Source organism: Microcystis sp. BLCC-F210 (assembly GCF_042134685.1).
Lineage (GTDB): Bacteria > Cyanobacteriota > Cyanobacteriia > Cyanobacteriales > Microcystaceae > Microcystis > Microcystis aeruginosa_D.
In genome coordinates, this window is record NZ_CP169647.1 from 3,105,515 (window position 1) to 3,566,887 (window position 461,373).

At 42.4% G+C, this 461,373-nt stretch carries 417 protein-coding genes, 5 tRNA genes, 1 other RNA gene, 42 pseudogenes and 1 riboswitch (2 of these 466 only partly in view); of the genes and pseudogenes, 207 read left to right on the forward strand and 258 right to left on the reverse strand.

The genetic code is table 11. The features are described 5' to 3' along the window. Nucleotides 1–366, forward strand: the final stretch of a protein-coding gene (locus ACE3JL_RS14850; protein WP_271988769.1) for a flavin-dependent dehydrogenase. 1,599 nt of this gene lie to the left of the window's left edge; the window shows 366 of its 1,965 coding nt (coding positions 1,600–1,965); its start codon lies off the left edge, out of view; it ends in the stop codon at nucleotides 364–366. 54 nt (nucleotides 367–420) lie between these two features. Here ACE3JL_RS14850 and ACE3JL_RS14855 read toward each other — a convergent pair whose 3' ends face one another. Then, nucleotides 421–1,269 (reverse strand): alpha/beta fold hydrolase, encoded by an 849-nt coding sequence (locus tag ACE3JL_RS14855; RefSeq protein ID WP_271988770.1) that lies wholly within the window; start codon nucleotides 1,267–1,269, stop codon nucleotides 421–423. A 56-nt stretch (nucleotides 1,270–1,325) separates the two neighbouring features. Here ACE3JL_RS14855 and ACE3JL_RS14860 point away from each other — a divergent pair, with 56 nt between their 5' ends. Beyond that, nucleotides 1,326–2,225, forward strand: a complete 900-nt coding sequence (locus ACE3JL_RS14860) for an alpha/beta fold hydrolase (protein WP_271988771.1) — start codon at nucleotides 1,326–1,328, stop codon at nucleotides 2,223–2,225. Between the two features lie 30 nt (nucleotides 2,226–2,255). Here the strand turns inward: ACE3JL_RS14860 and ACE3JL_RS14865 are convergent. The 3 genes and pseudogenes from ACE3JL_RS14865 to ACE3JL_RS14875 form a co-directional block, all read right to left on the reverse strand. After that, nucleotides 2,256–2,330 (reverse strand): annotated as a pseudogene (locus tag ACE3JL_RS14865) (RNA-guided endonuclease TnpB family protein); the annotation flags it as partial. A 5-nt stretch (nucleotides 2,331–2,335) separates the two neighbouring features. Beyond that, a complete protein-coding gene (locus ACE3JL_RS14870; RefSeq protein ID WP_375327808.1) occupies nucleotides 2,336–3,574 on the reverse strand; it encodes an RNA-guided endonuclease InsQ/TnpB family protein in 1,239 nt (412 codons plus the stop codon). Beyond that, nucleotides 3,546–4,139 carry an IS607 family transposase gene (locus tag ACE3JL_RS14875; RefSeq protein ID WP_375327809.1) on the reverse strand — a complete coding sequence of 198 codons (594 nt, stop codon included), beginning with the start codon at nucleotides 4,137–4,139 and terminating at the stop codon, nucleotides 3,546–3,548. The genes ACE3JL_RS14870 and ACE3JL_RS14875 overlap by 29 nt, the downstream gene beginning before the upstream one ends. A gap of 671 nt (nucleotides 4,140–4,810) precedes the next feature. Between ACE3JL_RS14875 and lipB the strand changes: the two genes are divergently transcribed. Then, the gene (gene lipB / locus ACE3JL_RS14880; protein ID WP_375327810.1) at nucleotides 4,811–5,479 is read left to right on the forward strand and encodes a lipoyl(octanoyl) transferase LipB; all 669 of its coding nucleotides are present in this window, start codon (nucleotides 4,811–4,813) and stop codon (nucleotides 5,477–5,479) included. Nucleotide 5,480: 1 nt separating this feature from the next. Beyond that, entirely contained in the window at nucleotides 5,481–6,746 is a 1,266-nt protein-coding gene (locus ACE3JL_RS14885) for a pentapeptide repeat-containing protein (protein WP_375327811.1), read from the forward strand. 297 nt (nucleotides 6,747–7,043) lie between these two features. On the opposite strand, the gene lpxD is transcribed toward ACE3JL_RS14885, so the two are convergent. After that, nucleotides 7,044–8,075: a UDP-3-O-(3-hydroxymyristoyl)glucosamine N-acyltransferase gene (gene lpxD / locus ACE3JL_RS14890; protein WP_375327812.1), complete on the reverse strand. Its 1,032-nt coding sequence runs from the start codon at nucleotides 8,073–8,075 to the stop codon at nucleotides 7,044–7,046. A 626-nt stretch (nucleotides 8,076–8,701) separates the two neighbouring features. On the opposite strand from lpxD, the gene ACE3JL_RS14895 reads away from it, so the two are divergent. The 6 genes from ACE3JL_RS14895 (at nucleotide 8,702) to ACE3JL_RS14920 (ending at nucleotide 25,714) form a co-directional block, all read left to right on the forward strand. Next, entirely contained in the window at nucleotides 8,702–8,932 is a 231-nt protein-coding gene (locus tag ACE3JL_RS14895; protein WP_150977158.1) for a hypothetical protein, read from the forward strand. Between the two features lie 121 nt (nucleotides 8,933–9,053). Further along, a complete protein-coding gene (locus ACE3JL_RS14900; protein ID WP_375327813.1) occupies nucleotides 9,054–14,003 on the forward strand; it encodes an amino acid adenylation domain-containing protein in 4,950 nt (1,649 codons plus the stop codon). Nucleotides 14,004–14,035: 32 nt separating this feature from the next. Further along, on the forward strand, nucleotides 14,036–19,579 hold the full coding sequence (locus tag ACE3JL_RS14905; RefSeq protein WP_375327814.1) for an SDR family NAD(P)-dependent oxidoreductase: 5,544 nt from the start codon (nucleotides 14,036–14,038) through the stop codon (nucleotides 19,577–19,579). 2 nt (nucleotides 19,580–19,581) lie between these two features. Beyond that, on the forward strand, nucleotides 19,582–20,712 hold the full coding sequence (locus ACE3JL_RS14910; RefSeq protein ID WP_375327815.1) for a zinc-binding dehydrogenase: 1,131 nt from the start codon (nucleotides 19,582–19,584) through the stop codon (nucleotides 20,710–20,712). Next, nucleotides 20,709–24,704, forward strand: a complete 3,996-nt coding sequence (locus ACE3JL_RS14915) for an amino acid adenylation domain-containing protein (RefSeq protein WP_375327816.1) — start codon at nucleotides 20,709–20,711, stop codon at nucleotides 24,702–24,704. The genes ACE3JL_RS14910 and ACE3JL_RS14915 overlap by 4 nt, the downstream gene beginning before the upstream one ends. Nucleotides 24,705–24,727: 23 nt before the next feature. Next, complete coding sequence (locus tag ACE3JL_RS14920) at nucleotides 24,728–25,714, forward strand: methyltransferase (protein ID WP_375327817.1); 987 nt, start codon at nucleotides 24,728–24,730, stop codon at nucleotides 25,712–25,714. Nucleotides 25,715–26,158: 444 nt separating this feature from the next. On the opposite strand, the gene ACE3JL_RS14925 is transcribed toward ACE3JL_RS14920, so the two are convergent. The 5 genes from ACE3JL_RS14925 to ACE3JL_RS14945 form a co-directional block, all read right to left on the reverse strand. Then, nucleotides 26,159–27,817: an IS1634 family transposase gene (locus tag ACE3JL_RS14925; protein ID WP_375327818.1), complete on the reverse strand. Its 1,659-nt coding sequence runs from the start codon at nucleotides 27,815–27,817 to the stop codon at nucleotides 26,159–26,161. Nucleotides 27,818–28,210: 393 nt separating this feature from the next. Then, nucleotides 28,211–31,276, reverse strand: coding sequence for a tetratricopeptide repeat protein (locus ACE3JL_RS14930; protein WP_375327819.1), 3,066 nt, complete (start codon nucleotides 31,274–31,276; stop codon nucleotides 28,211–28,213). A 310-nt stretch (nucleotides 31,277–31,586) separates the two neighbouring features. Beyond that, on the reverse strand, nucleotides 31,587–31,802 hold the full coding sequence (locus ACE3JL_RS14935) for a type II toxin-antitoxin system death-on-curing family toxin (protein ID WP_375327820.1): 216 nt from the start codon (nucleotides 31,800–31,802) through the stop codon (nucleotides 31,587–31,589). 4 nt (nucleotides 31,803–31,806) lie between these two features. Continuing rightward, nucleotides 31,807–32,031, reverse strand: coding sequence for an AbrB/MazE/SpoVT family DNA-binding domain-containing protein (locus tag ACE3JL_RS14940; protein ID WP_080694129.1), 225 nt, complete (start codon nucleotides 32,029–32,031; stop codon nucleotides 31,807–31,809). A gap of 66 nt (nucleotides 32,032–32,097) precedes the next feature. Then, the gene (locus ACE3JL_RS14945; protein WP_375327821.1) at nucleotides 32,098–32,349 is read right to left on the reverse strand and encodes a DUF2283 domain-containing protein; all 252 of its coding nucleotides are present in this window, start codon (nucleotides 32,347–32,349) and stop codon (nucleotides 32,098–32,100) included. Between the two features lie 169 nt (nucleotides 32,350–32,518). Here ACE3JL_RS14945 and ACE3JL_RS14950 point away from each other — a divergent pair. Then, nucleotides 32,519–32,881: pseudogene (locus ACE3JL_RS14950) on the forward strand (hypothetical protein); the annotation flags it as partial. A gap of 28 nt (nucleotides 32,882–32,909) precedes the next feature. Here the strand turns inward: ACE3JL_RS14950 and ACE3JL_RS14955 are convergent. Beyond that, on the reverse strand, nucleotides 32,910–33,449 hold the full coding sequence (locus tag ACE3JL_RS14955) for a hypothetical protein (protein ID WP_375327822.1): 540 nt from the start codon (nucleotides 33,447–33,449) through the stop codon (nucleotides 32,910–32,912). Nucleotides 33,450–33,622: 173 nt separating this feature from the next. Between ACE3JL_RS14955 and ACE3JL_RS14960 the strand changes: the two genes are divergently transcribed. Together ACE3JL_RS14960 and ACE3JL_RS14965 are read left to right on the forward strand one after the other, a co-directional pair. Beyond that, nucleotides 33,623–33,886 carry a hypothetical protein gene (locus tag ACE3JL_RS14960; RefSeq protein ID WP_002771281.1) on the forward strand — a complete coding sequence of 88 codons (264 nt, stop codon included), beginning with the start codon at nucleotides 33,623–33,625 and terminating at the stop codon, nucleotides 33,884–33,886. Then, nucleotides 33,887–34,246 (forward strand): annotated as a pseudogene (locus tag ACE3JL_RS14965) (type II toxin-antitoxin system VapC family toxin); the annotation flags it as partial. A 332-nt stretch (nucleotides 34,247–34,578) separates the two neighbouring features. On the opposite strand, the gene ACE3JL_RS14970 reads toward ACE3JL_RS14965, so the two are convergent. Further along, nucleotides 34,579–34,971 carry a hypothetical protein gene (locus tag ACE3JL_RS14970; RefSeq protein WP_008198724.1) on the reverse strand — a complete coding sequence of 131 codons (393 nt, stop codon included), beginning with the start codon at nucleotides 34,969–34,971 and terminating at the stop codon, nucleotides 34,579–34,581. A gap of 11 nt (nucleotides 34,972–34,982) precedes the next feature. Here ACE3JL_RS14970 and ACE3JL_RS14975 point away from each other — a divergent pair, with 11 nt between their 5' ends. The 4 genes from ACE3JL_RS14975 (at nucleotide 34,983) to ACE3JL_RS14990 (ending at nucleotide 38,376) form a co-directional block, all read left to right on the forward strand. Further along, on the forward strand, nucleotides 34,983–35,885 hold the full coding sequence (locus ACE3JL_RS14975; protein ID WP_375327823.1) for a hypothetical protein: 903 nt from the start codon (nucleotides 34,983–34,985) through the stop codon (nucleotides 35,883–35,885). A gap of 129 nt (nucleotides 35,886–36,014) precedes the next feature. After that, the gene (locus ACE3JL_RS14980) at nucleotides 36,015–36,212 is read left to right on the forward strand and encodes a DUF751 family protein (protein WP_271991605.1); all 198 of its coding nucleotides are present in this window, start codon (nucleotides 36,015–36,017) and stop codon (nucleotides 36,210–36,212) included. Between the two features lie 41 nt (nucleotides 36,213–36,253). Then, entirely contained in the window at nucleotides 36,254–36,646 is a 393-nt protein-coding gene (gene rbfA / locus ACE3JL_RS14985; RefSeq protein WP_002735717.1) for a 30S ribosome-binding factor RbfA, read from the forward strand. Nucleotides 36,647–36,795: 149 nt separating this feature from the next. Further along, nucleotides 36,796–38,376 (forward strand): glycoside hydrolase family 3 N-terminal domain-containing protein, encoded by a 1,581-nt coding sequence (locus ACE3JL_RS14990; protein ID WP_375327824.1) that lies wholly within the window; start codon nucleotides 36,796–36,798, stop codon nucleotides 38,374–38,376. Here the strand turns inward: ACE3JL_RS14990 and ACE3JL_RS14995 are convergent. Continuing rightward, complete coding sequence (locus tag ACE3JL_RS14995) at nucleotides 38,373–39,572, reverse strand: lipid-A-disaccharide synthase-related protein (protein ID WP_375327825.1); 1,200 nt, start codon at nucleotides 39,570–39,572, stop codon at nucleotides 38,373–38,375. The genes ACE3JL_RS14990 and ACE3JL_RS14995 overlap by 4 nt on opposite strands. A 337-nt stretch (nucleotides 39,573–39,909) precedes the next feature. Here ACE3JL_RS14995 and tsaE point away from each other — a divergent pair, with 337 nt between their 5' ends. Together tsaE and ACE3JL_RS15005 are read left to right on the forward strand one after the other, a co-directional pair. After that, complete coding sequence (tsaE, locus tag ACE3JL_RS15000) at nucleotides 39,910–40,380, forward strand: tRNA (adenosine(37)-N6)-threonylcarbamoyltransferase complex ATPase subunit type 1 TsaE (RefSeq protein WP_271991612.1); 471 nt, start codon at nucleotides 39,910–39,912, stop codon at nucleotides 40,378–40,380. 578 nt (nucleotides 40,381–40,958) lie between these two features. Further along, nucleotides 40,959–42,044 (forward strand): tRNA (guanine-N1)-methyltransferase, encoded by a 1,086-nt coding sequence (locus tag ACE3JL_RS15005; protein ID WP_375327826.1) that lies wholly within the window; start codon nucleotides 40,959–40,961, stop codon nucleotides 42,042–42,044. 4 nt (nucleotides 42,045–42,048) lie between these two features. Here ACE3JL_RS15005 and ACE3JL_RS15010 read toward each other — a convergent pair whose 3' ends face one another. The 4 genes from ACE3JL_RS15010 to ftsY form a co-directional block, all read right to left on the reverse strand. Beyond that, nucleotides 42,049–43,332 carry a DUF3086 domain-containing protein gene (locus ACE3JL_RS15010; RefSeq protein ID WP_375327827.1) on the reverse strand — a complete coding sequence of 428 codons (1,284 nt, stop codon included), beginning with the start codon at nucleotides 43,330–43,332 and terminating at the stop codon, nucleotides 42,049–42,051. A gap of 81 nt (nucleotides 43,333–43,413) precedes the next feature. After that, complete coding sequence (locus tag ACE3JL_RS15015; protein WP_002761589.1) at nucleotides 43,414–43,830, reverse strand: DUF3119 family protein; 417 nt, start codon at nucleotides 43,828–43,830, stop codon at nucleotides 43,414–43,416. Between the two features lie 39 nt (nucleotides 43,831–43,869). Then, nucleotides 43,870–44,670, reverse strand: a complete 801-nt coding sequence (locus ACE3JL_RS15020) for a metal ABC transporter ATP-binding protein (RefSeq protein ID WP_375327828.1) — start codon at nucleotides 44,668–44,670, stop codon at nucleotides 43,870–43,872. Nucleotides 44,671–44,764: 94 nt separating this feature from the next. After that, on the reverse strand, nucleotides 44,765–46,099 hold the full coding sequence (gene ftsY / locus ACE3JL_RS15025) for a signal recognition particle-docking protein FtsY (RefSeq protein ID WP_375327829.1): 1,335 nt from the start codon (nucleotides 46,097–46,099) through the stop codon (nucleotides 44,765–44,767). Nucleotides 46,100–46,303: 204 nt separating this feature from the next. Here ftsY and ACE3JL_RS15030 point away from each other — a divergent pair, with 204 nt between their 5' ends. Then, nucleotides 46,304–46,891 carry a Uma2 family endonuclease gene (locus ACE3JL_RS15030; protein WP_271991625.1) on the forward strand — a complete coding sequence of 196 codons (588 nt, stop codon included), beginning with the start codon at nucleotides 46,304–46,306 and terminating at the stop codon, nucleotides 46,889–46,891. 287 nt (nucleotides 46,892–47,178) lie between these two features. Here the strand turns inward: ACE3JL_RS15030 and ACE3JL_RS15035 are convergent, their stop codons facing one another. Both ACE3JL_RS15035 and ACE3JL_RS15040 read right to left on the reverse strand, forming a co-directional pair. Beyond that, nucleotides 47,179–47,526 carry a DUF86 domain-containing protein gene (locus ACE3JL_RS15035; protein WP_024968660.1) on the reverse strand — a complete coding sequence of 116 codons (348 nt, stop codon included), beginning with the start codon at nucleotides 47,524–47,526 and terminating at the stop codon, nucleotides 47,179–47,181. Continuing rightward, nucleotides 47,513–47,821 (reverse strand): nucleotidyltransferase family protein, encoded by a 309-nt coding sequence (locus ACE3JL_RS15040; RefSeq protein WP_271991629.1) that lies wholly within the window; start codon nucleotides 47,819–47,821, stop codon nucleotides 47,513–47,515. The genes ACE3JL_RS15035 and ACE3JL_RS15040 overlap by 14 nt, the downstream gene beginning before the upstream one ends. Before the next feature lie 60 nt (nucleotides 47,822–47,881). Here ACE3JL_RS15040 and ACE3JL_RS15045 point away from each other — a divergent pair. After that, nucleotides 47,882–48,286, forward strand: a pseudogene (locus ACE3JL_RS15045) (zinc ribbon domain-containing protein); the annotation flags it as partial. Here the strand turns inward: ACE3JL_RS15045 and ACE3JL_RS15050 are convergent. Both ACE3JL_RS15050 and ACE3JL_RS15055 read right to left on the reverse strand, forming a co-directional pair. After that, entirely contained in the window at nucleotides 48,271–48,477 is a 207-nt protein-coding gene (locus ACE3JL_RS15050; protein WP_375327830.1) for a hypothetical protein, read from the reverse strand. The pseudogene ACE3JL_RS15045 and the gene ACE3JL_RS15050 overlap by 16 nt on opposite strands. A gap of 19 nt (nucleotides 48,478–48,496) precedes the next feature. Beyond that, nucleotides 48,497–48,946, reverse strand: coding sequence for a hypothetical protein (locus ACE3JL_RS15055; protein ID WP_375327831.1), 450 nt, complete (start codon nucleotides 48,944–48,946; stop codon nucleotides 48,497–48,499). 519 nt (nucleotides 48,947–49,465) lie between these two features. On the opposite strand from ACE3JL_RS15055, the gene ACE3JL_RS15060 reads away from it, so the two are divergent. Together ACE3JL_RS15060 and ACE3JL_RS15065 are read left to right on the forward strand one after the other, a co-directional pair. Further along, complete coding sequence (locus tag ACE3JL_RS15060; RefSeq protein WP_002803494.1) at nucleotides 49,466–49,681, forward strand: hypothetical protein; 216 nt, start codon at nucleotides 49,466–49,468, stop codon at nucleotides 49,679–49,681. Further along, the gene (locus ACE3JL_RS15065) at nucleotides 49,678–50,097 is read left to right on the forward strand and encodes a type II toxin-antitoxin system VapC family toxin (protein ID WP_271991639.1); all 420 of its coding nucleotides are present in this window, start codon (nucleotides 49,678–49,680) and stop codon (nucleotides 50,095–50,097) included. Before ACE3JL_RS15060 ends, ACE3JL_RS15065 begins: the two co-directional genes overlap by 4 nt. A gap of 179 nt (nucleotides 50,098–50,276) precedes the next feature. Here the strand turns inward: ACE3JL_RS15065 and ACE3JL_RS15070 are convergent. From ACE3JL_RS15070 to ACE3JL_RS15125, 12 genes and pseudogenes are all read right to left on the reverse strand, one after another. After that, a pseudogene (locus ACE3JL_RS15070) lies at nucleotides 50,277–50,429 on the reverse strand (RNA-guided endonuclease TnpB family protein); the annotation flags it as partial. Between the two features lie 98 nt (nucleotides 50,430–50,527). Next, nucleotides 50,528–50,833: an HNH endonuclease gene (locus tag ACE3JL_RS15075; RefSeq protein WP_375327832.1), complete on the reverse strand. Its 306-nt coding sequence runs from the start codon at nucleotides 50,831–50,833 to the stop codon at nucleotides 50,528–50,530. A 388-nt stretch (nucleotides 50,834–51,221) separates the two neighbouring features. Further along, nucleotides 51,222–51,779 (reverse strand): group II intron maturase-specific domain-containing protein, encoded by a 558-nt coding sequence (locus ACE3JL_RS15080; RefSeq protein WP_375327833.1) that lies wholly within the window; start codon nucleotides 51,777–51,779, stop codon nucleotides 51,222–51,224. A 36-nt stretch (nucleotides 51,780–51,815) separates the two neighbouring features. Continuing rightward, on the reverse strand, nucleotides 51,816–53,030 hold the full coding sequence (locus tag ACE3JL_RS15085) for an ISL3 family transposase (RefSeq protein WP_375327834.1): 1,215 nt from the start codon (nucleotides 53,028–53,030) through the stop codon (nucleotides 51,816–51,818). Between the two features lie 185 nt (nucleotides 53,031–53,215). Beyond that, nucleotides 53,216–53,467, reverse strand: a pseudogene (locus ACE3JL_RS15090) (reverse transcriptase domain-containing protein); the annotation flags it as partial. Between the two features lie 195 nt (nucleotides 53,468–53,662). After that, nucleotides 53,663–54,154: pseudogene (locus tag ACE3JL_RS15095) on the reverse strand (reverse transcriptase N-terminal domain-containing protein); the annotation flags it as partial. Between the two features lie 628 nt (nucleotides 54,155–54,782). Next, nucleotides 54,783–55,880 carry an RNA-guided endonuclease InsQ/TnpB family protein gene (locus ACE3JL_RS15100; protein WP_375329616.1) on the reverse strand — a complete coding sequence of 366 codons (1,098 nt, stop codon included), beginning with the start codon at nucleotides 55,878–55,880 and terminating at the stop codon, nucleotides 54,783–54,785. Nucleotides 55,881–56,209: 329 nt separating this feature from the next. Further along, nucleotides 56,210–57,055, reverse strand: coding sequence for a formylglycine-generating enzyme family protein (locus ACE3JL_RS15105; RefSeq protein ID WP_375327835.1), 846 nt, complete (start codon nucleotides 57,053–57,055; stop codon nucleotides 56,210–56,212). Between the two features lie 125 nt (nucleotides 57,056–57,180). Further along, nucleotides 57,181–58,353 (reverse strand): TIR domain-containing protein, encoded by a 1,173-nt coding sequence (locus tag ACE3JL_RS15110; RefSeq protein WP_375327836.1) that lies wholly within the window; start codon nucleotides 58,351–58,353, stop codon nucleotides 57,181–57,183. Between the two features lie 3 nt (nucleotides 58,354–58,356). Continuing rightward, the gene (locus tag ACE3JL_RS15115) at nucleotides 58,357–58,533 is read right to left on the reverse strand and encodes a hypothetical protein (RefSeq protein ID WP_375327837.1); all 177 of its coding nucleotides are present in this window, start codon (nucleotides 58,531–58,533) and stop codon (nucleotides 58,357–58,359) included. 646 nt (nucleotides 58,534–59,179) lie between these two features. Next, nucleotides 59,180–59,302: a hypothetical protein gene (locus ACE3JL_RS15120; protein ID WP_375327838.1), complete on the reverse strand. Its 123-nt coding sequence runs from the start codon at nucleotides 59,300–59,302 to the stop codon at nucleotides 59,180–59,182. Nucleotides 59,303–59,480: 178 nt separating this feature from the next. Continuing rightward, entirely contained in the window at nucleotides 59,481–60,347 is an 867-nt protein-coding gene (locus tag ACE3JL_RS15125; RefSeq protein ID WP_375327839.1) for an IS5 family transposase, read from the reverse strand. Between the two features lie 157 nt (nucleotides 60,348–60,504). On the opposite strand from ACE3JL_RS15125, the gene ACE3JL_RS15130 reads away from it, so the two are divergent. Then, nucleotides 60,505–61,092 (forward strand): Uma2 family endonuclease, encoded by a 588-nt coding sequence (locus ACE3JL_RS15130; protein WP_375327840.1) that lies wholly within the window; start codon nucleotides 60,505–60,507, stop codon nucleotides 61,090–61,092. A 100-nt stretch (nucleotides 61,093–61,192) separates the two neighbouring features. Next, complete coding sequence (locus ACE3JL_RS15135) at nucleotides 61,193–61,378, forward strand: PCP reductase family protein (RefSeq protein WP_002751785.1); 186 nt, start codon at nucleotides 61,193–61,195, stop codon at nucleotides 61,376–61,378. 4 nt (nucleotides 61,379–61,382) lie between these two features. Here the strand turns inward: ACE3JL_RS15135 and moaA are convergent, their stop codons facing one another. Then, nucleotides 61,383–62,372 carry a GTP 3',8-cyclase MoaA gene (moaA, locus tag ACE3JL_RS15140; RefSeq protein WP_271988257.1) on the reverse strand — a complete coding sequence of 330 codons (990 nt, stop codon included), beginning with the start codon at nucleotides 62,370–62,372 and terminating at the stop codon, nucleotides 61,383–61,385. A 318-nt stretch (nucleotides 62,373–62,690) separates the two neighbouring features. On the opposite strand from moaA, the gene ACE3JL_RS15145 reads away from it, so the two are divergent. Then, on the forward strand, nucleotides 62,691–64,034 hold the full coding sequence (locus ACE3JL_RS15145; RefSeq protein WP_375327841.1) for a DUF3370 domain-containing protein: 1,344 nt from the start codon (nucleotides 62,691–62,693) through the stop codon (nucleotides 64,032–64,034). A gap of 7 nt (nucleotides 64,035–64,041) precedes the next feature. On the opposite strand, the gene ACE3JL_RS15150 is transcribed toward ACE3JL_RS15145, so the two are convergent. Both ACE3JL_RS15150 and ACE3JL_RS15155 read right to left on the reverse strand, forming a co-directional pair. Continuing rightward, nucleotides 64,042–64,554, reverse strand: coding sequence for a TolB family protein (locus tag ACE3JL_RS15150; protein WP_375327842.1), 513 nt, complete (start codon nucleotides 64,552–64,554; stop codon nucleotides 64,042–64,044). A gap of 23 nt (nucleotides 64,555–64,577) precedes the next feature. Further along, nucleotides 64,578–64,793, reverse strand: coding sequence for a hypothetical protein (locus tag ACE3JL_RS15155; RefSeq protein WP_271988251.1), 216 nt, complete (start codon nucleotides 64,791–64,793; stop codon nucleotides 64,578–64,580). A gap of 355 nt (nucleotides 64,794–65,148) precedes the next feature. On the opposite strand from ACE3JL_RS15155, the gene ACE3JL_RS15160 reads away from it, so the two are divergent. Then, nucleotides 65,149–65,222: transfer RNA gene (locus ACE3JL_RS15160), tRNA-Asp, on the forward strand. Between the two features lie 85 nt (nucleotides 65,223–65,307). On the opposite strand, the gene ACE3JL_RS15165 is transcribed toward ACE3JL_RS15160, so the two are convergent. The 10 genes from ACE3JL_RS15165 to ACE3JL_RS15210 form a co-directional block, all read right to left on the reverse strand. After that, on the reverse strand, nucleotides 65,308–67,842 hold the full coding sequence (locus tag ACE3JL_RS15165) for a glycogen/starch/alpha-glucan phosphorylase (RefSeq protein WP_375327843.1): 2,535 nt from the start codon (nucleotides 67,840–67,842) through the stop codon (nucleotides 65,308–65,310). Nucleotides 67,843–68,271: 429 nt separating this feature from the next. After that, on the reverse strand, nucleotides 68,272–68,643 hold the full coding sequence (locus ACE3JL_RS15170; protein WP_271988248.1) for a hypothetical protein: 372 nt from the start codon (nucleotides 68,641–68,643) through the stop codon (nucleotides 68,272–68,274). Between the two features lie 1,185 nt (nucleotides 68,644–69,828). Next, nucleotides 69,829–70,611 (reverse strand): hypothetical protein, encoded by a 783-nt coding sequence (locus ACE3JL_RS15175; RefSeq protein WP_375327844.1) that lies wholly within the window; start codon nucleotides 70,609–70,611, stop codon nucleotides 69,829–69,831. Continuing rightward, on the reverse strand, nucleotides 70,608–71,828 hold the full coding sequence (locus ACE3JL_RS15180; protein ID WP_375327845.1) for a hypothetical protein: 1,221 nt from the start codon (nucleotides 71,826–71,828) through the stop codon (nucleotides 70,608–70,610). The genes ACE3JL_RS15175 and ACE3JL_RS15180 overlap by 4 nt, the downstream gene beginning before the upstream one ends. Before the next feature lie 5 nt (nucleotides 71,829–71,833). Next, nucleotides 71,834–72,226, reverse strand: coding sequence for a heavy metal-responsive transcriptional regulator (locus ACE3JL_RS15185; protein WP_271989099.1), 393 nt, complete (start codon nucleotides 72,224–72,226; stop codon nucleotides 71,834–71,836). Between the two features lie 84 nt (nucleotides 72,227–72,310). Continuing rightward, nucleotides 72,311–72,865, reverse strand: coding sequence for a phycobiliprotein lyase (locus tag ACE3JL_RS15190; protein ID WP_375327846.1), 555 nt, complete (start codon nucleotides 72,863–72,865; stop codon nucleotides 72,311–72,313). 33 nt (nucleotides 72,866–72,898) lie between these two features. Continuing rightward, the gene (locus ACE3JL_RS15195; protein ID WP_375327847.1) at nucleotides 72,899–73,393 is read right to left on the reverse strand and encodes a glycosyltransferase; all 495 of its coding nucleotides are present in this window, start codon (nucleotides 73,391–73,393) and stop codon (nucleotides 72,899–72,901) included. Nucleotides 73,394–73,422: 29 nt separating this feature from the next. Further along, nucleotides 73,423–74,640: a glycosyltransferase family 4 protein gene (locus ACE3JL_RS15200; RefSeq protein WP_375327848.1), complete on the reverse strand. Its 1,218-nt coding sequence runs from the start codon at nucleotides 74,638–74,640 to the stop codon at nucleotides 73,423–73,425. A 2-nt stretch (nucleotides 74,641–74,642) separates the two neighbouring features. Then, nucleotides 74,643–75,602 (reverse strand): GDP-mannose 4,6-dehydratase, encoded by a 960-nt coding sequence (locus ACE3JL_RS15205; RefSeq protein WP_375327849.1) that lies wholly within the window; start codon nucleotides 75,600–75,602, stop codon nucleotides 74,643–74,645. Nucleotides 75,603–75,616: 14 nt separating this feature from the next. Beyond that, a complete protein-coding gene (locus ACE3JL_RS15210; RefSeq protein ID WP_375327850.1) occupies nucleotides 75,617–76,537 on the reverse strand; it encodes a glycosyltransferase family 2 protein in 921 nt (306 codons plus the stop codon). Nucleotides 76,538–76,901: 364 nt separating this feature from the next. On the opposite strand from ACE3JL_RS15210, the gene ACE3JL_RS15215 reads away from it, so the two are divergent. Continuing rightward, nucleotides 76,902–77,885, forward strand: a complete 984-nt coding sequence (locus ACE3JL_RS15215) for a glycosyltransferase family 2 protein (protein ID WP_271989092.1) — start codon at nucleotides 76,902–76,904, stop codon at nucleotides 77,883–77,885. Between the two features lie 478 nt (nucleotides 77,886–78,363). On the opposite strand, the gene ACE3JL_RS15220 is transcribed toward ACE3JL_RS15215, so the two are convergent. Next, nucleotides 78,364–79,389 (reverse strand): ATP-binding cassette domain-containing protein, encoded by a 1,026-nt coding sequence (locus ACE3JL_RS15220; RefSeq protein WP_271989090.1) that lies wholly within the window; start codon nucleotides 79,387–79,389, stop codon nucleotides 78,364–78,366. A 1,298-nt stretch (nucleotides 79,390–80,687) separates the two neighbouring features. Between ACE3JL_RS15220 and ACE3JL_RS15225 the strand changes: the two genes are divergently transcribed. Together ACE3JL_RS15225 and ACE3JL_RS15230 are read left to right on the forward strand one after the other, a co-directional pair. Further along, on the forward strand, nucleotides 80,688–80,810 hold the full coding sequence (locus ACE3JL_RS15225) for a hypothetical protein (protein ID WP_002737208.1): 123 nt from the start codon (nucleotides 80,688–80,690) through the stop codon (nucleotides 80,808–80,810). A 24-nt stretch (nucleotides 80,811–80,834) separates the two neighbouring features. Then, nucleotides 80,835–82,475, forward strand: a complete 1,641-nt coding sequence (locus ACE3JL_RS15230) for an MBL fold metallo-hydrolase (protein WP_271989089.1) — start codon at nucleotides 80,835–80,837, stop codon at nucleotides 82,473–82,475. A gap of 547 nt (nucleotides 82,476–83,022) precedes the next feature. On the opposite strand, the gene ACE3JL_RS15235 is transcribed toward ACE3JL_RS15230, so the two are convergent. From ACE3JL_RS15235 to ACE3JL_RS15260, 6 genes are all read right to left on the reverse strand, one after another. Next, nucleotides 83,023–84,189: a hypothetical protein gene (locus tag ACE3JL_RS15235; protein ID WP_375327851.1), complete on the reverse strand. Its 1,167-nt coding sequence runs from the start codon at nucleotides 84,187–84,189 to the stop codon at nucleotides 83,023–83,025. Between the two features lie 84 nt (nucleotides 84,190–84,273). Further along, nucleotides 84,274–85,104 carry a hypothetical protein gene (locus ACE3JL_RS15240; protein ID WP_159294024.1) on the reverse strand — a complete coding sequence of 277 codons (831 nt, stop codon included), beginning with the start codon at nucleotides 85,102–85,104 and terminating at the stop codon, nucleotides 84,274–84,276. 73 nt (nucleotides 85,105–85,177) lie between these two features. Continuing rightward, nucleotides 85,178–86,389 carry a choice-of-anchor tandem repeat GloVer-containing protein gene (locus ACE3JL_RS15245; RefSeq protein ID WP_375327852.1) on the reverse strand — a complete coding sequence of 404 codons (1,212 nt, stop codon included), beginning with the start codon at nucleotides 86,387–86,389 and terminating at the stop codon, nucleotides 85,178–85,180. Between the two features lie 72 nt (nucleotides 86,390–86,461). Next, nucleotides 86,462–87,148: a hypothetical protein gene (locus ACE3JL_RS15250; RefSeq protein WP_108935894.1), complete on the reverse strand. Its 687-nt coding sequence runs from the start codon at nucleotides 87,146–87,148 to the stop codon at nucleotides 86,462–86,464. Between the two features lie 22 nt (nucleotides 87,149–87,170). Beyond that, a complete protein-coding gene (locus ACE3JL_RS15255) occupies nucleotides 87,171–87,854 on the reverse strand; it encodes a glutaredoxin domain-containing protein (protein ID WP_159294022.1) in 684 nt (227 codons plus the stop codon). Between the two features lie 2 nt (nucleotides 87,855–87,856). Further along, entirely contained in the window at nucleotides 87,857–88,285 is a 429-nt protein-coding gene (locus ACE3JL_RS15260) for a hypothetical protein (RefSeq protein ID WP_159294021.1), read from the reverse strand. A 353-nt stretch (nucleotides 88,286–88,638) separates the two neighbouring features. Between ACE3JL_RS15260 and ACE3JL_RS15265 the strand changes: the two genes are divergently transcribed. Both ACE3JL_RS15265 and leuC read left to right on the forward strand, forming a co-directional pair. Next, nucleotides 88,639–89,637, forward strand: coding sequence for a glycosyltransferase family 4 protein (locus ACE3JL_RS15265; protein ID WP_159294020.1), 999 nt, complete (start codon nucleotides 88,639–88,641; stop codon nucleotides 89,635–89,637). A 365-nt stretch (nucleotides 89,638–90,002) separates the two neighbouring features. Then, nucleotides 90,003–91,403, forward strand: coding sequence for a 3-isopropylmalate dehydratase large subunit (gene leuC / locus ACE3JL_RS15270; protein WP_272077183.1), 1,401 nt, complete (start codon nucleotides 90,003–90,005; stop codon nucleotides 91,401–91,403). Between the two features lie 665 nt (nucleotides 91,404–92,068). Here the strand turns inward: leuC and ACE3JL_RS15275 are convergent. After that, nucleotides 92,069–94,507, reverse strand: coding sequence for a glycosyltransferase family 39 protein (locus tag ACE3JL_RS15275; protein ID WP_375327853.1), 2,439 nt, complete (start codon nucleotides 94,505–94,507; stop codon nucleotides 92,069–92,071). A 136-nt stretch (nucleotides 94,508–94,643) separates the two neighbouring features. On the opposite strand from ACE3JL_RS15275, the gene zds reads away from it, so the two are divergent. The 6 genes from zds (at nucleotide 94,644) to ACE3JL_RS15305 (ending at nucleotide 101,156) form a co-directional block, all read left to right on the forward strand. Beyond that, nucleotides 94,644–96,104, forward strand: a complete 1,461-nt coding sequence (gene zds, locus ACE3JL_RS15280) for a 9,9'-di-cis-zeta-carotene desaturase (protein ID WP_159294017.1) — start codon at nucleotides 94,644–94,646, stop codon at nucleotides 96,102–96,104. Nucleotides 96,105–96,333: 229 nt separating this feature from the next. Beyond that, the gene (locus tag ACE3JL_RS15285; protein WP_159294016.1) at nucleotides 96,334–97,029 is read left to right on the forward strand and encodes an aldehyde oxygenase (deformylating); all 696 of its coding nucleotides are present in this window, start codon (nucleotides 96,334–96,336) and stop codon (nucleotides 97,027–97,029) included. Nucleotides 97,030–97,175: 146 nt separating this feature from the next. Continuing rightward, on the forward strand, nucleotides 97,176–98,195 hold the full coding sequence (locus ACE3JL_RS15290) for a long-chain acyl-[acyl-carrier-protein] reductase (protein ID WP_159294015.1): 1,020 nt from the start codon (nucleotides 97,176–97,178) through the stop codon (nucleotides 98,193–98,195). Nucleotides 98,196–98,555: 360 nt separating this feature from the next. Further along, the gene (locus ACE3JL_RS15295) at nucleotides 98,556–99,692 is read left to right on the forward strand and encodes a DUF58 domain-containing protein (RefSeq protein ID WP_271989077.1); all 1,137 of its coding nucleotides are present in this window, start codon (nucleotides 98,556–98,558) and stop codon (nucleotides 99,690–99,692) included. A gap of 86 nt (nucleotides 99,693–99,778) precedes the next feature. Next, nucleotides 99,779–99,875: signal recognition particle sRNA small type (gene ffs, locus ACE3JL_RS15300), an RNA gene on the forward strand. 9 nt (nucleotides 99,876–99,884) lie between these two features. Further along, nucleotides 99,885–101,156, forward strand: a complete 1,272-nt coding sequence (locus ACE3JL_RS15305; protein WP_271989076.1) for an MFS transporter — start codon at nucleotides 99,885–99,887, stop codon at nucleotides 101,154–101,156. Between the two features lie 36 nt (nucleotides 101,157–101,192). Here the strand turns inward: ACE3JL_RS15305 and ACE3JL_RS15310 are convergent, their stop codons facing one another. The 4 genes from ACE3JL_RS15310 to ACE3JL_RS15325 form a co-directional block, all read right to left on the reverse strand. Continuing rightward, a complete protein-coding gene (locus ACE3JL_RS15310; RefSeq protein WP_271989075.1) occupies nucleotides 101,193–101,759 on the reverse strand; it encodes a DUF3782 domain-containing protein in 567 nt (188 codons plus the stop codon). A gap of 113 nt (nucleotides 101,760–101,872) precedes the next feature. Beyond that, complete coding sequence (locus tag ACE3JL_RS15315) at nucleotides 101,873–102,523, reverse strand: DUF3782 domain-containing protein (protein ID WP_271989074.1); 651 nt, start codon at nucleotides 102,521–102,523, stop codon at nucleotides 101,873–101,875. 257 nt (nucleotides 102,524–102,780) lie between these two features. Then, the gene (locus ACE3JL_RS15320; RefSeq protein ID WP_375327854.1) at nucleotides 102,781–103,356 is read right to left on the reverse strand and encodes a (2Fe-2S) ferredoxin domain-containing protein; all 576 of its coding nucleotides are present in this window, start codon (nucleotides 103,354–103,356) and stop codon (nucleotides 102,781–102,783) included. A 67-nt stretch (nucleotides 103,357–103,423) separates the two neighbouring features. Beyond that, the gene (locus ACE3JL_RS15325; protein WP_375327855.1) at nucleotides 103,424–103,642 is read right to left on the reverse strand and encodes an Asr1405/Asl0597 family protein; all 219 of its coding nucleotides are present in this window, start codon (nucleotides 103,640–103,642) and stop codon (nucleotides 103,424–103,426) included. A 220-nt stretch (nucleotides 103,643–103,862) separates the two neighbouring features. On the opposite strand from ACE3JL_RS15325, the gene ACE3JL_RS15330 reads away from it, so the two are divergent. Beyond that, nucleotides 103,863–104,702, forward strand: a complete 840-nt coding sequence (locus ACE3JL_RS15330) for an ACT domain-containing protein (RefSeq protein ID WP_375327856.1) — start codon at nucleotides 103,863–103,865, stop codon at nucleotides 104,700–104,702. Nucleotides 104,703–105,101: 399 nt separating this feature from the next. On the opposite strand, the gene ACE3JL_RS15335 is transcribed toward ACE3JL_RS15330, so the two are convergent. The 4 genes and pseudogenes from ACE3JL_RS15335 to ACE3JL_RS15350 form a co-directional block, all read right to left on the reverse strand. Continuing rightward, nucleotides 105,102–106,199 (reverse strand): AI-2E family transporter, encoded by a 1,098-nt coding sequence (locus ACE3JL_RS15335; RefSeq protein ID WP_271991600.1) that lies wholly within the window; start codon nucleotides 106,197–106,199, stop codon nucleotides 105,102–105,104. Between the two features lie 130 nt (nucleotides 106,200–106,329). Then, nucleotides 106,330–106,402: transfer RNA gene (locus ACE3JL_RS15340), tRNA-Ala, on the reverse strand. Between the two features lie 118 nt (nucleotides 106,403–106,520). Continuing rightward, the gene (locus tag ACE3JL_RS15345) at nucleotides 106,521–106,721 is read right to left on the reverse strand and encodes a hypothetical protein (RefSeq protein ID WP_150975082.1); all 201 of its coding nucleotides are present in this window, start codon (nucleotides 106,719–106,721) and stop codon (nucleotides 106,521–106,523) included. A gap of 94 nt (nucleotides 106,722–106,815) precedes the next feature. After that, nucleotides 106,816–106,929: pseudogene (locus ACE3JL_RS15350) on the reverse strand (DUF4164 domain-containing protein); the annotation flags it as partial. 190 nt (nucleotides 106,930–107,119) lie between these two features. Between ACE3JL_RS15350 and ACE3JL_RS15355 the strand changes: the two are divergent. The 3 genes and pseudogenes from ACE3JL_RS15355 to ACE3JL_RS15365 all read left to right on the forward strand — a co-directional run bounded on the left by ACE3JL_RS15355 (nucleotide 107,120) and on the right by ACE3JL_RS15365 (nucleotide 115,007). Next, nucleotides 107,120–107,887, forward strand: a complete 768-nt coding sequence (locus ACE3JL_RS15355) for a DUF1822 family protein (protein ID WP_375327857.1) — start codon at nucleotides 107,120–107,122, stop codon at nucleotides 107,885–107,887. Nucleotides 107,888–107,912: 25 nt separating this feature from the next. After that, on the forward strand, nucleotides 107,913–113,804 hold the full coding sequence (locus ACE3JL_RS15360; protein WP_375327858.1) for an NACHT domain-containing protein: 5,892 nt from the start codon (nucleotides 107,913–107,915) through the stop codon (nucleotides 113,802–113,804). A 401-nt stretch (nucleotides 113,805–114,205) separates the two neighbouring features. Next, nucleotides 114,206–115,007, forward strand: a pseudogene (locus ACE3JL_RS15365) (IS630 family transposase). A 19-nt stretch (nucleotides 115,008–115,026) separates the two neighbouring features. Here the strand turns inward: ACE3JL_RS15365 and ACE3JL_RS15370 are convergent. From ACE3JL_RS15370 to gltB, 4 genes and pseudogenes are all read right to left on the reverse strand, one after another. Further along, nucleotides 115,027–115,422, reverse strand: a complete 396-nt coding sequence (locus tag ACE3JL_RS15370; RefSeq protein ID WP_036396888.1) for a hypothetical protein — start codon at nucleotides 115,420–115,422, stop codon at nucleotides 115,027–115,029. A gap of 586 nt (nucleotides 115,423–116,008) precedes the next feature. Continuing rightward, nucleotides 116,009–116,092 (reverse strand): annotated as a pseudogene (locus tag ACE3JL_RS15375) (hypothetical protein); the annotation flags it as partial. A gap of 538 nt (nucleotides 116,093–116,630) precedes the next feature. Next, nucleotides 116,631–117,503, reverse strand: a pseudogene (locus ACE3JL_RS15380) (hypothetical protein); the annotation flags it as partial. Nucleotides 117,504–117,563: 60 nt separating this feature from the next. Further along, nucleotides 117,564–122,138, reverse strand: a complete 4,575-nt coding sequence (gene gltB / locus ACE3JL_RS15385; RefSeq protein ID WP_375327859.1) for a glutamate synthase large subunit — start codon at nucleotides 122,136–122,138, stop codon at nucleotides 117,564–117,566. 127 nt (nucleotides 122,139–122,265) lie between these two features. Here gltB and ACE3JL_RS15390 point away from each other — a divergent pair, with 127 nt between their 5' ends. The 3 genes from ACE3JL_RS15390 (at nucleotide 122,266) to ACE3JL_RS15400 (ending at nucleotide 122,988) form a co-directional block, all read left to right on the forward strand. Then, a complete protein-coding gene (locus ACE3JL_RS15390; RefSeq protein ID WP_375329657.1) occupies nucleotides 122,266–122,553 on the forward strand; it encodes a hypothetical protein in 288 nt (95 codons plus the stop codon). An 86-nt stretch (nucleotides 122,554–122,639) separates the two neighbouring features. Continuing rightward, on the forward strand, nucleotides 122,640–122,861 hold the full coding sequence (locus ACE3JL_RS15395; protein ID WP_271991596.1) for a hypothetical protein: 222 nt from the start codon (nucleotides 122,640–122,642) through the stop codon (nucleotides 122,859–122,861). Continuing rightward, nucleotides 122,851–122,988, forward strand: a complete 138-nt coding sequence (locus tag ACE3JL_RS15400; protein ID WP_271991598.1) for a hypothetical protein — start codon at nucleotides 122,851–122,853, stop codon at nucleotides 122,986–122,988. The genes ACE3JL_RS15395 and ACE3JL_RS15400 overlap by 11 nt, the downstream gene beginning before the upstream one ends. Before the next feature lie 274 nt (nucleotides 122,989–123,262). Here ACE3JL_RS15400 and ACE3JL_RS15405 read toward each other — a convergent pair whose 3' ends face one another. Beyond that, the gene (locus ACE3JL_RS15405; protein ID WP_375327860.1) at nucleotides 123,263–123,820 is read right to left on the reverse strand and encodes a PEP-CTERM sorting domain-containing protein; all 558 of its coding nucleotides are present in this window, start codon (nucleotides 123,818–123,820) and stop codon (nucleotides 123,263–123,265) included. A gap of 261 nt (nucleotides 123,821–124,081) precedes the next feature. On the opposite strand from ACE3JL_RS15405, the gene ACE3JL_RS15410 reads away from it, so the two are divergent. The 4 genes from ACE3JL_RS15410 to ACE3JL_RS15425 all read left to right on the forward strand — a co-directional run bounded on the left by ACE3JL_RS15410 (nucleotide 124,082) and on the right by ACE3JL_RS15425 (nucleotide 126,278). Then, nucleotides 124,082–124,381, forward strand: coding sequence for a type II toxin-antitoxin system HigB family toxin (locus ACE3JL_RS15410; protein ID WP_190356808.1), 300 nt, complete (start codon nucleotides 124,082–124,084; stop codon nucleotides 124,379–124,381). Next, entirely contained in the window at nucleotides 124,365–124,784 is a 420-nt protein-coding gene (locus ACE3JL_RS15415; RefSeq protein WP_271991928.1) for a type II toxin-antitoxin system HigA family antitoxin, read from the forward strand. Before ACE3JL_RS15410 ends, ACE3JL_RS15415 begins: the two co-directional genes overlap by 17 nt. A 163-nt stretch (nucleotides 124,785–124,947) precedes the next feature. Then, nucleotides 124,948–125,838: a beta-carotene hydroxylase gene (gene crtR / locus ACE3JL_RS15420; RefSeq protein ID WP_375327861.1), complete on the forward strand. Its 891-nt coding sequence runs from the start codon at nucleotides 124,948–124,950 to the stop codon at nucleotides 125,836–125,838. Between the two features lie 122 nt (nucleotides 125,839–125,960). Beyond that, on the forward strand, nucleotides 125,961–126,278 hold the full coding sequence (locus tag ACE3JL_RS15425) for a hypothetical protein (protein WP_193956381.1): 318 nt from the start codon (nucleotides 125,961–125,963) through the stop codon (nucleotides 126,276–126,278). Here ACE3JL_RS15425 and ACE3JL_RS15430 read toward each other — a convergent pair whose 3' ends face one another. The 7 genes from ACE3JL_RS15430 to ACE3JL_RS15460 form a co-directional block, all read right to left on the reverse strand. Further along, a complete protein-coding gene (locus tag ACE3JL_RS15430; protein WP_271991930.1) occupies nucleotides 126,279–126,833 on the reverse strand; it encodes a hypothetical protein in 555 nt (184 codons plus the stop codon). 149 nt (nucleotides 126,834–126,982) lie between these two features. Further along, a complete protein-coding gene (gene xth / locus ACE3JL_RS15435) occupies nucleotides 126,983–127,771 on the reverse strand; it encodes an exodeoxyribonuclease III (RefSeq protein ID WP_375327862.1) in 789 nt (262 codons plus the stop codon). Between the two features lie 22 nt (nucleotides 127,772–127,793). Next, on the reverse strand, nucleotides 127,794–128,378 hold the full coding sequence (locus tag ACE3JL_RS15440) for a chromophore lyase CpcT/CpeT (RefSeq protein WP_002790811.1): 585 nt from the start codon (nucleotides 128,376–128,378) through the stop codon (nucleotides 127,794–127,796). Between the two features lie 99 nt (nucleotides 128,379–128,477). Next, nucleotides 128,478–128,936: a 50S ribosomal protein L9 gene (rplI, locus tag ACE3JL_RS15445; protein WP_271991935.1), complete on the reverse strand. Its 459-nt coding sequence runs from the start codon at nucleotides 128,934–128,936 to the stop codon at nucleotides 128,478–128,480. 69 nt (nucleotides 128,937–129,005) lie between these two features. Then, nucleotides 129,006–129,407: a hypothetical protein gene (locus tag ACE3JL_RS15450; protein WP_375327863.1), complete on the reverse strand. Its 402-nt coding sequence runs from the start codon at nucleotides 129,405–129,407 to the stop codon at nucleotides 129,006–129,008. A 94-nt stretch (nucleotides 129,408–129,501) separates the two neighbouring features. Continuing rightward, the gene (locus tag ACE3JL_RS15455) at nucleotides 129,502–130,080 is read right to left on the reverse strand and encodes a triacylglycerol lipase (RefSeq protein ID WP_271991937.1); all 579 of its coding nucleotides are present in this window, start codon (nucleotides 130,078–130,080) and stop codon (nucleotides 129,502–129,504) included. Nucleotides 130,081–130,278: 198 nt separating this feature from the next. Next, nucleotides 130,279–131,496 carry a CCA tRNA nucleotidyltransferase gene (locus ACE3JL_RS15460; RefSeq protein WP_271991938.1) on the reverse strand — a complete coding sequence of 406 codons (1,218 nt, stop codon included), beginning with the start codon at nucleotides 131,494–131,496 and terminating at the stop codon, nucleotides 130,279–130,281. Between the two features lie 94 nt (nucleotides 131,497–131,590). Here ACE3JL_RS15460 and ACE3JL_RS15465 point away from each other — a divergent pair, with 94 nt between their 5' ends. From ACE3JL_RS15465 to ACE3JL_RS15485, 5 genes are all read left to right on the forward strand, one after another. Further along, on the forward strand, nucleotides 131,591–131,839 hold the full coding sequence (locus ACE3JL_RS15465; RefSeq protein ID WP_002785748.1) for a Ycf34 family protein: 249 nt from the start codon (nucleotides 131,591–131,593) through the stop codon (nucleotides 131,837–131,839). A 946-nt stretch (nucleotides 131,840–132,785) separates the two neighbouring features. Then, entirely contained in the window at nucleotides 132,786–133,085 is a 300-nt protein-coding gene (locus ACE3JL_RS15470) for a hypothetical protein (RefSeq protein WP_375327864.1), read from the forward strand. Nucleotides 133,086–133,376: 291 nt separating this feature from the next. After that, nucleotides 133,377–134,024 (forward strand): peptidoglycan-binding protein, encoded by a 648-nt coding sequence (locus ACE3JL_RS15475; RefSeq protein WP_375327865.1) that lies wholly within the window; start codon nucleotides 133,377–133,379, stop codon nucleotides 134,022–134,024. A 265-nt stretch (nucleotides 134,025–134,289) separates the two neighbouring features. Next, nucleotides 134,290–134,763 carry a type II toxin-antitoxin system VapC family toxin gene (locus ACE3JL_RS15480; protein ID WP_052276626.1) on the forward strand — a complete coding sequence of 158 codons (474 nt, stop codon included), beginning with the start codon at nucleotides 134,290–134,292 and terminating at the stop codon, nucleotides 134,761–134,763. Between the two features lie 3 nt (nucleotides 134,764–134,766). Beyond that, nucleotides 134,767–134,994: a hypothetical protein gene (locus tag ACE3JL_RS15485; RefSeq protein ID WP_271990806.1), complete on the forward strand. Its 228-nt coding sequence runs from the start codon at nucleotides 134,767–134,769 to the stop codon at nucleotides 134,992–134,994. A 32-nt stretch (nucleotides 134,995–135,026) separates the two neighbouring features. On the opposite strand, the gene bioF is transcribed toward ACE3JL_RS15485, so the two are convergent. Together bioF and ACE3JL_RS15495 are read right to left on the reverse strand one after the other, a co-directional pair. Further along, a complete protein-coding gene (bioF, locus tag ACE3JL_RS15490) occupies nucleotides 135,027–136,184 on the reverse strand; it encodes an 8-amino-7-oxononanoate synthase (RefSeq protein ID WP_375327866.1) in 1,158 nt (385 codons plus the stop codon). Between the two features lie 47 nt (nucleotides 136,185–136,231). Then, nucleotides 136,232–136,591, reverse strand: a complete 360-nt coding sequence (locus ACE3JL_RS15495; RefSeq protein ID WP_002747143.1) for a DUF6464 family protein — start codon at nucleotides 136,589–136,591, stop codon at nucleotides 136,232–136,234. Nucleotides 136,592–136,822: 231 nt separating this feature from the next. On the opposite strand from ACE3JL_RS15495, the gene ACE3JL_RS15500 reads away from it, so the two are divergent. Then, a complete protein-coding gene (locus ACE3JL_RS15500) occupies nucleotides 136,823–137,371 on the forward strand; it encodes an RDD family protein (RefSeq protein ID WP_271990801.1) in 549 nt (182 codons plus the stop codon). A gap of 358 nt (nucleotides 137,372–137,729) precedes the next feature. Beyond that, nucleotides 137,730–138,005: a hypothetical protein gene (locus ACE3JL_RS15505; RefSeq protein ID WP_271990797.1), complete on the forward strand. Its 276-nt coding sequence runs from the start codon at nucleotides 137,730–137,732 to the stop codon at nucleotides 138,003–138,005. 110 nt (nucleotides 138,006–138,115) lie between these two features. Here ACE3JL_RS15505 and ACE3JL_RS15510 read toward each other — a convergent pair. Together ACE3JL_RS15510 and ACE3JL_RS15515 are read right to left on the reverse strand one after the other, a co-directional pair. Continuing rightward, nucleotides 138,116–138,189, reverse strand: a tRNA-Arg gene (locus tag ACE3JL_RS15510). A 164-nt stretch (nucleotides 138,190–138,353) separates the two neighbouring features. Beyond that, a complete protein-coding gene (locus ACE3JL_RS15515) occupies nucleotides 138,354–138,545 on the reverse strand; it encodes a hypothetical protein (protein WP_002738890.1) in 192 nt (63 codons plus the stop codon). A 206-nt stretch (nucleotides 138,546–138,751) separates the two neighbouring features. On the opposite strand from ACE3JL_RS15515, the gene ACE3JL_RS15520 reads away from it, so the two are divergent. Then, a complete protein-coding gene (locus ACE3JL_RS15520) occupies nucleotides 138,752–141,277 on the forward strand; it encodes a sugar phosphate nucleotidyltransferase (RefSeq protein ID WP_375327867.1) in 2,526 nt (841 codons plus the stop codon). A gap of 78 nt (nucleotides 141,278–141,355) precedes the next feature. Here the strand turns inward: ACE3JL_RS15520 and ACE3JL_RS15525 are convergent, their stop codons facing one another. From ACE3JL_RS15525 to ACE3JL_RS15555, 7 genes are all read right to left on the reverse strand, one after another. Next, nucleotides 141,356–142,738 (reverse strand): flavin monoamine oxidase family protein, encoded by a 1,383-nt coding sequence (locus tag ACE3JL_RS15525; protein ID WP_271990793.1) that lies wholly within the window; start codon nucleotides 142,736–142,738, stop codon nucleotides 141,356–141,358. A gap of 575 nt (nucleotides 142,739–143,313) precedes the next feature. Further along, nucleotides 143,314–145,224 carry a 1-deoxy-D-xylulose-5-phosphate synthase gene (gene dxs, locus ACE3JL_RS15530; protein WP_271990791.1) on the reverse strand — a complete coding sequence of 637 codons (1,911 nt, stop codon included), beginning with the start codon at nucleotides 145,222–145,224 and terminating at the stop codon, nucleotides 143,314–143,316. A 103-nt stretch (nucleotides 145,225–145,327) separates the two neighbouring features. Next, nucleotides 145,328–146,515, reverse strand: coding sequence for an RNA-guided endonuclease InsQ/TnpB family protein (locus tag ACE3JL_RS15535; protein ID WP_375327868.1), 1,188 nt, complete (start codon nucleotides 146,513–146,515; stop codon nucleotides 145,328–145,330). 103 nt (nucleotides 146,516–146,618) lie between these two features. Further along, on the reverse strand, nucleotides 146,619–147,389 hold the full coding sequence (gene larB, locus ACE3JL_RS15540; protein ID WP_002777893.1) for a nickel pincer cofactor biosynthesis protein LarB: 771 nt from the start codon (nucleotides 147,387–147,389) through the stop codon (nucleotides 146,619–146,621). 199 nt (nucleotides 147,390–147,588) lie between these two features. After that, nucleotides 147,589–149,337, reverse strand: coding sequence for a ribonuclease J (locus ACE3JL_RS15545; RefSeq protein WP_375327869.1), 1,749 nt, complete (start codon nucleotides 149,335–149,337; stop codon nucleotides 147,589–147,591). Between the two features lie 242 nt (nucleotides 149,338–149,579). Further along, nucleotides 149,580–150,470, reverse strand: coding sequence for a 4-hydroxy-tetrahydrodipicolinate synthase (gene dapA, locus ACE3JL_RS15550; protein WP_375327870.1), 891 nt, complete (start codon nucleotides 150,468–150,470; stop codon nucleotides 149,580–149,582). A 212-nt stretch (nucleotides 150,471–150,682) separates the two neighbouring features. Continuing rightward, nucleotides 150,683–151,720, reverse strand: a complete 1,038-nt coding sequence (locus ACE3JL_RS15555; RefSeq protein WP_375327871.1) for an aspartate-semialdehyde dehydrogenase — start codon at nucleotides 151,718–151,720, stop codon at nucleotides 150,683–150,685. Nucleotides 151,721–152,043: 323 nt separating this feature from the next. Between ACE3JL_RS15555 and tig the strand changes: the two genes are divergently transcribed. From tig to ACE3JL_RS15590, 7 genes are all read left to right on the forward strand, one after another. Next, nucleotides 152,044–153,441: a trigger factor gene (gene tig, locus ACE3JL_RS15560; RefSeq protein ID WP_375327872.1), complete on the forward strand. Its 1,398-nt coding sequence runs from the start codon at nucleotides 152,044–152,046 to the stop codon at nucleotides 153,439–153,441. A 364-nt stretch (nucleotides 153,442–153,805) separates the two neighbouring features. Next, complete coding sequence (gene clpP, locus ACE3JL_RS15565) at nucleotides 153,806–154,507, forward strand: ATP-dependent Clp endopeptidase proteolytic subunit ClpP (protein ID WP_375327873.1); 702 nt, start codon at nucleotides 153,806–153,808, stop codon at nucleotides 154,505–154,507. A 10-nt stretch (nucleotides 154,508–154,517) separates the two neighbouring features. Then, nucleotides 154,518–155,852: an ATP-dependent protease ATP-binding subunit ClpX gene (clpX, locus tag ACE3JL_RS15570; RefSeq protein WP_375327874.1), complete on the forward strand. Its 1,335-nt coding sequence runs from the start codon at nucleotides 154,518–154,520 to the stop codon at nucleotides 155,850–155,852. 21 nt (nucleotides 155,853–155,873) lie between these two features. After that, nucleotides 155,874–156,080 carry a hypothetical protein gene (locus ACE3JL_RS15575; protein ID WP_002737934.1) on the forward strand — a complete coding sequence of 69 codons (207 nt, stop codon included), beginning with the start codon at nucleotides 155,874–155,876 and terminating at the stop codon, nucleotides 156,078–156,080. Continuing rightward, nucleotides 156,058–156,387: a type II toxin-antitoxin system PemK/MazF family toxin gene (locus ACE3JL_RS15580; protein ID WP_016516286.1), complete on the forward strand. Its 330-nt coding sequence runs from the start codon at nucleotides 156,058–156,060 to the stop codon at nucleotides 156,385–156,387. Before ACE3JL_RS15575 ends, ACE3JL_RS15580 begins: the two co-directional genes overlap by 23 nt. A 5-nt stretch (nucleotides 156,388–156,392) precedes the next feature. Beyond that, a complete protein-coding gene (locus ACE3JL_RS15585) occupies nucleotides 156,393–157,250 on the forward strand; it encodes an alpha/beta fold hydrolase (protein WP_375327875.1) in 858 nt (285 codons plus the stop codon). Between the two features lie 15 nt (nucleotides 157,251–157,265). Continuing rightward, complete coding sequence (locus ACE3JL_RS15590) at nucleotides 157,266–157,571, forward strand: peptidylprolyl isomerase (RefSeq protein ID WP_375327876.1); 306 nt, start codon at nucleotides 157,266–157,268, stop codon at nucleotides 157,569–157,571. 656 nt (nucleotides 157,572–158,227) lie between these two features. Here the strand turns inward: ACE3JL_RS15590 and ACE3JL_RS15595 are convergent. Beyond that, nucleotides 158,228–159,249: pseudogene (locus ACE3JL_RS15595) on the reverse strand (transposase). A 659-nt stretch (nucleotides 159,250–159,908) separates the two neighbouring features. Between ACE3JL_RS15595 and ACE3JL_RS15600 the strand changes: the two are divergent. Next, entirely contained in the window at nucleotides 159,909–161,072 is a 1,164-nt protein-coding gene (locus tag ACE3JL_RS15600) for a pyridoxal phosphate-dependent aminotransferase (protein ID WP_375327877.1), read from the forward strand. 88 nt (nucleotides 161,073–161,160) lie between these two features. Beyond that, nucleotides 161,161–161,736: an HNH endonuclease gene (locus ACE3JL_RS15605; RefSeq protein ID WP_375327878.1), complete on the forward strand. Its 576-nt coding sequence runs from the start codon at nucleotides 161,161–161,163 to the stop codon at nucleotides 161,734–161,736. A 750-nt stretch (nucleotides 161,737–162,486) separates the two neighbouring features. Here ACE3JL_RS15605 and ACE3JL_RS15610 read toward each other — a convergent pair. The 22 genes and pseudogenes from ACE3JL_RS15610 to ACE3JL_RS15715 form a co-directional block, all read right to left on the reverse strand. Further along, entirely contained in the window at nucleotides 162,487–163,332 is an 846-nt protein-coding gene (locus ACE3JL_RS15610) for an IS5 family transposase (protein WP_375327879.1), read from the reverse strand. 146 nt (nucleotides 163,333–163,478) lie between these two features. Next, entirely contained in the window at nucleotides 163,479–163,697 is a 219-nt protein-coding gene (locus tag ACE3JL_RS15615; RefSeq protein ID WP_375327880.1) for a DUF2283 domain-containing protein, read from the reverse strand. Between the two features lie 4 nt (nucleotides 163,698–163,701). Then, nucleotides 163,702–163,932: a hypothetical protein gene (locus ACE3JL_RS15620; RefSeq protein WP_375327881.1), complete on the reverse strand. Its 231-nt coding sequence runs from the start codon at nucleotides 163,930–163,932 to the stop codon at nucleotides 163,702–163,704. A gap of 251 nt (nucleotides 163,933–164,183) precedes the next feature. After that, the gene (locus ACE3JL_RS15625; RefSeq protein ID WP_375327882.1) at nucleotides 164,184–164,306 is read right to left on the reverse strand and encodes a hypothetical protein; all 123 of its coding nucleotides are present in this window, start codon (nucleotides 164,304–164,306) and stop codon (nucleotides 164,184–164,186) included. Nucleotides 164,307–164,489: 183 nt separating this feature from the next. Then, nucleotides 164,490–164,843: a hypothetical protein gene (locus tag ACE3JL_RS15630; RefSeq protein WP_375327883.1), complete on the reverse strand. Its 354-nt coding sequence runs from the start codon at nucleotides 164,841–164,843 to the stop codon at nucleotides 164,490–164,492. 17 nt (nucleotides 164,844–164,860) lie between these two features. Continuing rightward, nucleotides 164,861–165,181, reverse strand: a complete 321-nt coding sequence (locus tag ACE3JL_RS15635; protein WP_375327884.1) for a helix-turn-helix domain-containing protein — start codon at nucleotides 165,179–165,181, stop codon at nucleotides 164,861–164,863. A 4-nt stretch (nucleotides 165,182–165,185) separates the two neighbouring features. After that, nucleotides 165,186–165,320, reverse strand: a pseudogene (locus ACE3JL_RS15640) (type II toxin-antitoxin system RelE/ParE family toxin); the annotation flags it as partial. Between the two features lie 100 nt (nucleotides 165,321–165,420). Then, entirely contained in the window at nucleotides 165,421–165,669 is a 249-nt protein-coding gene (locus ACE3JL_RS15645; RefSeq protein ID WP_375327885.1) for a type II toxin-antitoxin system RelE/ParE family toxin, read from the reverse strand. Between the two features lie 68 nt (nucleotides 165,670–165,737). Further along, a complete protein-coding gene (locus ACE3JL_RS15650) occupies nucleotides 165,738–166,067 on the reverse strand; it encodes a helix-turn-helix domain-containing protein (protein ID WP_002763909.1) in 330 nt (109 codons plus the stop codon). 180 nt (nucleotides 166,068–166,247) lie between these two features. After that, complete coding sequence (locus tag ACE3JL_RS15655; RefSeq protein ID WP_375327886.1) at nucleotides 166,248–166,673, reverse strand: putative toxin-antitoxin system toxin component, PIN family; 426 nt, start codon at nucleotides 166,671–166,673, stop codon at nucleotides 166,248–166,250. Beyond that, nucleotides 166,651–166,887, reverse strand: coding sequence for a type II toxin-antitoxin system VapB15 family antitoxin (vap15, locus tag ACE3JL_RS15660; RefSeq protein ID WP_375327887.1), 237 nt, complete (start codon nucleotides 166,885–166,887; stop codon nucleotides 166,651–166,653). Before vap15 ends, ACE3JL_RS15655 begins: the two co-directional genes overlap by 23 nt. Before the next feature lie 227 nt (nucleotides 166,888–167,114). Then, entirely contained in the window at nucleotides 167,115–167,540 is a 426-nt protein-coding gene (locus tag ACE3JL_RS15665) for a type II toxin-antitoxin system VapC family toxin (RefSeq protein WP_375327888.1), read from the reverse strand. Beyond that, nucleotides 167,527–167,769 carry a hypothetical protein gene (locus tag ACE3JL_RS15670; RefSeq protein WP_375329617.1) on the reverse strand — a complete coding sequence of 81 codons (243 nt, stop codon included), beginning with the start codon at nucleotides 167,767–167,769 and terminating at the stop codon, nucleotides 167,527–167,529. Before ACE3JL_RS15670 ends, ACE3JL_RS15665 begins: the two co-directional genes overlap by 14 nt. A gap of 56 nt (nucleotides 167,770–167,825) precedes the next feature. Continuing rightward, the gene (locus ACE3JL_RS15675; protein WP_002732780.1) at nucleotides 167,826–168,131 is read right to left on the reverse strand and encodes a hypothetical protein; all 306 of its coding nucleotides are present in this window, start codon (nucleotides 168,129–168,131) and stop codon (nucleotides 167,826–167,828) included. Further along, nucleotides 168,128–168,484: a type II toxin-antitoxin system RelE/ParE family toxin gene (locus tag ACE3JL_RS15680; protein ID WP_375327889.1), complete on the reverse strand. Its 357-nt coding sequence runs from the start codon at nucleotides 168,482–168,484 to the stop codon at nucleotides 168,128–168,130. The genes ACE3JL_RS15675 and ACE3JL_RS15680 overlap by 4 nt, the downstream gene beginning before the upstream one ends. Nucleotides 168,485–169,031: 547 nt before the next feature. After that, on the reverse strand, nucleotides 169,032–169,328 hold the full coding sequence (locus ACE3JL_RS15685; protein ID WP_002771180.1) for a helix-turn-helix domain-containing protein: 297 nt from the start codon (nucleotides 169,326–169,328) through the stop codon (nucleotides 169,032–169,034). Beyond that, complete coding sequence (locus ACE3JL_RS15690) at nucleotides 169,321–169,713, reverse strand: type II toxin-antitoxin system RelE/ParE family toxin (protein ID WP_375327890.1); 393 nt, start codon at nucleotides 169,711–169,713, stop codon at nucleotides 169,321–169,323. The genes ACE3JL_RS15685 and ACE3JL_RS15690 overlap by 8 nt, the downstream gene beginning before the upstream one ends. Before the next feature lie 714 nt (nucleotides 169,714–170,427). Next, nucleotides 170,428–170,694: a type II toxin-antitoxin system RelE/ParE family toxin gene (locus tag ACE3JL_RS15695; protein ID WP_002734670.1), complete on the reverse strand. Its 267-nt coding sequence runs from the start codon at nucleotides 170,692–170,694 to the stop codon at nucleotides 170,428–170,430. After that, nucleotides 170,691–170,900 carry a hypothetical protein gene (locus ACE3JL_RS15700; protein WP_002733138.1) on the reverse strand — a complete coding sequence of 70 codons (210 nt, stop codon included), beginning with the start codon at nucleotides 170,898–170,900 and terminating at the stop codon, nucleotides 170,691–170,693. Before ACE3JL_RS15700 ends, ACE3JL_RS15695 begins: the two co-directional genes overlap by 4 nt. Nucleotides 170,901–171,337: 437 nt before the next feature. After that, nucleotides 171,338–172,078, reverse strand: a pseudogene (locus ACE3JL_RS15705) (formylglycine-generating enzyme family protein); the annotation flags it as partial. Between the two features lie 304 nt (nucleotides 172,079–172,382). Beyond that, nucleotides 172,383–172,703 (reverse strand): hypothetical protein, encoded by a 321-nt coding sequence (locus tag ACE3JL_RS15710; protein WP_375327891.1) that lies wholly within the window; start codon nucleotides 172,701–172,703, stop codon nucleotides 172,383–172,385. An 11-nt stretch (nucleotides 172,704–172,714) separates the two neighbouring features. Beyond that, nucleotides 172,715–172,837: a hypothetical protein gene (locus ACE3JL_RS15715; RefSeq protein ID WP_016514863.1), complete on the reverse strand. Its 123-nt coding sequence runs from the start codon at nucleotides 172,835–172,837 to the stop codon at nucleotides 172,715–172,717. Between the two features lie 270 nt (nucleotides 172,838–173,107). Here ACE3JL_RS15715 and ACE3JL_RS15720 point away from each other — a divergent pair, with 270 nt between their 5' ends. Together ACE3JL_RS15720 and ACE3JL_RS15725 are read left to right on the forward strand one after the other, a co-directional pair. Next, the gene (locus tag ACE3JL_RS15720) at nucleotides 173,108–173,338 is read left to right on the forward strand and encodes a hypothetical protein (protein WP_002752916.1); all 231 of its coding nucleotides are present in this window, start codon (nucleotides 173,108–173,110) and stop codon (nucleotides 173,336–173,338) included. Then, on the forward strand, nucleotides 173,335–173,598 hold the full coding sequence (locus ACE3JL_RS15725; RefSeq protein ID WP_012267867.1) for a hypothetical protein: 264 nt from the start codon (nucleotides 173,335–173,337) through the stop codon (nucleotides 173,596–173,598). Before ACE3JL_RS15720 ends, ACE3JL_RS15725 begins: the two co-directional genes overlap by 4 nt. 120 nt (nucleotides 173,599–173,718) lie before the next feature. On the opposite strand, the gene ACE3JL_RS15730 is transcribed toward ACE3JL_RS15725, so the two are convergent. The 4 genes and pseudogenes from ACE3JL_RS15730 to ACE3JL_RS15745 form a co-directional block, all read right to left on the reverse strand. Continuing rightward, entirely contained in the window at nucleotides 173,719–175,143 is a 1,425-nt protein-coding gene (locus ACE3JL_RS15730; protein WP_375327892.1) for an AAA-like domain-containing protein, read from the reverse strand. A 517-nt stretch (nucleotides 175,144–175,660) separates the two neighbouring features. Then, nucleotides 175,661–175,849 (reverse strand): annotated as a pseudogene (locus ACE3JL_RS15735) (hypothetical protein). Between the two features lie 73 nt (nucleotides 175,850–175,922). Beyond that, nucleotides 175,923–176,270, reverse strand: coding sequence for a YkgJ family cysteine cluster protein (locus tag ACE3JL_RS15740; protein ID WP_271988138.1), 348 nt, complete (start codon nucleotides 176,268–176,270; stop codon nucleotides 175,923–175,925). 365 nt (nucleotides 176,271–176,635) lie between these two features. Beyond that, nucleotides 176,636–176,707, reverse strand: a tRNA-Val gene (locus ACE3JL_RS15745). An 81-nt stretch (nucleotides 176,708–176,788) separates the two neighbouring features. Between ACE3JL_RS15745 and ACE3JL_RS15750 the strand changes: the two genes are divergently transcribed. Next, nucleotides 176,789–177,325 (forward strand): metal-binding protein, encoded by a 537-nt coding sequence (locus ACE3JL_RS15750; RefSeq protein WP_271992488.1) that lies wholly within the window; start codon nucleotides 176,789–176,791, stop codon nucleotides 177,323–177,325. 19 nt (nucleotides 177,326–177,344) lie between these two features. Here ACE3JL_RS15750 and ACE3JL_RS15755 read toward each other — a convergent pair whose 3' ends face one another. The 5 genes from ACE3JL_RS15755 to pipX all read right to left on the reverse strand — a co-directional run bounded on the left by ACE3JL_RS15755 (nucleotide 177,345) and on the right by pipX (nucleotide 181,811). After that, complete coding sequence (locus ACE3JL_RS15755; RefSeq protein ID WP_271992485.1) at nucleotides 177,345–178,865, reverse strand: glycosyltransferase family 39 protein; 1,521 nt, start codon at nucleotides 178,863–178,865, stop codon at nucleotides 177,345–177,347. Nucleotides 178,866–179,045: 180 nt separating this feature from the next. After that, nucleotides 179,046–179,858, reverse strand: a complete 813-nt coding sequence (gene proC, locus ACE3JL_RS15760; RefSeq protein WP_375327893.1) for a pyrroline-5-carboxylate reductase — start codon at nucleotides 179,856–179,858, stop codon at nucleotides 179,046–179,048. Between the two features lie 125 nt (nucleotides 179,859–179,983). Further along, on the reverse strand, nucleotides 179,984–180,556 hold the full coding sequence (locus ACE3JL_RS15765; protein WP_002788446.1) for a cell division protein SepF: 573 nt from the start codon (nucleotides 180,554–180,556) through the stop codon (nucleotides 179,984–179,986). A gap of 319 nt (nucleotides 180,557–180,875) precedes the next feature. After that, a complete protein-coding gene (locus tag ACE3JL_RS15770; RefSeq protein ID WP_375327894.1) occupies nucleotides 180,876–181,535 on the reverse strand; it encodes a YggS family pyridoxal phosphate-dependent enzyme in 660 nt (219 codons plus the stop codon). Between the two features lie 3 nt (nucleotides 181,536–181,538). Further along, nucleotides 181,539–181,811, reverse strand: a complete 273-nt coding sequence (pipX, locus tag ACE3JL_RS15775) for a transcriptional coactivator PipX (protein ID WP_002733869.1) — start codon at nucleotides 181,809–181,811, stop codon at nucleotides 181,539–181,541. A gap of 507 nt (nucleotides 181,812–182,318) precedes the next feature. Between pipX and ACE3JL_RS15780 the strand changes: the two genes are divergently transcribed. Then, entirely contained in the window at nucleotides 182,319–183,860 is a 1,542-nt protein-coding gene (locus ACE3JL_RS15780) for an NAD(P)H-quinone oxidoreductase subunit N (protein ID WP_271992322.1), read from the forward strand. A 160-nt stretch (nucleotides 183,861–184,020) separates the two neighbouring features. Here ACE3JL_RS15780 and ACE3JL_RS15785 read toward each other — a convergent pair whose 3' ends face one another. From ACE3JL_RS15785 to ychF, 5 genes are all read right to left on the reverse strand, one after another. Beyond that, nucleotides 184,021–184,440 (reverse strand): putative toxin-antitoxin system toxin component, PIN family, encoded by a 420-nt coding sequence (locus tag ACE3JL_RS15785; protein WP_004157470.1) that lies wholly within the window; start codon nucleotides 184,438–184,440, stop codon nucleotides 184,021–184,023. After that, entirely contained in the window at nucleotides 184,433–184,681 is a 249-nt protein-coding gene (locus tag ACE3JL_RS15790; protein WP_004157468.1) for a hypothetical protein, read from the reverse strand. The genes ACE3JL_RS15785 and ACE3JL_RS15790 overlap by 8 nt, the downstream gene beginning before the upstream one ends. Nucleotides 184,682–185,165: 484 nt before the next feature. Next, nucleotides 185,166–185,813, reverse strand: a complete 648-nt coding sequence (locus ACE3JL_RS15795; RefSeq protein WP_271989190.1) for a PEP-CTERM sorting domain-containing protein — start codon at nucleotides 185,811–185,813, stop codon at nucleotides 185,166–185,168. A gap of 393 nt (nucleotides 185,814–186,206) precedes the next feature. Next, the gene (locus ACE3JL_RS15800; protein ID WP_375327895.1) at nucleotides 186,207–188,240 is read right to left on the reverse strand and encodes an N-6 DNA methylase; all 2,034 of its coding nucleotides are present in this window, start codon (nucleotides 188,238–188,240) and stop codon (nucleotides 186,207–186,209) included. A gap of 322 nt (nucleotides 188,241–188,562) precedes the next feature. Further along, nucleotides 188,563–189,654 (reverse strand): redox-regulated ATPase YchF, encoded by a 1,092-nt coding sequence (ychF, locus tag ACE3JL_RS15805; RefSeq protein WP_271989192.1) that lies wholly within the window; start codon nucleotides 189,652–189,654, stop codon nucleotides 188,563–188,565. 564 nt (nucleotides 189,655–190,218) lie between these two features. On the opposite strand from ychF, the gene ACE3JL_RS15810 reads away from it, so the two are divergent. From ACE3JL_RS15810 to ACE3JL_RS15820, 3 genes are all read left to right on the forward strand, one after another. Continuing rightward, the gene (locus tag ACE3JL_RS15810) at nucleotides 190,219–192,252 is read left to right on the forward strand and encodes an elongation factor G (RefSeq protein WP_375327896.1); all 2,034 of its coding nucleotides are present in this window, start codon (nucleotides 190,219–190,221) and stop codon (nucleotides 192,250–192,252) included. A gap of 162 nt (nucleotides 192,253–192,414) precedes the next feature. Further along, nucleotides 192,415–193,641, forward strand: a complete 1,227-nt coding sequence (locus ACE3JL_RS15815; protein WP_375327897.1) for a dicarboxylate/amino acid:cation symporter — start codon at nucleotides 192,415–192,417, stop codon at nucleotides 193,639–193,641. A 245-nt stretch (nucleotides 193,642–193,886) separates the two neighbouring features. Beyond that, on the forward strand, nucleotides 193,887–195,299 hold the full coding sequence (locus tag ACE3JL_RS15820; protein WP_375329618.1) for an LCP family protein: 1,413 nt from the start codon (nucleotides 193,887–193,889) through the stop codon (nucleotides 195,297–195,299). Between the two features lie 57 nt (nucleotides 195,300–195,356). Here the strand turns inward: ACE3JL_RS15820 and ACE3JL_RS15825 are convergent. Further along, nucleotides 195,357–195,461: pseudogene (locus ACE3JL_RS15825) on the reverse strand (Uma2 family endonuclease); the annotation flags it as partial. 99 nt (nucleotides 195,462–195,560) lie between these two features. Between ACE3JL_RS15825 and ACE3JL_RS15830 the strand changes: the two are divergent. From ACE3JL_RS15830 to ACE3JL_RS15870, 9 genes and pseudogenes are all read left to right on the forward strand, one after another. Next, a pseudogene (locus ACE3JL_RS15830) lies at nucleotides 195,561–195,766 on the forward strand (hypothetical protein). A 654-nt stretch (nucleotides 195,767–196,420) separates the two neighbouring features. Further along, a complete protein-coding gene (locus ACE3JL_RS15835) occupies nucleotides 196,421–196,591 on the forward strand; it encodes a hypothetical protein (RefSeq protein WP_375327898.1) in 171 nt (56 codons plus the stop codon). Between the two features lie 67 nt (nucleotides 196,592–196,658). Then, on the forward strand, nucleotides 196,659–197,003 hold the full coding sequence (locus tag ACE3JL_RS15840; RefSeq protein WP_375327899.1) for a hypothetical protein: 345 nt from the start codon (nucleotides 196,659–196,661) through the stop codon (nucleotides 197,001–197,003). 99 nt (nucleotides 197,004–197,102) lie between these two features. Then, nucleotides 197,103–197,219: pseudogene (locus tag ACE3JL_RS15845) on the forward strand (IS1 family transposase); the annotation flags it as partial. 48 nt (nucleotides 197,220–197,267) lie between these two features. Beyond that, nucleotides 197,268–197,453 (forward strand): annotated as a pseudogene (gene fumC, locus ACE3JL_RS15850) (class II fumarate hydratase); the annotation flags it as partial. Nucleotides 197,454–197,716: 263 nt separating this feature from the next. Then, nucleotides 197,717–199,345, forward strand: coding sequence for an NAD-dependent malic enzyme (locus tag ACE3JL_RS15855; RefSeq protein WP_375327900.1), 1,629 nt, complete (start codon nucleotides 197,717–197,719; stop codon nucleotides 199,343–199,345). Nucleotides 199,346–200,908: 1,563 nt separating this feature from the next. Further along, on the forward strand, nucleotides 200,909–201,187 hold the full coding sequence (locus ACE3JL_RS15860) for a type II toxin-antitoxin system RelE/ParE family toxin (RefSeq protein WP_024968549.1): 279 nt from the start codon (nucleotides 200,909–200,911) through the stop codon (nucleotides 201,185–201,187). After that, complete coding sequence (locus ACE3JL_RS15865) at nucleotides 201,187–201,474, forward strand: HigA family addiction module antitoxin (RefSeq protein WP_002767514.1); 288 nt, start codon at nucleotides 201,187–201,189, stop codon at nucleotides 201,472–201,474. The genes ACE3JL_RS15860 and ACE3JL_RS15865 overlap by 1 nt, the downstream gene beginning before the upstream one ends. 86 nt (nucleotides 201,475–201,560) lie before the next feature. Beyond that, complete coding sequence (locus tag ACE3JL_RS15870; RefSeq protein ID WP_375327901.1) at nucleotides 201,561–202,106, forward strand: hypothetical protein; 546 nt, start codon at nucleotides 201,561–201,563, stop codon at nucleotides 202,104–202,106. Between the two features lie 186 nt (nucleotides 202,107–202,292). Here ACE3JL_RS15870 and murB read toward each other — a convergent pair whose 3' ends face one another. Both murB and murC read right to left on the reverse strand, forming a co-directional pair. Continuing rightward, nucleotides 202,293–203,171, reverse strand: coding sequence for a UDP-N-acetylmuramate dehydrogenase (gene murB / locus ACE3JL_RS15875; RefSeq protein WP_375327902.1), 879 nt, complete (start codon nucleotides 203,169–203,171; stop codon nucleotides 202,293–202,295). 224 nt (nucleotides 203,172–203,395) lie between these two features. Continuing rightward, nucleotides 203,396–204,823 carry a UDP-N-acetylmuramate--L-alanine ligase gene (gene murC / locus ACE3JL_RS15880; RefSeq protein ID WP_375327903.1) on the reverse strand — a complete coding sequence of 476 codons (1,428 nt, stop codon included), beginning with the start codon at nucleotides 204,821–204,823 and terminating at the stop codon, nucleotides 203,396–203,398. A 304-nt stretch (nucleotides 204,824–205,127) separates the two neighbouring features. Here murC and ACE3JL_RS15885 point away from each other — a divergent pair, with 304 nt between their 5' ends. Further along, nucleotides 205,128–206,144 (forward strand): type I glyceraldehyde-3-phosphate dehydrogenase, encoded by a 1,017-nt coding sequence (locus ACE3JL_RS15885; RefSeq protein ID WP_002731954.1) that lies wholly within the window; start codon nucleotides 205,128–205,130, stop codon nucleotides 206,142–206,144. Nucleotides 206,145–206,254: 110 nt separating this feature from the next. Here the strand turns inward: ACE3JL_RS15885 and fetB are convergent, their stop codons facing one another. Then, nucleotides 206,255–207,031, reverse strand: a complete 777-nt coding sequence (gene fetB, locus ACE3JL_RS15890; protein WP_271989333.1) for an ABC transporter permease — start codon at nucleotides 207,029–207,031, stop codon at nucleotides 206,255–206,257. Nucleotides 207,032–207,157: 126 nt separating this feature from the next. On the opposite strand from fetB, the gene ACE3JL_RS15895 reads away from it, so the two are divergent. Then, nucleotides 207,158–208,270, forward strand: a complete 1,113-nt coding sequence (locus tag ACE3JL_RS15895; RefSeq protein WP_375327904.1) for a DegT/DnrJ/EryC1/StrS family aminotransferase — start codon at nucleotides 207,158–207,160, stop codon at nucleotides 208,268–208,270. 319 nt (nucleotides 208,271–208,589) lie between these two features. Here ACE3JL_RS15895 and ACE3JL_RS15900 read toward each other — a convergent pair whose 3' ends face one another. The 3 genes from ACE3JL_RS15900 to ACE3JL_RS15910 are packed head-to-tail and all read right to left on the reverse strand — an operon-like array spanning nucleotide 208,590 to nucleotide 210,875. After that, complete coding sequence (locus tag ACE3JL_RS15900; RefSeq protein WP_271989336.1) at nucleotides 208,590–208,904, reverse strand: TIGR03792 family protein; 315 nt, start codon at nucleotides 208,902–208,904, stop codon at nucleotides 208,590–208,592. A gap of 12 nt (nucleotides 208,905–208,916) precedes the next feature. After that, the gene (locus ACE3JL_RS15905) at nucleotides 208,917–209,804 is read right to left on the reverse strand and encodes a ParA family protein (RefSeq protein WP_271989337.1); all 888 of its coding nucleotides are present in this window, start codon (nucleotides 209,802–209,804) and stop codon (nucleotides 208,917–208,919) included. Nucleotides 209,805–209,819: 15 nt separating this feature from the next. Further along, the gene (locus ACE3JL_RS15910) at nucleotides 209,820–210,875 is read right to left on the reverse strand and encodes a metallophosphoesterase (RefSeq protein WP_271989339.1); all 1,056 of its coding nucleotides are present in this window, start codon (nucleotides 210,873–210,875) and stop codon (nucleotides 209,820–209,822) included. Between the two features lie 107 nt (nucleotides 210,876–210,982). Here ACE3JL_RS15910 and ACE3JL_RS15915 point away from each other — a divergent pair, with 107 nt between their 5' ends. Next, a complete protein-coding gene (locus ACE3JL_RS15915; protein ID WP_271989341.1) occupies nucleotides 210,983–211,459 on the forward strand; it encodes a peptidase C15 in 477 nt (158 codons plus the stop codon). Nucleotides 211,460–211,541: 82 nt separating this feature from the next. On the opposite strand, the gene ACE3JL_RS15920 is transcribed toward ACE3JL_RS15915, so the two are convergent. Together ACE3JL_RS15920 and ACE3JL_RS15925 are read right to left on the reverse strand one after the other, a co-directional pair. Next, on the reverse strand, nucleotides 211,542–211,997 hold the full coding sequence (locus ACE3JL_RS15920) for a hypothetical protein (RefSeq protein ID WP_271989343.1): 456 nt from the start codon (nucleotides 211,995–211,997) through the stop codon (nucleotides 211,542–211,544). Between the two features lie 253 nt (nucleotides 211,998–212,250). Beyond that, on the reverse strand, nucleotides 212,251–212,451 hold the full coding sequence (locus ACE3JL_RS15925) for a hypothetical protein (RefSeq protein ID WP_271989344.1): 201 nt from the start codon (nucleotides 212,449–212,451) through the stop codon (nucleotides 212,251–212,253). A 1,009-nt stretch (nucleotides 212,452–213,460) separates the two neighbouring features. Here ACE3JL_RS15925 and ACE3JL_RS15930 point away from each other — a divergent pair. Both ACE3JL_RS15930 and ACE3JL_RS15935 read left to right on the forward strand, forming a co-directional pair. Then, complete coding sequence (locus ACE3JL_RS15930; RefSeq protein ID WP_375327905.1) at nucleotides 213,461–215,287, forward strand: peptidoglycan DD-metalloendopeptidase family protein; 1,827 nt, start codon at nucleotides 213,461–213,463, stop codon at nucleotides 215,285–215,287. 91 nt (nucleotides 215,288–215,378) lie between these two features. After that, nucleotides 215,379–215,452, forward strand: a tRNA-Met gene (locus tag ACE3JL_RS15935). Nucleotides 215,453–215,625: 173 nt separating this feature from the next. On the opposite strand, the gene ACE3JL_RS15940 is transcribed toward ACE3JL_RS15935, so the two are convergent. The 3 genes from ACE3JL_RS15940 to ACE3JL_RS15950 form a co-directional block, all read right to left on the reverse strand. Further along, entirely contained in the window at nucleotides 215,626–215,964 is a 339-nt protein-coding gene (locus ACE3JL_RS15940) for a hypothetical protein (protein WP_271989347.1), read from the reverse strand. An 88-nt stretch (nucleotides 215,965–216,052) separates the two neighbouring features. Further along, the gene (gene hdhA, locus ACE3JL_RS15945; RefSeq protein WP_271989348.1) at nucleotides 216,053–216,718 is read right to left on the reverse strand and encodes a 7-alpha-hydroxysteroid dehydrogenase; all 666 of its coding nucleotides are present in this window, start codon (nucleotides 216,716–216,718) and stop codon (nucleotides 216,053–216,055) included. A 45-nt stretch (nucleotides 216,719–216,763) separates the two neighbouring features. Continuing rightward, complete coding sequence (locus tag ACE3JL_RS15950; protein WP_271989349.1) at nucleotides 216,764–217,258, reverse strand: permease; 495 nt, start codon at nucleotides 217,256–217,258, stop codon at nucleotides 216,764–216,766. A 318-nt stretch (nucleotides 217,259–217,576) separates the two neighbouring features. On the opposite strand from ACE3JL_RS15950, the pseudogene ACE3JL_RS15955 reads away from it, so the two are divergent. Next, nucleotides 217,577–217,690: pseudogene (locus tag ACE3JL_RS15955) on the forward strand (two pore domain potassium channel family protein); the annotation flags it as partial. A gap of 321 nt (nucleotides 217,691–218,011) precedes the next feature. Here ACE3JL_RS15955 and ACE3JL_RS15960 read toward each other — a convergent pair. Then, a pseudogene (locus ACE3JL_RS15960) lies at nucleotides 218,012–219,260 on the reverse strand (ISNCY family transposase). Nucleotides 219,261–219,550: 290 nt separating this feature from the next. Between ACE3JL_RS15960 and ACE3JL_RS15965 the strand changes: the two are divergent. Both ACE3JL_RS15965 and ACE3JL_RS15970 read left to right on the forward strand, forming a co-directional pair. Continuing rightward, nucleotides 219,551–219,757, forward strand: a pseudogene (locus ACE3JL_RS15965) (two pore domain potassium channel family protein); the annotation flags it as partial. 103 nt (nucleotides 219,758–219,860) lie between these two features. Further along, a pseudogene (locus ACE3JL_RS15970) lies at nucleotides 219,861–220,217 on the forward strand (potassium channel family protein); the annotation flags it as partial. A gap of 57 nt (nucleotides 220,218–220,274) precedes the next feature. Here the strand turns inward: ACE3JL_RS15970 and ACE3JL_RS15975 are convergent. Beyond that, complete coding sequence (locus tag ACE3JL_RS15975) at nucleotides 220,275–223,337, reverse strand: DEAD/DEAH box helicase (protein ID WP_375327906.1); 3,063 nt, start codon at nucleotides 223,335–223,337, stop codon at nucleotides 220,275–220,277. Nucleotides 223,338–223,538: 201 nt separating this feature from the next. On the opposite strand from ACE3JL_RS15975, the gene ACE3JL_RS15980 reads away from it, so the two are divergent. Next, nucleotides 223,539–224,327: a pentapeptide repeat-containing protein gene (locus ACE3JL_RS15980; protein ID WP_375327907.1), complete on the forward strand. Its 789-nt coding sequence runs from the start codon at nucleotides 223,539–223,541 to the stop codon at nucleotides 224,325–224,327. Here ACE3JL_RS15980 and ACE3JL_RS15985 read toward each other — a convergent pair. After that, nucleotides 224,324–224,695: a metalloregulator ArsR/SmtB family transcription factor gene (locus ACE3JL_RS15985; RefSeq protein ID WP_334311252.1), complete on the reverse strand. Its 372-nt coding sequence runs from the start codon at nucleotides 224,693–224,695 to the stop codon at nucleotides 224,324–224,326. The genes ACE3JL_RS15980 and ACE3JL_RS15985 overlap by 4 nt on opposite strands. A gap of 229 nt (nucleotides 224,696–224,924) precedes the next feature. Then, nucleotides 224,925–225,095, reverse strand: a complete 171-nt coding sequence (locus tag ACE3JL_RS15990; protein WP_375327908.1) for a metallothionein — start codon at nucleotides 225,093–225,095, stop codon at nucleotides 224,925–224,927. Between the two features lie 465 nt (nucleotides 225,096–225,560). On the opposite strand from ACE3JL_RS15990, the pseudogene ACE3JL_RS15995 reads away from it, so the two are divergent. After that, a pseudogene (locus ACE3JL_RS15995) lies at nucleotides 225,561–225,635 on the forward strand (Uma2 family endonuclease); the annotation flags it as partial. Between the two features lie 13 nt (nucleotides 225,636–225,648). On the opposite strand, the gene ACE3JL_RS16000 reads toward ACE3JL_RS15995, so the two are convergent. Together ACE3JL_RS16000 and ACE3JL_RS16005 are read right to left on the reverse strand one after the other, a co-directional pair. Further along, complete coding sequence (locus ACE3JL_RS16000) at nucleotides 225,649–226,221, reverse strand: DUF2808 domain-containing protein (RefSeq protein WP_271989373.1); 573 nt, start codon at nucleotides 226,219–226,221, stop codon at nucleotides 225,649–225,651. 357 nt (nucleotides 226,222–226,578) lie between these two features. Next, nucleotides 226,579–226,767 (reverse strand): hypothetical protein, encoded by a 189-nt coding sequence (locus ACE3JL_RS16005; RefSeq protein WP_375327909.1) that lies wholly within the window; start codon nucleotides 226,765–226,767, stop codon nucleotides 226,579–226,581. A 175-nt stretch (nucleotides 226,768–226,942) separates the two neighbouring features. Here ACE3JL_RS16005 and ACE3JL_RS16010 point away from each other — a divergent pair, with 175 nt between their 5' ends. The 3 genes from ACE3JL_RS16010 to ACE3JL_RS16020 all read left to right on the forward strand — a co-directional run bounded on the left by ACE3JL_RS16010 (nucleotide 226,943) and on the right by ACE3JL_RS16020 (nucleotide 231,141). Next, nucleotides 226,943–228,307 (forward strand): GTP-binding protein, encoded by a 1,365-nt coding sequence (locus tag ACE3JL_RS16010; protein ID WP_271989354.1) that lies wholly within the window; start codon nucleotides 226,943–226,945, stop codon nucleotides 228,305–228,307. Between the two features lie 132 nt (nucleotides 228,308–228,439). Further along, nucleotides 228,440–228,961, forward strand: coding sequence for a hypothetical protein (locus tag ACE3JL_RS16015; RefSeq protein WP_271989355.1), 522 nt, complete (start codon nucleotides 228,440–228,442; stop codon nucleotides 228,959–228,961). A 326-nt stretch (nucleotides 228,962–229,287) separates the two neighbouring features. Further along, on the forward strand, nucleotides 229,288–231,141 hold the full coding sequence (locus ACE3JL_RS16020; protein WP_271989356.1) for a penicillin-binding protein 2: 1,854 nt from the start codon (nucleotides 229,288–229,290) through the stop codon (nucleotides 231,139–231,141). Between the two features lie 190 nt (nucleotides 231,142–231,331). On the opposite strand, the pseudogene ACE3JL_RS16025 reads toward ACE3JL_RS16020, so the two are convergent. After that, a pseudogene (locus ACE3JL_RS16025) lies at nucleotides 231,332–231,679 on the reverse strand (transposase); the annotation flags it as partial. Between the two features lie 753 nt (nucleotides 231,680–232,432). Between ACE3JL_RS16025 and ACE3JL_RS16030 the strand changes: the two are divergent. Together ACE3JL_RS16030 and ACE3JL_RS16035 are read left to right on the forward strand one after the other, a co-directional pair. Continuing rightward, complete coding sequence (locus ACE3JL_RS16030) at nucleotides 232,433–233,665, forward strand: ScyD/ScyE family protein (RefSeq protein WP_375327910.1); 1,233 nt, start codon at nucleotides 232,433–232,435, stop codon at nucleotides 233,663–233,665. A 91-nt stretch (nucleotides 233,666–233,756) separates the two neighbouring features. Beyond that, the gene (locus tag ACE3JL_RS16035; protein ID WP_271989358.1) at nucleotides 233,757–233,885 is read left to right on the forward strand and encodes a hypothetical protein; all 129 of its coding nucleotides are present in this window, start codon (nucleotides 233,757–233,759) and stop codon (nucleotides 233,883–233,885) included. A gap of 88 nt (nucleotides 233,886–233,973) precedes the next feature. Here ACE3JL_RS16035 and ACE3JL_RS16040 read toward each other — a convergent pair whose 3' ends face one another. Continuing rightward, the gene (locus ACE3JL_RS16040; RefSeq protein WP_375327911.1) at nucleotides 233,974–235,311 is read right to left on the reverse strand and encodes a proton extrusion protein PcxA; all 1,338 of its coding nucleotides are present in this window, start codon (nucleotides 235,309–235,311) and stop codon (nucleotides 233,974–233,976) included. 78 nt (nucleotides 235,312–235,389) lie between these two features. Here ACE3JL_RS16040 and ACE3JL_RS16045 point away from each other — a divergent pair, with 78 nt between their 5' ends. Beyond that, nucleotides 235,390–237,498: a recombinase family protein gene (locus ACE3JL_RS16045; RefSeq protein WP_375327912.1), complete on the forward strand. Its 2,109-nt coding sequence runs from the start codon at nucleotides 235,390–235,392 to the stop codon at nucleotides 237,496–237,498. 257 nt (nucleotides 237,499–237,755) lie between these two features. On the opposite strand, the pseudogene ACE3JL_RS16050 reads toward ACE3JL_RS16045, so the two are convergent. The 4 genes and pseudogenes from ACE3JL_RS16050 to hypE form a co-directional block, all read right to left on the reverse strand. Continuing rightward, nucleotides 237,756–238,019 (reverse strand): annotated as a pseudogene (locus ACE3JL_RS16050) (transcriptional regulator); the annotation flags it as partial. Between the two features lie 46 nt (nucleotides 238,020–238,065). After that, nucleotides 238,066–238,878, reverse strand: a complete 813-nt coding sequence (gene hypB / locus ACE3JL_RS16055; RefSeq protein ID WP_002780168.1) for a hydrogenase nickel incorporation protein HypB — start codon at nucleotides 238,876–238,878, stop codon at nucleotides 238,066–238,068. Beyond that, a complete protein-coding gene (locus tag ACE3JL_RS16060) occupies nucleotides 238,869–239,213 on the reverse strand; it encodes a hydrogenase maturation nickel metallochaperone HypA (protein WP_271989364.1) in 345 nt (114 codons plus the stop codon). Before ACE3JL_RS16060 ends, hypB begins: the two co-directional genes overlap by 10 nt. A gap of 355 nt (nucleotides 239,214–239,568) precedes the next feature. Then, nucleotides 239,569–240,639, reverse strand: coding sequence for a hydrogenase expression/formation protein HypE (gene hypE / locus ACE3JL_RS16065; RefSeq protein WP_271989366.1), 1,071 nt, complete (start codon nucleotides 240,637–240,639; stop codon nucleotides 239,569–239,571). 230 nt (nucleotides 240,640–240,869) lie between these two features. Here hypE and ACE3JL_RS16070 point away from each other — a divergent pair, with 230 nt between their 5' ends. Beyond that, nucleotides 240,870–241,775 carry a hypothetical protein gene (locus ACE3JL_RS16070; RefSeq protein ID WP_271989369.1) on the forward strand — a complete coding sequence of 302 codons (906 nt, stop codon included), beginning with the start codon at nucleotides 240,870–240,872 and terminating at the stop codon, nucleotides 241,773–241,775. Nucleotides 241,776–241,842: 67 nt separating this feature from the next. Then, a complete protein-coding gene (gene recG / locus ACE3JL_RS16075; protein ID WP_375327913.1) occupies nucleotides 241,843–244,311 on the forward strand; it encodes an ATP-dependent DNA helicase RecG in 2,469 nt (822 codons plus the stop codon). A 278-nt stretch (nucleotides 244,312–244,589) separates the two neighbouring features. Here the strand turns inward: recG and ACE3JL_RS16080 are convergent, their stop codons facing one another. From ACE3JL_RS16080 to hcp, 5 genes are all read right to left on the reverse strand, one after another. Then, on the reverse strand, nucleotides 244,590–245,138 hold the full coding sequence (locus ACE3JL_RS16080; RefSeq protein WP_002740992.1) for an oxidoreductase: 549 nt from the start codon (nucleotides 245,136–245,138) through the stop codon (nucleotides 244,590–244,592). Between the two features lie 46 nt (nucleotides 245,139–245,184). Continuing rightward, entirely contained in the window at nucleotides 245,185–245,649 is a 465-nt protein-coding gene (locus ACE3JL_RS16085) for a hypothetical protein (RefSeq protein WP_271989235.1), read from the reverse strand. 4 nt (nucleotides 245,650–245,653) lie between these two features. Continuing rightward, nucleotides 245,654–246,052, reverse strand: a complete 399-nt coding sequence (locus ACE3JL_RS16090; RefSeq protein WP_193957388.1) for a hypothetical protein — start codon at nucleotides 246,050–246,052, stop codon at nucleotides 245,654–245,656. Between the two features lie 6 nt (nucleotides 246,053–246,058). Then, entirely contained in the window at nucleotides 246,059–246,775 is a 717-nt protein-coding gene (hoxU, locus tag ACE3JL_RS16095; protein ID WP_002734546.1) for a bidirectional hydrogenase complex protein HoxU, read from the reverse strand. Between the two features lie 85 nt (nucleotides 246,776–246,860). Further along, the gene (gene hcp / locus ACE3JL_RS16100; RefSeq protein ID WP_271989238.1) at nucleotides 246,861–248,489 is read right to left on the reverse strand and encodes a hydroxylamine reductase; all 1,629 of its coding nucleotides are present in this window, start codon (nucleotides 248,487–248,489) and stop codon (nucleotides 246,861–246,863) included. A 457-nt stretch (nucleotides 248,490–248,946) separates the two neighbouring features. Here hcp and ACE3JL_RS16105 point away from each other — a divergent pair, with 457 nt between their 5' ends. Beyond that, entirely contained in the window at nucleotides 248,947–249,150 is a 204-nt protein-coding gene (locus tag ACE3JL_RS16105; RefSeq protein ID WP_043999686.1) for a hypothetical protein, read from the forward strand. Between the two features lie 10 nt (nucleotides 249,151–249,160). Here the strand turns inward: ACE3JL_RS16105 and ACE3JL_RS16110 are convergent, their stop codons facing one another. The 4 genes and pseudogenes from ACE3JL_RS16110 to ACE3JL_RS16125 all read right to left on the reverse strand — a co-directional run. Then, on the reverse strand, nucleotides 249,161–249,349 hold the full coding sequence (locus tag ACE3JL_RS16110) for a type II toxin-antitoxin system HicA family toxin (RefSeq protein ID WP_002780187.1): 189 nt from the start codon (nucleotides 249,347–249,349) through the stop codon (nucleotides 249,161–249,163). 1 nt (nucleotide 249,350) lies between these two features. Continuing rightward, complete coding sequence (locus ACE3JL_RS16115) at nucleotides 249,351–249,569, reverse strand: type II toxin-antitoxin system HicB family antitoxin (RefSeq protein WP_190359323.1); 219 nt, start codon at nucleotides 249,567–249,569, stop codon at nucleotides 249,351–249,353. Nucleotides 249,570–249,922: 353 nt separating this feature from the next. Continuing rightward, on the reverse strand, nucleotides 249,923–250,135 hold the full coding sequence (locus tag ACE3JL_RS16120) for a hypothetical protein (RefSeq protein ID WP_002740982.1): 213 nt from the start codon (nucleotides 250,133–250,135) through the stop codon (nucleotides 249,923–249,925). Nucleotides 250,136–250,171: 36 nt separating this feature from the next. Next, nucleotides 250,172–250,454: pseudogene (locus tag ACE3JL_RS16125) on the reverse strand (hypothetical protein); the annotation flags it as partial. 81 nt (nucleotides 250,455–250,535) lie between these two features. On the opposite strand from ACE3JL_RS16125, the gene ACE3JL_RS16130 reads away from it, so the two are divergent. After that, a complete protein-coding gene (locus tag ACE3JL_RS16130; protein ID WP_375327663.1) occupies nucleotides 250,536–251,534 on the forward strand; it encodes an IS630 family transposase in 999 nt (332 codons plus the stop codon). Nucleotides 251,535–251,543: 9 nt separating this feature from the next. Here ACE3JL_RS16130 and ACE3JL_RS16135 read toward each other — a convergent pair. Together ACE3JL_RS16135 and ACE3JL_RS16140 are read right to left on the reverse strand one after the other, a co-directional pair. Then, nucleotides 251,544–252,398: pseudogene (locus ACE3JL_RS16135) on the reverse strand (tetratricopeptide repeat protein); the annotation flags it as partial. 37 nt (nucleotides 252,399–252,435) lie between these two features. Further along, nucleotides 252,436–252,621, reverse strand: a complete 186-nt coding sequence (locus ACE3JL_RS16140; RefSeq protein WP_375327914.1) for a hypothetical protein — start codon at nucleotides 252,619–252,621, stop codon at nucleotides 252,436–252,438. A gap of 261 nt (nucleotides 252,622–252,882) precedes the next feature. Here ACE3JL_RS16140 and ACE3JL_RS16145 point away from each other — a divergent pair, with 261 nt between their 5' ends. The 3 genes from ACE3JL_RS16145 (at nucleotide 252,883) to truB (ending at nucleotide 256,615) form a co-directional block, all read left to right on the forward strand. Continuing rightward, on the forward strand, nucleotides 252,883–254,454 hold the full coding sequence (locus ACE3JL_RS16145) for a hydantoinase B/oxoprolinase family protein (protein ID WP_375327915.1): 1,572 nt from the start codon (nucleotides 252,883–252,885) through the stop codon (nucleotides 254,452–254,454). A 127-nt stretch (nucleotides 254,455–254,581) separates the two neighbouring features. Continuing rightward, nucleotides 254,582–255,628 carry a tRNA (adenosine(37)-N6)-threonylcarbamoyltransferase complex transferase subunit TsaD gene (gene tsaD / locus ACE3JL_RS16150; RefSeq protein ID WP_150975165.1) on the forward strand — a complete coding sequence of 349 codons (1,047 nt, stop codon included), beginning with the start codon at nucleotides 254,582–254,584 and terminating at the stop codon, nucleotides 255,626–255,628. 105 nt (nucleotides 255,629–255,733) lie between these two features. Next, complete coding sequence (gene truB / locus ACE3JL_RS16155) at nucleotides 255,734–256,615, forward strand: tRNA pseudouridine(55) synthase TruB (RefSeq protein WP_375327916.1); 882 nt, start codon at nucleotides 255,734–255,736, stop codon at nucleotides 256,613–256,615. 209 nt (nucleotides 256,616–256,824) lie between these two features. On the opposite strand, the gene ACE3JL_RS16160 is transcribed toward truB, so the two are convergent. From ACE3JL_RS16160 to ACE3JL_RS16175, 4 genes are all read right to left on the reverse strand, one after another. Then, the gene (locus tag ACE3JL_RS16160) at nucleotides 256,825–257,082 is read right to left on the reverse strand and encodes a winged helix-turn-helix domain-containing protein (protein ID WP_185238555.1); all 258 of its coding nucleotides are present in this window, start codon (nucleotides 257,080–257,082) and stop codon (nucleotides 256,825–256,827) included. 101 nt (nucleotides 257,083–257,183) lie between these two features. Continuing rightward, nucleotides 257,184–258,230, reverse strand: a complete 1,047-nt coding sequence (gene hisC / locus ACE3JL_RS16165; RefSeq protein WP_375327917.1) for a histidinol-phosphate transaminase — start codon at nucleotides 258,228–258,230, stop codon at nucleotides 257,184–257,186. A 91-nt stretch (nucleotides 258,231–258,321) separates the two neighbouring features. Then, on the reverse strand, nucleotides 258,322–259,542 hold the full coding sequence (gene ispG / locus ACE3JL_RS16170; RefSeq protein WP_271989245.1) for a (E)-4-hydroxy-3-methylbut-2-enyl-diphosphate synthase: 1,221 nt from the start codon (nucleotides 259,540–259,542) through the stop codon (nucleotides 258,322–258,324). A gap of 34 nt (nucleotides 259,543–259,576) precedes the next feature. After that, nucleotides 259,577–260,491 (reverse strand): alpha/beta fold hydrolase, encoded by a 915-nt coding sequence (locus tag ACE3JL_RS16175; protein ID WP_271989246.1) that lies wholly within the window; start codon nucleotides 260,489–260,491, stop codon nucleotides 259,577–259,579. Between the two features lie 197 nt (nucleotides 260,492–260,688). Between ACE3JL_RS16175 and ACE3JL_RS16180 the strand changes: the two genes are divergently transcribed. From ACE3JL_RS16180 to ACE3JL_RS16200, 5 genes are all read left to right on the forward strand, one after another. Beyond that, nucleotides 260,689–262,098 carry an IS4 family transposase gene (locus tag ACE3JL_RS16180; protein ID WP_375329619.1) on the forward strand — a complete coding sequence of 470 codons (1,410 nt, stop codon included), beginning with the start codon at nucleotides 260,689–260,691 and terminating at the stop codon, nucleotides 262,096–262,098. 545 nt (nucleotides 262,099–262,643) lie between these two features. Then, the gene (locus ACE3JL_RS16185) at nucleotides 262,644–263,213 is read left to right on the forward strand and encodes a TIGR04376 family protein (protein WP_150977906.1); all 570 of its coding nucleotides are present in this window, start codon (nucleotides 262,644–262,646) and stop codon (nucleotides 263,211–263,213) included. Between the two features lie 338 nt (nucleotides 263,214–263,551). Continuing rightward, complete coding sequence (locus tag ACE3JL_RS16190; RefSeq protein ID WP_271989249.1) at nucleotides 263,552–265,426, forward strand: BRCT domain-containing protein; 1,875 nt, start codon at nucleotides 263,552–263,554, stop codon at nucleotides 265,424–265,426. 127 nt (nucleotides 265,427–265,553) lie between these two features. Next, nucleotides 265,554–266,549 (forward strand): formylglycine-generating enzyme family protein, encoded by a 996-nt coding sequence (locus ACE3JL_RS16195; protein WP_271989250.1) that lies wholly within the window; start codon nucleotides 265,554–265,556, stop codon nucleotides 266,547–266,549. A gap of 77 nt (nucleotides 266,550–266,626) precedes the next feature. Continuing rightward, nucleotides 266,627–267,889 (forward strand): glycosyltransferase, encoded by a 1,263-nt coding sequence (locus ACE3JL_RS16200; RefSeq protein ID WP_375327918.1) that lies wholly within the window; start codon nucleotides 266,627–266,629, stop codon nucleotides 267,887–267,889. A gap of 300 nt (nucleotides 267,890–268,189) precedes the next feature. Here the strand turns inward: ACE3JL_RS16200 and ACE3JL_RS16205 are convergent, their stop codons facing one another. The 4 genes from ACE3JL_RS16205 to grxC form a co-directional block, all read right to left on the reverse strand. Then, the gene (locus ACE3JL_RS16205) at nucleotides 268,190–270,541 is read right to left on the reverse strand and encodes a COR domain-containing protein (protein ID WP_375327919.1); all 2,352 of its coding nucleotides are present in this window, start codon (nucleotides 270,539–270,541) and stop codon (nucleotides 268,190–268,192) included. A 311-nt stretch (nucleotides 270,542–270,852) separates the two neighbouring features. After that, nucleotides 270,853–271,155, reverse strand: a complete 303-nt coding sequence (locus ACE3JL_RS16210; protein ID WP_375327920.1) for a HigA family addiction module antitoxin — start codon at nucleotides 271,153–271,155, stop codon at nucleotides 270,853–270,855. A 79-nt stretch (nucleotides 271,156–271,234) separates the two neighbouring features. Further along, on the reverse strand, nucleotides 271,235–271,729 hold the full coding sequence (gene tadA / locus ACE3JL_RS16215; protein WP_271989256.1) for a tRNA adenosine(34) deaminase TadA: 495 nt from the start codon (nucleotides 271,727–271,729) through the stop codon (nucleotides 271,235–271,237). Continuing rightward, entirely contained in the window at nucleotides 271,714–272,031 is a 318-nt protein-coding gene (gene grxC, locus ACE3JL_RS16220) for a glutaredoxin 3 (RefSeq protein ID WP_002751734.1), read from the reverse strand. Before grxC ends, tadA begins: the two co-directional genes overlap by 16 nt. 32 nt (nucleotides 272,032–272,063) lie before the next feature. Here grxC and ACE3JL_RS16225 point away from each other — a divergent pair, with 32 nt between their 5' ends. From ACE3JL_RS16225 to ACE3JL_RS16240, 4 genes are all read left to right on the forward strand, one after another. Next, nucleotides 272,064–272,624 carry a 5-formyltetrahydrofolate cyclo-ligase gene (locus tag ACE3JL_RS16225; RefSeq protein ID WP_375327921.1) on the forward strand — a complete coding sequence of 187 codons (561 nt, stop codon included), beginning with the start codon at nucleotides 272,064–272,066 and terminating at the stop codon, nucleotides 272,622–272,624. Nucleotides 272,625–272,868: 244 nt separating this feature from the next. After that, nucleotides 272,869–273,186, forward strand: a complete 318-nt coding sequence (locus tag ACE3JL_RS16230) for a hypothetical protein (RefSeq protein WP_185240341.1) — start codon at nucleotides 272,869–272,871, stop codon at nucleotides 273,184–273,186. A gap of 262 nt (nucleotides 273,187–273,448) precedes the next feature. Continuing rightward, nucleotides 273,449–274,462, forward strand: a complete 1,014-nt coding sequence (locus ACE3JL_RS16235; RefSeq protein ID WP_375327922.1) for an aldo/keto reductase — start codon at nucleotides 273,449–273,451, stop codon at nucleotides 274,460–274,462. 169 nt (nucleotides 274,463–274,631) lie between these two features. After that, nucleotides 274,632–275,072, forward strand: a complete 441-nt coding sequence (locus ACE3JL_RS16240) for a hypothetical protein (RefSeq protein WP_271989261.1) — start codon at nucleotides 274,632–274,634, stop codon at nucleotides 275,070–275,072. Here ACE3JL_RS16240 and nagA read toward each other — a convergent pair. Next, nucleotides 275,028–276,179, reverse strand: a complete 1,152-nt coding sequence (gene nagA, locus ACE3JL_RS16245; protein WP_375327923.1) for an N-acetylglucosamine-6-phosphate deacetylase — start codon at nucleotides 276,177–276,179, stop codon at nucleotides 275,028–275,030. The two genes, ACE3JL_RS16240 and nagA, sit on opposite strands and share 45 nt — an antisense overlap. Nucleotides 276,180–276,543: 364 nt before the next feature. Between nagA and ACE3JL_RS16250 the strand changes: the two genes are divergently transcribed. From ACE3JL_RS16250 to ACE3JL_RS16260, 3 genes and pseudogenes are all read left to right on the forward strand, one after another. After that, entirely contained in the window at nucleotides 276,544–277,338 is a 795-nt protein-coding gene (locus ACE3JL_RS16250; RefSeq protein WP_375327924.1) for a metallophosphoesterase family protein, read from the forward strand. 78 nt (nucleotides 277,339–277,416) lie between these two features. Beyond that, complete coding sequence (locus ACE3JL_RS16255; protein WP_271989267.1) at nucleotides 277,417–278,235, forward strand: SirB1 family protein; 819 nt, start codon at nucleotides 277,417–277,419, stop codon at nucleotides 278,233–278,235. A 184-nt stretch (nucleotides 278,236–278,419) separates the two neighbouring features. Then, nucleotides 278,420–278,987: pseudogene (locus ACE3JL_RS16260) on the forward strand (VOC family protein). Here ACE3JL_RS16260 and ACE3JL_RS16265 read toward each other — a convergent pair. From ACE3JL_RS16265 to ACE3JL_RS16275, 3 genes are all read right to left on the reverse strand, one after another. Further along, the gene (locus ACE3JL_RS16265) at nucleotides 278,984–279,751 is read right to left on the reverse strand and encodes a tryptophan-rich sensory protein (protein WP_271989269.1); all 768 of its coding nucleotides are present in this window, start codon (nucleotides 279,749–279,751) and stop codon (nucleotides 278,984–278,986) included. The pseudogene ACE3JL_RS16260 and the gene ACE3JL_RS16265 sit on opposite strands and share 4 nt — an antisense overlap. Nucleotides 279,752–279,754: 3 nt before the next feature. Next, on the reverse strand, nucleotides 279,755–280,234 hold the full coding sequence (fabZ, locus tag ACE3JL_RS16270; protein WP_002734156.1) for a 3-hydroxyacyl-ACP dehydratase FabZ: 480 nt from the start codon (nucleotides 280,232–280,234) through the stop codon (nucleotides 279,755–279,757). A 93-nt stretch (nucleotides 280,235–280,327) separates the two neighbouring features. Beyond that, on the reverse strand, nucleotides 280,328–281,467 hold the full coding sequence (locus ACE3JL_RS16275) for a SpoIID/LytB domain-containing protein (RefSeq protein WP_271989270.1): 1,140 nt from the start codon (nucleotides 281,465–281,467) through the stop codon (nucleotides 280,328–280,330). Between the two features lie 331 nt (nucleotides 281,468–281,798). On the opposite strand from ACE3JL_RS16275, the gene ACE3JL_RS16280 reads away from it, so the two are divergent. From ACE3JL_RS16280 to ACE3JL_RS16305, 6 genes are all read left to right on the forward strand, one after another. Beyond that, a complete protein-coding gene (locus ACE3JL_RS16280) occupies nucleotides 281,799–281,984 on the forward strand; it encodes a hypothetical protein (protein WP_375327914.1) in 186 nt (61 codons plus the stop codon). A gap of 38 nt (nucleotides 281,985–282,022) precedes the next feature. Beyond that, on the forward strand, nucleotides 282,023–285,061 hold the full coding sequence (locus tag ACE3JL_RS16285; protein WP_375327925.1) for a CHAT domain-containing tetratricopeptide repeat protein: 3,039 nt from the start codon (nucleotides 282,023–282,025) through the stop codon (nucleotides 285,059–285,061). A gap of 3 nt (nucleotides 285,062–285,064) precedes the next feature. Continuing rightward, entirely contained in the window at nucleotides 285,065–285,649 is a 585-nt protein-coding gene (locus ACE3JL_RS16290) for a hypothetical protein (RefSeq protein ID WP_375327926.1), read from the forward strand. A gap of 7 nt (nucleotides 285,650–285,656) precedes the next feature. Further along, entirely contained in the window at nucleotides 285,657–285,965 is a 309-nt protein-coding gene (locus tag ACE3JL_RS16295; RefSeq protein ID WP_375327927.1) for a hypothetical protein, read from the forward strand. A gap of 143 nt (nucleotides 285,966–286,108) precedes the next feature. Then, nucleotides 286,109–286,387: a UPF0175 family protein gene (locus ACE3JL_RS16300; protein WP_069475290.1), complete on the forward strand. Its 279-nt coding sequence runs from the start codon at nucleotides 286,109–286,111 to the stop codon at nucleotides 286,385–286,387. After that, nucleotides 286,384–286,854 (forward strand): DUF3368 domain-containing protein, encoded by a 471-nt coding sequence (locus ACE3JL_RS16305; protein ID WP_375327928.1) that lies wholly within the window; start codon nucleotides 286,384–286,386, stop codon nucleotides 286,852–286,854. The genes ACE3JL_RS16300 and ACE3JL_RS16305 overlap by 4 nt, the downstream gene beginning before the upstream one ends. A 115-nt stretch (nucleotides 286,855–286,969) precedes the next feature. Here ACE3JL_RS16305 and fabI read toward each other — a convergent pair whose 3' ends face one another. Beyond that, nucleotides 286,970–287,746 carry an enoyl-ACP reductase FabI gene (gene fabI, locus ACE3JL_RS16310; RefSeq protein ID WP_002760333.1) on the reverse strand — a complete coding sequence of 259 codons (777 nt, stop codon included), beginning with the start codon at nucleotides 287,744–287,746 and terminating at the stop codon, nucleotides 286,970–286,972. A 214-nt stretch (nucleotides 287,747–287,960) separates the two neighbouring features. Between fabI and ntcA the strand changes: the two genes are divergently transcribed. Together ntcA and ACE3JL_RS16320 are read left to right on the forward strand one after the other, a co-directional pair. Continuing rightward, nucleotides 287,961–288,638, forward strand: a complete 678-nt coding sequence (gene ntcA, locus ACE3JL_RS16315) for a global nitrogen regulator NtcA (RefSeq protein WP_002750097.1) — start codon at nucleotides 287,961–287,963, stop codon at nucleotides 288,636–288,638. A gap of 7 nt (nucleotides 288,639–288,645) precedes the next feature. Then, a complete protein-coding gene (locus ACE3JL_RS16320; RefSeq protein ID WP_375327929.1) occupies nucleotides 288,646–290,133 on the forward strand; it encodes a DUF3084 domain-containing protein in 1,488 nt (495 codons plus the stop codon). 13 nt (nucleotides 290,134–290,146) lie between these two features. Here the strand turns inward: ACE3JL_RS16320 and ACE3JL_RS16325 are convergent, their stop codons facing one another. The 8 genes from ACE3JL_RS16325 to ACE3JL_RS16360 form a co-directional block, all read right to left on the reverse strand. Continuing rightward, complete coding sequence (locus ACE3JL_RS16325) at nucleotides 290,147–290,731, reverse strand: Uma2 family endonuclease (protein WP_271989277.1); 585 nt, start codon at nucleotides 290,729–290,731, stop codon at nucleotides 290,147–290,149. Between the two features lie 46 nt (nucleotides 290,732–290,777). Beyond that, nucleotides 290,778–292,022 carry an ATP-binding protein gene (locus ACE3JL_RS16330; RefSeq protein ID WP_375327930.1) on the reverse strand — a complete coding sequence of 415 codons (1,245 nt, stop codon included), beginning with the start codon at nucleotides 292,020–292,022 and terminating at the stop codon, nucleotides 290,778–290,780. A 264-nt stretch (nucleotides 292,023–292,286) separates the two neighbouring features. After that, nucleotides 292,287–293,609 (reverse strand): serine/threonine protein kinase, encoded by a 1,323-nt coding sequence (locus ACE3JL_RS16335; RefSeq protein ID WP_375327931.1) that lies wholly within the window; start codon nucleotides 293,607–293,609, stop codon nucleotides 292,287–292,289. Nucleotides 293,610–293,665: 56 nt separating this feature from the next. Next, nucleotides 293,666–294,559 carry an aspartoacylase gene (locus tag ACE3JL_RS16340; protein ID WP_271989280.1) on the reverse strand — a complete coding sequence of 298 codons (894 nt, stop codon included), beginning with the start codon at nucleotides 294,557–294,559 and terminating at the stop codon, nucleotides 293,666–293,668. 158 nt (nucleotides 294,560–294,717) lie between these two features. After that, a complete protein-coding gene (ccsB, locus tag ACE3JL_RS16345) occupies nucleotides 294,718–295,704 on the reverse strand; it encodes a c-type cytochrome biogenesis protein CcsB (protein ID WP_150975175.1) in 987 nt (328 codons plus the stop codon). A 270-nt stretch (nucleotides 295,705–295,974) separates the two neighbouring features. Then, on the reverse strand, nucleotides 295,975–297,009 hold the full coding sequence (gene pyrC / locus ACE3JL_RS16350; RefSeq protein ID WP_334311250.1) for a dihydroorotase: 1,035 nt from the start codon (nucleotides 297,007–297,009) through the stop codon (nucleotides 295,975–295,977). A 142-nt stretch (nucleotides 297,010–297,151) separates the two neighbouring features. Then, nucleotides 297,152–297,406 carry a hypothetical protein gene (locus ACE3JL_RS16355; RefSeq protein WP_004161578.1) on the reverse strand — a complete coding sequence of 85 codons (255 nt, stop codon included), beginning with the start codon at nucleotides 297,404–297,406 and terminating at the stop codon, nucleotides 297,152–297,154. Then, nucleotides 297,403–299,109, reverse strand: a complete 1,707-nt coding sequence (locus ACE3JL_RS16360) for a potassium channel family protein (RefSeq protein ID WP_375327932.1) — start codon at nucleotides 299,107–299,109, stop codon at nucleotides 297,403–297,405. Before ACE3JL_RS16360 ends, ACE3JL_RS16355 begins: the two co-directional genes overlap by 4 nt. A gap of 147 nt (nucleotides 299,110–299,256) precedes the next feature. Between ACE3JL_RS16360 and ACE3JL_RS16365 the strand changes: the two genes are divergently transcribed. Next, nucleotides 299,257–300,162, forward strand: coding sequence for a DUF4351 domain-containing protein (locus ACE3JL_RS16365; RefSeq protein WP_375327933.1), 906 nt, complete (start codon nucleotides 299,257–299,259; stop codon nucleotides 300,160–300,162). A 39-nt stretch (nucleotides 300,163–300,201) separates the two neighbouring features. Further along, nucleotides 300,202–300,495 (forward strand): annotated as a pseudogene (locus tag ACE3JL_RS16370) (hypothetical protein); the annotation flags it as partial. Nucleotides 300,496–300,526: 31 nt separating this feature from the next. Here the strand turns inward: ACE3JL_RS16370 and ACE3JL_RS16375 are convergent. Next, a pseudogene (locus tag ACE3JL_RS16375) lies at nucleotides 300,527–300,676 on the reverse strand (ISKra4 family transposase); the annotation flags it as partial. A 10-nt stretch (nucleotides 300,677–300,686) separates the two neighbouring features. Between ACE3JL_RS16375 and ACE3JL_RS16380 the strand changes: the two are divergent. Continuing rightward, nucleotides 300,687–301,182 (forward strand): annotated as a pseudogene (locus ACE3JL_RS16380) (transposase family protein); the annotation flags it as partial. A gap of 170 nt (nucleotides 301,183–301,352) precedes the next feature. Here the strand turns inward: ACE3JL_RS16380 and ACE3JL_RS16385 are convergent. Then, complete coding sequence (locus tag ACE3JL_RS16385; RefSeq protein ID WP_271991664.1) at nucleotides 301,353–301,733, reverse strand: hypothetical protein; 381 nt, start codon at nucleotides 301,731–301,733, stop codon at nucleotides 301,353–301,355. Between the two features lie 59 nt (nucleotides 301,734–301,792). Continuing rightward, nucleotides 301,793–302,158, reverse strand: a complete 366-nt coding sequence (locus ACE3JL_RS16390) for a phasin family protein (protein ID WP_271991666.1) — start codon at nucleotides 302,156–302,158, stop codon at nucleotides 301,793–301,795. 473 nt (nucleotides 302,159–302,631) lie between these two features. On the opposite strand from ACE3JL_RS16390, the gene hemB reads away from it, so the two are divergent. Together hemB and ACE3JL_RS16400 are read left to right on the forward strand one after the other, a co-directional pair. Then, nucleotides 302,632–303,618, forward strand: coding sequence for a porphobilinogen synthase (gene hemB / locus ACE3JL_RS16395; protein WP_271991668.1), 987 nt, complete (start codon nucleotides 302,632–302,634; stop codon nucleotides 303,616–303,618). Nucleotides 303,619–303,879: 261 nt separating this feature from the next. Then, nucleotides 303,880–304,146 (forward strand): DUF6761 family protein, encoded by a 267-nt coding sequence (locus ACE3JL_RS16400; protein WP_271991670.1) that lies wholly within the window; start codon nucleotides 303,880–303,882, stop codon nucleotides 304,144–304,146. Nucleotides 304,147–304,234: 88 nt separating this feature from the next. Here the strand turns inward: ACE3JL_RS16400 and dacB are convergent, their stop codons facing one another. Further along, nucleotides 304,235–305,125 carry a D-alanyl-D-alanine carboxypeptidase/D-alanyl-D-alanine-endopeptidase gene (gene dacB, locus ACE3JL_RS16405; protein ID WP_271991672.1) on the reverse strand — a complete coding sequence of 297 codons (891 nt, stop codon included), beginning with the start codon at nucleotides 305,123–305,125 and terminating at the stop codon, nucleotides 304,235–304,237. Between the two features lie 281 nt (nucleotides 305,126–305,406). Here dacB and ACE3JL_RS16410 point away from each other — a divergent pair, with 281 nt between their 5' ends. The 3 genes from ACE3JL_RS16410 (at nucleotide 305,407) to bchB (ending at nucleotide 308,764) form a co-directional block, all read left to right on the forward strand. After that, nucleotides 305,407–306,357, forward strand: coding sequence for an ABC transporter ATP-binding protein (locus tag ACE3JL_RS16410; protein WP_271991674.1), 951 nt, complete (start codon nucleotides 305,407–305,409; stop codon nucleotides 306,355–306,357). Between the two features lie 128 nt (nucleotides 306,358–306,485). Then, on the forward strand, nucleotides 306,486–307,082 hold the full coding sequence (locus ACE3JL_RS16415) for a ParA family protein (protein WP_150978325.1): 597 nt from the start codon (nucleotides 306,486–306,488) through the stop codon (nucleotides 307,080–307,082). A gap of 155 nt (nucleotides 307,083–307,237) precedes the next feature. Further along, nucleotides 307,238–308,764, forward strand: coding sequence for a ferredoxin:protochlorophyllide reductase (ATP-dependent) subunit B (gene bchB, locus ACE3JL_RS16420; RefSeq protein WP_158199865.1), 1,527 nt, complete (start codon nucleotides 307,238–307,240; stop codon nucleotides 308,762–308,764). 49 nt (nucleotides 308,765–308,813) lie between these two features. Here the strand turns inward: bchB and ACE3JL_RS16425 are convergent, their stop codons facing one another. Beyond that, complete coding sequence (locus tag ACE3JL_RS16425) at nucleotides 308,814–309,941, reverse strand: class I SAM-dependent methyltransferase (RefSeq protein ID WP_271991677.1); 1,128 nt, start codon at nucleotides 309,939–309,941, stop codon at nucleotides 308,814–308,816. Nucleotides 309,942–310,352: 411 nt separating this feature from the next. Continuing rightward, entirely contained in the window at nucleotides 310,353–311,237 is an 885-nt protein-coding gene (lipA, locus tag ACE3JL_RS16430) for a lipoyl synthase (RefSeq protein WP_375327934.1), read from the reverse strand. A 177-nt stretch (nucleotides 311,238–311,414) separates the two neighbouring features. On the opposite strand from lipA, the gene ACE3JL_RS16435 reads away from it, so the two are divergent. Further along, nucleotides 311,415–313,127, forward strand: a complete 1,713-nt coding sequence (locus ACE3JL_RS16435) for a mechanosensitive ion channel family protein (RefSeq protein WP_375329620.1) — start codon at nucleotides 311,415–311,417, stop codon at nucleotides 313,125–313,127. 310 nt (nucleotides 313,128–313,437) lie between these two features. Here the strand turns inward: ACE3JL_RS16435 and ACE3JL_RS16440 are convergent. Beyond that, nucleotides 313,438–313,863, reverse strand: a pseudogene (locus ACE3JL_RS16440) (tail length tape measure protein); the annotation flags it as partial. 403 nt (nucleotides 313,864–314,266) lie between these two features. On the opposite strand from ACE3JL_RS16440, the gene ACE3JL_RS16445 reads away from it, so the two are divergent. Together ACE3JL_RS16445 and ACE3JL_RS16450 are read left to right on the forward strand one after the other, a co-directional pair. Further along, complete coding sequence (locus ACE3JL_RS16445) at nucleotides 314,267–315,379, forward strand: DUF262 domain-containing protein (RefSeq protein WP_375327935.1); 1,113 nt, start codon at nucleotides 314,267–314,269, stop codon at nucleotides 315,377–315,379. After that, nucleotides 315,379–316,035, forward strand: coding sequence for an MAE_28990/MAE_18760 family HEPN-like nuclease (locus ACE3JL_RS16450; protein ID WP_375327936.1), 657 nt, complete (start codon nucleotides 315,379–315,381; stop codon nucleotides 316,033–316,035). The genes ACE3JL_RS16445 and ACE3JL_RS16450 overlap by 1 nt, the downstream gene beginning before the upstream one ends. Nucleotides 316,036–316,113: 78 nt before the next feature. Here ACE3JL_RS16450 and ACE3JL_RS16455 read toward each other — a convergent pair whose 3' ends face one another. The 4 genes from ACE3JL_RS16455 to rimO all read right to left on the reverse strand — a co-directional run bounded on the left by ACE3JL_RS16455 (nucleotide 316,114) and on the right by rimO (nucleotide 320,447). Further along, nucleotides 316,114–316,899 (reverse strand): hypothetical protein, encoded by a 786-nt coding sequence (locus ACE3JL_RS16455; RefSeq protein ID WP_271991561.1) that lies wholly within the window; start codon nucleotides 316,897–316,899, stop codon nucleotides 316,114–316,116. A 5-nt stretch (nucleotides 316,900–316,904) separates the two neighbouring features. Continuing rightward, entirely contained in the window at nucleotides 316,905–317,258 is a 354-nt protein-coding gene (locus ACE3JL_RS16460; RefSeq protein ID WP_271991559.1) for a hypothetical protein, read from the reverse strand. Between the two features lie 394 nt (nucleotides 317,259–317,652). Beyond that, nucleotides 317,653–319,092, reverse strand: coding sequence for a DEAD/DEAH box helicase (locus ACE3JL_RS16465; RefSeq protein ID WP_271991557.1), 1,440 nt, complete (start codon nucleotides 319,090–319,092; stop codon nucleotides 317,653–317,655). 41 nt (nucleotides 319,093–319,133) lie between these two features. Beyond that, nucleotides 319,134–320,447 carry a 30S ribosomal protein S12 methylthiotransferase RimO gene (gene rimO / locus ACE3JL_RS16470; protein ID WP_375329621.1) on the reverse strand — a complete coding sequence of 438 codons (1,314 nt, stop codon included), beginning with the start codon at nucleotides 320,445–320,447 and terminating at the stop codon, nucleotides 319,134–319,136. Between the two features lie 180 nt (nucleotides 320,448–320,627). Between rimO and btpA the strand changes: the two genes are divergently transcribed. From btpA to ACE3JL_RS16505, 7 genes and pseudogenes are all read left to right on the forward strand, one after another. Then, nucleotides 320,628–321,479 carry a photosystem I biogenesis protein BtpA gene (btpA, locus tag ACE3JL_RS16475; protein ID WP_024970414.1) on the forward strand — a complete coding sequence of 284 codons (852 nt, stop codon included), beginning with the start codon at nucleotides 320,628–320,630 and terminating at the stop codon, nucleotides 321,477–321,479. A 172-nt stretch (nucleotides 321,480–321,651) separates the two neighbouring features. Further along, the gene (locus ACE3JL_RS16480; RefSeq protein ID WP_271991553.1) at nucleotides 321,652–322,638 is read left to right on the forward strand and encodes a vitamin K epoxide reductase family protein; all 987 of its coding nucleotides are present in this window, start codon (nucleotides 321,652–321,654) and stop codon (nucleotides 322,636–322,638) included. Between the two features lie 176 nt (nucleotides 322,639–322,814). Continuing rightward, complete coding sequence (locus tag ACE3JL_RS16485; RefSeq protein ID WP_375327937.1) at nucleotides 322,815–323,594, forward strand: hypothetical protein; 780 nt, start codon at nucleotides 322,815–322,817, stop codon at nucleotides 323,592–323,594. 48 nt (nucleotides 323,595–323,642) lie between these two features. Continuing rightward, nucleotides 323,643–324,881, forward strand: coding sequence for a DNA cytosine methyltransferase (locus ACE3JL_RS16490; protein WP_375327938.1), 1,239 nt, complete (start codon nucleotides 323,643–323,645; stop codon nucleotides 324,879–324,881). A gap of 705 nt (nucleotides 324,882–325,586) precedes the next feature. Further along, on the forward strand, nucleotides 325,587–325,862 hold the full coding sequence (locus ACE3JL_RS16495) for a hypothetical protein (protein WP_375327939.1): 276 nt from the start codon (nucleotides 325,587–325,589) through the stop codon (nucleotides 325,860–325,862). Between the two features lie 107 nt (nucleotides 325,863–325,969). Further along, nucleotides 325,970–326,107 (forward strand): annotated as a pseudogene (locus tag ACE3JL_RS16500) (IS5/IS1182 family transposase); the annotation flags it as partial. 400 nt (nucleotides 326,108–326,507) lie between these two features. Continuing rightward, a complete protein-coding gene (locus ACE3JL_RS16505) occupies nucleotides 326,508–328,409 on the forward strand; it encodes a transketolase C-terminal domain-containing protein (RefSeq protein ID WP_375327940.1) in 1,902 nt (633 codons plus the stop codon). Between the two features lie 394 nt (nucleotides 328,410–328,803). Here the strand turns inward: ACE3JL_RS16505 and ACE3JL_RS16510 are convergent. Continuing rightward, nucleotides 328,804–329,381: pseudogene (locus tag ACE3JL_RS16510) on the reverse strand (Uma2 family endonuclease). A 66-nt stretch (nucleotides 329,382–329,447) separates the two neighbouring features. Then, complete coding sequence (clpB, locus tag ACE3JL_RS16515; protein WP_271989301.1) at nucleotides 329,448–332,066, reverse strand: ATP-dependent chaperone ClpB; 2,619 nt, start codon at nucleotides 332,064–332,066, stop codon at nucleotides 329,448–329,450. 584 nt (nucleotides 332,067–332,650) lie between these two features. Here clpB and ACE3JL_RS16520 point away from each other — a divergent pair. The 4 genes and pseudogenes from ACE3JL_RS16520 to ACE3JL_RS16535 form a co-directional block, all read left to right on the forward strand. After that, a pseudogene (locus ACE3JL_RS16520) lies at nucleotides 332,651–332,863 on the forward strand (hypothetical protein); the annotation flags it as partial. A 113-nt stretch (nucleotides 332,864–332,976) separates the two neighbouring features. Beyond that, on the forward strand, nucleotides 332,977–333,606 hold the full coding sequence (locus ACE3JL_RS16525) for a DUF3782 domain-containing protein (RefSeq protein WP_375327941.1): 630 nt from the start codon (nucleotides 332,977–332,979) through the stop codon (nucleotides 333,604–333,606). Between the two features lie 113 nt (nucleotides 333,607–333,719). Next, nucleotides 333,720–334,307 carry a DUF3782 domain-containing protein gene (locus ACE3JL_RS16530; RefSeq protein WP_375327942.1) on the forward strand — a complete coding sequence of 196 codons (588 nt, stop codon included), beginning with the start codon at nucleotides 333,720–333,722 and terminating at the stop codon, nucleotides 334,305–334,307. A 113-nt stretch (nucleotides 334,308–334,420) separates the two neighbouring features. Further along, on the forward strand, nucleotides 334,421–335,008 hold the full coding sequence (locus tag ACE3JL_RS16535) for a DUF3782 domain-containing protein (protein ID WP_375327943.1): 588 nt from the start codon (nucleotides 334,421–334,423) through the stop codon (nucleotides 335,006–335,008). 355 nt (nucleotides 335,009–335,363) lie between these two features. Here the strand turns inward: ACE3JL_RS16535 and ACE3JL_RS16540 are convergent, their stop codons facing one another. From ACE3JL_RS16540 to ACE3JL_RS16585, 10 genes are all read right to left on the reverse strand, one after another. Next, the gene (locus ACE3JL_RS16540; protein ID WP_375327944.1) at nucleotides 335,364–337,934 is read right to left on the reverse strand and encodes an SUMF1/EgtB/PvdO family nonheme iron enzyme; all 2,571 of its coding nucleotides are present in this window, start codon (nucleotides 337,932–337,934) and stop codon (nucleotides 335,364–335,366) included. A gap of 185 nt (nucleotides 337,935–338,119) precedes the next feature. Then, nucleotides 338,120–338,824, reverse strand: a complete 705-nt coding sequence (cobI, locus tag ACE3JL_RS16545) for a precorrin-2 C(20)-methyltransferase (RefSeq protein ID WP_271990639.1) — start codon at nucleotides 338,822–338,824, stop codon at nucleotides 338,120–338,122. Further along, nucleotides 338,821–339,447: a precorrin-8X methylmutase gene (locus tag ACE3JL_RS16550; protein ID WP_375329622.1), complete on the reverse strand. Its 627-nt coding sequence runs from the start codon at nucleotides 339,445–339,447 to the stop codon at nucleotides 338,821–338,823. The genes cobI and ACE3JL_RS16550 overlap by 4 nt, the downstream gene beginning before the upstream one ends. A 1-nt stretch (nucleotide 339,448) precedes the next feature. Then, nucleotides 339,449–340,873: a precorrin-3B synthase gene (cobG, locus tag ACE3JL_RS16555; protein WP_271990637.1), complete on the reverse strand. Its 1,425-nt coding sequence runs from the start codon at nucleotides 340,871–340,873 to the stop codon at nucleotides 339,449–339,451. 56 nt (nucleotides 340,874–340,929) lie between these two features. Then, a riboswitch (cobalamin riboswitch) is annotated at nucleotides 340,930–341,086 on the reverse strand. After that, nucleotides 341,060–341,662, reverse strand: a complete 603-nt coding sequence (locus tag ACE3JL_RS16560) for a DUF3782 domain-containing protein (protein WP_375327945.1) — start codon at nucleotides 341,660–341,662, stop codon at nucleotides 341,060–341,062. (Overlaps the previous riboswitch by 27 nt.) 57 nt (nucleotides 341,663–341,719) lie before the next feature. After that, entirely contained in the window at nucleotides 341,720–342,334 is a 615-nt protein-coding gene (locus tag ACE3JL_RS16565) for an NERD domain-containing protein (protein WP_375327946.1), read from the reverse strand. Nucleotides 342,335–342,391: 57 nt separating this feature from the next. Next, nucleotides 342,392–343,006, reverse strand: a complete 615-nt coding sequence (locus ACE3JL_RS16570) for a DUF3782 domain-containing protein (RefSeq protein ID WP_375327947.1) — start codon at nucleotides 343,004–343,006, stop codon at nucleotides 342,392–342,394. Nucleotides 343,007–343,063: 57 nt separating this feature from the next. Continuing rightward, entirely contained in the window at nucleotides 343,064–343,678 is a 615-nt protein-coding gene (locus tag ACE3JL_RS16575) for a DUF3782 domain-containing protein (protein ID WP_375327947.1), read from the reverse strand. Between the two features lie 57 nt (nucleotides 343,679–343,735). After that, the gene (locus ACE3JL_RS16580) at nucleotides 343,736–344,296 is read right to left on the reverse strand and encodes an NERD domain-containing protein (RefSeq protein WP_375327948.1); all 561 of its coding nucleotides are present in this window, start codon (nucleotides 344,294–344,296) and stop codon (nucleotides 343,736–343,738) included. 57 nt (nucleotides 344,297–344,353) lie between these two features. Continuing rightward, nucleotides 344,354–345,022, reverse strand: a complete 669-nt coding sequence (locus ACE3JL_RS16585) for a DUF3782 domain-containing protein (protein WP_375327949.1) — start codon at nucleotides 345,020–345,022, stop codon at nucleotides 344,354–344,356. A 63-nt stretch (nucleotides 345,023–345,085) separates the two neighbouring features. On the opposite strand from ACE3JL_RS16585, the gene cbiE reads away from it, so the two are divergent. Then, on the forward strand, nucleotides 345,086–346,354 hold the full coding sequence (cbiE, locus tag ACE3JL_RS16590; protein ID WP_375327950.1) for a precorrin-6y C5,15-methyltransferase (decarboxylating) subunit CbiE: 1,269 nt from the start codon (nucleotides 345,086–345,088) through the stop codon (nucleotides 346,352–346,354). A 251-nt stretch (nucleotides 346,355–346,605) separates the two neighbouring features. Here the strand turns inward: cbiE and ACE3JL_RS16595 are convergent, their stop codons facing one another. From ACE3JL_RS16595 to ACE3JL_RS16640, 10 genes and pseudogenes are all read right to left on the reverse strand, one after another. Then, complete coding sequence (locus ACE3JL_RS16595; protein ID WP_271988574.1) at nucleotides 346,606–347,040, reverse strand: endonuclease domain-containing protein; 435 nt, start codon at nucleotides 347,038–347,040, stop codon at nucleotides 346,606–346,608. 633 nt (nucleotides 347,041–347,673) lie between these two features. Next, nucleotides 347,674–350,064 (reverse strand): GUN4 domain-containing protein, encoded by a 2,391-nt coding sequence (locus ACE3JL_RS16600; RefSeq protein ID WP_375327951.1) that lies wholly within the window; start codon nucleotides 350,062–350,064, stop codon nucleotides 347,674–347,676. Nucleotides 350,065–350,261: 197 nt separating this feature from the next. Further along, a pseudogene (locus tag ACE3JL_RS16605) lies at nucleotides 350,262–350,534 on the reverse strand (ATPase); the annotation flags it as partial. A 306-nt stretch (nucleotides 350,535–350,840) separates the two neighbouring features. Next, on the reverse strand, nucleotides 350,841–351,107 hold the full coding sequence (locus ACE3JL_RS16610; RefSeq protein WP_002763162.1) for a type II toxin-antitoxin system mRNA interferase toxin, RelE/StbE family: 267 nt from the start codon (nucleotides 351,105–351,107) through the stop codon (nucleotides 350,841–350,843). Further along, nucleotides 351,107–351,367: a hypothetical protein gene (locus ACE3JL_RS16615; RefSeq protein WP_150977998.1), complete on the reverse strand. Its 261-nt coding sequence runs from the start codon at nucleotides 351,365–351,367 to the stop codon at nucleotides 351,107–351,109. The genes ACE3JL_RS16610 and ACE3JL_RS16615 overlap by 1 nt, the downstream gene beginning before the upstream one ends. A gap of 341 nt (nucleotides 351,368–351,708) precedes the next feature. Beyond that, entirely contained in the window at nucleotides 351,709–352,662 is a 954-nt protein-coding gene (locus ACE3JL_RS16620) for an asparaginase (protein ID WP_271988699.1), read from the reverse strand. A gap of 15 nt (nucleotides 352,663–352,677) precedes the next feature. Next, nucleotides 352,678–353,181 carry a CGLD27 family protein gene (locus ACE3JL_RS16625; protein WP_271988698.1) on the reverse strand — a complete coding sequence of 168 codons (504 nt, stop codon included), beginning with the start codon at nucleotides 353,179–353,181 and terminating at the stop codon, nucleotides 352,678–352,680. Between the two features lie 5 nt (nucleotides 353,182–353,186). After that, complete coding sequence (rsfS, locus tag ACE3JL_RS16630; RefSeq protein ID WP_002788101.1) at nucleotides 353,187–353,591, reverse strand: ribosome silencing factor; 405 nt, start codon at nucleotides 353,589–353,591, stop codon at nucleotides 353,187–353,189. A 55-nt stretch (nucleotides 353,592–353,646) separates the two neighbouring features. Continuing rightward, nucleotides 353,647–354,243 carry a bis(5'-nucleosyl)-tetraphosphatase (symmetrical) YqeK gene (yqeK, locus tag ACE3JL_RS16635; protein WP_375327952.1) on the reverse strand — a complete coding sequence of 199 codons (597 nt, stop codon included), beginning with the start codon at nucleotides 354,241–354,243 and terminating at the stop codon, nucleotides 353,647–353,649. Nucleotides 354,244–354,323: 80 nt separating this feature from the next. Beyond that, complete coding sequence (locus tag ACE3JL_RS16640; RefSeq protein WP_375327953.1) at nucleotides 354,324–355,892, reverse strand: YcjF family protein; 1,569 nt, start codon at nucleotides 355,890–355,892, stop codon at nucleotides 354,324–354,326. 90 nt (nucleotides 355,893–355,982) lie between these two features. Here ACE3JL_RS16640 and ACE3JL_RS16645 point away from each other — a divergent pair, with 90 nt between their 5' ends. The 4 genes from ACE3JL_RS16645 to secF all read left to right on the forward strand — a co-directional run bounded on the left by ACE3JL_RS16645 (nucleotide 355,983) and on the right by secF (nucleotide 360,894). Beyond that, entirely contained in the window at nucleotides 355,983–357,170 is a 1,188-nt protein-coding gene (locus tag ACE3JL_RS16645) for an RNA-guided endonuclease InsQ/TnpB family protein (protein ID WP_375327954.1), read from the forward strand. A 260-nt stretch (nucleotides 357,171–357,430) separates the two neighbouring features. Further along, on the forward strand, nucleotides 357,431–358,414 hold the full coding sequence (locus ACE3JL_RS16650) for an alpha-ketoacid dehydrogenase subunit beta (protein ID WP_002742584.1): 984 nt from the start codon (nucleotides 357,431–357,433) through the stop codon (nucleotides 358,412–358,414). A gap of 26 nt (nucleotides 358,415–358,440) precedes the next feature. Beyond that, nucleotides 358,441–359,847, forward strand: coding sequence for a protein translocase subunit SecD (secD, locus tag ACE3JL_RS16655; protein ID WP_375327955.1), 1,407 nt, complete (start codon nucleotides 358,441–358,443; stop codon nucleotides 359,845–359,847). A 114-nt stretch (nucleotides 359,848–359,961) separates the two neighbouring features. Then, a complete protein-coding gene (gene secF, locus ACE3JL_RS16660) occupies nucleotides 359,962–360,894 on the forward strand; it encodes a protein translocase subunit SecF (protein ID WP_375327956.1) in 933 nt (310 codons plus the stop codon). On the opposite strand, the gene ACE3JL_RS16665 is transcribed toward secF, so the two are convergent. The 7 genes from ACE3JL_RS16665 to ACE3JL_RS16695 form a co-directional block, all read right to left on the reverse strand. Continuing rightward, nucleotides 360,891–361,217 (reverse strand): helix-turn-helix domain-containing protein, encoded by a 327-nt coding sequence (locus tag ACE3JL_RS16665; RefSeq protein WP_271988483.1) that lies wholly within the window; start codon nucleotides 361,215–361,217, stop codon nucleotides 360,891–360,893. The genes secF and ACE3JL_RS16665 overlap by 4 nt on opposite strands. A gap of 203 nt (nucleotides 361,218–361,420) precedes the next feature. Continuing rightward, nucleotides 361,421–361,594 (reverse strand): hypothetical protein, encoded by a 174-nt coding sequence (locus ACE3JL_RS16670; RefSeq protein WP_260441960.1) that lies wholly within the window; start codon nucleotides 361,592–361,594, stop codon nucleotides 361,421–361,423. 40 nt (nucleotides 361,595–361,634) lie between these two features. Continuing rightward, nucleotides 361,635–362,054: a hypothetical protein gene (locus ACE3JL_RS16675; RefSeq protein ID WP_375327957.1), complete on the reverse strand. Its 420-nt coding sequence runs from the start codon at nucleotides 362,052–362,054 to the stop codon at nucleotides 361,635–361,637. A gap of 238 nt (nucleotides 362,055–362,292) precedes the next feature. Further along, nucleotides 362,293–362,778, reverse strand: a complete 486-nt coding sequence (locus ACE3JL_RS16680) for a crossover junction endodeoxyribonuclease RuvC (RefSeq protein ID WP_150977987.1) — start codon at nucleotides 362,776–362,778, stop codon at nucleotides 362,293–362,295. Nucleotides 362,779–362,781: 3 nt separating this feature from the next. Continuing rightward, the gene (wecB, locus tag ACE3JL_RS16685) at nucleotides 362,782–363,885 is read right to left on the reverse strand and encodes a non-hydrolyzing UDP-N-acetylglucosamine 2-epimerase (protein WP_271988485.1); all 1,104 of its coding nucleotides are present in this window, start codon (nucleotides 363,883–363,885) and stop codon (nucleotides 362,782–362,784) included. A gap of 122 nt (nucleotides 363,886–364,007) precedes the next feature. After that, nucleotides 364,008–365,342, reverse strand: coding sequence for an MlaD family protein (locus ACE3JL_RS16690; protein WP_375327958.1), 1,335 nt, complete (start codon nucleotides 365,340–365,342; stop codon nucleotides 364,008–364,010). A gap of 46 nt (nucleotides 365,343–365,388) precedes the next feature. Continuing rightward, nucleotides 365,389–366,171 (reverse strand): ABC transporter ATP-binding protein, encoded by a 783-nt coding sequence (locus ACE3JL_RS16695; protein WP_271988487.1) that lies wholly within the window; start codon nucleotides 366,169–366,171, stop codon nucleotides 365,389–365,391. 251 nt (nucleotides 366,172–366,422) lie between these two features. On the opposite strand from ACE3JL_RS16695, the gene ACE3JL_RS16700 reads away from it, so the two are divergent. Further along, nucleotides 366,423–368,993: a TIGR03960 family B12-binding radical SAM protein gene (locus ACE3JL_RS16700; protein ID WP_375327959.1), complete on the forward strand. Its 2,571-nt coding sequence runs from the start codon at nucleotides 366,423–366,425 to the stop codon at nucleotides 368,991–368,993. Nucleotides 368,994–369,212: 219 nt separating this feature from the next. Here ACE3JL_RS16700 and ACE3JL_RS16705 read toward each other — a convergent pair whose 3' ends face one another. The 3 genes from ACE3JL_RS16705 to ACE3JL_RS16715 form a co-directional block, all read right to left on the reverse strand. Then, nucleotides 369,213–370,427, reverse strand: coding sequence for a type II secretion system F family protein (locus ACE3JL_RS16705; protein WP_271988489.1), 1,215 nt, complete (start codon nucleotides 370,425–370,427; stop codon nucleotides 369,213–369,215). 116 nt (nucleotides 370,428–370,543) lie between these two features. Continuing rightward, a complete protein-coding gene (locus ACE3JL_RS16710) occupies nucleotides 370,544–371,650 on the reverse strand; it encodes a type IV pilus twitching motility protein PilT (RefSeq protein WP_271988490.1) in 1,107 nt (368 codons plus the stop codon). Between the two features lie 134 nt (nucleotides 371,651–371,784). Beyond that, entirely contained in the window at nucleotides 371,785–373,800 is a 2,016-nt protein-coding gene (locus ACE3JL_RS16715) for a GspE/PulE family protein (protein WP_375327960.1), read from the reverse strand. Nucleotides 373,801–374,041: 241 nt separating this feature from the next. Between ACE3JL_RS16715 and grpE the strand changes: the two genes are divergently transcribed. Beyond that, nucleotides 374,042–374,764 (forward strand): nucleotide exchange factor GrpE, encoded by a 723-nt coding sequence (gene grpE, locus ACE3JL_RS16720; protein ID WP_271988492.1) that lies wholly within the window; start codon nucleotides 374,042–374,044, stop codon nucleotides 374,762–374,764. 94 nt (nucleotides 374,765–374,858) lie between these two features. Here the strand turns inward: grpE and ACE3JL_RS16725 are convergent, their stop codons facing one another. Further along, entirely contained in the window at nucleotides 374,859–375,500 is a 642-nt protein-coding gene (locus ACE3JL_RS16725; protein ID WP_271988493.1) for an HAD-IA family hydrolase, read from the reverse strand. 90 nt (nucleotides 375,501–375,590) lie between these two features. Beyond that, a complete protein-coding gene (locus ACE3JL_RS16730; protein WP_375327961.1) occupies nucleotides 375,591–377,555 on the reverse strand; it encodes an amylo-alpha-1,6-glucosidase in 1,965 nt (654 codons plus the stop codon). A 90-nt stretch (nucleotides 377,556–377,645) separates the two neighbouring features. Here ACE3JL_RS16730 and rpmH point away from each other — a divergent pair, with 90 nt between their 5' ends. The 5 genes from rpmH (at nucleotide 377,646) to ACE3JL_RS16755 (ending at nucleotide 380,284) form a co-directional block, all read left to right on the forward strand. Continuing rightward, nucleotides 377,646–377,783 carry a 50S ribosomal protein L34 gene (gene rpmH / locus ACE3JL_RS16735; RefSeq protein WP_002739276.1) on the forward strand — a complete coding sequence of 46 codons (138 nt, stop codon included), beginning with the start codon at nucleotides 377,646–377,648 and terminating at the stop codon, nucleotides 377,781–377,783. Nucleotides 377,784–377,809: 26 nt separating this feature from the next. Further along, nucleotides 377,810–378,172, forward strand: coding sequence for a ribonuclease P protein component (rnpA, locus tag ACE3JL_RS16740; RefSeq protein ID WP_271988495.1), 363 nt, complete (start codon nucleotides 377,810–377,812; stop codon nucleotides 378,170–378,172). Then, nucleotides 378,162–378,557 carry a PH domain-containing protein gene (locus ACE3JL_RS16745; RefSeq protein WP_002763099.1) on the forward strand — a complete coding sequence of 132 codons (396 nt, stop codon included), beginning with the start codon at nucleotides 378,162–378,164 and terminating at the stop codon, nucleotides 378,555–378,557. The genes rnpA and ACE3JL_RS16745 overlap by 11 nt, the downstream gene beginning before the upstream one ends. An 84-nt stretch (nucleotides 378,558–378,641) precedes the next feature. Further along, on the forward strand, nucleotides 378,642–379,790 hold the full coding sequence (gene yidC, locus ACE3JL_RS16750; RefSeq protein WP_271988496.1) for a membrane protein insertase YidC: 1,149 nt from the start codon (nucleotides 378,642–378,644) through the stop codon (nucleotides 379,788–379,790). Continuing rightward, the gene (locus ACE3JL_RS16755) at nucleotides 379,790–380,284 is read left to right on the forward strand and encodes a R3H domain-containing nucleic acid-binding protein (protein WP_271988497.1); all 495 of its coding nucleotides are present in this window, start codon (nucleotides 379,790–379,792) and stop codon (nucleotides 380,282–380,284) included. Before yidC ends, ACE3JL_RS16755 begins: the two co-directional genes overlap by 1 nt. Before the next feature lie 106 nt (nucleotides 380,285–380,390). Here ACE3JL_RS16755 and ACE3JL_RS16760 read toward each other — a convergent pair whose 3' ends face one another. Continuing rightward, complete coding sequence (locus ACE3JL_RS16760; RefSeq protein ID WP_271988498.1) at nucleotides 380,391–380,789, reverse strand: hypothetical protein; 399 nt, start codon at nucleotides 380,787–380,789, stop codon at nucleotides 380,391–380,393. A gap of 673 nt (nucleotides 380,790–381,462) precedes the next feature. Here ACE3JL_RS16760 and ACE3JL_RS16765 point away from each other — a divergent pair. After that, on the forward strand, nucleotides 381,463–382,131 hold the full coding sequence (locus tag ACE3JL_RS16765; protein ID WP_375327962.1) for a HEAT repeat domain-containing protein: 669 nt from the start codon (nucleotides 381,463–381,465) through the stop codon (nucleotides 382,129–382,131). A 61-nt stretch (nucleotides 382,132–382,192) separates the two neighbouring features. Continuing rightward, nucleotides 382,193–382,711, forward strand: coding sequence for a phycobiliprotein lyase (locus ACE3JL_RS16770; RefSeq protein ID WP_271988500.1), 519 nt, complete (start codon nucleotides 382,193–382,195; stop codon nucleotides 382,709–382,711). 66 nt (nucleotides 382,712–382,777) lie between these two features. Here ACE3JL_RS16770 and ACE3JL_RS16775 read toward each other — a convergent pair whose 3' ends face one another. Both ACE3JL_RS16775 and ACE3JL_RS16780 read right to left on the reverse strand, forming a co-directional pair. Next, a complete protein-coding gene (locus ACE3JL_RS16775) occupies nucleotides 382,778–383,710 on the reverse strand; it encodes a hypothetical protein (protein WP_375327963.1) in 933 nt (310 codons plus the stop codon). Then, nucleotides 383,667–384,266 carry a DUF1517 domain-containing protein gene (locus tag ACE3JL_RS16780; protein ID WP_375327964.1) on the reverse strand — a complete coding sequence of 200 codons (600 nt, stop codon included), beginning with the start codon at nucleotides 384,264–384,266 and terminating at the stop codon, nucleotides 383,667–383,669. The genes ACE3JL_RS16775 and ACE3JL_RS16780 overlap by 44 nt, the downstream gene beginning before the upstream one ends. Before the next feature lie 299 nt (nucleotides 384,267–384,565). Here ACE3JL_RS16780 and hpnH point away from each other — a divergent pair, with 299 nt between their 5' ends. After that, entirely contained in the window at nucleotides 384,566–385,582 is a 1,017-nt protein-coding gene (gene hpnH, locus ACE3JL_RS16785; RefSeq protein WP_002791540.1) for an adenosyl-hopene transferase HpnH, read from the forward strand. A 248-nt stretch (nucleotides 385,583–385,830) separates the two neighbouring features. On the opposite strand, the gene ACE3JL_RS16790 is transcribed toward hpnH, so the two are convergent. After that, the gene (locus ACE3JL_RS16790) at nucleotides 385,831–387,204 is read right to left on the reverse strand and encodes a DICT sensory domain-containing protein (RefSeq protein WP_271988503.1); all 1,374 of its coding nucleotides are present in this window, start codon (nucleotides 387,202–387,204) and stop codon (nucleotides 385,831–385,833) included. A 163-nt stretch (nucleotides 387,205–387,367) separates the two neighbouring features. Between ACE3JL_RS16790 and ACE3JL_RS16795 the strand changes: the two genes are divergently transcribed. The 3 genes from ACE3JL_RS16795 to ACE3JL_RS16805 all read left to right on the forward strand — a co-directional run bounded on the left by ACE3JL_RS16795 (nucleotide 387,368) and on the right by ACE3JL_RS16805 (nucleotide 388,779). Then, nucleotides 387,368–387,850: a hypothetical protein gene (locus ACE3JL_RS16795; RefSeq protein WP_271988504.1), complete on the forward strand. Its 483-nt coding sequence runs from the start codon at nucleotides 387,368–387,370 to the stop codon at nucleotides 387,848–387,850. A 70-nt stretch (nucleotides 387,851–387,920) separates the two neighbouring features. Beyond that, entirely contained in the window at nucleotides 387,921–388,610 is a 690-nt protein-coding gene (gene nblR, locus ACE3JL_RS16800) for a response regulator transcription factor NblR (protein ID WP_271988505.1), read from the forward strand. 16 nt (nucleotides 388,611–388,626) lie between these two features. Next, on the forward strand, nucleotides 388,627–388,779 hold the full coding sequence (locus ACE3JL_RS16805) for a hypothetical protein (protein WP_271988506.1): 153 nt from the start codon (nucleotides 388,627–388,629) through the stop codon (nucleotides 388,777–388,779). 42 nt (nucleotides 388,780–388,821) lie between these two features. Here the strand turns inward: ACE3JL_RS16805 and ACE3JL_RS16810 are convergent, their stop codons facing one another. After that, entirely contained in the window at nucleotides 388,822–389,619 is a 798-nt protein-coding gene (locus ACE3JL_RS16810; RefSeq protein WP_271988507.1) for a glutathione S-transferase family protein, read from the reverse strand. A 466-nt stretch (nucleotides 389,620–390,085) separates the two neighbouring features. Between ACE3JL_RS16810 and ACE3JL_RS16815 the strand changes: the two genes are divergently transcribed. Genes ACE3JL_RS16815 through ACE3JL_RS16825 form a run of 3 tightly spaced genes read left to right on the forward strand, consistent with a single transcriptional unit; the run spans nucleotide 390,086 to nucleotide 392,843 of the window. After that, the gene (locus ACE3JL_RS16815; RefSeq protein WP_375327965.1) at nucleotides 390,086–391,294 is read left to right on the forward strand and encodes a hypothetical protein; all 1,209 of its coding nucleotides are present in this window, start codon (nucleotides 390,086–390,088) and stop codon (nucleotides 391,292–391,294) included. 32 nt (nucleotides 391,295–391,326) lie between these two features. After that, nucleotides 391,327–392,319 (forward strand): pentapeptide repeat-containing protein, encoded by a 993-nt coding sequence (locus ACE3JL_RS16820; protein WP_271988509.1) that lies wholly within the window; start codon nucleotides 391,327–391,329, stop codon nucleotides 392,317–392,319. Nucleotides 392,320–392,375: 56 nt separating this feature from the next. Further along, on the forward strand, nucleotides 392,376–392,843 hold the full coding sequence (locus ACE3JL_RS16825; RefSeq protein ID WP_271988510.1) for a retroviral-like aspartic protease family protein: 468 nt from the start codon (nucleotides 392,376–392,378) through the stop codon (nucleotides 392,841–392,843). Here ACE3JL_RS16825 and ACE3JL_RS16830 read toward each other — a convergent pair. Further along, nucleotides 392,838–394,499: a M14 family metallopeptidase gene (locus tag ACE3JL_RS16830; protein ID WP_375327966.1), complete on the reverse strand. Its 1,662-nt coding sequence runs from the start codon at nucleotides 394,497–394,499 to the stop codon at nucleotides 392,838–392,840. The genes ACE3JL_RS16825 and ACE3JL_RS16830 overlap by 6 nt on opposite strands. A 70-nt stretch (nucleotides 394,500–394,569) precedes the next feature. Between ACE3JL_RS16830 and ACE3JL_RS16835 the strand changes: the two genes are divergently transcribed. Then, nucleotides 394,570–394,782 carry a hypothetical protein gene (locus ACE3JL_RS16835; RefSeq protein WP_002733432.1) on the forward strand — a complete coding sequence of 71 codons (213 nt, stop codon included), beginning with the start codon at nucleotides 394,570–394,572 and terminating at the stop codon, nucleotides 394,780–394,782. On the opposite strand, the gene ACE3JL_RS16840 is transcribed toward ACE3JL_RS16835, so the two are convergent. Continuing rightward, nucleotides 394,779–395,525, reverse strand: a complete 747-nt coding sequence (locus ACE3JL_RS16840; protein ID WP_271988512.1) for a circadian clock KaiB family protein — start codon at nucleotides 395,523–395,525, stop codon at nucleotides 394,779–394,781. The two genes, ACE3JL_RS16835 and ACE3JL_RS16840, sit on opposite strands and share 4 nt — an antisense overlap. 90 nt (nucleotides 395,526–395,615) lie before the next feature. After that, nucleotides 395,616–396,935, reverse strand: a complete 1,320-nt coding sequence (locus ACE3JL_RS16845) for a type IV pilus twitching motility protein PilT (protein ID WP_271988513.1) — start codon at nucleotides 396,933–396,935, stop codon at nucleotides 395,616–395,618. A gap of 390 nt (nucleotides 396,936–397,325) precedes the next feature. On the opposite strand from ACE3JL_RS16845, the gene ACE3JL_RS16850 reads away from it, so the two are divergent. Next, complete coding sequence (locus ACE3JL_RS16850; RefSeq protein ID WP_271992277.1) at nucleotides 397,326–398,090, forward strand: hypothetical protein; 765 nt, start codon at nucleotides 397,326–397,328, stop codon at nucleotides 398,088–398,090. After that, the gene (locus ACE3JL_RS16855) at nucleotides 398,087–398,497 is read left to right on the forward strand and encodes a PIN domain-containing protein (protein ID WP_271992275.1); all 411 of its coding nucleotides are present in this window, start codon (nucleotides 398,087–398,089) and stop codon (nucleotides 398,495–398,497) included. Before ACE3JL_RS16850 ends, ACE3JL_RS16855 begins: the two co-directional genes overlap by 4 nt. Here ACE3JL_RS16855 and ACE3JL_RS16860 read toward each other — a convergent pair whose 3' ends face one another. Next, on the reverse strand, nucleotides 398,498–399,556 hold the full coding sequence (locus ACE3JL_RS16860; RefSeq protein WP_002733229.1) for a TrkA family potassium uptake protein: 1,059 nt from the start codon (nucleotides 399,554–399,556) through the stop codon (nucleotides 398,498–398,500). It abuts the gene before it with no gap. Between the two features lie 126 nt (nucleotides 399,557–399,682). On the opposite strand from ACE3JL_RS16860, the gene ACE3JL_RS16865 reads away from it, so the two are divergent. Further along, nucleotides 399,683–400,966 carry an aspartate aminotransferase family protein gene (locus tag ACE3JL_RS16865; protein ID WP_271992273.1) on the forward strand — a complete coding sequence of 428 codons (1,284 nt, stop codon included), beginning with the start codon at nucleotides 399,683–399,685 and terminating at the stop codon, nucleotides 400,964–400,966. Between the two features lie 337 nt (nucleotides 400,967–401,303). Next, entirely contained in the window at nucleotides 401,304–401,468 is a 165-nt protein-coding gene (locus ACE3JL_RS16870) for a hypothetical protein (protein WP_271992272.1), read from the forward strand. Nucleotides 401,469–401,649: 181 nt separating this feature from the next. Here the strand turns inward: ACE3JL_RS16870 and ACE3JL_RS16875 are convergent, their stop codons facing one another. Both ACE3JL_RS16875 and ACE3JL_RS16880 read right to left on the reverse strand, forming a co-directional pair. Further along, nucleotides 401,650–402,045, reverse strand: coding sequence for a hypothetical protein (locus tag ACE3JL_RS16875; RefSeq protein ID WP_271992270.1), 396 nt, complete (start codon nucleotides 402,043–402,045; stop codon nucleotides 401,650–401,652). A gap of 282 nt (nucleotides 402,046–402,327) precedes the next feature. Then, complete coding sequence (locus ACE3JL_RS16880; protein WP_150977952.1) at nucleotides 402,328–402,642, reverse strand: hypothetical protein; 315 nt, start codon at nucleotides 402,640–402,642, stop codon at nucleotides 402,328–402,330. Between the two features lie 480 nt (nucleotides 402,643–403,122). Here ACE3JL_RS16880 and ACE3JL_RS16885 point away from each other — a divergent pair, with 480 nt between their 5' ends. The 4 genes from ACE3JL_RS16885 (at nucleotide 403,123) to ACE3JL_RS16900 (ending at nucleotide 407,033) form a co-directional block, all read left to right on the forward strand. Then, nucleotides 403,123–404,079, forward strand: coding sequence for an IS110 family transposase (locus tag ACE3JL_RS16885; protein ID WP_375327967.1), 957 nt, complete (start codon nucleotides 403,123–403,125; stop codon nucleotides 404,077–404,079). Nucleotides 404,080–404,425: 346 nt separating this feature from the next. Further along, nucleotides 404,426–404,929 (forward strand): hypothetical protein, encoded by a 504-nt coding sequence (locus tag ACE3JL_RS16890; RefSeq protein WP_375327968.1) that lies wholly within the window; start codon nucleotides 404,426–404,428, stop codon nucleotides 404,927–404,929. 249 nt (nucleotides 404,930–405,178) lie between these two features. Next, the gene (locus ACE3JL_RS16895; RefSeq protein ID WP_375327969.1) at nucleotides 405,179–406,393 is read left to right on the forward strand and encodes a hypothetical protein; all 1,215 of its coding nucleotides are present in this window, start codon (nucleotides 405,179–405,181) and stop codon (nucleotides 406,391–406,393) included. A gap of 49 nt (nucleotides 406,394–406,442) precedes the next feature. Next, nucleotides 406,443–407,033, forward strand: a complete 591-nt coding sequence (locus tag ACE3JL_RS16900) for a hypothetical protein (RefSeq protein ID WP_375327970.1) — start codon at nucleotides 406,443–406,445, stop codon at nucleotides 407,031–407,033. Nucleotides 407,034–407,054: 21 nt separating this feature from the next. Here the strand turns inward: ACE3JL_RS16900 and ACE3JL_RS16905 are convergent, their stop codons facing one another. The 6 genes from ACE3JL_RS16905 to ACE3JL_RS16930 form a co-directional block, all read right to left on the reverse strand. Next, nucleotides 407,055–408,260 carry a tetratricopeptide repeat-containing serine protease family protein gene (locus ACE3JL_RS16905; protein WP_271989969.1) on the reverse strand — a complete coding sequence of 402 codons (1,206 nt, stop codon included), beginning with the start codon at nucleotides 408,258–408,260 and terminating at the stop codon, nucleotides 407,055–407,057. A gap of 28 nt (nucleotides 408,261–408,288) precedes the next feature. Then, nucleotides 408,289–409,194, reverse strand: coding sequence for a serine protease (locus ACE3JL_RS16910; protein WP_375327971.1), 906 nt, complete (start codon nucleotides 409,192–409,194; stop codon nucleotides 408,289–408,291). 105 nt (nucleotides 409,195–409,299) lie between these two features. Further along, nucleotides 409,300–409,923, reverse strand: a complete 624-nt coding sequence (locus ACE3JL_RS16915; protein ID WP_375327972.1) for a COP23 domain-containing protein — start codon at nucleotides 409,921–409,923, stop codon at nucleotides 409,300–409,302. Between the two features lie 160 nt (nucleotides 409,924–410,083). Further along, nucleotides 410,084–411,172 carry an isocitrate/isopropylmalate family dehydrogenase gene (locus ACE3JL_RS16920; protein WP_185241203.1) on the reverse strand — a complete coding sequence of 363 codons (1,089 nt, stop codon included), beginning with the start codon at nucleotides 411,170–411,172 and terminating at the stop codon, nucleotides 410,084–410,086. 200 nt (nucleotides 411,173–411,372) lie between these two features. Further along, nucleotides 411,373–411,609, reverse strand: coding sequence for a NifU family protein (locus ACE3JL_RS16925; RefSeq protein WP_271990186.1), 237 nt, complete (start codon nucleotides 411,607–411,609; stop codon nucleotides 411,373–411,375). A gap of 73 nt (nucleotides 411,610–411,682) precedes the next feature. Then, nucleotides 411,683–412,330 (reverse strand): DUF3386 domain-containing protein, encoded by a 648-nt coding sequence (locus ACE3JL_RS16930; protein WP_271990188.1) that lies wholly within the window; start codon nucleotides 412,328–412,330, stop codon nucleotides 411,683–411,685. A gap of 475 nt (nucleotides 412,331–412,805) precedes the next feature. On the opposite strand from ACE3JL_RS16930, the pseudogene ACE3JL_RS16935 reads away from it, so the two are divergent. From ACE3JL_RS16935 to ACE3JL_RS16945, 3 genes and pseudogenes are all read left to right on the forward strand, one after another. Further along, nucleotides 412,806–412,937: pseudogene (locus ACE3JL_RS16935) on the forward strand (IS630 family transposase); the annotation flags it as partial. A gap of 265 nt (nucleotides 412,938–413,202) precedes the next feature. Further along, nucleotides 413,203–413,889 carry an ATP-dependent Clp protease proteolytic subunit gene (locus ACE3JL_RS16940; RefSeq protein WP_002746650.1) on the forward strand — a complete coding sequence of 229 codons (687 nt, stop codon included), beginning with the start codon at nucleotides 413,203–413,205 and terminating at the stop codon, nucleotides 413,887–413,889. A 35-nt stretch (nucleotides 413,890–413,924) separates the two neighbouring features. Further along, on the forward strand, nucleotides 413,925–414,524 hold the full coding sequence (locus tag ACE3JL_RS16945; RefSeq protein WP_002734165.1) for an ATP-dependent Clp protease proteolytic subunit: 600 nt from the start codon (nucleotides 413,925–413,927) through the stop codon (nucleotides 414,522–414,524). A 235-nt stretch (nucleotides 414,525–414,759) separates the two neighbouring features. On the opposite strand, the pseudogene ACE3JL_RS16950 reads toward ACE3JL_RS16945, so the two are convergent. From ACE3JL_RS16950 to ACE3JL_RS16985, 8 genes and pseudogenes are all read right to left on the reverse strand, one after another. Then, nucleotides 414,760–415,368: pseudogene (locus ACE3JL_RS16950) on the reverse strand (IS1 family transposase); the annotation flags it as partial. A 539-nt stretch (nucleotides 415,369–415,907) separates the two neighbouring features. After that, on the reverse strand, nucleotides 415,908–417,731 hold the full coding sequence (locus tag ACE3JL_RS16955; RefSeq protein ID WP_150977915.1) for a formylglycine-generating enzyme family protein: 1,824 nt from the start codon (nucleotides 417,729–417,731) through the stop codon (nucleotides 415,908–415,910). Between the two features lie 165 nt (nucleotides 417,732–417,896). Then, nucleotides 417,897–418,162, reverse strand: a pseudogene (locus tag ACE3JL_RS16960) (alcohol dehydrogenase catalytic domain-containing protein); the annotation flags it as partial. 5 nt (nucleotides 418,163–418,167) lie between these two features. Continuing rightward, nucleotides 418,168–418,662 carry an acetyl-CoA carboxylase biotin carboxyl carrier protein gene (gene accB / locus ACE3JL_RS16965; protein WP_271990193.1) on the reverse strand — a complete coding sequence of 165 codons (495 nt, stop codon included), beginning with the start codon at nucleotides 418,660–418,662 and terminating at the stop codon, nucleotides 418,168–418,170. 161 nt (nucleotides 418,663–418,823) lie between these two features. Beyond that, nucleotides 418,824–419,381 carry an elongation factor P gene (gene efp, locus ACE3JL_RS16970; protein WP_150977917.1) on the reverse strand — a complete coding sequence of 186 codons (558 nt, stop codon included), beginning with the start codon at nucleotides 419,379–419,381 and terminating at the stop codon, nucleotides 418,824–418,826. 458 nt (nucleotides 419,382–419,839) lie between these two features. Next, complete coding sequence (locus ACE3JL_RS16975; RefSeq protein ID WP_271990197.1) at nucleotides 419,840–420,832, reverse strand: aldo/keto reductase; 993 nt, start codon at nucleotides 420,830–420,832, stop codon at nucleotides 419,840–419,842. 144 nt (nucleotides 420,833–420,976) lie between these two features. Beyond that, entirely contained in the window at nucleotides 420,977–424,039 is a 3,063-nt protein-coding gene (locus tag ACE3JL_RS16980) for an efflux RND transporter permease subunit (RefSeq protein ID WP_375327973.1), read from the reverse strand. 209 nt (nucleotides 424,040–424,248) lie between these two features. Beyond that, nucleotides 424,249–425,709, reverse strand: coding sequence for an efflux RND transporter periplasmic adaptor subunit (locus ACE3JL_RS16985; protein WP_375327974.1), 1,461 nt, complete (start codon nucleotides 425,707–425,709; stop codon nucleotides 424,249–424,251). A gap of 263 nt (nucleotides 425,710–425,972) precedes the next feature. Between ACE3JL_RS16985 and ACE3JL_RS16990 the strand changes: the two genes are divergently transcribed. After that, complete coding sequence (locus ACE3JL_RS16990) at nucleotides 425,973–427,307, forward strand: SUMF1/EgtB/PvdO family nonheme iron enzyme (protein ID WP_375327975.1); 1,335 nt, start codon at nucleotides 425,973–425,975, stop codon at nucleotides 427,305–427,307. Nucleotides 427,308–427,376: 69 nt separating this feature from the next. Here ACE3JL_RS16990 and ACE3JL_RS16995 read toward each other — a convergent pair whose 3' ends face one another. After that, nucleotides 427,377–427,622, reverse strand: coding sequence for a hypothetical protein (locus ACE3JL_RS16995; RefSeq protein WP_271990208.1), 246 nt, complete (start codon nucleotides 427,620–427,622; stop codon nucleotides 427,377–427,379). Between the two features lie 95 nt (nucleotides 427,623–427,717). Between ACE3JL_RS16995 and ACE3JL_RS17000 the strand changes: the two are divergent. The 3 genes and pseudogenes from ACE3JL_RS17000 (at nucleotide 427,718) to ACE3JL_RS17010 (ending at nucleotide 430,568) form a co-directional block, all read left to right on the forward strand. Then, nucleotides 427,718–427,930, forward strand: a pseudogene (locus tag ACE3JL_RS17000) (hypothetical protein). Between the two features lie 52 nt (nucleotides 427,931–427,982). Beyond that, the gene (psbA, locus tag ACE3JL_RS17005) at nucleotides 427,983–429,065 is read left to right on the forward strand and encodes a photosystem II q(b) protein (RefSeq protein ID WP_046663108.1); all 1,083 of its coding nucleotides are present in this window, start codon (nucleotides 427,983–427,985) and stop codon (nucleotides 429,063–429,065) included. Nucleotides 429,066–429,501: 436 nt separating this feature from the next. Next, nucleotides 429,502–430,568: pseudogene (locus tag ACE3JL_RS17010) on the forward strand (ISL3 family transposase). A gap of 411 nt (nucleotides 430,569–430,979) precedes the next feature. Here ACE3JL_RS17010 and ACE3JL_RS17015 read toward each other — a convergent pair. Then, the gene (locus ACE3JL_RS17015; RefSeq protein WP_375327976.1) at nucleotides 430,980–432,320 is read right to left on the reverse strand and encodes an AAA-like domain-containing protein; all 1,341 of its coding nucleotides are present in this window, start codon (nucleotides 432,318–432,320) and stop codon (nucleotides 430,980–430,982) included. Between the two features lie 380 nt (nucleotides 432,321–432,700). After that, nucleotides 432,701–433,243 carry a peroxiredoxin gene (locus ACE3JL_RS17020; RefSeq protein ID WP_375327977.1) on the reverse strand — a complete coding sequence of 181 codons (543 nt, stop codon included), beginning with the start codon at nucleotides 433,241–433,243 and terminating at the stop codon, nucleotides 432,701–432,703. A gap of 728 nt (nucleotides 433,244–433,971) precedes the next feature. Here ACE3JL_RS17020 and aroA point away from each other — a divergent pair. Further along, a complete protein-coding gene (gene aroA / locus ACE3JL_RS17025; RefSeq protein ID WP_375327978.1) occupies nucleotides 433,972–435,312 on the forward strand; it encodes a 3-phosphoshikimate 1-carboxyvinyltransferase in 1,341 nt (446 codons plus the stop codon). Between the two features lie 455 nt (nucleotides 435,313–435,767). Further along, nucleotides 435,768–437,483, forward strand: a complete 1,716-nt coding sequence (locus tag ACE3JL_RS17030; protein WP_375327979.1) for an ABC transporter ATP-binding protein — start codon at nucleotides 435,768–435,770, stop codon at nucleotides 437,481–437,483. A 12-nt stretch (nucleotides 437,484–437,495) separates the two neighbouring features. Here ACE3JL_RS17030 and purF read toward each other — a convergent pair whose 3' ends face one another. Beyond that, on the reverse strand, nucleotides 437,496–438,959 hold the full coding sequence (gene purF / locus ACE3JL_RS17035; protein WP_375327980.1) for an amidophosphoribosyltransferase: 1,464 nt from the start codon (nucleotides 438,957–438,959) through the stop codon (nucleotides 437,496–437,498). Between the two features lie 301 nt (nucleotides 438,960–439,260). Beyond that, nucleotides 439,261–441,531, reverse strand: a complete 2,271-nt coding sequence (gene purL, locus ACE3JL_RS17040) for a phosphoribosylformylglycinamidine synthase subunit PurL (protein WP_375327981.1) — start codon at nucleotides 441,529–441,531, stop codon at nucleotides 439,261–439,263. A 149-nt stretch (nucleotides 441,532–441,680) separates the two neighbouring features. Between purL and ACE3JL_RS17045 the strand changes: the two genes are divergently transcribed. From ACE3JL_RS17045 to ACE3JL_RS17105, 13 genes are all read left to right on the forward strand, one after another. Beyond that, nucleotides 441,681–442,172 (forward strand): DUF29 domain-containing protein, encoded by a 492-nt coding sequence (locus tag ACE3JL_RS17045; protein WP_271991355.1) that lies wholly within the window; start codon nucleotides 441,681–441,683, stop codon nucleotides 442,170–442,172. 374 nt (nucleotides 442,173–442,546) lie between these two features. Beyond that, nucleotides 442,547–443,341, forward strand: coding sequence for an Rpn family recombination-promoting nuclease/putative transposase (locus tag ACE3JL_RS17050; protein ID WP_271991357.1), 795 nt, complete (start codon nucleotides 442,547–442,549; stop codon nucleotides 443,339–443,341). A gap of 141 nt (nucleotides 443,342–443,482) precedes the next feature. Then, nucleotides 443,483–443,674, forward strand: coding sequence for a type II toxin-antitoxin system HicA family toxin (locus ACE3JL_RS17055; RefSeq protein ID WP_002745088.1), 192 nt, complete (start codon nucleotides 443,483–443,485; stop codon nucleotides 443,672–443,674). After that, nucleotides 443,671–443,940 carry a type II toxin-antitoxin system HicB family antitoxin gene (locus ACE3JL_RS17060; RefSeq protein WP_193955643.1) on the forward strand — a complete coding sequence of 90 codons (270 nt, stop codon included), beginning with the start codon at nucleotides 443,671–443,673 and terminating at the stop codon, nucleotides 443,938–443,940. Before ACE3JL_RS17055 ends, ACE3JL_RS17060 begins: the two co-directional genes overlap by 4 nt. A gap of 171 nt (nucleotides 443,941–444,111) precedes the next feature. Further along, on the forward strand, nucleotides 444,112–444,309 hold the full coding sequence (locus ACE3JL_RS17065; RefSeq protein ID WP_002786733.1) for a hypothetical protein: 198 nt from the start codon (nucleotides 444,112–444,114) through the stop codon (nucleotides 444,307–444,309). 3 nt (nucleotides 444,310–444,312) lie between these two features. Further along, nucleotides 444,313–444,579: a type II toxin-antitoxin system RelE/ParE family toxin gene (locus ACE3JL_RS17070; protein WP_375327982.1), complete on the forward strand. Its 267-nt coding sequence runs from the start codon at nucleotides 444,313–444,315 to the stop codon at nucleotides 444,577–444,579. 212 nt (nucleotides 444,580–444,791) lie between these two features. Next, nucleotides 444,792–445,151 (forward strand): hypothetical protein, encoded by a 360-nt coding sequence (locus ACE3JL_RS17075; protein WP_375327983.1) that lies wholly within the window; start codon nucleotides 444,792–444,794, stop codon nucleotides 445,149–445,151. Nucleotides 445,152–445,277: 126 nt separating this feature from the next. Further along, nucleotides 445,278–445,445 (forward strand): hypothetical protein, encoded by a 168-nt coding sequence (locus ACE3JL_RS17080; RefSeq protein WP_375327984.1) that lies wholly within the window; start codon nucleotides 445,278–445,280, stop codon nucleotides 445,443–445,445. Next, nucleotides 445,426–446,949 carry a tetratricopeptide repeat protein gene (locus tag ACE3JL_RS17085; protein ID WP_375327985.1) on the forward strand — a complete coding sequence of 508 codons (1,524 nt, stop codon included), beginning with the start codon at nucleotides 445,426–445,428 and terminating at the stop codon, nucleotides 446,947–446,949. The genes ACE3JL_RS17080 and ACE3JL_RS17085 overlap by 20 nt, the downstream gene beginning before the upstream one ends. 178 nt (nucleotides 446,950–447,127) lie before the next feature. After that, nucleotides 447,128–447,466, forward strand: coding sequence for a DUF6883 domain-containing protein (locus ACE3JL_RS17090; protein WP_375327986.1), 339 nt, complete (start codon nucleotides 447,128–447,130; stop codon nucleotides 447,464–447,466). Nucleotides 447,467–447,484: 18 nt separating this feature from the next. After that, nucleotides 447,485–447,781: a DUF4926 domain-containing protein gene (locus ACE3JL_RS17095; protein ID WP_271991365.1), complete on the forward strand. Its 297-nt coding sequence runs from the start codon at nucleotides 447,485–447,487 to the stop codon at nucleotides 447,779–447,781. Between the two features lie 119 nt (nucleotides 447,782–447,900). Beyond that, nucleotides 447,901–448,152, forward strand: coding sequence for a type II toxin-antitoxin system Phd/YefM family antitoxin (locus tag ACE3JL_RS17100; RefSeq protein ID WP_271991368.1), 252 nt, complete (start codon nucleotides 447,901–447,903; stop codon nucleotides 448,150–448,152). Between the two features lie 104 nt (nucleotides 448,153–448,256). Then, nucleotides 448,257–448,406: a type II toxin-antitoxin system YoeB family toxin gene (locus tag ACE3JL_RS17105; RefSeq protein WP_271991402.1), complete on the forward strand. Its 150-nt coding sequence runs from the start codon at nucleotides 448,257–448,259 to the stop codon at nucleotides 448,404–448,406. A 161-nt stretch (nucleotides 448,407–448,567) separates the two neighbouring features. Here ACE3JL_RS17105 and crtO read toward each other — a convergent pair whose 3' ends face one another. Continuing rightward, a complete protein-coding gene (crtO, locus tag ACE3JL_RS17110; protein ID WP_375327987.1) occupies nucleotides 448,568–450,214 on the reverse strand; it encodes a beta-carotene ketolase CrtO in 1,647 nt (548 codons plus the stop codon). 144 nt (nucleotides 450,215–450,358) lie between these two features. Between crtO and ACE3JL_RS17115 the strand changes: the two genes are divergently transcribed. Further along, nucleotides 450,359–450,682 (forward strand): STAS domain-containing protein, encoded by a 324-nt coding sequence (locus ACE3JL_RS17115; RefSeq protein ID WP_193955648.1) that lies wholly within the window; start codon nucleotides 450,359–450,361, stop codon nucleotides 450,680–450,682. Here ACE3JL_RS17115 and ACE3JL_RS17120 read toward each other — a convergent pair whose 3' ends face one another. Continuing rightward, complete coding sequence (locus ACE3JL_RS17120) at nucleotides 450,683–451,819, reverse strand: PP2C family protein-serine/threonine phosphatase (protein ID WP_375327988.1); 1,137 nt, start codon at nucleotides 451,817–451,819, stop codon at nucleotides 450,683–450,685. 171 nt (nucleotides 451,820–451,990) lie between these two features. Here ACE3JL_RS17120 and ACE3JL_RS17125 point away from each other — a divergent pair, with 171 nt between their 5' ends. The 3 genes from ACE3JL_RS17125 (at nucleotide 451,991) to ACE3JL_RS17135 (ending at nucleotide 454,187) form a co-directional block, all read left to right on the forward strand. Further along, entirely contained in the window at nucleotides 451,991–452,434 is a 444-nt protein-coding gene (locus ACE3JL_RS17125) for an ATP-binding protein (RefSeq protein WP_271991376.1), read from the forward strand. Next, nucleotides 452,403–453,227, forward strand: a complete 825-nt coding sequence (locus ACE3JL_RS17130) for a sulfurtransferase (RefSeq protein ID WP_271991378.1) — start codon at nucleotides 452,403–452,405, stop codon at nucleotides 453,225–453,227. The genes ACE3JL_RS17125 and ACE3JL_RS17130 overlap by 32 nt, the downstream gene beginning before the upstream one ends. Nucleotides 453,228–453,635: 408 nt before the next feature. Continuing rightward, nucleotides 453,636–454,187 (forward strand): NYN domain-containing protein, encoded by a 552-nt coding sequence (locus ACE3JL_RS17135; RefSeq protein ID WP_002751943.1) that lies wholly within the window; start codon nucleotides 453,636–453,638, stop codon nucleotides 454,185–454,187. 111 nt (nucleotides 454,188–454,298) lie between these two features. Here ACE3JL_RS17135 and ACE3JL_RS17140 read toward each other — a convergent pair whose 3' ends face one another. Next, nucleotides 454,299–455,474 (reverse strand): esterase-like activity of phytase family protein, encoded by a 1,176-nt coding sequence (locus ACE3JL_RS17140; RefSeq protein ID WP_375327989.1) that lies wholly within the window; start codon nucleotides 455,472–455,474, stop codon nucleotides 454,299–454,301. Nucleotides 455,475–455,511: 37 nt separating this feature from the next. Here ACE3JL_RS17140 and ACE3JL_RS17145 point away from each other — a divergent pair, with 37 nt between their 5' ends. Together ACE3JL_RS17145 and ACE3JL_RS17150 are read left to right on the forward strand one after the other, a co-directional pair. After that, nucleotides 455,512–456,699 (forward strand): tetratricopeptide repeat protein, encoded by a 1,188-nt coding sequence (locus tag ACE3JL_RS17145; RefSeq protein WP_375327990.1) that lies wholly within the window; start codon nucleotides 455,512–455,514, stop codon nucleotides 456,697–456,699. A gap of 181 nt (nucleotides 456,700–456,880) precedes the next feature. Then, nucleotides 456,881–457,933 carry an LOG family protein gene (locus ACE3JL_RS17150; RefSeq protein WP_375327991.1) on the forward strand — a complete coding sequence of 351 codons (1,053 nt, stop codon included), beginning with the start codon at nucleotides 456,881–456,883 and terminating at the stop codon, nucleotides 457,931–457,933. Between the two features lie 3 nt (nucleotides 457,934–457,936). Here ACE3JL_RS17150 and ACE3JL_RS17155 read toward each other — a convergent pair whose 3' ends face one another. Next, the gene (locus ACE3JL_RS17155; RefSeq protein WP_002733765.1) at nucleotides 457,937–458,326 is read right to left on the reverse strand and encodes a hypothetical protein; all 390 of its coding nucleotides are present in this window, start codon (nucleotides 458,324–458,326) and stop codon (nucleotides 457,937–457,939) included. 160 nt (nucleotides 458,327–458,486) lie between these two features. On the opposite strand from ACE3JL_RS17155, the gene queA reads away from it, so the two are divergent. Continuing rightward, a complete protein-coding gene (gene queA, locus ACE3JL_RS17160; protein WP_375329623.1) occupies nucleotides 458,487–459,584 on the forward strand; it encodes a tRNA preQ1(34) S-adenosylmethionine ribosyltransferase-isomerase QueA in 1,098 nt (365 codons plus the stop codon). A 136-nt stretch (nucleotides 459,585–459,720) separates the two neighbouring features. On the opposite strand, the gene ACE3JL_RS17165 is transcribed toward queA, so the two are convergent. Beyond that, complete coding sequence (locus ACE3JL_RS17165; RefSeq protein ID WP_002734821.1) at nucleotides 459,721–459,864, reverse strand: high light inducible protein; 144 nt, start codon at nucleotides 459,862–459,864, stop codon at nucleotides 459,721–459,723. Between the two features lie 276 nt (nucleotides 459,865–460,140). On the opposite strand from ACE3JL_RS17165, the gene ACE3JL_RS17170 reads away from it, so the two are divergent. After that, on the forward strand, nucleotides 460,141–461,373 hold the 5' portion of the coding sequence (locus tag ACE3JL_RS17170; RefSeq protein WP_271991388.1) for a B12-binding domain-containing radical SAM protein. The gene runs 330 nt beyond the window's last position; only the first 1,233 of its 1,563 coding nucleotides appear in the window; the start codon lies at nucleotides 460,141–460,143; its stop codon lies beyond the right edge, outside the window.

Below are 461,373 nucleotides of genomic sequence, written 5' to 3' on the forward strand. Positions count from 1 at the left end.
ACTTTACCACCCCAGAGAATTAACGCCATGTTAAACACATTTTTCGGTTTATTGGCCGACGAACCGCCGGAGGTTTCCGAAACCTTTATTAAGGATAAAACCGATTGGTTGACCTTTAGCCGTTTAGCAATTAAAGCGGCCAGAAAAAACCCCACTTTACTGTTATGGATAGCAGAAATGGCCGGTAGTCAGGATTTAATTCGCTGGTTGGGTTCCTATCTCGATTTTAGCCTTGATGGAGTCAAAAATCTGCTTTTTGCTGGTTGGTTTCCCCAATGGTTAAAAAACTCCCAAATCTGGCTAGAAAAAGACAATCCTCGTCTATGGTTAAAGCTATTAAGTTTTAATTATGGCTTAAGAAATTAGAGGATATTTATCAAGTGTTAAATAGGGTTGGCTGAATAAAAGTATCATTCAGTATTAAATATTGTCATTTTCCTGAAGAGATAAAAACTCAGCCACCACTTGATTAAAAGTTTCAGGTTCGCCTAAAAATGCCCAATGATTACCCGGTATCTTTTTAATCTCCAGAGAGGTTAAATACTTTTTATAGGATTGAATTTGCCAAGCAGTGCGATTTAATCCCTGTTGGGGGAGGATTAATAAGCTGGGAATATCTAAAGTTTTAGTTAATCCAGCAAACCCCATTACATCCTCAAAAATTTCCTCGCGTGCCGATAAATTGAATTTACTACTCCAACTGCCATCAACTTTTTGTTCGATGGCATTTTTAAACACCTCTTGCTGTAGATTTGACCAACCTTTATATTGTTTTAATTGACGAGCGATCGCTTCTATGTCCTGATAACTATCAAAGGAGCGAGTAATCTTTAAAAAGGGCAAAACTTGATAGAGAATTGGAAAAGTTATCCTAATCCAACTAGGCATTTTATCGATAAAAAAGGGATCAACTAAAATTAGACTCTTAAATACTTCTGGCTGTTCAGTTGCCCAAATTGCAGCTATTTTAGCACTCCAAGAATGACCTAAAATAGCTGCTTTTGTCCAACCTAAATGATTAATTAAAGCCCTTAAATCGCCGATATAATCCTGAAAGTGATAACCAGTTGGCGGTTTACCGCTTTCCCCATGTCCTCGCAAATCTGGCGCAATAACTTGATAATTTGAGCTTAAATAATCACCCAAACTTGACCAAACCAAAGCATGATCCGCCATGCCGTGCAATAATAATAGAGGCATACCTCGATCGCTCCATTGCAAATAGGAAATTTCCATCGAGTTCTCGGTAAAAGTCTGGCGTTGTGGCATAAATTCTCGGCTGATTTTTACTATAATTTATCTATCACTTAATAAAACTTCATACAATGGTACTACAATCTCCGATCACTGGGACTAGCTTAGAACAATTGTCTTGGACATGGCAAGGTCACACCATCCCCTACACCGTGCGGGGAGAAGGACAACCCCTAGTATTAATTCACGGTTTTGGTGCATCTATCGGTCATTGGCGCAAAAATATCCCCGTTTTAGCGGAAAATGGCTATCAAGTCTATGCCCTAGATCTCTTGGGATTTGGGGGTGCGGATAAGCCCGCTTTAGATTATGGTCTCAACCTTTGGCAGCGGCAAATACAAGACTTTTGGCAAGAAAAAATCGCAAAACCGACCGTATTTATCGGTAATTCCATCGGGGGACTGATTACCTTAATGCTGATGGCAGAATCTCCTGAAATCACTGCTGGAGGAGTAATTATTAACTGTGCTGGAGGATTGAACCATCGTCCCGAAGAATTAAATTTCCCCTTGCGTTTAATCATGGCTGCCTTTACCGGTTTAGTTAGTTCTCCCGTGACAGGAAAGTTTATTTTTGAACAGGTAAGACAGAAAAATCGCATCCGTAACACCTTAAAACAGGTTTATCGCGACCATACCGCGATCACCGAGGAATTAGTCGAAATTCTCTATCAACCTTCCTGTGACGCGGGTGCGTGGAGAGTGTTTGCATCGGTGTTGACAGCACCCCCTGGACTATCTCCCCAGGAATTATTGCCGCAAATCGATCGCCCTTTATTGGTACTCTGGGGAGAGGATGACCCTTGGACACCGATCGCCGGTTCGGTAATTTACCAAGAAAGAGCTAAAATGGGAAATAATACCCAATTTTACCCGATCGCTAAAGCTGGTCACTGTCCCCACGATGAACATCCTAAAAAAGTTAATCAATTAATTTTGAGTTGGTTGTCGGAATTGACTCTCCCCCGCTAACCGCTCGCGCGGTGTAGGGGGGGATTCTCGTTTATCGACCTTAAGATCATATTTTCCCCGTTTCCAAACGACAAACGGTAGTATCTCGTTAATAAAACTACCCATAGTTACTAATTCTGTCCGCAAATATTGCATCTAGAATTAGCTTTGTACGCTTTGACCCGTACTGGGTTAACTACGAACCTCTCTATCGGATTCCCGCTAAAGGCGGCCTCTCCGACTACCTTTCTTCCAATATTTAAGGAACCATTAATATCTGCTCCATAGAAATAACCCGACGAGCTTCTGAATAGTCCTCTTTTAATTCTCTTGCCTAAATAGCTTTTTTGCTTTTGAATAGACTCTAAGTCCAAGAAACTACATTTAGAGGTATAGCTTTCATTAGTTGTTTTGACCTCTATTCCTACTAAATTTGCTTTATAGGTAAGTTGTTCGATAAACCTTGAATGAGGAATATTTACAAATGACTGGTTATTTCTATCTCCAATATTAATGTTTTGTTTCCAGCCTTGATTATGACCAATAACTAAAAGGTTAATTTGATGAGCTAGTAATTTATCAATAATATATTTACTAGCGGTGTGGAGGTAATAATCCACCTGGCAATTACGCTTTAAAGTTAAACCTTGTATTCTTTTACTGGTCTTCTGGAGACTGGGTAATTCCGATTTGAGTTTAGCTAGTGTCTTGTTGTACTTTTGATTGCAGGATTTTAAGGCTTTTCCACATACTAAAGTTGGCTGAAATTCGGGAATATTAGAGGTAACAGCAGCTAGGTTATTTAAGCCTAAATCGATAAAAGCATATCTTTCTCCCTCTTGACTTGATGAGGATGGTTGTTCATAGACAATCTCTAAACAATAAACACCCAATTTAGGAATAATCCTGACCTCTAAGACTTCCTTTAAATTAGTTTTAAATTCTAAATTAGTCCCTGATAGCTTGATTAAACCTTGCTTCAACGCTTTTTTAGAAATGGCTTGATAGTTATAAGTTAAAACGTTTCTACCTTTTTTCTTGTCTTTGTATCTTGGCAACTTAGGCTCTCCTGTAAATTTATCTGGCGATTTTTTGTATTGTTCTTTCGCTTTTTGATAGGATTTAAAGGTTTTTTCTACTTGCTTTAATACTAACTGACTTACTTTGGCGGGTAAGGCTTGATAATCTGGACTCATTTTTAAGGCATGATGTAACTCAGTCATTGTTAAAAATGGTTGATGTGAAAAGAAAACTTGACGGTTTAAATAAACAGCACAATTATAGAGATTCTTCGATAAAAATCCTAATTTATCAATGACTGAATAATTTTTGTGATTAAATTTAATTAGATGTTTTTGAACTAATTTCATCATTCTCCTCAAGGCATTTAATTAAACATTCTATCTTTCTATTTCGTCGTCTTAATGAGTATAATCGAGCGCAAAATGAGGTAATTATACTCACGAAGTCTTGCATTAAATCGTCTTTTCTTTCTTCTGCTAGATTAACGACCTCTAGATCTCTATTTGTTTGAGTTAAAAGAACTTTCAGATAATTAAACCCTACTCTGCTTAAACGATCTTTGTGTTCTACGACAATCAAATTATAATCAGTTTGTTCTAGAAGTTTTAATAATAGCTTTCGATGCTCATTGACTCCACTTCCTACTTCTTTAACTACTCGAACAATTTGATAGCCTTTCGCCATACAATAAGCTTCCAATCTTTTTGCCTGAGTCTCTAAGTTAGATTTATTTTCTGAACTAGAAACTCGCGCATAAATAGCTACTTTATTTTCACCGCAAGAACGGTCATCTTCAAAAATAATAATTGTTCCTGTAGGAAGACGTTCTCCTTGTAACTGCCCTCGATTCCACATTCTCCAAGCAGTGTCATAACTGATCCCTTTTTTCTTAGCATAATCTGATAGTTTCATGTGAACTGCAACGTAAACTTGTACTAACCATATTAGCAGTTGTTTGCAGTCATTTGCATATATTTTTTACAAAACTTTACAATACTAAATCCAGTTATTAATAACTGGATTTAGTTTCAATCCCTATTAGGGTTTAAGATTAATTGCAACGGGTGGGGTAGGGCTGATTCATGAATTAGCTCTACGAGTTTCAATCCCTATGGTTCTTCGGTTTGTCTTATGCAATGGACGGGGGTTATAAGGGATGGAACCCTTATATAGGGTTGGCTGAATAAATGTGAAATATAGACGAGGTAAGGGTTTTAGGTTTCTGTTTCGCTCCCACAGATGCAAGATTTTGAGAGAATCGTCGTTCAAAACCTTGCGTTTTCATCGGCCCGCGTCCTGTAGGGGCGAAGTATTCGGGCAATAACCTATCGCTGAAACCGGAGATTTTCTATCCGAATGCTTCGCCCGTACTTTTTGCCGCAAACCCCATATAGAAGGGCATTTGGCGATTTTTGTCAACTGTCTTCGATCTAAAGCCAACTAATCAATTAAGTCTCTTGCCAGATAAGGATTTAGTCGATTTATGCCACCCTATAGAACCATATCAAGTCCCGAAGAGCCCTTTTAATTTTCTTGGGTGATCTTTCACCTTTCCTAAATAATTTGACCAATCATATCTCTCGATGAATGCTCAAAAAATACCTCGTCTCTGTGGGCTAAAAATTCAGGCAATTACTCCCTATTCTTGCGCTTGGTTGTACCAGCGATCGCTGGTAGAGGCAAGAATTGCCGATCCCGACTTACCTGATGTGCTGCTGCTACTGGAACATCCCCCCGTTTACACCCTCGGTACCGGTTCAGATATTAAGTTTATTAAATTTAATCTTGACAAAACCGACAAAGAAGTGTACCGAATCGAGCGAGGAGGCGAAGTCACCTATCACTGTCCGGGGCAGTTAGTGGGCTATCCGATCCTCAATTTGCGCTATTATCAGCAGGATTTACACTGGTATTTGCGACAATTGGAAGAAGTCATCCTGCAAACTATCGCTATTTATGGATTGTCGGGGCAAAGAATCGGGGGTTTGACGGGGGTATGGGTAGAAGGGTATAAAATAGCGGCGATCGGTATTAAAGTTAGTCGTTGGATTACCTATCATGGTTTTGCCCTCAATGTTTGTCCAGATTTAAGCGGGTTTGCCGAGATTATTCCCTGTGGGATTGCTAATAAACCCGTGGGCAGTTTACAGCAGTTTCTGCCTAATATTAGTCTTATGCAAGTACAGCAAGATTTATCGAGAGTTTTCGCCTCAGTTTTCGGTGTGGAATTATTTTCTCTTGACAAGGATTAATATGAGCGATCGCAAAGACCCAGAAAAACTCGCCCCAGAAAATAGGACTGATAACCCCGAAAATAACAACAGTAAAGCTGGTTTATCGGCCCCCGATGCTTCCGAATACGTCTCCTCCTTATCTTCCCGTAATCCTGTGCGTCAGCGCATCCTACTCTTAAAAGACCTTCGACCGGGTAACGCAGGGTTACTACTGGCCCCCCTGATGGTGATGACCATCGGCTTGGTCTTTAGCTGGGACTGGTTAGGCTTTTCTGGGGCGATAGTAGCGATATTAATATCTTTACAGGTGATTTTACCCTCTATTCGCCAGTGGATCGCCCATTATCTCACCCCCTCTGAACGTCAGACCGTTTTCGCTTTTATAGTTTTTATAGCTGCTCTGGCCGGATTAGGGAAATACTTAGGAGTTTACAATCGCATATTGCGATGGTTAGAGAGTTTTAAATACGATGAGTTCGGTTCCTGGGCCGAGTGGGTGGGGGCCTTGGGACAGATTATGATCGCCGTGTTAGCCGTCTATGTGGCCTGGGAACAGTACGTTATCTCTAAGGATTTAACCATACAGCAAAATCGCATTACCCAACAACAGACGATCGATTCCTATTTTCAAGGGATTTCCGATTTAGCCTTAGATGAGGAGGGATTTTTAGAAGATTGGCCCCAGGAAAGAGCGATCGCAGAAGGTCGCACCGCTTCCATTCTCAGCAGTGTCGATGCCTCTGGAAAAGCGAAAATACTGCGTTTTTTGAGTCAATCGCGACTATTATCACCGATTAAACGCGATCGTTATCTGGGAAGACCGATTCTAGACGGGGAAGGGGGTTATGCAGAGGACAGAGAGTTCGGTACAAGAGTAGTACAGTTGGGGGTAATGTTAGCGGGATCCGACATTTCTGGACAGGATCTGCGCTGGACGGATTTAAGCGAAGCGAATATGGTGCGGGCCGATTTAAGTTATGGCGATTTGGTGAAAGCAAATGTATCGCGGACAATTCTCTACGAAGCTAATTTAAGAGGGGCAGATATCAAAGGGATGCGTTTATTTTATGGTTCCCTAGAAAATGCTACCCCCCGCAGTCGTACTGTTCCCCCCAATTATGACAGCGGAGAACACACGGGAGCAGTGGTAGAAAATGTCAATTTCACCGGGGTGAAAAACATGAGCGAGGAACAACGCCACTATTGTTGTCGTTGGTGCGGGGAAAAGTCCCGCGCAACTATTCCGGGAGGATGTGGTGATATTGCCAATCTTTTGGGCCGATAAGACACCTCTTATAAAAATCAAAAATTTTCGCAGTTAGTCAGGAGTCAAGAACCTGACCCCTGACTTGAAAGAGGGTGTGGGGTTTTACCGGTTTTGAGGTGGCCAATTACCTAATTTTCAGGAAAAAAGCCCCTCAATTTTCCCCCTGATCACTCCCATGCCTGGTACTTTTTGATTGACAAAAAGTCTAAAAGTCTTACCCAACAAGGTTTTTATCATTATTCAGCCAGCCCTAAATAAAAATAATCTCCTGAATCCTGACTCCTGACTGCTGCAATACGGCTATTTTTTCAACGGCTATTTTTTCAACTGCTTAACCGCTTGATAGATTTCGGGTAAACGCTTGTAAGCGGCTGCTGCCTTGAGGAATAGTTTATGGGGGATAGCAGGAGAGCCGGAAACCATTTCTCCTGCACCAATATCGTTGTGAATGCCAGCCTGAGCGGTTGCGATCGCACCATCTCCGATCGCTGCTTGATTGGCAATGCCCACCTGTCCTGCTAAAATAACGCGATTACCCACTTTTACGCCCCCTGCCATGCCTACCTGTCCTGCTAGGGCGCAAGCTTGGCCAATTTGGCAATTATGGGCAATATGGACAAGATTATCGATCTTAGTCTGGCTACCAATGCGGGTTTCTCCCACTGCCGGACGATCCACGGCACTATTACAGCCAATTTCTACCCCATCTTCTAGGACTACGATACCCGATTGTTCCATCTTAAACCAGCCTTCGGGAACTGGCACAAAACCGAAGCCCTCCGCACCAATAACAGCGCCACTGTGGATAACGCAATCATTGCCGATTTCTACCCGTTCATGGATGGTACAGTTAGCGTGGAGAATTGTGCGATCACCAATATGCACCCCAGGGTAAATAACGGCGTTAGGATGAATGCACACCCCATCACCGAGGGTAACATTCGCTTCCACCACAGCATGGGCCCCGATGGCCACTTTATGACCGATTTTAACCGATGGATGCACCACGGCGGTGGCGTGAATGTAGGGTTGAGGCTGAAAGGGTTGATAGAATAATTTGATGGCGTGGGCGAATAAAAGTCGGGGATTGGCACTAGCTAACCAAGCGATGCCCCGTTCGTCGGCCTGTTGTTGTAAATTGGCATCTAGGGGCAGAATTAGGGCAGTAGCCTCAGTTTTGACCACAAAGGCAGCAAATTTTCCCCCTTCGATATAGCTGATGGTATCAACTAGGGCGGTTTCGATGGGAGTTATGGCTTTAATTTGGGGATTTCTGTCGGGATAGGCAGTTAAACTGTGAGCAGAGACTAAATGGCTTAATTTTTGGGCAATTTCACTAAATTTCATAGATATATATTGCGATCAAGATAGGGCTTATCCTAGGATAGTTTAAAACTATACCGATAATCTTGTCGTTATTATAGTCAAAAAAGTTGCTGGTTTTTTAGGGAATAATCCCTGTTTTCCATTTCCATAAAGCCGATCTCGATCTAGATCGGTTTTGGGGATAAGTTTGCTCTCTCCAAAACCGATTGGTTTTAGTTTTTACCCCTCGATCGAGTTGATAAAATTGACCCGAACAGTATTAAGCTGATCAGAGTTGATGCTTCGGGAACTGTTTGAAAATCTAGGTTAAAAATTCCTGACTCTCCTTCGGAATCTTCATCGGTTATGGTAATTGAAGATACAACAGACCGCTATTTTTTAATCAAGAGGGAAAAGATAGATGCGCCAAAACTGCTTGCATGTTGATTTAGCATAAAGAGTAACAAAGAGCCGACATCGCTAATTTATCTACTTAATCATCTTTTCCCTGAGTATGGCATAGTTTTTAAAAAATGTGAGTTGTATTCTTGAGGTCGGGAGTCGGGAGAGCCGTTCCTTTTGTTGCAAATTGTTACAATTGGTTACAGCACACATTTGACACCACCAACAGGTGCTACACTAGGGGAGCCGTTCAACCCCAAAAAACAATGACTACTGCAACCAATCCGACCACTGGAAAGACCCTTTCTCGTTGCAAGATCATCCTCGACCATTTTCCTGATTTAGATCCTAAAATTCGCGAGGAAATTTATGACGCATTTATCCGGGCTAAAGCCGACGGGCAAACCCAGGCAGAAGTCTTTGAAATGTTCGCCACTAAGTATAACCAAAGCCCCGAACTCAAGGCTCAAATCCAGAAAGTTATGGATGAAAATTAATTGCTGAGATCTTCCTACACCGTATGCGTCAGCATACAGTGTGGGAAGATCTCAGCTTTTGCCAAGTTCCGTTAATTTTAACTCTCGCGCTCTAACTCAAAGGTGACCGTGAGTCCCCATCTTGGGGGAATTTCTGTCAAAGTTCTTGATTAAAATGGTATCCAAGACAAACATACTAGATCTCTGTGATCGTGCTTCATTTATGCACAGAGAAAAGATAGCAGTCGTTTGCGGATCGACGATCCTACGATATTCGGATATCAACCGATTATCATCCATATTATCAGCGTCTCTTCTCAAACTTGGAGCGAGAAAGGGTGATCGGGTTGCTCTCTGGATGAATAAAGGCATAAATCTTCCCATCGGTGTGCTGGGAATTCTCAGAGCGGGCTGCACTTTTATAATCATATCGGAGCGAGAGCCAGTTGAGCGTGTTATGCTTATGCTCAAGCAGGCGGATTGCAAATTTGTTCTCTGTACACAAAATAATATTAACCAACTTCCCATAATTCAAACAAAAGCTTTTGTAATTGATCAGCTTTTGTCCGTCGATAACGAGCCAGAAACATCACAGACATTGTTTCTAGACAGAAAAGATGACGATATTGCCTACATTATTTTTACATCAGGATCAACTGGCAAACCCAAACCTGTAGTTATTAGCGACTCGGCTCTGACCCACTATATAAAATGGTTTGCCCACCGACTTCGGCAAGAAGCCGATCTGATTGATTTGCCCCTTTCATCTTCTCCTTGTTTTGCCGCAGGAATCTCCCAGCTTTTCGCCCCCCTAGTGCTAGGCCGAACACTTCACATTCTTCAAGATGAAATCGTTAAAGACCCGCCAAAGCTCTTTGAATGGTATCGTTTGAATCCTAGTTTCGGACTATATTGCGTCCCCACCTTATGGCGAGAATTCCTGAACTTCGCCGAACGACAGCATGAGTTAGGTTACAATTTAACTCCGCCGCGAGGGGTGTTTCTCTCCGGTGAGGCGGCCAGCGTGGAAGACTTATCGAGAGCGCTCAATCTCTGGCCTTGGCTCCGCCTCTGGAATCTTTATGGGCCAACGGAGTATGTTGCTAACGCCAGTGCTGGCGAATTAATTTCTGGACAAACTGTGAGCCTCGGACATCCGATTGATGAGACCGAGTTATTGCTACTCAACGAGCGCCAGCAATTAGTCAATCCGGGCGAAAGTGGTGAGATTTGGCTCAGCGGACCTGGATTAGCCAACGGCTATCTAAACGATCCCGATCAAACTGCCGAGCGGTTTGTGGAAAACCCATGGCGGCGAGGACAACGGATGTTCCGTACCGGCGACTATGGAATTCTAGGTGATGACGGTTTTGTCCACTTCTTGGGACGACAGGATTCTCAGATCAAAGTGCGGGGTCATCGAGTCCAGTTAGAGGAGATTGAGGCAGTGATCTCAGCCCATCCCCTTGTGCAGCAGGCCGCAGTGAGACAATTCGAGCCAGCATCAGCGATCGCTGCTTACATAGCAATCAAGCCTAAAGTAACCTTGGAGCCAAGTGAGCTTAAGACTTATATTCAGGCTAGGCTACCTGATTATATGATGCCTGGTAGTATTACTCTAATGGATCGGCTTCCTCAACTAGCAAACGGAAAAATTGATCGAAACTTCCTCCCGCGTCCAAGTAGCGAAAGGGGTGAGCTTAGTTATAAATATGTTCCACCTGAAGACCCTCTGGAAGCCCACATCATCAGGATATGGGAACGGGTGCTTAGGATACAAGGTGTGGGGGCTAACGATGACTTTTTCGATCTGGGAGGAAACTCTCTCCGAGCGATTGCGGCGATCGCCCTGATTCGGGATGAACTTAAGTACGACATCTCGCCGACTGAATTCTTCAGTTACTCTACTCCCAAAAAACTCGCAAAAGTTACCCGTAATCCTGTTCAATTAACGGCTCCGAGGCCGACAAATGAAGTGCGTTGTCACGAAAACCAAGAAGCATTATGGTTACTCCATAATGCCTTTCCCAGTTCACGCGCTTACAATCTGCAATTCACAATTAGCTTTGAGGGGCCGCTTAACGTAGATGCCCTGGAAAAAGCGATAAATCTTACCGTGACTAGACATGATTCCCTGCGGTGTGTATTTGTCGGGGTCAAGGAACCAGAGTTAGTCATTGAATCGCCACAGTGGATACCCCTGCCAATCCTTGATCTCCAAGAAGAGCAATCCTTCATCGCCCTTCAACAACTAGAGCGAAAACAGCGTTTGGCTCTAGAAGCAAGGCCACCTGTGCGCTTCAAGCTTTGTCGGCTCAATGAATTGTTACACAAACTGTTAGTGACAGTTCACCACATCATCTTTGATGGGGAGTCGGTATTGCTGTTCTTTGAAGAACTAATAGACAATTATACCAGTAGCAGCGGCGACCCTAAGACCGAGCCTCCTGGGGCAAATCATTTCAGCGACTGGCTCAACCGCCATCATGGGAGAATGATGTCGGCTCAACGGGAAATTGCCCTTGACTTTTGGCGGGAACGTCTGCAAGGAACCCCACATCTGCGAGGAGTCCCCAGCGATTATCCGCGCTCCCCTCAGCCGAATTTTAGTGCATCTGTTCTCCATCAAACCCTTGCTGGTCCTCTGGTGGCAAGGCTCAAAGAAATTGCCAAAGAAGAGCGTTCAACCCTATTTATGGTAATGTTCGCTGGCTTTGCCATGGTGCTGGCGCAGTACACCAATCAGCAGGATGTATTGGTTGGTGTACCAGTGGCTAATCGAGGTCAAGCCGACACCCAGAAAACAATTGGCTATCTGGCCAACCTGATGGTTTTGCGTTGCCAAGTCGAACCAAATCTCACTTTTCGTGAATTTCTACATGAAGTTCGTGACATCACACTTGCCGCCCTCAACCATCAATGGCTACCTTTCGACACCCTGGTTCGTTCCCTGCCCAACGAGCGCCGAATTGGCAGCAATCCCTGGGTTAGTGTGAGTTTTGCACTGCACGAAGTGGCCGTGCCGCGGCTCATAGATGCAAATCTACTGGCCAAAGTGCAAGAAGAACCAGCCGCAGGCAGCAAATATGACTTTTCCCTAGAAAACTTTATCAGCGAAAACAGCATCGAACAGCGCTTGACCTATAACAAAGCACTTTTCGCAGAAGGCACGATGGCCAGATTGCAACAATCCTATATTGAACTGCTGGGACTAATCGCCGCTGATCCGAAAGATAAACTCGACCAATATCTGCCCTTATCTCCTGAAACGGCTCGAGAAATTACCGAGGATTGGAATGCCACGGAAGTCTCAATACCTGAAGACATTGGCATACACCGACTGGTGGAACTCAGTTGCCAACTCAGACCAGCAGCAGTGGCCGTGCGGGACACAAGCCAAACCCTCAGCTATGAAAATCTGGAACATCGCGCCAATCAGTTGGCACACTACCTGAAGCTCCTGGGAGCAGACATGGGTAGCAAAATCGGCATCCAGTTGGAGCCTTCGGCAGAGATGATTATTGCGATTCTGGCCGTATGGAAATTAGGAGCAGCTTATGTGCCACTCGATGCTGCCTATCCCCCCGAGCGGGTGAACTACATGATAGAAGACTCAGATATTGAGATTCTTCTCAGTGACGGACCTTTGCGCCTGAAGCACCAATCCCGTACTAGGCAGGTATTACTTAGGGATGAACAGGAGCTAATCGAGTCCATGCCGGGGGATAGCAGCATCAGCGTAGCCGTTGCGCCTGAGGCACTGGCGTACATTATTTACACATCAGGTTCAACAGGTAAGCCCAAGGGCGTTTGCGTTACTCACCGTGGGGTAGGGAATTATTTACTGTGGATGGCCCGCACCTTTCCTCTCGGTAGCGAAGACAGAGTATTGAACAAAACCTCAATCAATTTCGATATCTCAGTCTGGGAAATGTTATTACCGCTGGTGGTTGGGGCGCAGTTAGTGGTGGCAAGCCGTTGCGACATTAAAGACCCCGAATCCCTAGCATCCCTGATCCGCAATCAAGGAGTGACACAGATCCAATTCGTCCCTTCGGCTTTGCGAGCATTTGTCGATGCTGGAGTGCTAGGCAAATGCCCAACCCTACGACGAATCTTCGCTGGCGGGGAAGCTTTGCCTCTACGACTACAGCAGGATGTCTTCGCCACTTTCACTGGGGAGTTGCACAATCTTTACGGGCCCACCGAGGCCTCAATCTATTCATGTCACTGGATATGTCGGCGTGAGGAACCACTAAGAACAGTACCAATCGGCGGACCAATTAGCAACACTCAGATTCACATTCTCGATGCAGAGATGCGTCCGGTGCCACCGGGGGTTGCAGGGGAAATATATATCGGAGGCTTTGGCGTTGCCCAAGGGTATCACAACCAACCAGACCTGACATCGCGAGCCTTTGTCCCAGACACTTTCGCCCCTGAAACCGGCCGTCTTCTCTTCAAGACAGGCGATCAAGCCCGCCGCCTGGAAGCAGGAAGAATCGAGTATTTGGGCAGAAGTGACAAGCAAGTGAAGGTGCGAGGTCATCGCATTGAACTCGGAGACATCGAACAAAATCTGGCCACCCATCCAGACGTAGGCCATGTCCATGTCATCGTGCGCGAAGAGAATTCTGATGATATTCGTACCGTCGCTTATTTAACCAGCGCACCGGGCTCCCATCTCAACGAAGAGGAATTGAGAACCTATTTGCGCGCCAGACTACCTGAGTTTATGATTCCTCAACGATTCATGATTCTTTCGGAGTTGCCCCTGCTGCCAAACAACAAGATCAACCTTGCCGCCTTACCACAGCCCCAGCCGACTAAGAGGCGCGTAGCCAGTCTGAAGACAAAAACCCATAAGGAAGCAGCACTCACTTCGATCTGGGAGAAACTGCTGCAAACTACGCCGATTGGACCTGAAGACAATTTCTTCGATCTGGGCGGCCACTCACTTTTACTGGCAAGGCTTAGCCGTGAGATCAAAGAGCAAATGGGGGCATCAGTGACCATTGTCGATCTCTTCCGCTACCCGACAATTGCCGCAATGGCTCAACACCTCTCCCGTGTACAAACCCAGAAGCATTGAAACTCCCGACACCACCAATGAAGAATCCCAAGATGTATCAAGAACACTACTCAGAAGAGGCGATCGCCATTATTGGCATGGCTTGTCGGATGCCAGGCGCACGAGACGTATCTGAATTTTGGCAGAACTTATGTAATGGCGTGCAATCGATCACAACCTTTACGGAAGAGGAACTGAGAGCTTCTGGCATCCCGACCGAACTGATCAAGTCACCACACTATGTGCGTAGACGCGGCATCATCGACGGCGCAGATCAATTTGATGCGGCCTTTTTTGGCTTTACTCCGCGAGACGCAGAACTGATCGACCCACAGCAGCGGGTGTTTCTGGAATGCGCCTGGCACGCGCTCGAAGATGCTGGTTACGTCCCCCAAGAAGTCGATGCCCGGATTGGAGTGTTCGGGGGAGTTGGCACTAACTGGCACCTGAGCCAAGTCGCCCAATCTAGCGTGGCCAAGAAATATGCCAGCGGCGCTTCAGTCGTGATCAGCAACGACAAAGACTATGTGACATCACGGGTTTCCTACAAGCTTGGCCTAGTCGGTCCGAGCGTCAATGTGCAGTCCGCCTGCTCCACTTCCTTAGTGGCAACCATTCTCGGCATGACTAGCCTAAGATCAAAGCAATGTGATCTCGTCCTGGCTGGCGGTGCAACGATTGAACTTCCCGAAAGGAAAGGCTATTTAGCACTAGAAGGGGGAATGGAGTCGCCTGATGGCCATTGCCGGCCCTTTGATGCTGGTGCCAATGGGACAGTGTTCAGCCGGGGTGCTGGGGTGATCGTGCTCAAGCGGCTGGCCGATGCTATACGTGATCGCGATCACATATATGCCGTGCTAGTGGATGGTGCGGTCAACAACGATGGCGCTGACAAAATCGGCTTTACCGCCCCAAGCATTTCCGGCCAGGTGGCGCTGACCCTGGATGCTCTTAGTCGGGCAGGGCTATCGGCTGAACAACTCAGTTTCGTGGAGGCACACGGGACGGCAACTCCGCTGGGAGACCCGATTGAGGTTGAGTCCCTTACCCAGGCATTCCGCCATTACAGCGATCGCACTCAGTTCTGCGCCCTCGGTTCTGTTAAGGGTAATATCGGCCACACCGATGTGGCTTCGGGAGTGGCCGCTCTGATCAAGGCGGCAAAAACTGTTGAAGAGCGCCTACTTCCCCCATCATTGGGGTTTGCCAAGCCAAATCCAAATATTGACTTCTCTTCCAGTCCCTTGTTCGTCAATACCAAACTCCGCAAGTTGGCAGGGGAAGGAACACCAGTGCGAGGTCTAGTCAGTTCTTTTGGAGTTGGCGGCACCAATGCTTGTGTCGTGATTCAGGAACCTCCTACCCCTGAGATTCCCAAGCAAGTGCCAGAACAGAATATCGCCGTCCTCTCAGCCCGGACCGAAGAGGGACTGAGAACTCAGATAGCGCACCTCTCCCATCACCTTAGCAAGCACCCCGATCTCGATTCAGCGGCGATGGCCTGCACCCTTCAGATGGGACGACGACGGTTTAAACATCGCTGCGCGATTCCCTTTGCTAACCGACAGGAGTTGATTGAGCGTCTCAATTCTCCAGATGGGGCTGTAATCCGCTCTGTCTGCCAGCGGGAAGGTGATCCGATCACTTTTCTGTTTCCGGGACAGGGCAATCAATTCGTCGGGATGGGTGCGAATCAGTACCGACTGTTTTCGGCTTTTCGAGAGGTGATTGACTGCGGAAGCGAGTTCCTCAAACCAATGCTCGGAGTTGACCTCAGAGATTTACTGTTTCCGCCTGCTGATGAGAAGGAAAAAGCGAAGGTCTTGCTCGATCAAACCTACATCACCCAGCCCGCTCTTTTTCTCGTGAACTATGCCCAGGCGATGCTATGGCGCTCCTGGGGCATTGAGGCTGATGTGATGATTGGACACAGTGTTGGTGAGTATGTGGCTGCCTGCATTGCTGGAGTTTTCAGTTTTGAGGATGCTCTGACGCTGGTTTCAGCCCGCGCTCGATTGATCCAGGATCTGCCAGGTGGATCGATGCTGGCGGTGTTGCTACCGGAAGCGGAACTATCAGGGCGACTGCCGCGAGAGGTTGAGGTGGCTGCTGTCAATAGTCGCAAGATGACCGTGGTGTCTGGTCCTGATGAGGCGATCAAATTTTTTGCAATCCAATTGACAGAAGAGAAGGTATTTTCTCGCCATCTCAATACTTCCCACGCTTTTCATTCGGCGATGACGGAACCGGCGATGGGAGCTTTAGCCAGGCGATTTGTCGGGATCAGTCTCTCAGCACCGACGATTCCGATTGTTTCGACCCTTACTGGGGATTGGCTCACTGATGAGGAGGCTTGTGATCCTCTCTACTGGGTGCGACATATGCGGCAGCCAGTTCGCTTTGTCGATGCGCTCGACACTTTGTTGGCAACTGAGGAGTCTCACATTTTCCTTGAGTGTGGCCCTGGCTACTCCCTAGCTTCTTCAGTGAAGTCTTTACTTGATCGCCAACAGCATGACCGGGTGATCTGTTCCCAGCAGGGAATGCAGGATGTAGAGGATGATTTAGCTGCTGTGACGCGAGCAGTTGGCTCTCTTTGGGCGACTGGACGGCCAATCGACTGGAAGGCTTTTTACGCCGAGGGGTTTCCAGGGCGAGTGTCTTTACCCGGTTATCCTTTCGAGCGCCAGAGTTTTGCCCTCGATTTCACGACAGAAAAAGAAAAGGATGGGGACTTAGGGACTGATCCTAGTGAGCGCAAGTCGGATCTGGGGGACTGGTTTTATGAGTTGGGCTGGACTCGTACCGCCTCACCGGGTTTTCTTAATCCTCCGGCTACTGAAGCTGTACCGCAGACGGGATGCTGGCTTTTGTTTGATGACAACAATGCTCTAAGTCAGGAGATTGTGACTGTACTAGAGGCGCGTGGTGAGGAGATAGTTCGCGTGGAGCAAGGTTCAGCTTTTGCTGCGAGCAAGGGTGGATTCGTGATCCGCCCAGCGGTGCGGGAAGATTATGATCAATTGCTGACGGCGCTGAAAGAGAATAATCAACGACCAACCCGCATCTTACATCTCTGGAATAGTTGTGGGGCCGATGATCATAGCTGGGTCGATGACCCAGAAGCGGCTCGAATACTTGCTTTTGATAGCCCGATGTATCTGGAACAGGCGCTGATCGCTCAGGGACTGCCCGGAATGGTGCGTTTACTGGTTGTTACCCGTGGGGTTCATAGCGTCGCCGGAGAGCCGATCTGGGCGCCTTTGCGGGCGCTGGCGACAGGACCTTGTAGAGTTATTGCCAAGGAGTTTCCGACAATTCAAGGACGGATGCTTGATGTAAGTTCTCATCCCGATCTGGCTTTTCAATTGGTTAATGAGGCAGAACTCGATGTTGACGATACAGTCGTGGTTTATCGAGGAGGACGACGATTTATTGAAAGCTGGCATCCCCTGCGATTACCGCCAGGTGAGGGATTGGCGAAGACGCTCAAAGCTGGTGGAACTTACCTGATTACTGGGGGATTGGGGGCTTTAGGCCTTTTCTTCTCGAGAATTTTCGCCGAGACAGTGCCAGTAAATCTGGTGTTAGTCAGCCGAAGCACAGTCCCCCCACGGGAAAATTGGGAAAGATTGCTCGAGAGTGGTGATGGCAATCCTCAGTTGAGCGATCGCATTGAACAACTTCTGGCGATCGAAGCAGCAGGAGCCGAGGTAGTGATTGCCCAAGCTGATGTGACTGATCTCCACAGGATGAAGGAGGTTGTCAACCAGGTGTGTGAAAGGTTTGGCAAAATCGACGGGGTGATCCATTCTGCTGGTAATGCTGGCGGGGGAATTATCGCCCTTAAGACCCCAGAGATGGCGAGGGAAGTTCTTGAACCTAAAGTTCAGGGGACTCGCGTGATTGAGCGGCTTTTTGGCGATCGGGATCTCGACTTCATCTGGCTTTTTTCTTCGGTAACGGCGGTACTGGGAGAAGCAGGACGGGTCGATTACTGCGCCGCTAATTCCTATATCGATGCAGTGGCTCAGTCATGGAACCAAAAGCGCCCTGGACTGTTCCGCTCCCTCGGCTGGGCGGCTTGGGCAGAAATTGGCATGGCTTCTCGCTGGGAAGATGCGAAGGCGAAACGCCAATCTGGCAAGCGAGTTCAGCGAGTTGAAGCTGGTGAATGGCTGCGACTGCTCTCATCTGAGGGCCACGACGAGATCTATGAGGTACTGATTGATCCAGAGGCAGACTGGATCATCACCGAACATTTGGTGTCTGATACGCCAACGCTTGTTGGGGCATCATTTCCTGAATTTCTCTGGCGCTTTGCCGCTTATCGGCATTCAGGTGAACCAGTGCAAATTAAAAACGCTTATTTTATTGCACCGATGATGTTCACCAAAGGAGAGCAACGTCGGTTAATGCTGTTTGTTAAGGGACAAGAGGGACGCTACAAATTCAGCTTCAGGAGTCGTCCTGCTGATTCACCTACTGTTTGGCAAGACCATTTTATGGGGGATCTGGTGATCACTGGCAGAGAACCCCATCAGCAAAATCTGGCAATGCTGCTGGCCAAATTCCCTCCGAGAGAAACAAATCCTTATAATTCTCTTGATTGCACGGCCGAAGACGGCACTCCACTTTTAACTTATAGCGAGCGTTGGCGCACTCTCTCGGAACTGGCTGAAGTCGATGGCCACTGGCTGGCTAAACTTCAGCTTGACCCGCAATATGCGGTGGATTTTGCGGCTTTCTCGTATCATCCAGCCCTGATGGATGTGGCGCTGGCTTGTGGAGGCTTCAGAATGGGGTTTTCTGGAGAAATGAAAGGTTTATATTTGCCCTACTGCTACAAACAGATGAAGCTTTGGCGGCCGATTCCCCCAGTGGTGTGGAGCCAGATACGGCTGACTAGTCCCTATACACTAGGGGCTGATACTATTTCATTTGATGTGACAGTGCTTGACGCTTCCGGTGAGATTTGTGTAGAGGTAGAAGGATTTATCTTAAAAAAAGTTGATATTGCTGCCCCTCTGGTGAAGTCTTCTGTTGCATCTGTTCCCAAGGAGGAGGTAAAAAACGAAGACATTACACCAAAGGAAGCACTGAACCTGCTCAACCGATTGCTCGAACAGGCGGGAAAACAACGAAGCACGGCCCCGATGGCACACTTGCTAATCACGACGAAGGATTTGGCTTGGCAAATCGCCGACGGCTCCCCTCGTGTGAGGGCAGAGGTCATCCGTGAGCAGATGTCGGCACCGGCGAACACGGTGGGGCAAGTTTTCTCCCGGGACGATTTGCTAACCCCATATCAAGCCCCGGCCAATGAAATTGAAACGGCGATCACAGAAATTTGGCAAGGCATTCTTGGCATTCAGCAGATTGGGGTCAATGACCAATTCGTTGAATTAGGGGGAAATTCCCTGTTAGCAATTCAGATGATTGCGATTACCAGTGAGACATTCCAAATCGATCTGGCCGTCGATTCCTTCTTCAAGGAACCTACCATCCGAGGCCTCGCCGAAGTAGTAATTAACCAACTAATCGCCATGACCGATCCAGAAATTCTGGAAGCCCTTATCTCTCAATTGGAGGACTGATAATGACAGACATTGCTGGTCGCATCGCCAAACTCCCGCTCAAAGATCGTGTCAAGCTGCTAAGCGATCTCCAACGGGATCGGCCAACAGTCCCAACGCGAGGAACCTTCAGCCATCCCTCCGACTGGCCCAATGCCAAAATCGGTCTAAAACAGTCCGCCAACCTAGACGATCTGGGATTTGAAGAGATGGCTCTGCAACCTCCCGGCCCTGGACAAATCCAGGTTCGCGCCCGCGCCATCAGCATCAACTTCCGAGACCTAATGATCGCCATGGCACTCTATCCGCCCACGCCAGGAGTACCTTCAGTAATGGGCTCCGACTACGCCGGAGAAGTAGTCGCTTGTGGTTCTGGAGTAGAAGAGTTCTCGCCAGGCGATCGGGTAATGGTGCTTTCAGCCGGAGACACAGCCCCTGATGGGAAGCTCCTTGAAGGCACTCACTTCTGTGCTGTGCCTAATGTCTGGGCCTTCCAGGCGGTGCATATCCCGCCCAACCTCAACTTTATCGAAGCTGCCAGCATTCCGACGGCGTTCCTCACTGCTTTTTACGGACTGGAGTCTGTCGCTCGTGTGCAGGGAGGGGAACGGGTTCTGATCCATACAGCTACGGGTGGAGTCGGACTAGCGGCGATCGAGATTGCACAGGCGCGTGGGGCTGAGATCATGGCGACCGCCGGTTCAGAAGCAAAGCGGGATTACCTTCGCCAGAGAGGCATCCTCCAAGTCTTTGATTCTCGCTCCCTTGCCTTTGCCGACCAGATCAGTGGCGGGGTGGATATCATTCTCAACACCCTATCGGGCGAGGCGGTAGCGCGTGGGTTAGGGTTGATGCGTCCCTTTGGGCGGTTCCTGCAAATTGCCATGAAAGACCAGGCATTGGGCGAGACGCTGCCGATGAGTGCCTTTCGTCTCGGGTTGAGCTTTACCACCATCAATCTCTCCCTTTTCTTGTTTAACCCATCGATGTTGAAACGAATATTCAAAGAGCTTGCCGACGGTTTGGCTACCGAAATTTGGCGACCAACTCCCATTACCACCTTCCCGCCAGAAAAGATTGGAGCCGCCTTGCGTTTGATGTCACAATATCGTCACATTGGCAAGATCGTGATCGATTTGGAGGCAAGAGCATGACTGACTCCCTCGCCCGTCGGCTTGCTGCCCTTTCGCCTGATCGGATTAAAACTCTAGTCGGCTCTCTGGACAAGAAGACCCCCTCCCTACCGAGGATGCCGCGCACTCCCAACCAGTGCTATGCGCTCTCCTCGGCCCAAGAGCGCCTGTGGTTCCTCAGTCAGTTGTCGCCAGAGAGTCCAGCCTTCAATAATCCGGCGGCGATTAAAATGTACCCAAGGGACCCACTGGATCAGGGGCGGTTACAAAAAGCCCTGGAATCGATGGGGGAACGCCACGAAATCCTGCGAACGACTTTCCATCTCGACGGGGGAAAGCCCGTGCAGGCAATCCATCAGACCCTACCTCTCACCCTGGAGTGGCAAGATCTGCGTTACCTCGGCGAGCAAGAACGGCAGCAGGAAGCGCTGGGGATTGCGGTCGAGGAGGGGCGTGCCAAATTTGACCTAACGCAGGGTCCGCTGCTGCGGCTCAAGGTACTCCAATTAGGAGAACTGGACTATTTTTTGCTGATCACTTCCCATCATTTGATTTCAGATGGCTGGTCGAACGCGATCTTTGCTAGGGAACTATCGGCTCTGTACGCAGGCCAACAGCTTCCTCCCCTCGAGATTCAATATATTGATTATGTGGAGTGGGAGCGTAATTGGCTGGCGAGTGAGGCGTGCGCCGAGCAACTGCGATTCTGGCGCGAGAATCTCAATCCCCAGGCATCGCCTCTATCGTTACCGCTAGATCAGCCAAGGCCTCGGGCAATCAGTCACCAAGGAGCGATGGAGACGCGTCCACTTTCGACGGGACTGACGGAACGGCTGCGGTTATTCGCTCGCCAGGAGCGGCTGGGTTTGTTTCCCCTCATGATGAGCGCCCTCGCGGTGCTGCTCAGTCGTTACACTGGCGCTAAAAAGATTCCCATCGGTACAATCACGGCAAACCGCAACGAGCGTGAGTTCCAGAAGCTAATGGGACCCCTACTGAATACACTGGTTGTCTCATGTGAGCTAGAAGAGGGCGACACCTGGGGCAAACTGCTGCGTCGCCAGAGCCAAATCTGTAATGAGGCACTGGCAAGGCAGCAATTGCCGTTCAACAAACTTCTCAATTCTTTGGAAGTAAGTCGTGATCTCGGTGTGCATCCTCTGTTCCAGGTCATGCTCGTCATCCAAAATGTTCCGTCCCAATATCAAGCTGGGGAGATGAGGACTGAGGTGGTCAAAGTTGATTATCAAACCACCAAACTCGACTTGAATTTCTGGGTTGAAGAGATCAATGACTCTATAGTGCTGACATTGTACTATGCCAGTAACCTCTTTGAACGAATAACGATCGAGCGGTTTCTTAATCACTTCGAGGATGTGCTGCTCTGTGTTGTTGACTCGACGGACTCACTAATCGCCGATGTGGCTTTTTCTGGGACATTAATTCCCGAGTCGCCTCCTCCCCCAACCGTCACCGAGAGCCTGATTGAACGGTTTGCACAGCAGGTCTGCTTGACACCAGATCAAGCCGCTGTAGTTGGTAGGGGAGGTAGTCTTACTTACAGTGAATTGGAGCGGCTGACGAACCGGATCGCACGCATGATCGCTGCTCATCCCGAAGCTCTCTCTTCTCCGATTGGACTTTTGCTGGGGCGAGACGGACTATCCTCTATCAGTGCTTTATTGGGTGTACTCAAAGCAGGGGGCTGCTACTTGCCCCTCAATCCCGCCGATCCCCCCGAACGCTGGCGAGAGATTCTCCAAGACGCAGGATCAATCCTACTTCTGTGCGATGAGCAATTGAGCGAATCGATCGCCAAGCTGGCCCAAACCATACCAATCACCTGCAAGAGAATAGATGAAGCGAGGGAATACTCAGATCATCCTCTTGAGGTAATCGTCTGTGCTGAGACACCAGCCTATGTGATCTATACATCTGGATCGACAGGGAAGCCCAAGGGAGTGTGTGTCGAGCATCGCCAGCTTGTGGCTTATGCCGATGGAGTTTGGGAACGGATGGGGCTAGGGTCTGGCCATCGTTTTGCCACGGTATCTCCCCTTGCTACTGATTTCGGCAACACCATGATCTTTCCCCCGCTGATCAAGGGGGGTTGTGTGGTGGTTGTCCCTGAAGATACAACTCAGGGTAGCAGGCTGCTGGCGCGATACTTGGCCGAGCAACCAGTGGATTGTCTCAAGATTACTCCCACCCATCTTCTGGCTCTACTGAACTCCGCCGATATTCTACCGGCAAAACTGCTTGTCCTGGGAGGCGAAACTTGCAACCCCGCCCTGATTGATCGCATCCGTAAGTTACGACCAGATCTCCGCATCATGAATCATTATGGACCAACGGAGACAACTGTCGGTGTGCTGACTTACGAGGTGCCTAATCCCTGGCTAGGAGGCACTCTGCCGCTAGGCCAGCCCCTCAGAGGAACGCAGATTACTATCTGTGATGCGGCAGGTCGCGAGCTACCCCAAGGTGCGGTAGGTGAGATCAGGATGGCCGGTGCGACGGTGGCCAGAGGATATTGGGGACAACCGGAACTGACCGCTGCCTATTTTGTCAATGACCCGGTCAGTGGTGTGCGCTGCTACCGTAGCGGCGATCAAGGCCGTCTTACGGGTGACGGTTCGATTGTTTTCTGCGGCAGGAAAGACCGTCAAGTTAAGCTTCGCGGCCATCGCGTTGAGCTTGATGAGATTGAGACTACGCTTGCTGGCCATGCTTTGGTCACTCAGGCGGCTGTAAGACTTGACCGAGAAGGCCGACTCGAAGCTTTTGTGGTGGCGGCAGGTGCAGTGGAGGAAGCGGCGCTATTTCGCTTCCTCAAAGGACGACTGCCAAGCGTGATGGTGCCGTCACATCTTGTGTTACTCGAGGCGCTTCCTCGTACCGCCAGCGGGAAAATTGATTATGGGAAATTGCCAAGTCTGCCATTGGGGGATCAAAGTGCGATTGCCTCCGTGCCGCGTGACGAGGTGGAGCTGGCACTGATGTTGATTTGGCACGATCTCTTTCCGCAACGTTCCTTTGGGATCCATGATGATTTTTTCGAGTTGGGGGGCCACTCTTTACTGGCGATTAGGCTAATGAGTCTGGTTTGCGAACGATTTGGCCAGGAGTTGCCCTTAGCAACTCTCTTTGAGTACGGCACGATCGCCGGTCTGGCGGCTCTGCTCAAGGGCGAATCTAACAATGACGATGGGCCATTAGTGACGATTCGGCAAAGTGTTGGACAATCAGCGCTTGCCCTCGTTCATCCAGCGGGGGGCGAGGTTCTCTGTTATTATTCCCTGGCATATTCATTGCCAGACCATTATTCCATTCTTGGACTAAGAGCACGTCTTAGCGATGGAGACCCAAGCCTGAAAGCGATCGCAAGACGTTACTTCGAGGCGATTGCTGACCATTCTTTGCAGGCGATCGCTGGCTGGTCGATGGGGGCACTTATTGCCTTTGAAATTGCCATACTCTTTGAGAGAGAACTTGGACTGTTCCCACCGGTTATTCTCCTAGACCAGCCTGCTCCTACAGACTCTCAATTGTCCACTGTGATTGACGAACTCACGGGACTGGCGAGCTTCGCGGCTAAGGTCTCTCAGCTTGTCGGGACCGATATTGGGATCAATCAGCAAGGATTAGAACAGGAAACGCCTATCAGGCGGGCGGAGATGTTTCTTGCGGCTTTTAAGCGTCACGGACTGGCTGCGGAGGGGACAAAGACAAAGGATTTTCAGAACTATCTTGAACTCATGCTGCTCCACAACCGAGCCACTCAATCCTATCGCTGCTGTATGTATTCGGGGGAAGTGATACTTTTGCGGGCAGAAGATAAGTTAGCATCACTGGCTAGTCCAAATGACTCAGATGACCTTGGCTGGCAGCACTGGTGCAAGCGGAGGCTCCGCATTGTTCCGGTTCCGGGCAATCATGTAACGATGATGCGTCCACCTAATGTCCAAGTTCTGGCCTCGCGGCTGGCGAATGCTTTGGGGGCGGCGACATGACAAGGAACAACGACGCTGACGCAGTGTTAGTTCGTCTTATGGGCGGTGCTTGGCTGGCTAAAGCGATTGCCGTAGCGGCACGTCTTGGGATTGCTGATCTGATAGCTACCAAGCCTCTCACTGCCTTTGAGTTGGCTGTGGAGACTCAGGCTGATCCTGACATCATAGACCGGCTGATGCGGCTGCTGGCCGCCTGTGGCATCTTTGAAAATATCGGACTGAATCGATACGCAAATACAAGTGTTTCAGCGCTGCTTTGCTCAGACAGTGAATCTTCTCTCAGGCATTTCTGTATGTTGGCGGGCGAGAGCTACTATGACATTTGGGGGGCGCTTCTCCATACTATCAAGACTGGTCAGTCAGCTTGCCAAGCTACCTTTGGTGGGTCTCTGTACGATTATCTGGAGCGTGAGCCTGAAGCTGGACGAGTTTACGACTTGGCAATGGCAGATTTAGCCCGACCTGTAGGGCGTTTGCTTGCCGAGCGTGCTGAGTTCAAGACTGCACATACAGTCGTAGATGTTGGGGGTGGCAACGGTACGGTGCTTCAGGCAATCCTTGCGGCACATCCACATTTGCAGGGGATCTGCCTAGATCGAGAGTCTGTCTGTTGTCATGCCCTTGATGTGATCGAGGCGACAAATTCCCAACGCCTAAATTTCCTTGCTGGCGATTTTTTTGCGCCGCTGCCAAAGGGGAATATTTATATCGTGAAGAACGTACTCCACAATTGGTCTGACGCTCGCTGCGTTCAGCTTTTGGCGAATATACGCACAAGTATGTGTCCAGACACGATCCTGATGGTACTCGAGCCTTTTGTTGAGCCTGATGATCATTCGCCTCGCCACCGCATGGATGCTCTTTTGCAAGCGGTAATCTCAGAAACTGGCACAAAAGCCCGCTCAGAGGCTCAGATCAAAGGACTCGTTAGCCAAGCGGGACTGAAGGTGGAGGAGACAGTATCTATTACAAGTAATTGTGGTCTCGTTGTCTGTCGCCGGTTCGAGTGAGGGGATCAAAAACTGGGAGCATCTAACTTATGCAATGAGTATTAATACTTATAGCAGTCAACCACTAGAAAATCTTCAACTTGATCACAAAGAGAAATGAGATTATAACCCACATTCCGCACCCCAAACTGTCACAGAGGTAAATTACGTAGAGAAAAAACCAAAGTGAGCATAAAAATAAACATAGAGAGTGAAAAAAGGCATTTAAAAAACAGTAAATCACTAAAGATGTCATCAAACCTTATTCTCAATAAGGAACAATAAGAATTAACACCACCTAGAGGAGTCAACAGATAAATAAATGAAGAGATTCAAGAGACAAATCATAAGTTAGACTAATCAATTAAGGTAAAAAACGAAATTATAGACATAGTAAAATGGAGCTATAAATCAAAGAGATTAGCTCATCTTCACTTATAGAAATTAAATTGATAGAGATAATAATTAGGTGACTAATTGATAGTAACGTAAACAATCATCTGGTAAAAGACGCAAGATAAAATCTCTGTCCTTATTCCAATTAGAAATATGTTCCTCCTGATTGAGTGTAATCAAATGAATACAATGAAAGCATTGAAAAATCCAGCGTAAACTAGGGGAATTAGTTGCTTTACCTAATTGATTTTTAATTGTTGATTTAGACTCTTTCAGAGCATTTCTAATTTGACGTTGAGCCAATGTATAAACCAAGAGACATAAACCCATAATCATTCCCATAGACTCTATTCTCTCAGGACTTTTAAGGAAAATACTATCGGCAAAAAATAATGGGTCTTTGAGAAAACCAAACCCCCGTTCACATGATTGTTGAGCTTTATATTCCCTGAGCATAGAATCATCACTAAGTTCCTGTGAATCTAAAACATTCGTAGCAATAATAAAACGTCCTGCACTCAGCAATTCTGTATTAATTTTACTTTCATCCTGGCAGACTGTAGCTGATATTTGGTAGGATATTTCATTGAGAGAATCTTTTTTATTAGATTTGGCTGGAGTCACCTTACTTTCGTTAATTTGGTGATATTTGAACTGGGTTGATAATTTTGATAATGCCTTGATAGCATCGGGTTCACAAGCAAATCTCTCTTGTGATAACTTTTTCAAATCAAGAACCGCTTTTGATTCGGCTTTGGTAATTTTTTGGGTGAGTTTACGCAGGTCTGATTCTCTTCTTTCTTGACTTTGTACTACTAACCATCTTTGTTCTATTCCTGCATAATTTTCGGTTTTTGATCCTAATTTATATCCTGGTATTGTACTATCAATAAATTCTGATTCTGGGATTGTTGATGTTAATGATTTTGCTGTTTTTATGCTTAATGGTACTCGACATAACCACTGTAAATCTGACATCATTTTCAGGTTTGATTCTGTATATAATGCTGAGTCAGCAACAATGAGACTATTAACTTCTAATTGTTTTTGATATTCTACTGCTATTTGACCAAAGCATGATGAATCTCCTTGGTTTCCTGATGCTAGTTTTAAAAATATTGGGATGTCTCCATCTCCTGAACATATCCTTTCTATGATGAACTGTTTTAAGTCCGGCCGATGGTCACGAGAATAACCATAAGTGATGGTTATTTCTTTTGGTGATTTTACTGCTATTTCTTCTAATTCTTGGTTATTTCCTATTTTTTGACTCTCAAATATTACTTCTGGTAAGCTAGTGTTATACTGCCCATGTACGTGCATTGATGATGAGTCTAGATGTGATGTTGATAGTGATACTCCAAATTTTTTGGCGGCTTTTACTGCGATGATAAAAAAGATTGTATCTAATCCTTTTATAAATAGTTTATCCATGACTCTCCCCAATTTATCGTCGTTGAGATATTCTGGTTTTACTCCTGTTCCTATTAGATGTTCACAGGCGATTGTTTCAAAATATTCGGGAAACATATATAAGGGTTTGGAAACAAATCCTAACCCGTTGATTATCATGGCTTTTACTACTTGACCTGCATTTACTTTTTCGTCTTTTTCGACTCCTATCAATTCGTTTATTATTTCTACTATTCCGATTGAGTCTATTATTCCTGCCACTATCCCTAGATGGTCTATGTTCTGAATTTCTATTTCTTGGGGTTTTAATTTCACAACAGATTTCTCCACTACTTCTATTGTAATCAATTATTTCTTGTTTTCTGAACAATTATTTTTTTCTCTTGAATTTTCTCTTTCTCGCTCCATACCCCTTTTAATGCTATATATTCTCATTAACCCTTTTAACCTTTGAATTAATTTTAGTTACTATGTACTACTTTGATGGCTTTTTTGATCTGTGACAGTTGAGGGTGCGGAATGTGGGTTGAAATAGTGTTGATTCTGCGATACTATATCTAATAGTAAATCTGGTTATTAAAAACTGATTATTTATTTCTCCTTTTGCCTTTTGCCTGTCCTGATATGTAGCCTATACTCAACGGATTTATTATAACAGGGTTTGGTATAAATGTTCACTGTTCTGAATGCCGCTATATTATGCCAATTTCAATTAGCAGACCCAATCAAAATAAAGGGCGACCAAAAGAAAGGATGGCTTTTAATTTGACTCAGTTTGGCCTTTTGCATGGCTTCACTTTTCGTCATACCATTCTTGAGATTTTGATAAAATTGAGTCATAATTTCCGCACTGGTATTATCTTCAGCACTCCAAAGACTGGCAATTACTGATTTAGCACCGGCTCTTTCTAAGACGTAAGCAAGTCCCGATATTTCCTGACCGTCTGCGTTGGCTTCCTTGGCGGTTTGACAGGCACTAAGAGTGATTAATTCGGTATTTTTTAAGCCTAATAATGCGGCATCAGCGATGTTATATTGCTCTTTATTGGCGAAAAGAATAGTATTAGCTTGCATACCCAAATTAGGACAGCCAGCGAGGTCAAAACAGCCGTGAGTTCCTAAGTGTAAAATCGAGAAGCGAAAGGCTTGTTTTTTGAATATATCTAGAGTTGCGTTTGTACCGAGATATTTTTCACTTCCGGGAAAGGTTTTGCTGATAGTTTCTGCTTCTATTTCTGTGCCTTTAAGTTCTTCTTGGGTGGGTTTAGGGTTAGCAAATGCTAGACCTTGTAAAGGTTTTCTTTCGGTCGCGGGAGGGGTAGATGTGGAGATACGAGTTAAATAATAAATTGGATATTTTTCTAGGAGAACTTGGTCATTTTTCTTATCGTAGAGGGTTTCAAAAGGAATATAGCGCAGTTGTCCACTGGCGATAATAGCGATATTTTTCGGGGAACTGGTGGCGATTTGGGACTCAATGGGACGGATTAAAATCTCGTATAATTTACTACCGGTAACGAGGTAGTCGGCATTTTTATAGTCGGCTAATTGGGTACGGTATTGACTGACAAGTTGATTAAAATCATCGCGTTTTGCATCACTTTGAATAACGATTAATTTTTCTCTAGTAACGAGAAATAGAGCGACTTTATCGCGGAGGGGAACGGGTTGAATAACGAGGGTATCAGGAGCGATATTTTTCTGGAGTTGGGCGATGTCGGTGGGTTTACTTTCAAAAAGTTCGGCAATTTCAGGATATTTCTGTCCGATAATTTCCGCATTTTTATATACTTTTTCCTCGAATTGTCGGATCTGTTGTGCTAGTTCTTCCGAGTATTTATCCTGTAGTTGTCGGCGCATTCCTTCGAGTTGTCGATTGTCGGTGTTCCAGTTATCAAGTGCTTTTTGTGCATCGGGATCAGCAACTTTGGCATTAATCAGGCGATTGTAATCGGCAAGATCGGCAGTAGTGGCGAGGTTAAGCCATTCAAAAGCTTTTTCGGGTTGGTTTTGTTGGATGAGGACTTCGGCGAGGGTGATGACGGTTTTCTCGTTAGAGGCTAAGAATTGTTTGCGATCGTTGCGGGATAATTCACTACGAGTTTTTAAAGTAATGTTTAGGGACACTTCTAAATTATTGATCGCCTTTTGGTACTGTCCGAGGGATTGGTAAGCGTTTCCTAAATTACCTAAAGAAGCGGCTTCTCCAGAGCGATCGCCAATTTTCCTCGCGATGTCTAAAGTCTCTTGAAGGGACTCGATCGCCTTTTGATACTGTCCGAGGGATGCGTAAGCGTTTCCTAAATTGCCTAGAGCGTTGGCTTCTCCCCGTCGATCTTTAATTTCTCTTGTAATAGCCAAATACTGTTGATAGAAATTGATCGCTTCCTGATACTGTCCGAGTGACTGATAAGTGATTCCTAAACCGCCTAAAGAATTAGCTTCTCCTTGACGATCACCTTTTTTTTTAGCGATGACTAAATACTGCTGGTAATATTCGATAGCTTTTTGATACTCTCCGAGAGAGTAGTGAGCATTTCCTAAATTACCTAAATAAGCCGCTTCTCCAGAATAATCACCAATTTCTTTAGCTATAACTAAAGACTGCTCATGGTATTCGATAGCTTTTTGATACTGTCCGATAGAAGAGTAAACAACTCCTAAACTACCTAAAGATCTGACTTCTCCTAAGCGATCATCGATCTCTTTAGCTATAGCTAAAGACTGTTGCTGGTAATTGATCGCTTTTTGATATTGTCCGAGGAACCAGCAAGCATTTCCTAGATTGTTCAAGGCTCTGACTTCTACTAAGCGATTCCCGATTTTTTTAGCAATGGCTAAAGACTTTTGATGGTACTCGATTGCCCTCGTGTATTGCCCAATAGAGGAATAAACAACCCCTAAATTCCCTAAAATGACTGTTTGTAAAGAAAAATCACTAATTTCTTCAGCAATTGCCAAAGACTGTTGGTGATATTCTATTGCTTTTTGATACTGACCGAGGGAATAATAAACATTTGCTAGATTGCCTAAAGAAGCGGTTTCTCCGGAGCGATCTCCGATCTCGCGGGCGATGGCGAAATTCTTTTGATGGTACTCGATCGCTTTTTGATACTGTCCGAGGGATTGGTAAGCCGCTCCTAAATTGCCTAAAGATTTAGCTTGTTGCTTGATATCGCCGATCTCTTTGGCGATGGCTAAAGACTGTTGATGGTACTCGATCGCCTTTTGGTACTGTCCGAGGGAACGGTAAGCGTTTCCTAAATTGCCTAAAGAATTGGCTTCCCCTTGGCGATCTCCGATTTCCTTGGCGATAGTTAAAGACTGTTGATAGAAATCGATCGCCTTTTGGTACTGTCCGAGGGATTGGTAAGCGATTCCTAAATTGTCTAAAGAATAGGCTTCCCCTTGGCGATCGCCGATCTCGCGGGCGATGGTTAAAGTCTGTTGAAGGTACTCGATCGCCTTTTGGTACTGTCCGAGGGAACCGTAAGCGAGTCCTAAATTGCCTAAAGAATTAGCTTCCCCTTTGCGATTTTTGATTTCTCGATAAATCTGTAAGGCTTGTTCCCACGATTGCAAGGCTTCCCGAAATTGACTGGTTTGAGCTTGTTGAATACCTCTATCTAAAAGCCTATCTGCTTCCGCTTTCCTCGCATCCGTATTTTGCGCTATTACCGCAGGGACGAGAGAGGAGAGTTTCCCGTTAACAACTGGTAGGGTGACGGTAGCCACTAGAGAAAGAGTAAGTAAGGCGTAAAATTTGGGATTCATAGTTATTTCCGGGCTCTTCTCGACTTTGTGTGATAATTTTTGCTTATAGAATCGTGAAATATTTACCTGGAAAGACTTTTAGGACTATTTTGCTGAAGAAACTATCAGTATAGACCCCGTTTCCACACAGAAACCAGAAGAGCCATTTCCGCTATCAGTTATTAGTTAATACACCTCATCATGAGTTCCAATGTTAATCAAAACTATCCTATCTGTTTGAGTTTTTTCGTCTCGTTCTAAATAGAAAATGATGCGGCAATCATAACTACAGGAACAAGCTCTCAATTCCTGATATTCTCCCCTGACTCGATTAACATTTCTTGCTGTTCCCTGGGTAAGCGTAGGCTGCTGCCAAAGAAGCCATGTCAGGAGGCGACTTAGAATAAGCCAGAAGATTTTGCGGTCGGGAAAGTGCGCTTTCTAGCAACCCCTCATCTCGAATACCCTCTAATCCACCATGCTCGGCTATTTGGCGGTGATGAATCACGAGAGCTACCCCATCAGCTATCCAGATTAGCTGGTTCATGAGCCTAAGTTGCCAGCTTTCTCAAAATATTCCAGTCTTCGCGCATCACTTCCTCCGCCACTTCCATTTGCTGGACAAATTCGGGGTCGTAGGGTGTAAGCTCAAAGCCATTCGGCGTTTCCAAGAGGTAGAGCATATCGCCTTTACTAAGGCGCAGCTTCTCCACCAACTCTTTCGGGAAAATCACCCCCATAGAGTTCCCTACCGTTGTGACTTTTAACTTAATCATCGTTTTTTGACTGAGTAAATATATCAATTATAGCACCTCCCATATTTCCTGAATTTCTCACATCACTTAACAATTTAGTATTAACTTTCCGAACCATTGTCTAATCTCTTGTTTTTCACTCTCTTCCAACGGAAAATCAATATTTTTGAATTGTTCGGCCGTTCTCTGTTTGACTGCTAAAATCTCAATCCCCACAACCCTATCCGTCTCATCGTAATCATAGACAATCCCCAGCGCTACTTCCTCAGAATCGATAACCTTTCCCTCAAAACGACGAATATAAGCGGCATTAGCGGCTCGATCATAGTCTATTTTCATATAGCAACCGCCAAGGCAATAAAGATTATAATTACTAAGTAGGTAGGCGTTAAAAATTATCAGAAACCCCCCTTATCAAGGGGGGACTAAGGGGGGATCAAACCTAAAATCCATTTTTAATTTAATTATAACCAGCTACTTATACTGTTCACATCAAACAAAAATACCCATGAAAAATAGACAAGAATACCTCAACGCCCTAGTCAACTTTGACCAACCCTTATCAACTATCCTCCCTATCCTAAAAACCTTTCCTTGGGACAGTAGCGAAGCAATTATCACCCTAAAAAAAGAGCATCTGATCGATATTCTCGATCGCTATCTCAATAACGCTCTATCTGCCACCGACCTAGAAAACTGGGCCGATGCCATCGAATGCAGAGAAGATATCGCCTATGAAACAGATGAGGAAAATCTCATCAATGACATCATCTTTGACCTCGCTAACCCGACCTTAAACGATCCACTATCACCAAAAACAATCGAACAATACATCAGCCAGTTTTCCTATTTAAAGTCTTCCTTGATTGCCCAAAAAATAGACCTCTCTTTTGTGAATTTTAATGGGGGTTTACTTGAATCTCAATTTTGTCCGAGGGGTTAAATTTAATTTCCTCGACAACGTAGGAACTCTTAATCGCTACCCCTTCGATTCCTCTTATTTCTAGAGAATCTAGCGAAGTTAAAGTTACTTCCGCTTTTCCTTGATTAACATCAATAATTTTGAAGTTCTGTAGGGGTTCCGTCCAGCGTTGTCTATTCTGGTTTGGATTGCTTGATCCCCCTTCCCCACGAATAACAAGCGTTCCGCTTTTGATAATAATCTTCCCTTGAAACTCTATCTGTTTGATCTCTTTCATTGCCACTTCTTTTGTTTTTGAATCTCTCCCTAAAGCGATCGTTTTTGCTTGGGAATCGAACTTGATTAATCTCCCAGATAGAGAAGTGCCATTTTTTAAAGATACTTTCGTATCATCTGGTACGAATACGGGGATTTTCTTGACGGGAGATCGATCGCCGGTGGCTGGTAGATGATAGCCAGCAAGAGAGGCGATAAAAACTAGGCTAGTTGCGGTTATTATTGGGTAGAGTTTTTTCATCTTTACCTTGCCTGAATGATCGGGATTTAGTTGGTTCTGTTTTCGATCTTGGATGCGGTGGGTTAGGAGTAACAGTAACTCACCCTAGGGTTTTTTCTAGAGGGGTTTTTCCATATTTTAGCGTCGGGATTGTTAAAGGGGAAGCGTTTTATCTTCTCTTTATGTTAAAACTTATGAAGGTACTCCTTTATGCGGTAAGCGATAGAAATATGACTCTACAAGAGCTAATGCGGTGGGCGGAAAAATTATCCGCAATCGAGAAACGGCAACTGATCGAAAAAATTACCGCAGAAATGGCATCGGAATCGGCAGAAGTTAATCAACCCCGTCCCTCTTTATGGGGTATATGCGCCGATTTAGGACAGGCTCCCTCGGCTGAAGATATTGATAAAACCCGACGAGAAGCGTGGGGAGATTTTACGGCAGAGGATCTTTAAGTGTTAAAAGCAGTTTTAGATACTCATGCAGTTATCTGGTATCTTTACGCAGATCAACGATTATCCAATTTGGCTCGACAAACCATCGAACAAATTGGCAATAGTGGAGATACGGTTGCTGTTTCCTCGATTACTCTCGCTGAAATTGTCTATCTTGGTGAAAAAGGGCGGATTTCCGCTCAAACAATAGAGCGATTGTTAATAGAATTGGACAGGGAAAATTCTATTTTGATAGAAATCCCGCTCGCTCGCAATATCGTGGTTACTATGGGAGGAATCGAGCGCTCGGATGTTCCCGATTTACCCGATCGAATTATTGCGGCAACCGCCCTATATTTAAACGTTCCCTTAATTAGCCGAGATCGAAAAATTCAATTATCAACGGTTAATACGATCGGTTCTTCGGTTTGTCTTATGCAATGGACGGGGGTTATAAGGGATGGAACCCTTATAGAGAAAGACATTGGGCGATTTTTGTCAATTGTTTTTTATCTAAAGCGAACTAATCAATTAAATCCCTTACCAGATAAAGATTTTGTCGATTTATGCCCCCCTATCGAACCATAACAAGTAACGAAGAGCCATACGATCTGGTAGCAACGAACTAATCAAATTCCTATTCCCCGAATATAATTCGATTCGGTGGGTTAGCGCTACTCCTAACCCAACCTGCGGTTTTTGTCAATATATTTTTACTTTCCGAAACCTTTGTTCGGGCGGTTTTGTTTGGCAATACGGAGGGCTTTTCCGGTTTTACCATCCTGTAGTGCGATCCGCATCGATCGCTTTTTCTGGTAGGATTGAATATCCGCCGCTAACGGATGAGAGTTATCGATGCGTAGATGGGTTAAAGAACAGACAAGACTCGTTTGTTTTCCCGATTCGTTTTTTAGGGAACAAATAATTCCCCCCTCGTCTCCCATGTAGAAAATTTTATCGATCGAAAACTGGTGATCGGGTTTGTATCGCTCGCCTTTTGTTTCAGCTATTTTTAACGTTTCGGGAGTTGCACGCACAGGGATTGGTAAACTCGCTTCCATTTTCTCAATTAAAAAACGAACTTGTCGGGGATCGTCGATGGACATGGTTATTCTCCTTGATAAAATACAAAGAACTGGCGATAGAACCCGATCGATCGAGTAGAATAGCAATCGAAAACGCCAATCAGGGACATTTTGCCGTGAGCGCTCCGAATTCTCCCCCTCCCGGAACACAGATACTAGGAACCTTCGCCAGTCTTCTCGGTTTGCTGGGGATTTTTCTCTATTTTACGGGATGGATTTATCGGTGGGCCTATTTCGGCTGGTTTAGCCTTGAGATTAACCGTCTGGACTTGCCCTTGCGTTCCTTCCTTTTCGTGCCGATACAGGTCTTCTGTGGCGATTTCGGGGCGTTTCTGCGAACTTTTCTGGCGCTGGTTGCCGTTGCCTTTGCGATTCAATTTACTCTCTGGATTTTGTCTCCCCTGCCATCCTATTCAATTGTCAGTCAATCTAAACGGAAATTTCATCAAAAATTTCAGTTTCTAAGTTTATTAGTCCGGGGAATTCCCGAAGCTCTCCGAAAAGATTTGATCGCTGTTATTTGGCTATTAATTATCCTTTTTTGGTTAGCTCGAATTCAGGGATCGATCGATGCCCGTCGCGATGCAATTAATGATACTTCTACCTTACCAGTTATCACTTTAGTTTTACCAGAAAAACAGATAGCGATCGGTCGGAATCCGGAGGATGTTTTTACCGATCCTTCTCTCAAAGGTTATCGAATTATTGGTGAGACTAAATTACTCGAAGATCTGCGGGGAAAAGAAACGAATGATAGTAAAGTTAATCCCCCGCGAGTCTGGCGGTTATTAATCCAAAATAACAATTGGACTTATATTTTTCGCGGGTTATCCCCTCAGTCGGCAGAAAATGAACGTCCGGCGATTCTAGCCATTCGCGAGGATAAGGAGGGACAATTGATGATTTTCGCGCCAGATGTCCCAAAATCCCGATGAGAGTCAATCGGGGAAATGATCAAATTATCCTTGAACATGGCTGTGGCTAAGTCCCATTAATCGGGCGGCGTGGCAGCATCGGAGCTTACTGCTATAATTACTTACGGACAAAGATAATAAATAAAATTTATGGGCGACTTTTTTGATAACGTGAGCCGTTACCCCCGCTATCTGATTAGCTTTAGTTTAGGGATTTTCTTCGCCTTTTTCGGCTGGTTGGCCCCTTTATTTAAAAATCCCCTCACAGCGATCGCACTTGTGGGTTTTCTGGGGGGAACTTTCGCCTTTCTTTATTTCACCCTCAAAGCCATGCTCGGATTAGCTTGATACAATGGTAAGGGTTTCGCTGTTTTTAGGGGACAAAAATTATGGCTAACGACCGTCGAGTATCTCGCGTGTCCTCGCTAATTAAGCGCGAGGTCAGCCAAATGTTATTAATGGAAATTAAAGATGATCGGGTCGGTGCTGGTATGGTTAGCGTTACCGATGTGGATCTCTCCCACGACCTGCAACACGCTAGGATTTTTGTGTCTATCTACGGCAACAAAGATGCAAAGGCCGAAACTATGGCCGGTTTAAAAGCTGCTGCGGGATTCGTCCGGCGCGAACTCGGTCAACGCATCCGTCTCAGACGCACCCCCGAAGTGGTCTTCCTAGAAGATTCTTCCCTCGAACGCGGCGATCGAATGTTACACCTTCTTGATCATATTAAAAGCGATCGACCCCCAGAAGATGACGATTCCGATATCAGTGACCAGTGAACAGTGACCAGTGACCAGTGACCAGTGACCAGTGACCAGTGACCAGTGACCAGTGACCAGTAGAAGATGACTAAATTTAGGCAAAACTGGGAACTTAAACCTGATAACTGATAACTGATAACTGATAACTGATAACTGATAACTGAATAGTGAGCGATCGCATTTTATCCCTAAAAGAACGTATTGGTCAGATGATAGTAGTCCGCGCTTCCGGCTATCTCTTTGACCAACAAATCCGCTATCCTGCTTGGGAACCTGTCAACGCTACCCTGAAACATTGGTTAGAAACCCTCCACCTCGGTGGGGTGATTCTCTTAGGAGGTAGCGCCGCCGAAATCGCTTTCCGTAGCCAACAATTACAAAGTTGGTCCGGGGATAATCCTCTGCTCATTGCTGCCGATATCGAGGAGGGAGTCGGCCAAAGGTTTTCCGGTGCTACTTGGTTTCCCCCCCCGATGGCTTTAGGAAAAATAGCTGAAAAAAGCTTGACAAAAGCCACAGAATATGCTAAGGAAATGGGAGCAATTACGGCTAAGGAGGCTCTAGCGATCGGGATTAACTGGATTTTAGCCCCAATTGTCGATGTGAACAATAATCCCGACAATCCGGTTATAAATATTCGTTCCTTCGCTGAAACTCCCGAAATCGTCGCTAATCTAGCTCAAGCTTTTATTTTAGGGGCGGATTCCTATCCAGTTTTGACCACGGCCAAACATTTTCCCGGCCACGGTGACACCAGCAATGACTCCCATCTCGATCTTCCCATCATCAACCACGATGATCATCGCCTAGAAGCGATCGAATTGCCCCCCTTTCAAGCGGCGATCGAGTCGGGGGTTGATAGTATTATGTCAGGCCATCTGTTAATTCCCGCTTGGGATGCCGAATTTCCTGCCACTCTTTCCTCGAAAATTCTCGAGGAAAAACTGCGCCAAAATCTCGGTTTTCAGGGTTTAATTGTCACTGATGCCCTGATTATGGGAGGAGTGACTAAAATTGCTAGTGCTGCCGCCATAGCAGTGAAGGCGGTACAGGCGGGGGCTGATATACTATTAATGCCTCCCGATCCGATCGAAGCGATCGAAGCGGTGTATAGTGCCGTACAAGCGGGTACAATTAGCGAAGCCAGAATTAATGATTCTTGGCAGCGTATTCAACGAGCAAAAGAGAAATTAGGGCAAAGACAGCCATCCTTAGAATCCTTAAGCAGTTTAGCGGCACCGCAAGCTCTAGAGATTGTCAGCGATATTTTAAAAGATTCCCAAACAGTTAGCGGTAATTTACCCATTAAAGCCACTCAAGGCCGCAATTTAATCATTATCGATGATTTACTCAATTGTGACTTTCTCGATCGCTCTTGTCCGGCGGTGACAATTCCCCGACAATGGGGTTATCAAACCCAAATAATCGACCGTAGCACCTTTAATCAGTCCCTCGTCTCCCCAGAAACGACTCTCCTACAAGTATTCATCCGTGGCAATCCTTTTCGGGGTAGTGCCGGATTAGGGGAGGAAACGAAAGCTGTCTATCAAGCTTTGCTGAAAACCGGACAGATTCAAGCATTGATTATTTATGGTAGTCCCTACGTTTTCCAGTGGTTTCGTCAACAAAGCGGAGAAATTCCCTATCTTTTCAGCTATGGACAACAAGCAAGCGCCCAAAAAATCGCCCTAGAAACTGTTTTTGAGGGGCCCACTAGGGGCGAAAATCAGACCGATACTTTCATTTAAGGGCAAAAATCGTCTAGTAACCATTGGGCAATGCGATCGGAGGCACCGGCCGGTCCCATTCTCTGACGACCATTAACGGCGATTTCTTGCCACTTTGGGGGATTTTGTAATAAATATTCTAACTTGTCGGCCACTGACTCGGCACTATCGCCTAAGAGAATTGAACAGCCTAATAAACGCTGTTGCAGTTTGGCAAAATGGGGAGTAAACTGTGGTCCAGATCCCGCAATTGTGATCGCCGGTTTACCCAAACCGACGAACTGTTCCGTGGCAGTTCCCGCCATGGCGATCGCTAGATGGCAACGGCCTAAATATTCGGCGTAATCCCTTTGAGAAATAGTTATAAATACCTCTTGACAAATAAACTTATTTGTGCTGTGTTCTCGCCAACCCCGGTCAATTAAGGCAGCCGTAAAAGATTCTAGGGGGAGAGAAGGAGCGATCGCCGCCAAAAATTCCAGCTTGTAATCGGGAAAACGTCCAATTATGGCCGCCACAGCTGCGAGAATTTGCTGCCAATTGTGGAGAGATTCGGGAAAGCGCGAACCGGGTAGCAGCAGAATAGTTAGGCAATCTTGGGGAAAATCGTCTGTTATCGAGGGTAAAAGGTCATCCATCATCGGATTACCCCCATCGACAACGGTAATTGACCACTGTTGTAAAATTTTGCTAGTTAAACTATCCCGGGGAAAAACCCCCCGACAGCGAGGACGGGCCATTAACCAGCGTTCCCAGGGATAATAGTAGGAACCCCAGAGGCGATCGATCATCGAGCTACTATCTAACCATCCCTGCTCATCCCGGAGATAGTATTCTGATTTAGCCGTTCCCACAAAAGCATAATCTGTCTCGCTCAACCAAGCAAGGGCAAGGGGTAAAATATCTCCCACTGCGACAATTTTTCCCCCTTCTTGGCCCCAATTTCTGACCAGACGGTATTGACGGGAGGTTAATCCTAATAATCCCTCTCGTAGATCTCGCCATAATTGTTTGACATCCCCGGTGATAAAACCCCCAGAGGGCATTTTTTGACCTCGATCGAGAAGGGGAATCCCCAGACGAGTATAAGCATAACCGTTACCCACTAGGGGTAACGCAGTAATATCCGGACAGTGGGGAGATGATTGCAGTCTTTTAATAATCCGGATCGCAATCTCATCTTCACCGTGGCCATTACTCAAAAATAATAATTTCACTTTTTTTCTTAACTTCTGGCTTAAAGTCCTAAACTTCGGTTGTTTTATTGCCTTCGACCCTAGACAATGGTGATGGTTAGGGAACAATCAATTTTATAAAAGCAGTTAACCAACTCCCATTTAGTCTAATCTACCAAAAGGTTTCACCGATCGCTTATCTCTGTCCTGATAGCGACCATTTGACCAAAGGCAAGACTAAGTGATAAGAGATGAGTTTAACTGCTTCTATTTTTCTCGATCAAAAGACCAGATTTAGCCCCCCAGAGCCAAGGAGGCCAGAAAGCTGGTCTGATCGCTATATTAGAATCAGTGATTAATTGGCATCCTAGCGGAAAAAATGATTATCGACTTACCCGATCGAGAAGCTACTGTCAATTTAGGGGAAAAACTGGCGCAAACCCTGGCCTCCGGCAGTGTAATTTTATTAAAAGGCGATTTGGGAGCGGGAAAAACCACCTTAGTACAGGGAATTGGCTTAGGATTGGGCATTCAAGAGCCTATAGCTAGTCCTACCTTCACCCTCGTTAACGAGTATAGCGAAGGCCGCCTTCCTTTGTATCATTTGGATTTGTACCGTTTGCAGGGTCAAGATATCGAGGCGCTGTACCTAGAAAATTATTGGCAGGGAATCGAGGTGGATTTAGGGATAGTGGCGATCGAATGGTCGGAACGTTTAACTTTTTTGCCGGAAAATTATCTAGAGATTACTTTACTCGATCGAGGTGAGCAGGGACGACGAGCGCTGCTCAATTTTGTCGGTGGGGACGAAAAAAATAGCGACCCCACAGGACTCGCTATCAGCACTTAACTCTTTAAGCAATCAAACTTTAGCGGTAACTTTCCGCATCTAAGATAGATGTTGGGTTCGATCCCCCCTTAATCTCCCTTGATAAGGGGGGAACTGATAGTTTTTAACACCTAACTACTTAAGGTTTGCGGCAAAAAGTACGGGCGAAGCATTCGGATAGAAAATCTCTGGTTTCACCGATAGGTTATTGCCCGAATGCTTCGCCCCTACAGGATGCGGGCCGATGAAGACGCAAGGTTTTGAACGACGATTCTCTCAAAATCTTGCACCTGTTTCGCGAGAAAAGCCACAAAACTCTTACCTTGCCTACATTTCACATTTATTTAGCAAACCCTACTTATAAGATGCAAAAAAATAACTATTTTTTCACCTTTAATTTGCCGTTCTCACGGGGAAACTATCAGCTTTTCAGAGATATAATACTAAAAAAATCGGTAATTTCTGCCAATTTCATACTTTCTTTAGATTTATCTTCTATCTTGATGTCTGATGGATTTTGGCAGTGGTTGACCTTTTCCCCTCCTAGGGAATTGTGGAAAGACAAAAGAAGCGATCGAGTGCTAATTATGAGATGAGCGATGCAGGAAGAAAAAGCGATATTTAATATCAACAATACTTTCTATCGACCGGAGAGTAAAATCGTCCGAGATTTAGGAGTTTTAGGGGCGGCAATTGCCCAAAAAGAGCGGGGAAGTTTGCGGGTTTTAGAAGTAATGAGCGGCTCTGGTGTGCGAGCGCTCAGGTATTGGTTAGAAAGTGGTGCGGATTGGCTGTGGGTTAATGATGGGAATCCAGAAATTAAGCCAACTTTAGCCGCTAACTTAGAGAGTTTATTACAACAGAAAAAAGGGAAGATAACCTATAAATCTGCTCAAGAAGTTCTCCTAGAATGTTATCTTGAAAAAGACCATTATGATCTAGTTGATATTGATGCTTTTGGTTCTCCCGCATCTCTGTTTAGTGCTATTCCTTTAGCCACTAAAATCGGTGGTTTAATTTATCTGACTAATACCGATGGACGGACGCTGACGGGTCATAATCTAGAAAATAGTTTAGCTGATTATGGAGCGTATGCTCGCAATCATCCAGCTGCCCACGAACAGGGATTAAGATTAATTATCGCCGGTTTGCAATTAGAATCGGCCCGATTAGGTTTAGGAATTACGCCGATTTTTTCTTTCTTTTTTGGTCAAAGTTATCGGGTGATGGTGCGGTTAACAGCTAATAGACAATTAAATAGTCATAACTACGGTTTTCTCGGTTATTGTCATAGCTGTGGGGAATATCAATCAGTGCCTTGGCCAAAGTTAGGCAAGATAGTTTGTTCTGGGGACGGGCAACCTTTAACCTTAACTGGACCCTTGTGGTTAGGCAGTTTACACGATCGCTTTTATCTAGAAAAGATGGCAGATTTAGCCGCTCAATGGCAGTGGAAAAAGGTAGTTAAATTGTTAGAAATAATGAGGGAAGAAAATGATTTTCCTCCCTATTTTTATAGCTTTCGGGAAATTGGGAGAAGGGGCAAATTAGATTTACCCAAAAGAGAAGATTTAATTGCGGCTCTCTTAGAACAAGGTTATCGAGCTGCTGCCACCCATATTAACCCGCAAGCGGTGAAAACTAACGCTTCTTTAGCCCAATGTATCGCACTACTCAAGGGCTAATTAGTTAATACCAATAACTAGAACTTTGTTGGGGTTCAGGGGCAAAAGCTAACCAGTAGGGGAATTGTAAAAGAGCGAAATTCAGCCTTTCTTCCGTATCATCGATGATAATGAGCGGTGAATACTTATCCTCAATTAAACGTTCCGCTTTTTGAATTAAAGCTTCGGGAGACTCAAAGAGAACGATGCCGCGGTCCGGTCCAAAATCGGCGCGGGAAATGCCGAGACAATCTTGGAGGCCGCGCCGCCATTCGCCTAAACGTTCGGGACTATTAGCCAGAACGAGAGAACGGAAGCGATCGCCCTGTAATTCCGCCATAATCGAGATAATTGCCGAAGCCACCAGAATATTCTGGAGACGGCTGCCCATACCGCGAACCGTACCCCGGCCCCCCTGTTTAAAGAACCACTGTTGCACCCGTTCGGCGTGAATTGGTTCAAAAGTGCGCCGTAATTGCCAAGGGGGACCGTAATAGTCAGGACGACTGCGATAACGGTCTAAAAGAGTTTGTATGCGCTGATTTTGGTCAGAAAAACCCTGTCTAGGGGCAGATTGTCCCACCGGTTCCGATTCATAACCCGAACGGTTAGAGCGACGGGGTTCTTGCCAATTATCCCGGCCCTGGTTACTGCTGCGGGGGGGACGGGGACTTTCTTCGCGAACATCCCGGCCTTGACTGCCACGGGATGGACGGGGGTTTTCCTCCCGTTCGATCCGCAGGGGGGGTTCCACGGAGCGGGGGGATTTTTCGGGGGTTTCAAAACGGGGTAATTCCAACTGTTCGGCAGCCGCGGCCAAATCCTGTAAACTGCCCACCAGATAGTCTTTAAATCCCTGAACCCGCACGGCTAACTCCTGGGAGACTCCGGCGAAATTACTCCGCATTTCCTGTCGAATCCGCTCACGACGGCGTTCTAACTGTTCGATCGCCACTTCTAAAGCCTGTTTGCGTTGTTCTAGGTCTTTTACGCCTTCCTTGAGCATTCTTTCGATTTGAGCTTTGATATCCCCCAATTCCTCGGCAATCAAGCGTTCTTTCTCCGCTTTTAATGCCGAGATTTCTGCCGCTAGGCTCTGTTTTTGCCGTTCTAGAGCCTCGATTTCTGCTCGTAGGGGTTGCGCTTGCGCTGGGGGAACTAATTCGCCTTCGGGGGCGATTGCCGATGGCTGGGGATTCTCTACTGGGCGATCGTTCCACAGATCATCAAAACTAAATTCTTCGACAGATTCATTAGGTAAGTCTGTCATTTTGTCAAGGGGTAAAACATTAAAATCTTCTGAAGTCATCGGCTTTAGAAATGCAGAGCGAACAAAGGGCCAAGGCAGGCAATTAAGACGCTATTAGCCAGATTTTATTTTATCTCAATCTTAGTTCGCTTCTGAGTCGATCGCTGGCGATGCTGCTAAAGGATAGTATTTTTCGAGGCAAAGTCTCAGGGTTGCGCTGTCAAAGATAATGGGCAAAAAATGAATGCTGTTAATTTCTTTGAAATAAAATAGGATCGGGACTTTGTTCCAGAAAATCCGCCAATTTTGCCATTCTTGGTAAGGAAAGGAGCGAATTTGTTGCCCAGATAGATAGACATCTAGGGAAGTGGGGGTAAACTGGAGACGAATGCGGGTAGTCTGGAACATCAAGAATAGTCCTAACAGGGAGAAAATTATGCCGAGCCAGACCTGTAAAAAGAGTAAAGGCAGCGATAAAATTACCAAAAACAGGGGAATTCGATAGTTAGGAGCCAGTTCGATCGTTCCTGTTACTTCTTGCGGGGAAATAGTTTTCATCGGTGTCCCTATCGGCAGTCAGCCAAAATATCTTCACTTCTAGTTTATCCCATTGTTTTTCGATAGGCGATCGAGATAATCGAGACTCGATCGGCGATGATCTGGTGGTGTCATGGCATCATAGAAAGAGACTTTACCCCCATAGGCACGCCGGAGATTAAAATCAGTTAAGACCTTAGATCGTTGATCGGCGAGGATCAATTCTTTATTTAAGAGGATTAAATCAGCAAAATGGGTGATAGATTCGCCTAAATCATGGTTAACCACCATGACAATCTTATTTTCTTGGGCTAACTCACCAAAGATATTAAAAAGAATCCCCTCGGTTTTTTGATCTACCCCAACGAAAGGTTCATCAAAACAGAAAATCTCCGCTTCTTGGGCCAAAGATCTGGCTAAAAAGACTCTTTGCTGTTGTCCTCCCGACAACTGACCGAGGGGACGATGGCGTAAATCAGCCATTTCCACCCGTTCTAGGGCGTTTAAAGCCTGTTGACGACTAATATGGGAAAAAGGACGAAACCAACCGGTTTTTCTGACTCTCCCCATCATTACCACATCCCAAGCGGTGACGGGATAGGTCCAGTCGATTTGAGATCTTTGGGGAACATAAGCGACTTTATCCAGTTGTTGCTGTAGAGATTGCCCTTGATAGTTAACGCTTCCCTGTTGTACGGGAATTAATCCTAGCATGGCTTTGATCAGGGTACTTTTGCCCGCACCGTTGGGACCGATAATACCAGTTAATCGTCCCGGATGAATTTTCAGGGTGATATCCCGTAGGGCCTCCACGCCGCGATAATATACTCCCAGATGACTAACTGTAATTGTCCTTTGCATAGTTGTTACCCCGAGTCTCCATTTCTAGCATAACTAAAAATGAGACAAATATGAAGCAACCATGAAAAGATTATGAAAGATAGCTAGGGTGAGATCAATCGCCACTCAGTAAAGCTTCCACGAATTCGTAACTGGAAAAGGGCCGCAGATCCTCGATTCCTTCCCCGGCGCCGACAAAGCGAATCGGGAGGTTAAGCTGACGCGCTACGGCAAGGGCAACACCCCCTTTAGCTGTACCATCGATTTTAGTCAGGATCACGCCGCTTAATTGGGCAGCTTCCGAGAAAACTTCTGCTTGTCGCAGGCCGTTTTGTCCTAAAGTGGCATCGAGAACTAGAAGGGATTCCACCACGGCACTCTCGGCTTTTTTGTCGATAATGCGGCGAATTTTGCTTAATTCTGCCATTAAGTTCTTTTTATTCTGCAATCTTCCCGCCGTATCCACTAAGAGTAATTCTACCTCCCTGGATTTAGCGGCTTCGATGCCATCGTACACCACGGCGGCCGGGTCGGTATTTTTGCCCGGGTTGGCAATGACTTCGACTTGCGATCGCTCTCCCCAAACTTTCACCTGCTCCACGGCAGCAGCGCGAAAGGTGTCGGCAGCGGCAATTATACAGCTATAGCCAGATTGTTTAGATAAATGGGCTAATTTACCGATAGTCGTTGTTTTACCGACTCCGTTAACTCCTGTGAGCATCCAGATATTTAATTTGCCTTTTTCTGGCTCAAAACCGGGGTTGCTATAATTGGCTAAAGGTGCATCTAAAATCTCGCGGATAATTTCTTTGAGATATTCGATCGCTTTTTCGGGGGGCAGAGCTTCCTGTTTTAGCTTATTTTGGAGGGTAGTGATAATATAATCGGTGGCATCTACCCCCACATCGGCCTGAAGCAATAAAGCTTCGATTTCCTCCACCGCGTCTTGATTGAGGGGACCCTGACCGACCACGGCCTTAAGCTGATTGACCAAGCTGCGGCGCGTTTTGCCTAAACCCTGACGCAATTTTTTTAACCAGGTGATTTCTTCTTCCGAAACGTCCTCTGCTTGTCGTCCCTGATTGGCTAAAACTTTGGCCGACCAGATAAAATCTTCATCTGGTTCTGTGGGGGTTTCGATGGCGGTTTCTTTGAGAATTTCGAGGCGATCGGATTTTTTCAGCCATGCGGGGGTATTATCCTCAGTTTCTTCTTCTTTAACTGGTTCTTGCTCTTGCGGAGGTTCTGTTTCAGCAATGGATGTTTCAGGGGTTTCGCTGACGACGGCCTCGGCCGTGGCTTTTTTCTCTTGAATATTTTTAAAGGCTTTTTTGGCCCAATCTAAATACTCTTCCTGACTGGTTGTCTCGCTGGGGGTTTCCTCTACGGGTGCGGGGGGTGTTTGTTCTTGTTCGGGTTGGACTTTCTGACGACGGAACCAGTTAAACATAGGAGAAACTAAACATAAAACTATTTATCTAGTTTATCTTAACCCTTGAAGTGAGCAATTTTGATAGTTAGATTTTTAATTATGGATTTCTCCGCATTTTTTGCCAGAGATTAAGGGAAAATGATAACCTTGCTCAAGGATAACTTTATCTCTTTTTAGGGAAATGCTGTATCCTAGAAAATAGAAGAAGAAGGAGAGTCAAAAATGTTAAGCACTACCGAAACTAAATATTATACTCCCGAAGAATATCTCGCCCTAGAGGAAACATCCGAGGATAAAAATGAATATCATCAAGGAGAAATTATCCCAATGGTAGGAGCCACCACTAATCACAATCAGATTTGTCTAAATTTTTGCCGTAATTTTCCTTTAAATATCAATAATCAAGATTATTATACCTATATGGAAACGGTGCGTTTATGGCTATCAGATTATAGTATTTACACCTATCCCGATGTGATGGTGATTAAAGGTCAACCTCTCTATCAAGGGAATAGTCAATCTAACGTGATCAATCCTTTAATTATTGTCGAAGTTCTCTCTAATTCTACCCAAGCTTATGATCGAGGGGATAAGTTTAAATTCTATCGTTCTTTGCCAACTTTTCAGGAATATATTCTGATTGAACAATCTAGTTATAGTGTAGAACGTTACTATAAACAAAAGGATGATCAATGGTTAGTTGATTTCCTCACGGAGGAAAATGCAGTTTTACAATTGGTGTCGGTGGATTGGCAGATTTCTTTGCAAGATTTATATCAAAGAGTCAATTTTGACCTAGCAGAAACCTAAAATTAAGAGAAAGGTGAAAGAGAGTCGCTGTCAATAAAATCGTCATCTCAAAACGGACTACTATATGTTAAATCTATGGACGCTCTAGGTTTTTCCGATCAACTACAATAGACCTCTTGCATAAATCCGAAAACAAACGATAGAAACAATAATGGGAGGGACTTTCAGTTAATTATTTATTAGTAGTTGATAATCTTCAAAAATGTTGCTGTACAAGGATCAAATTAAGACTTTTGCAAGAGGTCTAAGAGGTCTATTGGCTCGAAACTGTTTCCTGTTCCCATAATTTACGCTTCCAATTCTTTAATTGCCTTTTCAACTTCAATCAAAAGTAAACCTAAATCTTGAGTGATTACTTGCCAGACAATATCTAAGTCAATATCAAAATAAGCATGAACAATACGATTTCTCATGCCGATGATTTGTCGCCATGGGATTTTAAAATACTTAACTTGGCAAGGTTCAGAAACATTATTAGCAGCTTCGCCCATTATTTCAATTAATCTTACGAGAGCTAAAGATAACATCCTATCGTCATCTAAATCTTGTCTGGTGCGATTATTTACAAAAGATAATGCCTCTTTTGCTGAATCTCTGATGTGTTTTAGCCGAGTTAAATTATCAATTTTGCTCATAAATAACTATAGCTTCTGCTAAGACTTGCTCACGAAAATAACGGCTTAAATCTGCCGCTGTTCTTAAATCTATCTGGCGATTTATTATATTTGATAACTCATCTTCCATCGTAATAATAGCTAAACCAGGAGTCTTCCCTTGTTCAAATTCTACTAAAACATCAACATCACTTTCTCTTGTAAAATCATCCCTTAATACTGAACCAAATAAAGATAACTTGCAGATCGAGTGACGCTGACAAAATTGTTTAATTTCTTCTTGAGATAAATTAATAGGAAGAGTTGTTTTTTTCATGGTTAAAACTCCTAATTGATGATTTTTAAATCTCAGATTTAAGAGGGGTGACGGTGACTTATTTCTGATGCTTCTTGGTATCAATTCACGGAATGGTTGAATTATTTTTCTAAGATTTATCGGATTGTTTGTGTTGCTGTTCCTCCCCATTTCACTTCTCAAGATTGTTCAGTTTGTGGAACGAGAATTCAAAAAACCTTAAGCACTAGAACTCATCAATGTCCTAATTATCAAACAGTCTTAGATAGGGATCATAATGCAGCAATAAATATTCTTAAAAAAGGGTTGAAATATTTGGGAAATTATCTCAACGGTACTGTTGGGCAAACAGAAACCGACCCAAACGCCTTGGGAGAGTCCAGCCTCTGGACTCTTAATGAAGACATTGAGAATCTAAGCTGTCTCGTTGAACAAGGAATTTCTGATAGTGATAGGTCAAGAATCCCCCATCACAGCGTAGCTTGACGGTGGGAGTATGTCAAGATACCTAGATTATCACGTTCGACATCCCGACAACGTCCCGTTGTCAGAAAACGGGGTCGCAGACGCTCGACGGTCGGGGAATGACGACGAACGGGGTCAAATAGCATCAGAAAATAGAGGGAAAACATTTGACGTGATGGACGATCGGGTATGCTATTTAAACGGGCTTCCACAGATTAAAACACGACCGTTTTATTGTACTCCCTTCGATTGATTCAAGAGATTTTGGTAACATTCGGTCGGGGTACGGTAAGATAAATATTTAAAGGGAGTCTGATTAATTATTTCTGCAAATCTTTCGTTATCAACTGCATTGTACCGATCTAATTTAGCGATTAAATTCTTTATGTTATTCATGGAGCTTACCAGACTCCTATTCTCGGATTTGAGATAATGAATTTCAGGGAAATCGCCCTCTTGCTGGTCAATGGTGGTAATTTGAGCGATAATTCCCTTAATTCCCTGCTTGTACGAAGAAATTAAGGTGTATAAACTCTTTTCCTGAGTAATGAGAAAAATACCTCGCTTCCTGAGATCGAGGACATCAATTCGCCAAGCATTAACATCAGCGATAAAATCTTCTCTTGACTGCACTTCTACTTGGAGTCTTGCGGCCGCTTTACTTGATAAAATTAGATTCATCTCTAAAAATAAAGTTAATTATCAGCTAAAGTAGTAATGGATCAATAAATTATACCAATTTTCAATAGTCGTGATTAACAGTTCTTCAGTTTGTATTATGTAATAGAGGGGAGTTATAAAAGATGGAACCCTTATAGAGAAAGACGTTTGGCGATTTTTGTCAATTGTTTGCGATCTGGAGCGAACTAATCCATTAAATCCCTTGCCAGATAAGGGTTTAGTCGATTTATGCCCCCCGATCGAACCATACCAAGTAACGAAGAGCCGAAAAACCTTCGTCACTTGAAATGCCCATGCTGCTCACAAAGCTAATTGTCAATAGCGTTTTAGGTGCGCTTACCCTTAGGTAGGAATAATTACATGGTTTGAACGGAATAAAATTTTAATTTTTCCTCAATCTTTCTGACAATTCGGAGCGCTGTGACTCCCGAAATCTTCAATTATTCTATTAAGTGCTATAATTTTATTGATGAAACAATTTTTGCTGGTAGCTAGTTAAGCTTAGAAGGAGTTGATGTCATGTTAGTTAAAGGAATTAAAAAAGGCAAAACTATTGAGTTATTAGAGGAAGTTGATTTTCCTGATAATGAAGAGTTATTAGTAGAAATTAGAGAGGTTAATGATTTTTGGTCAGCCTTGCAAGATTTTAGGCAAAGAGTAGATTTGGCAAGTATTGATGATGATAGTTTTGATAATTTACGCGACAAGTCAACGGGGAGAGATGTTCGTTTATGACTCTCAAATATTTGCTAGACACTAATATTTTGTCAGAGGCTAAACGACCTCACCCGAATGAGAAGGTCATGACGAAGCTAAGATTATCTAAACGGGAAATAGCCACAGCTACTCTGGTTATCCATGAGCTATTATTTGGTTGTTTTCGACTTCCTCTGTCTAAAAAACGCCAAGACTTAGAGGATTATGTAAATAACGTTATTTTAGCCAATCTACCTTTATTCGATTATGACTTAAAATCAGCCCAATATCACGCACGGGAAAGGTCAAGATTGTCTAAATTCGGTAAGAGTCCTACTTTTGTCGATGGTCAAATAGCGTCTATTGCTTTTACCAACAATTTGACTTTAGTTACCAATAATGTTGATGATTTTCAAGATTTAGAAGGTTTAGTGATTGAAAATTGGTTTCTCTAATCTGTAATTGTTCCGTGTTAATACTCGATAAATCATTTGCTCCCCCAGAAAGATGATCACTGCGTCATCGATCGCTCTCTAAGGATCGGGTTATGTCCATGGTCAGTTTCAATTCTCCCCTCACTTAACGATTCGTTAAGTGAGAACCTCGAAAAATTCGTTAATTGACACTCCCCGCTCTAAAGAGACGGGGATTCTTGGTTCACAGAGATTACTTGCTTAGACAGAATTGCTTCTGAAAAAGTAGAGGTATTCTCTCCCCAAGCGTTTATTGGATCGAGCCCAAAGGTTCCGGTATGCCCTACCGTACTTAGTCCCCTTTTAAGGATGATTAAAGTCAGTAAGAGAGTCGCCTCTCCTACTGCTCTACAAAACGGAACGTGACAATTTCTCGTCATTCCGCTCCTCAACTACACGGGGTTTGTCATTCCTACGTCATTACCAACATATCCTTTACCCAGATGTAATTATCTGGTATGGGCGGTTCTGGCTTGACACTATTGCAGTCAGATTTGTTGCCTAGACTGCCATCATTGGCTGTCTTTTCATCATGGCAATGTCGATGAAGAAGTTGGAGGTTATTGTAACTGTTATTCCCCCCTAGTGATTTAGGGGTGATGTGGTCTATCTCCATTAAATCCCCATCTCTTAAGAAGTGTCCACAGTGAGTACATTTCCCTTTTTGCTTTTTCAACAGTTTTGAAATTTCTGTTGGCATTTCGGGATGAGTCCCCATTCTTGAACTCCAATAAACTAGGTTTCCATTGTAGGGTGAGGCGTTCCCTTTGACCTTCACATAGCGTCGGATTTCCGTTTCTCTATGTTCGTACAACCTTAGAGGATTATTTTCTTCTCTGGTTGTGAAAGCCCAGTTATTGCCACCTATTGTGTGAAAGTGTCTTTTAGAAATCCACTTTCTTCCTTTGTTTCGATGGCGTTTTATCCCCCATTTGATGAGTTTATGCCCTAGGGGAGCATCTCACCTTTGCAATGAGCATAAATACTTAGTAGAAAAATAGGCTTTTCGAGGGTAATTCTTGTTTTAATTCTCCATGTACGCGGTCTTTAAAAGCCTCTATTTCGTTCCAAGACACGATTAAGAGTGGCTTTTAGGCTAAGTATAATTACTCATCGCGTAAGTGAGATGCTCCCTGCCCTAGGATGTGGGTTAATCTTTCAAAAATTTTCTGACTAACCACTGTTGAGAAGTAATTGCACCATCCTCTTATTACAGGGTTTAACCTTTTAATGAGTTCAGCTTGGTTGATTCCCTTGCTGGTGTTTATGATGCGTTTAAGTTCTCTATAGTGTCTTATTTGACTCTCTTTGTTAGGGGTTATTATTGTTTTGAAACCAAGCAGATTACCTCTGACTTTTCCCGAGGTGTATTTACCGACGGGAAATTGTCTTATATTAAACCCTAGAAAGTCGAATCCAGCTTGTTCGCTTTCATGTTCTCTCAGTGTGTGGGCTATTCTTGTTTTACTTGGTTTTAACTCAAGTCCGATGTTTTGTAACCATCCCTCTATTTCCTTTTTGATTAGGAGAATAACCCCTAGGTTTTCATGTAGTACCACAAAATCGTCTGCATATCGGATTAAGGTCACTGATTTTATTTTGTCTCTAACACTCATTTGTGTCCCGTCTTTGCGTTTCATGTCAAATGAGGGTGCTAGATTCATAACCAATTCCGGCTCTTCGTTACCCTTTATGCTAAATCAACAGACAAGATGCCAAGATAACATACTTCTAACCCAAAAATTCCGAAAGTTTCTAAATCCATAGCCTCTCCGTTTTATTAGTTTAAGTTTATTGTTGATTCCCTCGACCACCCCATTCGTTGTCCTTCGCTCGAAATAACTAATTATTTCTCCAAACCAGTTTCGGATTGTTTGACAACTCTTGGTAAAAACACTGGAGGATTTTGCCAACCATTCTGAGATAGATAGCAGTCCTTCTGTCGGATTCTCTGAGGTTTCATAAATCTTTCTCAATTCTTCCTTTAACTCGTGCATCTTTTTCAAACTTGGGAAATTTTCTTTGATAGCTTCTAGTTTGATTTTTTGGGTTTCCGTTAAATCTTTTTCATTTTTTAACAAGCTATATTTACTTCGCTTTAAAACTTCTAGCTTCGCTTCTTTTTCCGCTTTCTGTTTTTTATTTTTCTGCGCTTCTACGGCTCTTTTTTCTGCTTTTCTCTGTTCGTCTAACTCTTGATTAATTTGTTTCATTACATGGAATCTATCGGCGACTACCTCGGCCGATGGCATCAATTCTTTCACCAAATTTTTATAGGGCAACCAAAGGTCTATGCTGACTTCTTCAATTTGCTCTAACACCTCTTTTCCCCACCCTGTAAGCGTTTCCCTCAACTCCTCTTGTGTTCGCTTCTCTAGAATAGCTATTAGTTTTCCCGTATCTAAATTTACTAAAACCGCACAGTAATTTTTTTGTCCTTTGACTAGAGCGATTTCATCAATTCCTAGTCTTTTTAATTTCGATAGGTCTGTCTCTGTAATTTCTTCAGCTATGTCCTCTATCATTCTTTGAATCTCTTCTTCCGTTACGTCATTTCTTCGGCTAACATTTAAAATATCTCCTTCTTTTAATTGTTCGAGTATATTCTCGGCTAGTCTTTTCGTATAGGTTCGTTTCTTGGCGACAAAATCTAACTCTTCGCTAAAGGGTTTCTGACAATTACCGCACTTAAATTGACGACGATTAACTTGTAGGTACACTGGTTGTCCTGAGATTGGTAAATCTTTGACTAAATGTCGATGATTTTGGTGGAGTTTATCGCTCTCTAACCCACAACGAGGACAGATTGCTTTTTGATTTTTCGATTCGATTTGGAAAACTATACCGATATTTTCTAGGTGTAGATAGCCTTGAATAGAGGTTCCTTCTAGGTTCAAAAATTTGTCAAGTATCATAAGTAAAATACTCTGGTTTTTGGCTATTATATCAAATCTTAACTCGATTGTCTATCTTTTTGTATTAACCAGTTTGTGCCTTAAACCTTTTCCTGTATGGGTTTCAGCTATTTTTGGGCGTAGGCTCTCTCATCGAATTTTATTTTAAGTTAATTATTTGCATAACAGTTACCGAAGAGCCCCAATTCCTCTAACCCATGAAGTGCTATATTTGCCAATAATGGCGATAACACTCCGCCTTGCGGTGTACCTTCTGAGGTTGGGAATAACTGTTTGTCGTCTATGACTCCTGCTTTTAACCATGATTTGATTTGTTTCCTCATGGTTGGGTAGGTGTTAAGTTTTTCTAACAGTTTTTGATGGTCAATGCGGTCAAAGCATTTAGCTATATCTGCATCAAGAACATACTTTGCCTTTTTGTTAATGGCTTGGAATATCCGGTTCTTCGTTACTTGGTATGGTTCGATAGGGTTGCATAAATCGACTAAATCCTTATCTGGCAAAAGATTTAATTGATTAGTTCGCTCTAGATCAAAAACAATTGACAAAAATCGCTAAATGCCTTTCTCTATAAGGGTTCCATCCCTTATAACCCTCGTCCATTGCATAACACAAACCGAAGAGCCGAATATCCCTGCTATAGCATCGTGACAAGAGCGTCCTACTCTAAATCCATAGCTGTTAGGCTCGAATTTGGCTTCCCACTCTGGTTCTAGTACCAGTTTAGCTAGTGCTTGTAAGGCACGGTCTTTCATGGTAGGTATTCCTAAAGGTCGTTTTTCGCCGTTGGGTTTGGGAATCCATACTCGGCGTGTGGGTTTGACCTTTGTTCCCAAGTTTAGTTCAGTCATTAGGGTTAACCGTTGTTTTGGGGTTAGAGATTTAACTCCATCCACACCTGCGGTTTTCTTTCCTTGATTGTCTTGGGTTACTCTACGCACCGCTAACGCTTTAGCACTGTAGGACTTTAACAATAATTTTTGGAGTCTGTGAACCTTCTTGACATCTCCACAACTAGACGCTCTGAAAATTCGTTTTTGTAACTTAAAAACCTGACGTTCAACCTTTTTCCAATTGATGTCTTGCCAAGTCTTCCATTTATCCATCTGTTGAACAGTGGTCATAACTTTTACATTACTACTTACAACTTTTCATTCCATGTAATCGTGAGTCCGTCTGCATATCCTATTCGTTACAAATAGGCGTTGGCTTTTGACTCAATCTTTCCCTACTATTACCTGCTGTATTGCAGAGTTTTCGTCTTAGCTGACTGCTCTTAGTTTTCGACCTTTACTAAAGAGTAATAATAGGGTTACTTCGTTCCTCATAACCTTTGGTTTGTTCCCTTTAGGATGTCATCTCTTTACCGAGTTTTTGGGTAACGCTTGGTATATCGATACAAATCCTTATACCACCCTATACTATTGACCTTTTGGTACTGGCAGTGTGTCAGCCTTATTTCACTGCTTCGCCGTAACGGTAATTCGGACGATGACTTAACTTTCGTTATCCATAGGAACTTGCTTACGGTTGACTTATTTAGGCTATAAGTCGCTTTTTCCGCTCGATTCCCTGCTTTACGGATTGATGGCTAGTCGCTACCGTAAGGGCGTTTGCTTTCATTCCTGCGTCTGGAAGGTAATACTTGGGGTTTCTAGGATACTAGCCCTCACTTACAAGGTTATGAAGTTGTCATCTGCTGAGGATTAAAGTGCGTACTCAACCCAGTTAGGGTTACTCAACAGAAGCCAGTCATTCCCCTATTTCTAGGTTTCGACTGAACGAATCGCACTTGATTGCGGCGTTTTCATCCCTATCCAAAACACATCCACATTTGCACTGATGGGTTCTAGTCGATAAAGATTTTTTGACAGTTTCACCACAGTTTGAACAGTTTTGGCTTGTATAATTCGGTGAGACAGCAATCGTTATCTTGCCGAATTTAACCCCAAAATACTCTATCCATTCCCGAAACTGATACCAGGCCGCATCATTTATCGATTTAGCTAGACAATGATTCTTGACTAAGTTCTTAACTCTTAAATCCTCGTAGGCTATCACATCATTAGAGTGAACTACGCACCTTGCTAATTTCACAGCAAAGTCTTGACGTTGCCTACTTACTTTAAGGTGAGCTTTAGCTAATCTTTGTCTAGCTTTTTGACGATTTTTACTTCCCTTTTTCTTTTTAGATAATCGCCTTTGAAGTCGTTTTAATCGTTTCTGGGACTTTCTCAAGAATTGAGGATTATCAACCTTGTTGCCATTGTTATCTGTATAGAAAGAAGCCAAACCTACATCTAAGCCAATACACTTACCTGATGGTTTAACATCTTCTTTAACGTCACAAGAAAGGACAAATTGACAATAATAACCGTCCGCTCTCCGAATCAACCTAACCCGTTTAATATCGGATTCTTGAAAGTACCCTAAATCCCAAGTTCCTACCAACTTAAGAACACCAATGTTTTTCTTGTCAGTGAACTTAACAGTTTTAGGGCTAAGAAGCTTCCATCCTGATTGTTTGTATTCAACAGAGCGAGATTTTTTAAATTGAGGATACCCCTTTTTGCCTGATACTTTACGTTTACAGTTGTCGTAAAAACGACTAATTGAACTCCAAGCACGTTCAGCACTTGCCTGTCTAGCAGTTGAATTAAGTTCATCGGCAAATTTAAAGTCCTGAGCTAATTCTTTAGAATATCGGTATAAATCGTTCTTACCCGTACCTTTTGTATCCATCCATAACCTTACACATTTGTTACGGATGAATTGAGCAGTACGAATAGCATCGTCTATGGCTTGATACTGTTGAGTTTTAGCTTTAACTTTAAACTCTAAGACAAACATTTTACGCAGGGGGGACTTAGACAAAATCAGTATAGCACAATAAAAGTTAAGTTAACAAGATATAGTTTAAAAAGCCGTCCTAAAAGGACGGGGCTTTAACCCAAAATTTCGGTAAAAAATCTGGGATTTTAGACTAGGTACCAGATCTCAGTTTAACAAATATATTCGATCAACCTGTCTTTGGTTAATGTCATCAAACCTTGATATTGGAAAATCAAAAATATAGCGATCCGCTTGGAAAAGGAAAAAGTAAAACATAGAGTAAAGGGTAAAAGGGGAAAAAGGAAAAAGGGTTAGAGAGTTCTCCCGAATACGCAGATTCGGCAGGCTCACTGCGAGCAGACTACCCGAAAACCGTTATTGCTGATGCGGAGGACGCGGCGGAGGCTGACGTAGTTGCGAAACGCGGAACGGCAGATAACAGGATAGAGGCCCCAGGAACCGCCCCGCATGACAGAATATGGATTATTTTCGTCTTGCAGTGAGCCTGCCGAATCTGCTTTTTCAGTAGATTCTAGGCTATTTTCAGCATCAAGATTTTCCTCTTGATTATTATCAAGCCAAGCACTACCGTCACTAGGCGCATTTTCATAATTGTCATGCCAGTCATCCATACACCATTCCCAGACATTTCCGTGCAGATCGTATAATCTGAAAGCATTGGGGGGAAATTGACCAACGGGGGTGGTTTTGTTTCTACTTTCGCCTTTGGGTTCATCAGCATAAGTTCTAGAAGCATTATAGTTGGCTAACTTATCAGTGAGGGTTTCTCCAAAGTAAAAGGGTGGGTAAGATTCACCTTTTGCGAGGTCTAGGGGTTCTGTCATAGCACGACAAGCGTATTCCCATTGTGCCTCCGAAGGGAGTCTATATTCATCTTCTTTAAATTTCCAACAGTCAACATCTAGTGAAAATAAATCATCATCAAACACCCACTCTATTGCTAAATGAACATCTTGCTCAAATCCAATTTCTTCTAATTTTTGATAACATTCTTCTAGTAGATTGGGGATCTTTTTTTCTATCTCAGTTTGAGTATAAGCTGCATTCTCTTGAAACGTCTCTAATAAATTTTCCTGTTGATAGTCTGTAGGAGATTGAGGAATTGAGACTTTAGTATCAACAGAAAATTTTTCAGATTCACTATTATTACTTTGAGAACTTACATTCTTCAATTTTATTGATAAATATAGACGTGCATTATCAAAATGAAGAGAATTTTGATTGATAAAATTATCATGCGAAATACTCGCCTTTGGTCTTTGAGTAACTTCTTCTAAAACAAAATCACTTGGAACTTCTATCTTTTTTTTTTATCTATAAGCGATCGCAAATTTTGAACAACAGATAATAGGACTTTATCTTGCTCTGGTTCAGGTAAAGTATAGAGAGGATTGCGAGGAGAATTATTGGGGGGAGACTGAGCGTTATTTAAGTAAAATGTTTTAGCTTCTCCCTGTTCATTAGTGTAGTTAAAAGGAACATTTTCAACATCTGCATATTTAACAAATAAAGGAATTATCCGTACTTTTTTATCTTCAAATCTTTGCAAAAGACGAGGTAACTCTTCATTACGAACATAAGTAGAATTAAGAATAGCTTGACTTACTAAAACAACTGCTACCGTTACCTTGGGTAAGACTTCTTTAATCTTTTCATCCCAAATATCCCCCTGTTCTAAATCAAGATCTGACCAGACTATTTGTTTCTCGAAATTAAGAGATTGCAGAAATTCTAAAAGCTTATCTCTCCATATTTCATCTTTGTGAGAATAACAAATAAAAACTGATGGCATTTCTTTTTCCTTTAATTCTGAATCTAATTGATCAATCGTAGTTTGTTTTTGATTATATTTTGTTGAGGGTTCTCCTAGATGATTGACTTCTGCTTGAGACGAAACTGTATTGGTCAATATGTCAGAATTAGACAATAATTGTGGAGTTAGATGTTCTGATATTCCTGCTATCTCAATAGAATTACAGCCTAATTTATAAGCAAATTCCACCGTCCTTCCCGCGCCTAAAGCATCATAGAAACCCACCGCAAACTCAATGGCTGCTTTATCCCCAATGGATTTGCTCATCCCTACCACATAAGGAATATGCTCTGCGATCGCTTTTGCTTGAACCTCCGAATAACAAGCATTGAGAACTACGCATTCTATTTGGTCAGCAAATAACTCAAATAAACTTGCTAATGCTTGAGCCTCAACTAGCTTAACTTGACCTGTTTCATCTTCAAAGGCTAACCCTTCTTCCCCCGCACCATGTCCTGAAAAATGGACAATATTTGGCTCAAAGTCGAGGATGGCACGGCGAATGTCTCTGTACCTCACGGCTTGCCCTGTTTCAATAACGAAATTATCTCGTTGTTCTGCTCGTCGTAGCCCTTCTTTAATCTCGCGCATTTCCTCATCAAGACGCAATGGAGCCGTGTTTTTGGGATTTGCTGACAGAATAAGGATTCTTTTCATTGATTAAGACTCGTTTGAAGACAGATGAGATTTTAGGCGACGAATCCAAGTCAGAACCACCTGTCCCTTTGTTTCTTGAGACTGTTGGCAGTATTCCTCAAGAATTTGGTATTCACTCAAGGGGAGTTCTACCATCAATTGCTTGTAGGGTTCTGTGGCCGCTTTTCTCAGTTTAGGCATAATATCCCCATGAAATCCCTAGTCTCTTTCTACCAGATCATAGCTCGCAAGTCAACCTTCAAGAACCCGAATCAACAATTCTCAGTTTTAGACACAGCAAACCTTTTAGGGATTTAGAGAACATTTTAAAGGGGGATTTTTGGGGCAACTTTGGGTGTACTATCACGTCAAAAGCCCGAAGACTCGTGAAATGAAATTCGCCATCCCATTGAATTTTACCCCGTATTATGCGAACTAACTCCCAAAAGCCTTGCTACAGGGCAAATTTAGAATTGCTGAACCCGAATCGACAAGGCAACCGAACCGAAACACGGGATGACTTCGATCAAGGGGATTTATCCCCCTGTATCATTCATTAGTTTGATTCTCAATGTATTTTTTAATAGTTTCCGTAGAAAAGAGGTTTGTTTAAAGCTTTTAGTGGTCAATTAATTAATGCTGATTGCAACGGTGCGGCCAATATCATTAAAAAAGTAGCCACACAGCTAGGGGTTTTTCTAGATAAGGTGGGTAGGGCATCTTTGACAGTGCCACAACGATATAAATTGGATAGCCTTTCTAAAATATATCGTAATCGAATAGAATCGGATTTCAACCCGATTCTATTCACCGATTACAATCCCCGTCTTTTTAAAGCGGGGAGATGTCAATAAGAAACCTTCCGCACCAGTTCAAACTCGCCGCGGGCTAACCGTTCCAACATTTCCGACACCGATAGGTTGTACTGTTCCGCAATCGCTTGAACTTCTTCCCAGCCAGCCTGAGTCACGGTTAGGTGGCGACGTTTCTTCGGCTCTTGATATAACTGAGGCCTACCGTCCGGATTCGGTGGGTTTTCCTTCCTGCCCTTGTATTTTCCTCTAGTTTCCATTGAACAACCCTTTAACTTCTCTACACTATTTTACCCACAACAGAAATTTCTCTCAATAGATCTCTTGCAAAAGTAATCAAGATATATCCTTTTGTCGGTAACGAAGTTCGTAATTGTAGATACCAGCAATCAAATTCAATCTCAGACCAAATCGCCGTCTGCGATTTCTGTATCTTGATGAAAGTATCCGAAATATTTTGAGACGACGATGAATATGTTCTATAACTATGCGCCGTTGTGATAACTGACGATTGGCTTTTTTTTGCTCTTTACTTAGTTTTTCTTTTTTCTTTTTTTTATGAGGGATTTGACTGTTTTGATGGATTTTCTGAATTCCTTGATAGCCTTTATCCCCTAATATTTCTATGTCCTTATTTAACCTTATTTTGCTCTCTTGACCCAGTCGAAAATCATGGACTCTTCCTTTCTCACAACGGACACAGATTACCTGCTCGCTTTTTTGGTCGCAACGCGCTCGCTGCGCGAGATCGGCAACGACTTGCGACTTTAATGTGTGGTATCCCTGCTTGCCACTATAGTATGATTTCTGTTTTTTTTTGGGTCTTTCTATCTCATGTTCTGACACATCCACCACTATTACTTCTATTTCACTATTACTTTCTAATAGGGCTTTTTTTCCAGGTAGATTAAACAGACCTGATTTGATGAGAATATTCTCTACTTTCCTAACAATTCTATACGCCGTTGATTCGTTAATACCCCAGCTATTTCCCAGATGAAAATAGGTGCGATATTCTCGCCAATACTCTAATGTTATTAGTAGTTGGTCTTCTGTACTCAATTTGCTCGGTCTACCTGTCTTTTTTTGCCAAACTTTTTCTGCCTTTAGGACTGTTACCATATCCTTAAATGTATCTGGATACACGCCACACAAGCGTTTGAACTCTGTTAGCTTTAAAGTTTTTACTTGTTCGTAATTCATCTTTCAATCTTAACTCTTGGACTATTTTATCCTATTTTGTCTAGACTTATGCAAGAGATCTATTAAGGGAAAAATGATAACCTTGCTCAAGGATAACTTTATCTCTTTTTAGGGAAATGCTGTATCCTAGAAAATAGAATAGGAAGGAGAGTCAAAAATGTTAAGCGCTACCGAAACTAAATATTATACTCCCGAAGAATATCTAGCTCTGGAGGAAACGTCCGAGGATAAAAATGAATATCGTCAAGGAGAAATTATCCCAATGGTAGGAGCAACAACTAATCACAATCAGATTGCTGGAAACTTCTATCGAAGATTTCCTTTAAATATCAATAATCAAGATTATTATACTTACATGGAAACGGTGCGTTTATGGCTATCAGATTATAGCATTTACACCTATCCCGATGTGATGGTGATTAAAGGTCAACCTCTCTATCAAGGGAATAGTCAATCTAACGTGATCAATCCTTTAATTATTGTCGAAGTTCTCTCTAATTCTACCCAAGCTTATGATCGAGGGGATAAGTTTAAATTCTATCGTTCCTTGCCAACTTTTCAGGAATATATTCTGATTGAACAATCTAGTTATAGTGTAGAACGTTACTATAAACAAAAGGATGATCAATGGTTAGTTGATTTCCTCACGGGGGAAAATGCGGTTTTACAATTGGTGTCGATAGATTGGCAGATTTCTTTTCAAGATTTATATCAAAGAGTCAATTTCGACCTAGCAGAAACCTAAAATTAAGAGAAACCTGAAAAAGAGTCGCTATCAAGAAAATCGTCATCTCAAAATAGCTAACTTTTTTGGTATAATAGACGGACTACTATATGTTAAATCTATGGACGCTCTAGATTTTTCCGATCAACTACAATGGACAGCAGAAGCAAAAGCAAAACTGAAAAATATTCCCTATTTTGTTCGTTCTCAAGCGCGTCAAAGAATAGAAGAATTAGCTCGTCATGCCGGTTCCGATCGAGTTACTGTGGAAATGGTAGAACAGGCTAGAGTAGAATTCGGACAGTAGATTTTTAGCCGCCAATTTGGGACATAGTACGGGTATAAATGCCGCTTGATGTGCCGGAATCACGCAGTTTAAAGTTTATTTCTGCTTTCATTTCTATTAATCCCCGGACTCTTTCCCTGATTTCTGCTGGCGAAATTCCCTGACGGAGGGCAGTTTTTAGGTCAATTTGTCCAGTTTCGTTGAGGAGACAGGGACGCAACCAACCATCGGCCGAAAGACGTAGGCGGTTACAGCGATCGCAAAAACACTCCGACATCTGACTAATAAAGCCAATTGTACCCTTAGCCCCCGGAATTTGAAAAACATCGGCTGGACCATTTCCCCGCACTTGACCCTCATTTAAGCCCCATTTTGCCCGAATTCGCCCCCTTAATTCCTCGTTCGCAATCCAAGCTTTTTCTTGAAATAAATCACCGTTACCGATGGGCATAAACTCGATAAAACGGACGTGCCAACGCTTCTCGATGGTCAAAGCCGCTAAATCTTCCACTTCTGCCTCATTTATCCCCGGAATTACCACCACATTCAATTTTAAGGGGTCAAAACCCACTCTCTGGGCTGCTTGAATACCTGCCCAAGTTTTTTGCCAACGACTCCGGCCGCGATTACCGATAATTTTATCGAAAGTGTCGGGGTCGAGGGAGTCTAAACTGATATTAATCCGTCTTAGTCCAGCGTCATACAACATTTCGGCTAAATTGTCAAGTAAATAGCCATTAGTGGTCAAGGCTAAATCGCTAGTAGCAGATAAAGAGGCGATATCGCGCACAATCTCCACTACTTCGGGATGTAACAGAGGTTCTCCACCAGTAAGGCGAAATTTGCGGAAACCGAGGGGAATAAAGACATTTTTGACTAAAGTAAGAATTTCCTCCCGGGTGAGTAAGTCTTGCAGTCGAACATAGGCCAATTCTGCATCCTCAGGCAGACAATACTGACAGCGAAAGTTACAGCGATCGATTAAACTAATCCTGAGATAGTCGATTTGGTTCATGTTCACGGGGCAATACTGTCATAAAACTTCATGAATTTATCATAACAATTCCGGCTCGATCGATATCTAGACATCGGGCCAAGTTTCCAGAAAACCACAGTTACATCTAGATTTTAGTCTATGATGACAATAGATTTGCTCAATGGCAAGAGCCAATAATGATTGGTAAATTTGATAATTTTTCTTGATTGTACTTAACCAAAAAGGTCAGCTAACACCGGCAAGAAATATTAAACAATCCTCTAGATATGGACAAACAGAATACTATCTAAATTGAGCGAGCCAGTAATGCTATGATCAAAAATTAATTATCTTGAGATGGTAATTTGTGTGATGTTACCTTTTTTACTACCCATTGCCCAAACTCCCCCTAGTGTAGAAATAATTCGACCGGCGCAGGTGCGTCCTTTACCGAATCAACTAGATCAAGTTCCCGTTTTTAATAGTAATAGTCCCGAATTATTGCTAGGAGAAGGGATTTTGCTTTCGACTTTTCCCCCTCAAGAAAAAAGATTTCCCTCGGCCCATTTAAATTATGCTTTTCAGGGACGCTTTGATATTTTTGCCCACCATATAGCGAGAGGGAGTTTCCCCGATAATTTACGCACCCTTTATCTGGGTGTATTACTCCACAATCCCAGTCCTAATCCCTTGACCGTTAAAATTTTGCAGGGGGCCAGTTATTTGAGTCAACCCGATGCAGCTTTTATCGATTTACCGGCACAAGTGGAAAATAATCAGGGGACGGTTTTTGCTGGGCCGGGAAGTCGGGTAATGGGGGATATTTTAATGGGGCAGCGTCAGGATATTTTTCCCGATAGAATTATTATTCCCCCCGGGGAGAGTTTTATGGTCTTAAATGCGGCGATTCCCGTGCGCGATTTGACTCCCCCTTTAAATGGTAGATCCACTTATCTTCGTCTGGAAAGTGACGGTCTTCTCTACGCTGCTAGTTTAGCTCTTTATGCACCCCTAGATGAAAATGGGCAGGAAAGACCACCAAATCTGACAGAGTGGCAAAATTTGCTAGAAAAAGGCGATTTATCAACTCCGCGCGATCGAGCGCCCACTCCTCCCCATAGTCAAGGACAAATAATTTATGGACGGGTAGCGGGGGTGTCCCAAGGTTCAGCTTGGCCCGCCCGATTGGTCGATCGAGCTTCTTTATGGTTAAATATTCCTGATTCTGGTCAATCTATAGCCTATGGGATTAGCACCCTACCCGGGGGCAAATTGGGAACGGAACAAAATCAAAGTGCTAGTATGTTAGTTCGCTATCCCGATACGGCCTATCAAGCTCATGGTAATTACGGTGTGGAATATAGGTTAAGTTTACCTCTATTTAATCGAAGTAATGAGGCGAAAACGGTGACTATTGCGCTAGAAACACCGATTAAAGAGGATGTTATTGGGCAGGGTTTGCGTTTTCTCGATCCGGCTGCTCCACAAGTGTTTTTTCGGGGAACGGTAGCCGTCAATTATAGCGATGACCAAGGACAGGCACAAAGCAGATTTTTTCATCTCGTCCAAAGACGCGGACAAGAGGGAGAATCTTTAGTGACTCTGACTATTCCTCCGGGGGATTGGCGTATAGTACAGGTGAATTTTTTATATCCACCAGATGCCACTCCTCCGCAGGTTTTAACGATTAAGACCGAGTAGAACAAGTTTAAAATTGTCCGTTAACGATCGCAATATTCCATTGACCGTCTTGGTTGGTTTCAAAGGCAATTTGGCGACCATCACCGCTAATGGTGGGATTGCGGACGCTTCCCCGCAGGTTAGCGGTTAACAGGGTTGTACGGGACTGGGAACGATCGTACACCATGACATCACTTTTACCCCGTTCGCTGGAGATATAGGCAATTAAACGACCGTCAGCATTTAAAGATGGCTGATCTTGGCTAGAATCGCCACGATTTAGGTTAGGAAGATTAACTAAGCGCTTTTCTTGCAGATCGAATAAATATATACTACGACGACCGGAGCGATCGGAAGCGAAGGCTAAATAGCGACCATCAGCACTATAACTGGGGAATTGATCGGGAGCAAAACTATTTAAACCACCGGCGGGAACTTGAGGAGTGATTAAAAGAGGGGAATTACAGCCATTTATCCCCGATAACAGCCCAAAAGAGGCCAAAAATCGCCCCAGCCAGACAAAAAAATTTTTTTCTTTCATCTTGACTTTTGACCCCAAATGTGCTAGTAACTTTCTTCCTTGCCGACGGTTTTGAGGGTAAGTAGTTGATTGCCTTGACTGAGACTATCGGCGATCGCTTCTCGAATCGGCAGGTCAATACTGGTTTCAGCGAGGATTTCTTGGGCTTTTTGCCGCAAATCTGCCCCGGTATCGGCATCTACTTGGTCTAGATCGAGTAATTCTTGCGATAGCTGTTCGATCAAATTCAGGTTAGTCATAGCTCAGGCTCCCAACAAGCTTAATTACAATCCCATGGTAAAGAGGATCCCTCCCTAATTGGGGATTTTTTGGCTTTAATTCAGGATTGATAAGCTGTTCGTAATTTAAATTGCTTGTTGAGATCAGGGGGTCGGCAGGAGGCTGGAGATTATTTTTATTTATTCTCCCTACTCCCCTCTCCCCCCGCAACGGCTCGCAGTGGTCTCCCCCCACTCCCCAATTCATAATTCCTCCTCTCCCCACTTCATAATTCATCATTGATAATTCATAATTCCCTCTCCCTCAAAAAAATTTTCCTAGAAGTGCTTGACATAACCCTGATGATGAAGCTACAATCAGAATTGTCGCAAAAATGGGATTGTAGTTCAATTGGTTAGAGCACCGCCCTGTCACGGCGGAAGTTGCGGGTTCGAGCCCCGTCAATCCCGTAAAAATCCAGATTAGAGTCGTTTAAGGCGAGTTGACCAGTGGGCAGTAGGATGAATAAACAGGCTCCTACTGCCTAAATTGGTTCTAATTTACCGATAAACCAGCATTAGCTTGAGTATAATCGGGTAATTCAATCTTTACCGGTTGTACCCGCCAGATTTCCTCGCAGTATTGCCGAATCGAGCGATCGCTAGAGAATTTACCCATGCGCGCCACATTAAGAATCGCTAAACGACTCCAATGTTCTTGATCTTTATAGGCGCGACCGACTCCTTCCTGACAGTCGATATAGGACTGATAATCGGCCAGTAACATATAGGGATCATCGTAGATAAGATTATCCACAAGCGGACGGAATAAACTACTATCACCCCGGCTAAAAAATCCCGAACTAATGAGGTCTAATACTGCCCGCAATTCTTCGTTATGGTAATAGTATTCTTGGGGATTATAACCAGCGGCTTTTTTAGCATAAACCTCCTCGGTTGTCAAGCCAAAAAGAAAGAAATTTTCTGCCCCCACCTCTTCACGAATTTCGATATTTGCCCCATCAAGAGTGCCGATAGTTAAGGCCCCATTCATGGAGAATTTCATATTACCAGTTCCCGAAGCTTCTTTCCCGGCGGTGGAAATTTGTTCAGACAAGTCGGCAGCGGGATAAACCCGTTGACCGAAGGTGACATTATAATCGGGTAGGAAAACCACTTTTAAGCGTCCTCCAATTGTCGGATCATTATCGATCACTTCTGCCACAGAATTAATCAATTTAATGATTAATTTCGCCATAAAATAACCCGGGGCTGCCTTACCACCGAAAATAAAGGTACGGGGGGTAATATCGAGATTGGGATTATTTTTGAGGCGATGATAGAGGGTGACGATATGTAAAACGTTGAGATGTTGCCGTTTATATTCGTGAATGCGTTTTACCTGCACATCAAAGAGGGTACTAGGATCAACTTTAATACCGACTTTTTTATCGATATAATTGGCTAAATCTGCCTTAATATCGTATTTAATTTGTCGCCAAGAGTCCCGAAATCCCCCATCATCCACATAGTTTTCTAAACCGCGTAAATCCTCCAGATGCTTAATCCAATTTTCGCCGATTTTTTCTGTAATCGCAACAGTCAAGCGGGGATTACTAGAAACTATCCAGCGCCGGGGAGTAACTCCATTGGTTTTGTTGCTAAACTTTTCAGGAAAGAGTTCATAGAAATCGCGCAGAACATCTTTTTTTAGTAATTCTGTATGGAGGGCTGCCACCCCATTAATTGCCTGGGAACCCACACAGGCGAGGTGAGCCATACGGACGTATTTTTCGCCGCTTTCATCGATTATAGATAAACGGGACATTTTGCCGTCATCCTGGGGATAAATAATGCGAATTTTATCCAAGAAACGATGGTTAATTTCGTAGATAATTTCCATTAATCGCGGTAAAAGACGACCAAAAATACTCAAAGGCCATTTTTCTAAAGCTTCTGGCAAAAGAGTGTGATTGGTGTAAGCGAAGGTATTTTGAGTGATAGACCAAGCTTTATCCCAATCAAAATGATGCACGTCAATTAACAAGCGCATTAACTCAGCTACCCCGACGGAAGGGTGAGTATCATTCAATTGTACCGACCATTTTTGATGAAAATTATCGAGACTGGGGTTCTCGTACAAGTGAATACGAATCATATCCTGTAGGGAACAGGAAACAAAGAAATATTGCTGTTCTAAACGTAGTTCTTTGCCCTGAATTGGTTCATCATTAGGATAGAGAACTTTACTAATATTTTCCGAGTGAACTTTATTATCTACCGCACCATAATAATCACCGCGATTAAAGCGACCAAAATCAAAAGATTCACAAGCTTCTGATTTCCATAGACGCATGGTATTAGCGGTGTTAACTCGATAGCCGAGAATTGGGGTATCGTAGGGAATTCCTTTGACTACATAATCGGGAATCCAACGACTGCGATAATTACCATTTTCGTCGGTATAGGATTCGGTATAACCGGCAAATTTTACCTCTACTCCCGCTTCTGGTCGGGCAATTTCCCAGGGATTTCCATACTGTAACCACTTATCAGTTATTTCTACCTGCCAACCGTCATGAATTTCTTGATCAAAGATACCAAATTCGTAGCGAATACCGTAACCAATAGCTGGAATTTCTAGGGTAGAAAGGGAATCGAGATAACAGGCAGCTAAACGACCTAAACCACCATTTCCTAACCCCGGTTCTTCTTCCTGGGCAATTAATTCTTCTAGTTTTAATCCCGATTCGCTGACAGCTTTCTCCACCTGTTCGTAGATACCGAGATTAATTAAATTATTAGCCAAATGGGGACCAACTAAAAATTCGGCCGAGAGATAACAAACTGTTCTGACATCTTTTTTTAGATAGGTTTGTTGGGTGGTTAACCAACGCTGTAATAAACGATCGCGGATTGTATAGGCCAAGGCCATATAAAGATCGTTTTTGCTGGCTAATTCTGGTAATTTACCTTGAATATAGAGCAAATTATCCCTTAAAGCTCGTCGGATAGTTTCTGTGTCTAATCCCGTTCTGTCGTCTTCGATGATAATCGGACAAACAAAAGTTGCGTCTGGAGATGGATTCATAGGATCATTTTTACCTAAGATTGGCTGCCCCTAGTCTAAGATAATCTGTCTTTAGATTTTATCAAGAAAAGCTTAAATATTGACTAAGATTAAGATATAGTAATGATTAAGTTAAGGTGGTTATATTTCTCTTACCAGTGGCAAGTGAGGAGAGAATATCTTCGTAGTTAACAGCTTACCCTGGTTTAGGTTAGATCATAATTGATGCGGTCATCGATCCTATAGCCAATTTTTGCAGGGATGTTTTGGTCTCAGGCCACCAGTAATTCTAAACCACATTCCGCTAACTGCTTTAGCTCAATAATAATGAAAAAACCCGGTGAAACCGGGTTGCACTAGCTTGGAGTGTGTATAATCAACCGATAAAGCAGTTGAAAACTTGAATAAATCTAAATAGAAAAAAGTTAAGCAATTGTAAGAAAATCAGATTTAATGAACTACCCCGCAGGTTAAGGGACAAGAAGCATAAACAGCTTGATGAGAGGTTTTTACTTCACCGTGTAACCAGTGCAACCAGCTAACTTCATGGGGATGAACACCTTTTGCTGTTAATAAAGCGGCACTAATTAGGATAGCCAAAATATTGATACCAATAATCATTCCCGCCACTAAAAGCACGGAACTAATCGGTAAAACTGACTGTAAGATAATCGCAGACAATGCTCCCACTGTCATCATTAAAACTACTAAAGGAAATCCCACTACTAATAAACAGACAGTGAGGACGAAACTCCAAAGAAGAAAGCTTTTTAGCATTGTTAAAGAAATGTAGCCCCAGTTATTTCTTGCGGTTAATTGCATCTTCCTGACCTCTTACAAACTTGGTGGTCTAACTTTTCTGCACGTTGGCTCAAAGTTGATGAAAACCAGTATAGGGAAAACACCGAAGAAGATGAGCCATTCGCAATATAAATTTACAATCATGGCTGATTATCTATGTTATGTGTATCGAACTATTACAATAACTGGCGACAGGTATCGAAAACTTTACAATCAGTTTCTCTTGATCCCCACTACAATTTCCCCTGAAATCCTTGATCCCCGTTGATAATCCCTTATTATGTCCCTGCCGTCAGATTTTTCCTTGTCTTGTTGTAACAAATATTTACAAGTACCTCTAGAATTCTCAGGAAAGGTGAGGGGAAGTTGGGAGTGGGAATTATGAATTATGAATTGGGAAAAGGGAACAGGAGTTTCCCAATGTTATGACACATTCTCTTTTTTATCCCACATTCCGCACCCTAAAGTGTCACATTGAAAATTTTATCCAAATCGTCAAAACGATTGCTGGCTCTGAATTACAGGCTAATTTGTTTGTCTAGCAGATGCACAATTAGCCATAAAAATCTGATAGCTTTGATACCAAATTATTGAGATAAACTCTCATTAAGCTGGCGATCGCTGACTAGAGTGTGACACTTCATAATTCTTAGTAATCGCTAAAAGTTTTACTATACAAGGGCTAGAGCAACTTTTGATTTCAACGACTAGGGTGCGGAATGTGGGTTTTATCGTTCTTCGTTACTTGTTATGGTTCGATAAGGTGGCATAAATCTACTAAATCTTTGTCTGGCAAGAGATTTAATTGATTAGTTCGCTCTAGATCGAAAACAATTGACAAAAATCAGCAAATGTCTTTCTCTATAAGGGTTTTATCTCTTATGATCCTGTCCATTGCATAAGACAAACCGAAAAACCTTTCTAGATAAGGTGATTTCCTCTAAAGAAATTACCAGAGTGTCAATTATGCTGTCAGAGCTTGGCATTGTTAAACTCTGCCGAAGGTAAATTTGTTCTCGGAATCACCTAATGCCTTGGGCTATTTTTGCCAGAGAAAAAACTATACTATAGCGGTGTGCAGTCGTATGAGGTACAGTGTGACGAGCTATAAACCATGCTAGGCAAAGCTTGGTTTGTATCTCACTCAAGCGCTTACCGCTATAATAATGGCATCCTATAATCGAAGATTAATCTTCAGGTTATAGGCTAAAATCCGAAAGAATAACCAATTTTTAGCTTTATTTGACTTTGATCATTGCCATTAGTGGCAACATCTCCCTCAATGCCCCAATCGATCACACCTTGACGGTTAATTTGCTGACGAATTCCGATACCAGTGCGAATTAAAGCCCCACCATTACTATTATCGCTAGTAATTACGCCCAATTCTGCTAAAAAAGTGCGATCAAAACGTTTCGGATAACCAATCGGTCGCGAATAACCGAGAATTGCAGCGGGTAAAAAAGATCGATCACTGTTATCGGGGTCAGTTTTGATGTTTAAATCGAGATTAAGATGCAAGCGATTGAATTGACCAATAGTTTTACTCGCAATTCCCCGCAGACGAAAATCTAATCCCCTAGCATTATTTCCCGTCGGTAATCCTAAATCGGTACGAATGGCAAAAGCGGGAACATTATCGTATTCTCGATTGAAATTATAGAAAAAACCTACGGATAAATTCCCCACATCAAAATCCGTGTCATCACTATTAACTCGTCCTCCCACTTGTGGATCAATACCGATAATAATGTGACCATTGCGAATAATACCGTTGAGGTATTCAATATCAAATTCACCACCGACATTGCTGTTTTCAGGAAAGACTAACCCAGTACCAAATTCTATAGATTGTTCTCCAAAACCGAGACTTTCAGCATCATCAAAAGAAAGGGGACGACCAGAATCCAGATTATTATGATCGTTGGCAAAAACTGGATTAGTAAAACCAGCGACCAAACCCACGGCAATTAATAAAAATCTTCTCATTTTTTCAGTTCCTCTTGAGCATTGCTATCCTCAGGTTTTTTCTCGTTATTAGGAGGGTTTTCTGGAGAGTAATTTTCGTGGTTATGGTGTTGGTGATCTCCCCCCTCATGTCCCTGAGAATTATCAGGTTTTTTCTCAGAATTATCAGGATTTTCGTGATTATGACCTTCGTGAGAAATATCTGTTGGCATTAATCCCATCCCTGGAATTCCTGACTGAAAACGATGATCGTGTAGTCCTTCACCACCATAATTTTTTCCTGCTGCCATTCCTTGATGATTAGCAGCCATGACTAACCAAATAGCGCGGGTAATTTGTTCATCTTTTTGTTGGGGACTTAGCCAATCTGATGCCAGAATATCATTAACCATATCATGTAACATATGCAGGTTATCGAAGGTGTTAGATATTTCGGGAAAACGTCGGGCAAACTTGGGACTAAGTCCGGCAAACATCGGCATAAAAGCTCGATCAGTGCGATATAATTCCTTAGCATGATATTGTTTACCCACCTGTTTATAAGTCTGTTTTTGTTCTTCTAGTGTCTTTTCATAAAGCAAGTCATACATGGTTCCTTGTAGCCAATGGTAGCCCCAAAATAAGCCATTAACTTTCGGATATTTCTGGCGAAAGGCTTTAGAATAAGGCTGGGAATCCAGATAACCCATATTCATGGGTAATCCCGTAATCGCATAGGGAACTTTTGTCAAGTAAAATTGATATAATTTCTCAATTTCCGCCTCTTTTTCCTTGTTGGTTAATTTGCTGCTGGCTAAAACATCAACGGTTTGAGCATGGAAAATATGCGCCCAATCGAAAACCTGTTCTAAAACACCGTATTTTCTGCCAAAAGTTGGGGAAATATTACCCTCGTCGGGCATAAATTTAGGCGGATTTTTTAAAACCCAATTAATTGTTTGGTATGTCTTAGTTTCTAAATCTTTCGCTTTTCCCGTTACGATATCTTCGTAAGCAAAGGCATGACCAACAGCGATCGCATTTAAGTCTAAAGCTAAATCTCTGACATTATAAATTGCATTATTATAAACCCCTCTTTGGGGATAAATATGATTACGTTGCTTGTTATACATCCAAGCTGGTATATTGTCAGGAATTGCTTGTAAAGTCTGAGTTTGAGGTGAATCAAAATGTAAATGTTGAGCAATGACAGGAGTAGAAATCATTGCTACAGTTACCAATAAAATTAACTTTTTCATGATAGTTAAACCTTGAGATTAGGGCAAATAAATTGATCGTCTTTTACTGGTGTATCCGTCCATCCTTGCAGGGTTTCGGTTAATTGTTGACGCAATAAAAGCAATTGTTCCACTTGTTTATCGATCTCAGCAATATGTTTAATTAATTTTTCCTGAATATCTCCACAGGGTAATTCTCCATGGTCATGAATTACTAAACATTCGCGGATCTCTTGCAGACTCAAACCCAAGGATTGCAATCTTTTGACAAATAGCAAGCGATGGACAGTATCGGGAGTAAATAGGCGAAATTGTCCCTCTGTCCTCTCAGGGGACTGAATTAGTCCTAATTCTTCGTAATAACGAATTGTTTTAATCGAAACACCACTTTCTAGGGAAAGTTGACCGATTTTGAGCATTATTTTTGCTCCTTAATCCTATCGTTCCCCCATGATAAAATCTCCCCTTGACTGGAGAATCAAGGGGTGAAAGAAATATTTTTTTTAACTGACTTTACACTCAACCCCAAAACCGACCAGGATAACTTTTTCTAAGGGTTCTTCCTCCTGGGGACGTTGATAGTTAATAATTTTGCGAATTCGCAGGTTTGGATTAATTAAAGTAATTGAATCCACGGAAACACTGCGAGTATAATTGGTGGTCATTAATAACTCTCTGGTGGTGGAATCAAAGCGAAAAGCGGAGATAATTGGTCTTGCTTCTTCGTAGGCGCGATCGCGAAGATAATCCCCTTCTAAATAACCGTTATTTTCTGCTTTAACCACAAATAAAAGATTAAGATTTTGTCGCACTTCTTCTCCTTTTTCCGAGATCGTATAGAAACCTAAATTAAAACCAGGGATAGTTTCTAAATCGGCAAGAGTGGGATAGTTATTATCTGTCAGAACTTTCTCTTTAATCTCCCTGGTGAGGGGTTGAATGAGGAATTCAGTACGGGAACGTTCCACTTCTTGAGCAGCTAGATAATGATAAGTTCTTTCCGTTTGCCAACTACCAACACAATAGGCAAAAAATTGCTGAAAAACTTCGGTATTCATAGATGTAATTCTCCTGTTGTCAGTATCTTAATTTTAAGTTATTTTATCAGTAACTTGTTCCCTATTTTCAAAACCATAACAATCTCGAACCAGATAAAGTGGCCGTCCCTTTACTTCTTCATAAACCCTGCCAATATATTCGCCAATAATACCAAGAGTCAGTAATTGAATTCCTCCTAAAAATAAGACAGCAACCATCAGAGAAGCGTATCCAGGTACATCGATTCCTAAAATAATAGTCCTGAGCATTAAAAAACTAGCATAAACAAGACTAACAAGTGCAATGATAAATCCTACATAAGTCCAGACTTTCAGAGGTAAAAAACTAAAAGAAGTAATACCATCGATTTTAATTTGTGGGTAAAGTTGATGATATTCCACAAGATTTTTGAGAGTATTATCATGACTATCATCATTGATGCAAATAATCTCATAACTGGTATGTTGCTGAAAAAGAGCGTCGATATTTTCTTCTTCATTATACAGGAGGACAACAGATATTTTCACTGGTATTTGATTTGATAGCATATTAATTGACAAAAAATTAGAGAAATTTCCTAACAAATATCAGCAGTTAAAACTTGTTCGTACTTACCTGCTGCTTGCTGCCATGTATAATTATCTTCAATTAACTTGCGAGCATTTCTAGATAATTTTTCTCGCAACTCTGCTGATTCAAAAAGACTACTAATCGCCGTACAATATTCCTCAATACTATTAGCTCTTAAAGCTGCTAAAGGAACATTATTTCCCTCCACTGTTAACCCTTCTAAACCTCGATCGCTGGCCACCACTGGCACTCCCGCAGCCATAGATTCTAGGGTTTTATTTTTAATTCCAAAACCCGAACGCATTGCCACAACACAAACAGTAGCATGATGAAGATACTCAGCCATAGATGGAACTCGACCGGTGACAGTAATTTTAGAATTTTTTGTTAATTCTATCACGGATGGAGCAGGATTAGAGCCAACAAGTATCAGAGTAACCTTAGGATATTTTTGTTGTAAAATAGGGAAAACCTCTAAACTGAAAAAGCGTACCGCATCTATATTAGAACTGTAATCTAGGCCTCCCGTCATAATGATTTGATAACCACTGGGAGCGGTTTCTCGATAGGGGAACATTTCCAAGTCAACACCGTTGGGAATTACAATAACAGGGCGATTAATGTTCAACTCTTCCATCTGTTCCTTGTCTTCGGAAGTGGTGACAACTATAGTGTTAAATTTCTTACAAAATCTTCGTTCGTAACGTTCAAGAAGTGGTAGATATAATCTATCTCGAATAGGATTAGGACTGACTCCTATCTCTAATTGATTTTTGCAGGTTCTATAGGCTAAGCTATGTATATTTACTATAGTTTTAAGCTTTTTTTGCCAATGGGGTCGGACAAAGATTTCATTGACACTATGCTCACAAGTAATGACATCAAATTTTTGACTATCAATGGCACGATCAAGCCAAAATTGAATATCAGCACTATATACTTGTCGAACGTTGGGAGGAGTACCTTGTATGATAAAATCATAAAAGCGATTTATTTTGCCTAAAATACTAGGGTTAAGAGCATTGGAATAGGGAAATATCTTTACCTCCTTAACCAATCTCTCCAAAGCTTCAATCTCAGTTCTACTAACATCCGAATTTGGTCGAGTCATGATCGTAATTTCATGATTCTTACTTAGGTGTTTTAAAAGATTGAAGGTTCTAACTTGAGTTCCTCCTCTGGTTGGAGGATAGGGAAAAGTAGAACTAATCATTAAGATATTCATAGCTATTTCTCTAAACGATTTTCTACCATCATGCGGACAATATTGGTCATTTTGTATTGTGCTTGCCAACCTAATTTTTCTTTAGCTTTGTGGGGATTGCCGCGACTAATGGCTAAATCTGTTGGTCTTAATAAACTTCGATCGGAAATTACATGATCTTGCCAATTTAAACCAACAGTAGCAAAAGCTGTGGCGACAAAATCCTCTAGTTTTGAACTTTCTCCCGTGGCAATGACGTAATCATCGGGTTGCTCCTGTTGCAGCATTAAATACATCGCTTCAACGTACTCCGGCGCCCAACCCCAATCCCTTTGAATATCCATATTTCCTAAGTGTAAAGTCTCGGTACTTCCCTGGGCAATTCTAGCGACGGCAGCGATAATTTTTTGGGTAACAAAGCGCTCGGGACGGAGGGGAGATTCATGATTGAAAAGTATGCCTGAACAGGCAAAAATTCCGTAAGCTTCCCGATAATTAGCCACTTCCCAAAAAGCCGCTGATTTGGCCACAGCGTAGGGACTGCGAGGGCGAAAAGGGGTATTTTCATCGGCAGAATTATCGCCGATATCCCCGAAACATTCACTCGATCCGGCATTATATAATTTAATTTTTGCTCCAGTAAATCGAATTGCTTCTAAGAGATTTAAGGTTCCCGTGGCAATACTTTCTAAGGTTTCCACTGGCTGCTCGAAGGATAAACCCACAGAACTTTGTCCAGCCAAATTATAGATCTCATCCGGCTGAATTTTAATTAACACCTGTAGGACACTACGAAAGTCATTCAGTGCCATTGATTCTAGTTTTACCTGTTCCTTGATTCCCAAACGTTTCAGATTACTAAAAGATGACATTTGGGCATCCCGGGAGGTGCCACAAACTGCATAGCCAGCTTTTAACAGTAATTTGGCTAGGTAGGCTCCATCCTGCCCGGATACACCACAAATTAACGCTTTTTTACCCATTTATTTACAATAATTTACTTTTGAGGGGTTAACATCGCCTTGGCGGCTTCGCTTAAATAACCGATTTGTCCGTAGGCATAGAGAAGATTATCAAAGCTTTTAGCAGGATCATTGATAAATTTGACAGATTTAATCAATCCTCTCACTAAACGCTCACCTCCTCGCCCAAATTGAGCCAATCCCGTCTTTCCTGCTACTTCTTCCCGGTAATGTTCGCTGATGCCTTGCCACCAACTGCGACGCATAAACCATTGACGACTGATTCTTTCCGGGGCAACATTGTGTTCCACCAATGCTGCGGGAAAATAGCCCACTTGCCATCCCTGGACGAGTGCCAGTTCTGTAGTGTACAATTCCTCGTTAGAGAGAAGTTTTTTGCCGATTCTTCCCAAATTAGGGTCAAAACCGCCAATATTCTCCAAGAAATCTCGCCGGATTGAGTAATTAACCCCGCGCGGAGTTAAATTAGCTTGGCTAATGTATATCACATTGTCACCCAAATCGAAAGCACCTAAACCCGCTGCTAACTGATCGGATAACCAATTGGGTTGACTGTAGCCTTGCGGCCAAATAAGAGTGACTTTTCCCCCCGCTACTGCCAGTTTTTGGTTATTTTCGTAGGCATTTAACAGAATTTGCAGCCATTGAGGACTTGCGATCGCATCATCATCCAAATAGGCTAAAATCGGCGCTCTAGTTTCCTTCGCCCCGCGATTTCTGGCGGTAGATAGCCCTAAAATAGGTTCGTAAACGTATTTTAGCCGCCCATCTCCCAGACGCGACTCGACCACCTGACGGGTTTTATCGGTAGATGAGTTATCAACCACTAAAATCTCGCAATCTGGGCAAGTTTGCGCCAAAAGACTATCGATCGCTGCTGCTAGGTAGTGATCGCGGTTGTGGGTACAGATAATCCCTGCTATTTTAGGAACCATGGCTATCAAGGTTACTGATTCAATACCCTAAAACTTAACATTCCTTTGTAAAAATGTAAAAATACTTGAGGGGACTCCGAGACAGAAGATTGCTTTTTATACTAAATCCGTTGAGTACAGGCTAGTTATGAGGAGAGGCACTCATGCAAGAGGCAAAAGGCAAAGGGGAATAAATAATCAGTTTTTAATAACCAGATTTAGTTTTACTTATAGAGTTTCTCGTAAAGATGAAGTATAACCTAATTTGGTATTGACGACCAACTCCCCAAGAGGAAAACTGCCTATTTCACCATGAAGATAACTGTTATAAAACTCTCCACTGATAACTGATTACTGATTACTGATTACTGATAACTGAAATATTATGCCGAAAGTAACTGTTTGTATTCCCACCTATAACCGCGCCGATTATCTCAGCTATTCGATTAATAGTGTCTTGCAGCAGACTTATAAAGATTTTGAGTTAATTGTTTGTGATGATGGTTCTTCTGATCGTACCCCAGAGGTGGTGGCAGCATTTCAGGATTCGAGAATAATTTATCTGCGTCATCCCCAAAATATGGGCAGAAGTTTAAATATGCGATCGGGTTTTACGGCTGCTCAGGGAGAATATTTTATTAAATTCGATGATGATGATGGACTAACTCCCGAATTTTTAGCGAAAACTGTCCCTATTTTAGATCAAGAAAAAAACGTTGATTTTGTCTGTACCGATCACTGGATTATTGATAAATTTGGACAAAAAGTTACAGATGCTACCCAAGAAAATTCAGCGAAATGGGGCAAAGACAGATTACAACAAGGGATTATTCCAGATTTAGAAAGACAAACTTTTTCCTATCAAAGTTTACAAGTGGGTTCGACTCTTTTTCGTTATCAATCTTTAGCCGATGTGGATTATATGCGCCCTCAAGCGGATGGTTGTGAAGATTTTGATTTATTAGTACGTCTAGCTTTAGCGGGAAAACAAGCTTATTTTCTGCCAGAATTATTAATGGAATATCGTTTCCATGGCGGTCAAACTAGCTTAAAACAAGCGGTTCACTTTTTGCAAGCAAAACTGTTTTGTACAGAAAGTTATCACTTCAGTGATGTAAAACTAGAAGACGAAAGACTGAAAAAGGCGGCTTTTTTACAGGAATCTTTGGGAATAAAATTAATTGAAAAGGGAGAAACCCAAGCTGGCCGAGTTTTAATAGAAAAAGCCTCGAAATTATTAGGAAAATCCCGACGTGCTAGACTGGGTTTACTGCTTGCCTATTTACCCCTGAACTTGAGACAATTATCCTTTCAAGTTTTCCGTCAACTACGCCCGAAAGATTACACCGAACAGGTAAGAGCCGTGTAAACTATAACTTATAAGTAGGTAGGTGTTAAAAATTGTCGGACACCCCTATCCATTATTCGGATTTTTCTTAACAAAAAGAGCCTTTCCAAGCTCTCTTGGATTTGGTGAGTAAAGTTGAAAGGAACCACAGAGACACAGCTGTTTGTAATTTAAATTGCTTGTTGAGATCAGGCGGTCGGCGGTCGGCAGGAGGAAAAATCGAATAGGCGATTTAGATTCAAAACAGCTTATTCTTGCACTAACATCAGATTTTAACAGATCAAAAGCCTTATTTTAAAAGGTTTTTATCATTATTCAGCAAGCCTAAATCAGTCCCCCCATAGAACCCTTTTGAGCCATCTTGCATACTTTTTTCTTTTTGTCAAATTTTATGTTAAGAAAGATGTGACCAATGGATAGGAGGGTAGGGGGAATCAGAGGCAAAATCTATTTTCAATTTAATTATAACCAGCTACTTAATACAGCCTTTCTCGCTGGGCTAGGATTCTTTCATCGCTTGTTTTTTCTCCGTCTTGAGGTCGCGACTGCTGGCGGCGGCAATTTCCGCATCCATCAGGGTGCGTCCAGTGGCCGCTAGATAGACATCATCGAGACTAGGACGGGATTGGGCGATGCTAAACACGGGTAATCCCGATTCGGCTAGGGTTTGTTCAATTTTGCTTAAAGGATTGCTATTGGCCGTGACGATAAGATTCAGGGAGTTTCCCTGGGCGGTATTAACGATCACTTCCTCGACAAAAGGCAGACGGGATAATAACTCTTTCGCTTTCAATGCTTCTTCCTCTGGGGAAAATTCCTGCACTTTTAGGGTGATGCGATCGCCGCCCAGTTGCTCTTTCAGTTGTGAGGGGGTACCACGAGCGATGACGATACCATGGTCGATAATTGCCAAGTTATCAGCCAAGGCGTCGATTTCTTCGAGATAATGGCTAGTAATTAATACACTGGTTCCGGCTGCGCGCAATTGTCGCAGAAAATCCCAGACAATCAAACGACTTTCGATATCGAGTCCCACAGTCGGTTCATCCAGCACCAAAACTTCCGGCTGATGCAGTAATCCCGCTGCTAAATCCAGCCGTTTTTTGATACCCCCGGAATAGGTCGCCGTTTTTTTGTCGGCGTATTCCTCTAATCCTAAAAGATTTATTAATTCTTTAATACGATCTCTTGACTTTTGAGCGGGAATGTGATAAAGGGCTGCTTGTAATTGCAAAAGTTCCCGGCCGGTGAGCATTTTATCGAGGGCGACTTCCTGGGCAACATAACCCAGGCGTTTACGGGCGGATTTGGGGTTACTCAGGGCATCGACCCCCCCCACCTCGATTGTGCCGCCATCGGGTTTAGCAAGGGTACAAAGACAGCGAATCGTGGTGGTTTTCCCCGCACCATTGGGACCGAGTAAACCGAAGATTTCTGCCGCTGCCACGGTAAAGGATATATCTTTAACCGCTGCTGTCTGACCGTAGGATTTTTTTAACTTTTTGATCGCCACCGCAAGGGTCATAAGCTTATTTTCGCCCACTTGAGCGAGACAATTTTTTTGTTAACTTTACTTGGTTTATTTTAACCCACTGGAGAGTGGGTAGTTCTCAGCATAGCAGGTAAAAGTCAAGAAAAAGGGACGTGGTCTGACCTAAAAGGACTGAGAGGGGGACAAGGGAGCTAGAAGGTAGATAGAGCAAGCGATATAGCTCTTTGTCCTTTGATGTAATCCTTCAACCGATAGCGGCTAATTTGCATTAGCTCTTCTATATTTTTTTGGAACATTTGATGTAGCTGTAGCCAATGATAGAGATGTTGACCCACATAAAAACTGCTGTGTCTGCGTTGACCTTTATATCTTTTTTCAGGCTGACAGGGGGACAAGCCAGCTAGAAAACTTGCCAACAAAGGCTTCTGGCTTCTCTCGCTAGAAATAGATATAGCGATTCTGGGCAAAAAGCTAACGAAAGAATTAGGGATAGGAGCGAGCTTACTAGGAATTATTATTAATAAGTGAGAGATGGCGCGGCAAACTTTTTCGAGCTAAAACCATGGAAAGCTTATGATGTATGGATTTCAGTCTTCTTGTCCCCCTGTCAGTTATGTCCCTTGTTGCTACTACTCGGAAATTAGGAATCAGCTTTTTTTGAGTATGTTCGTGACCGCATTTCTCAACTTGGTAATCTTCCCTCTTTGGCAACTATTATTCGTGAGCAGTCTTCTCTCAATCACTTTGCTTGTTCATGAATACCAGAATAACTCCTGACCCCGATATATTGAGGGGATACTTTTTTTCTTAATATGAGATACAGAAAAGTAGTCCTGTGACTTGGGATTAGCTTTGCTCAAGACTTTTAAATTAACTAAAATTATCGCACACAACCCTTTTCTAAAACCTATCCCTTATAGAGATATTGCTTAACAATTTGGTCAGTCAGGACTCCAACCCTTATCCTAACTTGATTTCAGTTTTTTCTTTGTCATTAAGGGTGTCAACAAGGAATATTACAGATTGTTAACCGAGTCTTGAAAGCCCTGTGCTACAAAGGTTTGAAATGTTAAGAAAGATGTGACTAATGGACAGGTCTAAAACCTCGCTTCTGGTTGGCGAAAAGTTTTTGGAGCGGAGTATAAATCCCCGTTACAAAAACGGACTCCTGCCCTCCGCTTGCTGCCTTCGTTAATTATTAACATAGACCAGGCGATGGAGGGGGAAAGAGGTTGAGCGCCTAGGGACAAATCCGAAACCTAGCTGCTAACAACCGAAAAAGTTGAGTTAGTATGAGGGGAGATTACCCTCTGAGGAGTTGCACTAATTATATGGACATCAAATTAATCTTGTTGGCATTAACGGCTGTATTCACCGTGTCTTGTCTCTTTTTCGGCACCCGCAACGGTTTTTATGATAGCGATAACTACGATGGCAACGGTTCCGCTCACTAACCAGTCATCATAATCAGGGTTGCCATGGTTCAACGCTCTACTGCTGTCTGGGGGTCAAAATCCCTTTTATCCTGTTTACCTTTTGGTGTCGGTCACACATCGGAAGGGGTTTGTCTCCTACTGAAAATCGGTCCCTATCGCCTACTTTTAGATTGCGGTTTGGCCGATATGCAACCCCTCACCCAAAACAAAAAACCCCCCGTAGATCTGGTGTTCTGTAGTCATGCCCACAGCGATCACATCCGTGGGTTAATGGCTCTCCATCAGACCTATCCCCAATTGCCAGTTTATGCCAGTGAGGTGACAGTGCAACTGCTGCCCCTACAATGGCCCGATTCTGCCGAGGAAATCGGCAGTTTCTGTCAGGGTTGGCCATGGCGATCGCCGATCGCTCTCTTTGATGATCTCACCGTCGAGATTTTTCCAGCTGGCCACCTCCCTGGGGCTGCCGTAGTCCTATTCACCTACAAAACCCCCAAACGCACCTATAAAGTCCTCTATACCGGCGATTTTTCCCTATCTAATTTTCAACTGGTGGAAGGATTATCGATCGATCTGCTGCGGGGAGTATCCCCCGATGTGCTGATTATTGAAGGCAGTTATGGCACAGAACGCCATCCCCACCGACGACAGCAGGAAAAACAGTTGATGAATCGCATCTATCATGCGATCGCTGAGGGGCAAAATGTTTTACTACCCGTCCCCGCTTTGGGATTGGGTCAAGAAATTTTAAAATTACTGCGATCGCACCACCAATTCACGGGTCGCGACATTGATATCTGGGTTGGGGGCAAGATTGCTAAAGCTTGCGATGCCTACCTAGAAATCTTACCACAATTTCCCGCATCTGTCCAGAATTTTGCCAAACATCAGCCCTTATTTTGGGATGAGCGCATCTGTCCCCGGTTGCGAAGATTGCCAGAAAAACCGACACCTCTAGGGGGAACCACTCCGATAATTTTACTAATCGATCGCCTAGAGGAGGTAAGTAAATATCTGCAAGGGGATAAACCTTGGTTAATCTTAGTTCCCCAACACCTGCACGATATCAACCTAGAGAATCCCCGATTAAAAGCGGCACAGCGTTCGCGATTAATTAGCCAAGAAACCTATCTACTCGCGGAACATAGCGATAGTCGCAACACCACCCAACTGATCCATAACCTGCGACCTCAGCATATCATGTTCGTCCATGGCTCGCCCCTCTATCTAGCGGATTTGACCAGTTTGGAAGAATTACAAAGCCGTTATCAACTCCATTCTCCGGCCGTGGGAACTCTGGTGGAATTGCCCATTGGCGATCGCTTTGTGCAACCGACACCCCCGGCCCCCAGTCACTATGAGGGAGAATTAAATGAATCGGATTCGATCGTCACTATCACCTTACCAGAGCCGATCACCCAGGATCCTCGTTGGAGTAATTTCGCCGATACGGGACTGGTGGAAGCGCGCTGGCAAGGGGAAGAATTATTATTGCGGGGAGTCTCCCAACGGGAATTATTAAGCGAGAGTGCCAATCGCATCGCCAAAGCTTTAGAGGAGATGGATTGCTGTCGTGTCTGTGTCCACCACAAAAGTCAGCGGTGTTGGAATCCCGCTTCTCCTCTCTACGGTTTTAAAGTGGTTGCTGAAGGCTATTGTCCCGTTTTTGAGGCCAATATATAAGACTAATTCAAGTCTGAATTGCATCACTATAGCTAGTATGTTTGGTTCTTCGGTTTGTCTTATGCAATGGACGGGGTTATAAGGAATGAAACCCTTATAGAGACAGACATTAACGCAATTTTTGTCAATTGTTTGCGATCTGGAGCGAACTAATCAATTAAATCCCTTGCCAGATAAGGATTTAGTCGATTTATGCCCCCCTATCGAACCATACCAAGTCCCGAAGAGCCGTATGTTTATACGGGGGAAGTCCAGAATTACGAACTTCGTTACCGACAAAAGGATATATCTTGATTACTTTTGCAAGAGATCTATTTAGTCTAAAATAGAGTTGGGGAGTTTGTAAATCAGTGACATAGTTTTAACTATTTTTATTTGAGAAAATATAAGTGTTTCTTAATGCTAAAATGGTTGATAGTAAAAATGGCAAAATTGGGCATAACTGCAACAATCAATAGCCATTTCGGGACGGTATTGACTATCTTTATTTAACTAACTGAGAATCTTGTTTGCAGCTTGGATTGTCGTAAGTATGTAACCAAATAAATTAAGGTTTATAGAAATAAGTAAACATAGCACCATCGGATAGTTGATAACCCTTGTCGAGCAAAAATTTACGACAGTTATTAAAATCGGGATTTCCTTGAGGATTTCTGGCTTCTGATTTAATCATTCTAGAATCATTTTTGCCAGGTAAATACCCTGACTCTACATGATAGGCTCGATAAATTGAATTAACAACTACGTTACAATAATTTTCATAGAATACTTTCCTTTGCTCATTAGATAAATCATGTTTATACAATTTCGTTAATTCAATAGAGCGATGACGAGAGAAGCGAGGAAGCCAAAATTTATTAGGTTGAAATTTACCAAACAATTTAAGTTCATCCGATGTAAAACTGGTAATTTTTTTTAATGCTCTATCTTCAGAAATCTTTGAAATAAAAGAATATTCTAAGAATTTTAATATTTCAGCTTTCGATGGTTTTTCCCAGCCACCATTCTTTACATATGCAATCTTTTCCGCTGACTGAGCTATTTGTAACTTGTCATCTCTCTTGAAATCAACACGGTATTTGTCCTGAAGTTTCTTAAATTCATCATAAAAAACAATGATAATGCTTCGATCATCAATTGAAGAACTAGGAGCAATATCTAGCATCTTTCTGCGATCACTGGGACTAAGATTAAGAGAGTATTGATTTTCTATTCTCAACAATTCAATTTGATCCACCATATTTTGCTCATAGTTTACTTCAAATCCTGGAGTTTTCATCTTATAACTAGCTACTATGCCTTCACTGCCTGTAATCTGAAAGGCAATTATAGGTAAAAATATTAATGATGCTAACCAAAACATCAGACGAAACCTGAGGATGTTTGCAATACGACTTGACAAGGGTAAAAATTTTGTACGTCGATATATTGATGCACACCAAGAAAAAGTCCATAAAAGTGACGGGGATAAGATTAGATATAGAAAACTCAGCAGAAGAGCTTGGGAGGTTGAATCCAATATATATCCCTCCCTGGCGGCTTTTATAATAAGTGGTTCAGCAACCCATTCCGGTAGTAAGTAAAAAGGAAGCCAGATCGGTGTGGCTAAAAATGCCATCGCCATGAAATAGAGGTTAATCTTGAAGAGACCTACCAGACACCCACCAGCTGCCTCTAAGTCTATGAAGAAAACGTATGTAGTTTTTTTAGGCATGAATCATCCTTCTAATTAAGTTTAAGGAAAGGATCAAGAGAATGTAATATTTAAATAAAACACATAGTTAACCGTAATTTTAATTTAATATGTTTGAGGTTTAACTTGATCAGCAAAAGGTTTACAACTTCCAGCAATAAATTGAATAGTTGAAAAGTCTGGTAGGGAACTTTGTTGTTTCGTAAGGTAATTTATAAGTAACTTAAGAAAATCTTGCGCCTTTTTTAGTTGATCATTTGCACTATTTGGACTACCCGAGGAGAGAGCTTCAATTGCAAACAAGCAATCATCAAGGGGATTGATGTTGGCCTTACTTAACTTCACAACACTTCTACCTTCCTTATCTTGTAGTATTAAAGACCCTTCAGTTAACTGCGATGGATAAAATGCAAAAATGCCAGCAGTATCATCAACTAATAAGTCTTTATCCCCTAAAAATAGTGAGTATGCTTTTTGAGAATTAAGTAGTAATGTAAACTGACAATTTAACTGATTTTCTGGACATACCAAAATACAACGGGCAGATGGTGTATCTTGGCAATCAGTACGTTGAGGAAAAGGCGTATTTCCCTCAACTAAGATAGCATAAATGTCAGGTTTAGCAGTCTTGCTTCCTAAAAAACTGTCATCCCACAAACAATTTTTTGCGGCATCATAACTTCCTAGTTCGCCTCCTTCACTAACAGTGCCTGGACACTTGGGACTGAGTAAAAATTCGACTTGAAATTGAACCAGTATATTACCTTTCTCATATAAAAGAGAATTCAATGTGCTTGAAGCTTGAGCAACGATCATTGTTTTAGGTGAATAGTCAAAAGTACCAAACTCTTTTGAAAGACTAGCAAAACTAGGCAAAATACTAAGACTTACAAGACCGGTAGCGTAGGCAAGGGAGTGAAATAATTGTTTAAACATAATAAATTCAGTTTATTTGTATTAAAAAACAAAAAATCGTCCGTTCAATTGCTCAAAAAGTGAAGAAGAAATTTCACGGAGAAAGTTTAAAAACTAAACCACACCCTTTCCCCTCTGATTCTGGGCAAGTTGAGTTACTCCCCCCATTAACAGTTGTGCCATAAATATTTCCTTTACTATCTTTAGTTAAATTGCCTTTTGGAAAAATTCCATTCTGACCATTGAAATTGACTAAAGTTGTTAAATTTCCATCAGAAGTTACTTTAAATAAAGTGCCACAACCAGAGGAGCATTTACTGGAATTACCTCCGAACAAAGTCACCCCATAAAAAATCCCTTTATTTCCTTCAATTAATGCGGTTTCTGGATAGCGACCATTTTGACCGTCAAAGTGAACTAAGGTTGTTAAATTCCCATTAGGAGTTATTTTGAAAATTGTGCCATAGCCATAATTTCCCCCCTCTCTGGTTGTTCCATACAGATTGCCATCAGAGCCTTCTACCAAGCTTCCTGTTGGCATACGACCACCTTTCAATTTTTTATCATTAAAATCCCAAATGGTTGAAAAACTACCATCTAAAGAAATTTTAAAGATAGTACCTTGGTTATGGTTATATTTGCCACCTCCTGCCGTTGTGCCGTAAAGAAAGCCATCTTTTGCCTGTATTAAAGGGGATGAGGGATGACTACCATTAAGTTTTCCATGCCCTGAAAACTTGTATAAAACCGTAAAATCTCCCTTGTAATTCACTCGATAAATTGTTCCATGATCTAGTGATGTTACACCATAAAAATTTCCGTCGTTGGCCAGTAGAAGACCCGGCCCAGGTAATTGACCATGCCGATTATCAAAAACATGAAGTAAAGAGAATTGCCCGTTAGGGGTCATTTTATAAACTGTCCCGCTACCAATCTTGCCGTCAGGACGTTTGCCCCGATAACGAGTCGTTCCGTACAAGTTTCCATCCTTTCCCCAGATTAAACCAGAGATAGGCTCAGTACCTGTGTCACGGCTAAAATGAAAAAGCGTTTGAATGACACCCTGGGGAGTCAGTTTAAACACAGTTCCAAAACGTTTAGGCCCATAGGTTGTAGTGCCATAGAGATTACCCTTAGAGTCTGTAATTACGCTGGAAGCAGGAAAACTGCCATTTTTACCATCAAATTGACCTAGGATCTGATAGGTTTCTGCTTGTGCTATTTTTGGAAAATTACCTAGAATTGCAATCGATAAGAATAGAATTTTTAAAGTAAAAAAGTTGATTGTTTTGTGGATAGATAACATAAGATTAACTTGATTAGAATTGACAGATTTTGTGAGAAAAGACAAAAATTGCTTACAAACTTAATAAGCTTTTCAATATGGAGCAGGATTGTAGTAATAATTACAAAACTCTTTGTCACCACGACAATCAATGGCCATTTCAGGATGATATTTATTGCCATCATTACCTAAGCTTGGGTATCCCCTAAAGCAACCACCCAACTCGGAATCTTTTTTACAGCTTGGATTGTCATAGGTATGTAACCAAAATTTATCTTCGTTACCGTCTCGATTATTCACTGAAAACTTTTGTCCAGTCGTTTTGATTGTTAAGTTTTTACGAGCTTGGTATTTTTCGCAAGTCCAATAATAGTTTAAGTCTTCGCTATATTTAGCAAGTTGTGTTTTGATAGTACAGTTTATACCAATTGCTGTTTTCGGTGGCTTAATTACTACATTAGCACCGAACTCAAGCTGTTGATTACCAAGCCAAGATGGACAATTTTCTAATGAAACTTTTTGACTTTGACAAGTCACGGAAGATTCCATAATCCATGCTGCCTGACGATCATTTTTTAAACAAATTATTGTATGTGCAGAGCCATAGCTGGTCGTATTTCCTCCTCCCCAAATAATTTCAATCTGTTTAGGCGAAGAGCATTTCAAAATACTGTTAGATTGTAAATTGCGATAATAATTTGTTCCAGCTGCTAGGGTAGGCGATGTTTGCCAGAGGAATAGACTAGAAGTTAGCACACTAGAAATAAATCGTTTTTTCATCGTTATTTTCTCCAATAAATTTTTATTTTTCTATCCAGCCATTAGCCGTACATTTACCATAACGAGACGGATTGATTCTAAACAAGGTTTGCGAGCAAAAATAATCACCAGTGCCAAGTTGTACAACCCCAGGTTTAATATATTTAATATCTGAAATTGGATCACACCGCTCTTTGCTTGTTTCTAGATCAAGTCCGCAGTATTGATTATTTTTAATTTCAATCATTGCGTCAGTATTGCTTTCGCCAATATACCAACCATTGGGTATTTTTGCGGTTGAGCTTTCAGCTGTCTTTCTCTGGGCAATTACTTGCTCAATACTTGGCCGCATAAAGACTTTATTGTTAACTAAAACAACTGGTAATTTGACCGGTGAACCATCAGGAACACCATTTTTTTCTAAAATTCGATTCCATTCATCTCGAATAGATTGAATATCAAGATTCTTGAATTGATAGGGGATTTTCTTTGCTTTCAGTTCTTGAATTAGCTTGTTAGTCCATCCACAGCGGGGATTGCCATAAACTAACACAACATTAGAAGAAATATTTTGTGCTAAAACAGTTTGCGAAAAAAGCACGAATTTAGGTCTATCTGTTGCCGTTAAAGCAGAGAAATTACCCAAGTCTTTAAGTTCCCCGTTCGCAAGGAGAGTAACAAAAAATGACAAAATCCCAAAATTTAACTTAAAAAATGAAGATTTCATGACTATTTACCCCTTTTAAAACCACTAACCTTGCCACGACATTCGATTTCTTTGCCGTCATAAATAAAACGTCGCACAAATTCCCCCGATAGTTGTCCCCTCTTCCAAGTGCCTTTCATTTCAACATCGCCAGCACTAGCAACCCATTGCATTGGTTCTGCCCCTGGCTCCACTCTCCCTCCTAATTTTCCACTATTGTTAAGAATACTTGAATTCCCTGGCGGCCAAGTAAGATTATTTCCAGTCATAAGACCATTGGAGTCAATCTCGATAGTTGTACCCCCACTTTTTCTGCAACCGCGTTCCTTGTCACTTAAATCCCATGAGGAAGCAGATTCAGTTCGTAAGTCAAGTTTATAGTTTCCGGCAACATTGACCAAAGGACAGTTGGGAACGGCGGCGAGGATAACGACTAGAAGGGGTCTATACATGGGGCGATCGCTACTAGAATGATTTATCAATACTAGAATAGATTATATGGCAGTAGACCGTTCATTTTTTTTGTTACATATTGTTAACAACAAATTCAGGTTAGCCACAATAGTCGAGGATTTTTGACCAAATTCTACTAAATATGCTGTCATTTTTTGTGCAATTTAGCTATCGATAATGTTATACTTTATCTTTGTGAGAAACTCCGTAAATAAATTTTCACCGTAGAGGAGCAGATCAGAGATACTATTTCAGTTGTTAATCTCCCGACAAAGAAATAATTGACTTTTTTCGTTACTTTTTGTCACAGAACAGCGTAGGATCGATAATTAATCTGAGCGCAAAAATCCCTATGTTATTATCCCTACTCTCAGTTATTAGTTTTCTGATTAGTTTTCTGGTGGTTGCCCTGATTAAACAACGTTTTAGCCAACAATTGTTAGATATTCCCAATGAGCGTAGCAGCCATAGTCAACCCACACCTAGAGGAGGTGGACTCGGTTTTGTCATTGCTTTTGCTCTGACTGGCTGCCTCAGTTATTTTCTCCTTCCTCCTTCCCTACCTCTCATTCCCCTGTGGTTATCCCTAACTCCTTTAATTATTATCGGCCTTCTCGATGATCGTCGTGGTATTCCTTCTAGTATTCGCTATTTAGTCCAGTTATCCTCCGCTAGTATTGCGGTTACTTTTTTCGGTGCTTTTCCCCAATCTTGGCTATTAGATTTAGGTTTTGTCGGCAAAATTTTGGCTGTCATTCTCACAATTATCGGCCTGACTGCCATCATTAATTTTTATAATTTTATGGATGGTCTTGATGGTTTGGTGGCTGGCTGTACGGCGGTACAATTAGGATTTCTCGCTCTCTATTTTCAGCAACCAATTTTATGGCTTTTAGTGGCAGCTTTAGTCGGGTTTCTCCTCTGGAATTGGTCGCCAGCGAAAATTTTTATGGGCGATGTGGGTAGCACCAGTCTAGGGGCAATTATCCCTATGGTTTTACTTAATAACCAGGGCGATCAAAGTCAAGCTTGGTCAGCTTTAACTATCACTTTTCCTCTGATTGGTGATGCTATTTATACCCTTATTTGTCGATTATTCAGAAAGGAAAATATCTTCCAAGCTCACCGCAGTCACCTTTATCAAAGATTGCAAAAATCTGGCTTGTCTCACTCACAAGTAGCGATTATTTATATGGCGGTAACTCTCCTGATTGCTATTAGTGTCAACTACTTAGGAAACCTAGGAGCATGGCTGAGTTTACCTTTGATTCTAGGATTAATTGTTCTCGGAGAAATTTATCTGAAGAGGAGAGTTAGCAAGCATGATTTAGCGGTGACAAGAAAAGAATAATTTTTTATTGCTATAGATCGAGGGTTTATTAAAAGAGGGCGAATGCAATTCGCCACTACAATAATCTTATTTCCCATTCATCAACGATTTTTATTCTGTGTATCCTGCGCTGCAGGGCAAAAATAGCTAGTTATATGTTCGCCGATTTGTTTTGCTTATACCAAATCAGTTTTAAAATGGATTGTTCCCCCACTTCCCACTCTCCTAGAAAGTCTTTTATTTGACTCAAAAACTGATGGTTTTAATCTGGCAAAAACAAAGCTATTTATCTATTATCCTTCCTAACCAAGAGAAAAGAAAAAATTAATATTTATCGGCCAGGGTTAGCTGATATGATCAAGGAGATGACTATCATTCCAAAGTCAATGAGCGCAAGAACATTATTCGATAAAGTCTGGGACGCACACACGGTTAAGATTCTTCCCAGTGGACAGACACAATTATTTATCGGACTGCATCTAGTGCATGAAGTCACCAGTCCGCAAGCTTTTTCGATGCTGAGAGAAAGGGGTTTAAAAGTATTATTTCCTAGACGGACTATTGCCACCGTCGATCACATCGTCCCCACCGAAAATCAGGCGCGTCCTTTCCTTGACGATTTGGCCGAGGAAATGATCCGGGCGATCGAAACTAATGTTCAAACCAATCATATTCCTTTCTATGGCATCGGTTCCGGCAATCAGGGCATAGTTCATGTGATCGCTCCCGAACAGGGCCTAACCCAACCAGGGATGACGATCGCCTGTGGTGACTCCCACACCTCCACCCACGGCGCTTTTGGTGCGATCGCTTTTGGCATCGGAACCTCCCAAGTACGCGATGTTCTTGCTACCCAAACCCTATCCCTATCGAAATTAAAAGTGCGTCGAGTCGAGGTAAACGGCGATTTAAACCCCGGGGTCTATGCTAAAGATGTAATTCTCCATATTATCCGTCAATTGGGCGTAAAAGGCGGTGTTGGTTACGCCTACGAGTATGCTGGTAGTACAATTGAACGGATGTCCATGGAAGAAAGGATGACGATTTGTAACATGGCGATCGAAGGTGGGGCCCGATGTGGTTATATAAACCCCGATCAAATCACCTACGATTACCTCAAAGGTCGTGATTTTGCGCCTAAAGACTGGGAAAGTGCGGTTAATTGGTGGGAAAGCATTAAAAGCGATACCGATGCGGTTTATGACGATGTGGTGGTCTTTGATGCCGGCGAAATCGAACCCACAGTTACTTGGGGGATTACTCCGGGCCAAGGAATCGGGGTTAACGAAGTCATTCCCACTCCCGATAGTTTACCAGAAAGTGAAAGAGCAATCGCAGAGGAAGCCTATCAATACATGAAACTCACCCCCGGCACCCCGATTAAAGGCACAAAAATCGATGTCTGCTTCGTCGGTAGCTGTACTAACGGCCGGATCAGTGATCTGCGCGAAGCGGCCAAATTTGCCCAAGGTCATCATGTTGCCCCCAATGTGAAAGCTTTTATCGTCCCCGGTTCCGAAAGAGTCAAAAAACAGGCGGAAGCGGAAGGATTAGACCAAATTTTCCTAGCATCGGGCTTTGAATGGCGCGAGGCTGGCTGTTCCATGTGTTTAGCCATGAATCCCGATAAATTGCAGGGAGATCAGATCAGCGCCTCTTCCTCCAATCGTAACTTTAAAGGTCGTCAAGGTTCCGCTTCCGGGCGTACTTTGTTGATGAGTCCGGCGATGGTGGTAGCGGCAGCAATTAAAGGGGAAGTCACCGATCCCAGGGAGTTGTTACAGTAGTTATCTCAATGGTGAGTCGGGAGTCAGTTATCAGTTATCAGTTATCAGTTCACTGAGAAAACTCCCCACACCCCACTTCCTACTCCCTTCTCTACAATAATTACTCGCAACCAGAAATACCTTGGGTTCCTATCATACTTTGTGCTTTTTGTCAAAAAAACTTTTTTTTTGCAATAAAACTACATAAAAAAAAGATCATCGTTGTGGGTGAAATTGACTGATTTACCCGTTTTAATTAGGATCACCTTCTAGGTGTGGCAAGGGTTTCAACCATTGCTTCCCAAAAAGGCACAGAATGACCCATTATGAAATTATATCAAATCGCTGTAACCAGCATAACGTCGTTGTTAAATAAAAATCTTTCTCAATTAATTCTTAAGAATTTATAAATATTACGGAATGTTAATTTAAATATTCTCAAGTTTTTACAGTAAATCAATAATTTTTACTTATCTTTGTCGAAAAATAGAACTCCTGCAAAAATCCCACATCTACCATTGGGTTAGGAGTCAGGAGTCAGGTGATAGGGTGATAGGGTTTTGGGGTGATAGGGATTTAGGAGTTTAGGGGTTTAGCGAAATTTCAGCCAAATGCTTCACTTCCCCACTTCCCCACTTCCCCACCTCCCCAATTCATAATTCATAATTCATAATTCCAGCTCTATTTTAATTTGACTGCCATAATTGCCAAGCTTTAACGAGATTTCCCCCCATCAAGGCAGCCACTGCATTTAAAGTCTTAATTTCCTCACTATCGGGATTTAATTGTCTAGCTTTATCTAAGACTTTTTGGGCTGCTTGCGGTTGCCAATCGTAGAGATAAATAAAACCTTGATAAGCATAATGATAGGGATTATAGGGGTCAATTTTAATCATTTCCTCGGTTGCTTTTATTGCCACTGCCACATCCTGTTGTAGTACCTTAGAAATTGCTAATCCGTAGGCTAAAGATAATTTATCGGGGGGGTTTTGTTGCTGTAACCGATAGGAAAAGGCCTTGTCTGCTTGCAGCACATAATCCTGAATCGAATCGTATTGATTGATACGATTAGTTAACTCAAAAATTGGTTCAATACCCGTTAATCCTTGACCAATATTAGCAGACTTTAAGCGCAATTGGGTGACTAAATCTAATTGGGGCGTTGCTAACTTGGCAACTTGAGGATCGATGGTAATTTCAGCATTAGTTTTAATCGGATAGGTTTCGCCAGTTTCCCGATTGAGATAGACAGCAGATAAGCGATAAACTCCGGGGGTCGCTGCCGACTGCATGGCGGTTTTTTCAGTAACTTCAAAACTCTTTTGTTGCTCTTCAGTAGTTAATTTTTCTGCCATTAATCCCCCCATAGCAATACCATGATCGTGCATCCAATAATCCTTACCGTCCACTTCTTGCCAAGTTAAAATTACTATCCCTGACTTTAATTGTTGCCAGTCTCCGGCCCATTTGTAAACCACGGGAATGGGTTGATTAGGAGAGGCTTTTTCAGCAATGGCAATTTCTCTTAATTCCACCTGTTTTGGCGCATTTTCAAGGGGTTTAACCGTGACGGAAGGATATATTTTTCGGTGTAGGGACAGGGTACTATCATCTGGTAGCTGCCAAGTTTTCTCCACTTGGAAATCTGACCCTGTGGCAACTCGATTAACAATTTTTTTCTGGACATCGGGGACGGAACCCTGTTCACCAGTTTTAGTTAAAAACCAATCTAAAGAATTGACATCCTTTTCGATATCTTCTTCCCTAACTCCCACCTGTCTCCCAGCAACCTGGGAATTATGTTTACCACCGTAGAAAGAGAAGGTATGTTGATTTAATTCCGGGGTGGAAGGTAAAACCCCTAGGGTGCTGCGAAGATAGGGAGAATCGGCTAGAATCTCTTTAACTACTTCTTCGTGCTGCCAACCAGTTTTTAAATAGGGATGGTGTTGTAATTGGGGACTGAAAACGTTAGTAATTATATCTCCCCCCAAGGGAAATAAATTTAAGCTGGTGAGGATAGCGGCAATAGTTATCGTTCCCCAACGGATACCGGAGGCAAAACGACCGCGCCAAGATAATAAACCAACGGATAAAATTAAGGATAAAGTCGGTAAAAGCGGCAAAATATAACGAGCATCTTTATTGATATTTAGGGATGATAATAGGTATCCCCCCAGCAGAAAAACTCCTAACCAAATCCACACAGGATGATTAACCTTATCTTCGGTTTTTCTGTGACGTAATGAGATTAATAATCCCACCACGGGAACTAATAATAATACCCAAGAAAGAAAATAGGGTAAAATTTGGGCGTAAAATGTCCAGGCATCAGGACTGGTAAGAGGCGGATCTCCCTCCAAAATTGCCGAATCTACCGTGGCACGTTTGCTCGCGGTTAACATTAATAACCAATTCGTCCGATACCAGGGAAACATCAACAGTGCTGCCGTCAAAAAACTCAGCATTAATTGCGCTAGATTGCCCCAACGTTTTCGCCGGAGATTTTCGCCTAATACCCACAAAATTGGCAAAAAGAGGAAAAATAGGGCGGTTTGTTTGACTAACATCCCTAAACCGAAAGAAATCCCGAAAGCGATTGCTTTTAGCCAGCCATAGCCACTAAATCGCCACCATGTCAAGCAGAAGTAAGAAAACGTTACAATTGCCGCTAAGGGAAAATCTAAGAGATATTCGAGGCGATAATAGTATAAACCAGGCAGAAATTGACAGATTAAGACCGCCCAGAGTGCCACAGTCCCATTAAAGAGGATAATTCCCAATCCGTACACAGAAAAGAGCAGTAGGGCGCTATAGATGGCCATTACCCACATACCCGCGTCAACGCTAATACCAAAGAGATTAAAGAAGGGAATCGTTAAAAGATAGGTTAAAGGGGGAATTTTTGGCGACATTAGCCATAAACCGCGCCACCAATCCCCATCAAACCAGCGCGGATTTTGGAAAGCTTGGGTATAGATAATCCCACCATTGAGATAATCGGCCTGATCCCAAGCAGGAATAGTATGATCGAGACTAAACCAGAATCTATCGACTAATATCCCCAATATCCAAATAATAGTGACAATAATTAATTCCTGTCTTCTATCTAGCGATCGCTTCAAAATGACTTCTCCCTAGTGCAACTCTCAATTATTCTGCCACGCTCTCAAGCGACCCTGAAAAAATCATCAGCGAGAAACACCAGATCGATCGAGTAAAATAAAGATTTAGTGAAAAATTGTAACAGGAACTTGACAAATGCGAGTGGTGATCGTTGGTGCAGGATTAGCGGGAATGGCAACAGCTATCGATCTGGTCGATGCGGGCTGTACAGTAGAAATCTTAGAATCTCGTCCCTTTGTCGGTGGAAAAGTCGGTAGTTGGGTAGATGCGGACGGTAATCACATCGAGATGGGCTTGCACGTCTTTTTTGGCTGTTACTATAATCTTTTTGAGTTAATGAAAAAAGTGGGCGCTTTTCAATCCCTACTACTCAAAGAACACACCCACACTTTTATCAACGAAGGGGGAAAAATCGGCGAATTAGACTTTCGTTTCGTCGCAGGTGCGCCTTTTAACGGTTTAAAAGCCTTTTTTACCTCCTCCCAACTCTCAGCAGCCGATAAAATCTTTAATTCTCTGGCTTTAGGTACAAGTCCCATCGTCCGCGGTCTGATAGACTTTCAAGGAGCGATGAAAACGATTCGGGATCTGGATTCGATTAGTTTTGCCGATTGGTTTCGTAGCCATGGCGGTAATGAAGGCAGTTTAAAAAAAATGTGGAATCCGATCGCCTATGCGTTAGGATTTATCGATACGGAAAATATCTCGGCCCGTTGTATGCTGACGATTTTCCAATTTTTTGCCGCTAAAACCGAAGCTTCCGTCCTGCGGATGTTGGAAGGTTCCCCCCACGAATACCTGCATAAACCGATTATTAACTATCTGGAGGCCCGGGGTGCCAAAATCTCCACCCGTCGTCAGGTGCGGGAAATTCTCTATTCTGGAGAGGGCGAAAATCTGCAAGTTAATGGCCTGATCGTCGCTAACGGAGAAACCACAGAAACTATCACCGCAGATGCCTACGTTTGCGCTGGTGATGTCCCCGGTATTCAGCGTCTCATTCCCCAAGATTGGCGAAAAATGCCGATTTTTGACAATATTTTCCGACTAGAAGCCGTCCCCGTCGCCACGGTACAATTGCGTTTTGACGGTTGGGTGACGGAGTTAAATGATGCCGAAAAACGCCGACAACTGCAAAAAGCGGTGGGAATTGACAATCTTTTGTACACCCACCAAGCGGATTTTTCCTGTTTTGCGGATCTTGCTCTCACCAGTCCTAGAGATTATTATCGCCCCGAAGAAGGCTCTTTATTACAGTTGGTTTTAACCCCCGGAGACCCTTTTATTAAAGCTAAAAATGAAGATATTGCCCAGCACGTTTTAGCGCAAGTCCATCAGTTATTTCCCTCCTCGCGGGAGTTAAAGATGACTTGGTTTAGCGTGGTGAAATTGGCCCAGAGTCTCTATCGGGAAGCACCGGGGATGGATGTCTATCGTCCCTCGCAAGCGACTCCTATTGCTAACTTTTTCCTTGCTGGTAGTTATACCCAACAGGATTACATTGATAGCATGGAAGGAGCCACTTTATCCGGTAAACAGGCAGCCAAAGCGATCCTACAACAGGCCGAGCGCCAGAAATCTTTAGCCACGGTTTGAGCAAACAGCCGGCAATCTCCTCCCTTAAGAAGGGATTGCCTCTAGATTTGTTTTCAGTGGCAAAAGATAACCGCTATAGCTAACTTGGCAAGTCAGCCCCTCAGGCCAAGCTATACAAAAAAGACCGATCGAGCTAGACTCGTAAAAAGATCACTCCATCTAGAAGGCTTACCCTAGACTGGAAAGAACATCGGAAAAATCTCGTCAGAAATAGGAGTCAATCGAGTTTATGCCAGAGCTTGCTGTACCATTAGAGCTTGATTTCACCAGCGAAACCTATAAATCAGCCTATAGTCGCATTAATGCCATCGTTATTGAAGGCGAATACGAGGCCAATAGCAATTATATTCAATTAGCAGACATCCTCACCGATAAAAAAGAAGAGTTACACCGTCTAGCAAAAATGGAAAACCGTCACATGAAAGGTTTTCAAGCTTGCGGCCAAAATTTGAAAATCACTCCTGATATGGAGTATGCCAAAGAATTCTTTTCCTCTCTGCACAGTAACTTCCAAATTGCCTACGCAGAAGGTAAAATCGTTACCTGTTTATTGATCCAATCTTTGATTATCGAAGCTTTCGCGATCGCTGCCTATAATATTTACATTCCCGTTGCTGATCCTTTTGCCCGTAAAATTACTGAAGGCGTAGTTAAAGACGAATATTTACACCTCAATTTTGGCGAAGAATGGCTAAAAGCGAACTTTGAAACCGCTAAAGAGGAATTAGAAGCGGCAAATCGAGCTAATCTCCCCATTGTCTGGAGAATGCTCAATCAAGTCGAGGATGATGCTCGCGTCCTCGCTATGGAAAAAGAGGCCCTCGTGGAAGACTTTATGATTAGCTACGGCGAAGCTTTAAGCAATATCGGTTTCAGCACCCGTGATATCATGCGGATGTCTGCCTACGGATTAACTGCTGTCTAAAGCTTGAGCATCGAGATTTCTTTTTTCCCCTACTGCCGCTCAGCACAGAGCGGCGCTTTTGTGTATTATATTTAAGAGTCTTAACGATTTCTTAGCAATATCCTAATTTTTATCTAGTGCCATCTAGTCTAACGAAAGAACAATCAATGTTTGGTCTTATAGGTCATCTTACCAGTTTAGAACACGCCCAATCGGTCGCCGACGATCTAGGTTATCCTGAATATGCTAACCAAGGATTAGATTTTTGGTGCGCTGCCCCCCCGCAAATTGTCGATGATTTTCATGTCACCAGCATCACGGGGCAAACCATCACGGGTAAATACATCGAATCCTGTTTTTTACCAGAGATGTTGTCGAATCGTTGGGTAAAGTCTGCTATTCGTAAGGTGCTAAATGCCATGGCACTCGCTCAAAAAAGTGATATCAATATCACCGCACTCGGCGGTTTTTCTTCAATTATTTTCGAGGAGTTTAATCTCAAAGATAATCGACAGGTGCGCAATATCGAGCTAGATTTTGGCCGTTTTACCACCGGTAACACCCACACCGCTTACGTCATCTGCACTCAGGTGCAAACCCTCGCTGAAAAAATGGGCATCGATTTAGCTCAATCTACCGTCGTGGTTTGCGGGGCCACCGGAGATATCGGCAGCGCTGTTTGTCGTTGGTTAAATGAAAAAACCGATACAAAAGAACTAATCTATGTGGCACGCAATCAAGAGCGTTTACAATCTCTGCAAGAGGAGTTAGGTCGCGGTAAAATTCTCCCCCTAGAGGAGGCTTTACCCCTGGCTGATATCATTGTTTGGGTGGCTAGTATGCCTAAAGGGGTAGAAATTGATCTAGATAAACTCAAGCGCCCCTGCATTATTATTGATGGTGGTTATCCGAAAAATTTAGGCATGGTATTAAATGCCCCCGATATTTCGGTGATTAAGGGCGGCATTGTCGAGCATTCCCTCGATATTGACTGGAAAATTATGAAAATCGTTAATATGGATATTCCCTCTCGTCAAATGTTTGCCTGTTTTGCTGAGGCGATTTTATTGGAGTTGGAGGGTTGGCAAACTAATTTTTCCTGGGGACGCAATCAAATTTCTGTCTCTAAAATGGAACAAATCGGTGCAGCTTCCCGCAAACACGGGTTTCAACCTTTGTTATTTTAATTAATATCCCCACCCCCCCACCGACCAGGGAATTAGAAGTTTTAGGCGACAAATAATTAAGAGTGAGGGCTTGACTTTGGCGGCGGCTTGGGTTATGATTGTCTCACAATGGGATGTTTGTGTTTGCGGCGAAGTGCTTAGACTACCATTATGAATAAACTCTTTTAAAAGTATTATCCCAAAATCTGCCGACAAAAGCAAGCCAAACTTTGCCATCAATTGTTAAATTTTGTTAAGAAAAATAACAATAGTGACAAGGGATAGGACTCTCTTTGCTGATCAGAGGGCTTTTGGGGGAATTATAGAGATGTGGGCCTGATTTTTAGCTTTCTAGCAAAGACGACAAAACCACTAAACCCTATGAAAACTTGGTTAGAAGATCGCGGTATCTTACCCGCTTACGGTGGGGGGGTAATCATTGGCATTACCCTCTGTTTTTTCGGAGCTGCAACCAATACCATGGCGGGATGGTTGTATGCTATCTCTGGCACGACGATCGCTGTTTTAGTTTTATCGATAATTTTACCCCGTCGTTCCCTTCTTCCTCTGAAAGTGCGTCGTCTTGCCATTGTACCCGTGAGTGCGGGAGACGATCTTAGTATTAGCCTAGAGATAGAAAATACGAGCAATCAGCCGATAAATCTGTTAGAAGTGACAGATGTACTGCCAATTGTCCTTGATCGGCCAAAAATAACCCCAATAGAAGCGATTGCTCCCAAAAGTTGCCATCGTTGGACTTATTATTTACCCACCAGTAAACGAGGTATTTATCACTGGCAAGAAGTACAATTAAGAACAGCAGCCCCTCTCGGTTTATTTTGGTGTCGTCGTTGTCAGCAAGCAGCGGCTAAAGCTTTAGTTTATCCTCAAATTTTACCCTTGCAACAGTGTCCCCTGATCGATTCCCTCGGTCAAGAGATGGCACAAAAATTAGAAAATAATCGCTATTATCAAAGGGCTAGTCAAGGACTTACCCGTAACCTGAGACAATATCGCCGGGGTGATTCTACCCGTTTAATTCACTGGAAAACTAGCGCCCGTTTGGGAGAATTGCAAATTCGGGAATTAGAAGTGTTGACGGGAGGACAGGAAGTGGTTATCTGTCTCGATACCCTCTGTGATTGGCAAGAAGACAGTTTTGAACGAGCGATTATTGCCGCTGCTTCCCTCTATTTTTATGCCCATCGTCGGCAATTAAATGTGAAACTCTGGACCGGTGAAACGGGGTTAATTCAGGGAGAAAGGGTCATTTTAGAAACTTTAGCGGCTATAGATGCAAAAGCTAGCCAAAAAAAAGCTAATCTGCCTAATTTACCGCTAATTTGGTTGACAAGTAACCTCAATTCCATCGAACAACTCACCCCCGGCAGCCGTTGGTTATTTTTCCTGGCTGCCGATTCTGGGGAGAGTCCTTCACCCTTAATCCGACAGTTTAGCGGATTGGCGATCGAACCAGAAATTTCTCTACAACAACAATTACAAAAACCCCCTCGTTGAGAAAATTTCTGTTCACAGTCTAGATTGAGAGGAAATTCCCTAGAAAGAAATACCGGTATCCCCGAAAAAGATGTTATGATAAAAAAGACTCGGACTCATGCGATCGCAACGCCTTAACCTTGTCAGGACCGGAAGGTAGCAGCAATACGGGATGCTTGTGACTGGCGTGATCTCCGGGTCTTTTTGTTGCCTGTGACGGTCGCTGTCGTGAACGCTTTCAAAACTTTTCGATCGCTTACTGGCGAAACTCGTCGTCAACTACTGATCCTCTTCGTCACGGCGCTGTTTTTCTGGATAAGTATTACCACTCTCCTCCCCACTCTCCCCATCTATATTGATTCCCTAGGCGGTAGCAAACAAGATATAGGCTTTGTCATGGGGGCCTTTGCCATCGGTTTAATTTTATCGCGCAGCTGGTTAGGCAATCTAGTTGATCGCCGCAGTCGCAAATTGGTGGTTTTATTTGGAACTATTGTCGCCGCTACTGCACCCCTCGGTTATCTATTTTTTCGGGATCTTTCCTCTTTATTTGCCGTCCGCGCCTACCATGGTCTCAGCATCGCTGCTTTTACCACTGGTTACAGCACCCTAGTGGTGGATTTTTCCCCCGTTCGTCAACGGGGGGAGATAATTGGTTATATGAGTTTAACTGCACCCATAGGCATGGGAATCGGTCCGGCTTTAGGCAGTTATCTCTACGAATCGATCGGTTATGACGGTTTATTTCTAGTTTCCGCTACTTCAGGAGCGATCGCTTTTCTCTTGGGTTTCTCCATTCAAGAACCCGACTTCAAGAAAAAATTAGCGGAAATGAAGGCAGAAAATCCGACAATTGAGCGCAGTTTCTGGGCATTATGTCAAGAGCGGGCTTTTTTAGTCCCCACCTTAGTTTTTTTGCTGGTTGGTACTTTATTCGGCGGTTTAGTCGCTTTTTTACCCCTGTTTCTCCTCGAAAACCAGCTTCCGTTCAGTCCTGGTCTATTCTACAGTTGTGCGGCAGTATCGGGCGTAATCGGACGGATTTTGTCGGGAGGAGCCAGCGATCGCTATGGACGGGGTTTATTCATCACTATTAGCGTTTTTTGCTATGGTTTATCCATGTTGGTTCTATCTTCTGCTCGATCTCCTTCCGATTTAATTTTGGCCGCTATTCTCGAAGGTACGGGAGGGGGGATTTTATTCCCTATGTTACTGGCTTTAATCTCCGATCGCTCTGGACCCCAAGAACGCGGCCGGGCCTATTCTATCTGTATCGGCGGTTTTGATGTGGGAACAGCCTTAGCTGGTCCAATTCTGGGGGTTTTAGCAATTTCCTACGAAACTATGTTTAGTTTATCGTCGGGATTAGCTGTTATTGCTCTCTTTCTCTTTTTTACTCTTTCTAACCCTACCATACGCCATTCTTTTCTCTTCGCTTTCGGTTTAGAAAAAGATCGTTATGCTCTGCGCGGACGAGTACAATAGGGTTTACCGAAAAAGTTTTTCCTAGGGTAGGGTTATTTAATAGGTTTGAGGTTGAAAATTATCGGGAATATCTAATTCAAATACTTGGTCATGAATCCGAGCCACATAAAGCCCCTCTTGCAGAATTTTTTCTCGCAATTCCTGGGATAAATCAACGGCGGCTAATATGCCATAGAGTTTTTTATCTTTGTGTTCAGGAAAAAAGCGGCGAAACCGTTGCAAAATACTTTTTAATTGTGTAATAGACTCCTCTCTGGCATGACTTTTAACCTCGACGATATAAGCAGTATTTAGCTGACCATTGCTATAGGCAAGTACATCAATTTCTAGGTGTTGTCCTTCTTTACTGACTCGCACACTGGGACTAACAACTTCCATACCAAAGCGTTGTCTGAGAATCGTTTCCATTGAGGGAAGGGCAAGTCCTTCGGTAAAGCTGCCGAATTTGGCACCAAGTCCCCCAATTTGTTTGCCCAGTTCTTTGAGTTGTTTGTCAGTTTCCTTCTGTTGTTGGGCGTTTTCCTTGAGTTGTTTGTCAGTTTCTTTTTGAGCGGTAGTTAATTCGGCTAAGAGTCGCCATACATCTTCAGATGTGGTTGCCATAGATAAATTTTTCTTTTTGATTTGGTCTATTACTATTTTACTAAATTTTGCCTATTCATGAATAAGAGAGTGTTGCTGCCTTTGGGAAAGATAGAGCGATCACATCTGAATTTTTAATAGGTTTGAGGTTGAAAATTATCGGGAATATCTAATTCAAATACTTGGTCATGAATCCGAGCCACATAAAGCCCCTCTTGCAGAATTTTTTCGCGTAATTCCGGCGATAAATCAACCGCCGCTAATATGCCATAGAGTTTTTTATCTTTGTGTTCAGTAAAAAAGCGGCGAAACCGTTGCAAAATACTTTTTAATTGTGTAATATCTTCCTGTCTAACATGACTTTTAACCTCAACGATATAAGCAGTATTTAGCTCACCATTGCTATAGGCAAGAACATCAATTTCTAGGTGTTGTCCTTCTTTACTGACTCGGACACTGGGACTAACAATTTCCATACCAAAGCGTTGTCTGAGAATCGTTTCCATTGAGGGAAGGGCAAGTCCTTCGGTAAAGCTGCCGAATTTGGCACCGAGTCCCCCGATTTGTTTGCCCAGTTCTTTGAGTTGTTTGTCAGTTTCCTTCTGTTGTTGGGCGTTTTCCTTCTGTTGTTGACTAACTTCTTTTAATAGCAGTTCAGTCTCTTTCTGTTGTTGACTAACTTCCTTCAGTTGTTTGTCAGTTTCCTTGAGTTGTCGGTCAGTTTCTTTTTGAGCGGTAGTTAATTCGGCTAAGAGTCGCCATACATCTTCGGATGTGGTTGCCATAGATGATTTTTTCCTTCTGCTCTGGTCTATTGCTATTTTAGCCAATCGGGCCGATACTTCCTAATTTTTAACCTTCCATGCTCTCTTTTTTGTCAAGTACATCTTATAGGATTTTAGATGAGCTTATCGTGATAATCAATTATCGGCGGCAAGAATTGACTTTTTCTCTCCCTAATTTATTACAATTTTAGGCACTTCGTCCCTCTGATGCACAAAAAAGATCGCTTGTCAATAGCGATCGCCGATTAAATTTTTGGTTAAACTGATAGGCTCTTCCCTTGCTCAGAAGTGGCAAAATGCCGCTCGATTAGGGAGGGGACATCTTGGGGAGCTACCTGATTATAATGCTTTTTATCGGGCATAACCACCAGATTCGGGCCTTTTTTGCACTGTTTTAAACAGCCGGTTAATTTAATATTCACCGCTTCTCCCAGTCCTTTTTCCTCTAAACCACTCTCCAACCTTTGGCAAACTCTCGCACCGCCATTTTTCCAACAATCGGACTTCTGACAGATTAAGACGGTGGCTTTTTGCGCTTTTGCTGGGGCGACTTCTGGGGTTTTTTCGCCAGATAAATACTCAATCCCCAGTACCCTCAGTTTCAATTTTCCCTTTTTTGAACAAAGACTACTTTCTCCCGTCACTTTTAGCCATGAGTGGAGAGCAATATTAAGAGGTATGTGGTCTCGCAGTGTTTTTTTGGGCTTAAACCAATATTCTCGTTTATCAACACTAATTCTTAGGTACTTTACCTTATGTCCGTCTTTGAGGACAAAACCGAGGAATTGACCGACCACTTGAAAGGGAATCATGGTAGTTGCAGATTTTGACATAATTTCTCACTTTTTACTCTTAGATTACTAATTTTTCTCAAGGATTATGCTTGCCACAGGTTTCTAGTCAAGCGATTAAACAGCCTCGGGAAACCTTTACCTGTCCCAGGACAATCCACAGTTGTAAAAGTTGAGCCGGTCCATCGATGCGAACCTGCAAAGGCTTATGGAGCGAGCATTGACATTCAATGTCTAGGTCCCGGAGCCGGTGGTAAACCTGCCAGCGATCCCAAGCACTAAGATTGAAGATTTTCTCAGCTTCCGATGGCGATTTGTCTATACTCATGGGGCTTTTAATTGAGAATTATTAGCAATATAACTCTAGGCTGATCTTCTCAGTATAGCCGACAACTGCAAATAATTATCAATAACTTGAAGAAAAAAAAGTTACCCGGTAGCGGCGATCGGCTAAAATTTTGCTTGTCCGCTTTGCTGACAGGAATTGCTACGGCCTAGAATTGTCAAAGGGATAAAAATGGAGACAATAAGATTTATTGACGAAAATTATGGATAAAAAAGCTCAAAAAACCGATGATTCAGCGATTCTCTATTTTGATGGTGGTTCTCGCGGCAATCCGGGGAGAGCAGCTGGTGCAGCGGTAATAGTTTTAGCCGAGGGTAATTCCTTAACCACGACTAGACATATGGAGAGAGCCACTAATAACGAAGCTGAATACACGGGATTGATTATTGGATTGGAAAAAGCCCAAGAATTAGGCTTAAAAAGCCTAGAAATTCGGGGAGACAGTCAATTAGTCATCAATCAAGTTAAGGGAGACTGGAAGGTAAAAAGCGATAGTTTACGTCCCTTTTATCAGCGTGCTTGTCAATTAGTCGCCCGATTCGATCGCATTAGCTGGCGCTGGATTGAACGAGCTAAAAATAGTGTGGCTGATGCTGCTGCTAATCAGTGTATGGATGCGGCGAAAAAATCGCCAGAAAAACCCGAGGAAGGTGAAACTAATCTCGATATTCTACTCCAATCCCTGAAACCAATCCTAAATACTGAAGAATTCGTTTTCTCTTCCCTCACAGCAACAGCACTAGAACAGCTACAATTAACTCCTATCTGCCAATTTCAGGAAGAGGAAGGCATAACGGTGATTATTCCCCGTCAGCAAGCCGATCGCATGAGATTGCAGTACAAATATATTTACAGACAAATTACTCTTTCTGTGCATTCTAGTTTAGCGGCGGTGGGATTTTTAGCGGTAATTAGCGAGAAGCTGGCCGCAGCAGCAATTAGCGTCAATGTTATTTCAGGTTATTATCATGATCATTTATTTATCTCTAGAGATAGGGTGACAGAAGCGATGGCTATTCTTGAAGAAATTAGCCGCTCATAACAGTAATCAGTAATCAGTAATCAGTTATCAGTCATTAGGAGTCAGGAGTCAGGAGTCAGGAGTCAGGAGTCAGGAGTCAGGAGTCAGGAGTCAGGAGATTATTTTTATGGCTCTTCGGTAATTGTTATGCAATGGACGGGGGTTATAAGGGATGGAACCCTTATATAGAGAGGCATTTAGCGATTTTTGTCAATTGTTTTTTCTCTAGAGCGAACTAATCAATTAAGTCTCTTGCCAGATAAGGATTTAGTCGATTTATGCCCCCCTATCGAACCATACCAAGTAACGAAGAACCATTTTTATTTATTCTCCCCATCCCCCCACACCCCACTTCCCCACTTCCCCACTTCCCCACACCCCACTTCCCACATCCCACTTCCCTTTAAACAGGATTTATTATTATTTGCTCTCCTCCGAGGAATTTTTCACCGTTTCTTCTAGGAAAACTACCGGTTCTTTTTCCCGTTGCTGTGAGCGGATAATATCGATGGTACTTTTCAGCACACTAGCGATGGGAACTGCTATCAATAAACCGAGAATTCCTGCCACTTTGCCACCGATAAAAAGAGATAGAATAATCCAGACGGGGTTAAGTCCGATCATACCTCCCATTAATCGAGGGGAGATGACATTATCATTAATTTGACCGACAATAATAGTCAGGGTCAAAACTTTTAACCCTAACCAAAAATCTTGAAACATCAGTAGGGTACTAATGCCAATAATGGTAAAGGCACTGGCAAAAGGAATTAATGTAGTTAGACCGATCGCCACCCCGAATAATAGGGCATAATCGACCTTGAGAATCACAAAAACAAAAATTTGAGCAAGGCTGAGAATTCCTGCTAAAATGGTTTGGCCAGCAAAATAGGTTTCAAAAGTTTGACGAATAATCGTTTTTAATTTGAGATTCCAGGGAGCAGGAATCCAACTTAAAATTCCCTCCCAAATTTTTTCACCGTAGAGAACAAGAAAGACAGTTAGAACCAGAACAAATAGAATGTTTAAGATACTGTTGATAGTTCCCAGCACAAAGCTAAGTAATTGAGTGCTAAGAGTTTGTAAAACATTGGTTAGTCGTTCCGATAACTGGGTGATTGATTGCTCGATATAAATCGCATATTTCTGAGTTTTATCCCACTTTTCTAAATTTTGTATCTGTTCGGTTCCCGATTCGATCCACTGGGGCAAACTATTGATTAAACTGCTTAATTGTTCGACAATCTGGGGAATTAAAATTAAACCTAAAACAATCAAAATTAATAGGGCAATTAAAAAGACAACGGCGATCGAACCACTGCGATTAACCCCGCGTCTTTGCAGCAGTTTGATGGGAACATCTAAGACAAAAGCCAGTAAACTAGCAGTGACAAAAATGCTAACTAAGGGTTCTAGGTAGCTAAATAATTGAAATAATAACCAGCCATTGAGAAATAAGAGCGGAAAAACTAGACTTAGCCGCAACCAACGAGGTAGTTGCCTAAAAAGCTCTATCATATAACTAATGTTGTCGTGAGAGAGTATCGAGATAAAAAGAGACTTTTCTAACCAGAAATCCTCTTTCAATCTACCATCTCCGTGCCACTTTTCTGGCATCGGGAACCGTGAAACTCTTATCTTAACTCTATGGAGCTAAGCGGATTCGAACCGCTGACCCCCTCAATGCCATTGAGGTGCTCTACCAACTGAGCTATAACCCCGCGAAGACCATTTTTGAATATAGCTTAAATAGAATCATTTTGTCAAGGGGTGACGAAAAAAAAATTTGTCACTCCCAAGGCGATCGCTGATTGACAAGGGTAAAACAATCGCCTCCATTTAGACTGGATCGGGAATTTGGATTAAATAGGTTAAACAGTGACCCATGAGGAAATAAACCACTAACATAGCTGCTGCCGCTGCTGCCACTAAGGTTCCTGCCAGCATCAAGGAAAACTCTTGCTTGTCGAACGCTTGCTGCATCAGATGCAATGACCAAGCCACAAGACCGAGGTCAAAGATGAGAATCGGAACTAACATATTTTAAATTTTGTTAACTTTTCTCTATTCTAATACATAATTTTCCTGCGAGATGATCGGACTGAAGTGGAAAACAGAGATTTTTTGCTGGTTTCTCGATCGCCTTCTCGCCATTTTCCAGGTTTGTCAGTCGGGATTCGATCGCTTTCTGTCCGCTAACGATTAAATCTTCTAACCTTTTCAGATCATTCTCGGTAACTGCTGTCATAAGTGACAATCCTCTTATAGTTGAATTTTTCCCAGTCTCCTGTGAATACTCTATCAATATTTTCTCGGTCGAGCATTTCTACTCTAAAATGAAAGATATTGCAATCCCTGTTAGAGAATTTCTCAGAAACTTGAGGTATATTAAGTGTGACATAATCACAGTTTCGCATTTAACCTTCATAAGATGGAATATGAATATCATTGACGCTTTAAATCTCAAAAAACCCCAAGATTACCCCTCTAGAGAAGCTTATCAGCAAGACGTTCTCAAAGCGGTACAGGTCTTAATGCGTTTAGGTATTATGGATAGTCCCTCGGCCGATTTAACCGCTTCCCTAGACTCTATCCTTGAGAAATTACAAGAGGATGAACTGGCTATCTACGGTAGAAAACGCAGTAAACAAGAAATTATCGCCGATTTAAAGCAAGTTAATAGTGAAATTGTCGAACTCGATCGAGAAATAGCTGACTTAGAATGGCAAATTGCCCTCAAAAAAGCCGAAATATCTGTTAATGAACCAGTCAATACCATTATCCGTTTTCGTGATTGGAGGCGGGGAATTTTTGGACAGGGGTGGGAGGCAACGGAAACTTTGCTCGGCGATCGCCAATTAGCGGCTAGATCAACGGCACGAAATGAGCTTGAGCGTAGCAAATTTTATGATTTAGGGGTGGCGATCGTTGGTTACGCCATTGTTTTAACCGTTGAGCTTATTCCCGATTCTCCCACGAGCAGTCAAGCTAAAGTACGAATTACCACCGCTCAAGGGATCCCTTACTTACCTCCTCAACTGAAGTTAGCTATTCTTAATGAAGATGAAACCCCTGCTTTAACGGAATCGGTATCAAGAGAAAGGGATACTTGGATTCAGCGAGAGTTTAGCCTCAATGAGGGTGAAGTTTTTAAAGTTAAGATTGCTTTAGATGAGTTCAGTCTGATTGAAACTTTTGAGGCTTAAGATTCTCAAGACTAGATAGGAAGCTATGTCAAAAAACTATAAAAAGGTCAATATTGAACTTGATCAGGAGGCAAGGCTCAGTATTTTTGATGTTACCCAGGGTTCGGGCAGCAATCCTCTCATGCGTGTCAGTTCTACTCTAGTTTTACCTGAGAATCAACGGGAGTCTAGCCGATGGCAAGGAAATTTTCGCGGGTTAGTTCGTCAGGATTTGAATAATCCTCCTCGTATTGGTGATATTCCAGGACAGATCACAAATTATTCTGAAGAGATACAGCGAAATGCTTGTCAAGAGGCAAGAGTAGAATTTGCAAGTCAGTCAAGACAGTGGCTAGAAGACAATTTACGGACTCTAAAAGAGGAAATTCTGGATAAAACCAGTGACCGAGAGGAAGTTATTATCAACATTTCTACTGATGATCGTAAGTTTATTGAGTTTCCTTGGTCAGAATGGTCGCTCTGGGAAAAACGTCCCCAGGCTTGGTTCGCGCTTAGTCCGACCAGCTATAAATCGCCATCTAGTGCTAAATCTAGGGAGGGCAAGATTCGTCTTTTAGCAATTTTAGGGGGCGATAAAGGGATTGACGTGCAGAAAGATAAAGTATTTTTAAATCAGTTGCCGAATACTGATCCTGAGTTTTTAGTCAAAGAACCTAAATCAAGGTTTAGTGATGCTTTATGGGAGCAGACTTGGGATATTCTATCTTTTTCAGGTCATAGTTCTAGTCAAGGCGATCGCGGATCCATAGCAATTAATGACCATGAGAATTTAAATCTGGATGAATTAAGAGACGGTTTAAAGAAAGCGATTTCTAGAGGCTTAAAGTTAGCCATCTTTAATTCCTGTGACGGTCTCAAGTTAGCAGAGTATTTACAGGATTTGAATATTCCGCAAGTTATTGTTATGCGAGAGCCTGTACCGAATGGCGTTGCTCAAGACTTTTTTAAGTATTTTCTGGATGCTTTTTTTCATCAAAGAGAGTCATTTTATTATGCTGTCAGAACAGCAACTGAACGTATTAATGAAGACTATAATAATAGTTATCCTGGGATTGGTTGGTTGCCTGTAGTGTTCCAAAATCCTGCAACAGAACCATTGAGTTTAGACACCGAGATTCGTTATACTGCTGAAAATATTCCTTGGCAGACAATTTGTAATGACCGCTTACAATTACAGCAAAAACTAACAACAAATCCCTTGACGGCGCGAAAAGTTGATAGAAAGTATGAGCGAGAAGAAGTCTATGTACCTCTCGGTTTACTGGAACGTAAAGTTATTGAGAAATATCCAGCGTACACGCAATCTCGAAGAGAAAAAAGTAATTTTAACCCTCTAGGTGGTGTCATTCAAGCCATTAATCAAGGGATAAAAAATCTAAATCCTTTCAGTAAAAATAAGAATCAAAATGAGCCAATCTCAACTGATGAGCCGATCATTTTTAAAGAGGTAACAACTGAAGTTGAGGTTATTAAAACCTATGAAAATCAGGAATTTTTAGAACAGGTATTAAAACGTTGTCAAAGTCCTAAAAGTCAGGGAAAACGTATCGCAATTATTGGAGAACCAGGTTCGGGAAAAACAACCTTGTTGCAACAGGTTGGCCGTTGGTTAGGTCAAGAGATGCCCGAAGATATTCCTATTTGGGTGTCTTTAGCAGATTTACAAGGTCAGGATTTAGAGCATTATTTATTTGATACATGGTTAAAGTCTGTTATTAGGAATATTAATATAGATGCGGATTTTAATCGGATTGAAAGTAGTTTTAAGCAGCGATTAAAAGCAGGCAATATTTGGATATTATTGGACGGGGTTGATGAAATGTACAACCAGTCTGTTAACATTTTACGAGAGCTTGAGAAACAAATCAATGAGGTTAGTTGGTTTGACAATACTCGAATTATTTTAACTTGTCGTTTAAATCTTTGGGACAATGATTTTAATGCTTTAATTGAGTTTGATACTTACAAAACGCTTAAATTCTCCTATCCTGAGCAAGTAGAGGAGTTTATTACTCGTTGGTTTTCACCCTATGATCAAGAAAATAATCAACAGCAAGGAGCTAAATTAATTAATGAGTTAAAAAATGAGGGGAAACAGCGTGTTCAGGATTTAGTCAGGAATCCGCTTTGTTTAACGTTGCTTTGTTGGAATTGGTATCATCAACAGGGTCACAATCGTTTACCAGAGACGAGAGCAGGTTTATATCGTCAATTTGTTAATAGTTTATTACATTGGCAAAATGAGGGGAAAAAGTATCGTTTATCGGTGACTTCTAAGCAATTAAAACAGCTAAATCGTCAGATAGGTAAATTAGCTCAATATTGTTGGGATCATGAATTGACTCGTTTTCGATTTCACGAAGATATTGTCTGTAAGTTTTTGGGTGAACAAGGTAATGATAGTTCCTTATTTAATCTAGTTCTCAAGTTAGGTTGGCTTAATAAGGTAGGAGAAGATGTTAACAATAAAAACAAAAATATTTATGCTTTCTTTCATCCTAGCTTTACGGAATACTTTGCGGCGGTGGGAATTGAGGATAGTCGCTTTTTTTTCAATCATATTTCCTATAATCCTAATCATACTAGAGCTAGTTACCGTATTTTTGATACCCAGTGGCGAGAAGTTTTTTTGCTGTGGTTGGGTAGGGAAGATTTAGCAAAAAGCAAGAAAAATCGTTTAATTAATGCTTTAACAACGTTTAAGGATGGCTGGGATGGATATTATCAATATCAGGCTTATTTTATGGCGGCATTGGGATTAACAGAATTTGAGAATCCGAGAAAGCAGAAAAAGGTTATTAAGCAAATGTTGCGATGGGCAATCTTTGATGAGGAGTATCTTTTAGATAATAAGGATAAGAGTTTTAGATCACTTAAGTTATCTCAATCTAAAGATGAATTTCTACAGCAATATGGATTTGATCTTGAAGAGTCTTGGAGCTTTGATAAGTTTCTGGGTGGTGTTGATAGAAACTATTTTAGGAAGATAATCTGCCAAGTTCGAGGAAAGCCTGATTTATGGAGAGATAAATTAACAGTAGCCCATGCTGCGGGTAGGGTTTTAACTGAGTTGGGTTTTTCTTTAATTGAGGAAGAACCAATAGAAACAGCAGAGAAAGAGATACCAGTACCCGTTAATAATCAAGCACAATCAGAGTGGAATTTTGATATTTCTGAATTTATACGACTAAGATCGGGGTACAATTACAAATATCCTTCCAATAGTTATAAACAATATACGAAGAACACAATAACAGAGGATAATGAAGAATCTGTTAATAAAACTTTTGAGGTATTACCTAATATTGTAGATTTTCTCAATGTAAATCCGTTAGGAGTGACTAAAATAAATGATACTGCGGTTGATTGGAAAAAAGCATTTGAATATTTGATTCAACTTTCTATTGATCATGAATTGATTGTCAAGTCTTTGGCTGAAGTTATTTCTGCCTTGATTCCACAAGATGAGAAAAAAGAATATAATGCTAAGTCACAAACGGCTTTTAAGTGTATTAAGGAAATTGCGCCTATTGAGTATAAAGCATCGTTGATTGCTCAATTAATGATTTATTTTGACGATCTAGAAAAGATTCAGGATTTGATTGATGATTTAAAACAATCTTTGGAAGAGCTACCATCTTTAAATAAATCTATTAAAGACGCATTAACTGATTCTTTGAAAGAGAAAGTTTTTAGATCTCCTAATACCTATACAAAATACATAGAGATTTATTCGCAATTACTAGGAAACCCTGCTCAGATTACACCGATCATTTTATCCTTCACTATCCATGATATTCAGTCAAAAAATCAGTATGATAAAGATATTCCCACTGTGTTAGATGTCTTAGAGCGAAATTCATCTAATCAATATTTTCTTCACTTAATTGCTTATTTTAAAGAGGGTTTAATTAATCACGACTTAGAAAAGCGGGGCTATAGTTTTAAACAGCTTTATCACTATGCTTCAGGCGTTTCTTATCAAGATTTTTCTAAGGTATTTTTTACCCCTAGTTTTAAGTCGTCTTTAGTGATTCAGTCACTTTATATGAAAATGAAGCGGGATATTTGGTTAAGAGAATATGATAAATTTTCTCAGTTAGCTGATCATGGAGTGATAAAATATTCGCTATATAGGAAACTACATAATCTCATCAATAAAATCGGAAATTTGATAACATACCAAAATAATTTTGAAAATTATCTTTTAGAATTTTATTTATATATTCTTAGCATTTTTAAATATTTATTCTTCCTCATCCGATTAATACACTATGCCATGATTCCCTTTTTATATATTTGTCAAGGTGTAGATTGGCTCATGTCTTTTATTTTATGGCTGTTTTGTAAGTTTACGATTATACCCATTAAAATATTAATCAATACTTTTAGCTTCTCCCAAAAAATTCAAAGAGAACGAGTTTATTTCCGTCAGCTTAAAAATTATTGGCATACTTTTGACGGATGGACTCAAGAAATTTTAGTCAATTCAATGAATCGTAATACGAATACTATTGATGCCTCTGAAGAGACGGGTGTAAATGCTGGTTTGATAACTTTCTTTTTAGGATTTATTGTTTTAATCATTCCTCCATTGTCTGAGTTATTTGATAAGTTTATTGTCACGAATTTAAAATTGGCTATAGAATTAATTGTTTATCATTTCAGTAATTACATTAATCACCCTAACCTTTATCTCGTTTATGTACAATGCTTGGATGCTTTGGAAAAATTTCTAGGAATCAATATTAACTGGTGGCAAGCGGATACGATAACTTCTCGATTAACCATTTTACTAACTAAACTTGGAATTCTGCTAACCATAACTATACTTTTCTTTTGGATTATCAATCCAGATAAGTTATACGGGAAAATTGAAACAATTAGAAAGCGTAATTTCAAGAAATTCTCTGGAATGCTTGATTTTAAGCAAAGATTAAAAATAAGTGGAAAATATCATCGTGATTTTGATCCGATTTCATTTGTTAATTTTACCTGTAACCACAATACCCAATCAAGTAAATGGAATTCCCTTTCACAAAAAGATCAATGGGAAATCTTAGCTAGAGCTTTACAGTATTGTAAGTACCACTCGGGAACATTCTTTTTAACTAAGAAACTTTCTTTGTTTTGTAGCAAATTAAATTGGGAGCCTATCTCGACATTAAAGTTATTTAAAAGAATTGTAATAACCATTTTTAAATTATCAATTTTAGCACTTGTTATATTTGTTTTATATTTCTTATTTTCTGATCAATCTAATTATGATGGATGTAATTTCTATATTAATAGGACATATAATATTTCACGAGCGGAAGTTGTTCCTATTATTTATAATTACATAAGTTACATAACTGATCACCTTCAAAAACTACAACAATATTGTTTAAGCAATCCTCATCTAAAGAATATATCAGAAATAGATAAGTTACTCATTAAGTTTGTCGGCTTAATAAATAGTACCCTGTCTACGAAACCTATAGAACCTATATCGCTTACAGTGCTTGAGCTATTAAAACGCTTGCTTATTGGTGTCTTATTGATGATATTTATGATAATCTTTGAGATTTTAGTGATTATGTTTATATCCTGGCAGAAAATAATAACAGCAGAAATTTCCAAACAACTGTTTAAAGGGTTAACCAAGTTTCAAAAAATCAGAATACTTAAATTTCTTGCTGAAAATTATAGAGATTACCGTTTAATTATGAAAAGCCTTAAAATCGAAGATGTTTCTCAGCGTAATCAAATGCTGATTGAAGGTGGAACAAGATACATTCATGAAAAGTTGTTTAAAGATTTTGAATGCCTAGAAATTGATCAAAACCTGCAAAAACTCTTTTGGCAATACTATCTCTCAAAATATAAAAAAGATCATCCTGAGCTAGTTCAAGAAATTATGGACAGCTTTAATTAATCATTTGTCTCAATGGCACGTTACCTCCTCTCAAGTTCTAAACTAACGGGCAAAAGACCATCTCCTCAAAAAAGCTTGGCGAAAATGCAAACTTAGGGCAATGGGTGCGGATAGAAAAGTCATACCAAATTTCAAAAACTATGGCATACTTAGGGTTGGCTGAAAAAGTACGGGCGAAGCATTCGGATAGAAAATCTACGGTTTCACCGATAGGTTATTGCCCGAATGCTTCGCCCCTACAGGACGCGGGCCGATGAAGACGCAAGGTTTTGAACGACGATTCTCTCAAAATCTTGCACCTGTTTCGCGAGAAAAGCCAGAAAACCCTTACCTTGCCTAGATTTCACCTTTATTCAGCAAGCCCTACTTATAGAAAAGATGATTAAGTGGATAAATTGGCGATGCCAGTCGTACCCAAAATTGATATTGTTGAGTCAGTAGAAGATTTGAAAGAATTAATGAAACAACAAAAAAGTAGTTTAGCCTACGCTAAAGTACAGTCCTGATATTTTTTGAAGATGGACGAGGTAGAGACGGTTCGCCATTTAGCAGTATTAATGGGACGAGGGGAAAGAACAATCCATCGCTGGTTAAGTTTCTACAAAAAAACAGCGAACTTATCTAAACAGCTAAAAGCTTTACTAGACAGGGAAAGCGAGAAAGTAAAGAATTACGAGAAAGTAAGTTTTTGGTGCGAGGATGAAAGTAGATTTGGTTGTCACACTATTGCTCGGAATAAAATAACTCTTTTCGGAGTTAAGCCCATTGGTAATTTTCAAGATAACTTCCAATGCTTTTGGTTGTACGGGGCTGTAGAGCCTCGACAGGTCAGAAGCTTCTTCTCTGAATTCTCCCATTTAGATGGGCATTGTTTCAGAGAATATCTATTACAACTATCGCAAGCTTTTCCCGATGAATTACATATTTTACAAGTAGATAACGCTCCTGCACATATTGCGGGACACTTAGAAATTCCTGACAATATTCTCTTATTTTATCAACCTTCTTGTTGTCCTGAAGTTAACCCCGCAACAGAGAGTTTGGCTTTACCTGAAAAATTCTCTGGTATGGGAAACTTTTGAATCTCTTGATGCTTTAAGAGATAAACTCGATGCTCTTTTTAATCGTTTATCCAATGACACTATCGGGTATTTGACGGGATGGTCTTGGATTTTAGAAGCTCTATGTCTTTCAGGAATTTAGAAATTTGGTATTAGGTTTTTTATCTTGATTCTGGTTCGTTTTCTCCAAACTGAGCGCAATAATCATCAAGACGGTTTTCCAGAAGCATCCTTAAGAGTTTAATAATAATTAGGGCTACGATCGCTAAGGGGATATTGCTGCCAAAGGTAATTCCGATTACCCCTTCCACTATATCTGCTGTCGTTCTCGTCGCTCTTCGATGATAAAAATGACAAAATTTTGCCTTAAAAGTCGGTGATTCAGTAGCTGTCTCGGCAATTTCTGCCAGTCCTTTCAGTTTTTCTGGTGTATCGTAGGAAGTATATTCATTCTCCAGTTGTCTGCGCTGCTCTTCCAGCTGACGACGACGCAGACGAGCAGACTCTAAACGGCGCTGAAAAGCTTCCAGTTCTTCTAATTCATTAAAAGTGTTCATGGGCGATAAAATTTTTGGGTAAGAGCAGGGCTTTCGTTGTGTAGCAATTCATTCTTCATATTCTGATTTAACAACACCTGGTTTTAGTTAATTCGCATAATTCCGCCGTTTGTTGGGCATTGAGGGGAAGGGGAGAGATCCCTGCAACGTGCTGATGATAGGCTTCTAACATAGGTCTATTGTCTCCTAGTCTTCACTTGTAACGGTTTCTTCCTAGGTTACTGGATCTTTGCTAGTCTCTGAATTTCTAGGTTAGTGAGACATGACTTTGCTGTGTGGGCTGCATCTCAACATTTGCAGAAATACCGACCATCAGGAATTATCAGTCACTCTTAACTCAGTACAAATATATTAATAACTGCCTGTAAGCATCCCACCGAAAAACTAATGCGCGGGGGGTTTGGGGGGTAGAACCCCCCAAAAGCTTGGATTGAGTAATAAAATCGAAATTAATACCAATTCTCCAAAGTCTGACTACAGAAGTTTAATCCCCCTAAATCGCCCTTAAAAAGGGTGACTTAAATTCGATGTGTAGTTTTCATTTAGAGAAATGGTATAACGCAGGATTTCAGCAGTTCAATCAGAGAATGAGAGAATGAACGTTATAACCACCGACCATGGTTCCCAGTAAGCTAACCGCACCCTGGGGGGAGATAACGATCGAACCTATAATGGAGGGTTCTTCGTTACTTGGTATGGTTCGATAGGGTGGCATAAATCGACTAAACCCTTATCTGGCAAGAGTTCTATTGATTAGTTCGTTCTAGATCGAAAACAATTGACAAAATCGCATCAATGTCCTTCTCTATAAGGGTTTCATCCCTTATAACTCCGTCCATTGCATAGCACAAACCGAAGAACCCGTCAGATGGTGACTTTCTTAATAGATCCATCAATTTTTCGGATGGTAACTTTCTTAATGCATCCATCAATTTTTCGGTTTTCATTCGTCTTAAGTTTAAGCCAGAAGGAGTGATAAGAGAATGGCATGATGGTAACTTTCCTACTAGATCCATCTTTTTGGATGGTGACTTTCTTAATGGATCCATCAATTTTTCGGATGGTAACTTTCCTACTATATCCATCAATTTTTCGATGGGATATTGTCTATCTTCTATAGAATTTGCTTCTTCTTGTATTAATCCTACTTCTTCAGGAGTTAATATCAGTCCTTCAAGTTTCTGCTCTGCGTTCTCGATTGTTTCAATTAAGTGTTTGTATATGTTTTTGGCCACACTTAAGTCCTCATTGGTAAAAAGATTACTATGAGCTACTTTGTTTCTGATTTTATGCAGTTTCTCCCAATTAGATTGAAAATTTCTGTATTTAAATGATTCCTTAAAAAACTTATCATAGTTGCTTTTAATTTCTTCTTTTAATTTACGAATTGCCTCGGGAGTTTCTTCAAGCCTATCAATTTTTTTAATTAAATCCTCTTTGGTTATACAACCAGATGAAAGCTTGTATATAATCGAACCTAAATCATCAAAATCTATCAGATAGAGTTGATTGTCAATATGGATTGCAAATTCTTTTTCATTATTTTTTCTGTGATCAACTTTCTTTCTAAAATCTTGGGTGGATCCCGTTGTCCACCAATTCACTCCTATCTTGGTTGTCATGAATTTCGTTATGTAGGCTCTTAAATCGCGTTCCACACGATTAATATAAGGATAAATTTGATCAGCAATCTGTTTAGAAATTTCGTCTTTTACTATATCCAGTTTTTCTAATTTTTGGTCTTTTAAAAATTTTAAAATTGGAATACGTTGAGGTTCTAAACAATCATATTCTCCCTTTACAACAATTGAAAAACCTGTAATACATTTATCTTTGCTGTCTTGATCAGATTTAATTGGATTTACTGTAATTTCTATAAAATTATCCTTGATTTGGCGACTGTTACAACCTATTTGTTGTGTTCCCTTCCAAAATGAATTATTCGAGGCGAGAAGATGGACTAAATTATCAGGAGTTTTGATATGAGATTGATTAGAAGTGTCAAATGCGAAGATTTCAAAGGTGAGAAAATTGTTTTGTGTGTCCATTGGAATGACAGGAGTTAGGTCTATAAACAACATCTACCCTCTATTTTAACTTGTCTATTGAAAAAAAAGGGGCTTATTCAGCCCCCTTAACCTCTAACTACCGCCAATCCTTGCCACATCGCGGGCGTTGGCTTCAAAAGCGGCATCGAGGGCAGAATCGCCGGTTAAACCGGAATCTAACGCCTCTTTAATACACTGCAACATCCGCTTATAATCCTTGGGCATTACCTTAACAAACTTGGGCAACATTTCCGACCAATTTGCTAAAACCAATGCCGCTTTTTGACTTTGGGTGTAATCAGCATGGCGTTGAATTAACTCGCGTAAATCGTTGATTTCTTCCCCTTCTAGTGCCTCTAAAGCCACCATTTGGGTATTGCAACGAGTGGCGAAATCCCCCGACTCATCGAGGACGTAGGCGACACCACCACTCATTCCGGCGGCGAAATTGCGACCGGTAGGCCCTAAAACAACGACTTTACCCCCAGTCATATACTCGCAAGCGTGGTCGCCAACGGCCTCAACTACGGTATTAACTCCAGAATTGCGGACACAGAAACGTTCCCCGGCAACCCCAGAAATATACACCTCACCACTGGTTGCACCGTATAAAGCCACATTACCGATGATAATATTCTCCTCGGCCACAAAAGTGGAACCTTTGGGTGGATAAACGATGATTTTGCCACCGCTTAAACCCTTACCCACATAATCATTAGCATCCCCTTCTAACTCCAGTGTCACCCCTTTGGGAACAAAAGCACCGAAACTCTGCCCCGCGCTGCCCTGAAAATGGAGATGTACGGTATCTTCCGGTAAACCCTCCCAGTGACGTTTAGTGATTTCGTTGCCTAAAATCGTCCCCACCACGCGGTTAATATTTTTAATCGGTAGTGTCGCCTTGACTTTTTCGCCTTTTTCAATGGCATCTTTGCATAAATCCAGTAAAACGGTTATATCCAAGGACTTATCTAAACCGTGGTCCTGGGGAATCTGACAATAACGTCCTACCTCTGCATCTACCTCCGGTTGATAGAGAATCGGAGTTAGGTCAATTCCTTTCGCTTTCCAATGTTCTACAGCCTGTTTTGGCTCTAATACATCAGTTCGCCCCACCATTTCATTTAAGGTGCGGAATCCCAATTCGGCCATAATTTCCCGCACTTCCTGGGCGATAAATTTCATGAAATTCACCGTATATTCAGGATCCCCGATGAAATTCTTCCGTAATAACGGATCCTGGGTCGCTACCCCCGCCGGACAGGTATTAAGATGACAAACCCGCATCATAATACAGCCTAACGTTACCAGTGGCGCAGTCGAAAAACCGAATTCTTCGGCCCCCAATAGGGCTGCCACCACCACATCGCGGCCGGTTTTCATCTGGCCATCGGTTTCCACCGCAATGCGACTGCGAAGATTATTTAACACCAATGTTTGATGGGTTTCTGCTAGTCCCAACTCCCAGGGTAAACCCGCGTGTTTAATCGAGGTTTGGGGTGAAGCACCGGTCCCACCATCAAAACCAGAGATTAAAACCACGTCGGCGTGAGCTTTAGCGACTCCGGCGGCGATTGTGCCAACTCCCACCTCAGAAACCAGTTTTACGCTCACTCTGGCCGCGCGATTGGCATTTTTTAGGTCATGAATCAACTCCGCGAGGTCTTCAATCGAGTAGATATCGTGGTGGGGTGGGGGAGAAATTAAACCGACTCCGGGGGTGGAGTGACGGACTTTGGCAATCCAAGGATAGACTTTTTTACCCGGTAATTGACCGCCTTCCCCCGGTTTTGCCCCCTGGGCCATTTTTATCTGCAATTCTCGCGCTTGGGAAAGGTAAAGACTGGTGACACCAAAACGGCCGGAAGCTACCTGTTTAATGGCACTATTTTTCGAGTCTCCCCGTTCATTTGTCCAAGTGTAGCGCTCGGAATCTTCGCCGCCTTCTCCGGTGTTCGACTTGCCACCGATACGATTCATGGCAATAGCGAGGGATTCGTGGGCCTCTTTGGAAATGGAACCGTAACTCATGGCCCCGGTTTTAAAGCGTTTCATAATCGCTTCAATCGGTTCCACTTCTTCGATGGGGATACTTTCCCGGTTTTTAAAGGTTAATAGTCCCCGCAGGGTGAAGAATTTTTGATTTTGTTGGTTGACCAGTTGGGAATACTTCTTAAAGAGGTCGTATTTGCCCAATTTTACCGCTTGTTGCAGGGTATGAATGGTTTCTGGGCTAAAAAGATGGGCTTCCCCGTCCTTACGCCATTGATATTCACCGCCAATATCGAGGGTATGCACATTCACATCCCGGTCGGGGAAAGCGTGGCCGTGTCTGAGTAGGGATTCTCGGGCAATAATTTCTAAATCGGCCCCTTCAATGCGGGAAGCTGTCCAAGTAAAATAGCGATCAACTACCGATCGATTTAAGCCGATAGCCTCGAATATTTGCGCCCCACGGTAGCTTTGCAGGGTAGAAATGCCAATTTTAGAGGCCACTTTAATTACGCCCTTGGTGGCGGCTTTTATGTAGTTTTTACAGGCGGTCTGGTGGTCAACTCCCACCAATAAACCTTCCTCGATCATACTGCCGAGGGTGGCAAAGGCTAGATAGGGATTAATCGCACCGCAACCATAACCGAGGAGAAGGGCGTAGTGATGTACTTCCCGGGGTTCGCCGGATTCCAAGACAAGACCGACTCTGGTGCGGGTTCCCTGCCGGATGAGATGATGGTGTAAACCGGCAACCGCCAGCAGTGAGGGAATCGGGGCGTGATTTTTATCGATACCTCGATCGCTTAAAATAATAATACTCGCGCCCGCTAAAATTGCCTCGTCCACCTCTTGACAAATTGCCTCAATTGTGCTACGCATTCCCTCGACTCCCGAAGTGGGATCGAAGAGAATGGGAATAGTCACGGTGTTAAATTCGCTATTGCCCTGTAAACGCGCTAATTGGGCGTTGGTGAGGATGGGAGAGTTAAGTTTAATCAGGTGACAGCTTTCCGGCTGCGGATCCAGGAGATTTCTCTCCGCACCGATAGTGGTGATGGGAGAGGTGATAATTTCTTCGCGAATCGAGTCAATCGGGGGGTTAGTGACTTGGGCGAATAACTGCTGAAAGTAATCATAAAGCAGTTTTGGGCGATCGGACAAGACGGCTAGGGGTGTATCGGAACCCATGGAACCCACTGCTTCCACTCCATCCCGGCCCATGGGAGCTAATAAAAGACGTAATTCTTCAAAAGTGTAACCGAAAGCGGTTTGCTGTTGGATTAGGGAAACAGCAGTTTCCGGTGGGGCAGTTTCCACCGCCGGTAAATCATCTAAATTGACTAAATTTTCGGTTAACCACTGGCGATAGGGATGAGCTTTGGCAATAGCTTCTTTTATCTCCTCATCGGCCACGATACGACCTTCTTTCATATCCACAAGGAACATCCGGCCGGGTTGCAGACGACCTTTAAAAGCGACGCGTTCCGGTTCAATGGGTAAAACTCCCGCTTCCGATGCCATAATTACTAGGTCATCTTTGGTGACGTAGTAACGGGAAGGACGTAAACCATTGCGGTCTAACACTGCTCCCATCATCGTACCATCGGTAAAAGCGATCGAGGCCGGACCATCCCAGGGTTCCATCAAACAGGAATGGTATTCATAAAAGGCTTTTTTCTCATCACTCATCGATTCGTGGGCTGCCCAGGGTTCAGGAATCATCATCATGACAGCGTGAGGGAGAGAACGCCCCGATAAAACCATTAATTCTAGGGCATTATCAAAAATTAAGGAGTCACTACCCTCGATATTAATAACCGGCTGGATTTTTTTGATGTCTTCCCCGAATAAGGGTGAGGCAAACATCGACTGACGGGCGTGCATCCAGTTAATATTACCTCGCAGGGTATTAATTTCGCCATTGTGGGCAATATAACGGTAAGGGTGGGCGCGTTCCCAACTGGGGAAGGTATTGGTACTAAAACGGGAATGGACTAATCCTAAAGCACTTTGAAAGTCGGGGTCGTGTAAATCGGGAAAATAGTCACCCACCTGTACTGGCATTAATTGCCCTTTATAGACAATGGTACGACTAGAAATACTGCAAGGATACCAGTAACGATTAAAAGATTGACGATTGAGGTGGGAACGTTTGCGAATAACGTATAATTTGCGTTCAAAGGCCAGATCATCGCTTAAATTGGCATCGCGTTCGATAAAAACCTGTTCGATAAAGGGTTCGGTAGATCTGGCCGAATTGCCTAAACTGGAGTTATCCGTGGGAACATCACGCCAACCGAGAACTTTTAACCCCTCTTCGGCGGCGATTTTCTCGAATTCCTGGCGACTTTTCCCGCGAATTTCGGCATCAGGGGCAGTGTAGAGCATTCCTACCCCGTATTGTCCCGCTGCTGGTAAGGTAAAACCTAGATTACTGGTTACTTTCCGGAAAAATAGGTCAGGGATTTGGCATAAAATACCCGCCCCATCTCCGGTATTTTTTTCCGCACCGCACGCGCCACGGTGATCGAGGTTTAGTAGAATTGTCAAGGCCTGTTCAACAATATCGTGGGACTTTTTACCCGTTTTATGAACGATAAAACCGACACCACAAGCATCATGTTCAAATCGGGGATCGTATAGTCCTTGTTTCCGTGGAGTTTGATTGTTATTCATTTTGTCTGATAGCCTAGCAGTCTGGAAGGGAAGGGCCTAGAGGGTGAGCCAGAGTAGCGATTCTAGGTATATCAATTCTGTATCCAGACTGGACCTTCGGTCTTATATCTTAAGGAAATGTTTCGATGTGACAAGGGTTCCTCTCGCTGCTTTACCCCCTGATCGAGATCGCTTTTCCGATACAAGTTTGATCGCTCCTACAATCGAAGAAATACTCGATCGCTATCTCGATCCCGTTCGATTGATTCTTTCTGCTCTCTCCCGCCATTTTTTTGAATTTTCCGTAATTACCTCGCCCATTGTTCGGGCTTTTTCCGCCGCATCCCGTGCCATTTCCAGAATTTACTCTAATTCCCGTTCATTTAGTCCTGTTTCTTTTTCTTCCATCACCGTAAGCCCTGCAAGCGATTTTTAACCTTATTCTAGTCTCTAAAATACGTCCGAGTTATGATCGCCTAACTCTAGAGCTAAAGTAGAGATAGGGTTTAATTGGAGTTATGTATGGAAGCGATCAAATTTAGGACGGTTATTCATGACGGTCAAGTGAGCGTTCCCCCCCGATATTCTTCTCGATGGGAGGGTAAGATGATACGGGTGATTGTTTTGGATGATTCGGAAATCGTCCCCGATCCGGGCCAGAAAACTGAAAAAACGATGTTCGAGGCGATTTCTTTAAATACACGGGGATTTAGATTCGATCGGGACGAGGCTAATGCCCGATAAAGTTTTTTTTGATAGTTTAATACTGGCCAGCACTCTGGAAGCGGGCTGCCAAATTCTCTACAGTGAAGATTTACACGATGGTCAGCGAATCGAGAATCAATTGATGATCGTTAATCCCTTTGGTTAAGTAGGTAGGCGTTAAAAGTTGTCAGACACCCCCCTTGATAAGTAGGGTTGATTCATGAATCAACCCTACTATGAATCAACCCTAGGGACTTGCGTGAGAATAATATCCCAATCGATCGGAGGGCGCAAGCTTTGCGCCCCTACAGTAACGGATTTTGTCCACAATGTAGGGGCGAACTGCGTTCGCCCAAAAGGTACATTATCAAAGCGCAAGTCCCCTACTATGAATTAACCCTACCTTGATAAGGGGGGCAGAAGGGATCAGTCGGTCAAAATTACCCTTCCAGTTTCCGTCCTTTGCACAAAAGACCGACCCCAGCAACAGAGAGTAAACCGAGAACCGTCGCCGGTTCGGGAACGGTGGTCAGGGAATAATTGGCGAGAACGAAGAGTTCAACAGTAGAACCGTAACTACCTTCGGAAGCGAACCCCGTAGCCACGTTCCCCGCAATGTCGTTACCGGTGAAAAAGCCGAATAGATCATTATCACAAGCAGTGTTGTCACAAGCGATAAAATCTAGTCCCGATCCGTCTAAGGATAGCACAGCCTGACCCGTTAGACTACCACCAGAAAGGTTAAAAGCGTCAAAAGAACCTATGAACGGGAGGGCAGGAGCGGGAGAGCCGTTAAAGGTGGTATTACTGATAGAACTGACGAATACCGTGTTGTTATCCAGTTGCAGGGTTCCGTCAACCGTCGCAGTGATGGTTCCTGCGCTGGAGGTGTAGGAAAAGTTAAAAGTTGCGGCGCTGGCAACTGGTGCGAGGGTGGCGGTGGCTACCGTGGCGAGGGCGACGGTTAGGGGTTTGTTGAAGGATTTTTTCAGGGACATAATTCTGACTTGAATTTGTTGAAAATCTAGCCAAATCTTACTCCCCCCCCCGATTTTGTCAAGGTTGTTTCTATTTATATTTCTTATGCTTTATCTAGCTATTGATTACTCGATTGGGGATTGAGGGCGATCTCCCAGAGATGCGCGAAGGGGTGCGCTTTTCTAGGGTGCGGGGAGCGATCGGTCAAATTGACATATACTATGATTATTAGAGCGATCAATGTTTATCTAAGTTAAAGAGAACAATAAAACTAGCGATCGATGCGCGTGATCAGTAAAGTTAAATTACGAGAGTTTTGGGAACGCCACTCGGACGCGGAAGACGCTCTGAGCGATTGGTATAACTTCGCTAGTAAGGCTAACTGGAAAAATTTAGTAGAAGTTCAAGGTCGCTACCCGAAAGCGGAGGCGGTGGGAAATTTTACAGTTTTTAATATCAAGGGAAACAAATACCGTTTAATCGCTGACATCAATTATTCTCGTCAAACCATTTTCGTTAAATATATTCTCAGTCACGCTGAATACAATAAGGAGAACTGGAAAAATGATCCCTACTTCTAATCCATTAACCTATGGTGATTTACTCTTGCAGTATCAACCGAAACCGATTAATAACTCCCAAGAATACGAGCGATTTTTAAGCATAATTGAAGGGATGATGTCACGGGAGTTAAGCAATGACGAAGGACTATTATTTGATTTACTGGTCTTATTAGTGGAAGAATACGAGCAGAAACATTATCCGATCGCCCGAACAAATCCTACCGCTACGTTAGAATCTTTACTGCATGAATTCGATATCGATAGGGAGTGTCTTATCGATATTTTCGGCGATCGGGATAGGGTAGAATCGGTGATAGGGGGGAAACAGGCGATCGCTCCCTCTCAAGCCGAGTCTCTAGCCGAATTTTTTAATCGTTTAAGTGCGAAACTGGCGTTAAGCGCCCGTGATTTTCTCTTGTAGCCTCATTTTTCCTTCGGGGACTGAGGGGGGAAGACCATATAACAAATCCTTACTTTCTTCATAGCTTTAGATTAATTAAGATAATGTTACAAAACTTTATGAAAAAGGCGTAGTATGATAATTTACGCCAGTAAAGCGAACACAATAAGGAGCAACACCCATAATGCAGTCGGCCGAGATGTTGCTGACAGTCCCCAAAGAGTATTTAAAAGCACCGGGGGGCTTCAACCCAAACGTTACCATGTTTTTCAGTGCCTTGAGCCTAATAACCCTATCTACCTGTGGCTATTGGCTATGGTCCTGGCCGGACTGGATTTGTTTTAGTGCTAATGTCCTCGCTTTACATTTATCGGGGACAGTTATCCACGATGCCTCTCATAATTCTGCCCATAGAAATCGGGTATTTAATGCTATTTTAGGTCATGGTAGTGCTTTAATGCTCGGTTTTGCCTTTCCGGTCTTCACTAGAGTCCATTTACAGCACCACGCTCACGTTAACGATCCCGAAAATGATCCGGATCATTTTGTCTCCACCGGTGGCCCTTTGTGGATGATTGCGGCCAGATTTTTTTATCACGAAATCTTCTTTTTTAAGCGGCAACTCTGGCGAAAATACGAACTGCTGGAATGGTTCCTCAGTCGTCTTTTTGTGGCTACCATAGTCATCGTCGCCTGTCAATTCGGTTTTATTGGCTATGTGATGAATTTTTGGTTTGTTCCCGCTTTAGTGGTGGGAATTGCCCTCGGTTTATTTTTTGACTATCTTCCCCATCGTCCTTTCCAAGAGCGCGATCGTTGGAAAAATTCCCGAGTTTACCCCAGTCCCCTGTTAAATCTGCTGATTTTAGGGCAGAATTATCATCTCGTGCATCATCTTTGGCCGTCGATTCCCTGGTACAAATACCAACCGGCATACTATGCCATTAAACCGCTTTTAGACGCAAAAGACTGTGAACAGTCTTTGGGTTTACTGCAAGGTAAGAATTTCTGGAGTTTTCTCTACGATGTCTTCTTGGGGATTCGCTTTCACTCCCATTCTTCTAAAACTTCTTGATCTCATTTATCGTAATGATGAGGTACAAAGTTTTCATTTTAGGGAGTCGGTGGTCAATTTTATGAGAAACTCTCTATCTGTACTGGTTTTGTTGTCAACTTGATTTTTTGAAGGAGGATTTTATGGGTCAACATTGGGGAAAAGCCTTAATTTTAACAACAACTTTCTTGACAATTAACATCAACTATGCTAAGTCTTTAACCTTTGGTGAGGCCGTTGGTATTGGAGCGGGGGCCTTGTTAATCAACCGAGCGGTACAGGATAATAGACAACGTTATCGATTTGTACCACCAGAGCAAGAATTTCAGCGCGGATTAGAGGACGGTTTTAACTTTGCCCGCTATGACAATCCGCGCAATTCCAGAGACTACGATGACGGTTTTATCGAGGGACGAAGACGCCGGGAATCGGGTTGGTCTAGTCCTAATCGGAGAAACTAATTATTTTTTTGGTCTGCGTCCCACTTCGGCGGTTTCTTGAATGGAAAATATCCTCAATTTGCCGTCGATGGGAGCGACTTTAGCCACTGCTTCCGATGCCACTATATAGTTATCACCCTCGGTATTAGTAATATTGACTACCCGATCACGAGTGATAATCGCCATCTCGTCATTAGCAAGAATATCCACGTCCCAATTCTCAGAAAGAACCTCTATACTTTTAATATTTTTGTAGGATTCCTCTAAAAATGTTTTATGTTCCGTGATGCCATTTAACTCAAAAATTTCGGTACTAGCATCGGTTTTAATGGTCAATTGCGAGGAAATAAACGGGGCATAGTGTTTGAGGATTAGGGCGATATTTCTATCTTTAATAGCGGTTTCAATGTCTTGAATCATTGCTTTAATTTCCGCTTCACTGATTTTTTGTCCCCCATTGCGATTACTCGATTGTTTTACCTGCACTATCGAGGGGTTAGCATGGACAAAAGGGGGGGAGATGCTGGGGAGAAAGGATAAACCGAGCAATAGAACAATTAATTGGGGAGAACGCATAATTTAATAAACTTGGTAAATTCAACCCGAATCATAGCATTTTCTCGTTACCGAATAAATCCTCAAGGTTAAAGTCCCTAGTTAGGGAAGCTAAGAGAGCAAAATTATGGCTGTGCAAAGTCTAGGTTGATCCTTTAGCTATTTTTGCCTTATATTTCCAGAATAACGGGGGTATGATCGCTAGGTTTTTCTTGTTTTCTGGGTTCTCGATCGATCAGACAATTAACGGCTTTTTCGTATAGCTGAGGAGTTAAATAAATATGATCGATTCGCCAACCTCGGTTACGAGCAAAACCACCGCTGCGATAATCCCACCAACTATAATGTCCTGCTGCTGAGGTGAATTTTCTAAAGGCATCTTGTAAACCAATTTCTAAGACCTTTTCTAAAGCTTCTCTTTCTTTAGCTGAAGACATAATATGATTTTCTTTGCCTTTGGGATCATAAATATCTTTATCTTCTAAGGCAATATTAAAATCTCCACAGATACATAATTCTTGGGGTTGAGAATTAATTATTTTATCTAGATATTTTCTAAGAGTTTCTAACCATTTAAGCTTATAAATATACTTGTCACTATCTAGGGAAGAACCATTAGGAACGTAGAGATTAATAATCCGAATATCGCCGATTACTCCAGTAATTAAACGTTTTTGTTCGTCCAGTTCTCCCGTTAAATTTTCGCCGATAATGGGACTAAATCCCACAGTGATATCGTCCATAGGTTTCTGGCTAAAAATCGCTACACCATTATAGGATTTTTGTCCAGAAATATAGAGATGATAACCCAAAGATTCAAAAGCTTCTCTGGGAAAATCTCGATCGATGACCTTGGTTTCTTGCAAACATAAAACCTCAACGGGATTAAGTTGTAACCAGTTAATTACCTGCTCTTGTCGGCTGCGAATTGAGTTGACATTCCATGTGGCGATTTTCATAGCTAAAAACCGAGAATTTTTCTCACACTTCCTCAGCAAAACTACTGCGACGCACAAACTCAAAGGGACCGGCGATCGAACCCCAGACTAATTGATCAGTTTCGGGATCTAAACCGCGATCAACGCTAATTAATCCCTGTTCACTAATTTCAAAACTATTATCTAAATAAGTCATTTTATCTTTGCGAAAGACTAAACATTGTTTACCCGGTTTCACCACCCCTTTAAAACTGTTACCTGTCCAAGTTACATTCATATCACAACCCGGCATCGGTTCTAATAGGTCTAAGCTGAGATTTTTGAGACGCTGGGGTTCTCTAGAAGCACCAAAAAAGTTAGCTTCCTCTTTAACTTTAAAGTTTTCTAGTTCAATATGGTCATCGACTACCGATAATTTAAACACTCGCAAACGATAGGGAGTATTGAGCATAAAATCGTAGGCCTGCTCTAAAAATAAACTGGTTCCCTTCAGTAATTCATCGGGTAAAGGACGCATACACACGCGAATATGGGCAAAAAAAGGCGGATTAGCAAAAGCTTGTTCTTGATTACTAAAATCCGCCGCCATCCAGCGTGCTAGGGTTTTTATATCCGTGGAATGAGTCATAATTTTTGAGATGTAAATGGCTATTAGCTAGCAGCCATTAGCTAGTTAATCGCTCTGATAAATTTTCACTGATTACTGATAACTATGCCCCGATAATTGTTATTGTGCAGTTACTTTAATTTCGATATCGGCACTCACTTCGGGATGGAGTTTGACTTGTACTTTATAGACTCCCAATTGACCGATATCGGGGACGGTAATACCACGGCGATCGATTTCTAATTTGGCATTTTCTAGAATAACCGTAGCCACATCTTGACTGGTGACAGTACCGAAAATCGCCTCGTTTTCACCCACCTGTTTAGAGATGGTGTAGGGACTGAGTTTTTCGATCGCAGTTTTTCTGGTTTCTGCTTCTTGTTTTTCAGCGAGGAGACGTTGACGCTCTTTTTCTTTCCTAAATTCTGCCTGTTTCATCGCGCCTTTGGTGGCTAAAACGGCCACCCCTTGGGGGATAAGGTAATTTCGCGCGTAACCGGGGGCGACTTCCACCACATCGCCATTTTCACCTAATTTGGTGACTTTTTGATTGAGGATAACCTGCATTCGTTTCGCCATGATCTTGACCTAAAACAATACTTCCAAAACCCCTATCATACCATGGAATTGTCAAGTATCGATCACAAGTTAGTTATTGCTGGCGGCGATGATCTGGGTTAATAGAGGTCCGATGGCCTGAAAGGCCGAGGGTAAAACCGCTACGGTGGCGGCTGCGATAATAATTGTCGTGGCTAATCTCAGCACTTTCTCGGAGGCTTTTTCGTAGGTGTCAAATTTATAGTCGAGCTTGTCTAATCTTTGGTCTATTTCCTGAAAGCGTTGCCCCATAGTATCAAAACGTTGGTCTATTTCCTCAAAACGTTGGTCTATCGCCTCAAAACTTTGATCTATCGCTTCAAAACTTTGATCTATCGCCTCAAAACGTTGATTTACTGCCATTTGGAAGCTTTTCAATTCGTTGAGAACATCGGTTAGGGTAGGTTCTTGAGTGGACATGGTGACACCTAGGATAATTTGATCGCCTTGCACAATTATAACCTTAAGTCAAGCTTTTTTGATAAAAATTAACTTTTTTGTCGGTAATATTTTGACCTTGTTTCAGTGTTGGAGACAAGCAGTATTTCTATTCTAATAATGTCTCTTTAATTGTTGTTAAAACTTTACTATCTTTGACCATCCAAGCATGAAGCAATACAGGAATGGAAATTTCTTTGCCCACCGATAAACGGGAACTATGGGCAGGAAATATCATTAAATCGTAGGGAGTCCAGATAATTGTGGTTTTAATTTTATTTAAAGTTTGTTGACAATCTTGATTTAAATCCTCTAGAAATTGACTCCCCGGCTGCATTTGTCTAATCCCGTCTAAGGGTAAACTATAAGCAGTTAAAGTGCCTCGATTCGGGGCAGAAATATTTAGGTAACGTTGCACTCTTTCCACTCCTCCCAATCTTTGCAGATAGTAGCGGGTAATTAGTCCTCCCATACTAAACCCAATCAGATCTACTTTCTGCTCTTTAGCAAAGTTTTTCTCGATATAATTGTCCACCTGACTGGCTAAAACTTCTAACTTTTCGTAACCATGATTGGGAATTAGATTAAAACTATGCACCTGCCAACCATGATAGTTTAAATACTCACTCATCGGTTTAAAAACAGCAGTAGTATCCAGAAAACCATGCACCAAAACAACGGGATTCATAGAAGACGAAGTTTTATCCTTAAATTCTGAATCTATTCTAACGTAGAATACGGCTAATTATCGAAAAAATCCAAGAAAGATCATATATACTACAGCGTTGATCATAAGTGCGAAACGTTTAGACACCAGATGGGGTTGTAGGGTTGTCGGTTTCTTGGTTAAATAAACCTAAACCAATCTCAAAGTGAGGATTGTTAGTTATAATAACTTTTTAGCAAAATTGATCGCCTCCTGAAAAACTGTCACTTTGCCTTCAATTTGGGCAATTTGTACCTCGATTAATAACTTACCGATAATCGGACTAGGTTTCAGGTGTAAATGGTTAATTAAATCATCGCCTCTTAATAAAGGTCGGGGATGGGCGATAATATTATCAGGATCGAGATAGGAAGTAAACAGGGAAGCGACAATATTTTTGTTAATCCCCATTGATAAAGCAAAAAGGGCAAAAACAGGAAATACTTTTCCCGCATTTAGATAAATAAAATACTGTTCCCGCAGACTTAAATTAGCTGCTTCCTTGAGGGAGGGTAAAGACTTAATTACCGTCATTACCGTGCGAATTTCCCCACGGGAATACTTAAGCTCGATTAACTCTTTTTCCGCTTCTGCTAAAATATCCGATACCAATAGAGCTAATTTTGTCAACTGTAACTGAGAAGGGGAAAAGATAAATTTTTCCGGTGACAAAGATTCTAACAATCCTGCTGCCGCTTCCACCCCCATAACTCGCTCCATTTTTGCGGGGGTAATCCGACGCAACCAGAGAGATAATAAGCCATCTTCCCAGGCACTTTTTAGCCATTTATTGCCACGGGAATTGAGCAAAAGGTAATTCAACTCAGATTGTACCCTTTCGGCGGCTACACGGCGCAATAAAGGGGCAAGGGAACGAATAGTTGCACGGGTATGGGGTTCGATTGTAAAGTCCAATTGAGCCGCTTGTCGATAGGCCCTTAATAATCTTAGGGGATCATCTTGGAGATTTTCGCGGGAAATCATCCGCAGAGATTGGCAGCCTAAATCTTTTAATCCCCCTAAAGGATCGAAAATTTCTTGGGTTTGGAGATTATAAGCGAGAGCATTAACGGTGAAATCCCGTCTTTTTAGGTCTATTTCTAGGGATTCTCCCTCCTGTTGCGCGAAATCAAGAGTCCCCTGCGGAAAAACGACGCGAGCAATTTGACGAACTGCATCTAAAACCACAAAACCGGCTTTATACTGATGGGCAATAGTTTGAGCAATTTCGATCGCTTTTTCGGGAACCACAAAATCTAGGTCAATATAGTCTTTCTGACGGTTTAATAAAGCGTCTCGCACAGCACCACCGACTAAATAAGCATTTTCTGGCAATTCTTGCTGATTAATCGCAAAAACTTCTTTAACTAAACTATCTAGGTTTTTTTGACAAGACATCGAGAAGATAAATTTACAAAAATATAATTTTGACCGGCCCCATTTGGGGAGAGACTGAGCTAGATTAACGGAAAAGACCTATAGAGTTAAACTTATGTGTATTTGTATTAACTGCTATTTTGTTGATCGCTGTTTCACCTATCATGCCGTAGAAACACAACATCAGGAACGTCATCTCACCGAGACACCGGACTTTGAAGCGAAGAACCCTTCTATTAACGTTAACATTCGCACCAAGGAAGATTATATCGAAATGGAATGGGATGTGGTGGGTTGCGATAGCTTTTTACGGGAAACTGGTAAATGGTCTAGTTTGCGTCCCGGTGAACCAATTCCCACCTAAAATACCTGAACTTTTCTAATACATATCTACTACAAGAGCCAAAAACCCTTGTCCAGCAATGGATAGACCAGTTAACTTTTCTTGCTGTACCCGTGCAATAGTGGTTATGTATATAGAAAAAGTTCCTAACCGTTGTGTCTGGAGTGGTTTTTATCAATGAGCATTGCTTAAAAGGACTCTTCGGGAACTGTTATGCAAATAATTAACTTAAAATAAAATTCGATGAGAATAACTACGCTTAAAAGTAGCTGAAATTCATACAGGAAAGGACTTAAGGCACAAATAAATTAATACCAAAAGATAGACAATTGAGTTAAGATTTGATATAATAGCCAAAAACGAGATTATTTTACTTATGATACTTGACAAATTTTTTAACCTACAAGGAACCTGTATTCAAGGCTATCGACACCTAGAAAATATCGGCTCTTCGGTTTGTGTTATGCAATGAACGGAGGTTATAAGAGATGGAACCCCTATAGAGAAAAGCATTTAGCGATTTTTGTCAATTATTTTTGATCTAGAGCGAACTAATCAATTAAGTCTCTTGTCAGATAAGGATTTAGTCTGACAGGGGGACAAGCCAGATAGAAAACTTGCCAACAAAGGCTTCTGGCTTCTCTCGCTAGAAATAGATATAGCGATTCTGGGCAAAAAGCTAACGAAAGAATTAGGGATAGGAGCGAGCTTACTAAGAATTATTATTAATAAGTGAGAGATGGTGCGGCAAACTTTTTCGAGCTAAAACCATGGAAAGCTTATGATGTATGGATTTCAGTCTTCTTGTCCCCCTGTCAGGGATTTAGTCTATTTATGCCCCCCTATCGAACCATAACAAGTCCCGAAGAGCCAAAAATATGAGGCAATTAAAATAATTGTTATTCGAGTAGATTTCTTAACTAGAAAGACTTTTAGTCTTGAGATTATATTAGGTCGAGGTCTATTTATGTCAATCCTCTATGGCTCCAGCGACTGCTGCGCTAAAATTGGTTTTATCACCTCTTATGGCAACCTTACAGATATAGCAAAATGTTCTAGCCCGGCTCCAGCATATCTCGATTTGCTGCTTCAGGAAATTGAGGCAACGCCTAGAGAATATTGGGCAGATTTGCTGGATACCTTACGCCAGTTTCGAGAGAAAATTCCATCAACCGCCCCATCTTTAATTGATGCTGAACAAGCCCAGAAAAATCAAGCGGCGATCGACCTTCTAGATTCGTGGCTACATGACACTGAAGATGCCTAGGAGCATCAGCAAGCCTGGGATTTTCTGAAAACTGCTCTTGACGAAGATCGGTTATCTGATCGCCCCTTATTTCCATGATCCGTCTGATTTTGCTAGATTCTGGACTACTGGGAATGGTCACTAATCCAAAAGCCACAGGTATTACTCTTGATTGTCAACTATGGCTAAAAGCTCTCTTACAACGCGGAGAACAAATTGTCATTCCCGAAATTTCAGATTAAGATTAGTTTATTTGAAAATATAAAAGGGTGCATAATTAAGCAAGTTTAGTTTTTGGGAGAATAATTAATCATGCGACGCGCAAACATTTCGACTATTAGTATTTCATTCGCTATCTTTGCTCTAGTAGTCTGTTGCCATAGTTTATTTGTCTCATCTGAAACTGCTATTAAAACTCAAGCTATATACTGGTTTTATTCTGCACTTATATCAGCCATAATTCCATATCTTGAAGAAATAGCGGTTTACGTCAAGACTATAAAGGTCGGCAGCGGTGGTATCGAGATTGCTATGAATGAGGTTAAAGAGAAAATTCAGAAAATTGACGCAAAAGTAGAGAAAATGGATAACAAACTATTGCAAACGCTGGAGCGGGTTCAACAAAATGAAGCAATACTCTCGCAACAAGCCCGTGATATTCGGCAGCAGAATTATGATTCTTGGACTGTTAACATACTTGCAAAAATGAGTCCTCAAGAGAAATTAGCAACACAAGAATCCCTCACTCACACCCATCTCAAAAATGAAGGTGTTGGAATAACGCAACTTAAAGAGATGTTAAATCAGCTTGGTTATTATCATGGGAATATAGATCAAGCATTCAATCCTGAGTTAGCACAAGCGGTCGAAAAATTTCAACTTGAAAATGGGTTAGGAATACCTGATGGCATAGCTGGTTCAGTGACACTCACTAAAATTGCTGAACTTTTGCGCCGTTAAATTAAATTGGTGCAGTGTGATGCCGAAGGCACTGCGTAGCAGATCGCAATCTTGTAGGGTGCGTTCTCTAAGGTGACTCCTACTGATCGACCGATCGATTTTTGGGGAACGCACCATGCACATTGATTGCAGCTGCGGGTTTAAGTGCGATGCCAAAGGCACTGCGTAGCAGATCGCTGCTCTTGTAGCTTGGGTTGACGGCTGTTACCCAACTCCCTCAAAACAATGCAGTAGGATAGACGTGGGATAGATTTTCTAGATTGCCGTGAGCGAAACCGTCTATATTGAAACCAGTGTTATCGGTTATCTGACAGCCAGATCGACCAAAAACCTGATTATTGCTGCCAATATTGAAATAACACGGGAATGGTGGGAATTTCGTCGAAACGACTTTATTCTGTACACTTCGGAGGCTGTCCTAGAGGAAGTAGCTAAAGGGGATACAGCGATCGCCTCCCAAAGGCTGGATATTTTGCGTGATTTTCCCTTGTTAGCATTGAATGACGCTGCACAAGATTTGGCTAAACAATTCTTAACCCGCAGTAATCTGCCTCCAAAAGCGAAAGTTGACGCGATCCACATTGCCGCCGCAACTGTCCACGGCATGGATTATCTGTTAACGTGGAACTGTAAGCATATTGCTAATGCTCAAATACAGGGTAAGTTAGCTGAGATTACCCTTGGTTGTGGCTATGTATTGCCTATCCTTTGCACACCCAACGAACTAATGGGAGATTAAGTCATGTGGACAGATGAAATTGTTGAGGAGATCCACCTAATCCGTGAAGAGTATGCCAAGTCCTTCAACTATGACTTGGATGCAATCTTTGCAGACCTACGCAAAAAGGAAGCAGCAAGCGGCAGAGAAGTCGTAAACTTATTGCGAAAGCCCAGTCTAACAAGTCGTTGGAGCGGCCAAGCTAGAGAGCTTGATGATGGGATCAAGGATGCTAACCGCCGCTCAACTTAGTTGTTCCCCACTTCCCACGAAAAACTTTTTCCCTATGAGGGGAAAGATTCGCCAATAGACTGGACAAGAACCTCTAGATGGGCGAGACTATGGGTGGCCATGGCAGTAAATCGCAGACGACTGGTGGGAACGGTAGGAGGACGAATGGCGGGGGCAAAAATCCCTTTTTCTAGCAGTTTTTGCGATAATTCTAGGGCTTGGCCCGGATTGGCTACCGTTAAACATAAAATCGCCGCTTCCGAAGGCAATATATTAAAATTATTTAATTTACTCTTGACAAAATTAATATTTTGGTGTAGGCGTTGGCGACGTTCCGGTTCCAGACGAATAATCTCTAAAGCCATTCTAGCGGCGGCGGTGTCGGCGGGGGATAAACCGGTAGTATAAATCCAGGTGGCGGCGCGATTGCGGATAAAATCGATAATTTTGGCACTTCCTGTCACATATCCCCCTAAACTGCCCAAAGCTTTACTCAGAGTCCCCATCTGAATTAATTCCCGTCCCTGACAACCACAATATTCCACGCAACCTGTGCCATTTTCCCCCATAACTCCGGTAGCGTGAGCCTCATCCACCAAAACCATACAATCATAAATCTCGGCTAGAGCGAGAATTTCCGCTAGGGGACAGATATCCCCATCCATACTAAACACTGTATCAGTGAGCAGTAAACAATGACGATAGTGATGACGGTGGGCTAATAACTGATTTTCTAAGTCTTCGAGACTATTGTGCCGGTATTCTTTCACCGTGGCACCGCTTAACTTGGCTCCATTTTTGAGGCTAGAGTGATTATATTGATCTCCTAAAATCAGGTCTTTCTGCGCCACTAAACAGGTAATTGTCCCCAAATTGGCTAAATATCCCGAACTAAAAACGATTGCGTCTTCACTATTTTTAAAAGATGCGATCGCTAACTCTAGATCTCGATGAATATCTCGGTGTCCACTTAATAGACGCGAGCCGGTGCTTCCAGTTCCATAGCGTTGTGTGGCTGCTATGGCTGCCGCAATCATTCTTTCATCGGCTGCTAATCCCAGATAATCATTACTGGCAAAATTAATCAGCGATCGACCCTCTAATTCTATAACGGCCCCGCTCCGGCCTTGAATGGTTTTAACCCTTCGATACCAATTGGCCCGATGGAGGGTTTTTAAGCTATCCTCGATCCAAGAGTAAGGATGATTCATGGGCGATTTGTCAATATATAGCCAGATTATTGCCGAAAAAGGCTCTTTTAAGGGTTAATAGTTTCGTAAAAACGACAATCTTGACAGGGACCGGAGGGGTTAATCGCACAGCGCAACAGTTCGGATCTGGCGTTAAAACGACAACTAGCATCCCCCATCACCCAACGTCCTTCAATCAAACTTTTTTCGTTAGGAGTGGGAGCAGTTTGTACATAAAGGGAAATTTTGCGTAAACAATAGCCACCAATCTTGTATTGATACTGGTGGTGACGTTCCAAAACTGCGTAGGTTTGTCCTTTTAAGGCCAAATAATTACCCGGTTGTGGCATCCAATCCAATTGAATCTCTCCCAAACTTTGCCGCGGATGGGTTAGAATAACCTCCGTTGTTAATGAATCTTGCTCCATGATTATCCCTGTATTCTGGGCTACCTTTGCTCAATGGTAGCCTAGATCTCCGAGTCGATTAATAATTATATCTCCTGCAAAAATCAAAAATCTTCGGTTAGGTAAGCAGACTCCCAGACAGAAGACTCCGAGACAGGGGAAGAAAAAAGACAAGGGACAACTATCCTAGAATTGCCAATTTCCCGATTAGAGTAGAAGATAAACCGCAGGATTTTCCCGAGAATTGACTTTATGGTTTACCCGATCCCGCCTGAAGATAATCTACCGCAAAAATTTCCGAAAATTCCCTTAGATCGTCGGGCCTATGCTTTCCTGATTGACTTTGCCTCGATCTGGTTTTTAAGCTCCTTTGCTAACAGTGCGCCTGTACTACAATTTTTCCTTTTTCTCCTGATTTGGTGGTGTTTGCGGGTGTTATTAGTAGCGCAGAATCGGGGTCAGAGTTTAGGACGTTGGGCCTTGGATATGAAGGTCATCGATCTACGACTTCAGCGTTTACCCGGAATTTTGGAGTTAAGCAAACGAGAGGCGATCGCTGGTGGCGGGGCAGCTTTAATGATGGTAGGGTTAAATACTTTTTTTGGCAATCCTTTAAGCTTGATTTTATTATCTTCGCCCCTTTTCGCCGATTGTGGTATGGCGATCGGTGATGAGCAATTTAACCAAGCTTTCCACGATCGCATCGGTGGCACGATTGTTATTCCCACCCGTCGAGGTTTTTCTCTCGATCTACGTTTAAGAAGGCTTTGGTATCAAGTTAAGGGCAGAATGAGAAGATAAATATCAGTTATCAGTTATCAGTTATCAGTTTTAAGTTTTGAGTGAGCAGTATTATAGCAGTTTTCATCAGAATGAGGTATGGGCAAGGGGCTTAAGCCCTTTGTTGGCGAAACTTGTCGATACCTCAGTAACGTGAAAAGTGCTATATATGGGTTTTCCTGTAACGGAAAACCCTTGATTTTGTCTCCCTGACTTGGTAATAGTCAGGAAAGATTAAGGCTCCTGATGAGATCGCATTACAGGGGGAATTTAGGGAATCGGATCAGCGTTGGCATCGAAAAGCCCATAATTAAAGTTATTCCCCCATCTGACGGGCATCGGTGGGGGACAAGAATTAGTCTATTAGGAGTTTACCAAAATGTCAGAAGACAGATTAGAGCGGATCGAGAAAATAGTGGAATCGAACGCTCGCGCTATTCAAGCCCTAGCTGATGCCGTCGCTAGTGACCGCGAAGAACGGAAACAGGAGAAAAAAGGGCTTTACGATTACCTAGCTCGAATAGCAAGCGCACAATCAGATTTTTATGAGACTCAAGCCGATTTTTACCGGCATCTAGAGAGAATGGATGATCGACACACTCAAATGATTGAAATCATCCGACAGATTAACGAGAACAGAAGCGATCGAGCCTAACCTCACCTCAGTAACGTGAAAAGCTCTATAAATAGCAGTTTACCAGCATCTTTTCACTGTTTACTGTTTACTGGACGGCTACGCCGTGCCTTTGGCAACACTGAAAAAGGCGGGATCGGCCGGGATCGAACCGGCGGCCTAGTGCTTAGGAGGCACTCGCTCTATCCAACTGAGCTACGACCCCTATTTTTTCCCTAACCATGATAAGACATCCACGGCTAAACTGTTGATTGCCATGGATTATTTAGGGTTTTTTTGGGGGGGTAATCCCGACTAATCCAGCAGAATCAGGCCTCGATACCCGCCTACTTTCTGTTTTATGGCCACAACCTTGGCAGTATATTAATTTTATTTGCCCTTGAGGGCTTTTTTAAAATTCTTGCGATAGGCGGGATTAACAGCCAACAGAAGCGGCCAGAACAGTGTTAGAGCTAAACGATTGGGTAAACTGGAACTAAAATTAGTGCTTCTGTACCCATTCCAGAATTTCCAACCAACGAAACCATAAGCAATTATTAAGATAAAAATAACGGGTCTCATGCCATCTCATCCTTAGATTTAGACAATTCACATCTCTCATTTTAAGCTTGGGTTTTGCCGACTTGGGAAAAGAAAATATTGTCCTGAATCCGGGAGACGGTGTTAGAATGCCGGTTAGGAACTAGCTCGATCGAGATAGGAAAACTAAAGCCAGAATTTGAAAAAAATATTTAAAAACGGCGAAAAGATAGCCTTGGGAGGAAGTTATGCGAGCGGTACTAATGGCAGGTGGTTCGGGGACAAGATTACGTCCGCTTACTTGTGATCTTCCCAAACCGATGGTTCCGATTCTCAACCGTCCGATCGCCGAACATATTATTAATTTACTACGAAAGCATGACATTACCGAAATTATCACCACCCTACACTATCTCCCCGATGTCATGCGCGACTACTTTCAAGACGGCAGCGACTTTGGGGTAAAAATCACCTACGCTGTGGAGGAGGATCAACCCCTAGGCACCGCAGGATGTGTGAAAAATATTGCCGAATGGTTAGATGATACCTTTCTGGTGATTAGTGGCGATAGTATCACCGATTTTGACCTGCAAAAAGCGATCGCATTCCATAAAAGCAAAAACTCGAAAGCAACTCTAGTCCTAACGCGCGTTCCCAATCCGATCGAGTTTGGGGTAGTGATTACCGACAAAGAAGGCAGAATTCGCCGTTTTATCGAAAAACCATCCACCAGCGAGATTTTTTCCGATACTGTCAACACCGGAACCTATATTCTCGAACCAGAAGTCCTCGATTATCTCCCCTACAAAGAAGAAGCCGATTTTTCTAAAGATTTGTTTCCACTGCTGCTGCAAAGGGGCGAACCTATGTATGGTTATGTGGCCGATGGTTATTGGTGCGATGTCGGTCATCTGGAGGCCTACCGAGAAGCGCAATACGACGCTTTATCCGGCAAAGTTAACCTGGAATTTCCCTATCGAGAAAAATCCCCCGGAGTATGGGTCGGCACTAATACCTATATCGATCCTAGCGCCCAGATTGAGGCCCCGGCCATGATCGGCAATCATTGCCGCATTGGTGCAAATGTTCTGATCGAGAGGGGTTCGGTTATCGGCGATAATGTCACCATCGGCGCTGGTTCCGATCTGAAACGTCCTATCCTCTGGAATGGTGTGGTGATCGGGGATGAGGTCAATTTAGCTGCTTGTACGATCGCTAGAGGAACTAGAATCGATCGACGGGCCCAGGTACACGAAGGTGCGGTGATCGGACAATTATCGATCGTCGGGGAAGAAGCGCAGATCAATTCTGGAGTCAGAGTCTGGCCGAGTAAACAGATCGAATCGGGAGCCATCCTCAATATTAACCTGATTTGGGGAAATACTGCCCATAAAAACCTCTTTGGTCAACGAGGAGTATCGGGCCTCGCTAACATCGATATCACGCCCGAATTCGCCGTTAAACTGGGGGCAGCCTACGGTTCCATCCTGAAACCGGGGTCAACGGTAATTGTCTCCCGGGATCAACGTAGTGTCTCGCGCATGGTCAGTCGATCGCTGATTGCCGGTTTAATGTCCGTGGGGGTGAATATCCAAAACCTACAAGCGAATGCTTTACCGATTTCGCGCACTCTGGTGTCAAAATTAAACGTAGTCGGTGGTATTCACGTTCGTATCCATCCCGATCGCCCAGATTTTCTCTTAATCGAGTTTTTAGACGAAAAAGGGATTAATGTTTCCAAAGCGAGGGAAAAGAAAATCGAAGGCGCTTATTTCAAAGAAGATCTGCGACGGGTGGGAATGCAGGAAATCGGCAGTATGTCCTATCCGGCTGATATTCTCGATAATTACCGCAAAACCTTTGAAACTCAGCTAAATGTGGAGGCTATTCGCAATAGTAGTTCCAAAATCGTCATTGACTACGCCTACGGAGTATCGGGAGCAATTTTACCAGAATTACTGGCTAAATTTGGCTGTGATGCCGTGGTTCTCAATGCCAGTTTACGTCAGAATGCCCTTTCCATGCAGGAAAGAGAGTTACTGATCCATCAATTGGGCCATGTGGTGGAGGCCCTGAAAGCGAACTTAGGCGTACAAGTTTCGGCCAACGGGGAACAATTAGTCCTCGTCGATGAGAGTGGTTTATCGATTCGCGGGGAACAATTAACTGCTTTAATGGTGAATACAATTCTGACCGCCCATCCGCGCGGTACAGTGGTAGTGCCAGTTCATGCTTCTAGTGCCGTGGAACAGATCGCACGTCGTCACGATGGCCGGGTGGTGCGGACAAAAGCCAGTCCTAGCGCTTTAATGGAAGGATGTCAAACTAATCCTAATGTGGTTTTAGGAGGCTCTGGGCAAACTGGCTTTATTTTTCCGCAATTACATCCCGGTTTCGATGCCATGTTCAGCGTGGCGAAACTTTTGGAGATGTTAACCATTCAGGAACGTTCTCTAGCTCAGGTGCGGGCCGAGTTACCGCGCATTTACAATAAGAATACGGCGGTGCGTTGTCCTTGGAAAGTCAAGGGATCTTTGATGCGCTATCTGGTGGAGACTCACGCTACCGATAATCTAGAGTTAATCGATGGGGTGAAGGTGATTAATCCCCTTAATGATGACTGGGTATTGATTTTACCCGATGCCGGAGAACCTTTAGTGCATATCTATGCCAACAGTGAGCAGCGGGAATGGGTCGATCGGACAATTAAAGAATATCGTCATCGTGTCCAATATTTCGTCGAACATTACCAGGGCGAAATAGTGATGATTTAGGATTTTTTGCCCTATTAGCCACGAAACTCGACTATGATGACTTTTTTGACCTAAAAGGTGTCCTAGCCCTGTAAATGCTCATTTTTCCCGCAAAAGCAAGGCGATTCGATCGGCTGCCGCCTCACCGCTGCGGATCGCTCCTTCAAAAAATCCCGGCCAGCGATCGGCCATTTCTGTGCCGGCCCAGTGAATCGGTCCAACGGGAGTAAAAAGAGCCTCGCCGAAACTTGTCCAGACTCCGGGGGGCATAAAAGCGGAATAGGCGCCACCAGTCCAGGGATCCCCGGGCCAATCCACTTCATCGTAACTGATCGGGAAAAGAGCCTCTTGACCGAAATAAATAGCTAAATCCGAGAGGACGGCGGCACGACGCGCCGGACTACTCATGGAGCGCCAACGAATATAGCGATCGCCAACCACAAAGGTAGCAATTACCCCGACGCCGGTTTCGGGATCGGAACTATCAGCACAGAGTTCCAACCATTGACAATTCCCCTGAGCAACTCCCGCTAGTCCCTGTTTTCGCCAGAAAGGTTGCTCATAGGAAATCAGGATTTTAGCGCAGCATCCCATCGGTACTCGTTGGGTTAGTTGTTCTCGCTGGGGTGGCAGCGGGGGATGATAAATAATGCGGCCGGCAAGATGGGGTGGCATGGCAATGATGGCAAATTTGGCGGTAAAAGTGTTTTGAGTGGTTTCTATGGTGACACCAGCCGAGTCATAATTAAGGCGAACAACCGGTTCCCCCAGTCGAATTCGCTCTCCTAATTCCGCCGCGATCTTGTCGGGAATTTGTCCCGCTCCGCCATGGATCAGTTCGGCTTCTGGATGTTCAGCTTGAGCGGCGCAATTTTGTCCCCAAAGAACGTGCAGCAGTGAGACTTGCTGGGGTTCGGCTGGCCCGAGAAAACCCACGGCACGCACCATATAAGCAAAATACCATTGACCAAAATCTGTGCTGGTGTTTTCTTCAATCCACTGGGCAAAAGTTTTACTATCTAGTTTTTTGGTGTGATCGTTGCTTTGGGGATAACCGGAAGGTAGGGTTTTAGCTAGTTCTTGAAAACGCGCCCATGCTGACATCGCATCTTGCCATTCTGCTGGGCCGATATCGGGTACTTCTCCCTCGTGGAAACCTTGAAAAAAACCATTGAATTCATAGCGTTTGTTGTTAAAGACTAGGACGGTTTTTCCCTGATTGGGAGAGGGAAAACGACGTATTTTATACTCATCAAGGAGGGCTAAAAAACGCTCTTGGGTTGGACCCACCCACTGACCACCTCGATCGATCCACTGTCCGGAGGGGAGATATTGACCAGACATTCTGCCACCGTAACGATTTCGCGCTTCGATCACCAGAACTTGATGACCTCGCCTCTGGAGATTCCGCGCGGCGATTAATCCTGCTAATCCTGCCCCGACCACGATGCATTCATAGCTAGTCCACTGGAGATTTGTCATGATTTTAGCCCCACAGAATATTTTATAATTGACAATTGTTATTTTCTCCGATTTTTGCCTCAGTTTCTCTATCCATTGGGTCTTTTGATTAAATTATCTGCTAAGTATCTAAGCACAATTAATTACACATCTAAACCACTACTCCGTCAGACGGCTCTTCTGGTTTCTGTGTGGAAACGGGGTCTATACTGATAGTTTCTTCAGCAAAATAGTCCTAAAAGTCTTTCTAGGTAAATATTTCACGATTCTATAAGCAAAAATTATCACACAAAGTCGAGAAGAGCCGTCAGACTTCTGCTGTGATTAGTAAACAGTGAACTGAAAACTCAAATCCGATCCCTAATAGCTGTATCCCGTCTCCCGTATCCCTTATCCCGTCTCCGTTCAGACCTCGGTGTGAGCTTAGCGTTCGACCGAGCTCACGGCCGAAGTCCGAACGGCAAAAGGGGGAATAAATAATCACTTTTTAATAACTGGATTTAGTATTATTGTCCCAATGCTTCGCCCTATCTAGACCAAAAAAAACCAGTCTTCCCTAATTTTTCGGGAAAACTGGACAAACTAATCTTGAAATTTTAACCGACGTTAGCGGTTTGTTTTTGGCTAAAAAATGCCGCTAAAACCTGTTCGGCAATCTGGGGACTGGTTAAACCCAAATCAGCGAAAGATTCCTCTGGTTTTGCGTGGTCCACTAATTTATCGGGAACCCCGAAACGCTTGACCGGAACTAAAATATTAGCATCCTGTAAAGCTTCCAAAACCGCAGAACCAAAACCACCCATCAAACAACCTTCTTCCAAAGTCACCACTTTACCAAGACGTTGGGCAAGGGGAAAGATAAGTTCTGTATCAAGGGGCTTGACAAAACGAGCATTAACCACTGTGGCTTCGATGCCGTGTTCGCTGAGAATTTCGGCCACTTGTAGGGAAGTATTGACCATCGTGCCGTATCCTAACAGGAGAACATCATCGCCACTGCGGAGAATTTCGCCCTTACCGATGGGTAAAGCTTCCCAACCCTCTTCCATCAGGGGAACCCCTAAACCATTGCCCCGGGGGTAACGCATGGCAATGGGACCGCTGGTATGATTAATCCCTGTCACTACCATTCTTTGCAGTTCTGCCTCATCTTTCGGGGCCATAATGGTCATATTGGGGATACAACGCAGGTAGGCGATATCGTACATCCCTTGGTGAGTCGGTCCATCGGCCCCGACAATACCGGCCCGGTCCATGCAGAAGAAAACCGGGAGATTTTGAATGCAGATATCGTGAATAATCTGATCAAAAGCCCGCTGCAGGAAAGTAGAGTAAATGGTGACAACCGGGCGCATTCCTTCGCAAGCAAGACCACCAGCGAGAGTAACGGCGTGTTGTTCGGCAATTCCCACATCGATGTACTGTTTCGGTAGTTTTGCCTGAAATTTATCCAATCCCGTCCCGGTGGCCATGGCGGCGGTAATGCCAATAATGCGCGGGTCATTTTCCGCTAATTTAGTGAGAGTATGCCCGAAAACTTTGGAATAAGCGGGAGGTTTCGGTTTACTGGAGGGAATCGGTTTACCCGTGGCTAAATTAAAGGGATTTTGGGCATGATAACCCACTTGATCTTTTTCGGCCCATTCGTAGCCTTTACCTTTAACGGTGGCAACGTGGACGAAAACCGGTCCGTGGACTTTATGGGCCTGTTTAAAAGTGGCGATTAATTCGGGAATATTATGACCATCAATCGGGCCAAAATATTTAAAGCCCAATTCTTCGATGACAGCGCCGACTTTGGGAACTGCTAACCGTTTCATTCCTTCTTTGACTCGTTCCATTTCGGGAGTGAGGGAGTCACCGAAGAAGGGTAGATGTTTCAATTGCTCTTCGAGATTATCAGCGATAAACTGGACGGGTTCGCTCAGACGAACTTTATTGAGATAGCGGGAAATTGCCCCGACGTTGGGGGAAATGGACATCTCGTTATCGTTGAGTATAACCATGATGTTGGTGTTCGGTAAATGTCCAGCATGGTTAATCGCTTCTAGGGCCATACCCCCGGTTAAAGCGCCGTCCCCGATGATCGATACCACCTTGAAATCTTCGCCCTTGGCATCCCGGGCTAAAGCCATTCCTAACCCCGCAGAAATGCTCGTGGAGGCGTGTCCAGCCCCAAAATGGTCAAATTTGCTCTCGCAACGTTTTAGATAGCCCGCAACGCCGTTTTTTTGGCGCAGGGTGTGAAAATCGTTATAGCGACCGGTGAGGAGTTTGTGCGGATAAGCTTGGTGTCCCACGTCCCAAAGGACTTTATCGCGATTAAGATCAAGGGTTTGGTAAAGGGCGATCGTTAGTTCTACGACTCCTAACCCCGGTCCCAAATGTCCACCGGTAGCGGCGATCGTCTGGAGGTGTTTTTCGCGAATCTGACGGGCAATATCTTCTAATTGACGGAGTGACAAACCATGTAACTGGTTGGGATGAGTAATTTCACTTAGGTGCATATCGGCTTCTTTTTCAAAGTAGTTTATCCCTATACCAACTGTATAGGATTTTCAGCCTGAGTTGACATCCTCACCGCCGTAAACGGACGGTGATTCCCAAACCTCACGATTTGAGTTTCTGCTTCTTTCCCGAAGGATTTTTCGCACCTGCCTTAACAGATTTACTCTGTTCTGGTCTTATGGTCGCTCTACAGACTGACACCGCAAGCCCTGCGGCCAAAATGTTTTTACTCGCGTTAATATCTCGGTCATGGTGTGTTCCACAGTCTGGACAATCCCATTCTCGAATATTTAACGGCATCTTTTCGACAATATACCCGCAATTACTACACCTTTTAGAGCTAGGAAACCATCTATCTATTTCGATGTAGTTTCTCCCATACCAACGGCATTTATAGGCTAATTGTCGGGTTATTTCTCCCCAACTAACGTCAGATATTGCCTGAGATAATTTCGGGTTTTTGACCATATTCTTGACAGCTAAATTCTCAACCACAATCGTTTGGTTTTCACGAACTAATTGAGTGGTTAGCTTGTGTAAATGGTCTTTTCTACTATCGGTGATTTGAGCGTGAATCCTTGCTACTTTGATTCTTGCTTTTTCCCGATTCTTTGACCCTTTCTGTTTTCTAGAAAGGCTTTTTTGTGCCTTTCGCAGTTTCCGATAATGCTTTTTAAAGTGCTTAGGATTAGATACTTTATCGCCATTGCTGGTAATCACGAGGCTACTAATTCCTAAGTCAATTCCAATGGCTTTATCTGTTACTGGTAAAGGCTTAATCGTTGGGTCATCAAATCTAATTGAAATATGCCAGCGTCCAGAAGGATGTAATCTGACTGTTACTGTACTTGGTTCACAGCTTTCTGGTATTTGTCTTGACCATCGAATAGGTAAAGGTTCTGTGCATTTAGCTAAATAGATTTGTCTGTCTTTAAATTTAAAAGCAGATTTGGTAAATTCGGCACTTCCTCCCTGATGTTTTTTCTTAAAGTTAGGATACTTAGTACGACCAGCAAAGAAGTTAGTAAAAGCTGTTTGTAGGTGTCTTAACCCTTGTTGTAAAGGTACACAGCTAACTTCGTTTAAAAAGTCTAATTCTTCTTGCTTTTTCCAATCGGTCAACATTGAAGAAGTTTGAGCATATCCTACTCTTTCTTGTCTTTCATACCATGCTTGTGTTCTGAGATGGAGTGCCTTATTGTAAACTAATCTTACACAGCCCAATGTGCGCCGCAATAGCGACTCTTGTTCGGGTGTTGGGTAAAATCGGTAAGAATAGGCTTTTTCCATATCTCACATTCTAGAATATATCGTGTAAATGCGCTAGTATTTAACGGTAAAGCCAACCTAAAACGGCGGGGTTTCAGACCCAAAATTTCCGATGAGGGAAAATCTAGGCTAATCTGGCCGCCGTGCGTAAAATTTGGCCGGCTAACATGGCGGCCCCAAAACCATTATCTATATTAACCACGCCGATGCCGACCGCGCAGGAATTGAGCATAGTTAACAAAGGAGCAATACCGCCGAAACTGGTTCCATAACCGATACTGGTGGGAACCGCGATCACCGGGCGATCAACTAATCCCGCTACCACACTTGGTAAGGCTCCTTCCATTCCCGCAACAACAATTAACACATCGGCGGCATCCAGTAGATGGCGATGATTCAAGAGGCGATGAATTCCCGCTACTCCCACATCCCAGAGACGCTGCACGGAAAAACCGCATAATTGAGCAGTAACCGCCGCCTCCTCCGCTACGGGAATATCGGCAGTTCCCGCCGTTAGGATGGAAATTATCCCTTTTGGGGGATTTTCTGGAGCGGCTGCGGCAATGGCACAGATGCGGGCTAAGGGATAATAAACTAAGTCTGTTACCTGTTCCTGTAGCTGGACTGCTATCTCTGCTTCAATGCGGGTGGCCATAACCACGGGACTATTTTGACGCAATACACCGATAATTTGGGCGATTTGAGCGGTGGTTTTACCCGGTCCCCAGATAACCTCCGGAAATCCCGTTCTTAATTGACGATGATGGTCAATTTTAGCGAAGTCTTCCACCGGTTCAAAGGCCAGATGTTTAAGTTTATCTAAAGCTGTCTCCGGGTTAATTTCTCCCCTGGCAACGGCGGTCAGCAGCGATCGCAAATCGGCAGCATGGAACATGGTCAGTTATCAGTTATCAGTTATCAGTTATCAGTTATTCAGTGATCAGTTATCAGATTTGAGTTTTCAGCTATCAATTATCAGATTTGAGTTTTCAGTGAACAATATTAAGTGGCAAGTTCCGAGATTACTTTTCACTGATTACTGCTCACTGATTACTGCTCACTGATTACTGCTCACTGATTACTGCTCACTGCTATTAGGAGGCCATGGTAGCTGCGGGACGGCGGCGGCGATAAGTACGATTGTTCGCTGGTTCTGTTGCCGCCGCTTGCAGGAGGAAAATCACTAGAGGTTGACTCTTTAACTCCCGTTTGATTAAACGTTGCAAAGTCGTCTCGATTTCGGCCCGCAAACCGGCCCAATCTGGGTCCCCCGTCGCAGTTTTAAATTCACCACTGCGATCGCTTAAACAGCGTTCGATCGCCCGAATAATTAACTGATTCAGCAGCGGGATTTCCACTTTTGTCACCACACCGCGCAAATTAATCTCTGGAGGTGCGCTTAATTGTCCCTCAGCGTTAACGAAGGCGGCGATCGTAATCACACCATCTTCGGCTAACTGTTGTCTTTCCTGCATAATGTGTTCGTGGACCACACCCGCTTGATCGACTAACTCGATTCCCGATGGCACTGGTGTGCCGAGGCCAATGCGATCGCCAGTTAACTCGATCGTGTCACCATTTTTGACAATTACCATATTTTCGGCGGGAATCCCCATACTTTGGGCCATCTGAGCGTGTTTGACCAGCATTCGGTGTTCTCCATGCACTGGCACAAAAAACTTCGGCCGGGTCAAAGATAACATCAATTTATGGTCTTCTTGGGAACCATGGCCGGAAACGTGAATTCCTTTATCGCGTCCGTAAACCACGTTAGCACCCTGCATCATCAGGCGATCAATTGTATTGACCACAGCGATGGTATTACCCGGAATCGGATTAGCGGAAAAGACAATCGTATCCCCCTGACGCGCTCGAATATGAGGATGTTCACCCTTAGAAATCCGCGTCATGGCCGCTAAAGGTTCCCCCTGGGATCCTGTGGTTAAAATGACGATTTTCTCATCAGCTAAATTGCGGGTCGCTTTCAAGGGTTCAAATATATCGTCGGGACATTTGATATACCCCAAATTACGCGCATGAGCGATAACATTTAACATCGATCGACCTACTACCACCACTTTCCGGTTAAATTTCTGGGCTAATTTCAACACCAGATTAATCCGATGCACCGAGGAAGCAAAGGTAGTGATCATAATCCGTCCCGTTGCTTGGTTAAAAACCCGCTCTAAACCGGGATAAACGGAAGCTTCCGAGGGAGTATAACCAGGTACTTCCGCGTTAGTGGAATCACTCAATAAACATAGCACCCCTTTCTCGCCATGTTCGGCAATTTTTTGTAGATCAAAAAACTCACCATCGACGGGAGTATGGTCAATTTTAAAATCTCCTGTGTGAATAATTATCCCTAAAGGAGTGTGAATTGCTACACAAAAACTATCGGCGATCGAGTGGGTATTGCGGATATATTCCACCATGAAAGATTTACCTAAACGCACCATTTGCCGAGGAGCAACGGTTTCTAATTTGGTACGATTTGCTAATCCTGCTTCTTCCAATTTATCCCGCAATAAAGCCATCGCTAGACGCGGACCGTAGATAATTGGTACATCAAATTGTTTGAGATGGTAGGGAATACCACCGATATGATCTTCGTGACCGTGGGTGACGATCATACCCTTAATTTTATGGCGATTTTCTCTTAGATAAGTCATATCGGGAAGCACTACATTGACCCCGTGCATATCATCGGAAGGAAAAGCTAAACCAGCATCCAAGAGAATAATCTCATCATCGTATTCAAAAACACAGGTGTTTTTGCCGATTTCGTGTAATCCTCCTAGGGGAATGATCTTTAGTTTTGCTTGGGTTTTATCTTGACTCATTAGGTGTCCTTTGATGGTAAGTTATGGTGATTTTTCAGGTGGGTTTTGTGGACGGGAAATCTCAAAAAATTAATAGTTAGAATAAGTCGAACTAGGGAGATAACACCTAGTTAAATTCACTTAGTATTGATACTTTTTGGCTGTTCTAAACTATATTTCTTTTCTTCTAGTTAAGCTATTGACATTATAACCTATTTCTCGAAAAAATCCTAGTTTAGTGAGCCAAATTTTCTAGTATTTTTCTAAATCAAAGACAATTCTCGCATAATTTTTTCTAATCCTTCTTCTAACTCGGGACTTAAGGAACATAAAGGAGAGCGCAATCCCCCCACTTCCCAACCGACTAGATTTAAGGCCGCTTTAATTGGAATTGGATTAGTGGTACAGAATAAACCTTTAAACAGAGGAAATAATTTCAAATTAATCTCGATCGCTTTGGCCGCATCTCCAGTTAAGAAAGCTTGAATCATCCCTTGAATTTCTTCTCCCACTAGATGACTAGCAACACTGACCACCCCCACCGCACCACAGGTCATCAGGGGTAAGGTGAGAAAATCATCGCCGGAATAAATAGCGAAATTTTCAGGAGTATGACAGTAAATCTTGCAGGTTTGTTCTAAATTACCACTAGCTTCTTTTACCGCCACAATATTATCAACTGCTGCCAGTTTAATAATCGTTTCTGGGGTCATATTTTGACCAGTACGACCGGGTATATTATAAAGCATTACTGGCAGATCGGGACAAGCTTTGGCAATGGCACAAAAATGCTCATATAAACCCTCTTGGGGAGGTTTATTGTAGTAGGGAACCACTTGTAAAGAACCATCCAAACCCAGTTTAGCAGCCTGTTGGGTCGCTTCAATCGCTTCGGAAGTGCAATTAGAACCCGTGCCTGCGATCACTTTTCCCCGACCACTAACAGCTTTTTTGACAACACTAAATAGTTCGTACTCTTCCTGCCAACTTAGGGTGGGTGATTCTCCCGTCGTCCCACAGACCACTATACCATCGCTACCGTGGGTAACTAGATAATCGGCCAATTTTTCCACCATCCCATAATTAACTTGACCCTCGACGGTGAAGGGTGTCACCATCGCCGTAATTACTCGTCCAAAATATGTTTCACTCATTGATCAGTTATTAGTTATCAGTTATCAGCAAAAAAAGGTTATCAACTAAATACATTGAAGCTTTTAGCTTAACAAATTAGGTTTTAGATTCGGTCTTTGTTATCAGTTTTTGAGCGATCAGCAATCAGCTTTAAGACTGGATTTGTCCGATTAATTAGCGATTTTTCTAGTTATCATTGCCTTGGTCTAGCTGATGGCTGATAGCTTAATTATCAAACTGTTGCTAATCTTGAACCGACGAGATTTTTCTTAACTAAAAGTTCGGCAATTTGTACAGCATTTAAAGCCGCACCCTTGCGAATTTGATCGCCGCATAGCCATAATTCTAGACCATTAGGATGGGAGATATCTTGACGAATGCGTCCCACTAATACTTCATCACGACCGGTGGCATCAATTGGCATAGGAAAATAATTAGCGTCCCAATCTTCCACTAATTTTACCCCCGGAGCAGACTCAAGAATTTCTCTGGCCTTCACCACAGAAAAAGGCCGACTAAATTCTAGGTTAACCGATTCCGAATGGGCCCGCAGGACGGGAACCCTCACACAGGTGGCACTAACCCGCAGCTCTGGACAAGCAAAAATCTTGCGGGTTTCGTTGACCATTTTCATTTCTTCCTCGCAGTACCCTTGACCATTAATCGGGGTATTGTGGGGAAAAAGATTAAAAGCGAGGGGATAGGGGAAGGAATTAGTGGGGGGTTGCCGATTGTCAAGAATTGCTTGTGCTTGCTGTTTTACCTCCTCCATCGCTCGCGCTCCAGCACCACTAGCGGACTGATAAGTAGAAACTACTACTCGCTCGATCGCCTGTACTTGGTGGAGAGGCCAGATCGCCACCCCTAAAAGAATTGTCGTACAGTTGGGATTAGCGATAATGCCCCGGTGATTGTCCACACTGTCGGGATTGATTTCTGGGACAACTAAAGGCACTTCGGGATTCATGCGAAAAGCACTGGAGTTATCGATAACCGTCGCACCGGACTCGACAATAGTTTTCGCCCAAGCTTTTGAGGTGGATCCCCCCGCAGAAGCGAGAACGATATCCACGTCCTGAAAAGAGCGCTCGTTTACCGCTTCGATGAGGAGACTTTCGCCCTGAAAATTGAGGGTTTTTCCAGCAGAACGCTCGGAAGCCAGTAATTTTAGACCAGCAAGAGGGAAATGACGACTAGCTAATAACTCTAGTAATTCCGTTCCCACGGCCCCGGTGGCCCCTAAAATAGCGACCCGTACTTTTTGACTCAAATTGTGTAACCTCCTGACGAGTTGGGTGACGATAATGATCCGAAGAAATCGTTAAAGTAAAAAATCTTTTTTGTCCACCGAGTTATTCTCAAGCTTGGATTGATCGGCTTTTGATCAGTAAAATTTTCTGATTGGGCTTAACTGCCCAAGGACGGAATAAATTAAATATACCCCATTGACCGCTAAAATAAAAAGATTGTGACAGCTTGGGGAGCAACTGCAGCTATTCCCCTAGAATATCATGAGCGGGACGGATCCACCGCAGGCGTAAACACCGCTCACCCTATTATAAACGTTCCTTGTCGTAAGAGCTAGAAAAATCGATGAAAGTTATTCAGGAAAAGCTTCCTGCCAGTCAGATAGGTTTAGAAATTGAAATTCCCGCCGAAACCACGAAAAACACCCACGAGAAAGTGGTAGGTAATTTAGCGAAGTCGGCCAATATACCCGGTTTTCGCCCCGGTAAGGTTCCCCGTCAGATTCTTCTACAAAGATTGGGAACTAAAGCGGTAAAAGCGGCGGTAATTGAGGAATTAATCGAAAATTGTCTCGAATCTGCCCTAAAACAGGAGGGGATCGAGTCCCTGGGGAATCCCCAGCTATTGTCTAAGTTTGAGGATTTGATCGCTGCCTATGAACCGGGTAAAGCTTTGACTTTTTCAGTTTCCGTGGATGTGGCCCCGACAATTATTCTCGGAGATTACGAAAATCTGAGCGTTACTGCCGAAGAAACCGTTTATGATCCCGAATCCGTGGAAAATTGGTTTAAAGAGCGTCAAGAACAGTTAGCGACATTGGTTCCCGTGGAAGATCGCGGAGCGCAGCTGGGAGATGTGGCGATCGTTGATTATCGGGGAAAATCCGCCGAAACTGGCGAGTATATCCCGGATATTGACGGCGAAGATCTGCGGGTGGATATGGAAGCAGGACGCTTTATCGAGGGGATGGTGGAAGGAATTGTCGGCATGAAACCGGAAGAAGTCAAAGAGATGACTTTAACTTTCCCAGAAGATTATCCCAAAGAGGATGTGGCAGCAAAAGCGGTAATCTTTACCATTACGATGAAAGAGTTAAAGGCAAAGGAATTACCGGAGCTTGACGACGATTTTGCCCAAGAAGTCAGCGATCAGGAAACAATCGCCGAATTAAGAGCAAGTTTAGAGAAACGCTTCCAAGAAGAAGCGGAGAAGGAAACCAAAGAAAGCATTTATGACGCTTTAACTAAGGAATTAGTCAAGGGTGCGACTTTAGATTTACCGGAGACGCTGATCGAAAAGGAAGTGACACATATTTTGACCCAAAGCTTCATGGAATTTCAACAAATGGGGCTAGATGTCAACCAGTTGTTTACAAAAGATAATATTCCCAAAATGCGGGAAAGCACCCGTCCCGATGCGATCGAAAGTCTGAAAGAGACTCTCGTGGTGCAAGAATTGGCTAAAGTCGCCGGCATTGAAGTCAGTCCCGAAGCGGTAACGGAAAAAATCGCTAAAATCATGGAGCAATTGTCCGATCGCGACATAGATATGCAGCGTCTCGAACAGGTGATCACCGAAGAAATGCTGGCGGAAAACACCCTAGAATGGCTGAAAGAAAAGGCTACTATCACCCTCGTCCCCAAAGGTTCCCTAGAGGAAGAAACAAGCGAGGAGGAGGAAACAGAAGAAACCTTCACATTCACCGAAGTGGAAGTGTTGGCAGCTGAGGCTGAGGAAGAATAACCGTAAGGAGTTAGCAGTCGTGTTGGGGTGTTGGGGCATTGCTTGAATTCCCCCATTCCCCCATTCCCTGATCACTGATAGCTGATCACTGATAACTGATAACTGATTGGGGTGTTGGGGTGTTGGGGTTTTAGGGTATTGGTTGAATTCCCCCATTCCCCCATCCCCTGATCACTGATAGCTGATCACTGATAGCTGATCACTGATAGCTGATCACTGATAACTGATGACTGATTCCTGCCAACCGGGGGAAACTTAGGGCATAATAGATGGACAGAAGTGCTAAAGATGCTTAACATTTGCCAGTAAAAGCTCCACAGCCAAGCAAAAACCCTAAGATTGTGATAGCGGAACCGAAAAAATTATGCTCGAATCGAGATCACCTGACTACCCAATTACCAGTAATTGTCGCCCTGCTATCTACGCCAACACGGGGAGAAACTCCCTAGCTAACGTTTTACCCGTGGTAATCGAACAGTCTGGCATGGGTGAACGGGCTTTTGATATCTATTCTCGACTCCTGCGCGAGAGAATTGTCTTTTTGGGAACTCCCGTCGATGATCAGGTCGCTGATTCGATCGTTGCCCAACTCCTCTACTTGGAGGCAGAAGATCCCGAAAAAGATATCCAACTCTATATCAACTCCCCCGGTGGTTCCGTTTATGCTGGACTAGCTATCTACGACACCATGCAACAAATTCGCCCCCAAGTGGCGACAATTTGTTTCGGTTTAGCCGCTAGTATGGGAGCATTCCTGCTGTGTGGCGGCGCAGCAGGTAAACGGATGTCCCTACCCAGTAGCCGGATCATGATTCACCAACCCCTCGGCGGCGCCCAAGGTCAAGCTAGTGATATCGCCATCCAAGCTAAAGAAATCCTCTACATTAAACAGAGACTCAACACCATGCTGGCTCACCACACCGGTCAACCCTATGATCGCATCGCCAACGACACCGAACGGGACTTTTTTATGTCCGCCGTCGAAGCTAAAGAATATGGGTTAATCGATCAGGTGATTTCCCGTCCCGAACTGCCCGATCCTACCGTTCCCGTTACTTCCCTGTAAATAATAAACTATGTCTAAATACGACTCCCACCTCAAGTGTTCATTTTGCGGCAAATCCCAGGAACAAGTGCGAAAATTAATCGCCGGGCCGGGGGTCTATATTTGTGACGAGTGTGTGGAACTGTGTAACGAAATTCTCGATGAGGAATTGATGGAACCGCCCAGTCCAGTCGCCCCAGTGGAGGAACGTCCCAACAAACGGCGATCGGGCCAAAATAAAACCACTTGGGAACAAATTCCCAAACCAAGAGAGATTAAAAAACACCTCGATGACTACGTTATTGGTCAAAATGAGGCGAAAAAAGTGCTTTCGGTGGCGGTTTATAACCACTACAAACGCCTCAAAGATATCCAAACCCAAAAAGCCGGTGGCGGCAATCCAGAAGATAGCATTGAACTGCAAAAATCTAATATTTTGTTAATTGGTCCCACAGGATCGGGAAAAACCCTTCTAGCTCAAACTCTGGCTAAAATCCTCGATGTACCTTTTGCTGTCGCCGATGCCACCACTTTAACCGAGGCTGGTTATGTGGGGGAAGATGTGGAAAATATTCTCTTGCGTCTGTTACAAGTGGCAGATTTAGACGTGGAAGAGGCGCAGCGGGGCATTATCTACATCGATGAAATCGATAAAATTGCCCGCAAGAGCGAAAATACCTCGATTACCCGGGATGTGTCTGGAGAAGGGGTACAGCAAGCTTTACTGAAAATGTTAGAGGGAACGATCGCCAATGTTCCCCCCCAAGGCGGCCGCAAACACCCCTATCAGGATTGTATTCAGATTGACACCAGCAATATCCTGTTTATCTGCGGTGGGGCGTTTGTCGGTTTAGATAAGGTGATCGATCAGCGTCTCGGTAAAAAATCCATGGGCTTTATTCAACCGGGAGATAGCCAAGCTAGTAAGGATAAGGTGGCGGCAGGGTTATTAAAACAAATGACTCCCGATGATTTGGTCAAATTTGGCATGATTCCAGAGTTTGTCGGTCGGATTCCCATCCTAGCGGCGCTTTCACCCCTGGATGAGGAAGCTTTAATCGCTATCCTGACCCAACCCCGCAACGCGTTAGTGAAACAGTATCAAAAACTGTTGAAGATGGATAATGTACAGTTAGAGTTTAAATCTGATGCCGTCCTAGCGATCGCCCAAGAGGCCTATCGTCGCAAAACCGGGGCCCGGGCCCTACGGGGTATTGTCGAGGAATTAATGCTCGATGTCATGTACGAATTGCCCTCGCGCAAGGACGTGAAACGCTGTTTAATCACCCGCGAAATGGTGGAAAAACGTTCCACGGCAGAGCTATTGGTTCATCCTTCCTCTCTACCGAGTCAAGAATCCGCTTAAGGGGAAAAATCGAGGTTAACCATGCTCAATACCGTTCCTGCAATTGTCAAAGAAGGCCGGATCGAACTCCTCGAATCCGTGCCGATTCCAGAGGGTACTAGGGTTTTAGTCACCCTCATCCCGGAGGAGACAAACTCGGATTTCTGGCAAAAAGTCAGCGAAACTGCTCTCGCTAAGATTTGGGATAATCTGGAAGACGACATCTATGAACGATTACTCGAAGCTTGAAATCGTTCTCGTTCGTTATCCTTTTTCAGATTTAGCGGACGCTAAAATCAGACCGGTTATCATTGTTAGTTCTCCTCACCGTTCACGGGATGTTTTTCTGGTTCCCCTTACCAGTCGCATCAATAATTTACTGGAGGGTGAGTTTTTGCTAGAAGATTGGGAGAACGAGGGATTGAATGTACCGACGGCCGTTAAGCGGGGGATATACACAATCCAACAAGATTTACTCCTTAAGAGAATCGGACGACTATCGGACACAGATGCGCGACGTTTGCAAAACTCTTTACGAGGATGGCTAGGTATCTAACTATCATGAAAACTCAAATAATCGATCAAACAATCACTGTCCGCGGTGTTCCCCACTATTACGAGTGGATTCGCGGGTCGGAATCTGCCCAGAAAAAGCCGGTAATGGTGTTTATTCATGGTTGGGGAGGATCGGGACGCTATTGGCGATCAACGGCTGCGGCAATTTGCGATCGCTTTGATTGTTTATTGTACGATATGCGCGGTTTTGGTCGGTCTAAATTGCCAGAAAAATCCCTTGATCTTTCCTACGATTTAGAAGAATATGCCCTTGATTTGGCCTTGTTTTTAGATAGTTTGGAAATCGAAAAAATCTATCTCAATAGTCACTCGATGGGGGCATCGGTGGCGACTTTTTTTATTACTATGTACCCGGAAAGAGTGGTCAAAGCAATTTTAACCTGTAATGGCATTTTTGAGTATAATAAAGCGGCTTTTGCTGCCTTTCATAAATTCGGTAAGTATGTGGTACAGTTTCGTTATCATTGGTTTTTAAAAGTACCTTTTGCCGATCAATTATTTATGGCGAGATTCTTGCATCGATCGATCCCAAAATCAGAAAGAATTGCTTTTTTAGAAGATTTTTTAGCGGCGGATTACGAGGCCGCCCTAGGCACAATTTATACATCTGTGAGTAAAAAAGCAGTGGAAATTATGCCTGGTAAATTTGCTGAGATTAAGGTGCCAACTCTTTTAGTATCAGGAGAAAAAGATATTATTATCCCTGCCAAAATGGGCAAAATGGCGGCGAATTTGAATAATAATATCCAGTATGTGGAGATGGCTAATACTGCTCACTTTCCCATGTTAGAAGATGTCCCTACTTATCTACAAAAATTGCAAGATTTTTTGAAAATTAATTAGGGTTTGCTAGGGGACATGAGTTTCAATGATTTGCCTGACAAGTATATTGAGGATAAAGAGTTACGCCGTCAGGGCGGATATTTGGGGGTACAGCGTCGCCAGGATTTAAAACCAGAAATATCTGCTGCTGTGTTTGCTACGAAACCTCCTCAGTTGCTTAAACCTATTGTGAAAGCTAAAGGGATAAGCTTGATTTTAGTGGAGGAAATTATACAGCCGGAATTGGATTATAAGTTGCGTTTTCAAATTTTATCAGATTTGTTTTCGGGATGGCTAAAACACCAAATTGAAGATCAAACTAATTTTGAGCTAAGTAATTAAGCAGCTTTAAGTTGTTAACTTCAAAATAGTGACAAAGATGTCTTGATAAACTTAGACGCAGGTTGAGGCGTTACGAAACACCACAAAACTAGGTATTCTTGCGTATTGCGTTTCGTAATGCCTAAATCCAACCTATGAATTACTAGCTAGTTCCTCAGAACATGAGAAATAGCAAGTCCTACCGCAACTCCAAACCAAAATAACCCACCATTGACTGTACCAAGCGTTTCCGACCCGGTCAAGTCAGTAAGGTAACTCTCGGAATCGGAGAACAAGTCTGCACCAGCAGGGCGTAACTCAGAAATAGTAATATTAGCCATTTTTGTTTCTTCTTGGAATAAGTTTGACTTTCAGGTAATCAGATTTATGTTTTTCCTTTCCCTATGACCATTATTATTGCCCAATTCTCCAACAATGACAATAGGTTAAGCAACTTTAAAATTAATATAAATGACACAATTATGTCTCAATTTTACCGACTAAAAACCGTAACTTCATCTAGATTATGACCGCAAATGCCCATAATCTCGTATCAACGAGCTTTGTTTTTCAAGACATAAATAACCCAATTATGTTTTTTTTATATCTGGACTTCCCCGTTGACAAAAAGCATAACCTTTGCTGTAGAAGGGATTAAGAGAATTTTCAGTGCCCCGTTACTGGGTACAAATCAGGGAAACTTCCAATAAATCTAACGCTTTTTGTTGCAGTTGGGTCGGTCGAGTTATCTTAGAAAAACGATAACTTCCCTCCCTAATCCTACATTCCACTGTATTCAAGCAAATTGTCCCTAGGTCTTCCAACAAAGTCCGAAAACTATGCACAGGAAAGTTCTCTTGATTCCGTTTTTTTCTCTCTTTAGACTGAGCGGATTCACTGCGACTCGCTTTAATCACATTCAGAGAACCATCATCAATTTCTTCATCCTCAAATAACAAAGGAGCCAAGGACTGTTTTAAATGCCATTCCGCATAATAAGCCAACATACATAAAAAGATATGAGCCTTGACTCTATCACCCTTATAATGATAGATAGGACGTACCTTTAAATCAATTGACTTATAACAGCGAAATGCCTCCTCCACTTGAGACAAACTTTTATAAGCTTTAACCGTCGTCGCTGCATCCATCAAGGTTGACTCCAGAGAAGTTCTTAACACATACACACCATCTTTAAGTGCTAGGTGCTTCTCAATTTTCTCTTGTTTTTCTAATAACCAATCTAAGGCGTTATATAATTCGTCTTCATCAGCTTTCTCTAAGTCTAACAATTGTCCTAAACTCTGACTGTAAGTTTCGCTATTAAACCTTCTTGCTGTGGCTAGTTTCGATTTAGGATTGATGATTCTTGCCACAATCATCGCCACGACTAAGTTTCTGATTCGTGAGGATTTTTCACTGATTATTTTATCTAAACCTAATTTTTAAATCGTCTCTAAAATAGCCATTACATGACCGTGAGGAAGACTTCTAATCACTTCAAAATGATTGGGAATGCCTTCATTCATGGACAGTGTTGCTCCTTTAAGAGCCAGTTTTAGATTGTCGATAATATTATCGGGTAATTTTGAGAGATTGGCCAGGGTTCTTTTTTTGACTTGATCTCCTTCTCGGTAGGACTCCCGAAGAAGAACAGCGGGGGGGGGGAATTACGGTTAGGAACTTTTTCTATATACATGGCTATCATTTTAGCAAATAGAGAGAATTCTTGTCCATTAAGAAATATTACAAATTACATGGGTACGCCAAGAAGGGTTAAGGGGGTGCATCCATTGATGGATAAGGGTTTTCGGCTATTATGGTATATATGTATGGGGGAAGTTCAGATATTCTGATGGGAGAATGAAACAGCCCTACCACTTCCCCACTTCATAATTCATAATTCATAATTCATAATTCATAATTCCCCCTCCCCACTTCCCCATCACCCCACTTCCCCACTTCATAATTCATAATTCATAATTCATAATTCCCCCTCCCCACTTCCCCATCACCCCACTTCCCCACTTTATAATTCATAATTCATAATTCCCCCTCCCCACTTCCCCATCACCCCACTTCCCCACTTCATAATTCATAATTCATAATTCATAATTCCCCCTCCCCACTTCATAATTCATAATTCATAATTCATAATTCCCCCTCCCCACTTCATAATTCATAATTCATAATTCCCCCTCCCCACACCCCATCACCCCATCACCCCATCACCCCACACCCATCCCTAAGCGCCGCAATTCCGGAGATTATATAAAAAAACACCCAGAACAATCGAGGTGATGGACAATACTAAAGGTTGTGTAGGTCATCAGAAAAGCCCTTTCAGGGTAAAATACTATGAAACTAGCGTCACGAGTCAATCAAGTCACCCCCTCCCTTACCCTAGCTATCGACTCTCTGGCCAAGGAAATGAAGAGAAACGGCGAAGATGTTTGTAGTTTTAGCGCTGGGGAGCCAGATTTCGACACACCCACTCACATCAAAGCTGCTGCGAAAAAAGCCCTCGATGAGGGAAAAACTCGCTACGGACCGGCTGCCGGAGAACCGGGGTTAAGAAAAGCCATCGCCGAGAAATTGCTGCGGGATAATCAACTAGCATACAATGCCGATAATGTCATCGTTACCAATGGCGGTAAACAGTCTCTCTATAATCTAATCATGGCGTTAATTGAAGCGGGGGACGAAGTAATTATTCCCGCACCCTACTGGTTGAGTTATCCTGAAATGGTGACGTTAGCGGGAGGAACATCGGTTATAGTGAACACTAGCCTAGAGAATCAGTATAAAATCACCCCCGAACAGCTAGAAGCGGCAATTACACCGAAAACTAAATTATTTGTTTTCAATTCACCCTCTAATCCCACTGGCATTGTCTATACTCCCGAAGAAATCGCAGCTTTAGCCAAAATTGTGGTTGAAAAGGATATTTTAGTGGTTTCTGATGAAATTTACGAGAAAATCCTCTATGATGGCGCGATTCACCGCAGTATCGCTTCTTTTGGCCCGGAAATCTTTCAGCGCAGTATTATTAGTAATGGTTTTGCTAAAGCTTTCTCGATGACGGGGTGGCGCGTCGGTTATGTGGCAGGACCGGTGGAAATTGTCAAGGCTATGACTAAGATTCAAGGTCATAGTACCTCCAATGTCTGCACTTTTGCTCAGTACGGTGCGATCGCTGCTTTGGAGAGTCCCCAAGATTGCATCGAGGAAATGGTCAAAGCTTTTAGCGAGCGCCGACAGTATATTTTAGAACGAGTGCGATCGCTCCCTGGACTCAATTGTCCTACTCCCAACGGTGCTTTTTATGTGTTTATCGATATTAGTCAAACTGGTTTAAAATCACGGGATTTTTGTCAGAAACTCCTCGAAACCCAAAAAGTGGCTGCTATCCCCGGTATTGCTTTCGGTGCTGATGATTGTATTCGTCTTTCCTATGCTACAGATCTAAAGACGATTGAAAAAGGATTCGATCGCATTGATAAGTTTATCAGCACTTTGTAAGATTACTTTATCTGTTGGGGGTGAACAAAATTCACCCTTTTTTTATCAATTGACAGTCAATCATTTTTTAATCTCCAGAGGCATTCCGGTGAGTCCGATCAAGTTAGAGGATATTAGGGAAATTAAAAAGAATCCTCAAGGAAAAGGATATTTAATTATTTTTAGGGATAACAGAGAAATTGTTTTATATAAAAAGAGAACTATTGCTGCTTTGCTAACTCTGATTAGGTATGGAGAAGGTTGTGAGAGCGATCTAACTAATGCGACCAATAATTTACAAGAGATAAAAACTATACTCAAGGGTAAAATTCCTGAAAATTTAATTCAAGATTCCTATGCTGATGCTAATAAACCCTCTAGCGAACTTTGGAATGAAGAGGGATTTAATTTTATTTATGCTCCCCCAGGACAAAAAAGATTAGGCAGTCAAAAATATGTTTTGAATAGTTCTGATCATGAACAACTTTTTACGACTGTTAAACCACCAATCAGAAAACCTCCCTCGTCACAAGTTCAGAAAAATATCTTAGAACAACAATTGAATAGATGTAATTTTCGTGGGGCAATTCTTAAAAAGAAAGAAAATATTCATCAAAACACCTATGCTAAAGGTATAATTCGTTCCCATTGGTCAGCGCTCGGCAATCTACCGATCGAGAAATAATCCAGTGGACTTTCAAGAATCGGTTCTTCGGTTTGTCTTATGCAATGGACGGGGGTTATAAGGGATGGAACCCTTATATACAAAGGCATTTGGCGATTTTTGTCAATTGCTTTTGATCTAAAGCGAGCTAATCAATTAAATTCCTTGCCAGATAAGGATTTAGTCGATTTATGCCCCCTATCGAACCATACCAAGTAACGAAGAGCCCAAGAATCATTGTCAATGAAATTCTGGTTCTTCGGTTTGTGTTATGCAATGGACGGGGGTTATAAGGGATGGAACCCTTATAGAGAAAGACATTTGGCGATTTTTATCAATTGTTTTTGCTCTAGAGCGAACTAATCAATTAAGTCTCTTGCCAGATAAGGATTTAGTCGATTTATGCCCCCCTATTGAACCATAACAAGTAACGAAGAGCCGAAATTCTCAAGTTTTATTACGAATTTGCCCTTTGATGGAATCGACTTTTTACCTATGTGGTAGAATCCGTAGAAAGCAGAGAAATTAAGCTAATTAACTTCTCTAACCTTCGGTAATATGCCGAGAGCATCCGTCGAGCAACCGATAGATGTACCTGTAGCGCGTCTCTAAGTGTTGAGTTGATCGGCCAAGATACTTTGTATTTTCCCCTCCGATAGATAACCTAAGCGATAAAATGGTCTGTATACAGCCGGTGATAGTGGAAAGTACCGAGAACGATTAGTTTTCTTTGACAGGATAATCGTTCACCATAGACCTCCTGCAAAAGTCTTATTCAGCTACTTGATGATAGCCTAAAGCAAGTTCATAGTTGTAAATGCCAGCGATTAAATTAAATCTTAGACCAAAATGCCGTCTCCGATTCCTATATCTTGATGATAAAATTCTAAATATCTTCAGACTTCTGTGAATATGTTCGATAATAATTCTTTCTCTTGATAACTGGCGATTAAATTCCTTCTCTTCTGAACTTAATTCTTGATTTTTCTTCTTTTTGTAAGGAATCCTACTATTTTCATGCTGTTTTTGGATTCCTTGATAGCCCTTATCTGCTAAACATTCAATACTTTTATCTATCCCAATTTGACTATTTTTCCAAAGGTTAAAGTCATGTATTCTTCCCTTTCCATGAGCGGTACAGATTATCATTCCTGTTTTTTGAGCCGCAAGAACTTGAGATTTTATTGTATGATAGCCCTGTTTCCCGCTATAGTAATCTTTCTGCTTCTTTTGAGGTCTTTCTATCTCATGCTCTGCTACATCTACTACCACTACCTCTAGGTCACTATTGGCTTGTTGAACTGTCTTTTTATCTGGCAGATTAAATAATCCTGATTTCATGAGAATACCTTCTACCATTCTAGTGATTCGTAGGGCTGTTGTCTCATTAATCTCCCAGTTAATTGCGAGATGGAAATAAGTCCTATATTCCCGCAAATACTCTAAGGTCATCAAGATTTGGTCTTCTAAACTTAATTTACTTGGTCTTCCCGATTTTTTTTGCAGAACTTTTTCGGCGGCCAGAACTTTCACCATATCCTTAAATGTTTCAGGATATACTCCACAAAAGCGTTTAAACTCTTCTGGATTCAAATTTTTTACTTTTTCGTAAGTCATTGTTTTTCTGAGTGTTTTACTTTATTTTACATAATCAGTTCCTATTTTTGCAGGAGGTCTATTGTAGGTTGGGTTGAACGATAGTGAAACCCAACACTTTTAAATAATTGGGTTGGGTTTCGTTCCTCAACCCAATCTACAGATTACTAATTGGCTAAGAGAATAGAATTTACAGGTAACGATTCAGATTCCAAATGAGTTAAGTCAACAACTTGACTTGCTCTATCAATGTCAATTCCGACTAATTTCCCTTCATCGTCAAAATCTAAGACAATATCAGGAGCAATTTCTTGAGAATCGGTACTCGTTTTATCTGACAGACTAATGTACAAAGAATCAGTTTCAGGATAATAATTAAATTTCATTTTTTTACTCCTTAAAATTACGATCTGGAAAAGCGTTATGAATGGTTTCTCTGTCATCTAAGGTAACAACACGCAAGTATTTTCCCAATTCAGAAATATATATCCAGTGACGGATACGCCCGTTGACTTCAATCTCTCGTCTTAGAGGAGTCTGGATAGCTTGTTGACACCATTCTCGCTTAAGATAGGGTCTTTTGACTAATATTTGTTCTTCAAAATAGCGGGTAGTTTTCAAAAAAGTTTTTCGTCTAATCTCCTAAATTATATTTAGCATTTCTGCGATAATAGACATCAACATCGTCAGGTATCGAGTTCTGTGAAAAGCTGATGTTTACGTGAGCAAAACCCCTAAAATTAGACTTGACACAAGACCTGAGATCGTTATATTCTATAGGTAACAAGCTCTTGCAAGAGAGAGCCACGCCCCACGCACCAATTATATCATTCATTCTGCCTGAATATCAAACAGGAACTAGAAACCTGTTACTAGGGAGAGATTGCTACGGGGGGATATTCGGTAGCAGTTAAATAATCATAATAAAAACCACTCCAGACACAGAGGTCATAGTGGCGGCTCTTGTCGGGTGCGTTAGTAATAGCATAACACACCAATTTTCTTAAGATGGTGCGTTACGGCGCAGTAATAGTTTATAGCGGTTCTCGCATCTGTGCGGCACACTTAAACCTTTGCTGATTAAGCTGTTCAGGATCGGGAATGTACCTCTTGTGAATCAGAAACGCTATAATTATTAACAAATCTCCTTTAAATACGCGCCTAACGCATCCTACAAACTAATTCTGAACTGAAACTAATTCAAATTTAACCTTTATTTTTAGGGCTGTAGCGATGAGATTTAGCAACAAAAAAGAGTTTCCTTCATAGTCAGCATTTTCTAAGGCTTCAATAATAGATTCATCAGTATTAATTAATTCTGCTAAAGCTTTTGTCGAAAGATGATGTGTTTCCTTAATCTTAAATATTTTTCTGGCTACTTCGTCATCAATACGAACCTTTTCTAATTCTAATTGACGTTCTGGATTATTAGCATAATAACGTTGGTAAAGAATTTGTAAACCATCGGCTGTTGTTTGGTGTTTATTCGTATTAACTCCTGAAAATAGGTGTGTAATTCGAGATTTTTTCAAAGTTTTATTTGAAAACACTATAGTTCTATTAACACCCGAATTTTAGCAACTTGAGCATCAACTTTCGGCTTAAGAATTATTTCAACATCTTTATCAAGAGCGTTGAGAATATGAAACAAATCTTCAAGAGAAAATTGACTCAGTTTTCCCTTGATTAATTGAGATGCTTCTAGTTTTGATATTCCTAAAGTTTCTGCTGTTTCAGCTTCCGTGAAGTTCCGTTCATTGACAATATCAATAATCCGAGATAGAATTTGAGCGCGGACTAAAGTTTGTTCGGCTTCTGGGTCGCCAAGATCAGCGAAAATATTACTATCACTTTTTTCAAAATCACTCATTTTGTTATTCTCCTTGATTTTTTAACCATTCTTGATAACTTATTTCAGCCAGTTTTAAACGTTGTTTAATCAGATTAATATCCTCTTTTGGTGTTGCTTTCCCTTTTTTTGATTTTTTCTGAAAGCAATGAAGTATATAAGTAGTCGTGCAAAATTAATTTCCTAGTAAAGATAGGCAAAAGGCAAGAGGCAAAAGGCAAGAGGGGGTTAGATATGTGTAATTAATTTTGCTTAGGTACTTAGAGAACTTTCTCAAATTTTACTGTATAAACTGCACGGTAAGTATCTCCATCATAATCTTCAATGATTTCTAAAACGCCTGCACCACCAAAACCCTTAATTGGCTTTGAGTTTCTGGTTTTTTTGCCTTGCTGAACTTGGTAAAGAGCAAAACCAATATCTCTTCGCACCTGCAAAGGAAACTCTTGTAAAGCTTTCTTGGCTGAAGCAACGAATATTAATTCTTTAATATCTTGATTACTCGCCATAAAAAAAAGTTGGCTGGTGCGTTACATTAATATTAACACACTTTACGAGATCGGCGATCGCACTTAAATTAGGATTTATTTCGATACATGACCTGGATACTTACACTAGAGTTTGCTACGGCTTGGGGAGTGACTAAGATTTCTATATTCTGACCTAATGCTACTAGAAAGCTAAACATCTGCTCAAGAGAAAATTTTTGCAATCTGCCATTTTTTAAGTTAGAAATTTTAGCCTCGTCAATTCCCAAAATTTGACTGACCTCCTGCTGGCTTAATCCTTTTTCAGTAATCAGATCATAAATCACTGAAGCCAGCTTGACTTTAGCGAGTTTTTCTTCAGCATTAGCAAAGCCTAAGTCTTCAAAAATGTTTCCTGAACTAATAGTATATTCTGTCATAATCATTTATCCTCTTTTAGAGTTGAGCGCTGAAGCGCAACAACAAACCTTGCAATAAAACCAGGTTCGTTGTCGATGTTCTAGCTTAATTTTTGCCAGTCTTATTGTAGTCTTATTGTAAGTTGAGTTGAACCATAGTGAAACCCAAGACTTTTAAATAATTGGGTTAAGTTTCGTTCCTCAACCCAACCTACAGATTACCAAAAATTGTTGATAAGTAACAATTTTAGTTATTCCAAATTGTTGCAAAATTAATAAATCTTGATCGCCTGTAATTAAAAAGTCAGCTTGACTATCTTTGGCTAAGGCTAAAAGGTAGTTATCTTTAGCGTCTCTACAGATATTAGTTTTTGATTTAGTCTCAATACATAACCCAATTATGTTTAAAAGTTCAAGTAATTCTTGAACTTTACTTTCGGGAAAATGCTTTTGTAATTTTGGTCTTTTAGTAACAAGGTTAATTTCATTAAGTAGCTGTGGAGAAAAAATCGGCACAAGAGTTGTTTCAATTAGTAGATATTTTAAACTGGCTAACTGTTTACCAATAAGAAAGCTAATCCAAAGGTTAGTATCAATAATAACTTTAATTGGTGGCTTGTTGTCCATAAATTTCAGCCCTAACTTCATCCACTTCTTCGGTAATTGTCTCTAGGGAAAGCTCATCGGTTTTAAAGGTTTCTAAAAGTTGGGTTAATTTGTGATTTAAAGTTTCTTTTTCGAGTTCTTTACTGAGTTGTATTTTGTCACTTTCTGGGAGTTGTTTAACCAAATCTAAAATCTGGTCAAAGTTTAAGGTTAGTTGGTAAGTTTTTTGGTTCATTTTCTCAAATTATTGTTTATTGATAAAGCGAGGTGTCAAGTATCGAGTTCTGTGAAAAGCTGATGTTTTCGTGAGCAAAACCACTAAAATTAGACTTGACAAAAAACCTGAGATCGTTATATTCTACAGGTGACAAGCTTTTGCACGAGAGAGCCACGCCCCACGCACCAATTATATCATTCATTCTGCCTGAATATCAAACACAGAAACTAGAAACCTGTTCCAGATTACATTTGTTCTTGAAAAAGATTTTGAAATGGCTCCGTATTTTTCCAACGATAGGTATTAAAATCTCGATAATCAACGGAAAAAATTTGACCTGAACCTAATTCTTCTGCTAAAATAACCAAAGATGCGTCGGCTAAATCCATTGGCAAATCTCTATATTTTTGCATCAGTTCTTCAATGCGTTGGCAGTGCTTAGTTTTTAGGTTGAATACCTGTATTTTTCCTGTGGAAATTTTATGGATAAAGGTTTTTGGGACATCTATTCCTACTCGTTTTTGTAGTAAGTAGCAAGTTTCAGTAACAACGCACCAGGTTGTAATAAATTGTTGATTGATGAATTTTTGGAATTGTTTTTTTGCTAATGGGTGAAGTAAGTCGTTTTTATTAGCAAGAGCCAGCCAGAAACCAGTATCAACAATGATCATATTTTTGCTTAAGTTCACTTGTTAAATAGGTTTTATAGTTTTGCGAAAGGTCTGGTTCAGCTTCTATACAACCGATAAAGTCAGACCAATCTTCTGTTCCCTGCTCTTTCATTTCCTGTTGCTTGAGAGAATATCGTTTTTTTAGAATATCTACAAGTTCAAGAATAGTCTGTTGTGCGTCGGGGGGAAGAGACGCAATATCTTCTTCAATTGTTTCTAGGTTTATCATTGTCATTGTTTAAATGCGCGACAGCTTATTCTCATTGTAGCAAATTACTGAAACAATTAGGCTGAAACTAATTCAAATTTAACCTTGATTTTTAGGGCTGTAGCGATGAGATTTAGCAACAAAAAAGAGTTTCCTTCATAGTCAGCATTTTCTAAGGCTTCAATAATAGATTCATCAGTATTAATTAATTCTGCTAAAGCTTTTGTCGAAAGATGATGTGTTTCCTTAATCTTAAATATTTTTCTGGCTACTTCGTCATCAATACGAGCCTTTTCTAATTCTAATTGACGTTCTGGATTATTAGCATAATAACGTTGGTAAAGAATTTGTAAGCCATCGGCTGTCGTTTGGTGTGTATTCATATCAACTCCTGAAAATAGGTGTGTAATTCGGGATTTTTTTCAAATTTAGCTTTGTTTTTAATTGCTTGCGCGATTTCCAGTGGTAGAACTTCTTTTTCTTTAATTATACCATGAGAAATGACCACAGCTTTGTTTTTATAAAAGAAATAAAGAATTCTATAATTTATTCCTTTAAAATTAACTCTCAGTTCATAAATTTTGTCCCGCAAAAAGTCTGCTTCTGGTCTGCGTAATTCATATCCTAGTTCTGCCAGTCTTTGTAATTTGATAAAGCATTTGTTTTGAGCTTTGCCAGGAAGACTATCAAGCCATTCTATAATTGGTATATAGCGGTTCTCGCATCTGTGCGGCACACTTAAACCTTTGCTGATTAAGCTGTTCAGGATCGGGAATGTACCTCTTGTGAATCAGAAACGCTATATTACCTCTTTCATCTTGGTAAAAAATAAGTTGTATTTTTTGCATATTAAAGCTTTTATATATGTGAGTTTTCTAACAAATGATAAATTAAATAGTGTCAAGTATCGAGTTCTGTGAAAAGCTGATGTTTATGTGAGCAAAACCCCTAAAATTAGACTTGACAAAAGACCTGAGATTGTTATATTCTACAGGTGAGAAGCTTTTGCACGAAAGAGCCACGCCCCACGCACCAATTATATCATTCATTCTGCCTGAATATCAAACAGGAACTAGAAACCTGTTACTAGGGAGAGATTGCTACGGGGGGATATTCGGTAGCAGTTAAATAATCATAATAAAAACCACAGAGGACACAGTAGCGGCTCTTGTCGGGTGCGTTAGTAATAGCGTAACGCACCAATTTTCTTAAGATGGTGCGTTACGGCGCGATCATAGTTTAATTATTAACAAATCTCATTTAAATACGCGCAAACACGCACCCTACAAGCTACTAACAAGGCTCATTTTGACTCGTTGATTAAGGGCAGTGGCAATTTTTTGTAGCATTATTAGGGGATTGTCTTGATAGTCAGCGTCTTCTATATCTTCAATAACGGATTGCTCAACATGGATTAGGTCGGCTAGTTGTTGTTGAGTTAATCCAGCATTCATACGAGCGTCATAAATCAATTGTGCGATTTCTGAGTTGAGGGATTCTAGGGCAATTTGTTCTTTGATTGTGGGATCGTCTGCAATCATTTGGTGAATGATTTTTACGGCATCTGTGGTTTTAGGCATTGTTTATTTCTCCTTGATAAGTATGAAGTTCTGGATTTTGTTTAAATTGTGCTTTTCTTTGGATAATTCTCTCGATGTCTTGTGAGGGAACGGCGGAAGTTTTTTTGATAAGAGCATGACCAATAATTGCTATATTTTGACCATGATAAAAATAGAGGATTCGATATTGTATGGTTCCCTGTTTGGCTCTAAGCTCCCAGATCTCATTTCTGAGATAATCGGCAGCAGGGCGGTGCAGTTCATGACCTTGTGCGGCAAGTTGTTCGATTTTGGTTATACATTTGGCAAATCCTTTTTTATCAGTTTTGAGTAATTTCTGAAGCCACTCAACAACGGGTGAGATGCCTTCTGCTTCTTGATAAAAGATGATTTTTGTCTTTGGCACGTTTCTTTTGAAATAGTATGCGATGAAAAATCAATAATGTAATCAGGTGATGGTGATGGGTATCGAATTGCTGGATAGCTCATAACCTCGTTGAAAAGAATTATGCGATCGCCCCTTGTTTATCCCCTAAATTAAACTTAGAAATTCCGCGATAAGTACCTAAGCAAAATTAATTACACACTTCGATGAAGCTTTTGCCTCTTGCCTATTGCCTCTTGCCTATCTTCACTGGGAAATTTATTTTGCATGACTACTTAATAGACATCAACATCGTTAAGTATCGAGTTCTGTGAAAAGCTGATGTTTACGGGAGCAAAATCCCTCAAATTAGACTTGACAAAAAACCTGAGATCGTTATATTCTACAGGTAACAAGCTTTTGCACGAGAGATCCACAACCCACGCACCAATTATATCATTCATTCTGCCTGAATATCAAACAGGAATTAGAAACCTGTTACTAGGGAGAGATTGCTACGGCGGGATATTCGGTAGCAGTTAAATAATCATAATAAAAACCACTCCAGACACAGTAGCGGCTCTTGTAGGGTGCGTTAGTGATAGCGTAACGCACCAATTTTCTTAAGATGGTGCGTTACGGCGCAATCATAATTTAATTATTAACAAATTTCCTTTAAGTACTCGCAAACACGCACCCTACAAGCTATCAAAAGAGTCAGGCTTATCCAAAGAATGGACGATTTTATGGATTGGATTAGGGAAAAAATCTATAAACTTCTCTTCTGTGTAAGAATCGACTAAAGATCAGTTCATCGTTAATAATTGCAACACCAATGCGATAATCTCCTATTTTGATACGATAAAAACCCTGATAACCTTTAAGCTTTTTGAGGTTTTTTATATCATCCAGTGTTTGAGCTAATTTGCATTCATTGACAACAGTTTTGATCTCAGATAATAGTTTTTGATCTTTAATTTTTCTTAAGTCTTTGGAAAATTTAGCTACAAATTGAATTTTCATTCAGCTTCTCCATTGAGAATAGCAAAAACTTCTTCTTCTGGAACAAATTCACCATTTAATCCTTCCATAATAGCATTAGCTAAACCAATATCTTCTAAGGCTTCGATAACAATTTCATAAAATAGTTCCCGTTTGTTTTGCATCATTTCAATGAGGATTTCGGTTAGGATTTCTTTGGTTTTTTCTTCGGTAATGATCGATGACATTGCGGTTAGTCCTTTGAATTATGAATTATGAATGGGGAGCGAGGTAACAGGTAACAAGCCAGAAAATCGGCGTACTTCATGACTTTGAATACCGCTATATATATTACAGGTTACAGTAACCCACCATGTCAAGTTGGCTGGTGCGTTACATTAATATTAACGCACCTTACGAGATCGGTGATCGCTGCTTGTTTGAGTTGATCGATGAGAGCATTATCATTCACAGATTCACTATGTAATAAAACTAGGTTCGTTGTCGAGGCTCTAGCCCGATTTTCCCCAGAAGTTGGCGAATTCAGCGCAACTACGAACCTTAACTTAACCTACAGATTACTACCTCAATTTTTTCCAAAAAAATCGACCCGCCGCTAGGCGGGAAAAAGAGAAAAATTGGAAAAAGTAAAAAAGGGTAAAAAGGGAAAAAAAGGGGAAAAGGGTTACAGAGTCCTCCCAGTACCGCTCACCACCCGAAAACCGATGTCGACGCCATCGTTGCCGGGGTAGTACCTGCGATATACGAGACGGATGGCAGAACGACAGCCATTAGGGTAGTTGACCCAAGAACCGCCGCGCCGACACTTAGAATGATAACGATTATCACTATTGATAAGCCACGCCGATCCATCCGTCGGCGCTCCGATATAGTTATAGTGCCAATCGTCTTCGCACCATTCCCAAACATTGCCACTCATGTCATAGAGTCCCCAAGCATTGGGCTTTTTCTGGCCCACAGGATGAGTTGTCTCCTGAGAATTTCCGTCATACCAAGCGTAATCTCCTAACTCATTAGCATCATCACCGAAATAAAAGCGAGTAGTAGTCCCCGCACGACAAGCATATTCCCATTCCGCTTCTGTCGGTAGGCGATAGGTTTTCCCGGTTATTTGACTCAATTTTTGGCAAAAGGCTTGAGCATCATCCCAACTAACCTTTTCTACCGGATTTTGCGGATTGTTTTTAAAATAAGAGGGATTGTTTCCCATTACCGCTTGATATTGTGCCTGAGTCACAGGATATTTGCCAATAGCAAAACTGTTTAATTTAACTTGGTGTTGAGGCTTTTCCCAACTTTCAGCATCGGGATCGCTGTCAGGAGAGCCCATGAGAAATTGACCTGCTGGTAAGCCCACCATCTCCAGTGTTACTCCATTGGGTAGTTTCTCTGTAATCGGTTGAGGACGAAATTGAGTAATAGACTGACATGAAGAAACAACACTAGCGACACTCCCGGCTGTAACTAACCCCAACTGTTTTAAAACTTTACGGCGCGACCATCTTTTTGACATTTTTTCAAGCCTCCTAAATTTTTGAAGTAGGTGAACTATGGGAATCTTAAGAATTAGTAAAGTGTAGGGTGGATTAGGCGGTTACAAATCCCGTCAAAAAAGCAAAATTAACAATCCGCCGTAACGCACCGATTATATGATTAATTCTACCTGAATATCAAACAGGAACCAGAAGCCTGTTCCCCGGCAGTGGAAGTTAGGGGTTGCTAACAGGGGGAACAGTGATGACAAAGCGGATAACAGTTCCGATAACTGCTGTTGCCAAGATGGTGATTAATGCCCAAATTTGGGATTTCTGGGAGCCTTTAATCTCTTTTAAATCACCTTGTAAGGTGTTGAATTCTCCCTGTAATGCCTTGAGATCTCCCTTGACTTCGGCCTCGAATCTGACTTGAACAATCCTGATCTCTGTGACATCTTTCTGGAGCGCGTCTAGCTTCTGATTGGTCTCTTTAAGATTCTGATTAATCTGGTCTAGGATTTTTCCTAAATCGGTTTCGATGGTGGGGCTGCTCATGGGTTAGACTCCTAATTAATTGGTGCTGTTGTTTCTGACTTAGATTTCAGTGTTTGAACAAATTGTAAAACTTTTTGTTGCTTTTCCGGTGTCAGTTCTCGCCATTGTTCAAGTATTTCTTCTTCTTTACCCATAAATACCTCGCTCTTGAATTATGAATTGTTTGGTTTTGAGCAAGGCTCATTAAGTAGCTGGTTATAATTAAATTAAAAATGGATTTTAGGTTCGATCCCCCCTGCCCCCCTTGATAAGGGGGGTGCCGATAGGCGGGGGGATCTGACAACTTTTAACGCCTACCTACTTAATAAAAACCACTCCAGACACAGAGGAAACAAAGATCATATCATTTTGGGTTTGCGGTGGACGTTGTAGAATTGAGAAAACCTAATGCGCTGATAGATGCTATGCCCTCTCCTGCTATTACCACGATCATCAAGATGGTTGAGTCTCTGCCTGATGAGCTTCAAGAGCAGTTAGTAGAGTACGTTCGAGCTTATATTGCAGAAATTGAAGAAGAAAAACGATGGGATCAGTCGTTTAAACAGACGAAGAATAATCTAGTCGCAGCAGCTCGAAAAGCTAAAGAAGAGATTGCGGCAGGATTGTCCACGCCGATGGATTATGAGCAGCTATGAATTCCGCAACATTGCCTTCATTTTGGCAGAAGTATCGCGACTTGAAGCCAGCAGTCAAAGCCGGAGCCAGAAAAGCATATCGGTTATGGGTGGAGAATCCGTTTCATCCATCGTTACATTTTAAGTGTATTGACAGCGACGAAGATATTTGGTCAGTGCGTGTAACGAAGAGTCATCGAGCTTTGGGAGTGCTGTCAGGGGATACAGTGACCTGGTTTTGGATTGGCGATCATGATGAGTACGAAAAGTTTTATTCGTAAAACAGAGGAACTACAAGCCTATCCCACCATAATGACATTGTTGATTTTTGTTGAGGATGTTTATGGTGATAACTTTAGCACTCCTAGGCTGTGTTAGCCGAGCGCCTAACGGACTATAAACTACATAGCATAGCGACTTTTTCTGGAATTATCAAAGTGAGCAAGCGTAATTTTTTTGGCGAGGAGAGAAGTTTTTTGAGGCAAAAAAACAGAACGTTGCTGGAAATATTCGCCAAAATATTGACGGTAGAGAGGACAACTCACTCGGCAAAACTTACCTTGTCGGTGAATCAGTCCGAGACTTTCTAGGTGAAAAGCGGCAATTAAATCAATTTCTATGTCTTTTTCTGCCATCACCACCTTAGCAAAGATAGCCGCTAAATTGCCCTTTAAGTATTGCAGATGCGAAAGTAAACGTTTAAGATGATCTGCAAAAATATTATTTTCCTCGTCGATCGAAGTAGCTAGAATGGTTTCTAGGGTACAATCACCCCGAGCAATATGATAACAAGCAAGACGAATTAAATAGGGATTACCTCCTAGAAATATTCGTAATTTTTCGGAGTTAAAATTCTGATCTAATCCCTGTCTTTGACTTAATTCTCGTACTTGTGCGCTGGTAAAATTAGGCAATTCGATCGGTAAACCAAGACTAAAAGGAGATTGATAGGTATCTGAGGTTTTATCAAGCTCCTGTGCAGGGGAATAGGCAACAATTAAACGTAATTTTTGCCAGAGGGGTTTGTTTTTGCCTTCCTCGTGCCAGAGGTGCAGAATACTAAAAAATTCTTCCCTTAGCTGTGGATAGGATAAAAGATATTCAAGATCATCAAAGGCAATCACTAAAGGGCGATCAAGATGGGAAAGAATATGCTTTTCTAGATAGATTTTACAGTTAATTTTACCCCCTAAGAATTCATCCCAATCCTCTGGGAGATGATTGTCTAAATCTAACTGGCGACTAATACTAACACAAAGCCAGTGCAGCCAGTGATTTAAGTCTTGAAAAATTGAGCTTTCTGCTAACCGAAAACTGAAATAAAGTGTATGGTATTGCTGTTGTTGTGCATGATTAATAATTCTGGTTATCAGGGAAGTTTTTCCCATTTTTCTGGCCGCATTAATCCGGATCAGACTACCCCCGCGCAAGATCTCTTGATAACAGGTATGTTCTAGATTATTTCTGTTAATATAAAAGGGGGAATCGAGGGGGACTTGTCCCTCTGGTAACTCAGGCAATAGTTGAGGATTAATAGTATCAGTTTCTGGTAAGTTAGGACGATAATAATCGCTATTTTCTAAAGTTAAATTAAAAGCTTGAAAACAATGTTTTAGGGTTTGTTTATCCACTCCCGATTCACAAGCAAATACCTTCATCAGAGTATCTACCCCTAAAAGAGTTTTCTCGCTGAGGACTTCTAGGGTGAAGCGATAACCACGATTATCCCGATATTCCGCTTCTTGTTTAGCAGTAAGTAATTTTTCTAGTCCCTTGGAGGTGAGGATAACCCCGCGTCTGCGGCGCTGTTTTTCTGGTTTTTTCATGATAGTTTTTCCCTGTCCTGAACTCAAACTCTGCACCCCTAGAGGTTTTGAGTTTCCTATAGACTTCTCCTCAACAGGGACACAATCAATTCCGTAATTTTTGCCGACATTCCCCACATCTTCATATACTTGTATATATTTTTACATTCGGCTCTTCTGTTTGTCTTATGCAATGGACGGGGGTTATAAGGGATGGAACCCTTATATAGAAAGGCATTTGGCGATTTTTGTCAATTGTTTTTCATCTAGAGCGAACTCATCAATTAAGTCTTTTGCCAGATAAGGATTTAGTCAATTTATGCCCCCCTATCGAACCATACCAAGTAACGAAGAGCCTTACATTCCCCAAGATGTTTTAACGAAAAACCTTCATTGTAGAAACTACTATTGAGAACATTTTCAATAATTGATTTTTTCTGATAAAAAATTTTACAATCCTTTACATTGACAAAAATCGATGATTATGGCTATAATCCTTACTGGGAAAGGGTTGTAAGCAATATTTTAGTAAAAATTATTAATTGAATGTTAAGAAGTGCGGAAAGTGGGTCACTGGTTTAGGGATGGAGAGGATCGGGAAAATAACCGGCTCTTCTGGTTTCTGTGTGGAAACGGGGTCTATACTGATAGTTTCTTGAGCAAAATAGTCCTAAAAGTCTTTCTAGGTAAATATTTCACGATTATATAAGCAAAAATTATCACACAAAGTCGAGAAGAGCCAATAACCAGACCACTTATTTTCTTCTCCGTCTGAGTTATTTCTAGGATAGGGGTAAATCTTAGCCTACTTGCTGACGATAGCTATTCATTTCTAGGCTATCTTCCCCATAAAGATCCTCAATGTGTTCATGACAGCAATCGATCGCAAATTGCTCAAATTCTCCCAGTTCAATTTGATACATTTTGCCAAAAATATCGGGTTGAACACGACAAAATTCTGGTCTTTGGTCATAAATGGTACAGAGACGGGTTTGGCGATCGAAGTTTATACACCAACCATCTTCCCCCACCATGCTGAGATATTGACTTAATTGTGCGGGAGTAAGATAATCTTCTAAGTCAGGACGCTCATCGGGATTTAGTTGACAACAAGCTCCACAATTTTTAATACATTTCCAATTGGCCATATAACCAGTGTGCCGCAATGAGTTAATCCTAGTAAGTACCTAAGCAAAATTAATTACACACTTCGATGAAGCTTTTGCCTCTTGCCTATTGCCTCTTGCCTATCTTCACTGGGAAATTTATTTTGCATGACTACTTAAGTAGGTAGGTGTTAAAAATTGCCAGATACCCCCCTTATCAAGGGGAGATTAAGGGGGGATCGAAGACAAAATCTATCTTATATTTAATTAAAACCAGTTACTGACCTACTAACCAGCTTACCAGCAATTAGTCCCAATTTTGCCATCCAGCAGCAATCCCCCTCAACAGTTTTAATCTCAACCTGCGATCAGGAGTGAAAGCTTGACAAGGCAAGAATCTAATAAAATGGGCGTTGTAAGGGTCGAACTTACGGCATCCTGCTTGTAAGGCAGGCGCTCTACCACTGAGCTAAACGCCCCAATCAATTTCGCACTTTCTCAGCATAACATATATTTTCAAAAAAGTATATTATTTTTTTGAGCAAGTTAATTTTTTTCTGATGCCCTCTGGTCGAACTCACGATCGCATTACCCTAATTCTGTTGCCACCGATTGCGGGGGCGAGTTTTTTGGTCAGTGGCAGTGGTAAATTAACCCTGTTACTCTTGGCCAGTTATTTGTTTAGCGGATTCCTGTTTGGGCCAGATCTTGACATCCACTCGGTACAATACAAACGTTGGGGTTATCTGCGCTGGTTGTGGCTACCCTATCGTTCTATGATCCGTCATCGCGGTTGGTTATCCCACGGTTTATTGATCGGCACAATTTTTCGGTTATTTTATCTTGCTAGTTTTCTTTTACTAGCTGCGATCATGATCATTGCGATCCTGCAAAGTTTCTGGGGTATAGACTGGGATTGGCGACTGTGGCCGCAGCAAGCGATCGCATTATGGCAACAGTATCCCCGGGTAGCGATTGCTATTTTCCTAGGTTTAGAATTAGGAGCGATGAGTCATAGTTGTAGTGATTGGATCGGATCGGCCTATAAACGTTCTCAAAAAGTGGCTCAAAAACCGGTAAAAAAGAAAAAACGTTAATAATCCCCGTCCACAATTTCTAATTAGCCTTACTTTGATATTCTTGCCAAGTTTTCGGACTGATAAAGAGGGTTCCTTTTTCTTGCTGGTCGGGAAACTGGATATAATTTTTCTCTAAATAATCCTTGAGTTTTGGTGATTGCAGAAATTGCTTTTCAAATCGATAGAGAAAAACCAAATCTGGCTGTCTTTTTTCAATAACTTCTAGGATAAAATCCCCATCGAGATTCTGATTGAGGAATCTCTTTCTGGTGATGACAGCAGTTTCTGGGGGTGTTTTCAAGAAATATTGATATATGTAGTGAGGATTATCGGTTAACAGAAGTTTATCGGAGTTTTTAAATTTTTCAAACACAGCTTCTGCCAAAAGAGGTTTATACTTTTTATTATATTGAACGTAGGCATTAATTGAGGGATCACGATTGGTGATTATTCTTAAGGTATTAAAGAGAAATTGACCAGACAGGGGGAGAAAAATTAGCATTTTAAGCATTAATACTCTGGTTATTTGGCGATTTTGCCTAAATTTTCCGAGACTATCAGTAATTTTTAACTGTTCTACAAATAAGGCAATTATCCAAACGGCAGGAATAATTAAATGGATATAATAATAAGGCCAAATTGGGGCGACTGTGGCAAATCTGAACAGATTAGAACCTAACCAAACCAAGGGCGGTAACAGTGGTATTATATTGCGAGTAAAAACCATCGCTATAATAGCGATCGCTGTCACAATTAGATAAATTGGTTCGTGTTGTAGGGCGCTTTGTAAGAGAGTCCATAAGGTGAGATTTTCCTGAGCGAAACTAGCGGCAACACTGACATGAGATTTAATAATATTTTCGTAGGAAAAAGGAAAAATAGTCAGGGAACCTAAGACAAAGACTAAAACAACAGCGACTAACCAAATAACAATATCAATGATTTTTTTAATAAAACTATTCTGTTGATTGAGAAAAATGATTAAAGCTACAGTTGGGATAATAGTAATGCCTGAAAGTTTAATTTGCAGGGAAAAAACGAAAGCAATGGCACTAAGTAAATACAGTCCATACTTACGCTTACCAGTAGATTGAACGGCTTTAAAGATGATAAAAATACTTAAGATTATAAAAAAAAGTGAGGGTAACTCCCGCAACATTGTCGTTGACAGGGTAATATACACTAGACAGGTTGAGAGAATAAATACCGATAAACACGAGGCAAATATTCCGCAATTAACTCTCAGAATTAGATAAAAAAATCCTAACATAATTGTGGACAAAGAAAGCACCATAAGGCGCGCGGCATGGATAGTAAATCCTGTCAAGCTTAACCAACCATTTAGTAAAAGAGATAAACCCGATAAATGATCGTGCCAAACTTGTTCGTAGAGACGATAACCTTGTTTAGTGACGTAGGCAAGTACCAGGGCCACCGCTTCATCAAAATTAAGGATATAGGGATAATGAAGCGGGATTTTCCAGAAAACAATCCCCAGAAAAAAAACAGCAATGGCAATTAATGCCATTAAATCAAAACGATAAGATTTCTTATTCATAACTTTTTCTGGACAAGAATTGCTGCGTATCCTATCACAGATCGAGACATCAGTTAAGTAGCTGGTTATAATTAAATTAAAAATGGATTTTAGGTTCGATCCCCCCTAGCCCCCCTTGATAAGGGGGGTGTCTGATGTTTTTAACGCCTACCTACTTGTGGGTTAAAAAAGATACAAAAATTACTTTTCGGAACTACGCCCTAAATCTTTAGATCTATGATAGGCCGCCACTACTGCCTCGATAATAGTCGATCGAAAAGAGCCTTTTTCTAATTGTCTCACCCCAGCAATCGTAGTTCCCCCGGGGCTAGTGACGCGATCCTTTAATTCACCCGGATGTATGGCCGATTCTTTTAATAGGGTTGCCGTCCCTAAAACTGTTTCTATGGCCAATTGAGAGGCGATTGATCGCGGTAATCCGGCCGCCACACCACCATCACTTAAAGCTTCCACCATCAAGGCCACAAATGCCGGGCCCGATCCCGATAATCCCGTTACCGCATCCATCAAAGCCTCGGGAACTTCCACCACCGAACCGACCGCAGCAAAAATATCTCTAGCTACGGCCAGATGTTCCGGTTCCGCATAACGACCGGATGCGATCGCTGTAACCCCTTGTCCCACCGTGGCCGGGGTATTGGGCATCGTCCGGATTACGGGGCGATCGGGAAAACCCATTTCTAAGCGATTGAGGGTAACTCCCGCTAAAATCGAGATAATTAGCGGTTTTTCGGGTATTCCTAGCAAACTGTTCACTACTTGCTCTAAAATTTGCGGTTTTACCGCTAAGATTAACACCTCAGTTGCTCTAGCGGCTTCCCGGTTATCCTCACTGACTTGCACTCCGTAGGTATTAACCCAAAAGTTGCGCCGTTGGGATTGGGGTTCACTAACTAACACCGCTTCCGGACTATAAATATTTTTTTTTAATAAACGGCTGAGAATGGCCTCGGCCATCACTCCACCGCCAATAATTCCTAAACGAATAGACACAGTATTTTTTAAAGTAAAAAGTAAAAAGAGAGATTAAGCGGTCTTACCTAGAAAAAAGCGAATCCTCTCGATAAATCGATCGATTTCTAGCTTCGACAAACTTGACGAGAGGACTATGGAAGGATTCATTGAGCTAATCGACTGCTTTCGGCTCCCCAAGCAGGTGCGGAGGAAACGGGACGAGCCATTTTCGGGTTATCAGCGATATCGTGAATAGTTCCGGAAAGGGTGCTAACTTTAACGCAGCTGGGGGTAAATAGGAAAATACTCTCACCGATGCGTTCTTGATGACCATCAATTGCGTAAGTGCCACCAGCGACAAAATCCACGGCTCTTTGTGCTTCTTCGGGATCCATGACGTTGAGGTTTAAAACCACCGATTTGCGTTCTCTCAGAGTTTGGATAACTTGGGGCATTTCCTCGAAGGAATGAGGCTCGATCACGACTACTTCTGCATTATTATTGTTAATACCTGGCATACCGATCACGTTGCTTCTGTTGAGTCCCATAGATGTGGCTGTATTGAGATTTAAAGGTTCGCGTTGACGACGATTAAGGGGTTCTTCTTCTTCGTTTTGATCCTTCTCTTGGGGGGAAAACTGTTCCCAGTTCATTTCTTCGTAGTCGGTTTCATCTTCATCTTCTGGTTGTTCGGAGATGCCGACAAAATCTTTGAGTTTGGTAAAAATGTTGTTCACAGTCTAATGTCCTTCAAAAGATTTTTTTGGGTGTTCTTGTCTAGAGTCGGGGTTATTTGGTGGCCTTTAACAATCTTTGCTCTCGCTTGGTACAGGGGAACTATTTTGTTAAGGGTTCGTCATTTTAGTCGTCTGGAGGCAGCGGTTAGTTCCCTCTTTTTAGTTATCAGTTATCAGGGGATAGTTTTTAGGGATTGGGAAAAAGTCAATTCCTCATTTCTAACCACCAGTTTCTAGACTGAACGCTGTAATTTTAAGATATATTATCACCAATGATTAAAATTTCTGGGTTTTTTTTCTGTGAATTTACGCAGATTGTTCAGTAAATGCGATCGCCAAAAATGCCAGTTCCCACCCGGATCAAAGTGGCTCCGGCGTTGATGGCCAGGGGATAATCGTTAGACATTCCCATGGATAGATGAGGCAGGCATAAACTAGAGCTATTCTCGATGATTTGGGCTAAATCGCTGGTTTTTTCAAAGGCGGCTAACTTTTCCTCAGCCGATAATCCCCGGGGCAGAATTGTCATCAAACCTTGAATTTTTAGCTGTTGACAGTTGACTAAAGCGGGAAGATCTGCTAGGAGTTCGGCCTTGTCCCAACCGAACTTATCGGGATCGGGGACAACTTTCACCTGTAGCAAAACTTGGGGATTAATCTCTAATTCCCCAGCTAGGCGATCGAGTCTTTGGGCTAATTTTAAACTATCGAGGGAATGGATTAAATCAAAAGATTCTAGGACTTTGCGGGCTTTATTTGCCTGTAGATGCCCAATAAAGTGCCAAGAAATATCTGGCAGGTCTTTTAGTTCTTGCTGCTTTGAGATTGCTTCCTGTAGCTTACTTTCGGCAAAATCTCTCACTCCTGCTTGGTAAGCTTGACGGATATAATCGCTCGATACCTGTTTACTGACGGCAATCAGACGCGTGCAGGGGGGTAGGGTAAGACGGATGGACTCGATACGACTAGCGATCGTCATGAACTAGACTGAAAAGGTTTGTTGATAAGTTTGGTTGAGACTGTTAAATTCTTGCACATTGCTGCCCCGGCGCAAATTCCGCAGCCGGTTTTCCACCAAAAGACGAGCATCGGAACGACTAATCGGATCGAACGAGACTTTTTTGGGTCCCACCGTCACCAGAAAAAAAAGACGTTGGGCATAAAGAGTGGTGAATAATTCCCGATGTTCTTCTAATAGACACACTCTGTATAATAGACCGAAAGTAGGATGATTGAGATAGGTTTCGTTACTCATTCAAGCGATCGCTAAAGGAAAAGGAGGGAGCGAACTAGAAAGTTTTTCCACAACAAAATCAAGCGGATGGCTCAAAAACAATTGATTTTTCGAGGGTTTCCCTAGCTTGATTTTACCAGAATCCTTGAATGACAACTAACGATGCTAGTCTATGTCATGATTTCCTGAGTTTTCACTTTTTCCCTGTTAACGTGGATACATTTTGGTGACAAGTTGTCACCATCAGAAATTAGCTCGGCTGCAAAAATCAAAGATTCTCCCTTAGCTGAGGAGAATCCGAGACAGGAAGATTAAAAAGACAAGAGAGAACTAAACTAACGATAAAAACTAAGATTATCTCAAATTTATCTGGTTTTTGATAAATTTTAACCCGATAGCGGCGATCGGTGAACTGAAAACTCACACCGGATCAGTGGTCACCGATAACTGATCACTGAATCGCTGATCAAATGCCCTAAGCTTGTATTAAGCCTTTTTTAACTTCAAATTCCTTTAACCTCAATCAATATGGATTTTTCTAGTCTTGTTGCCAGTCAGCTAAATGCCGGCGTTATCTGGCCCGAAGGAATTCTGATTATTACCCTGATGGTAATTTTAATCGGCGATCTAATCGTGGGACGGAGTGCCAGAAGTTGGCTGCCCTACGTTGCGATCGCTGGTCTGCTCGCTGCCGTGGTTGCTCTCTACTTTACCTGGGACAATCCGAAACCGGTGGCTTTTTTAGGGGCTTTTGAGGGGGATAATCTCAGTATCGTCTTTAGGGGGATTATTGCCCTTTCTACCGCCTCCACAGTGCTGATGTCGGTGCGTTATGTGGAACAAGCGGGAACCTCCCTAGCGGAATTCTTAGCCATTATGCTCACTGCGACTATCGGGGGAATGTTCCTATCTGGCGCTAGTGAATTGGTGATGATTTTCATCTCCCTAGAAATGCTCAGTATTTCCTCCTATCTAATGACTGGTTACATGAAGCGGGATCCTCGATCGAACGAGGCTGCTTTAAAATACCTGTTAATTGGAGCTTCTAGTTCGGCGATTTTCCTCTATGGTGTTTCCCTTCTCTACGGTTTATCCGGAGGTGAAACCAGTTTAAGTGCCATTGCCGAAAAATTAACCGCTGTTAACGGTGGTCAGTCTTTGGCCTTGGCGATCGCATTGGTTTTTGTGATCGCCGGTATCGCTTTCAAAATTTCGGCGGTTCCCTTTCACCAGTGGACTCCTGATGTGTACGAAGGTTCACCCACTCCCGTGGTCGCTTTTCTCTCGGTGGGTTCCAAAGCGGCCGGTTTTGCCCTAGCAATTCGCCTATTAGTGACGGTTTTCGGTCTAGTCAGCGAACAATGGCGGTTTATCTTTATTGCCCTAGCCATTTTGAGCATGATCCTCGGCAACGTGGTCGCCTTGGCCCAAACTAGCATGAAACGGATGTTAGCCTATTCCTCGATCGGTCAGGCGGGTTTTGTCATGATTGGTTTAACCGCCGGTACTGACGCGGGTTACTCTAGCATGATTTTCTATCTGTTAATTTACCTGTTCATGAACCTAGGGGCTTTTGCCTGTGTGATTCTCTTTGCTCTCAGAACTGGAACCGATCAGATCGCTGAGTATTCGGGACTCTACCAGAAAGATCCGCTGCTAACCCTCTGTTTAAGCATCTGTCTGCTCTCTTTGGGGGGAATTCCGCCTCTAGCGGGCTTCTTTGGTAAGATTTATCTATTCTGGGCCGGTTGGCAAGCGGGACTTTATGCCCTCGTCCTCGTTGGTTTAGTCACCAGTGTGGCCTCGATTTACTACTATATCCGTGTGGTCAAAATGATGGTGGTCAAGGAACCCCAAGAGATGTCCGATGCGGTGAAAAATTACCCCGTTATCAATTGGACTCTTACCGGGATGCGTCCCCTACAGGTGGGTATTGTCCTCTCCCTAGTGGCGACTTCCCTAGCTGGTATCCTTTCCAATCCTCTCTTTACCCTAGCGACGGATTCCGTCACCACTACCCCCATCCTACAATCGGCGGCCCTGGCGACCCACATTTCCCAAGCTAATTGAGAATCGCTGTTGATTTATCGGCGTTGTCAGATCAGAATAACAACGCCTATTGTAGGGCTAATTCCGGAATTAGCCCTACACCTAATCCGTTTTTAATAATGTGATTAACTCTCAAGTTATGAATTGTTTCTCCCCACCCCCCACTTCCCTATAAACCCCATCAGGTGACGGAATAAGTCTCCAAAAATTCTAATACAGTGATGATTTTAATGTTTCTAAATGGGTTCAAGACTAACAAATCTTCATCCCCTGTAATAAGAGATTCCGCATGACCACTAATTGCTAACTCTAGATATTTATTATCTTTGGCATCTCGACACTCATTGACAGATTCTGACGGTTTCACTAATAAAGATGATGCCACTAATGTTTCTAGTAGCTCTTGGCGAATTAACCTAGCTAAATAGCGGTCAAATTTAGGACGAGATAAAACGTTGCTAAGTTCATCAAGAACCGTCTCAGATAAGATAATTATGCCCTGATTCTTGGCAGTTTCTAAAGCCAAACGAGGTGAACTGGTTTTAAATAAAAAAGCACTAACAATCACATTAGCATCAAAAACAAATCGTGGTTTATTCATCTTGTTCTAAAATAGAGGCTAAAATATCTGGAGTTAATCCGTTAGCTTCTGCTTCATCACTAGCTTGATCCATAATCGTTGATAATCTCGCCGCTGCTTTTTGACGATATTTTTCTAATTCTAATTGAATAGTTTCAGTTAATTTGTTTTCTATGTTCGCTCGGTCATTGGGTTTAATTTTAGCGTAATATCTAGCAATTTCTAAAGGAACTTGAATAGTGATTTCTGTCTTGCTATTCATGGTAATTGATTGTTTTTTTACTTTTAACAGACCTCTATTGTAGCACAAAATCATCATATTCATTCAATTTGACCCTATTGATACTAAATCTGGTTATTAAAGACTGATTATTTATTCCCCTTTTTGCATGATTGCATTAGCAGAAAACGGGTTTCTCGGAGAAACCCGTTTTCTGTGCGTTACTCAACGGATTTAGTATGATTTAAAAGTTGCCATTGGATAAAAAAAATCAATGAATAGAAACATGGACTAAAAATAAACGGCTCTACCGAACCTGTCATGTAAAACTATTAACAACTTATGCTTGTAAAGCTTGTATAGTAAAGCTTTGAATTTTTGTTAGATTGATATTTATCAACTTTAGAGCATTGCTGGACAGAGAGGGAGCTTGGGGAATTTTCTACATTGTAAGTTCGGAAGAACCAAATAAACCCCCCTCAACTGGCTAATTAAAGGGGCATTTATTGTATTTTTTGTGAGCAATTTAGCCAACTTTTGTGGTTTCTTTTTCGGCTGATTTGGATGGCTTCAGTTTGCGCTTGAGGGTTGAAGCTGCGCCGAGAGTACCGAGAACTCCAAGACCAAAGAGGGAGGAGGGTTCAGGTACTTGTTGTGCTGTTTGCGCTGTCCCAAAAGTTACGGGGAAAGATACTGAAGCAAGAACATTTGGTGATGTACCGACGGCGATTTCAAAACCAGGACTATTATCAGAACCAATTGAATAAAATGGATCACTGAAACCCGTGGACGAGTTCACAAACAGTAAAAAAGCCAGGTTACTCCCATTAGCATTAGCTGTATTAAAAGTTAACGTTGAAGATGTGGCATTAACCAAAAATTGCCCTGTTCCGGTAATATTAGAAGTGTCTGCAGCATCTAAAGTAAAAGAATTAGTATTAACCGTCAAGGTAAGGTTAACGTTGGTAAAGGGATTGGGATTACCAGTGACATCGATAGTATAGCTACCTATTGCCACATCTACGGTTCCCACTAAAGAAGCGTTATTACCTGATTGACTCCAACTGCGGTTAACAGTAAAAGTAACGGCCTTTGCTGCCACAGGAGTGAGCATAGCGGCGAGAGAAGTTGCGCCAGCTAAAGCTAGGGTGGGAATTAATCGGTTTTTAATCATCTTGATTGAGCAAACGGGTGAATAGAGGCAACTATCGTCTTCCTCGCAGCTTGGTCAAGCAACAGCCCAACCCAAGACCAAAGGAGGACAGTGATAAAGATACACATTCCCCCCCCCACAAATGTATCAAAAGTTACAATTTAATAAATCTTTACATTTTTCTCCTCGACTAGCGACTCATACTAAATTCGTTGAATATAGGCTACATATCAGGACAGACAAAAGGGTGAATAAATAATCAGTTTTTAATAACCGGATTTAGTATTAAGTAAGTGGTTTTAATTAAATTGAAGATAGATTTTGTCTTTGATCCCCCCTTGATAAGAGGGGTGTCTGATGATTTTTAACGCCTACCTACTTAAGACTTGTTCTAAGCTTAACCTGCTTTTTGCCTTACTCAAATTGGCCAAGTAAAAGACTCATTTCGTTAACCACATTCTCACTTGCCTTTAACGCTTCTTTTCTAATTGCTTGAATTTCGGCCATACTTTTGGCGAGTCTCTGCTGTTCAGATTTGGGTGGAATAGGCACTAAAACTTTAGACAAATCATCTACTAAAATAGTAGGAATAGCATGACCTGTCATGTACCTTTTAATCTGACGCAAAAAAAAGTCTGTTCGCATATATACTAATAAAAACAAAGGCTCGACTCCCTGAATATTTCTTAATACTGAAAATCCATTTGAGCAAATTGCCCCGTCTTCATCTTCCGTGATTAGGGCTGTTGCTTGGCGTGGTGTTCCTGTACTTGCTCCTGAAATTGCTGTAATAATATCACCTTTGTACAATCTATAAGTTGCGCGAGATGGGGCTTCATGTGCCTTAATTATTTGTTGGGAAACAACTTGCATTGTACGATAATCAACATCGGAAATAGCTATATATCTAATTTCACTGTCCCTAGCTAAACGAAAATCAGCCGCAGCTCTCAAAATATCGGCAATTTCAGCTAAAGGTTTCGCCCCAATAGATTTTAGATGTTCTAATAATTTTTGGTCATTGGGTAAATAATGTTCGGCATCCAGTCTCGAATTGAGCAGGGTGTTCTTAACTGTATAAATACAATCGCTGTTTTGTGCAAATTCGCCGTTGATAAATGACGTAAAAGATTGAGAAATATCATTTATATCATCGTCAACTATTGGCAAACCTGATTTTGTTCGGGCTATAACTCCCGACTCGTTGCGCTTATATATTGTTTGTCCTTTAACGTCATAGCCTATTTTTTTGATTTGTGCCATAAAACAAGAATCATTGTCTGCTGGTAATTTTTGAACTACCAAAAGTGATGTTTTGATTCCTGTACCGTATGGCACGAATGCTTCCGGCGGTATGGAAACAACCCCTAATATTTTTGTTTGGGAGCGCAACCAATGGCGAATCGGTCCATTAGAGATATTTTGTAATAAACCATCGGGCAGAATAATCGCCATGCGTCCACCTGCCCGCAATAATTTTATAGATTTCTCAATAAATAAAATATCGGGCGACTGACCCGCTAAAATGGTTGGGGAAACTTCCCACCCATTGGACGCTGATTTATGCCATTTACGGGCAAGAAGATATGATTGAAGAATTTTCTGGTCTTCTACTTTGCCTTTATTTCCGAAAGGAGGATTGGTCAAGATAACATCAAAGGAATTATTTAATTTTTCATCTTCGATAAGCGCATTAGTGCAGATAATTTCTGAACCTGTGCCACCTTCAAAAACTAAACGAATCATTCCCGAAAGGGCGACATCGGGATTAAATTCAATTCCTGTAATACTTTCTTGCACAAAACTTGCTATATTAAACTCCGGGTTATTTTGTCGAACATGGTTTATTGCTTGAATTAAGAAACCACCACTTCCACAAGCAGGATCTATAATTTTTTCGTTTGGTTTGGGGTCTATCATTTCAACCGCAAGGCGGACAATTGGGTGAGGGGTAAAAAATTCTCCCCTATCTCCACGCTGGTGTCTATTTACAAAAGTCTGAAAGGCTTCACCTTTTATATCCCCAGATGTTTTAGTTAAATTAATGTACTGTAACCTGCCTACAATATAAGCAAGAGTCAAAGGTTTTAACTTGAATGTGTCATCGGTGAAAAATCCCCGATAATGATTTTTGATGGAGGTAAATAATTGACTGAGACGCGACATAAATTCATCGGACTTATTGGCGACGATGGCTTTATATTCATTTGCTGTAACGCCAAAATTTACAGATTGCTTGGCAGATTTTTCATCATGAAGTTTGATGATGATTAGTTTAACCATCTCGTGAAAAATCTTGTCTTTGAGCATTCCTTCGTTGGCGTAAATATAATTATGGCACTCTTCAAAAACTGCGGAAAGATTGTTAGAAGGTCGTAATTCCTGAATTTGCGGGAGTTTTTCAGGTAACAGACTATCTTCGGAAAATAACAATCCTTGCTCTTTCATTTTTCGAGTTTGATTTGAATGTTTTCTGTTGCGGGTTGTTGAATAGATAGAATATTTTTAGTCTTGACTCCTAGCAAACCAGTTTTTTAGTGGACAGAGATCATCACCATCTTGATTAAACAAGAACTTGCCCCTATACCTAATTATAGAATCTAAATTGGAGTATGTCAAGAGATAAAAAATTCAGTTTAATGTTAACCAAAGTGAGTAAAAAAAGCTGAGAGATTGTTGATGACAGAAATTCGGAGCATCTTTCAATTTGATAACGCCAATTATTCAGCCTTTTGATCAGGTGGGTGACACTCACCTGACTTATTTTTAGCTATACATTAAAACGGAATAGTAAAACATCACCTTCTTGAACAATGTATTCCTTGCCTTCACTTCTGACTAAACCTTTTTCTTTGGCCGCGCTCATTGTGCCACTATTAACTAAATCCTGATAAGACACGGTTTCTGCACGAATAAAACCCCGTTCAAAATCCGAGTGAATAACTCCGGCTGCTTGGGGTGCTTTCATACCAGAAATAATCGTCCATGCGCGGGTTTCTTGGGGACCAGTGGTGAGATAGGTACGCAGTCCTAATAACTCGTAGGTAGCTTGAATTAAAGATTTTAATCCCCCTTCTTCTACTCCTAAAGAACCGAGAAAATCTTTTCTTTCTTCTTCTGACAATTCCACTAATTCCGATTCCACTTGAGCAGAAACGATCACAACTTTGGCCTGTTCCTGTTGGGCAATTTGACGGACACTTTCTACCCAATCATTACCCGTGGCTAGATCATCTTCGCTAACATTAGCGGCATAAATAATCGGTTTCCGACTCAATAAACCGAGATTTTTAATTAATTCTTCTTCCTCTTTGCTTAAATCCACTTTTCGCGCCGAAATACCGTCATTAAGACAAATTAGGATTTTTTCAAGGATAGCTAATTCTTCGGCGGCTTCCTTGCTATTTTTCGCCTGTTTGCGTAAACGTTCCACCCGCTTCTCCACCTGTCCCAAATCCGCCAGAGCTAACTCTAGATTAATCACCTCGATATCCCGGGCCGGATCCACAGAACCGGAAACATGAATAATATCATCATTATCAAAACAGCGCACCACATGAACGATCGCGTCCACTTCCCGGATATTAGCCAAAAATTGATTACCCAATCCTTCCCCCCGACTCGCACCCTTGACTAATCCAGCAATATCGACAAATTCAATCCGCGTCGGCACGATTTTCTCGGAATTAGAGATTTTAGCCAAAACCTCCAGACGTTCATCGGGGACGGATACCACACCCACATTCGGTTCAATGGTACAAAAGGGGAAATTAGCGGCCTCAGCCTTGGCATTAGCCACGAGAGCGTTAAATAGGGTCGATTTCCCCACATTTGGCAGTCCCACGATTCCAGCTTTTAACATAAAAATTGCTTAATAAACATCATCCCGACCTCTCACTATATCAGGCAGCCTCTCGTTTTTGTAAATCCGGTTGAGGAGCAAGGCTGTGGATAGTTAACCGCTTAGTTAGGGTTTGCTGAAAAAATTTTTCCTGGAGGTAGGAGACTCCGATTCAGGATTCAGGAGACTCCGATTCAGGAGACAGGAGATTATTTTTATTTATTCTCCCCATTTCCCCATTTCCCCATTTCCCCATTTCCCCATTTCCCCATTTCCCCACACCCACGAAAAACTTATTTAGCAAACCCTAGTTAACATTTATTCAAGTTCCTTAACTAAAAGTAGGCAAGACTTTACAAGAGATTGCGAGAATGGGATGTAATGCTTGAGACTGAGTTAGGGTGAAGAGTAAGAAAGAATACACCTGTAGCACTGGGCAAAATTATGGCAAGACAGGCCTTTCACTTCTAAATACGTCCTGAGAGTAATTTTCAGTGCTATGACAGTATATTTCCTAGGGCGATCGAGTGTAAATATCGTCCAATCGCCACAACTAATCACTAAATCATTGTTGGGGGTATCTGTATGAATCAAAGTATCGGAGCAAACACCCGTAATGTGGCCCTTGTCGGCCCCTACTCCAGTGGAAAAACCTCCTTACTGGAAAGTTTACTTTTCGTAACAGGAGCGATCACCAGAAAAGGCAAAATCAGCGATGGCAATACCGTCGGTGATAGTTCCACCCAAGCGCGGGATCGACAGATGAGTGTAGAAGTTTCCGTTGCCCATAGTCAATACCAAGACCTAAATTTTACCTTTCTCGATTGCCCCGGTTCGATCGAATTTGCCAGTGAAACCTATAATGCCCTCGTCGGGGCCGGTGCTGCTATTATCGTTTGTGAACCGGTAGTCGATCGAGTTCTCACCCTAGCTCCCTTGTTAAAATTCCTCGATGATTGGGAAATTCCGCATCTAATCTTCATCAACAAGATGGATCGCTGTAATAGTCACTTTAACGAAGTCCTACAAGCTCTCAAATCCGTTTCTAGTCGTCCCCTCGTTCCCCAGCAATATCCTATCCGTCAGAACAACGAAATTATCGGATTCATCGATTTAATCAACGAACAGGCTTATCATTACCATGCTAACAGTCCCGCCGATCCTGTAGCTTTACCCGATCACCTCAAGGAAGAAGAACAGATTGCTCGACAAGAAATGCTAGAAACGATCGCCGAATTTGACGATCATCTTTTAGAAGAACTCCTCGAAGATATTAACCCCTCCCGGGAAGAAATTCTCCAAGACTTAAAACAAGAACTGGGAGCCGATCAGATAGTACCCGTGTTCTTCGGTATGGCGGAACGGGATTATGGTGTGCGTCATCTCCTTACCGCTTTAGTGGAAGAAGCACCGGCCCCGACAATTACCGCCAATCGTCGCGGTCTCGATCCCAGTGCGGATGGAGATGCAGTGGTACAAATCCTCAAAACCTATTTTACTCCCCAGGGCGGTCGCCTCTCCCTAGGGCGAATTTGGCAGGGAACCCTTAGCGATGGCATGGCCTTGAACGGTGTGCGGATTGGTGGTATCTATCGTCTCATGGGACAACAACAGCAACCCCTACAGCAGGCCCAAGCGGGGGAAATTGTCGCTCTTGGTCGTTTGGAAGGAATCGCCACCGGAGACGTGGTTAGCAGCGGCAGTCAAAAACCCGCTCTTCCCAAAGGATTACAGCTTAAACCCGTCTTTGCTCTCGCTATTGCCGCCGCAAATCGCAAGGATGAAGTTAAATTAAGTTCAGCTTTGACGAAACTGATCGAAGAAGATCCCTCCCTCCACTGGGAACAACACGGCGATACTAAAGAAGTGATTCTTTGGGGACAGGGAGAAATTCATCTGCAAGTGGCCCTCGATCGCCTAGCGCGCAAGTATAATCTACCGATGACCACACATCTACCCCAAGTTCCCTACAAGGAAACGATCAAAACCAGTACCAAATCCCACGGACGTTATAAACACCAAACTGGCGGCCACGGTGCTTTTGGCGATGTGTATCTCGATATTAAACCCTTACCCCGGGGGGAAGGTTTCCAATTCCATGAAACCATTGTCGGTGGTGTTGTCCCCAAACAGTATATCCCCGGGGTGGAAACGGGAGTGCGGGAATATCTCGGTCATGGTCCTTTGGGTTTCCCCGTGGTGGATATTGATGTCACCCTCACCGATGGTTCCTATCACAGTGTCGATAGTTCCGAACAAGCTTTTAAACAAGCGGCCCGTCTAGCGATGACGGAAGGACTGCCTAAATGTCATCCGGTCTTATTAGAACCAATTCTATCGGTGATGGTTCTCGCTCCCTCGGAATACACCGCCAAGGTTTTACAGTTAATCAGTGGTAAACGCGGTCAAATTCAGGGTTTTGAAGCTTCTGAGGAGTGGAAAGGTTGGGATCAGATAACGACCTATCTCCCCCAAGCGGAAATGCACGATTTCATCGTTGATTTGCGTTCTTTGACTATGGGGGTTGGTTTCTTCCAGTGGGATGAGGATCACCTGCAAGAAGTGCCAGATAAACTGCGCGATGCGGTTTTAGCTATGCAGGGTAACGGTAACAGGTAAAGTATTCTTGGCTGTCACTAAAGTAGAGCGATAAATTACCGAGAGATGGGCTTTTATTGGCTCATCTCTCCCTTTTTTGGCAAAAAATGACAGAAGGGTTCGATAAGATTATCCTAGTGCTATACTGCCCCAAATTAGTCTCGGAATTCTCAACTTAACGCCATGAATTTATCTAACCTGATCTTAGTCGCTCTCGCTGCGGGAATTGTTTTCGGTGCGCTGCTGAATGGTTTTTTTCCTGCGCTAATCCTACCTTTAGATGACTATATTCTCGCGCCAGTGGGACAGGTTTTTCTGCGCTTAATTCAATTTGTGGTGGTTCCGATCGTTTTTTCTTCCCTTATTTTAGGATTAACCCGGGTACAGAATGCGGCGCGGATCGGTAGATATTTACTCAGATTGATGACTGGCTATCTGCTAACCAGTACACTTGCTCTGTTAATTGGCATGGCGACGGCGTTGCTATTAAAACCGGGGATAGGTTTAGAGGGATTTGCCACTAATGCGGCCATGACCACCAATACACCAGTATCCTTGAGAGATTGGCTGATTAGCTTAATCCCGGTTAATCCCCTAGAAGCTCTTACTGGGGGCAATCTTTTACAGGTAATCGTGACGGGAGTTTTATTTAGTATCGGCATCGGACTGGCCAAAGAGGGGGCAAAACCTTTTATTCTCTTGATAGACAGTCTTTATCTAATCAGCGAGAGAATCCTATCGGTGATTCTTTATCTAGCACCTGTGGGGGTATTTGCTCTGATTGCTTCGGTTATCGCCACCCAGGGATTAGAATTAGTGGCGAGACTTTTTTTCTATGTTTTTGGTCTGTTTTTGGCCAGCACCTTGATGATTGGGGTGTATGTTTTGCTCCTTTTTGCCCTCAAAGGAGAACCTCGACGCTTTTTTAGCTCTTTATCGGAATCTTTATCCTTAGCTTTCGGTACTGCTAGTTCTAACGCCGCTTTACCGGTAGTTTTGCGGGAAATTCAAGAATACGGTTTACCCGAAGATATCGCCAGTTTCGCTATTCCCTTGGGAACGGTACTAAAACGCGATGGTTCGGCAATTTTACAGGGATTTAATGCTCTTTTTATCGCTCAGGTTTACGGAGTTCCTTTAAGTCCCTCTTTGTTATTAGCGATCGCATTGAGTGGTTTACTGGTTTCTTTTAGTACCCCTGGAGTCCCCGGCAGCGCATTAATTACCATGACTACCGTATTATCGGCAGCGGGTTTACCATTAGAAGGGGTTGCTTTGGTTGCAGGGGTTGATCGCTTGACCGATGGCTTTAAAACCGTATTAAATGTGATCGGTAATACGGTTAATGCCATTCTGCTCAATTACTGGGAATTGGGAGAAAAGGAAGAATCCCTAGAATCAAAAAACTAGCCTGATCGTTCTTTGGTTCCTCTCCGATGAAGTTTGCCTTGCTGGTAGGTGTTCTTCTCTGTACTATCGAGACAGTGGAGACGGAGGTTAGAAAAATTATCAAGAAAAATTCTGCTATATTATCTGCTAACTCTCTAACAAACCCGATTAGTTTAATAATCTCTTCTGGGTGTCTGAGAAAACAAATAGTTGATCTCTTTAAAGATGGTTTTAGGGAGATATTTAGTAACTGTGTGGGGGAATTTGTGGTTAATAAGACTAAATCGAGGCTTAAAAGCGAAAAATCAGCTAAATTAGCGGCTAAACCTGTTAAAAAGCGGCGATTATCCGGTAAATGGTTCTTGACAGCCCTAGGTTTAACTGGCTGCGCCCTAGTTTCCGCCACAGCGGGCGCTATGTTGGCCGTGTCTCTCTCCTCCACACCTTTGCGACAAGCTGCCCTTAGTCCCGAAGAAACCGCCGCTTTTAACAATCAGCAGGCCATATCCTATCAAAATCTGCAACTTCCCGCCCTTAACCGCCCCATTAATATTCTGGTAGTTGGTGCTAAAGTGTTGACATCCGATGTTAAGAAGGCACAAACCCCAGATCTGGGTTATCATGCCCCGGTTAATTCCTTGGATGGTTTAACCGATACCATGCTGTTACTGCGTTTTGACCCCCACAGACAGAAGTTAACCATGCTTTCTATCCCCCGGGATACTCGCACCGATATTGAGGGTTACGGGGATAAAAAAATCAATGAAGCTAACGCCCTCGGTGGACCTGCTTTAACTGCGGAAACGGTTAGTCATCTGTTGGAAGGAGTCGCTATCGATCGCTATGTTCGCATTAATGTGCAGGGTATTGAAAAATTAATTGATGCTCTGGGGGGGGTGACGGTATATGTTCCCAAAGACATGAAGTACAACGATTTTAGTCAACACCTCTTCATTGATCTGAAAAAAGGAGAACAACACCTAAACGGCGAGAAATTCCTCCAGTTTGCCCGTTTTCGCTACGATGCTAACGGCGATATCGGTCGTATCCAACGACAACAGCAATTAATGCGGTCTTTAGTAGAACAAACCCTAAAACCAGCAACTTTACTGAAAATGCCCGATATTATTGAGGTTATCCGCACTCATATCGATACTAATCTCAGTTTAGAGGAGTTACTTGCCCTAGCTGGGTTTGCCTCCAAAACTCAGCGCACTGATGTGCAAATGCTACTTCTACCGGGAGACTTTAATGGTGATGGTCGGCAAGGGATCAGTTATTGGCTACCCAATCAAAGTAAAATTCAAGAGCTAGTGGCTCAACATTTTAACCACGGCTTTTTTATGGCTGATACTGAAGAAACCACGCAACCGACTCGTATAGCTGTGGAAGATAGTATCGATAATCCAGAAGCGGTGCAAACTCTAGTCAGATATCTGCGTTCATTGGGTTATGAAAATGTTTTTGTCTCTAAGTCTTCATCGCCAATTCTAGAAACTACCAAAATTATTGCTCAAAAAGGAGATAATTCCCTCGCTGCTGACCTGCATAATAGTCTTGGTGTCGGAGAAGTTTTGGTGGAAAGTACGGGGAATCTCGCTTCTGATGTGACGATTAAAATCGGTCAAGATTGGCCAGAAAAGTCAGCTAATCTTTCTGAGTCATCCCTAGGCAACTAAGAAAAAAATCAAGTTTATCTGGGTTATTTATTAGCCAAAATTTCACAAAAATATTGGCGTAGAAGTGGCAAGTTCTACGATTAATTCCGGCACGCTTTCTACATAATCATCTTCACTAATGCTTGATTATCCACCGGTTTCTATTCTTAATAAAGCATCTGGGTAATGATTTGGTAGTAGTGGTGAGCCATGTTGTTTACCTGGTATGAATTGTGTAAAATATTTATGAATAAAAATAATTGGGGTTCTTCGGTTTGTCTTATGCAATGGACGGGGGTTATAAGGGATGAAACCCTTATATAGAAAGGCATTTGGCGATTTTTGTCAATTGCTTTTGATCTAAAGCGAACTAATCAATTAAATTCCTTGCCAGATAAGGATTTAGTCGATTTATGCCCCCTATCGAACCATACCAAGTAACGAAGAGCCATAATTGGCTCGAATCAGTCTTTAAACCTCTAGCTTGATCATGACTTTTCTGATAAATATCTTTTTCTGGCTCCTGTCTGGCTTACTCAAATATCAGTCTAGCACCGAACAAAATACCCCCCTAGTTCACCTCTATTCCCCTGTCGAAGTGTGGTCGTCAGCTGACAGGGGGACAAGCAAGCTGAAAAGCTTATGTAGCATGGAATACAGACACAGACTCCAAAAAAAGATAGGTCACATTTACTAGATATGACCTAGATAACGAAAATGATAAGTGAACTATACCAGAAAGTCTTAGAGAATGAACTGGGACGAGCCAGATATCTACTGTTGTTAATGATAGTTGGAACCTTGCAAATACTAAAGCAAGTCAAGTTAGAGATATTAGCAGAAGCACTGCCAATACCGATTCTGTTTGAGAGTCGGAGAAAAAAACTAAAAAGATTTTAAAAGCTGGAAATTCTCAACATTGAAAAAATCTGGTTTCTCTGCCTAAAAGAGATGTTAAAACAGCAGGAGAGGTTCACAATAAAAGGATTAGTATATATTGCTATAGATCGAACGAATTTGGTGGCAATAAATATCTTGATGGTGAGTCTAATTTATGACGAGAGAGCCGTGGCAATCTATTGGGAGATATTGGATAAAAAAGGAAGTAGTAATCTCGAAGAACAGCTAGGAGATAGAGAATTTTGCTCGGTCAGTCTTGGAAAGTGTCTTCAGAAGCAGAGTTTATACTTTTGTTTAAGACAAAAAAAAGTACAAATGTGAAGACAAAAGAAGGAATTTATCAAGAAATGAGAGAGTTAGGTTTAAGTCCAGGAACTCAACTATTTTTGAAGGATGTCAATATTACAAAATAGCAGGGATTTGGACAGTTTAACTTAGCTGATAAGTGGAAAAAAATCGGGATTTTCAAACAAAAAAACCTTGGTATATTCTGACGAATTTGGGAGATTTACAGACGGCAATAATTGCCCATCAAAAAAAATTGATATTGAGGATATGTTCCGAGATTTTAAGGCGGGAGGCTATAGCTTAGAAGGTTCTCAATTAGCCACGCAATACTTATCAAAGCTGATAATTGTTATAGCTATCGCCTATACAAGTGCCACAATGCAAGGTAAAAAAATTAAGGATATGGGAATCCAAAAATATGTCATGTCACAAGACCTGAAAAAAGATATAAAGGTCAACGCAGACACAGCAGTTTTTATGTGGGTCAACATCTCTATCATTGGCTACAGCTACATCAAATATTCCAAAAAAATATAGAATAGCTAATGCAAATTAGCCGCTATCGGTTGAAGGATTACATCAAAGGAAAAAGAGGTATATCGCTTGCCCTATATACCTTCTAGCTCGCTTGTCCCCCTCTCAGATACCTTTCGACAAAGAATTTCTCGGCTGGTGAGAGACAGTCTATCTTTCTCTAAAAAAATGGAGAATCACGTTGGAGCTGTTTGGTATTTTATCCATGACTACAATGCACAGCAAAGCAAAGGATTAAGCCGCCATCACTACTACCGAATCACCACCACGGCCCTAAGTCCAGTAATAGGTTATGACAAAGCCTCTGAAGTGGCTCACTATGCTCTCGATCACGACTTAAGCCTTAAAGAAGCTGCTTTGACCTTGGGATACGTCACTGAGTCCGACTTTGATCGGATCGTTGATCCCCTAAAAATGGTACATCCTTATGTGGCGGTTCAGTCCAAAACTTAAACACTTTTTCGATTGTAACAACCGCCCAGGCAGTTAGAACATTTATAATCTCCGAAACCCTTTCAGGTTGTACTTTTGACTTCTGAATTGCGCTATAATCCAATGGCTAGAACACTTTCACCCTCTCAAGTAGTCGGACATAAATTCTGTTGTCTATCTTAAGAAATGTAAATTGCCGCAATTCTTACTGACTCCTTACCCCACAGTTAACTTTACTTTTGTCCAACTACTTAGGATATCCCTTAAATTCGGAGAATGAACCGATGACTGTCTCGAAGCGCAATATTGATCTTCTTCACGATCCTACTCTCAACAAATCCACTGCTTATACCGAAGCTGAACGCCAAGCCTTGGGATTAGTAGGATTAGTTCCCGATGTGACTGAATCAGAAGATTTGCAATTACAGCGAGTGATGCTCCAGCTAAGTCATAAAACCACAGACTTAGAGCGTTATATTTATCTGGTCAACTTACTAGATCACGATGAAACGCTCTTTTATCGCACGATCATGTCCGATCCCACTCGTTTTTTACCCATTGTCTATGATCCCACCATTGGCGAAGCTTGCCTAAAATTCGGACATATTTTTCGCAGGCCACGGGGAATGTATTTGTCTATAACTCGTCGGGGTCATGTCAAAGAAATTTTGCAAAATTGGCCGGTCAAAGATATACGGTTTATTTGTGTCACTGATGGCGGTCGCATTTTAGGTTTAGGAGACCTGGGAGCCAATGGGATGGGCATTCCTATCGGCAAATTGCAACTTTATACAGCAGCAGCAGGAGTTCCTCCCCAGGGACTTTTACCATTATATTTAGATGCAGGTACTAATAATGAACAGTATTTACACGATCCCCTTTACTTGGGCTTACGCCAAACCCGTCCCACAACAGAAGACTTATTTTCTTTCGTAGATGAATTTGTAGAGGCAGTACAAGAAGTCTTTCCTCTTTGCTGTATCCACTTTGAAGACTGGACAGGTGTAGATGCTGTTCATCTTTTAGAACGTTATCGTAACCGAGTTTCTTGTTATAACGATGATATTCAGGGAACCGCCGCAATTGCTGTCGCCGGTTTAGTGAATGCGATGAAAGTCACTAAGAGCCAATTGCACGACCAACGCATTCTCTTTCTCGGCGCAGGTTCGGCAGGGATTGGTATTGCTGATTTAATTGCTTCAACTATGGTACAAGAGGGACTGACCCTAGAGGAAGCGCGTTCTCGGATTTCTTTATTTGATGTTAATGGATTATTGGAGTCCACTCGTACTGATTTAGTAGATTTCCAACAAGTCTATGCCCATCCTCATCCCCCCAGTAAGAATTTTGTTGAGGTAATCAAGTCTCTTAAACCAACCGCAATTATTGGGGTCAGTACCATTGGGAAAGCTTTCACCCAAGAAGTGGTAGCAACTATGGCTCAGATTAATGAACGTCCCATCATTTTTGCTCTTTCTAACCCGACCGACCATGCTGAATGTACCGCAGAGCAAGCCTATCAGCGGTCTCAGGGTCAGGCACTCTATGCCGCAGGGGTTCAATTCCCTCCTGTTCAATACGAAGGAAAAACTTTTTTACCAGGTCAGGCGAATAACTTCTATATTTTCCCAGCTGTTGGTATGGCAATTTATGCCACTCAGGCGCAACGAGTCACTGACGAGATGTTTATTGAAGCTGCCCGGTCTGTGGCGGATTCAGTCACGACCGAGCAACTCAATCAGGGTTTACTTTATCCTCTCCAAGCTAATATTTTAGAAACGGAAATTAAAACCGCAGTCCGAGTGGCGAAATTAATCTTTGATCGTCATTTAGCACGGGTAGAACAGCCCGATGATTTAGAAGCATTTATTCGTAGCCATGTTTACGAACCAAAATATCAAACCTTAGTATGATCGCCAATCTTAACTATGCGATCGCCGTCTCAATTCTGATCACCTAAATCCTTATCTGGCAAGAGACTTAATTGATTAGTTCGCTCCAGATCAAAAACAGTTGACAAAAATCGCTAAATGCCTTTCTAAATAAGGTTTCCAACCCTTATAATCCCCGTCCATTGCATAACACAAACCGAAGAGCCGCATGATTAAGCTTCTGGTTGACGAGAACTTTGATAATACTTAACTGGTGCGTTACGGCGGATTACTAATTTTGGTTTTTCATTCCAAGCTTATCACCGCCTAACGCACCCTACAAAATTGCTGCCGCGTCGACCCCCATTGGTTTCGCGGTAACAGCTACTTTCGCATTGGCTGGGACTGGGTTAAAACAGCCTTGATACACGGTTGGCAACTGATTGATTCGGTTCGTTTTACTCATGTTAAAGATACTCAACCGGCGATGGCATCTCGAAAGCAACATGATGAACGTACCTATCGAATTGAGTTCAAAATACACACGTAAGTAGTCGTGCAAAATTAATTTCCTAGTGAAGATAGGCAAGAGGCAAGAGGCAAGAGGTAAGAGGTGGTCAGATATGTGTAATTAATTTTGCTTAGGTACTTACCAGTATGCCTCTGACTAAGTTTTGTCAGTCAACCAGATCCGAAACCCTGGAACTACCAAGGTTTCGTTAATTTGTTGTTATTTACAAAACTTAACAATACTATCAAGCCTTTATGGGTTAAACTCTACATGTCTCGCCCATCAAAACGAATGAAAAATCCTGCCTGGACATTCACTTCGCGAATCCGAGGTTTGCGCGGGAGAGGACACGACCCTGACAGGGGGACAAGAAGGCTGAAATCCATATATCATAAGCTTTTCATGGTTTTAGCTCAAAAAAGTTCGTCTCACCATCTCTCACTTATTAATAATAATTCCTAGTAAGCTCGCTCCTATCCCTAATTCTTTCGTTAGCTTTTTGCCTAGAATCGCTAGATCTATTTCTGGCGAGAGAAGCCAGAAGCCTTTGTTGGCAAGTTTTCTAGCCCGCTTGTCCCCCTGTCAGGACACGACCAACTCCTCTTACATGAGGTTGCTCTACAAGCAACCGTGGAAAGCTCATTATCATTTAGATCATCTAAAAAGCTTTCAGAATCAGAGAAAAAATCTACACCAGCAGAACGTAAGTCGGAAATACTAGTATTAGCCATTTTTGTTTCGCCTTGAAATAAGTTTCACTTTGAGTGCGATCGCTGATCGCGTAGGGTACGTTAATTAAATGTAACGCACCACCCACGAGATATATTAAAAATAGTCGTAGTGGATTGTTTCAGCTAATTTGGTGCATTAGAAAATTGCTATAGATTTTACAATCTAAGACTTTAAGCCGAAATCTATTGCCCTATTTTAGCTGAAACAGTCCAGTAGGGTGCGTTAGACGGCGACAATCTCTGCTCTTACTTAGGACTAGCAATCCGTCGTAACGCACCACCCACGAGATATATTAAAAATAGTAGGCGTTATTTTTTTATCGTTGGGTTGTAACCAGTAACGTTATGGGTTACACTTAATGGATGATAGTCAGTTTCAAGCATCGAGGACTAGAGCAGTTCTTTGAGTCGGGAACCACCCGAGGCATTCAAGCAAATCATGCCCAACGAATTCGGCTGATTCTGGCTCGTCTCAGTGCTGCAACTTCACCGCAAGACATGAACTTACCCGGATTGGTACTTCATGAACTGGCAGGGCAACGTAAAGGAACCTGGACGGTGAGAGTATCTGGAAACTGGCGGATCACTTTCACCTTTGACGGTGTTGATGCTTGTGATGTCGATCTTGAGGACTACCACTGATGAAAATGCATAATCCACCACATCCTGGTGAAGTGCTTAAAGAACTTTGTCTCGAACCTTTGAATCTGACTGTGACTGAGGCTGCTGAAGCATTGGGTGTAAGTCGAAAAACCCTATCTGCCATCTTAAATGGTAGGGCAGGTATTAGCCCCGAAATGGCAATTCGCTTAGGGAAAGCTTTCGATACATCTCCTGAAAGTTGGCTCAATCAGCAAATGCAATACGATCTATGGCAAGCAGAGCAGACAATTGGCAATATCAAAGTCAAACGGCTATCAGTTGTCTAACCAGGGTTTGCAGCCGACGGACTCAACACCCAAAAATATTGGGAAAAGGTTGATTAGTGGCATACACACAATGGGAGGCTATCAAAATGGCATGGATATTTAGTCTATCGGCAGAATGTGGTTCGGATGAGAGCAACGCCCATAAATTTGCTCAGCATTTTGAGGGAGTATCATGGTTGCTGTCAAATGGTCGCCATTGCCAGTGTCACACAGATATATTCCAAGACATAGAAGAAAATTGGTGGTGTCGTGTTTCACCAAGTAATCTTAGCGAAGTGGGAATAGACAGCCCTGAAAGTGCATATTCAATGACAGAGTTAGGTATCTTACTATATCAGTCCCTACGATTTGCTCCCCCATTCCGTTATGCACTGGTTGGTGTTGAAGTCGATGAATTTAGAACTTACAGCGAGCTTATCGAAGAATCATCTAACTTATCTATCCCAGGACTGGTTTTAGCAAAACCACTCGAACAAGAGCTAGGAATATTGCCAGTATTGCGCCCCTTTAGTTCTAGTTATGTTTGGCAACCCTACGCAGGAGAAGTTTACAATCCGCTTATGGCATCCCAAAACTTAAAAAATAAGCTTAGTGAACTGCTTAAGTTAACCTCACAAGCGAAGACGGTATAACTAGACCGTTAGACTGCTCCCACTGTCAGTACGATCCCCATCGCTGTAGGGTGCGTTCCCTAATGTGGCTCCTACTGCCCCACCAATAGATTTTTGGGGAACACACCATGCTAGAGGATTATAAAAATATTTGCCGTCGCACTCCAGCCTATCGTGGCTGAGTTCAACCGTTATCGAGAAAAATAGTTAAATCCCGTCAAATTCCCCTAAAACTTTCACTTCTGGTTCTAACCAGAGGGACCAGCGATCGAACACTTGTTCCTGCACATGGCGAATTAAACGCAGAATATCCGAGGCTTTTGCTGAACCAATATTCAGAATAAAATTAGCGTGTAATTCTGATACTTGCGCCCCACCAATTTGATAACCTTTTAATCCCATTTCCTCAATTAAAGCCCCAGCATATTGTGGTTTAGGATTGCGGAAAACACTGCCACAACTAGGACGGTCATAGGGTTGGGTACTTTTGCGATGGCGTAAATTATGGGTAGTAATTGCCATTATTTCCTCGCTATTATCGGTAGCTTCTAACTGAAATGTGGCTTCGATAACTAAGCGTTGATCCCCTTGCAGAGAAGAACTGCGATAACTATAATTTAAATCTTCTTTGCTTAAAGTTTCTAACTGACCATCGGCATTTAATACCAGCGCCCGCACTAATCGATCCGCCACACAGGAGGTATGCGCCCCCGCATTCATCACCACAGCACCCCCCACCGTACCCGGGATACCCACCGCCCATTCTAAGCCCCTCCAGCCTCGTTTTGCCGCTCTCCAAGCTATTTTTGGCAGGGGTTCCCCCGCCGCTGCTGTAATCGTAGCAGTTTCGGCATCAAAACAACTCGATCGCAGATGACGAGTATTGAGGACAAGTCCGGGTAAACCCCGATCGCTGATTAGTAAATTTGAACCAGCCCCCAAAACAGTCAAGGGCAACCCTTGCGATTGCCACCAAGCGAACACTTCTCTTAATTCCTCTAGATTAACTGGTTCGGCATACCATTGCGCTCTTCCCCCCACCCGGTAGGAAGTGAAATCAGCTAGAGAAACAGAGGATTTAATCATAGGGTTTTAGGGGTTGGAAATTATAAATTATGAATTATGAATTATGAGTTGGGGGTTGGGGAGATGGGGAGCAGAACGTAGGTTGGGTTGAAGCATGAAACCCAACGATCATCTTAGGATGCCGCTAACCCATCCTACAAATAATTGTGCCTCCCTACTTATTTAATACTGCTCACTTAAAAACTCAAATCTGATCACTGATAACTGATAACTGATAACTGAATCTATACTCTAACCGCTAATTGTTCGTGGTAATGAGAGAGCATTTCGGGGATAACTTGATTGAGATTGCCAGCGCCGAGGAACAGAGCTAAATCGCCGGGTTGGAGAATTTCTAACAGGAATTGACCTAAAGAACTCAATTCGGGGTGATAGTAGGCGTTTTTATGGTGTTTTCTCACCTGTTCAGCCACTTGCTGCCCAGTGACGTGATTGATATTCACTTCCCCGGCACTATAAATATCCGTTAAGACTACCACATCGGCGGAACTGAAAGCGGAGCCAAATTCCTCTAAAAAGGTAGTGGTGCGACTGTAGCGATGGGGTTGGAAAATAGCGATCGAACGTTGGTACTGTTTGCCTTCTACCTTTAATTTTGCCGCCGCTAAAGTGGCCAACAATTCGCTAGGATGGTGGGCATAATCGTCGATAAAAGTAATACCGTTTGCTTCTCCCTTGTGTTCAAAACGGCGTTTTGCTCCGGCAAAAGTAGCGATCGCATCGGCAATAATAGCAAATTCTAAACCGAGATAACGTCCGATGGCCACCACTGCCAAAGCATTACTAATATTATGTTGTCCCGGGATTTTCACTTCCATTTGTCCCAGATAACTGCCTTTTTCCCAGACGGAAGCTTTCATCATTCCCTGTTCATAGATAATCTCGCTGACGGTGTAATCGGCACCTTTTTCGGGATCGAGACTATAACTAATTGTCGGACGGAAATGCTCGGCGATCGTGTCACAATCTAAACAAGCGACTAAAATCTGGCACTGCTCGGCAAATTCACGGAAAGTATCGATAACTTCGCTTAAATTCTGGTAATGATCGGGGTGATCTAGCTCAATATTAGTGATTATGCCGATTTTCGGGGCGTGCTTGGTTAGGGAACCATCGGACTCATCGGCCTCTGCCACTAAAAAACGACCTTGACCAAGACGAGCGTTACCTTCCCAAGCGTCCACCTCACCACCAACAATGATCGTGGGGTCTAATCCCGCTTCTAACAAAACGTAACCGATTAAGCTGCTAGTGGTGGTTTTGCCGTGGGTTCCAGCAACGGCGATACTGTCGTAATCAGCGATTAAAGCCGCTAAAACGTCGCTACGGTGAAAAATTGGGTATCCTAAGTCTCTGGCCGCTCGATATTCCTTGTTATGGTCATTAATCGCCGTGGAGCAGATTACTTGCGGAACTGTTTGGCTACTGTTTTGAGGGCCAGGAGAATGAAATAAAGCTAAATTATTTGCCTCTTGACGGTGGAAAATCTGCGCTCCCGCTCCCTGTAGCCTTTGGGTGATATGAGTAGGACGTAAATCGGAGCCAGACACAGGTAAATTGCGCTTGGCTAAGATATAAGCGAGGGCTGACATCCCAATGCCGCCAATACCGATAAAATGGAAAGGTTGGCCGTTAAAATTAACTTTTTTCACTTTTTTCACTCCTCAGACCCACGATTATATAAGTTTTAAACTCGATCGGTAGTAAAGTCAACCTCATGATAGGGGCATTTGACCAGAATTCCCAAATGTTGTCCAGTCACCTTGCAAAATCCTTGACGCAGAATTAAAAATTTTTCTCCCGTCTCGGAGTCTCCTGTCTCCTATCTCCCGACTCCTAAATGGTGATGTAATAAATTATTTTCGATCGGGATCGTAAAGTTCAACCTTTAAGGTATGATTGGGAACATTAATTATTTTTTTATGTATTGCACTAAAACGTAGAGGGCAAGCAGCAGTGATTAGAGTAGCGATCAATGGTTTCGGACGGATTGGACGTAATTTCCTAAGATGTTGGTTAGGACGGACTAATAGTGGCTTGGAGGTAGTGGGGATCAATGATACATCCGATCCCCGGAGTAACGCTCACCTGCTCAAGTATGATTCGATGTTAGGCAAACTGAACGCTAATATCGATGCCGATGATAATTCTTTAATTGTTAACGGTAAAACCATTAAATGTTATTCCGATCGCAATCCCCTCAATCTGCCCTGGGCAGAATGGGGTGTAGATTTAGTGATCGAAGCTACCGGTGTTTTCGTCGATGAAGAGGGCGCTTCTAAGCATATTGTCGCAGGAGCTAAAAAAGTCCTCATTACCGCACCGGGTAAAGGTTCGGGTGTAGGAACCTATGTGGTTGGTGTCAACGCTCACGAATACGAACATGATAAATACAATGTCATCAGCAATGCCAGTTGTACCACCAACTGTCTTGCTCCTGTCGTCAAAGTGATTCACGAAAACTTCGGCATCATCAAAGGGACAATGACCACCACCCATAGTTACACTGGTGATCAGCGGATTCTGGATGCTAGTCACCGAGATCTGCGTCGCGCTCGCGCGGCAGCCGTTAACATCGTTCCTACCTCCACCGGTGCCGCTAAAGCTGTAGCCTTAGTTATCCCCGACATGAAAGGAAAACTTAACGGTATCGCTCTGCGGGTACCCACTCCTAACGTTTCTGTGGTGGATTTAGTCGCGCAAGTGGAAAAAAGCACGATCGCGGAACAGGTAAACGAAGTCCTCAAAGAAGCTTCGGAAAATTCTTTGAAAGGAATTCTCGAATACAATGATTTACCCCTCGTTTCCTCTGATTATCGCGGTGTTGATGCCTCCTCGATCATTGATGCTAGTCTAACGATGGTGATGGGTGGCGATATGGTGAAAGTTATCGCTTGGTACGATAACGAATGGGGTTACTCCCAACGGGTGGTTGATCTCGCTGAAGTCGTCGCCAGCAAGTGGAAAGGCTAAATCAGTGATCAGTAAACAGTAATCAGTGAACAGTGGGCGTTAGTTAGGAGTCAGGAGTGGTTAGTGATAACTGACTAACTGATAACTGACTAACTGATAACTGATCACTGTTAACTGAGCAGTGATAAATTCTCACTAAAAAAGCGCCGATAGATTCCCTCTGTCACCAATTGAGCGGTGATTAGGTTAGCTAGGGCAATCATAAACAGGATCAGTATCTGGTAGGAAGCGGCGTTTAAAGGTTCACTTCCTGCCAATACCTGTCCGGTGAACATTCCGGGTAAACTGACTAAACCCACCACCATCATCTGATTAAGGGTGGGGATTAAACTAGCTCGAATCGCTTCTTTTTGGTAAGATGCGATCGCCTGTTGAGGAGTTGCCCCCAAACAAAGATGGGTTTCGATTTCCAAACGGTGACTTTTAATGGCACTGCTTAATCTCTCTCCGGCTAAAGAGGCACTATTCATCGCTTGCCCTAACACCATCCCCGTCAAGGGAATTAAGTATTGGGGTGAGTACCATTGTTCTGGTTGAATAATTAAAGCGATCGCATAACCTAAAGTTAGACAGCTACTAATCAATAAAGAGCCAAAAACTAGAGGTAATAAACCTTTATCTCGGCTATCAATACGATTTTTAGCAACAATAGTCGCAATAGTCATCATTACTGCCAAGATACCCAGCACTGCTAGAGGATTATCCAGGGAAAAAATAACGGCGATAACGTAGCCTACCACTAATAATTGCAGGATCGATCGACCGGTCGCCAATAATAATTGTCCCTCTAGGGCTAAATTTGACCAACGGGAGAGGACTAAACAAATACCCATCATCCCCAAAGCCCAACCCAAATCCACCAGATTGAGTTCTACTAATCCATCCATAAAAATAAAAGAAACAAATTAAAAGGATACTTCATCTATAAATAGCAAGTTTATAATTATTTTTGACTAATTATTCATTTTTTTACCCAACAAATCCCGATTAGTCTCTAATTTGAGTGAAAGCGCGTGAGTAAAATTCCCCCCGTCGATTTATCCCGTCAATACCAAGTCATCAGCGAAGAAGCTAACCATGCCGTTTTAGAAATTCTCCGTTCTGGGCGCTATATTGGCGGTGAAGCTGTGAGCGAATTAGAACGACAATTTGCCCTCTATCATGGTGTTAGCGATTGTGTTGCCTGTAATTCGGGAACCGATGCCCTTTATCTGGCACTGCGCTCCCTCGGTATTCAAGCGGGGGATGAAGTAATTACTTCCACTTTTTCTTTTATTGCCACCGCCGAAGCGATTAATTTAGTCGGGGCAGTGCCGGTTTTTGTCGATATCGATATCAATACTTTTAACCTCGATGTGGCACTGTTGGAAAAAGCGATTACTCCCCAGACGAAAGCGATTATCCCAGTACACCTTTTTGGGCAATCTGTCAATATGTCTGAGGTGGTAAATTTCGCTCGTTCCCATAATTTATTGGTGATTGAGGATTGCGCTCAGGCGACGGGAGCAGAATGGCATGGGCAGAAAGTGGGGAGTATCGGCGATATTGGCTGTTTTAGCTTCTTTCCCACCAAAAATTTAGGCGGTTGTGGCGATGGTGGCGCAATTACCACCAATAACCCCGAGTTAGCGGCACAAATTCGCATGATTAAAGAACATGGGAGCAAGGTGCGTTATCTCCACGAGGTGATTGGGGTAAATAGCCGCTTAGATGCCATTCAAGCGGTTATTTTGCAAATTAAGCTAAAATATCTCGATTTTTGGAATAATCAACGGATCGAGATTGCCCAACGTTATCGAGAATTACTGCAACCTTTGCCTAATATCACTTTACCTACCGCTTTAGCCGGAGGTAAGCACGTTTGGAATCAGTACACAATCCTAACGGAAAATCGTGACCAAATTCGGGCAGCTTTGCAGGAAAAAGATGTCCTATCCATGGTTTATTATCCGATTCCCCTACATTTACAGCCTGTTTATCAGTATTTAGGCTATAAAAAAGGTGATTTACCTGTGGCTGAATTGGCCAGTGAAAAAGTGTTATCTTTACCTATGTTCCCCGATTTAAGCCGCGAGGAACAACAACAGGTAGCCTACGCGCTGAAAGATTGTTTGCATAGTTCCTGAGTTATCAGTGGGAATTATGAATTATGGCTTATCTGAGTTCAGTATGCTAAAGATTGAATACAAATTTATCAAACAGTTTTAATACTAAATCTGGTTATTAAAAACTGATTATTTATTCCCCTTTGCCTTTTGCCTCTCCTCATAACTAGCCTGTACTCAACGGATTTAGTATAACACAACCATTTTGACTCACCGTTCGCTCGTTTCTCGAACTGAAAATTTGATAAATTGTCTCAAATCAGGACGAGTCTGACTAAACTGAGAGGGTACAAAAAGATGAATTGATTTTTTATCCCGTCTGTATAGATACTAAACTTTTCTAACAATTTTCTCGAAATTTTCTGACTTGAAATTCCTTAACTTTGATTAATTGATAATTATCTTTTCCCATAGCTAGGGAAAATTTGGTTTCGGTCTTGTCCAGCAAATTTTGGGGAACAGCTTTCCACTGTTCCTTCGTTTGCCAATGGGCAACGATAATTAATTCTTCCTCGATGGCGGGATTAATCCAAATTTCTTTACCTAAAAAACCTGGTTGTTTTGTTAAAAACTTTGTCCAAATTTCTTCATCTTTTTGGATAAATTTTTCCCGAGCTTCGGGTTTAACTTGAAATTCTAACCACTCAATGACCATAGTAATTATCTCCTATTTTTTGGATTTCATCAAGAATTCTTCCGTGAGTTTCATAAAAGCCTTGGAACCACTAGAAGAGGGCATGGCTGCTACCGCAGGCACGAACATATCCACAGCTTTAGCTACATTAACATCCATAGGAATCGCATTAGCAAAAATTTGATGGGGTTGAAAATCCTGTTGTACCCGGCGCATGACTTGATTATAGTAGCGACTAAGTAACCCACCACCAGAAAGAATAAAAACTATACCGAGTAAACTGGGGTTAATCGGTTCGTTTTCTTGATGACTAGCTTTCAGTTTAACTATTCTTCTTTCTAATAGCTGAATACCGACAATTGATAAAGGTTCGGGACGGGCAGGTAGTAAATAGAAATGACTACTACATAGACCACTACGAGTCAAAAGATTATACCCCGGCGCACAATCCATGATAATATAATCATAACGGTCTTGAATGGGATCAATTATTTTTTGAATTAGGATTCTTTCTAGGTTATTCCAAGCATGGTCAAAGCCCAAATCTTCCTGTAAAATTGCTTGGTGGTGCAAGGTTTCTGAGACGATATATTCATCATACAGTTCGATGTCTCCTGGCAGTATATCTAAGCCTTGAATTTCACAGACTGAAGGAACAATAATATCATCAATAGTTAATTTATTGTAGGGATTGGGTTTGATAATTGCTTCTAATAAATAGCTTAAAGTACGTTTTTTACGACGCAGTTGAGCAAATTCGTGGGGAGACATCAAGCTCAGAGTCGCACTGATTTGAGCATCTAAATCGAGGACAAGGACTCGTTTTTGCTGAAATTTAGCTAAACAGGTGGCAAGGTTGACGGTAAGGGTAGTTTTTCCTACTCCTCCTTTCATATTAACGGTGCTGATGATAGTGGCCATGATGGGGATTCCTTTCTAGTTAACCGATGGAATATCTCGACGTAAAACTTGCCCGTTAGGAGCCATAATCAAAGGAGGTAAACTGGTAATATTGATCGCTTCTTGGGTTTTCATGTCGTAGGTGGTGTAAACTGTTTCCTGTTGATTGGGATTAATATCGACAATTGTTAGGGTTTTTCTGGGTGCTTGTTCACTGTTCAATAATCGTCGCGGTCCACTGCCTAAAGCTCCTGCGTGTAATAATTGTAACTGTCCCCGTTTACCCGGATAGTAAGCGTGAGCGTGGCCACTAATATAAGTATGCACCTGATGGCCCTCTAAAAACGCTCTTAATTTCTCAGCATCGGCTAAATAATCCCCTGGTCGATTTCTACCCACAGCAATACCGTAGAGGGGCAAATGACCGATTACTAGCCGCATTCTAGCATTTTTAGCGTCGGAGCTACTCAAGTTTTTTGCTGCCCAATTTAGTTGTTCCCGAGAGATTAAATGAGTTGAGGCATCCCAAACTAGATAGAATATACCATTTTGAGTGAAAGTATAATAAAAAGGAAAACCGGTTTTATCGATAAAATTTAAACTTGTATTATGTTGGGGGTTTTGCCAATAATCTAGGGCTAATTTTCTCTCTTTAGCATAGATAAATTTTCCTGCGGATAAAGCTCCAGAAGCGTCATGATTACCGATGGTAAAACCAAAAGGTATTTTAGCAGCTCGCAGGGGCGCGGCGATATGGCGATCAAAGGCTGACCACATGGCGTTAATTGCTGCCTCTGTCAAGCTGCTTTTTTGTCCTGCCACCATGTCGCCACCACAGAGGACTAGATCGGGTTTATTATTGATAATTAAGGGGATAGCTCGATCGATTTCGGGATCGTAAGTGGTGGAACCGTATTGACTATTAAGGTCACTAATCACGATTATTTTGACTTTTTTCGCCTTTTGTGCTTGTTTAACAGCAGACTCAGGGGGATTTTTAGAAGTAACAGGCTGTAAAATTTGATCAGCGCAAGCTGCCAAGCTAAAACCGCCTAAACTGCTACTAATAAGCAAAAATTTACGGCGTTGCATAGGGTATAAATCTCGTCTGTAATTGAGGTCACGTCAGTTAGTGTAGCAATTTTTGTCCCTTTGATCGCTTTTTTGTTGATTATCCCAATTAACCCTCAGGAGATAACTTGAAAATTCTCTTAACTTCTTTCGCCCCTTGGTTATGCCATCACTGGAGTAATTCCTCCGATGATTTGTTAGTATCTATTCAGGATAATTATGCAAAAAAGCTTTTATTTTTGCGTCAACTTCCCGTTAATACCCATCGAGCTAGTGAACGAGTTATCAAAGCTATTCAAGACTCAAAAACCGATTTAGTTATTTGTTGTGGTATGGCGGAAAGTCGTTATCGTTTAAGTTTAGAATCTCAGGCTAGGAGTAGCACAAAAAAGTTATTAACACCAATTCCCTTGCTAGATTTAATTAAAAAGCTTAACTATAGTTATATCAGCGATAATGCTGGTCAGTTTGTCTGCGAAGAATTATATTTTCAAGTCTTAAAATATCATCCGAGGGCTTTATTCGTTCATGTCCCGCTTCTAACTGATAAAAATTTTACTATTATTCAAAGGGATTTTGAAACAATTATCACCCTTAGTCGTTAGCTCATACAGTATGAGTCAGGAATCAGTTTCAAGAGAAAAAGGAAAAAGAAGATATTGATATTTTGCCTAGCAACAAGCAAGGTTATTGCAAACTTGCAGTACATTGATTTATACTTGTCTTTTGCCAAATCACATAGTAGGTATTATTTGGTATTACATTAATTACCCCTTCCCCATAGACTTGACAGCTGCCGATAGTTTGACAATGAATTTGTCCAGTTATTTGATATCTTTGTTGTCCTAAGTCAATATTATCTATAGAAGAAAAATTTCCTTGCGGATAAAAAGATTGACCACTAATGTTGATAGCTATGGGCAGAACACATCCAAAATTATCTCCCCGATAAGCTATATTAATTAAGGTTTTTTGTGGCGTATATGTAGGGGTTGGTATTGGTGATGGTTCCGGTGATTTACCAGCAAAAAAAGCTTTAATTTCTTGCCACCACCAGGGGGCTGCCGCTCCAGCAAGAAGGGCTATAATAACTGAACTAATAATCTGTACGATTAAACTATTGTTTTTGTTATCACCGGACATTTTCCTATTCCTCACTTGTGGATACAGCGTTTACCAGATACATGAGGTTCTTTCTCGCGTCTAAAATACCTAATTTGGCAAGGACTAGTCTATAATTTACTTTTAGAAGAAAGGCTGTAATTAATTAGCTATTGACATTCGAGAAAATTGCTGCAGGTTTAAGTAATCTAATATCTTTCGCCAGACTAGCACATAATTTGGGATAGGTCATCTGCTTGTTACATTAGTTAAAAATGACGCAAAAACCTTCTATTCAGTAAGTGGTTCTAATTAAGTAGAAGATAGATTTTTCTCCAGTCGTAGGCTGCTGTTGATAAGCCTTCAGTTCTTGATAATAGTCCCACAGGTCTGGGGTGACTTCGGCGATATCTTGGCGATGTTGTGCTGTGGCTCTAGGTAAGCAAAAGCGACGGACACCTGGTTCGGTATGCACCCAACACAGAGCATGAACCAAGATGACAAACTGTCCGGCCTATCACTGAACCACAATCGGTTCTGGGGAAATCCCCCCTTCGACGGCACTAACAGAGCTGCCTCAGTTACCAGTTTCACTGCCGCAGTGCTGGTGATGTCTAATCTATCTAGATATCGGCTCCACTCGGCATCGCACTTGATAATCTCGATGATCGCTGCTGATAATAGATAAAAAAACATAATCGGCTATATTAGCTCTACTTAGGGTCTGCTGAAAAAGTTTTTCGTGGGTGTAGGGTGTTGGGTTTTACCGATTTTGAGAGGGTCAATTACCTAAAATTCAGGTAAAAAGTACCTGAATTTTACCCCCAATCACTCCAATGGTGACTCTCTTAGATTTGGTGGGCAAAATGTATTCTAAGATACAGTCCCGCTGGCGAGGGAGTGCAAGAAACCACAGAGACACAAAGGACACAGAGATCGATCACTACTATATAAGTTAAACTTATCATACAAAAAATAAGAGAGCCCAATGATTGGCACTTTTTGAGGAAAAAAAGTCTAAAAATCTTACCCAACAAGGTTTTTAGGTTTATTCAGCAAACTCTACTTATCCGGAATTAACCCCCGAATAGCCATCATTGCTTCTTGTTTCCTGTTGAACATCGAATCATTAATAATTTCTTTGTAAACGGCAAAACCGATAAAAAATTTCTATCAAAAAACTGGCAGAAATTGGCAGGACGAAAAATGCTGATCAGCTTGGAACATCTGAGATAGAGCATCGTCAATCTGGACATTCAAAATGTCACCAACTTGCCGTGATCCCGATGCTAATAGTCGGAGGGAGACTTGCACAATTTCAAAATCTAAGTTAGTCTCACCTAAAAGTAACCTTTAGGTATTTTGACTAAAAAAAAGTGGCCTAACTTCTACTCTAGCCTCAAGGCTAATGCTGAAAGCTAGAATCATCGGCTTAATCGGCCGGTTCTAGCTAACTCTTTACACCACAGGAGGTCTGTTTGAAAGAGACTTTTATCCACAACCCCATGACATCCGCTACCCCAGAACAGAATTGCACCCCTGAGTCTAACCGAGTCCGTTACTCAGTTGCTCTACTGGGATTAGCACTCTCTCTGGGAGTACCTAGCATTCTCAACTCCACCTCAGAATCAGCCCAGGCTGCGAATTCTGTACCCTTAGAATGGGAAGTGATCGACCTGTCCCAAAAAGCAAAAGGTACGGGGAAAGAACTAAAAGAACCGCAAATAATCCAATCCCAAGCACTGGCCACCGTCAAATTCATCGCCACATCAGTGGTTGAGCATCAGGTAAAACCGGGAGAATCCCTGTGGAGTTTAGCCGACAGCTATCAAACCACCCCCACAGCGATCGCTAGTAGCAATAATCTCTCTCCCCAATCCGATCTGATTATCGGACAAACCTTAAAAATTCCCACTCCTGAGCAGTTGCCCCCGGCAGCCCCGGCAGCAACTCCTGAGCAGTTGGATAGTTCCTCTGCTAGTCTGCGTCAAACCCGTCAACGTCTCCAAGAGAGTTTGGCCGCCTTACAAACCGAGGAAACCCCCCATCACTCCAATTCCGGGGAAACGGTAATCGTCACTGAAACCACCGCTCTCGTTCCCGATAATTCGCCAACTGCTGTCGAGATTCCCGTTATTGCTCCCGAAGAATCCCCCCGACCAAACGGCCAGGTGATCCCGATTCCCGTTCCCACCCCTGAAAGCGATCGTCAGATAGCGACAATTCCCATCAATCCTCCCTTAACCAGCAGACCAGAAATTCCCAGCGTTGCCCTACGAAATCCGGCCCCTGTTACTGAAATTCCCGCGATTCCCAATCCTAAGGTCATAATCCCCCCAGAAAACCAAGTTTATCGGGTTCGGCCAGGGGATACCTTAAATACGATCGCTCGTGTTTTAGGCATCACCCCCGCCGAATTAGCCAGGGAAAACGGCATTGACAACCCCAACCGGATTAAAGTCAATCAAACCCTAGTGATTCCTGACCGCTCTGCCAACGCTAGAGTTAATCCAAATCTTACCCCCTTGGTCGGCGATCGCTCGAAATTATCCTTTAACCCCAGCACTAGGCCAAATTTGCCGGCCGCAACCGCCACCACAAGGGGAGAAGAATTCCCCGAAAATATCACCGGCAGCTATCGGGAAAGATTGCGCCAAGAGGTGGCTAATCTGCGGGAAACTAACCTTTCGGAAACCCAGAAAAGTATCGCTATTCCCGTCGATAACCCCGCAGAAACTCTCAATGATCGGCAAATAACCCCTAATCCCCAATGGACAGCCCTTCGTTCGCGTTCTAACCAAAGCACCCCCCCACAGATTATCGGTTCGGCTCCTACCAATGTGGAAGAATATAATGACCGCCTCCGAATTCCCGTCGGCGAAACTGTAGAACCTTCCCTTCCTCCCCTCACCAATCCCGATGAGTATTTACCTAATCCCATCCCCATTTTTACCGGCTTTATCTGGCCCACTAGGGGGGTTTTAACCTCCGGTTTCGGTTGGCGCTGGGGCAGACCCCATCGCGGCATCGATATCGCTGGTCCAGTGGGTACACCAGTTGTGGCGGCGGCTGCCGGTGAAGTAATCTCCTCTGGTTGGAATTCGGGTGGTTATGGCAATCTGGTGAAACTGCGTCACCCCGATGGTAGCACCACTCTCTATGCCCATAACAGCCGTCTGTTGGTGCGTCGCGGCCAAACTGTTCAGCAAGGCGAGCCAATTGCCCAGATGGGTAGCACTGGTTTTAGCACCGGTCCCCATCTACATTTCGAGATTCACCCCTCTGGCCAGGGCGCAGTTAATCCCATCGCTTTCCTGCCGGGCAGACGCTAAAGATACCCGCAAAGGGAAGAAAAAATCTTCCCTTTTTTGCTCTTGTGCAATTGGGTGATTATGTGTTATGATTGATAACTGTGTAAACAACGGCTTAGTAGCTCAGTTGGTCAGAGCAGGGGACTCATAAGCCCAAGGTCGGCAGTTCAAATCTGCCCTGAGCCATACAGAAAATAATCAACCCATCAAGGGTTCGATGGAATCCTGCATAATTATTCATGCTCTCGAATGTCATTGTCTCAAATTCTTATTTGGCAACGTTTTTAAAGGCAAAGGGTAATAAATAATCAGTTTTTAATAACTGGATTTAGCATAACACTTAGGGTGTGGAATTTGGGTTAGAAAAACATAAACAGAGACACTTGTAGAGTAACCCAAGGGCTAGTATTATTCTCCGCAGCGAGACGAATAGCACTACCCGGAAAAGCCACGGAACCAACCCCCTGAAGCAAGAAATTTTGAGACAGATAATATCGCCCGATTAATAGTAATTCATGGGCAAGATCATAGGATTTCAGCGTCTGGAGGGCGGGATTACCCCCTAAGTTATTCAAAGTGTCGGCAAACCGGTAGTAGTAATCTAGGGATAACTCAAAGTTACTGGTAGGCATCACCGTAAAATTGACTCGATGAGAAAAACTATTAGAGTTGTTATAAACCTTGCCGAGACTCAGCAATTCTCATTTTGAAACGATTTTGCGTTGTTTCAGCGATCTATAGATTCGTTAAGAATTATTAACCCCTCTAGGTGCAAGGGTTTTAATGTCATGAAACCTTAAAATGAGAATTGCTGGTATGCTTGAGCATCACTTTTTCAATATCCGGAGTCAGCACCTTAGCCAAGGCATCGGTTTTGATCGCACCGGGGGCGATCGCATTTACCCGAATTCCTTTCGGTCCGAGGTCAAAAGCAATATTGCGGGTGAGGTGGCTAACGGCGGCTTTAGAGGAGCTATAAGAGGCCATATTGATATTCTTGTTCTCTGCCGACATCGAGGAGATATTTAAAATCGCTCCTCCCCCCGCCGCTTCCATATAAGGGACACATAATTGACAGAGATGAAACGCCGAAAATACATTGATTTTATAGGCCCAGATGAAAGTATCCATGGGCATATCAAAGGGTTTCGGCCCACCACCGCCGGCATTGTTTACCAGCAGGGTGATTTTGCCAAAAGCATCCAGGGTGGACTTAACCAGGTTTTCTAGAGCCTGTTCATTGGTAACATCACAGGCAACTGCGATCGCTCTGCCGCCCTTTTCCTTAATACCATCAGCAACAATAGCGGCGGTGTCTTCCTTGAGGTCACTGACCACCACCGCTGCCCCTGCTTGGGCAAATAATTCGGCAATGCCCCGGCCAATGCCCGCACCTGCCCCAGTTACAATCGCTACTTGTCCATCGAGCTTAAATGCGTCCAAAACGGTCATAAAATCTCCATAATATTCAATGATGCTCGGTCATACCTCAAAAATCTACTCAGGCCGCCCGATGGCTTTCATCACCGCCGCATTAATAAACCAAGAGGCTATCCCGGCGATAATCCCTAAGATAATTGCGCCGATAACAGGTGTTACCAGAATCGTCCCCAAAAACTTTTGCAAGAATAGAGCAGCCAAGGCCACTGTACCAAAGACAAACAGAGCATAAAACAGGACTGTCCTAACTCCAAAAAAGAAGAAAGGACGCTCTAAAAGTTCTGGGGAGGCGATGTGGAAATCTTTGGCTTTTTGGCGGAAGGTAAAAAAGGCAATCATCCCTAAGATGAGGGAAAGTATAAAAGCGGTCATCACTCCCGTGGAGAAGACCGTTTTTTCATGCCCTGATATGGTATCCACAGTAAGCGGTAGAGTATCTTTTCCTCGAAACATAAACCAGCCAATCACACCATTGATAACAGCGTTGGTGACACCACTGCTCAGGGCATTTTTTTGAATGAAATCATTGGCTTGATCTGAAGTTGGAACCATATAGCTACCCTTTGAGAGCCGATCTTGACTTTCCAGGCGAACTATACCATCAAAAGTTAAATTTTTTCAGCAGCAAGGGGCTGATCTTGCCTAGAGCCGCTCAAAATCGCTCCCTAATCTCTATTTTGTCAGAGAAGGAGAGTTAGAATAGAGGGAAGATTACTGAAAGCGAGAGTTGGTATATAGTTAATACTAAATCCGTTGAGTACAGGCTAGTTATGAGGAGAGGCACTCATGCAAGAGGCAAAAGGCAAAGGGGAATAAATAATCAGTTTTTAATAACCAGATTTAGTGTAAGCCAGTTAAAGGTTCGCTGCTATGAAATTCCGTCAATTGATACAGGCCACAGAAAATAAATACAATCGGCTGCTGGCAAATCTGCTCTCGCTCTACATTATTTACCCGTTTTTAGTATATCTACCCCTGGGAGATCAGCAATTCTCATTTTGAAAAAAATCAGATAAAATTCTCTTATTTAAATAGAGAACTTGTGTAGAAGCATGATTTTTTGACAGATAATTATCATCCAAAGCTGGAGATAGACAGGTTTTAAGAACTTTGTCCACGAAAAATCGATTTCAACTCATAAATCTGGATGAAATTCTAACAAAATTTTTAGTTTTTTTATAAACAATTTTCTTTTTCTCCTTCAAGAGTTCTGACATTTTTAACTAGAATTTACTTTTTTAAATGGGACATATTCGGTTAGAATAAATGAGAAAAATTCCGACCAATTCTTAAACCAAATAAATTTTAATAGGGTACGAATATCATTAAAGAAAGAAGTCCTAGTTACTAATAGCTCACGAATCTTTTGATAGGTGTAATTAACTAAATCCAACACGGTATGAAATAAAAAAGCTAGTAAATTCAAAGACAATAAGAACTCGCACAAATGATTCTGACCATGACCAAAGTTATGCTCTAAATTATAACCGTGATTTTTAAGAACGTTATTGCCTTCATTTTCAACTTTCCATCTGCTACGTCCAGCTTTGACAATTTCTTCGACATTATTTTCCGTGATTTTATGATTAGTTATCCAATTATTTTGGTAGATAGTTTTCTGGGTTTTTTCATTAATAACAGTCACTTCACACCAATTAACTTCGAGACTTGAGTCCCCCTCTCTTAAGGGAACTCTAGAAGCATAACGATAACGATAAATTAGATTTTTTCGTCCATCCCATTGTTTCTTTTCAACGGTCCTAACTTCGCCACTTTTTTCTAAAAATTCTAGCCATTCATATAAAGTTTTATGCGACGTTTCCAAACAAACAAAAATAAAATTATAACCTTGTTTTACCGCTAATTTACAGACAGGTTCGTGAGAATATAAGTCGTCTCCTAAAAGAGTTACAGGATAACCATACTTATTTTTATGATTCCTATTTAACCATCTTTTAACGGCCGCATTTTCACAGTCTTGTTTTTGATGTCCATCTTGTTTTTTAATGAATTCTGGCTCTAAATTAATTACTTGTTTTTGCTTAGGAGAAACTACTATCGGTGTGACACAGCCATGAAAATAAGTTGTAGTTCCATTTCGATGATTACGACAGTTACAATGAGGGCAATTAATTTTCTTTGATGAGAAATATTCTGTGCCATCTAACGCCACTAATATTTCTCCATCTAAGTAGAGAAACTTTTTCAAAACTCCCTTTTCTTTTAACCATTCATAGACTTTTTGAAAAGTCCTAGAGATATTAGATGCTGGCACTGGATCTAGCAAATTTCTTATTTGATTATCCCCAGGAATTTTTTTAATTGAAAATAAACTTTCAGCATTATCTTTTCCCTTATTGCTTTTCATTAAACGTTGATGGTCTAAAAAAGACGGCGACTGAGTAAAAAAGACTGAAAATGCAGCCATCACGGCATCTTTTATCTCATATTTTCTATTATTTCCAGGTTTCCTCTCATCGGGTAAATCATCTAATTCTTGATGTAAAAATTGCATTAATTCCGAAATTTCTAGGGTTGCCGCTTTTTGAGCCATCTTGGAATAATTTGACGTGCTGGTGGATTTCTATCTCACCCATTTTACCTTAGCTGACAATAATTATAAATTTTTATTTCCCTTGAATTCCCTATTCTAAAAACAGAACTATCTTCCTGATTTAACCCCGTTCGTTCTCAGCCAACCTCTTTGATTGCTTGAGTATTTATACTTAATTTGTCTAGCCAATTGTTTTTTTTATTGTTCGCCTCTTCTAGAAAATAGTTGCTTCGTACTATATTTTCCTTGCCAAAATCGGGGTTAATGCTCTATTTATTTCAAAATGAGAATTGCTGCTGGGAGATTGGCTGATTTTCTTTTTCTTCTCCCTCTCTCTGATCATCGCTGTTTATCAGATCGATCGAAGTAAATTGGCTTTAAGATTTAATATCGGTCTGTTTTTGATTGCCCTCCTCCTGCGAGCATTCAGCACGATTATCCCTATTTATAGCGATTTCAACCGTTGGTTCGAGCTATCTAGTACGTTAATTTTTCTAAGTACCTAAGCAAAATTAATTACACATATCTAACCACCTCTTGCCTCCTGCCTCTTGCCTTTTGCCTATCTTGACTAGGAAATTAATTTTGCACGACTACTTAGCTTTTATTGGTTTATGTGTGTACTCGATTTTACTAGAATTAATTCCTGCCGAACAAGTCACGTCTGATATTATCAAAGGGGGAATTTGTGTCTATTTTCTCTTGGGATTTTTCTGGGCGGCCGCTTATAATATCGTCCAGATTTTCGACCCCGATTCCTTTGGCTCCGCCGCTAAAACCGTCAACCAGGCGGATCTACTTCATTTCAGCTTTACTACCTTGGCCACGGTGGGCTATGGTGATATAGTTCCTGCCAGTAAAGTCGCTAGAGTTCTAGCCAATTTAGAAGGAATGACTGGAGTTCTCTATCCCGCCGTTTTTATCGCTCGTTTAGTCAGTTTACACAATGGTCGTTAACCAAAATAATCCCTTCTACTAAAATATATTAAGGTGCAGTTTAAATGCACGGACAGATTAATCAGTTTCTTCTTCATCAATAATTGCCGATCGATCTAATAATAATAAATCTCGCAGGCGATCGGTATCTAATTCGGTTAACCAATTTTCCCCGGCATCTACGGTTTGTTCGGCTAATTGTTTCTTGCTTTCGATCATCTCATTAATGCGTTCCTCTAGGGTTCCCGTACAGATGAATTTATGTACCTGAACATTGCGTTTTTGTCCGATGCGAAAAGCGCGATCGGTGGCCTGATTTTCTACGGCCGGATTCCACCAACGATCGATATGAAAAACGTGATTAGCGCGGGTTAAATTTAATCCTGTTCCCCCTGCTTTCAGGGAGAGAATAAAAATCTTTGGTCCCTGGGGATCATTTTGAAAGCGCTCGATCATTTCTACCCGATCTTTTGTTTTGGTAGAACCGGAGAGAAATAATATTTCCTCGGCTAATTTTTTCTGGAGATGGGTTTTTAAGAGTTTTCCCCACTCGGCAAATTGTGTAAAAATTAAAGCTCGATCGCCTTCTGCTATCACTTCCTCTACCATAGCTTCTAAGCGTAATAATTTTCCCGATCTTTGACTGGTTTCTAAACTGTTTTCTTTCAAAAAATGGGCGGGATGATTACAAATTTGTTTGAGTTGCATTAGCAAGGTTAAAACTAATCCATGTCTCTGAATCCCTTGGGTTTCTTCAATTTTCTGGAGGGTTTTCTCGACTAATTGTTGATAAAGTTGTCCCTGTTCTTTTGATAAACCACACAGGACGTTCATTTCCTGTTTTTCTGGTAAATCTTCAATAATAGTTTTATCGGTTTTTAATCTCCTTAAAATAAAAGGACGGACGAGGGAACGCAAATTATGCAGGGATTCTTGATCGCCGTATTTTTCAATGGGAAGGGCAAACCGACGCTGAAAAAAGGCTTGAGTTCCTAAAAAATTGGGATTGAGAAAATCCAAAATTGACCATAATTCTGTCAGGCGATTTTCTACGGGAGTTCCCGTTAAGGCAATCCGAAATCCTGCGGGTATTTTTCGCACTGCTTGGGATTGTTTAGCCGTAGAATTTTTAATATTTTGAGCCTCATCTAAAACTAAACCTTGCCATTGTACTGCTTCTAAGGTGGACAGATCACGATAGATTAAAGGATAACTGGTAATAACAACCGATTGATTTTTTACCGCTTGAGCAAAAGCTTGACCTTTTAATCTTTTTTCGCCATGATGCACAAAAACCGCTAGGGTAGGAGCAAATTTTCTTAACTCATGTTCCCAGTTATTAACCACGGAAGTGGGAGCAACCACTAACACGGGATTAACTAACATATCCTCTTCTTTTAATGCTAGTAAAAAAGCGATTAATTGCGGGGTTTTTCCTAAACCCATATCATCGGCTAAACAAGCACCTAAACCCCACTTTTCTAGGAAAGCTAACCAACTAACTCCCTTGAGTTGATAGGGACGTAATTCTCCCCGAAATTCCCGCGGTGGGTTGATTAATTGAATCCCTTGATTATTATTTAAATTATCAATTAATTCCTTTAATGCTCCCTCCGCTTGGAAGTTGACTACCGGCAGTTTAGCAATTAGATTATTATCTCCTGAACTCAAGCGCAGAGCATCTTCCACCGAGAGATTCAGGGGAGTGATGGTATTATTTAAAATTCCCTGAGCTGCTTTAACATCGCTAGGTTGTAGGATTAACCATTTGCCCCCCACTTCCACCACTGGCGATTTTTTCTCTAATAACTTGTCAAAATCTTTTTTTGATATTTCCTGTTCCCCTACCACTAATTTAAGCTGAAAGTTTAATAAACTGGTTAAACTTAATCTTTCTCCTTTTTTGGGAGTTACACTGGCAGCAATCTTAATTCCTAATCTTTGTTTATTACTACCAGCAGTTAACCCCGTTGGCAAAATTACCCCTAATCCCTGCTCTTGCAATTGCCAAGCGATCGAGCGAATAAACTGGTAAACTTCGATCGAATCAAGAGAACATTCCTCTGGGTGTCTCTGCTCTAAACTAATTCTAATCGGTTCGTACAATCGCGCTGCTAATCCCAATCCTTTTAAGAGAATTTCCTGGGGATTATTGACAACTCTTTGATAACTATGATAACTTTCTTTTCCCTCTAACCAAATCAACTTAGCACTAATGAGAAATTCGGGATCATCTAACGCTTGTAAATAATAGGTGAGTTTCCACGCTGTTCCTAAACTGGGAGGTTGTAAAGATAAACAAACACGGTATTGATTCTCGATTAATTGGCGATTATTGCCATTAACTAAACTTTCTTGGATAGGAAACACCCAGTTATTATAAGCATTTTCTAGACGTTGTAGATTTTTGGCTTCTAAGGCAATGTTATGATCATTACTGCTTAAAGATTGTAGCCAAGGTTTCACCATCAATGAGGGAGAAATATTAACAGTACTATCTATTTTTTGTCGCAAACGAGCATCGACAATATTTTTTAAGCAATCGAGAATAATTGTTTGTGGTTCGCTATTTTCTTGATAGGCAAGACAAACAGGGGGGATGGTTTGGATAAACTTAGCTAAACGAGTGCGATCGATGGTACTATCTAGCAGCGGATACCAGCAACTTTCACCCTGATTTATTCCTGCTAAAAATTTCCCCCTTGCTAATAAATCTAAACTCCAACGGTGTAAATACAGCCAAAATCGTAGATCATTGCCGATAAATTCGGCCTTAGCTAGGGGTAATTTTTCCCATAACTGTACTATCATCCCCGCAGAAAAAGTTAATCCCGATAGCTGCCATGGCTGCCAAGACAAGGATTTAGGTGTGGGTTCGAGAATTTGCCCCGACAACAGCGGTAAAAAATATTTTTTCCTAGGGGGAGAATAGCTCGGCAAACTCAGCTTGATTGATTCTGGAGAATACTGGTTAAGCTGAGGAGAAAATTTCTCGATAAATTGGGCTAATGCCCCAGATTCTAGACAAAAAGGATGATTTTCTTGGGTTTCACTTAATTCTTTCCCTTGCCACTGTTCACCCCAAAGAAAAAAAACACTATCGTGCGAACCAATCAGCCAATTACCGTGTAGAGTAGTCATTATGAAATAGGGAAATTCCTCTAAAAAACCTGCTGTTGAAAAGGCAAAAAATCTCGATTTTGTCGCTTCTTCTGACCTTAAGAGCCTCTAATCTTCTATTTTAGTGGACAAGGGCTGATTTCTCAAGCAGAATCTAGTTCAGCGATTAGCCCCGATCGCATGGTTATTATCAATGATAATCAATAGAGTTATTTTGAAACTATGTACAAATCGATCACCCTAACCCTCGTCCTCAGTCTTCCCCTGAACTTGTCCCTAGTTGGTTATGGGGAAGATTTAAACCACCTACAGCAATTATTATCCTCCCGACAATGTCCCCAATGCGATCTGAGCGGTTCGGGGTTAGTGCAATCGAATCTAGTCGGGGCAAAATTAAATGGGGCCAATCTCGTCGGTGCTAATCTTAGTCAAGCTAATTTAAGTGGAGCGGATCTGAGTGGTGCAAATTTAACCAGTGCCTCTCTTTTTGGTGCTAATCTGACTGGAGCGAACTTAACTGGGGCAATCTTGACGGGTGCGGATTTAAGAGGCGCTTATCTCAATAATGCTAACCTCGAAAACACCAAACTAGATACTGCCTACGTGCAGGGTGCGGTGGGAATTCCCAGTAGTGCCGGTACTCCTGAACTATTCTACGGACTAGGAATGGTGGAAGGAAAACAGGGACGCACCAGCGCCGCCATAGAAAATTTTAATAAAGCCTTGACAATTAACTCCGAATATGCTCCAGCTTATCTAGCCCGGGCTATGGCTCACTATCGTCTGGGACAAAATGCTCTAGCAGCCCAGGATGCTCAAATGGCTTCGACTCTCTTTCAACGACAAGGCAATACCCCCGGTTACGAAGCGGCAGAGAATTTTATTAAAGGCATGGAAATCGCCCTAAAACCGCGAGAACAAGGTGGTGGCAACGCTCAATTAGACCAAATGGTGCAGGGGATTGGTTCTCTGCTCTTACAGTTTGTTTTACCCGCTTTGGGACTATTTTAGTCCTCGTCCGCTGGCTCTTCTAAATGTTCCGAGACCGCGTAATAAAGGTCAAGGACATGATGATCGGCAAGACGATAAAAGACTCTCCGTCCCTGTTTTTGGTATTTAACTAATCTTAAGGCTCTTAGGGTTCTTAACTGGTGCGATACGGCCGATTCACTCATCCCTAAATCGTCGGCTAAGTCACAAACACATAATTCTTGTTTGGCTAAAAGCGACAGAATTCTGAGGCGGTTGGCATCCCCCAAAAGGCTGAAAAATTCGGCCATTTTTTGGGCTTTTTCGATTTCTAATCCCTGCAAGTGCTGGAATTTCGCCCCTTGGTGATGGGATTCCCCACAAACCGGTGCTATTTTCTCTAGGGCCATGTTTTTTCCTGATCGGTTATTAAGCAGCAATTCTCATTTTAAGGTTTCATGACATTAAAACCCTTGCACCCAGAGGGGTTAATAATTCTTAACGAATCTCTAGATCGCTGAAACAACGCAAAATCGTTTCAAAATGAGAATTGCTGGTTATTAAGGGAAAGTTGAGAAAGGGAGGTATTGATCGAATCTTCAATCCCGATACTTGTCCCCTTCTCCCCAATAACTAAATTTAAACGCAACCACAGCCCTTGTGTCCACAGCCTTTCTTGTTCTCGTTAACGTGACCATTGGCACAAGCTTGGGAACAGTAGTATTGATCGTTTTTTTCGATGGCATCGGCGATCGATACTACACACAAACAGGGTTTACAAGCACATTTCATCATGGTGACAGCGATCATGGTTACTACCTCTGAACTTCTTTACTGACTTTAGTATAACATCTGAACAGATGTTCATGGATTGAATAAAGTTAAATTTTTCTAAAACTCAGACGGGAAAGTTGAGGCCGTTATCTCAGGCTAAATCCAGTTATTAAAGGCTGATTATCTATTTCTCCTCTTGCCCCTTGCATGAGTAGAAAACGGGTTTCTCCGAGAAACCCGTTTTCTGTGCGTTACTCAACGGATTTGGTATCAAGGGTAAGGTGGGAAGTTCTCCTTGATCAGTGATCAGATTTGAGTTTTCAGTTTGCATATAGAGCTTTTCACGTTACTGAGGTATCGACAAGTTTTGCCAACAAAGAGTTTAAGCCCCTTGCCCATGCCTCATTCTGATGAAAACGACTATATAATATAATCTAAGCTAGAAAAAAGTTAAATACTGACTAAACTGCCCAATTATAACAACTGAGCCGACAAATTCTGATGTTATTAGCATTAAAACAACTAACTGTTACCCCAGGCGATCGCCTGTTGTTAACTTCACTCACTTGGCAAGATGACGCGGAACAGACTACCAGTGATCGCCTGCATCGTAAATTGTTAAACGTCCGACACCTAGAGCTAATCCGGGAGAATTATCCCCGGGGGGATAGGCAGTAATTCCAAACTGATAGACACCACCATAATCGGGATTTTGTACTGGTTTCAGACCGATGGAAACGGTATTACCGGGGGGGACAGGAGGATCAAAAATGACCGTGATTGTCTGAGTATTGGGGTCAAAAGTAGTGGATTTTAGGGTTAAATTTTCGCCTCGCTGATTGCGATCGCCAAGAAAAGCAAAAGTTTGGTCAACAAGAAAAGCAATAGTTTGAATATTGGGTTGCTGCTGTATGGTTACTTTGCCCAAGGGAGCCCCGAGGGACGGCGGCAGAGCGATGGTAAGATAGTATTTTGCACCCCAAGCGCGCACGGATTGGAAAGTAGCAAAGAAATTAACCAGAGTGGGAGAACTCTCAAAAAATATTCTGCCATCGGGAAATTGTCCAGCGAGAGAGACAGAAGCATCAAAAGCGAGTATAGCAATCAAAGCCAGTTTAGATAGACTTTCAATCTGTTTTAAAGGCAAAAAGGGACTTTTCAAGGTAAAAGCTACTATAAAATATTGATTGTCAAGGGGAATTATAGCAAATTCACTGGACACTAAACCGCTGGTATTATCAGAACCTAGGATGGGTTGAAGCATGAAACCCAACGCCTGCTCATGTTATGCTATCGCTAACCCATCCTACAAATAATACTAAATCCGTTTTCTGGAATTTTTTTGAGCGGTTTTATTTTTTGTATTTTTTTAACCTATGGTTTGACGAGAAGGCAATTGTTCATCCCTATAACCTTTTTCTTCTTTTAATGCCTCTTTTAGGGGTGTGGTACTGATTTTTTCAAGGCAAGAGTTGATTAAAATTTAGGGTCTGCTTGCGAGTACATCTCCACTAAACTCTTAATATCTGCCTCTAAATTTGGCAGCAGCTCCTCCGTTTTTTCTCCCCCTAGCACGATAGTTATCAACATAAATAATCCCAGTTTCTACATCTTTCAATCCCTTTGCTATTGCCTGTCTAAACCATCCCAATTCTGTTTCAGCCCAATGGGGCGAAGAGTTAAAATAGTCTATAGTTACTTGCGCCATAAAAGCCCTTTTCTTCGACCCTATCAGCTTTTTTGCCGCATCTTTTAAGCTTGATTTGATTTTTTAAGTCAGTTCAGTTACCATAATAGTTGAGAGTGAGAGTAACAAGTTGCTTTCGACCGCCTAGACGTTAACCTATTAATACGCAAGTTCCTCAATACTGAAAAAATCAACCGTGACCAAGACCCCATCGATCGAGGAAACTCATTACAATCAGGCTAAAGCTAGTTTACAACAGGCCTTAACTTGGTATGCCAGTTTTCGCCGCCATTGGAATTATCCCCCCGATCCCCAACTTCAGGCCGCTGTTAAACAGGATTTGCAGTCCCTCAAATCGGCCTTAGATAAACTCGATGAAACGGTGATTCGGGTGGCAGCCTTCGGGTTAGTAAGTCGCGGTAAATCCTCAGTGGTAAACGCTTTAGTCGGTCAAAAAATCCTGGCAACCGGACCCCTACACGGGGTGACACGCTGGCCGCGATCGGTGCGTTGGATGCCAGCCACGGGTAAAATCCAGATAGAATTAATCGATACTCCCGGATTGGATGAGATTGAAGGTGAAGCACGGGCGAATATGGCCAGAGAAGTCGCTAAAAGTGCCGATTTGATTTTATTTATCGTTGCGGGGGATATTACCCGCACTGAATACGAGGCTCTCTCAGAATTGCGCCGGGCTAAAAAACCGATCATTTTGGTGTTTAATAAGATTGATCTCTATCCAGAAGCTGATCGCTGTCAGATTTTTCAGCAGTTACAGAGATTAGGAACCAATCGGGCCGAAAAAACGTTAGAAGATTTGTTAACTAGCGATGAGATAGTTATGGTAGCCGCCGAACCGCAACCGATTCCTGTCCGGGTGGAATACCCCGATGGGCGCGTGGTGAGTGAGTGGGAAACCCCTCCCCCCCAAATTGACGAGCTGCAAGATAAACTCTTAACGATTTTAAATCGGGAAGGGCGATCGCTTTTGGCCTTAAATGCTTTAGTACAAGGACAAGAAGCGGAGGAAAATATCGCTAGAAAAACCCTGGAACTGCGGGATAGTCAAGCGGAAGAAATTATCTGGCAATACGCGAAATATAAGGCTTTAGCGATTGCGGCTAATCCGATCGCTATTTTAGACCTCCTAGGGGCTTCAATCGTCGATTTAACTCTAGTTCGAGCTTTAGCTCGTTTGTACGGCCTGCCAATTACCAGTCACCAAGCTGGTCAACTCTGGCGGACTCTACTTTTGAGCAGTGTGGGGTTGTTGGTGGGGGAAATCCTCAGCACTGTGATTATTGGTTTGGGCAAAACGGCAGCTGTTGCGGCGAGTATTTTTGAAAATCCCACCTCTTTAACTCTCTACGGTAGCACCGCTCTCCTACAGGGAGCAATTGCCGCTTATGGAACCTATATCATCGGGAAAGCCGCTAAAATCTATCTAGAACGCGGTTGTAGTTGGGGGGCATCCGGACCGAGTACGGTGATTAATCAAATTCTCGCTCAAGTTCATCCACAAACTATCTTATATCGTTTACGTCTAGAACTAGAGCAGTAATTTTAAAGTAAAAAGGAAAAAAGGCAACAGTTATCAATTAAATATTTCCTACTGACTACTGATGACCGACTCCTAATTTTAGAAACTTAATTTTTGACCACGACAACCAGCTAGAAATATTGAGAGAAAATCATGTCTGCTGCCCATAAGTCCTATATCCCCGTTTCCGTTTCTTGCCAAAAAAGTGAAGGGAGTCAACCTCGTCCCCAGTCATCAGTAAATCGGGCGCTCCCAACAGTCAAACCGACGACTAAATCAGTGGGGAGAGTTCCCGTGGCCCCGACCCAAAAACAATTAGCCTCGCGTCAATTACGTTTCCTTTGCCTCCTAGAAAAAATAGTAGCTGTGATTACTTTTTGTCTCTTGGGTTCGACTCTGGGAATATATGCTTGGACGGTGTATATTCCCAAGGTTTGGGACAAAGAATTTGGCAAACTGGAAACACTGCAACGTCATGAACGTCATCTTTTGGCCACCAATGAAACCCTTAAACATCAACTAGCTCAACAAGCAGAAAAACCCGAAACTGGATTAACTCATCCCCAACCTTTCCAAACTATCTTTTTACAGCGTAAATCTGCTCCCAACCTGAAACCGTCCTCCGTTTCTCAACCCCAATCTACAGTCAATTCTCGACCCAGAAGTGCTTATTAACAGTTATCAGTTATCATTTATCAGTGGGTAAGTTAACAGTTATCAGTTATCAGTTATCAGTTATCAGTGAGTAAGTTAAAAGTTATCAGATGTGAGTTTTTAAGTGTGCAGTATTAAATAAGTACCTAAGCAAAATTAATTACACATATCTAACCCCCCCTTGCCTTTTGCCTTTTGCCTTTCTTCACTAGGAAATTTATTTTGCACGACTACTTAGAAGTTTCCTACTGTCTGATTACTGATTACTCTGATTACTGATTACTGATCAGTAATTACTGTTTACTGATTACTGTTTACTATTTACTGATAACTGAAATATACTTCTCATGACTGACACAAAAAGACCAGGATTTAGAGCTAAAAAAACTCGATCGCCCTCTGGCAGTATTCGGGACAGAAAGTCCTACTTAAACGCCAAAAAACAACAGCAACAGTTAAAAAAATTGCCTTTGAGTAATGGGCGACTGGTGGCGGTATGGCTGGTTTTAGTCATGGGTATTTTGGGGTTAGCTTGGCGATTGTACCAATTACAGGTAGTACAAGTGCAGGAATTGCAAAAAAGAGCCAGAAAACAGCAAACCACCAGCATTAGACCTTATATTCCCCGACGGGCGATCGTCGATAGTAATGGTAATGTTTTGGCGACCGATCGCTTGATTTATACTCTTTATGTACACCCAAAACTGTTTGCTATTCCCCCAGCAGAAGTAGCTAATAAATTAGCTCCTTTATTAAACATTCCTACTAATCAACTGATTCAAAGATTTAAAGAAAAAGAAACAGGAATTCGTTTAGCCAATCAATTAACCGAATCCGTGGCTAGGGGCTTAAAACAATTATCTCTTGACGGTGTAGAATTAGAGGAAAAATACGCTCGTTATTATCCCCAAGACGATGTGGCCGGCGACGTGATTGGCTATGTAGATAAAGAACATCGTGGTCAGGCAGGATTAGAAAGAGGTTCCAGTCAGTTATTAGAAAGAGATCCCTTTTCTGTCAATACAAGACGCATGGGAGACGGGCGAATTTTACCAGCTTTTGTTCCCGATGGTATCTTTCAATTTGATGAATTACAGTTAGAAGTAACCCTCGATTTAAAACTACAAAGAGCCGCTCGCACTGCCCTACGGGAACAGCTAAAAAAATTTAATGCTAAACGAGGGGCTGTCATCGTCATGGACTCCCTCGATGGTTCTCTTTTAGCCCTAGTTTGTGAGCCAACTTTTAACCCCAATGAATACTACAAAGCCAATGTAGCTCTATTTAAAAATTGGACCGTAGCCGATCAGTACGAACCAGGGTCAACTTTTAAACCAATTATTATCGCCCTGGCCATGGAAGCAGGGGCAATTAAAGCTAATACGGTAGTCAATGATCCGGGGGCAATTACTGTCGGTCCTTGGACCATTAAAAATGCATCTAAACAGGGTTATGGGGCGCTAGATATGGCCCGAGTTCTGCAAACCTCTAGTAACGTGGCTATGGTGCAAATTGCCCAAAAAATGGGGCGAGTTGATTTCTATAAAAGTTTATTAGGATTGGAAATAAATCAAAGGGTTGGTGTAGATTTACCCGGAGAAGTGGCAGGATATCTCAAACCCGAACCAGAATTTCTGGATAATGCCATTGAATCGGCCACCGCTTCCTTTGGTCAAGGTTTATCCCTAACACCCTTAAAATTAGTACAATTGCACGGTGCGTTGGCCAATGGTGGCACGCTGGTGACTCCCCATGTGATCAAAGGATTAGCCGACGACCGCGGCCGTTTGCACTGGCAGCCCGATTATCCCAGCAAAAAAGTCTTTTCTGCCACCGTAGCCCGGCAAGTGGTGGAAATGATGGAAACCGTCGTCAGCAAGGGGACAGGGGTAGCGGCCCAAATCCCCGGTTATCGCATCGGAGGCAAAACTGGAACCGCACAAAAAGCTAGTCCCACGGGGGGTTATCTACCTAACGCCAAAATTACCAGCTTTGTCGCAATTTTACCGATCGAATCGCCCCGTTATGTGGTTTTGGTGGTGGTGGATGAACCCAAGGGGGCGAATACTTTTGGCTCCACTGTTGCCGCTCCGGTAGCAAAAACGGTGATGAATACGCTTATTTCCCTCAAGGGTATCCCCCCCACCTCGAAGGTCGCTCCGGCGGGTTCTGCGACCAATAAACCCCCGCGGCATGATTAATTTAACCTGCATTATTCATGAACCAAAAAACAAAGAACCCGAAAAACTGGATTTACATCTAGTTTTTTTGGGGGTTAAATAAGTAAGTAAAAATCCTTAATCAACCGCACAAAATTAACAATTAAAGCCTTAAAAAGCGACTAAAACTATCATTCAGATACAATAATCCTAGGGAGGCTTGGCTTTTAAAAAAAATTAGTTGAACTCCACTAGAAAGTCGCTGTGAAATTAGACTAATTTCATAAGCAAATGGACAATGAGATGCTAACTCAACTAATAGTTTTCTGACCGAAACACTAACTTTTGCCGCACTTTTAATAAAAGTTTCTTTTAAACGAGAAACTGTTGCTTTTGCCAATCTTGTCCCCTGTACTGCTTCCCGAATCCCCAGCAGTAAAATATAAACAGCTTGAGATAAAAACAGACGAAACTGATTGACAATAAATTTTTGACAACTGAGTCTGTCAGCTTTGATTCCTAGTTTTAATTCTTTAATTCTATGCTCCGAACTAGCTCCTCTTTGGACATAAACATCATCTTTTTTCTGCTTTTTTAACCATTATTTTCTCTCATTTAGCCCAGTGACGGAGAGACAAAACAGACTGTTGTTGAGATCAAGTCGCTCTAACTTATATCTGGTAGTGGTTTCAGGGTTTTTTACCCTACTCTCATGAATAATGCAGACTAGAGAACTGGCTCTCTTATTCTTTGTGTGAGCAGTTTAACTTACTATAGAAGCGGTCAATCTTTGTGTTCTCTGTGTCTCTGTGGTTTCTTCCACTGACTCACCAGCATGACTGTATCTTAGAATACATTTTACCCACCAAACCTGAGAGAGCCGAGAACTTTTAGAGGAAACTCCAAATGCTAGAAATTACCAAAAACTATCTAGGGTTTGCTGAATAATGGGAAAACTCTTTAAAAATGCTTCTTCGTTACTTGGTATGGTTCGATTGGGGGGCATAAATCGACTAAATTCTTATCTGGCAATAGATTTAATTGATTAGTTCGCTCTAGATCGAAAAAAATTGACAAAAATTGCCAAATGTCTTTCTCTATAAGAGTCTCATTTCTTATAATTCTGTACGTTGCATAAAAAAAACCGAAGAACCTTTAAAATAAGACTTTTGACCTGCTAAAATCCGATGTTAGTGCAAGAAAACCGGCTGCCGACGACAGGCTTTGGCCCCTGTCCATCACCCCTTAAATACGGTTGTCTCTCTTATCCCCACTGCTGATTTTTCTCTCTTTGTCAAGCCCTAGACCTGAATATTTACGGAGAAATTAATCAATGCTCAAAAAATTATTGACAGTTGCCGTAGGAACAGCCTTAACGATATTCGGAGTTGGCAGCCCCTTACAGGCGGCTAACTTGCAAATAATCGCCAGTGGACTTGAAAGTCCACGAGGTCTCACCTTTGGTCCCGATGGAGCCTTATACGTTACAGAAGCAGGTAGAGGAGGCGCAGGCCCCTGTATTCCCGCACCGGGAGCCGGACCTAACGGACCAGTAGTTTGTTATGGTAACACTGGTGCGATAACCCGCATTAAAAATGGTACAGCTGAACGCATTGTTACAGGTCTTCCGTCTATTGCTTTACCAATTCCAGAATTCTCTACTGCTATTGATGCGACCGGAATCCATGATATACAATTTGACTCCACTGGAAGAGCTTATGCCATTTTTGGGTTGGGGTCTTCTCCAGAACAACGGGATCAAGTGCTTAATGTTCCTGAATTTGGACAACTGGTCGCCATTGATAATCTTAATGGACAGGTTACTCTGACAACGTTAGCAGACCTAGCTGAGTATGAAGGATTGTTTAATCCCGATAATAATAATTCGGGCTTTTTTAACCCCTATAACGATGGCATTGATAGCAATCCCTATGCTTTTTTAATTAAAGATGACACTGCTTATATCGTCGATGCAGCTGGGAACGATTTTTTTAAAGCTAAAACTGATGGTAGCGAACTTACTCTGTTGTCTGTCTTTCCTGAACGTCCGATAACTGACCCCTTTACTGGAGAAATCATTGCCATGCAATCAGTTCCTACCAGTGTGGCTATTGGGCCTGATGGAGCTTTTTATATCTCAGAATTGACGGGATTTCCTTCTCCAGAAAATGCAGCACGTATTTTTCGCTTGGGGACTGATAATAAACCAGAAGTGTATGCTGATGGCTTCACCCAAATAATTGATATTGCCTTTGATGATCAAGGAGGCTTGTATGTCCTAGAATATGCCACTCGCTCATTATATTTTGATATTAGTCCAGGTCTTTTAAGCTACATAGATCCCAAAGGAAATCGCAAATCCATCATCAGTGATGGACTATTTTTCCCGACGGCTTTAGCAATTGGTCTTGATGGTGATATTTATATTTCTAATCTAGGTTACATTCCAGGACAAGGTCAAGTTGTTCGTGTTCAGGTTTCAGTCCCCGAACCTAGTTCTATAACAGGACTGCTAATTTTTGGCATTTTTGGTGGAGTTTCATTACTTTTACGCCAGCGGAAATAATTAATTTAGTCTAGATAGTGATGCAATTCAGACTTGAATCGGCTATTTACTAATCTTGGTCACATGGAGTTAGAAGCTATATTCGGATTAGATGATCTTCAGACAGACTCGACTTTATCAAGAAGCTAAAGAAGAAGGTCGTGAACAAGCTAAAATTGAAGCGGTCGCTGGTTTACTAGCTTTAGGTTTAAGTATAGAACAGATTGCCACTGCTTTGTAATTAGAACTTACCAAAGTACAAGAGACAGAGGCCAAATTATCCCCCCAAATTAGAAGGATAAATTATTAGGTTTCTCCCTGACTTTACCCTATTCATTCATATTACGATAGGTAGCCACTGCCGAGGGAGAAATGCGATTGAGGTAACGGAAAATCCAGTATTTTAAGACTGTATCCAAGATAACGGGAAAAGTGGCGATAAAGAGAAAATTAAACTGGCGATTTTCTGGTAAACCGAAATGACGACTTAATCCTTCTAGGATCACTTCCCAACCGTGGGGAGAGTGGAAACCGACAAATATATCGGTAAAGAGAATAATTAAAAAAGCTTTAGCTGAATCACTAAGATTATAGAGAATGCCATCCAGAAAAGACTTGACAATCTCGATTTCTCGACGACTAAAAGCGATAACAAAACCAAAGGCAATCAGGGAACAAATATCAGCGAAAATATTAGCGATCGCATTTAAACCTCGTTGGCGAAATTCTTCACTTATTACCGCTGCTTTTTTAGTAATTTCTACCTCGATTTCTTCGTTAGATAATTTGGGTGCTAAACCAATCATACCTCGAAAATGTAAAGCTTCCTCAAATCTTCTCAGTTCCGAAAAAGCTTCTTCTTCTAAATCCTGATTGATAAAAATAAACTGTTCCTGTTGTTGGAAATATTTATTAACCAAGGGGGTAATCAGGAAAGTTTTGGTTAATTGCTGAGTTAATAAAGGAACAATAATTAACAGTAAAATAAACTTGAGGGAAATGGCGGTTTTATAACGAGAATCGCGAAATTTCTTTAAAACTGCCTCCTCCGATTCCTCCGCTTGGGGATCTATTTCCTGTTTAATGCGATTAAAAGTATTGACAAAAGAACGGGGTAAAACCCCCGGTTTTTCCGTAGCTTTTTGGGATTTATTACTTTTGATTATTTCCTCATCTTCAATACTACCCGCTGCTAAAAAAGAGCGATTTCTAGAAGTCTTATTTTTGGCTGTTTCCTGCTCAAAATTTCTGTTCTGGATACTTTTGGGAACATCTTGAATGTCTTCTTGCCAATAATTATCTTGATATTTTCCAATAATACTATCGATAAACTGAAGTTTTTTCAGACAAACATCTGTGGTGACAGTAATCACACCATTATTAATTGTCGGTTGATTAGGTCCGAAAGTATTAACGATCGAGCGACTAGCTTTAAACTCCGTCAATCTGACTTTAATTTTTTGCAAATAACCTTTAACTTCTGCGATAAAATAGGAATTAGTGCTGCTGCCATAATTCGAGAATTCATTCGCCACTTTTCGCCCTTGAAAATGCTTATCTTCTATTTCCTTAATCTTCAAAGCTGCATGATAGGCCTCATCTAAAGAACGTTCAGGAGTTTGTAATAACCATTGATTAACACCTTGCAAAATCCGATTAAGATTCATAGGAAACAATTACTTCCACAAGGGAGAAAAGCTAGAGTACCGATCAGTTATCTTAACAAATACAATCGAGAAAAAACGATGTCAATCATACCAATTTGGATCGAAGGTGGCACGCGATCGGGAAAAACCACCGCTTTAGTCGGGGAATTTCGGCGCTGGGTGTCTCGCGATCAAGAAAAATCATCCCCCCTTCCTCGATCGATCTTAGTTTTCGCTGCCAACGATGATAATAAACGGGAATTAGCCGATCGATTAGCCATTGCTGTTAGGGGTAGCTATCCGATTCTCTGCAAAACCCCTTTAGGTTTTCTCACCGATGAAGTCATCCTGTTTTGGCCGTTAATTTTCGAGTTTTTGGGGCTAAAAGCGCAATTTCCCCGCCGATTACGCCCAGAAACGGAGCAGGAACTCGCCACCCGTCTCTGGCAACCAGCAATCGCTGAATTCTTCCAGCTTACTAGCATAAATGAATATCGTTTCGTCCGTCAAGTTCTCGATTTGTTACAATTAGCCGGCGCTAGTGGTGTTCCCGCAGAAAAGATACCCGAAAGATTAGCCGACGGATTATCAGAAACAGATTCAAAACGAGTTTTAGCGATTAATGAGCAGGAAACACCAGAAAAAGTGGGAGAATTAATCATTCAATGGCGTGATTGGTCTCTAGAACGTGGTTTATTAAGTTATGGTATCATCTACGAACTCTATTGGCGCTATTTATTTCCTGATAGTCGTTATCAACAGCAACTATTAAAACGCTTCCGGGCAGTTTTTGCGGACGATGTGGACGATTATCCAGCTATTGCCAAGGATTTACTCAGTTTTTTCCTCGATCACGATTGTTTTAGCGTTTTTACCTACAATCCCCAGGGAAAAATTCGCTTAGGATTAACTGCTGATCCCGATTATCTACAAAAATTAGAGAAACGCTGTCAAATTATGTCATTATCTACCACTGAGGGGTTAGCTGCTCAGTTTAGCGAGACTGTTCTCTCCTTAATCAGCGACGGTAACTATCTTGGCAATCTTCCCGATCAATTCATCTCCCTGCAAACCACCTCTCGCGCTGAATTGTTACGGAAGACAGCTACAGCTATTATTCAAGCAGTCAAGCAAGGAGCGGTAAAACCCGAAGAAATCGCCGTTATTGCCCCTGGTTTAGACGAAATTGCCCGTTATAGCCTGATGGAAATTTTAACCAGTGCCGGGATAGCCGTTCAACCCCTGAACGAACAACGACCCCTGATCAGTTGTCCTCTGATTCGGGGATTATTGACCCTTCTCGCCCTTGTTTATGAAAATTTGGGGCGTTTAGCCCCCCAAGAGGCTATAGCGGAAATGCTGGTGATTTTTAGCCGTTATCGCTGGGATGAAGAACAAAATTTAATTCCCGATATCGATCCGGTTCGCGCTGGATTAATTGCCGATCATTGTTATCAAGTGGATCTGGAAAATCCTCGTTTATTAGCGATCGAAACTTTTCCCCGTTGGGATCGCTTAGGACAAAAAGCTTGTACTGCCTACGAAAGAATTTGTCACTGGATCGAAGGGATGAAAAAACGGCAGCAAGAAGCCAAACTTTTCCCGATTTTTGTCTTAAATCAAGCGATCGAACAATTATTAAACGATGGAGAAAATTTGCCCTTCGATCACTTGGCAGCTTTGCGAGAATTAATGGAAACTGCCCAACATTTTTGGGAGATCGATCGCCGTTTGCGCGAGAGTGAACCCTCTTTTCAAAGTCCCAGCGAAACTATTAGTCAGTTTATCCAACTTTTGCGCCGCGGTACAATTGCTGCTAATCCCTATCCTGTGCGACAATTTATTAAATCTTCCTCAGCAGTTACTCTAGGCAATATCTTTCAATATCGTTCTTTTCGTTCTAGTCATCGTTGGCATTTTTGGCTAGATTGTTCCTCCCCACTCTGGGAACAAGGAGGTGCTGCTACTCTTTTTGCTGCGCCGATTTTTTGGCGAGAAAGTCCTTATCAACGCTGGACAACGGAAGCAGAATTAGAGGAAAATCAGGCACGTTTACAGAGAGTTTTAAGGGATTTATTAGCAAGGGTAAGCGAAAAAGTTATCCTCTGTCACAGTGATTTAGGAGTATCAGGAACTGATCAAACTGGACAACTTTTATCTTTAGTACAAGCGGCAAAAGAATATGATTACGCGCTAGAACAAAATTAACTTCTTGGTTAGGAAATGCAAAAGGGGAAATAAATAATCAGTTTTTAATAACTAGATTTAGTATAATACTAAATCCGTTGAGTAACGCACAGAAAAAGGGTTTCTCCGAGAAACCCTTTTTCTACTCATGCAAAGGGCAAAACGGAGAATAAATAATCAGTTTTTAATAACTGGATTTAGTATAAAGCCTTTTTGGGTTGTAAATTAAAAGTTACCAACTCCGAACCACACAAGGGTTCTATCCAGCACTCACATTATTTCATGTTATTAGCTGACATTAAGTGTAATAATACTTCCTGTGGTGAAGCTGGTTTGGGTCGAGGTTGTTTGGTATCAAAATCCTTAATAATTGTCGCCATTAATTTAACCATCACAGTTTCTTCTGGTAGTCGATTCTGTTTACTGATTAGATTAAGCAGGAGATAACGCACTTGCTCATATTTTTTCTCATTTTCAATAATTTTGAGTTGAAATTTAGTCAACAGTTGATTATAAGTATTGTGATCAAGTGCTAGAATCATTTTTCTTTTCGTTAGACTGAACTTTTTGGGTGTGTTATTGCTTAATTTAAACCAGTGATTTTAACCAACTGTACCAAGCATCTAAACCTTCTCCAGTGGTAGCAGAAACTTGAAAAACTTTCAGATTGGGATTAACCTGATAAGCGTAATCTAAACAGCGATCGAGGTTAAAATTAACGTAGGGTAGTAGGTCTATTTTTGTCAAAATCATGACTTGAGAAGCGTGGAACATATAGGGATATTTAATCGGTTTATCTTCTCCTTCGGTGACGGAAAGAATGACGACTTTGGCATTTTCTCCCAAATCAAATAAAGCAGGACAAACTAGATTACCGACATTTTCGATCATGACTAAAGAATTCATCGGTGGATCGAGTTCGATTAATCCTCTCTCTACCATTGATGCTTCTAAATGACAACCTGTTCCGGTGTTAATTTGGATAACCTGACAACCGGTTTCACTAATTTTTTGAGCATCATTAGCTGTAGCTTGATCTCCCTCAATGACACTGATAGGAATAGCGGTTTTTAAATCGGCAATTGTGCGAGTTAACAGGGTAGTTTTTCCCGAACCGGGGGAAGAAACCAGATTAAGAGCAACAGTTTTTCTCCCCTTCAACCAACCGCGATTTTGTGCCGCTAATAGATTATTTTTTGCCAGCAGATTTTGCTCAACTTGGAGAATATTGCCATGAATTTGAGCGTGAATTTCCGCGGGATGATGGGGATGCTCATGCTCGTGATCGTGATGGCTATGACTAATAACAGTACCATCGGCTAAAATATGTTCATGGGTTCCCGTTTGCGGATTAGTTACCGTTACTTCCGAGTTATCAGAACAACCACAGGTTACACACATAAGGATTCTGTCTCCAACGATTTAAGATTTAATTCTTGACCCTGTAAAATGATTATATTGCGACTACCACATTGATCGCAGATTCCGTAGGGATATTCTAGTTCTAGCTTATTTTCGCAATCTTGGCACTGTCCTAAACCAGAAATTTCCAGAATCTCTAACATTGCCCCCTCTATATTAGTACCTTGACAACAGGTATCAAAACAAAAAGCGATCGATTCTGGCATAATTGCCGTTAGTTTACCAATCTCTAACACCACGCGTTTAACTTTCATTCCTCGGGAATGTTCTAAAGCAAGTTCGATAATATTTTGGGTGATTCCTAGTTCGTGCATTTTCAGTTATCAGTTACCGGTTATCAGTTATCAGTGATCAGTCATCAGTGATCAGTTATCAGTTAAGTACCTAAGCAAAATTAATTACACATATCTAACCCCCTCTTGCCTTTTGCCTCTTGCCTTTTGCCTATCTTTACTAGGAAATTAATTTTGCACTACTACTTATCAGGGAAATTTCTACTAAAACCCCAAAACCCAAACTATTTGAGGGTTCACAAACGGCAAAAATAAGGATTAAATTTCCTAAAATTTGTAAATAGACTATTTAATTGATTATTATTCATTCTTAATTCTCCTGACTCCTGACTCCTGACTCTTAACCCTAACAACAAACGTTTTCAGCAAACCCTAATTAACATATTCTCGGTAATTGTTCACCGACTAACATATCGAGAATTCTGTTAGTGCCGAAGGGGGTTTTTAAGTAAACTAAATTGGGAGGAGAAGCGACGACTTCCCCGATAGAAGCGGCATTTTTACCGTCAGGATGGGAACGCATCACTGCTAAAACGCGATTTTCTGCCTCTGGAGGCACGACAAGGACTAATTTGCCCTCGTTTGCCAGATAAAGCGGTTCTAAGCCCAATAATTCGCACATTCCTCGCACTTCTTCCCGGATGGGGATCGCCGTTTCCTGCACCTGTATTCCCACCCCTGAACTTTGGGCAAATTCGTTTAAAACCGTGGCTAATCCGCCTCTAGTGGCATCCCGCATCGCTTTAACTTGCGGGCAAACGGCCAGAATTGCAGAAATTAAAGAATTCAGGGCTTGACAATCGCTTTCGATTGTGCATTGTAGGTCTAATTCGCCCCTAGCAATCAGAATGGCGGCACCGTGATCCCCCAGAAAACCGTTCAGCAAAATGCGATCGCCAACTTGTAAATTATTCGCCCCAGAATTGATTCCGGCTGGAATTACTCCCACTCCAGAGGTATTAATAAATATTTGATCCCCTTGTCCCTTGGGAACGACTTTTGTATCCCCGGTGACGATTTTTACTGCTGCTTTTTCGGCGGCTATTTTCATGCTAGTAACAATGGTTTTTAGGGTGTCGATAGATAAACCTTCTTCGAGGATAAAACTACAACTGAGATAGAGAGGAATTGCCCCACCCACAGCCAAATCATTAACGGTTCCATTGACTGCTAAACTGCCAATATCACCCCCCGGAAAGAATAGGGGAGAAACCACATAGGAATCGGTGGTAAATGCCAAGCGATCGCCTATTCCAGCTAAATCTTTAATTTCAAATCGGGCTTGATCTTCAAGGGTTGCCAGTAGGTTATTATCAAAATTACTAACAAATATCTCATTAATTAAATCTCGCATTGCGCTGCCACCACTGCCATGGGAGAGAGTGATATTTGTATCAGTGATTTTGTTTTTTTTTAATCTTAAAAAAGCTGAAGGAGTGCTAGTCATAGGTGAGGTAGAAAGTTTTCGTTTTGGTGAGTCGCTGGTCGATAGCAAATTAGGTTACACTTGATCTTGATGAGAAACGCTAGTGAAATTGAAAGACGAGCAACGCAGTACAGATTCCAGTTTAACTTCTTTTCTTCTGAGTATCTCCCCCATGTCAAGGTGCTATAGCTGACAGTGAGTCGTTATAATAGAATTTGCCGATCGCTAATTTCTCCCTCAGTAAAATTTCTATGACTGGAAGACTGAACAAACTACAACAAGATTTAAAGAACATAGAAACGGAAGTGGCAAATTTAGCCGAAAGAATGCGAGAAAAATACCGAATTTATCTTGATTTACTCGGAGAATCTCTCTATAAACAGGCGATCGGGGCAGTGTATTATATCTGTACCCGTTACTATGGGGGGGAATTTCTGGCTCTCTCCCACAGCAATCGTCAGAAACTACAAGAGGAGATCAAAACTTTGGGACAAGAGGCTAAAGCCAGTTTACAGCAATTGGGCGAGCAGAGCTTCGATCGAGGGACATTTTCAGGGGTAGGATTCTCTAAAAGTCCAGCAGAGACAGTTAATACCCCAGATTTCTTGAAACTTTTTCTAAACAAACCGGAAAATATAGCCGCAACTGGAGAGATTAATAACCCTGATATTTTACTCCATTGTTGTCGAGTGCTGGAAAAAAACTGTATTGAGATTCTTAATCATCTCTCCAAACAAATTAATCAGCAACTACAAAAAGCTTATATTCTTCCCCCTTATCTACCCAGTCAAATTATCGATATGGCAATTCAAGCGGGAGAAGAGGGACAATCCCTAGGTGGAGGAAATAATATGTTAAACATTTTAGTAGAAGCTAAAAACCCTGAACCAGAGGAAGAAAAAGATGAAGATGAAGATGAAGATGAAGATGATGGGGATGATCATGATTTTTCAAGTGGCAAAGTCACTAAAGTAACGGCAATTCATCTACGAATGGCTGAACTGGAATTTGCTGATACGCGCTTAAGTGTCGAAAGAAATCAAATTCGCTCCCTTTGGGAACAATTAAATCGTCTAGGGAAACAATATTATCGTATTCGCAAAGAATATACTATTGCTCAAGCGGAAGCGGCTTGGCGCAGTAGTTGGTATGATTAATCAGTTATGATCAAACAGAGGTATTAGGGAAACATAATACTGGGAAATTTGGAGTCAAGAGGCAATTATGAAAGGGGAAATGCCCGACTGGGTGAGATTACAAAAAGCCTTATCTATAGAAGCGGAAAAAGGTTATCCCGATCTTCAGGGAAATCAATATCGTTTTAGCGAGTTTTTGTGTCTTAGTTTCGGAGATAACCCTCCCGTGGGAATTTCCACCAGTGAGAGAAATCGCTGGCGAGAATTAGCCCAAAAATTTGCCCAATATTCCCAATTTAATCCTAGACAAAGACAACAATTAGTCACCGAAACTCGCAATTTTTTACAACAATTACGGCAAACTTTAGAAGCAACCCCTACCCCAAAAGAACCAGCTGCAGCAAAAATTATTAATACCACTCCCATCACTGCAAAAGCTCATTCTCCACGGCAAGTCACCCTCGAACAACCTTTGAAATATCTAGCGGAAGTGGGAGAGAGAAAAGCCAGTCTTTTAGAAAGATTAAACCTCCACAAAGTTGAAGATTTATTATATTATTATCCCCGGGATCATGTGGATTACAGTCGTCAAGTCAATATCGCTAATTTAACCGAGGGAGAAACGGTAACTTTAGTGGGGAATGTCAAGCGCTGTAATTGTTTTAATAGCCCCAAAAATACCAAGTTAGCTATCTTTGAATTGCTCTTACAGGATCGCACTGGACAGATAAAATTAAACCGTTTTTATGCGGGAACTCGCTATACTAATCGAGCTTGGCAAGAAGGACAAAAAAAACTCTATCCCGTCGGTTCGGTGGTGGCGGTTAGTGGTTTAGTTAAAGCGGGTAAATATGGGTTAACTTTAGAAAATCCTGAATTTGAATTATTAGACAGTTCTGGGGCAAGTATTGAGTCCTTAAAAATCGGGCGTATTCTGCCGGTTTATCCCCTCACCGATGGAGTACCCGCCGACCTAATTAGAAAGTCTGTAGTCGCCGCTTTTGGGGCAGTAGAGGCGATAAAAGACCCCCTACCTTTCGGTCTAAAAAAACAATACGGATTAATCGATTTAAAAACAGCAATTACTAACATTCATTTTCCCAATAATTCCGATATTCTCAGTCAAGCGCGACGGCGATTAGTTTTTGATGAATTCTTCTTTTTACAATTGGGTTTTCTGCGGCGGCGGCAACAGTATCGTCAGACACAGAAAAGTGCTATTTTTAGTGCTAAGGGTCAACTAATTGATCAATTTAATCAGATAATTCCCTTTCAATTAACCAATGCTCAAAAACGAGTTATTGAGGAAATTTTAGATGATTTAGATTCTAGCACCCCGATGAATCGTCTTGTGCAGGGGGATGTGGGTTCTGGCAAAACAATTGTCGGAGTTTATGCCATTTTAGCAGCCCTACAATCCGGTTATCAAGCGGCATTAATGGCTCCCACGGAAGTTTTAGCAGAACAACATTATCGTAAGTTAGTTAGCTGGTTTAATCTCTTACATTTACCCGTAGAATTATTAACTGGTTCCACAAAAACCGCTAAACGGCGAGAAATTCACGCCCAATTAGAGACAGGAGAATTACCACTTTTAGTGGGAACTCATGCCCTAATTCAAGATGCAGTTAATTTCCGCAAATTAGGTTTAGTTGTTATTGATGAACAGCATCGCTTTGGGGTACAACAAAGGGCAAGATTATTAAGCAAAGGAGAGTCTCCCCACGTTTTAACCATGACAGCAACACCGATTCCCCGTACTTTAGCTTTAACCCTGCATGGGGATTTAGATGTGAGTCAAATTGACGAATTACCCCCCGGCAGACAACCGATTCAAACCACCGCTTTAAATGGCAATCAAAGAAGGGCTGCCTATGATTTAATTCGCCGTGAAATTGCTCAAGGCAGACAAGCTTATGTGATTTTTCCCTTAATTGAAGAATCGGAAAAATTAGATGTGAGGGCTGCGGTGGAAGAATATCAAAATTTATCAGAAAAGATTTTTCCTAATTTTAATATCGGTTTACTCCATGGTCGCATGAGTTCTGCCGAAAAAGAGGAAATCTTAACAGCTTTTCGCGATAATATTCTGCAAATTATTGTCTCAACTACGGTTATCGAAGTGGGGGTGGATGTTCCCAATGCCACGGTGATGTTAATTGAAAATGCCGAACGTTTTGGCCTTTCACAATTGCATCAATTACGGGGGCGCGTGGGCAGAGGTTCCCATCAATCCTATTGTTTACTTTTAAGTGGCAGTAATAGTGCTAATTCCCGTCAAAGATTGACGGTTTTGGAACAATCCCAAGACGGCTTTTTTATCTCGGAAATGGATATGCGATTTCGCGGTCCAGGAGAAGTTTTAGGACAACGACAATCGGGTTTACCAGATTTTGCTCTCGCTAGTTTAGTGGAGGATCAAGAGGTGTTAGTTTTGGCAAGAGATGCCGCAGAAAAAATTATGTTAGATGATCCCCATTTAATCACTTTGCCCAATTTGAAACAAGCTTTAGAAGCTAAATATCAACGGATGTTAGGAGCGGATATTTTAACTTGATTTGGGGAATTATGAATTATGAATTATGAATTATGAATTGTGAATTGGGGAGTGAGGGGAGAAGGGAGAAGGCTCTTCTGGTTTCTGTGTGGAAACGGGGTCTATACTGATAGTTTCTTCAGCAAAATAGTCCTCAAAGTCTTTCTAGGTAAATATTTCACGATTCTATAAGCAAAAATTATCACACAAAGTCGAGAAGAGCCGGGAGAAGCAAATGGGGAGAATACGTCAAAGCTGTCTCCTGATAACTGATAACTGATAACTGATAACTGATTTAATTAACCAAATTTAATCATTTCTCGTCCTGCCATCACGGGTAATTCCCCTTTTAAAATCGGAATCAATGTCTCGCGAATTCTGTCCGCATCGGGGGGACATCCCGGCATAAAAATATCGATGGGAATGACTTGATGGACGGGCAGCACTTGATCTAATAATTCGGGAACGATACCGGGTTCTTCTGGTAGTTGAGGTGTGTTATCTCCTAACTCTAAATAAGCTCTTTTTAGCACGGGATCGGCAGTTCCCAACATATTCCGCATAGCGGGAACATTAGCAGTCACAGCGCAATCACCAAAAGAAACGACGGTTTTGGTATTTTGACGGACTAGATGAATTAGTTCTAAATTATCCTGATTAGCGATCGCTCCTTCCACTAAACAGACATCGACATTTTCCGGATAGGTTTTCAGATCGCAGCCGACGGGACTATACACCACGTCAACTTTTTCGGCTAATTCTAACAGCCATTCGTCCAAATCGAGGAAGGACATATGGCATCCCGAACAACCGGCTAACCAGACAGTAGCGAAGCGAATTTTACTCATAATTTTAATTCCTTGTTTGTTAGGTTTGGGCAATAGTGATTACTAGCTAATAGAAAAGCGGCTGTTTACCGAGGGGAGGGTTTTTGCCTATCTCGACAAGTTCCTGATTATCTGCAATTAAAGAAAAAAGATCGATCCCCTTCCATTCTTGCAAAAATTCACAGATTAGCTGTGGTGTCCAATTTTCACCTCTAAAAAACTTAAAATTTTTCGTGTGGACATTGAGAAAAAAATGCAAGATATTACATTGATCCTGCGCCCCGAAAATAGTCCCCTTGACTGTCCAATTATCCACACTACTGGCGTAATCCTCGATCGCCCGATCTGCCGCCGCCACACGCTCTCGGTATTGATCACAGAATTGACGAAGCATCTGGGGAAATCGCCCAACTTCGGCGAAAAGTTCGATCGCCGACCAAGCTAAATTGGTTGGTTGAGATTGATAATCCAGCAGGGATAGACAGCGATCCAAGGCTTGCAGAAAGGTCTGTTCGAGATTTGTATCATTCATAACATTATTGATTCCCTTGACGCAGTAGGACAGACCAACCATATTGAGCTTGAGCGATTTCGTGAGCAGAAGGCTGATTCATACCCTGATTGATCACTAAATCCGATTCTAAGATTTCGTGTTGTAGAAAGACGCGATCGATCGCCGTTCCCTGTCCTCGCGCCATCCTCAACCAAGCCTTTGCCATATCAATACTAGGCCAAAATTCATACTGACTGACACCGCTACCGAAAGCGTAGTCCTTTGCTCGTTGAGTTTCCTGGGCAAAAATACCGCAGTAATCGGAAATCAAGCGAATATCTTCATTCATCCCCATAATCTCGTCATACAGAGCCATTTCCGCCCGCAGATACTTGGCATAAATACCTAGATGTCCCCAACGAACGTTTTGAGAATCTACCATTTTTCGCTAACGCGTCCATTGGTGTTCAGTCCTAGCATTAACTAAAAATTCCAACTTCGATCGATCTTCCTCTTTTTCAGAAACGGCGGAACCCTTGCGGAATATTGCCCCGGTTGGACAAGCGGCAACACATTTGCCGCAGGAAGTACAGGCAGAAACGCTGCCCCAAGGCTGATCCATTCCCGCGATAATTTTATCTTTTTCGCCGCGATAAGCTAGATCCCAAACGTGCGCCCCTTCAATTTCATCACAGACTCGCACACAACGGGTACAGAGAACACAACGATTATGATCGATACCAAAAAGATGATGGGAAATATCCACTTCTCGCTTGGGAAAACGGTAGGGAAAACGACTATGATCCATACCCACTTCGATGGCTAAATCTTGTAATTCACAGTTACCATTAGCCACACAAACCGCACAAACGTGATTACCTTCAGCGAATAATAATTCCACTGTCATGCGGCGATATTCTTTCAGTTTTGGGGTATCGGTATGGACCACCATTCCTTCCGCCACTTCCGTTACACAGGCAGGTAATAATTTATTAATACCTTCAATTTCTACCAAACATAAGCGACAGGCAGCTACTTCGGAAACTCCGTCCAGATGACAGAGGGCGGGAATTTTTATTCCTACCTGACTAGCGGCTGCGAGAACTCGCGAACCCGCTTCGATCGCTACATCTTTACCATCAATGCTTAAAGTGATTACGGACATACAAATTATTCTCCTTGAGGATAATATCCCTCTCCTTCCCATAGGCCACAATTTGTGGCCAAGGGTGGGATTTTTACAGAAAGTTTTAACCTAGACAAGCGGCTAAGTCTTTTGCGGGGGTGGTAATCGGCTGCAGGTGATAGGTATCGGAGAGGAATTTCAGGACGTTAGGGGAGATAAATGCCGGTAAAGTTGGTCCCAGACGGATATTTTGAATACCTAGATGCAGCAGGGTGAGCAGTACAGCGATCGCTTTTTGTTCGTACCAAGAGATAATTAGGGAGAGGGGAATCTCATTGACGCTAACGTTAAAAGCGTTGGCTAATCCTAGGGCGATTTTGATGGCACTATAGGCATCGTTACATTGTCCCACGTCCATTAGCCGGGGTAATCCTTCGATGCTACCTAATTGCTTGTCGAAAAAGCGGAATTTTCCACAGGCAAGGGTTAAAACGATGCAATCTTCGGGGACTTGTTCCACAAATTCGGTGTAGTAATTGCGATCGGGTTTTGCGCCATCGCAGCCGCCAACTAGGAAAAAGTGACGGATTTTACCCTGTTTAAGGGCATCAACCACCGTATCAGCGACACTAAGAACGGTATTGTGGGCAAATCCTACCATTACCTGCCGAGGTTCGCTTATTTCAGTAAATCCGGGCAATGACTGCGCTTTAGCAATCACGGGACTAAAATCGATCGCACCGTCCACTGTTTCTAAGCGGTTAATATGGGCATAACCCACAGGTCCGAGGGTAAAAAGTTTACTTTCATAGTTTTCGTGGGGGGGCATGAGACAATTAGTAGTTAAAACTATTGCCCCCGGAAATTTAGCAAATTCCTTAGTTTGATTTTGCCAGGCGGTGCCATAATGACCGTAGAGATGGGGATATTTTTCTTTGAGTTTTGGATAACCGTGGGCGGGTAATAATTCTCCGTGGGTATAGACTGTTATCCCAGTATTGGCAGTTTGTGCCAGTAAAGCTGCCAATTGTTTAATATCATGACCGGAGACTAAAATGGCTTTACCTAGACGCGGATTTAAGGGAACATTTGTCGGTATGGGATGACCGTAGGTTTCGGTATGACCTTGATCTAATAATTCCATGGCCCGCAGGTTTGCCGCCCCGACTTTTAGACAGATTGCCACCCAATCATTGAGGTTTAAATCCCCCCGATCAATTGCCGCTAAAGTCTCTTGGATAACCTGATAAACTGAGTCATCCTCTTGACCTAATTCCTGAGCGTGGAAAGTATAGGAAGCCAGACCTTTAACTCCGTAGATAGCAGTTAACTTTAGGGAAAAAATATCGAGGTTTTGCACTTTTTCAATTAGTTCTAAGGATACTTCTTGACCTTGGCTAACTAGACTCTCATTAAAATTAGGCTGATAGTTGGCAAGTGCAGACCAGTCCAGCGATCCCAATTGTGCTTTTAAATTTTCTCGAATCTCTAAACAACGCTGAATATAATCAGTAAAACGCCGTTGATCAAAGTTAACATTGGTCATGGTGGCGAAAAGTGCCTCACAGGTAAAAATATCAGCTTTGCGAGTAGATATCGCCGCTTCTTTAGCTTTTAAAACCACCGATGCTAATCCCCGCAGACAATAAACTAATAAGTCTTGAACGGCGTTGACTTCGGGACTTTTTCCACAGGCTCCCCACTGATGACAACCATTACCACTAGCAGTTTGTTCGCATTGTTCACAAAACATAATTTTTCTCTCTTTTTTTCAGTAGATTGACAGATTGTCGCGATTTGTTCTACTAAATTGAATCCCGCTTTTTTGCAAGTTATTGATTAGCCTTCACCAGGCAATAATTATAGATTTTACCACTGGAAAGCTTGTCTTGACAGCCTCTCGTCTCTGAACTATGTTTTTATTCTCTCACTCTTTTTGCCGGTTGGGTTCTGATTTTAGATTTCCTCAAGAATTATCGATTAAACAATTATTTAGTTGTCTTATTTAAATTAAGTATTTTTGGTGATTTTTATGATATAATAAGCGAAATTTTCGATTTTTAGGCGGTCAATTATACTAAATACCTTGGTATAGGCTACATATCAAGAGAGGGACTCATGCAAGAGGCTTCGGCCGTGAGCTTAGCCGAACGGCAAAGGGGAGAATAAATAATCAGTCTTTGATAACCAGATTTAGTATAATTTCTGATATGTCAAATCAAGAAACTAAACCAGCATCTATTTCTCTGAATGCTAGGAAGCAATCTGTTGATTTTCCTCAAAACCCTGAACAGCCACTTCTAGTTGAAGAATTGGAATGGTCAGAAACCGAGGTCAAAGAATCTTATTATCACCTCCAACACCTTGAAAATGATTGGAATGCACCTAAAATAAATATTTATTACAAGCTTTAATCGAGGTGATTTAAAATTTTGCTTCTAGTCCAGCTTGTTTGCAAATGACATTGGCTGTTACTTTATCAATAGTACGGTGTCTTTTAATGGGAATAGTTTTTTCTCCATTGGTATAGATAGAGTGATTCCCGCCTTCCCTGAGAAGATAAAAACCATTTTCTTCAAAATATTTGATTAGATCTCTGCGTTTTACTGACATCTTAAATACTTAGATAAATTGATTCTAACAAGCATTCTTCTAGAGGAATCGGTTGGTTTTGTTGTTGATAGGCTAAAATCATTTCCAAGAGAGCATCTTTGAGCATTTCTCGACATTCTTCTAAGGTTGCTCCTTCGGTAATCACTTCTGGCCATTCTATTAGTTGTCCCATGTAACCAGAGGGAATTTTTGTATATTTAGCAGTATATTGATTGAGCATAGTTATCTCTTTTTTTATTTACTTAACTTAACCGATCATCTCCCCGAATCTGATCAAAATCTTTATCTGTTTTTGCCAGATACTGATATTTGACATCAAGACTGATGAACGATTTATTTGATTAGTGGTATTCCGAGGTCTTTGCAGATTTTATTAGCGAGAATATCCCTAATTTCCGTATGTCTTGGAATCGCAGATTTTTTATTTAATTGGGGGTTAAACCACCAAGAATGGCTAGGACTTGCTGAAAAAGTACGGGCGAAGCATTCAGATAGAAAATCTACGGTTTCACCGATAGGTTATTGTCCGAATGCTTCGCCCCTACAGGACGTGATCGATAAACTGTTTGCGTTTCATACAACAATTTTCTCTTCTTGGTAGTTTCCCCTAGTAGCGGCAATTGCTTCCTGTTTATTCAATTCTAATGCTTCGCTAAGAGTAATTTTTAGGCTTTCTAATAACTGGTCATGAGATGCTTCTTGACAGTTAACTCCCGGAATTTCTTCTATCCAACCAATCCACCAATCTCCGTCTGGCTGAATTATAGCTGTGTAGGTATTAGTCATAGAATATCTCCTTAGCTAAAATACAAATATATATTATTATACTCGATTTAGGAAACTCTGAAACCGCTCATCTCCCCGAATCTGCTCAAAATCTTTATCTGTTTTCGCCATATCCTGATATTTGACATCAAGATTGATGGCGCGTTGTAAGTTTTCGATAAGTAGTCGTGCAAAATTAATTTCCTAGTAAAGATAGGCAAAAGGCAAGAGGCAAAAGGCAAGAGGGGGTTAGATATGTGTAATTAATTTTGCTTAGGTACTTAGCTAATTCCACATTGTTTTGTAAGCCATAACAGCAAGCTTTATTGTAGTAAGCATTAAGTAGTCATGCAAAATTAATTACCCAAATAAAAAATTAAGAAGTATAATACATGAAAAAACGAAGTAGCAGGAAAATACAATGAGATTGATTAGAGACCTAAACCCCGAGAGCCAGAAAATGCTAGAGAGAATTTATCGAGCTAGTAAACATCATCAAGTAAGAGAGCGAGCGAAATGTATACTCTTAAGTTTTCAGGGAACCACGATAGAAGAATTGAGCGGAATATTTGGAGTTACGAGAAAGACCATCTATAATTGGTTGACGAACTGGGAGGATAGAAAACTAATTGGTTTTTATAATCGTCGAGGAAGAGGGAGAAAACCTAAATTGACAGAAGCCCAAGGTCAACAAGTTATTGACTGGGTAAAAGAAGAACCGAAAAGCTTAAAAAAAATCCAGATCAAAATTGTAGAAGAATGGAAATTAACCATAAGCAAAGACACGATAAAAAGACTAATAAAAAAAATCAACATGAGGTGGAAAAGGGTGAGAAGAGGGTTGGGCAAAACCCCTGATGAGTGGGAGCTTGAGGTCAAACTACCTATTTTAGAAGAACTCAAAAAACAGGAAAAAAGAGGAGAGATTGAGATAGGATATTTGGATGAAATGGGATGGGATTCAAAGCCTTGTATTCCTTATGCTTGGCAAGAAGAAAAAACCACGATAAAGTTACCACCAATTGAAGGTAAAAGACTAAATATTTTAGGAATAATGAAACGAGATAATCAATTATTTTATGAGACACAGGTCGGAACGGTTACTAGCGAGATAGTTATCAATTTTCTGGATAAATATTGCCAAAATATACAGAAAAAAACTGTCATAATAATTGACCAAGCTTCCATTCATACCAGCGATGCATTTATCGAGAAACTTGAGGAATGGGAAAAGAAAAACTTGAAAATATTTTGGTTGCCCACTTATTCACCTCATTTAAATTTAATTGAAATATTATGGAGATTTTTAAAATATGAATGGATTGAATTTAGCGCCTATAAAGACCGAAAGAGCCTCCTCGCTTACGTTAAAAAAGTGCTGGACAATTTTGGAGGCGAGTATGTAATTAATTTTGCCTAGGTACTTAGCATAATTTGAATTAATTTTAATAGCTTGATCGTAGGATGCGATCGCTTCTTCAAATCTCCCTAGATTACCTAACGCAATCCCTCGGTTGTTCCAAGCTTCATGGAAATCGGGTTTAAATTCTAAAGCTCGATCCCAGGATGCGATCGCTTCTTCAAACCTGCCTAAATCATCTAACGCATTCCCTCGGTTGTTCCAAGCTTCATGGTAATCGGGTTTAATTTCTAAAGCTTGATCATAAGATGTGATCGCTTTTTCAAATCTGCCTAAATTATCTAACGCAAACCCTCGGATCAACCAAGCTAGATGGAAATCGGGTTTAATTTCTAAAGCTCGATCCCAGGATGCGATCGCGCCAATAAAATCCCCATTGATTGCTTTCTGGTATCCTTGCTCAAACCAGAATGCGACATCCTGAACCACTTCCGTTAAATCCGTCTCCTTTGGGCCTAGATTTTCCTCCTCCACACCGGAAACATCCCTCACCGCGTCGCGTAACTGGAGGCTAATCCGTTGGGACACTTCCCCCAGATTTCCCGTCATCACCTTGCCTAAAGCCGCCAGATCCCGCCCTAAAGTTTGATAATCTTCTGGATACTGTAGCCATTCCTCGCTTTTGACCTCTAACCACCGCGCCAGCTTTTTATCGTCACAATGGCGACTGTATAGCCATCCCCGTAACCCGCCGGTAGTGGTTCCCGCCGCCACCTGCTCGAATAACCCCATCAATATCCCTTCATATTCCCCATCGCTGGGTTCTGGAGGAGTATTTTTGACTTTTTTGGGGTTAATTGCCTTTGGACTGGCAATAAAGAGCGATTTTAGCCAATTCCAGAGCTTTTTTAGTAAGGATAGCATCGAAGAAAAGCGTAAAGGAGATAAGAAAATTATATCTCTACTGCCGAAAGTCGTCCCTTTCGGGGTTCAAACTCGTCCTGAAAGGGGAAATCGACAATCGAACTTCAAGACAAGCGATAAGGCTCTCTTGGGTTTGGTGGGTAAAATGTATTTTAAGATACATTCTTCCTAGAGAGGGAGTGGAACGAACCACAAAGACACAAAGGACACAAAGATTGATCAATCATAATGTAAGTACCTAAGCAAAATTAATTACACATATCTAACCCCCTCTTGCCTTTTGCCTCTTGCCTTTTGCCTATCTTTGCTAGGAAATTAATTTTGCACGACTACTTAAGTTAAACTTATCACACACAACCTAGAAGAGCCTAGGTTTCCTAAGCTAACCTGATATGTAGCCTATACTCTACTACAGAAAACGGGTTTCTCCGAGAAATCTGTTTTCTACTCATGCAATCAGTCTTTAATAACCAGATTTAGTATTATGTCCCCTCTCAATTCTTCCTGCTCGCAAATAACGACCGTTGCCGATCCTATTTATCTAGAAATCTTTAAAAATCTCTATCAATTTATTGCCGAAGAAATGGGGATTACTCTGCAAAATACGGCAGCAAGTGTCAATATTAAAGAACGCCTAGACTTCTCCTGTGCTATCTTTGATGAGGTGGGAAATTTAATCGCTAATGCTCCTCATATTCCCGTTCATTTAGGCTCTATGGCCGATAGTGTCAAAAGCTTAATTGAGGATAAAGGGGAGACGATTCGTCCTGGAAATATTTATCTGGCTAATAATCCTTATAATGGCGGTACTCACCTCCCAGATGTTACAGTAATTAGTCCTATTTTTGACCGTCAAAATCAGGAAATATTATTTTATCTTGCCTCCCGGGGACATCAAGCTGATATCGGTGGCATTACCCCCGGTTCTATGCCTCCCCATTCTGTTCATATTAGCGAAGAAGGAATTTTATTCGATAATTTTTTGCTGGTAGCAGCGGGCCAGTTTCGGGAACAAGAATTAATTAATCACTTAACTAATAATCCTTTTCCTGCGCGCAATATTGCTCAAAATATTGCCGATTTTCAGGCACAAATAGCCGCTAATACCAAGGGGGAAAGAGAATTACATAATATGGTTGATCGCTACGGATTAGCTATGGTTAAAGCCTATCAACAATTTGTTCAAGATAATGCCGAATTAGCAGTTAGAAAAGCTATATCTGTCCTCAAAGATGGTGAATTTACCTATTATCTGGATAACGGCGCTGTCATCAAGGTAAAAATTAGCATAGATATTAATAATTGTCAAGCAACTATTGATTTTACTGGCACATCTGACCAGTTAAATAATAATTTTAATGCACCCCTGGCAGTGACAAGAGCGGCGGTTTTATACGTTTTTCGTACTCTTGTAGAGGAGGCAATTCCTCTAAATGCTGGCTGTTTTAAACCCCTCCATTTAATTATCCCATCTGGTTGTTTTCTTAATCCTGTTTATCCGGCGGCCGTGGTAGCAGGAAATGTGGAAACTTCCCAGGCAATAGTTAATACTTTATACGGTGCTTTAGGTATTCAAGCAGCCAGTCAAGGAACGATGAATAATTTCACTTTTGGCAACCAAGAATATCAATATTATGAGACTATTTGCGGCGGTTCCGGTGCTGGCGCAAATTTTGCGGGAACCGCTGCCGTACAAACCCAGATGACTAATTCCCGTCTTACGGATCCAGAAGTATTAGAAATGCGCTATCCTGTGGTAGTAGAAAGTTTTAGTATTCGCCAAGATAGTGGCGGTAAAGGACAATATTCTGGAGGTGATGGTGTAATTAGAAGGATTAAATTTCAAGAGGCGATGACTGCTAATATTTTATCTAGTAATCGCCGGATTCCCCCCTTTGGATTAGCGGGAGGAAAAGCCGGTAAAATAGGACGTAATGCCGTGGAAAGAAACGATGGAACTATCGAAGAATTGCCCGGCACTGCTACTATAGAAATGAACCCCGGTGATATTTTTATTATTGAAACCCCCGGCGGTGGTGGCTATGGAAATTGCTGAACGATAACTTTAATTTTAATTAAGTACCCAAGCAAAATCAAGTAAGTGGTTATAATTAAATTAAAGATGGATTCCCTCTTAATCTCCCCTTGATAAGGGGGGTGTCTGACGATTTACTGATTAATTTATGACAATTATCTTAGCGATCGAAACTAGTTGCGATGAAACGGCCGTGGCTATTGTTAACAATAACCAGGTGTTGAGTAGTGTGGTTTCTTCTCAAATTGATCTCCATCGTCTCTATGGCGGTGTTGTGCCAGAAATAGCCTCGCGACAACACTTAGAAACCATTAATTTTTGTCTAGAAAAAGCTTGGCAAGAAACGGGTTTAACTTGGTCAGAAATTGATGGAATAGCCGCCACAGTTGCTCCCGGTTTAGTAGGCGCTTTGATGGTGGGAATGACAGCAGCCAAAACCCTGGCTATTATCCACGATAAACCCTTTATCGGTATTCATCATCTCGAAGGTCATATCTATGCTTCCTATCTCGCTGAATCTGATCTTAAACCTCCTTTTTTATCTCTTTTAGTCTCCGGGGGTCATACCAGTTTAATCCATGTGCAGGCTTGCGGTAAATATCAACAATTAGGAACCACTAGAGATGATGCAGCCGGAGAAGCTTTTGATAAAGTGGCACGATTATTAAACTTAAGTTATCCCGGAGGTCCGATAATCGATCGCATGGCTAAAGATGGTAATCCCCAAGCTTTTCCCTTACCTGAAGGTAAAATATCTTTACCAACTGGCGGTTTTCATGCCTACGATTCCAGTTTTAGCGGTTTAAAAACGGCTGTTTTGCGCTTAGTAGAGAAATTCGAGCCAGATAATTTACCTGTAGCTGATATAGCCGCTAGTTTTCAAGATACGGTAGCCAGAAGTTTAACCCGTCGGACAATCAATTGTGCCTTAGATTATGGCTTAAAAACTATTGCGATCGGGGGAGGAGTGGCTGCTAATAGTGCCTTAAGAAATCATCTGGAAACTGCCGCCAAAAATCATGATTTAACCGTCTATTTTCCGCCGCTCAAACTCTGTACCGATAACGCCGCTATGATTGCTTGTGCTGCTGTTGATCATTATGATCTTGGTCATTTTTCTGACCTTTCTCTCGGTGTTCGTTCCCGTTTACCTTTAAGCGAAGTTATGCAATTATATAATACGTCAGATTTTTAGCTATCAGCCGTCAGTATTCAGTATTCAGAATTGAGGAGATTGCTTTTATCTATTCTCCCCATCACCCCACCACCCCACTTCATAATTCATAATTCATAATTTATAATGTTTGGCTTTTTAAATCTCAATAAACCCCCCGATTGGACTTCTCACGATTGCGTGGCCAAAGTCCGCAAAATTCTGAAGACTAAAAGAGTCGGCCATGGGGGAACTTTAGATCCTATGGCTACGGGAGTTTTACCGATCGCCGTCGGTGCTGCCACCCGATTACTGCCCTATTTACCCGAAAATAAGGCTTATCGGGCAAAAATCCAGTTAGGACTCAGCACCGATACCGATGATATTACGGGAAAAGCGATCGCCACTTGTCCCTGTGCCGATTTAACTTTAGAGGAAGTTAAGCCTTATTTAGCGGAATTTATTGGCAATATTACCCAGATTCCGCCGATGTATAGTGCTATTCACAAAGATGGTCGCCGTCTCTACGAATTGGCGCGCAAAGGGGCAATAATCGCAGTGGAGCCTCGTCAGGTCAAAATTGACCAAATTACGGTTTTAGGCTGGTTAGATGGCGAATTTCCACAAATGGAGCTAGATATTCACTGTGGATCGGGGACTTATATCCGTTCCCTGGCCAGAGATTTGGGCAAGGTGTTAGCTGTGGGTGGCACTTTAGCCAGTTTAACTCGCACGGAAAGCTGTGGTTTTCAATTAGCTGATAGTATTAACCTGGAAGCTTTAATGGCTAATTCCGAGGGTTTAATTTCGCCGCGCATTGCCTTGGCACATCTAGACTGGATTTCTTTGACACCAGAGAGGGTTATCGATTGGTTTCACGGTAGAAAAATTAATCTCACCGATACAAATGTTATGAGCAGTTCTCTCGTTGCTGTGGAGTCTTTAGAGGCTCAATTTCTCGGCATTGGTGAGATAGTTGTCGCAGAAGATGAATACTATCTACAGCCTAAAATAGTTATTCAGCAATAGGGGTAATATATGGGTATATCTCAGTTTTATAGAAATGTCTATATTACATTTTGGGCGCAGGCAATTGGCGCAATAATATTATTGTAGGGGCGAATTGCATTCGCCCTCCGGAAAGAGGCAACAGGAAAGGGAAAAATATGTATAATTGATTCTCTCTGGGTACTTAATAAATACTTTTTCTACATCTTAAGTATGCTTATCTGGACAAACTAAGCTTTTTTATCAACAGTATAAACCCACTGATTGTGATTTTTTTTTGCCACGATTTTTTTAGAAGCAACCAAAGATTTTAGACAAAGATTGAGCATAGAAACAGGACGATTTAAGCGTTGGCTCAATTCTTGAACTGTAATTCCTTGGGGATAAAACTGCATAAGTTCAAAAATTTGTGCGCTAGTATTTAATCCTTTTGTCGGACTAATAATCTTGATAGCCAAGGCTAGTAATCGGGAGAAACGACAGGCCATTAGACCCTTGTTTATCGCTGCTTTGTTCCGATCAATCTAGCCTTTTTTTCGAGAATTTATCAGGGTTTAAAGTGTTAATAAAACCCTGACGAAAATCGAGATTAATTTGTTCCCATAATCTCTTGAACAGCAGATAAAAGGCGATCAATCTCCTCATCAGTGCCGATAGAAATCCGCACATAATTCTGAATGCGAGGATGTTTAAAGTATCGCACTAATATCTGACGCCCTTTCAGTTGATTATATAACTCACTGGCACTAATGTGCGGGGGAGAAGCGAGGATAAAATTAGCTTCCGAGTCAAAGACAATAAATCCCAAATCGCGCAAAGAAGTAATTAAACGGCTGCGGGTTTGACAGACTTTTTGCCAAACTTGCTCAAAATAATTATGGTGTTTTAAAGCTGCTGTGGCTAAAGTTTGAGCAATCCGATCTAAATTATAGGAATCACGCACCTTATCCATCTGTTCGATAATGGCCCCAGAAGCAAAACCGAAACCGACTCTTAACCCCGCTAAACTATAACTTTTCGACATGGTGCGACTAATGATGACATTATCGTAACGGGAGAGAAAATCGAGATGATTGTCATCACTAAAATCCACATAAGCTTCATCAATTAATACCAATCCCGACGCATTAGCACAGGTTGCTTCTAAATAGTCGCGATCAAGATTTTTACCGAGGGGAGGATTAGGAGAAGCGAGAAAAATTAATTTCGCTTCTGGACAAATAACCGGTCCCGCTAATTCAAATTGATCATTAGTGGTAAATTCGATAATATTTGCCCCGTGTACCCGAGCAATTGTCTCGTAAAGGGAATAGGTTAAATCCAAAAAAGCAACGCTTTCACCGGGGTTAACAAAGGTACGCAGGGCGATATTGAGGATATCATCAGAGCCATTACCCGCGATTATCTGATTGGCTGTTATGCCGTATAATTCCGCCGCCGTTTGCCGTAACTCTTTGGAGATAGGATCGGGATAGAGTCGGACTTTCTCTAATTGCTCTTGCAAGGGGGCAAAAATTTCCGCCGGTGGGGGATAGGGGTTCTCATTGGTGTTAAGTTTGGTAAATCCCGCGCTTTGGGGCTGTTCTCCCGGAGTGTAAGCGGGGGTTTGACGAACACAATCGCGTGTAGGTAGCATGAACTCTCTGGGGCGGCAATTTCTAGCAAGCTTTTTATTATAGCTGATTATCAGGGGTTGCATAGATGTCAACCCCCAATGGTAAAACTAATTAGGGTTCTACCCAACGGCCATCGGCTTTAATTAAATTAATCAACTCCCTTACACCTTCATTTTCGGGGACGCGTTTAATTTCCTCGCGACCGCGATAAAGGGAGATATAACCGGCCTGTTTCCCCACATAACCATAGTCTGCGTCGGCCATTTCTCCCGGTCCATTGACAATGCAACCCATAACGGCGATATCGAGTCCGGTGAGGTGTTGAGTCGCTGCGCGCACTTGCTGGAGGACATCTTCTAAATTAAAAAGAGTGCGACCACAGGAAGGACAGGCAACATACTCGACCATGGTTTTCCGCAGTCCCAGGGCCTGGAGAATGCTGTAACAGACGGGAATTTCCTTTTCGGGAGCTTCCGTCAGAGAAACGCGAATCGTATCACCAATACCGTCCGCTAAGAGAGTGGCAATCCCAGCAGTGGATTTAATTCGTCCGTATTCCCCATCTCCTGCCTCAGTAACCCCCAAATGCAGGGGATAATCCATACCTAACTCGTCCATGCGCTTAACCATGAGACGATAGGCGGCCACCATCACCGGCACGCGGGAAGCTTTCAGGGAAACCACCAGATTGCGAAAATCGAGGGATTCGCAGATGCGGATAAATTCTAAAGCCGACTGTACCATTCCTTCGGGGGTGTCGCCGTAGGTAAAGAGCATTCTTTCGGCCAGAGAACCGTGGTTAACGCCGATTCGCATCGCTTTACCTTGATCTCGCAGGGAAACTACTAAAGGTTTCAGGGTTTCAGCAATTTTTTCGCCAATTTCATCAAATTCTGCTTGACTGTACTCGCTGCGGTCGGCCTTCGGTTTCTCGAAAACGTACAAACCGGGGTTAATCCGCACTTTATCGACGTGCTTGGCCACTTCTAGGGCAATTTTCATGCCGTTGTGATGCACATCGGCTACTAACGGCACAGGTTGATAGGTGGTTAGCAGTTTTTCCCTAATTTTAGCTAACGCAGTGGCATGGGCTAGACTCGGCACGGTGACGCGGACAATTTCACAACCGACCTCATGGAGGCGACGGATACCGGCCACAGAACCATCTATATCAAGGGTATCCTCGTTAATCATCGACTGCACGACTACGGGATAACCACCACCGATGGTAACGCTACCTACCCGGACGGGACGGGTTTTGCGTCGGTGAATCGTGGTGTCGAATTCGGAGGCAGTTGCGAGGGGGTTGAACGTCGATTCCAAGGTTTGCATAGGACTATCACCAACAATCACTCTCCCTATTCTCTCAAAGAACAGCAACAGATTCTAGCCAATCTAATAAAATTGGATTAAAACGGTCGGGACATTCATCCTGTAAACAATGACCGGCCCGTTCAAATTCTACATATTTAATCCTAGGATTAAGGGAGACAAAACCCTGGGCTAACTGGACGGGAACCATCCGATCTTGTTTGCCCCAACACAATAAAATCGGGATTTCTAAGCGTGGTAAAATTAACTTTGCCGGTGGACAATATTCGGGATGATTGACTGCTTGTGCTAGGGAAACAAAGGCCTCGGCTGCCCCCTCATCTAGGGTTGGGGCGGCGATAATTTGTACTAATTCCTCGCTAACTGCTTTCTTGTCCTCGTAGGCGATTCCTGTCCATTTTTTCAAGACTTGCGGACGACGCAGATAATAAAAAATCGGTTTTAATAGCCAAGGAGAAGTGAAAAAGTTTTCGATGGGAGTGACGATATTTAATAACCAATCGGCGATCATTTCCCGCCGGCGACTGACATCGGGTAAACTGAGCATAACTAATCCAGCTACCATTTCTGGGTATTTACCCGCTAGGGCCATACTAACTAAAGAACCGATCGAATTTCCCACTAATACCACTGGTGTATTAATAAAAGTTTGCCAGAAATCGTGTATCTGTTCCACCCAGAGATTAACGGTATAGGGAACCTGCACTTTACGTGAACCACCGAAACCTAATAAATCTAACGCGTAAACTCGATGATTTTGGCTGAGAATGGGAATATTATTTCGCCAATGTTCGATCGCCGCTCCAAATCCGTGCAGTAAAATTAAAGGGGGATTATCGGCATCGTGGGGGTTTTTTGCCGGCATAAAACTATAACGAATTTGCCAACCGCGCCACACCCAATCCCGTTGATAACCGATACGTTCTGTCCAAGCTGGTGAAGTTGTCACTTAAGTCAAACAATTAAGAGGTTTTCAGGAAATATTACTCTAAGTAGATAGGCGTTAAAAATTATCAGATGCCCCCCTTATTAAGCTATCCATTAGTCAGATCTTTCTTAACAAAAAGAGAAGAAACTTAAAAAAAGGGGAAACGATTGACAGGTATAGTTTTGAAAGAAGGAATTAAGGTGGAGGTAAGCAAAAAAATGGAGAAATGGGCAGCCCAAGAATTACAGTATGCAGACCTAGGGGACACCAGAAGAAAGAAAAGGTTAATCAGTATCGTGGAAAACTTGGCCAGCCAACCTAGTACAAGTGTGCCACAAGCTTCGGGAAATCTAGCCGCAGCGAGTGCCACCTACGACTTTTGGAATTCCCCCTATTTTCACCCCTCAGATATAATTGCCGCCCAGGCCAAAAGTACAGTAGAAAGAATCAAAGAACATCCAATAGTTTTGGCAGTGCAAGACACAACAAGTTTAGACTTTACGACCCAAAAAGCCAAAAAAGGAATGGGTTATCTAGATTGTAAAAAATCCTTTGGACTCAAAGTTCATACCACCTTAGGAGTGTCAGCGGAAGGAATACCTTTAGGACTGATTAATCAATATGTCTGGGCAAGAGAAGAAAAGAATTTAGGGATTGCCAAGCAACGCAAAAAAAGAGAAACCCAAGAAAAAGAAAGTCAAAGATGGTTAGATTCTGTATCAGAAACACAACAACAAATACCCGAAGATATTCAAGTAGTAACAATCGGAGATTGTGAGGCAGACATATTTGATTTATTTGCCCAATCAAGAAGTCCTAACTCTCATTTATTAATTCGAGGAACTCATAACCGAAAAGTTAACTATCTCGAAGACAAGCAAAGGTCAGGGCATCCAGAGACTAAATATTTACATCAATCCATCAGAGAAATAAAAGCCTGTGGTAGCCTAGATGTGCAAGTAAAACGCAATCCTAATCACGAGGCTAGACTAGCTAAACTAACAGTTAGATTTGCCAGTTTTGAAATACAAGTACCTAGCCATCACTCGAAAGCGAACCCTCGTCAACCGGTCAAATTACAGGTAATTTTAGCTGAAGAAGAAAATCCGCCTCCCGGGGTTAATCCTATCAGTTGGCTCCTCTTAACTAGCCTAGACATTAGTAGCTTTGAATCAGCGATAAACTGCGTGCGCTGGTATAGTTATCGCTGGTTGATAGAACGCTATCATTTTGTTTTAAAAAGTGGTTGTGGATTAGAAAAACTGCAATTAGAAACGGGTCGGAGAATTGAGATGGCTTTAGCTACCTATTCAATTGTAGCCTGGAGATTACTCTGGTTAACTTATCAAGCACGCTTACACGGAGAGGAGAGTTGTGAAAGTTTTTTGGAAGAACATGAATGGCAATCTTTGTGTGCCACTATTCATAAAAAGAGTCCGCCGCCTGAAAAGCCGCCCTCCTTTAGGGAAGCGGTCAGAATGATTGCTTCTCTTGGGGGGTTTTTAGGTAGAAAAGGTGACGGTGAACCCGGTGTTAAAACTATTTGGTTGGGACTGCGAAGGTTACATGATATCAGCCAGACTTGGAAACTATCTCATCAAATTGGTCCCCCCATAGAACCCCCTTGAGCCATCTGGCACACTTTTCTCTTTTTGTCAAATTTTATGTTAAGAAAGATGTGACTAATGGATAGCTTATTAAGGGGGGACTAAGCTGTCCATTATAGGGATCTTTCTTGACAATTTTTTCAGTAAGCACTCCAACCCTTATCCTGACTTGATTTCAGTTTTTTCTTTGTCAGTAAGAGTGTCAACAAGGAATATTACAAATTGTTAACCAAGTCTTGAAAGCCTTGTGCTACAAAGGTTTGAAATGTTAAGAAAGATGTGACTAAAGGACAGCTTATCAAGGGGGGACTAAGGGGGGATCGGCACCCCCCTTATCAAGGGGGGACTAAGGGGGGATCGGCACCCAAAATCCATTTTTAATTTAATTATAACTAGCTACTTAGTTTTATTATACGGGTTTCCCCGTCCCTAACCCGCAGCCGAATAACATTTTTGTACTACTTTTCCCAAATATATTTAAACCTAGGGTTGATCTAGCCTATGCTAAAAAGAGGGGGATTAAAATCGCTCCTAGACTTTAATTGCAAATTTAGGATACTGCACAGATGGGCAATCTATTTGATGATGTCAGTCGCTTTCTTGAAACCCAACTGGAAGAATTTCTCAGAAGTCATCCCCAATTAGAATTACAGGCGCTGGTGGAACAACTGCGCGAACAGGAGCGCGATACTGCTAAACTAATTAGCGCCCTAGAAAATGAGCGTCAACGTCTCGAACAGCAAATTTTGGCCACTGCTCAAGATATCCAAACTTGGCACGCTAGAATCGATAAGGCTAAGGCCGCTGGACGGCAGGACTTGGTTAAGGCTGCCAGTGAACGCGAGGCGGCCCTCTTCCGTCAGGGTAATCAACTGTGGGGACGGATGGAAGGGGTGAAAAAACGTCTGACGCAATCCCAAGAGTTACTGCAGCAAGTACAACAACGTCGTCAGGAAGTGCAAATTAAAGCCGAAAAAGCCCCTAAAAATCAGTCCCGTGACTGGGAAACCACTTTTTGGGATCAACCCCAAGAATCGGACTATCAGCGCTCAAACTACGATAATCTCGATCTAAAATTTAAAGAATGGGAAATGGAAGAAGAATTGAAAAAATTAAAGCGAGAAATGGGACGATAATTACGGCGTTGTCAGATCATAACAGAAAAGATGCGTGCGAAACGTTTAGACATGAAATAAGGTTGAAATACCCGAAATATCCGCCTAGTGCGATCGCTATCGCTGTAGCACCATGCACATTGATTGAAACTGTGGGTTTAAGTGCGATATGGGCTAATCTGACTAACACACTTTTGGGTATGATATGGGGAAAAGTTCTGGCGATTGCACCTAAATTGAATCTTCTGCTTTCTGTAATGTACCCCGTAACTGATATAAGTAGAGATGTAGGTCTATAACCAAAATTGCCCCATCAGTTCGGTTAGGTGACTGTTTTTCGCTTGTCTAGGAGAGTAGATATGCTCAACGAATTAATTTATGAAGGATTAGGTTTAAGTGCTGTTTTCGGAGGACTATTCCTCTGGTCGCGCTCTGGTCTCGTCAGCAAAAATACCGCCCTTTTAGCCGCACAAGCGCAATTACAGCAAAGTAACTCAGATTTGTTGGTTCAAGTCAAGGGCTTAGACGTGGCGCAATCAGATTTAAAAGACGAAAATCAGCAGCTACACGCCAAAATTATTCACATAGAACAACATTCCGCCCAATTACAACATAAAGCTACGGATTTAGAAAATTCTCTCCTGTCCCTCCAGCAAGCTGTGCAGATAAGTGAGGGTGAAATCGAACAACTGAAAACCACCGCTAAGGACATAGAAGCGGAGAAAACTGGTTTGATGGAGCAGTTAGAGGCAGAAAAAGCCCAAATTATTGGCTTAGAGGCACAGATTCAAACTTTAGAGCAGCAAAAAGGCGAAATTAACCGTCAATTTGATTTGACTAAAAAACAGACCACCTCTCTCTATAGTCAAATTCAGACCCTAGAGCAGGATAAAGCTCTCTTACAGGGGGAATTAAGGGCGAAAGTGGCCGATTTAGATCATAAAAACCAAGAATTAAGCGATTTAGCTGCTCAAATTCCCAGCTTGCAAGGTCAAATTCAAACCCTAGAACAGAATCTAGCTGACCAAACAGAACAGTATGAGCAAGGACAGCAGGAAATGGCCAGCTTACAGGGTCAAATTAGTGGGTTAGAGCGGGAAAAAAAGTCTCTCAGCGAAGATTTAGCCGCAAGTCAAACTCGATCGCTCTCTTTAGGCCAAGAATGCGACAATTTAACTATAAAACTGCAAGAAACCGTCGCTCAAGTGGCAGCTATAACCGACGAAAAGGACAGTCTCAAAGCTCATCTCGAAGCAGCTAAACTGGAGTCACAAGCTTTAGCAGTCCAGAAAGGGGAATTATCGGCAGAATTAACCACTGCTGCCGAAAAAATTGCTGATTTAGAAGGGCAACTACAGGAATTAACCCAGTTACCCCAACAATTGGCCGATTCTCAGGCAAAAATTGCTGATTTAGAAGGGCAACTACAGGAATTAACCCAGTTACCCCAACAATTGGCCGATTCTCAGGCAAAAATTGCTGATTTAGAAGGGCAATTACAGGAATTAACCCAGTTACCCCAACAGCTAGAAATCTATCGGGAGAACATTTCTAATTTAGAAATTCAACTACACCAATTAAGTGCCGAAAAAGATCAATTAGAAGCCACAACTTCCCATCATATCGAGGAATTAAGCCAACAAAATCGCCAACTAACTCAAGATTTAGCAGTCCAAAAAACGGCAGCTAAAACTTTAGAAAAGGAAACAATTAAGTTTGAGAGTGAGTTAACAACTAAGCAAGCAGAAATCACCGCTTTAGAGGTTAAAATTCAAAACCTACAGCAAAAAAGAGACGACCTCTCTCGACAAAATACCCCTATTACTACTAATGAACCAGAAGCAATTATTAGTGAGACTCCAGTAGTAGAAGAACCGCAACCCCCCCCGGTGATTGCCGATGAACCCCCTGTAGTAACAGCAGAAAAAATTACGGTTGCCGATACAAGTTTAGAAGTGCAACCCGCAGCAAAAATAGTCCAAACGAGTGAAGAATCCGCAGAAAACCCCCTCAGGGGAAAAAGCCTAGTTATATTAGGAACCTTCAGCAAAATCAGTCGCGAGCAAGCGAAATCATTGATTATTAATGTCGGTGGTACTGTTACTGGTTCCCCTAGTACGAATACTGATTATGTTATCCTCGGTAAAGCTCCCGGTGAGAAACTCAAAAAGGCTCAAAAATTAGGTATTAAAACTCTTTCAGAAGCCCAATTTCTGCAAATGGTAGAATCCTAAAACAGTTAGTTAGTTATCAAATTTGAGTTTTCAATTCACATCTGATAACTAACTAACTGTCTCCCGTTTCGGAGTCTCCTATCTCGACTAGGAAATTAATTTTGCACGACTACTTATTACTAAAACCATGATTCAAGTAAACAGACGTAAATTTGGCCGATGGTTCGTTCTTATCGGTGCAGGAGTCGGACTGGCAGCGATTCTAGATAGAAAAAATATTTTTTCCCCCTCCACTGCTACGACAATCATCCCCCCGCAACCCTCCCCAAATTCCTCTTTTCCCCCCCGACAAAGCTTTTCCTTTGAAACCGTTACTCTCGATCCTAGCGGTTTTGTGATCGATCGCAATTCCCGCAGTGCCGAATACTACAGGGAAACCCTTGGGGAATTAGAGATGATTGCTATCCCTGCTGGCACTTTTATCATGGGGACACCGGACGGAGAAAAAGGAGACTTTACTGGTAGTGATAAACCCCAGCGCTCAGTCAAGGTAAACAGTTTTTACCTGAGTAAATACCCGATAACCCAAAAACAATGGCAAATTGTCGCTAATCTGCCCAAAATTAACCGCGATTTAAACCCTAATCCCTCTCACTTTCAAGGGGATAACTTACCCGTCGATAGCATCTCTTGGTATGATGCGATCGAGTTTTGCGATCGACTTTCCAGGGCTACTGGCAGAAACTATCGACTCCCAAGCGAGGCACAATGGGAATATGCTTGTCGTGCTGGCACTACCACACCCTTCTACTTTGGTGCCACCCTTACCAGTGAATTCGCTAACTACTATGCCATTAAATTTCCTTATGCAGTGGAAAGAGAGAGCGAATTTCGAGCTAAAACTACCCCTGTCGGCAGTTTTCCCCCAAATGCCTTCGGATTATACGATTTACACGGCAGTTTATACGAATGGTGTGCCGATTCTTGGCATCGCAACTATAAAAATGCTCCCAGCGATGACCAAGTATGGCTGGCCGATCCTAATAGTACCGGCAATCGCTATCGCGTTCTACGTGGGGGTGGTTGGGGGACAGAATTGAGGGAATGTCGATCCGCTAGTCGGGGCCAATTTGGTCCTGATAATCGCTATAGTGTATTAGGATTCCGCATCGCCAGTAGTTAGCTCAAAATTCTGGTTTCAAAAACTTTGCCAGTGAATTGCGCGTCTCTAAAACTGTTTTAGTCTGTGAGTGTAAGCGAGTGACCAACTCTCCATCCTATCCCTTTTTAACCACCCCCGTCGGCTCTTTGCAAATTCCTTTTTTAGAGCAAATTGAAGGAATTATTAGCAATAATAGTTATATTCTCGAGGATGCACCCAAGTTAGTCAAATTATCTCTAGTCATTCCCACCTATAACGAGCGAGATAACGTTATTCCCCTAGTCGAGAATCTCAGTCAATTACTTGATCGAAAAATTCTTGATCAGTATGAACTAATTATCGTTGATGATGACAGTCCCGATCGCACATGGGAATTAGCCGGCAAATTAACCTCGGATTACCCGCAACTACGGGTGATGCGTCGTCAGGGAGAAAAAGGATTAGCGTCGGCAGTGGTGCGGGGTTGGCAAGGGTCAAGAGGTGAGATACTAGGGGTAATCGATGGAGATTTACAACATCCCCCCGAAATTCTCTATAATCTCCTCGAAACTATCGAAAAAGGAGCCGATTTAGCTCTTGCTAGTCGTCACGTCGAAGGGGGAGGAGTGAGCGAGTGGAGTCTGTTGCGACGATTTCTCTCCCGCGGCGCTCAAATTCTTGGTTTAATTCTACTGCCAGAAGTGGTCGGTCGCGTCTCCGATCCGATGAGCGGTTACTTTATGGTGCGTCGTCAAGCGATCGCCGGTCCGATTCTTAATCCCACTGGTTACAAAATTTTACTAGAAGTCATCGGCAAAGGCCGCATCGAAACCATCGGAGAAGTGGGTTATGTTTTCCAAGAGCGACAGGAGGGGGAAAGTAAGGTAACTTGGAAACAATGGCTAGAATATATCTCTCATCTGCTGCGTTTGCGCTCTCAAAGGCCTCTCAGATTTTTAGATGCAATTGTCAATCTACCTTTAGACAGATTTATTCGCTTCGGTTTAGTGGGATTAACTGGGGTTTTTGTCGATATGGCTTTTCTCTATCTTCTCAGTGATCCCGCCGCTTTGGGTTGGGGATTAACCCGCAGCAAAATCATCGCTGCCGAATTAGCAATTATTAATAATTTTATCTGGAATGATCTCTGGACTTTTGGCGATTTATCCGCTCGTCAACGAGGTTGGAATAAACGCTGGAAAAGATTTTTCAAGTTCAATTTGATTTGTTTAGCTGGTTTAATTTTAAATGTACTGCTGCTTAACCTGCTCTTTAATGGTTTGGGAATCAATCGCTATCTAGCTAACTTTATTGCGATCGCCGTTGTCACGATTTGGAACTTTTGGGTTAATCTTAAACTTAGTTGGCGGGTGACAAAATAGCCAGCTAGAAGCTAGGCTCTCTTTAGTTTCGTGGGTAAAATGTATTCTAGGATACATTCCTCCGAGCGAGGGAGTGGAACGAACCACAAAGACACAAAGGACACAAAGATTGATCGATCATAAGTAGTCATGCAAAATAAATTTCCCAGTGAAGATAGGCAAGAGGCAAGAGGCAAAAGCTTCATCGAAGTGTGTAATTAATTTTGCTTAGGTACTTATTGTAAGTTAAACTTATCACACAGAACCGAGAAGAGCCAAGAGAGCCGAAGCCTAAGTTACCTTTCTGTGGTAAGCAAATCTTTACTGCTCCGATTTGGGGGTTTCTTGGGGGGTGTCATCGTTGTTGGTTTTTGGTTCTTGTCCTTTAAAAGTAGGGATAAATCGCGACAAAACTTCAAAAAGCTGATTGAAGGTCGTTTGATTGATTTTACCCGTCAAGAGCAATAACACAAAGACAATAAAAGCAAAGATAACAATAATTGTCAAAACGCTGGTAATATGCTTTGAATCTGGCACAAAATGGGCAATCACCGCAACTATACAAGCAACCACAGCGAAAACCAGCAACAAAGGGAGACTAGGTTTCAGGAGATTGGGAGTTTCTGGCGTTCCGGGAGTCATAGGGCGATTTTTTCGGCTTTTGCGGCTACGTTCCTCCTTTATATCGAGATCTCTTGCTCTTTCTGTCTTAGATTCCACCCCTTCTAAGATATCGCGGATATTATATTTGCCGCGCAAACCGGGGAGAATTGCCTCCACGACACCTTGGCGATCGAGTTCTATCAGATGGAGATAATCGACGGGAACTTCTACCCCGGTGGGTTTTTCCCCTTGCAATTCTCGAATCACTAACTTTTCCTGTACGGCTAAATTAGGGATAGTATCGTGAATTTTGTCAAAATCTGTCTTAATAATAGCTAAAAGCGCACTAGCACGCTCACCCTTAGCTTTTATGCTGATATAGTTATCTTCCTCGTCGGCACGCACCAAAGCTTTATTAAGATCCATTGTCAAAACCACACCACTACGCCAACGCATGGTTTTATAGATCATCTGGTGATTACGGACGATAAAGCGGGAAATAATGCTACCGGGCAGGATATCATAACGGTACTGGAAGTGTAAAGGTGCGTTTTCGTAGATATCCACATCCGGTTCATCGATGGGTAGAAGATCGGTGATTAGATAGCGATCGGGACTGTAACCATCAAGGGGAAAACAGAGTTCAAATTTTCCCATCAAATCCATCAAAAATCGGCGTTTATTTTCGGGATAACGTTGGGGTTGTTTGAGAATATTTTGCAGATCTGGCAGTGAAAGAATGCCCTTTTTTTGCACCATCAAATCGTGATTATTGAGAATATCATAAACACCGCTAGTTACCCATTCCGGGTTCAGGACATTGGTTTCATTCAGTCGCGGATCATCTTGGTAGTTGAGGACAATACCGAGATCGTGGAGAAACTGCACTAAACTTTTTTGATCGCTGGCCTCTTTAATCTCGGCTGTCTGACACATTTCCTGATACTTTTCGTAGGAAATAAAGTCATAACTCTTTTGCATCGTTTCTAGTTGAGTTTTGATCTGAAACCAACTATTAGGGAATGGATCTTTGATATGGGGAATAGCATCGATTTGAGAGGCGATTTCCTGCACAAGTTGCTCGATTCCCGCACCGGTTTTACAGGAAGTGGCGATTAGTTTGGTGATTTGGGGATATTTTTTCCGGAGGGTGCGGATCTTAACTTGCGGGGGATTTTCATCGGCACAATTACCCACGATAATCACGGGAGAATTGCCTCCGTAGGTTTCAATGAGTTTTAACCAGTATTCCAGACGGTTTTGCTGTTCATTTTTGCGGTTGTCGAGGACAAGCAGATAAAGACTGCGTTTAGTCAGAAAAAACTGATGGGTGGTTTGCATCACTTTCTGACCGCCAAAATCCCAGAGATTGAGGCGAATATCAGGTTTTTGGGGGAGTTGCCACCTTTCAATATTAATGCCGGGGGTCTTGGGTTCTCCGGAATTAAAGGTATTGTGCAGTAACCGCTTTAACAGGGAAGTTTTCCCCACATCCCCCTCCCCCACCAATAAAACTTTAAGCTCATTAAGAGGGCGTTTTTCCCCTTTATACTTGAGATAATTAAAAATCGCCTGCGGGTTGCCATCATCCGATATTGTTTTACCCCATCCCTGACGAATAATTTCCGGAGGAACGTTGGTAATCGGGTTATTTTGGAGGACTAATCGCTTCAGGTTGACTAGGTGAGTGAGCGCTTCTGGTATCTCCCTGATTTGGTTATTGCTGAGATAGAGGCGCTGCAGGGAGGTGAGTTGAGCGAGCGCTTCTGGTATCTCCCTGATTTGGTTATTGTTGAGATAGAGGCGTTGCAGGGAGGTGAGTTGAGCGAGCGCTTCTGGTATCTCCCTGATTTGGTTATTGTTGAGGTTGAGGACTTGCAGGGAGGTGAGTTGAGCGAGTGCTTCTGGAATCTCGCTGATTTGGTTAAAGCTGAGGTTGAGGAGTTGCAGGGAGGTGAGGTCAGCGATTTCGGGGGGAATTTCTGTTAAGTTTTTGATGGACAGATCCAACTTCCCCGCTCTTTCGTCCTTTGCCTGTTGAATTAACTCTAATACTTCCTGTGCTGTCATTGACCATCCCCCCGCTACTATATTTACTCCATTTTGGCAAAAGATCCAGTTAATGCCACTGGTGGTGATCAGCTAGTCCACTGTTAACAGTAGGATTAACTCCCACACGCGGTTATTCATACATTTGTATTAGTTTAGGGATAACTGATAATTGCTGATTGTCGCTATTTCTGCAAATGTGAGATGCAGCCAGTAAGTAAGTGGTTGTAATTAAATTGAAGATAAATCCCCCCTTGATAAGGGGAGCATCTGATGATTTTTAACTCCTACCTAACTTATGTCAAATGAATAATCATAGAATTCAAGAGAATTTATACTGAAGACAGGGATTGATAAGGAATAATTTCTTCGAGGGTATTTCCTAACTTTTCCCTCGCTATATCTAACTCGTATGCTTTTTGTAAATTCATCCAAATTTCTGCACCTGTATTAAAAAAACGCCCTAATTTTAAGGAAATATCTCCCGTGATATTTCCTTGTCCCTTGAGAATTTGCTCAAGTTCATTCTCAGAGAGATTAACTCTTTTGGCAAGCTGAGAAACATTAAGATTAATTTTCTCTAATTCATCAGCTAAAATTTCACCGGGGTGGATAGGACTTTTCCAATTATTCATCGTGAATTCTCCTTACGGTCTTTCTCCTTAAGATGAAGTGTAACCTAATTTGATATTGACTCCTATCTCCCTGACTCCTTTAAACATTTCTTTTTTTCTCAAACCAAGTTTGTAATAATTCCCCGGATTCCTTAGCTAAAATTCCCGCGATTACTGGTAAACGATGGTTAGAAAAAGGACTATCAATAAAATTAGCCACAGTGCGGATAACTCCTGTTTTGGGATCGTCAGCACCGTACACTAATAATCCTAATCTAGCCTGAATGATTGCCCCGGCACACATGGGACAGGGTTCGAGGGTGACGTAGAGGGTACAATCATTTAAGTGCCAATTGCCTAAAACTTGACTAGCGGCACGAATCGCCAGAATTTCGGCGTGAGCAGTGGGATCATGGTGTTTTTCCTTGCAATTAGCCCCTTGAGCGATTAAATGTCCCTGTTTATCCACGATAACCGCTCCCACAGGTACATCACCCCGATTCCCCGCAGTTGCCGCTAAATTTAAAGCTAACTGCATCCATTGTCGATGTTTCTCATAGGCTTTTTCGTCAATAGACTTTAGATAGTCCCACATTTAGCTAATAAATTATCTAGTTTTTTCTGACCATCCAAAGCATACAAATCATCACAACCACCGATATGTTCATTATTAATAAAAATCTGTGGTACACTGCGTTTACCGTTAGACCGTTCGGCCATGGCTTGACGAGCGCTTTCATCCCCATCAATCTTGTATTCGGTGTATTTTACCCCTTTCCAACCCAGCAACCATTTGGCCCGAATACAGTAGGGACAAGTTGCCCAGGTGTAAATTTCCACATTGGCCTTGATATTCTCGTTATAACGCCCAAAAAGCGAGTTAAATAGATTTAGCATCTTGTGACTACAGAAATATTTATCTCTATTTTATGGATTCTGCTACCAAAAAAGCCCAATTACGCAAACAACTAATTACCCAAAGACGCGCTCTTCCTAAGCATATTTGGCAAGAAAATAGTCAGCAACTTTGCAAAAATTTACAATCTTTACCCCTCTTTCAGCACGCTAAAACCATTCTCGCTTATTTCAGTTATCGTCAAGAGCCGGATTTAAGTTCCTTATTTTGTCAACACCATCGCTGGGGTTTTCCCCGTTGTGACGGAGATAGCCTGACTTGGCACTGTTGGACTGCCGACGATCCCCTAGAATTAAATCGTTATGGCATCTATGAACCAACAGCGATCGCCCCTCTCATTTTACCTGCCGAAGTGGACTTACTGTTAATTCCCGCCCTCGCTTGTGATCGCCAAGGTTATCGCTTAGGTTACGGGGGAGGTTATTTTGATCGTCTCCTACATTCCCCCGAATGGCAAGCTATCCCCTCGATCGGGATTGTCTTTGACTTTGCCTATCTCGATACCCTTCCCCTCGATACTTGGGACCAAAAATTACAGGCAATCTGTACCGAATCGAGAACCGAAATTTTTTAACAATTATTTCCTTTTGTGTGATCGGTTTAACTTATATGGGAGCGATCGATCTTTGTGTCCTTTGTGTATTTGTGGTTCGTTCTGGTCGTTCGCTGGCGCTGTATCTTAGAATACATTTTACTCACCGACTACTCATATATTAAGTTTTATTGAATCCGATCGACCCTGAAGATAGCTTTGCTAGGATGAAGTTCGCATCAAGAGATGTTTAAAGTAATCACCGGAAAAAGTCAACAGGGAAGCAATGAAACACTTTCACGAACAATGGATTCAAGAATGGTGTCAAGAAAACGGCTGGACAGAGCTATTTCTCGAACGCTACAGTAATTATTGGGCATTCCCTCCCAATGCCGTGATGCCAGAACCAATTCCCACCAAAGTGTTACAAAAAATTAAGCGCCAAAAAGGTCTATCTCCTGCCGAAAAACTTTGGTTAGGAATGGCGATTGGATTGACTGTAACAGCTTTAATTATCGCTGTCATCCTCGCTTGTCCTATGCCTATAGTTCTCGCTTTCGCTTTTGATGCTGTCACCGCAGCGCGATTGGAAGTGGAATATTAACCCAGCAAAAATTGAGCAGCAAAAACCTAAACAGGGGGAGATTTTTCCGAAAGTCTTCCCCTTTGCTGCGTTTTTCTGGACAGGAACGATCGATCTGTTCAACGAAACAGGTTAAAATCGGGCGATAATTTAAGAAAGTAGATTCATCGGCTTTTTAGCCTTCAGGAGTCAGTATTTAGGAGTCAGGAGATTATTTTTATTTATTCTCCCCACTTCCCTCTCCCCCCACTCCCCAATTCATAATTCATAATTCATAATTCCCATGTCCGAATCTCGTCGCTTACAGTTTACCCCCGATCTGGAAATTTGTCGTATTTTGAACGGAATGTGGCAAGTTTCAGGCGCCCATGGTTCGATCGCACCCCAAAAAGCGATCCCTAGTATGTTCTCCTATCTAGATGCCGGTTTCACCACTTGGGATCTGGCCGATCATTACGGTCCGGCTGAAGATTTTATCGGTGAATTTCGTCGTCAATTAGTCGCTCAAAGGGGCATTGATGCTTTAAATAATCTGCAAGCTTTCACTAAATGGGTTCCCCGTCCGGGTAAAATGACTAAGGAAATAGTCGCAAAAAATATCGCTATTTCCCTGCGTCGCATGGATGTGGATAGTCTCGATTTATTGCAGTTTCACTGGTGGGATTATCGCGATAAAAATTATCTAGATGCCTTATATTTTTTAGGAGAATTACAACAGGAAGGCAAAATTAAACACCTGGCCTTGACTAATTTCGACACGGAACATTTAAAAATTATTCTCAGCACCGGGATTAAAATAGTCTCCAATCAAGTCCAGTTTTCCCTGATTGATCGCCGTCCCCTCGTCAAAATGGCGCAGTTTTGCCAAGAACATAACATCTATCTCCTCGCCTATGGTACTCTAGCAGGAGGCTTATTAGGAGCAAAATATCTCGGTCATCCTGAACCCAATCCTATAAGTCTCAATACCGCTAGTTTACGGAAATATAAAAACATGATCGATGCGTGGGGAAACTGGCAATTATTCCAAGAATTATTAACTGTTCTTAAAGCGATCGCTGATTCCTATCATGTCACCATTCCTAATGTGGCAGTGCGTTACGTTCTCGAACAAAAAGCCGTAGCTGGAGCAATTATCGGGGTGCGTTTGGGTGTTGCTGAACATATCGCAGAAAATGCCCGTATTTTCGATTTTCAATTATCTCCCCAAGACTATGAAAAAATTGATCATGTCTTGCAAAAATCCCGGGATTTATTGCAGTTAATCGGTGATTGCGGTGATGAGTACCGTCGTTAACTGAAAAGGTGAATAGTTCTATCCCTATTCAATCCCTATCTAGAGGAAAAGTTGTATATACTTCTCATCAAGATTAATCTAGGCATAGCTTGTCTAACTACCCCGAACAACTGATAACTGATAACTGACGACTGATAACTGATAACTGATAACTGAAAAGAGGCTAATGATGAGATTTGAACAACCAATCCCCGATGATCCCGCTAATCAATGGCGCTATCAATTAGATCAATTCGTGCAAGAAAATCAACAGGAATTAGCCGGTTTAATGTGGGGTTTACTCTCGGAATGGGGAGAAGATGCTCAAGAAACCCTGGGCATCGATCTTAAACCTCAGCCCCATTTTGTCTGTTGTTCTAGGGAGTCCTTAGAAAAATTAAATCGCAAGGTTAATTGTAAAATTCAAGAGATGCTTGGGATTATTTATCGCTATAATCCCAGCGAAGAAGTGGCTATAGTCGCTATCGGTGATGGTCAGGTAAAATTGATTTATTTTCAACCCGATCTTTCCCCTCCTGAATGTTTTGATTGCCTCGAGGTGGATCTCGATACCCTCATTCAACAGTTAGAGTCCAAAATGCTGGCGGAAATCCAATCTTTCCCAATTTGATGCCGATTGCCAGCGCAAAAAGTTGGCAGGTTGTCCCACTGATAAACCCGCTAATCCGATCGCTTTTCTGGGGGATTCTGTGCCTAGGATAATCGCCGTTTCTAAATCACATATTCCCCAGTTAACTAAATTAGCTACTCCTTGCAATAACGGTAAGGTTGTTCCCGCTAAAGTACCGTCAAAAAGTCTTGCTGTTCCCTGTTTAACTTCAATTTCTCTCTCGTCCCAAGGATAGACACCATCCCCTAAACCAATCGGCGCTAAAGCATCACTAACTAAGAAAATTCCTTTATGATAATTACTGGCTTTTAGTAATAATTCTATCATGGTTGGATGGATGTGTTGACCATCGGCAATTAACCCACAATACACCTCGTGATTAATAATTGCTTCCCCTAATAAACCGGGTTGACGATGATGTAAAGGAGGCATGGCATTAAAGGCATGAGTAACCATTTTTGCCCCTTGGAAAAAGGCTTTTTTTGCTATTTCTTGACTCGCTTGCGAATGTCCTAAACTGACGGTAATTCCTCGATCGCTTAGGTATTTAATCACCGTACCGCTACTATCTAATTCGGGGGCTAAGGTGATAATTTTTACGATCGATAAGTAGTCCCCAAAGATTTTATCTATTGTTTCTATACTTGGGGTTAAAAGATATTGTCCCGGATGCGCTCCCCTTTTTTCATAGTTTAAAAATGGTCCCTCTAAATGTACTCCTAAAACCTGGGCGCTCGATCGATTTTCCTGTTGCTGTTTTTCGATATATTTGGCAATTACTGAGAGGGATTTTTGGAATTTCTCCACCGACGTGGTGACTAGGGTGGGAAGATAACCATCAATTCCTTGATTCCCCAGATAATCGCTAATCTTATCTAACTTTTCTAGATCTGTTATTTCTAAGTCAGGAAATGCTAATCCTAATCCCCCGTTGATCTGTAAATCTACTCCTCCTAAGGATAGCCAATCTCCTTTCATATCGATAATCTTTTCCCCTTTTGTCTTTCCCCCCATTTCCGTGATCCTCTCGATCTTTCCCGCAGCATTTATCTCTATTTGTTGTCGATCCTGATGGGCGGGAGTTCTAGCGTTAATTAGGGTTATCATAGCAGCAGAAAACTAATTTTTTTTTATTATAATCTCAAAAAAAACTTTTTTTTTGATTATGCTTGACAAAGGAGCATTTTTTTGAGATACTTTTTTATATAATGGGAATCTTTGCGTTTGCATCAAGTTACCCATGTTTAACTATATAAAAACTAATCATAAAAAAATGATACCATAACCCGTCCGCTTCCTGCCCAGAGATTGCAAAAATACTTTACAAAGCAATTACTGCCTTTTTTCCGCAGTTCTTGGGAGGGAGTGACTGTCAAAGGGAAATTCTTGTCCTATAATAAAATTAAGACTTTATAAAGACTACTTTTTTAGCGATAAAAGAGTAGCAATCTCAGGGATTAGGGAGGGGTATGTGTTTTTTAGAAAAATAGGGAAACAGACTCAAGAACCGCGTCGTATTATTATCGGGGATGTGCATGGCAATTTTCAGGCACTTTTGCGACTATTAAACCGAGTTGCTCCCGATAGTGAGGATGAGGTTTATTTTCTGGGGGATTTAATCGATCGAGGAGAGCAGAGCTTAGAAGTGGTGGATTTTGTCATCAAAAATAACTACCAGTGTCTCCTAGGAAATCATGAATATATGCTCTTAAAAGCTCTGACGGGAAAAGAAGTTTCTGAAAAATGGTTAAACGGCTGGCTCGAGAGTGGTGGGGCGGCGACACTGCTAAGTTATAATAACAATATACCCACCGAGCATATCAATTGGTTCCAATCCTTACCCGCTTATTTAGACCTAGGAGATATTTGGTTAGTTCACGCAGGATTACACCCAGAATATCCCCTTGAACAGCAAACAAACGAGCGGTTTTGTTGGATTAGAAACCAATTCCATAGGATGACCCAACCCTATTTCAAGGATAAACTAATTATCACAGGTCATACTTTAACCTTTGCCTTTCCCGATGTCAAACCGGGGCAACTAGCTTGCGGCAGCGGTTGGCTAGACATTGAAACTGGGGTTTATCATCCCCAAAGTGGTTGGTTAACTGCTTTAGATTGGACAAATCAATTAGTTTATCAAGTGCAGGATCAATCTAAAAATTGTCGCACGATCCCTTTAGAAAAAGCGGTGGTTAATCTAGACATTGACAAGATTTCTCGCTACTGCTCCCAAGAAAGCTCATCTAAAGCGCTGAATCTTTAATAGTGATCAGAAAAGAGAGGCGATAAAACCAGAAAGATCGGTTAAAATAGTTGATAATCTGATTAATACCCTTTTCTAATGACCCTTGAACTCTTATACCAAGCTTTCATCGAAACAATTCAACATCCTGACCATGAGATAAATCTAGCTCGGGCAGCTCTACAAATAGCCAATTTTGAATATCCCCGTCTCAAGATTGATCACTATTTAAATAGAATAAACTTAATGGCTGAGGAAGTAAAAAAACGCCTACCCGATAGATTATATCCCTTAAAAATAGTCAAGGTTATCAATCAATATTTGTTTGAAGATTTACAATTTACCGGTAATACCCAAGAATACTATGACCCCCGCAATAGCTACTTAAATGACGTAATCGATCGCCGCACGGGTATCCCACTCACTCTCTCGATTATCTATTTAGAGATTGCCAAACAGATCGATTTTCCCATGGTAGGAATTGGTATGCCAGGGCATTTTATTATCCGTCCCGATTTTGAGGAAGTGGAAATTTTTGTCGATCCCTTTCACGGTGGTGAAATCCTATTTAAACAGGACTGTCAAGAAAGATTAAGTCAAGTTTATCAACAGCCAGTTAAATTAGAAGAACATTTTCTCAATATTGCTACTAATCAGCAAATTTTATTACGTTTGTTGACTAATTTAAAATATATTTACCTGAATCGTCAACAATGGTCTCAGACAATTCGGACAATAGATCTGCTACTTTTGCTCATTCCTAATCATCCCCTAGAGCTGCGCGATCGAGGTTTAGTTTACTATCAAATTGGACAACTCAGCCAAGCGCAACAGGATTTAGGCTTCTATCTCGCTCTCCTACCCAACGCTCAAGATGCCGAATCCATTCGACAATTATTGCAAAAAATTAACTCTTAAGTCGCCAATCAGTTATCAGTTATCAGTTATCAGTTATCAGTTATCAGTTATCAGTTATCAGTTATCAGTTAGCGGTATTAAATGAGGAGTATTAAATGACATTAATAGTGCTGTCTTTTCACTGATTACTGATTACTGTTCACTGAAAAATCCCCCAATCCTTTACTGATAAATGATAACTAAAATGACTATTAGCCCTTTCGTAACTGCGAAAAAACTCAAAATCGGTCAACTGCGAAAAGTTCATCATATCGCTTTCAACGTCAAAGATATGGATGCCTCTCGTCATTTTTATGGGGAAATATTAGGATTAGAGGAATTAGTGGGGGAAAAAATTCCTAGTACCTTAAAAGAATTAGTTGCCCAGGGAAAAGTGGCCAACTTTATCACCCCCGATGGTAAGTACCTAAGCAAAATTAATTACACATATCTAACCACCTCTTGCCCCTTGCCTCTTGCCTCTTGCCTATCTTCACCAGGAAATTAATTTTGCACGACTACTTACAGTAATTGACCTATTTTGGGAACCAGATTTAAACCCTCCCGACGACAATCCCGAAATCGCTTTTACCCGTGCCAATCATTTAGCCTTCGATATTGCCCCGGAATGCTTCGATTTTGCCCTAGAAGTGCTACAAAGTCAGGGAATTACTATTGCTAGTGGACCCGTAACCCGGCCGACTGGGAGAGGGGTTTACTTCTACGATCCCGATGGCTTTATCGTCGAAATTCGCTGTGATCCCGCATCTTAACGACTCAGAGGACGAAAATTGCCACGAAAAACCAAAAAAGTTAGGATAATCGCTAATATAATCGCTGTTATCGCAATTAGAGGCAGAGAAATCTGTTTAACAGCGATCGCTAAAAAAGCCCAGATAAACACCCCGATAAAAGCCCGATCTTTTCTTTTTAAACCGACTAAAATCGCGATTATCGCCCCGATAACTAGGATTATTACCGTCCAGATCTGGTCAGTTAAACCCCATCGCTGCCAGTCGATCCAATCTAGCACCGAAGCGACGTTGACAATCGTGGCTACGCTAATCCAAGCGAAATAAATACTAATAGGAGCATTAACTAATAAACCCTGTTTACGATTGACAATCAAGCGATTAATTTCTAAGCGAAGATAAAGCCGGATGAGAGGAATTAAAATGCCTAGCATTGCCAATAAAGACAGAGTAAAAAAACGCAATTGAAAGAGAATTACCCAAAGAATCTGACAAGCACTAGCGATGGCTAATTCGTAGCCTAACCGACGCAAACGCGGTTCAGTTTTATTAAAAGCCAAAGCTTGGTAAATTCCCAGACTAATTAAACCCAGATAAATTAATCCCCAGATAGCAAAAGCATAATTAGCGGGAACAATTAAGACATCTTGAAAAACTGTATTCGAGATAGCCCCGATATTTTCGCCCTTAAGAGGAAAAATATTAGCGAAAATGTTGGTAATAAAAGCCCCTAGAATAGCAAATAAATTTAGTTCTTGTCGGAAACGATCTCGATCAAAATTCATAGGTCAATCAAAGACGGAAAACATCATTTCGCCCTGGGCGGCCAATTGCCCATCGACTCTTGCTTCCCCTTGCATTTTAGCAATTTTATTCATCTTGAAGGATAATAATTCCACCGTCATAATTAATTGATCTCCCGGCACCACAGGACGACGAAAACGGGTTTTATCAATGCCAGCGAAGGCAAAAAATTTCCCTTTCATCCCGGGTAATTGGGTTAAAATCACTCCCCCCACCTGGGCCATGGATTCCACAATTAACACCCCCGGCATCAAGGGACGACTGGGAATATGACCGGGAAAAAAAGGCTCGTTGATCGTGACATTTTTTAGGCCAACAGCCTTTTTACCTGGTACATAGTCAATAATCCGATCAACTAGGGCAAAGGGATAACGATGGGGCAGTAGTTGGCGAATTTCCTCAACGGTAAAGGTAGTTTTTATGACTGGTTCCAACTCGGTTAAGGCTTCGGTAACGATGGTCATGCAAGTCAAAAATTACAAGTGAGATTAGACATTATCTCATAATCAGTTATCAGTGATCAGTGATCAGTTCACTGGAAATGGCTGACAGCCTTTTTAATTGGGCATTTCAGTTAAACGAGCATTTTGATAATAATGGCCGAGAATGCGATCATAAGTCACCCCTTGGTCAGCGAGGGAAAAAGCACCCCATTGACTTAAACCGATCCCATGACCGAAACCGCGACCATTGATGGCAAAAGTACCGTTATTAGCTGAAATCGTGAATAGGGTACTACGCAGCTCCAGTATTCGCCGTAATTGGGTATCAGAGATTAATTTAGAGCCTTGATCGCCCACTATACGCATTCTAATCACCCGTCCGTGGGGAGTGATCCTTTCGGGAGATAGCGATCGCACGCGACCGATACCACCGATTAAACGGCCTAATTCGTTGGCGCTAAAGTTTTTTGACCATTGGAATACTGGGGCGACTTGATCGTAATCGACGACACCGCGCAGGTAGGGTAAGGGGGAATTCCAAACATCTTCGACATTTTCCGTATGACCCCCGGAGGAGGAGTGAAACACCGCTAAAATCGGTTTGCCGTTGAAGGTCATAATTTGTCCAGCGGTGGCATTAACTGCCTCGTGGGTGCTAGTAAACTCGCTTTCTAGACCCTTATAAACTTGGGTGCGGGTGGTAGTATCGAGATCGTAGATGCGATTACCGGAAGTATTCATTTGGTAGAGAGCATAGGTGCGGGCCGCCACGGATTGGGCCTTTAAGGCCTCTTGCGGCCAGGAGGGAATCGCCTCCGCACCGACGACACTATAGAGATATTCCTCTAAATCGACTAAATTTAGGGCTGTTACCCCAGAACCCTGCCGAATAATCCTTGTTCGTCCTCGATACCAGCGATCATTAATCCAGACGTAACCATCATTCTCCGGTTCGATGATCAATTGACTGGCCTGCCAATCGGCCAAACCCACCGCTTTTCCTCTGGGATTAGCATTGAGGGCATTCATGGCGGTTAATTCTCCTAGGACTCTCCCGGCCCCATCCTTCACCACAGCATCGGTGGAACTACCCACGGAGACGGCGCTAACACCTTTACTGATGGCAATGCGTAACTCGACAGCAGCTTGGACTGGAGCAATAATCAAAGCCCAAAAAACTAGGACTAGCCAACTATGAGCAGGCAGGCGCTGCAGGTAACTGCCCAGCAGCCTTGCTGTGTGTTTATTGGTCATGGGGATCGGACTCCTCACACAATCGATCGATAATCAATTTTACCCGGACTGGGATTTTTTGGCTACTCCAGTCCAGAAAAATTTTTCCCCTGTCACTGAGTAACGCACAGAAAACGGGTTTCTCGGAGAAACCCGTTTTCTGTAGTAGAGTATAGGCTACATATCAGGTTAGCTTAGGAAACCTAGGCTCTTCTAGGTTGTGTGTGATAAGTTTAACTTAAGTAGTCGTGCAAAATTAATTTCCTAGTAAAGATAGGCAAAAGGCAAGAGGCAAAAGGCAAGAGGGGGTTAGATATGTGTAATTAATTTTGCTTAGGTACTTACATTATGATTGATCAATCTTTGTGTCCTTTGTGTCTTTGTGGTTCGTTCCACTCCCTCTCTAGGAAGAATGTATCTTAAAATACATTTTACCCACCAAACCCAAGAGAGCCTTATCGCTTGTCTTGAAGTTCGATTGTCGATTTCCCCTTTCAGGACGAGTTTGAACCCCGAAAGGGACGACTTTCGGCAGTAGAGATATAATTTCCTTATCTTCCTTTCCCCCTTTCTCCGATGCTATCCTTACTAAAAAAGCTCTGGAATTGGCTAAAATCGCTCTTTATTGCCAGTCCGAAGGCAATTAACCCCAAAAAAGTCAAAAATACTCCTCCAGAACCCAGCGATGGGGAATATGAAGGGATATTGATGGGGTTATTCGAGCAGGTGGCGGCGGGAACCACTACCGACGGGTTACGGGGATGGCTATACAGTCGCCATTGTGACGATAAAAAGCTGGCGCGGTGGTTAGGGGTCAAAAGCGAGGAATGGCTAAAGTATCCGGAAGATTATCAAACTTTAGGGCGGGATCTGGCGGCTTTAGGCAAGGTGATGACGGGAAATCTGGGGGAAGTGTCCCAACGGATTAGCCTCCAGTTACGCGACGCGGTGAGGGATGTTTCCGGTGTGGAGGGGGAAAATCTATGCCCAAAGGAGACGGATTTAACGGAAGTGGTTCAGGATGCCGAATTCTGGTTTGAGCAAGGAACCCAGAAAGCAATCAATGGGGATTTTATCGGCGCGATCGCATCCTGGGATCGAGCTTTAGAAATTAAACCCGATGACCATGAAGCTTGGTACAACCGAGGGAATGCGTTAGATAATTTAGGCAGATTAGAAGAAGCGATCGCATCCTTTGATCGAGCTTTAGAAATTAAACCCGATTTGCATGAAGCTTGGTACAACCGAGGGATTGCGTTAGGTAATTTAGGCAGATTGGCAGAAGCGATCGCATCCTATGATCGAGCTTTAGAAATTAAACCCGATGACCACTATGCTTGGCACATCCGAGGGAGTGCGTTACATAATTTAGGCAGATTTGAACAAGCGATCGCATCCTACGATCGAGCTTTAGAAATTAAACCCGATGACCATGAAGCTTGGTACAACCGAGGGATTGCGTTAGTTAATTTAGGCAGATTTGCAGAAGCGATCGCATCCTACGATCGAGCTTTAGAATTTAAACCCGATTACCCTGATGCTTGGTACAACCGAGGGTTTGCGTTAGGTAATTTAGGCAGATTAGAAGAAGCGATCGCATCCTACGATCAAGCTTTAGAATTTAAACCCGATAAGCATGAAGCTTGGAACAACCGAGGGATTGCGTTAGGTAATTTAGGCAGATTGGCAGAAGCGATCGCATCCTATGATCGAGCTTTAGAAATTAAACCCGATGACCATGATGCTTGGAACAACCGAGGGATTGCGTTAGCTGATTTAGGCAGATTTGAAGAAGCGATCGCATCTTATGATCGAGCTTTAGAAATTAAACCCGATTTCCATCTAGCTTGGGGCAACCGAGGGGGGGCCGTTTGTTCTCTGAGTAAAAATCGTATTTCTACTCCTAGTCTAGAAGCTCTCATTTATCGTAAACCGATAGTAGCCCTTAATGACCGAGAACCCCATATTTTCGCCCTCCGGGAGGCACTTCCCCACCTCATTCAAGGATCGCCTCCGTGGGGGCAAATTTATCGCTATCTAGGGCAAGCTTATCTGGAACATTCCCAGTATAAAGAGAAAGCTAGTCCCTATTGGCGCGAAGCGATCCGACATTATCAAATCGCTTTACCGATTCTCAGCGAAAAAGACTTCCCGGAAGATCATTTAGAAATTCTGCAAGGATTGATCCGCGCTCATCTTTCCCTACAGGAAATCCCTGAAGCGCGATTCTATCAACAACAGGGGCGCCACCTTTTCACCCGACTACGCGCCCAGAAACGGGATAAACCGGCTTTTGAGAGAAAATTCAGCAGTTTTAGTCACCTAGAAATCGATTTACTGATCGAGGAAAATCATCCCCTAGACGCAATTGAACAGGCAGAATTTTATAAAAATCGTTGTTTGACTTGGATTCTCGATAATTGGCAAGAAAACGCCACCAGTCCCGATTATGCCACCATCCAAAGCCTGACAGGTCCGAATAAGGCGATTATTTACTGGTATCTCAGCGAGGACAATCTCACCACCTTTATTATCACCCCAGAGGCTGATCCCGTCATTCTAGAGCCAGAACAACGCCGTCAACCAGCGCGACAGTTTCGGACTTGGTTAACCGAATGGGATAAACAATACCTTGACTATGCCAGTAAAAAAGAAACGGAGAATAAACAAAATCACCCCTGGAGATTGTCACTTAACAGCCGTTTTGCCCAATTAAAGCGGATTTTACAGATCGATAAAATTCTCGAACCTTTGCCGGTTTCCGTTGATTCCCTCATTCTCATCCCCCACCGGGATCTGCACCGCTTCCCCCTACATACCCTCTTCCCCGAAAAATACACCGCCACCTATCTCCCCTCTGCTCAGGTCGGTTTGCGTCCCCAGTCCGGCGATTTCTCCTATTCTCCCCTCCTCAGCGTCGAAGACCCCAAAACGGAACAAAAACCCATGGATTTCGCCCAACTGGAATCAGCGATTATTAGCCATATCCTGCAACCGAGCCAGAGAATCAGCCCGAAAAAGGCATCACGCGAAAACGTCCGCAAAGCCCTCGAAAATGCCCATAAAACCTTTCATTTCACTGGTCACGGCTTTTATGACTCTTTTCGTCCCCAGGAGTCTGCGATCGCCCTTAGCGATGGTTTATTAACTGTCCGGGACATCAACAAGCTCAACCTCTCTAGTTACCGTCTCGTCTGTCTGGCTGCCTGTGAAACCGCTCTCACCGGCAAGGATGGCATTACTACCGAATACGTCGGCCTCGTCAGTGCTTTCTTGGCAGCCGGTGCGACTAATGTGGTCAGTACCCTCTGGCCGGTGAAGGAGATTTCTAGTGCTTGGTTTATGGTTAACTTCTATCAAAGATTATTAGCGGGTGAATCTCCGTCCCTAGCTTTGAAAAATACACAAAATTGGTTAAAAAATATCACTTGGCAGCAACTAGCTAACTGGATCGAGCAACTTGGACAACTTCCCGACCTAAGGGAAGGGGTCGATCGACTGGAGGTGAGGGCGGCGAATATTTTAAAGGAAGGCAGTACAATAGGGCTAGATCAACTAACAGAATATAGTGATCCTTACCATTGGGCAGCCTATACCCTGACTGGACAGGACTAACTTATGGAAATCCCCAAAACAATTATCGATCTTGAAGCGCTGCTAATCGCCCTCGCACAGCAGACTGAACCCTTGCCAGAATATCTACAGCGATCGCTCAAAGAAATTGAACGATTATTAAGGGAAGAACAACCCCAGGCAGCAACACAATTGCGGCAACTTGTCAAGGATTTTCCCCCCCTAGAAAAAGCTTATAAAAAAGCGATCGAAGAGTTAGACGCAGCCTATGCTAACCAAGAACGCGCCAAAAGTTTAAGCGTCACTTTTCCCGATAGTTTAGATTTCGAGTCCCTATTTATTAATGATGTTATTCCTAGCCAAGATTGGGTAAAAACTGCCCAAAAATTAGCTGGATCCCCCCTGCCCCCCTTGATAAGGGGGGTGCCGACAGGCGGGGGGATCCCCCTTGATCACGAGGGTGCTGATTCCCCTCGATTTTGGGATAAAGCTGATCGCCTGATGGTGGTAACGGTGGGAGGTGCGGCCCTAGGGGGATCGATTGCGGGAGTTTATGGCGCGGTTATTGGTGCGATATTAGCGGCCGGCTGCGGATGGTATATTACCTTTAGGAAAGCAAAATCAGCATAAATTTTTGATGAAGATTGTTAACATTGAAAACTTTCTTTTGTTAATCGGAACCTTGGTTATTACCGCAAGCGTGGCACTGGTTACAAGAAGACGGCAGCGACGGGGAAACAATAAATCTTATCTAGAAATTCTTTTCGTTTCTGGGTTAAGTTTATCGGCTGTCTTGGCAATATCTAAGGTGGTCTATAAAGTGTTAACCGATGAAGATTTTCAGAATTGCCTTGGTTCGGATAGTCAAATCCTTCTTTTGTTAGCTGCTGTTCTCGGTATCTATATTTCTATTAAAGAGATTTGGAAATTATTTGAAGCGAAGTAATAGAAATGCCAGCTTTATCCATATCCAAAAGTTATACTAAATCCTGTTGAGAAGGTGTAGAATAGGCGTTGGGTTTCATGCTTTAACTCAACCTAAGTTCTATAAACATTATCAGTAAACCCCAAAAAAAAGGAAGCTAAATCATGAAAATTACTATCGATATTCCCGATGAATTGCTTCAACATTACAACTACAATAATCTTACCCGTGAAATTTTAGAGGCTTTGGTGGTGCAGGCCTACCGAGCGGAAAAAATCACCAGTGCCGAGGTCGGAAGTATTTTAGGTCTATCTTCTCGTTGGGTGGTGGATGCTTTTTTAAAAAACCATGATGCCGATTTACATTACAATGAAGTCGATCTAGACAGCGATCGCAAGACTCTTCAGCAACTTCGCAACAAACACGATCATAGTCTTTTATGATAGTCGTTTCTGATACCTCACCTATCAACTATTTACTGCTCATTGACCAGATCGACCTATTCCCCCGCTTATTTGGACAGATTATCATTCCCGATGTGGTTCGCGGTGAAATGCTTGATGCAGATGCACCGGCCATTCTTCAGCAATGGATCGCCAATCCACCCTCTTGGCTTATCATTGAGGCTGTTCAAACGATTGATGAAGCCCTAAATATTCTCGACCCCGGAGAACAGGCCGCTATCACCCTCGCTCAAACCTTACCCGCCGATTTGCTGATTATCGATGAACGCTTGGGGCGGCGAATTGCCAGCGAGCGGGGAATTCCTATTATTGGCACTCTCGGAATTTTAGACGACGCATCAAGCCGAGGCTTAATCGAGCTTTCAGATACTATAGCCCGACTACAACAGACTAATTTTCGCATTTCTCACCGCATAATTGAGAAATTGCTTGAAAATAGGGAATAAATTGTTAAAAAACTAAACGAACCTTCAGTCCGATCGCAATTAACCCCAAAGAAGTCAAAAATCCCCCTTCAGAACCTCGTGACACTAATAACTAATAACTAATAACTGAATAAAACTACATTCCCATAATTTCGTAACCGGAATCTACATAAATAATCTGACCAGTAATACCACTAGCAAGATCACTGGCTAAAAAAGCGGCCGTATTTCCCACTTCAATTTGTGTCACTGTGCGATGTAAAGGAGCGATTTCTTCCACATGATGGATCATATCAAGAATTCCCCCGACGGCCGAAGATGCTAAGGTGCGAATTGGACCGGCAGAAATACCATTAACTCGGATCTTTTGGCCACCTAATTCCGCGGCTAAATAGCGAACACTCATTTCTAAACCAGCTTTTGCCACCCCCATTAAATTATAGTTAGGAATTACCTTGACACCGCCGAGATAGGTAAGAGTGATAATACTTCCCCCTTCCGTCATCAAGGGTTTAGCCGATCGCGCTAGACGGGTTAGGGAAAAAGTGCTAATATCTAGGGACTTAGTGAAAGCTTCCCGGGGAATGGCGGTAAAATCGCCCGTTAAACCCTCTTTATCGGCAAAAGCGAGACAGTGAATCAAAATATCCAGTTTACCCCATTTTTCCGCCACTGTAGCGAAAGTATCTTCTACCTGTTGGTCATTTTGGACATCGCAGGGGACATAAAAAGCGGGATTAAGTTCATCGGCCAATTCTCGCACTTTTTTCTCAAAACGGCCTTTTTCGTCGGGGAGATAGGTGACACCGATATTTGCACCAGCTTGATGGAGTTGTTGGGCAATTCCCCAAGCGATCGAGCGATTATTGGCAATTCCTGTCACTAGGGCGTTTTTTCCCGTTAAATCTAACATAGTTCTCGTTTCTCTTACAAAAATCTCCCCAATAGCCGACCCCAGCGAGATTCGGTATAATAGGGATACAGATAACGGGGCAGCAATGATCACCCCTTCCCCATTGTCTGGCAAAAAGCGCCCAAAACTTTTCCCAGTTTAGGCAGCGGTTATGTTTAATAGAGGTGACACTCGTTGGATAATAAAAACAATTTTCCCCTTTTCTGGATGTGAGATGGACTTATCATTAATACAAGATAAACCCCTAGCAGATGTGTTCCGTCGAATCGGCAGCGGCAATTTCCCCCCGGTGGTGGAGTTGTTCGAGCGCGGCAAAACGATCTTTTTCCCCGGAGATCCCGCTGAAAGAGTCTATTTTTTGCTGAAAGGAGCCGTTAAGTTGTCGCGAGTCTATGAAGCGGGAGAAGAAATTACCGTGGCTCTACTGCGGGAAAATAGCGTCTTTGGTGTGCTATCCTTACTGACTGGTCAGCGATCGGATCGTTTTTATCATGCCGTGGCTTTTACTCCGGTAGAATTACTCTCAGCCCCGATCGAGCAGGTAGAAAGATCCCTCCGCAATAATCCCGATTTATCAATGTTGATGCTGCAGGGTTTGTCCTCGCGGATTCTGCAAACGGAAATGATGATCGAAACCTTAGCTCACCGGGATATGGGTTCACGTTTGGTCAGTTTTTTATTGATTCTCTGTCGTGATTTTGGGGTTCCCACCACCGATGGCATCCGGGTGGATCTAAAATTGTCTCACCAAGCGATCGCAGAAGCGATCGGTTCTACTCGCGTCACTGTCACCCGTTTATTGGGAGAGCTGCGGGATCAGGAAATGGTCTCAATTTACAAGAAGAAAATCACCGTCCATAATCCCGTCGCTCTCAGTCAACAATTTACTTAAATTCTGGATGACTAGCGCTTATATTTTAGTTTTGGCTATCGTGGTTTTAGGTGGTCTGATAGCGGCGGTTGGCGATCGCATAGGTAGTCGTATAGGTAAGAAAAGGATGCGTTTATTTAATCTGCGTCCGAAACAAACCGCAACTTTAATGACGATTGTAACGGGAATTTTGATCGCTGGCTCGACTTTAATTGTCTTATTTGCTTCTAGTAAATCCCTACGTCAAGGGGTTTTTGAACTGGATCGCCTTTTAAATGAACGTCGTACCGCTATTAAGGATTTAGAAAGTCAGGTGAGAAAAACCACCGAACAAAAAAATCAGGTGGAAAAGGCTTTAAAAACGGCTAAAAGTGAACAGATAGCTGTGCAGAAACGTCTAGAGGTTCTTAATAAAAATTATCAGGCTTCTCGTCAACGTTTGCGATTAGTTTCGGGACAGTTAGAAAAGTTTCGCAAGGAAGTGGCCAATTTAAATAATGAACGAGTTATTTTAACTAATCAAAAGGCACAGTTAATCAGTCAACGGGAGCAATTGTCCCAACAAAAATCAATTCTTTCTAGTCAGATCAATCAACTACAAACCACCCTTCAAGCTAGAGATAAAGAGTTAGCTAATCAACAAAAGTTATTAACAACCAGACAAGCGCGACTTCAACAGTTGGAAACTCAACAAAAAACCCTACAGCTAGAAATTGATCGCCGGGATCAACGTATTGGAGAACTCGATCGATCGATTGTGGATAAAAATTTTGCTTTGGAACAGCGCGAGGGAAAATTAAAGGATTTAGAAACCCAAATGGCTTTTCTTAAGCGGGAAGTGGAAGTTTTAGAACAATACTATCAAACCTATCAAGAATTGCGGGAAAAACAAATCGCTATTTTCCGGGGACAGGTGTTATCTTTTGGAGCTTTTCGTATTGTTGATCCCCAAGCTATTGTCACCGTTATCGATAAGTTATTGCGGGAAGCGAATATGAATGCTATCCGTGCTACCCAACCAAATCAGCCTAATTTTGACCAGCGTTTAATTAAGATCACAAAAGCACAGGTAGAACAGTTAAGTCAACAATTACAGGACGGTAAAGAATATGTGGTGAGAATCCTTTCCGCAGGTAATTATGTTTTAGGAGAAAGCGAGATTCGTGTCTTTGCTGATGTGGTTCCCAATCAACGAGTTTTTGAGGAGAAACAGGTAATCGCTGCCGTTTCTATTGATCCCCAAAATATGACAGAAGAGGACCTACAAAAGCGTTTAGATTTACTTTTAGCTTCGGCTCAATTTCGCGCTAGAAGTGCGGGAGTTTTAGGGTCAATTCAAGTGGAAGATGGTTTATTAACTACGGTAGTTAACTTTATTGGTCAAGTGAAAAAGTCGGGTAATGCTATCGAAACACTTGAGGCAGTTGCTGCTAGTAAAACTAATACATCTGGACCTTTAACCTTGCGTTTAGTGGCGGTAAAAGATGGTAAAATTGTTTTTAGTACGTCCCCTTGAAAGATAGCTAAAGTTAGGAGTTGAGATTAAAATCAATTCCTTCGTAAATATCGGCAAGATTTAAGCTAATTCCTAAAGAATCTAGGGATATAATTCCCCTTGCTGGGGTGTATTCTTGCAGTAACCAATTATTTTCTGAGGTTTTGCTATAGGATTCTATTAGTATCTCCCCTTGACTGACGAGAAGATATTGGTTTAATTGGGGTATGGAACGATAATAACGGAATTTATCACCCCGATCATAACTAGAGGTGGAAGGGGATAAAACTTCGATAATTACGCAGGGATTTAAAATTTCATCATTGCGATGATCACTAAATAATGGTTCCCCAGCAATGATCATTAAATCTGGGTATAAACCGCGATTATATTGGGGTATCCATAGACGTAGATCGCTAGATTGAAGACGATAATTAGTTCCTCTTAAAGCTAATTTGAGCAGGACAATAAGATTAATGAGAATACTATTATGATTGATGCTTCCCCCCGTCATCTCGATAATTTCTCCGTCTTGATATTCGTGTTTAGTTTCCGCTCTAGTTTCTAAATTACGATATGCTTCTAAGCTGAGGGTTTTGGTAGGAGATGAAGTCAACATTTTTCTAGGTTAGATATTCTTTTATTTAATCATAACACAATTAATGCTACCTATTTAATTCTAATTCTCCTTGGAGAAAATCAATAAATTGTCTGGCAGTTCTTCCTGATCGCCCATTATGTTGGGTTGCCCATTGTTTGGCACGAAATTCTAGGTCTTCTAAGCTAATTTTTAATTTAGCTAAACTGGCTAAATGACGCACTATTTCCAGATACTTTTCTTGATTAGCTGGTTCAAAAGTTAGGGTTAAACCAAAGCGATCACTAAAGGATAATTTTTCTTGTACTGTGTCCCAATTATGGACTTCATCCCCATCTTTTGGTTGTGGTCGATCGGCGAAAAATTCTCTGACTAAATGTCGGCGATTAGAAGTGGCATAAACTACAACATTTTTCGGTCTAGCGGTGACACTTCCCTCTAAAACAACCTTTAAAGCTTTAAAAGCTTCATCGTCTTCTTCAAAGGATAAATCATCGACAAAGATAATAAATTTTTGTGGCAAATCTCGCAATTTTTCTACAATCAATGGTAGGTCTTTTAATTGGGATTTTGCCACTTCAATTAAGCGCAATCCCTGACTATGATATTTTTGCAATAATCCCTTGACTAGAGAAGATTTTCCTGAACCACGGCTGCCATAGAGTAGGACATTTAAAGCGGGATAACCTGCTAATAAAAACTCAGTGTTTTTAATCAAGGTTTCCTTGGGCATTTCATAACCGACTATTTCTTGAATCTGCACAGGATCGGGATGAGTAATTCCTTGTAATCGGCCTTCTTGCCACCTTAAAGCTTGATAACGGGCAAAAATTCCTGTACCACATTCGCGATAATAATCGGCTAAATCTTCGATTAATTCCGTCCAATCTAAACCGGAATGTAGAAAACTTTCTAATTTATTGTCCACTTCCCAAGCGGGGAAATTGAGAAATTTAATTTGTTCAAAAATTGTCGAATTACTTAAGCTATAAATGCTAGAATTATAGAGAGATTGGAGGATAGATAAATCCTGTTTAACGCCATTAATTAAAGATTCGGGTAACTCCCAAACACTTTTTTTCTGTACCTGTTGACTAAAGGGATTATCATCTAATAAAATTTGCTCGACTAGAAAATCATTCCAACTGATATTTTTAGATGCTAAAGCTTGAAACAATTTACCATAAGCTTTGAGAAAATCGGCGATATTATCCGTAGATAATAGGGTAATAAGTGCCTGGCCAATAGCATTATTAAAAACTCCTTGATATAAAACTAATAAGCTGACTTTTTGGTAAATTTCAGAGATCATTTTTTATTCTCCACTAATAACTAACATTTCATGGCTGATTTTTTGTAATTCCTAATTCGATTTAATAATTGCCGTCCTGTAGCCAAGGGAATGTAAATCAGTTATTATTCTATCAAGATAGGGTAATCTCTGCAAAATTAAGGTTAAAAAAGGTAAAATGCCTACCGACTAATTCCCCAGATTTCTTGAATTGATTTTCATTTATCTTAATGGTGAGGTACAAAGTTCTCCTTTTGGGGAGTCAGGAGAAGATACCCTGTCAGGTTACACTTCATTTTGAGGAGAAACGTTATATTTGATAAAATTTAACCAATCTTGGATTTCCTGTCCTAACCAGAGACATTCATCCTCGCGGAGATTCTGGCCGATAAGATAATAATTTTTAGCCGTCCGCAGACGAATCTGATAGTTACCTTCTGTGCCATTACTATGGAGAAAAATACCCCATAAATCTTGAGTTTTAAAAGCAAATTTTTTGTAGATAAAATTGAAAAGTTTATATTTAATTAAAACTTCTTGAGGGGTAAGAACTAATTGCATTTCTCGCAAACAAATAAAAGCAATTAGAGCTATAATAAAGGTAAGAATCGGGGAGATAAAGACAGTGACAGTAAGGACAATCGCCAAAGACCAGAGGGTAGGAGCATCAGAAGGTAGCTTAATTTTTGGGGGTAAATTGATCTCTAAATTATCCCGGTGTTTAGCGATACGGATGGAACTGTGGGGAGGTTTTGGTAATTTCTTAGGATCGATTAAACTTGATACTTGACGATAGTAGGGATGTTGAAGAAATTTTAGGGCTTCTCTGGCACTTTTAAACCGCTTTTCTGCTGCCATATCGGTCATAGTTTCTAACCAATCGATTAAATCATCATCGATTGTCACCAGTTGGCGAAATTGAATTTTAGAGTCGCGATGGGGCAGTTCTATCGGCACAATTCCCGTCAATAAATGAATTAAAGTCATACCTAAAGCATATAAATCAGAACCCGGAACTGCCCGGCCCCAAAATTGTTCTAGGGGTGCATAACCACTCGTCCCCACCACAGTAAAAGTAACTCCCGTCACTGCACCCCTGGACTGGACTGCGCCAAAATCTACTAAATAAACATTATTTTCCGAGTTAATAATTAAATTACTAGGTTTAATATCTCGATGTAATACTGGGGGCGATAATTCATGCAAATAAATGAGAATTTCGAGAACTTCTTGGGCAATATTCCGAATTACCGTAGGGGTGAAACGTTGCCCCTTTTCTAAGCGATCGCTTAAGGATTCTCCCGGTATATAATCTTGTACAAGCACAAACCAAGGAATCCCGTCACCTTGATTTTTATCGAGGGAAAAATAATCGCGATAGCGGGGAATACGGGGATGATAGAGAGAAGCTAAAACGGCGGACTCTCGTTCAAATAATTTTAATTCTTCCCACTCCATCTGGGGACTAAAAGCGAGGAGTTTAATAATTACTAATTCCTGGGATAATATATCGGTAGCTAACCAAGTTTGACGACCGATAGCGGTATTTCCCAAGCGTTGTTGTAGTCGGTAACGTTCCGCTAAAAGAGAATGAGAAGTAAAGGTCATAGTGGCTTTTCCCTTATTTAGGGTCTGCTTTTTGTCAGGAAAACTGCTGTCTGGTACTAATTAATATCGATTTGTTTTTTGGCTGTCCAACAAAGGGCGATTCCTTTTTCTTTATAGGAAGATTCCCCGACAAAGATAGGATATAATTCAGATTCACCACGATAGATAATTTCCTGACCATCAAATCCTAGAAAAATCGGTTGATTAGGTTGAATTGCCTGATAATCTCGTTGGAGAATCTGAGGATGTAACATGGCTTTAATTTCACCCTGTTCATCCCTAGGATAATCGATCGAGCCTAAACGTTGGTAAACTGTTAGGGATTCGCTGAAAGTATCGAGATGGGCAGCCAGATAATTTTCCTGTTCGATATAGTCTAGGATTTGATAAATGAGTGTTTCGGTTTGACGAAAAAGATAGGGACAGATGACACCATGCTTAATGGGACCGATTTCTAGGGTAAAAGCTAGGGGACAAATTCCTTTTAGAAAATGATTTTCTTCCTCGCTGACGGGATGATAAATTAAGCGCACATCAGGATTAATTTTAGTCAGATAGGTAAAGAGTTTTAATAGCCAAGGATGGGGGTTAGAATAAATAATCGCCAGCATCATGTTAGATGTGGTGCTGTGAATATCGATTAATAAATCAATGGATTTTTCTCGGATTTCTTTGACTATTTTTTTGGCTCGTTTTTGTTCGTATTGCTGACAATCGGGATTCACTAAATCTTTCTGGTTAAAACAACGATTTAAATCCGTATCGATATATCTAACCCGTTGCTTTAGGGCCAAGGGGTTAGCGATGAGACTGTGGGACTGAAAACTGCTGCGAGCAATAAGATTAGGTGAGTTTTGCAGGTATTTAACCAAATAAGCGGGAGTTAGTTCATTGCCATGCACACCAGCAATTAAAGCCAGATTTTTAATAGTAGTTTTCTGATCGATCATTTTTTATAAGTTTTGAAAAGTTGTAATTATTTATGGTTTGCGGCAAAAAGTTTGTTGGTGGGGTTAGGAGACAGTTATCAGTTATCAGTTATCAGTTATCAGTTATCAGTTCACAAAAGAAAACTCCCCACACCCCACACCCCACCCCTATAACTGATTTAGAAAAACCAGCCGTAGGAATGAAGACCTTTACCTAAAAGATTCACCCCTAAATAACATACCCAAACCACAACAAAACCACTGGCTGCTAGAATAGCTGGTTTTCTTCCCTGCCATCCCCGGGTAATGCGAGCATGGAGATAAGCGGCAAACACTAACCAAGTGATTAGCGCCCAGGTTTCTTTCGGATCCCAACTCCAGTAGGAACCCCAAGCTTCATTGGCCCAAACTGCCCCGGCGATGATACCGATAGTGAGAAGGGGAAAACCGAGACCAATGACCCGATAACTGATATTATCGAGGGTTTCCGCCAAGCTAAGACGTTGGGGCGAAAGAGTCGCCATCGCTGTTAGGGTGGGAGTCAAAAGGGCGGTTGTGCCACCGTTAGCCGTTTCCATGAAAATTGGGGCGGAAAGAGTGGTGGATAACTTATTTTGCAGACGATAGGCCCCCGTACCCACGGAACTGCCTTTTAACTCGATATTTTGACCTCTCGTGACGATCAGAAAAGCGATCGCCATCAGGGAACCCACCATCAAAGCAGCATAACTTAACATCATGACGCTAACGTGCATCATCAACCAATTCGATTTTAAAGCCGGAACCAAGGGCGCCGAAGTTTGCATTTCTCCGGGCAAAGACAAAGTGGCAAAAGCGGTAATCCCCATGGCTACAGGAGTCGTCACCACCCCCACCAGGCGACTGCGGCTAGTGTACTCAGCAATTAAATGAACCGCAGTTACACCCCAAGCGAGAAAGAATAAAGATTCGTAAAGATTGCTAATGGGGAAATAACCCGCTTCTAACCAACGCGCTCCCAATAAAGCGGCGATACAGAGGTTAGCGATGGCCACGCCGGTGCTGCCCAGGCCTGACAACAAAGGTATGCTAGGAAAGGCTGCCCCAGCCCAATAAACCAGCATGGTTAAAAACAGGACTAAAAAAGAAGTGTTATCGAGAAAGTTCTCTAAGCTAACTAAATTCATGGGATTTCTCTCGTTTGTCGCTCGCTCGCTACCAAGTATTCCATCCTCTATCCTATCCCATCGGTAAGGCGATCGAGACAGAGAATTGTTAGTAAGTAGTCGTGCAAAATTAATTTCCTAGTAAAGATAGGCACTCATGCAAGAGGCAAAAGGCAAGAGGGGGTTAGATATGTGTAATTAATTTTGCTTAGGTACTTATCAACAACTACAATGCACAGCAAAGCAAAGGATTAAGCCGCCATCACTACTACCGAATCACCAGCGCAGTTTTTATTCCCCTAATTGCCAGGTTATCTCTTCACCCGCTCGTAACGGCACCAGTCCGGATTCGGGAAATGGCAATTCATCGGGAATACGCCAAGTGGTTTTGGTTAATGTTATTTGTTCAGTATTCCGGGGGAGTTGATAAAAATCTGCACCGTGAAAGCTGGCGAACCCTTCCAATTGCTCGATCGCATCAACGCTCTCAAAAGCTTCTGCGTACAACTCTAGGGCGTGCAGAGCCGAATAACAACCCGCGCAGCCGCAGGAACTTTCTTTGCTGTAGCGAGAATGGGGCGCGCTATCGGTTCCTAGAAAAAACTTGGGATTGCCCGATGTTGCTGCTTGCAAAAGTGCCAAACGATGATCCTCTCGTTTCAAAATCGGCAGGCAATAAAAATGGGGACGAATGCCACCGGTCAAGAGAATGTTTCGGCTAAACAATAAATGTTGAGGCGTAATTGTGGCAGCGACATTGTTGTTAGTAGATAGAACAAACTTGACCGCATCGGCAGTGGTAATGTGTTCAAACACTACCCGCAGTTTCGGAAATCTTGTTATCAGTGGCAGCAAGTGCCTCTCAATGAACACTTTCTCTCGATCGAACACATCAATATCACCATCGGTAACTTCTCCGTGCAGTAGTAGTGGCATATCCAGCTGCTGCATCGCCTCAAAAACGCCATCGCACCTACGAATGTCCGTTACCCCCAAGTCGGAATTAGTTGTTGCACCGGCCGGGTAGTATTTCACCGCTTTGACAAACTGGGAGGCTTTCGCCGCCATGATCTCTTCGGGACTGGTATTATCAGTTAGATAGAGGGTCATCAATGGCTCAAACTGTTGACTCTCTGGAACTGCCGCCAGAATGCGCTCGCGGTAGGAGGCAGCCTCGGCGACTGAGCGTACTGGTGGCTTTAAATTCGGCATAATAATGGCACGGGCAAACTGACGCACCGTATGGGGTAGAACCGCTTTCAGTGCTGCACCATCGCGGAGATGAAGGTGCCAGTCATCGGGTCGAGTCATTGTGAATCTTCGCATTCTCCGATCATACAACGGTTAGGAATGTCATCACTAAACACAATACCCTTTCTATTTTGTTTTCATAAAAAGCGATCGCCTAACAGTTTAAACTTATAAAACCGCCATCGACAAAGAAGCGGTGAGGAATAGTTCATTAGACCTATCCAGGATGGTTAGGCAGAGAATGATATTGAAAGATGCCAAAGATACTGCCGACACTGCCAATACTAAGAATACTGCCGACACTGCCAATACTAAGAATACTGCCGACACTGCCAATACTGAGCATACTGCCGATACTAACCAGACTTAAAATGCTGCCGGCACTAGCGAGACTTAAAATACTGCCGGCACTGCCTAAACTCAAGATACAGCGATAACTAGCTTTGCTCAGATAATTAAGACCAGAAATCATTTTAAATCGGGGAAAGATTGGGGAATAGTTAGGGACGTATTTTGCCAAACCTGTTGTAAACGCATAGCCGGCATAGTTAGATAAAGAATATCACCTTGATCGAGAGTGATTTCCAGTAATTGCCAACCGTGGATAGTTTGACCCTGTTTTTCTAGGTAAAGTGGCACAAAATCGGCATTCATCGCCGCTTCCTTGACAATTTGCCCCATAAAAGGATGATTAGGTGTGATTAATGTAGCCAAAGCAACCCAGAGGAGATCATCGGTCATGCCATTACCGAGAATTCTACCGCCCAAAGCGGCCGCAGCGAAGGAATAGGTAGCTAAATCCCGGGGACATAATACCGTATCAAAATCAAAAACCTCTTGAATCGATCGCCCGAATTGTTCCTGAGAGCAGCGTAAAACTAGATTAATTTTAGGAGCGATCGCTTTAGCGGTGAGAGCAATCTCCACATTAATCATATCCTCGTAAGTCACCACGATCAAAGATTCAGCGTTATTAATATTAGCCGTTTCTAGGGTAGCTACTAGACGCGCATCCTCGATGATAACGGGGATTCCCCAAGAGCGCACAGAATGCAAAAATCTATTATTGGGGTCCGATTCAATCACCACCACTTCACAGCCTTGCTCGTGCAATTGTCGCACGATCCGGGTGCCGATACCTCCTAAACCACAGATAATGTGATGATTGCGGACGGGAATGCGGGTAGCATCCCAAAACTGTTTAAAGCGACTACCGAGAATAAAATCGTTGAGGAGAGCATAACAGATACCGATAACCCCGGCACCGACAATCATCATGACCACGGTAAAAATTTTGATACTATCGGGGGTAGATTCGGCCACTTTTTCGTTACCTCCGGCGCCGGTAATCATCCCGACGGAGAAATAGAGGGAATCGACGAGGGAAATTTTTTGATTAACGCTGAGATAGGTAATGGTAGCAAGGGAAATCATCCCCAGGAGGGAAAGGGTGACAAGAATTACCGGTTGGACATAGTGCTGATAGGGACGAAGATTAAGTAGATTTCTCAGCCACTTTTGCAGTTTAAAACGCTGTTTTGCCTTAATTGTCGGTTTATTGCCGATAATGAGATGATCGCCAGTTTGGAGTTTTTTGCCTAAAAGAACTGCGGAAACCAGATCGATTTCGTCGTGAGCGGGGAGATAATAGATTAACATCCGGGCCGGATCGTCCCAAAGTTCGTAAAGGGGTAATCCCCACCAAGGATGATTTTCCTCGATAATTATCTCTTGAATTGGCCAAAGGCGATCGAATAGCTGTAATTGACCGATAGCTTTATTGCCAAGGGCAGCAAAGGAAAAGATCGGGGATGCTAGGGAAGCAACGCTCATGCTAACGTGAGCAGGGAGGGTTTGATCGAGTCTTTCTCCCAAAGTTTCGTTAAATAGTCGGTTAACTATCCGAATTTTCGGGTTAATTATTCTTGCGCGGGTGAGAATTTCTAGATTGAGTGCGTCGTTATCGATGGCCAAAACTAGGGTTTCTGCATCTGGAAGGCCAGCTTGCAGCAGAGTTTTAGGAGAGCAGGGATCGCCGATAATAATATCAGACTGGTATTCACAGACCATTTGGCGATCGCTAATCGCTACTACTGCCGCAGATTGTTGTTTGAGTAAACAAAAGATTTTATAACCCGTGCGACCTAATCCACAGACGATGATTTGCGGTTTCATTCGTCGAGCGCGTTTTTTGCTGATTAACCTTTCATTTTTAGCGCAAAAACTAGGAAAAATCTGTAACTAAAGCTGCAATATTGCCAATTTTCCTAATCAGGCTTTGAAAATGATAAAATAATCATCATCGATTTAATCACTTAGGTCTTGACTCGCTTTCTTTGGGATAAATTTAGTAAAGATTACCTCGAAACCTTTCTCTCTTCTTCCGGTGACGTGAAAACTAGCCTTGATGTGACGGCAGAAACTCAAGAAATTGATGTATATTTTCGACCGACTTCCCCAGAAATGCCGCCCGAATTAGGTTTATTGGGCCGATTAGCTCAAACCCCTTGTCTATTGGAACCCTATCGCAATCCGGTCACGATTGAGGGAATTCTCGCTTGTTTATCTAAACTGTTGACTGTGCGGGAACAATTACAAAGAGAAGCTCACCGCAATCAACAACCCTTATTAGCAGAAAATATTCCTAGACTATGGATACTAACTCCTACGGCCAGTCAAAGAATTATAACTGCTTTTTCAGCTCTCAATCATCCAGATTGGGGAGAAGGAATTTATTTTTTAGCCCCAGCATTAACCACAGCCATTATTGTCCTGCATCAATTACCCGAAACCCCTGAAACCCTCTGGTTAAGATTATTAGGTAGAGGAGGAACCAGAAGCAGAGCGATTGATGAATTAGAGGCCTTGTCTCCCCATCATCCCTTTAAATCAGCTTCCTTAAAATTATTATACAATTTGAGTAGGAACTTGCAAGCCTTACCCAAAAGAACCCAGGAGGAGAGGAAATTTATTATGCGTTTAGCCCCTTTATACGAACAAGATAGAGAAAAAGCTATTCAACAAGGGAGAATTGAAGGGATTCAAGAAGGAGAAGCCAACCTAGTGCTACGCTTGCTTAACCGACGTTTTGGTGAACTTCCCCCGCATATTACTGAAACTATCCAAAAACTAACCGTAGAAAAATTAGAAGACTTAGGAGAAGCATTGCTAGACTTTGAGACTCAAGCTGACTTAATTAATTGGCTAAACCGCTCCACAGACTTTTAAAATGATAAAATAATCATCATTGATTTAATCACTTCAGCCTTGACTCGCTTTCTTTGGGACAAATTTAGTAAAGATTACCTCGAAACTTTTCTCGCTTCTTGCGGTGACGTGAAAACTAGCCTTGATGTGATGGCAGAAACTCAAGAAATTGATGTGTATTTTCGACCGACTTCCCCAGAAATGCCGCCCGAATTAGGTTTATTGGGCAAATTAGCTCAAACCCCTTGTTTATTGGAACCCTATCGCAATCCGGTCACGATTGAGGGAATTCTCGCTTGTTTATCTAAACTGTTGACTTTGCGGGAACAATTACAAAGAGAAGGGAGCAAGTCAATTTTGTCAGAACAAACGTACCAAGCCTTGTTCAAAGTGTTCCGTTCAGGTACGCACAACGAAGTTTGAGAACTTGAGGTACATTCCTTTCATTCCATTGCGCTCCCGAAATTTTCAAGCGTCTATCGATTTGTTTAATCGTTGATTCCACCGATCCTGAACCAATCGAACAAATTTCGTTCTCTTGAAAAATAGAAAGACCGAAAAAAAACAGAAATCATGCTATAGTGGAAAGCAGGGATACCACACATTAAAGTCGCAAGTCGTTGCCGATCTCGCGCAGCGAGCGCGTTGCGACCAAAAAAGTGAGCAGATAATCTGCGTCCGTTGTGAGAAAGGAAGAGTCCATGATTTTCGACTGGGTCAAGAGAGCAAAATAAGGTTAAATAAGGAAATAGAAATATTAGGAGATAAAGGCTATCAAGGAATTCAGAAAATCCATCAAAACAGTCAAATCCCTCATAAAAAAAAGAAAAAAGAAAAACTAAGTAAAGAGCAAAAAAAAAAGCCAATCGTCAGTTATCACAACGGCGCATAATTATAGAACATATTCATCGTCGTCTCAAAATATTTCGGATACTTTCATCAAGATACAGAAATCGCAGACGGCGATTTGGTCTGAGATTGAATTTGATTGCTGGTATCTACAATTACGAACTTCGTTACCGACAAAAGGATATATCTTGATTACTTTTGCAAGAGATATGATGAATATCCCGATGTGGGGATGCAGCCTTTTGATTCTGAACCTTACCATGCTCCCAAGGGTAATTCTTAACTAAAAATGACAGATAACTGCTTTGAGATAAAAGTTATGGGTAGGGATAATAACCCTACCTGATTTTATAGGAAAATAATTAATCCTCTGCTTGCCAATCGGGACAACTATCACTATCCCAACCGTAGGGATGGAAACCGCAGACGAGAAGATTGCCTCCGTAGATATAACCATGATAATTACGACAACCGATGCAAGCAGCATGGGTGTTAGGATCGGGGTTAACCTTAGGAGTGAGGATAAAATCCGAGGGTTCATCTAATTCCGAAAATAGGAATTCATCGAGGTTAAAAAATTCTTCCAATTCCTGGGGTAAAACCTCTTGAATAAACTGTTCCAGATCGATGATAATCTCCTCATTAATTTCTTCGATAGTTTGGGTCACTTCTTGAAAAAAAGTTTCAATTCCCAGCGCCACAGTTTCGATCACTTCCCAAAAATCCTTCTGCCAATCGTCCATGTTTGTACTTGCATCCCTTGTCTGATAATAATTAATTATTTGTCCCTAAAATCTAGGTTTTAATCCTGTTGCAGTTTCCGTAATTCTTCCTGAAGACGTTCCACCTGTTGTCGCAATTCATCTACTTTTGGATTGGCTGCCTTGGTGTCTTCCTCGTCTTCAATGATTTCTATCCGTCGGGGTTCATGGGGAATATTAGATTCGTTAGCTGCCACCGTTTGCTGTTGTGCCTGTTTCACCAATTCATCAACGTATTTCCGCGCTTCTTCCGTCGTCATTTCCCCGCGAGAAATCATTTCATCGGCTAATTTTTGGGCTTGATTTCTTAATTCTTGTAAATTTACTTCAGCTTTTTCGGCGGCATAGGTAGCAATACCTACGCCCAAATAAACTGCTTTTTTGACTAAATCACCTAAGTTGGCCATAGCAAAAATCCTGAATCGATCGCTCTTACTTCCTAGAATAAACGATCCTTCTCCCAAATGGAGATGGGTTTTGGGTGTCAGTGAACAGTGAACAGTAAACAGTAATCAGTGAACGCTTGCACCTCCATCCAAGAGAGCCATCAGTGAACTGAAAACTCACATCTGATAACTGATAACTGATAACTGATCACTGATAACTGATGAGGTAAAGTTTTGTAAATAGACGCGGTGGTGGCAACAGCAAAAGTGATCGCTATAAAGATTAAATTTTAGTCAAATTGCTGGTTTTTCGCTCTTAAAGCGACTATAAAGCCTCATTAGGTCATTTTTGACCTAAATGGTTTGATGAAGCTCAAAATAACTAAATATTGTGGATAGTTGCTGGCAGCCCGCAGCCGGCTGAATTGATTTGTGTTCATCCTAACCAAAGATTTAAACTAAAGACCAGATTCCCGATTTAATCACAAAAAACTATGTTTCCTATTCATCGCCCCCGTCGTCTGCGTCAAACCCCTCAAATGCGCCGTCTGGTGAGTGAAACCGTCTTGACAGCCAATGACTTTATCTATCCTCTTTTCGCCACGACGGGGGAAGGTATTGCTCAGGAAGTCAAATCGATGCCGGGGGTTTACCAATTGTCAATCGATAAAATTGTTGACGAAGCCAAGGAAGTGCGGGATTTAGGAATTCCAGCGATTATTTTATTCGGGCTGCCGGAAAGTAAAGACACAGAGGCGACGGGAGCATGGCACGATCATGGTATTGTCCAAAAAGCGGCCACAGCAATTAAAGAGGCAGTTCCCGATCTACTCATTGTCGCTGATACTTGTTTGTGTGAATATACCAACCATGGTCATTGTGGTTATCTGCAAACGGGAGATTTAACCGGCAGGGTGTTAAACGATCCTACTCTGGAATTATTGCAAAAAACCGCCGTTTCTCAGGTAAAAGCGGGAGTGGATATCATTGCACCGTCGGGAATGATGGATGGTTTTGTGCAGGCAATTCGTCAAGGATTGGATGAGGCCGGTTATAGTGATACACCGATTCTTTCCTATACGGCTAAATATGCCTCTGCCTATTATGGTCCGTTTCGGGATGCGGCTGATTCTACTCCTCAATTCGGCGATCGCAGAACCTACCAAATGGATCCGGGTAATGCCAGAGAAGCCTTAAAAGAGGTGGAATTAGACGTATTAGAGGGAGCAGATATGTTAATGGTGAAACCTGCTCTATCTTACATGGATATTATCTGGAGAATCAAAGAAATGACTAATTTACCCGTGGCTGCCTACAATGTGTCGGGGGAATATTCAATGATTAAAGCGGCGGCGTTAAATGGCTGGATTGACGAAAAACGGGTGACTTTAGAGACTTTAACCAGCTTTAAACGGGCGGGTGCCGATATTATCTTAACCTACCACGCTAAGGATGCCGTGCGCTGGTTAGCAGAGGGTTAAACTTAATCCCACATTCCGCACCTTCACCTGTCACATTGGCTGTCCCCCTTTAAACCCACCGTTCGCAGTAATACTATAAGGTGCAGAATGTGGAATCGACAGTACCATTGGTTCACTGATTACCGATCACTGAAAATGCGCTCACCTGTGTTTTGGCAATTTGATGGGTACAATAGAGATAGCGGAGACCGAGAATAGCAATTCTCCCTACAATTATCGATCAACACTTACCCCCACTCTCTCTTTTTTGTTCCACTGCCCATGCTCCAAGATACCCAATCTATTCGTTACTATCAAAGACTAACCGATGACATGGTGGATCTTTGGCACCGTAGCTCGCGTTTTGATGAGATTCGGCTATACGTAGAAGGCTATTTAGCCTGTTTACGCGATTCTAATTCCATAGAACCCTATCTCATTCATCGTCTCGAAGAAGAAATATTTCGCTTTCTGCGAGATCCTTCTAATTTTGAATATCTCTCCCCCCAAACCCAAACCCAAACTGAAGCAGATTATGGGTATTATTAACCTTTACCGTTGCCTCTTGCCTCATCTCCACAGGCAATTTCAATGCACGGACAGCTGTTCGGGACAAATGGGGATTTTTACCAGAGAGCTACTGAGCTTGACAGGAACGCGATTGGGTCATCTGTAGGACAATAGTATCGATCGATTTCACCAGAGCCTGTCCTGGAACCCTTTGATTATTAACGATAATGCTAAATAACATCGGTCCTTGGTGGGGGTTTTCTAGATAACCCGATAGGGCCCGCACACCAGTAAGAGTGCCGGTTTTGGCGTAAACTGTGCCAGTAGCGGCCGTCTGACGCATTCGGTTTCTCAGGGTGCCACTAATTCCCGCTACCGGTAAGGAAGCATAGAAAGTGTCGCGATTAGGGGAATAATACATCACCCGCAAAATTTCCACGATCGAGCGGGGAGTAGCGGTATTATGGCGGGATAATCCCGAACCATCAGCTAAACGAAAACCACTGGGATTGATGCCCAATTGTGCCAAGATGGCAGTAACACTTTTAGAACCGCCAATAAAGCGAAAAAGAGTATCAGCATAGAAATTATTACTTCTTTGATTAGTGATATTCACCCAATCGCGCAGGGATTTTTTCTGAATTGTCGTTTCCGGGTTCATCGCTTGTAAAGCGGCAGCCGTGGTAAATAACTTTGTATTAGAAGCAGGGATAAAATAGCGATCGGCGTTATGACTATAAATAACCGTTTGGCGATCGATAGATTCGATTAATACACCCCACTGATTGGGAGCTTGACTGATAATTTTATCGATATTTGCCCCAATCGATTGAGTACAGGTATTATTATTGGTGTTATTGTTTTCCGGTGGGGGAACGTATAATTCTATGGATTCGTTCGACGAGGAAGGATTGGGATAAACAGACAGATTAACTTGAGCGATGCTAGGGTAGGCCAAAGCGATAGTAGCTGCACTGGCCACTGTCAACGAATTGAGGCAATGGAGGAGTTTTTTCATGCTGTGTTTGTGTAAGAGTCTGGTTTCCCTGAGTATTCGCCCTATTGTACCAGTTGCTGCTCAAGTGTCAACGTTACCTGCCTAACAGATTTTAACGGCTAATTCCCACCAATGCCAGAGAAGAAAGCTTGTCATAGCCCAGAACTACACTGAATAAACCTTCTCAAGACCGGTGAGAATTTTTCTAGGTTCCAAAATTGTGCTATTTTGATAGCCGTGACATTACTGCTGACAATTTGGGAATAATAACAGCAAAGTGTAGGAGAGATGATTCCAAAACAATGACGAATACCACCCGTCAAACCGTGCTAGAGACGTTCAACTTACAAAAAACTTATCGGACGGGATTCTGGTTAGATAAAAAAATCGAATCCTTGAAAAACTGTACTTTAATTGTCCATGAGGGCGAAACTTTTGGATTATTAGGTCCGAACGGTGCGGGTAAAACCACGCTCTTAAAAACTCTTTTGGGGATTGTCCGACCCACTTCTGGACAGGCCCTGATTCTCGGTCAGCCAATTGGCGATCGCTCGGTTAGGCAACGCATCGGCTATCTTCCTGAAAATGCCTACTACTACGACTATCTCACCGGCTGGGAATTCCTGCAATTAATCGCCAGCATTTTTAAAATTCCCTCTTTTGTGCAGAAAAAACGCATTCCTGAATTATTGGATTTAGTGGGATTAGACCGCAAAACTGCCCAGAAAAAGCAATTGCGTCAATATTCTAAGGGAATGATGCAACGGATCGGTATAGCTCAAGCATTAATCAATGATCCCGAATTAGTCTTTCTCGATGAACCGATGTCGGGACTGGATCCTATCGGTCGCTATCAGGTGCGCGCAATTATTCAATCCCTTAAAGAAGAGGGGAAAACCATCTTTTTTAACTCTCATATTCTCTCCGATGTGGAACAAATTTGCGATCGCATTGCTCTCTTAGCTCGGGGGGAATTACTCTGTGTTGGTTCCCTCGATCAAATTCTCGGTCGTGCTGATGTCTATCAGGTGATTGTTCAAGGTGGTAGGGAGGATCAACTACAGCAATGGCTTCTCGGTTTGCATTGGCGCGATAATTGTTGGCAGGGACAATTACAGGGAGAACCAGATGCTTTTCTGACGGCCCTGTCTAGTATGGATGCTCGCTTGATTAGTCTTAATTTAGCTCGTGCTTCCCTAGAAGAATTTTTTATCGACCAATTACGTCAGCGCGGTATTACTTCTACTCAATAAGCACCTTCATAAATTGATCAAGAGATCATTTACCACGGGGGAAAGCGGATTTAAGGAAGGGGGAAACCTAGACGGTCTTCAGTCCGTCTAGGAGTACAGTAGAAAATGCCCATTTATTCGATCCGTTCATGATTATTTCCGTCGTAGCACTGAAGGGAGGGGTCGGGAAAACCACCACATCGATTCATTTGGCCGCCTATTTTCAAGAAAAAGCGCCCACTCTATTGATTGATGCGGATAAAAATCGTTCGGCTCTTCATTGGTCCCGGGAAGATACCCTTCCTTTTATGGTAGCGTCCCAAGCTGGAGCGACGGGACTGGTGAAACAATACACTCATATTATCGTCGATACCCAGGCCCGGCCGGAGCCGGACGAGTTAAAAGATTTAGCTCAGGGCAGCGATTTATTAATCTTACCCACCACTCCCAATCATCTCGATATCGATGTCACCATTAAAGCGGTAGAATTACTATCCAAGATGACCGGTAATTATCGAGTTCTTTTAACCCAAGTAGATTCACGGACAAAAACAGGACGGGAAGCTCGAAAAGCTCTAGAAGAAGCAAAATTACCCGTATTTAAGCGAGAAATCCCCCGTTTAGTCGCTTTTGAACGAGCGGCCGAAAAGGGAGTCATCGTCAAAGATTATCCCGACCCCCGGTCTAATTTCGGTTGGCTTTGTTACCAAGCGGTCGGTAAAGAAATTTTTGCCCTCATGACATAAATTGTTAAAAAAGTTAATATTAATATTTGTGTCATTTTTCCCCGAAAAGATACTTAATCTGCATGGGGACTTTTTGTAATCTTCCGTTAAGCGTTCACTCCTAAATCGGTAAAGTCTGAGACAATCAAAAAAGTCTGACTGTAGGATAACCCTCTATGAAATTGGCCTATTGGATGTACGCGGGTCCCGCTCATATTGGCACGTTAAGGATCGCCAGTTCCTTCAAAAATGTTCATGCTATCATGCACGCTCCTCTGGGAGACGATTATTTTAACGTCATGCGCTCGATGCTGGAAAGGGAGCGTAATTTTACCCCCGTCACTGCTAGTATTGTCGATCGTAATGTTTTAGCCCGGGGTTCCCAAGAAAAAGTCGTCGATAATATTGTTCGCAAAGATCGCGAAGAAAGTCCCGATTTAATCGTTTTAACCCCCACCTGTACCTCCAGCATTCTCCAAGAGGATTTACAAAACTTTGTCGAAAGAGCGCGACAGGATGCCCAAGGAGATGTGCTGCTGGCCGATGTTAACCACTATCGCTATAATGAACTACAAGCGGCCGATAAAACCCTCTATCAAATTATCAAATATTATCTCGATAAGGCCCAGAGAAAAGGGGAAATTATCTCCCAGAAAACCCCTAAACCTTCGGTTAATATTATTGGTATTACCACCCTCGGTTTCCACAACCAACATGATCGCACAGAATTAAAGCGGTTAATGGCAGATTTGGACATTGAAGTTAACGAAATTATCCCCGAAGCTGCCTCGGTGGAAAACTTAAAAAATCTGCCCCGCGCTTGGTTTAATCTGGTTCCCTATCGAGAAGTGGGATTAATGACAGCCAAATATCTCGAAAGCGAATTTGCTATGCCTTACGTTGATATTACCCCCATGGGAGTGGTGGAAACAGCACGCTGTATTCGCCAAATTCAAGAGGTAATTAATGGCCAAGGTGCGGCAGTAGATTACGAAGATTTTATCAATGAACAAACTCTGCACATCTCCCAAGCTGCTTGGTTTTCTCGTTCCATCGACTGTCAGAATTTAACGGGCAAAAAAGCGGTGGTTTTTGGTGATAATACCCACGCAGCCGCTATGACAAAAATTCTCGCCAGGGAGATGGGAATTCATGTGGTTTTAGCGGGGACTTATTGTAAGTATGATGCCGATTGGTTCCGGGAACAAGTGAGTGAATATTGCGATGAAGTGTTAATTAGCGATGATAATGGGGCGATAGGGGATGCTATTGCTCGATTAGAACCAGCGGCGATATTTGGTACCCAAATGGAACGTCACGTCGGCAAACGTTTAGATATTCCCTGTGGAGTAATTGCCGCACCTATTCATATCCAAAATTTCCCCCTCGGTTATAAACCTTTCTTAGGTTACGAAGGCACTAATCAGATCGCCGATTTGGTCTATAATTCCTTTACTTTGGGTATGGAAGATCACCTATTAGAGATATTCGGTGGTCATGATACTAAAGAGGTAATTACTAAAGGTATTTCGGCAGATTCTGACCTAAATTGGAATAAGGAAGCTACGGTAGAATTGCAGAAAATCCCCGGTTTTGTGCGGGGGAAAGTCAAACGAAATACCGAAAAATTTGCCCGGGAGCGAGGTATTGGTGAAATAACTTTAGAGGTAATGTATGCCGCTAAAGAATCCGTAGGAGCTTAATTATTTTTGGGGCTGAAATTTAACAGCATTCAGCCCTATTTTTTTTTAGTTATTTACTTAATCCCTGAAGTATTCTTTCCTCTACTCCTTTCCCCTGAATTAACACTCCAAATCCTCCTAAACCAGTGGGATTGATTAATTGATGTAGGGCATCTCGACGCTGAAATATAGTTAATATATCGATTTTTCCTTGAGAAAGTTGATTTAATCTATCCCCTAATCCCAAAGCCATTAAAAATAATCCTTGCTGAGTAAAACCGAGATTTTTTAAGCCTAATTTTTCCCCTTGACGTTGTAAAGCAGTAAAATCCACATGAGTGGTAATATCTTGTTCTCCCACCCACAAATAAGGATGATTATGACGCTGGTGTTGTCGATAACATTGTAGGGTTCCTTGACTTCTTTGGGGATGATAATATTTTTCGGCAGTGTAACCGTAATCTATGGTTAAGATATAACCTCGATCGAGTTTCCGATTAACCGTTTCTAACCAGTCTAAAGCTAATAAGTTTACCTCGGTTTGATAACCCTCCGGATAAAGTGGGGAGGGAATATTTATCCCCACTAAATCAAAATAGTCTTTGATTCTGTCGGTGGATAAATCTCCGATAATCTCCTGAAAAGGTTCCCCCAATCCCAGATAAATTTCTCGTAATTCTCCCGACTCGATCACAACTCGATGGACAGGAAAAGCATCGATTAACTCATTACTAAACACACAACCCACAAGGGAATTATCAGCTAAATTCGGCCAACTTTGCCAAGATACCGGGGAATATCCCGCTAAAGTTGCCCGTTGTCTTTCCCTGAGTTTCTGAGATTGTTCGATAATTATATAACTGAGATTTTGATAAAAATCAGCATAGCTATCACTCAAATAATCAAGGATATCTTTCGCTAAAATTCCCGAACCTGCTCCCACTTCCACTAAAGTAAATCCTCGCGAATTGCCCAAAAATTCCGCCATCTCAACAAATTGCTCCGCCAACAATTGGCCAAAATCTGCCCCTAGGGACGAGGAAGTAAAAAAATCTCCTTTTGAGCCAATTTCTACTTTTCCAGAGGTATAATAGCCATAATCGGGGTGATAGAGAGCTAAATCCATCCAGCGATCAAAGCTAATTTGACCCGCTGCTGATTGTCTAATTTCCTCTAGGATGATTGCCTCTAAATTCATTTTGATCGGGGAATTATGAATTATGAATTATGAATTATGAAATGGGAATTATACTAAATCCAGTTACTAAAGACTGATTATCTATTCCTCCTTTTGCCCATCCTTATAAGTAGCCTATACTCAACGGATTTAGTATTAGTAAACAGTAAACAGTAATCAGTAAACAGTAATCAGTAATCAGGTATAAAGACAAAGATAACTAACTAATTAACTTAAGTACCTAGGCAAAATTAATTACACATATCTAACCCCGCTCTTGCCTCTTGCCTCTTGCCTCTTGCCTATCTTCACTCGGAAATTAATTTTGCACGACTACTTAAAACTTACATCTGATCACTGATAACTGATAACTGATAACTGATAACTGATAACTGATAACTGATAACTGATAACTGATAACTGATAACTGATTTACTCTCCCGCATGATAGGAACTGCGGACTAGGGGGCCGGATCTAACCTGAGAAAACCCCATTTTTTTGGCAATTTCTCCTAACTCGCTAAATTCTGAGGGAGTCCAATATTTCTGTACGAGCAAATGTTCCAGAGAAGGACGCATATATTGACCAATAGTAACTCGATCGCAGTCTATCGCCCGTAAATCTGCCAAAGTCTCGATAATTTCCTCTTTTGTCTCACCGTGACCGACCATTAAGCCAGATTTCGTCGGAATTGAGCAATCAATTTCCTTAACATAACGCAAAACCGCCAAAGAACGATCATATTTAGCCCCGCGTCTAACCGGCCCTTGCAAACGGCGCACCGTCTCGATATTGTGATTGTAACAGGCAGGTTTTGCCCCCACCACCGTCGCCACCCGTTCCTGTTGACTTCCCTTACCTCCAGCAAAATCTGGGGTTAACACCTCAATTAAAGTGTGGGGATTGCGTTCGCGAATAGCTGTCATCGTCCGCACAAACCAACTGGCTCCGCCGTCTTCCACATCATCTCTAGCCACAGAAGTCAAGACAACGTAACTTAAATTTAACAATTGCACCGCTTCGGCTACTTTTTGCGGTTCCTCCACATCGAGAGGCATGGGTGCATGACCCTTATCCACTTGACAAAAACCACAGGACCGGGTACAAGTGGGACCCATCAACAAAAAAGTCGCCGTACCTTGGGCATAACATTCGCCGCGATTGGGACAGCGACCCTCCTCGCAGATAGTATGAATGTTCCTTTGTTTGATAATGCGCTGAACCGTGGAAATTTCGCTAGATTTGCCGAGTGAACGCCGTAACCAAGCGGGTAAAGACGTAATTTCCTCGCGCCACTGTGGGGGTATATTGGACATGAGAAGTTAACTAATGTTGGGGATTTCAGTAATCAGTAATCAGTCATCAGTGGGGGGTTGGGGAGAGGGACGACTAACTCCCCAAAACGAAAACTTTCCTATCTCACCATAAAGATAACTGCTATAAGCTGAGAAAGCGGGTAAAGATCATTGTTAATCAAAAAGGAAACTTGGGCAATGGGACGATGGCAACGGGGAAAAATTTTCAATCTGGTCCTTCAAGGATTAGCGGGTTGCTTCTTGGTTAGTATTTTTGTTCTTAATTCCCTGCCATCCCTAGGCCAAAATTTTCTGGTTCCATTTGTATCTCCCACCGGGACAAGGATTTTTGTAGCTGGGGATATAGAATATGCCTCCGTGCATCTGGATGGATTTGCCTTATTTCAGATTGCCTCCCAAGATTTTACCGCTTCTGAGGCCCGGGAACTCTCCCCGGTAGAAAGACGGGCTAGGCGCATTGAAAGAGGTTTAAATAATATTATCAATCGGGGTTTCGATCCGACAACCCTGCAAGTAAGTACGGCGACGCTCAATAATTTAACCGTGATTGTGGCCAAGGATAACCAGAAGTTACCGCAACAGGTAATTCTGACAGTAACAGAAGTTGATGCCCTGATCGATTCTTCTTCGGTTGACGATTTAGCAGACCAATGGGTTCAAATCATCCAAACAGCTTTGCTCCAAGCTTGGCAAGAACGTCAGCCCGCCGCTCGCCGGCAACAGGTAATGACTGCCGCTAAAATTATTTTGGGGCTAATTTTCTTAAGCTGGGTATCAATTTGGTGGCAGAAACGTTTAAGAAATCGCTTTAATCTCCTCAAAAAACAGGCTAAAAGTCAATCTGATCGGAATTTAGCCATAAATTCCCCCCCCAGAAAAGATCGCTCCCAAGAACCAATTTTAGCCGCTCTAGAAGATTCCTCTAATTTCCGTCAACAGGCTGATATTCAGCGACAACTGACGTTAAATATTCTCTGGAAAAGACTGGCTTTTATTGGACTGATACTGCTTTGGGTTGGCGGAATAGCGGCGATTTTGTATGTATTTCCTGAAACTAGGCTAGAAGGACGGGGGATAATTCGTATTCCTTTGCGGATTTTTATTATCTGGTTGCTGCTGACATCAGTGAGCAATATGGTTAATCTCTACGTTAATTTTCGGCTACGGGAGTGGGTAGAGGAAGGAGCGGTGTTTTCCGAAAATTTGGAAAGGAGGATTCTACGCGCTCCCACTTTATTAGAAGTTGGGCGAGAAATGATCACATTTATCGCCATTTTTCTGGGAATTTTGATTTTTTTGAGCTGGATGGGTCTTTCTTTCGCCTTTTTACTCACGGGAGCCGGTTTAGTGGGAGCATTGCTCACCTTTGCCTTTCAGGATCTTTTAAGAGATTGGATTAACGGTTTTCTGATTGTCTTTGAAGATCAATACACCGTCGGTGATATAATCGAGTTTCAGGAGTTTACTGGTTTGGTGGAAAATATGAGTTTGCGAGCGACTCAATTGCGGGCTGCTGATGGACGTTTAATCACTATTGCCCATAACCAAATTATTAGCTCACACAACCTCAGTAAAGATTGGGCGCGAGTCAATTTTACCATCGAAGTCGCCTATCACACCGAGCCAGATGTGGTGATCGCTTTAATGGCAGCTATCGCTGAAAATATGGCTGTAGATCCACAATGGCAAGAAGATATCATCAATCCTGTGCAGGTTGTTGGTGTTAGTCGGGTTTCTCACACGGGAATGGAAATTATGCTCAGAATTGTCGTCAAAAGATTACGACAATGGGACATAGAAAGAGAGTATCGTCGTCGTCTAAAAATTGCTTTTGAGGAGAAGGGAATTCACATTGGTATTCCCCAACAAAGTTTCCTGATAAGTACCTAAGCAAAATTAATTACACATATCTAACCCCCTCTTGCCTTTTGCCTCTTGCCTTTTGCCTATCTTTACTAGGAAATTAATTTTGCACGACTACTTAGCAAAAGATAGAGAACAATTCAAGGGACAGTTTTAAAGGGGAGCGACTCTCTCCCACTTATGGTGATAACCTATTGAAAAATGGCGTTTTGGGGTTGTTATGTCCTTAAATGTAAAGTTTTGTTAGGAGATTCAATGTTTCTGGGAAAGTGGGTTAGAATCGAGTCGTGTTAGTCCTGGGGTATTCTATCTAAAGGATGAGAACTTTTTGCCCCTATTCCTCTTTCTCTAGGTCTAACAATTGTCCTAAACTCTGACTGCAAGTCTCGCTATTAAACCCTCTGTCCCTGGCGAATTTAGATTTTGGATTGATGATTCTTGCCACAATCATCGCCACCACTAAGTTTCTGATTCGTGAGGATTTTTCACTGATTATTTTATCTAAACCTAATTTTTTAATCGTCTCTAAAATAGCCATCATATGACCATGAGGAGGACTTCTAATCACTTCAAAATGATTGGGAATGCCTTCAGTCATGGACAGTGTTGCTCCTTTGAGAGCCAGTTTTAGATTGTCGATAATATCATCGGGTAATTTTGAGAGATTGGCAAGGGTTCTTTTTTTGACTTGATTTCCTTCTCGGTAGGATTCTCGAAGAACCGCAGGGGGGGAATTACGGTTAGGAACTTTTTCTATATACATGGCTATCATTTTAGCAAATAGAGAGAATTCTTGTCCATTAAGAAATATTACAAATTACATGGGTACATTGAGAAAGGTTAAGGGGTGCATCCATTGATGGATAAGGGTTTTCGGCTATTATGGTATATATGTATGGGAGAAGTTGAGGTAAGTAGTCGTGCAAAATTAATTTCCTAGTAAAGATAGGCAAAAGGCAAGAGGCAAAAGGCAAGAGGGGGTTAGATATGTGTAATTAATTTTGCTTAGGTACTTATAAAAGTAGAATAGAGAGATTATACTAATTATAGAAAAATTACAGCTTTGTTCCTAAAGATGAAGTGTAACCTAATTTGGTATCGAATCCTGACGACCGGCTCCCCAAAACGAAAACTTTGTACTTCACCATTAAGATAACTGCTATAAGATGAATTTATTAGAAGAAGTTAAGGCAAAAACTAAAGAATTTCGTACCGATAACTATCCTATGTCAATCGGAGAGATTATTAGTCTTTATAATAACAAAGAAATGATAATTAATCCAGATTTTCAAAGATATTTTCGTTGGACAATAGCTCAAAAAAGCCGATTCATAGAATCGATACTACTAGGAATTCCTATTCCCTCTATTTTTGTCTATCAGAGAGAAGAAGATAGTGTTTGGGAATTGGTGGATGGATTACAAAGGATTTCAACAATTTTGGAATTTGTTGGCGATTTAAGAGATGAGGACGATGAAACTAAGAAAAAACCGAAACTGGTGCTTCAAGGTACTAACTTATTACCTAGCTTAAACGGAGTTATGTGGGAAGGTGCAGAGGAAGGAGAGTATAATTTGCCCCCATCTCTAAAAATAGATTTCAAAAGAGCGAAAATACAGGTTCAGATTATCCAAAAAGAATCGGATAAAAATGCTAAGTTTGAAGTTTTTGATCGTTTAAATACTGGTGGCTCTTTTTTATCTTATCAAGAGGTGCGTAATTGTCTTTTGATTATGCTAGATAAAAGCCTATATAAGTGGTTAGAAGACTTGGCAGAAAATGAGAACTTTAAAAATTGTATTTCCCTATCCGAGCGATTAAGACAAGAACGCTACGACTTGGAACTAATTCTTAAATATTTTGCCCTGTCTTCTCCCACATTTGATCCAAAATCATTGAACAAAAAAGAGGTTAATGAATATTTGACTGACTATCTGAGAGAATTATGTAATTCCACCACTTTTGATCGTGTGTTAGAGCAAGAAAAATTCGCTAAAATGTTTTTATTGCTTGCTGAAGCGACGAATGAAGATACTTTTACCAAATATGATGGAACAAGATTTAAGGGTAAATTTCTCGATTCTGCTTATGAAGCGATCACTACAGGATTACGAGAAAATATTGATGATTACTCTGCTCAAGATATTGAACTGCTAAAAACAAAAATTCAGGAAATGTGGTCAGAATCTGACTTTATTTCTAACATCGGTACAGGATCGAGAGCTAGAACTAGAATGCACAAAATGATTGAATTTGGCAAAAAATATTTTAAAAAGTAATGAGTAAAGATAATAGAACTATCGAAATTCTCCAGAAAAACTTAGATGAAGATATGGCATGGCGAATCAGAGAACTTAGTATTTTAAAAACTAAAATTCCTCGACAAAAAGGAACTGAGCAAGATGTATTAATTAGAGCCGGAATAACCACTCTCTATGCCCATTGGGAAGGTTTTATTAAATATGCAGCAGAATGTTATTTGCAGTTTGTTTCCTTAAGAAAATTAAATGATCATCAACTGGATTACTGTTTCGTTGCCCTTGGTTCTAGAAAATCTATAAATGAGTTAATAAAAACCAATAAATTTAAGTTACAAAAAGAGATGATCAAAAATTTACTTGATAACCTAGAAAATAGAGCTTATATACCCTACGAAAATATTATTAACACCAAATCTAATCTCAATTTTGAAGTTTTCACTGATATCTGTACTATTCTAGGAATTGATGATAGTGATTATCAACTGCGGCAGAAAGCTATTGATGAACAACTTCTCACCCAAAGAAATAAAATTGCTCATGGCAAGTATTTAACTATCGATTATGAAGAATACATCAGTATTTATAATTTAGTAATTCAATTAATCAGAAATTTTAAAGATGATCTATTAAATGCCGCCGTGACGGAACAGTATAAAAAAGTCAAAAGTATATAGGGTTAATACTAAATCCGTTGAGTATGCGCTACATATCAGAACAGGCAAAAGGCAAGAGACAAAAGGGGAAATAAATAATCAGTTTTTAATAACCGGATTTAGTATTTGACTATCAAGAACTGTTGAAATAGTAGCAAGAGACGAAGTGACTAATCGGAGTAACTTGTCTTTTGTCTCTGCCAAATTCTTATCTTCTGTATCGCGCTGTAAACTTTGAGTATTATAAATTTTTTTAATTAAGTCTCTGCCAGCAGAAAAAACATTACTATCGGAATATTTTGTTGTACTGGCTTCTTCAAAAAATATATTAATTCCCTCTGACCATTCAGCTTTTAACTCTAAGTCATCCACTTGCTCTAATAGATTATTACTAAGAGATTGAAGTTCTTGAAGCTGCGTTTTGACATGAGGTGCTTTCGCATAAATTCTTCCCCAAGTGGCCAAAAAATCAAAAGTTTGTTCGGCAATTAAAGGGGTTCCGTCCGCAAGACTAACTTTAAAAAAAGCGTCGAGGGCAGGGGCAAGAAGCGCAAAAATTGGTAATTCCCAACTATTGACAGAAGCGGTAAGAACAAGTAGGCTGATTCTAGATGGACTATCAGGGGGAATACTATTGCGAGATAAAATTGACGCAATAAATAACCAAACAACCTCATTGTTAATCTCGCTGTCATTCTGTAGAAGCTTACGTCCCAATACCCCTAAGCCGATTTCTGAAGCTTTGATCGATCCCAGTGCCAACAGAGCGGCAAACTCTCTAACATGACTATCCACCCTTCTCAGATTGCCGAAAGCTCTATCAATTTCTTCTCTAGCGTTATCACTATCGCCAGAGTCTAAAAATTGTTGTACTCTTCTAAGCATCGTTGTCATTCTGTTTGGGGCGAAGGGATAAAGGTAAGACCACTGCGAATTTCAATATCTACACGGGCGTTTTTAGTTTTACGTTTAGAATCCTGAAATGGGTGCGGTTGTGCCTCTGGAGTGACACCACCTTGCTCACTAGCATTTGTAACAAAGCGTTCAGCTTTTCTAAAAGCTTGTTTCCGTTCCTCTCGTTGAAATTCGCTGCATTGCCCTTTAATATTAGCAAGAAATGATAATCCTTCTTCAGCAGTAACAGGATTTTTTCTTGCCCAAGAACAACTGTATCCACCCTTTTGCTGGATATCGTCTCCTTGAGCTTGTACACTCCCACGATAAGGTTCTGACGAACTCGACATATTAAATGTTCAAATTTATTCATTTAAGACAATTATATAGTAATTATCAGCAAAAATGTCAAACAAAGCCCAAATACTTGATTAGAATCAATTATCAAAAGTGGTTCTTCCGAACTTACACTGTAGAAAATTCCCCAAGCTCCCTCTCTGTCCAGCAATGCTCTAAAGTTGATAAATATCAATCTAACAAAAACTCAAAGCCTTGCTGTACAAGCTCTACAAGCATGAGTTGTTAATATTTTCACATGACAGATTCGGTAGAGCCTCAAAAGTTCAGCTATAAAATTATGTAGAATGCTTTCGACGACTTACTGGGAAATTACCTGACAAAAAAAAGTTGATAGAACCAAAACGGTCTATCAACTCTTAAAGTTATCTATTCAAGAACTAAAAATTAACGTTCTTGAAAGACGATTTTTTTGTCCAGGGAAGGACGGTTATTCGACTTAGAGGGGTACTTACTACCACCACTGCGGGGAGTTTTATTAATCACCGGTTTACTGCTCGTCGCTGCGGGAACTTCCCAATCAGTTTTCATCCACTGGGGACAATTTTGATCGTAGATCATTTGCAGGGCAGCAGCCGCGATCGCTTGGGGATCGTATTCTTCACTTAAATCCCGCACTAAAGGCAAGAAAGAAGCCATCCGTTCCCCCGATAAAGCCTCTTTTAGCTGATTTTGCAGCTTGGTCAGGCGTTTTGCTTCCACTTCGGTGCGACTAGGAATGGGACTAGATTCCAGACGTTGACGCAAACGCTGTTCAATCTGACGTAATAAACGCCGATCGATCGGTTCTACTAAAGATATAGCAGTTCCCGTTTTACCGGCGCGGCCGGTGCGGCCAATGCGGTGAATATAGGTTTCGGCGTTATCCGGCAGATCATAGTTAATAACGTGGCTGAGATTTTCTACATCTAGACCGCGGGCCGCGATATCCGTGGCTACCACTAATTTAATTTTGCCCTCGCGGAAACGTTGCACCAGTCGTTCCCGTTGCACTTGGCTTAAGTTACCGTGGTATTCATCCACCGTTTGCCCCGCTTCTTGCAGTTTGCTGGTTAATTCGGCTGCGGTTTGCTTGGTGCGGACGAAAATAATCGCCGATTCTAGGGGTTCGATCTCTAACAGGGGTTGCAGGACTTTTAATTTCGTCCAACCGCGAGGGATCATATAAATTTTCTGTTCGATTTTAGCAGGAGCGGCCTGGGTTTGAGAAACCGTCACAGAAATGGGAGATTTCAAGAAATTAGCGATTAAATCGCGGATTTCCCGGGGCATAGTGGCCGAGAAACAGGCGGTTTGACGGGTGGAGGGGGATGCTTGCAGAATTTTCTTAACATCATCGATAAAACCCATACTGAGCATTTCGTCCGCTTCATCGAGGACTACCCAGTTTAAGGATTCGAGATGGAGTTTTTTGCGATCGAGCAGATCAATTACCCGGCCGGGAGTGCCGACCACAATCTGGACACCTTTTTCCAGACTGCGGATCTGACGTTCCATGGATTGACCACCACAGACTGTCAGGATAAAGAGACGACGGTCATCAGAGAAATCTTTGATGGCGCTGGCCACCTGTTGGGCTAATTCCCGGGTGGGGGTGAGGATTAAAGCTTGAACGTTAGGATTTTTGGTGTCCATGCGTTCCAGTAAAGGCAGGGAATAGGCGGCAGTTTTGCCGGTTCCCGTTTGTGACATTCCTACCATGTCATGCCCTTCTAGAAGGAGAGGGATGGCTTTGGTTTGAATTTCCGTGGGGGTGGTGAATCCAAGCGTTTCTAGGTGTTGAAGACGGCTATCGGATAAACCTAAATTGTTGAAACCAGTGGTCATAAGGGTTGTTTTGTGGGAATTAAATTAGAAAAATCGAAAAATTAGACTATTTCGCCGTAGAGATCGTAGGTATCGGCCGCAGTGATTCGGACCGGTACGATCGCACCTAGAATCGCCTCCCCTGTCACATAAACCAAGCCATCTACTTCTGGGGAAAAACGAGCGGAACGCCCGATTAATTCGCCTGTTTCTGGGTTTTCCTGTTCGATGAGAACATCGACAGTGTCACCGATATAAGCTTGATTTTTGCGCTCCGAGATTGGTTGCTGAGTTAACATCAACCTTTCGCGGCGTTCGTCCATAATTGCCTGTGGCACTGGATTGGGCAGGCCAAAAGCGGCGGTACCTTCTTCGGCGGAGAAGGTAAACACCCCGACGTGATCGAACTCATGACGCTTGACAAATTCCAGCAGATGGCTGAAATGTTCCTCGGTTTCTCCGGGGAAACCGACGATAAAAGTCGTTCGTAAAACCGCGTTCGGGATAGCTTGCTTGATCCGCTCGATAATGCCATCGTTGACTCGTCCTTGCCAGGGACGGTTCATCGCCCGCAGGATGTCGGGATGGGAATGCTGTAGCGGCAAGTCTAGATAGGGTAAAACATTCGGGCTCTCTCGGATCGCTTCGATAACCTTTGGCGTTAACCCGGTCGGGTAAGCGTAGTGAACGCGAATCCAAGGTATATCGACTTCTGCCAGCGCTCGCAAGAGTTCCGCTAATTTGGGTTCGCCATATAAGTCTAACCCATAATTGGTTGTTATTTGCGAAATGAGAATTAATTCTTGGACCCCTTGGCTGGCCAATTGTCGCGCTTCGGCCACAATGGACTCGATCGAACGGGATCTTTGATCACCGCGCAGGTGGGGAATAATACAGAAGGCACAACGATAGTCGCAGCCTTCAGCCACCCGCAGATAGGCGACTCCTTCGGTAGTGGTGCGATAACGGGGCAGATTTTCATCGGCGATAAAAGTGGGATCGGCACTGACTTCCTTGACTCGTTCTCCCGTCTCTACCCGTTCGACAATCTCGACAATTTTCTGATAATCCCCCGTGCCAACAATGGCCACGGCTTCCGGCAATTCCGTCAGGAGTTCATCTTGGAAATGTTGGGCCATACAGCCGGAGATAATAATTTTTTTATTAGCTTCCGCCAGTTCCACGAGGGTGCGAACGGATTCTTCTCTAGCTGCTTGAATGAAACTACAGGTATTAACGATAACGTAATCGGCCAACTCCTCGTCATTATCTACGGGATAGCCGGCCTTGGCCAGCAGTCCTAACATATGCTCGGAGTCGATCCGGTTTTTCTCACAGCCTAGGTGTGAGATGGCGATGGTTGGCTTATTGCCCATGCGATCGAGTATCAACCAAATCTTAAACTTCTCCAATGTTAAGACATTTTAACGGATTCCGGACTTGATAAAATCATTAGCAGTTAAAATAATTTCCCCCCGTGGAACCGTGGGTAGGCCTTCACCCTGTTAAAATGGGTGAGCGGCGCCTGGTTGGGGACGCTAAGAGTAGTAGACGCTGTGAATTTAATTGCAACTTTCAAGACAAAAAACCCGATTATTGGCGTAGTTCATCTCGCCCCCCTGCCCACTTCCCCCCGTTGGGGTGGTAGTCTCAAGACGGTGATCGAGCGGGCTGAACAGGAGGCGACGGCCTTGGCTGCTGGTGGTGTTGATGGTTTGATTATCGAGAATTTTTTTGATGCCCCCTTTACTAAGCAACAGGTGGATCCCGCCGTGGTTAGTGCCATGACGTTAATTGTTGATCGCATTAAAAATCTGGTGGTCTTACCGATTGGTCTTAATGTTCTCCGCAATGATGCCCATAGTGCCTTAGCGATCGCTACCTGTGTCAATGCCCAATTTATTCGGGTTAATGTGCTAACCGGGGTTATGGCCACCGATCAGGGCATTATTGAGGGTCAGGCCCACGAACTCCTGCGTTATCGGCGCGAATTGGGGTCTGAGGTCAAAATTTTAGCGGATGTTTTGGTTAAACACGCCCGCCCCTTGGGAACTCCTAATCTGACTACGGCGGTGCAAGATACGATCGAACGGGGACTAGCAGACGGGGTGATCCTCTCCGGTTGGTCCACCGGTAGCCCCCCCAGTTTTGAGGATTTGGAACTGGCAGTGGCGGCGGCCAAGGGAACACCGGTTTTTATCGGCAGCGGGGCTGATTTGGACAATATTGGGCGGTTGCTGCTGGCTGCCGATGGGGTGATCGTGGCTAGTTCCCTCAAGCGTCATGGCAAAATTACTGAACCGGTGGATCCGATCCGGGTGTCGCAATTTGTGGAAACGGCCCGGCAGATCAACGATCAAAAGGCAAAAATTAATAATTCTCTGCCTTCTTTGCCCCTGTCCACATAACCCCTTGCTAGAATGGCGGATAGTTATCGGCCGTGGTGCGATCCTAAGTTTTTAGGAATTGAAAACGTCCTAATTAACACAATATCGTTACGGGATTTTTCCCTTCAACAAAGTACATTTAGATTTTCCTCCTGACTCCCAAATTCTGCTGTAATTTAATCTAAATAATATTATGCGTCGTCGTTCTGTACCTTGGATTCATCGCTACTCCCGGCCTCTAATTGGGGGCATTTCGATCGTGGGGGCGATTCTGACCGGCTATTTGACCATTACCAAACTGACGGGAGGGACTGCAGCCTGTACCGCCGGGGCTAGTGATGGGGCTGGTTGTAGTGGTGTTCTTAATAGTCCCTACGCTACGGTTTTCGGGCTGCCCTTGAGTTTGTTCGGTTTTTTAGCCTATATTGCCATGGCGGTTTTTGCCCTCAGTCCTCTATTTATTAATGGGGAAATTCAGAAAAATCTCCGCAAAAGTTTAGAAAATAATACTTGGTTATTGCTGTTAGCGGGGGCGACTGCGATGGCGGTATTTAGTGGTTATTTAATGTATATTCTCGCCACGGAATTAAGGGAATTGTGTCCCTACTGCATCACTTCGGCTTTGTTCGCTTTAACTTTATTAATTCTCACAATTGTGGGGCGTGAATGGGAAGGTTTAGGACAAATTATACTGCCGATGGTTGTAGTGGCGATGATTACTTTGGTGGGAACTTTAGCGGTTTATGCGGGAGTAAATTCCCCGACGGTGGCAGGAGGAAAAGAAGAAATTACCCGGCCAATGACAGCTGCTAAACCTCCCTACGGTTGGGAAGTAACCACGGTTTCGGGAAAAGCAGAAATCGCCCTGGCTAAACATTTAAAAGCAATTGGTGCGAAAGAATACGGGGCTTTTTGGTGTCCCCACTGTTACGATCAAAAACAGTTATTTGGTAAGGAAGCTGCAGAAATCCTCAAAAAAGAAAGGGTTTATATCGAATGCGATCCCCAAGGGGTTAATGGTAATCCCCAAGCTTGTCGCGATGCCGGAATTAAAGGTTTCCCCACTTGGATTATTAAGGGTCAAGAATATTCGGGAACCCAAAGATTAGAGAAATTAGCGGAGGTTTCTGGTTATACTGGCCCGATGAACTTTAAATATACAGTTCCGGGGCGCAAGTAGGAAAGGGTTAAAAGTTATACTGGAGGCTGAACCTTGTTCAGCCTTTATTGTTGTCTATTATCTCGATGTCGTTATAGCTGCTGTCTAATTACTATTTGTTGATATGACCAGCAGCAACAATTAAATTAATAGTTTTAAGCAAAAAGTAAACAATCCCAAACCAGCAACTAACTCTAATGAGCTATTTATACTCTTATCGCCATAACTTGACCCAATTATTAGAACAAATTAATTTACAGAAACCTTCGATCAAAATTCCTACCTTTGTTACTCATGACTTGGTAGATACTTATCAAATTTGTCGTCTAATTGATGATTTCATTTTTGAATATTTTCAAGAAAATAGAACAACAGACACAGACATTGCAGACAATAGGGATCAAAAAATCGATGATGCTTTGGATGAGTTCCAGTCTAAAGTAGTTGAAAAAATCCTGAAAGAAAAACAGGATTTTAAAAATATATCTCTCAAAAAGAAGAAAGGATTTAAAAATATTTTTGAGTTTGCTCAATGTGAAAACTTGTACTTATCGAATAAATATGTCAATCTTATCTCCGAAAGTCTAGGTCATACTTTAGAAGAAATTGCTTCTATTAGTTCACAGGTTTTTGTACCAGAAAAAATTCTAAATTTTAAAATCAAAGGTGTGGATTTAGTAGTTTTTAATCAAGGAATAATCAAATACACTCAATTAAAAACTAAAAAAGATACTCTTACTGGTAGCCAGAGTGATCGGAGTATCAATGAATTAAAAATACATCCTAACTCAGTTTTTGCTGCTGCTTTAGATATGGGCAATTCTTGGACAATTAGCAAAACCAAAGCTAAAGAGAATAATATTGAGCTATTAGCAGGGCAAGCTTTTTTGTCAATGTTGGACTTAGATTATGAAACTATCCTGAATAAGTTAAAGATGACAGTCAGGAAAATCGAAAAAGAACTTTATCAAGTTTAGCTACTTTGATGTATAATAAAGAGGTAGATAAGTTGCTAATTATTGGTTATGACTCAGGTAAATCTACAAAAAGCCGCTAATATTCTCGGTGTGACCACCGCAGAAATACTAACATGGCAAAAGAAAAAATTAATCAAAGGTCAGAAAATCAATCAAGTTGATTGGTTATTTAATCTCGAGCAATTAACCAATCTTAAAAATAACCAATCCCCGGGAGAATTGAGAATTTTACAAACTGTTGAGCCAACTAATTACACGGTTATCGAATTATTTGCTGGCTGTGGTGGTATGGCTTTAGGTTTAGAAAATGCGGGAATAAAAACACAATTACTGGTGGAAATTAATCAAGATTGTGTTAATACTTTAAGACTCAATCGACCGCAATGGAATGTTATAAATCAAGACATAAAAAAGATTAAATTGTCCGATTTTAGAGACAAAATAGATATTGTAGCTGGAGGTTTTCCCTGCCAACCTTTTAGTTATGCTGGGTTAGGGAAAGGATTAGAAGATTTGAGAGGGAGCTTATTTTTTGAGTTTGCTCGTTGTTTACAGGAAGTGCAACCTAAAATCGCTATGGCCGAAAATGTTCGAGGATTATTAAGTAATAAAAAAGGAGAAACCCTGCAATTAATGCTGCAAGCTTTACAGGAAATCGGTTATTATGCTGCTTATCAAGTTTTATCGGCTCAATTTCTCGATGTTCCCCAAAAAAGAGAAAGATTAATTATTATCGCCACCCGTCAAGACCTAAATATTAAACCCATTTTTCCCCAATATAAAAACTATACTATTTCTTTGAAAAAAGCCCTAGAGAATTGTCCAAGTTCTCCAGGAGTAGAATATAAAGAAAGAAAAAAAGAGATTATGTCTTTAGTTCCCGCAGGAGGAAATTGGCGGAATTTGCCGATGGATATTCAAAAAGAATATATGAAAAATAGTCTCAAAAATCACGGCGGACGGACAGGATATGCTAAAAGATTATCTTGGGATGAACCAGCTTTAACTATTACCTGTAGTCCGGCACAAACCCAAACAGAAAGATGCCATCCCCAAGAAACTCGTCCTCTGACTGTGAGAGAATATGCACGAGTGCAGTCCTTTCCCGATGATTGGCAATTTACTGGTAATTTAACCTCTCAATATCGACAGATTGGTAACGCAGTTCCTGTTAATATGGCCTATCATCTTGGTGGCTGTTTAATTAATATGTTACAAGGAGATTATCTGGGAGAAACACAGCCAAAAACTGAACAGTTAAGCATTCCGGGATTAGAAGTTCATTAATTTTGACTAAAAGTAAATAGTTTTTACCTAATCAGCAACAGCTAGAAAAAAATTGGCTCTTCTGGTTTCTGTGTGGAAACGAGGTCTATACTGATAGTTTTTTCGACAAAATAGTCCTAAAAGTGTTGCCCGATAAGCATTTCACGATTCCATAAGCTAAAATTATCACACAAAGTCGAGAAGAGCCAAAAATTAAGTAGCTAGATACAATTAATTACACATATCTAATACTAAATTCAGTTATAGCGGTGTGCAGTCGTATGAGGTACAGTGTCACGAGCTATAAACCATGCTGGGCAAAGCTTGATCTGTATCTCACTCAAGCGCTTACCGCTATATTGAAAACTGATTATTTATTCCCTTTTGCCTCTTGACTTTTACCTCTCCTCATAAGTACCTAAGCAAAATTAATTACACATATCTAACCCCCTCTTGCCTTTTGCCTCTTGCCTTTTGCCTATCTTTACTAGGAAATTAATTTTGCACGACTACTTAACTCGAGTTTAGACTAATTTGAGAAGGAGTCAGTACAAAAGAACCACCTTGACAGAAAAAATAGGAAATAATACCAATTTTCAATAGTTGTGACTAACACCTGAAAGGGCAATCCCGCTCTGAGAGAGGAATTGCGTTTTGGAATGATCAACTAAGTCTGTCATTACTTTTGAAAAATGATATAAAGTAAGATTACTAAATTTCCCAAAAATGACTTTTAAAACCTTGCAGAAATTTCGAGAAGCGGCCTATAAACTCTTAGGAACAGGCAAAAACGCGGTGATGGACTTGATGGACGCAGTATTAGTCACCCGAAGTGTTTACTCTTTCGTCGAACTCTTTATGTCGCCAGCGTTTAGAAGAAAGTGGCCATCGTTATACGAAGGGATAGAAGACTGTCATCCTCATCGTCATGAACTTATGAAATTGTATATCTGGACTTCCCCGTTGACAAAAAGCCATAACCTGTGCTGTAGAGGCGCATAGTTATAGAACATAAGTACCTAAGCAAAATTAATTACACACATCTAACCACCTCTTGCCTCTTGCCTTTTGCCTTTCTTCACTAGGAAATTAATTTTGCACGACTACTTATTCATCGTCGTCTCAAAATATTTCGGATACTTTCATCAAGATACAGAAATCGCAGACGGCGATTTGGTCTGAGATTGAATTTGATTGCTGGTATCTACAATTACGAACTTCGTTACCGACAAGAGGATATATCTTGATTACTTTTGCAAGAGATCTACTAAAGATGACCGAAACAATGACTCTGACACAAATTAACTAGAAAAATCCTGGCTCTTCTCGACTTTGTGTGATAATTTTTGCTTATAGAATCGTGAAATATTTACCTAGAAAGACTTTTAGGACTATTTTGCTGAAGAAACTATCAGTATAGACCCCGTTTCCACACAGAAACCAGAAGAGCCAAATCCTGAAGGCTGGTGCTCCGGTGGTCAAAAAGTCCCACGGTTGTCACTTCCAATTAATCGATCGCCATTAAAGTGATCGATTTTTTCTTTGGGGTATCAATGATAAGAAATTATTCAATCAATCGATCGGGTGACATTCTAGGCTATGATTTCCCTGACTATAGTTATTTCTCTACATTAAGGAAAATCTACGATGACAACCTTTCCCATCGATTTGAGCGCCTATAAACCCATCAGTCTCGACCCCAGTAACCCCACCCTCACCGACGACCAAAGAAGCGCCCTAAAAGCCAATATCCAACTCTGTCGCGATGCTATCATCTTTTTTACTGCCACGGGTGCGGCCCGGGGTGTGGGTGGACACACCGGCGGCCCCTACGATACCGTCCCGGAAGTGGTGATTCTCGATGCTCTTTTCCGCAGTCAACCTAGTCAATTTGTACCAATCTTCTTCGATGAAGCGGGACACCGCGTCGGTACTCAATATCTCATGTCTGCGTTAGAAGGTTCTTTACCCGCAGAACAATTAATGCACTACCGCGAGGCCAATTCTAAACTCCCCGGACACCCGGAATTAGGATTAACCCCCGGCGTCAAATTTAGTTCTGGCCGTTTAGGACATATGTGGCCCTACGTTAACGGTGTCGCTTTAGCTAACCCCGGAAAAACCGTTTTTTGTTTAGGTTCCGATGGTTCTCAACAGGAAGGCAATGACGCGGAAGCTGCCCGTTTAGCCGTGGCTCAACACATCAATGTTAAGCTAATTATTGATGATAATGATGTGACGATTGCCGGTCATCCTTCCAAATATTTACCCGGTTATGATGTGGCAAAAACTCTCGCTGGCCATGGACTAAAAGTGTTAGTGGTAGATGGGGAAGATATCGATAGTTTGTATCGCAATATCTGTGAAGCAATTAATACTCCCGGCCCGATTGCGATTATTAATAAACGTCCCATGTGTCCCGGAATTGAAGGTTTAGAAGGTTCTAACCACGGTCATGATGTGATTTCTGTCCCCTTGGCTTTAAAATATTTAGAGGCAAAAGGACACAGTGCCGCTGTGGAATATCTCAACAGTATTACGAAGCCTTCTAATGACTATAAATTCCTCGGTTCTGGGCATAAATGGGGTTCTAACCGCAACGTTTTCGGAGAAGTGGTAGTCAGTCTTTTAGGCAAAATGAGCGAGGAAGAACGCAAGGCTAAGGTGTTAGTAGTAGATAGCGATTTAGAAGGTTCCTGCGGTCTGAAAATTATCCACGATAAACATCCAGAAGTGTTTATTCCTTCCGGTATTATGGAACGCGGTAATCTTTCGGCAGCTGCTGGTTTTGGGATGGAAAAAGGTAAACAGGGAATTTTCGCCACCTTTGCCGCTTTTCTAGAAATGTGTATTTCTGAAATCACCATGGCTCGCTTGAATTATTCTAATCTTTTATGTCATTTTTCCCATTCCGGTATCGATGACATGGCCGATAATACCTGTCACTTTGGTTTGAATAATTTCTTTGCCGATAATGGACTTGATGACGGTTACGAAACCCGTCTTTATTTCCCGGCCGATGCGGCACAAATGACCGCTTGTGTCGAGGCAATTTTTCATCAACCTGGGTTACGTTTTATCTTCTCCACTCGTTCTAAAACTCCCAATATTCTTGATACTAACGGTCATAATCTCTTTGGCGATGGTTATACCTTTGTCCCTGGAAAAGATGAAGTAATTCGGGAAGGCACTGCCGGTTATATCATCAGCTTTGGAGACGGTTTATACCGCGCTTTAGATGCAGTGGAACGTCTAAAACAAGAAGGGATCGACGTGGGTTTAATTAATAAACCGACTCTCAATGTGGTGGATGAAGAAATTATTGCTAAAGTTGGTAATTCTCCCTTTGTTTTAGTGGTAGAAGCATTTAACCGTCGCACGGGTTTAGGTAGCCGTTATGGTTCTTGGTTACTCGAACGCGGTTTAACTCCTAAATATGCCTACATCGGTACTCACCATGAAGGTTGTGGCGGTTTATGGGAACAATTCCCCCACCAAGGTATTGACCCAGTTGGTATCATTAGTAAAGTTAAATCTTTAATCGCCTAGATGGTATTTTAGGGTGAGCTTTAATCAGTGAGCAGTAATCAGTAATCAGTAATCAGTAAGTAGCTGATTATAATCAAATTTTCGACGGTTCGGCGGTTCGGACCTCGGCGTAAGCTCAGCGTTCGACCGAGCTTACGCCGAAGTCCCTCCGTCGAAGCCTTTTGTCTTTCCTGATATGTAGCCTATACTCAACGCATTTAGGATGAATAGTGGCACGCAAAGATTGCCATTCATGTTCTTCCAAAAAACTTCCGCGACTCTCATCTCTGTGTAGCGTGCTTGATAGGTTAACCAGAGTAATCTCGAATATTATGAAATTTAATGCTGAAAAATCTTCCTTTTATTTTTTTAACTGAATTCTTACCCAATTCCGAAATGCTTTGACTAACTCTAGCTAATCTAATGTTTCAGATTGTTGTAAAAACATAGCAATTTCTAAGATGGGTAAATTAGGAAAAAATCGACTGGTTGGGAAGGTGATATAAGTGCCATTTTGTAATTGTTGGATAACCAGAGATTCCCCATTATAAACCCAAACCTCTGCCACCCCTACATCTGCATAAACTTGAAGGCGATTTTGAGAACTGCTGGTGACATCAATTTCTATGACTAAATCCGGTGCTGGGTCTTCATTTAAGTCCAGTCGCTTTTCCCCCGAACCGCCTCAATATTATCAATGTAAAAACATTCATCTGGTTCTGCACCGCTTAATTGAGGGTGTTTAAAGGTGGTAGAACCGAGGGGATAAATCGGGACTAGCGATTCTTCCGCTAGGGTTTCGACAAAGCGACCGATGAGCGTTTTACTAAATTCGTGTCTGGTCGAAGGAGCCATGATTTCTAAATTGCCACGATTGTAGGTTAGCCAGAAACGGCGATCGCTCATTTCTTCCAGCAGCGTTTCGTAGGTTTTCCAGCTAATTCCGGACAGGTGAATCATTTCAGCCGGTGGTGCAAGCAGTGTTACAGTCATAGATTCAAGCAAAAATACCATGCTTCCATAATAATCAAAGGGTGAGCATTGCCCACCCTTTCTTAATTAAGCAGTTACTACCGGGGAAGCTAACCGTTTAAAGGTCAATCTTTCATCGGCCACATCGACAAAAATCGTGTCTCCCCCTTTGAATTCGCCGCGCAGAATTGCCTTAGCGATCGGAGTTTCCACATATCTTTGTACTGCCCGTTTTAAGGGTCGCGCACCGTACACTGGATCGTAACCAATTTCTGCTAGATAATCGAGGGCAATATCGGCAAATTTCAGGGCTAATTTTTGTTCCATCAAGCGGTCGCTGAGATTGGCTAACTGTAGTTTAACAATCGATCGCAGTTGCGCTTTTTGTAAACTATGGAAAATGATCGTTTCATCGATACGATTGAGGAATTCGGGACGGAAACTATTCCGCATGGCTTCCATCACCCGGGCCTGCATTTCCTCATAACGAGACTCATCACCGGCCACGTCTAAAATGTATTGAGAACCGATATTACTGGTCATAATAATGATGGTATTTTTGAAATCAACCAGATGACCTTGAGAGTCGGTTAAGCGCCCATCGTCAAGGATTTGTAACATAACGTTAAAAACGTCGGGATGGGCTTTTTCAATCTCATCAAAGAGGATGACAGAGTAGGGACGACGCCGGATTGCCTCGGTTAATTGTCCCCCTTCATCGTAGCCGACGTATCCCGGAGGCGCACCCATGAGACGAGAAACGCTGTGTTTTTCCATGTATTCCGACATATCGATGCGAACTAGAGCCTCTTCCGTGTCAAAGAGATTGCGCGCTAGAGCTTTCGCTAATTCTGTCTTACCAACACCCGTCGGACCGAGGAAAATAAAGCTGGCCGTGGGACGGTTGGGATCCGATAAACCAGCGCGGGAACGTTGAATCGCTTCGGCTACGGCTGTGACTGCTTCCTCTTGACCGATGACACTTTCGTGTAATTCGTCTTCCAGATTGAGAAGTTTTTCTTTTTCCGATTCAATTAATTTATTGAGAGGAATTCCCGTCCATTTCGAGATAATTTCGGCGATATCTGATTCGAGAACTTCTTCCCTCAATAAACTTTTACCGGTGGTTTGTTTGTCAGCTAATTGAGTTTCTAGGGCGGACATTTGCCGCTGCAGATCGGTTAATTTTCCGAACTTTAATTCCGCGGCACGATTATAATCATAATCTCGTTCGGCCTGTTGAATTTCTAGATTAACTTGTTCGATCGCTTCTTTAACCCCACGAACTTTATCGATAATTTCTTTTTCTCCTTGCCATTGGGCATTTAATCCCGATTGTTCTTCCTTGAGGTTAGCTAGTTCTTTTTCTAACTTTTCTAGCCGTTCTCGCGAAGCTGGATCGTATTCCCGTTGTAGGGAAAGTTTTTCCATTTCTAACTGGAGAATTTTGCGATCAATTTCATCGAGTTCTTCTGGTTTAGAGGTGATTTCCATCTTCAATTTGGCCGCCGCTTCATCAACTAAATCAATGGCCTTATCGGGCAAAAAGCGATCGCTAATATAACGATTAGAAAGCAGTGCCGCTGCCACTAAAGCATTATCGGCAATTTTTACCCCATGATGCACCTCATAACGTTCTTTAAGACCGCGAAGAATCGAAATAGTATCGACCACATTTGGTTCATCTACTAAAACCTCTTGAAAGCGTCTTTCTAACGCTGCATCTTTTTCGATGTATTTGCGGTATTCATCGAGGGTAGTAGCCCCAATACAACGCAATTCACCCCGGGCTAACATTGGTTTTAATAAATTGCCCGCATCCATTGCCCCTTGAGTGGCTCCTGCACCGACAACGGTATGAATTTCGTCAATAAATAGGATGATATTACCTTGGGAATCGGTGACTTCCTTGAGGACAGCTTTTAATCTTTCCTCAAATTCTCCGCGATACTTTGCTCCCGCAATTAAACTACCTAAATCGAGAGAAATAAGAGTACGATCCAACAGAGATTCTGGTACATCCCGGTTAATAATTCGCTGGGCTAATCCTTCAACAATGGCGGTTTTTCCTACTCCCGGTTCCCCGATTAAAACTGGGTTATTTTTAGTCCGACGCGAGAGAATCTGAATCGTGCGACGTATTTCGTCATCTCGTCCAATTACGGGGTCTAATTTACCCTCTCGTGCCAATTGGGTGAGATCCCGTCCGTATTTTTCTAGGGCTTCGTATTTGCCTTCTGGATTCTGATCGGTCACTTTTTGACTACCTCTGACTTGTTGAATAATTTCTTTGAGTTTGTTTTCGGTAAGTCCGAATTCTTGAAAAATATTTTTACCGAAGCGATCATCTTTAGCGTAACCTAAAATTAAATGCTCGATCGAGATAAAGTCATCTCCAAATTCTCGACGATAATTTTCTGCTCGATCAAGTAAACTATCTAAACTACGACCCAAATAAATCGAGTCGCCGGGGTTAGATATTTTCGGTTGACGACGGATAAAGTCATCGGTTCGATCCCGCAAACGGGCTAGACTAATATTAGCTTTACTAAAGACACTGCTCGCTAATCCCTCCTGTTCAAGAAGGGCTTTTATTAGATGTTCGCTTTCGATTTGTTGCTGGCTGTTCTGTTTGGCAATGTCCGGCGTTTTGACGATTGCCTCCCAAGCTTTTTCTGTAAATTGTTGTGGATTGGTTGGCTGCATTTTCTATAAAAGATTACTTTTATACCCTAGAGACTATTCTAGATTGACCGGTTTGTTGGCTTCTAGTGGCTTACCGTACCTAGTTAAGGGGGATTTCCCTTCAATGGTGCGATTTAAGGGGCTAAAGTGGATCAGCTGTAAGGGATTTATACTAAATCCTGTTTAAAAAGTATAGGAAAGTGGGGTGCTAGGAAAGTGTGGTGATAGCTGACAGGGGGACAAGCGAGCTAGAAGCTTTACCCACACAGGCTTCTAGCTTCTCTCGCCCAAAATAGATCGATTTATTATCGATAAATGGGAGCTAGTGCGGAAAACTTATTCGATCAAAAGCTCTAGAAAGCTTATGATGTATGGATTTCATGGTTCTTGTCCCCCTCTCAGGTGGCAAATCTTTTACCCATGAGCTATTTCCTCATTAATTTTCATGAACAACAGTGAGACTAAGGCTAATTATAAATTATATAGAGGTAGCAGCGACTAAGTCTGGGTACTGGCAGTGCGGGACGGTGCTATAGCGATTTCGTCACCCTATTCAGAAATATTTGTCAAGTACAATTTATACCAAATTAGATGAGCTTACCCTGAAAGATATTACACAATTAAAAAGTATTTTGCAACGTTTTCGCAGCTTTTTTCCTGAACACAAAGATAAAAAACTCTATGGCATACTAGCATCGGTTGACTTATCCAACGAATTACGGGAAAAAATTCTGCAAGAAGGGTTTTATGTGGCTCGGATTTATGGCCAAGTATTTGAACTCGATATTCCTGATAATTTTCAACCTCGACCTTATTAAAAATTGAAATGTAATCGCTCTATCTTAGCTAAAGGCAGCAACACTTTTTTCTTCATGAATCGGCAAAATTCAGTAAAATAAGAATAGACCACATCAGAGGGAAAAAATTATCTATGACGACTACATCCGAAGACGTATGGCAAATCTTAGCCGAATTAGCCACTGCTCAAAAAGAAACTGACAAACAACTCAAGGAAACTGACCTACTATTGAAGGAAGTTAGTCAACAACAGAAGGAAAACGCCCAACAACAGAAGGAAACCGAGCGACGACAACAGGAAACCGACCGACAACTCAAAGAATTAGGACGGCAAATTGGGGGACTCGGAGCCAAATTCGGCAGCTTTACCGAAGGACTTGCTCTTCCCTCAATGGAAAAGATTCTTAGACAACGGTTTGGTATGGAAGTTATCAGTCCCAGTGTGCGAGTCAGTAAAGATGGACAACACCTAGAAATTGATGTTCTTGCCTATACCAATGGTGAGCTAAATACTGCCTATATCGTCGAGGTTAAAAGTCATGCTAGAGAAGAATCTATTACACAATTAAAAAGTATTTTGCAACGTTTTCGCAGCTTTTTTCCTGAACACAAAGATAAAAAACTCTATGGCATACTAGCATCGGTTGACTTATCCAACGAATTACGGGAAAAAATTCTGCAAGAAGGGTTTTATGTGGCTCGGATTTATGACCAAGTATTTGAACTCGATATTCCTGATAATTTTCAACCTCGACCTTATTAAAAATTGAAATGTAATCGCTCTATCTTAGCCAAAGGCAGCAACACTTTTTTCTTCATGAATCGGCAAAATTCAGTAAAATATTAATAGACCACATCAGAGGGAAAAAATTATCTATGGCAACTACATCCGAAGACGTATGGCAAATCTTAGCTGAATTAGCCACTGCTCAAAAAGAAACTGATCTACTATTGAAGGAAGTTAGTCAACAACAGAAGGAAAACGCCCAACAACAGAAGAAAACTGACAAACAACTCAAAGAATTAGGACGGCAAATTGGGGGACTCGGAGCCAAATTCGGCAGCTTTACCGAAGGACTTGCTCTTCCCTCAATGGAAACGATTCTCAGACAACGGTTCGGCATGAAAGTTGTTAGTCCTAGTGTCCGAGCAAGCGAAGATGGACAACACCTAGAAATTGATGTTCTTGCCTATACTAATGGTGAGCTAAATACTGCCTATATCGTTGAGGTTAAAAGTCATGCTAGAGAGGAATATATTACACAATTAAAAAGTATTTTGCAACGTTTTCGCAGCTTTTTTCCTGAACACAAAGATAAAAAACTCTATGGCATACTAGCATCGGTTGACTTATCCAACGAATTACGGGAAAAAATTCTGCAAGAAGGGTTTTATGTGGCTCGGATTTATGACCAAGTATTTGAACTCGATATTCCTGATAATTTTCAACCTCGACCTTATTAAAAATTGAAATGTAATCGCTCTATCTTAGCCAAAGGCAGCAACACTTTTTTCTTCATGAATCGGCAAAATTCAGTAAAATATTAATAGACCACATCAGAGGGAAAAAATTATCTATGGCAACTACATCCGAAGACGTATGGCAAATCTTAGCTGAATTAGCCACTGCTCAAAAAGAAACTGATCTACTATTGAAGGAAGTTAGTCAACAACAGAAGGAAAACGCCCAACAACAGAAGAAAACTGACAAACAACTCAAAGAATTAGGACGGCAAATTGGGGGACTCGGAGCCAAATTCGGCAGCTTTACCGAAGGACTTGCCCTTCCCTCAATGGAAACGATTCTCAGACAACGGTTCGGCATGAAAGTTGTTAGTCCTAGTGTCCGAGCAAGCGAAGATGGACAACACCTAGAAATTGATGTTCTTGCCTATACTAATGGTGAGCTAAATACTGCCTATATCGTTGAGGTTAAAAGTCATGCTAGAGAGGAATCTATTACACAATTAAAAAGTATTTTGCAACGGTTTCGCAGCTTTTTTCCTGAACACAAAGATAAAAAACTCTATGGCATACTAGCATCGGTTGACTTATCCAACGAATTACGGGAAAAAATTCTGCAAGAAGGGTTTTATGTGGCTCGGATTCATGACCAAGTATTTGAACTCGATATTCCTGATAATTTTCAACCTCAAACCTATTAAAACCTCAAAGGCGATCTTGGATAATAATAGATCTTTTTCATAGTTTTCTTATGGTACAGTGGATGTTGTGGCTTTTTTATCAATTTTTAGATGGAAGTGGAAAAAAGAATAAAATTGGCGAGCGCCATATAGAATATATCTGTGAATAAACAGGAAACGAAGTTATCTTAATGAAAAATAAGCAGGGTAAAGTTATCGGCTTTGAAAAAATTAATTACGCAATTGCTGAAAACACCAACCTTAAATTTTCCTTAGAAACTGCGATTACTATTGAAAGTTAAAAATTGCTAAGTAACTATTTGTGCGCTATCAAGTTCGATCTCATTGAATGAGTCATCAGAAGTAAAAACTAAAGTTATAGGTGAGTTATGGGTGGGTTGGGGAGATCGCACACAACCCGAAACCCGTGTCCGTAGCCGAGAACATCCATGTCGCCGCGATACGCGGAACGGCAAAGTCCGGGATAGGAGTCACAAGCGCCGCCACGGAGTGATGATTTGATACATAGATAATTACCCCATGGAATACTGCCATTTTTTTTAATATTGTCTGGTTTGGTTGCATAACTTGCGTCATATTCATCCGCACACCATTCCCAAACATTGCCGTGCATATCATAAATTCCCCAAAGATTAGGTAGCTTTTGCCCAACAGGATGAGTTACATTATCTGAATTATCAATAAACCAGGCATAATCTCCTAGTTGACTTTCATCATCGCCAAAACTAAATCGGGTTTCTGTGCCAGCGCGACAGGCATATTCCCATTCTGCTTCTGTAGGCAAACGGTAGTTTTTTCCGGTTAACTTGCTCAGTTGTTTACAAAAGACTTCAGCATCATTCTTACTAACAGATTTTACTGGGTTCTGGGGATTTCGTGAAAAACTTGAACTAGCTTTTTCCATCACCGCTTGATACTGTGCTTGGGTGATAGGATATTTGCCTATCTGAAATGCTAGCACAATTACTTCATGTATCGGTTTTTCATCTTCATACTCATTAGAACCCATGTTAAATTTACCGGCGGGTATATCCACCATTTCTAAGTGAAAGTCTGGAGGCAATGAGGTAATATTTTGGCTAATTTTTATATTTTGACTAATTTGTTTTCGTTGAATAGGCTCATTAGCTGACCGAATTATCTTGGGTGATACTTGTAATAACTTATCAACATTTACCTCTGCCAAGCTAAATTTAGAGTTAGCTGCCGATTTTTCATGACCGTAAGCCATTAAAGCTTTAAGCTTAGTATGACTACCCCAATAGCGAATCGACTCTTCATATTCTTGGGTTTTTTCTTCATCTAGTGCAAATTCTTCTAATTTTGCTAAAATTTTCTTATCATTTTCCAAATCTGATAATAACAATGGCCATTTTAAACTAATCGCAGTAAATTTGCCTAACTGTTCAAAAGTTAGAGAAGGAACTAACAAATTATCATTCTCACCTCGCTCCTCAAAAAATAAACCAGTCTCATTAGCGATATAAACCTTGAGACGAAAGACATTGATAAAGTGTTTAATCCGTCGCGGATTGTAATCCAATGCGGGAGCCACCATTAAAATGACATCCCGCACTCTTTGGGACTCTTTATCAAATATGACTTGAATCGCTTCTAATCGCTTGATTGCTTTCTCTTTTTCCTTTTGTACAGCTTCTATTGTGGTATCATGTGAAGATGAGGGGTTTGATTCCCTTATTGGAGAAATGGAAACCTTCTTAGAATTATTTCTCGGTGATAAAGCTGACTTACCCCAGAATGACTGAAAAAATGGAAAACGAGGTTTAGCTGGCTGTAAATTGGGAGGAGTTGAAGTAGCAAGCTGAATCAAAAAATGCTCAAAATCTGACTGGGATGGTTGGGGAACTAAAAAGGGAAGCTGGACAAACTTTTCAATAAAGGTATAACCATAAGCTAACCCTTTATTAGCACTACGTCTGGCCAAAATATCAGGATCAATTTCTGTGGTTTCTGACGGTAAATACTTGAGAATGTTTTCGTATTTTACCGCTAAACTAGCGGCTACTTTTTCTCTGTCCATTCCTAAAATAAAGACCACTGACGGATCATCAGCAATCATCAAGTTAATCGCTTGCATCAAGTCCGCTGATTTTGGATGTTCACAACGATCTAAATCGTCAATAAATACATATACCCGATCATTGCCAACATAGGCATCGACAATTTTAGCAAAATCTTCATGAAATTCTTCTACAAATGCAGATTGTTTTTTATAATCTGGGGCTTCTATGTATTTAATTAGGTTGTTTTTGGGGTTTTGGATTAACCTTTGAAAATTTCTCAATAAACTCTTAATACCAGCAAAAATTCCTGCTCCTGATAAAGTTAAACCTCCGGCGGTAAATAACAGTTTAAAAACTGAATTAATTTTGCTCCAAAAAACATCTTGAGAGGTTGTTGCTCTGATTAATTCGTTAATTCCTTCAACTCCATAAACGATTAAAATAAAGGGAATGGCAATTGAGGCACAAATCACAAAAATTATTACTGGTAAAGCTTTAATTAATTCAAATAAGCCTTTTTCTAGGTTAAAACGCAATAATTGTAATTTAAAATGTCCTAGGATAACTCGAGGCAAATCTCGCCAATTTTTGGGCGTAGAAATCTGCTTAATAAAAGACAGTGCAAAAGCCGCCCATACCGACTCCGCTTTATCGTGTCGCCAAGCATTAAACCAAACCGTCCGACCTCCCTTTTTTCGTAAATATTCCTCCAACATTTTCATAAAAGAAGACTTGCCACTACCCCACTCTCCCTCAACCGATAAAGTTAGGGGTGGTTGTGTCTGCTCATGCAACAAAAATTCAGCGATCGCTATTACATAAGGCTCAAATCCGAGAGCATCATTATTAGTAGCTTGATCGCTGACGCTAGTATTGCGGATAGATTCAGGAGAATCGGACATGGTAGTTATTTTTAGGTGACAGAGAAGGGAGAAGAAAATAGATTACCTTATCAATCCGAGAAACGCGATATATAACCTCCTGTGGAACAAAAAAGCAATGAAGAAAAGACATTTTCATCATATCATCTAAACCCGATGGGTTCTGTCAGGTAGGGGATAGAGGATTTAACTTAGTGTCTATAGAGTTATTGGGGTTTAGTTTTACTAGGAATCAGAATTAATGACCAGTAAGTAGCAGCCTCTGGATCGACTTCTGTAATCGGAATAATTTGCTGATTGGGTAGGGTTGCTCGTTCGATGTAGAGGGCGCGTTCTAATAATCCTAATTCCTGGAGAATATCACGAACTTTAGCGAAATGTCTGCCTAATTTAATAATTGCCGCTGCATCGATAAATGCTAGGCGATCCCGCAATATTTCCGCCTCTAAAGTAGCGGGCATGATACTAAATACGTCATTTCGATAAGTGATAGGCACACCCAGCATTGCTGCACTTGCCATCACTGAAGAAATACCAGGTACAACTTCAATGGAAAAGCGATCGCACAAGCGATTAAAGATATACATAAATGTGCCATACAACATCGGATCGCCCACACATAGAACCGCCACATCTCGACCTAAGTTTAACTGTTCGGCGATATTTTCGGCGGCAATATCATAATGAGGTTGAGAACTGCGCTCGACACTAAAAGGCAAAGGCATGGGAATTTCTATCTGCTCGGGACGGATAAAATCCGAGACAATTGCCCGTGCCAAAACTTTGCCACTTTCTAAGGTAGGATAAGCAATTACTGGAACAGTTGTGAGAATCCGGTGTGCTTTTAGCGTCAACAATTCGGGATCACCGGGCCCGATTCCTAATCCATAAAGTTTGCCTAATTTATTCATAATTCGTTCTCTTTTGCTAAAGCATTGACTGCCGCTGCTGCGATTGCGCTTCCTCCCCTACGTCCGTGTAGGGTAATAAATGGCACACCACGACTATTAGTTGCTAATTCTATTTTTGACTCTGCCGCTCCTACAAATCCCACGGGAAAGCCCAAAATCAAAGCCGGTTTAGCTACATTTTGATCGAGCAATTCTAGTAGGTGAAAAAGTGCGGTTGGTGCATTACCAATGGCTACCACTGCTCCAGCTAAATGAGGTCGCCAAAGTTCTAAAGAGGCAGCGGAGCGGGTATTATTAATTTGCCGTGCTAACTCGGTTATTTCTGGATGATTGAGGGTACAAATAATCGGATTATTTTTAGGTAAACGGGCTTTGGTAATGCCATTAGCGACCATTTGAGAATCACAGAGAATTGCTGCACCCCCAGCGAGGGCATTTCGTCCGATTTTAACCGCGTCCGGTGATGCTTCTAAATCTTCTGTTATGTCTGTCATCCCGCAGGAATGAATTAGACGAACTGCCACATGAGCTAAATCATCGGGGAGATTTTTCCAGTTAGTTTCAGCCCGAATAATAGCAAAAGATTTGCGGTAAATTTCCTCGCCATTCTTGATGTATTCCATTCTATTCATCTAAATTTTTCGATTTTTGGGAGCTTAAAATTTGGGCTAGGAGCGGGGGAATCTTGGTAAATTCTCCCTCAAATATGGGTGTTTCTAATAATTTTTGACTATCACCCATATAGACTTGATAAGCTTCCATTATTTGGCCATTTTCCTCGATGGTAGTTCCTAAAAGGGTAATTTCGGCCGGACTTGGTTGAGCGCAGGATTTAGCACAACCTGTCAAGTGAATATTAACAGGAGAATTGCAGGTTAAGTGTTCCTGCAAATAATCTGCCAGGAGAGAAGCATGAATTTGAGTTGCAGTGGCTGCTGCTGCACAACCGGGTTTACCGCTACAGGCAACTATCCCCGCATCCCATCCGGGAGAAGCGGATAATCCTAGTGATGCCAGTTTTGGCAACAATTCTGAGACTTTTTCATCGGGAATATCGGGTAATATAACAGTCTGCCAAGGGGTTAATCGTAACTGACCACTGCCAAAAGTTTCTGATAGTGTCGCTAATCCCCATAGTTGATTAGTCGTCAATTGTCCTAATCTTAATGATAGGCCGATATAAGACAATCCGGGTTGCTTTTGAGGATGAATTCCTAGATGAAAATAGGGTTGATTAGAATGGGCAGCTTGCTGGTATTCTTGCCCTTGTATTATGCCGGTAGAAGTCCGATGTAATTGGGAGTTAACTTGTTCGAGATATTTTGCTAATCCCCAATCTTTGAGTAGGTGTTTCATCCGCGGTTTTTTCCCCTTGATGTTGGGGTTTTGTTGAACATAATCGAGATAAACAGTTACTAAAGCTTTGACCACACCTAAACAGTTTTCTGGCTGAATTAATAAGTCCGTATCATATAATTGTTTATTTCCTGCGAGTGCTAATCGAAAGCAAACAATAGAAGTTAAAATTTTCGGATTATTGAGGGTAATTGCCGATAGCTGAATCTCATTATAGCGGTGTTGCCAGGCCATAGTTGAACCGGTGCCAATTCCCACTGCACCACCGCCATCGATCCCGATACTAAATTTAGGACTTAGTTGGACAATTGATGGATAATTTTGGATAAAATTATCTAATTCTTGGACTAATGGACGAGTATCGATCAATTCTTGGCAGTCAATTCCAGCCGTGGGACTGGACATGATATTACGCAGATGATCGATACTGGGATTATGGGCAGCTAACCCTAATTTTTGCAGGGTTTGAAATTCTTCTAAACTGGGGGATTTTTGCAGTCCGCGAATTTGCAGATTTGCCCGATTGGTAACTTGTATTGTACTCTGCCATTGTTCGAGCCAAGTGGCGATCGCTTTTCCCTGTTGAGAATTGAGCCATCCACCGGGGGTGCGGAGACGAATTAAAAACCCATCCTGGGCAGCAGTTCCATAAAATAAACCGGGACAAGCATTTGCTTTAACTAACCAATTCACCGTTGTTTGTTCTCCATGCGACGCAGAGAAGTAGTTAGAAAATTAGTTGTCTATACTACCGATCAAAAGCTTGTAATTGGTATTCTGACTCGCAAGGAAAAAGGGAAGATGTACTCTTTTTACTTTTTACCTGATTACAGCTGCGGCACAGTACCAGAATTGCACTGGACTTTCCCAAAGACAAGTTTAAGGATTATACCACGTTTTTGGTTGAAACTCAGTATCGTTAAGAATCGCTACATTTTCGCCCTTTTGTGCCAAGACAAATAAACCTTGACGATAGGCATATTTATCCGCTCCCTCTTCGATTTCAATACCTGCTACTGCCCCATATAATTGTTTGTGGTTATATTCGGGAAAAAATTGCCTAAATTCTGTTAGATTCTTGATTAATTCTTTGACATCATCTACACTTAAACTACTTTTGACTTCCACTACTAGCACATGATTTTCATTAGTTACTAACACATCAATTTCTAGGGTTTTACCATCGAGACGTTTTCTGACTCTTTGACTAACTTGATGTACGGGAATATCACGATTTAAAAATAAAGTCTCACAAGCGGGGGCTACCATATTTTCTACAAAACGTCCCCATTTACCGCCAAGATTACCAATTTCTTTACTGAGTCTAGTAATTTGGCGATCAGTTTTTAAAGATTGTTCTTTGAGAATACGCTCGGTTTCTTGAAAGCGTCGCTCGGTTTCTTGAAAGCATCTTTCTGTCTCTTTTTGAGCTTCTACTAATTCGGCTAATAATCTCCAAACATCATCGGCGGTGGTGGTCATAATTTTTCCTCTGAATTAACTTGATGATAACCTGATTATATCTTGTTTTTAAACCCCCTACCAAGTTTGCGGTTGAAACTCAGTATCGTTAAGAATCGCTACATTTTCACCCTTTTGTGCCAAGACAAATAAACCTTGACGATAGGCATATTTATCCGCTCCCTCTTCGATTTCAATACCTGCTACTGCTCCATATAATTCTTTGTGGTTATATTCGGGGAAAAATTGCCTAAATTCTGTTAGATTCTTGATTAATTCTTTGACATCATCTACACTTAAACTACTTTTGACTTCCACTACTAGCACATGATTTTCATTAGTTACTAACACATCAATTTCTAGGGTTTTACCGTCGAGACGTTTTCTGACTCTTTGACTAACTTGATGTACGGGAATATGACGATTTAAAAATAAAGTCTCACAAGCGGGGGCTACCATATTTTCGACAAAACGTCCCCATTTACCGCCAAGATTACCAATTTCTTTACTGAGTCTAGTAATTTGGCGATCAGTTTTTAAAGATTGTTCTTTGAGAATACGCTCGGTTTCTTGAAAGCGTCGCTCGGTTTCTTGAAAGCGTCGCTCGGTTTCTTGAAAGCATCTTTCTGTCTCTTTTTGAGCTTCTACTAATTCGGCTAATAATCTCCAAACATCATCGGCGGTGGTGGTCATAATTTTTCCTCTGAATTAACTTGATGATAACCTGATTATATCTTGTTTTTAAACCCCCTACCAAGTTTGCGGTTGAAACTCAGTATCGTTAAGAATCGCTACATTTTCACCCTTTTGTGCCAAGACAAATAAACCTTGACGATAGGCATATTTATCCGCTCCCTCTTCGATTTCAATACCTGCTACTGCTCCATATAATTCTTTGTGGTTATATTCGGGGAAAAATTGCCTAAATTCTGTTAGATTCTTGATTAATTCTTTGACATCATCTACACTTAAACTACTTTTGACTTCCACTACTAGCACATGATTTTCATTAGTTACTAACACATCAATTTCTAGGGTTTTACCGTCGAGACGTTTTCTGACTCTTTGACTAACTTGATGTACGGGAATATCACGATTTAAAAATAAAGTCTCACAAGCGGGGGCTACCATATTTTCGACAAAACGTCCCCATTTACCGCCAAGATTACCAATTTCTTTACTGAGTCTAGTAATTTGGCGATCAGTTTTTAAAGATTGTTCTTTGAGAATACGCTCGGTTTCTTGAAAGCGTCGCTCGGTTTCTTGAAAGCGTCGCTCGGTTTCTTGAAAGCATCTTTCTGTCTCTTTTTGAGCTTCTACTAATTCGGCTAATAATCTCCAAACATCATCGGCGGTGGTGGTCATAATTTTTCCTCTGAATTAACTTGATGATAACCTGATTATATCTTGTTTTTAAACCCCCTACCAAGTTTGCGGTTGAAACTCAGTATCGTTAAGAATCGCTACATTTTCACCCTTTTGTGCCAAGACAAATAAACCTTGACGATAGGCATATTTATCCGCTCCCTCTTCGATTTCAATACCTGCTACTGCTCCATATAATTCTTTGTGGTTATATTCGGGGAAAAATTGCCTAAATTCTGTTAGATTCTTGATTAATTCTTTGACATCATCTACACTTAAACTACTTTTGACTTCCACTACTAGCACATGATTTTCATTAGTTACTAACACATCAATTTCTAGGGTTTTACCGTCGAGACGTTTTCTGACTCTTTGACTAACTTGATGTACGGGAATATCACGATTTAAAAATAAAGTCTCACAAGCGGGGGCTACCATATTTTCGACAAAACGTCCCCATTTACCGCCAAGATTACCAATTTCTTTACTGAGTCTAGTAATTTGGCGATCAGTTTTTAAAGATTGTTCTTTGAGAATACGCTCGGTTTCTTGAAAGCGTCGCTCGGTTTCTTGAAAGCGTCGCTCGGTTTCTTGAAAGCATCTTTCTGTCTCTTTTTGAGCTTCTACTAATTCGGCTAATAATCTCCAAACATCATCGGCGGTGGTGGTCATAATTTTTCCTCTGAATTAACTTGATGATAACCTGATTATATCTTGTTTTTAAACCCCCTACCAAGTTTGCGGTTGAAACTCAGTATCGTTAAGAATCGCTACATTTTCACCCTTTTGTGCCAAGACAAATAAACCTTGACGATAGGCATATTTATCCGCTCCCTCTTCGATTTCAATACCTGCTACTGCTCCATATAATTCTTTGTGGTTATATTCGGGGAAAAATTGCCTAAATTCTGTTAGATTCTTGATTAATTCTTTGACATCATCTACACTCAAGCTACTTTTGACTTCCACTACTAGCACATGATTTTCATTAGTTACTAACACATCAATTTCTAGGGTTTTACCGTCGAGACGTTTTCTGACTCTTTGACTAACTTGATGTACGGGAATATGACGATTTAAAAATAAAGTCTCACAAGCGGGGGCTACCATATTTTCGACAAAACGTCCCCATTTACCGCCAAGATTACCAATTTCTTTACTGAGTCTAGTAATTTGGCGATCAGTTTCTTGAAAGCGTCGCTCGGTTTCTTGAAAGCATCTTTCTGTCTCTTTTTGAGCTTCTACTAATTCGGCTAATAATCTCCAAACATCATCGGCGGTGGTGGTCATAATTTTTCCTCTGAATTAACTTGATGATAACCTGATTATATCTTGTTTTTAAACCCCCTACCAAGTTTGCGGTTGAAACTCAGTATCGTTAAGAATCGCTACATTTTCACCCTTTTGTGCCAAGACAAATAAACCTTGACGATAGGCATATTTATCCGCTCCCTCTTCGATTTCAATACCTGCTACTGCTCCATATAATTCTTTGTGGTTATATTCGGGGAAAAATTGCCTAAATTCTGTTAGATTCTTGATTAATTCTTTGACATCATCTACACTCAAGCTACTTTTGACTTCCACTACTAGCACATGATTTTCATTAGTTACTAACACATCAATTTCTAGGGTTTTACCGTCGAGACGTTTTCTGACTCTTTGACTAACTTGATGTACGGGAATATGACGATTTAAAAATAAAGTCTCACAAGCGGGGGCTACCATATTTTCGACAAAACGTCCCCATTTACCGCCAAGATTACCAATTTCTTGACTGACTCTGGTAATTTGGCGATCAGTTTTTAAAGATTGTTCTTTGAGAATGCGCTCCGTTTCTTGAAAGCGTCGCTCGGTTTCTAAAGATTGTTCTTTGAGAACACGCTCGGTTTCTTGAAAGCGTCGCTCGGTTTCTTGAAAGCGTCGCTCGGTTTCTTGAAAGCATCTTTCTGTCTCTTTTTGAGCTTCTACTAATTCGGCTAATAATCTCCAAACATCATCGGCGGTAGTGGTCATAATTTTTCAGATAAATTAACTTGGCACTAACCCGATTATATCTTGTTTGAAGGATAGAGCCTGATGGCAGATAATGAAATAGTAGCGATTTTTTTTAATATGGCGAATCGCAATTGTCAGTCGAAATGGCTATCGATCATAGGAATTGGTGAAGATGGCTTAGAAGGGTTAAGTTCAGTGGGGCGAAGTCTGCTTTCTTTCGCATCAGTTATTGTCGGTGGTGAACGTCATCTGGCAATGTTACCCCCAGAGGATCAACGGCAAAAACTGCTCTGGACTTCTCCTATTCAAGACTCCATTAACGAGATTATCCGCCTTCGTGGTCAATCCGTCTGTGTTTTGGCCAGTGGTGATCCCATGTGCTATGGAATTGGTGTCACCCTCACCCGTCAGATTCCCCTGGAGGAAATGACGATTATTCCCTCTCCTTCTAGCTTTAGTCTTGCCTGTAGTCGTTTGGGTTGGTCCCTGAGTGAAGTGGAAACTTTGAGTTTGTGCGGTCGGCCCCCGGCCTGCTTGAATGGGGTGCTGTATCCCGGCGCTAAACTGCTGGTACTGAGTGCCGATGCTCAGACTCCGGCAATCGCTGCTCGGCTGCTCAGGGAGGGAGGTTTTGGCGAAAGTTCCATCACGGTTTTAGAACATCTAGGGGGAACCCGAGAACGCCACATTCAAGGCATCGCCAACGATTGGGAGTTTACAGATCTGGCAGATTTAAATGTCATCGCCATTAGCTGCATCTCTTCCCATCCCCCCACCCTGGCGCCGCGCCTTCCAGGACTGCCGGATTCTGCCTACCATCATGACGGACAGTTGACAAAAAGAGAAGTTCGTGCTGTCACGCTGAGTAGATTGGCTCCCTTACCTGGACAATTGCTCTGGGATGTGGGGGCAGGTTGTGGTTCCATTGCCATTGAGTGGCTGCGGAGCGATCGCCGTTGCCAGGGGATTGCGATCGAACATCATCCCACCAGATTACAATACATTGCCGATAATGCCGCCGCCCTGGGAACGCCCCACCTGCAAATCGTCGCTGGAATCGCACCGAGCGCCCTGGAAGATTTACCGCAACCGGACGCTATTTTTATTGGTGGCGGTATCACCACACCCCACCTATTGCAAACCTGTTGGTTAGCCCTGCGCCCCGGGGGTCGTCTTGTTGCCAACACTGTTACAATTGAAAGCGAATTAGTCCTCTTGCAATGGCATAGTAAATTAGGGGGGGAACTGCTGCGAATTGGCATTGAAAAAGCCGAACCAGTCGGCAAGTTTTTGGGTTGGAAAGCAATGGCTCCCGTAACCCAGTGGACTGTTCTGAAACCGAGATTGTAAATCCTTGATTTTGTCCTTGCTCTCTCTTGCAAAAGTTGTCAATAGAACTTTTTGGGTATTCTTTTCCTCTCTAATTAGTTAGGTGTTAAAAATTGTCAGATCCCCCTTAATAAGGAGGGATCAAAGCCCCCATTATCAAGGGGGGTTGGGGGGATCAAAGCCCCTTAATAAGGAGGGATCAAAGCCCCCCTTATCAAGGGGAGTTGCGGGGATCAAAGCCCCTTAATAAGGAGGGATCAAAGCCCCCCTTATCAAGGGGAGTTGCGGGGATCAAAGCCCCTTAATAAGGAGGGATCAAAGCCCCCCTTATCAAGGGGGGTTGGGGGGATCAAACTTCCAATTACTCCACAAACTCCCTCAAAATTACTCAAAACTTCTTGATTAGTAAAGCGGATTACTGTTAATCCATAACCTGATAAAATTTGGGTTCTTTCTAAGTCATAGTTCTGAGCATCTTCACTATTATGAATATCACCATCAATTTCAATCACTAATTTTAATTCGGGGCAATAAAAGTCAACAATAAATTGTTCAATCGGTCTTTGGCGATGAACTCTATATTGAAAATTGTTTAAGTATTCATACCAAAGTTTTCTTTCAGCTTTGGTCATGTTTTTACGGAGTTCTTTAGCTCGTTCTACGAGTTTGGGATTGTAGGGTAGATGATGATGATTGGTTAATTGCATAAGCTTACTTTCTGGTTAGTCATGTTACCGTACTTAGCCCCCCTTATCAAGGGGGGTTGGGGGGATCAAACTTAACGTGATTGCAGTTTTATTTATTAAAAAAAGAAAGATTATTTTTCAACTAATAAGTTTAGCATATATAGAGTTTTCTGTTCGCACGAGGTACATTATTAATATTGAAAAGCTTAATCAGCAAAGGTTTAACTGTGCCACCCAGGGGTGAGAACCGCTATAATAAGTAGTAGTGCAAAATTAATTTCCTAGTAAAGATAGGCAAAAGGCAAGAGGCAAAAGGCAAGAGGGGGTTAGATATGTGTAATTAATTTTGCTTAGGTACTTATCCCTTATCAAGGAGTCGTAGGCGGGGGGATGAAACTTAAAGCGATTGCGTTTTTTTATTAAAAAATCAGGTGTTATTGTTGATAAGTTTTGCTGTTAGCAGGGGAATTTTGGGGGGCAGTTTTGAGGTTTGATCCCCCCAACCCCCCTTGATAAGGGGGGCTTTTTACTGGTTGAATTTGATCCCCCCAACCCCCCTTGATAAGGGGGGCTTTTTACTGGTTTAAGATGATGGGTTAATTGCATAGGTTTGATCCCCCCAACCCCCCTTGATAAGGGGGGCTTTTTACTGGTTTAAGATGTATAAGTCTGTGATATATTACAGGTTACAAGTCTCCCTACAAGTCTCTGTGCGGGAAGAGAGATTCTAATTTCTACCCCTCGATCTACCCACTCTCTTATATCCCAAGCATATATCAGGTGAGGTAGGTATGCGTGTTGACTACCCTCTAATAAAAAAGTTAGCTGATCATAGCTCAACCAGTCTCCGCTCCTGCGCCAACCCACCTCGTCGGCAAATTTTTCATACACCTCATAATAATCATACTCTCCTGGGACACCACCGCAATCCAGCCAGACTTTTTTCTGCACAGAAAAGCCAAATTTGCCGCGGCTATTATCTACCCAGAGCTTATCAATCGTGCGTAACTCTTCACAGGGAAAGTTGTTAATGCTTTCTTCATCTAGCCAGCCTTCATCTTCCCTTTTAGCAATTAACAACATTAACCGCATCGTTTCCTCATCGGCTTCGCGCCATTGCCCATTTTTCAGATAGGTTTCTAGTTGGGTAAAGAGAGAAGTCTGTCGTTTTTGTTCTAAAAATTCCAAACCTCGACGTTTTTTAACAGGTAATTCTCGATAACATCGCTCCGCTAATCCCTGAGCTTTAGGATTAGATTGATTATAAAAATAGACAATAAAATCAGTCGGATTAGTCAATAAAGTGGCATACATAATGCAAGCCTCGTACCAGAGATTTTGCTCCCAATTTTCCTTGAGTAAATTTTCTTGCTTTAACCGTTTAATCTCCAAAGCAATTAAATAGGACTGAAAAAGATTATGGGCAAACTCATAGTATTCATCCTTTTTCAAAATTAACTCACTCACATGAATTAACCGCTCTACAAAATCCTTAGCCGAAGTGCTTTCAGGATAACCCAATTCCTGAATAAAATTTTGTGTAGAACTCAGTAATTCCGAATATTCAATCGTGGTTGTATTTCCCATTTTCAGGGCTAATTGTTGTAATACCCGTTGACGATGATTTTCCTCATTATTATCTAAAATCATATCAATGCCCCTAGCTTGAGGGCGAGTGATCAATTGCAGATCAAAAATTCGGCGAAATAAATCCACTCGTTGCTGAGGTAATTTTTGTCCCGAGCCAAAGTTTGCCCGATGTAACTGTACTATCATATTCAGATTTAAGGGATTTCTCGCCAAGGATAATAGAGTAGAACTTTCCCCAGAATCATCGAGAGCAAATAACTGATTAATTAAATCCTTTGCTTTATTATCGGCAGCTTCTTGTTTAGCTTTTAAACTTCTGCTAACTCTGGTTTCCTGCTCTTGCCAGAAATACCATTTATACACAAAATCCCGAATATTTTTATCGGTAAATTCATTAATAAACACCTTTTGCCGAGGTTTATACTCAGAGCTAAACGCTTGATAGCCTTTCGGACGAGAAGTTAAAATAAAATAGTTTTGGCGAAAATCTTGCCACTGTTTGCCAATCCATTGACTGACTTTTTCGGCATATTCGGGTTTAATTTCATCAAAACCATCAAACATCACTAACATTTGCTGACGGGTTAAATGACTTTTAGCCCAGTTCTCAGGTAAATCTAATTCTTGAGAAATATCTTGTTTAAGATGTCGCTCAATTAAGGTCGGTAAATCCAATCCTTCTGTGGTGGTAATCACTTCCTGCCATCTCCGTAAACGTAAAAAGACAGGAATTAAAAAAGGTGCATTTTGTTTCGGTTGTTTTAGAGCGTAGTTATAGGCTAAATGACGCAATAAAGTCGTTTTTCCTCGGCCACCAGGAGCCAGAATTAACAACCGTAAATTTGTCCTCTTTTTAGCCCGTCGCAATAAATCCCAAATATCATCCCCCGTACCTTTAGACTCTTCTTCTGAGCGCAGTTCTAATTGACTCAGATCCAAATTAATAAAAATTTCTTCTAGTTCTGGGTTAGAAAAACCAAAGATTGCATCTTCAATCCCTTCAATATCATCATAACGACAATCTGAATCCCGTAATTTAATTAAATATTTCCCGTCAGGATTAGCTAATTGCCAACGTATTTTTTCCAGTCCTTTGTCTAGCCAAACAAAAAAGCTTAAAGCTGTACCTTTACCGTGATCTTTACCTTTGGTTCTTGCCACTTCTAAAAACGCTTTACTCCAGGCTGATCCGTAGGTAAAAAAGCCCGTGACGATAAAAGTGACTCCCCCGACAATAATCGCCTTAACCGTGTCATGTTGACTAAGCCAAGTTAAGCCGCCTGTAATGCTACCCCCGATAATTGGAAGGGAAGGAGCGGAGGTTCGGAGTTGATGGGCAACAAAAGCAGTGATTTTTCCCGTCCAAACTTCAGCCTGTTTACTTTCCTGTTCAAAATCTGATTCTTTTTTCTCTTCAGATTCGGATGCTTCTGGCTTTGTGGTTTTATCGTCCATAAACCCCCTTTGATCAACCTCTTCTAATTATACTAGACCCCTTTAGAGTGGTGTTATTGGCTTATAAGTAGGTAGGCGTTAAAAATTATCAGACACCCCCCTTATCAAGGGGGGCAGGGGGGATCGAACCTAAAATCCATTTTTAATTTAATTATAATCAGCTACTTAACTATATTATAAGTGATGTTGCTGGGGAGTTACTCAAATCCTTCTAGTTGCGATCGCACTAATTCTAGGGGAAGTTTTAAAACTCTAGCAATTTGTTCCATAGTTAATCCTTCTTTGATTAATTCGGGAATGGTTTCTAATTTAGCTTGTTGATAAATATTAGACTGCTTTAATTCCTTTTCTGATAGCCCTGTACAGATATTACCTTTGTTAATTTGAATACTATTGATAATATTAGAAAAATTAGAATGATAATATCTTTGTAAACTAGATTTAATGTTAGCCTTGCTGACTTCCTCTCCGCGTTCGCCGAAAAAAGTACAAGGGTTTTGAGTATCTATTTCGATTTGTCAACGTTTGTTCCTCGGACTTTTTTGGAAAAAAAGCGGCTCTCTTGGGTTTGGTGGGTAAAATGTGTTCTAAGATACACTCCTCTTGGCGACGGAGTGGAACGAACCACAAAGACACAAAGGACACAAAGATTGAGCGATCATAATGTAAGTTAAACTTATCACACAGAACCTAGAAGAGCCAAAAAGCTCAAAACCCTTTTCTAGCAGAGCTTACATTTGTATTCAGCAAGCTCTACTTAAACGATTGACCGAATATTAAAATAAATCCCCATGGGAACCAGAGCGCACTAAAAAAAGATGGGTGTCTGTGATTTTATAAATTAAAAGCCAGTCTGGTTCTAGGTGACAATCCCTATATCCATTCCAGTTTCCCATCAAAGCGTGATCTTTGTATTTAGGTTCTAGTTCTTGCTTTTGAAGTAATTTATCAATGACATTTTTCAGTTTGGTCATATCTTTTCCCCGTTTTTGCAGTCGTTTAATATCTTTCTTAAAGCGATTTTCAAAAATGGGTAATAACATTAAATTCCTAGCTGCTGATACAGTTCAACTTGATCTTGGCAAACAGTTAAGTTTTTTTGCTCTTCAATATTCTGAATAGCTTGTTGAGTTTTTTCGTTAAAATCACTTATGGTATAAATCCCTTCTGCAATTCGTCGTTCTTTTTCCGCTTCTTCTAAAAATTCAGCTAGGTGTTTTTTTAGATAGGTTGCCAGGCTATCTTGTTGTTCTTCAGAAAGCATTGCAATTTGCTCGAAAGTTTCTTGAATTAATTTAGTCATAGGTATTGTACTCCGAAGTTCAGTTTTTGAGGAAAAAAATCAAGATTCAAATACTGCCCTAACACACCAAAAAAAAGTTTTTGTTCTAAGTAGCTGGTTATAATTAAATTGAAGATAGATTTTGGGTTCGATCCCCCCTGCCCCCCTTGATAAGGGGGGTGCCGATAGGCGGGGGGATCTCCCCTTGATAAGGGGGGTGCCGATAGGCGGGGGGATCTCCCCTTGATAAGGGGGGTGCCGATAGGCGGGGGGATCTCCCCTTGATAAGGGGGGTGCTGATCCCCCCTTAGTCCCCCCTTAATAAGGGGGGTATCTGACAATTTTTAACAGCTACCCACTATTTATAATAAAGCCATTTCTCCCACCACTTCCAAGCGGGTATAACTGCCGATTTTAAGGAATTTTTCCGAGAGAGATTCGGCCACATTGGGAGTAATCCAACCTAACTGTTTAAGAATTTGCAAAGCGGCCGCATATTTAGCCCGTTTGGAACCATCTAAAGCTTTAATTGCTAATCCTAAACCTTCACCGACGCGCCCAATACATTGAATCCCTTCGGCCCCGGCTTTACTGACGATTTCCCCTTGGCTAATCTGCATTAATTCCGTATCAAAAGCCCCTTCTCCTGCTACCATGCGGGGATGATAGGTCATCGCCCGGACGATTCTTTCTAAGTCTAAACGGTTGCCAGAGGCTAACTGGGCGTAGAGATGGGCCATTTGCCCCAACTGCATTGAATAGGTGGGCGCACCGCAGTCATCGTGGGCGCTGATTAATTCATCTCCCGGCATTCCCAATAATTCGGCAATTTTGCTTAAAATTAGCTTTTGTATCTGACTAGAACGCCGCAGATAGGTATTTAATGGCCAGCCCCGCTGTTGACACACTGCTAACATCCCGGCGTGTTTACCAGAACAATTGTACTGCAAGCGACTGCGTTTACCGGACGGGAGGGGACATTGCAGGGCGTTGGGATCGATATCGGCGCGCCAGAGAATATTAAAGACTTGACGGGCGTGTTCCACTGTGCCTTGGTGAGAACTACAGATAATGGCTAGATCCTTATCGTTGAGATCGTAGCGTTCGAGGGTGCCGGTACTGATGACAGCCAGTGCTTGAAAAGGTTTTAGGGCCGAACGAATAAAGGCGCTAGTTTCGGCGCTGCCGGCGGTGGATAATACCCGGCCGCGGTCATCGCAAATAGCGGCCTCGACATGATGGACCGATTCAATAATACCTTCCCGGAGAAGATGAATTTCTAAGCGGTGGGTTGGTGAACGTTTTACCCTATTCATTCAGATTGGTTGCGGTTAGTGAGTGAAAAATAGCCAGAAAAGACCACTGATAGCGACAATTGCCCCTAGAATCAGGGCGGTTTTTTGTAAACGCTGGAGAATGGGCTGGATTTGATAGGAGACGATTAAACGATCGCGGGCTAAAATGGCGGCGGTTTTTGTCCAGATTTGGCCATCATACCAGCCCGACTCTTCATAAAATACTTTCTCTGATTGCAAGCGGTCATAGACGTAGATCCAGCCTAGATACAAGCGCAATAACACCAATCCTACCAAAATTGTCGAGCCAAAAATCCCCGCACAGAAGAAGAGAAAAGGGGCTTTTTTGAGGGGAAAACTAGCGGCGGCAATCGGTCCGACAATTAACCATGTCCATAACCATAACCAGACAATTTTTTTTGTATAAGAGGCTACATCTAGCGTCGCCCAACGAAAAAACCAAGATTCTTTTAATTGTTCGTACTCGTTAACCGGCTGCTGTTCTTCCGGGACGGGACAGAAATCAAGGGAGGATTTCATGGATTCTACTCCTCTAAATGGTCGCTAGGTAGAGGAATCCGTTGGGCATGACCCCAAAATGCTTCTAAATTATAAAATTCTCGCTCTTTTGGTAAAAAGATATGGACAATGATATCGCCATAATCCATCAGGATCCAGCTACCTTCGCTTTTTCCTTCCACTTGTCGGGGAGATTGTTGCCATTCTAGTTCCATAGCAGCTTCGATCGCATCCTCGATCGCTCGCACTTGGGTGGTAGAATAGCCGGTAATAATCAGAAAATAATCGGTTAAATAACAGATATCGGTGACTTTCAGGATGGCGATGTCCCCTGCTTTCTTGTCCTCGGCAGCGGTAACAATTGTCTCTAGAAATTGTTCGGTCTTGAGATTTTCGGCGACAGGGGTAATAATTCCAGTGGGATTGGTCATTCAGTTTGTGGTCATCCTTTGGCTGAGGTGGTTGTAAGGGAGTCTTGAGATTATGTTAATCAATGGGTTTAGTTTTTGTTGGTTGTTCTTTAACAATTTGTAACGCCCAGTTGCGGGTTAGCACGGTGCGGGGATGAATGGGACAATGGCTACTTAAAAGATATTTTAGGGAATAATCGCAGGTTTGTTGAAGGCTTTTATGGAGATTTTGATAGCTGAGTTGTCGTAGGGCGTTTAATTCGGGTGTATCGCCGCGATTGGGTTCCAAGGCATCGGCAATAAAGACTATACAGCTAAGATCGCTCATATTGGGTTTACCGAGGGTGTGATTGCGAATTGCTTCGAGAATTTCCTCATCGGTAACGTTAAATTCTTTTTTGGCGACAATTGCACTTACATCGGCGTGGAGTAAGTGGGGATGGGATAAACAGATATTATCCACCTCTATTCCCGCCGATTCTGCCATTTTTAGCAGTTTTTTGGGCTTGAAAAATTTAGCCAGATCGTGCATTAGCCCCGCTTGCCCTGCTTGGACGGGATCGAGATCGTGATGACGAGCTAAATCAATACACATGGTCTCCACACCGAGAATATGTCGCAGACGGTGTTCGTTGACGTTTTCTTTTAACCAGTCGATAACTTGCTGTCGCATCTTTTTTTTGCCCTTGTGGAACCCCAGAACGATTGTAACAATTACTATACAATTTTGCCTATCACTCCTGGGTTCGATCTTTACCAATCATCCTCGCGACTAGCTTCTAAAACTTCTTCTTGTTGCCAATCATCCTGAAAAGGTTGTACCACTTTACCGATCGCATCGGCCACAAAAGACTTAATAAATTCTTCCTTGCGACTAAGTTGAAATTGTCTTTGTACCACTTCCGTCATACCACCATCACCCCAGTCTTGATCGTGACGGAAATATTCAATAAAACTTTTGCCAGCAATGCGGGTTAAATAGGCGGCACTGACCCCTTGAATTGCCTTACCGACTATATAGGTAGTAAAGTTTAATTGTAGGATTCTGGCTAATAATTCTACCGCTCCTTTCACTACTCCCAAACTAACTAGAGTTTTGCCTAAAGATAGAGCCAATTCCTTGCCTCGATCGCTGTTAATTTCACAGCCATAAACTTGACCAATTTCCCTGACCATTTGAGCATTAACCGCCGCAGTTGCTAACAGATCGAACACTGGTAAGGGAGTCACTGCAATCACTCCCGCACCAATCCACTGATAGCGATCGATAATTTTATCAGCTTGGCGACGACGTTGGCGATCAATAATTTTCCTAGCTTCTTCTCCTAATCTTTGGGATTGTAAGAGGATATTATCCGCCACTAAATCCTCCCCTTCGGCCCGTAAAACTGAAGCCAAACGTTTAATTAAAGCTAAAATATCTGGTTCTGGTGTGATGATTTGTCCACTGGTTAACTGTACTGGTTGGGGATTAGCGGTAACGGCAATAATATCCGCGGAAAGAATCACTCCTTTTAGACGTTCTCGTAATTGTTTTAAAATAATGTCTCGATCTTCGTCGCTATAAAGATCAATTTTATTAAAGACTAAGAGAGAACGTTTACCAATATCAATTAAGCGCAATAAAGGGCCGTATTCCGATTGTCGAATATCGTTATCAATGACAAATAAAAGTAAATCTGCTTCCGTGGCTAATTGTCGCGCTAACTGTTCCCTTTGACCTCCAGCTGCACCAATTTCGAGAATGCCGGGGGTATCGGTAATTTGAATTTCCCGATTCACACCTTTCATTTTTAAACTATAGGTTTCCCCTTTTTCCGTGGTTCCCATGGTTGCCTCCACATTGCCCACCATTTGACCGATGAGGGCGTTAATTAGGGAGGTTTTTCCCGCCGATCCTGTGCCGAAAACAATGATTTTAACTTCTTTTCTAACTAAACTTCGCTCAATTTCTTGGGAACGCTTAATAAAAACCTGTTGGGTTACTTTATCTTGAATTTGCTCCACTTGTTGCCGGATAGCTTTTAAGGTTTCCCCGGCGGCCTCGGTTTTTTCTACTGGTAATTTTAGGGGTGGACGGGAGGAAGAACGCAACCCGCGGCGACTTTTTTGCTGCTGGGGCAGCAGATAAAAGTAGTACAGAAGAACGTAAATGAGCAAGCCCAGCAGTCCGATAATCAGCAAAAGCAGAATATTAGCTAAGATAGGAGCGGTAAAGGCGATCTGGATGTAAAGACGATAGATAGAGTTGACTAACCACAACATTAATCCGAAAATAAAGCTCAGACCAATGATTAAAGCGGCAAGACGGGGTAATTTCATCGAAAATTTGGGTCTGAAACACCGCCGTTTTACGGCGGCTTTACCGTTAAATACTAGCGCATTTACACGATATATTCTAGAATGTGAGGTATGGAAAAAGCCTATTCGTTTCGATTTTACCCCACACCAGAACAAGAGTCGCTATTGCGGCGCACATTGGGCTGTGTAAGATTGGTTTACAACAAAGCTCTCCACGAACGAACACAAGCATGGTACGAAAGACAAGAAAGAGTAGGCTACGCTCAAACTTCTTCAATGTTGACCGATTGGAAAAAACAAGAAGAATTAGACTTTCTCAATGAAGTAAGCTGTGTACCTTTACAACAAGGGTTAAGACATTTACAAACAGCTTTCACTAATTTCTTTGCTGGTCGTAATAAGTATCCTAACTTTAAGAAAAAACATCAGGGAGGAAGTGCCGAATTTACCAAGTCAGCTTTTAAATTCAAAGACAAACAAATCTATTTAGCTAAATGCACAGAACCCTTACCTATTCGATGGTCAAGACAAATACCAGAAAGCTGTGAACCAAGCACGGTAACAGTCAGATTACATCCTTCTGGACGTTGGCATATCTCAATAAGATTTGATGACCCAACGATTAAGCCATTACCAGTAACAGATAAAGCCATCGGAATTGACTTAGGAATTAGTAGCCTAGTAATTACCAGCGATGGCGATAAAGTATCTAATCCTAAGCACTTTAAAAAGCATTATCGGAGACTGCGAAAAGCGCAAAAAAATCTTTCTCGAAAACAGAAAGGCTCAAAGAATCGAGAAAAAGCGAGAATCAAAGTAGCAAGGATTCACGCTCAAATCACCGATAGTAGAAAAGACTATTTACATAAGCTAACCACTCAATTAGTTCGTGAAAATCAAACGATTGTGGTTGAGAATTTAGCCGTCAAGAATATGGTCAAAAACCCGAAGTTATCTCAGGCAATATCTGACGTTAGTTGGGGAGAAATAACCCGACAATTAGCCTATAAATGCCGTTGGTATGGGAGAAATTACATCGAAATAGATAGATGGTTTCCTAGTTCTAAGCGGTGTAGTAATTGCGGGTATATTACTGAGAAAATGCCGTTAAATGTTCGAGAATGGGACTGTCCAGACTGTGGGACTCACCATGACCGAGATATTAACGCGAGTAAAAACATTTTGGCCGCAGGGCTTGCGGTGTCAGTCTGTAGAGCGACCATAAGACCAGAACAGAGTAAATCTGTTAAGGCAGGTGCGAAAAATCCTTCGGGAAAGAAGCAGAAACTCAAATCGTGAGGTTTGGGAATCACCGTCCGTTTACGGCGGCGAGGATGTCAACAGCTTTAACGGTAGGGGATTGCTTAATCTTGATCTTAGTTCTTTGCCGGCCGATTGTCGGGAACTAGAATAGACTATTATCTATAGTTAGGGCTTGCTAAAAAAGTTTTTCGTGGGGTGTGGGGTGTGGGGTACGATTTCCTATTCCCTGGGACCAGAAAAGAGGTAAGATAATAAGTTTAGTGATAAGATGACCGAATTGTAAGCGGGGACTTGATATGGCAGAAACCCTATTATTTAATGCTTTGCGACAGGCGATCGATGAGGAAATGGGCCGCGACCAGACAGTATTTGTTTTGGGTGAAGATGTGGGTCATTACGGTGGTTCCTACAAAGTTACCAAAGATCTCTACAAAAAATATGGCGATTTAAGGGTTTTAGATACTCCCATCGCTGAAAATAGTTTTACAGGCATGGCAGTGGGGGCAGCCATGACGGGATTGCGTCCGATTATTGAAGGCATGAATATGGGTTTTCTTTTGCTTGCCTTTAACCAAATTGCCAACAATGCCGGGATGTTACGTTATACTTCTGGCGGTAATTTTAAAATCCCCATGGTTATCCGCGGTCCGGGGGGTGTGGGGAGACAATTAGGGGCGGAACATTCCCAACGTTTAGAGGCCTATTTTCACGCGGTACCGGGCCTAAAAATTGTCGCTTGTTCCACTCCCTACAATGCCAAAGGTTTATTAAAATCGGCGATTAGAGATAATAACCCCGTGCTTTTCTTTGAACACGTTCTTCTCTATAATCTCAAGGAAAATTTACCTGATAGCGAGTATCTTTTACCCCTCGATAAAGCGGAAATCGTTCGTAAAGGAGAAGATATAACTATTCTCACCTATTCGCGGATGCGTCATCACTGTTTACAGGCATTAAAACAGTTAGAAAAAGATGGCTATGATCCAGAAATTATCGATTTAATTTCCCTGAAACCCTTTGATATGGAGACGATCGCTGCTTCGATTCGCAAGACTCATAGGGTGATTATTGTGGAAGAATGTATGAAAACGGCGGGAATTGCTTCCGAGTTAATTGCTTTAATTAATGAGCAGTTATTCGATGAATTGGATGCCCCCGTGTTAAGATTATCTTCCCAAGATATCCCCACACCTTATAACGGTAATCTAGAAAGATTGACGATTATTCAACCTAATCAAATTGTCGAAGCTGTCCAAAAAATGGTCGGCGATCGCATTTAACAAATTCTCCTTTTGATACTGAAGTTATGCAGAGACAAAATTGGTTATTGTTACTGATCATCGGCCTAGTTGTTGCCTCGATCTTTATCCTGATTAAGTTACCCCTACAATTAGGTTTAGACTTGCGCGGTGGTAGTCAATTAACCATTCAGGTTAAACCCACTGAAACCGTGACAACCATTCAACCTAATGATTTAAAAGCCGTACAAAATGTGATTGAAAATCGCGTTAATGCCCTCGGTGTTTCTGAATCATTAGTGCAGACTGTGGACAGTAAAAATCAGGTAATTGTGCAACTACCCGGGGTCACAGATCCCAAAGAAGCTGAGAGAAACCTAAATGTTCAGGCCCAATTAGAATTTCGTCAGCAGAAACAAGGTACAGAAGGAGAATTTCGGGCTGAATATTCAATTTTTCAACAAAAAAAAGCGGAATTAGCCGCCCTTAAAGCGGAAAATAAACCCGAAAATGCCGCTAAAATTGCCGAACTAGAACAATCTCTCCAGAAATCTAAAGAGGCAATTTTAAATTTATTTGAATCGGTGGACTTAACTGGAAAAAATCTGCAAAATGCCACCATTAGTTCCACCCAAGGCACTAACTGGGAAGTAGCCATTACTTTCGACTCGGAAGGGGGCAGTAAATTTGCCGAACTGACTAAAGCGATCGCGGGTACTGGTCGCAGTATTGGCATTTTCCTCGATAATGAATTAATTAGCGCCCCTGTGGTTGGTGTGGAGTTTGCCCAAACGGGAATCACAGGGGGCCGGGCCGTGATTACTGGTAATTTTACCGCCGAAACTGCCAACGATCTAGCGATTCAATTGCGCGGTGGTTCCCTACCTTTCCCTGTCAAAGTGGAGGAAATTCGTACCGTCGGGGCAACTTTAGGCCAGGATAGCATCCGTCGCAGTATCTACGCTGGTTTAGTGGGTTTACTGTTAGTTTTAATCTTTATGGCGGTTTATTACCGTTTACCCGGAATTATAGCTGATATTTCCCTGATTATCTATACTATCCTTGCGCTGGGAGCTTTTGCCCTAGTGGGAGTCACCATGACGTTACCCGGTATTGCTGGATTTATCCTCAGTATCGGCATGGCAGTTGATGCGAATGTACTAATTTTTGAGCGTACCCGGGAGGAATTAAGGGCCGGAAAATCCCTATTTCGGGCGGTGGAGTCGGGATTTTATCGGGCTTTTTCCAGTATTCTTGATAGTAATGTTACTACTTTAATCGCCTGTGCTGCCCTATTTTGGTTGGGTTCGGGATTAGTCAAGGGTTTTGCTTTAACTTTAGCCATTGGGGTAGCTGTGAGTATGTTTACTGCTTTAACCTGTAGTCGTACTCTCCTGTTAATCACCGTCTTAAACGTCCCCAGCGTCCGTCAAAAACCCCAACTTTTCTGCCCTAATTTACCGACAAATCAGTAGGGTGGGTTAGGCGACGACAAGTTATGCTGTTAACCAATAATTTCATATTCGCCGTAACCCACCGATTGCCACTCCCTACTCCCCAAATTCCCTTTTTCCTTTTACTTAATCAATATGGCATTTCGCGTTACAAAACAGCGTAAATTTTGGTGGACAGTCTCGTCCCTGCTGACAATTGGTAGTATTTTGGCCATGGTGATTTCTTGGTTCACTATTCAAGCGCCTTTGCGACCGAGTTTAGATTTTGTTGGTGGTACGAGAATTCAGATAGAATTAGCCTGTGCCAAAAAGAATAACTGTGAGAAACCCTTAACTACTGCCGAAGTGCAAGTGATTTTAGACGAGGAGGGATTGGGTAACAGTAGTGTGCAGGTGTTGGATAAATATACTTTATCGGTGCGGACGAAAACCCTCGTAGAAGAACAGAGAACGAAATTACTCGACACCTTAAATCAGAAAATTGGCACCTTTGACCCCGAAACCAGTCAAATCGATACAGTTGGGCCGACCATCGGTCAAGAATTATTTAGGTCAGGATTTTTAGCTTTATTAGTTTCCTTTTTTGGCATTGCCGCCTATCTCAGCTTCCGTTTTCAACGGGATTACGCTTTTTTTGCCATTGTCGCCCTGCTGCACGACGTTTTGATCACTTTAGGGGTCTTTGCGGTTTTAGGCTTAATTGCGGGGGTAGAAGTGGATAGTTTATTTTTGGTTTCCCTCTTGACAATTGTGGGTTTTTCTGTTAATGACACAGTGGTAATTTATGATCGCGTGCGGGAAAATTTTGTCAATACCCCCGAATTATCCGTGGATGAAATTGTCGATAATGCGGTCAGTCAAACCCTAAGTCGTTCGATTAATACTACCCTGACCACTTTATTGCCTCTGGTGGCGATTTTTCTCTTTGGTGGCAGCACCTTAAAATATTTTGCCCTAGCTTTAATTATCGGTTTCGTAGCCGGGGCCTATTCGAGTATTTTTATCGCTAGTACTCTACTAGCTTGGTGGCGCGGTCGTTCCAATCGAACTACACTCAATTACAGTTAGGATGCCATTGGTGAAGAATCAGTGGGTCTTGGATAGGTCGTAATAGTAATTTCAACCTGTTGATTGAGACGACCCAAAATTGATATCAAACGGTCAATAGTAAAGCGTCCCAAATTAGCACGGCGAATCTGGACAAATTCACTGTGATTAATTCCAGTTCGCACTTGAGCATCGCGGGTTGATAAGTCTTCCTTCTCCAGAACCTTGATAATTTCAGCAGCAAGCAGTGCTTTCGCTTGTCGCAGCACGTCCGCATCTACATCGCCAAAATCGCGGTACACATTCCCGCTACCTTGTACCAGTTCAAATTGTTCTTCACTCATGAGAGTTCCTCCTTCAATCGCTTGAGCCGTGCTTTGATAACTGATACCACCGGTCAAGCCCCATTATATCTGTTGAAGTTTTTGCTTGTGTCAATCAAAGCGGCAATCCCATGATAATATCTGGCAGTGCGATTGCTAATCTTGTAGGTTAGGCCCGTTGTGGGTCAACAATAAATATATTTTCGTAACAGAAAGCTCATGATTCATGGATGATAAGCCGTAATAACCAGACTTCTATCGGCACTATAAATTGCTTCAACACGACGAAAACTAGAATGATTCCACCAGACTTTAATTCTATTTCCCTTGGCTGGAGCAGACCCAACAACGGTATAACCAGCATTGAACATCAATTGTTCAAAAACTTCTGCTGGCATTGTTTTAGATGAAATGAGAGAAAGACCATCAATTTGATGCTTATCGAGGGTCATAACTCCCTTTATAGGTTGTAAAAATTTGATAACCAGGTAAAACTAAGCTGATACCAGCAAAACTATGTATTGTTCCTGGATAACTTTCTTCTGCATCACTACCCCCCAATCGCCAACAAAAAGAACCCAACCAAATATAAAAGCCTGGAATCAGTGCGTCCATCGAATAGGCAATATCTTTTAACTGAGGGTTAACTTCGTTTGATGATCCCTTTTTTTGAGAAACTTTTATTTTCATTATTTTAAACTTATACTTATTTAAGAATGATACCATATTTTTGTTAGCATTGACGATGACAATTATCACAATGTCAACACTTAAATCCTTTGGCGCGATTGCTAATACTAAATCCCTTGAGTAACGCACAGAAAACGGGTTTCTCCGAGAAACCCGTTTTCTACTCATGCAAAAGGCAAAATGGAGAATAAACAATCAGTTTTTAATAACTGGATTTAGTATAATATGGTAGGTTGGGCTTCGGCCGTGAGCTTTTGCCGAACGGTTGAAGCATGAAACCCAACGCTAATCAAAGATATTTGAAAGCCTTATTATCTTCAACCGTCCCATCGAACTAAGATAGTGCAAGCTTAAAGATTGCTGTTAGTCACCAGCTAAATTTTTTGACCAATTGCGTCAAATTGCCTCAAGAGATTTGATTGCGAACACCACTGAAAGCGGCGTATGCGATCGCTATAGCATCTACAGCATCATTAATGGGCATTTTTGTCAATCCGAATAAATACTTAATTTGTTCGGACACCTCAGCTTTAGTGGCCCTACCATGGCCGAGATGACATTTCCAACTAGCTTGATGGAGGAAAATCGGTTCAATTCCCCCATCGCGACAGCTAACCAGATTGATAATTCCCAATGCTTGCAGGACTCCACCGGCTGCCTTGATTTGCCGGTTAAAAAAGGGCATTTCCACGGCAATTTCCCCCGGTTTATATTCTGCGATTAACTCCTTTAAATCCCGTTCAATTTCGATTAAACGCTGGGCAGTAGAAAGATTTTTAGAAGTTTCGATCGTGCCATAATCGACTAAAATCGGCATTAACTCACTATTATCCCGGAGAATAGCCCAACCGACAATCGCTAATCCGGGGTCGATACCCAACCAAGTAGTCATAGATTAAGCCAAAAAATCTTGGACGATTTCGAGGATTCTTTGGGATGCTTGTCCATCTCCAAAAGGATTAATGGCATTAGCCATACGATCATAGGCGATTTTATCCCTTAATAATTCTCCCGCTTCGGCTAAAATTTGCTCGGGATTTGTCCCAATTAATTTCGCTGTTCCCGCTTGCACTGCTTCCGGTCTTTCTGTGGTTTCTCGCAATACTAAAACCGGTTTTCCTAAACTGGGTGCTTCTTCTTGAATGCCCCCAGAATCAGTTAATAATAAATAACAGCGTTGAATCGCCCCCACTAACTCGGCATAATCGAGAGGTTCAGTTAAAAATACCCTGGGATGATTGCCCAAAGCGGACTGAATTGGTTCTCGGACGGTGGGATTGCGATGTAGGGGTAATAATAGGGCTGTATCGGCATATTTTTCTAGTAACAAAGTAAATCCTTTGATAATATCCTGTAAGGGTTCGCCCCAATTTTCCCGGCGGTGAACCGTGGCTAATAAAACCCGATAATCTGACCAATTTAAGCCGAAAATTTGACATTCTGGTGCGGTTTTGGCTACGGTTAATAAAGCATCAATAACCGTATTGCCGGTGTGGTGAATATTTCCTGTCACCCCAGATTTTTGTAAATTTTCTACGGCTAAAGTTGTGGGAGCAAAATGTAGGGTAGTCAGTTGAGAAATTAGGCGACGATTAGCTTCTTCGGGATAGGGATTATAGATATCATTAGTTCTTAATCCTGCCTCCACATGAGCGATAGGAATTTGTTGATAAAAGGCCGCTAAAGTGGCAGCAAAAGCGGTAGTAGTATCACCTTGCACAATAATTAAATCTGGTTTTATGCGATCAAAAACTGTTTCTAAACCCCGTAAACTGCGGCAAGTAATATCAGTTAAAGTTTGACGAGTTTGCATAATATCGAGATTTTCATCGGCTTTTAAAGCAAATAATTCCATCACCTGCGCCACCATTTCTTTATGCTGTCCCGTCAGAATTACATGGGTTTGAAACTGTTGCGATTCTTGAAAAGCACGAATAACGGGAGCTAATTTAATCGCTTCGGGACGAGTTCCAAGAGTAATACAAATTGATTTCAACATATTATTATCAGTTATCAGTTATTTTAGCCGTCAGGAGACAGGAGACAGGAGATGATTTTTATTTATTCTCCCTAATTCATAATTCATAATTCATAATTCACCGCTTGAATTGTGCTGTTTTGTCATTTTTCACCCGTGGGGGTTTGTTGAACGATAACTTGGGGATAGAGTTGCATTTGCTGAGGATTTAAAGAAGGTCGAGAGATGGTCAAAACTTTTTGTTTAGCTAACTCTTGAGTCATGGTATCTAAAGTTTGAGCGATACGCAAATTATATTCTAATTGTTCCCCAGAAGAAAGCAGATTACTTAAGCCATCGATTAAACGTCTTAAATTCTCGCGAAATTGGGGATCACCGATTAACTCATCAATATCGGAGGTGATTTTTTGAGTATTTTCAAAAGTCACCCGAGCAGATTCGAGAGTTTTTTGCAGCACGACTATTGTAGCAGGATCGTTAATAGTTTTAGTAATTTCTCGTAAATTATTCGATGTCTCCACCGCATTATTCAAAATCGTCTCAATATTTTGCATGACTTGTTTAGTATCAATTTCATCTAAACCAGCATTCAACCTCAGGGCGGTATTATTGAGATTATTAGTGAGACTGCCAATACCTAAACTAGCTTGATTAAGATTATCGAGAGTATTAACAATTTGTCCCCGATTTTCGCTGAGAACAGCATTAAGATTAGCGACTAATTGGGAAGATTGTTGAAAAGTTCTGCTGATTTGACTGCGATTTTCCTGAACGGTATTATCTAAAGTATTGACAAAACGGGAGGCATTATTAGCCGTATTAGTTACCGAGCTACTGGTGGCAGCTAATTCCAAAGATAGACGAGAAATTTCTCTTTGAGCATTACGGATAGTTTGGGAGGTATCATCGGATAAACGGGCGATTTTTTGGGCTGCTATAGCGGTATTTTTGGTGACATCATTGAGATTACCCACAAATTCAGGACTGGTAAAAGTATCCACTAAACGACCAACACTAGACATTAATTGTGTTCCTATTGTCCCCTGTAAACGAGTATTATTACAGAGAATTAACTGTTGATCACAGTCGGGACTCAGAGGGTCGAGATTTTTGGCCTCAGCACTTAGAGAAACTAAGGGAGTAATATCGATGGCTGCCTCCCCAATTAATCCGGAAAGATTGGTAGTAACAGTTACTTTCCTAGGTATAACTAAAGTAGCAGAAGCAATCTCGGCAATAACCTCTACTTGATTACTCCCCGGGATAAAACTCGTAATTCTTCCCACTCTCACCCCGCGAAAACGTACCGGCGCCCCGACTTGTAACCCTTCCACGTCAGCAAACTCGAAGATTAATTGATAGGTTCTTTGACCAAATCCTCCCCCGCGAACCCAGATAGCGAGCGCCCCAAAGACCAATAATCCGCCTAGGGCAAACAAACCTAGTCTTCCTTCCCGTAAAGCTCGCGAACTCTGCATGATTTTTCTCTCATTCTCGATATTTCTTAATTTAGCTTAATCTAGCTTAAACTATTGTTCTAATCGGGCCTTCAATGCTGGCACTAAAAAATTGCCGAATCATGGGATGATCGGTACGATCGATATCTGCCACTACTCCCTGCCATTGCACTTTTCCCTGATAGAGAAATACTACTCGATCGGCGGTGCGTCGGATGGTACTTTGTTGGTGAGAAACCATGACATAGGTGTTCGCAGATCCCGATTTTTCGTGGAGAGTCCGCACTAGATCCTCGATAATTGTAGAAGCTATTGGGTCTAATCCGGCGGTAGGTTCATCATACAGCAGTAATTCGGGATTATCGGCCCGATTATCGGGATTAGTGATAATAGCGCGGGCAAAAGCCACCCGTTTACGCATTCCTCCCGATAGTTCCGAGGGATAAAGGTCACTAATTCCCTGTAAACCGACCATTTCCAAGCTTTTTTCCACTAATTCCCTAATTCTGGCTTTTTTTAAATTAGTTTGTTCATAAAGATAAAAACCGACATTTTCCCCGACGGTGAGAGAATCAAACAGGGCCGTTTGTTGAAAAACTAAGGAAGTTCGCATCGCTTCTCGACCATCTTCTAGCAATCCCTGACGTAATTGACCTTTAATACGAATTTCTCCCGCATTTATCCCCGTTAATCCCGCAATTACTCGTAAAACCGTCGATTTTCCCGTTCCCGATGGACCGATAATTACCAGGGCCTCCCCTCGATAAATGGTTAAATCTAAACCTTCGAGAATAACGTTATCCCCGAATCTTTTCGATACTCCTCTCAATTCAATTAACGGTTCTTTCATCGTTGCTTAATTATCTTATAGCCTCTGGAATTTTAGGGAGATGGGGTGTGGGGTGTGGGGTGTGGGGAATTGGGGAATTGGGGTAGTGGGGTAAATAGGGAAGTGGGGAAGCTGTCTCATCACCCTATCACCCTATCACCCCAAAACCCTATCACCCCAAAACCCTGTATCCTGTCTCCTGAATACTGACTCGATTCTGGCTGCTATAGTAGAAAAGCATCCATTGCTGACGATATCTGAGGTAGATTGCCGTGACTATTGCTTTAGACCAACTGCTCACCCCCGACATTTTTCGACCAGCGCGTTATTTGGGCAACGAGTTAGGCGCTAAACATAAAGAATGGGCAAGTGCCGTGGTTCGTTGGGTGTTAACCTATCCGGAAGTGTACGAAGTGGGGGCATCTAACCTCGGCCATATTATCCTCTACAATATCCTCAATGCACAACCTCGCCAACTCTGCGATCGCACTTATTTACCCGCACCAGATTTAGCCCAAAAACTCAAACAGACAAAAACCCCCCTATTTGCCCTAGAATCCCGTCGTTGCCTCACAGATTTTGATATTCTCGGTTTTAGTCTTAGTTACGAGCTAGGAGCTACCAATATTTTAGAAATGCTCGACCTAGCGGCAATTCCCTTGACTTGGAGAGAAAGAGACTCGGGTAACTATCCGCTAATTTTTGCCGGGGGACAAACTGCCACCTCTAACCCCGAACCCTACGCCGACTTTTTTGATTTTATCGCCCTCGGTGATGGCGAAGAATTATTGCCAGAAATCGGTTTAATTTTAGAAGAAGGTAAACTAGCTAATCTAAGCAAAGAAGAACTATTACTAGATTTAGCCCAAATTCCGGGGGTATATGTGCCGCGTTTCTACGATGTCACCCCAATCGGTGCAGTTATCCCCAATCGTGACGATGTACCGCAAAGAATTTTACGCCGGGTAGCCACTCCTATTCCAGCCTATTCTATCGGTTTAGTTCCCTTCGTGGAAACGGTTCACGATCGCCTGGTGGTAGAAATTCGTCGCGGTTGCACTCGGGGATGTCGTTTTTGTCAACCGGGGATGTTAACCCGTCCTGCGCGGGATGTGCAACCGGAAGCAGTCATCGAATCGATTGAAAAAGGAATGCGAGCGACAGGATATAATGAATTTTCTTTATTATCTCTCAGTTGCTCCGATTATCTAGCTCTACCTGCCGTAGGTATGGAGATTAAAAACCGTCTCCAGAATGAGAATATATCTCTATCCTTACCCAGTCAAAGAGTCGATCGCTTTGACGAAAATATTGCTAACATAATTGGGGGCAACCGTCAATCGGGTTTAACCTTTGCACCGGAAGCGGGAACCCAACGGATGCGCGATGTGATTAACAAAGGGTTAACCAACGAAGAATTACTCAGAGGGATAAAAACTGCTGTCGAACAGGGTTGGGATAAGGTCAAACTCTATTTTATGATCGGTTTGCCAGGGGAAACCGATGTGGATGTCATCGGTATCGTGGAAACGGTGCGTTGGTTGCGTCGGGAATGTCGTTTACCGAAGCGGAAACCCCTCGATTTTACCCTAACTATCTCGAATTTTACCCCTAAACCCCATACCCCCTTCCAGTGGCATTCCGTCTCGACGGCCGAATTTATCCGCAAACAGGAGTTATTAAGACAGGAATTCCAGGGTATGAGAGGGGTAAAAGTCAATTATACCGATGTCCGCATCTCGGCTATGGAAGATTTTATCGGTCGCGGTGACAGAAGTTTAGGGAAAGTGGTACTGCGCGCTTGGCAATTGGGAGCCGGGATGGATGCTTGGTGGGATAATACAGAAAAAGCCTATCAAGCATGGTCACAGGCGATCGAAGAATCCGGTTTAACTTGGAAATATCGTCAGGTAGAACAGGGAGAATGGAATATTTTTGCCGATACAGACAAAGATATTTTAGAGCGTCCTTTGCCCTGGGATCATCTGGATACCGGTATCGATAAAAAATGGCTAGAGGAGGACTTAAAACGCGCTCTAGACGCGGCAACGGTTCCCGATTGTTCTTTTGAGGGTTGTTCCCATTGTGGCGTTTGTAGCGTCGATTTTGGCCATAATATCGTTATTGAAGCGCCTGCGATTCCCGCTTTTGCCGGACATTTTCAACCCAATCAAGAACGCGCCCAAAGAATTCGGGTTTGGTTTGGCAAAATTGGCGAAATAGCTCTAGTTAGCCACTTGGATCTCGTGCGTTTATTTGATCGCGTCGTCCGTCGGGCTGCTATTCCCATTTCCTTTACCGGTGGATTCCACCCCGGTCCGCGCATTTCGATCGCCAATGCTTTATCCTTAGGAGCAACCAGTAGCGGTGAGATTGTCGATTTTGAATTGACAAAAGTGATCGATTTAGAGACCTTTAAACAGCAGTTAAGAGCGCAATTACCCGCAGATTTACCAGTTTATCAGGTGGAAGAAATTCCCTTAAATGCCCCGGCTGCCACCCGTTTGTTAGAAAAAGCCGAGTATTTGCTCACTTTTAATAGCGAGGGAATTGACTACCAACAGTGGCAAAATTGGATCGAGGCAATTAAGCAAGCAACGGTGATGGAACGGGAAAAAACCACCAAATCCGGCAAAAAAGTTACGATTAATCTGCGAGAACAATTATATGAATTAGAGTTAAAAACTGTTGACAAACAAGCCGTTTTGTGCTATGTGGGCAGTTGTCGCAATGATGGCACTTTACTACAGCCTGATCATATCGTCGAGATGTTAGAAAGGGTTTCTGGCCAAGAAATTTCGCTGCTTAATTTTCATCGTCAGCGCTTGATTTTAGGAGCTTAACCATCGTAAACTGTTCCCTTTATGCTCTAACCCAGAGAATCAACTAATCTTGATCGACTAATTCCAAGGAATCATCAACCAAAGCTGGCCGGTAATTTTGCACAACCAAAAGTTTCCTAAGACACAGATTCACCTAATCAAATAAAAGGAGATGAAAATTAAAATCTGGCTGATTTCAAGCTACCGGCAATAATCACTGATAACTGATCACTGATAAACTTATCCCAAGGCATCAAAGATTTTAAACATGGGCAGGTACATAGACAAAAGAATAGTTCCCACTATCCCCGCAATACCAACCATCATCAAGGGTTCAATGATACTGGTTAAAGCTTTAACGGCCTGTTCCACCTCATCTTCGTAGAAATCTGCCACTTTCATCATCATGCCATCTAATTCTCCCGTTTCCTCCCCAATGCTAATCATTTGAATGGCCAAAGCTGGGAAAACATTGGCTTTTTGTAGGGCTAAACTCATCATTCCCCCTTGCTGAATTTCCGTTTTGGCACCAGCGATCGCATTGGCAATTACTTGATTCCCCACCGTATTACAAACTATATCAAGGGAACTCAAAATCGGGACACCAGAACGCGTCAGAGTCCCAAAAACCCGACAGAATCTAGCTACAGCCGATTTTTCATTCAAATCACCAAAAAGGGGCATTTTAAGGAAAAACCAGTCAATTTGCAGACGACCCATCGGAGTTTTGTAATAGCGACGCAGTAAAAAAACCGTGGCAGTAATGGTGACAATCGGAATTAAAATCAACCAACTACGCATCACACCACTTAAAAAGAGCATAAATTGGGTTAAAGCTGGTAGCGGGACCTTTAAATCGCTGAAAATTTTCGCAAACACGGGAATTAAAAAAATTGTCATCCCAAAAAACACAGTCACCGCCAAAATTCCCACCGCTACTGGATAAGTCATCGCTGATTTAATCTGGTTTTTCAAGCGGGCCATATCTTCCAAAAGTTTCGAGAGACGGTTCAGCACTTCATCAAGTACTCCTCCCGTCTCTCCAGCTTCGATCATACTGACATAAAGTTCATCAAAACACTCCGGATGTTTGGCCATCGCTTCCGATAACGGACTTCCTTGCTGTACCTCAGCACTAATCGCTTGTAAGGCCTTTTTCATCTTGGGATTACCGCATTGATCACCCAAAACTCCCAAACATCTCACAATCGCCACACCAGCATTAATCATCACCGAAAATTGACGAGAAAAAACCGCTTTATCTTTGATGGAAATGCTGGTAAACATCAACTCTAAACCAGAAAGATCGATCTCTACCCCCGCTTTTTTGACTTTACCGACGGCAGCATATTTTGCCTTCAGCATCATCCGGGCCTGTTCGGGAGACATGGCCTCAACTTTCTCTTGGAAAACTTTTCCAGATCTGTTTTTAACTTGTGCGACAAAAGTAGGCATAGGACAAATCAGTTATCAGTTATCAGTTAGCCATCAGGAGTCAGGAGATTATTTTTATTTATTGTCCCTGCTTCGGTACTCCCCAATCTCCTATACTTTTTAAACAGTATTTATCATTAGAAACGGTCTTTAGTTTTGGCGTTAGCGCTGGCCCCAGCGACAAGACGTTGTAATTCATCGGGTTTACCGCTTTTAGAAATTGCCTCTTCAAAGGAGATAACACCGCTAACAACTAAATTAGCCAATCCCTGTTCCATGGTTTGCATTCCTAACTTCATTCCCGTTTGAATTGCTGAATACACTTGGGGGGCTTTTCCTTCGCGAATTAGGTTAGCAATCGCTGGAGTTACCACCATGATTTCCTGTACCATTGCCCGGCCAAATTCCCCCGGTTTAGGATTTTTTTTCTTGACTAGGTTTTGACTAAAAACTGCTAGTAAAGAATTGGATAACATGGCGCGAATTTGTGCCTGTTGGTTAGCAGGAAAAACGTCAATAATCCGATCCACTGTTCCCGAGGCTGAGCTAGTGTGTAGAGTTCCGAAGACTAAGTGACCAGTTTCTGCCGCAGTAATTGCCAGACTAATTGTTTCTAAATCCCGCATTTCTCCCACAAGAATAATATCAGGATCTTCCCGTAAAGCTGCTTTTAAAGCGTTAGCAAAACTCTTGGTATCTTCTCCTTTTTGTCGTTGGTGAAATAGACTTTTTATATTAGGAAAAACGTATTCAATTGGGTCTTCTACAGTTAAAATATGCTCATATCTAGTTCGATTAATTAAGTCTAAAATTGCCGCTAAAGTGGTAGTTTTACCTGAACCTGTTTGACCAGTTACGAGAATTAATCCCCGCGGTCTTTCCGATAATTCCCGAACTATAACCGGTAAATTTAATTGTTCAAAATTAGGAATTTTAGACGACAAAGCTCGTAAACAAGCTGCATAAGCCCCCCTTTCTTTATAAACATTTACCCTAAATCTTGCTAATCCTTTTACCCCATAAGAACAGTCTAGCTCCCAATTTTGCTCTAACTCTTTTCTTTGGGTATTGTTGAGCATACTAAAAATCAACTTCTGACAATCTTGCGGAGTTAAAGATTCTTCATTAATCGGGGAAAGTTTACCACTAATGCGAAAATAGACTGGCGCACCAGACTGAATGTGCATATCAGAACCGCCCATCTCGACCAATTGTTCCATTAAATCTTCGATCATTAATTCCATAAGTTAAACCCCATCTATAGTGAACAGTAACCAGTAACTGGTGAAAAGACATTGGAAGAGTGCTATTTAAGACTACTAACTTAATACTCCTTACTTAAAACTCAAATCTCATAACTGACCACTGAAAAACTGTCTTAATCACTAAATCGCGGTGTCATACAGTAGGGACAATCGATCCATTCTGGTTGTAGTTCGGCGCGACAACCACGACAGATTAAACCGCTTTTCCGTTTGGCTTTTAGTTCCGCTTCCAGACCGGAATCGGTAAATGTCACCCGTTCCACTTCTTCGAGGGTAGTGTAACCCTCGCGCACCAGATTTAAACTATAGGCTAGGAGTGTCACCATGCCCTCATCGACGGCCGCCTCCTTAATGCGATCGGTGGTTGCCCCTTGGTTAATTAACTGCTGTATTCGTTCACTATTCTGGATTACCTCATAGACACCAATACGACCTTTATAACCGCTGCCACCACACTTAAGGCAGAGATTGCCCTGTTTTTGCGCCTGTTGAATTTCCTTTATGGTTAGGGTATTAGCCCGATAAAAGATCACTTCCCGTTCATTGGCGGCGGAAAGACCAAAACGGGCTAATTCCTCTTGACTGGGGTGATAGGCGACTCGACATTGGCCACAGACGCGCCGCATGAGACGCTGGGCTAAAACTCCCAAGAGAGAACCAGAAATCATAAACGGTTCAACCCCCATCTCATCAAGACGAGCGATCGCACCAGCAGCATCGTTGGTGTGTAGGGTAGTTAGGACCAAGTGACCAGTTAAGGCGGCCTCGATCATTGTTTTAGCCGTTTCCTTGTCCCTAGTTTCTCCCACCAGAATCACATCTGGGTCTTGTCGCATGAAGGCCCGCAGAATCGAGGCGAAATCCATGCCTTTTTCGCGAATTACCTGTACTTGGGTGATGCCCGGTAGAGAATATTCGATCGGATCTTCGGCGGTGCTAATATTGACCCCAGGGTTATTTCTTTCCGCTAACACCGAGTATAAAGTGGTGGATTTCCCCGAACCAGTCGGGCCTGTCACCAGCAACAGACCAAAGGGACGACTAGCCAATTCTCGGACAATTTGCAGGGTTTTTTGGTCGGTGATTAGTTTATCTAAACCCAACTGGGTAGCCGAGTTGTCGAGAATCCGTAAACAGACTTTTTCCCCGTAGCGAGTGGGCAAGGTATTAACCCGAAAATCCACTTTCCGCCCTTGATATATCCGGCGAATTTTACCATCTTGGGGAAAACGACGTTCGGCGATATCGAGCTCGGCCATGATTTTAAAACGGGCAATGACCGCTGGGGTAATTTTTTTCGGCAGTGGATCAAAAGCTTGATGAAGAACTCCATCTTTGCGAAAGCGAATTTTCAGAAATTCTTCTTGGGGTTCGACGTGAATATCGGAACTCCCTTCCTGTAGGGCTTTAGCTAGAATTTTATTGACGAGATTGATGACGGGAGCTTGATTAGCGTCCCCTTCTCCGAGATCATCGGCCACTTCATCCTTACCAGCACTGGCGGCCACCTCAATATCGCCGACAATACCAGTCAGATCCGAGAGTTTTTCCAGTTCTTTTTCTTTTTGCTGTCGGGCTTTTTCCCGTTCTAGTTCCGATTGTGCCGAGTGGAATTTTTCCAGTAATCTTTCATAATCTTCGCTGGTAATCACCAAACGCTGTAAACCTAAATCCCTGGGCCGGAGAATGCGGTTAATATCGTCGGTAGCCTCGAGGTTGTCAGGATCGACCATCGCTATCAAAATCGCAGCTGGCTCTCCTTCAATCTTTCGCAGGGGGATGAGACGATAGCGACGACAAAGATCGATCGGAATCAAAGAATCGATCAATCGGGCTATTTCTAGTCCATCCACATCGGTTAATTCGGGGTCGATCGATTCGACTCCGTAGAGGATTTTTAATTCAAATAACTGATTTTTCTTGTACTGTCGCTGTAAATCTGGGGGCAAAGCGCGCCCGGTTAGTTGTTGTAATATTTCTACTAGCGATCGCCCCGATTTCCGTGTTTCCACTAGGGCCTGTTGCATTTGGTCGGCTCCGATATATCCCGACTGCACCAACTTATTACCAAAGGGGGAAAAGTAATTGCGTAGGGCAACGGCACGGGTTTTCTTGGAAGAAAATGTCATAGACGATTCTTAACCTCTCCACTACCCTTAAATGTTCCCAGATTTACTGAGAAAATTGCATTTTAGCAAAAATTTTTCTAGATCACCGATCATCTATCGGGTTTCCTTATATCTAGTTACCCATCTTGTCCACAAAATGTTACATTAAAGGTGGAAACCTGATTATTAACTGGTACTTTAAAGACCAAAATTAGCAGTAAATGGTCATATATTGCCAGATTTAAACCAAAACGTGCCTACCATGAGTGCAGAACCAAACAACTCAGCAATTTTCGACGAAAACCAAGAATCCTTTCCTAATTCTCCCGAATCCCTGACAACTGAATCAGAAACTACTGTCACCGATCAAGCCAAAACGGTGACAGATCAGGCCGCCTCTAACGAGGAATTTTCCCTTCTAGACGGAATGACTATCGATTTTCTGCAAGAGGAAATCGACACTCTCAAACAGCAGTTAGAGGAGCAAACCCAACAGGTTGATGCCTATAAGAAACGCTATATCAGTCTAGCGGCCGAGTTCGACAATTTTCGCAAACGCACAGCCAAGGAAAAAGAGGAACTGGAAACAAAAATCAAGGGCAAAACCCTGATGGAAATTCTTGGTGTGGTGGATAATTTTGAGCGCGCCCGTACTCAAATTAAACCAGCTAATGATGGCGAAATGGGTATTCACAAGAGTTACCAAGGGGTCTATAAAACCTTAGTGGACAGTCTCAAGCGTTTAGGGGTTTCCCCCATGCGTCCGGAAGGTCAACCCTTTGATCCCACCTACCACGAAGCAATGATGCGGGAGTACACCGATGAACATCCCGAAGGCACGGTGGTGGAGCAGTTAGTGCGGGGATACACTCTCGGAGAAGATGTTTTGCGTCATGCTTTGGTAAAAGTGGCCGCCCCCAAAGAGACAGATCCTAACGCTGATCCGTCAGAATCTACTTCCATTCCATCCCAGGAATCCCTCTAACACCTCCACATCAAAAAGTGTTCAGATATTTTGGTTTTGGGGATATGTGTTTCCTCCCTATCCCCTCTTCCCACTGAAAGACTTTTTCTCGTTTTTATCTTTTAATTAAAAATGCTTCTATACCCAGGGACTTTGCTCCTTGGTAATCCTCTTTTTTACTATCGCCAATGTGCCAAGCTTGTGCTGGGGAACAATTATGTTTTTCTAGGGCGATTTGAAAAATTTCCGCATCGGGTTTAGCGACTCCCGCATGGGAAGAAATCGTGATCGATCGAAAAAAATATTCTAAGCCTAATTCGGCCAAAACTTGGTAGATACGACTATCAAAATTAGAAATAATGCCCAACTCGATCCCCTGAATCTGCCAGAGTCTTAAAGCGGGAATGACATCCTCGTACAGCACCCAAGGCTCGGCCGTGGCAAAATGATGGTAAAGTTCGCCGAAAAAAGCCTCAAAATCGGGAAATCTTTCCAGATAACCTAAATTATTAAAAACTGCCCCAGTCAGCGATCGCCACCAGCGATACTCTAACTCAGGAATTTGTGCCGGTTCAACGTCAGGAAAAGCTAGGGGAGGAGAAGTGGGGAAAATAGCCAAGAAAGACTGTTCTAGGCTCTCGGCCGCCACCTCTACCCCAAAATCTGCCGCTATTTGACTATAAATTGCTCCGACACTGCCTTTTACCCCAAAAAGGGTTCCCACAGCATCGAGAAAAATAACTTGCGGTTTCTCCATAAGAGTTTTGTTTATAACGGTCGAACTGAGGTTTTTAGGGTCGTCCCTTTAGGTGGCCTAACACACCTAACAATTGCTTATTTTAAAAGATTATGGCCGAAATTCTCGGATCACTTGCCAAACCCTTAATACCTCTGCCACTGTCCATGCTTGGGCAAAAGCTCCCCTAGGGGTAAAAGGAGCATTACCATCGAAAATTTCGCTTAAATTACCGATACAGCTATCCCGAAGATGATCGATCATCGGTGTTAAAAAACTCTCGGCTAGGATGGGATCGCGATAGACTTTTAGATGGGCTTCGATAAATGCCCCTAGTAACCATCCCCAAACTGTCCCCTGATGGTAGGCACTATCTCTTTTTACGCGATCGCCACTGTAAACGCCACGGTAATCAGGATGATCGGCGTCTAGCGATCGCAAACCGCGAGGAGTCAAAAGTTTTACAGTACAAATATCGACAATAGCCTTTTTCTGTGGGAAATTTAATAACTCCTCCACCGACAGAGACAGGGCAAAAAGCTGATTCGGTCGTAAACTGGCATCATTGCCCTTGTCCGTATCTAAAACATCGTAACAATACCCTAGAGAATCGTCCCAGAAGCGAGAAAACCCTTTTAAGGTCATTTCTCTCATTTTTTCGTAATCAGTGGCATCCATGCCCAAATAATGGGCAAATTGAACCATAATTTTTAGGGCATTGAACCAAAGAGCATTAATTTCTACGGGTTTGCCGATGCGGGGAGTAATCACCAGATCATCAACTTTGGCATCCATCCAAGTTAACTGTACTCCCGTTTCGCCGGCATAGATCAAACCATCGTCATCTAGGTGAATATTGTAGCGAGTACCGCGACGAAACCAAGCGATCACTTCCGTTAAAGCGGGATAAATAGTTCTGAGAAACTCAAAATCTTGGCTTTGGTTAAAATAGGAACGAATGGCTTCAAAATACCAAAGAATAGCATCGACAGCGTTATATTCGGGCATTTCTCCGCCATCGGGTAGCAAATTCGGCAATAAACCCCAGTCTAGATAACGGGAAAAAGTTAGTAAAATCTCACGGGCGATCGCAGGTTGGCCTGTAGTCAAAGTTAATCCTCTTAGGGAGATCATCGTATCGCGACCCCAATCACCAAACCAAGGATAACCTGCGATTATCGTTTTGCCGTCCGGTTGATCCCGGAGAGGACGACTAACGATAAACTGGTCGGCAGCGAGGGTAAGTTGTTGAATCCATTCGGGATGCTGGGGATTAATCAGACTACTCTCGTAGCGATGGCGAGACTCTAGAGAAGATTGACCGTCTAAACTGGGATCAGGACGGGTACTAGCGGCAATTGTCACCGATTCTCCCACTTTCAGAGTAGCCGAAAAACTGGCGGCATGGAGATGATTTTCTCGATCGATTAAACCACGATAACGTTCCACGGCCAAATCAAAGCGATAATACCAGATATGAGCGGGAAAAACCTCTCCTTGACTGATTAATAGATAAAAAGGTACAGCATAGTCATAGGCAATCACTCTTACTCCTTTTTCTAGGGGACTAATAGCCATTTGCCAGTTAAAACCCTGGGTATTGCCGTGAAAATCACGATAATTGACAAAAGCAGTCAGATTCAGGGTTAAAGGAGAATTGCCGCGAAGGTAGGTATAGCGAGTATAGGTGGTATTTTCTCCCTGTTCCATCCAGATACGCTTTTCTAGTAAGGCATCCCCACAGATAAAAGTCCAGACGGGAATTGTCCCTTCCAGATGAAAACTTTCGATATTAATATAGCCTTGTGGTTCGATCGTAGCACCTAACCAGCGATTGCTGGCCAGATGATAAATTTTCTGGTTATATTGTAACGATTCATCGATTTTAGTCACTAGCAGCGTTCTTTGCGTCGGTGGAGCTAAAGCAGCGATCAAGAGACCATGATAACAGCGAGTCAGCAATCCGGCCACGGTTCCCGCAGCAAAACCCCCAATACCATTAGTGACTAGCCATTCGCATTTTTCAGCCACTGGAAGATAATTGCAGATATCTCGACCGAAACGGAGCTTGACCATGAGCTTCCCAATTCCTAGTAATTTTGTTATAATCAGAAATTGTGTCTTTATATCTATAGACTAACTCTATCTTAAGGAGAAAAATCAGCAGTGAGTAAACGTACTTTAGAGGGAACCACGCGCAAACAGAAGCGCACTTCCGGATTTAGAGCGAGAATGCGTAGCGTCAACGGACGCAAGGTGATTAAAGCTCGTCGGAAAAGAGGGCGCTATCGTTTAAGTGTTTAGGTTATTCTGGGAACCGACTAATTTTCGTGGGACTACCCCAAATTCATCGCTTAAAACATCGACAGGATTTTCAAGCTGTCTATGGAACAGGGAAGCGTTATCACGGTTCCCACTTAACCTTAATTAGTTTAGAGGATTCTGGCCAGGATAAGCCTCTTCCCAGTCGTTTTGGCATCTCGATTAGCAAGAAAGTTAGTAAAAAAGCGGTGGTTCGTAATCAACTAAAACGGCAAATGCGAGCGGTAATTCGGCAGTTATTGCCAGAAATAGCGACAGGATGGCGAGGGGTAATCATTATCCGTCCCGGAGCGATCGAGTGCAATTATGAACATTTTTTGCGAGAATTAAAGCAGTTGTTAGTGAAGGCCAATATAATTCATGGGCATTAAAGAAGAAACTTTTTATGAAGGCGGTCCGCACATCGGCGACCTAATCATCAATATACTGCTAGGATTTACAGTGATTTGTTTACCTTTAACCGTTGGGGCAGTAGTGCGGGCAATCTGGTTAAGATATAAGATAACCGATCGGCGGATTTCAATCACCGGGGGTTGGATGGGACGCGATCGCACAGATATTATCTATTCAGAAGTGGCAAAAGTGGCAAAAATGCCGAGAGGAATTGGTATTTGGGGGGATATTGTCGTAACTCTCAAGGATAGAAGTCGTTTAGAAATGCGCGCAATGCCGAAATTCCGGGAAATTCATGACTATATTGCCGAAAGAGTCGCCGATAAAACCGGTCGTCCCCTAGAATCGATCATCAGTCAATAAAACAAAATAATCGATCACCGAGATTCGATAAATTAGATTTGTCAAAGTGAACCCCTATTAAACGAGAAGGCATAGATTAAAGCCATGGATTTTGGAGTCGGATTTATTTCCACAAATATCATGTTGCCAATCCTAGATTTTTTCTTTCGGATTGTGCATAGTTACGGTTTCGCCATCATTGCTTTAACGCTGGTGGTCAGATTTGCCGTCTTTCCCCTAAGCGCCGGCCAGATTCGCAATATGAGAAAAATGCGAATCACTCAACCCTTAATGAAGGAAAGACAGGCAGAAATTCAACAACGCTACAAAAACGACCCCCAAAAACAACAGGAGGAAATGGGCAAATTAATGCAGGAGTTGGGCAATCCCTTGGCCGGTTGTTTACCCCTGTTATTACAAATGCCGATTCTTTTGGCTTTATTTGCGACGCTGCGGGGTTCCCCCTTCTCGGATATTAACTACACCGTCGATTTACAAGTGCTGCCAAGCGAACAAATCGCCCTCGTGCAGCGCCAACCCTATGGCACCAAACCCCAAAACGTTTATATTGACGAGTCTCTCCACTATCCCATCACCGCTTTTTTACCCCAAGGCAATAAAATCGCCCCGGGAGAACAGCTAAAAATCGACCTGCAAAACGACCAGGGGAAGTCTTTAAGCCAATTAGCCACGGAAGCACCCGAAAATAACCTAAAACCCACCTACGAGGTGGTTAAAGGTCAAGAACTGGTGCAGGTGAATGAAGACGGTTCCATCGTCGCTTTAGCCCCCGGAGATGCCAGTATTAAAGTTATCGTGCCGGGGATTGCCGCTAATACGGGTTTTCTCTTTATTGAGGCCCTGGGGAGAATTGGGGCAACCGGTGCCAATGGTGAAATTCACTGGGATATTTTGGCGATGGTGATCGCTTTCGGTATTAGTATCTATGTTAACCAAGAGTTATCCGGTGCCGGCGCACCTTCGGGGGGAGCAGCCCAACAACAACAAACGGTGAATAAAATCACCCCGGTAATTTTTAGTATGATGTTCCTGTTTTTCCCCTTACCGGCGGGGGTATTGATGTATATCTTAACTGCGAACATCTTCCAAACTATTCAAACGGTGATTTTGATGCGGGAACCGTTACCGGAAAACCTGCAAAAATTGGTAGCGGAACAGGAAAAAACGGAAAAATCCCGCGATGCTCTCCCCTTTGAAAAACGTTCTAGCAAGAAAAAGGAAAAAACATCGTAATGACTATATGGGAGCAAAATAGCGAAAAAGCTAAACAATGGCTGGAAAAACTGCTAAAGTTGATGGCCATGCCCGCAGATGTCCAGATTGGAGTGCAGGAATTGGGAACTGGACCTTCCTCCTGTTGGTTAATTATTGATAGCAGTCAATTGAGTCCCCAACAAGTGGAACTTCTCCTCGCTAACAAGGGTGAGGGACTCGATGCGATTCAATCCCTAGCTAATACGATTCTGAATATTGGTGTCGAGTCGGCAGAACATCAGTTCTATATTGTCGAAATCAATGGCTATCGTCAACAAAGACAGTCAGAACTTTTCGACTGGGTGAATCAAGCAGCGACGCAAGTGCGGCAAACAGGACAGGAAATAGAATTAAAAGCCCTATCTTCGGCAGAACGTCGCCAAATCCATGCCTTTTTTGAGGAAGAAAACGATTTAACCACGGAAAGTCGCGGTGTGGAACCCGATCGCCGGTTAGTAATTCGTTTAAAATAAGATCAAAGGGTGGGGTAAAACCTGCCCTCTTTTTTATTTTAGGCTTTAGCCTTTTTGTTCACTCTAAAATTGAGTTGAGAATTACCACGGCCGTGGAGATATAAAATTAGAAAATACGACCACCTCGACGGTTGGGAGCTAAACCACGATTACTGGGTGTAAAGCAGTAGGCGTCGCGATTGATTCGTCGAATATTCTCTTGTAAAAATCGATCACAATTGCCCTCTGGAACGATAATTGTTTGATAGAGGGATTTTCCCGATAGATTACGATAGTAAGGAATCCAAAGAATGCCCAGATTTTGAAACCCATATTTGAAGTGTAGTTCTTCCCCGCGTTTCTTTGCTTCGTATTCGGTCTTCCAAGCTGACTCGGCAATTACTCGCAGACCTTCAAAATCGGCACTGTGCCAGTCAAGACGTGGAGCAGCGAAAACCTCCCCGAAAAATGTACTCGAAAATGCCATGGACATCATCAATAAAGTGATTTCTTTTCTGATATTCACGAAAAATTGATAACTGAAATATTTTTTATTTTAACCTCAGTTCTAGATAAGCCGAAACCCTAATTTTATACTAAATCCGTTGAGTATAGGTAACATATCAGGATAGGCAAAAGGCAAGAGGCTTCGGCCGTGAGCTCAGCCGAACGGCAAGAGGCAAAAGGGGGAATAAATAATCAGTTTTTAATAACTGGATTTAGTTTTACCTTAGCCAGTCCGTCCTATTCTTTCCTGAAAGTCATGACAAAATCTGCTGGGTGCATCTCATGTTTGTAAATCTACCAAGTTGGGATTTTTACGGGGAAACTCCTCGATAAAATCGGAAGTAACGCCCGATTTTATCACTCAATCCAGGCTTTTGGGGGGTAGAACCCCCCAAACCCCCCGCGCATTAGCTTTTCGGTGGGATGCTTACAGGCAGCTGCTGATACATTTGTCATCATCTAAGAGTCACTGATAATTGCTGATTATCGGTATTTCTGCAAATGTGAGATGCACCCAATCTGCTTAACCCAAACTGAAGTTATTTTAGCCATACATCTCCTTTCTCTTGTGTCTTTTAGCCTGTTTTTCCTCCAAAAGCTCTACCAGCCAAATTTTCTGTCTATCCACTAAAGCTGCTGACTTAGAAACAATTGCGTTAGAATTAAAGAAATATTACAAGTGATTGACAAAAATGAGTAAGCCTGATATGGAAACCATTGCCCTCCAGTTAGAAAGTAGCAACTCTAAAGATCGTCTGCTGGCCTTGGCATCCCTGCGAGAAGTGGCCCCGGAGGAGGCTGTACCCTTGATCAAAAAAGTCCTTTATGATGAAATGCTACCGGTGCGATCAATGGCTGTCTTTGCTTTGGGAGTCAAACAAACCGAGGAATGCTTTCCTATCCTAGTGGATTTGTTAGCCAATGATGCCGATTATGGCATTCGCGCCGATGCTGCGGGGGCCTTAGGTTATTTGGAAGATATTCGCGCTTTTGAACCCCTACAACGAGCTTTTTACGAAGACACGCAATGGTTAGTCCGCTTCAGTGCCGCCGTCGCTTTGGGCAATTTGCGCGATATTAGGGCTAAACAGGTGTTATTATCGGCTCTCGATAGTAACGAAGCGGTTATTCAACAGGCCGCTATTGCCGCTCTTGGAGAAATCAAAGCAGTGGAAACCGTCGAGAAGCTTTTAACCTTTGTTAACTCCGATGACTGGTTAATCCGGCAGCGATTAGCGGAAGCTTTAGGTCATCTTCCGGCGGAAAAAACGATCGCAGCCTTAAATTTTTTGGTCAAGGACGAACATCCACAAGTGCGCGAAGCTGCCCGTTTATCTTTGCAAAAATTGGCCAAGGTCTAGGGATAGGATAGAATAAATAATCTATTCTTCCAGAGCGATCAATCTTTGCATACAGCCATTCATGGACATTCAAGAATTTATTAATCTCTGTGCGGGTAAATGGTTTTCTCAGCGCACCAGTTATCAATTAGCTGCCCAAAAAGTTGCCAATAATAAAGCAGAAATCACCATCGATTTGCTGGCTGCCGATGCTGCCGATGTGGTGCAATTATGTTTAGAGAATAACTGTCAGTCCCAGGCCAGTCTAGGGGGATGGAAAGCGACTTGGGATAATTCCGTGGACTATGGACAACCGAAAAAAATCGGTTCTAGCTATTTAGTTTGGCTGCCCTCAGAAAATTCTTGGCAAGGAAAATTAATCACATCGGACGGTAAATCGGCAGCGCTGGGAGAATATCATCTCAGAAGCGATCAAGCTTTAACTTTAACCATCGAGGGCAATCACCATCGTATCGAGGAAAGAATCTGGTTTGCTAGTCCTAATCTGAGATTGCGTACCAGTATTATCCAGTCAGTCAACGGCGATCGCCAAACGGTTTTTTATTCGGAAATTCGTAAAATGGTTGCTACTACTAAGTAGTTGCTATCCCCAATGTCTGAGGTGGGGAAGACGGGGTTAATCTTCCACCACTCCAGTCAAATCCCCCTAACGTCGGCCGCGTCTGCTGCTGCCGAAACCACTGCGACTAGGGGTACGACGGGAACCAGAGGAACCGAAACTAGATGAACGTTTGACAGTATCAGATTTACCCGAATTCTTCAGGGTACTAGAACCATAACCGGAACCACTGGGTTTTGTGGTGGTGGTGGTGCTGCGCTTGGGACTAGAGGAAGTACTGCTGGGATAACGACGTAAATTGCCAGTAGAACGGAGAGTTTGCCGGTTTTTGACCGCCGGAGGTGGACTATTATGTTTAGTCCGGTATTGATCCACTGCCTGATTATAGGTGGAACCGTAACCACCAAAACCGGTCATCACACCTCCCGGAGTATAGAGGGGAGGAACGTAATATTGAGGACGAAAGAGCAAACTACCCAAAGCTTGACCAGCAACAGCACCGAAAAAAGGACTCCAAAAACTCGATTCTTGTCGAATCACCACGGTTTCCTGTTGTCCGGTTTGGGGATTGTTCCGCACTTCCGTGACATTATGGACATATTCGATTTTAAAATCTTCGGTCATGTATAGGGTAGCCTGATCACCGTTGATTTCCACTGCGGTTTTTTCCCCTTTAGCGATAGCTTCATCGCTTAATCTAGCCATTTGCAGGTTAGTGGTGCGAAAGAGGGGAGAAGTCCCCCCGGGGGTGTTTAACAGCATTAAGGTATAAGTGCCATCTCCGTCATCATAGGTAGCTTGTTGCACCTCGTAGCGACCGCTACTAACCTGATTGGATTCTCGTCTTACACTACTGTTATTAGCTGACAGTGACTGAGTTTGATTTGACGAGGAACCACAGGCCACCGTTGTGCAACAAAGGGTAAGAATTAAAAGGATTGTCGTTACTTGGCGCAGCATAAGGGCAAAATTAAGACTATAAAGGCAGCAATTCGGGGAAATTGAGTAATAGTTGCTCATTGGTCAATTCATCTCCCAATTGAGCAGGAGAAAAATGTACCTGAATGGCACGCAGCCGACCTTGGTAGTGAAGGTTAATTATTGATTTTAAACCATCTTCCAGGGCCTCTCGATCGGCTAGGCTAGTTTCTAAAGCAGCACTCTCACCCTCGAAGGCTATTGTGATCATAACAACTAAGTTATCGGTGACGGGTAAAGTTAAGGGTTCGTTTTCCCCCAACTGTGAAGACACCGATTCACTTAGGTATCTGGCCGCAGAATCGGTAAACAGTTCGTTAACGTAGTCTCCGGCTTCCCCCTCACTCCAAAAAATATCGCCCTCATTAGCCACAGAAAACCAATAGAGGTTCATCTGCAGCAGATTTTGACAAATTTCTACTAAACCCTCTCCCATGACCTCTAAATCGCCTTCGGAATCGATCGCCTCCCGGCCGGCACGATTAAGAATACCGATCAGGGGTGCGATTTCTCGGCCGTAGAGATGCAAAAATAAGCGACAGACCACATAGCGAGTTTTACCCGCAAATTTCTTAAAGCGATCGCCTAAAGAACTCATAATAGACCTCTGGTAAAAATCAAAAATTGTCGTTAAGCTTAGGAGTCAGTAGTCTTGGATCCATCAGCTAGATCAAGGTAATAATGGCTAATTAATCGGATAAATAAAAAGACTGATCACTGATAGGACGTTTTTGAACTGGCAAAAATTAATCAGGCAAGGGGTTTAATCTACCCGATAATCAAGTAAATAGCCAAAAAAGCCCTCAGCTTTTATTTATTTTGCCATTTTCTAGGCCCCTATGCCCTGATGCCCTGCTAACAGTCTATAATGACTTAAAATCCTATTGGTGTGAGCAAATGGCTGTCCAACTACAACAAGCTTTAGTGGTTGCTTCCTATATCTTGAAACAGCGTCTAGCAGGAAAAAAGCGTTTTCCCTTAGTTTTAATGCTAGAACCCCTATTTCGCTGTAATTTAGCCTGTACTGGCTGCGGGAAGATTCAACATCCCCCGGAAATCCTCCGCAATCATCTTACCCCAGCAGAATGTTTCGCAGCGGTGGAAGAATGCGGGGTTCCCGTGGTTTCCATCCCCGGGGGTGAGCCGCTTTTACATCCACAAATCGATGAAATTGTCAAGGGTTTAGTGGACAGAAAAAAATTCGTCTATCTCTGTACCAATGCCCTGTTATTGGAAAAAAGCCTAGATAAATTTACTCCTTCCCCCTATCTTACCTTTAGTGTCCATCTGGATGGTCTCAAAGAACATCACGATCGCTGTGTGGATCGAGAGGGAGTATTCGATAAGGCAGTAAAAGGGATTAAAGCGGCGAAAGCGAGAGGTTTTCGGGTTACTACTAATACCACGGTTTTTGAAGGCACAGATCCGCGAGAAATGCAGGAATTTTTCGATTTTCTCGCTACTTTGGGTATCGATGGCATGATGATTTCCCCCGGCTACAGTTATGAGTGGGCCCCGGATCAAGATAGTTTCTTGAAACGGGAGCAAACCAGAGCTTTATTCCGAGAAATTCTCTCACCCTGGAAATCAGGTCAGAAAAAGTGGAATTTTAACCATAATCCTCTCTTTCTCGATTTTCTCATCGGTGAACAGGACTATGAATGCACTCCCTGGGGTAGTCCTAGCTATAGTCTTTTAGGATGGCAAAAACCCTGTTATCTGCTCAACGAAGGTCATTACAAAAGCTTTCGGGAACTTTTAGAAGAAACCAATTGGGACAACTACGGTCGGGCCAGTGGCAATCCTCAATGTGCCGATTGTATGGTACATTGCGGCTATGAACCGACCGCGGCCATGGCAGCTTTTAAACCGGCTAATATGGGACGTGCGATGCAGAGTTTAATCGGAGTCTAATCTAGGGTCTGCTGAATAAATCTAAAAACCTTGTTGGATAGGAATTTTAGACTTTTTTCCCATCAAAAAGTGCCAGACATTGGGGGGATCGGGGGGGAAAATTTAGGCTCTTTTTCCCTGAAAATTAGGTAATTGACCCCCTGAAAATGGGTAAAACCCTACACCCGTTCGGCTGAGCTCACGGCCGAAGCCCACACCCCACACCCCACACCCTACCCCCAGGAAAAACTTTTTCAGCAGACCCTAATCTAAACTGATTCTAACCAGACGGCGGGGATTTGACTAGGGCGATCGGGTAATTGCATCCATCCCATTTCGCACAGACGAATTACCGAACTTAATTTTTCTACCAAAGCGGGATCAAAACGAATCCCGCTATAATTTTGACAACGCTCTAGGGACTCTCCTAAATCTAGAGCTAGTCGATCGCCTCGCGGTTGAGTTAATTCCTGAAAATAGGCTGATAATCCCAAAATTCTCGACTCTAGGCTGATTTCTTCCCCTTTTAGGCCGTTGGGAACGCCGCTACCATCCCAGTATTCAAACTCATGGTAAATAATCTGTTGAATTGGAGCTAATTCGGGCATAGTAGCGAGTAATTGTGCGCCTAACACCGATCTATCCCGCCAAAATAATGCATTTGCTCCCTCTAACTGACTGGCACGCTGTCTAAAAACTTCGATCGGAGCCTCCGCTAGACCAATGCGGTATAATAAACCTGCTAATCGTAAGCGTCGTAATCTCAGGGTGGGTAAATCGAGCAATTGTCCCAACATTTCCGCTAAAGCAGCCACCTGTAGGGAAGCAAGGGGATTATCAATATCTCTTTCATCGACTTTTTGAGCCATTCTTAGAAAAGCTTGCAGTTTATTAGCGGCTAAATTTTTATTTAAACGGGATGCTTGTCCTTCTAAGTCGCTTAATTCTCGCGTTTGTCTGCTGACGGTGACTAACTGCTGTTGACTGGTTTGCAGATAGGTGACAATGCGAGAGACTACTCCTGTTAAATCCGTGGGAATGGGATTAATATTTTGACTAATTTCTTGCTGTTGTCTGCTTAAATCGGCCGCTAGACTGGGATTATAGGGATGCAGACGCTCAATTAAGATCCTAGCGGCTTTTTCAACTAAATTGCGATCGAATGTCCATAAACCGTAGAATTTTCGCTCCGTGTCTATTTGGGGTTGACTATCGGACCGGTATTCTTCGGGGGATAACTCATGACAGAGTACCATGGAGGCGTAATCGGGGGAAAGAATGATTAAATTCCACTCATTAACCAAACTATCGCTATTATCTAAGTTTACTAGGGAAACATTCTCTAAACTGCCAGTTTTATGCTCAGAAAAACCACTATCGGCCACAGCAGCGATCGCAATATGACGAGAAGAGCGAGCAATATCTAAATAGCGTTCTGCTTCCTGTAAATACCATTTTCCCTGTTGAAAAGTGACTAAGACCAGTGGTTTATTTGTACTGTCTGGGCTGCTAGTTTGCAAGATATGATCTTCAAGAGCATGACAGAGAGCCACCAGGGTATTCTTAAAATAGACCCCGTAACTGCTGGGTAATCGTCCCGATGAAGCTCTTTTTAACTGTTGTAAGCTGGATTCTACGGTCATAGGTGGCAAGATTAGGGGAATTATGAATTATGAATTATGAATTATGAAGTGGGGAGCAGGGGAGCAGGGAGAAAAAACTGATGACTGATGACTGCTAACTGATAACTGATAAGTGATAAGTGATAAGTGATAACTGACTCCTCATTGCTTTTTAATTAATTTTATGACCTTAGTGATTTGTACGGGTTTTCATGATTCTAGATTGACGGAGGATTTTTTAGGACATCTGGGGAGCAAATCGGTCAAATTAAGTCCCTATATTATTATTTCTCCTTTTTCTTGCTTAAATGAAGCTTTTTCACCGGGAGAAGACCTAACCTTAATTGGGTTTAGTGCGGGGGTGATAACTGCGATCGCTTTAGCCTATTATTGGCAAGCTCAAGGGGTGAAAATTCGAGCTTTAATCGCTCTGGACGGGTGGGGAGTGCCATTAATGGCTAATTTTCCCATTTATCGCCTTAGTCACGATTATTTTACCCATTGGAGTTCCTGTTTATTGGGTAGTGGTGGAGAAAATTTTTATGCAGATCCCCCTGTAGATCATCTTAGCCTCTGGTCGTCCCCCGATCGAGTGACCGGTTGGTCTGTCAATGGTAATTTTGTCCAACGCACCACAGCGTTAACTTTTTTATCTAAAATCTGTTAGGCAAGAATCAATTAATTACAATTAGCTAGTCGCCTCCCTATCTTTCCTATTTCTTTACCGCTGCCGACTCATGAGTACATCAGTTCAGAATTCTTCAATCCTCTTGGTGGGAATTGAGGAGAATATCGCTAAACTAGCTACTGCGGACTTGAAAGAAGCAGGTTATCGTCCTCTAATTGTGCCTAGCATTGATAGCGCTCTCCCAGAAGTGAAAAGTTGGCAGCCAGCGATGATTATACTCGATCGCCTCCTCGCAGGGGAGGCCGGTGTAAAGTTTTGTCGTCGTTTACGTTCTCAGGGAAGTCGTGTTTATATTATTTTATTAGTATCTCAAGAAACTCTGGAAGAACGTCTCGCCTGTTTGGAAGCGGGAGCCGACGATTATTTTCTCAAACCCTATAATTCACAATCTTTCCTCAAATTAATCCGTTTTTACCTGCAACCTCTGGAAACTATCCCCGAACAACTGTGCTTCGGTGACTTAGTATTGGATTTAGCCACTCGTCGTCTCTCCTATAAAAACAAAAATATTGAGTTGACGATGAAGGAATTTGAACTGCTGCGCTACCTGATGATTCACCCGAAAGAAGTATTATCAAGGGATCAAATTCTCGAAAATGTCTGGGGAGATGAATTTCAAGGAGAATCAAATGTTATTGAGGTATATGTTCGCTATTTACGCCTGAAAATGGAAGCTGGTGGTCAAAAACGCCTTATTCATACCGTGCGCGGTGTCGGCTACGTTTTACGGGAATCTTAACAGTAATCAGTGATCAGTGATCAGTCATCAAAATTCAGGAGTCGGTCATCAGGAGATTATTTTATTTATTCTCCCCAATTCCCCAATTCCCCAATTCCCTAATTCCCCAATTCCCCAATTCCCTAATTCCCTAATTCCCCACTCCCTAATTCATATCACTGATTACTGATTACTGATCACTGAAAAGCCCCACCACCCTAGTCAAGCGCTGCTATTCGATCTGGATGGAGTTGGGGGAATCGATGGGAGGGGTGGAATTACCCGGGGTAATAGTTTGACGGTATTGACTATAAAGACGATCACGCCAAGCAAAAAAGCCCTCGTAGGCGCTATTATCGGCTAACCCTGGAATCCCCTTGCCTTGCAATTCCTTGGGTAAGTTGAGATAGGAACCTTGGGGAAACTGAAGCAGGACACTTAATCCCGCCACGGCTAAATCGGCTAAAGTGGGCTGATCCCCGACTAAATAGGGACGATTGGCTAAAATGAGGTTCAAAGCTTCTAAATCCTGTTGTAGCCCTTTTTTGGCGGTATTGATAGCATCTTTTCCCAGACCTACACCTGTCCCTAAAATATCAATTAATTCCCCCGGCAAGGAACCCAGCAACAAGCGCATAAAACCGGGGGTTTCCTGAGGTAAAAAAGCGGTACGAAAGTTTTGATTTTGGGCAAAAGCGCCGAGAAAAGCGGTTCTTCCTTTTAATCCGAGGGATTCATCGGCCCATTCTTCGATTAATAAACATTGGCCCCGTTCTAGGGGATCTGTGGGGATAATTGGTTTTTCAGGATACTTGCGATCGAGATAAAAAGCAATCTCCGTCGAGTCAGCGATATAAGTATCACCATCCTTGAGAACGGGAACCTGTCGCTGTCCAGAAAGACGGAATAATTCTAATTGTCCCACTCCCGGCACCACGTCCCTTTTTTTATAGGCAAGTCCTTTATAGTCAAGGATGAGACGAACTTTCTCGCAATAGGCAGATAATTCAAATTGGTAGAGTTCTAGCATGGGATGATATGGCCTCTCGATAAATCAGTTTCTCCCTGATTACTCTAACCCTATCGGGCATCGATCGCCTAAACTTAAAGACTTTACTCCGATTTTACTCGTACTTTTGTACTAAAAACGAGTAAGGGGGAAAAATAATTTTTTGCTAATTTTAGGAATTAGGCGGGGTACTCTTGAGGAAGATAGACCAGATGCAGCAACCCCAACTCAATAGCACCCCGCTTTTAGGTTAGGATATTTTCAAGCACTAAAAGCGAGGAATAAGTTATATATTCTAGCAAGCTGACTTGCTAGGGACTAATAGCATAAGTACCTAAGCAAAATTAATTACACATATCTAACCCCCTCTTGCCTTTTGCCTCTTGCCTTTTGCCTAATCTTTACTAGGAAATTAATTTTGCACGACTACTTACCGCTATAGTAGGGGAGTGCGAGGACTGGCTCCTTTCTCGGATCAGAGGTTAATATGCAATTATCCATCGACGTTTTTAATAACGTAGTTCGCTATCTCGACGGACATGAAGAAAAATTACGGATCAAAAAATTAATCTTTTGTATCTGTAGAAAATATTGGGAAAATGATCCTAATATTTTAAACCCTGTAACTATGGAAGACTTGATGAAGGAGTTGCTGCAAATTAGAACCAGTCAAGAACAATTAACTTTTTCTGTTTATCAATTAGTTAAAAGCCTCAATCGGCCTGAAATTTATACGGAAGTAGCCACGGTTATTATCGAGCAAACAAGTAAATTATATAGTAATATTGCTGATGCCTACAACAATCAATTATTAACAGTAGAACCAAAAGTTAACCCTAGCTTTGACACAGTTAATAATGATGTCAACAACGAGGAAGATCATTTATTAAGACAGGTAGTTAGTAGCTTAGAAAATCATCAAGAGACGGCGAGAATTAAAAAGTTAATGTTTGCCGCTTCTAAAAATCGCTGGGAAAACGATCAAGCTTTGATCAATAATCATGGCTTAACAAATATTATTTTAGAACTTCGGCGAAATAATCCTAATTTTTTAAGCTTGCGACAAACTCTCAGCCAAGTTGCCGAAAATATTAATAAAAAAGCTCTCTATCTAACTCTAGCTGATATTATTCTTACTCAGCTAGAGCCTCTCTACGATAATGATAACAATTACGAAGAAGAGGATAATAATTCAAAAATTCAAATCTTGAACAATCAAATAGTTGATCTAAATAATAATTGTGATTATGCATCTAAAACTGCATCTTTCTCCCCCTCTAGAAGTGAACCTGTAAATTCTGCCTCTTCAGGCATCGATTTAAATGAACCGCAATTAGTTATGGAATTGCAATTTGCCGAGCCAGATTCCTTAAATAACAATACCAGTAATTTCTCACAAATTCCTGCCTACGATCCTTTTGAAATTCGTTTAGAAATTTTCCAGTATGCTAATCCTTTACGAGCTAAAATATTGATTTTTTCGCTCCTATTTTATCCTTGGGAGCGGAGCGGTCAAGATTGGTCAACTCTGCGAAGTTATACCCTAGAAGATTTACTACAACAACTCATCGAAAGTGGGAAATCTCTCAAGGATATCGAAATTCAACTATACAATATTGCTCAAACCCAAATGGATACGGATGCTAACGTTCAAACTGCGGGTATTCTGGTGCAAGCTTTACAAAAAATTCTTTAATTTTTTAGCCAAATTCTCTGGATATTATACCTATGAAACCCAACGAATTAATTGCTCGTTATGCCGCAGGAGAAACTAAATTTAGTGGCTTAAAGTTACCAGGAGTTAATTTAGTTGGTGCTGACTTAATTGGCATTATTTTAAATGAAGCAGATCTACATGGAGCTAATCTTATCTTTACCTATCTTAACCGGGCTAATCTCGCTCAAGCTAATCTCGTGGCGGCTAATTTAAGCGGTGCTAGTCTCAACCAAGCTGACTTAAATGGGTCAGATTTACGTAGTGCCAATTTACACGGAGCGCTGCTACAAGGGGCTAATCTTTGTAATACTGATATAACCCTAGCTATTCTACTGGATGCTAACTTAATCGGGGCGGATTTACGGGGGGCTAATTTAAGTGGTGCTAACCTCACGGGTGCTTGTTTGCGAGGAACAAATATGCGTCAGGAGAAGAAAAATAATAATACCAATTTACAAGGTGCTAATCTCTATCGTACCGACCTACAAGGGGCTAATATGAAAGGGGTTGATCTGGTGCGAGCTAATTTAGTAGGAGCTAATTTAAAGGAAGCTAATTTGTGCAATGTTGACCTTAGAAAAGCGGATTTAACTAATGCTAATCTCCAAAACACTTTACTTACTGATGCTAATTTGACCGGGGCGCATTTAATGGGAGCAAATCTAGCGGGAGCCAATTTAGTGCGGTCAAAAATGAGCGATACGGAGGCAATGGGGGCTAATTTCCATAGTGCAATTATGACTCAAATAAAATTCGATCGAGCTAATCTTAGTCAAGCTAATTTTCAAGCGGCAAGAATGAACTATGCTGACTTAAGAAGGGCTAATCTTTCGGGAGTTAATTTTAGCGAAGCTGATTTAGTCGATGCTTTCTTTGCTAGAGCAAATCTCACTGGTGCTGATTTAAGTAATGCTAATCTAACTCGTGCCGAGTTGATGAGTGCTAATCTGATGGGAGTTAACCTCCGTGGTGCAATTATGCCCGATGGCCGGATTAATAATTAAAATTGTTGTTAGCAGTTATTCTGGTATAATTTAGGGGTACAATTGAGGGTAATATGATGGTTAATCCAGCAATTATTGCAGAAGATATGGGCAAAATCTACACCAGCATTACAGTTATCAATCGAGCGGATCAAATTCTAGCAGCGGCGGCTGTAATTTCTCCCGATCAAATTCGTTCTCTTACCCTAGAAAATGTCTTGATTGATACGGGAGCAACTACTGTTTGTCTGGTGTCAGAAGTAATCTCCCGCTTGGGTTTACAGCTTTTAAAAGAAGTAGATGTTGCTACAGCTAAAGGCATAGGAAAGGCGAGAATTTTTCGTGATGCCACCTTGATTATTGCGGGACGAGAAGGGACTTTTGAATGTTTAGAATTACCCGGAGGTCAAAACAACTTATTAGGAGTAATTCCTTTAGAAGCTTTGGGATTAGAACCAGATCTTCGCAGCCAAAAACTACGAGTTTTACCCACGGAATCCAACGAGACTTATTTAACAATTTTATCGAACGAAATAGCTCTATAAAATTACTTTTTGTCTAACTGTTCCTGCTCTTTCTGCTATAGCAATAACCTCGATTTCTTGACCAGAAACTCCCTTAATTACCCATTCCACCGTACAGCGATAATCTAAACCGTGAGCGAGACTACTATATACTTTGTTTGATCGCCCTTCTAAGTGACCCATTTCCTGCTCTAATTTTCCCACTATTAAACTCACCTCATCGGCTAAATTTAACTTGACTTGAATGGGACGAACTATCTTTCTTTCCAGTGCTTTTTTACTGGTATAAGTGGGCAAGAATCCCTGATTCTCTAACTGTAAAACTAGATGATAAATGCCATTTCCCTCCGACTTAAGATCAAGACGACAGATAGCTAAAAGAGGTGACATTAAAGCATGGGCAATAGTAAACTGACATTGTTTCTCACATAAATCTGGTAAATACTTTTCTGTGGCATTTTGCCAGACATTTTTAAAGTCCCAACCGCCAATTTCCACCTCTCCCAATTGGGGATGATCAAAACTTTGCCAATTAATAAAACCCTTTCCCGCTAAATTCTCATCATTCCAACGCTGTAACTTCAATTCATCTTCCAAAGGATGCCAGCGAAACCATTGAATATAATCATCTTTTTTTACTCCTGCTTGGGTGGGTGCATCCCATAACTCCACCGTAAAACCATACCAACCAAAATGATCGTAACCGTAATCATCCATGGCACCGTTAGTCACTTCTTTGGGATGATAACGAAAATCGTGATAGACAGAAACGCATTCATAACCAGTCATTGCTTTTCCCTTATCAGCAATATATTTATACATTTCTAAGTCTTCCACGGGGAAATATTCATCGGGATGGGTGCTATAGGGACGCAACATTACTGCCGAATAGGTATGATAGGTAACGAAGCCATTAATATTGGTGTTATTTGCCCAAAATTCGGCTTCTGCACGGGTTTCTGGCTCGGAAAAAGGAAAATCTCCGGCCCCTTGTTGTTCCCCTTCGGGAACCCAATAAACGGGATAATTGCGGTTAAAATCTAAACCTTCTAGGGTGGGGGCAGTGGTAAAATTATAGCCATCGTAATCGCGGATTAAACCTTCGGTGAGCAAAGTATAAAAAGTTCCTTCAAATTCCTCTGGTTCGCGACGCACCATAATGCGAGGATCTTGGTCAGAAATTTTCCAAGCTCCACAGGTATCTTTTTGGCGCATTTGTAGGATTAAACCATCGCCGTTAATATCTTCAGGATATAGCCCCGGTTTCTCATCTGTGTGGGGATAGGGGCGAATACTCGATCGTAACAGATAGGGAGTGGTGAGATATTTTTCCGCTCCATCCACGGCTAATCGCGGCAAAATATAGACAGTGTAATGGTCAAGAAGTCTGGTAATTTGGGAATTATGACCGTATTGGTGCAAAAGATGGGAGATAGTGTAGAGAGCGACAGCAGAGCCTGTTACTTCCCCCGCATGGGTGTTAGCATCGATCCAATAGGCAGGTTTTTCTAAATAGGAGCCTGTGGCCTGATTTGTTAGGGTAGTTAACCATATATCTCGATTTTCGTAGCTTTTACCGATCGAGGTGAGGCTAATTAAATTAGGATAGGATGAAGCTAGGTTTTTCAGGAAAGAAACTAATTCGGTGTAGGGGTAATAGTGGCTAAAATCAAACATAATCTTCTGCAAGTAAAAAAAGGAGTCTCGGCTTAATTTGACAAAATATAGGACAATAACAGTAAAAACTATGGATAGTCAGGATATTGCTCGCTATATTGAAGAAACTAACGGTATTTCTAAGCCTTGGCTGTTGGTGCAATTACGTCTTAAAAAACTGCAAGAACGTCGCGCCAGTCTTTCCCAACAGGAATATATCCAAGAATTGGGTGATATTCAGCAAGACTTAATGAAATTGGGTGAATGGTGGCGGGGGATTGAGTCAGAAGTCTTTAAACCCTAAGCAGTGGCGATAATCTGTAATACTCGCGGTAAATCCTCAAATTCGCCGATGATGCGTTTCACTGGTTGCGGCCAAACCCGGACTAAAGTGGGAATGGCAGAGACATGATTAGATTCCGCTTGTTCTGGATGCTTAGAGATATCGATCACTTTTAGAGTATAGGGATGGTGTAATTCTCGCTCTAGAAGCTGATGGATCGATTCTAGGGTGTGTTTAGTATTGGCATTATTACCGGAGACAAATAACCGCAAAACATAACCCTTGGGACTAGGGTTAGTGTAGTCAGAGTCAGCAGTAATCCCTGAAGTGGTTGGCGGGCGCTCCTGATAACGGAGAATCAGATCGTGGGATTGCCAAAGTTGGGGAAACTGCTGACGATAGGTTTCTAAGATAGTGGGATTAGAGGATTGTTCCTGCCAAGGTACAGTAAACCAATCTCGATCGTCCGTGGCGAAAATAGCATTTAATAAAGGCTGATAGCGACGGACAAGGGGATAGACTTCGGCTCTAGTATGAATACGGTGACTATAGGGATCTCGCCAGCGATCGATGGTAGCGGTAAAACTAGGAACTAGAAAATGGGGGGGTTCTGGCAACCCTAAAGCAGACTGGAGAGCAGTGCAGAGATTCAGATGCCAATGAGTTTGTTTATCAGGATCTATACAGTAAATCAGGTCGCCCCCGGGGGTAAACAGGGCGATGCCTTTAAAAATATCGGGCAACACAATCGCGGAAGTGGTCACTTGAGGGGTTCCCCTAGAGAACAAATAGGAGCTTCTATTTTTTTAGACTACTAAACTCTTGACCCCTCAAGGATTTCCTTCAGGGTTTTTCTAGATTCTACCCCGCAACATCATCGCTATTTCATTGGGAACTGGGGACATTTCTAGGGCCACCTCCTCAGTAATCCGTCCCTCTTGATAGAGGTTAAACAGAGATTGATTACTGGTAATCATGCCATCATATTCGCCCTCTTTCATTAGTTCAATAATTTCGTCATTTTTGCCGCTGCGAATGTAATCTTTGACGGTTTCTGTGTTGACGAGAATATCGTGAAAAGCAGCCCGTTTACCGTCGGTGGTACGACATAAACCCTGGGAAATAATACAAACCAAGGATTCTGCGATCGCAACCCGCATCGATTCCCGTTCCTCGGCGGTATAAAGAGTTAAAATCCGCTCCAGAGTTTTAACGGCGCTGTTGGTGTGCAGGGTTCCCATGACTAAGTGACCGGTTTGGGCAGCTTTCAGGGCAGTATTAACGGTGGATTTGTCCCGCATCTCCCCCACCAGAATAATATCTGGGTCTTCCCGCAAAGAGGCTTTTAGGGCATTATCGAACTCATGGGTGTGCATTCCCACTTCCCTTTGTTTGATCAAACTGCGACGACTTTGATGGACAAATTCGATCGGATCTTCGATGGTGATAATATGTTTGGCTTTTTCTTTATTGATGTAATCGATCATGGCTGCGAGGGTGGTGGATTTCCCTGAACCCGTCGGACCAGTGATTAAAATCAATCCCTTATGCACATCGCACACATCCCGGAACACCGCTGGTAAGCGCAATTGTTCCATAGTGAGGATTTTCATGGGAATTAGACGCAAAACCATCCCCGGACCGCGCAGACTTTCAAAGATATTAATCCGCACTCTAGCAAATTCGTACTGAGTCGCACCGTCAAATTCCAGATCTTTTTTAAAGCGAAGGATTTCTTCTTCCCCTAAAATTTCCCGTAACCAACTATAAAAAGTGTTGATGTCAACTTCGGGATAGTCGAGAATAATCATTTCACCACGATCCCGCATCCGGGGTTTTTCTCCAACTCCCAGGTGAACGTCCGAATAACCTCGATCAAAGGCCATTCGGATTAAATGTTCTAGGGTGGGTTGATTGGGAGCGCGACCGGGCCGGGGTGGGTTTTGGGAAGAAGCAGCCTGACCAGGACCGCGATTCTGGAGGGAACTTGGGGCAGAAATTTGACCATTTTGCAGCATATCTGGCATATTTTGGGTTTTAATCGCCACCTTTTGGTTTATTTCTTGAGTAATCTCTGTGCTGCTTCCCGTGATTAACTCTGAGGGAGGCATCGGCATGGAGGGAACTGGCAGCGGTTGCAGCGGTCGTGAGGAAGAATTGGGATTTTGACTCATGGTAAATAGGGGTTTTTCCTTTACTATTCCCCGATTGTACTAACATCTCATCCCCAATTTCTCAATTCCTCACAGATGTTAGATTGAGGAGTAAGAAGTTAGTAGTCTTCGAGTCAGGAGACTCCGAGACAGGAGATTATTTTTATTTATTCTTCCCACTTCCCCACTTCCCCACTTCCCCACTTCCCCACTTCCCCACTTCCCCACTTCCCCACTTCCCCACTTCCCCACTTCCCCACTTCCCCACTTCCCCACTTCATAATTTATAATTCCCCCTCTCCTATACCTTTTAAACAGGATTTAGACCCCAAAATCGTTACAATGTAGGTTTAGGGCTGATTATTTTGGCTACTCATTTCTGTTTGATCGTCAGTCTTAGGAGAGGTAAATATGATGAATAGTCTGCAAACTTCAGTCGAACGGGAAAATTTAGGACAATTTTTGTTAGAAAATCTGCAAGATATTACAGATAAACTCAATCAGATTGTCACCGATTCTGATCGAATCATACTGGATAATGTACTACAAGAAACTCAAATTTTATTTGAGCAGGTTAAGGATAACTCTAAAACTTATCAAGCAAGAGCCGATATATTTGGGCTAATTAATCAACTATGGTTTCAGGTATGGAAACACTATAAGAATGAGGGTTCGGCAATAAATTTGATTAAGATTATCAATGAATTTACCGATAGAGTAATTGCCTATAATCAATTATTTATCGGCCTTGCTCAGATCAATGAGGGAAAAACGGGTAAAGAAAAAGACGATTTAATCAGAGTGGTGGAAGGTTTACACCTTCTCTCGGAAACCATAGATGTGTTTATTGATATGTTTGCCGATTCAGAACTAGAGCAAATTTACCAGGGAGCTAAAAATGCTCTATCGGTTTCTAATCGTACTATAACCGAATATTTCCAAGATACTGACAAATCTTTAGTCACCCAATTGAGAGCTTATAGTAGTTTAATAATTTTAAGAATTGAAGAGCGATTTAATCCTAGGAATGTATCCTCAGAAACTACTTCTCATTCCCTAACAGATGATTTAAGCGATCTTGATCCTTGGACAAGAGACTTAGTGGGGGTTGTCGATTTAGGACCAGAAGACCCAAAAGAATCGTATATTGATTATTTAGTGGAGAAGTATCGGTGAAACGAGTCCTATTCGACAGTGATGTATTGCTAGATGTTTTGGGTAAGCGTGAACCACATTTTCAAGCATCTGTACAAGCATTAAATACAGTTAAGACAGGTAAAACTCAAGCATATATTTCTGGCCATGCCGTCACTAATATTTATTATATTTTGTCTAAACAAAACGGAAGGGAAAGCTCAAGAAAATTGGTGATAAGTCTTCTAGAGAATTTGCAAGTTGCTAGGGTGACAGATGCAATAATTAGGCAAGCATTGGCAAGTCAGATGAAAGATTTTGAAGATGCCGTTACCAGTGCCGTTGCTGAATCAGAAAAGCTAGAAATAATCATAACGCGAAACCTAAGAGATTTTGCTGTTTCCCCTGTTCCCGCAATGCTACCAGTAGATTTTTTATCGATTCTTTAACTAATGCTTCGGTAAACGTAAACCATCCGATCGCATAGGGATTAAAATCTGAGTTAAACTGCGTAATTGTTCGGCCGTTCCCATACAAATTAACAGATCTCCAGCCATTAATTCCGTATCGCCAGTCGGTCCCCCGATTAGCGTACCATCAGCACGACGTATAGCCAAAACTAACGCCCCCGATCGAGATCTTAAATGTGCTTGACTAAGACTTAAACCGACACAGGGACAAGTCCTCGGATCGATTAAAAATTCCTCCATATAAAACGATCGATCGGTTCCAGTTAAAATCCCATCCACAAAATCCATCACCTGGGGTCGTAAGGCCGCAGCCGCTAATCTTCTCCCACCGGTAATATAGGGAGATACCACCGCATCGGCCCCGGCCCGTTGTAATTTTTGTACTGCTTCCTCGGTACTGGCCCTAGCAATGGCGCGAATTTTCGGATTAAGAGTTTTAGCAGACAAAACTGTATATAAATTCTCCGCATCGGAAGTTAAAGCAGCCACAATACAAATAGCGCGTTCAATTCCTGCCATTTGTAAAGATTTATCTAAGGTAGCATCTCCTTGAACAACAATATAATTTAATTCTTTGGCCCGATTTACCTGTAGGGGGTCTGTATCAATAACTACAAAAGGAATATTTTCCGCGTAGAATTCGATCGCTACCTGTCTGCCTGTGCGACCCAAACCACAGATAATATAGTGTTCCGATAGTCGATCGATCAAACGTTTCTCCTGTCTCTGTTTGAGTCCCTCTTGAAAATAGCCTTGAATTAAAGCTTCGGTCAAGCGATTAACAATATAACCGATGCTGACTACTCCCATGATAATCAAAACCATCGTGAATAGTCGTCCCCGTTCACCTAGGGGATTAATTTCGCCAAAACCGACGGTAGCGAGGGTACTAATCGTCATATAGGCCGAATCTAGCAAACTCCAACCCTCGATCAGATGATACCAAAGCGTACCGAGCAAAAACACCACGATCAGGGCAAAAATTCCCCCGATTAATTCCTGACGCAGACGACGATATTTATCTTCACTGATGGACAAGCAAAATTCACCCCTAAGACTGTCTAGTAAATTACAATAAAATCAGTTTTTAATCTAAATAACCCGTCCTTCTCAGACGGATTTGATTATAATTCCCCCTATGTCTAATCGCGCAGGAGTTCCCCAGTGAGTCCAGAAACCCTTTTAGAACCAACCCTAGTTGATCCCACTCCCAATTTAAACCCGAATCAACCCTTTGATCGAGATAGTTTTAACAGCTATGTGATGAATACTTATGGTCGTTTTCCCATTGCGATCGCCAAGGGAGCGGGGTGTCTTCTCTGGGATACTTCCGATAAACAATACCTTGATTTTGTCGCAGGAATTGCCACTTGTACCCTCGGTCACGCACACCCTGCTTTAATTGAAGTGGTTAGTCAGCAAATCCAAAAACTCCATCATGTCTCGAATTTATACTATATTCCCGAACAAGGAGAACTAGCTAAATGGATTGTCGATCATTCCTGCGCTGATAAAGTCTTTTTCTGTAATTCTGGTGCGGAAGCGAACGAAGCAGCAATTAAATTAGTACGAAAATATGCCCATACGGTGCTAGATTTCCTCGAACAGCCAGTTATTTTAACCGCTCACGCTAGTTTTCACGGTCGCACTTTAGCTACCATCACCGCAACCGGTCAACCGAAGTACCAAAAAGACTTTGAACCCCTGATGCCGGGGTTTGCCTATATTCCCTATAATAATATCGAAGCGGTGGAAAATGCGATCGCTGATATCGATGAGGGTAATCGTCGGGTGGCTGCAATTATGTTGGAACCCTTGCAGGGTGAAGGGGGAGTTCGTCCGGGGGATATCGAATATTTCCAACGTTTACGGCAAATTTGCGACGAAAATAACATTCTACTTGTCTTTGATGAAGTACAGGTGGGGGTCGGAAGAACTGGTAAACTCTGGGGTTATGAGAATTTAGGAGTGGAACCGGATATTTTCACATCTGCTAAGGGTTTAGCGGGTGGTATTCCCATCGGTGCAATGATGTGCAGAAAATTCTGTGATGTGTTTGAACCGGGTAGTCATGCGAGTACCTTTGGAGGTAATCCGTTCGCTTGTGCCTCAGCTTTAACAGTATTACAAACCATTGAACGGGATCACATTCTGCAAAATGTTCAGCAGCGAGGGGAACAATTACGCACCCGTTTAAAAGTGATTGCTTCTCAGTATCCCCATCTATTTGTGGATGTGCGCGGTTGGGGTTTAATTAACGGTCTGGAAATTAATTCAGAAAGTGAGTTGGTTTCATCTACTATTGTTAACGCAGCCTTGACACAGGGTTTATTAATTGCCCCCGCCGGTCCGAAAGTTCTCCGTTTTGTGCCTCCTTTAATTGTCTCGGAAACAGAAGTAGATGAGGCCATGGATAAGCTGGAAGTTGCTATCGCTAAAGTGGTTTAATTTCAGTTATCAATTATCAGTTATCATTTATCAGTTATTAGTTATCAGATTCAAGTTTTAAATGGCACTGAAACCCCCAGCAAAAGAAGTTACTTGGTTAGGTTAGGATGCTTCTGGATTAGCAACTATTGATGACTATATCGCCGATCCCTACGTTTTACCCCAGCAAGCGGAGGAATATTATCGAGAAAAAATCTATCGTTTACTAGAGATATATTTAGGGTTTGCTGAAAAAGTTTTTCCTAGGGACAGGGTGTGAAGATAGAGGGTTTATAGCGGTTCTCTCGTCTGTGTGGTACAGTTAAACCTTTGCTCATTAAGCTTTTCAACATCGATAATGTACCTCTTTCAAATAGACTACACTATAAACAATCGAGTTAAAGTTATAGAAAAGGCAGCGGGAAAAACCAACGACCTCGCCGAAAAAGTCGGAGAATTGAAAAACCAGAAACAGAGCCGAGTAGTGGTGATCACCGCTTGGCTCAGTTCGATCTATCCCTAGGTGTTAAAAATTGCCCAGGAAGACAGGTGATAATTATCCCCAAAATACTCTAGGGAGTAACCTAAATAACCAACCTAAAAAAAACTCTCTGCTAAACTTGAGTCAGTAGATGCACCCTGATGAAAAAGGAGAGTCAAAGAAAGCTCTCCTTTTTTTTTGTTGAGAAAGCAATCCGGGGGATTTAGCGGCGGTTAGCAGGTAGTTTCGCTTTGCGCGCCATGTCTTTGAAATCATTCAAGCTCGGACCGGGGCGACGGCGAGACATAGTGGGAGTAATCAAGTATTTTGTCGCAAATTCCACTTCTTGCGGCTCCACTTTGCCGTTAGTAACGGCTAAGGGGGCTGGTGCGCTCACAGGAGCGGCGGGAGTTTCTTTTACTTGTTTTTCTTTCTTGATAGAAGTTTTTTGGGCTTTTTTCTCGGCTACAGGGGCGGCAGCAGACTCCCCAGCAGGAGCGGGCGCTTCCACAACCGGTGCGGCTGCTGCCGTGGTTGCTGTTGCTTTTTGTTCACCATCGGTTTCTTTTAGTTCTAGGTAAAAGTCAGATTTTTTGCCACCAAAGAGATTTTTTAACATCGGGGATCACTCCGAGAGTTGGGAAAATGTAAAAGACTAGGTATTTAAAAATTTATCATTGACCGGGATCAGGCAGCAAACAAGATTATTCTCTTGACGATTTCCCTCTTTCATCTATTTTTCTTTGGATAATCCCTACCAGAAAAAGTGTTTTAAAACAAGTTAAATTTATAATAATTTACAAAAATCAAGAACGAGAAACCCCGACGCAAACAAGGGCAAAAACTGCTAGAGACGTTGCTGACAACGTCTCTAGATTATTTATTGGGGATTTGGTCGGATTTAGCCAGCTGCGGGTACACGACTGCTGCTAACTCCGGGTACAGGACCACGACGAATGTTGGTTTCCGCTTCGATGGGAACGAATTCAATATGATTGAGGAGGGTAGTAACGAAAGCAAAGAGTAAAAAAGGCAAAGAGAGGACGACGACTAACCCCACGGTAGCGAGGGCGAAAATTTGTCTAGTGCTACTCCAAAGAGCTAGAGTGGAAGCCAGAGTAAGAAAAATAACGATTAACCAGACGATTATTTGTCCGTAAATATCTCCGAAGGTGAGGGTGCAAACCATGCGATAGTTACGAAAATCCTTATCCATAACAGTAAACCCGTAGATAGTCAGTTATTGTTTTAGGGTAAGTCTAGAATCGTCGGCTTGGTCAATATTTAAAGGTTTTTATAAACACTTGTTGATAAATCTTTACAATTCCGTCCCAAGCCGGTAGCCAAATCTAGAGATAAGTAGGGAGGCACAATTATTTGTAGGATGGGTTAGCGGTAGCGTAACCCATCGGGGCGTTGGGTTTCATGCTTCAACCGTTCGGCAAAAGCTCACGGCCGAAGCCCAACCTTGTATATTGAGAGAGGTGGTAGACCGTCCCAACCTTGGTCGGAAAAGACCGCTTCGTAGCAAGGGTCACCACCATAATGTCCCTGACAAAACTCGAACAGTCGCCGGGGTCGTGGCGAAAACAATCAATTGTTAAGCTAAGAGACCGTATCGGGCAAGGATGAGTAAAATCAAGGGGATGCTCTCCAAAATAACCATCAATTCTGCTTGCTTTAGTTAGGTTCAATCATGGAAAATATCTCTCAATGGGTAGGCATTGACATTAGTAAAGCGACCCTAGATGTTTACCTCCGTCCCCTCGGTAAAGCGATGAAAGTTGCTAACACAAAGGAGGACATATCTAAACTGGTCGAGACCCTAAAATCTTACACTGTCAACCTCATCGTTCTGGAAGCGACAGGAGGTTTAGAAACTGAACTGGTGATTCAATTACAAGAAGCGGATTTACCTGTAGTCTTAATCAATCCCCGTCAAGGAAGAGACTTTGCTAAAGCCACTGGTAAATTAGCCAAAACCGATGCCATTGACGCTCAAATTTTAGCTCATTTTGGCGAGGCAATGCAACCGCAAATATTAGCGGTTGAGTCGGAAGAATCTCGTCAATTGGGCGACTTAATTAGTCGTCGCCGGCAACTTGTCGAGATGCGGACTGCCGAAAAAAACCGACGGGAACGCGCTCGCGGTAAAGCTTTGGCCGATATCGAAGCCCATTTAGAGTATCTCGATAACTGCCTTGAAAAACTCAATCAAGAAATTGAGGAATTGACCCAAGCTAACCAACAATGGCTCGAGAAAGTTAATTTACTCAAAACCGTGCCGGGGATTGGTCAAGTAATTTCTACTACTCTCGTCTCCGACTTACCAGAACTCGGTCAATTAACCGCCAAACAAATCTCTCGCTTAGTCGGTGTCGCACCGATTAATCATGATAGTGGTCAACATAAAGGTAAGCGAATGATTCAGGGAGGTCGCGCTCAGATTCGGGCGACTCTTTACATGGGAGCGGTGGTAGCTATGCGTCATAATCCGGTGATTAAAACCTTTTACGAACGCCTCGTCGGACGAGGTAAATCAAAAAAACTGGCTCTGACTGCTTGTGTGCGGAAAATCTTAGTTATTCTTAATGCAATGGTTCGCCAAAATCAGCCTTGGCAGCTGGCTGACAATTTACCACCTTGTTCCTAGAGATTGACACTTTTTGTTATCTCTGATCAAGGGTTGCGCTTGCTTTGGTTTAACCTGAGCGACTTAGTTTTTGCTGCGCTTTTTTCTGGCTTGAGATTTTAGGTTCGACAGCAACTCCTTGATTGTTTTTTGAGTTACCCCTTGACAATCAAGACAGTCGCTACGTTCATCTTATATTTAATTCCACCCACCTACTTAAGAGGGGTATTGCTTGGTTTCTCTTCTAGAAAACTAAGTTGATATTATAAGAATTGATAAGAATTGCTAAGAATTACCAAAAAACTGGCCAAAATATTGGCGAACGCTCTTTACAATTAAGTTAGAAAGGCAAGGAGGAGCAAGCCTAATGAAAACTTTTGTTGAGCGTTATTGGTCTTGGTTTAATTGGACAACCCTAGCCATGGTTGTTCTCGGTTTCTGGTTAAGTGCCAGTTTCGTCATCGATTTAATCATTCTCCCCAGCTTATCCGTAGCTGGCATGATGACACAAAATGGCTTTGCCAGCGCTGGTTACTTGCTATTTGGCATTTTTAACCATCTGGAATTAGTTTGTGCGGCGATTGTGCTGTGTAGCTTTGTTGTTTTCCACCGCTATCATACCTTAATCCATCTGCCCGAACATCGATCGCTCCTATTCGCCGGTGTTCTCTTAGTAATCACCCTAATTTACACCTATTTTCTCACTCCCAATCTGAGCGCTATGGGTTTACTAGTTCCCGTTACTGCGTCCGGAATGTCGGGGGAAATGATGTCCTTGCAGATTGGTTACTGGTTTCTAGAAGTGATTAAAGGTTTAATAGCTTTTACCCTGTTGCGCTGGTGTTGGCGAGATGCCTTTAAGTTAGCTTAGTTGTTGGTTACAAGCGGGGTTCAACCCGCTTTTTTTAATTTTAGCAATATAATCCACCCATTTGATTCGTCAACAAAGACCCACCACGACCAGCGAAGCCAAGAATAGAGATCGTAAACATTTTACACTTCATTTAGGCACACTAGGGGCTTCCATGATTGATCATCGACAACTTTCGATAACTTGCCATCTCAGAATAAATCAGTTACAATCTTTACAAATTAACTTCGTCTGTGAGGAGAGCTGGAAGTGTTTTTAAAAAAAGCCAAAAGAAACGGCCAGATAAGACACATATTTTCCGGAGGAATTTTCATTACCTCCTGTTTTGGGATAGCCATACTTTGCGATGGGGTAAAAGCAATTCCTTACCCCTTAGACATTGATGCTGCTTCTATTCGGGTATCCCAAGAAAAAATTACCATTAATTCCCCCGTGGAATTAGAGAGGACAGAAAGAGTTCTGACCACCAATTCCTTCTCGACAACAGAAGGATTAGCCGATAGTAATCTGCCCTCATCCTTAGAAAATAAACTGGGGAAATCTTCCCTTGATACTTTAGCAACAGAAAAGACCAGGACAATTTCAACCCTAGAAGAATGGAAGGGGAATCTAGGGACAACACAAGCAAGTCAGCTTTTACCGGCAGAGGATAATAACTCTCCAGAAGTCGGAAAATGGCAAGCGCAAGCATCTACCCCCGTTGATACCAATGTTTCCCCCGAATTGCAGCGTTTACGTCAAGAGTTTCTGATTGAAGAACCGCAAACCCTTTCTGCGAAACTGGCGGAATTTGTGGTTACTCCTAGTGGCAGTATCTCTACTCCCAGCGCTTTTGGAGCGACTTTTGGGCAGATTTTCGGTGGTTTCGGTTTCCAGTCGAGAACCCGTTTTACCAATCAAGCAGATGGTGGGTTTGCCCTAGGGGGCGGTTTGGGAGACCCCCAGAAAATTGTCGGTTTAGATGTAACTCTGGCGATTTTGAGCCTTTTTGGTGATAATGCCGGACGGGGCAGTTTTAGCTTTAAAATTCACCGTTCTCTGCCAGAAGGTTTTGCTGTAGCCCTAGGATTTGAAAACGCTATTAACTGGGGTGGGACAGATGGCAGTAGCAGTATCTACGGGGTGGTGAGTAAATTTTTTCAGTTAACAGAAACAACGAAAGAACCCTTTAGCCAATTGACGCTCTCCTTGGGTGTTGGTGGTGGTCGTTTTCGCTCGGAAGGAGCCATCGAAGATGGGGTAAATTCGCTCGGTGTTTTTGCTAGTGCGGGTTTACGAATTGTTGAACCAGTCTCGGCCATTGTCGAATGGTCGGGTCAAGATTTAAACGCGGGTATTTCCCTGATTCCTTTCCCGAAAGTCCCCTTGACGGTTAACCTTGCTGGTGCTGATTTAACAGGTAATGCTGGGGACGGCGCTCGCTTCGTCATGAGTATCGGCTACAATTACTTTTTCCCCCGTTAGTCGGTTTTTACATTGTCTAATTTAGTTTTTTTGAATGAGGATAAAGACCATGTTGATGAAACGGTTGACAAATTTTCAAGTTTCCCTAGTGGCGGCGGTTTTATTGACCAATTCCCTAGTCTCTCCCGTTATGGCACAAACCGGCAACCAATCCGATATCACCGGACCAATTCTTTCCACCAGTGATTTTGCCGGTCAAACTCTCCCCATCACCACCACCGTTACGGGATTGGGATTTCAGGGGGGAGAACCAGCTCAAATCTCTGTTAATCAGGAGGCTGCTTCTGTGAACACTCAGTTAGCTGATAATAATTTAACCTCCCCCACAGGTATCCCGATTCCCGCAGCCATTCAGGAATTGCTCCTGGGCATCTTAACAGGAGATGCACAGGTGGCTAATAATATCAATGCTCTCGCTGCCCCTTTTTCCGGCGCACCGCCAGATCTTATTCAAGACTTATTGAACCGCTTAGACGGATTAACTTTGGGTAATACGGTTAATCCAGTTAACTTGTTGGCGGCGGTGCAGGCCTATAATACGATGATTTTAGCTAGTAACGAAGCGTTTCTCGCAAATCCTCCGGCAGAACTACGGGCAATTCAAGCATTCTTAGCGGCATTGGTGGGCGCTACTCGCTAACCCGCATTTTCCTTGCTAACTTCACCATAGTCTTCTCGGATTAGAGGGCTGTGGTGAAGGCTCCACGGTGGGTACGGTGGTTGGCTGTGAGGGAGTTACAGGAGGGGCATTTCTTCCCTCTAAAGATTGTTGGAGATTGTCTCGCAGTTTTTTGGCAGTATTGGAGTTAGGGTTAATTTTGAGAGCTTGTTCGTAGGCAGCGAGTGCCTCTTGGGGGCGTTTCCAGTAGGTCAAGACCAGACCTTTACCGTACCAAGCTTGATAGAGTTGAGCATCGAGTTGCAAGGCTTTTTCGTAGGCGGCATAGGCGAGGGCTAATTGTCCTAACCGCCACATTTTATTACCTTGATTAAGCCAGTTTAGGGGATTAGTGTCGTTATTATTGGGAACTTCAAAAGCCTTGTACAATTGATCACCAATTTCTTGCAAAGATAAAGTATTGGGGAGCGAACTCTCGACATTTATCTGCCCTTGAATGCCAGACTGGGGTGCTAATTTCAAAAAAGTAGTGATGGGAATAGCGAGACTAAATCCAATTGGCACGGGAACCTTTTCGATTTTTTCGGCTTCATTTTGTCCGTGAACCGCGATGACTCGTCCATTGATATCCAACACTGGACCGCCACTCATGCCCCCATAGGTGACACTGGTATAAACTATCTCATACCCTAACTCTGGAGGAAATATTTTCAGCAAGGGTGTAATGTATTTGGGTAACACTTTCCCCACATTGAACAATCGTTTCCGCTTGCCGATAAATTTCGGATCCGGCCATCCAGAAGCAAAAATAAATTGTTCGTCAGCTACTTGATAGTTAGCCAAGGTCGCTAATTGATAATTTTGGTCGCTCTGAAACTGCACGAGGGCTAGATCTACTCCGGGTAATTTTTTGATGCTATTGTAATCGAGCGGATATTGCTTACCATCCCAGGTAACAATTTTAAGTTGATCGTAATAGAACTTGCAGGCATCTCTAGCATCTTTACAGATTACATGACTAGCAGTAAGAACAGTATAAATCCTTCCTTCTTTGGCAATAATTGATCCAGAGCCATTAGCAGTAATTTTCCCATTCGCCCCCTCTTCTTCTGAGGGGATTAAAACGGTAATCTTTTCAGCAATTTTTTCTATCTGCTCAGTTGTTAATGCCTTAGCAATCTGAGGAGAAACCACAAACACCGCTATACTAACTAGGGCGGCGGAAATTTTCAAGAAATTGTTGCTCATCTGGTTTAAAAATACAGTTGAGTGGAATTTACCAGAGTGGTGTGGGAGCGGGATTCTTTTCTCTTGGGGTTGACGAGGATGGAGAAGGAAAATCTTCCCAGAAAGTGGGTTCTCTATGGGTGGGAAGCGGTGGGGGTGACACTGCGGGCCGTTGCCGACTGGAAACAGATAGAGAAGATGACCCCGATTTTAAAAAAGTCCCGATAGGAATCGCCCAACTTAATCGACTCATTTGTTCCCACAGTGCCGGTGAAGTCACCGTTCCATCAGCAAAAACGTAGGATTTACCCCAGAGAGGATAAGCATGAATCCCGTTAATACCAATAACTTTACCTTGCCGATTCAGCAGCGGTCCGCCACTCATACCATTTTTAATCTTATTGGTGTAGCCGATTTGGTAGCCTCCCGAAAAGGATTTATCACTCAAAAGCGACACTTTACCAACGGTGAAGGTAAAATCAAAGGGATAGCCGGCGGCGAAAACTTCATCTCCGATAGTGAGATCATCGACATTAGCCAAATCAGCAATAGAATAAACTTGGCTACTGCGAAAAGAAACTAAGCCTAAATCATAATTATTCAAGCGAACTGTTCTGACCAACTCACCCCGATGTATCTTGCCGTCAGGGGTTTGTATTTGCCAAACCCGAGAGCGATACCGCCCTAAAACATGGTCATTCGTGAGGACTTTGTAGGAACCACCCTGCTTTTCAACTAAAATGCCCGAACCCCAGCCTTGCTCTGATAACACCTTAACAGTAATTGCTCTGGCTAACTGACGCAGCTGTTGTTCTGAAAGTTGTTGAGAGCTATAGGCATTGGCCCGGTTAGGTTCCAGAGCGGGAGCATAGCTTGGGACAGCAAGCAAAGGTGTGGACAGTCCCAATAATAAACTGCCCGCACCAGCCAAAATTCTTTTTATCGCCCGACTCACTTGATCACTATGCTCCTTCTAAGAAACTAGAAAAGTTTACCAAACAGCGGGCGTTGGGTTTCCTTGCGTCAACCCAACCTACCTTATCTATAGAACTAGAAAAGTTTACCAAGCAGAACCGCCTGATGGTTTTTGGGGCGACTGTTCGGGGGAATTCCCCGGCGCCGGAGAAGAGGACGAACCCGTAGCGGGATTTGTTTCCACGGGAACGCTTTCTAGGAATTTGCTGAAATCGATAGTGGCAGAATCCGATGAGCTTTCAAACAAAGGACTGCTGCTGGCTCCTTGCCGGAGGCCAAATAACTGCGCAAGTTTTTGCCTCGCATCATCTCCTCTCTTGAGGGTAAATAATAGGTTAGCACTATTAGCCCGTTCTCGCCCACTACTGGAGACATAGATGACTGGTTCACCATTCAGATAGCCCGTGTTAATATTACCAATTCCGCCTGGTCGAGAGTTCAGGCTATTGAATCTTCCAGTTACTTCTTCACACCGTCGCATGGGAGTGTAACCGGAACCACTAAAATAATCAGAAGACCAACGAATCACCGCTCTGTATTCATTAGGGCCGGATTGGACAAAAGTTGTCGGAATTCCTATATAGGGACCCGTCACTGGCACAAGACACTCGAATCTGGTTTGAGCTTGGCTCGGTGATTGTAAGGTCAAGGCAGCTCCTACACCAATCAGAGCAATAGTCAGAGTTTTTGTCAAAGTTTGTAGTTTCATTGTTCTTATCCTAATCCTGTAAAGGGACTCCATTGTACACTTCAAAGGTAGCTTTTATTTTTCCGCAAAACAAACAAAAGCAAGGCCTTTGCAACAATTCTTATTTTTTGGAATTACCCTTTCTTCAAACTCCTTTAAGAGAGCAATCAGATGAGTTCGTTTACCCCAAAGCAGACCAAACTTCTAACTTACTGACCACGCGACGAATCACCTCATCGGTAAACTCACTCATGGTCATTTGTCCCCCTAAATCGGGGGTTTTTTTGCCCTCGTGAATAGTTTCAAAGACACTTTCATAAATTGCCCGGGAAGCTTTATGCGCTTCGTTAGTTTCGATATAACCTAACAAAGCTGCCGAGGCTAAAATCATCGCCATGGGATTAGCGATATTTTTGCCCTCTAAAGCCGGGGCCGTGCCGTGGGGAGCTTCTGCCATAATAGTTTTAACTGCTAAGGTTTCCTCATCAAATCCCAAAACTAAACTTTCGGCCCCAGCAATACTGCCATAGAGTTGCAAGACAAAATCAGATAATAAATCCCCATCGCGATTAAGTGCTGGAATCACCAAAGCTTCGCCGTCGGTTTGTAAAAGTAGGGCAAAAGTTGCATCAATTAACAGGGGTTGATAACGCACTTCTGGATGTCTTTGGGCTGCTGCGTCTAATTCCTCTTTAAACATCCCCTCGTAGGTGGCACTAACGGTGAATTTTGGGCCGCCAAATACCCGCGCCCCAGTTTTTTTGGCCTGTTGAAAGGTAAACTCGGCCACAGCGCGACTGGTAGCCCTAGAAATGCGCGAGGTGCGATAGGCAATTTCATCGCCGGTGGCGGTGGTTTCTCGCCATTCTTTGGCCCCGTAGGCATCGTCAACGGCCATGCGGACAATGGCAATGGGAGAATAAACGCCCCCAATCGGACGAATACCGGGGATACGCCGACCGATGCGGAGAATTACCTGAGAATTCATTGCTTCTCTTAAAATAGCGTTGGGACTGCCCACATCTCCTTTAATTTCTGGGGTGATAGTGGCAGCTTTCAGGGCTAATCCGGTTTTGAGAGTCGCTTCGGCGGCCTCATGAACCACTTGATTGTTACTCTGGCGACGCTGGGCTAAACTAAGATCAAAATCGGCAAAGTTAAGCGGTTGACGAATTATCGAGGGTTGCAATACTCTCAGGGCTTCTAGTAATAGTTCTTCTCCAGTTTGGTCGCCGTGCATGACCACAATGGTGGGGATATTTTCCGTCATAATTTTTGAGTTTTAATAAAAATTTTCAAGTATATGTTAATGCTTAATTTGCCTGTTAATCGGCTAAAAAAGATACTTTTTACCTTAATTAATTCTGTAGTTTTATCAATCTTGCAGAAAAAAAATATATAAGTAATATTACGCCCGATCGCTAATTTAATTAGCAATCGGGCGGTGGTGAGAATTAATTGAACCAAGATTTATAGAGCTTGTTCAACTTCGGCAATTTCGGGAATCATTTCCCGGAGACGGCGTTCGATGCCCATTTTCAGGGTCATGGTGGAACTGGGACAGGAACCGCAAGCGCCTTGAAGACGCACTTTGACGATTGGCCCGTCAATTTCGACCAATTCCACGTTACCACCATCGGACATCAGGTAGGGGCGCATTTCATCTAAGACTTTTTCGACGTTATCGGGAGTCAGTGTTAAAGACATAATCAGCTTCTGGTCAGAGATTTATTAGAGTGTAGTTGCTTCAATCCTAACGCTTTTTGGGCGGGGATAACCCTTAAGATTCTAAAAGCTGTAGATTGATAAAAGTAAATTCTGTGGTGGATTTTTCGCCACCGGCATCGATTGCGTTAATTACTTGACAGGAGGGTAAATAATAATTACCGATTTTTTCGTAAGTTTCCTTAAAGTCACGTTTTCCCTTTAATTCATCGGTTTTAGCATTGCGGAAAATGGCATTATAGCGAATAGAAATATAACCTTCTCCCGTATCGAGACTTTCCTCGGTATTAATAGTAAAAGCCATCGGTCCCATGACTCGACTGACTTGACAGATTTCCTGGCCGCGTACTTTATAATTAGACCCCATAGCATCGCCGGTGACAAGAATTTCTACCGCACCGGTGGGATCATCTTGCCCGAAATTAAACTGGTTTTTGCCATGGGAAGCATCAAAATTACCTCTTTTGCGGTGAGTAACGATGTCGCGCATTTGATTATAAATACTTTCTTGCACTTTCTCGTCATCAATGCCCGTTACTTCCACACTATAATCGCCATTAACTTGAATTTTGCCCGTATGGACTTCCTCCCCTTGGGTGAGGATAATATCGGCAGTGTAACCCGGAAATCCTTCATCCCAAGTGTAACGGTTTTCGTAGGCGGAGCGGAAAATATCTCGGGCGTTCGTCGTGGCTACAGTCATAATCGCTTTACTTGTGTTGATAAATCTATTTATATCATTGTTACTGATTTTTTCGCCCCTGGCCGAGATTTCTAGAGAACTAGATAAATTTGACAACTTAAGTAGATAGGTGTTAAAAATTCTCTAACACCCCTCTTATTAAGGGTAGGGCTGATCCATTCTCCGAATCTAATTCATTGCCTCTTCTAGGTTCTGTGTGAGCATGGTATAATGGTGACACGGAACAGGAGGTGGGTTATGTGGATAAATTTTGATCAACTCCTCGATTTACCAAATGTAACAGTGCAGAAACGTCGAATCTCGTAACAAAACTTTACATTTAAGAACATAAATACCTAAGCAAAATTAATTACACATATCTAACCCCCCTCTTGCCGTTCGGACCTCGGCGTGAGCTTTTGTCGAAGGCTCGGTCGAACGCTGAGCTTATGGCCGAAGCCTTTTGCCTTTCTTCACTAGGAAATTTATTTTGCACGACTACTTACTTAATAGAGAATTTGAAAATAAAGAAAAACTGGAAAAAGTAGTCAATCAGCTTTTAAATGAAGGGGGATTGATTATTAAATGGAATAGAAAACTGAAAAATAAGGGAAATGCTGCTAACTAATGTAACTTAAATGCGTAAAAGCTTATTTATCCCTCCCAAACCTTCCCTTTAGCGGCAGCTATCAGCGCCCATCAATTGCTAGAAACTGGTTAGGTGACGGGAAAAATAGCCCTAATTATCGACTAGAAATCTACTGGTCACTACTGGTGAGCAGCCGAAGTTATTAAAAGAGGGCAAAGGCAATTCACCGTCACAGTTTTGAAAATCGGTCAACCTGATTAAGTTAAAATCAAAAGCAGGATACTGTGTATGACGGAAAAACTCGATGAACTCAGTGATTAAAGCGGTACAAACTGCCTATTATGGGGATGCAGCCTATCGGACACCACCACCAGACTTGGAATCTCTCCTGCTCAAAGAGAGAATTGTTTATCTGGGGTTGCCCTTATTTTCCTCCGATGATGTCAAGCGCAATGTCGGGGTGGACGTGACGGAATTAATTATCGCGCAACTGCTTTACCTGCAATTTGACGATCCCGAAAAACCGATTTTCTTCTATATCAACTCTACCGGCACATCCTGGTACACGGGGGACGCGATCGGCTACGAAACGGAAGCTTTCGCCATCTGTGACACCCTCAACTACATTAAACCTCCCGTTCATACTATCTGTATCGGACAGGCCATGGGAACTGCAGCGATGATTCTTTCCGCAGGAACCAAGGGTTTTCGCGCCTCCTTGCCCCACGCTACCATTGTTCTCAACCAAAATCGCACCGGGGCCCAAGGACAAGCCACCGATATCCAGATTCGCGCCAAGGAGGTAATCGCCAACAAACAGACGATGTTAGAGATTTTCTCGAAAAATACGGGTCAAACCACCGAAAAACTGGCGAAAGATATGGATCGCACCTTCTATCTCACCCCACAACAGGCGAAAGACTACGGATTAATCGATCGCGTTCTCGAAAGTCGCAAGGAACTACCGAAACCCCTCGCCCAAGTTAGTTAAGATTTATTACAAATTAGCAGGAGTTGTTACCAATTATGCCTATCGGTGTGCCAAAAGTTCCCTACCGTCTGCCGGGTAGCCAATACGAACAGTGGATTAGCATTTACAGCCGTCTTTCGGTGGAACGCATTCTTTTTTTGGGGCAGGAAGTCACCGACGGGTTAGCCAATGCCCTTGTGGCCCAAATGCTTTATCTCGACTCGGAAGACCCCACTAAACCCATCTATCTCTATATCAACTCGCCGGGGGGTTCCGTTACCGCCGGTATGGCCATCTACGACACCATGCAGTACATCAAAGCGGAAGTGGTGACTATCTGTGTGGGATTGGCGGCCTCTATGGGGGCATTTTTACTAGCTTCCGGTAGTCCGGGTAAGCGTCTCGCTCTTCCCCATGCGCGGATTATGATTCACCAACCCATGGGGGGAACTGGGCGCCGGCAAGCGACGGATATCGACATTGAAGCTAAGGAAATCCTGCGTATTCGCCAGCAATTAAACGAAATTATGGCTAATCGCACTGGACAAACCATCGAACGCATCGAAAAAGACACGGACCGCGATTATTTCCTCTCCGCCGAGGAAGCCGTCGCCTACGGTTTAATTGATAAGGTGGTGGAGGGAAGACCAGCTTAAGTCAGTCATAGGTTAGAACAGGCGAGAAACCTGTTCTAACTGCCATTGGACAAACTTCCTTAGATGGTAGGTTGCTTTATCCCATAAGAGGGTAAGTACCTAAGCAAAATTAATTACACATGTCTAACCACCTCGGCGTTGCTGAATCAAGGTATGAATGACAACCTTGCACCCATCGAAAAGTTAGTTTGGGTCTAGGTTTTAAAAATTCCACAAGAGAAGATTCATATCTCAAATCAGCAACGCCAAAATAGCATCCCCAAGACTTAACTAATTCCCATAATGGGCGAAACGTTTCGCTACTATGGTCTCCGATTACCCAAGCTAAAATTCCTTTTTTAAAGTGGTCAACGGCTGTCCACACCCAGATTTTGTTTTTTTTGAGCCAACAAAGGTTTCCAATTCATCCAGTTCCCCTACTTCAGGAATTGTTTCTGGGTCATAGGAACCCCTGGCAATAATTCTCCCACAGATTTTACCCAATTAATTACGGTCGTATGATCAACTCCCTTTAGCCTTTCTATTCCTCTAAATCCCATCCCATTAACATAGGCAGTTAGGCATTCTCGCTTCGTTTTTTCGTCATAGCCTTTCTGTTTTTCATCAGCAATTCTCATTTTAAGGTTTCATGACATTAAAACCCTTGCACCTAGAGGGGTTAATAATTATTAACGAATCTCTAGATCGCTGAAACAACGCAAAATAGTTTCAAAATGAGAATTGCTGGTTTTTCATAGTTATCAATAAATTGACGGCCACAGGTTACACAAATAGGATTTTGTTTACCTTGTTTATTGATGCCATTTTTACGGATATGGGTAGATTTACATTCAGGGCATTGCATTTTGATTTCCTCCATTCATATCTCTATTATGCAACGCCCGGTTTTCTTTAGAAACAAAATAAGGTACACAGTATAAAGGTTACAGCAATTTTAAAACCCTTCCCCTAAAACATTAGACATCTCCAAAAAGTATAACCCAGTCACAGCTTGCTTTTGGTTTATGTACTAACTAAACAGTTCGATAGCTGTAATGTGTATCTATCGTTGCTAATTCAATTTTACTGAAAAAATATGAGGCAATTAAAATAATTTTTATTCGGGTAGATTCCTTAACTAGAAAGACTTTTAGTTTTGAGATTATATTATGAAGAGGTCTATTAAGCGAACAATGAGTTCTGAGTCGAAGTCTGGGGCATTGATTAAGGTGGACAGCAGTTGGTCGTTAATTGCATCGTCTGCTGTGATACGTTTAGGCAGTGCTGTTTGTCTATTCTCAGTTAATTCTTCTTATTGCGCTGACTAATTACAGTTTAGTCGAGCGGTTGGGAATAACAATTCGATGGTGATGTGGTGCGATTATTTGGGAGCGAAAACTAACCCTAAAGTCCTGGGGAGATACAGGCAACCCGAAAACCGCCGTTGAGATTGTCGTAGCCGGGGATGTTCCTAAGGCGGTTGGCAGAACGACAGTAATTAGGGTAGAAGAACCAAGAACCGCCGCGCAGACACTTGGGAGACTGAAAACGATTATTATTCTTGAGAATCCACGCCGATCCATCCTCTGGTACTCCGGTATAGCTACTATGCCAATCGTCTTCGCACCATTCCCAAACATTGCCACTCATATCATAGAGTCCCCAAGCATTGGGCTTTTTCTGACCCACAGGATGAGTTTTACCCTGAGAATTTCCGCTATACCAAGCGTAATCTCCTAACTGATTGGCATCATCACCGAAATAAAAGCGAGTAGTAGTTCCCGCACGACAAGCATATTCCCATTCCGCTTCTGTGGGGAGGCGATAGATTTTGCCGGTTATTTGACTCAATTTCTGACAAAAGACTTGAGCATCTCTCCAACTAACCATTTCTACTGGATTTTGCAGATTGTTTTTAAACCGAGAGGGATTGGTTCCCATCAGTGCTTGATATTGTTCCTGAGTGACAGGATATTTCCCGATCGCAAAACTGTTTACTTGAACTTGGTGTTGAGGCTGTTCACTACTTTGAGCATCGGGATCACTATCAGGAGACCCCATGAGAAATTGACCTGCAGATAAGCTTACCATCTCCAGTGTTACTCCATTGGGTAGTTTTTCGGTAAATGAAGTTTTATTGCCTAGCGCTGTCTCTAGTTGAGTTCGGGGAGGAATAGGAGGGTCAACGACAACGGAGGTGCCAAAATTACCGACTTTCTCGATTACATGGTTATTGATGCGTTGAATGGCAGTTACGAGTTCGATTTCCCCGTCAGGGATTTCCTCTTCCCATTGCCATCCTTCCTGCTCGGTTCGCTCTAATGCGATCGCTAAACAGTCGCACTTTTCTTCGCTGGTGACGAAGAAATTGAGCAGATTAGCCGATGGATTCTCGTTTCTGCGAAAAGATACGGCCAATTCGGAACTGAGAATGTTCTGGACGAGGGATTCAACTTCTTTGACAGTGCAGGAAAGTTCACCGTCAATGGTCGCTACTTGATCAATAGTGGTAACTACTTGATCGATCAAGCTTTGAAACTGCCCGATAATTGGTTTTAGGTATTGTTCTAGATTAATGGCTGCTTTGGCCATTTTGATCGCTTCTTTTTCCAGATTATCTAAATCATCTAACTCGATCTGCAGCTGATACACTTGTTTGTAAGCGTTTAACTCGGCGATCATTTTCGAGAAAACCTGTTTTTGTGTATCTTGCTCTTCGGCTAATTTCTCGATATTTTCGCTGATTAGGTCGATTTTCTTGAGCATGAGCAAGCTAGAACAACCGACGAGGATCACGGTACGGAAAATTTGCGTTTTCTGTAGTTTCAGCCTATCTCGCAGTTCAGCTGATTCGATGCTATTCTCTAGAAATTGGCGTTTTCGCTCTGTTTCCGCTAATTTTTCGCATTTAACCGCCACGGCCTCTTTGATTTTCTCGGTCAGTGACCGGAAAAAACGCTGGTATTCATCTTTATGATCGGTGAGAAATCTGATTAACTGGTTATAGTCCCCGACTAATCTTTCCAATTCTTGGAAAGTTTCCTCGAAATTGAGGGGTTCTTCTTTTTTCCTCAATCCCAGCCATATATTGCGAACTCGTTTTCTGGTTTTAATCAGTTGCTGTCTTTCTTGAATCTGATCCTGCAAGATTAATAAATCGGGGCGATTCAGTTGGGGAAGTTGATAGGTTGTCCGATAAAGCTTGATTTTCGCTGTTTCTTCTGCCATCGCTGTTATCGCTGAGGGTAGTTTTTTTCATTTTAGCCCGACTTTTGAGAAGCTAAGACGTATTTAAAAATCTTATGTTTAGATTGGTCGAATTCTGCGCTCACGTCGAGGGGGGTGTTGCCCCTTGCCTCGTCTCAACAAGCAATTCAAATTACGGCTCTTCTAGGTGTCGGTCTTGCCCAGTCCGCCGCCACAAAAGTACATTTCATCCCTGGTGCGAAAATCCTGCACTTCCGCCCCAACAGCCTCGACAATTCCCACCCCATCACAGTCTAAAATGGCTGGCATTTGCTCAGGGTAAAAAGTGCCGCGTTTACGAATTTTTGTATTAATAGGGTTGATACCAGCCGTCTTTGTGGTTGACTAATTTTTGGGGTGGGTACTTCCTGAAACTGTAGAACATCCAAGGCTGTCCTGAGGATAGCTTTCATTCTATCTATTCAGGATTAACCCACATTAACGTCTGGCCAAATTCCACTGGTTCACCGTTAGCAACCGCGATTTCGACGATTTGCCCGGCCACTTCTGCTTCGATTTCATTCATCAACTTCATCGCTTCGATAATACAGACCGTTTGTCCAACCCGGATTCGATCGTGTTTCTCCACGAAAGACGGCTCGTCGGGAGCGGGAGCGCGATAAAAAGTGCCGACCATGGGAGAGGTAATCGCCAGCCATTTTTTATCAACAGCGGCGGCAACGGGTTCGGGGGTGGAGGTTTCCTGGATTGGGAGTGGAACTGCGGCTATCACTGGGGTGGCGACAGGGGCCGTCACCACTGGCAAGGGAGCGGCGAGAGACCCAAGGGCATTATTAACGGTTCCTTTGCGGATATTTACCTCTAAATCTGCACTTTTCAGGCTAAATTCACTGATATCCGTTGCTGCCAATGTTTTGATCAGTTCTCGAATTTCGTTGTAATCAATAGTCACTGCTCTGAAATCCCCCCGCAAATAAAAACAAATCCAAATTATCACCCACCAAATCGTCGATTTTTTGCATCTAGCGGCTAAGTTTTGGGAAACAGGCTCAGAAAACTGGCTTTAGTCCTAAACCCGCCCCTAATGCTTGATTTCTGGGCTTTTCATCACAATTATTCCCGTCCCAGATAGGAACCATCCCGGGTATCTACTTTAATCCTTTCACCGATGGAAATAAACAGGGGAACCATCACCTGCGCTCCCGTTTCTACGATCGCAGGTTTCGTGCCACCAGTGGCTGTATCTCCCTTGACTCCTGGATCCGTATCGGTGATTTCCAAGATTACCGAGGTGGGCAATTCCACCTCTAACACTTGCTCATTCCAAAAGAGAATATTGACTTCCATTCCTTCTTTCAGATACTTGGCCCGATCGCCCATTTGTACTGGGGTTAGAGTCGCTTCCTCAAAAGTCTCCATGTCCATGAAGACGAACTGATCGCCTTCTTTGTAGGTGTGCTGCATGGTACGCTTTTCGATCGTGGCTGAGGGTAAGGTTTCCCCCGCCCGGAACGTCCGTTCTACCACGTTGCCAGTCTGGACATTTTTTAACTTGGTTCGCACGAAGGCCGATCCTTTACCCGGTTTGACGTGCAGGAATTCCACCACCCGCCAGACAGAGCCATCTATCTCGATGGTTGTGCCGCTCCGAAAGTCGTTACTCGAAATCATGAAATGCTGTTTAGGCCAAGAAAGATCAACATTCTATTTTACATACTTCCTGTACCCAAAAAAACTTTTTTCCCGCCCGTGCAGGTAAGAGGGAGGTGAGAGGAGGGACAAGCAAGGGACAAAAGCTAATTTCTTGCCCTTTCTGCTACACATCGAATTTGAAGGGGCATCTAGGGGGATTTTCCTCAAGTTTATGTAGGGTTTGCGGCAAAAAGTTTTTCGTGGGGTAGGGTGTGGGGTTTTAGGGATTTTCAGGGGGTCAGTTACCTAATTTTCAGGGAAAAAGCACCTGAATTTTACCTCCGAATCACTCCAATGGTTGGCACTTTTTGAGGGAAAAGGGAGTGGAACGAACCACAAAGACACAAAGGACACAAAGATTGATCGATCATATATTAAGTTAAACTTATCACACAGAACCTAGAAGAGCCAAAGTTTTTAGATTTATTCAGCAATTCTTACCTAGTTTGAAAGATATTTTGTACCATTTTTTTATCCAAACCTGCGGCAATTTTATCTAATTCTGTTATTTCCCCACTGTCTAAACTCCATCCTAAAGCACCTAAGTTATCCTCAGCTTGCCGAACATTTTTCGCTCCGGGGATAGGAATTGTTCCCTTACAGATACACCAATTTAAGGCAACTTGACTAATAGTTTTATTTTTAGCTTGGGCGATAATTTCTAGGCAACTCATCAGAGGCGAAATAGCGGGAATTAATTGACCAAAAAGGAAACGCCTTAATCCTGATGGTAAGTTTTTATTATCTCGATATTTCCCCGTTAATAACCCCAAAGCTAAGGGACTGTACGCAATAATTCTAATACCCAATTGATCACATAGTTCCTTTAATCCTAAGTCAGTGAGAGGATAGGTAGAAAGGAGAGAATACTGTACCTGTAAACTGGTGATAGGAATGCCGCGACTGGCAAACTTTTGATAGGCAGACTTCAATCTTTTCGGTCCAAAATTGGATAAACCCACCCCTTTAACTAACCCCTTTTCCAGACAATCCCCCAATCCGTCTAATAATCCTCCCTCCTGCCATGGCGCATAATTGCCCGTTGACCAGTGCATTTGCACTAAATCCACAGGGCGGCCTAATCTGGTTGCCGAAGCTTGACAAGCTTTCACCATGGCATGACGGGTTAAACGCCAAGGATAAGGGGCGAGTTTGGTGGCAATACGGATACGATCAGCGTTATAACCGCTATATTCCCCCGTAAAGCGTCCTAATAGCTTCTCACTCTGTCCGTTGAGTTTGCCTGTGCCGTAGGAGTCTCCCGTATCAAATAGGGTGACACCCCGCTCGACGCAGAGATTAAAAACCGCTTGTAACTGGCTATCCATACTCTCATCGTAACCCCAGAGAAGACGATTTCCCCAGGCCCAAGTACCGCAGCCCATGGGGGGAAGGGATAGAGTTTGATGTGTGACTGTCAAGGGATTCATGGGTTAGTTTCTCTGGGTTTTTTCTCAAGCTTTCAGCAAGATATTTTATACTAAATCTGGTTATTAAAGACTGATTATTTATTCCCCTTTTTGCATGAGTGCATGAGTAGAAAACGGGTTTCTCCGAGAAACCCGTTTTCTGTATTAAATCGACTTGGGTTTTTGTTTAACAAATAATCCCCGGAACCAATAGTAAAAACTATCGATATAAGTAAAGATTACCGGCACAACCACCAAAGTTAATAGGGTGGAAGTGGTAAAACCACCAATAACGGCAATCGCCATCGGTGCGCGAATTTCCCCATCTGCACCTAAAGCTAAAGCAATCGGTAACATCCCGGCAACTGTGGAAACGGAGGTCATAATAATTGGTCGTAAACGAGAGACTCCCGAATCAATCACCGCCTTAAATTGCGGGTTCCCTGACTCAATGCCACTCAGGGCAAAATCTACTAACAGAATCGCATTTTTAGTAACTAATCCCATCAGTAAAACTATGCCAATTAAAGCGTATAAACCTAACTCTTTTTGGGTAATTAAAAGAGCGATTAAAGTACCACCAATCGATAAAGGAAGGGAAGTTAGAATCGCTAAGGGATAGAGGAAATTGTTATACAATAAGACCAGAATCCCATAGATAGAAATAATTGCTAAACTTAACGCTCCCAAAAAACGAGCGAAGATATCGCGCATAATACGAGCATCACCAAAGGGTTCTTCTGTCACCTCTGGGGGGAGGTTTTTCATGATTGGTAAAGCGCGAATTTGTGTCACCGCACTTCCCAACGAAACTCCCTCTAAATTAGCTCCAATATTAACCTGACGTTGACGGTTAAAGCGTTGAATTTCCGCAGGTCCACTACCTAAGCTAATTGTCGCCACCGAGTTAAGCGGTACTAACGTCCCATTACTGCTAGGAACGCGCAAATTTTGCAGAGTTTCTATCTCACTGCGTCCATCATTGGCAATTTTTACCCGGATGGGAATTTGTCGGTCAGCAAGGTTAAATTTAGCTAAATTAAACTCATTATCGCCGATTAAAGCTAAAGATGCAGTACGGGCGATCGCTCTTACCGAGACTCCCTGATCAGCAGCCCGCACAGGATCCGGTTGAATAATGATCTCTGGTTTAACTAAACTTACCCCGGAACTGACCTCGACAAAACCGGGTAAAGCTCGCATTTCTCGCTCTAATTTTTGGGCAGTTTGGGTTAAAATATCGCCATTTTCACTTTTTAAGACAATAGCCACATCTTTACTGCTTCCTGCTCCCCCCTGCGCTCGAAAAGTCACTCTAGCCCCCGGTATCTTCTGGAAATCCCGGCGGGTTTGTTCCTCGAATTGCCGTTGAGTTAGCGATCGCTGTTCCTTAGGAACTAAATTAACATATATTAAGCCCGTATTTACCCGTCCCGAATCTCCCGGAATAGCCAAAACATTAGCGACGGCGGGATTTTTTTGCAGTAAACTATTAACCTGATTAGCCACGGCAACAGTATCATTCAAAGTCGCACCGGGAGGCAATTCTAGGCTAATCGTACTTAATCCGGTATCCCCGGAACTAAATAACCCTTTCGGAATCAAGGGAACTAACTGTAAACTACCGATAAAAAAGACCAAAGCCGCCAATAAAGTCAGGATTCGATGACGTAAAGCCCAAGTTAACAAACTTTTGTAGGGACGAAAACGGGGGCGGGAGGAGGGATTATCACCGGTTTTGAGTTTTTTCGGCTGTAGAATATAGGCACTTAACATCGGGGTGACGGTGACAGCGATCAAACTGGAAAAAAGGGTAGAAACCGCCACCGTAACGCCGAAAGGTTGAAAGAATTGTCCCGGCACACCGCCCATAAAAGCAACCGGCAGGAATACCGCCATAATTGCCGCCGCACTAGCTAAAACGGCTAATCCAATCTCTTTTGAGGCATCAAAAGCCGCTTGCAGGGGTTTTTTACCCATAGCTAAATGTTGATCGATGTCCTCCACCATACACACCGCATCATCGACCAGATTCCCCAAAGCTAAAGCTAAGGCCAGTAGGGTCATACCGTTAAGGGTATAATTTAGGGCTTGCATCACCCAAAAAGTCGGAAAAATCGACAAAGGCAGGGCCAAACCCGTGATAATCGTGGCGCGCCAATTGCCTAAAAATAGACCCACCGTGATCACCGTCATCAGACAACCAATCAGGAGATCGCTAAGAAGGCTTTCGTAACTATCACGAATTGAGTCGGCACGGGTAAAAATTAATTGAAATTTAATATCTTCGGGCAGTTTTTTCTTTAAATTCTCGATTTCTTGACGCACTGCTGTTTCTACCGTCACCAAAGTGCTGCCAGTCCCCCTTAAAATCGAAAAACCCACCACTGGCTGCCCATCTAAGAGGGCCATTTGTCGAGGATCACTGGAACTATCGCTAACTGTCCCTAAATTGTTTAAGGGGACCGTATCACCGTTAGGTAAAGAGATTTGATAATTCCTTAAATCTTCGATCGTTTCAGCGCTGCCCAGGGTGCGGACAGTTTGTTCACTACCACCGATTTCCGATCGCCCTCCGGGTAAATTAATATTAAAACTACGAATTTGGTCATTAACCGCCGCAGCCGTGATACCGTAGGCGATCAGACGACCGGGATCTAAATCTACACGCACTTCTCGATCGACTCCCCCAACGCGATCGACTCGCGCTACCCCCGGCACTCCCGTCAAAGCGCGGCCAATTTGACGATCAACTAGATCACTTAATTCGGCGATCGATCTTTTCGGGGAGGAGATGGTATAGTTCATCACCGCACCCCCGGCAAATTCTAAACGTTGGACAATGGGATCATTAGTATCTTGGGGTAAATCCTGCCGAATTTGCGCTATGGCATTGCGTACATCATTGGTAGCGCGATCGCTGTTAGTGCCTAGGATAAAGTTAACGGTGGTGGTGCTGCTGCCTTCGTTAACGGTAGAAGTAATTTGATCGATATTACCCAAAGCAGCCACCGCATCCTCGACTTTTTTGGTGACTTGGGTTTCCAATTCCTCTGGACCGGCGCCGGGTTGATTAACGGTGATAATCACGGCCGGAATGTCAATATTAGGAGAGCGATCGATCCCTAATCCTAGAAAGGCAATGTATCCCATTAGGGCCATAACCAGGGAGATCAGGATTGTCGGAATGGGATTTTTGATAGACCAATTAGAAATATTAAAAGCCATAATTTCAGTTATCAGTTATCAGTTATCAGTGGGTAAGTTATCAGTTACCAGATGTGAGTTTTCAGTTACCGGTTATCAGTTATCAGATTTGAGTTTTAAGTTTTAAGTTTTGAGTGAGCAGTATGTATTAAGTGAGCCTGATCAAATGGCAGTTTGCTACTGTCTTTTCACTGATTACTGATTACTGTTTACTGATCACTGATTACTGATTACTGATCGCTGATTGCCGTAATTTTGTCGCCATCACCGAGATAGGCTGCCCCTTTGACCACAATGCGATCGCCTGCTTGTAAACCGGTGAGAATTTCCACGCGGTTATTGGGCATAATTTGACCTAATTGCACAGTTTTGGCGGTAACAGTGTTATCAGGTTCCACTAAATAAACTAGAGCTTGATTATCTTTTTGGGGTAAAACCGCGGTCATGGGGACGGTTAAACTATTGCTAGTATTCGTCACGATCGCACCTCGTAAAAACATCCCCGGTTTTAACCCTGTATTGTCGGTTAAATCGACTTTAACCGTTGCCTGACGGGATGCCTCATCGACGATGGGATTAATTTCGCGCACCTGTCCCGATAATTTTAAACTGGTATTAGCATCGGAAGTGATAGTAACGGGCGCTCCGACGCGGATTAAGGGCAATTGATTCTCAGGAACCCGCAATCTTAGCTCTAAACGCCCATTTTCGATGATTTTAAAGAGAGCATTTTGACCGTTGGTGGTATCCCCGATGCGGCCATTTCTTTCGGCAATTTTGCCACTGACCGGGGAAATCAGGCGCGTCTCGTTTAATTGGGCTTTAACAATGGCTAAACGGCTTTGAGCCTCCGCTAATTGGGCTGTAGCTTGCGCGATCACTTCGGGACGATTGCCCGCTTGCAATTGCGCTAGTTGCTGCTCTGCTTCTCCTAAACGAGATTGGGTCTGTTGTACGATCGCCGCTTTGTTTCTTTCTTCGTTGAGGACTTCATCGAGACGATCCCGGGCGATCGCTCCTTCCGCTTCTAAACTTTGGTTTCTCTGGACCCGTTTTTTAGCCAAATCCCAATCCGATTGAGCTTGACTAATTTCAGCTTTTATGCGTTGAATAGTTTGTTTAGCTCTAGCGATCTCCTCTTTACGGCTCCCCGCTTGCAATTCTGCCAAACGCGATCGGGATTGGGCGACATTAGCCTGTGCTTGGGTTAATTGCGCTTGTAGGACGGTATCATCGAGACGAGCCAAAATTTGACCCTGGCTAACGATATCACCCTCATCGACAAAGATTTCTTTGATTTGTAGTCCCGTCGCTTGGGAAAGAATCGGGATTAATTCATCGGCTGCCACGCTTCCAGTCGCTTTCAGGGTGCGGGCCACGGGAGTGGATTCTACCCTAGTGGTGGTTACTGTTTGTGCCGGTGCTTCATTTTTTGCCGCTACGGGCTGAGTATTGGGGTTTTGGGCTGTTTGGGGTCGATTAGCGAAACGAGTCGCCCCTAGGGTCAATAAAACCCCTAATCCCACACCGATAAATAAACCCTTTCCTCCCGATAGCCACGAGTTGGTTTTTGTCGGTTTTGGCGAGTATTCGGGTTCCTCTGGCTCAATTTCAGGATTAAGTGCGATAATTTCGGGAACTAGCGAATTATCGGCTGAATGCTGGTTATTTTCTAGGGTATCTGGCCGCACGGTCTGCCCTCTCGGTAGATTCTGGATAAAATGTTAAGTTTTGTATCCATTTATAATCTAACGGAAAAAGGTCGCGGGTGGGGAAAGTGAGAAAGTGGACTTGGTGTAAAAATCCCAAATTGTCCTGGTTGGTGAGGAATCAGTAGTTAGGAGACTCCGAGACAGGAGAATTAAGAATGAGTAATAATCAATTAAATGGTTTATTTAGAGATTTTCTGCCAGTTAATCTGGCTCTCCCCTACTTGTGGTCATAAGAAAAAGTTATGAAAAAGTCAGAGATCCAAATTTTCTTGGCCCATGCCAGTGAGGACAAACCAGCAGTTTTGGCACTGTATAACCGCCTCAAGCAAGCGGGATATAAACCTTGGTTAGATAAAAAAGACCTGATTGCGGGGCAAATTTGGCGAGATGAAATTCCGAAAGCGATTAAAGCTAGTCAGATTTTTCTCGCCTGTCTGTCAGGGAAATCGGCTAATAAACAGGGATACATCCAACGGGAGTTGAGGATTGCACTTGATACCTTGGGAGAGATGCTACCGGGGACAATTTTTTTTATTCCCATGAGGTTAGAAGAATGCGAAATTCCTGATCTGCGACTTGCAGAAGTTGGCTTGAATCTGCGAGATATTCACCGGCTTGATTATTGGGAAGAAGACGGATTTGAGCAACTAGAAAGAGCAATTGGCTATCAGTTCAAGCTTGAACCAGAAGAGCCAAAACAACTGTTATCAGTATTTAACTTTGAGGTGGTGCGAGTAAATGCGAAGGGTGAGCAAATCAAAAAAGAGTCGAAACAGTCCCAATATTTCAGGGAAGATTTGGGCAACGGCATCACCTTAGAAATGGTCGCCATTCCGGGGGGAACTTTCCTGATGGGAACAGAAGACGAGGAAATCGAAAGACTGGTTAAAAAATTTAATTGGGAAGGATTGAGAAGCGAAAGACCAAAACGTGAGGTTAACGTCCCCCCCTTCTTTATAGGCAAGTATCCTATCACCCAGGCACAGTGGAAAGCGATCGCCGCAACCGCTAAAATAGACATCGACCTAGAGACAAACCCTTCTAACTTCAAAGGGGATGAGCTACCCGTAGAAAGAGTCAACTGGTATCAAGCAACGGAATTTTGTAAACGACTATCAAGGGAAACAAAACGGGAGTATCGACTACCGAGTGAAGCGGAATGGGAATACGCTTGTCGTGCTGGAACCACCACCCCGTTTTACTTTGGGGAAACCATTACGGGGGAATTGGCCAACTACCGTGCCAGTAAGACCTACGCAGAAGAAGCGAAGGGAGAATTTCGAAAACAAACGACTCCCGTGGGACAATTTCCCCCCAATGCCTTCGGACTGTACGATATGCACGGCAATGTCTGGGAATGGTGTGCCGATACTTGGCACGATAACTATGACGGTGCGCCGACGGATGGCAGTGCTTGGATAGAAAAGGGGAATGATAATTTTTCTCCTCTGCGGGGCGGTTCTTGGTACTTCTTTCCAACATTCTGCCGTTCTGCTTTCCGCGACTACTACTACCGCCGCGACGGCAACAGCAACGACGGTTTTCGGGTGGTGTGCGGTGCTGGGAGGACTCTGTAACCCTTTTCCCCTTTTTTTCCCTTTTTACCCTTATTCCCTATTTTTTCTTTTTTCTTTTCTTTCCCGCCCTTAGGCGGGTCGATTTTGTAGGGGCGAACTGTGGTCAGTGAGTTTATCGAACTGCGTTCGTCCGCCGGCAATAATCGGGTTAATCACGGGATTGGGGTTTTTTGGGGGGTTGGGTTTTTGAGGGGATTTGGGGGGTTTCAGGAAAAATACGTCGGGGCAAATTGCGATCGCTTGTGATGGGAATTGATAAGAGGTTTTGTTAGTATTGCCGGAATATACATGACCTTTGATCCTGAAAAACATCATCGTCGTTCTATTCGCCTCAGAAATTATGATTATTCCCAACTTGTGCTATGCAATGGACGGGGGTTATAAGGGATGGAACTCTTATATAGAAAGGCATTTAGCGATTTTTGTCGATTGTTTTTTATCTAGAGCGAACTAATCAATTAAGTCTGTTGCCAGATAAGGATTTAGTCGATTTGTGTCCCCCTATCGAACCATACCAAGTAACGAAGAACCCTATTTTCCCCCCTCTAATATCAGCTAAACTTATCAATAGCATAAGTAACAATAGTTTCAAACCCCTTTACAAACCGTTACAAACTCCTTAAGATAGAGACATCATCAATCGTACCTCGATAACTTAATAGGAATCATCAACCAATGACCACCACTCTACAACAGCGCGAGAGCGCTTCCCTGTGGGAGCAGTTCTGTCAGTGGATCACCAGCACCAACAACCGTCTTTATGTCGGTTGGTTCGGTGTGATCATGATCCCCACCCTGCTCACCGCCACCACCTGCTTCATCATCGCCTTTATCGCCGCTCCTCCTGTAGATATCGACGGTATCCGCGAGCCTGTAGCTGGTTCTCTACTCTACGGAAACAACATCATCTCTGGTGCGGTTGTTCCCTCTTCCAACGCGATCGGACTCCACTTCTACCCCATCTGGGAAGCAGCTTCCTTAGATGAGTGGTTATACAACGGTGGTCCTTACCAGTTAGTCATTTTCCACTTCTTACTAGGTGTCTTCTGCTACCTCGGTCGTCAGTGGGAACTGTCTTTCCGTTTAGGAATGCGTCCTTGGATTTGTGTCGCTTACTCTGCACCTGTATCCGCCGCTACTGCTGTATTCTTAATCTATCCCATCGGACAAGGTTCCTTCTCTGATGGTATGCCTTTAGGAATCTCTGGAACCTTTAACTTTATGTTCGTGTTCCAAGCAGAACATAACATCCTGATGCACCCCTTCCATATGTTAGGTGTGGCTGGTGTGTTCGGCGGTTCCTTGTTCAGTGCCATGCACGGTTCTCTGGTAACTTCTTCCTTAGTGCGTGAAACCACGGAAATCGAATCTCAGAACTACGGTTACAAATTCGGTCAAGAAGAAGAAACCTACAATATCGTTGCCGCTCACGGTTACTTCGGACGTTTAATCTTCCAATACGCTTCTTTCAACAACAGCCGTTCTCTGCACTTCTTCTTGGGTGCATGGCCGGTAATCGGTATCTGGTTTACGGCAATGGGTGTTAGCACCATGGCGTTTAACCTCAATGGTTTTAACTTCAACCAGTCGATTCTCGATTCTCAAGGTCGTGTAATCGGTACTTGGGCCGATGTGTTAAACCGCGCTGGTATCGGTATGGAAGTAATGCACGAGCGCAATGCTCACAACTTCCCCTTAGATTTGGCTAGTGGTGAACAGGCTCCTGTAGCTCTGATTGCTCCCGCTATCAATGGTTAATTCCTAGTCTGAACGAAAAGGCACTCCCGCAAGGGGGTGCTTTTTTGTTGTTAGAATTGGGGGCTCTTCGGGAATTGTTATGCAAATAATTAACTTAAAATAAAATTCGATGAGAGCAACTACGCTCAAAAGTAGCTGAAATTCATACAGAAAAGGACTTAAGACACAAATAAATTAATACCAAAAGATAGACAATCGAGTTAAGATTTGAGGCTCTTCGTTACTTGGTATGGTTCGATAGGGGGCATAAATCGACTAAATCCTTATCTGGCAAGGAATTTAATTGATTAGTTCGCTTTAGATCAAAAGCAATTGACAAAAATCGCCAAATGCCTTTGTATATAAAGGTTCCATCCCTTATAACCCCCGTCCATTGCATAAGACAAACCGAAGAACCAGATTTGATATAATAGCCAAAAACGAGATTATTTTACTTATGATACTGGACAAATTTTTGAACCTACAAGGAACCTGTATTCAAGGCTATCGACACCTATTAATCGTCGTCAATTTAAGTGCGGTAATTGTCAGAAACCCTTTAGCGAAGAGTTAGATTTTGTCGCCAAGAAACGAACCTATACGAAAAGACTAGCCGAGAATATACTCGAACAATTAAAATCAGGAGATATTTTAAATGTTAGCCGAAGAAATGACGTAACGGAAGAAGAGATTCAAAGAATGATAGAGGACATAGCTGAAGAAATTACAGAGACAGACTTATCGAAATTAAAAAGACTAGGAATTGACGAAATCGCTCTAGTCAAAGGACAAAAAAATTACTGTGCGGTTTTAGTAAATTTAGATACGGGAAAACTAATAGCTATTCTAGAGAAGCGAACACAAGAAGAATTGAGGGAAACGCTTACAGGGTGGGGAAAAGAGGTATTAGAGCAAATTGAAGAAGTCAGCATAGACCTTTGGTTGCCCTATAAAAATTTGGTGAAAGAATTGATGCCATCAGCCGAGGTAGTCGCCGATAGATTCCATGTAATGAAACAAATTAATCAAGAGTTAGACGAACAAAGAAAAGCAGAAAAAAGAGCCGTAGAAGCGCAGAAAAATAAAAAACAGAAAGCGGAAAAAGAAGCGAAGCTAGAAGTTTTAAAGCGAAGTAAATATAGCTTGTTAAAAAATGAAAAAGATTTAACGGAAACCCAAAAAATTAAACTAGAAGCTATCAAAGAAAATTTTCCAAATTTGAAAAAGATGCAGGAATTAAAGGAAGAATTTAGAAAGATTTATGAAACCTCAGAGAATCCGACAGAGGGAATGCTATCCATCTCGGAATGGTTGGCAAAATCCTCCAGTGTTTTTACTAAGAGTTGTCAAACAATCCGAAACTGGTTTGGAGAAATAATTAGTTATTTCGAGCGAAGGACAACGAATGGGGTGGTCGAGGGAATCAACAATAAACTTAAACTAATAAAACGGAGAGGCTATGGATTTAGAAACTTTCGGAATTTTTGGGTTAGAAGTATGTTATCTTGGCATCTTGTCTGTTGATTTAGCATAAAGGGTAACGAAGAGCCAACAATTGCAACCTTTCAACGCAGCGTTCTGAAACTTTGCCCAAATGGGATGTGACGGTTCTGCCCTCCTAGCTGGCATCTTATTTTTACGCAAGTCCCTAATTGCTGATTGTCGATATTTCGGCTCTCTTATTCTTTGTGTGATAAGCTTAACTTATATAGTAGTCATCGATCTCTGTGTCCTTTGTGTCTCTGTGGTTCCTTCTACTCGCTCGCCAGAAGGACTGTATCTTAGAATACATTTTACCCACCAAACCTAAGAGAGCTATATTTCCGCAAATGTGATACTAAATCTGGTTATTAAAAACTGATTATTTATTCCCCTTTGCATGAGTGCCTCTCCTCATAAATAGCCTGTACTCAAGGGATTTAGTATAATTATCCACTAGAGATCGCTGTCGGTCTGTTCCTCTCGGAAGTAAAGTTGATATAATTGACAGCTAGGCTGGGCTAGATCGCCTTTTAGCTGAATTAAACCCATACTTTCCAGTTTATAGGCAGTAATCGGTTCTAATCGCGCTCCCTTATCGGAAGAATTAACCACTTCCCCCATCGCTGTCAATAATTCCGGCTGTTTTTGCAGACTATCCCAGTGATGACGCAGGTGTGCCGCATAAATTCCCCCTTGGGTAGCAGCATTAGGGAGAATATTTTTTTCCCTGCGCACCTGCGCTTCCAGGGCCAAACGGCTAAGATAGGGATGACCAGCGACTAGAGCGATTAAATCGCCAAGAAAACGCTGATTATCCTCATTTTTAGGCAATCCGTAGCTACTAGCCAAGTTTTCCAGTTGTTCGAGGCTAAAACCGGGTAATTTAATCGCACGGCCGACATTAAAGGGAGATTGATTAGCGTCCAATTGAATATAGATTTCCGTGGAATTAGCAATCGCTAACCGCAAATTCTGCCAGATTTCCAAATTATTAGCTTCTTCGTGCCAACAGCGCAAAAGCGGCAGAAAATCCCTAGCGATGTCGGGATACTCGAAAATTCTGTCTAAATTATCTAGGGCCAAAAAAACAGGCCCGTTAATCTGTTCCAAAAGATAGGACTGAAAATAGGTTTGACAACTGATTAAACTGCCAAATAGTTCCTCATCCCAATATTCATCTAATTGCGGCTTTAAACCCAACTCTCGGCTGACATTTGCCGAAAACCAGCGACAAAATCGGTCTAAACTAGCAAACATCGCCTTTTCTGCCACTTGACAATTAATATAAACTGTGCTGTGTCCCCAACTATCTGCCTGAGCGAGCAGATGTTTAAGGAGAGAAGTTTTACCAGTCTTTTCAGGGGATTTAATGCGAATAAGTGACCCCGGACGATTAATTTCTTGATAACAGTCGCTTTCGACGGGAGGGCGGCTAATATAAGTATCTATAACTGATTTTTCTGCTAGTATCGGGGTGGGTTGATTTTTCCATTCAGGATATTTGATATCTTTGAACCATTCTCGGAGGATTTGGAACTTACCCGGCCCTTTACTGCCTAATTCTAGTTCGGGACAGCCATTATCTTTATCTGCCGAGAAATAGCTATAGATTTTAGTCATCTGTTTTTTATAGGTTTCATGGCTGGCAGCCTCGGCCATTTCCCAAATTTCCTCATCCGGTTTGCGCCAATTTTCGTAGGCAAAACGAACTAAAAAAATCTCCTTTAATTTGCCTTGAACACCGTATTCTCTAGCTAGATGTTTGAGAAACTCGTCCCATCCCTGTGGTTTCATCCCGTTCTACTTTATTCTACTTATATTCCCTTTTTTTCCATGTTAACCCCTTTTTCCCTCTTAGCAATGGGACTGACATCCGAGCGGGAAAACCCTATGGTAAAAATAGGTCAATTACCTGATGGTGTCTAAGGGAGTAAAACCATGAAAATCTCGTTAACCTTGTTTGTTCTGGCCTCCTTGCTGTTAGGTTCAATTCCTCACACTTTAGCGGTTAATAGTCAAGATAACCATTTTGACCGTTCCTCTTCGCCGCTAATTTTACAAAACCGTGACTGTAAGGGTGATAAGGACGATAATTGCAATTAGTCCTGATTATCTCGGTTAAGGTTGTTAGTCTATATCCCGCACCGATGAAAAAATCGTGGTCGGGATTTTTTTTATGAAATCGCCTGTAATTCCTCTAAACGTGCTAAAACTTCCGCACTGTGAATGGCAGGATTTACCCCTAAATAAATCTCTTTTAAAATCCCATCGGGATCGATAAGATAGCTATGACGCAGGGAAACATAACCCATCCAAGAACCATAAGCTTTACTAACATCTCCGGTAGTATCTGCCAGCAAGGGAAATTTTAACCCCTCCGAGTCACAAAATTCCGCATGAGAATCGACATCATCGGCACTTACCCCTAAAACTTGCGTATTTTTAGCCATATATTTCGGCAAATCCTGCTGAAAACGTCGTGCTTCTAGGGTACAGCCGGGGGTAAAATCCTTGGGATAAAAATACAAAACTACCCACTTACCCCGATAGTCCGATAGGGAAATATTTCCTTCTCCCGTGTTAGTCGGTAGGGTAAAATCGGGTGCCGGTTGATTTAAAGGGGGTTGGGGGCCACCTAATGCGTTAGCATCGGGAATAAGGGCAAAAAATGCCAGAATTACTGCAATTAAAAAACTCAACAGTTGACGACGAGACATAATCAGTTATCAGTTATCAGTTATCAGTTTCTTGGTGTGATAAGTTTAACCTAATACGGGAGCGATCGATCTTTGTGTCCTTTCCCTCGTTCCTGTCACACCGGGAAAATCAACTATCATCACATCCCCAGTGGAAAACGTCACCAATTAATCCCCCTCCACATCAGAGAAAGTTTTGGCCGCATAGTTTAGGGAAAAATTGACAAGATCGATCTGATCCTCCTCAGTCCAGGTATCACTTTGATCTAGCGATGGTTGTTGTTGTTGTCCGACAAGTTCGGCTCTTCTCGACTTTGTGTGATAATTTTTGCTTATAGAATCGTGAAATATTTACCTGGAAAGACTTTTAGGACTATTTTGCTGAAGAAACTATCAGTATAGACCCCGTTTCCACACAGAAACCAGAAGAGCCCAAGTTCATTGAGAATGATTGTGGCCAATCGCAAACGTTCCCCAGATGATAAGTAGTAGTGCAAAATTAATTTCCTAGTAAAGATAGGCAAAAGGCAAGAGGCAAAAGGCAAGAGGGGGTTAGATATGTGTAATTAATTTTGCTTAGGTACTTAAGTGACAAACCAGTTGATTATAAACTTCTTGGGCAGTAGTGGGCATGACAAAAAACTGATGACCGAATGCTTCTAGCTTAATATTCTTTACATAACTTGACAAGGAAAGGGCGAGGTAAAGGGGGAAAATAGATCGAGCTTGTCTTCATCTGCCTAACGATCATGTCTATTGTCACCCTTAACCCCCTTCAATCCCATCAAGATTTAGTCATCGATCCAGCCAAAATCACGGGATTACGGGGAAAAATCACTATCCCCGGCGATAAATCTATATCCCATCGTTCCCTGATGTTAGGAGCGATCGCCGAAGGAGAAACCGTTATTCATGGGTTATTATTAGGGGAAGATCCCCGCAGTACCGCTAGTTGTTTTCGTGCCATGGGTGTGGAAATTTCCCAACTCAACAGCGAAAAAGTGATCGTCAAAGGTAGGGGTTTAGGCAATCTTGAGGAACCCTTAGAAATCCTCGATGCGGGCAATTCCGGCACGACGATCCGCTTAATGTTAGGATTATTGGCTGGTCATCAGGATCGTTTTTTTGTCGTTACTGGTGATGCTTCCCTGCGATCGCGTCCCATGTCCAGGGTGGTGAAACCCCTCAAGGAAATGGGAGCGCAAATTTGCGGCAGAAAAGCTAATTCTTTGGCCCCTTTAGCCGTTTCTGGGGAATATCTGCAACCGATCCACTACTATTCTCCCGTTGCTTCTGCACAGGTGAAATCCTGTATTCTTCTCGCTGGACTGTTAACGGAGGGGAAAACCACGATCACGGAACCCGCTTTATCTCGCGATCACAGTGAACGGATGCTGCGCGCTTTTGGGGCAAATATTGAGGTGGATGGGGAGACTAATAGCGTCACGGTGACGGGTTATCCCACTTTAACCGGACAAACGGTGATTGTACCCGGGGATATAAGTTCGGCAGCTTTTTGGTTGGTAGCAGGGGCAATCGTGCCTAATTCCGAGTTATTAATCGAAAATGTGGGAATAAACCCGACTAGAACCGGAGTTTTACAGGTTTTACAAGCAATGGGAGCAGATATCACCCTCGAAAATCAACGGGTGGTGACGGGGGAACCGGTGGCGGATCTGCGGGTGAAATCCAGTCAACTACAGGCAACCACGATCGCTGGTGAGATTATACCCCGTCTGATCGATGAAATTCCGATTTTGGCAGTAGCGGCGGTTTTTGCCCAAGGAACGACAATTATCAAGGATGCTGAGGAATTACGGGTTAAGGAAAGCGATCGCCTGACGGTGATGGCCACCCAACTCGATCGCCTAGGGGCAAAAGTAAGGGAATTACCCGATGGTTTAGAGATTACCGGCGGCACAGGCCTATTCGGCACGGAAGTGGACAGTTTTACCGATCATCGCATTGCCATGAGTCTAGCGATCGCTGCCCTCAATTCCCGTCAACCCACCACTATCCATCGCGCTGAAGCGGCCGGCATTTCCTACCCCGATTTTTTCAGCACTTTAAAGCAAATTTGTCAAGAGTAGAAATATTAAGTTTTTCTGCGAGTGGGCGAGGAGTAACTGGTACATTTTCAGAAATACCGAAAATCAGCAATTATCAGTGACTCTTAAATGATGACAAATGTATCAGCAGCTGCCTGTAAGCATCCCACCGAAAAACTAATGCGCGGGGGGTTCTACCCCCCAAACCCACCAAAGGCTTGGATTGAGTGATAAAATCGGAAGTAATGACCAATTTTAGAAGATAGTTTCCCTTTAAAAATCCCAACTCAGTAGATTTACAAAAATGAGATGCAGCCTTTAAATACGTCTTAGCTTAAATCTTCTGATAGTTTTAAAATTGACAGCGTACTGTGCCACCTGTGTGATAATCAAGTTCATCGATCGAGGTAGCGAAAAATAGAAGCGTCTCTAATGCAAATTTTCCTGAAAAATATCTCCCTATCTACTCCACCCCTGTCTTCTCTTCCCCACCAATAATGGAAATCATCGCCCAATTAGAGAAAGTTTCCTATATTTATCCCGAATCCTCCAATCTAGTGCTTAAAAATATCTCTTTAGCAATTCATCGAGGCGAATTTTTAGGTATTATCGGACCCACAGGTGCGGGAAAAACTACTCTCTGTTTAACTCTTAACGGTATTGTCCCCCAATTTTACGGAGGGCGTTTTTTTGGTTATGCAACAGTAGCCGGTTTAGACACTTTAACCCATCCCGTTAGCACCTTGGCCCGCTATGTGGGGGCAGTATTTGAAGATCCCGAAACGCAACTTTTAGCCACTTCGATAGAAAATGAAATCGCTTTTACCCTAGAAAATTTACGGCTACCGCGAGAGGAAATTAAAGCGCGTATTCCCAAAGTTTTAGCGGCAGTCCGGTTAGAGGGAATGGAAAAAAAATCGCCGGGGGAACTATCGGGAGGACAAAAACAACGATTAGCGATCGCCGCCGCTCTCGCAGTTCAGCCCGCTTTGTTAATTCTCGATGAACCCACCTCCCAACTGGATCCGGTGGGATCCCAGGAAGTTTTCGCCACCATTAAGGAATTAAATCGCCATCTCGGTGTCACTATTGTGATGGTCTCCCACGCGGCCGAGGAAATGGCCGAATATGCCGATCGCCTGGTACTATTAAGGGATGGTGCGATCGAAGCTATGGGAACCCCAGCAGAGATCTACTCCCAAGTACAACTTTTACAGGAAAATGCCCTGCGTCCCCCGCAGGTGGCCACTACTTTTGCCTTGATCGAGCAGAAAATCGGGGCGGTCGAGTCGATTCCTGTCACCTTAGACCGCAGTTTTGCTGGTTTAAACGAGATTAAATCCTTTTATCATCAAATCAGCCTAACCCCTCCCTTATCGTCGGTTTGTGACCCCTTAAACCCCCTACTGAGGGTAAAAAATCTCTGCCATACCTACCCCGATGGTACTACCGCTTTGTGGGATGTGTCCCTCGATATTGCCGAAGGGGAATATCTGCTGATTATCGGTCAAAATGGCGCAGGAAAAAGCACTTTAGTCAAGCATTTTCTCAATCTTCTTTCGGCGACCACCGGTCAAGTTATGATTGATGGACGTTCGACCGCTAGCTTTTCTGTCAGTGATTTAGCGCGTTCGATCGGTTATGTAGCCCAAAATCCCGATAATCAGATTTTTAACACCACTGTCGAGAAAGAAGTATCATTTGCCCTGACTAATCTCGGTTATTCTCCAGAAATCATTATCCAACGCACGGAAGCAAGTCTAGAAGCCATGGGATTGCTAGAATATCGATCCTATCATCCTCTCTCCTTACCGAAAGGCGATCGAGCGCGGGTAGTGATTGCGGCAATTTTAGCCATGGAACCGCGCATAGTTGTTTTTGATGAACCCACCACCGGCCAAGATTACCAAGGAGCTAAGGCAATTTTAGAGGTGAGTCGTCAATTACACCAGATGGGCAAAACCGTGATTGTGATCACCCATCACCTCTATTTAATGCCAGAATACGCCGAAAGAGTAATTATCATGGGTCAAGGAACTATCCTTTTAGATGCCCCAATCCGACAAGCTTATCATCAAACCGATCTCTTAGCCAAAACCTATCTAACTCCACCCCAAGCGGTTTTATTAGCACAAAAATTAGGACAACTTTCCGGTTATCCTAATTCCCTTTTAACTCCCCAGGAAATTGCCGATTGTTTTCAGAGGATTTAGCCTTGAGGCTATTTATTTAACTGTTTCTAAGATCAACTTCGATCGCTTAACATTATCAGGTACAGGAATCGGATAATCGCCATTAAAACAAGCAGTACAGAAGGTTTTCGGATCTTCCTTCGTTGCTGTTAACATTCCATCGTGACTGAGATAAGCTAAACTATCCACCCCGATTTGTGCCTGAATTTCCGCCACCGATTTAGTTGCCGCAATTAATTGCTCTTGGTTGTCCGTATCAATACCATAAAAACACGGATGAGTCACTGGAGGTGAAGATATTCTCATGTGAACTTCTCTTGCTCCAGCATCGCGTAAAGCTTTAACTAATTTCCGGCTAGTGGTTCCCCGCACGATCGAATCATCAACAATAATAACTCTTTTTCCCTGTAAAACATCCCTTAAAGGATTCAATTTCATCTTAATCCCCGACTCTCTCATGTGTTGGGTTGGTTGAATAAAAGTCCGTCCCACATAACGATTTTTAATCAATCCTTCCGCGTAGGGAATATCAGAAATGCGCGAAAATCCGATCGCAGCTGGAATACCCGAATCGGGAACTCCCATCACCATATCTGCTTCTACCGGCGACTCTTTGGCTAATTGTTCCCCCAAACGTACCCGATAAGTATATAAAGATTCCTCGTGAACAATACTATCGGGACGGGCAAAATAAATCATCTCAAAAACGCATAATTTTTTCTCCGGTTTTATGGACCAATCCACCGAAGATAAGCCATCTTCACTAATCCAAACTAATTCCCCCGGCTGCACATCCCGCAAATAATCGGCCCCAATAATATCTAATCCGCAGGTTTCCGAAGCTAAAACATAACGGGGGGGATTACCCTCTTCTTGCAAAACCCCAATTACTAACGGTCTGACACCATTGGGATCCCGCGCCCCGATAATTCCCGTCGGTGTGCCGATAACAAGGCTGTAAGCCCCGCTACAATAGCTAAAGGCATCGATCGCCGCTTCTATCCAATCCTTGCCACTATCCACTTCCTGTCCGATAGCGACCGCGATCATTTCCGAGTCGGTGGTGGTGAAGAGATCACAACCGCGCTTTTCTAATACATTTCTTAACTCAAAAGTATTGACTAAATTGCCGTTATGTGCTAGGGAAAGTTTACCCAAACGGGTTTCGATCACAGCAGGTTGGGCATTGGCGCGACGACTAGAACCAGTGGTAGAGTAACGAGTATGACCGACGGCGTGAGTACCGGGCAAGGTTTTAAGGACAGTTTCGTTAAAAACTTGGGAAACTAAGCCCATTTCTTTGTGACAATGCACCGTTTCCCCGTCGTAGGTGGCAATACCTGCCGATTCCTGTCCTCGGTGTTGCAGGGCATAGAGTCCGAAATAGGTCAGTTTTGCTACTTCTTCCTCGGGGGCATAGAGTCCAAAAACTCCACAGGCTTCTTCAGGCTTATCGACGCGGTTCAAGAATAGGGATGAGTCGGGATGGCTAGACATGAGAGGACTGGGGTTTGGGGCTACTTTTGATACAAAATCTTAATTTATCTTAATCTCTTTTTAACACTTTCTTCTATGGCGATTTGAGAACAGTTATCAGGTGTTGGGTTTTAGGGTTTTAGGGTTTTGGGGTTTTGGGGTGTTAGGGTTTTGGGGTTTTGGGGTGTTAGGGTTTTGGGGTGTTAGGGTTTTGGGGTGTTAGGGTTTTGGGGTGTTAGGGTTTTAGCTGAATTTCCCCATTTCCCCATTTCCCCATTTCCCCACTTCCCCATTTCCCCACTCCTGAATCCTGTTTCCTTCCCTAAAGTCTTCTTTCGATCGCTTTTGACCACACTTGCTGTATAGTTTCTAGACTAACATCGATCGCCGGTTGTTTATTCCGGTCAAGAATTAAAAGATTATCGCTTTTTTCGCTAACTTTGCCGGTTATTTGCCAATAGTCTCCCAATTGTGTCTTTAGATATTCTTCCCAATCTTGCTGATTTTCGGGGGAAACGGAGACGATAATGCAACTAGCCAATTCCCCGAATAACACCGCATCAAAACGGCCTTGATGCTGCCAAGAAAGGTCAATTTCCGCCCCTAATTGGCCACTAATACAGCATTCTGCCAGAGCAGTGGCTAAACCTCCCTCCGCGCAATCGTGGGCAGATTTCAGCCAACCGGCGCGAATTCCCCGACGACAGGCTGCTTGTACCTTTCTTTCTAACTCAAAATCAATTACTGGCGGTTTTCCCGTCACCAAACCGTGAATAACGGCTAAATATTCGGAAGCGCCGATAGTTGGCAGGGAGAAACCCAAAAGATAGATTAAATCCCCCGCTTTTTGCCAACCTTGGCCGCAAATTTGCCCGATATCCGGCACTAATCCCACCATCCCAATCACGGGAGTGGGATAAATAGACTGGGGGCTGCCAGCTGCATCAACGGTTTCGTTGTACAAAGAGACATTACCCCCAGTCACCGGTGTATTCATTTCCCGACAAGCTTCGGCAATACCCTGACAAGCAGTGGCTAATTGCCAATAACCGATTGAATTCTCTGGACTTCCGAAATTGAGATTATCCGTGACAGCAATGGGGTCAGCACCAACACAACTAAGGTTTCTGGCCGCTTCTGCCACGGCCAACTTAGCTCCGTTATAGGGATCAAGATAAACATATCGCGGATTACAATCTGTAGTCGCCGCTACACCTCGCCGAGAATTTGCGGGATTAGCACCCAGAGGACGCACGCGAATCACGGCCGCATCGGCTCCCCCGGGGAGAATAACGGTGTTATTCTGGACTTGATGATCATATTGACGATAAACCCAGCGTTTTGAAGCAATCGAGGGACTATCCAGCAGTTTTAATAAAATCTCGTTATAGGATTCGGGAATAGGAATCGTGCTATCTTCCCATACTTGAGCTTTTTGGGCGTATTCTGGCGGTTCTGCCGGTAATTCCCGATGATAGATAGGAGTGTTATCCGCTAGGGCCGTGGCAGGAATTTCGGCGGCAATTTCCCCTTTAAATAATATACGGACGATCGGTTCTGCAATTACCTGGCCAGCGACCACAGCCTGAAGTCCCCAACGTTGGAAAATCTCGATTAATTCGCCTTCTCGTCCCGATGCTGCCACAAATAACATTCTTTCTTGGGATTCCGACAGCAGATATTCGTAGGGAACCATCCCAGTTTCCCGGACGGGGATTTTATCCAGGTCTAATTCAATTCCCACCCCTCCCTTGGCCGCCATCTCGGAGGTAGAACAGGTGATCCCCGCAGCCCCCATATCCTGGGCTGCCACCACAGCGCCGGTCTTAAATGCCTCTAAACAAGCTTCTATCAGGGATTTTTCCAGAAAAGGGTCGCCCACTTGCACTGCGGGCCGGTCATCCATAGATTTATCGGTTAATTCGGCGCTGGCAAAACTTGCCCCTCCCATACCGTCCCGGCCGGTGGTAGAACCAACGTATAAAACCGGGTTTCCCAGGCCTTTTGCCCCGGATTTAACGATTTCCTCGGTTTCCATTAGCCCTAAAGCCATGGCATTAACGAGGGGATTGCCATTGTAGGCATTATCAAAGTATATCTCACCGCCCACCGTGGGAACGCCGACACTATTGCCATAATGACTTATTCCTTCCACGACTCCGGCAAAAATGCGACGATTGCGGGCATCTTGCAAGTTACCAAAACGGAGGGAGTTGAGGATAGCAATCGGACGGGCCCCCATGGTAAAAATATCCCGCAGGATGCCTCCGACTCCGGTAGCGGCACCTTGAAAGGGTTCCACCGCAGAAGGGTGATTATGGGACTCGATTTTAAAGGCTAATCGCAATCCATCGCCTAAATCCACTACTCCGGCATTTTCTCCCGGTCCGACGAGAATTTTTTCGCCGGTGGTGGGGAATTGTTTGAGCAGCGGCCGGGAGTTTTTATAACAGCAGTGTTCCGACCACATCACGCCAAACATTCCTAATTCGGCTTTATTGGGGTGTCTTCCCAGTCTTTTGACTATTTCTTCGTATTCTTCGGGTTTGATGCCTTCTGAGGCAATTTCTGCGGCAGTGAAGGGGGTAGTCATGGGACAATGCGATCGAGGGACAAGACTTATTGTATAACGTCTGATGAGATCGAGTTACAATGCTTAGTAAAAGACAAAAAAAGTTAAAAGGGTTTGCGCTAGTAAAGTTAAGCTAAAGACATAGTTTTATGATCAGTGGGAACGAAACTATGGCAGTAGAAACAGCTTTATCAATGAAAGCATTATATGATCAGGATTTTGTTCTCTGGGCTTCAAAAACCGCCGAACTTTTAAAGCTAAAAAAGTTTGATGAGGTGGACTGGGAAAATCTGATTGAGGAAGTGGAGTGCATGGGAAAAAGTGACAGACGAGCTGTAGAGAGTTTATTAACCCAGCTTATCGAACACCTGTTTAAGTTAGCTGATCACAAATCGGAACGGGAGCGAGAACACAACGTCTGTCACTGGGTAGGAGAAATCGCCAGTTTCCGAACTCAACTAGGAGAGTGGCTAGAAACCACCACTCTCAGCAACCATGCGCGGGATTATTTTCAAAAAGCCTACTCGAATGCTCGAAAAACCCTAATACAAGCGAAAACCGTCACTGGCGACGCGATTCCTGTGGAGCATCCTTTCTCCCTCGAACAGGTATTAGATGGGGAGTGGTTCCCGATTAATATCGATCATTACTTTGACGTATAAGGACAAAAAAGTTAAAGATGAATAAGTAGTCGTGCAAAATTAATTTCCTAGTGAAGAAAGGCAAAGGGCAAGAGGCAAGAGGCAAGAGGTGGTTAGATGTGTGTAATTAATTTTGCTTAGGTACTTATTAAAGTTATTGTTTGGCAAGAGGATGATTTATGGTGTGCCACCTTTCCAGTTTTCCCCAGTTGTCATACTTGGGGAGAAAGTATAGGAGAAAATCTATCCAACCTCCATCATACCCTATTTAATCTTCTTGGTTCCGATGGTGTTGGGTAACAGTCGTCAACCCAATTGCTCAAAAACAGGAGCTTCTGGAAGAACACAATAAAAAACTGCTGCTAAACTAGAGGCCTCTTTTTGAGTTTAATTGCGTGAAAACTGACAGTATTTTCTATCAACTCTTGCAAAGATTTCCCGCTTGTTTCTTTGATTTGTTGAACCTTCCCCCCGAAATCGCCAATTCTTATCAATTCTCCTCGGTGGAAGTTAAACAATTGTCCTTTCGTCTCGATGGAGTCTTTTTGCCTGATACACCCAATCAGCCTATTTATTTCCTAGAAGTACAATTTCAGAAAGATAATAGGTTTTATTCCCGTTTCTCCAGTGAAATCTTCCTCTATCTCCACCAAACGGACTCAAGCAACAATTGGCAGGGAGTAGTTATTTATCCTCGGCGTTCCGTGGAAAGCCTAGAGACTGCTCGTTATGGGGAGTTAATCAACTCAGGCAGGATTTTACGTTTTTATCTCGAGGAATTAACGGAAGTGGAATCCTTGGGAATATCGATGTTACAGTTAATTATAGCACCCACCGCAAGAGCGATCGAGCAGGGAAAACAATTAATACCACGGATTAGAGAAGAATTACCTAAGGTCAAACAACAGCAAGAACTTTTAGAATTGATAGAGACAATCTTGGTTTATAAGTTACCCCAAGTCAGTAGAAAGGAGATAGAAGCGATGTTTAGTTTAAGCGATTTAAGACAAACTAAAGTGTATCAGGAAGCTTTAGAGGAAGGTAGAGAGGAAGGTAGAGAGGAGGGCGAATTAGCGGCAAAATTAGCCTCTATTCCTCGTTTATTGTCATTAGGATTAAACTTTGAACAGATAGCACAAGCTTTAGAATTAGATATTGAACAGGTTAGACAAGCAACTCAAGGGGAATAGGAAAAGTTCAAACTTTGACAAATTGATACAATTGCCAGTAGCTATCTTTTGCCAGTAGCCATCAAGTAAATCGAAAGAAGAAGGTCTTGATGATGAAAATGTCAGTCGAGAAGAAATTTTTTGGTTACATCGAGTAAGTTTATGACTACGAAGATTCGGGATGTCATTAAATTATTAGAAAAAGATGGCTGGTTTCTCGTTAATACAGTCGGTAGTCATCGCCAATATGAGCATCCAACAAAAAGGGGAAAGGTGACTGTTGCTGGCAAATTAAGTGATGATGTTCGTAAAGGGACTTTAGCTAGTATTCTTAAACAAGCAGGGTTAAAATGATCGACAAATATTTAATTGTTCTCGAAAAAAGTGAGACGGGATTTTCAGCTTATTCACCCGATGTATTGGGGTGTGTAGCAACAGGTGCGACTCTAGAAGAAACAACGGAGCAAATGCGATCAGCTTTGGCTTTGCATTTGGCAGATGTTGAAAACTTGCCCCAACCACGAGGGATTGATTCCTATTTAGAAGCTTTGCGAGATTCGGAAGGAGAAGCATTTTTTTTAACTCATATTCCCATAGATCAAGTGTTAGTCAAACCTTAGTTTTATCAAGGAAAATGAACAACAAACTTTAGCAAACTGGAATTAAAGCTTTTACTTTAATCTGATCAAAGATCAAGTACAGAAACCAGAAACCTGTTCCACGGGGTAGGCATTTTGCCAGTTTATAGGCTATAATCTTATTAAAGATAAAACACAGATTAGGAGACAAAAATGTTAGAAGATCAAGCCCAAGCACTCAAGCCTATTGTTAAAGAGGTTCTGCATGAGTTATTATTGCAGGAACGGGAAACTTTAACAGACGTAATTTATGAAGTGATAGAGGATATGGCTCTAGCCAAAGCAATAGAAGAAGGTCTTCATGATGAAAATGTCAGTCGAGAAGAAATTTTTTCTTTATTAGCAGAGTAAATCATGCAAGTTGAATTTCGTCGCCTTTTTTTTCGAGATTTAGGTGCTATCAAGGATCGTAAGCTACGACAACGAATTGAAGCTGTCATTGTGGAGGTAGAAGCGGCCAATAATCTAGCTGAGTTAAGAAATATCAAAGCTATTGAAGTCCACCCCAGTTACTATCGGATAAGAATAGGAGATTACCGCATAGGTATTTATGTTGAGGAGAATATGATTGCTTTTGTCCGAGTTTTACACCGTAAAGAAATGTACCGTTATTTTCCCTAAGCCATGAATGACAAACTCAAGCAAACTAGAATTAAAGGTTATACGTTAATCTTATCAAAGATCAGGTACAGGAACTAGAAGCCTGTTCCACGGGGTAGGCATTTTGTTATTTCACAGGCTATAATCTTATTAAAGATAAAACACAAGAACCAGAAGCCTATTACACTATCTAACAATTAATTAAGTGCCATTTACTAGCAAGGAGTCGTACCATGGAACCTTTAACGCGATTGGCTACAGTAGTCACGATTATTTTGGGGGGAGCGTTGGCCCGTGTGGGGGAGCTTGTCTTAGATGGTGCGCTTGAAAAACTGACAAATTTAATCGGAGCGAAGTCTCCTGATACTTTAAAAAAGTTGCAATCGGCTAATCAAAATCCTGCTTTGTTATCTGAAACCATTGAGGTAATGGCGACTTTACTGGAAGATCCAGAAATACAAAAAGTTGCAGAACAAGTGGTTAAGAAAAATCAATCTAATCCTTACGTTATTAATCAGTTTACTGACTTAGAAAAAATTCTTAACTTTGCTAATCGGGATATTAATATTGATAAACAAATTAATAATTTTTGACTACAGCCGCCTGTAGGGGAGCAGGTTAAACAAAACCCTGCTAAATTAGATACAACGAGTGAGAGTTCCAAGTCTATTTCGACTTCTCTTTCTAATCTTGATTACAGCATTGGAAGTCTATGTAAATTGAGAGCAATTTTCTACGAACTTAAGGGAAATGCTCGTCAACAGAAGGGGAAAGTTAATATAACAGTTAAAGAATTATCAGAATGGATTCAGGCAATTCAATCCGCAGAATCACAATTTGAGCAATTTTTAAATTTATTGGAGGATAATGATGATTCAGATTCATAAAAATCAAACTAATTCTGCTCAGGCTAGTAATTATGAAACAGAGTTAAATCTTGAGAACTTTGATCAGATTACGCCCAAAAAACATAATCCTAAAATCTATCAAAAGCTCTTAAAAAAAGCTCAGGATATTGGCGATAAACAATCTGAGGTTTTTGCTCTTGGCCGGTTAGCAATGATTTATCAATCTTGGGGTCAATATAGAGAAGCAGTACAATATCTTCAGCAACAATTAGTAATTATTAGAGAAACCAATGATCGGTATTCGCTGGCGAATACTTTAGGTAATTTGGGAGCGGCTTATCAGTCTTTAGGGCAGTATCAAGAAGCAATTTCACATCTTCAAGAACAATTAGCAATTGCTCAGGAGATCGGCGATATTCTTGCCCTAGCAAATGCTTTCGGAAATCTGGGGATTACTTATCAATCTTTAGGAAAATATCAGCAAGCAATTGAATATTTTCAAAAACAATTAGAAATTGCCCAGCAAATTGGTGATAAAACATCAGAAGCAAATGCTTTGATCAATTTAGGTATTTCTTATCAATATCAAGGCGATTTTGCTCAAGCAGAATCTCTATTTTTACAAGGATTAAAAATCCATGAAGAGTTATTTAGTGGCAATAATCCTAGTGTTGCTTCTAATCTCAACAATCTGGCGAGTCTTTATCAAGATCAAGGGAGATACACAGAAGCCGAACCTCTCTTTTTACGCTCGCTGGCGATTCGGGAAAAGCTATTAGGAAAAGAGCATCCTGCTGTGGCGACCAGTCTCAACAATCTGGCGAGTCTTTATTGCGCTCAAGGGAAATACGCAGAAGCAGAACCTCTCTTTTTGCACTCGCTGGGGATTACGGAAAAGCAATTAGGCTCCAACCATCCTGATGTGGCGACCAGTCTCAACAATTTGGCGTTACTTTATGATTCTCAAGGGAAATACGCAGAAGCCGAACCTCTCTTTTTGCGAGCGCTGGCGATTACAGAAAAGCAATTAGGAAAAGAGCATCCTGATGTGGCCAACAGTCTCAACAATCTGGCTGGTCTTTATTATGATCAAGGGAAATATGCAGAAGCCGAACCTCTCTTTTTGCGCTCGCTGGCGATTTGGGAAAAGCAATTAGGAGAAGAGCATTCTGATGTGGCCAACAGTCTCAACAATCTGGCGGATCTTTATCGCGCTCAAGGGAAATACGCAGAAGCAGAACCCCTCTATTTGCGAGCACTGGCGATTCGGGAAAAGCAATTAGGAGCAGAGCATCCTCATGTGGCCAACAGTCTCAACAATCTGGCGGATCTTTATCAGTCTCAAGGGAAATACACAGAAGCAGAATCTCTCTATCAAAGAGCGATTGCTATTTGTTCGGAAAAATTAGGAGAAAATCACCCCAACACTCAAACAGTAATGATGAATTATTTGCAGATGCTTTCTCAACTTCCTGATGAGGAATTAAGCCAACGCTTTCCACACGAAATGGTGGAAATGTTGCGTAACCTAAGACAAAATTAGCTTTTTTTAAAGGAAGAATAAAAAACATGAACATCAAACAGCAACTACTAAAAAAATATCGCAAGCAAAGCTTAGAATTATAATTCTATGCGACACAGGTATATTCCCCTCGCCATGGCACGCTATAATCGTCATCTCAGGAAAATATTGCTTCGAGGGTTTCTTGGTTTAGACATAAATGATTTCAGCGACTCAATTTCAATTTCCCTTATCTAAGGCTAACTATCTGCTCAACCACACCACTAAAGCAGGCGTTGGTGGAGATAAACGTAAGTTTTGGCGTGAAGTTATGGGATTTGATAATCCTGAAGCGATTCGAGAAGCTATACTAGAGACAGTATCTCTCGAAATATTACAAAAACAAGATACAACAGAGTATGGCGATCGCTATCGTGCTTATGTTAAAATCAGGGGATATTCCGGTAAATTACATCAAATTCGTACTGTTTGGATTATCCTGACAGGAGAAGACGTGGTGAGATTTGTCACAGCAGTACCTGCTAGTTTCAATCAATAAAAATTTAGGGTAATAAAAATGAGTAAGTTTAAATTATTTGATGATATTCAACTAACGGAAGATATTCCCTTAACCGATGGCGGAATTGCGCCTATCGGTACAGTTGGAGCAATTGTAGAAGTTCTGAAAAATGGGGAGGCTTATCTAGTAGAATTATTTGGCGATTGGGTTAAATATGATGAACAAGGAAATTTTGTATCAGCCACTCAAGCAGAAAAAGAAGCATTTATGGAGACAATTGGCGTAGAAATTGTTTATCCTAATCAATTAGTGTTAGCTGTTCCCGCTAAAGAGATTATGCAAGTTACGGCTTAGATCATTACTAAAGTTGTCATATCGCCTTCTTCTCGATCAGAACCGAAAAGCCCAAAATAAATCATGAAAACATCTTTTGCTTTATTATAAGAGTAATCCCCGCAAACCGTAAGCGATTTATGTATCAAGTCACCGTTGATTACGCCAAAGCCAACCTAGAAGAACTCTGTGATCGCACTGAAAAAGAACCCGATGGAGTAGTGATCGTTCGTGAAAATCGCAGTTATATTCTCATTGCTCAAGAAGAATGGGAATCCTTAGCTGAAACCTCCGAACTCATGCAAGATTCCAAACTATTACAACATATTGCATCAGCACGACGAGAATATGCCGCAGGAGAAACCCTCACAATGGAACAAGTATTTGGATGACAACCTACACAATTGTCTTTTCTAAATGAGCGCGAAAAGATACTGACGAACTCACCCAAAAACAAAAAGTCAAACTTCAATAAATTTTAACTAATATAATTGCAATTAATCCCTATATTGGCAAATCCTTAAAAGGCGATTTAGAAGGCTTGTATTCCTATCGCCTAAATAGAAAAGATCATCTGCTTTATGAAATTTATGAAGACGATCAAACTATTCTGATTATTCGTACCAAAACACACTATGGAGATTAGGTAAGAGCGGTCATAACGCCTGAAGTCATCCTCGTTTAGAATATAAGTACCTAAGCAAAATCAATTACACATATCTAACCTCCTCTTGCATGAGTGCCTTTCTTCACTAGGAAATTTATTTTGCACGACTACCTACTTATTTCACATTTACTCAGCAAACCCTAGTTAAATAATCTTTGCAGAAAAGTGCTTTGATCCCGCAGGAAAACCTGAGCGCAATTACGCCCCGGCATTCCCGAAATTGAGCCGCCGGGATGAGTTCCTGCCCCAGTTAAATAAAGGTTTTTAATGGGGGTTTTGTAGTTAGCTATTTCTGGCAAAGGACGCAGGAAAATCATCTGATCTAAGGTCATATCAAGATGATAGTAATTACCTTTATAGGAACCCAAACGATTAGCTAATTCGGCCGGACTTTCCACCCGACGGGCAATGATCGAAGATTTGAGATTGGGAGCATAATCGGCCAGTTTATCAAGAACTCGATCGGCCACGCGATTTTTTAATTCTTCCGTCCATCCCGTGCCGTTTAATCCCGTTCCCTCGGCGCCGGCAATCTGATAGGGGGCAAAAAATTCGATCCAGAGGGTATGCTTGCCCTGGGGAGCCATGGAGGGATCGAGAATAGTGGGGACATCTAGGTACATCGAGGGATTTTCGTCGGGAATCTGCCCCAAAATCGTTAAAGCGTGGGCCTGTTCAACGTGACGCACGGAATCGGCGATGAGAATCGTTCCCTGTAAATACTCCTCTTTGTGATCGTAAGCCTCGAACCTTGGTGCTTCGGCGAGGGCGCAGTCAATTTTAAGAATTGTTTCATTGTTATTGACAATTCGCCGTTCTACCCTTTCTCGCAATTCCGGATCGGCGGCATCCACATCGGCGGGAGCGACTAACTGTAAAAAAACTCGTCTAGCGTCAATATTAGAGATAACACCCGCTTTTGCTAGATATTCCTGTCCAGAGTCCACCTTAACCCCGATCGCTTGTCCTTCCTCGATTAGAATCTGTTTAACTTTCTGCTCGGTTAAAATCACCCCACCGAGACTGACAACACATTTCACCAGAGCCTCGGTTAGTGCGCCTGTACCACCACGAGGGCGAGCCACCCCGGGGGAGTGACGCATCGCCATCATCATCATCCCGGAGGTAATCCCTTTTTGGGAGGGAGGAGCGCCAATTTCCGCCGCTAGACGAGCCAGGGGTGCTTTGACAAATTCGCTCTCAAACCACTCATTGAGGACATCTTCGGGGGAAGTAATCATCGTGCGGATGAAGTCGAGCAGTTTCTTTTTCGAGCCGATCGCTTTCCAGACACTAGCTAAGGCACTAGAGTTATAATTGCGGGCGATTCTGAGCAAATCTTGGGGGGGAGCGTTAAACCAAGGACCGATCGCATTCATCAACTGCGCCCAATAGTCGATAAACTGAAGGTAGCGATCGGCATCTCGCGGACAAAACTGGGCAATTGCGGCGTGAGTTTTTTCCAGAGAGCGATAGGAAAGAAAATATTGGCCAGAGGGATGGGGACAGAAAACGGTAGGATCGAAGAATAAATACTCTAATCCGTGGCGTTTTAGCTCTAATTCCTCAATTACTGGTCCTAAAAAGATAAATTCGTGATCGATCGCACAGAGATTAAACTTAAAATCGGGGGCTAGATCCGGGATAACCGCTTCTGTGGTAGCCGCTCCTCCCGGTACGCTACGCTGTTCGAGAAGGAGGACGCGATAACCGGCTTTGAGGAGATAGGCGGCACAAACTAAACCATTATGCCCGGCACCGATGAGGATGACATCGTAACTTTCCATGCAGTTTCAAAAATTCCTATTTTTAATTTTGCGCTTTTCTTGACCCTAATATGTTAAAAATAGTTAAAGATTGGCTGCTGTCAGCAAATTTCAGCGAGCAGTTATCAGTGAGCAGGTAGAAAACATTTAATTTTTCCTTTTTTTATGAGTTCTGCGATTAAAGTTATTCAACCATCCGGTATTTTAGATGGCAACCAAGCCAGCGAATTTCGCCAAGAAATTGCCGAAGCCGTGCAGGGAGGTTCCGAGGTTATTATCGTTGATTTCAAGGATGTCACCTTTATGGATAGTTCTGGTTTAGGGGCGTTAGTTTTATCCTTAAAAACCGTGCGTTCTGCGGGGGGTAAACTATTGATCTGCTCGATTAATGAGCAGATAAAAATGTTATTTGAATTGACTGATATGGATCGAGTTTTTGAAATTTTTAATAACCGAGAAGAATTAGAACAAAAAATTTTAGGAAGTTAATCAGCGAAAATCCACCTGCATAATCGAAAGATCATCCTTAAAATTGCCATCAAATTGTAAAGCTTGAATTTCTTCAATAAAATTATCGAGATTTTTGGCGTAATTACAGTGATAATTTCGTAAAGATTGAATAAAGTTCTCCAGTCCCCACATCCTCCCATCAGCACAATCGATCTCGTAAATTCCATCGCTAAAAAGATAAAGGCTACTGGGTAAATTCAGGGATTGAACCTGATTAATATATTCTGCTTCTAGAAACATCCCGATGGGAAAACCGGGGGCTTTCAGTCTGGTTTCAATCATCTGGCCAAAAGGTTTTTGCGTCAGGAGAACTGCTGGGGGATGACCGGCGCTGGCATAGGTTAACTGTTGTTGTTTCCGATCATAAATTCCGTACCAAATAGTAAAATATTTATCATTCTTAGGACTGATTTGATAAACTTGATTTAACCCTTGTAAAACCTGATTAGGTTCATAGTAATTCACCTGACTTAAACCACGGGAACGGAGTAAATTAATTACCGAAAGGGAAGGTAAAGCCGCTCGCAATCCATGGCCTGCCACATCTAAAAGATATAACACCAAATGGTCATTATCTAACCAATAATAATCAAAGCCATCGCCCCCCAATTGACGAGAAGGAAGGAAGCGAAAATCGATAGCAAGTTTTGGAGAAATAAAAGGTTCTGGTAACAGCGATCGCACATAGTCCGCCGCCTCCGCTAACTCCATTTCTAGTAATTGTTTTTGTGCTTGCAGATCATGACTTAATTGATGCAAACGCATTCCCGCTCGCACCCGCGCTTTTAACTCATTAATTTCGATCGGTTTACATAAAAAATCATCGGCCCCCGCATCCAATCCCTTCACCCGATCCTCCACCGATCCCAAAGAAGTTAAGAGGATAAAAAAAGTCGTTGACAGTTGGGGATTAAGCTTAATTTGCTGGCAAACTTGCAACCCATCGATCCCCGGCATCATCCAATCACAAATAATCATCGCCGGTTTTAGTTGCCTCGCTTGCTTTAATCCCTCTTCCCCATCACTGGCAACAAAAACCTCGTATTCCTTCTGCAAAGCTCGTCTCAGGAACGTTTGAATTACTCCATCATCATCAATTACTAGAATTCGTACCATCTTTTTTGTAACTCGACTACCTCAATCTTACTGCTTACCCCCGACCCCTAACAGATGACTTTGCTTATATCTCAAGATAAGATTAAATCCAGAATCGAGCTAACACATCAGTCATAGTTTGGGAAAAATGGTATAACTTCTAGCGTAAGGCATTGCAGAGGTAAACCGGGGGTGAAGATTTCTTTTCAGGTAGATAGCGATCTCAGGTCCTTAGATACCGTTTTAAAGTATTTTGAGCAACTTAAACCGGCGGGCATTCCCCAAAAAGACTGGCTCCAGTGTCAGCTTGCTCTTGCCGAAGGTTTTACCAATGCTGTCCGTCACGCTCACCGACACCTCCCCCCCGAAATCCCGATCGAGATCGAGATCGAGATTGTTCCCCACCAGATGGAAATTCGCATCTGGGATCGGGGTTCCGTCTTCGATTTAGAGAGCTTTATCGAGAAAAATGTCCATCGTGACCGTATTTTATTAGGTCATGGGCAAGGACTGCCGATTCTCCAAAAAATCGCCGATCAACTCAGTTATACTCGCAGCGAAGATCAGCGCAACTGTCTATTAATTATTAAACAATTTTCCCGCCATGAATCCGATCGCACCCCTCGTTTCTCCTAGTTGGTTAGTGACTAATCTCGATCGCCCCGATCTGATGGTTATTGACTGTCGTTTTCAATTAAATGATCCCGATCTCGGTTATCAAGAGTATTTAGCCAATCACATTGAAAATTCCTTCTATTTACACCTAGATCGCGATTTATCGGCTCCCGTTGCCCGTCATGGCGGCCGTCATCCTTTACCGAATCCGCAGACGATAGCCGCTAAATTAAGCTCTTTAGGGGTGATTTCTGGTGAAACCCATGTCATCGCCTACGATTCCTCCCGTTTTGCCTTTGCCAGTCGTCTCTGGTGGTTATTACGTTATCTCGGCCATGAAAAAGTCAGCATTCTCGATGGAGGTTGGCAAAATTGGTTAAATGCCGGTTATCCCGCCTCTAATCAGATACCTGTGCCGAAAACCGGCGCTTTTTTTCCCCAAGTTCAACAGGATTGGGTAGTGACGATCGAGGAGGTGAAAAGGCAAAAAGAGCAAGGGGGAGTGGTGTTAATTGATGCTAGGGAAAGCGATCGCTATCGGGGTGAAAGGGAACCGATCGATCCGATCGCCGGTCACATCGAGGGGGCGCTTAATTATCCCTGGTTGGAAGTCACCGATAGTCAGGGTTTTTGTCAACCCCAGGACCTGCAAACACAACGTTGGCAAGAGCGGCAAGGCGATCGAGAAATTATCCTCTACTGTGGTTCAGGAGTGACAGCCTGTGTTAATATCTTTTCCCTGACCCTAGCCGGATACGAGAATGTTAAGCTATATTCTGGAGGTTGGAGTGATTGGTGTTCCTACCTGATCTAACCAGCCTTGTTGATGCTCATCTATCGAGAAAGATTATCAAAATGACCTAATTACTGTACAATCCCCCTATTATCACTTTTAATTATTCCGAAACTATTATCTAATTTGTCTCCTCAGTGGGTGGGTGGAATTAAATATAAGATGAACGTAGGTTGGGCTTCGGCCGTGAGCTTTTGCCGAACGGTTGAAGCATGAAACCCAACGCCCGCATGGGTTACGCTACCGCTAACCCATCCTACAAATAATTATGCCTCCCTACTTAGACAAAAAAGCTAATTTTTATTTTAGTTGCTATCTTTTTGCTCTCAAATCACCGCTATTCCTCAAAGAATAGTCGTTTTCCCCCGTAAAATTACTAAAAAGTAATTTTATAGTTAAACTCTATAAAAAATTAGGTATGTATTTTGTATGACAGAAGCCGGTCTTTGTCATTGTAATGGTGGCACCCGTCCGAAAGATCGCCTTTCGATTTTTGTGGATGGCAATAATATGTTTTATGCTCAACAAAAAAATGGTTGGTTTTTTGACCCGCGCAAGGTGTTAAATTACTTCACCAACGACCCAAATATTATGTTAATTAATGCCTTTTGGTACACGGGTTTAAAAGATTCCCAAGATCAAAGAGGTTTTCGCGATGCTTTAATTAGTTTGGGTTATACAGTGAGAACAAAAATTTTGAAAGAATATTATGATGATAGTTCCGGTCGTTTTTCCCAGAAAGCTAATTTAGATATCGAAATTGTCGTCGATATGTTTAATACTGTCGATCAATACGATCGAGTGATTTTATTTAGTGGTGATGGCGATTTTGAACGAGCGATCGAACTATTGCGCTCTAAAAATACTCATATTACCGTAGTTTCTACGGAAGGGATGATCGCTAGGGAATTGCGAAATGCCACCGATCGCTATATTGACCTGAATGATATTCGCAAAGATATCGAAAAAAGTGATTATTAATCGGCTGTTTTGTCTTTAAACCGGCTATTGATCCCATTTTTTTTTATTGGTAGTCCTCACCCCAAACCTTCTCCCAGAAGGGAATAGGTGAGGCAATTAACCATCTCTGGTTTATTTTTCCTTGAGTCGAAAGAGTAAAAACTGATTGACCTGATTCGGATTAAAATTATCATCACTGACCAAAATCAAGGATCGACTACCATCAGCTAATCTTGGACCGAGGGTCATTGCTTCTAAATTATCTAAATCAATCCCCAAAGTCCCTAAATCTAGTAATAATTTTTTCCGCAAGGGTTGCACCTGTAAAGCTTCTAATTCCCCCGGTATTCTGGCGATTTTCGAGGTATCAGTGGCACTCCCGTTAACTACCTGAAATAGTTTCGCTCCAAAACCTTCTAAACCAAAAGTTCGCTCTAAACTGAGAAAATAACCCTCTTTTTCTAAAGCTAACAATTCCGTTAAACCGTAGTATCTCGCGCCACTAGGTGGCTCATCTAACACATACAACTGTTCCGATACTAACACAGGCGCACCAATCGGATCAATCACATAATGAAGAAGTCGCACTCTGAGATTTTCTGCTCTTTTTCCCGTGGGACTATCTTGAATTAAAGCGCTTTCTGTGGCAGTAAACAAACGAAAAGGATCGTCTTTGAGGGTGCTGGTAATCCCTAAAGTTAAGGATTCAAACCCTAAATTATCCTGTATTCCTTTTTGATTGCTATCATCCGGTAAAAAGCGATTAGGAATTAACAAAGACTCCTTTAATTGTCCCTGCAAATCAAATTCAGCAATAAAAGGAGCAATTCCCTCTTTAACCGCACCTTCACTGGAAATAAACAAAGTTTGTCGGGGCGAAAAAGCGATACCTTCTGGGTCGATCGATCCCTTTGTAAAAGTTTCTCCCTTGCCATCTTTTAGGAACGTGACTGCCTCTAAATTCACTTTTTCGATTTTTTCATCATTTATCTGCAAACTAGCCCGATAAAAGCGGGCTGGAGCTTTCTGAGAACGATCATCACTGAGGAGATAAAAGCGGTTATTGGCCCGATCATAGGTAATTGCCGATAATCCCCCCACCCTTGTGTCTTGATAATCCGCTTGTGGTAATTGATATTCTCCCAAAAACTCGACCGAGAGGGGTAGAAACATTCGTTGTTCTGCCAAAACTTGTGGGGAGACACCACAGGCAGCCAGACTAAAGGTTACAATCAAACTAGCAATTAAACCCAAAATTGGGAAACGAAAATTTTCGGCAGTCAGTCTCTTATAGAATCGATAGATCACAAAATATCACCCTCTACTACGCTCTTATCAATCTATTATGCTACGTTTTTCTCTCAGTTTATGGCTCTGTTTGATCGGTACTTCCCTTCCTCTCCTAGCACAAACAGAAACCCCTGCACCCAATCCCCTCGAAACTCCCCTAAAAAGTCCTTTATTACCCGGAATCGATCGCCCTTTAACTCCCTTGGAGCATCGTCAACTGTTATTATACATCGATCAACGCGATGCTGAAGCTCAAGCTAAATACGATGCGGGATTAAATGAGGAAGCTTTTCCCATCTGGTATGAAGTGATTAAATTAAATCGTTATTTAGGAGCAAAAGAAGAAGTAAAATCTTTGGGAAAAGTGGGGTTAGCAGCTTGGAATCGAGATCGAAACGAGGATGTTAAATTAATTACTGCTCGTTTAAAAACTGTGCAACAAACCGCAGAAGCTAACCAGACAATGGACGGAGAATTATTAGCATCATTAGGTACATCCTATCAACAGGTACGAGCCTTTAATGAGGCGATAATCATCTATGATAAAATCCTAGCTAATGCCAGACAATCTGGGGATAATACAGCAGTAGAAGCAACTTTAAATCAACTTGGTCAAATTCATTTATCCCGTTTTGATTATCAAAAAGCATCGCCAGTTTATGAGGAATTGTTAACTATTTCTAAGGCGCAGAATAATTCTTTAACTCAAGGAATTTATCTGCAAAGACTAGCAGAAATTTATCGAGAATCTTTGCAACCAGCTAACGCAGTAAAAATCAAAGAAGAAATAGCTGAAACCGAGATCAGAAATCAGCAAATACAGTTAATCCCCGATCTAAAAATTCAAATTGGTTTGGATTATCAAGCTTTAAAAGATGCAAATAAAGCCAGCCAAAACTTTCAAGAAGCCTATTCTCTCGCTTTTGCTTTACAACAGTACGGCACCGCAGGAGAAGCTTTAAATAAGTTAGCCGAACTTTATAAAAGTTATCAACAGGTAGATTATGCTTTACAAATATATCAAGAATTAATTAAAGTCCATGAATTGGGTTATAATTACTACGGTTTAATGAACACCTACGATCAAATTGGTCAAATTTATCTAGAGAGAAAAAATTATCCCCAAGCTTTACTCGCTTTCCAAAAAGGTGCGGAATTAGCCCAAGCTATCCGTTATCGTGAACAATATTTTCAAACCCAAATCACCCTAATTAATCAAGCGATAAATAATCCTGAACAGTGATCTTTAAGTCTTTGAATAGTTAACTAATGGACAGAGAAATGGGGGAATGGGGGAATGGGGGAATGGGGGAATGGGTAAATTCAACTAAAACCCTAAAACCCCAACACCCTAAAACCCCAACACCCTAAAACCCCAACACCCTAAAACCCCAACACCCTAAAACCCAAAACCCAACCCACCAATGGAAAATTCCTATTCTCAATTAACCGAAGACCTGCGGAAATTGCTGCAACATTTGCCCCACTTAAAAGATAGCAAATGGATTCAAAGATCTCTAGAAGCAATAGTCAGAATTGCCGAGGAGGAAATCGATCGCCTGGATTGGAAAATTTTAACCTACGCGATCGAAGATCTAGAAAAGGGATTTCAGGTATTTTACCCCTACCGTCACATTCGTAAACTGACCATTTTTGGCTCGGCACGCATCAAACCCGAGAGCAGTGAATACCGTCTCGCAGTAGAGTTCGCGCGCTGTATCAGTCAATACGGTTTTATGGTGTTAACCGGTGCTGGGGGTGGTATCATGCAAGCGGGGAATGAAGGCGCTGGACGGGAAAATTCCTTCGGATTAAACATTCAACTACCCTTTGAACAGGGGGCTAATCCCTACATCATAAATGATGCCAAATTAATCGACTTTAAATATTTCTTTACTAGAAAACTATTTTTTCTGCGGGAAAGTGACGCAGTAGCTTTATTCCCCGGTGGTTTTGGCACCCAAGATGAGGCCTTTGAAACCCTTACCCTCTGTCAAACCGGTAAATATGGACCTGCACCCCTAGTATTAATTGATGAGCCTGATGGGGATTACTGGCAAACTTGGCAAGCACAAATTAGTGAAAATCTGCAAAAAAGAGGACTGATATCCGCCGAAGATCGGAATTTTTATAGAATTACCAACGATCTAGACCACGCTTGTCAAACAATTCGCCACTTTTATCGGGTGTATCACTCCAGCCGTTTTGTGGGAGAATCCTTGGTTATTCGTCTTAATCACGAACTAAGCGGGGAACAGATCGAACAAATTAACCAAAACTTCGGCGATATCCTAGTTAAGGGTAAAATCGCACCTAGTCAAATTCTAGAACGGGAGAATCGGGATTCCAGCCACCATTTACCCCGTCTAGTTTTTTACTTTAATGGCAAGAGCTACGGACGCTTGTATCAATTAATTGATCACATCAACGATTTGAGTCCTGTAGTTGCCCTAGAAGAGCATCCCGAGAGAAAATAAACCCTAGGCCAGAGTTTCCGGACAGTATCCTAAACCCTTAGTAAATTGTTGCCGAAAAGCCTCTATATCTTGCTGATCTGGGGTACCATGGGACACGATCGCCACTTGGTAACGACGCATGACATCAATAGGAGATTGTCCCGTTTCCAAACTCCAAAAAACCATCTGGAGACGCATTTCTGGTTGATAGGGAATCCCTAACTCATTCATGTAGGCGCGAAAATCCCCGTGTTGGCAAGGAGTAAGCATTTGATTAAACTTTACCTTGACCACCCAACCGTTAATCTGATGAATGACCGTCATGACGGAGGAGGGTAGATGAGTCATCGATCGCAGATATTCGGTGACTCGTAGCGTTAAACTAGCGTTAGCAAGAAAATAGAGATAGTCCATATTGGCCGCTGGGATGTTGGCTAACAGTCACGATTAGTGTTATATCTCTAGTCTGACGATAAATCGTTCCAGATACCAAGGGGAGAAATCCCCGATTTAGTGAAGTTCGCCCGGGTAGAATTACCCAACTTTTGCGAAGATCTTTATAATGACAATGACGATGACCCCCGATCAATTACTCTCTAGCTACGATTATCACCTTCCCCCGGAGTTAATTGCCCAAAATCCCGCCGAACCCCGGGACAGTTCCCGTCTTTTGGTGGTAGATTCTCCCAATAGTCATAATTTAACTATTTTTCGGGATTTACCCACTTGCCTAGAGTCGGGGGATTTGCTGGTTTTCAACGATACCCGCGTGATTCCGGCCCGTTTATTTGGCCGTAAAGTCACCGGCGCCCCCGTAGAGATACTACTATTAGAAGAACAAGATGATCATCTTTGGTTATCCCTAGTCAAACCGGGAAAACGCTTTAAAGTCGGTTCAGAAGTCCTTTTTTATCCGAAAACAGGGCGAACGGAAGACCAAGCAAAATTATGGTTAGCGAAAGTAATCGATCGAGATCTGAACACCAGTGGTCGTCTGCTGGAATTTCAGCGTCATCCCGGGCGCAGTTTTTGGGGTATGTTGGAGGAGTACGGTCATATTCCTTTTCCCCCCTACGTCACCGAATCAGAGGCGGAAGAAGACCGTTATCAAACAGTTTACGGTGATAAACAGGGTTCTGTGGCCGCTCCCACGGCCGGACTACATTTTACTCCCGAATTATTCCATAAGCTCGCCCAGAAGGGTATAGATACCGCCTATATCACCCTTCATGTGGGAGTGGGGACTTTTCGTCCCGTGGAAGTGGAAAATATTACAGAACACCTAATGCACCAAGAATTTTTGCAGATTTCCGCCGAAACTGCCGAAAAAATCGCCCAAACAAAAGCTAGAGGTGGCCGGGTTGTCGCCGTGGGAACCACGGTAGCTCGTGCCGTGGAAGGGGCAATTAAAGAAACTAAGAGCGATAAATTAACCGCTTTTCAGGGAAAAACCAATTTATTTGTCTATCCGGGTTATCAATGGCGGGTTATCGACGGCATGATCACTAATTTTCACCTACCCAAGTCCAGTTTGATGATGTTAGTCAGTGCCTTAATCGGACGGGAAAGACTACTGGCATTGTATCAGGAAGCTATCCAAGAGCGTTTCCGTTTCTATTCCTTCGGTGACGCTATGTTAATCCTACCCAGCGCTCGCAGCAGTAATCAGTAATCAGGGGATTATTTCTATTTATTCTCCCCACACCCCACTTCCCACTTCCCAACTAAAAAAGGGAAAGAGCTTGGCTCTTCCCTTTTTTTATAGTTTATTCAAGATGATTGTAGATGCACAGCAATCGAGGCTGAGATTACATTAAGCCTAACTGAGCAAGGATGCCTTTGTGGGTTAAGTATTCCGTAGCTACGCCAATAACGAAACCGAGCATGGCTAAACGACCATTCCAGTTTTCAGCGAAAGCGGTGAAACCGAGTTTGTTTTCTTGCTTATCCATGGTGAATTGCCTTCCTATAAGAAAATTGCGTTTAAGTCAAGTGCTTGATATTTAATGTAACATAACTTCCCAAACTATGCAACATTTATTTACATAAATTTTATTAATGTTGACCATAAACTTTTATGGGGGTAGGGTCAAGGGTGGGCAATGGCGGCCGAAAATCAGGTCTTCCCTTAGTTCTAGGACTAAATAACGGTTTTCCCATCCCTGACCGAAAAAGATTACAATCAAGCGAAAGGTCAAGAATCGATCGCCATCGAGCGAGGAGTGAATATGCGTGCCTTACTGATTTATCCCGTTTTTCCGCCAACTTTCTGGTCCTATAACAAAATTCTGGAATTAGTCGATCGCAAAGTCTTACTTCCTCCTCTGGGTATGGTGACGGTGGCGGCGATTTTACCGCAGGAATGGGAATTTAAACTGGTCGATCGCAATATTCGGGCAGTGACAGAAGCAGAATGGGACTGGGCCGAAATAGTGATTCTTTCCGGCATGATTGTCCAACGTCAAGATTTAATCGAGCAAATTCACGAAGCCAAACAACGGGGTAAACTGGTGGCTGTGGGTGGTCCCTATCCCACTTCTATCCCCCACGAAGTGGCCGAGGCCGATTTTCTGATCCTCGATGAGGGAGAAATCACCATCCCGATGTTTGTGGAAGCATTGGCAAAAGGAGAAACTAAAGGTGTTTTCCGCACCACAGAAAAACCCGATGTGACAATTACCCCGATCCCCCGCTACGATCTGCTCGATTTTGAAGCTTATGATTCCATGTCGGTGCAGTTTTCGCGGGGCTGTCCCTTCCAGTGCGAATTTTGCGATATTATCGTTCTCTACGGTCGTAAACCCCGCACCAAAGCCCCCGCACAATTATTAAAAGAATTAGATTATCTTTACGAATTAGGTTGGCGCCGGGGCGTGTTCATGGTGGATGATAATTTTATCGGTAACAAGCGCAACGTTAAATTACTTCTCAAAGAATTAAAGGTTTGGCAAGAAGAACACCAGTATCCTTTCCGGTTTAACACGGAAGCGTCCGTGGATTTAGCCGCCGATCCCGAATTAATGGAAATGATGGTCGATTGTTATTTTGATGCGGTCTTTTTAGGTATTGAAACCCCCGACGAAGAAAGTTTACAATTAACCAAAAAATTCCAAAATACCCGCAGTTCCTTAACTGAGACGGTAGAAAAGATTATTAAAGCCGGATTGCGCCCTATGGCGGGATTTATCATCGGTTTTGATGGCGAGAAAAAAGGAGCGGCCGATCGCATCATTAATTTTGTCGAAGAAGCGGCCATTCCTACGGCTCTATTTGGAATGTTACAAGCTTTACCGAATACCGCCCTATGGACTCGCTTGGAAAAAGAAGGACGACTACGATTAACGGGGAAACAGGACATTAACCAAAGTACCCTGATGAATTTCGTTCCCACCCGGCCGATCGAAGATATTGCCACAGAATATATTGAAGCCTTCTGGACATTGTACGATCCGGAGGTATTT

Bases quoted from the DNA above. Each gene is read 5' to 3' on its own strand.
- ACE3JL_RS14855 (WP_271988770.1), bottom strand. From the start codon at position 1,269: ATGCCACAACGCCAGACTTTTACCGAGAACTCGATGGAAATTTCCTAT.
- ACE3JL_RS14860 (WP_271988771.1), top strand. From the start codon at position 1,326: ATGGTACTACAATCTCCGATCACTGGGACTAGCTTAGAACAATTGTCT.
- ACE3JL_RS14870 (WP_375327808.1), bottom strand. From the start codon at position 3,574: ATGAAATTAGTTCAAAAACATCTAATTAAATTTAATCACAAAAATTAT.
- ACE3JL_RS14875 (WP_375327809.1), bottom strand. From the start codon at position 4,139: ATGAAACTATCAGATTATGCTAAGAAAAAAGGGATCAGTTATGACACT.
- lipB (WP_375327810.1), top strand. From the start codon at position 4,811: ATGAATGCTCAAAAAATACCTCGTCTCTGTGGGCTAAAAATTCAGGCA.
- ACE3JL_RS14885 (WP_375327811.1), top strand. From the start codon at position 5,481: ATGAGCGATCGCAAAGACCCAGAAAAACTCGCCCCAGAAAATAGGACT.
- lpxD (WP_375327812.1), bottom strand. From the start codon at position 8,075: ATGAAATTTAGTGAAATTGCCCAAAAATTAAGCCATTTAGTCTCTGCT.
- ACE3JL_RS14895 (WP_150977158.1), top strand. From the start codon at position 8,702: ATGACTACTGCAACCAATCCGACCACTGGAAAGACCCTTTCTCGTTGC.
- ACE3JL_RS14905 (WP_375327814.1), top strand. From the start codon at position 14,036: ATGTATCAAGAACACTACTCAGAAGAGGCGATCGCCATTATTGGCATG.
- ACE3JL_RS14910 (WP_375327815.1), top strand. From the start codon at position 19,582: ATGACAGACATTGCTGGTCGCATCGCCAAACTCCCGCTCAAAGATCGT.
- ACE3JL_RS14915 (WP_375327816.1), top strand. From the start codon at position 20,709: ATGACTGACTCCCTCGCCCGTCGGCTTGCTGCCCTTTCGCCTGATCGG.
- ACE3JL_RS14930 (WP_375327819.1), bottom strand. From the start codon at position 31,276: ATGAATCCCAAATTTTACGCCTTACTTACTCTTTCTCTAGTGGCTACC.
- ACE3JL_RS14935 (WP_375327820.1), bottom strand. From the start codon at position 31,802: ATGAACCAGCTAATCTGGATAGCTGATGGGGTAGCTCTCGTGATTCAT.
- ACE3JL_RS14940 (WP_080694129.1), bottom strand. From the start codon at position 32,031: ATGATTAAGTTAAAAGTCACAACGGTAGGGAACTCTATGGGGGTGATT.
- ACE3JL_RS14945 (WP_375327821.1), bottom strand. From the start codon at position 32,349: ATGAAAATAGACTATGATCGAGCCGCTAATGCCGCTTATATTCGTCGT.
- ACE3JL_RS14955 (WP_375327822.1), bottom strand. From the start codon at position 33,449: ATGAAAAAACTCTACCCAATAATAACCGCAACTAGCCTAGTTTTTATC.
- ACE3JL_RS14960 (WP_002771281.1), top strand. From the start codon at position 33,623: ATGAAGGTACTCCTTTATGCGGTAAGCGATAGAAATATGACTCTACAA.
- ACE3JL_RS14970 (WP_008198724.1), bottom strand. From the start codon at position 34,971: ATGTCCATCGACGATCCCCGACAAGTTCGTTTTTTAATTGAGAAAATG.
- ACE3JL_RS14980 (WP_271991605.1), top strand. From the start codon at position 36,015: ATGGGCGACTTTTTTGATAACGTGAGCCGTTACCCCCGCTATCTGATT.
- rbfA (WP_002735717.1), top strand. From the start codon at position 36,254: ATGGCTAACGACCGTCGAGTATCTCGCGTGTCCTCGCTAATTAAGCGC.
- tsaE (WP_271991612.1), top strand. From the start codon at position 39,910: ATGATTATCGACTTACCCGATCGAGAAGCTACTGTCAATTTAGGGGAA.
- ACE3JL_RS15005 (WP_375327826.1), top strand. From the start codon at position 40,959: ATGCAGGAAGAAAAAGCGATATTTAATATCAACAATACTTTCTATCGA.
- ACE3JL_RS15010 (WP_375327827.1), bottom strand. From the start codon at position 43,332: ATGACTTCAGAAGATTTTAATGTTTTACCCCTTGACAAAATGACAGAC.
- ACE3JL_RS15015 (WP_002761589.1), bottom strand. From the start codon at position 43,830: ATGAAAACTATTTCCCCGCAAGAAGTAACAGGAACGATCGAACTGGCT.
- ACE3JL_RS15020 (WP_375327828.1), bottom strand. From the start codon at position 44,670: ATGCAAAGGACAATTACAGTTAGTCATCTGGGAGTATATTATCGCGGC.
- ftsY (WP_375327829.1), bottom strand. From the start codon at position 46,099: ATGTTTAACTGGTTCCGTCGTCAGAAAGTCCAACCCGAACAAGAACAA.
- ACE3JL_RS15030 (WP_271991625.1), top strand. From the start codon at position 46,304: ATGTTAAGCACTACCGAAACTAAATATTATACTCCCGAAGAATATCTC.
- ACE3JL_RS15035 (WP_024968660.1), bottom strand. From the start codon at position 47,526: ATGAGCAAAATTGATAATTTAACTCGGCTAAAACACATCAGAGATTCA.
- ACE3JL_RS15040 (WP_271991629.1), bottom strand. From the start codon at position 47,821: ATGAAAAAAACAACTCTTCCTATTAATTTATCTCAAGAAGAAATTAAA.
- ACE3JL_RS15055 (WP_375327831.1), bottom strand. From the start codon at position 48,946: ATGAATCTAATTTTATCAAGTAAAGCGGCCGCAAGACTCCAAGTAGAA.
- ACE3JL_RS15060 (WP_002803494.1), top strand. From the start codon at position 49,466: ATGTTAGTTAAAGGAATTAAAAAAGGCAAAACTATTGAGTTATTAGAG.
- ACE3JL_RS15065 (WP_271991639.1), top strand. From the start codon at position 49,678: ATGACTCTCAAATATTTGCTAGACACTAATATTTTGTCAGAGGCTAAA.
- ACE3JL_RS15075 (WP_375327832.1), bottom strand. From the start codon at position 50,833: ATGGGGACTCATCCCGAAATGCCAACAGAAATTTCAAAACTGTTGAAA.
- ACE3JL_RS15080 (WP_375327833.1), bottom strand. From the start codon at position 51,779: ATGAATCTAGCACCCTCATTTGACATGAAACGCAAAGACGGGACACAA.
- ACE3JL_RS15085 (WP_375327834.1), bottom strand. From the start codon at position 53,030: ATGATACTTGACAAATTTTTGAACCTAGAAGGAACCTCTATTCAAGGC.
- ACE3JL_RS15100 (WP_375329616.1), bottom strand. From the start codon at position 55,880: ATGTTTGTCTTAGAGTTTAAAGTTAAAGCTAAAACTCAACAGTATCAA.
- ACE3JL_RS15110 (WP_375327836.1), bottom strand. From the start codon at position 58,353: ATGAAAAGAATCCTTATTCTGTCAGCAAATCCCAAAAACACGGCTCCA.
- ACE3JL_RS15115 (WP_375327837.1), bottom strand. From the start codon at position 58,533: ATGCCTAAACTGAGAAAAGCGGCCACAGAACCCTACAAGCAATTGATG.
- ACE3JL_RS15125 (WP_375327839.1), bottom strand. From the start codon at position 60,347: ATGAATTACGAACAAGTAAAAACTTTAAAGCTAACAGAGTTCAAACGC.
- ACE3JL_RS15130 (WP_375327840.1), top strand. From the start codon at position 60,505: ATGTTAAGCGCTACCGAAACTAAATATTATACTCCCGAAGAATATCTA.
- ACE3JL_RS15135 (WP_002751785.1), top strand. From the start codon at position 61,193: ATGGACGCTCTAGATTTTTCCGATCAACTACAATGGACAGCAGAAGCA.
- moaA (WP_271988257.1), bottom strand. From the start codon at position 62,372: ATGAACCAAATCGACTATCTCAGGATTAGTTTAATCGATCGCTGTAAC.
- ACE3JL_RS15145 (WP_375327841.1), top strand. From the start codon at position 62,691: ATGGTAATTTGTGTGATGTTACCTTTTTTACTACCCATTGCCCAAACT.
- ACE3JL_RS15150 (WP_375327842.1), bottom strand. From the start codon at position 64,554: ATGAAAGAAAAAAATTTTTTTGTCTGGCTGGGGCGATTTTTGGCCTCT.
- ACE3JL_RS15155 (WP_271988251.1), bottom strand. From the start codon at position 64,793: ATGACTAACCTGAATTTGATCGAACAGCTATCGCAAGAATTACTCGAT.
- ACE3JL_RS15165 (WP_375327843.1), bottom strand. From the start codon at position 67,842: ATGAATCCATCTCCAGACGCAACTTTTGTTTGTCCGATTATCATCGAA.
- ACE3JL_RS15170 (WP_271988248.1), bottom strand. From the start codon at position 68,643: ATGCAATTAACCGCAAGAAATAACTGGGGCTACATTTCTTTAACAATG.
- ACE3JL_RS15175 (WP_375327844.1), bottom strand. From the start codon at position 70,611: ATGAGAAGATTTTTATTAATTGCCGTGGGTTTGGTCGCTGGTTTTACT.
- ACE3JL_RS15180 (WP_375327845.1), bottom strand. From the start codon at position 71,828: ATGAAAAAGTTAATTTTATTGGTAACTGTAGCAATGATTTCTACTCCT.
- ACE3JL_RS15185 (WP_271989099.1), bottom strand. From the start codon at position 72,226: ATGCTCAAAATCGGTCAACTTTCCCTAGAAAGTGGTGTTTCGATTAAA.
- ACE3JL_RS15190 (WP_375327846.1), bottom strand. From the start codon at position 72,865: ATGAATACCGAAGTTTTTCAGCAATTTTTTGCCTATTGTGTTGGTAGT.
- ACE3JL_RS15195 (WP_375327847.1), bottom strand. From the start codon at position 73,393: ATGCTATCAAATCAAATACCAGTGAAAATATCTGTTGTCCTCCTGTAT.
- ACE3JL_RS15200 (WP_375327848.1), bottom strand. From the start codon at position 74,640: ATGAATATCTTAATGATTAGTTCTACTTTTCCCTATCCTCCAACCAGA.
- ACE3JL_RS15205 (WP_375327849.1), bottom strand. From the start codon at position 75,602: ATGGGTAAAAAAGCGTTAATTTGTGGTGTATCCGGGCAGGATGGAGCC.
- ACE3JL_RS15210 (WP_375327850.1), bottom strand. From the start codon at position 76,537: ATGGTTCCTAAAATAGCAGGGATTATCTGTACCCACAACCGCGATCAC.
- ACE3JL_RS15215 (WP_271989092.1), top strand. From the start codon at position 76,902: ATGCCGAAAGTAACTGTTTGTATTCCCACCTATAACCGCGCCGATTAT.
- ACE3JL_RS15220 (WP_271989090.1), bottom strand. From the start codon at position 79,389: ATGACCCTTGCGGTGGCGATCAAAAAGTTAAAAAAATCCTACGGTCAG.
- ACE3JL_RS15225 (WP_002737208.1), top strand. From the start codon at position 80,688: ATGGACATCAAATTAATCTTGTTGGCATTAACGGCTGTATTCACCGTG.
- ACE3JL_RS15230 (WP_271989089.1), top strand. From the start codon at position 80,835: ATGGTTCAACGCTCTACTGCTGTCTGGGGGTCAAAATCCCTTTTATCC.
- ACE3JL_RS15235 (WP_375327851.1), bottom strand. From the start codon at position 84,189: ATGCCTAAAAAAACTACATACGTTTTCTTCATAGACTTAGAGGCAGCT.
- ACE3JL_RS15240 (WP_159294024.1), bottom strand. From the start codon at position 85,104: ATGTTTAAACAATTATTTCACTCCCTTGCCTACGCTACCGGTCTTGTA.
- ACE3JL_RS15245 (WP_375327852.1), bottom strand. From the start codon at position 86,389: ATGTTATCTATCCACAAAACAATCAACTTTTTTACTTTAAAAATTCTA.
- ACE3JL_RS15250 (WP_108935894.1), bottom strand. From the start codon at position 87,148: ATGAAAAAACGATTTATTTCTAGTGTGCTAACTTCTAGTCTATTCCTC.
- ACE3JL_RS15255 (WP_159294022.1), bottom strand. From the start codon at position 87,854: ATGAAATCTTCATTTTTTAAGTTAAATTTTGGGATTTTGTCATTTTTT.
- ACE3JL_RS15260 (WP_159294021.1), bottom strand. From the start codon at position 88,285: ATGTATAGACCCCTTCTAGTCGTTATCCTCGCCGCCGTTCCCAACTGT.
- ACE3JL_RS15265 (WP_159294020.1), top strand. From the start codon at position 88,639: ATGTTATTATCCCTACTCTCAGTTATTAGTTTTCTGATTAGTTTTCTG.
- leuC (WP_272077183.1), top strand. From the start codon at position 90,003: ATGAGCGCAAGAACATTATTCGATAAAGTCTGGGACGCACACACGGTT.
- zds (WP_159294017.1), top strand. From the start codon at position 94,644: ATGCGAGTGGTGATCGTTGGTGCAGGATTAGCGGGAATGGCAACAGCT.
- ACE3JL_RS15285 (WP_159294016.1), top strand. From the start codon at position 96,334: ATGCCAGAGCTTGCTGTACCATTAGAGCTTGATTTCACCAGCGAAACC.
- ACE3JL_RS15290 (WP_159294015.1), top strand. From the start codon at position 97,176: ATGTTTGGTCTTATAGGTCATCTTACCAGTTTAGAACACGCCCAATCG.
- ACE3JL_RS15295 (WP_271989077.1), top strand. From the start codon at position 98,556: ATGAAAACTTGGTTAGAAGATCGCGGTATCTTACCCGCTTACGGTGGG.
- ACE3JL_RS15310 (WP_271989075.1), bottom strand. From the start codon at position 101,759: ATGGCAACCACATCTGAAGATGTATGGCGACTCTTAGCCGAATTAACT.
- ACE3JL_RS15315 (WP_271989074.1), bottom strand. From the start codon at position 102,523: ATGGCAACCACATCCGAAGATGTATGGCGACTCTTAGCCGAATTAACT.
- ACE3JL_RS15320 (WP_375327854.1), bottom strand. From the start codon at position 103,356: ATGTCAAAATCTGCAACTACCATGATTCCCTTTCAAGTGGTCGGTCAA.
- ACE3JL_RS15325 (WP_375327855.1), bottom strand. From the start codon at position 103,642: ATGAGTATAGACAAATCGCCATCGGAAGCTGAGAAAATCTTCAATCTT.
- ACE3JL_RS15330 (WP_375327856.1), top strand. From the start codon at position 103,863: ATGGATAAAAAAGCTCAAAAAACCGATGATTCAGCGATTCTCTATTTT.
- ACE3JL_RS15335 (WP_271991600.1), bottom strand. From the start codon at position 106,199: ATGATAGAGCTTTTTAGGCAACTACCTCGTTGGTTGCGGCTAAGTCTA.
- ACE3JL_RS15345 (WP_150975082.1), bottom strand. From the start codon at position 106,721: ATGTTAGTTCCGATTCTCATCTTTGACCTCGGTCTTGTGGCTTGGTCA.
- ACE3JL_RS15355 (WP_375327857.1), top strand. From the start codon at position 107,120: ATGAATATCATTGACGCTTTAAATCTCAAAAAACCCCAAGATTACCCC.
- ACE3JL_RS15360 (WP_375327858.1), top strand. From the start codon at position 107,913: ATGTCAAAAAACTATAAAAAGGTCAATATTGAACTTGATCAGGAGGCA.
- ACE3JL_RS15370 (WP_036396888.1), bottom strand. From the start codon at position 115,422: ATGAACACTTTTAATGAATTAGAAGAACTGGAAGCTTTTCAGCGCCGT.
- gltB (WP_375327859.1), bottom strand. From the start codon at position 122,138: ATGAATAACAATCAAACTCCACGGAAACAAGGACTATACGATCCCCGA.
- ACE3JL_RS15395 (WP_271991596.1), top strand. From the start codon at position 122,640: ATGGAAGCGATCAAATTTAGGACGGTTATTCATGACGGTCAAGTGAGC.
- ACE3JL_RS15400 (WP_271991598.1), top strand. From the start codon at position 122,851: ATGCCCGATAAAGTTTTTTTTGATAGTTTAATACTGGCCAGCACTCTG.
- ACE3JL_RS15405 (WP_375327860.1), bottom strand. From the start codon at position 123,820: ATGTCCCTGAAAAAATCCTTCAACAAACCCCTAACCGTCGCCCTCGCC.
- ACE3JL_RS15410 (WP_190356808.1), top strand. From the start codon at position 124,082: ATGCGCGTGATCAGTAAAGTTAAATTACGAGAGTTTTGGGAACGCCAC.
- ACE3JL_RS15415 (WP_271991928.1), top strand. From the start codon at position 124,365: ATGATCCCTACTTCTAATCCATTAACCTATGGTGATTTACTCTTGCAG.
- crtR (WP_375327861.1), top strand. From the start codon at position 124,948: ATGCAGTCGGCCGAGATGTTGCTGACAGTCCCCAAAGAGTATTTAAAA.
- ACE3JL_RS15425 (WP_193956381.1), top strand. From the start codon at position 125,961: ATGGGTCAACATTGGGGAAAAGCCTTAATTTTAACAACAACTTTCTTG.
- ACE3JL_RS15430 (WP_271991930.1), bottom strand. From the start codon at position 126,833: ATGCGTTCTCCCCAATTAATTGTTCTATTGCTCGGTTTATCCTTTCTC.
- xth (WP_375327862.1), bottom strand. From the start codon at position 127,771: ATGAAAATCGCCACATGGAATGTCAACTCAATTCGCAGCCGACAAGAG.
- ACE3JL_RS15440 (WP_002790811.1), bottom strand. From the start codon at position 128,378: ATGACTCATTCCACGGATATAAAAACCCTAGCACGCTGGATGGCGGCG.
- rplI (WP_271991935.1), bottom strand. From the start codon at position 128,936: ATGGCGAAACGAATGCAGGTTATCCTCAATCAAAAAGTCACCAAATTA.
- ACE3JL_RS15455 (WP_271991937.1), bottom strand. From the start codon at position 130,080: ATGAATCCCGTTGTTTTGGTGCATGGTTTTCTGGATACTACTGCTGTT.
- ACE3JL_RS15460 (WP_271991938.1), bottom strand. From the start codon at position 131,496: ATGTCTTGTCAAAAAAACCTAGATAGTTTAGTTAAAGAAGTTTTTGCG.
- ACE3JL_RS15465 (WP_002785748.1), top strand. From the start codon at position 131,591: ATGTGTATTTGTATTAACTGCTATTTTGTTGATCGCTGTTTCACCTAT.
- ACE3JL_RS15470 (WP_375327864.1), top strand. From the start codon at position 132,786: ATGTCAATCCTCTATGGCTCCAGCGACTGCTGCGCTAAAATTGGTTTT.
- ACE3JL_RS15475 (WP_375327865.1), top strand. From the start codon at position 133,377: ATGCGACGCGCAAACATTTCGACTATTAGTATTTCATTCGCTATCTTT.
- ACE3JL_RS15485 (WP_271990806.1), top strand. From the start codon at position 134,767: ATGTGGACAGATGAAATTGTTGAGGAGATCCACCTAATCCGTGAAGAG.
- bioF (WP_375327866.1), bottom strand. From the start codon at position 136,184: ATGAATCATCCTTACTCTTGGATCGAGGATAGCTTAAAAACCCTCCAT.
- ACE3JL_RS15495 (WP_002747143.1), bottom strand. From the start codon at position 136,591: ATGGAGCAAGATTCATTAACAACGGAGGTTATTCTAACCCATCCGCGG.
- ACE3JL_RS15500 (WP_271990801.1), top strand. From the start codon at position 136,823: ATGGTTTACCCGATCCCGCCTGAAGATAATCTACCGCAAAAATTTCCG.
- ACE3JL_RS15505 (WP_271990797.1), top strand. From the start codon at position 137,730: ATGTCAGAAGACAGATTAGAGCGGATCGAGAAAATAGTGGAATCGAAC.
- ACE3JL_RS15515 (WP_002738890.1), bottom strand. From the start codon at position 138,545: ATGAGACCCGTTATTTTTATCTTAATAATTGCTTATGGTTTCGTTGGT.
- ACE3JL_RS15520 (WP_375327867.1), top strand. From the start codon at position 138,752: ATGCGAGCGGTACTAATGGCAGGTGGTTCGGGGACAAGATTACGTCCG.
- ACE3JL_RS15525 (WP_271990793.1), bottom strand. From the start codon at position 142,738: ATGACAAATCTCCAGTGGACTAGCTATGAATGCATCGTGGTCGGGGCA.
- dxs (WP_271990791.1), bottom strand. From the start codon at position 145,224: ATGCACCTAAGTGAAATTACTCATCCCAACCAGTTACATGGTTTGTCA.
- ACE3JL_RS15535 (WP_375327868.1), bottom strand. From the start codon at position 146,515: ATGGAAAAAGCCTATTCTTACCGATTTTACCCAACACCCGAACAAGAG.
- larB (WP_002777893.1), bottom strand. From the start codon at position 147,389: ATGTTCCATGCTGCCGATTTGCGATCGCTGCTGACCGCCGTTGCCAGG.
- ACE3JL_RS15545 (WP_375327869.1), bottom strand. From the start codon at position 149,337: ATGAGTCAAGATAAAACCCAAGCAAAACTAAAGATCATTCCCCTAGGA.
- dapA (WP_375327870.1), bottom strand. From the start codon at position 150,470: ATGAGTGAAACATATTTTGGACGAGTAATTACGGCGATGGTGACACCC.
- tig (WP_375327872.1), top strand. From the start codon at position 152,044: ATGAAAGTTATTCAGGAAAAGCTTCCTGCCAGTCAGATAGGTTTAGAA.
- clpP (WP_375327873.1), top strand. From the start codon at position 153,806: ATGCTCGAATCGAGATCACCTGACTACCCAATTACCAGTAATTGTCGC.
- clpX (WP_375327874.1), top strand. From the start codon at position 154,518: ATGTCTAAATACGACTCCCACCTCAAGTGTTCATTTTGCGGCAAATCC.
- ACE3JL_RS15575 (WP_002737934.1), top strand. From the start codon at position 155,874: ATGCTCAATACCGTTCCTGCAATTGTCAAAGAAGGCCGGATCGAACTC.
- ACE3JL_RS15580 (WP_016516286.1), top strand. From the start codon at position 156,058: ATGAACGATTACTCGAAGCTTGAAATCGTTCTCGTTCGTTATCCTTTT.
- ACE3JL_RS15585 (WP_375327875.1), top strand. From the start codon at position 156,393: ATGAAAACTCAAATAATCGATCAAACAATCACTGTCCGCGGTGTTCCC.
- ACE3JL_RS15590 (WP_375327876.1), top strand. From the start codon at position 157,266: ATGAGTTTCAATGATTTGCCTGACAAGTATATTGAGGATAAAGAGTTA.
- ACE3JL_RS15600 (WP_375327877.1), top strand. From the start codon at position 159,909: ATGAAACTAGCGTCACGAGTCAATCAAGTCACCCCCTCCCTTACCCTA.
- ACE3JL_RS15610 (WP_375327879.1), bottom strand. From the start codon at position 163,332: ATGACTTACGAAAAAGTAAAAAATTTGAATCCAGAAGAGTTTAAACGC.
- ACE3JL_RS15615 (WP_375327880.1), bottom strand. From the start codon at position 163,697: ATGAAATTTAATTATTATCCTGAAACTGATTCTTTGTACATTAGTCTG.
- ACE3JL_RS15635 (WP_375327884.1), bottom strand. From the start codon at position 165,181: ATGAGTGATTTTGAAAAAAGTGATAGTAATATTTTCGCTGATCTTGGC.
- ACE3JL_RS15645 (WP_375327885.1), bottom strand. From the start codon at position 165,669: ATGGCGAGTAATCAAGATATTAAAGAATTAATATTCGTTGCTTCAGCC.
- ACE3JL_RS15650 (WP_002763909.1), bottom strand. From the start codon at position 166,067: ATGACAGAATATACTATTAGTTCAGGAAACATTTTTGAAGACTTAGGC.
- ACE3JL_RS15655 (WP_375327886.1), bottom strand. From the start codon at position 166,673: ATGGACAACAAGCCACCAATTAAAGTTATTATTGATACTAACCTTTGG.
- vap15 (WP_375327887.1), bottom strand. From the start codon at position 166,887: ATGAACCAAAAAACTTACCAACTAACCTTAAACTTTGACCAGATTTTA.
- ACE3JL_RS15665 (WP_375327888.1), bottom strand. From the start codon at position 167,540: ATGATCATTGTTGATACTGGTTTCTGGCTGGCTCTTGCTAATAAAAAC.
- ACE3JL_RS15670 (WP_375329617.1), bottom strand. From the start codon at position 167,769: ATGATAAACCTAGAAACAATTGAAGAAGATATTGCGTCTCTTCCCCCC.
- ACE3JL_RS15675 (WP_002732780.1), bottom strand. From the start codon at position 168,131: ATGAATACACACCAAACGACAGCCGATGGCTTACAAATTCTTTACCAA.
- ACE3JL_RS15685 (WP_002771180.1), bottom strand. From the start codon at position 169,328: ATGCCTAAAACCACAGATGCCGTAAAAATCATTCACCAAATGATTGCA.
- ACE3JL_RS15695 (WP_002734670.1), bottom strand. From the start codon at position 170,694: ATGAAAATTCAATTTGTAGCTAAATTTTCCAAAGACTTAAGAAAAATT.
- ACE3JL_RS15700 (WP_002733138.1), bottom strand. From the start codon at position 170,900: ATGTCATCGATCATTACCGAAGAAAAAACCAAAGAAATCCTAACCGAA.
- ACE3JL_RS15710 (WP_375327891.1), bottom strand. From the start codon at position 172,703: ATGAGCAGCCCCACCATCGAAACCGATTTAGGAAAAATCCTAGACCAG.
- ACE3JL_RS15715 (WP_016514863.1), bottom strand. From the start codon at position 172,837: ATGGGTAAAGAAGAAGAAATACTTGAACAATGGCGAGAACTGACACCG.
- ACE3JL_RS15720 (WP_002752916.1), top strand. From the start codon at position 173,108: ATGCCCTCTCCTGCTATTACCACGATCATCAAGATGGTTGAGTCTCTG.
- ACE3JL_RS15725 (WP_012267867.1), top strand. From the start codon at position 173,335: ATGAATTCCGCAACATTGCCTTCATTTTGGCAGAAGTATCGCGACTTG.
- ACE3JL_RS15730 (WP_375327892.1), bottom strand. From the start codon at position 175,143: ATGAAAAAACCAGAAAAACAGCGCCGCAGACGCGGGGTTATCCTCACC.
- ACE3JL_RS15740 (WP_271988138.1), bottom strand. From the start codon at position 176,270: ATGGCCAATTGGAAATGTATTAAAAATTGTGGAGCTTGTTGTCAACTA.
- ACE3JL_RS15750 (WP_271992488.1), top strand. From the start codon at position 176,789: ATGCCCTCTGGTCGAACTCACGATCGCATTACCCTAATTCTGTTGCCA.
- ACE3JL_RS15755 (WP_271992485.1), bottom strand. From the start codon at position 178,865: ATGAATAAGAAATCTTATCGTTTTGATTTAATGGCATTAATTGCCATT.
- ACE3JL_RS15770 (WP_375327894.1), bottom strand. From the start codon at position 181,535: ATGACGATCGCTAGTCGTATCGAGTCCATCCGTCTTACCCTACCCCCC.
- pipX (WP_002733869.1), bottom strand. From the start codon at position 181,811: ATGAGTAACGAAACCTATCTCAATCATCCTACTTTCGGTCTATTATAC.
- ACE3JL_RS15780 (WP_271992322.1), top strand. From the start codon at position 182,319: ATGGATTTTTCTAGTCTTGTTGCCAGTCAGCTAAATGCCGGCGTTATC.
- ACE3JL_RS15785 (WP_004157470.1), bottom strand. From the start codon at position 184,440: ATGAATAAACCACGATTTGTTTTTGATGCTAATGTGATTGTTAGTGCT.
- ACE3JL_RS15790 (WP_004157468.1), bottom strand. From the start codon at position 184,681: ATGAATAGCAAGACAGAAATCACTATTCAAGTTCCTTTAGAAATTGCT.
- ACE3JL_RS15795 (WP_271989190.1), bottom strand. From the start codon at position 185,813: ATGATTAAAAACCGATTAATTCCCACCCTAGCTTTAGCTGGCGCAACT.
- ACE3JL_RS15800 (WP_375327895.1), bottom strand. From the start codon at position 188,240: ATGAAAGAGCAAGGATTGTTATTTTCCGAAGATAGTCTGTTACCTGAA.
- ychF (WP_271989192.1), bottom strand. From the start codon at position 189,654: ATGTTAAAAGCTGGAATCGTGGGACTGCCAAATGTGGGGAAATCGACC.
- ACE3JL_RS15810 (WP_375327896.1), top strand. From the start codon at position 190,219: ATGAATCAAAGTATCGGAGCAAACACCCGTAATGTGGCCCTTGTCGGC.
- ACE3JL_RS15815 (WP_375327897.1), top strand. From the start codon at position 192,415: ATGAATTTATCTAACCTGATCTTAGTCGCTCTCGCTGCGGGAATTGTT.
- ACE3JL_RS15855 (WP_375327900.1), top strand. From the start codon at position 197,717: ATGACTGTCTCGAAGCGCAATATTGATCTTCTTCACGATCCTACTCTC.
- ACE3JL_RS15860 (WP_024968549.1), top strand. From the start codon at position 200,909: ATGATAGTCAGTTTCAAGCATCGAGGACTAGAGCAGTTCTTTGAGTCG.
- ACE3JL_RS15865 (WP_002767514.1), top strand. From the start codon at position 201,187: ATGAAAATGCATAATCCACCACATCCTGGTGAAGTGCTTAAAGAACTT.
- ACE3JL_RS15870 (WP_375327901.1), top strand. From the start codon at position 201,561: ATGGCATGGATATTTAGTCTATCGGCAGAATGTGGTTCGGATGAGAGC.
- murB (WP_375327902.1), bottom strand. From the start codon at position 203,171: ATGATTAAATCCTCTGTTTCTCTAGCTGATTTCACTTCCTACCGGGTG.
- fetB (WP_271989333.1), bottom strand. From the start codon at position 207,031: ATGGATGGATTAGTAGAACTCAATCTGGTGGATTTGGGTTGGGCTTTG.
- ACE3JL_RS15900 (WP_271989336.1), bottom strand. From the start codon at position 208,904: ATGGTCATTGAGTGGTTAGAATTTCAAGTTAAACCCGAAGCTCGGGAA.
- ACE3JL_RS15905 (WP_271989337.1), bottom strand. From the start codon at position 209,804: ATGGCCACTATCATCAGCACCGTTAATATGAAAGGAGGAGTAGGAAAA.
- ACE3JL_RS15910 (WP_271989339.1), bottom strand. From the start codon at position 210,875: ATGCAACGCCGTAAATTTTTGCTTATTAGTAGCAGTTTAGGCGGTTTT.
- ACE3JL_RS15920 (WP_271989343.1), bottom strand. From the start codon at position 211,997: ATGTCCGGTGATAACAAAAACAATAGTTTAATCGTACAGATTATTAGT.
- ACE3JL_RS15930 (WP_375327905.1), top strand. From the start codon at position 213,461: ATGACATCCGCTACCCCAGAACAGAATTGCACCCCTGAGTCTAACCGA.
- hdhA (WP_271989348.1), bottom strand. From the start codon at position 216,718: ATGACCGTTTTGGACGCATTTAAGCTCGATGGACAAGTAGCGATTGTA.
- ACE3JL_RS15950 (WP_271989349.1), bottom strand. From the start codon at position 217,258: ATGGTTCCAACTTCAGATCAAGCCAATGATTTCATTCAAAAAAATGCC.
- ACE3JL_RS15975 (WP_375327906.1), bottom strand. From the start codon at position 223,337: ATGACTACTCTACACGGTAATTGGCTGATTGGTTCGCACGATAGTGTT.
- ACE3JL_RS15980 (WP_375327907.1), top strand. From the start codon at position 223,539: ATGTACAAATCGATCACCCTAACCCTCGTCCTCAGTCTTCCCCTGAAC.
- ACE3JL_RS15985 (WP_334311252.1), bottom strand. From the start codon at position 224,695: ATGGCCCTAGAGAAAATAGCACCGGTTTGTGGGGAATCCCATCACCAA.
- ACE3JL_RS15990 (WP_375327908.1), bottom strand. From the start codon at position 225,095: ATGATCGCTGTCACCATGATGAAATGTGCTTGTAAACCCTGTTTGTGT.
- ACE3JL_RS16005 (WP_375327909.1), bottom strand. From the start codon at position 226,767: ATGGCGCAAGTAACTATAGACTATTTTAACTCTTCGCCCCATTGGGCT.
- ACE3JL_RS16015 (WP_271989355.1), top strand. From the start codon at position 228,440: ATGTCTGCTGCCCATAAGTCCTATATCCCCGTTTCCGTTTCTTGCCAA.
- ACE3JL_RS16020 (WP_271989356.1), top strand. From the start codon at position 229,288: ATGACTGACACAAAAAGACCAGGATTTAGAGCTAAAAAAACTCGATCG.
- ACE3JL_RS16030 (WP_375327910.1), top strand. From the start codon at position 232,433: ATGCTCAAAAAATTATTGACAGTTGCCGTAGGAACAGCCTTAACGATA.
- ACE3JL_RS16035 (WP_271989358.1), top strand. From the start codon at position 233,757: ATGATCTTCAGACAGACTCGACTTTATCAAGAAGCTAAAGAAGAAGGT.
- ACE3JL_RS16040 (WP_375327911.1), bottom strand. From the start codon at position 235,311: ATGAATCTTAATCGGATTTTGCAAGGTGTTAATCAATGGTTATTACAA.
- ACE3JL_RS16045 (WP_375327912.1), top strand. From the start codon at position 235,390: ATGTCAATCATACCAATTTGGATCGAAGGTGGCACGCGATCGGGAAAA.
- hypB (WP_002780168.1), bottom strand. From the start codon at position 238,878: ATGTGTGTAACCTGTGGTTGTTCTGATAACTCGGAAGTAACGGTAACT.
- ACE3JL_RS16060 (WP_271989364.1), bottom strand. From the start codon at position 239,213: ATGCACGAACTAGGAATCACCCAAAATATTATCGAACTTGCTTTAGAA.
- hypE (WP_271989366.1), bottom strand. From the start codon at position 240,639: ATGACTAGCACTCCTTCAGCTTTTTTAAGATTAAAAAAAAACAAAATC.
- ACE3JL_RS16070 (WP_271989369.1), top strand. From the start codon at position 240,870: ATGACTGGAAGACTGAACAAACTACAACAAGATTTAAAGAACATAGAA.
- recG (WP_375327913.1), top strand. From the start codon at position 241,843: ATGAAAGGGGAAATGCCCGACTGGGTGAGATTACAAAAAGCCTTATCT.
- ACE3JL_RS16080 (WP_002740992.1), bottom strand. From the start codon at position 245,138: ATGAGTAAAATTCGCTTCGCTACTGTCTGGTTAGCCGGTTGTTCGGGA.
- ACE3JL_RS16085 (WP_271989235.1), bottom strand. From the start codon at position 245,649: ATGAATGATACAAATCTCGAACAGACCTTTCTGCAAGCCTTGGATCGC.
- ACE3JL_RS16090 (WP_193957388.1), bottom strand. From the start codon at position 246,052: ATGGTAGATTCTCAAAACGTTCGTTGGGGACATCTAGGTATTTATGCC.
- hoxU (WP_002734546.1), bottom strand. From the start codon at position 246,775: ATGTCCGTAATCACTTTAAGCATTGATGGTAAAGATGTAGCGATCGAA.
- hcp (WP_271989238.1), bottom strand. From the start codon at position 248,489: ATGTTTTGTGAACAATGCGAACAAACTGCTAGTGGTAATGGTTGTCAT.
- ACE3JL_RS16105 (WP_043999686.1), top strand. From the start codon at position 248,947: ATGTCAAATCAAGAAACTAAACCAGCATCTATTTCTCTGAATGCTAGG.
- ACE3JL_RS16110 (WP_002780187.1), bottom strand. From the start codon at position 249,349: ATGTCAGTAAAACGCAGAGATCTAATCAAATATTTTGAAGAAAATGGT.
- ACE3JL_RS16115 (WP_190359323.1), bottom strand. From the start codon at position 249,569: ATGCTCAATCAATATACTGCTAAATATACAAAAATTCCCTCTGGTTAC.
- ACE3JL_RS16120 (WP_002740982.1), bottom strand. From the start codon at position 250,135: ATGACTAATACCTACACAGCTATAATTCAGCCAGACGGAGATTGGTGG.
- ACE3JL_RS16130 (WP_375327663.1), top strand. From the start codon at position 250,536: ATGAGATTGATTAGAGACCTAAACCCCGAGAGCCAGAAAATGCTAGAG.
- ACE3JL_RS16145 (WP_375327915.1), top strand. From the start codon at position 252,883: ATGTCCCCTCTCAATTCTTCCTGCTCGCAAATAACGACCGTTGCCGAT.
- tsaD (WP_150975165.1), top strand. From the start codon at position 254,582: ATGACAATTATCTTAGCGATCGAAACTAGTTGCGATGAAACGGCCGTG.
- truB (WP_375327916.1), top strand. From the start codon at position 255,734: ATGTTTGGCTTTTTAAATCTCAATAAACCCCCCGATTGGACTTCTCAC.
- ACE3JL_RS16160 (WP_185238555.1), bottom strand. From the start codon at position 257,082: ATGGCCTGTCGTTTCTCCCGATTACTAGCCTTGGCTATCAAGATTATT.
- hisC (WP_375327917.1), bottom strand. From the start codon at position 258,230: ATGCTACCTACACGCGATTGTGTTCGTCAAACCCCCGCTTACACTCCG.
- ispG (WP_271989245.1), bottom strand. From the start codon at position 259,542: ATGCAAACCTTGGAATCGACGTTCAACCCCCTCGCAACTGCCTCCGAA.
- ACE3JL_RS16180 (WP_375329619.1), top strand. From the start codon at position 260,689: ATGGAGAAATGGGCAGCCCAAGAATTACAGTATGCAGACCTAGGGGAC.
- ACE3JL_RS16185 (WP_150977906.1), top strand. From the start codon at position 262,644: ATGGGCAATCTATTTGATGATGTCAGTCGCTTTCTTGAAACCCAACTG.
- ACE3JL_RS16190 (WP_271989249.1), top strand. From the start codon at position 263,552: ATGCTCAACGAATTAATTTATGAAGGATTAGGTTTAAGTGCTGTTTTC.
- ACE3JL_RS16195 (WP_271989250.1), top strand. From the start codon at position 265,554: ATGATTCAAGTAAACAGACGTAAATTTGGCCGATGGTTCGTTCTTATC.
- ACE3JL_RS16205 (WP_375327919.1), bottom strand. From the start codon at position 270,541: ATGACAGCACAGGAAGTATTAGAGTTAATTCAACAGGCAAAGGACGAA.
- ACE3JL_RS16210 (WP_375327920.1), bottom strand. From the start codon at position 271,155: ATGAATAATTGGAAAAGTCCTATCCACCCCGGTGAAATTTTAGCTGAT.
- tadA (WP_271989256.1), bottom strand. From the start codon at position 271,729: ATGTGGGACTATCTAAAGTCTATTGACGAAAAAGCCTATGAGAAACAT.
- grxC (WP_002751734.1), bottom strand. From the start codon at position 272,031: ATGCTAAATCTATTTAACTCGCTTTTTGGGCGTTATAACGAGAATATC.
- ACE3JL_RS16225 (WP_375327921.1), top strand. From the start codon at position 272,064: ATGGATTCTGCTACCAAAAAAGCCCAATTACGCAAACAACTAATTACC.
- ACE3JL_RS16230 (WP_185240341.1), top strand. From the start codon at position 272,869: ATGAAACACTTTCACGAACAATGGATTCAAGAATGGTGTCAAGAAAAC.
- ACE3JL_RS16235 (WP_375327922.1), top strand. From the start codon at position 273,449: ATGTCCGAATCTCGTCGCTTACAGTTTACCCCCGATCTGGAAATTTGT.
- ACE3JL_RS16240 (WP_271989261.1), top strand. From the start codon at position 274,632: ATGAGATTTGAACAACCAATCCCCGATGATCCCGCTAATCAATGGCGC.
- nagA (WP_375327923.1), bottom strand. From the start codon at position 276,179: ATGATAACCCTAATTAACGCTAGAACTCCCGCCCATCAGGATCGACAA.
- ACE3JL_RS16255 (WP_271989267.1), top strand. From the start codon at position 277,417: ATGACCCTTGAACTCTTATACCAAGCTTTCATCGAAACAATTCAACAT.
- ACE3JL_RS16265 (WP_271989269.1), bottom strand. From the start codon at position 279,751: ATGAATTTTGATCGAGATCGTTTCCGACAAGAACTAAATTTATTTGCT.
- fabZ (WP_002734156.1), bottom strand. From the start codon at position 280,234: ATGACCATCGTTACCGAAGCCTTAACCGAGTTGGAACCAGTCATAAAA.
- ACE3JL_RS16275 (WP_271989270.1), bottom strand. From the start codon at position 281,467: ATGACCAATAAACACACAGCAAGGCTGCTGGGCAGTTACCTGCAGCGC.
- ACE3JL_RS16285 (WP_375327925.1), top strand. From the start codon at position 282,023: ATGCTATCCTTACTAAAAAAGCTCTGGAATTGGCTAAAATCGCTCTTT.
- ACE3JL_RS16290 (WP_375327926.1), top strand. From the start codon at position 285,065: ATGGAAATCCCCAAAACAATTATCGATCTTGAAGCGCTGCTAATCGCC.
- ACE3JL_RS16295 (WP_375327927.1), top strand. From the start codon at position 285,657: ATGAAGATTGTTAACATTGAAAACTTTCTTTTGTTAATCGGAACCTTG.
- ACE3JL_RS16300 (WP_069475290.1), top strand. From the start codon at position 286,109: ATGAAAATTACTATCGATATTCCCGATGAATTGCTTCAACATTACAAC.
- ACE3JL_RS16305 (WP_375327928.1), top strand. From the start codon at position 286,384: ATGATAGTCGTTTCTGATACCTCACCTATCAACTATTTACTGCTCATT.
- fabI (WP_002760333.1), bottom strand. From the start codon at position 287,746: ATGTTAGATTTAACGGGAAAAAACGCCCTAGTGACAGGAATTGCCAAT.
- ntcA (WP_002750097.1), top strand. From the start codon at position 287,961: ATGGACTTATCATTAATACAAGATAAACCCCTAGCAGATGTGTTCCGT.
- ACE3JL_RS16320 (WP_375327929.1), top strand. From the start codon at position 288,646: ATGACTAGCGCTTATATTTTAGTTTTGGCTATCGTGGTTTTAGGTGGT.
- ACE3JL_RS16325 (WP_271989277.1), bottom strand. From the start codon at position 290,731: ATGTTGACTTCATCTCCTACCAAAACCCTCAGCTTAGAAGCATATCGT.
- ACE3JL_RS16330 (WP_375327930.1), bottom strand. From the start codon at position 292,022: ATGATCTCTGAAATTTACCAAAAAGTCAGCTTATTAGTTTTATATCAA.
- ACE3JL_RS16335 (WP_375327931.1), bottom strand. From the start codon at position 293,609: ATGACCTTTACTTCTCATTCTCTTTTAGCGGAACGTTACCGACTACAA.
- ACE3JL_RS16340 (WP_271989280.1), bottom strand. From the start codon at position 294,559: ATGATCGATCAGAAAACTACTATTAAAAATCTGGCTTTAATTGCTGGT.
- ccsB (WP_150975175.1), bottom strand. From the start codon at position 295,704: ATGAATTTAGTTAGCTTAGAGAACTTTCTCGATAACACTTCTTTTTTA.
- pyrC (WP_334311250.1), bottom strand. From the start codon at position 297,009: ATGCGAAGATTCACAATGACTCGACCCGATGACTGGCACCTTCATCTC.
- ACE3JL_RS16355 (WP_004161578.1), bottom strand. From the start codon at position 297,406: ATGATTTCTGGTCTTAATTATCTGAGCAAAGCTAGTTATCGCTGTATC.
- ACE3JL_RS16360 (WP_375327932.1), bottom strand. From the start codon at position 299,109: ATGAAACCGCAAATCATCGTCTGTGGATTAGGTCGCACGGGTTATAAA.
- ACE3JL_RS16385 (WP_271991664.1), bottom strand. From the start codon at position 301,733: ATGGACGATTGGCAGAAGGATTTTTGGGAAGTGATCGAAACTGTGGCG.
- ACE3JL_RS16390 (WP_271991666.1), bottom strand. From the start codon at position 302,158: ATGGCCAACTTAGGTGATTTAGTCAAAAAAGCAGTTTATTTGGGCGTA.
- hemB (WP_271991668.1), top strand. From the start codon at position 302,632: ATGTTTCCTATTCATCGCCCCCGTCGTCTGCGTCAAACCCCTCAAATG.
- ACE3JL_RS16400 (WP_271991670.1), top strand. From the start codon at position 303,880: ATGCTCCAAGATACCCAATCTATTCGTTACTATCAAAGACTAACCGAT.
- dacB (WP_271991672.1), bottom strand. From the start codon at position 305,125: ATGAAAAAACTCCTCCATTGCCTCAATTCGTTGACAGTGGCCAGTGCA.
- ACE3JL_RS16410 (WP_271991674.1), top strand. From the start codon at position 305,407: ATGACGAATACCACCCGTCAAACCGTGCTAGAGACGTTCAACTTACAA.
- ACE3JL_RS16415 (WP_150978325.1), top strand. From the start codon at position 306,486: ATGATTATTTCCGTCGTAGCACTGAAGGGAGGGGTCGGGAAAACCACC.
- bchB (WP_158199865.1), top strand. From the start codon at position 307,238: ATGAAATTGGCCTATTGGATGTACGCGGGTCCCGCTCATATTGGCACG.
- ACE3JL_RS16425 (WP_271991677.1), bottom strand. From the start codon at position 309,941: ATGAATTTAGAGGCAATCATCCTAGAGGAAATTAGACAATCAGCAGCG.
- lipA (WP_375327934.1), bottom strand. From the start codon at position 311,237: ATGTCCAATATACCCCCACAGTGGCGCGAGGAAATTACGTCTTTACCC.
- ACE3JL_RS16435 (WP_375329620.1), top strand. From the start codon at position 311,415: ATGGGACGATGGCAACGGGGAAAAATTTTCAATCTGGTCCTTCAAGGA.
- ACE3JL_RS16445 (WP_375327935.1), top strand. From the start codon at position 314,267: ATGAATTTATTAGAAGAAGTTAAGGCAAAAACTAAAGAATTTCGTACC.
- ACE3JL_RS16450 (WP_375327936.1), top strand. From the start codon at position 315,379: ATGAGTAAAGATAATAGAACTATCGAAATTCTCCAGAAAAACTTAGAT.
- ACE3JL_RS16455 (WP_271991561.1), bottom strand. From the start codon at position 316,899: ATGCTTAGAAGAGTACAACAATTTTTAGACTCTGGCGATAGTGATAAC.
- ACE3JL_RS16460 (WP_271991559.1), bottom strand. From the start codon at position 317,258: ATGTCGAGTTCGTCAGAACCTTATCGTGGGAGTGTACAAGCTCAAGGA.
- ACE3JL_RS16465 (WP_271991557.1), bottom strand. From the start codon at position 319,092: ATGACCACTGGTTTCAACAATTTAGGTTTATCCGATAGCCGTCTTCAA.
- rimO (WP_375329621.1), bottom strand. From the start codon at position 320,447: ATGGGCAATAAGCCAACCATCGCCATCTCACACCTAGGCTGTGAGAAA.
- ACE3JL_RS16480 (WP_271991553.1), top strand. From the start codon at position 321,652: ATGCGTCGTCGTTCTGTACCTTGGATTCATCGCTACTCCCGGCCTCTA.
- ACE3JL_RS16485 (WP_375327937.1), top strand. From the start codon at position 322,815: ATGAGCTATTTATACTCTTATCGCCATAACTTGACCCAATTATTAGAA.
- ACE3JL_RS16490 (WP_375327938.1), top strand. From the start codon at position 323,643: ATGACTCAGGTAAATCTACAAAAAGCCGCTAATATTCTCGGTGTGACC.
- ACE3JL_RS16495 (WP_375327939.1), top strand. From the start codon at position 325,587: ATGACTTTTAAAACCTTGCAGAAATTTCGAGAAGCGGCCTATAAACTC.
- ACE3JL_RS16505 (WP_375327940.1), top strand. From the start codon at position 326,508: ATGACAACCTTTCCCATCGATTTGAGCGCCTATAAACCCATCAGTCTC.
- clpB (WP_271989301.1), bottom strand. From the start codon at position 332,066: ATGCAGCCAACCAATCCACAACAATTTACAGAAAAAGCTTGGGAGGCA.
- ACE3JL_RS16525 (WP_375327941.1), top strand. From the start codon at position 332,977: ATGACGACTACATCCGAAGACGTATGGCAAATCTTAGCCGAATTAGCC.
- ACE3JL_RS16530 (WP_375327942.1), top strand. From the start codon at position 333,720: ATGGCAACTACATCCGAAGACGTATGGCAAATCTTAGCTGAATTAGCC.
- ACE3JL_RS16535 (WP_375327943.1), top strand. From the start codon at position 334,421: ATGGCAACTACATCCGAAGACGTATGGCAAATCTTAGCTGAATTAGCC.
- ACE3JL_RS16540 (WP_375327944.1), bottom strand. From the start codon at position 337,934: ATGTCCGATTCTCCTGAATCTATCCGCAATACTAGCGTCAGCGATCAA.
- cobI (WP_271990639.1), bottom strand. From the start codon at position 338,824: ATGAATAAATTAGGCAAACTTTATGGATTAGGAATCGGGCCCGGTGAT.
- ACE3JL_RS16550 (WP_375329622.1), bottom strand. From the start codon at position 339,447: ATGGAATACATCAAGAATGGCGAGGAAATTTACCGCAAATCTTTTGCT.
- ACE3JL_RS16560 (WP_375327945.1), bottom strand. From the start codon at position 341,662: ATGACCACCACCGCCGATGATGTTTGGAGATTATTAGCCGAATTAGTA.
- ACE3JL_RS16565 (WP_375327946.1), bottom strand. From the start codon at position 342,334: ATGACCACCACCGCCGATGATGTTTGGAGATTATTAGCCGAATTAGTA.
- ACE3JL_RS16570 (WP_375327947.1), bottom strand. From the start codon at position 343,006: ATGACCACCACCGCCGATGATGTTTGGAGATTATTAGCCGAATTAGTA.
- ACE3JL_RS16575 (WP_375327947.1), bottom strand. From the start codon at position 343,678: ATGACCACCACCGCCGATGATGTTTGGAGATTATTAGCCGAATTAGTA.
- ACE3JL_RS16580 (WP_375327948.1), bottom strand. From the start codon at position 344,296: ATGACCACCACCGCCGATGATGTTTGGAGATTATTAGCCGAATTAGTA.
- ACE3JL_RS16585 (WP_375327949.1), bottom strand. From the start codon at position 345,022: ATGACCACTACCGCCGATGATGTTTGGAGATTATTAGCCGAATTAGTA.
- cbiE (WP_375327950.1), top strand. From the start codon at position 345,086: ATGGCAGATAATGAAATAGTAGCGATTTTTTTTAATATGGCGAATCGC.
- ACE3JL_RS16595 (WP_271988574.1), bottom strand. From the start codon at position 347,040: ATGCAATTAACCAATCATCATCATCTACCCTACAATCCCAAACTCGTA.
- ACE3JL_RS16600 (WP_375327951.1), bottom strand. From the start codon at position 350,064: ATGGACGATAAAACCACAAAGCCAGAAGCATCCGAATCTGAAGAGAAA.
- ACE3JL_RS16610 (WP_002763162.1), bottom strand. From the start codon at position 351,107: ATGTTATTACCCATTTTTGAAAATCGCTTTAAGAAAGATATTAAACGA.
- ACE3JL_RS16615 (WP_150977998.1), bottom strand. From the start codon at position 351,367: ATGACTAAATTAATTCAAGAAACTTTCGAGCAAATTGCAATGCTTTCT.
- ACE3JL_RS16620 (WP_271988699.1), bottom strand. From the start codon at position 352,662: ATGAATAGGGTAAAACGTTCACCAACCCACCGCTTAGAAATTCATCTT.
- ACE3JL_RS16625 (WP_271988698.1), bottom strand. From the start codon at position 353,181: ATGAAATCCTCCCTTGATTTCTGTCCCGTCCCGGAAGAACAGCAGCCG.
- rsfS (WP_002788101.1), bottom strand. From the start codon at position 353,591: ATGACCAATCCCACTGGAATTATTACCCCTGTCGCCGAAAATCTCAAG.
- yqeK (WP_375327952.1), bottom strand. From the start codon at position 354,243: ATGCGACAGCAAGTTATCGACTGGTTAAAAGAAAACGTCAACGAACAC.
- ACE3JL_RS16640 (WP_375327953.1), bottom strand. From the start codon at position 355,892: ATGAAATTACCCCGTCTTGCCGCTTTAATCATTGGTCTGAGCTTTATT.
- ACE3JL_RS16645 (WP_375327954.1), top strand. From the start codon at position 355,983: ATGGAAAAAGCCTATTCGTTTCGATTTTACCCCACACCAGAACAAGAG.
- ACE3JL_RS16650 (WP_002742584.1), top strand. From the start codon at position 357,431: ATGGCAGAAACCCTATTATTTAATGCTTTGCGACAGGCGATCGATGAG.
- secD (WP_375327955.1), top strand. From the start codon at position 358,441: ATGCAGAGACAAAATTGGTTATTGTTACTGATCATCGGCCTAGTTGTT.
- secF (WP_375327956.1), top strand. From the start codon at position 359,962: ATGGCATTTCGCGTTACAAAACAGCGTAAATTTTGGTGGACAGTCTCG.
- ACE3JL_RS16665 (WP_271988483.1), bottom strand. From the start codon at position 361,217: ATGAGTGAAGAACAATTTGAACTGGTACAAGGTAGCGGGAATGTGTAC.
- ACE3JL_RS16670 (WP_260441960.1), bottom strand. From the start codon at position 361,594: ATGCCAGCAGAAGTTTTTGAACAATTGATGTTCAATGCTGGTTATACC.
- ACE3JL_RS16675 (WP_375327957.1), bottom strand. From the start codon at position 362,054: ATGAGTAGAAAACGGGTTTCTCGGAGAAACCCGTTTTCTGTGCGTTAC.
- ACE3JL_RS16680 (WP_150977987.1), bottom strand. From the start codon at position 362,778: ATGACTACTTGGTTGGGTATCGACCCCGGATTAGCGATTGTCGGTTGG.
- wecB (WP_271988485.1), bottom strand. From the start codon at position 363,885: ATGTTGAAATCAATTTGTATTACTCTTGGAACTCGTCCCGAAGCGATT.
- ACE3JL_RS16690 (WP_375327958.1), bottom strand. From the start codon at position 365,342: ATGCAGAGTTCGCGAGCTTTACGGGAAGGAAGACTAGGTTTGTTTGCC.
- ACE3JL_RS16695 (WP_271988487.1), bottom strand. From the start codon at position 366,171: ATGAAAGAACCGTTAATTGAATTGAGAGGAGTATCGAAAAGATTCGGG.
- ACE3JL_RS16705 (WP_271988489.1), bottom strand. From the start codon at position 370,427: ATGCCTACTTTTGTCGCACAAGTTAAAAACAGATCTGGAAAAGTTTTC.
- ACE3JL_RS16710 (WP_271988490.1), bottom strand. From the start codon at position 371,650: ATGGAATTAATGATCGAAGATTTAATGGAACAATTGGTCGAGATGGGC.
- ACE3JL_RS16715 (WP_375327960.1), bottom strand. From the start codon at position 373,800: ATGACATTTTCTTCCAAGAAAACCCGTGCCGTTGCCCTACGCAATTAC.
- grpE (WP_271988492.1), top strand. From the start codon at position 374,042: ATGAGTGCAGAACCAAACAACTCAGCAATTTTCGACGAAAACCAAGAA.
- ACE3JL_RS16725 (WP_271988493.1), bottom strand. From the start codon at position 375,500: ATGGAGAAACCGCAAGTTATTTTTCTCGATGCTGTGGGAACCCTTTTT.
- ACE3JL_RS16730 (WP_375327961.1), bottom strand. From the start codon at position 377,555: ATGGTCAAGCTCCGTTTCGGTCGAGATATCTGCAATTATCTTCCAGTG.
- ACE3JL_RS16745 (WP_002763099.1), top strand. From the start codon at position 378,162: ATGGGCATTAAAGAAGAAACTTTTTATGAAGGCGGTCCGCACATCGGC.
- yidC (WP_271988496.1), top strand. From the start codon at position 378,642: ATGGATTTTGGAGTCGGATTTATTTCCACAAATATCATGTTGCCAATC.
- ACE3JL_RS16755 (WP_271988497.1), top strand. From the start codon at position 379,790: ATGACTATATGGGAGCAAAATAGCGAAAAAGCTAAACAATGGCTGGAA.
- ACE3JL_RS16765 (WP_375327962.1), top strand. From the start codon at position 381,463: ATGAGTAAGCCTGATATGGAAACCATTGCCCTCCAGTTAGAAAGTAGC.
- ACE3JL_RS16770 (WP_271988500.1), top strand. From the start codon at position 382,193: ATGGACATTCAAGAATTTATTAATCTCTGTGCGGGTAAATGGTTTTCT.
- ACE3JL_RS16775 (WP_375327963.1), bottom strand. From the start codon at position 383,710: ATGAGCAACTATTACTCAATTTCCCCGAATTGCTGCCTTTATAGTCTT.
- ACE3JL_RS16780 (WP_375327964.1), bottom strand. From the start codon at position 384,266: ATGAGTTCTTTAGGCGATCGCTTTAAGAAATTTGCGGGTAAAACTCGC.
- hpnH (WP_002791540.1), top strand. From the start codon at position 384,566: ATGGCTGTCCAACTACAACAAGCTTTAGTGGTTGCTTCCTATATCTTG.
- ACE3JL_RS16790 (WP_271988503.1), bottom strand. From the start codon at position 387,204: ATGACCGTAGAATCCAGCTTACAACAGTTAAAAAGAGCTTCATCGGGA.
- ACE3JL_RS16795 (WP_271988504.1), top strand. From the start codon at position 387,368: ATGACCTTAGTGATTTGTACGGGTTTTCATGATTCTAGATTGACGGAG.
- nblR (WP_271988505.1), top strand. From the start codon at position 387,921: ATGAGTACATCAGTTCAGAATTCTTCAATCCTCTTGGTGGGAATTGAG.
- ACE3JL_RS16810 (WP_271988507.1), bottom strand. From the start codon at position 389,619: ATGCTAGAACTCTACCAATTTGAATTATCTGCCTATTGCGAGAAAGTT.
- ACE3JL_RS16815 (WP_375327965.1), top strand. From the start codon at position 390,086: ATGCAATTATCCATCGACGTTTTTAATAACGTAGTTCGCTATCTCGAC.
- ACE3JL_RS16820 (WP_271988509.1), top strand. From the start codon at position 391,327: ATGAAACCCAACGAATTAATTGCTCGTTATGCCGCAGGAGAAACTAAA.
- ACE3JL_RS16825 (WP_271988510.1), top strand. From the start codon at position 392,376: ATGGTTAATCCAGCAATTATTGCAGAAGATATGGGCAAAATCTACACC.
- ACE3JL_RS16830 (WP_375327966.1), bottom strand. From the start codon at position 394,499: ATGTTTGATTTTAGCCACTATTACCCCTACACCGAATTAGTTTCTTTC.
- ACE3JL_RS16835 (WP_002733432.1), top strand. From the start codon at position 394,570: ATGGATAGTCAGGATATTGCTCGCTATATTGAAGAAACTAACGGTATT.
- ACE3JL_RS16845 (WP_271988513.1), bottom strand. From the start codon at position 396,935: ATGAGTCAAAATCCCAATTCTTCCTCACGACCGCTGCAACCGCTGCCA.
- ACE3JL_RS16850 (WP_271992277.1), top strand. From the start codon at position 397,326: ATGATGAATAGTCTGCAAACTTCAGTCGAACGGGAAAATTTAGGACAA.
- ACE3JL_RS16870 (WP_271992272.1), top strand. From the start codon at position 401,304: ATGTACCTCTTTCAAATAGACTACACTATAAACAATCGAGTTAAAGTT.
- ACE3JL_RS16875 (WP_271992270.1), bottom strand. From the start codon at position 402,045: ATGTTAAAAAATCTCTTTGGTGGCAAAAAATCTGACTTTTACCTAGAA.
- ACE3JL_RS16880 (WP_150977952.1), bottom strand. From the start codon at position 402,642: ATGGATAAGGATTTTCGTAACTATCGCATGGTTTGCACCCTCACCTTC.
- ACE3JL_RS16885 (WP_375327967.1), top strand. From the start codon at position 403,123: ATGGAAAATATCTCTCAATGGGTAGGCATTGACATTAGTAAAGCGACC.
- ACE3JL_RS16890 (WP_375327968.1), top strand. From the start codon at position 404,426: ATGAAAACTTTTGTTGAGCGTTATTGGTCTTGGTTTAATTGGACAACC.
- ACE3JL_RS16900 (WP_375327970.1), top strand. From the start codon at position 406,443: ATGTTGATGAAACGGTTGACAAATTTTCAAGTTTCCCTAGTGGCGGCG.
- ACE3JL_RS16905 (WP_271989969.1), bottom strand. From the start codon at position 408,260: ATGAGCAACAATTTCTTGAAAATTTCCGCCGCCCTAGTTAGTATAGCG.
- ACE3JL_RS16915 (WP_375327972.1), bottom strand. From the start codon at position 409,923: ATGAAACTACAAACTTTGACAAAAACTCTGACTATTGCTCTGATTGGT.
- ACE3JL_RS16920 (WP_185241203.1), bottom strand. From the start codon at position 411,172: ATGACGGAAAATATCCCCACCATTGTGGTCATGCACGGCGACCAAACT.
- ACE3JL_RS16925 (WP_271990186.1), bottom strand. From the start codon at position 411,609: ATGTCTTTAACACTGACTCCCGATAACGTCGAAAAAGTCTTAGATGAA.
- ACE3JL_RS16930 (WP_271990188.1), bottom strand. From the start codon at position 412,330: ATGACTGTAGCCACGACGAACGCCCGAGATATTTTCCGCTCCGCCTAC.
- ACE3JL_RS16940 (WP_002746650.1), top strand. From the start codon at position 413,203: ATGAACTCAGTGATTAAAGCGGTACAAACTGCCTATTATGGGGATGCA.
- ACE3JL_RS16945 (WP_002734165.1), top strand. From the start codon at position 413,925: ATGCCTATCGGTGTGCCAAAAGTTCCCTACCGTCTGCCGGGTAGCCAA.
- ACE3JL_RS16955 (WP_150977915.1), bottom strand. From the start codon at position 417,731: ATGGCAGAAGAAACAGCGAAAATCAAGCTTTATCGGACAACCTATCAA.
- efp (WP_150977917.1), bottom strand. From the start codon at position 419,381: ATGATTTCGAGTAACGACTTTCGGAGCGGCACAACCATCGAGATAGAT.
- ACE3JL_RS16975 (WP_271990197.1), bottom strand. From the start codon at position 420,832: ATGAATCCCTTGACAGTCACACATCAAACTCTATCCCTTCCCCCCATG.
- ACE3JL_RS16980 (WP_375327973.1), bottom strand. From the start codon at position 424,039: ATGGCTTTTAATATTTCTAATTGGTCTATCAAAAATCCCATTCCGACA.
- ACE3JL_RS16990 (WP_375327975.1), top strand. From the start codon at position 425,973: ATGAAAAAGTCAGAGATCCAAATTTTCTTGGCCCATGCCAGTGAGGAC.
- ACE3JL_RS16995 (WP_271990208.1), bottom strand. From the start codon at position 427,622: ATGATGTTTTTCAGGATCAAAGGTCATGTATATTCCGGCAATACTAAC.
- psbA (WP_046663108.1), top strand. From the start codon at position 427,983: ATGACCACCACTCTACAACAGCGCGAGAGCGCTTCCCTGTGGGAGCAG.
- ACE3JL_RS17015 (WP_375327976.1), bottom strand. From the start codon at position 432,320: ATGAAACCACAGGGATGGGACGAGTTTCTCAAACATCTAGCTAGAGAA.
- ACE3JL_RS17020 (WP_375327977.1), bottom strand. From the start codon at position 433,243: ATGTCTCGTCGTCAACTGTTGAGTTTTTTAATTGCAGTAATTCTGGCA.
- aroA (WP_375327978.1), top strand. From the start codon at position 433,972: ATGTCTATTGTCACCCTTAACCCCCTTCAATCCCATCAAGATTTAGTC.
- ACE3JL_RS17030 (WP_375327979.1), top strand. From the start codon at position 435,768: ATGGAAATCATCGCCCAATTAGAGAAAGTTTCCTATATTTATCCCGAA.
- purF (WP_375327980.1), bottom strand. From the start codon at position 438,959: ATGTCTAGCCATCCCGACTCATCCCTATTCTTGAACCGCGTCGATAAG.
- purL (WP_375327981.1), bottom strand. From the start codon at position 441,531: ATGACTACCCCCTTCACTGCCGCAGAAATTGCCTCAGAAGGCATCAAA.
- ACE3JL_RS17045 (WP_271991355.1), top strand. From the start codon at position 441,681: ATGGCAGTAGAAACAGCTTTATCAATGAAAGCATTATATGATCAGGAT.
- ACE3JL_RS17055 (WP_002745088.1), top strand. From the start codon at position 443,483: ATGACTACGAAGATTCGGGATGTCATTAAATTATTAGAAAAAGATGGC.
- ACE3JL_RS17060 (WP_193955643.1), top strand. From the start codon at position 443,671: ATGATCGACAAATATTTAATTGTTCTCGAAAAAAGTGAGACGGGATTT.
- ACE3JL_RS17065 (WP_002786733.1), top strand. From the start codon at position 444,112: ATGTTAGAAGATCAAGCCCAAGCACTCAAGCCTATTGTTAAAGAGGTT.
- ACE3JL_RS17070 (WP_375327982.1), top strand. From the start codon at position 444,313: ATGCAAGTTGAATTTCGTCGCCTTTTTTTTCGAGATTTAGGTGCTATC.
- ACE3JL_RS17075 (WP_375327983.1), top strand. From the start codon at position 444,792: ATGGAACCTTTAACGCGATTGGCTACAGTAGTCACGATTATTTTGGGG.
- ACE3JL_RS17085 (WP_375327985.1), top strand. From the start codon at position 445,426: ATGATGATTCAGATTCATAAAAATCAAACTAATTCTGCTCAGGCTAGT.
- ACE3JL_RS17090 (WP_375327986.1), top strand. From the start codon at position 447,128: ATGATTTCAGCGACTCAATTTCAATTTCCCTTATCTAAGGCTAACTAT.
- ACE3JL_RS17095 (WP_271991365.1), top strand. From the start codon at position 447,485: ATGAGTAAGTTTAAATTATTTGATGATATTCAACTAACGGAAGATATT.
- ACE3JL_RS17100 (WP_271991368.1), top strand. From the start codon at position 447,901: ATGTATCAAGTCACCGTTGATTACGCCAAAGCCAACCTAGAAGAACTC.
- crtO (WP_375327987.1), bottom strand. From the start codon at position 450,214: ATGGAAAGTTACGATGTCATCCTCATCGGTGCCGGGCATAATGGTTTA.
- ACE3JL_RS17115 (WP_193955648.1), top strand. From the start codon at position 450,359: ATGAGTTCTGCGATTAAAGTTATTCAACCATCCGGTATTTTAGATGGC.
- ACE3JL_RS17120 (WP_375327988.1), bottom strand. From the start codon at position 451,819: ATGGTACGAATTCTAGTAATTGATGATGATGGAGTAATTCAAACGTTC.
- ACE3JL_RS17130 (WP_271991378.1), top strand. From the start codon at position 452,403: ATGAATCCGATCGCACCCCTCGTTTCTCCTAGTTGGTTAGTGACTAAT.
- ACE3JL_RS17135 (WP_002751943.1), top strand. From the start codon at position 453,636: ATGACAGAAGCCGGTCTTTGTCATTGTAATGGTGGCACCCGTCCGAAA.
- ACE3JL_RS17145 (WP_375327990.1), top strand. From the start codon at position 455,512: ATGCTACGTTTTTCTCTCAGTTTATGGCTCTGTTTGATCGGTACTTCC.
- ACE3JL_RS17150 (WP_375327991.1), top strand. From the start codon at position 456,881: ATGGAAAATTCCTATTCTCAATTAACCGAAGACCTGCGGAAATTGCTG.
- ACE3JL_RS17155 (WP_002733765.1), bottom strand. From the start codon at position 458,326: ATGGACTATCTCTATTTTCTTGCTAACGCTAGTTTAACGCTACGAGTC.
- queA (WP_375329623.1), top strand. From the start codon at position 458,487: ATGACCCCCGATCAATTACTCTCTAGCTACGATTATCACCTTCCCCCG.
- ACE3JL_RS17165 (WP_002734821.1), bottom strand. From the start codon at position 459,864: ATGGATAAGCAAGAAAACAAACTCGGTTTCACCGCTTTCGCTGAAAAC.